389 protein-coding genes, 9 tRNA genes, 1 other RNA gene and 4 pseudogenes (1 of these 403 only partly in view) are annotated in these 461,373 nt (G+C 40.7%); 178 read left to right on the top strand and 225 right to left on the bottom strand.

Going from position 1 to position 461,373, the window contains the following annotated elements:
- Positions 1–39, top strand: the end of a protein-coding gene (locus RE474_RS03430; RefSeq protein WP_309311586.1) for a class I SAM-dependent methyltransferase. Its footprint begins 741 nt before the window's first position; the window shows 39 of its 780 coding nt (coding positions 742–780); its start codon lies off the left edge, out of view; it ends in the stop codon at positions 37–39.
- Positions 40–92: 53 nt separating this feature from the next.
- On the opposite strand, the gene ccsA is transcribed toward RE474_RS03430, so the two are convergent.
- Positions 93–1,154: a cytochrome c biogenesis protein CcsA gene (gene ccsA / locus RE474_RS03425; RefSeq protein ID WP_309311584.1), complete on the bottom strand. Its 1,062-nt coding sequence runs from the start codon at positions 1,152–1,154 to the stop codon at positions 93–95.
- A gap of 4 nt (positions 1,155–1,158) precedes the next feature.
- Positions 1,159–2,217: a heme lyase CcmF/NrfE family subunit gene (locus RE474_RS03420; RefSeq protein ID WP_309311583.1), complete on the bottom strand. Its 1,059-nt coding sequence runs from the start codon at positions 2,215–2,217 to the stop codon at positions 1,159–1,161.
- Between the two features lie 160 nt (positions 2,218–2,377).
- Here RE474_RS03420 and RE474_RS03415 point away from each other — a divergent pair, with 160 nt between their 5' ends.
- The 7 genes from RE474_RS03415 to RE474_RS03385 all read left to right on the top strand — a co-directional run bounded on the left by RE474_RS03415 (position 2,378) and on the right by RE474_RS03385 (position 7,748).
- Positions 2,378–2,902, top strand: coding sequence for a CDP-2,3-bis-(O-geranylgeranyl)-sn-glycerol synthase (locus tag RE474_RS03415; RefSeq protein WP_309312198.1), 525 nt, complete (start codon positions 2,378–2,380; stop codon positions 2,900–2,902).
- Positions 2,903–2,970: 68 nt separating this feature from the next.
- Positions 2,971–3,504 (top strand): orotate phosphoribosyltransferase, encoded by a 534-nt coding sequence (gene pyrE / locus RE474_RS03410; protein WP_309311582.1) that lies wholly within the window; start codon positions 2,971–2,973, stop codon positions 3,502–3,504.
- A gap of 204 nt (positions 3,505–3,708) precedes the next feature.
- Positions 3,709–5,013, top strand: coding sequence for a phosphoribosylamine--glycine ligase (gene purD / locus RE474_RS03405; RefSeq protein WP_309311581.1), 1,305 nt, complete (start codon positions 3,709–3,711; stop codon positions 5,011–5,013).
- Between the two features lie 30 nt (positions 5,014–5,043).
- Entirely contained in the window at positions 5,044–5,949 is a 906-nt protein-coding gene (argF, locus tag RE474_RS03400; RefSeq protein ID WP_309311580.1) for an ornithine carbamoyltransferase, read from the top strand.
- A gap of 82 nt (positions 5,950–6,031) precedes the next feature.
- Positions 6,032–6,119: transfer RNA gene (locus tag RE474_RS03395), tRNA-Leu, on the top strand.
- Positions 6,120–6,434: 315 nt separating this feature from the next.
- Entirely contained in the window at positions 6,435–7,082 is a 648-nt protein-coding gene (locus tag RE474_RS03390; protein WP_309311579.1) for a hypothetical protein, read from the top strand.
- Positions 7,083–7,169: 87 nt separating this feature from the next.
- Positions 7,170–7,748, top strand: a complete 579-nt coding sequence (locus tag RE474_RS03385) for a flavodoxin family protein (protein ID WP_309311578.1) — start codon at positions 7,170–7,172, stop codon at positions 7,746–7,748.
- Positions 7,749–7,771: 23 nt separating this feature from the next.
- Here the strand turns inward: RE474_RS03385 and RE474_RS03380 are convergent, their stop codons facing one another.
- Entirely contained in the window at positions 7,772–8,593 is an 822-nt protein-coding gene (locus RE474_RS03380) for a metallophosphoesterase family protein (RefSeq protein ID WP_309311577.1), read from the bottom strand.
- 298 nt (positions 8,594–8,891) lie between these two features.
- Between RE474_RS03380 and thrC the strand changes: the two genes are divergently transcribed.
- The 3 genes from thrC (at position 8,892) to RE474_RS03365 (ending at position 12,123) form a co-directional block, all read left to right on the top strand.
- Positions 8,892–10,235 carry a threonine synthase gene (gene thrC, locus RE474_RS03375; RefSeq protein WP_309311576.1) on the top strand — a complete coding sequence of 448 codons (1,344 nt, stop codon included), beginning with the start codon at positions 8,892–8,894 and terminating at the stop codon, positions 10,233–10,235.
- A 94-nt stretch (positions 10,236–10,329) separates the two neighbouring features.
- Entirely contained in the window at positions 10,330–10,569 is a 240-nt protein-coding gene (locus RE474_RS03370; protein ID WP_309311575.1) for a DUF2769 domain-containing protein, read from the top strand.
- Positions 10,570–11,148: 579 nt separating this feature from the next.
- A complete protein-coding gene (locus tag RE474_RS03365) occupies positions 11,149–12,123 on the top strand; it encodes a DMT family transporter (RefSeq protein WP_309311574.1) in 975 nt (324 codons plus the stop codon).
- A 16-nt stretch (positions 12,124–12,139) separates the two neighbouring features.
- Here RE474_RS03365 and RE474_RS03360 read toward each other — a convergent pair whose 3' ends face one another.
- Complete coding sequence (locus tag RE474_RS03360; RefSeq protein WP_309311573.1) at positions 12,140–12,541, bottom strand: hypothetical protein; 402 nt, start codon at positions 12,539–12,541, stop codon at positions 12,140–12,142.
- 202 nt (positions 12,542–12,743) lie between these two features.
- On the opposite strand from RE474_RS03360, the gene RE474_RS03355 reads away from it, so the two are divergent.
- The 3 genes from RE474_RS03355 to RE474_RS03345 all read left to right on the top strand — a co-directional run bounded on the left by RE474_RS03355 (position 12,744) and on the right by RE474_RS03345 (position 14,606).
- Positions 12,744–13,184, top strand: coding sequence for a phosphate-starvation-inducible PsiE family protein (locus tag RE474_RS03355; RefSeq protein WP_309311572.1), 441 nt, complete (start codon positions 12,744–12,746; stop codon positions 13,182–13,184).
- A 235-nt stretch (positions 13,185–13,419) separates the two neighbouring features.
- Positions 13,420–14,127 (top strand): type 1 glutamine amidotransferase, encoded by a 708-nt coding sequence (locus RE474_RS03350; RefSeq protein WP_309311571.1) that lies wholly within the window; start codon positions 13,420–13,422, stop codon positions 14,125–14,127.
- A 26-nt stretch (positions 14,128–14,153) separates the two neighbouring features.
- Entirely contained in the window at positions 14,154–14,606 is a 453-nt protein-coding gene (locus tag RE474_RS03345) for a hypothetical protein (RefSeq protein ID WP_309311570.1), read from the top strand.
- A 24-nt stretch (positions 14,607–14,630) separates the two neighbouring features.
- Here the strand turns inward: RE474_RS03345 and RE474_RS03340 are convergent, their stop codons facing one another.
- From RE474_RS03340 to RE474_RS03330, 3 genes are all read right to left on the bottom strand, one after another.
- On the bottom strand, positions 14,631–15,437 hold the full coding sequence (locus RE474_RS03340) for a PHP domain-containing protein (RefSeq protein WP_309312197.1): 807 nt from the start codon (positions 15,435–15,437) through the stop codon (positions 14,631–14,633).
- Between the two features lie 239 nt (positions 15,438–15,676).
- Positions 15,677–16,012, bottom strand: a complete 336-nt coding sequence (locus RE474_RS03335; protein ID WP_309311569.1) for a P-II family nitrogen regulator — start codon at positions 16,010–16,012, stop codon at positions 15,677–15,679.
- Positions 16,013–16,022: 10 nt separating this feature from the next.
- The gene (locus tag RE474_RS03330) at positions 16,023–17,219 is read right to left on the bottom strand and encodes an ammonium transporter (protein ID WP_309311568.1); all 1,197 of its coding nucleotides are present in this window, start codon (positions 17,217–17,219) and stop codon (positions 16,023–16,025) included.
- Between the two features lie 262 nt (positions 17,220–17,481).
- Between RE474_RS03330 and RE474_RS03325 the strand changes: the two genes are divergently transcribed.
- Together RE474_RS03325 and purB are read left to right on the top strand one after the other, a co-directional pair.
- Positions 17,482–18,186, top strand: coding sequence for a hypothetical protein (locus RE474_RS03325; RefSeq protein ID WP_309311567.1), 705 nt, complete (start codon positions 17,482–17,484; stop codon positions 18,184–18,186).
- Positions 18,187–18,350: 164 nt separating this feature from the next.
- Positions 18,351–19,685 (top strand): adenylosuccinate lyase, encoded by a 1,335-nt coding sequence (gene purB / locus RE474_RS03320; protein ID WP_309311566.1) that lies wholly within the window; start codon positions 18,351–18,353, stop codon positions 19,683–19,685.
- Between the two features lie 16 nt (positions 19,686–19,701).
- Here the strand turns inward: purB and RE474_RS03315 are convergent, their stop codons facing one another.
- Together RE474_RS03315 and uvrA are read right to left on the bottom strand one after the other, a co-directional pair.
- Entirely contained in the window at positions 19,702–22,413 is a 2,712-nt protein-coding gene (locus tag RE474_RS03315; protein ID WP_309311565.1) for a histidine kinase N-terminal 7TM domain-containing protein, read from the bottom strand.
- Positions 22,414–22,633: 220 nt separating this feature from the next.
- Complete coding sequence (gene uvrA, locus RE474_RS03310) at positions 22,634–25,462, bottom strand: excinuclease ABC subunit UvrA (RefSeq protein ID WP_309311563.1); 2,829 nt, start codon at positions 25,460–25,462, stop codon at positions 22,634–22,636.
- Positions 25,463–25,971: 509 nt separating this feature from the next.
- On the opposite strand from uvrA, the gene RE474_RS03305 reads away from it, so the two are divergent.
- From RE474_RS03305 to RE474_RS03290, 4 genes are all read left to right on the top strand, one after another.
- On the top strand, positions 25,972–28,311 hold the full coding sequence (locus tag RE474_RS03305) for a PAS domain S-box protein (RefSeq protein WP_309311562.1): 2,340 nt from the start codon (positions 25,972–25,974) through the stop codon (positions 28,309–28,311).
- Positions 28,312–28,499: 188 nt separating this feature from the next.
- Positions 28,500–28,994: a flavodoxin family protein gene (locus RE474_RS03300; RefSeq protein WP_309311561.1), complete on the top strand. Its 495-nt coding sequence runs from the start codon at positions 28,500–28,502 to the stop codon at positions 28,992–28,994.
- A gap of 78 nt (positions 28,995–29,072) precedes the next feature.
- Positions 29,073–29,267, top strand: a complete 195-nt coding sequence (locus tag RE474_RS03295; protein WP_309311560.1) for a hypothetical protein — start codon at positions 29,073–29,075, stop codon at positions 29,265–29,267.
- Between the two features lie 176 nt (positions 29,268–29,443).
- Positions 29,444–29,671 carry a hypothetical protein gene (locus RE474_RS03290; RefSeq protein ID WP_309311559.1) on the top strand — a complete coding sequence of 76 codons (228 nt, stop codon included), beginning with the start codon at positions 29,444–29,446 and terminating at the stop codon, positions 29,669–29,671.
- A 302-nt stretch (positions 29,672–29,973) separates the two neighbouring features.
- On the opposite strand, the gene RE474_RS03285 is transcribed toward RE474_RS03290, so the two are convergent.
- A complete protein-coding gene (locus tag RE474_RS03285) occupies positions 29,974–30,558 on the bottom strand; it encodes a hypothetical protein (RefSeq protein ID WP_309311558.1) in 585 nt (194 codons plus the stop codon).
- A 129-nt stretch (positions 30,559–30,687) separates the two neighbouring features.
- Between RE474_RS03285 and RE474_RS03280 the strand changes: the two genes are divergently transcribed.
- Positions 30,688–30,954, top strand: a complete 267-nt coding sequence (locus RE474_RS03280; RefSeq protein ID WP_309311557.1) for a hypothetical protein — start codon at positions 30,688–30,690, stop codon at positions 30,952–30,954.
- Between the two features lie 242 nt (positions 30,955–31,196).
- On the opposite strand, the gene RE474_RS03275 is transcribed toward RE474_RS03280, so the two are convergent.
- Entirely contained in the window at positions 31,197–34,244 is a 3,048-nt protein-coding gene (locus RE474_RS03275; protein WP_309311556.1) for an FAD-binding and (Fe-S)-binding domain-containing protein, read from the bottom strand.
- 185 nt (positions 34,245–34,429) lie between these two features.
- Between RE474_RS03275 and pyk the strand changes: the two genes are divergently transcribed.
- Positions 34,430–35,869 carry a pyruvate kinase gene (pyk, locus tag RE474_RS03270; RefSeq protein WP_309311555.1) on the top strand — a complete coding sequence of 480 codons (1,440 nt, stop codon included), beginning with the start codon at positions 34,430–34,432 and terminating at the stop codon, positions 35,867–35,869.
- A 72-nt stretch (positions 35,870–35,941) separates the two neighbouring features.
- Positions 35,942–37,684 (top strand): PhnD/SsuA/transferrin family substrate-binding protein, encoded by a 1,743-nt coding sequence (locus tag RE474_RS03265; RefSeq protein WP_309311554.1) that lies wholly within the window; start codon positions 35,942–35,944, stop codon positions 37,682–37,684.
- A gap of 23 nt (positions 37,685–37,707) precedes the next feature.
- On the opposite strand, the gene RE474_RS03260 is transcribed toward RE474_RS03265, so the two are convergent.
- The 4 genes from RE474_RS03260 to RE474_RS03245 form a co-directional block, all read right to left on the bottom strand.
- Positions 37,708–38,694: a GltB/FmdC/FwdC-like GXGXG domain-containing protein gene (locus RE474_RS03260; RefSeq protein WP_309311553.1), complete on the bottom strand. Its 987-nt coding sequence runs from the start codon at positions 38,692–38,694 to the stop codon at positions 37,708–37,710.
- A 4-nt stretch (positions 38,695–38,698) separates the two neighbouring features.
- Entirely contained in the window at positions 38,699–39,067 is a 369-nt protein-coding gene (locus tag RE474_RS03255) for an ATP-binding protein (protein ID WP_309311552.1), read from the bottom strand.
- A 28-nt stretch (positions 39,068–39,095) separates the two neighbouring features.
- Positions 39,096–39,353 carry a CGGC domain-containing protein gene (locus RE474_RS03250; RefSeq protein ID WP_309311551.1) on the bottom strand — a complete coding sequence of 86 codons (258 nt, stop codon included), beginning with the start codon at positions 39,351–39,353 and terminating at the stop codon, positions 39,096–39,098.
- A gap of 176 nt (positions 39,354–39,529) precedes the next feature.
- Entirely contained in the window at positions 39,530–40,189 is a 660-nt protein-coding gene (locus tag RE474_RS03245) for a ferredoxin-like domain-containing protein (RefSeq protein WP_309311550.1), read from the bottom strand.
- A gap of 91 nt (positions 40,190–40,280) precedes the next feature.
- On the opposite strand from RE474_RS03245, the gene RE474_RS03240 reads away from it, so the two are divergent.
- The 4 genes from RE474_RS03240 (at position 40,281) to RE474_RS03225 (ending at position 42,958) form a co-directional block, all read left to right on the top strand.
- A complete protein-coding gene (locus RE474_RS03240; RefSeq protein WP_309311549.1) occupies positions 40,281–40,637 on the top strand; it encodes a winged helix-turn-helix transcriptional regulator in 357 nt (118 codons plus the stop codon).
- A gap of 17 nt (positions 40,638–40,654) precedes the next feature.
- Positions 40,655–40,840, top strand: a complete 186-nt coding sequence (locus tag RE474_RS03235) for a PspC domain-containing protein (RefSeq protein ID WP_309311548.1) — start codon at positions 40,655–40,657, stop codon at positions 40,838–40,840.
- A 142-nt stretch (positions 40,841–40,982) separates the two neighbouring features.
- Positions 40,983–41,597, top strand: a complete 615-nt coding sequence (locus RE474_RS03230; protein ID WP_309311547.1) for a YbhB/YbcL family Raf kinase inhibitor-like protein — start codon at positions 40,983–40,985, stop codon at positions 41,595–41,597.
- Positions 41,598–41,632: 35 nt separating this feature from the next.
- Positions 41,633–42,958, top strand: a complete 1,326-nt coding sequence (locus RE474_RS03225) for a glycerate kinase type-2 family protein (RefSeq protein WP_309311546.1) — start codon at positions 41,633–41,635, stop codon at positions 42,956–42,958.
- A gap of 24 nt (positions 42,959–42,982) precedes the next feature.
- Here the strand turns inward: RE474_RS03225 and RE474_RS03220 are convergent, their stop codons facing one another.
- Positions 42,983–43,825 (bottom strand): TatD family hydrolase, encoded by an 843-nt coding sequence (locus RE474_RS03220; RefSeq protein ID WP_309311545.1) that lies wholly within the window; start codon positions 43,823–43,825, stop codon positions 42,983–42,985.
- 75 nt (positions 43,826–43,900) lie between these two features.
- Between RE474_RS03220 and RE474_RS03215 the strand changes: the two genes are divergently transcribed.
- From RE474_RS03215 to RE474_RS13830, 5 genes and pseudogenes are all read left to right on the top strand, one after another.
- The gene (locus tag RE474_RS03215) at positions 43,901–44,143 is read left to right on the top strand and encodes a hypothetical protein (RefSeq protein WP_309311544.1); all 243 of its coding nucleotides are present in this window, start codon (positions 43,901–43,903) and stop codon (positions 44,141–44,143) included.
- A 219-nt stretch (positions 44,144–44,362) separates the two neighbouring features.
- Entirely contained in the window at positions 44,363–46,588 is a 2,226-nt protein-coding gene (locus RE474_RS03210) for an NADP-dependent isocitrate dehydrogenase (RefSeq protein WP_309311543.1), read from the top strand.
- 263 nt (positions 46,589–46,851) lie between these two features.
- Positions 46,852–47,057, top strand: a pseudogene (locus RE474_RS03205) (isocitrate/isopropylmalate family dehydrogenase); the annotation flags it as partial.
- Between the two features lie 390 nt (positions 47,058–47,447).
- Positions 47,448–48,035, top strand: coding sequence for a hypothetical protein (locus RE474_RS03200; protein ID WP_309311542.1), 588 nt, complete (start codon positions 47,448–47,450; stop codon positions 48,033–48,035).
- 175 nt (positions 48,036–48,210) lie between these two features.
- Positions 48,211–48,519: pseudogene (locus RE474_RS13830) on the top strand (M50 family metallopeptidase); the annotation flags it as partial.
- Positions 48,520–48,731: 212 nt separating this feature from the next.
- Here RE474_RS13830 and RE474_RS03190 read toward each other — a convergent pair.
- From RE474_RS03190 to RE474_RS03165, 6 genes and pseudogenes are all read right to left on the bottom strand, one after another.
- Entirely contained in the window at positions 48,732–48,911 is a 180-nt protein-coding gene (locus tag RE474_RS03190) for a hypothetical protein (protein WP_309311540.1), read from the bottom strand.
- A 158-nt stretch (positions 48,912–49,069) separates the two neighbouring features.
- Positions 49,070–52,600, bottom strand: a complete 3,531-nt coding sequence (locus tag RE474_RS03185; RefSeq protein WP_309311539.1) for a CARDB domain-containing protein — start codon at positions 52,598–52,600, stop codon at positions 49,070–49,072.
- Between the two features lie 388 nt (positions 52,601–52,988).
- Positions 52,989–53,666, bottom strand: a pseudogene (locus RE474_RS03180) (homocitrate synthase/isopropylmalate synthase family protein); the annotation flags it as partial.
- Positions 53,662–54,363 (bottom strand): sulfite exporter TauE/SafE family protein, encoded by a 702-nt coding sequence (locus RE474_RS03175; RefSeq protein ID WP_438861585.1) that lies wholly within the window; start codon positions 54,361–54,363, stop codon positions 53,662–53,664. The pseudogene RE474_RS03180 and the gene RE474_RS03175, both read right to left, overlap by 5 nt.
- A 144-nt stretch (positions 54,364–54,507) precedes the next feature.
- Positions 54,508–55,107, bottom strand: coding sequence for an FmdE family protein (locus tag RE474_RS03170; RefSeq protein WP_309311537.1), 600 nt, complete (start codon positions 55,105–55,107; stop codon positions 54,508–54,510).
- 388 nt (positions 55,108–55,495) lie between these two features.
- On the bottom strand, positions 55,496–56,842 hold the full coding sequence (locus RE474_RS03165) for a hydroxymethylglutaryl-CoA lyase-like TIM-barrel protein (protein WP_309311536.1): 1,347 nt from the start codon (positions 56,840–56,842) through the stop codon (positions 55,496–55,498).
- 263 nt (positions 56,843–57,105) lie between these two features.
- Between RE474_RS03165 and trpY the strand changes: the two genes are divergently transcribed.
- Positions 57,106–57,609: a TrpY family transcription regulator gene (trpY, locus tag RE474_RS03160; protein ID WP_309312196.1), complete on the top strand. Its 504-nt coding sequence runs from the start codon at positions 57,106–57,108 to the stop codon at positions 57,607–57,609.
- Positions 57,610–57,673: 64 nt separating this feature from the next.
- Here trpY and RE474_RS03155 read toward each other — a convergent pair whose 3' ends face one another.
- The gene (locus RE474_RS03155; RefSeq protein ID WP_309312195.1) at positions 57,674–58,882 is read right to left on the bottom strand and encodes a geranylgeranyl reductase family protein; all 1,209 of its coding nucleotides are present in this window, start codon (positions 58,880–58,882) and stop codon (positions 57,674–57,676) included.
- Positions 58,863–59,546 carry an HAD family hydrolase gene (locus RE474_RS03150; protein ID WP_309311535.1) on the bottom strand — a complete coding sequence of 228 codons (684 nt, stop codon included), beginning with the start codon at positions 59,544–59,546 and terminating at the stop codon, positions 58,863–58,865. Before RE474_RS03150 ends, RE474_RS03155 begins: the two co-directional genes overlap by 20 nt.
- Before the next feature lie 187 nt (positions 59,547–59,733).
- Here RE474_RS03150 and RE474_RS03145 point away from each other — a divergent pair, with 187 nt between their 5' ends.
- Positions 59,734–59,883, top strand: coding sequence for a hypothetical protein (locus RE474_RS03145; RefSeq protein ID WP_309311534.1), 150 nt, complete (start codon positions 59,734–59,736; stop codon positions 59,881–59,883).
- Positions 59,884–59,930: 47 nt separating this feature from the next.
- Here RE474_RS03145 and RE474_RS03140 read toward each other — a convergent pair whose 3' ends face one another.
- On the bottom strand, positions 59,931–60,797 hold the full coding sequence (locus tag RE474_RS03140; protein ID WP_309311533.1) for a helix-turn-helix transcriptional regulator: 867 nt from the start codon (positions 60,795–60,797) through the stop codon (positions 59,931–59,933).
- A gap of 200 nt (positions 60,798–60,997) precedes the next feature.
- On the opposite strand from RE474_RS03140, the gene RE474_RS03135 reads away from it, so the two are divergent.
- Entirely contained in the window at positions 60,998–62,149 is a 1,152-nt protein-coding gene (locus RE474_RS03135) for a cupredoxin domain-containing protein (protein ID WP_309311532.1), read from the top strand.
- A 45-nt stretch (positions 62,150–62,194) separates the two neighbouring features.
- Here RE474_RS03135 and RE474_RS03130 read toward each other — a convergent pair whose 3' ends face one another.
- Both RE474_RS03130 and RE474_RS03125 read right to left on the bottom strand, forming a co-directional pair.
- Positions 62,195–63,145, bottom strand: coding sequence for an alpha/beta hydrolase family protein (locus RE474_RS03130; protein ID WP_309311531.1), 951 nt, complete (start codon positions 63,143–63,145; stop codon positions 62,195–62,197).
- Between the two features lie 50 nt (positions 63,146–63,195).
- Positions 63,196–63,267 (bottom strand) — tRNA-Arg (locus tag RE474_RS03125).
- A gap of 385 nt (positions 63,268–63,652) precedes the next feature.
- On the opposite strand from RE474_RS03125, the gene thiS reads away from it, so the two are divergent.
- Positions 63,653–63,847, top strand: coding sequence for a sulfur carrier protein ThiS (gene thiS, locus RE474_RS03120; protein ID WP_309311530.1), 195 nt, complete (start codon positions 63,653–63,655; stop codon positions 63,845–63,847).
- Between the two features lie 36 nt (positions 63,848–63,883).
- Here the strand turns inward: thiS and RE474_RS03115 are convergent, their stop codons facing one another.
- Positions 63,884–64,195 carry a transcriptional regulator gene (locus tag RE474_RS03115; protein WP_309311529.1) on the bottom strand — a complete coding sequence of 104 codons (312 nt, stop codon included), beginning with the start codon at positions 64,193–64,195 and terminating at the stop codon, positions 63,884–63,886.
- Positions 64,196–64,618: 423 nt separating this feature from the next.
- On the opposite strand from RE474_RS03115, the gene RE474_RS03110 reads away from it, so the two are divergent.
- Positions 64,619–65,992, top strand: a complete 1,374-nt coding sequence (locus RE474_RS03110; RefSeq protein WP_309311528.1) for an MASE3 domain-containing protein — start codon at positions 64,619–64,621, stop codon at positions 65,990–65,992.
- Positions 65,993–66,014: 22 nt separating this feature from the next.
- On the opposite strand, the gene RE474_RS03105 is transcribed toward RE474_RS03110, so the two are convergent.
- The 24 genes from RE474_RS03105 to RE474_RS02990 form a co-directional block, all read right to left on the bottom strand.
- On the bottom strand, positions 66,015–66,371 hold the full coding sequence (locus tag RE474_RS03105) for a DUF1641 domain-containing protein (protein ID WP_309311527.1): 357 nt from the start codon (positions 66,369–66,371) through the stop codon (positions 66,015–66,017).
- Between the two features lie 12 nt (positions 66,372–66,383).
- Positions 66,384–67,574 (bottom strand): NAD(P)/FAD-dependent oxidoreductase, encoded by a 1,191-nt coding sequence (locus RE474_RS03100; protein ID WP_309311526.1) that lies wholly within the window; start codon positions 67,572–67,574, stop codon positions 66,384–66,386.
- 244 nt (positions 67,575–67,818) lie between these two features.
- Positions 67,819–68,130 (bottom strand): 30S ribosomal protein S10, encoded by a 312-nt coding sequence (gene rpsJ / locus RE474_RS03095; protein ID WP_015052947.1) that lies wholly within the window; start codon positions 68,128–68,130, stop codon positions 67,819–67,821.
- A 37-nt stretch (positions 68,131–68,167) separates the two neighbouring features.
- Complete coding sequence (tuf, locus tag RE474_RS03090; RefSeq protein WP_309311525.1) at positions 68,168–69,436, bottom strand: translation elongation factor EF-1 subunit alpha; 1,269 nt, start codon at positions 69,434–69,436, stop codon at positions 68,168–68,170.
- Positions 69,437–69,559: 123 nt separating this feature from the next.
- Positions 69,560–71,758 (bottom strand): elongation factor EF-2, encoded by a 2,199-nt coding sequence (locus tag RE474_RS03085; protein ID WP_309311524.1) that lies wholly within the window; start codon positions 71,756–71,758, stop codon positions 69,560–69,562.
- Between the two features lie 33 nt (positions 71,759–71,791).
- Positions 71,792–72,361, bottom strand: a complete 570-nt coding sequence (locus RE474_RS03080) for a 30S ribosomal protein S7 (RefSeq protein ID WP_309312194.1) — start codon at positions 72,359–72,361, stop codon at positions 71,792–71,794.
- Positions 72,358–72,786: a 30S ribosomal protein S12 gene (locus tag RE474_RS03075; protein WP_309311523.1), complete on the bottom strand. Its 429-nt coding sequence runs from the start codon at positions 72,784–72,786 to the stop codon at positions 72,358–72,360. Before RE474_RS03075 ends, RE474_RS03080 begins: the two co-directional genes overlap by 4 nt.
- 50 nt (positions 72,787–72,836) lie before the next feature.
- On the bottom strand, positions 72,837–73,262 hold the full coding sequence (locus tag RE474_RS03070; RefSeq protein ID WP_309311522.1) for a NusA-like transcription termination signal-binding factor: 426 nt from the start codon (positions 73,260–73,262) through the stop codon (positions 72,837–72,839).
- Positions 73,263–73,276: 14 nt separating this feature from the next.
- A complete protein-coding gene (locus RE474_RS03065; RefSeq protein WP_091708292.1) occupies positions 73,277–73,564 on the bottom strand; it encodes a 50S ribosomal protein L30e in 288 nt (95 codons plus the stop codon).
- A gap of 104 nt (positions 73,565–73,668) precedes the next feature.
- Complete coding sequence (rpoA2, locus tag RE474_RS03060) at positions 73,669–74,724, bottom strand: DNA-directed RNA polymerase subunit A'' (protein ID WP_438861584.1); 1,056 nt, start codon at positions 74,722–74,724, stop codon at positions 73,669–73,671.
- A gap of 87 nt (positions 74,725–74,811) precedes the next feature.
- Positions 74,812–77,457, bottom strand: coding sequence for a DNA-directed RNA polymerase subunit A' (locus RE474_RS03055; RefSeq protein WP_309311520.1), 2,646 nt, complete (start codon positions 77,455–77,457; stop codon positions 74,812–74,814).
- Between the two features lie 13 nt (positions 77,458–77,470).
- Complete coding sequence (rpoB, locus tag RE474_RS03050; RefSeq protein WP_309311519.1) at positions 77,471–79,285, bottom strand: DNA-directed RNA polymerase subunit B; 1,815 nt, start codon at positions 79,283–79,285, stop codon at positions 77,471–77,473.
- On the bottom strand, positions 79,278–80,855 hold the full coding sequence (locus RE474_RS03045; RefSeq protein ID WP_498371325.1) for a DNA-directed RNA polymerase subunit B'': 1,578 nt from the start codon (positions 80,853–80,855) through the stop codon (positions 79,278–79,280). The genes rpoB and RE474_RS03045 overlap by 8 nt, the downstream gene beginning before the upstream one ends.
- Positions 80,856–80,993: 138 nt before the next feature.
- Entirely contained in the window at positions 80,994–81,230 is a 237-nt protein-coding gene (locus RE474_RS03040) for a DNA-directed RNA polymerase subunit H (RefSeq protein ID WP_309311518.1), read from the bottom strand.
- A 51-nt stretch (positions 81,231–81,281) separates the two neighbouring features.
- Positions 81,282–81,358, bottom strand: a tRNA-Lys gene (locus RE474_RS03035).
- Between the two features lie 378 nt (positions 81,359–81,736).
- Positions 81,737–82,972: an adenosylhomocysteinase gene (locus RE474_RS03030; RefSeq protein WP_309311517.1), complete on the bottom strand. Its 1,236-nt coding sequence runs from the start codon at positions 82,970–82,972 to the stop codon at positions 81,737–81,739.
- Between the two features lie 73 nt (positions 82,973–83,045).
- Positions 83,046–84,344: an amidohydrolase family protein gene (locus RE474_RS03025; protein WP_309311516.1), complete on the bottom strand. Its 1,299-nt coding sequence runs from the start codon at positions 84,342–84,344 to the stop codon at positions 83,046–83,048.
- Positions 84,344–84,985 carry an HD domain-containing protein gene (locus tag RE474_RS03020; RefSeq protein ID WP_309311515.1) on the bottom strand — a complete coding sequence of 214 codons (642 nt, stop codon included), beginning with the start codon at positions 84,983–84,985 and terminating at the stop codon, positions 84,344–84,346. The genes RE474_RS03025 and RE474_RS03020 overlap by 1 nt, the downstream gene beginning before the upstream one ends.
- Positions 84,976–85,746, bottom strand: a complete 771-nt coding sequence (locus tag RE474_RS03015) for a 4-phosphopantoate--beta-alanine ligase (RefSeq protein WP_309311514.1) — start codon at positions 85,744–85,746, stop codon at positions 84,976–84,978. The genes RE474_RS03020 and RE474_RS03015 overlap by 10 nt, the downstream gene beginning before the upstream one ends.
- 32 nt (positions 85,747–85,778) lie before the next feature.
- Entirely contained in the window at positions 85,779–86,723 is a 945-nt protein-coding gene (locus RE474_RS03010; protein WP_309311513.1) for a prohibitin family protein, read from the bottom strand.
- Positions 86,724–86,788: 65 nt separating this feature from the next.
- Complete coding sequence (locus RE474_RS03005; protein ID WP_309311512.1) at positions 86,789–87,682, bottom strand: pantoate kinase; 894 nt, start codon at positions 87,680–87,682, stop codon at positions 86,789–86,791.
- Complete coding sequence (coaBC, locus tag RE474_RS03000) at positions 87,683–88,930, bottom strand: bifunctional phosphopantothenoylcysteine decarboxylase/phosphopantothenate--cysteine ligase CoaBC (RefSeq protein WP_309311511.1); 1,248 nt, start codon at positions 88,928–88,930, stop codon at positions 87,683–87,685.
- A gap of 129 nt (positions 88,931–89,059) precedes the next feature.
- On the bottom strand, positions 89,060–89,737 hold the full coding sequence (locus RE474_RS02995) for a M48 family metalloprotease (RefSeq protein WP_309311510.1): 678 nt from the start codon (positions 89,735–89,737) through the stop codon (positions 89,060–89,062).
- 18 nt (positions 89,738–89,755) lie between these two features.
- The gene (locus RE474_RS02990; RefSeq protein WP_309311509.1) at positions 89,756–90,115 is read right to left on the bottom strand and encodes a BlaI/MecI/CopY family transcriptional regulator; all 360 of its coding nucleotides are present in this window, start codon (positions 90,113–90,115) and stop codon (positions 89,756–89,758) included.
- A 163-nt stretch (positions 90,116–90,278) separates the two neighbouring features.
- Here RE474_RS02990 and RE474_RS02985 point away from each other — a divergent pair, with 163 nt between their 5' ends.
- From RE474_RS02985 to RE474_RS02940, 10 genes are all read left to right on the top strand, one after another.
- Complete coding sequence (locus RE474_RS02985) at positions 90,279–91,454, top strand: ABC transporter permease (RefSeq protein ID WP_309311508.1); 1,176 nt, start codon at positions 90,279–90,281, stop codon at positions 91,452–91,454.
- A complete protein-coding gene (locus tag RE474_RS02980) occupies positions 91,447–92,115 on the top strand; it encodes an ABC transporter ATP-binding protein (protein ID WP_309311507.1) in 669 nt (222 codons plus the stop codon). The genes RE474_RS02985 and RE474_RS02980 overlap by 8 nt, the downstream gene beginning before the upstream one ends.
- Before the next feature lie 52 nt (positions 92,116–92,167).
- Positions 92,168–92,662, top strand: coding sequence for a Fe-S-containing protein (locus RE474_RS02975; RefSeq protein WP_309311506.1), 495 nt, complete (start codon positions 92,168–92,170; stop codon positions 92,660–92,662).
- A gap of 185 nt (positions 92,663–92,847) precedes the next feature.
- Entirely contained in the window at positions 92,848–93,387 is a 540-nt protein-coding gene (locus RE474_RS02970; protein WP_309311505.1) for a GNAT family N-acetyltransferase, read from the top strand.
- Between the two features lie 32 nt (positions 93,388–93,419).
- Entirely contained in the window at positions 93,420–94,478 is a 1,059-nt protein-coding gene (locus RE474_RS02965) for an endo alpha-1,4 polygalactosaminidase (RefSeq protein ID WP_309311504.1), read from the top strand.
- Positions 94,479–94,546: 68 nt separating this feature from the next.
- Positions 94,547–95,383 (top strand): formylglycine-generating enzyme family protein, encoded by an 837-nt coding sequence (locus RE474_RS02960; protein WP_309311503.1) that lies wholly within the window; start codon positions 94,547–94,549, stop codon positions 95,381–95,383.
- Between the two features lie 208 nt (positions 95,384–95,591).
- Positions 95,592–96,617 carry a Vms1/Ankzf1 family peptidyl-tRNA hydrolase gene (locus RE474_RS02955; protein WP_309311502.1) on the top strand — a complete coding sequence of 342 codons (1,026 nt, stop codon included), beginning with the start codon at positions 95,592–95,594 and terminating at the stop codon, positions 96,615–96,617.
- Between the two features lie 25 nt (positions 96,618–96,642).
- On the top strand, positions 96,643–97,254 hold the full coding sequence (locus RE474_RS02950; protein WP_309311501.1) for a DUF7109 family protein: 612 nt from the start codon (positions 96,643–96,645) through the stop codon (positions 97,252–97,254).
- Positions 97,255–97,279: 25 nt separating this feature from the next.
- A complete protein-coding gene (locus tag RE474_RS02945; RefSeq protein ID WP_309311500.1) occupies positions 97,280–98,044 on the top strand; it encodes a 23S rRNA (uridine(2552)-2'-O)-methyltransferase in 765 nt (254 codons plus the stop codon).
- A 192-nt stretch (positions 98,045–98,236) separates the two neighbouring features.
- Entirely contained in the window at positions 98,237–99,253 is a 1,017-nt protein-coding gene (locus RE474_RS02940; RefSeq protein WP_309311499.1) for a tetratricopeptide repeat protein, read from the top strand.
- A 43-nt stretch (positions 99,254–99,296) separates the two neighbouring features.
- On the opposite strand, the gene RE474_RS02935 is transcribed toward RE474_RS02940, so the two are convergent.
- Positions 99,297–99,587 (bottom strand): DUF211 domain-containing protein, encoded by a 291-nt coding sequence (locus RE474_RS02935; protein WP_309311498.1) that lies wholly within the window; start codon positions 99,585–99,587, stop codon positions 99,297–99,299.
- 201 nt (positions 99,588–99,788) lie between these two features.
- Here RE474_RS02935 and RE474_RS02930 point away from each other — a divergent pair, with 201 nt between their 5' ends.
- The 3 genes from RE474_RS02930 (at position 99,789) to RE474_RS02920 (ending at position 102,188) form a co-directional block, all read left to right on the top strand.
- Positions 99,789–100,424 (top strand): histidinol phosphate phosphatase domain-containing protein, encoded by a 636-nt coding sequence (locus tag RE474_RS02930; RefSeq protein WP_309311497.1) that lies wholly within the window; start codon positions 99,789–99,791, stop codon positions 100,422–100,424.
- 20 nt (positions 100,425–100,444) lie between these two features.
- Positions 100,445–101,101 carry a cyclase family protein gene (locus tag RE474_RS02925; protein WP_309311496.1) on the top strand — a complete coding sequence of 219 codons (657 nt, stop codon included), beginning with the start codon at positions 100,445–100,447 and terminating at the stop codon, positions 101,099–101,101.
- A 220-nt stretch (positions 101,102–101,321) separates the two neighbouring features.
- Positions 101,322–102,188: a flagellin gene (locus RE474_RS02920; RefSeq protein ID WP_309311495.1), complete on the top strand. Its 867-nt coding sequence runs from the start codon at positions 101,322–101,324 to the stop codon at positions 102,186–102,188.
- Between the two features lie 108 nt (positions 102,189–102,296).
- On the opposite strand, the gene RE474_RS02915 is transcribed toward RE474_RS02920, so the two are convergent.
- The 7 genes from RE474_RS02915 to mcrB form a co-directional block, all read right to left on the bottom strand.
- Positions 102,297–104,345 carry a hydantoinase/oxoprolinase family protein gene (locus RE474_RS02915; RefSeq protein WP_309311494.1) on the bottom strand — a complete coding sequence of 683 codons (2,049 nt, stop codon included), beginning with the start codon at positions 104,343–104,345 and terminating at the stop codon, positions 102,297–102,299.
- A 220-nt stretch (positions 104,346–104,565) separates the two neighbouring features.
- On the bottom strand, positions 104,566–105,714 hold the full coding sequence (locus tag RE474_RS02910; protein WP_309311493.1) for a TIGR04083 family peptide-modifying radical SAM enzyme: 1,149 nt from the start codon (positions 105,712–105,714) through the stop codon (positions 104,566–104,568).
- Positions 105,715–105,948: 234 nt separating this feature from the next.
- Complete coding sequence (mcrA, locus tag RE474_RS02905) at positions 105,949–107,667, bottom strand: coenzyme-B sulfoethylthiotransferase subunit alpha (RefSeq protein ID WP_309311492.1); 1,719 nt, start codon at positions 107,665–107,667, stop codon at positions 105,949–105,951.
- 10 nt (positions 107,668–107,677) lie between these two features.
- Complete coding sequence (gene mcrG, locus RE474_RS02900; RefSeq protein ID WP_309311491.1) at positions 107,678–108,427, bottom strand: coenzyme-B sulfoethylthiotransferase subunit gamma; 750 nt, start codon at positions 108,425–108,427, stop codon at positions 107,678–107,680.
- A gap of 12 nt (positions 108,428–108,439) precedes the next feature.
- On the bottom strand, positions 108,440–109,042 hold the full coding sequence (gene mcrC / locus RE474_RS02895; protein ID WP_309311490.1) for a methyl-coenzyme M reductase I operon protein C: 603 nt from the start codon (positions 109,040–109,042) through the stop codon (positions 108,440–108,442).
- A gap of 8 nt (positions 109,043–109,050) precedes the next feature.
- The gene (gene mcrD / locus RE474_RS02890; RefSeq protein WP_309311489.1) at positions 109,051–109,557 is read right to left on the bottom strand and encodes a methyl-coenzyme M reductase operon protein D; all 507 of its coding nucleotides are present in this window, start codon (positions 109,555–109,557) and stop codon (positions 109,051–109,053) included.
- Between the two features lie 50 nt (positions 109,558–109,607).
- Positions 109,608–110,912, bottom strand: coding sequence for a coenzyme-B sulfoethylthiotransferase subunit beta (mcrB, locus tag RE474_RS02885; RefSeq protein ID WP_309311488.1), 1,305 nt, complete (start codon positions 110,910–110,912; stop codon positions 109,608–109,610).
- Between the two features lie 405 nt (positions 110,913–111,317).
- Between mcrB and mmp10 the strand changes: the two genes are divergently transcribed.
- Complete coding sequence (gene mmp10, locus RE474_RS02880; protein ID WP_309311487.1) at positions 111,318–112,565, top strand: methyl coenzyme M reductase-arginine methyltransferase Mmp10; 1,248 nt, start codon at positions 111,318–111,320, stop codon at positions 112,563–112,565.
- A 26-nt stretch (positions 112,566–112,591) separates the two neighbouring features.
- On the opposite strand, the gene RE474_RS02875 is transcribed toward mmp10, so the two are convergent.
- Positions 112,592–116,017, bottom strand: coding sequence for a DNA polymerase II large subunit (locus tag RE474_RS02875; protein ID WP_309311486.1), 3,426 nt, complete (start codon positions 116,015–116,017; stop codon positions 112,592–112,594).
- Between the two features lie 281 nt (positions 116,018–116,298).
- Between RE474_RS02875 and RE474_RS02870 the strand changes: the two genes are divergently transcribed.
- The 4 genes from RE474_RS02870 to RE474_RS02855 all read left to right on the top strand — a co-directional run bounded on the left by RE474_RS02870 (position 116,299) and on the right by RE474_RS02855 (position 118,528).
- Positions 116,299–116,757, top strand: a complete 459-nt coding sequence (locus tag RE474_RS02870) for a hypothetical protein (protein ID WP_309311485.1) — start codon at positions 116,299–116,301, stop codon at positions 116,755–116,757.
- A 252-nt stretch (positions 116,758–117,009) separates the two neighbouring features.
- A tRNA-Leu gene (locus RE474_RS02865) sits at positions 117,010–117,095 on the top strand.
- 18 nt (positions 117,096–117,113) lie between these two features.
- Complete coding sequence (locus tag RE474_RS02860; protein ID WP_309311484.1) at positions 117,114–117,953, top strand: fumarate hydratase; 840 nt, start codon at positions 117,114–117,116, stop codon at positions 117,951–117,953.
- Positions 117,953–118,528, top strand: a complete 576-nt coding sequence (locus tag RE474_RS02855) for a FumA C-terminus/TtdB family hydratase beta subunit (RefSeq protein WP_309311483.1) — start codon at positions 117,953–117,955, stop codon at positions 118,526–118,528. Before RE474_RS02860 ends, RE474_RS02855 begins: the two co-directional genes overlap by 1 nt.
- Positions 118,529–118,569: 41 nt before the next feature.
- Here RE474_RS02855 and RE474_RS02850 read toward each other — a convergent pair whose 3' ends face one another.
- From RE474_RS02850 to minD, 4 genes are all read right to left on the bottom strand, one after another.
- A complete protein-coding gene (locus RE474_RS02850) occupies positions 118,570–119,559 on the bottom strand; it encodes a type II secretion system F family protein (RefSeq protein WP_309311482.1) in 990 nt (329 codons plus the stop codon).
- A 1-nt stretch (position 119,560) separates the two neighbouring features.
- Positions 119,561–120,484 carry a type II secretion system F family protein gene (locus RE474_RS02845; RefSeq protein ID WP_309311481.1) on the bottom strand — a complete coding sequence of 308 codons (924 nt, stop codon included), beginning with the start codon at positions 120,482–120,484 and terminating at the stop codon, positions 119,561–119,563.
- Positions 120,477–122,663 (bottom strand): type II/IV secretion system ATPase subunit, encoded by a 2,187-nt coding sequence (locus RE474_RS02840; RefSeq protein WP_309311480.1) that lies wholly within the window; start codon positions 122,661–122,663, stop codon positions 120,477–120,479. The genes RE474_RS02845 and RE474_RS02840 overlap by 8 nt, the downstream gene beginning before the upstream one ends.
- Positions 122,664–122,746: 83 nt before the next feature.
- Positions 122,747–123,538: a cell division ATPase MinD gene (gene minD, locus RE474_RS02835; protein ID WP_309311479.1), complete on the bottom strand. Its 792-nt coding sequence runs from the start codon at positions 123,536–123,538 to the stop codon at positions 122,747–122,749.
- Positions 123,539–123,719: 181 nt separating this feature from the next.
- Between minD and RE474_RS02830 the strand changes: the two genes are divergently transcribed.
- Positions 123,720–124,241 carry a DUF367 family protein gene (locus RE474_RS02830; protein WP_309311478.1) on the top strand — a complete coding sequence of 174 codons (522 nt, stop codon included), beginning with the start codon at positions 123,720–123,722 and terminating at the stop codon, positions 124,239–124,241.
- Between the two features lie 90 nt (positions 124,242–124,331).
- Here RE474_RS02830 and RE474_RS02825 read toward each other — a convergent pair whose 3' ends face one another.
- From RE474_RS02825 to RE474_RS02805, 5 genes are all read right to left on the bottom strand, one after another.
- On the bottom strand, positions 124,332–124,949 hold the full coding sequence (locus tag RE474_RS02825) for a uracil phosphoribosyltransferase (protein WP_309311477.1): 618 nt from the start codon (positions 124,947–124,949) through the stop codon (positions 124,332–124,334).
- Positions 124,946–126,145 (bottom strand): AAA family ATPase, encoded by a 1,200-nt coding sequence (locus RE474_RS02820; protein ID WP_309311476.1) that lies wholly within the window; start codon positions 126,143–126,145, stop codon positions 124,946–124,948. Before RE474_RS02820 ends, RE474_RS02825 begins: the two co-directional genes overlap by 4 nt.
- A gap of 16 nt (positions 126,146–126,161) precedes the next feature.
- The gene (locus tag RE474_RS02815; RefSeq protein WP_309311474.1) at positions 126,162–127,229 is read right to left on the bottom strand and encodes a radical SAM/SPASM domain-containing protein; all 1,068 of its coding nucleotides are present in this window, start codon (positions 127,227–127,229) and stop codon (positions 126,162–126,164) included.
- A complete protein-coding gene (locus RE474_RS02810; RefSeq protein ID WP_309312192.1) occupies positions 127,219–128,217 on the bottom strand; it encodes an ankyrin repeat domain-containing protein in 999 nt (332 codons plus the stop codon). Before RE474_RS02810 ends, RE474_RS02815 begins: the two co-directional genes overlap by 11 nt.
- A gap of 323 nt (positions 128,218–128,540) precedes the next feature.
- Positions 128,541–129,314 carry an exodeoxyribonuclease III gene (locus RE474_RS02805; RefSeq protein WP_309311473.1) on the bottom strand — a complete coding sequence of 258 codons (774 nt, stop codon included), beginning with the start codon at positions 129,312–129,314 and terminating at the stop codon, positions 128,541–128,543.
- A 241-nt stretch (positions 129,315–129,555) separates the two neighbouring features.
- On the opposite strand from RE474_RS02805, the gene RE474_RS02800 reads away from it, so the two are divergent.
- The 5 genes from RE474_RS02800 to RE474_RS02780 all read left to right on the top strand — a co-directional run bounded on the left by RE474_RS02800 (position 129,556) and on the right by RE474_RS02780 (position 134,986).
- Complete coding sequence (locus RE474_RS02800; RefSeq protein ID WP_309311472.1) at positions 129,556–129,951, top strand: Fur family transcriptional regulator; 396 nt, start codon at positions 129,556–129,558, stop codon at positions 129,949–129,951.
- A gap of 23 nt (positions 129,952–129,974) precedes the next feature.
- On the top strand, positions 129,975–130,628 hold the full coding sequence (locus tag RE474_RS02795) for a peroxiredoxin (protein ID WP_309312191.1): 654 nt from the start codon (positions 129,975–129,977) through the stop codon (positions 130,626–130,628).
- A 37-nt stretch (positions 130,629–130,665) separates the two neighbouring features.
- Positions 130,666–131,163 (top strand): ferritin-like domain-containing protein, encoded by a 498-nt coding sequence (locus RE474_RS02790; protein ID WP_309311471.1) that lies wholly within the window; start codon positions 130,666–130,668, stop codon positions 131,161–131,163.
- Between the two features lie 325 nt (positions 131,164–131,488).
- Complete coding sequence (locus RE474_RS02785; protein WP_309311470.1) at positions 131,489–133,732, top strand: DNA topoisomerase I; 2,244 nt, start codon at positions 131,489–131,491, stop codon at positions 133,730–133,732.
- Between the two features lie 15 nt (positions 133,733–133,747).
- A complete protein-coding gene (locus RE474_RS02780) occupies positions 133,748–134,986 on the top strand; it encodes an MBL fold metallo-hydrolase (RefSeq protein ID WP_309311469.1) in 1,239 nt (412 codons plus the stop codon).
- Between the two features lie 45 nt (positions 134,987–135,031).
- Here the strand turns inward: RE474_RS02780 and RE474_RS02775 are convergent, their stop codons facing one another.
- From RE474_RS02775 to RE474_RS02710, 14 genes are all read right to left on the bottom strand, one after another.
- Positions 135,032–135,673, bottom strand: coding sequence for a tetratricopeptide repeat protein (locus tag RE474_RS02775; protein WP_309311468.1), 642 nt, complete (start codon positions 135,671–135,673; stop codon positions 135,032–135,034).
- Between the two features lie 217 nt (positions 135,674–135,890).
- Entirely contained in the window at positions 135,891–136,424 is a 534-nt protein-coding gene (locus tag RE474_RS02770; RefSeq protein WP_309311467.1) for a hypothetical protein, read from the bottom strand.
- A gap of 59 nt (positions 136,425–136,483) precedes the next feature.
- On the bottom strand, positions 136,484–137,083 hold the full coding sequence (locus RE474_RS02765; RefSeq protein WP_309311466.1) for a molybdenum cofactor guanylyltransferase: 600 nt from the start codon (positions 137,081–137,083) through the stop codon (positions 136,484–136,486).
- On the bottom strand, positions 137,080–139,059 hold the full coding sequence (locus RE474_RS02760; RefSeq protein ID WP_309311465.1) for a DUF460 domain-containing protein: 1,980 nt from the start codon (positions 139,057–139,059) through the stop codon (positions 137,080–137,082). The genes RE474_RS02765 and RE474_RS02760 overlap by 4 nt, the downstream gene beginning before the upstream one ends.
- 57 nt (positions 139,060–139,116) lie before the next feature.
- Complete coding sequence (locus RE474_RS02755; RefSeq protein WP_309311464.1) at positions 139,117–140,004, bottom strand: serine/threonine-protein kinase RIO2; 888 nt, start codon at positions 140,002–140,004, stop codon at positions 139,117–139,119.
- 51 nt (positions 140,005–140,055) lie between these two features.
- Positions 140,056–141,243, bottom strand: coding sequence for a nickel pincer cofactor biosynthesis protein LarC (gene larC, locus RE474_RS02750; RefSeq protein WP_309311463.1), 1,188 nt, complete (start codon positions 141,241–141,243; stop codon positions 140,056–140,058).
- A 65-nt stretch (positions 141,244–141,308) separates the two neighbouring features.
- Positions 141,309–142,094 (bottom strand): nickel pincer cofactor biosynthesis protein LarB, encoded by a 786-nt coding sequence (larB, locus tag RE474_RS02745; RefSeq protein WP_309311462.1) that lies wholly within the window; start codon positions 142,092–142,094, stop codon positions 141,309–141,311.
- 85 nt (positions 142,095–142,179) lie between these two features.
- Positions 142,180–142,833: a flavodoxin family protein gene (locus RE474_RS02740; protein ID WP_309311461.1), complete on the bottom strand. Its 654-nt coding sequence runs from the start codon at positions 142,831–142,833 to the stop codon at positions 142,180–142,182.
- 159 nt (positions 142,834–142,992) lie between these two features.
- The gene (locus RE474_RS02735) at positions 142,993–144,192 is read right to left on the bottom strand and encodes an aldo/keto reductase (protein WP_309311460.1); all 1,200 of its coding nucleotides are present in this window, start codon (positions 144,190–144,192) and stop codon (positions 142,993–142,995) included.
- A 67-nt stretch (positions 144,193–144,259) separates the two neighbouring features.
- The gene (locus RE474_RS02730) at positions 144,260–145,354 is read right to left on the bottom strand and encodes an aldo/keto reductase (RefSeq protein ID WP_309311459.1); all 1,095 of its coding nucleotides are present in this window, start codon (positions 145,352–145,354) and stop codon (positions 144,260–144,262) included.
- A gap of 222 nt (positions 145,355–145,576) precedes the next feature.
- A complete protein-coding gene (locus tag RE474_RS02725; RefSeq protein ID WP_309311458.1) occupies positions 145,577–146,596 on the bottom strand; it encodes an alpha/beta hydrolase in 1,020 nt (339 codons plus the stop codon).
- A 101-nt stretch (positions 146,597–146,697) separates the two neighbouring features.
- On the bottom strand, positions 146,698–147,903 hold the full coding sequence (locus RE474_RS02720) for an MFS transporter (protein WP_309311457.1): 1,206 nt from the start codon (positions 147,901–147,903) through the stop codon (positions 146,698–146,700).
- Positions 147,904–148,164: 261 nt separating this feature from the next.
- Entirely contained in the window at positions 148,165–148,686 is a 522-nt protein-coding gene (locus tag RE474_RS02715) for a cyclophilin-like fold protein (RefSeq protein ID WP_309311456.1), read from the bottom strand.
- Between the two features lie 18 nt (positions 148,687–148,704).
- The gene (locus tag RE474_RS02710; RefSeq protein WP_309311455.1) at positions 148,705–149,646 is read right to left on the bottom strand and encodes a DUF3737 family protein; all 942 of its coding nucleotides are present in this window, start codon (positions 149,644–149,646) and stop codon (positions 148,705–148,707) included.
- A 273-nt stretch (positions 149,647–149,919) separates the two neighbouring features.
- On the opposite strand from RE474_RS02710, the gene RE474_RS02705 reads away from it, so the two are divergent.
- Both RE474_RS02705 and RE474_RS02700 read left to right on the top strand, forming a co-directional pair.
- Positions 149,920–150,189 carry a PadR family transcriptional regulator gene (locus RE474_RS02705; protein WP_309312190.1) on the top strand — a complete coding sequence of 90 codons (270 nt, stop codon included), beginning with the start codon at positions 149,920–149,922 and terminating at the stop codon, positions 150,187–150,189.
- A gap of 103 nt (positions 150,190–150,292) precedes the next feature.
- Entirely contained in the window at positions 150,293–152,059 is a 1,767-nt protein-coding gene (locus tag RE474_RS02700; protein ID WP_309311454.1) for an MFS transporter, read from the top strand.
- Between the two features lie 416 nt (positions 152,060–152,475).
- Here the strand turns inward: RE474_RS02700 and hxlB are convergent, their stop codons facing one another.
- From hxlB to RE474_RS02630, 14 genes are all read right to left on the bottom strand, one after another.
- Positions 152,476–153,084, bottom strand: coding sequence for a 6-phospho-3-hexuloisomerase (hxlB, locus tag RE474_RS02695; RefSeq protein WP_309311453.1), 609 nt, complete (start codon positions 153,082–153,084; stop codon positions 152,476–152,478).
- A 208-nt stretch (positions 153,085–153,292) separates the two neighbouring features.
- Positions 153,293–153,727 carry a cupin domain-containing protein gene (locus RE474_RS02690; RefSeq protein ID WP_309311452.1) on the bottom strand — a complete coding sequence of 145 codons (435 nt, stop codon included), beginning with the start codon at positions 153,725–153,727 and terminating at the stop codon, positions 153,293–153,295.
- A gap of 63 nt (positions 153,728–153,790) precedes the next feature.
- A complete protein-coding gene (locus tag RE474_RS02685) occupies positions 153,791–154,168 on the bottom strand; it encodes a cyclophilin-like fold protein (protein ID WP_309311451.1) in 378 nt (125 codons plus the stop codon).
- 84 nt (positions 154,169–154,252) lie between these two features.
- The gene (locus RE474_RS02680; RefSeq protein WP_309311450.1) at positions 154,253–155,347 is read right to left on the bottom strand and encodes an alpha/beta hydrolase; all 1,095 of its coding nucleotides are present in this window, start codon (positions 155,345–155,347) and stop codon (positions 154,253–154,255) included.
- A 181-nt stretch (positions 155,348–155,528) separates the two neighbouring features.
- Positions 155,529–156,128: a sugar O-acetyltransferase gene (locus RE474_RS02675; RefSeq protein ID WP_309311449.1), complete on the bottom strand. Its 600-nt coding sequence runs from the start codon at positions 156,126–156,128 to the stop codon at positions 155,529–155,531.
- A 5-nt stretch (positions 156,129–156,133) separates the two neighbouring features.
- Positions 156,134–156,886: a carboxymuconolactone decarboxylase family protein gene (locus RE474_RS02670; protein ID WP_309311448.1), complete on the bottom strand. Its 753-nt coding sequence runs from the start codon at positions 156,884–156,886 to the stop codon at positions 156,134–156,136.
- Between the two features lie 29 nt (positions 156,887–156,915).
- Entirely contained in the window at positions 156,916–157,455 is a 540-nt protein-coding gene (locus RE474_RS02665) for a flavodoxin (RefSeq protein WP_309311447.1), read from the bottom strand.
- 74 nt (positions 157,456–157,529) lie between these two features.
- Entirely contained in the window at positions 157,530–158,594 is a 1,065-nt protein-coding gene (locus RE474_RS02660; RefSeq protein ID WP_309311445.1) for an NAD(P)-dependent alcohol dehydrogenase, read from the bottom strand.
- A 315-nt stretch (positions 158,595–158,909) separates the two neighbouring features.
- Positions 158,910–160,055, bottom strand: a complete 1,146-nt coding sequence (locus RE474_RS02655) for an MBL fold metallo-hydrolase (RefSeq protein ID WP_309311444.1) — start codon at positions 160,053–160,055, stop codon at positions 158,910–158,912.
- Between the two features lie 50 nt (positions 160,056–160,105).
- Positions 160,106–161,008: a permease gene (locus RE474_RS02650; protein ID WP_309311443.1), complete on the bottom strand. Its 903-nt coding sequence runs from the start codon at positions 161,006–161,008 to the stop codon at positions 160,106–160,108.
- On the bottom strand, positions 161,001–162,059 hold the full coding sequence (locus RE474_RS02645; protein ID WP_309311442.1) for a DUF362 domain-containing protein: 1,059 nt from the start codon (positions 162,057–162,059) through the stop codon (positions 161,001–161,003). The genes RE474_RS02650 and RE474_RS02645 overlap by 8 nt, the downstream gene beginning before the upstream one ends.
- A 115-nt stretch (positions 162,060–162,174) precedes the next feature.
- On the bottom strand, positions 162,175–162,747 hold the full coding sequence (locus RE474_RS02640) for a TetR/AcrR family transcriptional regulator (protein WP_309311441.1): 573 nt from the start codon (positions 162,745–162,747) through the stop codon (positions 162,175–162,177).
- Between the two features lie 165 nt (positions 162,748–162,912).
- Positions 162,913–163,107: a hypothetical protein gene (locus RE474_RS02635; RefSeq protein WP_309311440.1), complete on the bottom strand. Its 195-nt coding sequence runs from the start codon at positions 163,105–163,107 to the stop codon at positions 162,913–162,915.
- Positions 163,108–163,239: 132 nt separating this feature from the next.
- The gene (locus RE474_RS02630) at positions 163,240–163,437 is read right to left on the bottom strand and encodes a hypothetical protein (RefSeq protein WP_309311439.1); all 198 of its coding nucleotides are present in this window, start codon (positions 163,435–163,437) and stop codon (positions 163,240–163,242) included.
- A gap of 116 nt (positions 163,438–163,553) precedes the next feature.
- Here RE474_RS02630 and RE474_RS02625 point away from each other — a divergent pair, with 116 nt between their 5' ends.
- Positions 163,554–164,312 (top strand): winged helix-turn-helix domain-containing protein, encoded by a 759-nt coding sequence (locus tag RE474_RS02625; protein WP_309311438.1) that lies wholly within the window; start codon positions 163,554–163,556, stop codon positions 164,310–164,312.
- 4 nt (positions 164,313–164,316) lie between these two features.
- Here RE474_RS02625 and RE474_RS02620 read toward each other — a convergent pair whose 3' ends face one another.
- Positions 164,317–165,555 carry an ABC transporter permease gene (locus tag RE474_RS02620; protein WP_309311437.1) on the bottom strand — a complete coding sequence of 413 codons (1,239 nt, stop codon included), beginning with the start codon at positions 165,553–165,555 and terminating at the stop codon, positions 164,317–164,319.
- Positions 165,556–165,801: 246 nt separating this feature from the next.
- On the opposite strand from RE474_RS02620, the gene RE474_RS02615 reads away from it, so the two are divergent.
- Positions 165,802–166,011 (top strand): hypothetical protein, encoded by a 210-nt coding sequence (locus RE474_RS02615; protein WP_309311436.1) that lies wholly within the window; start codon positions 165,802–165,804, stop codon positions 166,009–166,011.
- Between the two features lie 86 nt (positions 166,012–166,097).
- Here the strand turns inward: RE474_RS02615 and RE474_RS02610 are convergent, their stop codons facing one another.
- The 4 genes from RE474_RS02610 to RE474_RS02595 form a co-directional block, all read right to left on the bottom strand.
- Positions 166,098–166,517 (bottom strand): DUF2111 domain-containing protein, encoded by a 420-nt coding sequence (locus RE474_RS02610; RefSeq protein ID WP_309311435.1) that lies wholly within the window; start codon positions 166,515–166,517, stop codon positions 166,098–166,100.
- A gap of 29 nt (positions 166,518–166,546) precedes the next feature.
- Positions 166,547–167,470, bottom strand: coding sequence for a thioredoxin-disulfide reductase (gene trxB / locus RE474_RS02605; protein ID WP_309311434.1), 924 nt, complete (start codon positions 167,468–167,470; stop codon positions 166,547–166,549).
- Complete coding sequence (locus RE474_RS02600; protein ID WP_309311433.1) at positions 167,467–167,715, bottom strand: glutaredoxin family protein; 249 nt, start codon at positions 167,713–167,715, stop codon at positions 167,467–167,469. The genes trxB and RE474_RS02600 overlap by 4 nt, the downstream gene beginning before the upstream one ends.
- 464 nt (positions 167,716–168,179) lie before the next feature.
- Positions 168,180–168,878, bottom strand: a complete 699-nt coding sequence (locus tag RE474_RS02595) for a hypothetical protein (RefSeq protein WP_309311432.1) — start codon at positions 168,876–168,878, stop codon at positions 168,180–168,182.
- Between the two features lie 634 nt (positions 168,879–169,512).
- Here RE474_RS02595 and RE474_RS02590 point away from each other — a divergent pair.
- Complete coding sequence (locus RE474_RS02590) at positions 169,513–169,953, top strand: hypothetical protein (protein ID WP_309311431.1); 441 nt, start codon at positions 169,513–169,515, stop codon at positions 169,951–169,953.
- A 28-nt stretch (positions 169,954–169,981) separates the two neighbouring features.
- The gene (locus RE474_RS02585) at positions 169,982–170,269 is read left to right on the top strand and encodes a hypothetical protein (RefSeq protein WP_309311430.1); all 288 of its coding nucleotides are present in this window, start codon (positions 169,982–169,984) and stop codon (positions 170,267–170,269) included.
- 499 nt (positions 170,270–170,768) lie between these two features.
- Here RE474_RS02585 and RE474_RS02580 read toward each other — a convergent pair whose 3' ends face one another.
- Both RE474_RS02580 and RE474_RS02575 read right to left on the bottom strand, forming a co-directional pair.
- Positions 170,769–171,284, bottom strand: coding sequence for a CLIPPER-2 domain-containing protein (locus RE474_RS02580; RefSeq protein WP_309311429.1), 516 nt, complete (start codon positions 171,282–171,284; stop codon positions 170,769–170,771).
- Positions 171,285–171,660: 376 nt separating this feature from the next.
- Positions 171,661–171,804 (bottom strand): AbrB/MazE/SpoVT family DNA-binding domain-containing protein, encoded by a 144-nt coding sequence (locus tag RE474_RS02575; protein WP_309311428.1) that lies wholly within the window; start codon positions 171,802–171,804, stop codon positions 171,661–171,663.
- Between the two features lie 154 nt (positions 171,805–171,958).
- Here RE474_RS02575 and RE474_RS02570 point away from each other — a divergent pair, with 154 nt between their 5' ends.
- Together RE474_RS02570 and RE474_RS02565 are read left to right on the top strand one after the other, a co-directional pair.
- A complete protein-coding gene (locus RE474_RS02570; protein WP_309311427.1) occupies positions 171,959–172,567 on the top strand; it encodes an AIM24 family protein in 609 nt (202 codons plus the stop codon).
- A 582-nt stretch (positions 172,568–173,149) separates the two neighbouring features.
- The gene (locus tag RE474_RS02565; protein WP_309311426.1) at positions 173,150–173,395 is read left to right on the top strand and encodes a hypothetical protein; all 246 of its coding nucleotides are present in this window, start codon (positions 173,150–173,152) and stop codon (positions 173,393–173,395) included.
- 1 nt (position 173,396) lies between these two features.
- Here the strand turns inward: RE474_RS02565 and RE474_RS02560 are convergent, their stop codons facing one another.
- Positions 173,397–173,741 carry a PLDc N-terminal domain-containing protein gene (locus RE474_RS02560; RefSeq protein WP_309311425.1) on the bottom strand — a complete coding sequence of 115 codons (345 nt, stop codon included), beginning with the start codon at positions 173,739–173,741 and terminating at the stop codon, positions 173,397–173,399.
- Positions 173,742–173,991: 250 nt separating this feature from the next.
- Here RE474_RS02560 and RE474_RS02555 point away from each other — a divergent pair, with 250 nt between their 5' ends.
- Positions 173,992–174,930 (top strand): cupin domain-containing protein, encoded by a 939-nt coding sequence (locus tag RE474_RS02555; RefSeq protein ID WP_309311424.1) that lies wholly within the window; start codon positions 173,992–173,994, stop codon positions 174,928–174,930.
- A 103-nt stretch (positions 174,931–175,033) separates the two neighbouring features.
- Entirely contained in the window at positions 175,034–175,525 is a 492-nt protein-coding gene (locus RE474_RS02550) for a rubrerythrin family protein (RefSeq protein ID WP_309311423.1), read from the top strand.
- A 412-nt stretch (positions 175,526–175,937) separates the two neighbouring features.
- Here the strand turns inward: RE474_RS02550 and RE474_RS02545 are convergent, their stop codons facing one another.
- Entirely contained in the window at positions 175,938–183,167 is a 7,230-nt protein-coding gene (locus tag RE474_RS02545; RefSeq protein ID WP_309311422.1) for a PAS domain S-box protein, read from the bottom strand.
- Positions 183,168–184,108: 941 nt separating this feature from the next.
- On the opposite strand from RE474_RS02545, the gene RE474_RS02540 reads away from it, so the two are divergent.
- Positions 184,109–186,508 carry a cache domain-containing protein gene (locus tag RE474_RS02540; RefSeq protein ID WP_309311421.1) on the top strand — a complete coding sequence of 800 codons (2,400 nt, stop codon included), beginning with the start codon at positions 184,109–184,111 and terminating at the stop codon, positions 186,506–186,508.
- Positions 186,509–186,617: 109 nt separating this feature from the next.
- Positions 186,618–187,058 (top strand): potassium channel family protein, encoded by a 441-nt coding sequence (locus RE474_RS02535; protein ID WP_309311420.1) that lies wholly within the window; start codon positions 186,618–186,620, stop codon positions 187,056–187,058.
- Positions 187,059–187,960: 902 nt separating this feature from the next.
- Here the strand turns inward: RE474_RS02535 and RE474_RS02530 are convergent.
- The 5 genes from RE474_RS02530 to RE474_RS02510 form a co-directional block, all read right to left on the bottom strand.
- Positions 187,961–188,032: transfer RNA gene (locus RE474_RS02530), tRNA-Thr, on the bottom strand.
- 66 nt (positions 188,033–188,098) lie between these two features.
- Entirely contained in the window at positions 188,099–189,100 is a 1,002-nt protein-coding gene (locus RE474_RS02525; RefSeq protein ID WP_309311419.1) for a class I SAM-dependent methyltransferase, read from the bottom strand.
- 2 nt (positions 189,101–189,102) lie between these two features.
- A complete protein-coding gene (locus RE474_RS02520) occupies positions 189,103–189,714 on the bottom strand; it encodes a LysE family transporter (RefSeq protein WP_309311418.1) in 612 nt (203 codons plus the stop codon).
- A 118-nt stretch (positions 189,715–189,832) separates the two neighbouring features.
- Positions 189,833–190,846, bottom strand: coding sequence for a transcription initiation factor IIB (locus RE474_RS02515; protein WP_023846028.1), 1,014 nt, complete (start codon positions 190,844–190,846; stop codon positions 189,833–189,835).
- 104 nt (positions 190,847–190,950) lie between these two features.
- Positions 190,951–191,211: an H/ACA ribonucleoprotein complex subunit GAR1 gene (locus RE474_RS02510; protein ID WP_309311416.1), complete on the bottom strand. Its 261-nt coding sequence runs from the start codon at positions 191,209–191,211 to the stop codon at positions 190,951–190,953.
- A 378-nt stretch (positions 191,212–191,589) separates the two neighbouring features.
- On the opposite strand from RE474_RS02510, the gene ppdK reads away from it, so the two are divergent.
- Entirely contained in the window at positions 191,590–194,247 is a 2,658-nt protein-coding gene (gene ppdK, locus RE474_RS02505) for a pyruvate, phosphate dikinase (protein WP_309311415.1), read from the top strand.
- 166 nt (positions 194,248–194,413) lie between these two features.
- On the opposite strand, the gene RE474_RS02500 is transcribed toward ppdK, so the two are convergent.
- The 16 genes from RE474_RS02500 to serA all read right to left on the bottom strand — a co-directional run bounded on the left by RE474_RS02500 (position 194,414) and on the right by serA (position 205,876).
- A complete protein-coding gene (locus tag RE474_RS02500) occupies positions 194,414–195,379 on the bottom strand; it encodes a polyprenyl synthetase family protein (protein ID WP_309311414.1) in 966 nt (321 codons plus the stop codon).
- Between the two features lie 21 nt (positions 195,380–195,400).
- Complete coding sequence (locus RE474_RS02495) at positions 195,401–196,747, bottom strand: RNase J family beta-CASP ribonuclease (protein ID WP_309311413.1); 1,347 nt, start codon at positions 196,745–196,747, stop codon at positions 195,401–195,403.
- A gap of 58 nt (positions 196,748–196,805) precedes the next feature.
- Positions 196,806–197,909 carry a type 2 isopentenyl-diphosphate Delta-isomerase gene (gene fni, locus RE474_RS02490; protein ID WP_309311412.1) on the bottom strand — a complete coding sequence of 368 codons (1,104 nt, stop codon included), beginning with the start codon at positions 197,907–197,909 and terminating at the stop codon, positions 196,806–196,808.
- 38 nt (positions 197,910–197,947) lie between these two features.
- Positions 197,948–198,724: an isopentenyl phosphate kinase gene (locus RE474_RS02485; RefSeq protein WP_309311411.1), complete on the bottom strand. Its 777-nt coding sequence runs from the start codon at positions 198,722–198,724 to the stop codon at positions 197,948–197,950.
- The gene (locus tag RE474_RS02480; protein WP_309311410.1) at positions 198,717–199,634 is read right to left on the bottom strand and encodes a mevalonate kinase; all 918 of its coding nucleotides are present in this window, start codon (positions 199,632–199,634) and stop codon (positions 198,717–198,719) included. Before RE474_RS02480 ends, RE474_RS02485 begins: the two co-directional genes overlap by 8 nt.
- A gap of 61 nt (positions 199,635–199,695) precedes the next feature.
- Positions 199,696–200,493: an MEMO1 family protein gene (locus tag RE474_RS02475; protein ID WP_309311409.1), complete on the bottom strand. Its 798-nt coding sequence runs from the start codon at positions 200,491–200,493 to the stop codon at positions 199,696–199,698.
- A 70-nt stretch (positions 200,494–200,563) separates the two neighbouring features.
- The gene (gene rpsB / locus RE474_RS02470) at positions 200,564–201,220 is read right to left on the bottom strand and encodes a 30S ribosomal protein S2 (RefSeq protein ID WP_309311408.1); all 657 of its coding nucleotides are present in this window, start codon (positions 201,218–201,220) and stop codon (positions 200,564–200,566) included.
- 25 nt (positions 201,221–201,245) lie between these two features.
- Positions 201,246–201,422 carry a DNA-directed RNA polymerase subunit K gene (locus RE474_RS02465; RefSeq protein ID WP_023846038.1) on the bottom strand — a complete coding sequence of 59 codons (177 nt, stop codon included), beginning with the start codon at positions 201,420–201,422 and terminating at the stop codon, positions 201,246–201,248.
- Between the two features lie 203 nt (positions 201,423–201,625).
- Positions 201,626–201,724 (bottom strand) — tRNA-Pro (locus RE474_RS02460).
- Between the two features lies 1 nt (position 201,725).
- Entirely contained in the window at positions 201,726–201,914 is a 189-nt protein-coding gene (locus RE474_RS02455; RefSeq protein WP_023846039.1) for a DNA-directed RNA polymerase subunit N, read from the bottom strand.
- Positions 201,915–201,922: 8 nt separating this feature from the next.
- On the bottom strand, positions 201,923–202,327 hold the full coding sequence (locus tag RE474_RS02450) for a 30S ribosomal protein S9 (RefSeq protein WP_309311407.1): 405 nt from the start codon (positions 202,325–202,327) through the stop codon (positions 201,923–201,925).
- A 17-nt stretch (positions 202,328–202,344) separates the two neighbouring features.
- A complete protein-coding gene (locus RE474_RS02445; RefSeq protein ID WP_309311406.1) occupies positions 202,345–202,764 on the bottom strand; it encodes a 50S ribosomal protein L13 in 420 nt (139 codons plus the stop codon).
- A 9-nt stretch (positions 202,765–202,773) separates the two neighbouring features.
- Complete coding sequence (locus tag RE474_RS02440) at positions 202,774–203,154, bottom strand: 50S ribosomal protein L18e (protein ID WP_309311405.1); 381 nt, start codon at positions 203,152–203,154, stop codon at positions 202,774–202,776.
- A 133-nt stretch (positions 203,155–203,287) separates the two neighbouring features.
- Positions 203,288–203,764, bottom strand: coding sequence for a DUF2240 family protein (locus RE474_RS02435; RefSeq protein ID WP_309311404.1), 477 nt, complete (start codon positions 203,762–203,764; stop codon positions 203,288–203,290).
- Positions 203,764–204,138, bottom strand: a complete 375-nt coding sequence (locus RE474_RS02430) for a hypothetical protein (protein ID WP_309311403.1) — start codon at positions 204,136–204,138, stop codon at positions 203,764–203,766. Before RE474_RS02430 ends, RE474_RS02435 begins: the two co-directional genes overlap by 1 nt.
- A 166-nt stretch (positions 204,139–204,304) precedes the next feature.
- Positions 204,305–205,876, bottom strand: a complete 1,572-nt coding sequence (gene serA / locus RE474_RS02425) for a phosphoglycerate dehydrogenase (RefSeq protein WP_309311402.1) — start codon at positions 205,874–205,876, stop codon at positions 204,305–204,307.
- 439 nt (positions 205,877–206,315) lie between these two features.
- Here serA and RE474_RS02420 point away from each other — a divergent pair, with 439 nt between their 5' ends.
- The gene (locus RE474_RS02420; protein ID WP_309311401.1) at positions 206,316–208,706 is read left to right on the top strand and encodes an ATP-binding protein; all 2,391 of its coding nucleotides are present in this window, start codon (positions 206,316–206,318) and stop codon (positions 208,704–208,706) included.
- 71 nt (positions 208,707–208,777) lie between these two features.
- Here RE474_RS02420 and alaXM read toward each other — a convergent pair whose 3' ends face one another.
- Complete coding sequence (gene alaXM / locus RE474_RS02415; protein ID WP_309311400.1) at positions 208,778–209,491, bottom strand: alanyl-tRNA editing protein AlaXM; 714 nt, start codon at positions 209,489–209,491, stop codon at positions 208,778–208,780.
- A 96-nt stretch (positions 209,492–209,587) separates the two neighbouring features.
- On the opposite strand from alaXM, the gene RE474_RS02410 reads away from it, so the two are divergent.
- A complete protein-coding gene (locus RE474_RS02410) occupies positions 209,588–210,886 on the top strand; it encodes an MFS transporter (RefSeq protein WP_309311399.1) in 1,299 nt (432 codons plus the stop codon).
- A gap of 156 nt (positions 210,887–211,042) precedes the next feature.
- Here the strand turns inward: RE474_RS02410 and RE474_RS13850 are convergent, their stop codons facing one another.
- Positions 211,043–211,357, bottom strand: a complete 315-nt coding sequence (locus tag RE474_RS13850) for an MM0924 family protein (RefSeq protein WP_438861580.1) — start codon at positions 211,355–211,357, stop codon at positions 211,043–211,045.
- 68 nt (positions 211,358–211,425) lie between these two features.
- Here RE474_RS13850 and hsp20 point away from each other — a divergent pair, with 68 nt between their 5' ends.
- The 15 genes from hsp20 to mtaB all read left to right on the top strand — a co-directional run bounded on the left by hsp20 (position 211,426) and on the right by mtaB (position 228,217).
- Entirely contained in the window at positions 211,426–211,968 is a 543-nt protein-coding gene (hsp20, locus tag RE474_RS02400; protein ID WP_309311398.1) for an archaeal heat shock protein Hsp20, read from the top strand.
- Between the two features lie 141 nt (positions 211,969–212,109).
- A complete protein-coding gene (locus RE474_RS02395) occupies positions 212,110–214,146 on the top strand; it encodes an ATP-binding protein (RefSeq protein ID WP_309311397.1) in 2,037 nt (678 codons plus the stop codon).
- A 129-nt stretch (positions 214,147–214,275) separates the two neighbouring features.
- Positions 214,276–215,778, top strand: coding sequence for a homocysteine biosynthesis protein (locus tag RE474_RS02390; RefSeq protein ID WP_309311396.1), 1,503 nt, complete (start codon positions 214,276–214,278; stop codon positions 215,776–215,778).
- Complete coding sequence (locus tag RE474_RS02385) at positions 215,775–216,173, top strand: 4Fe-4S binding protein (RefSeq protein ID WP_309311395.1); 399 nt, start codon at positions 215,775–215,777, stop codon at positions 216,171–216,173. The genes RE474_RS02390 and RE474_RS02385 overlap by 4 nt, the downstream gene beginning before the upstream one ends.
- Before the next feature lie 36 nt (positions 216,174–216,209).
- Complete coding sequence (locus tag RE474_RS02380; protein WP_309311394.1) at positions 216,210–216,923, top strand: UPF0280 family protein; 714 nt, start codon at positions 216,210–216,212, stop codon at positions 216,921–216,923.
- A gap of 109 nt (positions 216,924–217,032) precedes the next feature.
- Positions 217,033–218,178 carry a pyridoxal phosphate-dependent aminotransferase gene (locus RE474_RS02375; protein WP_309311393.1) on the top strand — a complete coding sequence of 382 codons (1,146 nt, stop codon included), beginning with the start codon at positions 217,033–217,035 and terminating at the stop codon, positions 218,176–218,178.
- Positions 218,179–218,360: 182 nt separating this feature from the next.
- Positions 218,361–218,852 carry a metal-dependent transcriptional regulator gene (locus RE474_RS02370; RefSeq protein WP_309311392.1) on the top strand — a complete coding sequence of 164 codons (492 nt, stop codon included), beginning with the start codon at positions 218,361–218,363 and terminating at the stop codon, positions 218,850–218,852.
- 204 nt (positions 218,853–219,056) lie between these two features.
- Positions 219,057–219,299, top strand: a complete 243-nt coding sequence (locus RE474_RS02365; protein ID WP_309311391.1) for a FeoA family protein — start codon at positions 219,057–219,059, stop codon at positions 219,297–219,299.
- 79 nt (positions 219,300–219,378) lie between these two features.
- Positions 219,379–221,376: a ferrous iron transport protein B gene (gene feoB, locus RE474_RS02360; protein ID WP_309311390.1), complete on the top strand. Its 1,998-nt coding sequence runs from the start codon at positions 219,379–219,381 to the stop codon at positions 221,374–221,376.
- Positions 221,366–221,854, top strand: a complete 489-nt coding sequence (locus RE474_RS02355; RefSeq protein WP_309311389.1) for a hypothetical protein — start codon at positions 221,366–221,368, stop codon at positions 221,852–221,854. Before feoB ends, RE474_RS02355 begins: the two co-directional genes overlap by 11 nt.
- Positions 221,855–221,871: 17 nt before the next feature.
- Positions 221,872–222,147 (top strand): hypothetical protein, encoded by a 276-nt coding sequence (locus RE474_RS02350; protein ID WP_309311388.1) that lies wholly within the window; start codon positions 221,872–221,874, stop codon positions 222,145–222,147.
- A 263-nt stretch (positions 222,148–222,410) separates the two neighbouring features.
- Positions 222,411–224,030, top strand: a complete 1,620-nt coding sequence (locus RE474_RS02345; protein WP_309311387.1) for a methylamine methyltransferase corrinoid protein reductive activase — start codon at positions 222,411–222,413, stop codon at positions 224,028–224,030.
- A gap of 35 nt (positions 224,031–224,065) precedes the next feature.
- The gene (locus tag RE474_RS02340) at positions 224,066–225,199 is read left to right on the top strand and encodes a GTP-binding protein (RefSeq protein WP_309311386.1); all 1,134 of its coding nucleotides are present in this window, start codon (positions 224,066–224,068) and stop codon (positions 225,197–225,199) included.
- 855 nt (positions 225,200–226,054) lie between these two features.
- Positions 226,055–226,816 (top strand): methanol--corrinoid protein MtaC, encoded by a 762-nt coding sequence (mtaC, locus tag RE474_RS02335; RefSeq protein WP_309311385.1) that lies wholly within the window; start codon positions 226,055–226,057, stop codon positions 226,814–226,816.
- A gap of 15 nt (positions 226,817–226,831) precedes the next feature.
- Entirely contained in the window at positions 226,832–228,217 is a 1,386-nt protein-coding gene (mtaB, locus tag RE474_RS02330; RefSeq protein WP_309311384.1) for a methanol--corrinoid protein co-methyltransferase MtaB, read from the top strand.
- Between the two features lie 155 nt (positions 228,218–228,372).
- Here mtaB and RE474_RS02325 read toward each other — a convergent pair whose 3' ends face one another.
- The 6 genes from RE474_RS02325 to RE474_RS02300 form a co-directional block, all read right to left on the bottom strand.
- Complete coding sequence (locus RE474_RS02325) at positions 228,373–230,304, bottom strand: hydantoinase/oxoprolinase N-terminal domain-containing protein (RefSeq protein WP_309311383.1); 1,932 nt, start codon at positions 230,302–230,304, stop codon at positions 228,373–228,375.
- A 228-nt stretch (positions 230,305–230,532) separates the two neighbouring features.
- Positions 230,533–231,543 carry a methylcobamide:CoM methyltransferase MtaA gene (gene mtaA, locus RE474_RS02320; protein ID WP_309311382.1) on the bottom strand — a complete coding sequence of 337 codons (1,011 nt, stop codon included), beginning with the start codon at positions 231,541–231,543 and terminating at the stop codon, positions 230,533–230,535.
- 226 nt (positions 231,544–231,769) lie between these two features.
- Positions 231,770–231,955, bottom strand: a complete 186-nt coding sequence (locus tag RE474_RS02315) for an MM0924 family protein (protein WP_309311381.1) — start codon at positions 231,953–231,955, stop codon at positions 231,770–231,772.
- Positions 231,956–232,058: 103 nt separating this feature from the next.
- A complete protein-coding gene (locus tag RE474_RS02310; RefSeq protein ID WP_309311380.1) occupies positions 232,059–234,890 on the bottom strand; it encodes a DEAD/DEAH box helicase in 2,832 nt (943 codons plus the stop codon).
- Positions 234,887–235,756, bottom strand: a complete 870-nt coding sequence (locus tag RE474_RS02305) for a metallophosphoesterase (protein WP_309311379.1) — start codon at positions 235,754–235,756, stop codon at positions 234,887–234,889. The genes RE474_RS02310 and RE474_RS02305 overlap by 4 nt, the downstream gene beginning before the upstream one ends.
- A gap of 37 nt (positions 235,757–235,793) precedes the next feature.
- Positions 235,794–236,159, bottom strand: a complete 366-nt coding sequence (locus RE474_RS02300) for a hypothetical protein (RefSeq protein WP_309311378.1) — start codon at positions 236,157–236,159, stop codon at positions 235,794–235,796.
- A gap of 369 nt (positions 236,160–236,528) precedes the next feature.
- Between RE474_RS02300 and RE474_RS02295 the strand changes: the two genes are divergently transcribed.
- From RE474_RS02295 to pyrF, 4 genes are all read left to right on the top strand, one after another.
- Positions 236,529–237,314, top strand: coding sequence for a helix-turn-helix transcriptional regulator (locus RE474_RS02295; RefSeq protein WP_309311377.1), 786 nt, complete (start codon positions 236,529–236,531; stop codon positions 237,312–237,314).
- A 58-nt stretch (positions 237,315–237,372) separates the two neighbouring features.
- Complete coding sequence (locus tag RE474_RS02290) at positions 237,373–238,158, top strand: helix-turn-helix transcriptional regulator (protein WP_309311376.1); 786 nt, start codon at positions 237,373–237,375, stop codon at positions 238,156–238,158.
- Between the two features lie 258 nt (positions 238,159–238,416).
- The gene (locus RE474_RS02285; protein ID WP_309311375.1) at positions 238,417–239,370 is read left to right on the top strand and encodes a deoxyhypusine synthase; all 954 of its coding nucleotides are present in this window, start codon (positions 238,417–238,419) and stop codon (positions 239,368–239,370) included.
- A 17-nt stretch (positions 239,371–239,387) separates the two neighbouring features.
- Positions 239,388–240,041, top strand: a complete 654-nt coding sequence (pyrF, locus tag RE474_RS02280) for an orotidine-5'-phosphate decarboxylase (protein ID WP_309311374.1) — start codon at positions 239,388–239,390, stop codon at positions 240,039–240,041.
- A gap of 107 nt (positions 240,042–240,148) precedes the next feature.
- Here pyrF and RE474_RS02275 read toward each other — a convergent pair whose 3' ends face one another.
- The 6 genes from RE474_RS02275 to RE474_RS02250 form a co-directional block, all read right to left on the bottom strand.
- Positions 240,149–241,819 carry a hypothetical protein gene (locus tag RE474_RS02275; RefSeq protein WP_309311373.1) on the bottom strand — a complete coding sequence of 557 codons (1,671 nt, stop codon included), beginning with the start codon at positions 241,817–241,819 and terminating at the stop codon, positions 240,149–240,151.
- Complete coding sequence (locus tag RE474_RS02270; protein WP_309311372.1) at positions 241,816–242,853, bottom strand: rod shape-determining protein; 1,038 nt, start codon at positions 242,851–242,853, stop codon at positions 241,816–241,818. The genes RE474_RS02275 and RE474_RS02270 overlap by 4 nt, the downstream gene beginning before the upstream one ends.
- A gap of 233 nt (positions 242,854–243,086) precedes the next feature.
- Positions 243,087–243,980, bottom strand: coding sequence for a Ppx/GppA phosphatase family protein (locus tag RE474_RS02265; protein WP_309311371.1), 894 nt, complete (start codon positions 243,978–243,980; stop codon positions 243,087–243,089).
- Positions 243,977–246,049, bottom strand: a complete 2,073-nt coding sequence (gene ppk1 / locus RE474_RS02260) for a polyphosphate kinase 1 (protein WP_309311370.1) — start codon at positions 246,047–246,049, stop codon at positions 243,977–243,979. Before ppk1 ends, RE474_RS02265 begins: the two co-directional genes overlap by 4 nt.
- Positions 246,050–246,205: 156 nt before the next feature.
- Positions 246,206–248,131, bottom strand: coding sequence for a CHAD domain-containing protein (locus RE474_RS02255; protein WP_309311369.1), 1,926 nt, complete (start codon positions 248,129–248,131; stop codon positions 246,206–246,208).
- A 65-nt stretch (positions 248,132–248,196) separates the two neighbouring features.
- Positions 248,197–248,541, bottom strand: coding sequence for a DUF362 domain-containing protein (locus RE474_RS02250; RefSeq protein WP_309311368.1), 345 nt, complete (start codon positions 248,539–248,541; stop codon positions 248,197–248,199).
- Between the two features lie 158 nt (positions 248,542–248,699).
- Here RE474_RS02250 and RE474_RS02245 point away from each other — a divergent pair, with 158 nt between their 5' ends.
- The 3 genes from RE474_RS02245 (at position 248,700) to RE474_RS02235 (ending at position 255,978) form a co-directional block, all read left to right on the top strand.
- Positions 248,700–249,983, top strand: a complete 1,284-nt coding sequence (locus RE474_RS02245) for an MgtC/SapB family protein (protein WP_309311367.1) — start codon at positions 248,700–248,702, stop codon at positions 249,981–249,983.
- 43 nt (positions 249,984–250,026) lie between these two features.
- Positions 250,027–251,553 (top strand): polyphosphate:AMP phosphotransferase, encoded by a 1,527-nt coding sequence (gene pap / locus RE474_RS02240; protein WP_309311366.1) that lies wholly within the window; start codon positions 250,027–250,029, stop codon positions 251,551–251,553.
- Positions 251,554–252,039: 486 nt separating this feature from the next.
- Positions 252,040–255,978 carry a PAS domain S-box protein gene (locus tag RE474_RS02235; RefSeq protein ID WP_309311365.1) on the top strand — a complete coding sequence of 1,313 codons (3,939 nt, stop codon included), beginning with the start codon at positions 252,040–252,042 and terminating at the stop codon, positions 255,976–255,978.
- Positions 255,979–256,030: 52 nt separating this feature from the next.
- On the opposite strand, the gene RE474_RS02230 is transcribed toward RE474_RS02235, so the two are convergent.
- The 6 genes from RE474_RS02230 to RE474_RS02205 form a co-directional block, all read right to left on the bottom strand.
- Positions 256,031–257,284 (bottom strand): CYTH domain-containing protein, encoded by a 1,254-nt coding sequence (locus RE474_RS02230; RefSeq protein WP_309311364.1) that lies wholly within the window; start codon positions 257,282–257,284, stop codon positions 256,031–256,033.
- Between the two features lie 107 nt (positions 257,285–257,391).
- Complete coding sequence (locus RE474_RS02225; protein ID WP_309311363.1) at positions 257,392–257,730, bottom strand: GNAT family protein; 339 nt, start codon at positions 257,728–257,730, stop codon at positions 257,392–257,394.
- A 34-nt stretch (positions 257,731–257,764) separates the two neighbouring features.
- Positions 257,765–258,367 carry a CheR family methyltransferase gene (locus tag RE474_RS02220; RefSeq protein ID WP_309311362.1) on the bottom strand — a complete coding sequence of 201 codons (603 nt, stop codon included), beginning with the start codon at positions 258,365–258,367 and terminating at the stop codon, positions 257,765–257,767.
- A 187-nt stretch (positions 258,368–258,554) separates the two neighbouring features.
- Entirely contained in the window at positions 258,555–259,046 is a 492-nt protein-coding gene (locus RE474_RS02215) for a chemotaxis protein CheW (protein ID WP_309311361.1), read from the bottom strand.
- A 14-nt stretch (positions 259,047–259,060) separates the two neighbouring features.
- Positions 259,061–262,690: a methyl-accepting chemotaxis protein gene (locus tag RE474_RS02210; RefSeq protein ID WP_309311360.1), complete on the bottom strand. Its 3,630-nt coding sequence runs from the start codon at positions 262,688–262,690 to the stop codon at positions 259,061–259,063.
- A 477-nt stretch (positions 262,691–263,167) separates the two neighbouring features.
- Positions 263,168–267,004, bottom strand: a complete 3,837-nt coding sequence (locus RE474_RS02205; RefSeq protein WP_309311359.1) for a methyl-accepting chemotaxis protein — start codon at positions 267,002–267,004, stop codon at positions 263,168–263,170.
- Positions 267,005–267,329: 325 nt separating this feature from the next.
- Here RE474_RS02205 and RE474_RS02200 point away from each other — a divergent pair, with 325 nt between their 5' ends.
- From RE474_RS02200 to RE474_RS02180, 5 genes are all read left to right on the top strand, one after another.
- Positions 267,330–268,373, top strand: coding sequence for a PAS domain-containing protein (locus tag RE474_RS02200; protein WP_309311358.1), 1,044 nt, complete (start codon positions 267,330–267,332; stop codon positions 268,371–268,373).
- A gap of 238 nt (positions 268,374–268,611) precedes the next feature.
- Positions 268,612–270,339 (top strand): sodium-extruding oxaloacetate decarboxylase subunit alpha, encoded by a 1,728-nt coding sequence (oadA, locus tag RE474_RS02195; protein ID WP_309311357.1) that lies wholly within the window; start codon positions 268,612–268,614, stop codon positions 270,337–270,339.
- Between the two features lie 10 nt (positions 270,340–270,349).
- A complete protein-coding gene (locus RE474_RS02190) occupies positions 270,350–271,831 on the top strand; it encodes an acetyl-CoA carboxylase biotin carboxylase subunit (RefSeq protein ID WP_309311356.1) in 1,482 nt (493 codons plus the stop codon).
- A 56-nt stretch (positions 271,832–271,887) separates the two neighbouring features.
- On the top strand, positions 271,888–272,859 hold the full coding sequence (locus RE474_RS02185; RefSeq protein WP_309311355.1) for a biotin--[acetyl-CoA-carboxylase] ligase: 972 nt from the start codon (positions 271,888–271,890) through the stop codon (positions 272,857–272,859).
- A gap of 18 nt (positions 272,860–272,877) precedes the next feature.
- A complete protein-coding gene (locus tag RE474_RS02180) occupies positions 272,878–273,456 on the top strand; it encodes an S-layer protein domain-containing protein (RefSeq protein WP_309311354.1) in 579 nt (192 codons plus the stop codon).
- Positions 273,457–273,491: 35 nt separating this feature from the next.
- Here the strand turns inward: RE474_RS02180 and RE474_RS02175 are convergent, their stop codons facing one another.
- The 5 genes from RE474_RS02175 to RE474_RS02155 form a co-directional block, all read right to left on the bottom strand.
- Positions 273,492–274,415: a coiled-coil protein gene (locus RE474_RS02175; protein ID WP_309311353.1), complete on the bottom strand. Its 924-nt coding sequence runs from the start codon at positions 274,413–274,415 to the stop codon at positions 273,492–273,494.
- A complete protein-coding gene (locus RE474_RS02170; protein ID WP_309311352.1) occupies positions 274,412–275,086 on the bottom strand; it encodes a magnesium transporter CorA family protein in 675 nt (224 codons plus the stop codon). The genes RE474_RS02175 and RE474_RS02170 overlap by 4 nt, the downstream gene beginning before the upstream one ends.
- 18 nt (positions 275,087–275,104) lie before the next feature.
- Positions 275,105–275,395, bottom strand: a complete 291-nt coding sequence (locus RE474_RS02165; protein WP_309311351.1) for a DUF424 domain-containing protein — start codon at positions 275,393–275,395, stop codon at positions 275,105–275,107.
- A 21-nt stretch (positions 275,396–275,416) separates the two neighbouring features.
- The gene (locus tag RE474_RS02160) at positions 275,417–277,507 is read right to left on the bottom strand and encodes a minichromosome maintenance protein MCM (protein WP_309311350.1); all 2,091 of its coding nucleotides are present in this window, start codon (positions 277,505–277,507) and stop codon (positions 275,417–275,419) included.
- 93 nt (positions 277,508–277,600) lie between these two features.
- Positions 277,601–278,326 carry an RNA methyltransferase gene (locus tag RE474_RS02155; protein WP_309311349.1) on the bottom strand — a complete coding sequence of 242 codons (726 nt, stop codon included), beginning with the start codon at positions 278,324–278,326 and terminating at the stop codon, positions 277,601–277,603.
- Positions 278,327–278,585: 259 nt separating this feature from the next.
- Here RE474_RS02155 and RE474_RS02150 point away from each other — a divergent pair, with 259 nt between their 5' ends.
- The 5 genes from RE474_RS02150 to RE474_RS02130 all read left to right on the top strand — a co-directional run bounded on the left by RE474_RS02150 (position 278,586) and on the right by RE474_RS02130 (position 283,092).
- Complete coding sequence (locus RE474_RS02150; RefSeq protein WP_309311348.1) at positions 278,586–279,380, top strand: respiratory nitrate reductase subunit gamma; 795 nt, start codon at positions 278,586–278,588, stop codon at positions 279,378–279,380.
- A 1-nt stretch (position 279,381) separates the two neighbouring features.
- A complete protein-coding gene (locus tag RE474_RS02145) occupies positions 279,382–280,626 on the top strand; it encodes a (Fe-S)-binding protein (protein ID WP_309311347.1) in 1,245 nt (414 codons plus the stop codon).
- Between the two features lie 69 nt (positions 280,627–280,695).
- Positions 280,696–281,334 (top strand): DUF116 domain-containing protein, encoded by a 639-nt coding sequence (locus RE474_RS02140; RefSeq protein WP_309311346.1) that lies wholly within the window; start codon positions 280,696–280,698, stop codon positions 281,332–281,334.
- On the top strand, positions 281,327–281,947 hold the full coding sequence (locus tag RE474_RS02135) for a DUF116 domain-containing protein (protein WP_309311345.1): 621 nt from the start codon (positions 281,327–281,329) through the stop codon (positions 281,945–281,947). Before RE474_RS02140 ends, RE474_RS02135 begins: the two co-directional genes overlap by 8 nt.
- A gap of 11 nt (positions 281,948–281,958) precedes the next feature.
- The gene (locus RE474_RS02130; protein ID WP_309311344.1) at positions 281,959–283,092 is read left to right on the top strand and encodes a geranylgeranyl reductase family protein; all 1,134 of its coding nucleotides are present in this window, start codon (positions 281,959–281,961) and stop codon (positions 283,090–283,092) included.
- Between the two features lie 22 nt (positions 283,093–283,114).
- On the opposite strand, the gene rnpB is transcribed toward RE474_RS02130, so the two are convergent.
- Positions 283,115–283,498, bottom strand: an RNA gene (rnpB, locus tag RE474_RS02125) — RNase P RNA component.
- A 177-nt stretch (positions 283,499–283,675) separates the two neighbouring features.
- Between rnpB and RE474_RS02120 the strand changes: the two genes are divergently transcribed.
- On the top strand, positions 283,676–283,912 hold the full coding sequence (locus tag RE474_RS02120; RefSeq protein ID WP_309311343.1) for a hypothetical protein: 237 nt from the start codon (positions 283,676–283,678) through the stop codon (positions 283,910–283,912).
- 36 nt (positions 283,913–283,948) lie between these two features.
- Here the strand turns inward: RE474_RS02120 and RE474_RS02115 are convergent, their stop codons facing one another.
- From RE474_RS02115 to RE474_RS02105, 3 genes are all read right to left on the bottom strand, one after another.
- A complete protein-coding gene (locus RE474_RS02115; protein WP_274377629.1) occupies positions 283,949–284,080 on the bottom strand; it encodes a hypothetical protein in 132 nt (43 codons plus the stop codon).
- 173 nt (positions 284,081–284,253) lie between these two features.
- Positions 284,254–284,805, bottom strand: coding sequence for a TMEM165/GDT1 family protein (locus tag RE474_RS02110; RefSeq protein WP_309311342.1), 552 nt, complete (start codon positions 284,803–284,805; stop codon positions 284,254–284,256).
- A gap of 257 nt (positions 284,806–285,062) precedes the next feature.
- Complete coding sequence (locus tag RE474_RS02105) at positions 285,063–285,269, bottom strand: hypothetical protein (protein ID WP_309311341.1); 207 nt, start codon at positions 285,267–285,269, stop codon at positions 285,063–285,065.
- 236 nt (positions 285,270–285,505) lie between these two features.
- Here RE474_RS02105 and RE474_RS02100 point away from each other — a divergent pair, with 236 nt between their 5' ends.
- The 4 genes from RE474_RS02100 (at position 285,506) to RE474_RS02085 (ending at position 289,011) form a co-directional block, all read left to right on the top strand.
- Entirely contained in the window at positions 285,506–286,648 is a 1,143-nt protein-coding gene (locus RE474_RS02100) for a methanogenesis marker 9 domain-containing protein (protein ID WP_309311339.1), read from the top strand.
- Between the two features lie 48 nt (positions 286,649–286,696).
- Positions 286,697–287,653, top strand: a complete 957-nt coding sequence (locus RE474_RS02095; protein WP_309311338.1) for a triphosphoribosyl-dephospho-CoA synthase — start codon at positions 286,697–286,699, stop codon at positions 287,651–287,653.
- The gene (locus RE474_RS02090) at positions 287,653–288,240 is read left to right on the top strand and encodes a DUF447 domain-containing protein (RefSeq protein ID WP_309311337.1); all 588 of its coding nucleotides are present in this window, start codon (positions 287,653–287,655) and stop codon (positions 288,238–288,240) included. The genes RE474_RS02095 and RE474_RS02090 overlap by 1 nt, the downstream gene beginning before the upstream one ends.
- A 66-nt stretch (positions 288,241–288,306) precedes the next feature.
- A complete protein-coding gene (locus RE474_RS02085; protein ID WP_309311336.1) occupies positions 288,307–289,011 on the top strand; it encodes a dihydromethanopterin reductase (acceptor) in 705 nt (234 codons plus the stop codon).
- Between the two features lie 23 nt (positions 289,012–289,034).
- On the opposite strand, the gene RE474_RS02080 is transcribed toward RE474_RS02085, so the two are convergent.
- From RE474_RS02080 to endA, 4 genes are all read right to left on the bottom strand, one after another.
- The gene (locus RE474_RS02080; protein WP_309311335.1) at positions 289,035–289,706 is read right to left on the bottom strand and encodes a CehA/McbA family metallohydrolase; all 672 of its coding nucleotides are present in this window, start codon (positions 289,704–289,706) and stop codon (positions 289,035–289,037) included.
- Between the two features lie 245 nt (positions 289,707–289,951).
- Positions 289,952–291,202 (bottom strand): GTPase HflX, encoded by a 1,251-nt coding sequence (gene hflX, locus RE474_RS02075; protein WP_309311334.1) that lies wholly within the window; start codon positions 291,200–291,202, stop codon positions 289,952–289,954.
- 22 nt (positions 291,203–291,224) lie between these two features.
- A complete protein-coding gene (locus RE474_RS02070) occupies positions 291,225–291,617 on the bottom strand; it encodes a DUF2209 domain-containing protein (protein ID WP_309311333.1) in 393 nt (130 codons plus the stop codon).
- Positions 291,618–291,694: 77 nt separating this feature from the next.
- Positions 291,695–292,753, bottom strand: coding sequence for a tRNA-intron lyase (endA, locus tag RE474_RS02065; protein ID WP_309311332.1), 1,059 nt, complete (start codon positions 292,751–292,753; stop codon positions 291,695–291,697).
- A gap of 259 nt (positions 292,754–293,012) precedes the next feature.
- Between endA and RE474_RS02060 the strand changes: the two genes are divergently transcribed.
- Positions 293,013–293,231: a DUF5652 family protein gene (locus RE474_RS02060; RefSeq protein ID WP_309311331.1), complete on the top strand. Its 219-nt coding sequence runs from the start codon at positions 293,013–293,015 to the stop codon at positions 293,229–293,231.
- A 331-nt stretch (positions 293,232–293,562) separates the two neighbouring features.
- On the opposite strand, the gene RE474_RS02055 is transcribed toward RE474_RS02060, so the two are convergent.
- Positions 293,563–293,829 (bottom strand): hypothetical protein, encoded by a 267-nt coding sequence (locus tag RE474_RS02055; RefSeq protein WP_309311330.1) that lies wholly within the window; start codon positions 293,827–293,829, stop codon positions 293,563–293,565.
- 492 nt (positions 293,830–294,321) lie between these two features.
- Here RE474_RS02055 and RE474_RS02050 point away from each other — a divergent pair, with 492 nt between their 5' ends.
- Positions 294,322–300,549, top strand: a complete 6,228-nt coding sequence (locus tag RE474_RS02050) for a CLIPPER-2 domain-containing protein (protein WP_309311329.1) — start codon at positions 294,322–294,324, stop codon at positions 300,547–300,549.
- A 124-nt stretch (positions 300,550–300,673) separates the two neighbouring features.
- Here the strand turns inward: RE474_RS02050 and RE474_RS02045 are convergent, their stop codons facing one another.
- The 8 genes from RE474_RS02045 to RE474_RS02010 form a co-directional block, all read right to left on the bottom strand.
- Complete coding sequence (locus RE474_RS02045) at positions 300,674–304,735, bottom strand: S8 family serine peptidase (RefSeq protein WP_309311328.1); 4,062 nt, start codon at positions 304,733–304,735, stop codon at positions 300,674–300,676.
- A gap of 206 nt (positions 304,736–304,941) precedes the next feature.
- The gene (gene cfbB, locus RE474_RS02040) at positions 304,942–306,411 is read right to left on the bottom strand and encodes a Ni-sirohydrochlorin a,c-diamide synthase (protein WP_309311327.1); all 1,470 of its coding nucleotides are present in this window, start codon (positions 306,409–306,411) and stop codon (positions 304,942–304,944) included.
- A gap of 12 nt (positions 306,412–306,423) precedes the next feature.
- Complete coding sequence (gene cfbC, locus RE474_RS02035; protein ID WP_309312273.1) at positions 306,424–307,218, bottom strand: Ni-sirohydrochlorin a,c-diamide reductive cyclase ATP-dependent reductase subunit; 795 nt, start codon at positions 307,216–307,218, stop codon at positions 306,424–306,426.
- The gene (gene cfbD, locus RE474_RS02030; protein WP_309311326.1) at positions 307,215–308,345 is read right to left on the bottom strand and encodes a Ni-sirohydrochlorin a,c-diamide reductive cyclase catalytic subunit; all 1,131 of its coding nucleotides are present in this window, start codon (positions 308,343–308,345) and stop codon (positions 307,215–307,217) included. Before cfbD ends, cfbC begins: the two co-directional genes overlap by 4 nt.
- 170 nt (positions 308,346–308,515) lie before the next feature.
- Positions 308,516–309,952, bottom strand: a complete 1,437-nt coding sequence (gene cfbE, locus RE474_RS02025) for a coenzyme F430 synthase (RefSeq protein ID WP_309311325.1) — start codon at positions 309,950–309,952, stop codon at positions 308,516–308,518.
- A gap of 89 nt (positions 309,953–310,041) precedes the next feature.
- Positions 310,042–310,665, bottom strand: coding sequence for a DUF2150 family protein (locus tag RE474_RS02020; protein ID WP_309311324.1), 624 nt, complete (start codon positions 310,663–310,665; stop codon positions 310,042–310,044).
- 104 nt (positions 310,666–310,769) lie between these two features.
- A complete protein-coding gene (locus RE474_RS02015; protein WP_309311323.1) occupies positions 310,770–311,216 on the bottom strand; it encodes a UPF0179 family protein in 447 nt (148 codons plus the stop codon).
- Positions 311,217–311,256: 40 nt separating this feature from the next.
- On the bottom strand, positions 311,257–312,291 hold the full coding sequence (locus tag RE474_RS02010) for an NAD(P)-dependent glycerol-1-phosphate dehydrogenase (RefSeq protein WP_309311322.1): 1,035 nt from the start codon (positions 312,289–312,291) through the stop codon (positions 311,257–311,259).
- Between the two features lie 187 nt (positions 312,292–312,478).
- Here RE474_RS02010 and RE474_RS02005 point away from each other — a divergent pair, with 187 nt between their 5' ends.
- From RE474_RS02005 to RE474_RS01925, 17 genes are all read left to right on the top strand, one after another.
- Positions 312,479–313,375, top strand: a complete 897-nt coding sequence (locus tag RE474_RS02005; RefSeq protein WP_309311321.1) for a DUF63 family protein — start codon at positions 312,479–312,481, stop codon at positions 313,373–313,375.
- Positions 313,376–313,377: 2 nt separating this feature from the next.
- Positions 313,378–313,983 (top strand): stage II sporulation protein M, encoded by a 606-nt coding sequence (locus RE474_RS02000; RefSeq protein WP_309311320.1) that lies wholly within the window; start codon positions 313,378–313,380, stop codon positions 313,981–313,983.
- Between the two features lie 82 nt (positions 313,984–314,065).
- Positions 314,066–315,223 carry a formate--phosphoribosylaminoimidazolecarboxamide ligase family protein gene (locus RE474_RS01995; RefSeq protein ID WP_309311319.1) on the top strand — a complete coding sequence of 386 codons (1,158 nt, stop codon included), beginning with the start codon at positions 314,066–314,068 and terminating at the stop codon, positions 315,221–315,223.
- A gap of 148 nt (positions 315,224–315,371) precedes the next feature.
- Entirely contained in the window at positions 315,372–316,127 is a 756-nt protein-coding gene (locus RE474_RS01990) for an RAD55 family ATPase (RefSeq protein WP_309311318.1), read from the top strand.
- A gap of 238 nt (positions 316,128–316,365) precedes the next feature.
- On the top strand, positions 316,366–317,592 hold the full coding sequence (locus RE474_RS01985) for a translation initiation factor IF-2 subunit gamma (protein ID WP_309311317.1): 1,227 nt from the start codon (positions 316,366–316,368) through the stop codon (positions 317,590–317,592).
- Complete coding sequence (locus RE474_RS01980; RefSeq protein WP_309311316.1) at positions 317,589–317,957, top strand: PIN domain-containing protein; 369 nt, start codon at positions 317,589–317,591, stop codon at positions 317,955–317,957. Before RE474_RS01985 ends, RE474_RS01980 begins: the two co-directional genes overlap by 4 nt.
- Before the next feature lie 67 nt (positions 317,958–318,024).
- Positions 318,025–318,588, top strand: coding sequence for a DNA-directed RNA polymerase (locus RE474_RS01975; protein ID WP_309311315.1), 564 nt, complete (start codon positions 318,025–318,027; stop codon positions 318,586–318,588).
- 20 nt (positions 318,589–318,608) lie between these two features.
- A complete protein-coding gene (gene spt4, locus RE474_RS01970; protein WP_309311314.1) occupies positions 318,609–318,794 on the top strand; it encodes a transcription elongation factor subunit Spt4 in 186 nt (61 codons plus the stop codon).
- Positions 318,795–319,388, top strand: a complete 594-nt coding sequence (locus tag RE474_RS01965) for a GTP-dependent dephospho-CoA kinase family protein (RefSeq protein WP_309311313.1) — start codon at positions 318,795–318,797, stop codon at positions 319,386–319,388. It begins immediately after the preceding gene.
- A complete protein-coding gene (locus tag RE474_RS01960) occupies positions 319,369–319,680 on the top strand; it encodes a 30S ribosomal protein S24e (RefSeq protein ID WP_309311312.1) in 312 nt (103 codons plus the stop codon). The genes RE474_RS01965 and RE474_RS01960 overlap by 20 nt, the downstream gene beginning before the upstream one ends.
- A gap of 2 nt (positions 319,681–319,682) precedes the next feature.
- Positions 319,683–319,865, top strand: a complete 183-nt coding sequence (locus RE474_RS01955) for a 30S ribosomal protein S27ae (protein WP_309311311.1) — start codon at positions 319,683–319,685, stop codon at positions 319,863–319,865.
- 281 nt (positions 319,866–320,146) lie between these two features.
- Positions 320,147–323,659: a PGF-pre-PGF domain-containing protein gene (locus RE474_RS01950; RefSeq protein WP_309311310.1), complete on the top strand. Its 3,513-nt coding sequence runs from the start codon at positions 320,147–320,149 to the stop codon at positions 323,657–323,659.
- A gap of 125 nt (positions 323,660–323,784) precedes the next feature.
- On the top strand, positions 323,785–328,074 hold the full coding sequence (locus tag RE474_RS01945; RefSeq protein WP_309311309.1) for a PGF-pre-PGF domain-containing protein: 4,290 nt from the start codon (positions 323,785–323,787) through the stop codon (positions 328,072–328,074).
- A 38-nt stretch (positions 328,075–328,112) separates the two neighbouring features.
- The gene (locus tag RE474_RS01940; protein ID WP_309311308.1) at positions 328,113–329,132 is read left to right on the top strand and encodes a bifunctional N(6)-L-threonylcarbamoyladenine synthase/serine/threonine protein kinase; all 1,020 of its coding nucleotides are present in this window, start codon (positions 328,113–328,115) and stop codon (positions 329,130–329,132) included.
- Positions 329,129–329,701, top strand: a complete 573-nt coding sequence (locus RE474_RS01935) for a Kae1-associated kinase Bud32 (RefSeq protein WP_309311307.1) — start codon at positions 329,129–329,131, stop codon at positions 329,699–329,701. Before RE474_RS01940 ends, RE474_RS01935 begins: the two co-directional genes overlap by 4 nt.
- Positions 329,694–330,248, top strand: coding sequence for an XTP/dITP diphosphatase (locus RE474_RS01930; protein ID WP_309311306.1), 555 nt, complete (start codon positions 329,694–329,696; stop codon positions 330,246–330,248). Before RE474_RS01935 ends, RE474_RS01930 begins: the two co-directional genes overlap by 8 nt.
- A 121-nt stretch (positions 330,249–330,369) precedes the next feature.
- Positions 330,370–330,888 carry a hypothetical protein gene (locus RE474_RS01925; protein WP_309311305.1) on the top strand — a complete coding sequence of 173 codons (519 nt, stop codon included), beginning with the start codon at positions 330,370–330,372 and terminating at the stop codon, positions 330,886–330,888.
- A 117-nt stretch (positions 330,889–331,005) separates the two neighbouring features.
- On the opposite strand, the gene aroA is transcribed toward RE474_RS01925, so the two are convergent.
- Positions 331,006–332,283: a 3-phosphoshikimate 1-carboxyvinyltransferase gene (aroA, locus tag RE474_RS01920; RefSeq protein ID WP_309311304.1), complete on the bottom strand. Its 1,278-nt coding sequence runs from the start codon at positions 332,281–332,283 to the stop codon at positions 331,006–331,008.
- A gap of 342 nt (positions 332,284–332,625) precedes the next feature.
- On the opposite strand from aroA, the gene RE474_RS01915 reads away from it, so the two are divergent.
- Positions 332,626–333,060 carry a DUF488 domain-containing protein gene (locus RE474_RS01915; protein WP_309311303.1) on the top strand — a complete coding sequence of 145 codons (435 nt, stop codon included), beginning with the start codon at positions 332,626–332,628 and terminating at the stop codon, positions 333,058–333,060.
- Positions 333,061–333,092: 32 nt separating this feature from the next.
- Here the strand turns inward: RE474_RS01915 and htpX are convergent, their stop codons facing one another.
- The 4 genes from htpX to RE474_RS01895 all read right to left on the bottom strand — a co-directional run bounded on the left by htpX (position 333,093) and on the right by RE474_RS01895 (position 336,743).
- Positions 333,093–333,953 (bottom strand): zinc metalloprotease HtpX, encoded by an 861-nt coding sequence (htpX, locus tag RE474_RS01910; RefSeq protein ID WP_309311302.1) that lies wholly within the window; start codon positions 333,951–333,953, stop codon positions 333,093–333,095.
- Between the two features lie 467 nt (positions 333,954–334,420).
- A complete protein-coding gene (locus tag RE474_RS01905; protein ID WP_309311301.1) occupies positions 334,421–334,693 on the bottom strand; it encodes a hypothetical protein in 273 nt (90 codons plus the stop codon).
- A gap of 32 nt (positions 334,694–334,725) precedes the next feature.
- Entirely contained in the window at positions 334,726–336,243 is a 1,518-nt protein-coding gene (locus tag RE474_RS01900; protein ID WP_309311300.1) for a PKD domain-containing protein, read from the bottom strand.
- Positions 336,244–336,476: 233 nt separating this feature from the next.
- Positions 336,477–336,743, bottom strand: a complete 267-nt coding sequence (locus RE474_RS01895; protein WP_309311299.1) for a hypothetical protein — start codon at positions 336,741–336,743, stop codon at positions 336,477–336,479.
- 318 nt (positions 336,744–337,061) lie between these two features.
- On the opposite strand from RE474_RS01895, the gene RE474_RS01890 reads away from it, so the two are divergent.
- The 6 genes from RE474_RS01890 (at position 337,062) to RE474_RS01865 (ending at position 343,257) form a co-directional block, all read left to right on the top strand.
- The gene (locus RE474_RS01890) at positions 337,062–337,931 is read left to right on the top strand and encodes a helix-turn-helix transcriptional regulator (RefSeq protein ID WP_309311298.1); all 870 of its coding nucleotides are present in this window, start codon (positions 337,062–337,064) and stop codon (positions 337,929–337,931) included.
- A gap of 99 nt (positions 337,932–338,030) precedes the next feature.
- Positions 338,031–338,540, top strand: a complete 510-nt coding sequence (locus RE474_RS01885; RefSeq protein ID WP_309311297.1) for an amino acid-binding protein — start codon at positions 338,031–338,033, stop codon at positions 338,538–338,540.
- Positions 338,540–339,535: a homoserine dehydrogenase gene (locus tag RE474_RS01880; protein ID WP_309311296.1), complete on the top strand. Its 996-nt coding sequence runs from the start codon at positions 338,540–338,542 to the stop codon at positions 339,533–339,535. Before RE474_RS01885 ends, RE474_RS01880 begins: the two co-directional genes overlap by 1 nt.
- 31 nt (positions 339,536–339,566) lie before the next feature.
- Positions 339,567–341,258 (top strand): ATP-dependent DNA ligase, encoded by a 1,692-nt coding sequence (locus RE474_RS01875; RefSeq protein WP_309311295.1) that lies wholly within the window; start codon positions 339,567–339,569, stop codon positions 341,256–341,258.
- A gap of 72 nt (positions 341,259–341,330) precedes the next feature.
- Positions 341,331–341,723 carry a cupredoxin domain-containing protein gene (locus tag RE474_RS01870; protein ID WP_309311294.1) on the top strand — a complete coding sequence of 131 codons (393 nt, stop codon included), beginning with the start codon at positions 341,331–341,333 and terminating at the stop codon, positions 341,721–341,723.
- A gap of 310 nt (positions 341,724–342,033) precedes the next feature.
- The gene (locus RE474_RS01865) at positions 342,034–343,257 is read left to right on the top strand and encodes an MFS transporter (RefSeq protein WP_309311293.1); all 1,224 of its coding nucleotides are present in this window, start codon (positions 342,034–342,036) and stop codon (positions 343,255–343,257) included.
- Between the two features lie 23 nt (positions 343,258–343,280).
- On the opposite strand, the gene RE474_RS01860 is transcribed toward RE474_RS01865, so the two are convergent.
- The 5 genes from RE474_RS01860 to lonB all read right to left on the bottom strand — a co-directional run bounded on the left by RE474_RS01860 (position 343,281) and on the right by lonB (position 351,028).
- Positions 343,281–344,087, bottom strand: coding sequence for a response regulator (locus RE474_RS01860; RefSeq protein ID WP_309311292.1), 807 nt, complete (start codon positions 344,085–344,087; stop codon positions 343,281–343,283).
- Entirely contained in the window at positions 344,087–346,117 is a 2,031-nt protein-coding gene (locus RE474_RS01855) for a CHASE4 domain-containing protein (protein ID WP_309311291.1), read from the bottom strand. The genes RE474_RS01860 and RE474_RS01855 overlap by 1 nt, the downstream gene beginning before the upstream one ends.
- A 293-nt stretch (positions 346,118–346,410) precedes the next feature.
- Positions 346,411–347,721: a TldD/PmbA family protein gene (locus RE474_RS01850; RefSeq protein WP_309311290.1), complete on the bottom strand. Its 1,311-nt coding sequence runs from the start codon at positions 347,719–347,721 to the stop codon at positions 346,411–346,413.
- A 1-nt stretch (position 347,722) separates the two neighbouring features.
- Positions 347,723–349,054 (bottom strand): TldD/PmbA family protein, encoded by a 1,332-nt coding sequence (locus RE474_RS01845; protein WP_309311289.1) that lies wholly within the window; start codon positions 349,052–349,054, stop codon positions 347,723–347,725.
- A gap of 72 nt (positions 349,055–349,126) precedes the next feature.
- Positions 349,127–351,028, bottom strand: a complete 1,902-nt coding sequence (gene lonB / locus RE474_RS01840; protein WP_309311288.1) for an ATP-dependent protease LonB — start codon at positions 351,026–351,028, stop codon at positions 349,127–349,129.
- A gap of 180 nt (positions 351,029–351,208) precedes the next feature.
- Between lonB and RE474_RS01835 the strand changes: the two genes are divergently transcribed.
- The 4 genes from RE474_RS01835 to RE474_RS01820 all read left to right on the top strand — a co-directional run bounded on the left by RE474_RS01835 (position 351,209) and on the right by RE474_RS01820 (position 352,440).
- A complete protein-coding gene (locus RE474_RS01835) occupies positions 351,209–351,655 on the top strand; it encodes a hypothetical protein (RefSeq protein WP_309311287.1) in 447 nt (148 codons plus the stop codon).
- Positions 351,656–352,142: 487 nt separating this feature from the next.
- Positions 352,143–352,219 (top strand) — tRNA-Val (locus tag RE474_RS01830).
- A 63-nt stretch (positions 352,220–352,282) separates the two neighbouring features.
- Positions 352,283–352,355: transfer RNA gene (locus RE474_RS01825), tRNA-Phe, on the top strand.
- A gap of 13 nt (positions 352,356–352,368) precedes the next feature.
- Positions 352,369–352,440, top strand: a tRNA-Gly gene (locus RE474_RS01820).
- Positions 352,441–352,685: 245 nt separating this feature from the next.
- On the opposite strand, the gene RE474_RS01815 is transcribed toward RE474_RS01820, so the two are convergent.
- Complete coding sequence (locus RE474_RS01815; protein ID WP_309311286.1) at positions 352,686–356,378, bottom strand: response regulator; 3,693 nt, start codon at positions 356,376–356,378, stop codon at positions 352,686–352,688.
- A gap of 245 nt (positions 356,379–356,623) precedes the next feature.
- On the opposite strand from RE474_RS01815, the gene RE474_RS01810 reads away from it, so the two are divergent.
- Positions 356,624–357,943 (top strand): PAS domain-containing sensor histidine kinase, encoded by a 1,320-nt coding sequence (locus tag RE474_RS01810; protein WP_309311285.1) that lies wholly within the window; start codon positions 356,624–356,626, stop codon positions 357,941–357,943.
- Between the two features lie 253 nt (positions 357,944–358,196).
- On the opposite strand, the gene RE474_RS01805 is transcribed toward RE474_RS01810, so the two are convergent.
- Positions 358,197–361,622 carry a PAS domain S-box protein gene (locus RE474_RS01805; protein WP_309311284.1) on the bottom strand — a complete coding sequence of 1,142 codons (3,426 nt, stop codon included), beginning with the start codon at positions 361,620–361,622 and terminating at the stop codon, positions 358,197–358,199.
- Positions 361,623–362,270: 648 nt separating this feature from the next.
- A complete protein-coding gene (locus RE474_RS01800; protein ID WP_309311283.1) occupies positions 362,271–364,007 on the bottom strand; it encodes a PAS domain S-box protein in 1,737 nt (578 codons plus the stop codon).
- A gap of 499 nt (positions 364,008–364,506) precedes the next feature.
- Here RE474_RS01800 and RE474_RS01795 point away from each other — a divergent pair, with 499 nt between their 5' ends.
- The 5 genes from RE474_RS01795 to RE474_RS01775 all read left to right on the top strand — a co-directional run bounded on the left by RE474_RS01795 (position 364,507) and on the right by RE474_RS01775 (position 372,315).
- The gene (locus tag RE474_RS01795) at positions 364,507–369,114 is read left to right on the top strand and encodes a methyl-accepting chemotaxis protein (RefSeq protein WP_309311282.1); all 4,608 of its coding nucleotides are present in this window, start codon (positions 364,507–364,509) and stop codon (positions 369,112–369,114) included.
- Positions 369,115–369,131: 17 nt separating this feature from the next.
- Entirely contained in the window at positions 369,132–369,641 is a 510-nt protein-coding gene (locus RE474_RS01790; protein WP_309311281.1) for a chemotaxis protein CheW, read from the top strand.
- Positions 369,642–369,828: 187 nt separating this feature from the next.
- The gene (locus tag RE474_RS01785) at positions 369,829–370,053 is read left to right on the top strand and encodes a YgaP family membrane protein (RefSeq protein ID WP_309311280.1); all 225 of its coding nucleotides are present in this window, start codon (positions 369,829–369,831) and stop codon (positions 370,051–370,053) included.
- Between the two features lie 29 nt (positions 370,054–370,082).
- Entirely contained in the window at positions 370,083–370,511 is a 429-nt protein-coding gene (locus tag RE474_RS01780) for an EVE domain-containing protein (protein WP_309311279.1), read from the top strand.
- 76 nt (positions 370,512–370,587) lie between these two features.
- Positions 370,588–372,315 carry an alpha-amylase family glycosyl hydrolase gene (locus RE474_RS01775; protein WP_309311278.1) on the top strand — a complete coding sequence of 576 codons (1,728 nt, stop codon included), beginning with the start codon at positions 370,588–370,590 and terminating at the stop codon, positions 372,313–372,315.
- Between the two features lie 112 nt (positions 372,316–372,427).
- On the opposite strand, the gene RE474_RS01770 is transcribed toward RE474_RS01775, so the two are convergent.
- The 14 genes from RE474_RS01770 to RE474_RS01705 all read right to left on the bottom strand — a co-directional run bounded on the left by RE474_RS01770 (position 372,428) and on the right by RE474_RS01705 (position 390,607).
- Complete coding sequence (locus RE474_RS01770) at positions 372,428–375,046, bottom strand: MA0829/MM1976 family S-layer protein (protein WP_438861594.1); 2,619 nt, start codon at positions 375,044–375,046, stop codon at positions 372,428–372,430.
- A 200-nt stretch (positions 375,047–375,246) separates the two neighbouring features.
- Complete coding sequence (locus RE474_RS01765) at positions 375,247–375,459, bottom strand: winged helix-turn-helix domain-containing protein (RefSeq protein ID WP_309311276.1); 213 nt, start codon at positions 375,457–375,459, stop codon at positions 375,247–375,249.
- 9 nt (positions 375,460–375,468) lie between these two features.
- Positions 375,469–376,638 (bottom strand): glycosyltransferase family 4 protein, encoded by a 1,170-nt coding sequence (locus RE474_RS01760; protein WP_309311275.1) that lies wholly within the window; start codon positions 376,636–376,638, stop codon positions 375,469–375,471.
- Between the two features lie 109 nt (positions 376,639–376,747).
- Positions 376,748–378,700 carry an amylo-alpha-1,6-glucosidase gene (locus RE474_RS01755; RefSeq protein WP_309311274.1) on the bottom strand — a complete coding sequence of 651 codons (1,953 nt, stop codon included), beginning with the start codon at positions 378,698–378,700 and terminating at the stop codon, positions 376,748–376,750.
- Positions 378,678–380,696 carry a glycoside hydrolase family 15 protein gene (locus RE474_RS01750; RefSeq protein WP_309311272.1) on the bottom strand — a complete coding sequence of 673 codons (2,019 nt, stop codon included), beginning with the start codon at positions 380,694–380,696 and terminating at the stop codon, positions 378,678–378,680. The genes RE474_RS01755 and RE474_RS01750 overlap by 23 nt, the downstream gene beginning before the upstream one ends.
- Positions 380,693–381,502: a V4R domain-containing protein gene (locus RE474_RS01745; protein WP_309311271.1), complete on the bottom strand. Its 810-nt coding sequence runs from the start codon at positions 381,500–381,502 to the stop codon at positions 380,693–380,695. Before RE474_RS01745 ends, RE474_RS01750 begins: the two co-directional genes overlap by 4 nt.
- A gap of 43 nt (positions 381,503–381,545) precedes the next feature.
- Positions 381,546–382,742: a glycoside hydrolase family 57 protein gene (locus RE474_RS01740; protein ID WP_309311270.1), complete on the bottom strand. Its 1,197-nt coding sequence runs from the start codon at positions 382,740–382,742 to the stop codon at positions 381,546–381,548.
- Entirely contained in the window at positions 382,739–383,908 is a 1,170-nt protein-coding gene (locus tag RE474_RS01735; protein ID WP_309311269.1) for a polysaccharide deacetylase family protein, read from the bottom strand. The genes RE474_RS01740 and RE474_RS01735 overlap by 4 nt, the downstream gene beginning before the upstream one ends.
- Entirely contained in the window at positions 383,908–384,777 is an 870-nt protein-coding gene (locus tag RE474_RS01730) for a mechanosensitive ion channel family protein (RefSeq protein ID WP_309311268.1), read from the bottom strand. Before RE474_RS01730 ends, RE474_RS01735 begins: the two co-directional genes overlap by 1 nt.
- Positions 384,774–385,490, bottom strand: coding sequence for a DUF432 domain-containing protein (locus tag RE474_RS01725; protein WP_309311267.1), 717 nt, complete (start codon positions 385,488–385,490; stop codon positions 384,774–384,776). Before RE474_RS01725 ends, RE474_RS01730 begins: the two co-directional genes overlap by 4 nt.
- Before the next feature lie 35 nt (positions 385,491–385,525).
- Entirely contained in the window at positions 385,526–386,590 is a 1,065-nt protein-coding gene (gene corA / locus RE474_RS01720; protein ID WP_309311266.1) for a magnesium/cobalt transporter CorA, read from the bottom strand.
- Between the two features lie 30 nt (positions 386,591–386,620).
- Entirely contained in the window at positions 386,621–387,802 is a 1,182-nt protein-coding gene (locus tag RE474_RS01715) for a glycosyltransferase family 4 protein (RefSeq protein WP_309311265.1), read from the bottom strand.
- Positions 387,803–387,826: 24 nt separating this feature from the next.
- A complete protein-coding gene (locus RE474_RS01710) occupies positions 387,827–388,804 on the bottom strand; it encodes a galactose-1-phosphate uridylyltransferase (protein WP_309311264.1) in 978 nt (325 codons plus the stop codon).
- A gap of 3 nt (positions 388,805–388,807) precedes the next feature.
- A complete protein-coding gene (locus RE474_RS01705) occupies positions 388,808–390,607 on the bottom strand; it encodes a glycosyltransferase (protein WP_309312272.1) in 1,800 nt (599 codons plus the stop codon).
- A 222-nt stretch (positions 390,608–390,829) separates the two neighbouring features.
- Between RE474_RS01705 and RE474_RS01700 the strand changes: the two genes are divergently transcribed.
- The 3 genes from RE474_RS01700 (at position 390,830) to RE474_RS01690 (ending at position 396,527) form a co-directional block, all read left to right on the top strand.
- A complete protein-coding gene (locus tag RE474_RS01700) occupies positions 390,830–394,417 on the top strand; it encodes a PAS domain-containing hybrid sensor histidine kinase/response regulator (protein ID WP_309311263.1) in 3,588 nt (1,195 codons plus the stop codon).
- A 114-nt stretch (positions 394,418–394,531) separates the two neighbouring features.
- Positions 394,532–395,557 carry a DUF21 domain-containing protein gene (locus RE474_RS01695; RefSeq protein WP_309311262.1) on the top strand — a complete coding sequence of 342 codons (1,026 nt, stop codon included), beginning with the start codon at positions 394,532–394,534 and terminating at the stop codon, positions 395,555–395,557.
- 115 nt (positions 395,558–395,672) lie between these two features.
- Positions 395,673–396,527 (top strand): mechanosensitive ion channel family protein, encoded by an 855-nt coding sequence (locus tag RE474_RS01690; protein WP_309311261.1) that lies wholly within the window; start codon positions 395,673–395,675, stop codon positions 396,525–396,527.
- Between the two features lie 32 nt (positions 396,528–396,559).
- Here the strand turns inward: RE474_RS01690 and RE474_RS01685 are convergent, their stop codons facing one another.
- The 4 genes from RE474_RS01685 to RE474_RS01670 form a co-directional block, all read right to left on the bottom strand.
- Positions 396,560–399,274, bottom strand: coding sequence for a cation-translocating P-type ATPase (locus RE474_RS01685; protein ID WP_309311260.1), 2,715 nt, complete (start codon positions 399,272–399,274; stop codon positions 396,560–396,562).
- A 78-nt stretch (positions 399,275–399,352) separates the two neighbouring features.
- Complete coding sequence (locus tag RE474_RS01680; protein WP_309311259.1) at positions 399,353–399,985, bottom strand: MarC family protein; 633 nt, start codon at positions 399,983–399,985, stop codon at positions 399,353–399,355.
- Positions 399,986–400,547: 562 nt separating this feature from the next.
- Complete coding sequence (locus RE474_RS01675; RefSeq protein WP_309312271.1) at positions 400,548–400,718, bottom strand: ATP-binding protein; 171 nt, start codon at positions 400,716–400,718, stop codon at positions 400,548–400,550.
- Between the two features lie 8 nt (positions 400,719–400,726).
- Positions 400,727–400,972: a PAS domain-containing protein gene (locus RE474_RS01670; RefSeq protein WP_309311258.1), complete on the bottom strand. Its 246-nt coding sequence runs from the start codon at positions 400,970–400,972 to the stop codon at positions 400,727–400,729.
- Between the two features lie 458 nt (positions 400,973–401,430).
- On the opposite strand from RE474_RS01670, the gene RE474_RS01665 reads away from it, so the two are divergent.
- Positions 401,431–402,084: a peroxiredoxin gene (locus RE474_RS01665; protein WP_309312270.1), complete on the top strand. Its 654-nt coding sequence runs from the start codon at positions 401,431–401,433 to the stop codon at positions 402,082–402,084.
- A gap of 61 nt (positions 402,085–402,145) precedes the next feature.
- Here the strand turns inward: RE474_RS01665 and thiC are convergent, their stop codons facing one another.
- The 3 genes from thiC to RE474_RS01650 all read right to left on the bottom strand — a co-directional run bounded on the left by thiC (position 402,146) and on the right by RE474_RS01650 (position 405,351).
- The gene (thiC, locus tag RE474_RS01660) at positions 402,146–403,429 is read right to left on the bottom strand and encodes a phosphomethylpyrimidine synthase ThiC (RefSeq protein ID WP_309311257.1); all 1,284 of its coding nucleotides are present in this window, start codon (positions 403,427–403,429) and stop codon (positions 402,146–402,148) included.
- A gap of 210 nt (positions 403,430–403,639) precedes the next feature.
- Positions 403,640–404,440 carry a hypothetical protein gene (locus tag RE474_RS01655; RefSeq protein ID WP_309311256.1) on the bottom strand — a complete coding sequence of 267 codons (801 nt, stop codon included), beginning with the start codon at positions 404,438–404,440 and terminating at the stop codon, positions 403,640–403,642.
- A gap of 50 nt (positions 404,441–404,490) precedes the next feature.
- Positions 404,491–405,351, bottom strand: a complete 861-nt coding sequence (locus tag RE474_RS01650) for a hypothetical protein (protein WP_309311255.1) — start codon at positions 405,349–405,351, stop codon at positions 404,491–404,493.
- 161 nt (positions 405,352–405,512) lie between these two features.
- Between RE474_RS01650 and RE474_RS01645 the strand changes: the two genes are divergently transcribed.
- Positions 405,513–407,825 carry a DNA topoisomerase I gene (locus RE474_RS01645; protein WP_309311254.1) on the top strand — a complete coding sequence of 771 codons (2,313 nt, stop codon included), beginning with the start codon at positions 405,513–405,515 and terminating at the stop codon, positions 407,823–407,825.
- Positions 407,826–408,085: 260 nt separating this feature from the next.
- On the opposite strand, the gene RE474_RS01640 is transcribed toward RE474_RS01645, so the two are convergent.
- The 8 genes from RE474_RS01640 to RE474_RS01605 form a co-directional block, all read right to left on the bottom strand.
- Positions 408,086–408,607: a nitroreductase family protein gene (locus RE474_RS01640; RefSeq protein ID WP_309311253.1), complete on the bottom strand. Its 522-nt coding sequence runs from the start codon at positions 408,605–408,607 to the stop codon at positions 408,086–408,088.
- Positions 408,608–408,690: 83 nt separating this feature from the next.
- A complete protein-coding gene (gene ilvC / locus RE474_RS01635; RefSeq protein ID WP_309311252.1) occupies positions 408,691–409,698 on the bottom strand; it encodes a ketol-acid reductoisomerase in 1,008 nt (335 codons plus the stop codon).
- Between the two features lie 58 nt (positions 409,699–409,756).
- Positions 409,757–410,242, bottom strand: coding sequence for an acetolactate synthase small subunit (gene ilvN / locus RE474_RS01630; RefSeq protein WP_309311251.1), 486 nt, complete (start codon positions 410,240–410,242; stop codon positions 409,757–409,759).
- Positions 410,239–411,936, bottom strand: a complete 1,698-nt coding sequence (locus tag RE474_RS01625) for an acetolactate synthase large subunit (protein WP_309311250.1) — start codon at positions 411,934–411,936, stop codon at positions 410,239–410,241. Before RE474_RS01625 ends, ilvN begins: the two co-directional genes overlap by 4 nt.
- A 67-nt stretch (positions 411,937–412,003) precedes the next feature.
- Positions 412,004–413,479 carry a (R)-citramalate synthase gene (locus tag RE474_RS01620; protein ID WP_438861593.1) on the bottom strand — a complete coding sequence of 492 codons (1,476 nt, stop codon included), beginning with the start codon at positions 413,477–413,479 and terminating at the stop codon, positions 412,004–412,006.
- A gap of 171 nt (positions 413,480–413,650) precedes the next feature.
- Positions 413,651–414,697 (bottom strand): M42 family metallopeptidase, encoded by a 1,047-nt coding sequence (locus RE474_RS01615; RefSeq protein WP_309311249.1) that lies wholly within the window; start codon positions 414,695–414,697, stop codon positions 413,651–413,653.
- 113 nt (positions 414,698–414,810) lie between these two features.
- Positions 414,811–415,323 (bottom strand): PEF-CTERM sorting domain-containing protein, encoded by a 513-nt coding sequence (locus RE474_RS01610; protein WP_309311248.1) that lies wholly within the window; start codon positions 415,321–415,323, stop codon positions 414,811–414,813.
- Positions 415,324–415,438: 115 nt separating this feature from the next.
- On the bottom strand, positions 415,439–418,042 hold the full coding sequence (locus RE474_RS01605) for a DUF1616 domain-containing protein (protein WP_498371327.1): 2,604 nt from the start codon (positions 418,040–418,042) through the stop codon (positions 415,439–415,441).
- On the opposite strand from RE474_RS01605, the gene RE474_RS13855 reads away from it, so the two are divergent.
- The 3 genes from RE474_RS13855 (at position 417,984) to RE474_RS01595 (ending at position 419,454) form a co-directional block, all read left to right on the top strand.
- Positions 417,984–418,127, top strand: coding sequence for a hypothetical protein (locus RE474_RS13855; protein ID WP_498371328.1), 144 nt, complete (start codon positions 417,984–417,986; stop codon positions 418,125–418,127). The genes RE474_RS01605 and RE474_RS13855 overlap by 59 nt on opposite strands.
- Positions 418,128–418,390: 263 nt before the next feature.
- Positions 418,391–419,215 carry a M48 family metallopeptidase gene (locus RE474_RS01600; RefSeq protein ID WP_309311246.1) on the top strand — a complete coding sequence of 275 codons (825 nt, stop codon included), beginning with the start codon at positions 418,391–418,393 and terminating at the stop codon, positions 419,213–419,215.
- A 2-nt stretch (positions 419,216–419,217) separates the two neighbouring features.
- Positions 419,218–419,454: a hypothetical protein gene (locus tag RE474_RS01595; protein ID WP_309311245.1), complete on the top strand. Its 237-nt coding sequence runs from the start codon at positions 419,218–419,220 to the stop codon at positions 419,452–419,454.
- Between the two features lie 20 nt (positions 419,455–419,474).
- Here RE474_RS01595 and artC read toward each other — a convergent pair whose 3' ends face one another.
- A complete protein-coding gene (artC, locus tag RE474_RS01590; protein ID WP_309311244.1) occupies positions 419,475–420,299 on the bottom strand; it encodes an archaeosortase C in 825 nt (274 codons plus the stop codon).
- Positions 420,300–420,484: 185 nt separating this feature from the next.
- Here artC and RE474_RS01585 point away from each other — a divergent pair, with 185 nt between their 5' ends.
- The 12 genes from RE474_RS01585 to RE474_RS01530 are packed head-to-tail and all read left to right on the top strand — an operon-like array spanning position 420,485 to position 431,619.
- Complete coding sequence (locus tag RE474_RS01585) at positions 420,485–421,276, top strand: hypothetical protein (protein ID WP_309311243.1); 792 nt, start codon at positions 420,485–420,487, stop codon at positions 421,274–421,276.
- 22 nt (positions 421,277–421,298) lie between these two features.
- On the top strand, positions 421,299–422,300 hold the full coding sequence (locus RE474_RS01580; RefSeq protein WP_309311242.1) for a lipid II:glycine glycyltransferase FemX: 1,002 nt from the start codon (positions 421,299–421,301) through the stop codon (positions 422,298–422,300).
- 45 nt (positions 422,301–422,345) lie between these two features.
- Entirely contained in the window at positions 422,346–423,392 is a 1,047-nt protein-coding gene (locus RE474_RS01575) for a DUF354 domain-containing protein (RefSeq protein WP_309311241.1), read from the top strand.
- 53 nt (positions 423,393–423,445) lie between these two features.
- Positions 423,446–424,633 (top strand): DegT/DnrJ/EryC1/StrS family aminotransferase, encoded by a 1,188-nt coding sequence (locus RE474_RS01570; RefSeq protein WP_309311240.1) that lies wholly within the window; start codon positions 423,446–423,448, stop codon positions 424,631–424,633.
- Complete coding sequence (locus RE474_RS01565; protein WP_309311239.1) at positions 424,617–425,078, top strand: acyltransferase; 462 nt, start codon at positions 424,617–424,619, stop codon at positions 425,076–425,078. Before RE474_RS01570 ends, RE474_RS01565 begins: the two co-directional genes overlap by 17 nt.
- An 18-nt stretch (positions 425,079–425,096) precedes the next feature.
- Complete coding sequence (locus RE474_RS01560) at positions 425,097–425,573, top strand: GNAT family N-acetyltransferase (RefSeq protein ID WP_309311238.1); 477 nt, start codon at positions 425,097–425,099, stop codon at positions 425,571–425,573.
- 8 nt (positions 425,574–425,581) lie between these two features.
- Positions 425,582–426,247, top strand: a complete 666-nt coding sequence (locus RE474_RS01555) for a PIG-L deacetylase family protein (RefSeq protein WP_309311237.1) — start codon at positions 425,582–425,584, stop codon at positions 426,245–426,247.
- A complete protein-coding gene (locus RE474_RS01550) occupies positions 426,244–426,915 on the top strand; it encodes a WbqC family protein (protein WP_309311236.1) in 672 nt (223 codons plus the stop codon). Before RE474_RS01555 ends, RE474_RS01550 begins: the two co-directional genes overlap by 4 nt.
- Before the next feature lie 3 nt (positions 426,916–426,918).
- Positions 426,919–427,803 (top strand): glycosyltransferase family 2 protein, encoded by an 885-nt coding sequence (locus RE474_RS01545; RefSeq protein ID WP_309311235.1) that lies wholly within the window; start codon positions 426,919–426,921, stop codon positions 427,801–427,803.
- A gap of 16 nt (positions 427,804–427,819) precedes the next feature.
- Entirely contained in the window at positions 427,820–429,382 is a 1,563-nt protein-coding gene (locus RE474_RS01540; protein ID WP_309311234.1) for a hypothetical protein, read from the top strand.
- Between the two features lie 5 nt (positions 429,383–429,387).
- Entirely contained in the window at positions 429,388–430,473 is a 1,086-nt protein-coding gene (locus RE474_RS01535) for a glycosyltransferase family 4 protein (RefSeq protein WP_309311233.1), read from the top strand.
- Complete coding sequence (locus RE474_RS01530; protein ID WP_309311232.1) at positions 430,474–431,619, top strand: glycosyltransferase family 4 protein; 1,146 nt, start codon at positions 430,474–430,476, stop codon at positions 431,617–431,619.
- A gap of 194 nt (positions 431,620–431,813) precedes the next feature.
- Here RE474_RS01530 and RE474_RS01525 read toward each other — a convergent pair whose 3' ends face one another.
- Entirely contained in the window at positions 431,814–433,235 is a 1,422-nt protein-coding gene (locus RE474_RS01525) for an oligosaccharide flippase family protein (RefSeq protein ID WP_309311231.1), read from the bottom strand.
- Between the two features lie 698 nt (positions 433,236–433,933).
- On the opposite strand from RE474_RS01525, the gene RE474_RS01520 reads away from it, so the two are divergent.
- From RE474_RS01520 to RE474_RS01510, 3 genes are all read left to right on the top strand, one after another.
- Complete coding sequence (locus tag RE474_RS01520) at positions 433,934–435,007, top strand: adenine nucleotide alpha hydrolase family protein (protein ID WP_309311230.1); 1,074 nt, start codon at positions 433,934–433,936, stop codon at positions 435,005–435,007.
- A gap of 310 nt (positions 435,008–435,317) precedes the next feature.
- Entirely contained in the window at positions 435,318–436,886 is a 1,569-nt protein-coding gene (locus RE474_RS01515) for a lipopolysaccharide biosynthesis protein (protein ID WP_309311229.1), read from the top strand.
- A 53-nt stretch (positions 436,887–436,939) separates the two neighbouring features.
- Entirely contained in the window at positions 436,940–438,157 is a 1,218-nt protein-coding gene (locus RE474_RS01510; protein WP_309311228.1) for a polysaccharide pyruvyl transferase family protein, read from the top strand.
- A gap of 157 nt (positions 438,158–438,314) precedes the next feature.
- Here RE474_RS01510 and RE474_RS01505 read toward each other — a convergent pair whose 3' ends face one another.
- A complete protein-coding gene (locus RE474_RS01505) occupies positions 438,315–439,235 on the bottom strand; it encodes a glycosyltransferase family 2 protein (RefSeq protein WP_309311227.1) in 921 nt (306 codons plus the stop codon).
- 405 nt (positions 439,236–439,640) lie between these two features.
- On the opposite strand from RE474_RS01505, the pseudogene RE474_RS01500 reads away from it, so the two are divergent.
- Together RE474_RS01500 and RE474_RS01495 are read left to right on the top strand one after the other, a co-directional pair.
- Positions 439,641–439,796 (top strand): annotated as a pseudogene (locus RE474_RS01500) (IS5/IS1182 family transposase); the annotation flags it as partial.
- A gap of 945 nt (positions 439,797–440,741) precedes the next feature.
- A complete protein-coding gene (locus tag RE474_RS01495; protein ID WP_309311226.1) occupies positions 440,742–443,390 on the top strand; it encodes an Ig-like domain-containing protein in 2,649 nt (882 codons plus the stop codon).
- A gap of 711 nt (positions 443,391–444,101) precedes the next feature.
- Here RE474_RS01495 and RE474_RS01490 read toward each other — a convergent pair.
- Positions 444,102–445,082, bottom strand: a complete 981-nt coding sequence (locus RE474_RS01490) for an MraY family glycosyltransferase (protein ID WP_309311225.1) — start codon at positions 445,080–445,082, stop codon at positions 444,102–444,104.
- Between the two features lie 401 nt (positions 445,083–445,483).
- Here RE474_RS01490 and RE474_RS01485 point away from each other — a divergent pair, with 401 nt between their 5' ends.
- From RE474_RS01485 to RE474_RS01475, 3 genes are all read left to right on the top strand, one after another.
- On the top strand, positions 445,484–445,642 hold the full coding sequence (locus RE474_RS01485; protein WP_309311224.1) for a hypothetical protein: 159 nt from the start codon (positions 445,484–445,486) through the stop codon (positions 445,640–445,642).
- A gap of 122 nt (positions 445,643–445,764) precedes the next feature.
- The gene (locus RE474_RS01480; RefSeq protein WP_309311223.1) at positions 445,765–446,664 is read left to right on the top strand and encodes an NAD-dependent epimerase/dehydratase family protein; all 900 of its coding nucleotides are present in this window, start codon (positions 445,765–445,767) and stop codon (positions 446,662–446,664) included.
- Between the two features lie 47 nt (positions 446,665–446,711).
- Positions 446,712–447,326 (top strand): VanZ family protein, encoded by a 615-nt coding sequence (locus tag RE474_RS01475; protein WP_309311222.1) that lies wholly within the window; start codon positions 446,712–446,714, stop codon positions 447,324–447,326.
- A gap of 1 nt (position 447,327) precedes the next feature.
- On the opposite strand, the gene RE474_RS01470 is transcribed toward RE474_RS01475, so the two are convergent.
- From RE474_RS01470 to RE474_RS01455, 4 genes are read right to left on the bottom strand one after another with little or no spacing between them, the layout of a single operon-like run.
- A complete protein-coding gene (locus tag RE474_RS01470; RefSeq protein WP_309311221.1) occupies positions 447,328–448,764 on the bottom strand; it encodes a nucleotide sugar dehydrogenase in 1,437 nt (478 codons plus the stop codon).
- 5 nt (positions 448,765–448,769) lie between these two features.
- The gene (locus tag RE474_RS01465; protein WP_309311220.1) at positions 448,770–449,708 is read right to left on the bottom strand and encodes a UDP-N-acetylglucosamine 3-dehydrogenase; all 939 of its coding nucleotides are present in this window, start codon (positions 449,706–449,708) and stop codon (positions 448,770–448,772) included.
- Complete coding sequence (locus tag RE474_RS01460) at positions 449,702–450,787, bottom strand: DegT/DnrJ/EryC1/StrS family aminotransferase (RefSeq protein ID WP_309311219.1); 1,086 nt, start codon at positions 450,785–450,787, stop codon at positions 449,702–449,704. The genes RE474_RS01465 and RE474_RS01460 overlap by 7 nt, the downstream gene beginning before the upstream one ends.
- A 54-nt stretch (positions 450,788–450,841) precedes the next feature.
- On the bottom strand, positions 450,842–451,510 hold the full coding sequence (locus RE474_RS01455; protein ID WP_309311218.1) for an N-acetyltransferase: 669 nt from the start codon (positions 451,508–451,510) through the stop codon (positions 450,842–450,844).
- A gap of 259 nt (positions 451,511–451,769) precedes the next feature.
- Between RE474_RS01455 and RE474_RS01450 the strand changes: the two genes are divergently transcribed.
- Entirely contained in the window at positions 451,770–452,354 is a 585-nt protein-coding gene (locus RE474_RS01450; RefSeq protein WP_309311217.1) for a metal-dependent hydrolase, read from the top strand.
- 221 nt (positions 452,355–452,575) lie between these two features.
- Here RE474_RS01450 and RE474_RS01445 read toward each other — a convergent pair whose 3' ends face one another.
- The 5 genes from RE474_RS01445 to gatE all read right to left on the bottom strand — a co-directional run bounded on the left by RE474_RS01445 (position 452,576) and on the right by gatE (position 461,231).
- Positions 452,576–453,757 carry an argininosuccinate synthase gene (locus tag RE474_RS01445; protein WP_309311216.1) on the bottom strand — a complete coding sequence of 394 codons (1,182 nt, stop codon included), beginning with the start codon at positions 453,755–453,757 and terminating at the stop codon, positions 452,576–452,578.
- Positions 453,758–453,797: 40 nt separating this feature from the next.
- Positions 453,798–457,022: a carbamoyl-phosphate synthase large subunit gene (gene carB / locus RE474_RS01440; RefSeq protein WP_309311215.1), complete on the bottom strand. Its 3,225-nt coding sequence runs from the start codon at positions 457,020–457,022 to the stop codon at positions 453,798–453,800.
- Complete coding sequence (gene carA / locus RE474_RS01435; protein WP_309311214.1) at positions 457,022–458,119, bottom strand: glutamine-hydrolyzing carbamoyl-phosphate synthase small subunit; 1,098 nt, start codon at positions 458,117–458,119, stop codon at positions 457,022–457,024. The genes carB and carA overlap by 1 nt, the downstream gene beginning before the upstream one ends.
- A 93-nt stretch (positions 458,120–458,212) precedes the next feature.
- The gene (locus RE474_RS01430; protein WP_309311213.1) at positions 458,213–459,337 is read right to left on the bottom strand and encodes a TolB family protein; all 1,125 of its coding nucleotides are present in this window, start codon (positions 459,335–459,337) and stop codon (positions 458,213–458,215) included.
- A complete protein-coding gene (gatE, locus tag RE474_RS01425) occupies positions 459,330–461,231 on the bottom strand; it encodes a Glu-tRNA(Gln) amidotransferase subunit GatE (protein WP_309311212.1) in 1,902 nt (633 codons plus the stop codon). The genes RE474_RS01430 and gatE overlap by 8 nt, the downstream gene beginning before the upstream one ends.
- Positions 461,232–461,373: the final 142 nt, after the last annotated feature.

Raw genomic sequence — 461,373 nt, 5'->3', positions numbered from 1 at the left:
TACTTCAGACGTCTGAATGTATATGCTATAAAAAAATAGGGTGACAAGTGCTTTAAAAGCAATTGTCTTACTTAATATTTAGTTTTCAATTTTCAGTTATCTTCCAGATATCTCTTACCAAGTAAGAATATACTGCTTCCTGTGAGAATTACCAGGAATATGGCTATTATCAGTCCTTCTGTTGTGAAGTCCTGCCAGGAGTGCACAGAGGCCCAGATACCACTTCTTGTTACAAAGGTTGCAAATATCACCAGTATAAAAGATACTATTGCCATTAGTGGTGCCAGGAAACCATATTCTCCAAATCTTGAACGTGAATGTGCATGCAGATATGCTGTAGCAGTTATCCATGGTATGAGGGAAGATGTTTCCACAGGATCCCATGTCCAGTACCATGCCCCCCATCCGAGCACTTCATATGCCCAGAATCCTCCAAGACCAATTCCCAGTGTAAGGAAAAGCCATGCAATTCTCATCCAGTCCCTTGAGATGAGTGTCCAGCGGCTATCCTTGGTGATGAGATTAGCAACCGCAGCTGCAAAGGGGATAGTGAAAGCCGCATATCCCAGGAAAAGCATTGGCGGGTGGACTGCCATCCATGGATTTCTCAGGAGAGGGTTCATTCCCTGGCCGTAGGGCACATCATAGAGTGCAGCAAAAGGATTCCAGTTAGTTGGTTCTATGGAACCCGAGGGCAGAACTCTGAAAGCTGCAAATGGATTGTCTATTATAAGCAGTATCAGGAACACAGATACAATTGCCATGGTTACCATTGTGGTAATGTCCATGAGCTTCGATTCTGCAAATTCTTTTGTGTGCCCTGTATAGCGTACAAACATAAGCATCACAAGTATTCCCAACGCCCAGAGAAGGAGAGAACCCTGCTGACCTGCCCAGAATGCGGATATACGGTAGAACCATGAAAGATCGGTGCTTGAGTGGTTATACACGTATTCGTAGGATGCGTTCACACCCAGCAGGTGTATAACGAGAATCAGGGATGACAGTGCCACAGCAAGCGTACAGAGTATTTCCAGTTTTTTAGTTAGTATTCCTGATCGATGGTCAGAACTCAGATTGTATCGGATTGAAGCAAATGTGGCTCCCAGTCCGCAGATGAAGGCTATCCATATAAGTATCATTCCAAAATTCAAATCATCACCTCTTTCCCTTCACCCTATTTGCTTTACGCTTCTGAATTTCCTGCTGAAGCATACGGTCATATTTGTTTTCATTGTCTGTGCCATTGGCACTGCTTTTTTCTGATACGACACTGGTAGGGTCAATTGCTCTATCTTTGTTCCCGCGGTCAGTCAGGATCAGGGCAATGATACCTATTACCATAAGGTAGATGCCTCCCCAGAGGCAGTTGATGAACGGTACAGTTCTCATGTAAAGGTCAATCTCACCAGCCGATTCGTCAATAGCTCTAGGGGCTATGAAAAGTTCCTCGGTGAGTCCATGGTTAATGTAAGTAGTTGTGTATGACTGTCCCCACTTGAAATCGGTGATGTAGTTCACTTTTCCACTCTTAAAATACCTGCCATTTTTGTAGATATCAAAAATGACTTCTGTTGTATATGATGATGCAGGATAGTTCCTGAAAGCTTCTCCGCTGTAGTATGAGTTCATACTGTTCATTATAAGCTGGTAGTGTTGTCCGTCAAAACTTACTATCTCGCCGGAACCTGAACTAAGGACTGCGGAGCTTTCTATTTTCATGTTGGAACTGAGTATTATGCCAAGCAGGATTAGCAGTATTCCAACATGGATAACATGTGCGCTTATACTACGTATCTTATTTTTTGTTGAAGCATTCTGTTTACCGAGAACTATTCTGTATATGCGGTAAAAGGCTGTCAGGAGGGCTACTATCAGTATTGGCAGGGAAATATCAATTGGAGTATTTCCAAACGGTGCCAGCACTGCAAAAATAATCGAAAGCACCACTGAACCGGTTACTATGGGTACAATGTATTTTTTATCTGCATATCCTATTAGCATGCATGTGCTTAAAAGCAGCACCAGTGCAGCAACAGGTAGTGCGGATCTGGTGTTATAATAGCCGGGATCAAGACTTATTTCCACGCCGTTTACAAGCTTTGCGATAAGGGGAGTCAGCATTCCCATTGTGATGATAGTCGCCAGTATGAGAAAAGTGACAACAGTCGCAAGCATTGTATTACTTGTTGTCAGGTCAGGTATTTTGTTTTTCATCTCGCGGGAAATTTTAGTGTACAATGTATTTATAGTTAGAGCTATTTTATCCGTTGTACTCTGATATATTAAACAATGGTATTGCAAACGTAAATTGCAAAAAAGAGTTTTCAAAGAGGCTTGTTACTTGATAGAGATAATTATCACTGCTGTCTGGCTGATGCTTCCTGCATACATTCCAAACTCCATGGCTGCTGTTTTTGGCGGTGGCCGTCCTATAGATGGTGGCAGAACGATGTCTGACGGGCGTCGCATGCTTGGAGATGGAAAGACCTGGCGTGGTCTTATTGCAGGTACTGTGTGCGGAATGTTACTTGGCTTGTTGCAAATGTATTATCTTAGCAGAAGCAGCAGTATATTTGGTGTTGAATTGCCATCCTTCGGTGAAGGTATGGGTGCTATGCTTGTAATATTCACCCTTGCATTCGGCTCGCTACTGGGTGATATGTCCATGAGTTATTTCAAACGCAGGATGGGATACAAGAGAGGTGCTGCTTTGCCTGGTGTTGATCAGCTTGATTTTGTCATGGGTGCATGGCTTTTGACATTAATTACTTCACCTGCATGGTTTTTGGGTAACTTTACTTCCGGTATTATCCTTACTTTGCTTATCGTAACTCCTCTGCTGCATTTTGTAACTAACGTTATAGGTTACTACATTGGGGTTAAGAACGAGCCCTGGTGATTGACAGAGTTTAACAATTATCAAACAAATAATCTATTTAACAATTATTAGCAATTATCGGTGATCTTATGTCTGAAGGGAATGGCAAACGTACATTAATTGATGCATTAAAGGCATGTGGTGCAGTCAAATTTGGTGATTTCACACTTGCTTCAGGAAAGAAAAGCAGTTACTATATTGATATTAAAAAGGCAAGCACGGATCCTAAGACCTTAAAGGTAATAGCAAAGGAAGCAGGAAAGGTCATAAAGGGTCTGGATATCGATGCTGTCGGTGGAGTTGTGCTTGGTGGTGTTCCACTTGCAACTGCAGTTTCAATGGAGACTGAGCTTCCTCTGGTACTCATTCGTAAGTCTGAGAAAGAATATGGTACCGGTGGACGCTTTGTAGGGGATTTCCAGGAAGGTTCAAAAATACTGCTTCTTGAGGATGTAACTACAAGCGGTGGTTCTGTGATGGATGCTATTGTGGCAATTCGTGAAGCTGGTGCTGTTGTTGACAGGGTCATCACTGTTGTTGATCGTGAGTCCGGAGCGGAGAAGAGCCTGAGTGATATTGGTGTTAAACTTGTTCCTCTTGTAAGGGCAAGTGATCTCATTTGAGATATATCTAAAGTATCGTTTGAAGTAGCATAATAACATCCGAATAAAAGACAAGTTATTTATTACAGGAATTAGAACACTCTGATATTCTAATTCCTATTTATAATACAAACAAAAACATCTCTGATCAATCAAATACCGATGTATTACATCTAACAATCCGATAATATTTTTCTGATAAATTCTGATAATGAGGTTTCATAAATGAATATACTAGTAGTTGGTGGCGGCGGAAGAGAGCATGCTATCGTAGCAGCAATTGAACGTAGCAGGCAAGACCCGTCCATCTATGCGGTGATGTCAAAGAAGAACCCGGGCATTGCTGCTCTTTGTGAAGATTATCTCCTTGAAAAGGAGACAAACGTTGAGAAAGTTGTCGAGTATGCTGTTTCCAAGAACATTGAGCTTGTTGTGGTTGGTCCGGAAGCACCTCTTTCAGTTGGTCTTGCAGATGCCCTTGAAGCAGAAGGCATCAGCGTTGCAAGTCCTAAACAGAAAGTTGCACAGCTTGAGTTTGACAAGGCATGGGCACGTAACTTCATGAGGAACAACAATATTGCAGGCTGCCCTGTTTTCGATGTTTTCACAGATAAGGCTGCAATGGATGCTTTTATTGATGAGCTTGGAAATGTTGCTATCAAGCCTGCAGGTCTTACAGGTGGAAAAGGTGTCAAGGTAATGGGTGACCAGTTACCTGATGTTAAGGCTGCAAAAGAGTATGCAGCAAGTCTTCTTGACATGGGAAGCGTTGTCGTTGAGGAGAACCTTGTTGGTGAGGAATTCACACTTCAGGCTTTTGTTGACGGTAAGAACCTTGCTTTCATGCCAACAGTCCAGGACCACAAGAGGGCATTTGAGAACGATCTCGGACCAAACACCGGTGGAATGGGTTCCTACAATGCAGCAGGTGAAATTCTTCCGTTCCTGACCGCTGAGGATGTTGAGAGTTCAAAGCAAATAATGAAGGACACCATCAAGGCACTCTACAAGGAGACCGGACAGGAGTACAAGGGAACACTCTACGGTCAGTTCATGATCACAAAGGACGGTCCGAAGGTCATTGAGTTCAATGCACGTTTCGGTGACCCGGAGGCAATGAACGTATTACCTCTTCTTGAGTCAGATTATGTTGATGTGCTGGCTGCAATGGCAAGCGGTACACTTGATAAGATCGATGTGAAGTTCAGCAACAAGGCAACAGTGTGCAAGTATGCTGTCCCTGCAGGTTATCCTGATGATCCTACAAAGGACAGGGAAGTCACAGTTGGTGATATTGGTGACGCGATCCTTTTCTATTCAAGCGTTTACGAGAAGGATGGAAAGGTTTACACCACAGGTTCAAGGGCTGTTGCTGTTGTAGGTGTTGCTGATTCAATTGAAGAGGCAGAAGAGATCGCCCAGAATGCTCTGGAGAATCTTTCCGGTGACCTTCATTACAGAAGTGATATAGGTAAGGCATTCCTTATCCAGAGGCGTATTGACCATATGAATGAAATACGCGGGCAGTAGTTTTATTAGTTATACAGTGAGGGTTTAAGTATGAAACACCTGATTTCAATGGCAGACCTGACTCATGATGAGATCAATGAGTTACTCGATATGGCGGAGGATCTTAAGGAGAAACGCCTGAGGGGTAAGGTCACAGACCTGCTAAAGAATAAGAGTCTCGGCATGATCTTTGAAAAGTCATCTACACGTACCCGTGTGTCTTTTGAGGTTGCTATGTGCGACCTTGGCGGGCATGCTCTCTATCTCAACGCCAGGGATATGCAGCTTGGCAGAGGTGAGACTGTAGGGGATACTTCCGAGGTTCTTTCAAGATACCTTTATGCTATTATTGCAAGGGTCTATAGCCATGAAACGGTGAAACAGCTGGCAGAGCATTCCTCAATTCCGGTTATCAATGCGCTTTCGGATAAGGAACATCCATGCCAGATTCTTGCTGACCTTCTCACTATCCGCGAGTATAAGAGCAAGATCGCCGGTCTGAAGTATGCATGGGTTGGCGACGGGAACAATGTTTGTAATTCTGCTATTATCGGTGGCGCTCTTATGGATATGGAAGTCGCTGTTGCATGTCCTCCCGGATATGAGCCGGATGAGGATGTTGTTGAGCTTGCCAGGGAACTTGGCGGAAAGATTACTATCACCAATGATCCATATGAGGCTGCAAAGGATGCAGATATCCTTTATGCTGATGTATGGGTTTCCATGGGCGATGAGAATGAGCGTGAACAGCGCCTGAAAGACCTTGCACCATACCAGATCAATAGTGAACTGGTGGAGCAGGCTAAACCTGATGTCATCGTTATGCACTGTCTCCCTGCACACCGCGGTGAGGAAATAAGTGCAGAGGTTATGGATGGTCCTCATTCAGTTGTTTTCGACCAGGCTGAGAACCGCCTGCACGCCCAGAAAGCTCTCCTTATGAAAATGATGGCATAATGCCACCGTTTTCACCAAACCTTTTTAACTTTCCAAACACAAAGTTTAACTAGAAAAAGCGCTACTAACCAACGTTCACAATGCGGGAGTTGCCCAGCCTGGCCAAAGGCGCTAGGTTCAGAGCCTAGTCTCGTAGGAGTTCATGCGTTCGAATCGCATCTCCCGCACCAGATTACTTTTTTTGATTATTGTAACTGTATTTTTGTTGGTGTAGTAGTATAATATTTCTAAAAATGTAATATTTGAGTTCAGAGAAAAGTAAATATACATCTAAAAAGCAAATTACCTTCAATGGTTGCTCTTAATTCTTCTGATGTGCTAGCAAGCGATATCTCTATATTTAGTATTATCACAATTTTACTAAGTATTCTTGCAATTTTAATTTCTATTTTAGGTTATTTAGATAACAAGAAAAATGTAAAAATTAATGAGAAAAATCTTGCTTTTGTATAGAAAAACAAAAGCGTAAAGAGGAATTTGAATTTTTGCTGAAGGCATTAAAGGAAACATCTGATAAATTAAAAGATCTTCCTATGTATGTTTACATTGCTTATTTAGATGATTTTGTTTTAAGTGTAACAAGAGATGTTTATGAAAATAAAAAACTAGTGTTATCATTTGAATTTACTATTCTACAATGTAAGGACAAAATAGCGATTAATACAATTGAAATTGAAAAAGATATTATAAAAATGATTAAACAACACTCAAAAGCTTGGAAGGATGAAAAAGTAATGTTTGGAATTAACTTATTTTTCCAAACAAATCAAAACTTGAATTTGGGTGAATGGTTTGACATAACCGATCTATTTTGTGGTTTTTCTCATTTGGAAGAAATAATTGAAGACTTAAGGAATTTCGATCTTTTGTTAGGGTCTTTTGATCCTGACATTATATATATTATAGCTCAAAATAATAATGATTTATTAAATCTTTTTTATGAAGGATTAAATTCAAAAATAAATCAAGTGGAATTCAATAGTGATATGAAGCCTTCAGAGATTGAAACCTATATCTATGATGCACTAAATTATACTCAAATGCGTGATAAAGCTGAATATATGTCCACTGACATTAGGAAAAGAGTTGATGATTTAAGAAAGGAAATTGCTGTGCATGTTTTAGCAAAATAACGTATGTTGCTAGTTTAATATATTTTCTAGACTCATTCTTTTTTAGATTTAACCTACAATAACAACCCACAAAAAGAGGAACACACCATGAAAGTAGTTGCAATAAACGGAAGCCCACGTAAAGAAGGAAACACAGCAGCAATGCTGAAAAGACTCACATCCAAGCTCGAAGCTGAAGGGATAGAAACCGAAACGATCCATATTGGCGGGAAGAAGGTTCACGGATGTACGGCATGTATGAAATGTTTTGAGAAAAAGAACAATCTTTGTATTTTCGATGATGATGGCATCAATGAGTGTATCACAAAGATGAAGGATGCTGACGGAATTGTGATCGGCTCACCAACTTACTTTGCTGATGTGACAACCGAGACAAAGGCGCTTATTGACCGTGCAGGATATGTATCTCTTGCAAACGGCGGGTTCTTTGTGAGAAAAGCCGGTGCAGCAGTCGTGGCAGTTCGCAGGGCAGGTGCGGTACATGCTTATGATTCCATCAATCACCTGTTCGGAATCACCAGCATGGTAACCGTGGGTTCATCTTACTGGAACCTTGGTATAGGACTTCATCCGGGAGATGTCAATGAGGATGAAGAGGGTATGAGGACAATGGACAACCTTGCATCTAACATGGCATGGTTGTTGAAGAAGATCAACTCTGAGTAAAATCACGAAATACTAACAGGAATTCAACTACCCGGGTTGAATTCCTTCAACTTTACCCTGTCATCGACAATTTCGATATATTCCAGTTTATGTTCGTCACCAAATCCCCAGCTTCCGGTATTTGCAACCATTTTATCATCATCGACGTATGCCTCATGGGTATGTCCGTATATCAGGTACTGTTCAGGATGCATGTCTAACATCAAATGCCTGTTATCTGTGCTGGCAAGCTCTCTGATCGGTCTGAATATCTTATTCTTCTGGTAGTCCCTGATCCTTATTTCAGGTGGCTGTTTCATAGCCATGAGTGCAGACTTAGGTTCCTTGGGGAAATTTTTCAGGCTATTCAATAACGAGCGTTTAGACAGCATTATGTCCCATAGTTTATTTGCTGCAATGCCAGTATTATCTCCGGCAAGACACATGTGGTCGCAGAAACTCTCATACATTTTCATGGATTTGTAATATGGGCTACACAGCACTTCCAGCTGGTATCCGTGAAAAAAGAAGAATTCCTGTTCCCTACTCCTTATCACCACTTGTTTTTCAATATTGAACGGCAAATAATTTTTAAAAGCACTATCAAGGTGAAGGAGAGAATAATCATGGTTCCCTGCGATATAATGGACCTGAGTTCCCTTCAGCATCCTGCTTATGTAGGTCATTGTTCCCGAGAAATCCGTAATCGCTTCTGTGAAATCACGTCTCCATATTTCTATAATATCGCCCAGCAGTACAAGATGTTCTATCTTCCTGCCCTTCAAATATTCTATGAAATCAGTAAATTCACTTTCTTTTGCTCCCTCCATACCCAGATGAGCATCAGAAACAGCCACTATTGTCATAAATTCATCCCCTTGATCCTGCACAGTAATTAAATTTGGCAGAGACCTGTTAACTCACGATCTAATATATTTTCTAGCAAAGTTAGAACAATCATAATGATGTTCTTACATGCAACCCCCAGTATATTATGAAGTCACTATTTTTATTTTTATCTGTGTCGGAGTATTCTTATGTTTTAACAGTCCTATAAGAATTTGCTCAATAGCAAGGTATTCATACTTATTTATCCTTTAAAGTCCATAATCTGGTTTATATTATAGCCGTATTAATCCCTATCAACTTAAATTCCTGGTTAAAATGAAACTCTACAGCACAAATCTTAACACACCGGAAGTAAGCTTTCAGGAAGCTCTCATTACCGGACTTGCACCGGACCGCGGGCTTTACATGCCAAAGAGCCTTCCAGGCTTCTCAAAGGAAGAGATCGATTCCTTCAAGGATGCTCCATATCCTGAGATCGCTTACAGAGTACTGAGCAAAGTACTTGAGGGTGAGGTCGACGATGAGTCACTCAAAGCCATCACATATGACGCTTATGACTACGATGTTCCGCTTGAACAGGTTGATGAGCAGACCTACATCATGAGACTTGACAGGGGACCCACCGCATCCTTCAAGGACTTCGCAGCCCGTATGATGGCAAGACTCATGCAGTATTACCTTAGCAAAGAGAACAGAAGCCTGACCATCCTCACCGCAACATCAGGTGATACAGGCAGCGCTGTTGCCGATGCATTCTATGGTCTTGACAACATTAAGGTCATTGTACTCTTCCCGACAGACGAGGTATCCGACCGCCAGCGCAAGCAGATGACAACACTTGGCAAGAATATAACCGCCATCTCAATTGATGGTAAATTCGATGACTGCCAGGCAATGGTAAAGCAGGCATTTGCAGACGAGGATCTCAAACACCTGAATCTTTCATCAGCAAACTCAATAAACATCGGTCGTCTTGTTCCCCAGTCTATCTACTACATCTACGCTTACGCAAAACTCAGGGACTATCCGGAGGAGATCATCTACTCCATCCCATCCGGTAACTTCGGTAATATGATGGGCTGTGTCCTGGCAAGGACCATGGGAGTTCCTATCAAGAAAATAATCGCCTCAGTCAATGAGAACAACGAGGTTCCAACTTTCCTGACTACAGGCAAGTATGACAAGATCGTACCTTCAAAGAACTGTCTCTCCAACGCAATGAACGTTGGTCACCCAAGCAACCTTGCAAGGCTCATCGCTGTTTACGGTGGAGTAATGGATGAGCAGGGTAACATCAGCAAAGAACCTGATATGGATAAGCTCAGGAATGACATTTATTCCAGCTCAGTAACTGATGATGAAACAAAGGCAACTATCAAGGAAATTTATGAGACGTACAACATCCTTATCGAGCCGCATGGTGCAGTAGGAATAAAGGGGCTTCTTGACTTCAGGGCACAGTCAGGTGACAACACACTTGCAGTAACCCTTGAAACAGCAGACCCTGCCAAGTTCCCTGAACATGTCAAAGCCCAGACGGGTGTTGAACCAGAACTTCCGGAGAGCCTGAAAAAGGTTGAATCAAAGGACGAGTTCATGGATTACCTTGGAACAGAGTATCCTGCTTTCAAGAAATATCTTCAGGAAAAGCTCGAATAAGCTTTTCTTTACTTTCTTTTTTAATTGTGTCAGGTCGCAATGTTAATTAGTTTTATTATTTTGTTTAGCTTCAACTTTCAGCAGAGGTGATCAATTGACAGATAATGATCCATGTATTCCGGGAAAACGCGGCAAATATTTTGGTATCTGTACTTCCTACCATCATTCAAAAGGTTGTAATTGTCCAAAATGTCCTTCTTATCCTGAGAAAGGACTGTTCATGTTCTGCTCTAAAGGTGCTTATCCGGGAGCAGAAAAGAAAGGATGTTTGTGTCAGGAGTGCATAATTCACAGCAAATTTGGTCTTGAAGGCGGGTATTTTTGTTCTGAGTAAGCTCTTTTCTTGATATTAGGCATGGCTATAAATCACCTCATCATTATTATACTCATTAGATATTATAGTGTACATATATTTATATAGTAGTAAAAACAACTATGAATTGTGGCAAGAACTGCCTGTCAGAAATTGCCAGACGAAATGTACCATATAGATGTACGATATGGACTTCATCCCAAAAAACTCCGTAAAAAACGGAATTGGATTGCACGGAAATGTAGGCACGACACATCCCCTCTTTAAAAACGAAATAATGCCTACATTTCACCCTCTCTTAAGATGAAGTGGAGTATGAGCGGTCATAAGGGGAACAGGTGGGGGCACCTGAGTGGGGAAATGGAGTATGAGCGAAAGGAGCGCCATTTCGGCTTGACCGAAGTGGCGTGGTTATTGTCTTTTTATTTTCTTCTTTTCTTAAGATTCTTCTGAAATAATGCTTAATGATTCTTTTACTGATTTTGAGTCACTTTATTTGGATTTAGTTGTCCATTATCAGCTCAAAATCATTTCGATTCCATAATTATTTATCATTCCAGATTATTTTAAATATAATAGTGTGCTTTCAGCAAAGCCTCTATGAAACAGATTAAATCCAGTAAATACTCTTATTTAGAGCTTATAATCTCATGTACTATATTTGGAGCTAGTGGAATCTTTCTTAACCATATATACAATATGCAAACTGTGTCTATTATCTTCTACAGGCTTGTTTTTGGATTCATGCTCTTATTGATGTATTGTATCTATACTAAAAAGTATAATTTGTTCTCTATTCATGAAAAAAAGCGTTACATCGTTTTAATTGCTATTTTTAATGTCTTTACGCTGTATACTTACTTTAGTTCCATCAAATATGCTGGAATTTCAATTGCAGTACTTCTACTCTATACTGCGCCGGTTTACGTCACACTCCTGTCTCCTTTATTCCTGAAAGACAGGATAACAAAGCGTGGAATGTTCTCACTGCTTATTTCCGTATGCGGGATCTTGCTTGTTGTTCTCCCGGGAAGCAACGCCTCTGTTAATGCACAGCTTTTCACAGGAATAGTATTGGGCATACTCTCTGGTCTTTCATATAGTGGAACTATAATGACCGTAAGTTACCTGAAAGATGAATATTCCGGCATAACGCAGCTTTTCTGGTCAACTTTTATCAGCCTGCTAATACTTTTGCCATTTGGAAGCAGGGTTACAGCAGATGTTTTGCTACCAAATCTGTATGTCCTGTTCCTTTTTGGCCTCATAACAACAGCATTTGCTTCAGTTCTCTATCTGAACAGTGCCGCAAAGATCCGTGCCCAGACTGTCAGCATCCTTGCGTTACTTGAGCCTGTAAGTGGTATCATCTTTGGATTTGTATTCCTGCATGAGCCAGTATTCATGAACACGATACAGGGATGCTTTTTCATATTACTTGGTGCATCGGTACTCTTATTTGATCCCGGGAAGTTAAATCTGCAGAGCAAATCTTATGGAAAAATATCTATCATTGGCAGGATCTACCCTGCTTTTAACTATATAACGGCATCTTCGCGTTTAAGAAAATGGTGATCTTGTAATTGTAAAATTACTTCCTGCGGAAGAACATAGCGATTCCGATTGCTGCAATGAATGGAATTACAAGGTTTGGAAATTCAGGGATTTCCTCGCTATCATTGTTGCCATTATTGTTCTTTTCATTACCATTATTTTCAGAGGATTCGTCACTGCTGCCTGCTACTGCGAGATTGCTTCCGGACACAGTGCTGTGTCCATCGTGTTTCCACCAGTCCTTCTCATCACTCAGGACATTATCAGGCGTGGACATAAGTGGACTTTCATCTGCAGGCTGACTATTATTAATGAAGTCATCTGTGAAATTATCATTCCCTTCCTGTCCAGGATAATTATTTTCCTGGGGAGAAAAAAGTCCAATCAGGAAAAGCAGCATCATTAAACCAATAAAAACATGATACCTGGTAATCTTCACTTGAATTCCTCTCATAAATAGTACTATTTGTTGCCTATGCACCTCGATATGTGAATCTACTAGATATATCTTTTTCCTGTATACTATTTACTAAATTATGTTTTGAAACATAGAAACTACTTTATGCTGGAATAGCCAACTTAGTTATAATATTCCTTATCGGTAGCGCAATATATACGGAATAAGGCATGGAGGGTATTTTTTGCTTATCAAATACATAAACAGATTCCAGACATTCATAATAAAAATAATAATGGTTATGATGGTTCTTGTCATCTTAAGTGCCATGATGGAGATTACCTGGATACTTGTTACTGACTTTTTAACTCCTCCTTATCTACTAATAGGTGTGGATCAGATTCTGGATATATTTGCTCTCTTTTTCCTGGTAATTATAGGAATAGAGTTACTTGAAACGGTAAAGATGATTATCATTGAATCATCCATGAATGTTGATGTCATAATTCTCGTAGGTATTACTGCAATAGTCAGGAAAATATTGATAGTTGATCTGAAAAATACTGATCCTCTATTTCTAGTAGGAATGGGAGTTCTCATTATTGCCCTTGCAGTAACATACTATCTTGTTGTGAATTCAAAAAAGGATTTCAAATGCCAACTTGATATGGATGACGAGCATTAATTACAGAAATAGACAAAGATTTGTTCATAGGAACAAATAAAGATGAAGGGTTTATTCTCTCCCTTCAAATTTGTATTTGAATCATAATTTTTCGTTTTTATCTAGATGGTGTCTGAAAGTTTGTTTAGTTCTCTTGCTGCATCAGCAAATTTTGTTACAGATGCATTTTATTAATACATAACTTTCTTTGCCAAAAAGTTTTAAACCCGTAAGTTCCATTCGGGATAGAGTCATCATGAATATCTATTGTCTTGTTCATCTGGATTTTGAGACCCTGGGAAATATCAGGGACTGGGCATGTGAAAAAGAGCATTCTATTTCAGTCATAATGCCTTCTGAAAACCAAATATATCCTGACCCCAATAATATTGATCTTCTTATCATTATGGGTGGGCTCATGAGCGTCTATCAGGAAGATGAATACCCATGGCTGAGGCAGGAAAAGGAGTTTGTAAGTTCTGTGCTCTCTTGTAGGAAGGCAGTTTATGGGATATGTTTCGGTGCCCAGATGCTTTCAGAGTTACTGGGTGGCCAGGTAAGCCGCAGTCAATATCGGGAAATCGGCTGGCACAAAGTAAGAAGTCTTGTTGAATTTGACAAGAATGACCGGCTTTTCAATGTACAAAATGACCTTACTGTTTTCCAGTGGCATGGCGATACATTTACACTTCCCTCGGAATGCAGACGGCTTTTTGAGAGTGATGCCTGTCATGAGCAGGGTTTTATTTATGGAAACAATGTGCTGGCCTTACAGTTTCATCTGGAAGTTGATGAAAGTTGTGTGGAAAATCTGCTTGAGAATTGCAGCTCAGACCTTGCCGAAAAAGGGAAGTATGTATCATCTGGGGACGAAATAAGAGGTCGTGATGATTTGCTGGAGGCTTCAGCAAATCTGATGTTCTCAATACTTGACTGGTTTGAGGAAATGATAGAAAACACTTAACATTAAGGCTGGTAGTAGGTTGTATTATGCAGGAAGATATCGAGCATATGAGGCAGTTATGCAAAACACGTCCCCTTCGTTACTCAGATCTTGATTATCTGAAAAAAGGTTCAACAGCATTTCTTCATGAAGAAGGATATTCAAATGTCCGGATAGCAGAAGCTCTTGACCTGGATGAAAGGGATGTTGAGAATAATCTCAAAGGAACCGGTTTTGCATTTGATTACAAAAAAATAGCTCCTTTTGAAGATAGAGTACCTTCCAACATAGGAGATACTGTTGTAATCCGTGTTCCTTCATGGGGTAATGAAACTCAGGATCATAGAACAAAAGCAACTGTGCTCCAATGCGTTCCCCGGGGTAACAGTTGTGGTCTTTCAGTTTCTCTTCTTGAGGATGCGAATTTTGAGATCCCACTTTATGGTAAAGCCAGGAAAGGCAGCGAAATAGTTGTCCCGGTAGACTGGGTTTCAAAATAAAACCTATTAATTCTTAAGTAATACTCATGCGATGGCCTTTTCGATATTGTAGACATTGTAGTTGTTACAAAGAATACATGAAATATCACTGAATAATTCTGCTGTATAACTATTATATTCACCTAACTGGCAGCGTCCTGTTCTGTTAATTCCATGGAAATCTGATCCACCTGTCATTACCAGTCCTTGAGCAGAGCATAATTCATACATTGTAAGTACCTGCTGCTTGTTGCTGTTTGCGTAGAATACTTCAAAGCCGTCAAGTCCGCATCTGATAAGTGATTCTGACATATAAGGGAGTAGTGGCATGCTGTTACTTTGTTCCAGCGTCCTGAGTATGTGGGCACATACGGCTTTTCCACCTGCTCTGTGGATAGATCTTATTGCTTTTTTTGCAGGGAATTTCTCTATGGCAACATCAAGGGGTGAATTCTCTGACAACCACATATTGTGGAAATCGTAATTGTTCATTTCTTTATTAAGTATGGATAATGTAATGTCATGTTTTGTGATTATTCCTTTTACACTGTCAAGAATAGAATAATCTATTTCCATGTCATGTGATTCCAGCGCAGAACATACTTTTCTGCAATAATCCTTTGCATTCTGCTTTGCATGATCTGTCATTCTGAGAAGTTCATTGTCATCAGGGTCGAAATTGTATCCTAATATGTGTACTTCTATGCCTGAATACTCTGTTTCCGTAGTGAATTCGATACCCGGTATAAGGGTTATGTTTTGCTTTTCGCACTCCCACCTGGCTTCACTCAGCCCGTCAACGGTGTCATGGTCTGTAATACTCAGGATCTTTATTCCTTTGTTCTTTGCCAGTCTTACCAGCTCTTCCGGGTCAAGATCACCATCTGAATAGCATGTATGGGTGTGCAGGTCTGCTAAATTAGCTATAATTCCACCTTCGTACGTCTCGATGCTTTTCCATTGAAATGAGCTAATATATAATTAATCTACATAAAATATAGTGTTCATGAAATCTATATATTGATAGCTAATGAAGAAAAACAGTCAATAAAACAAGCAAAAAATAAGAGGATATGAGGGAATTCCTCATATCATTCGGATATTATTTCATCGTCGTTCCTGATGGCAGCAACGATCTCAACAGGATAGACAAAAATCTTACCATCCCCGAATTTACCGGTTCTGGCACTATTTCTTAAAATCTCGATTATTGGTCTGACATCATCGTCGCCAACAACCATTTCTATCTCGGTCTTTGGGATCATGTCTACTTTGATCTGCTTACCCCTGTACTGAAGACAGATTCCTTTCTGTGCGCCACGACCTTTGACTTCTCTCACTGTCATTGAAAAGTAACCTTTCTCTTCCAGTGCCGCCTTTACATCTTCCAGCTTTTCCGGGCGAATAACTGCTTTTACTGACTTCATTCATACCACCTCAGGCTGTTGTAGATTCTCCATGCTGGGATATATCAAGTCCAACATATTCTTCTTCTTCGGTTACACGCAGTCCCAATGTCTTATCGATAATAATGGCAAGTATGTATGTCATTACAAATGCGTAGATCACTGCTACTGATGCGTCGAAAAGCTGTACAAGGAACTGGTGTGTGTTTCCGTAGATAAGTCCGTCTGTTCCACCAACTGCTGCGCTTGCAAATATTCCTGTTGCAATTGCACCCCAGAATCCTCCCATTCCGTGAACTGCCCATGCATCAAGACTTTCATCAAGTCCCTTACGCACACGGAAAAGAAGTGCTCCGTAACAGAGAAGTCCGGCTGAACCACCAATTATAATAGCTGACATTGGTCCGACAAAACCTGAAGCTGGTGTGATGGCTACAAGACCTGCAACAGCGCCACTGATAAGACCCAGTGAACTTGGCTTACCCTTTATCCATGCTGCAAGCATCCAGGTAATTGCTCCTGCTGCCGCGGATACGTTTGTAACTACAAGTGCATTAACTGCAATTCCATCTGCTGCAAGTGCGCTTCCTGCATTAAATGCAAACCAACCGAACCAGAGCATTGCTCCGCCAAGAAGAGTAGTTGTGATGTTCTCTGCTTCCATGCTGTATTTGCCAAAGCCGACACGGTTGCCAATCACAAGTGCAAGTGCAAGTGCACCGAATCCGGAACTGATATGTACAACAGTACCACCGGCAAAGTCAAGAGCTCCGAGTTCTCCTGCCCAGCCACCACCCCATGCCCAGTGAGCAAGTGGATCGTAGACAATGGTCGTCCAGAGGACACCAAGTACCATAAATGAACTTAATTTGACACGTTCTGCTACACCTGATGTAAGAATTGCCAGTGTGACACCTGCGAAAACAAGCTGGAATACCATGAACAGCATGTCAGGGATGCCGTTTCCGTCAAGACCTACGCCTGCAAGGCAGAGGTGATCAAGTCCTCCGATAAATCCTGAAATATCAGAGCCGAAGGAAAGCGTGTATCCTACTGTAACCCATTGGATACTTACGATAGCAAATGAAATGAAACACATTGCTATCATGGAAATAATGTTTTTACTACGTACCATTCCGCCGTAAAAGAGCCCGACCCCTGGGGTCATGAGCATTACCATAGCGGTACAGATGATTATAAAGGCTGTGTCTCCTGCATCGATTGCCACTTAAATCACCTGCCTGTCGAGAATGTATTCTATAATCTCTTCCATAGTTCCACCTATGTTTAAATAATGTAAATCGGATATCTGCAATACCATTCCCACTTCCTATATGCATATATTTAAATTCATCGGTATTGCTCCGTACATTTTTGAAAAATCAATAAAATATATAATTATCTTAGAGTTTAATTTGAATTTCTAATCAATTACAAAAAGCTTATTAAGCACCTGCTTTCCATTTTATTTAGTGGCTGGAGGTGGTTATGTGATCAATGAAGTGACTATCCTGAAAAAAAATGATGCAAATGGTAATCTAAATATTATTATTGCAGCTGTTTCTGTTGTTATTATAGGTGTTCTTACAATTGTAGCAGCTTCCGGAATGGTATATATTCCGGTTTTGACAGAGGTACTTGGTACAGATGAAGCTGTGGATCTGGGTGTTGAAACTGACCCGTTGCTCTTTGACAATCTTGTTGAAGAGCAAGGTGTAACCCTGAAAGATCCCGTATCTCAATATCAACTGACAAGTAATATTGTCTATTCTGATACTGCTCCGATGGATGTGAGTCTTACAAGTTCCGACCTGAGTTCATATTTACAGGCAACGAACAACGAAGGTCCGCTCAGGGACATACAGGTAAAACTGGGAGATAATAATCAGGCTGAAATGTCAGCCTATCTTGACCTGAAAGAATATGGTTATAATTTCAAGGGTCCGGTATATGCAGAAGGAAGCATATCCAAGGGAAGTGACAACACTATAAGCATTGATATCGATAGTGCTAAAGTCGGGCTTCTTCCACTCCCTGAAGGAAGTATCGAACAGGGAGGACAGGAACTTGAGAGCCTGATAAATTCACACCTGGCAAAGATGCCTGACCTCAGGATCGATACTCTTGAGATATCCGAAGGAAATCTCAATTTCCAGGGTGATTTCCCAAGGACAGCAGATGTCGTGGATGAATAAAACGACTGGCGCTGATGGTATTACCCTTTATTTCTTTTTTAATGCAACAAAGCCTATTTATTGGTAGATTAACTATACCAGAGGTATACCGTTAATTTAGATGATATCTATAATATGTCTGTATATAGATATGTTTAGACATCAATTTCATGGAGATTTAATAAATGGCAATTCATCCTATAGAATACCGTTACGGCACAGATGAGATGAAATTCGTCTGGAGCGAGGCAAAACGCCTGGAAAAAATTATGAAAGCTGAGGCTGCTCTTGCCAGGGCTGAAGCAGACATCGGATTAATCCCCAAGGAAGCTGCAGATATTATAGAAAGCAGCATTGGTTCAGTAGAACTTGAAAGGGTAAAAGAGATCGAGGACGAGATCCACCACGATATGATGGCTGTTGTACTTGCCATCTCCGAGAAGTGTGAAGAGAACGCTGACAAGTGGGTTCACTTCGGTGCAACTTCCAATGACATGCTTGACACTGCAACAGGTCTCCAGTTAAAGGAAGCTGTAGCTATACTGGATGGTAAGATTCGCAAGCTCCTGGATGTACTTCTTACCCAGGCCGAAAACAATAAGAACCTTGTATGTGCCGGAAGGACACACGGCCAGATCGGTGTTCCAACAACATACGGACTTAGATTTGCTATATGGGCATCCGAGGTTGCAAGACACATTGAGCGTCTTGAACAGCTCAAACCACGTCTTATAGTCGGCCAGATGACCGGCGCTGTAGGTACCCAGGCAGCGTTTGGTAAGGATGGAATTGAGATTCAGAAAAGAGTCATGAAGTATCTTGAGATCGGCTCAGTTGACGTTTCAAACCAGATCATCCAGAGAGACCGCCATGCAGAATTTGTCATGTGGATGGCAAACACCGTAACAACCCTTGACAAAATAGCTGTTGAGATCCGCTCTCTCCAGAGAAGTGAGATTGCAGAAGTTGAGGAAAGTTTCAGGAAAAAGCAGGTCGGCTCATCAACAATGCCACACAAGCGAAATCCTATCAAGTCAGAGCAGATATGTGGCCTTGCAAGAATTGTGCGTGCAATGATCGAGCCTGAACTCCAGAATAACACACTCTGGGATGAAAGGGACCTTACCAATTCCTCATGTGAAAGAGTTGTTTTCCCTGAAGCATGTGTGCTGACAGATCACATTATTAAACTTGCAATCGGTGTAATCGAGAACCTCAGGTTCTATCCTGAAAACATCCGCCGTAACCTTGACCTTCTTAAGGGTCTTAACATGGGAGAAGCAGTAATGATCGAGCTTGCAATGCGCGGTGTAGGTCGTCAGGAAGCTCACGAGCTTGTGCGTTCCAGTGCAATGGAATCCCATGAAAGCGGAAAACACTTTAAGGATGTACTTCTGGCAAACTCCGAAGTTGCAAATTACCTGAGTGAAGAAGACATCATCAACCTTGTAGACCCTGACAGGTACATCGGTACTGCCGTGGAACAGGTTGAAGCAGTTGTTGCAAAATTGAAGAGGTAATCTCTTTTTCTCTTTTTCATATCATTGTATCACATTCAGATACTTTGATATGCTTTTTTATTTCAAAATCTATCAATTCAATCTCGTTCTCAATAATATCCAGCATTTCAGGAATGCTCTCAACACTGTTCTCTACAGAATCTTCCAGTTCCTTTGCCATTGTGGCAAGAATATTGAATCCCATATTAAGTGAAACACCTTTCATCCTATGTGCAGTTTCCTTTACTCCATGGAAATCCTGGGAAGTGTACTTGTGAATCATCTCTTCAAGATTAGAAGTAACTGACCTTAGTGCCATGGTACTGAGTTTTTTGTATGTCTCATCATCACCTGCAATATTGCTCATAAGTCTAACTTTGTCAAAGTGGATGTTCTGGGTTTCGTTTTCAGAAGCAGAATCGTTCATACTATCAGTGATATTATTGATTTCCACGGTATTGCCAGTGTTTTCACTGTAAAGCCATTTGTTGAGGATACTTTGTATCACATCTGAAACCACAGGTTTTGTGATATAGTCATCCATACCTGACTGGAAACACAACTCTCTTTCCCTATTAAATGCACTGGCTGTCAATGCAACAATAGGGACATGTCCATCGATCTCTTTTTCAATATCCCTGATCATTACAGAAGCATCGTGGCCATTCATATCAGGCATCTGTATATCCATAAAAATAAGATCTATTTCTTTTTGCCCTTTTTTCTTCCTATTCAGGAATAATCTGACAGCTTCTGTTCCGTTCTCAGCTTTGAGTATATCGGCTTCCGGCAGGAATCCTGAAATAATAATGCATGCAAGTTCCATATTTGTATCATTATCTTCTACAACAAGTATGGTGTATTTCTTGTCTCTGTCACATGACCTGTCAATATTTTGAGAACTCTCATTCATATCTGTTTTTTTCTCAGCATGTTCAACAGCCAGTTTGACCTTGAAATAAAAGGTACTTCCTTTTCCTAGTATGCTTTCAAGTTCCAGTTTTGATCCCATTATTTCCAGTAAGCTGTTGGATATTGTAAGTCCCAGTCCGGTTCCTCCGTATTTACGTGTGATGGAACCATCTGCCTGTGAAAAAGAGTCAAATATCCGTTCCCTGTTTTCTTCACCAATACCTATTCCGGTATCTCGCACAGAAAAGATGAACTCTTTCTCATTTTCGTTATCTATAACAGGCTTAGTCTCAACTTTAAGTTCAATTTCCCCGTATTCTGTGAATTTAATGGCATTGATAAGAAGGTTCACAAGTATCTGACGCAATCTCAAATGATCAACGATAACATGATGTGGTAGGTCTTCAGGGACTGTGAGCTTCAGATCAAGTCCTTTTTCCTGTACCCTATATTTCACGATGTCCGTGATAAGTCCAAGTAGTTCCGCAATTTCCGTTCTTTCAGGATTAAGTTCCAGTTTCCCTGCTTCTATCTTTGAAAAGTCCAGCACGTCATTGATGATATCAAGAAGGGAATTAGCTGAGGTGTATACTGTTTGCATATAGTGTTTCTGGGTATCACTAAGGTCAGTTTGCATGAGTATATCTGAAAAACCGATAATACCATTGAGTGGCGTACGTATCTCGTGGCTCATATTCGCAAGGAATTCACTTTTTGCACGATTAGCGGTTTCAGCCTGTGAAGTCAAAAATTGTGCTCTCGTAGTAGCTTCTTCAAGTTCTCTGTTTGTTTGAAGTAGAATTTCCTCTGCTTTTTTATTTTCTGTAATATCCCTCAGGATTATCATTTGTCCAGCTATGACATTTTCTTCACTTAACATTGGAAGGAAATCTATCTTCAGCCAGATTTCTTTTCCATTATTATCTCTCATAACTTCTATACTGCTTTTTTCGGAAGCACTCTTCCTGGTAAATTCAAGTTCTGGCCAGCATTCCATGAAATCTGCAATATATTTTCCTGCATTGTTTGAAGATACTCCCAGGAATTCTGATGCTGATCCGTTACAGTCTACGATTCTCTGCATCTGGTCAAGAACAATAACACCATCAGGTATTTTATCAAAAAGCTCACTGCGTGCCATCGGTGCAATGTCAAGAAGTTTATAACGTGTAAGTCCTACATATATTATCAATCCGCAGACTGCAAGAGAATATGGAATAGGGTCAAGACCATGAGGAAATATTCCTGCAATATAAAGAAGCAGTACCATGAATGGAATCATGACACCTACCATTACCACTGTTACCTGTTTCCTGAGAGCAGGGATTATTTCCAGCCACATTTTCAGCATTAATAATATACTGAACATAATACAGAGGACATTATAGAACTGCTGGACAGCATACCAAATCCCTGGTTCAAAGGTCAGGGCGGGAAATATTGTATTTGTGCTCATCATCAGGTTTTTGTTGTAAAGAGCATGCTGATCAGTTGTGAACACAAGAATCATTGTTATCAAGGGTATGGAAAATGTGGAAACTATTATGGGTGCTGATAACCAGTGTTTTTTCCCGGTGTATTTTATAGAAAATGCCAGCAAAAACGCTGGTACAAAAGGAATTCCTAGGTATTCAAGTTTATAGAAAAACAATGCAGTATCAAAACTGTTTGCTGATATCTCCAGAGCATAAAATACAGAATAGATTATTGTTGCTAATACCATTAATGAGAAGCAGGTCGTTCCAGTTGCTTCCTTATGTTTTCTTACATGAAATAATAATGTACTGAGGATTACTACCAGCACTATCAGAGGTAAAGCAAAGTAATTGAGGTACATATTGATTTATTGCCGAAACTCTTTTCAGGCTCATGATTTTATCATATGTCAGTTCTATTTTTTTTAGGAATGCCAATTAAGATTACTATAGTTTCTCCAATTATATAAATCAGTATTATATCCATGCTTTCTCTTTTTTAGTTGAATCATTTGAATTATACTGTTTTCTGGATACCAAAGAATATCCATCACTGTATATAGTCAAGTTTTAATGTTAATCTCATTCTAATATTTTCTTCAGGAACTGGCCTGTGTATGAAATATTATTCTTTGAAACTTCTTCCGGGGTTCCCTGTGCGATAATCTCACCACCACGGTCTCCACCTTCAGGTCCAAGGTCAATGAGCCAGTCTGCGGTTTTGATAACATCAAGGTTATGCTCGATGACAATAACAGTGTTTCCTGCTTCTACAAGTCTCTGAAGCACTTCAAGGAGCTTTTTCACATCATCAAAATGAAGTCCGGTTGTAGGTTCATCAAGTATGTAAACAGTCTTGCCCGTAGAACGTTTGCTAAGTTCTGTTGCAAGTTTCACTCTCTGGGCTTCCCCACCGGATAATGTAGTAGAAGACTGTCCAAGTTTAATGTATCCAAGTCCCACATCGTTAAGTGTCTGAAGTTTACGGCTTATAGTGGGTACGTTTTCAAAGAATTCCAGAGCTTCTTCAACAGTCATGTCAAGGACTTCTGCAATATTCTTATCCTTGTAGGTGACTTCCAGTGTCTCCCTGTTGTAACGTTTTCCATGACACACTTCACATGGAACATAAACATCCGGCAGGAAGTGCATTTCTATAGTGATTATTCCATCACCTGAGCATGCTTCACAGCGGCCGCCACGGACATTGAAACTGAACCTTCCTTGTTTGTAACCTCTGGCACGTGCCATCTTTGTTTGTGCAAAGAGTTCCCTTATCGGAGTAAAAAGATTGGTATAGGTTGCCGGATTTGACCTAGGTGTGCGTCCGATAGGTGACTGGTCTATGGTTATGACCTTGTCAACGTATTCCAGTCCTTCAATCGAACTGTATTTACCAGGTGTGTCTCTTGCCTTGTTGAGTTGCTTTGCAAGCACCTTGTTAAGAGTTTCATTGATAAGTGTACTTTTTCCGGACCCCGATACCCCAGTAACACAGACCAATACCCCAAGTGGGAATTCAACATCCACATTTTTGAGATTGTTCTGGCTTGCACCTCGAAGTATCATGGTGCCTGTTGATTCTCTTCTTATATCTGGTATCTCGATCTTTAATTTTCCACTCAGGTATTTTCCTGTAGTGGACTCCCTGTTTTTCATTATTTCCTTTGGAGTTCCTTCAGCAACGATCTCGCCGCCGTGAATACCTGCTCCTGGTCCCATGTCAACAACATAGTCTGAGTTGCATATGGTCTCTTCATCATGTTCTACAACAAGAACAGTGTTTCCAATATCCCTGAGGTGCTTCAGGGTTGTTATAAGTCTTAGATTGTCTCTCTGGTGAAGACCAATACTTGGTTCATCAAGGATGTATAGCACACCCATAAGACTTGAACCAATTTGTGTAGCAAGCCTGATACGCTGTGCTTCGCCACCGGAGAGAGTGGCTGCCGACCGGCTTAATGTAAGGTAATCAAGTCCCACATCAACAAGGAACCCAAGCCTTGCCTTTATCTCTTTGAGTATAAGGCGGGCAATAGTGTATTCCCTGTCATTGAGCTTTGGTTCAAGCTCCTTGAAGAATTCCAGAGCCTCTTCAACGGACATTTCGGTTGTGTCTATGATGTTCCTGCCATCAATGGTTACTGCAAGTGTAACCGGTTTCAGTCTTCTTCCATGGCATGTAAGACAGGGTTTGGTACTGATGTACCTGCTCATCCTTTCCTTGCTATTTTCGGATTCAGTGCCTTCATAGGTTTTGGAAAGGTTTGCAATAACTCCTTTGAAGCGTCCCTTGTGCTTCCACATGCCGCCATTCCTTCCAACATGGACAAACGGGATAAGCTCCTCACTACCATAGAATATGATGTGCTGGATCTCCGGGTCAAGTTCTTCAAAGGGTACATCCATGTAAAACCCAAGATAATTTGCAAGGGATTGCAGTGACTGCATATAATAGCCATCGGATTTTTTGCTGTACCATGGTTCCACTGCACCTTCGTTCAGGGAGAGTGTTTTATCTGGAACAATCAAATCGGGGTCAAATTCCATAGAGGTTCCAAGACCATGACATTCAGGACATGCTCCCTGCGGACTGTTGAATGAGAATGCAGCCGGCTCCATTTCTTCAAAACCGATACTACACTCGGGACATGCAAGTTTCTCACTGAACGTAAGCTCTTCTCCGTCAAGAACCTGTATGGTGATGGTCCCTCCGCTTTTTTCAAGCGCAGTTTCAACCGAATCGGAAATTCTTTCTTCAATACCTTCTTTGATAACAAGCCTGTCAACTACAATGTCTATGTTGTGTTTGAAGTAGCGGCCAAGCTCTATATTCTCGGCATCTTCCAGCAGCTGAATTTCACCGTCCACACGTACTCTTGTGAAACCTTCGCTGCGCAGGTCAAGAAGGAGTTTCTTATATTCTCCTTTTCTTTCTCTCACCAGTGGAGCAAGCACGTGTATCTTTGTACCCTCTCGCAGGTTCATGATGCTGTCAACTATCTGGTCGATACTTTGAGTTTCAATTATGCGTCCGCATTCAGGACAGTGCCTTATGCCTATGCGGGCAAAGAGCAGTCTTAGGTAGTCATAGATCTCAGTAACGGTACCTACAGTGGAGCGCGGATTTTTGCTTGTTGTCTTCTGCTCTATGGAAATTGCAGGAGAAAGTCCTTCAATGTATTCAACATCCGGTTTTTCCATAAGCCCGAGGAACTGCCTTGCGTATGCCGAAAGAGACTCGACATACCTGCGCTGTCCTTCAGCGTAAATCGTATCAAAAGCAAGCGATGATTTTCCTGACCCGCTAAGTCCTGTGATGACTATAAGCTTATCACGTGGAAGGGTAAGGTCGATATTCTTAAGATTGTGCTCTTTGGCACCCTTTATCCTGATGCTGCTCAAAGACATTGTTAACTCTGATGCCTGAATAATAAGTATAGTTTGCGGTATGACGAACAAATTTCAGAAAAAAAGCCTGCTTTTTGTCTTTATCTCTGGAAGCAGCACTCTTTTTCTGAATACTTCTGATCGTGGTGATTAGCTTCACTTTCCTTTCAAACTCTGTCATGTATTGACAATTGTAGTATTTGGTATATATTGGAGATGTAAGCGGGGTGAAAGTATTAATCTTATTTTAGATAATGAATTAAAACTCGCTTCTTTTTCCTCTGTTTTGTAATGTTACGAATATCTTCCCCGTTCAATTTGATTTAGTACATGACATTCGCAGATTATGTATTGTTTTCTGCTCAACAAAAACTCATTTATATTGGTTTAACCTTAAAATGTCTTCACGGGTTCTTTGTTGATATATGCCCTCATATCCATGACTGGAAAGTGCCATTGTTAGAACAGGGTATGGCAGATATGAGTTCATATGGGAGGATATTGCAGTCTAAAACGGAGCGCAGAGTCCTATGAGTAATATATATGACAAATGTCTTTATGATGAAGATATGTGTACACATATTATGAACAAAGACCATTCGGTAAATGGTTCCCAGATCAGCGGGTTACCTGACAAGGATATTCCTGACGGTATCTCTCATTATAATAGTGATTATTTATATAAATTCTTTTTTGCAGAAAATAATGTTATAATGTTACTTGTTGATTCTGACAGTTCGAATATAATTGATGCAAACAAAGCAGCCTGCAATTATTATGGCTGGACAGTTGAAGAGATTACCTGCAAGAAAATAGATCAGATCAATGTATTTTCAGCTGAGTATATCAAAATGGAATCAAAAAAAGCAGAAAATGAAAACAGGGATTACCTTTTCCTCAAACATTTCCTTGCAAATGGTGATATCAGGGATGTAAAAGTATACAGCGGTACGATCAGATCAGAATCATGCACTTTTCTTTACTACATCGTTTATGATGTCGTAGAAAACGAGTTTGTAGATAACAAGTTGAAAAAAATGCAACTTTCAGCCATACAAAGACTTAAGGATATAGGGAAATGGGAAATGGATCTGTCCTCCGGAAAAGTTGCTCTTTCACAGACAACAAGAAGGATATATGGACTTGAAGATAAGATTGTAACAAGAGATCATATTAAAAAAATCCCATTATCCCACTATCTTCCGATGCTCGACAAAGCCCTGGATGATCTGATAACGCGAAATATCCCTTATGATGTGCAATTTAAAATAAAAAGGCAAAATGATGATTCCATACGTATTATACACTCCGTAGCTGAGTATTATCCTGAAAAAAATATCATAATAGGTGTTCTTCAGGACATCACGGAATATAAAAGAACAAAGACCAAGCTCCGGGAACGAAAATCCCTTTTGAATCAAGTAGGTAAAATAGCCCATGTAGGAGCCTGGGAATATGACATAGCTACTGGATCGATAACATGGACCAACGAAGTTGCCAGGATCCATGAAATTGATTCGAATTCTACTGTAAATGTTGGATTGTTATTGGAACTTTATTCTTCAACTTCCAGAAAGGTCCTGAAAGATGCCATGGTTAAAGTACTGGAAATGGGTTATGCAGAAGATCTGGAACTGGAATTGCTAACCGCAAAGGGAAATCATAAATGGGTTCGTATAATCGCCTATCCGAAAATGTCCGAAGGGAAAGTTGTGAAAGTAACTGGTTCACTTCAGGATATAACTGAGCAAAAACAAGCTGAAATAAAGATATCAGAGGAAGCCCGATGGCGTCGTCTTTTAATGGAGCAGTCTAGCGATGGTATCGTCATTATTGGACAGGACGGGAAAGTAATCGAGGCAAATCCACGTTATGCGGATATGCTTGGTTATTCCCATGAAGAAATGCAATTGTTATCTATATGGGACTGTGATACTTCTCATACTCCTGAACAGATACAGGAAATGCTTCAGATCACTGATAAAAATAAGTCTCTTTATGAATCACAGCTACAAAGTAAAGATGGCAGTATTATAGATGTAGAGATCAATGCAAATTCAGCCACTTTTGGTGGAAGAAGAATGCTGTTTTGTGTATGTCGTGACATTAGTCTGCGTAAGAAGGTTGAAAGAGAGCTTCTGGCTGCTAAAATTGCTGCTGAGAATGCTAACAAAGTAAAGAGTGAATTTCTGGCTACCATGAGCCATGAATTAAGGACTCCTCTGACTGCCATTATCGGTTTTTCGGATGTGCTGCTGGAGGGGATAGCCGGCGACTTAAATCAAAAACAGACCAATTATATCGGCCACGTTTCCAATGCCGGAAAACACCTTTTGGAACTCATTAATGATATACTGGATATTTCTAAGATAGAGGCTGGGGAAAGTGAACTCATTTATGAGAAATTCGAAGTTTCCGATGTTATTTATGGGGTTGCTAGTGTACTTAACTCTCTTGCAGATAAGAACAAAATAAATCTGTGTATTGATATTGATCCTGAATTGAAAATGATCGTTGCAGACAGGACCAAGTTCAAACAGATCCTGGCAAACCTTCTCAGCAATGCTATTAAATTTACCCCTGAAAAAGGCAGTGTCTCTGTCAGGGCAATTTTGCAGGATGATTCCGTTCAAATTAGTGTACAGGATACTGGAATTGGAATTGCAGTTAATGATATGGACAAACTCTTTCAGCCGTTTAAACAACTGAACCCATCTCTGACCCGGAAACATGAAGGTACAGGACTGGGCCTTGCTCTTTCCAAAAAATTTGTGGAGATGCATGGTGGCAATATATGGGTTGAAAGTAATGTTGGTGAAGGCAGTATTTTTATGTTTACTATTCCTCTAGATTATGAATTTAAGTATTGATCAATTTCCATTATTATTGATAGTATCAATCAGAATAGCTGAATGTTCTTTTTTTGAACACTACTGTGTATATTTTATTTGTCAGGGTCATTTTATTGTATCACAGCAAGAACACTACAGTTTCCTAACGCTTATCTATATAAATCTATAGTAACTACATTATTTATCCAAATATAGAGGCATCTAAAATGAAGACACTTGTTACATACCTGAGCCAGACCGGAAACACAAAAAGAATCGCAGAAGCTATTTATGGTGAACTTGAAGGCGAGAAAGATATCAAGCCAATCAATGACGTTGCAGACCTTGAAGGCTATGACCTTGCATTTATCGGATTCCCTGTAATGCAGTTTGACATTCCTGCAAAGGTAAAGTCATTCATAACCGATAAGACCGCAGGCAAGAATATTGCAATATTCATGACCCACGCAGTTCCAGAAGGTTTTGAGGCAATCCACTCATGGACAGGCTCATGCAAGGAAGCAGCAGCCAGTGCAAATTTCCTCGGTTCATTTGACTGCCAGGGAGAACTCGCACAGCCTGTAATTGATATGCTCCTTCAGGCAGAAGACCCACAGATGAAAGCATTCGGTGAAATGGGCCCATCCACAAAGGGACAACCTGATGCATCCCGTGTCCAGAAGGCAAAAGAATTCGCAAAGGAAATCCAGGCTAAATTATAATTACCTGTCTGACTTATCTTTATCTGGAAAAACGAATAAATATTTTAACAACTGAGAAACGAACGGAGGGGATAATTAGTGACAGACCAGAAGAAAGCTCCAGTATTCTGTGAGAACTACTGTCTTGTATGCAAAGGTGCACGTGCCGGAAATGGCTTTTTCAAAGCTATCCAGAACATTGAACTCAAAATTTTTGGTTCAAAAGGTTGTCCATGGGGCAAGGCAAGAACAGAATACTATGGTGTAACGCCTGACCAGCCTATTAAGAAGTAAGTTTTTTTATTAAAAGGCAAAATAGCCTTTTATCTCTTTATTTTATTTTTTTGAGCTTTGTTATTGAATAGGTGATACTTCCTGTTTCGCCAAGTAAAAGAGATTGAGAAAATGACCATAAATGAAAGAATAACACATATAAAGTGGACTTATTTCATTATGGGATTTTCATTTGGTTGAATCTTAATGATTTTGATTCATTAATCGCCAAACAAGGAAGTGAGATTATAATAAAGTCTAGTATAAGGTCTGCCTTTAACACAGTCAAAGAAGAAAGGGAGGGGATCATATTTTATAATGAAGTCACAGAAGAAGAAGCAAAGAAAGAACTAATAGAGTATTTAAGTCCTCTTTTCCCTATTTGTCCTGATATAGAACATTTGGAAGGATGGAAGCCTGAATAATTCTCCAAATAAAGGAAGATATCATGAAATTATACGTATGGGAAAACATATTAGAGTCTACAGTGCAGACATAGGTGTTGCGTATGCCGAGGACGAAGAAGCAGCATGGGAAAAGCTTAAGAAAATAGATAATACCGCTTAGTGGGTCTTAAATGGATTTCCTGAAGATTGAGACTACAAAGGTATTCATCCAAATGCAACTAGGCCAAGGGAAATTAACACACTGGAAGCCTTTGTTGTATGGGGGTGGAGATTAACTTAGACCGCCAATAAAAGGAAATCAAAAAATGAAAGTAGCTAGATTAATCACTTAAGACCCTACCTTCGATTATTGTAGCAATTCTGATTGCCTCATCCAGACTTTTATCATTTTCGTCGACAATGGTCACCCTTATTAGTTCATTATTTGAGGTAATGACAGATAACCAAGTTATTATGATGCCTGGGTATGGTTCAACGTATCGATAAAAGCAAATATCTCCAATGGTACAAGTACCATATGTGTGCCCACTTTTACTTGCTGCTTCTTCTTCTTTGTCAATATATTCAGTGAGTCCTATGTCAGAATCATATTTCTCTATACTGCAACTAATCTTATGCTCAGTTGCATCAGACCAAACTGACGTTTCTCCTACATTTCGAGTACCTGATGGTAAAGTATCTGTATACGGTGTAGTCGAATTGCCGAATTCATAAGAATTGCTTTTTGAAACTGCTAGAAACGTATAATCATCTAATGTAAATCCAGGAACATCACTTGGTTTAATTATCAAATCGGGAACTTGACCTATTTCTGAAGTTTCAGAAGTACTTTCATCTTCATTACCAACACAACCTGAAAAGAGTAAACAGGCTATCAAAATACAAATTATCAATAGCTTTTTCATATCAGCCACCCCATAACCTTTGATATTATCTATTGACTTTATTTGATATTAACTTGATTATTTCGTTTGAATTTTCAAGCTTGTCAGCTTCTGCCAAATATAGAAGTGATGGAATTGAATAAAAATCTAATGAGAAAAATAGAGCAGGCATACACACCACCAAAGCTGGAACTTAATGGAATGCCTTATGAGGAATATGTAAAGCCACAGAAGGAACGCAGTTACCCATATAATAGACTTGATGGTGGATACCCTATAAACAAAGATAATGTTAGCTTTATGCAAAAACTGAAATGGAAATTAGGTATTCATGATAGGGTAGGCTATCTTGATACTGACAGACAACAGTTTGTAAGAACTAGTAGTATAGTATGTGGGAAAATGGCAGATTCCTAAACACCCTAATAAAGGAAAAGTTTCCAATAGCTTTCTAAAAATCTCTAATTTTTTCATATGCAATCTCGGTTTTACTTGCATCTTGCGAAGGAAGTTTTTTCCTATTATGTCAACTAATCGGAATCCTTAACAAGGCAAAAACTGATTATCATGCTTTCAATCAATTACAAAAAGATATAATATAAGAGAAAATGGCACCGATTTAAATCAGTGCCACACATATTTTAAACAAATCTAATTCCTCAGTTTGTCTTGATATACTCGATCATCTTCGGTGTCAGTAGGGGTATGAGCTGCGGAAGCATGTTAGGCAGAAGATTACCCATTGCATTCGGCATGAGATCTGGCATCTGCTCGAGCATGTAATCCGGCATTGGTACTCTCTTTTCAACAGCCTTTAGCATCTTTGGCATGACCTTTGGCATAATTGAAGGCATGAGCATAGGCATCATTACCGGCATCATTGGCTTCATGAGTGAGTCCATGCCGGGTACGTACTTCACAGTCTTCATCATTGCCTGCATGTATGATGGCATCGCTCCGATCATGTCAGGAAGCAGTTCAACCATCATGTCGGTCATGTTCTCAGGCACCATAAGGTCTATCATCTTCTCAAAGACCGCCCATGCAGCAAGTGCATCGTTGGTTGTGTCAGGTATGTCATATCCAAGACTGCGGGCTGCAAGTGCTCCAAGATCCTGTATCTCCACATTGACATTATTCTCCCTGGCGGCCACCCTGAACTGGACAACACAGCACGGACAGAGTGCAGCCATGATGTCGGCATCCTGGTCAACAGCTTCCTGCAAACGGACATTACCGATCTTTGATGCAATCTCCGGCTCATCGATAAGTGTTACAACAGAACCACAGCAGAGAGCTTTCTCACGGTTGTGCTCCATTTCTTTGAACTTAACACCTGGTATTGCCTTAAGCAGTTCACGCGGTGCGTCATAGACACCTGCACCTGCCCTGCCTATGTGACATGAGTCGTGCCATGCAACCGTTTTGTTAAGTGGGACCTTGAACTTTGGCTTAAGCACATCCAGCTTATCCATAAGCACTTCAGAATAGTGCTTTGCCTCAATGTCGAACTCCATTCCAAGCTTCTCAGCCCACTGTGGATAGATGGTCCTCCACATGAGAAGACATGCCGGACATGATGTAACAACGGTCTTTGCACCTGCTTTCTGCATATTTGCAATATTCATTTTGAGGATTCTCTCGAACACATCCCACTTTCCCGCAACAAGCATGGGTATTCCACAGCATGCTTCCTTGTCACCAAGGGTTGTGAACTCGATTCCTGCCTCATCAAGCAGCCTTGCAGTTCCTACAGCAACATCCTTCTCAACAAAGGATGCAGTACATCCTGCAAAGTAAGCGATCTCTGCCTTGTCTTTGATCTTTGGCCTTAGATCATCGGGTATCCATTTATCCCTGTCAACCCTGTAATTTGCCCAGATGTTCCTCTGGTTGTCCAGACTCTGAGCCATGATCTCAAACGGAGGGATTGTCATCATGCCTCTCTTCTGGACAAAGTTCTCTCTAAGGGTCATCCATGAGCGTTCAATTGGAAGGTCAAGCTGGCAGTAATAGTCACACATCTCACAGGTGGTACAAGCAAGGAAAGTGTCAACCTGCTCCTGGTCGAGTGGCATTTTTCCAGCAAGGTATTCCTTTATGAAGAACCACTTTCCACGTGGTGATTGTGATTCCCATCCACGTCCATAATACTGGTCACATTCGTTGACACAATAACCACACTGGGCACAGGTGAATGCATGTGAGATGATGTCTCCTGGCAGTCCTTTCTCATCCTTGAATTCCTGATGGCCGACTCCGGACATGTTTCCGACCATGCGTGCCATTGGCTCGAATGTCTTTGCCATGGAAAGTCCTGTGTTTATCAAAGACTTGCCTGTCATTGTTTCAGGATTCATGATGTCATCAGGGTCAACCTGTTTTTTGAAGTCCTTAATGAGTTTGAAACGATCCCTGTAAACCTTCTCGGCCTGACTTGCAAAGTAAAGACCTGAAGCATAGATTCTTCCGCCATTCTCCTCTGCGATCTTTACGATACTCAGGGCAAGCGGGAAAGCAAGGTTATACTTGAATGATCTTTCCGAATGAGGCATGAAACAAAGAATGATGGCTTCATCACCTTTTGTTACCATTCCCTCGACAAGTACAGGGAGACCAATCTTTTTCTCGATCTCATTGAACACTGTGTCTATCTTGTCAACAGGCACAACAACTTCGGCAGGAATAAATGAAGGACCAAGTCTCTTTACTTTCATTGACCTGAACCATTCCTGAGTTTCATGCTCGGCAATTTCTTCCGGCAGGATCTCTCCGCCAGCTTCCTTGATAATACCTTCAAGGGCACTTACATCCCTTGATGCAGGATAGGCAAAATTGCATATGTAGGAAAGCGGCAATTCCGGTCTGTGGTCATCAACGGTTTCTCCGTAGTGTGTCTTGTACGGAGCCTTGTTTTTCATATCAGCCCATTGAGGGTTTAAGAATGAGACCGCCCATACAGGGACTTTTTTCTCCCCTACCATCTTGATAGCTTTCTTCATTGAAGAAGCATCAGGGAATTTTGCAGAGATTGCGGCAGTCTTTTCGTATTTTCTCAGTTTCAGGGTAACCTGCGTAATTATTCCGGTGGTACCCATTGTTCCGATGATCTTTTTGAGTTCTTCGCCTGAGAAATCCTTTACTTCACCGCTTGGCAGGACAACCCTTGCAGATTCCATTGTGTCCTGTGACCAGCCGTATTCGTAACTTCCGTAACCCACACCGTTCTGGGCAAGCCAGCCACCAACGGTTGCAGACATCGCACTTGAAGGGACAGCCTGAACTGCAAGTCCTTCCTCGTTAAGCTTTTCCTCCAGGTTATGCCATACGGCACCTGCACCAACTGTAACCCTGAGATTATCTTTGTCAAGATCGATTATATGTCTCATGGGAGTAACATCGGCAATAATTCCTCCTTTGGTAGGAATAATACCGCCGTATCCTGAAGAGGCTCCCGCTCTTGGTACTACCGGGATTTTGTATTTACGTGCAAAATTAATAAGTTCTACAGCTTTTTCTTCATTTCTTACTTTTACAATAGCTGCAGGTTTGGATTTGCCCACCATTGTTTTTATAAGTGAAGGCAATGCTCCCACGTCATGTGTGTAAAAGTGTCTTTCCTTGTCTTTAAAATTGACTCCTCTACCGAAAATATCGGAGAGTTCCTTTTTTTGTTGCTCATTTAGTTCGAATTTTGAATTTGCCATGATAAACCCCTTATAATAATATATTGGATTCTTATATTTAAAATATTTTAAGAGATAACTGTTTATGATATGTCTATAGTGTCACTATATATACTGAATTGAATACTTCCGAATAGACCTAGATTTAATCAGTTCCATAAGAACAATTATATTGATTATTGAATATCTTTAAGTTGGGATAATGTATGAATTTACCTGATCACAAAACAAAGATCGTATGTACTATCGGTCCCGCTTCTTCATCTCCTGAGATGATCCGGGAACTCATTCTTGCGGGTATGAATGTTGCGCGGCTAAACTTTTCTCATGGTGACATGGATGATCACCGTAAACTTATCAAGAGGATCAGGGATGCGGCAGATGAACTAAATCAGGTAATCGCAATTATGGCAGATCTTCCTGGTCCGAAGATCAGGGTTGGGATAATTGAAAATGAGCCGATGATGCTGAAAAAAAATGACAGGATAACTCTAACCACAAGGGATGTAGTGGGGAAGGATTCAGTTGTTCCTGTTCAATATAAACAGATTACAGATAGTGTTACAATTGGCAGTCCTATATATCTCAGTGATGGTTTTATTCAGCTCAACTGTGAATCAATAGAAAATGAGGATATTCATTGTAAAGTCGTAGTAGGCGGTCCACTGTACTCTAAAAAAGGTATTAATCTGCCCGGTTCAAAGATATATGTAAGTCCGATAACCGGAAAGGATCTTGAAATAATAGACTTTGCCCTGAAAGAGGGTATTAGCATATTCTGTCTTTCCTTTATAGAATCCAAAGAAGACGTTGTAGCGGCACGGAATTATATCGGATCAAAAGGAAAAACAGCATTTATTGTTTCAAAAATAGAACGCGACCAGGCAGTAAAAAATATTGATTCTATTCTTCAGGAGACTGATGCTATTATGATAGCACGTGGTGACCTTGGAGTAGAGGTTCCTATTGAGGATGTCCCGATTATTCAAAAGACGATCATCCACAAAGCAAACCTTCTCAGCAAACCGGTGATTACCGCCACACAAATGCTTGAGTCTATGATAAGTAATATCCGTCCTACACGAGCTGAGGCTACGGATGTTGCAAATGCAATTATAGATGGTACAGATGCAGTTATGCTATCCGGGGAAACGGCAGTAGGCAAATATCCGGCCGAAACAGTAAGAATGATGGCGACAGTTGCAGCGTCTACGGAAAAATGGCGGGACCATACCACTCTTGGACTTGAACTGATGACAAAAGCCATCCAGAAAATGAATCCTGGTATAGAGGATGTAATTTCCATCCAGGTAAATGATGCTATTCGAATCTTACCTGTGCGTTATGTAATAACTCCAACAGTATCCGGTAAAACTTCACGTTTGATCTCCAGATTCAGACCGAATGTATGGATACTTGCATTCAGTCGTAATGAACTGACATGTGAACAGCTAGCTTTGCAGTATGCAGTATATCCTGTATTTGTCATATTGAAAGTTCATGAATGGGAAGTAACCATTATGGATTCCCTTAAAAGATTGGGAAATATTGACTCAGGAGACCTGGTTCTTTTAACACAGGGTCAGGCACCCGTAGAAGGTAAATCAAGCGGCACAAATTTCCTGAAATTCATTGTTGCAGATTGATCTTTCTTTATTTATGCGCAATAATTTGCAAAAATATATATATGTCAAGTAGGATAGTCTCTTTTGCACATTATGGGGGGTATGAGTGTTTACAATATGGAAAAACTACATCTGTTTACTAAATTGATGTTGGTTACACTTTTTTTCAGCATGCTGTTTATTCCTCTTGCAAGTTGTGAGTCTGATGAGTCACAGACTTACAGGATAGGAGTTCTTTCAATAAACGGAGATAAAGATAGTCTTAAAGAGACATGGGCACCTGTGGAAGATTATCTATCTGATAATATTCCCGGCTCCGGTTTTGAGGTAGTTCCTCTTGAATATGACGAATTCTCCCAGGAAATAGAGAACAATCATATTGATTTCTTTTATTGCAATCCTCTGCTATATGTGGAAATGGCACGTGTTCATGGAGCTGGCAGGATAGCAACATTCCAGCCAGCGTATAACAACACTTCGTATGTTGGTATGGGTGGTGTTATTTTCACAAGGGCTGGCAGAACTGATATTAATTCATTAGAGGATCTGGAAGGCAAGTCATTCATGTGGGTCAATTACAGGTCACTGGGAGGTTATCTGGCTGCAAGAGGTGAATTCCATCTTTTGGATATCAATGAGAACGATTTCAGTGAGACAAAGTTTGGTAATTCCCATAGAAATGTTGTTCTCTCTGTAATTGAAGGAAATGTTGACGCAGGTACCGTCAGGACAGGTGTTCTGGAATCGCTGATCGCAAAAGGCGTTATAGAACAGGATGATATCAAGATCCTGAATGAGAAAGAATACGATAGCTATCCTTTAGTGGTCAGTACTGAACTTTACCCTGATTGGGTTTTTGCAAAGACGGTATCAACGTCCGATGATATTTCCAAATACATGGCAGTTGCTCTGTTAACAATGCCTGTTGATAGTGAAGCAGCAATCTCGATTGGTGCAAGCGGCTGGACAGTTCCGGCAGATTACAGTTCTGTGGACAGGTTGATGCGTGACCTCAGATATGGTTTGTATGTTGATTACGGAAAAATTACTCCAAAGGATATTTTCATCCAATACGGGTATATTTTGGTATTCATAATCCTGGTTTTTGTCCTTTTTGCAGTTCATTCACGCTGGATGCTTGACAAGAAAGAGAAATCACGACTTGAAACATCGAACAGGCTCAAGGACCTGTTCACAGATATTATGCGGCATGACCTGATGAACCCGGTAAATGTGATCAAAGGTTTCAGTGATATGCTTTATGCGGAAGAGACTGACCTTGAAAAAAAGGAATCCTTAAAGATGATATGTGGGCAGACTAGCCATCTGACTGCAATGATAAGTTCTGCTGCAAAACTTGCTAAACTCGAATCTGATGAAGATATGGAATTAAAAGTGCAGGACATTGGTCTGATATTGCACATGGTTGTTGACAGTTTTTCCTCAGAGTTTTCAAAGAAAGGGATTAATCTCAAATATGAAGTTTGTGAAGGCTGTTTCTCCAGGGTCAATGATGTGATTGAAGATGTTTTTTCCAACATAGTATCAAATGCATTGAAATATAGTCCTGCTGGGACTACTGTTATCATTTCGATTCAGGATGAAGACAAATCCTGGAAAATATTAATTGCTGATGAGGGAGACGGCATACCTGATGACGCAAAGCCTTTTGTTTTTGACAGGTTCAGAAGGGCTGATAAGAAAGGTATAAAAGGAAACGGCCTTGGTCTTGCAATCGTGAAAAGAATAGTTGATATTCACAAAGGAAGTGTTGGTGTTGAGGATAACCCCCAGGGCAAAGGTTCAGTTTTCTGGGTTATGCTGGAAAAAGCATAATATTCCATTTCCGCTTTTGCGCATCAACTATCATCTATCTTGCGCATAACTATCGAACCGTCACGCATGCGGACCTCTACGTATTTTTCTTTTTCCTTATCCGGTTCATATTTGTTGTAGAGCATTGATTCAACCCTTCCGGCATCCATGAATTCCCTCACAAGACTGCTGTCCTCTCCTTTCATTCTGGATTTTGCAGCGGGAGGGCTGGTCTTTGCCTTGTTCTTACTGTAGATGGCACCGCCTTGCATTCCTGCTCCTATGAAACCTTTAGCGTCAAGGAATATCAGTTTTCCATCTTTCATGTATGCTCCGGCAAACTCTCCAACTTCACCGTGGACAACAACAGTTCCACCGTTAAGATGAGAACCTGTGTTCATCCCGGCATTTCCGTTTACTATAACAGTTGCTTTTCTGGCAAGCATTCCGGTACCGTTGTAGGCATCGCCTTCAATGATAACCTTTGAAGCACAGGGACATCTTGAAGCCACGGTTCCCCTGGGAATTCCATCTTTGAGTATCAATGTTCTTTCAGGTTCATTTAACTGATTGTCTATGAGTTCATCACTGCCGCTTCCGTTGCATAGTACATCTGTAATGGAACGGAATTTCCTGTATTCAGGAACATCGCTTATAAGTTCCACAATATTTCCAAGCGGATATTCTATATCACCTTTGACATACAGTGTACCGGAAACCATTCCCATTCCTGCTTCAGGTCCGATATTTCCGTCTATGAATATCCGGCCCGCTTTCTCTATTTCCCCGCTTCCTCCAAGGTGTTTGATATCAGCACCAAGGCTGTAAGCGAAATTCTTCCCGACATTTCCGGTGATCCGGACATCACCACCTGCCTTTAGCTCATTGACAATGTTCCTGTATGTGAACGTACCACCATTCTGTCCGGGAATCAGGGAATCTGGATTCAGGCTGTTATTGTGCCAGTAAAAATTGAAAGTGTAGTCACAGATATAATCTGCAGTCCCTTCAAGAACGAGTTCCTTTACCATTTTCTCATCCGTGGATAAGTTTTGGCAGGCATCTTGTGCAGACCCAGAGACTTTCCATGTTATGCCTTACTGGCATGAGATAGTTATCCTGTTCACCGCAACCACAGCTGAAACACTTGATCGAGACATCAGTGGTCTTTGGCTGGGATTCGGCTTTTCTCAGGTCAAAGGGTATAGCTTCTCTTTCCTCAATGGTGATGGCACCTTCAGGACAGACTCCTATGCAGAATCCCATTCCGTCACAGAGTTCCTCTGCAACGACCTTTGCCTTACCGTTTATAATTTGTATAGCGCCTTCGGCACAGGGTGAAACACACTTCCCACAGCCTGTACATTTATCTTCATCTATCTTAACTATCAGTCTCTTTCCCATTTTTCTCTCTCCTGCTATTTTCTTGATTCTAATGATGTGTTCCTTCAACAAGCTTAATTCCGGCATCCTGTACTGTCTTTTTAATTTCATCGATGTGTGGGCATTTCGGATAATTTTCCATCTGCATACATGAACTTAGATGTATTATGTCAACACCACGTTTTTTTAATGATTTGAGCAGGCGGTAAATCCTTCTGCCGGAACATCCTCCGCAGGTGAAGAATGCAACCATTTCTGCGTTCCCGTCGTACTCCTTAAAGTGCATGCTCCTTTTATTGAATGCCATAAAGCATCCCACACCCGGACATGCTTCTGATACGATATCGCATCTTATTACTGCGATCCTTGTTGGAGGTTTAACATCTTCGATAATACCAGCTCCGTTTTTTAAGAAATGATTATGATGAATAAATAAACAAGAAAAAGAGGGGAATTTTCCCCTGCTGAATGCTCAAATTGAATTTATAATCCAACTTCTTCCTTGAACTTGTCAAGTCCGATATCATCGATTACTCTTCCAAGGCGGTGCTTTGAACCGTGTGCCTTGGTGAATACAATGATCTTCTCTACAAGTGCAAGAACTTCATCTTCACTGAGTTCGTCTGCAATAACATCTGCAATCCTTGGTTTGATAGCTGCATTGCCACCAACCATGACAGTGTATCCTTTTGGTGTTCCCATGATACCTATGTCTTTGATCGCAGGTTCAGAGCATGAGTTTGCACATCCGGAAACAGCCATCTTGAATTTGCATGGAAGTTCCATTCCATGGTATTTCTCATCGAGTTTAAGTCCAAGACCAACCGAATCCTGCTGTCCACGCTTACAGAATGTAGTACCCGGACAGATCTTAACGCTTCTTACACAAAGTCCAATGGCAGCTCCTGGCTTAATATCAAGGTCTTTCCATGCGCCATCGATATCATCTTCTTTCAGTCCTACAATAGCAACTCTCTGGGATGAAGTTACTTTTAATGTTGCAGCCCCATATTTCTCTGCAACATCAGCGATCTTGCGAAGCTGCTCTGCAGATACTACTCCACCTGGCAGGTGTGGTGCAATTGCATATGTTTCCTGATCTCTCTGCAGGATTGCTCCCTTCTCAAGTAAGTCTTTTGCCATTTTGGTCACTCCTTCTTCCAAAATTCTCTTCTGGATTAACAGTATATTATGGATACTCACTTATATATTGGGTGGTTTCCTATAGGATACTATGAAAGATTGCACCATCTACAAAACGGTCGATATTGTCGGCAAAAAATGGTCTTTATGCATCTTGCATGAGCTTTACAAAGGTGAGAACAAGTGCAAAAGGTTCAATGAGCTTAAAAATAAGTTACAGGACGTGACTCCAAAGACACTTTCCACAAGGCTGAAGGAATTGGAAGAACATGGCCTTGTTGACAAGATAATTGATGATTCGGTGTTCCCTATAAAATCGGAATACAGTCTTACAGAAAGCGGGGAAGAGTTCCTTCATGTGTTACAGAACATTAAGCAGTGGGGCCTTAAATGGCAGTTTGAGAACCCTGAATGTGGTGGAACCAACTGTAAGACATGTGATCTTTGATCTTTCCAAGAGGAATTATGTATAAAGAATTACGACGCTCAAAAGAAGACAGAATACTTGCAGGTGTTTGCAGTGGTATTGGTCTTTATACTGGAATAGACCCGGTACTTGTCAGGCTCATCTGGGCTGTGGGCACTTTTTTTAGTCTAGGGACGGGACTTCTTATCTATCTCATTGCATGGATAATCATTCCTGAAGAATGAATGCCAAATACTAATATTGGTAGCTTTGCTGCCATCTCTTTTCAGAATATGCCACAAACAATAAATAATCGGCAGTAAGTGTATTACTTATATTAAATATAACCGGGGTTAAGCGTTCATATCAATTCTTTCAGGTGATACTATGCACTCTCAGTATATCATAAGAATTGGAATAATAATTTTAGTGGTTTTTTCTGTTGCATTGTCGGGTTGTACGGGTTCAGATGATGTCCGGGAAGAAGCTACTGATGTTCCAGGTGGTAAAGCTGCAGATGTCACAGATGATACAGCGGTCAGTCTGGATGATGATACTATGATTTCCGATACACTAACAGTTACCAGTTCAGCCTTTGAAAATGCTGAAGGTATACCAGTAAAGTATACATGTGACGGTGAGGTTATCAATCCAGATCTGGAAATATCCGGCATTCCAACAGAAGCTGTTTCTCTCTTATTGATAATGAATGACCCCGATGCGACCATAGGTACATTCACCCACTGGGTAGTCTGGAATATTCCTGTAGACTCTCGGATAGATGAAGACAGTATTCCGGGGATCGAAGGTAAAAATAGTGCAGGCAAGCTATCATACATAGGACCGTGCCCACCTGCCGGAACCCATAGATACTTTTTCAAGGTGTATGCACTTGACACGGAACTGGATCTGGAAAGTGGTTCAGAAAGAGCCCTGGTTGAAGATGCCATAAGTGGACATGTACTGGCATATGGCGAACTGATGGGAACTTACAGTCGTTAATAAGCTGAAAATAAAAAAGTTCAGGATGGAATTATATGAATGAAAAGATGAGGAACGATGCATATTCCATTATGTCTGAGGCAATTGCGGCAGTTGACCCAAAAGCATGTATTTACAGATCACTTGAAAAAAATGGTAATGAATTATTTATAAATGGCCGCTCTTACGATCTCTCTCATTACGCGAATATTTATGTTATCGCTTTTGGAAAAGCATCCATACCAATGTCAAAGGCCATGGAAGAGATCCTTGATGATTCTCTTACAAGTGGCATTGCTGTTACTAAAAAAGGATTTGCAGCTCCTCTTTCCAGGATCAGGGTTTTTGAAGCAAGTCATCCAATGCCGGATGATAACAGTATTGCAGCCGGAAAAATGATCCATAATCTTCTTGAGACTACCGATTCTAATGACCTGATATTTTTCCTCATATCAGGCGGAGGCTCTGCGCTCGTAACATACCCACGCAAGGGAGTTTCACTTACAGATATGGCAAAGCTCACTGACAGCCTGATGCGTGCCGGTGCAACTATTGATGAGCTTAATGTCGTAAGAAAACACCTGTGTGCCATAAAAGGTGGTGGTCTTGCAAAAATGGCCTTCCCTTCAGAATCTGTCAGCCTGATACTTTCTGATGTTGTAGGTGATCCTCTTGATGTAATAGCTTCAGGTCCTACTGTCCCTGATACATCTTCTTTTGTAGATTTTCATGATATCGTCGAAAGATATAATATTGCGTTATCTCCAGCGGTTGCCGGTGTGCTTGACGATGGACTGGAAGGTGTTATTGAGGAAACCCCCGGGTCAGGAGCACCGGTTTTTGAAAAAGCCAGTCATTATCTTGTGGGAAACAATTCCCTTGCACTTCTGAAAGCTGAGAAAAAGGCTTCTGAACTGGGTTACAATACCATGGTGCTTACATCCTCTGTTGTAGGTGAGGCTAAAGAAGTTGCCAAGGTTTTTGCAGCAATTGCCAGAGAAGAACGTCGTAGAGGTACTCCTCTTCCCCTTCCTGCCTGTATACTTGCAGGTGGTGAAACAACTGTTACTATGAAAGGCAAAGGTTTAGGCGGTAGGTGCCAGGAGATGGCATTGTCTTTTGCTATAGAGGTTGCAGAGCTGAATGATGTTCTTTTACTCGCGGCAGGAACAGATGGCAACGATGGAACTACAGACTGTGCCGGTGCGTTTGCTGACGGTGAAACTGTCCAGGGTGGAAGAAATTTGCAACTGGATGCACGCATGTTTCTTTCCAACAATAATTCCTATGGATTCTTTAAGGAAACAGGTGACCTGATAAAGACCGGTCCCACGGGAACAAATGTTATGGACATATACATTATTCTGGTGGATATGTTCTGAATACAAAAAAGTAAAAAGGCATATTCAGAGTTCGATATCCACTTCGTAGACCTTTTCCGGATTTTCCTTATGGATCTTCCAGAAAGGTTCTTCGCCGAACTCCTCTGCAAGTTTAAGTGTTCTTCTGGGTATTGTTTTCGGACCTAGTACTGCTCCGGGTCTGTCAGGGTCATCGATATAATCGGTTTCCATCATGAAACGGGTTCCCTGTTCAAGCGCTTCTTCAATGGCTCCTTTGCCTGCCAGTACACCGGGGAATATTCCCAGTCTTTCGCACACATCGACCAGTGGTGGTGCATAGTGTTTTACAACCTTATACATTTTTATTCCTGTTTTTCTGGCACGGTCTGCAATATCTATTAGTTCCGGCTCTCCAACGTCTTCTGTGTGTAGCTGTACGGCACAGTCAAGGTCTCTGGCAAGTGTGAATGCATATTCCATGACCTCGTTAGATGCGTCCCATACTTCAGGGCTGACCGGATAATGAGGTCTTCCACTTTTAAGACCTACTGCAAGCCCACGATTTACATAGTCGGCTGCAATGTCAAGTCCGCCTTTCATGGTCTCAACGGCTTTTGAAAGTTCCATGTATTCGGTGAGTTTTGTTATTTCTGCGGGATGCACCCCCAGAACCGGGAATGATGTGACGCCTGTTTCGTTTATCTGTTTTGAGATGTCTATCGTTTCCTCAAAGACTGCGATCTGATCTTCCGGTTTAGTGACTTTGATGCCAAGTGTCCAGCTAGGTTTCATAACAAGGAAGATATGTGTGCCACCTGCGTTCTGGAACTCTTTGACAGCTTTCAGTCCCTTTGCCCTTGGGTCAATATGCATATGCTCGTCTGTGATGGGAAAACTCTGTGTCATAATGTACTATATGAGTTTTTTATCTAAAAATGTAGGCGGTCAGGTATATATGCAAATTGTGGATTATATAACCATATGAACCTGAAATTGTTTTTAAAACACAGGGAAGTCCAATCAAGTTTGTTGTCCCTGCTGGGTCAGTTGATAATCATGATACTTGCAGCTCTGGTAATTATTTCAGGGACGGTTACAGGTCTGAAAGCTGTGCTGATCTTCATTATAATATTAGGCTTTGCTTATATTTTTGCAATGACGCTTCTGCGACTAAAGAATCTGGCAAAAGTAACGGATTCACCTAAAAAATCTGCAAAAGCCTGATATATCGGGCATTTTCAGATATTTTTCTTTTTTCTTCTTATCTTTATCCTTATCTTTTAGTGTATGTTTGCTTTCTGGGTATGAAATATATATGATGTCGTCGTCAATAAAGCAATTTGAATTTTCATGTTCATATTATAATTTACGATTTTAAAATTACAATTTGTTAAAATACTTATTGATTTTGAGCAATATTAATTTACAGAGAAAAGGATTAACATGGCACAGAAATCTACAATCATTTATACTAAAACCGATGAAGCTCCGGCTTTGGCAACAAGTTCACTCCTACCCATTTTACAGGCTTATGTGAAAAACGCCGGAATCACTATGGAAACAAGGGATATCTCCCTGGCGGGAAGGATCATTGCCCAGTTTCCCGAAAGACTGACAGAGGACCAGAAGATCTCTGATGCCCTTTCCGAATTGGGAGAGATGGTCTTAACTCCGCAGGCTAACATTATCAAACTACCCAATATCAGTGCTTCAATTCCCCAGATCAAAGCAACAGTCGGAGAACTCCAGGCTAAAGGGTATGATCTGCCCGATTATCCCGAAGATCCTTCTAATGATGAAGAAAAGGCGATCAAAGCGAAATTCGATATTGTCAAGGGAAGTGCTGTTAACCCGGTACTCAGAGAAGGAAATTCTGACCGCAGAGCTCCTAAAGCTGTAAAGAATTATGCCAAAAAACATCCCCATTCCATGGGAGAATGGAAGTCCGATTCCAGATCCCATGTAGCCAGCATGACCGGCGGAGATTTTTACGGCAGTGAGAAATCTGTTGAAATTGAAGAGGCTACCAATTACAGAATTTTCTTTACAGATGACGCTGGTAATAAAACACTATTAAAAGACAAAGCCCCTCTTCAGGCCGGAGAGATCATTGATGCAGCTGTTATGAACAAAAAAGCGCTTCAGGCATTTCTGGCTGAACAGATAGAAGATGCTAAGGCTAAAGATGTCTTATTCTCTGTTCATTTGAAAGCGACAATGATGAAAGTTTCCGACCCTATTATCTTCGGTCATGTGGTTAAGGTCTTCTTTAAAGATATATTTGATAAATATGGTGATCTGCTTTCAGAATTGGGTGTAAATCCCAACAACGGACTGGGCGATCTCTATACAAAGATCCAGAATCTGCCTGAAGACAAACAGGCTGAGATCAAAGCAGATATAGAAGCTGTGTATGCCAAAAGACCGGCATTGGCTATGGTTAACTCCGATAAGGGAATTACCAATCTCCATGTTCCCAGCGATGTTATCATCGACGCTTCCATGCCTGCAGCGATCCGCTCATCAGGTGGCATGTGGGGGCCGGACGGGAAACTGAAAGATATGAAAGCCGTAATTCCTGACCGCGCTTATTCGGGAGTTTATCAGGAAACTATTGAGTTCTGTCAAAAACACGGTGCCTTTGATCCATCAAAAATGGGAAGCGTTTCCAATGTGGGGCTTATGGCGCAAAAAGCTGAAGAATATGGCTCACATGACAAGACCTTTGAGATGACCGGTACAGGAAAAGTTCAGGTTATCGATGACAATAATAATGTACTCGTTGAACAGCCGGTAGAGGAAGGGGATATCTTCCGCATGTGTCAGGTGAAAGACGCACCCGTTCAGGACTGGGTCAAGCTGGCCGTTAAACGGGCCAGAGCAACAGGCACTCCTGCGGTCTTCTGGCTAGATGAGAACAGAGCTCACGACTTACAGCTCATTAAAAAAGTGAACAAATACTTGAAAGATCACGATACCGATGGTCTGGAAATATTGATCAAATCTCCTGTTGAAGCAACCAAGTTCTCACTGGAGAGAATTCAAGAAGGCAAAGATACCATCTCTGTGACTGGAAATGTTTTGAGGGATTATCTGACAGACCTCTTCCCAATTTTAGAAGTTGGAACCAGTGCAAAAATGCTATCTATCGTTCCCCTGATGAACGGTGGTGGACTTTTCGAGACAGGTGCTGGCGGCTCAGCACCCAAACACGTACAGCAATTTGTATCGGAAGGTCACCTGCGTTGGGACTCCCTGGGAGAATTCCTAGCTTTAGCTGCTTCTCTGGAGCATCTGGGCAACAGTTATGATAATCCTAAAGCTCTGGTTTTAGCAGAAACACTGGATAAAGCGACAGAGTTGGTTCTGGAAAACGGAAGATCACCTTCCAGAAAAGTGAATGAGATCGATAACAGAGGATCTCATTTTTATCTGGCAATGTATTGGGCTCAGGCTCTGGCTGATCAGGAGAAGGATAGCGAATTAAAAGCGATTTTTGAACCTGTAGCTAAATCTCTGATGGAAAATGAAGAGAAGATCGCCAATGAGTTGTTAGAAGCTCAGGGCAAAGCTGTGGATCTCAAAGGATACTACGCTCCGGATGAGGAGTTGAGATCACAGGCCATGAGACCTAGTGCGACTTTGAATGGGATCATCGATTCCATTTAATTTTATTGTGGAAACAAATGTAAAGCCACGGTATGCGCCGGGTTTTTTTAGCATCTAAATAATCAATGTGATCAGGGAGCTAAAGCTTCCACTTCCTTTTGGTTTAGGAAGGCAGATGCGTCTTCTATCATGAAATCGTCAGTTTTCGTGATGTGAGTTTCATCAAAGAACGTTTCCATATAACTGCCGAAGTTCTATGTCTATATAATTTTACGATATTTGCTGATTTCTTCCGTATCATCGTAATCAGTGCATCTCAACAGGACAAGGCAAACCCAGTTGCAACATCTTTGCAGGTGCATGGATGCTTGACTACCTTGGCGAGAGCGAGCAGTCGAAGGCAATCTTCGCAGCAACCGAGAAGTTCATCTCCGAAGGCAAGTATGTAACATACGACCTCGGCGGCAATGCGAGGATGAGCGGAATGAACGATGCAATTGCAAAGTTTGTAGAAGCTGAGATGAAGTAATTTCATCTTAATTTTCTTTTTTGTGATCTTCTAGTTAATTTGAAATGTAGTTCCCTATTTTGTTCAGTTTATTAAACTGTATACTAAAGTTCCGATTACAACCCATGAACTTGTAGCCTTTTTCTAACGTTTATTGACTCACATATACTTGAGTTTAGATGATTTCTACAATCTTATATAGGCTGAAAATTAATAGCGTATGTATAATATTATTTATATTATGTGTAATTTAATATTAACTAAGCAGTTAAAAATTTTAGAAACTTATAATAACTATTAGAGACTTTCTTGTGTAATCCTTTATGAGGTGGTATAATTAGAAACTATATATTTAAATTTTTAATATTCTGCTTAATTTGTATCTTATTCACAGCTATAGTACCTTTATCAATGGCAGAAGATAACTCTGACAACGCTTCAGTTACTGAAGATACTACTACAGAAACTTCTTCAGGCAAATTTAGACTTGCACCCTCTATAAGTCTGACTTCAACCAAAAACTATGTAGAAAAAACAGACCCGGCAATCATTACTTTGTCAATGATAAACCCTGCAGCAAATGATGTTAACTTGGATGTTGATGTAATAATAAAAGCTCCAAGCGGAGTTTATGTTACTGCAACAACTTTTGCAAGCAGTGGGTCTAATCAGAATATAGGCCATTTCACAGTCAGACCCGGTCAAGAGAACCATGTATCAATCCAGATTACATCTACGGAATTGGGTGAAAAAGCACTAGAGTCTCAAGTGATATATTATCCCGAAGGCAATAAGGATGAATATATGATGCTTCAACAGACAATGTCAGTCTTTGTTAAGGAAAAATCTGATGAAATTACTCCTGATCCAGTAGATGATGAAGAAGAATCTTCTGAAGAGACTACTGAAACAAACTTAACAATACCTGGTTTCTCATTCCTGTCATCTGTGATATGTGTTTCAGCATTTGTTTTGTTCCGAAAGACTAAATCAAATTAATGAGATGTGAATAAAGTTGGTTAATCTAGAAAAGGGTTTTATTGATATTCTTGTAATTCCCTTTTCTTTTGTTTTTGTAATTCTTTCTTTGTTAATAGTTCAAAGTATCGTGTCAAATAGAGCAAATGTATGTAGATCATGTATTCAACATAAGCATCCCTTACTTTTTAGTTCGATGAACTGGTGGGCAGTATTCATCCATGAACTTAGTCACGCAGTCACTGCACTGACCACTGGGAATGAAGTCAAAGATTTCAAAGTCACCTCACACGGAGGATATGTTATTCATCGGAATAACCATAAGTTTGGATATTTTCAATGGATATCATGTCAAGCAATTAGCACTGCTCCTGCCTTCATTCCGCCAATAATAACGTCTGTTTTGTTTTTAATATTAGGATATATAGATTTGCCCGATAAACTATTCTTACTATATCCTATGAATGATTCCTTTATTCTTTTAAAGATATATCTAAAAAATGTAATGTTCATAATTATAGATGTTACTAATGTTATACTCAATTTGAATTTGAGTAAATTTAAGGATATCTTGCTGACAATTATATTAATATTTTCATTCTCTGAAGCAATGCCAAGCTCAATTGACATCGAAAAAAACGGGTTTCAAGGGGATGTACAAGTTGTTATCAAGAGATTTTTAGAATATCCATTATACACATTATATTTTATAATATGTTACATCGTTCTTTTCTGGACATTATTAGCTTTAACTCCATTTTTATTTGAAATTTTAATGTTTTTTTTAATATTATTACCAATTATATCTCTTTTTGCCTTAATATTAAATATCCTTTTTATCAGAATTATTTCTTTGTTCAACGATATCTCACTTTTGCAAAGTCTCATCGTAATCATTTCTGTCTCCATCTTTTATTATTACTCTCCAGTCATATTGAAAGAACAGTATATTATCAATTTAATTAGTCTTTTTTTGTTGTTTACAATCCTTAGAATTATCATATCAAAAAAATTATCCCTCTAGAAGAGGGAGTATGCTTTAAAATAAAAAAGATTCACATCTCTTTTTTCTTAGATAAAATTGCTAGCAAGAATCCAAACAAAGTAAATATTCCTGAAAATCCCGGAATTGGATTACTTGTAACATTCATCAATGATCCAATATCCTTGTCTGTGGAACGGAGCTTTCCATCATTTACTTGGAGACTAATTTCTTTTTTCTGAACTACAGTATCTTCACCCGGGATATGGTAATGCACTTCAGACTTTATCTTATAAGTACCAACTTCGTTTCCTTGAACATTGAATGTCATGTATTTCATATCATCACCTGGCTCAATATTATAAGAAGCAGTATACATTCCTGCACCAGACTTTGCAAATGAACTACCTGACACCGACACACCATCAGAGGTTTCAAGAATGAGTTGCACATCCATCGTTGGATTTCCAATAGGATTCAATACTCCGAGTGTAAAAACTGCATTCTCTCCGATTCCTATATTGTTTTTGGTTGTTTTGAATACAACATTCGGACCTTTTTTCGAAACAGATATTGGAAAATCTTTTGAAGCCTTATGGGCATTAACGTCATCGTCAACAGCTTCAAAATGAATATTGTGATTTCCTATTTTCAGGTTAGGGGTTATTGTTGAATAAGTCCCTTTTGATGAATAGGAATCTATTTCAACTCCATCCAGATCACAGGTTATCTTTGTAACTCCACTGTTGTCAGTAACAGTATATATCATTTTTAAAGATTCACCTTCTTCTAAAATTTCGTCATCATCTCCAATAATCTCTATTTTATCGATTATGATGTTAGGGATCGTTTTATCTTCAAGTTTCAATTTAACTAATTGTGTTGACTTAGAAGTTCCAATCTGAATCAATGAGTTTTCTTCATAATAACCATCTTTAGTCACTTTTAACATTACATTGCTATTCTTTTTAGCTTCACCTGTAATCTCTCCATCAATATCAGTGACACCTACATCGTTATCATCAAAATATATCTTTGCGTTGCTTATCGGTTGGTTTTTCTCATCCTTTACCCTGATTAGAACCGGAACCTTAGCATATTTCAATGAAACCTTGATTTCTTTTTTTTCTACATCATAACCTAAATTGAATGTTTGAACACTCGAATCATAATCCGATCGATTGACACCCAAAACATAGTTTTCTCCTTCAATTATTTCAGCCATTAGCACGCCATTGGAACTCGTCTTTCCTATAAGTTCTCCATTTAAACGCACTTCGGCATTTTCCAGGGCAGCAGAGTTCCTAGAATCTTGTACAGTAACGATTAAACTTGCATAGGAATATATTTTCTCAACACTGAAGACCACGTCTTTTTTATTATTGGTCTCAGAACTTTCGGCTATGCGGGCAGAATTACTGTCCTTGTTCCGCATATCAACATAAGCTACAACATTATGATTACCACTTCCCATGTCACGGCCAATGGTAGAGGTGAAAGTAGTACTAGAAGATGCACCAGAAGCAAGATCAGTGACAGACTTGTCCTTTATTAATTTTTCATCAACATACAAGCAAACATAGAAACTTGAACCTGCACTTAAAGAACCTTGATTCTTGTAATTAACAGTATAGGTTACAGTATCGCCGGTTTTAGGATTGGCAGGGTCAAGTGTAATATTTTCAATTATAAGGTCCGGTTGCATATTTATTATAGGGAAAGTTTTTGAGAATTGATTGTTGGATTCGGAACTTTCAATGATGCGTGCATAATAGCTATCCTTGTTCCTCATATCAACATAAGCTATTGCACTATGGTCACCACTTGCCAGATCACGACCTATTGTAGAGGTAAAAGTAGTGGTTGAAGACGAACCCGAAGCAAGATCACCAACAGAATTGTCCTTTATTAATTTGTCATCAACATACATGCAGACATAGAAACTTGAGCCTGCGCTTAGTTGACCCTGATTCTTGTAACTCACTGTATAGGTTACAGTATCGCCTGTTTTAGGACTTGCAGGATCAAGTGTGATACTTTCAATAATAAGGTCTGGTTCCTGTTTTGTTATCTGAAATGTCTTTGAGAACTGATTGTTGGATTCGGAACTTTCAGTGATGCGTGCATAATAGCTATCCTTGTTCCTCATATCAACATAAGCTATTGCACTATGGTCACCACCCGCCAGATCACGACCTATGGTAGAAGTAAAAGTAGTGGTTGAAGACGAACCCGAAGCAAGATCACCAACAGAATTGTCCTTTATTAATTTGTCATCAACATACAGGCAGACATAGAAACTTGAGCCTGCGCTTAGTTGACCCTGATTCTTGTAACTCACTGTATAGGTTACAGTATCGCCTGTTTTAGGACTTGCAGGATCAAGTGTGATACTTTCAATAATAAGGTCTGGTTCCTGTTTTGTTATCTGAAATGTCTTTGAGAACTGATTGTTGGATTCGGAACTTTCAGTGATGCGTGCATAATAGCTATCCTTGTTCCTCATATCAACATAAGCTATTGCACTATGGTCACCACCCGCCAGATCACGACCTATGGTAGAAGTAAAAGTAGTGGTTGAAGACGAACCCGAAGCAAGATCACCAACAGAATTGTCCTTTATTAATTTGTCATCAACATACAGGCAGACATAGAAACTTGAGCCTGCGCTTAGTTGACCCTGATTCTTGTAACTCACTGTATAGGTTACAGTATCGCCTGTTTTAGGACTTGCAGGATCAAGTGTGATACTTTCAATAATAAGGTCTGGTTCCTGTTTTGTTATCTGAAATGTCTTTGAGAACTGATTGTTGGATTCGGAACTTTCAGTGATGCGTGCATAATAGCTATCCTTGTTCCTCATATCAACATAAGCTATTGCACTATGGTCACCACCCGCCAGATCACGACCTATGGTAGAAGTAAAAGTAGTGGTTGAAGACGAACCCGAAGCAAGATCACCAACAGAATTGTCCTTTATTAATTTGTCATCAACATACAGGCAGACATAGAAACTTGAGCCTGCGCTTAGTTGACCCTGATTCTTGTAACTCACTGTATAGGTTACAGTATCGCCTGTTTTAGGACTTGCAGGATCAAGTGTGATACTTTCAATAATAAGGTCTGGTTCCTGTTTTGTTATCTGAAATGTCTTTGAGAACTGATTGTTGGATTCGGAACTTTCAATGATGCGTGCATAATAGCTATCCTTGTTCCTCATATCAACATAAGCTATTGCACTATGGTCACCACCTGCCAGATCACGACCTATGGTAGAGGTAAAAGTAGTGGTTGAAGACGAACCCGAAGCAAGATCACCAACAGAATTGTCTTTTATTAATTTGTCATCAACATACAGGCAGACATAGAAACTTGAGCCTGCGCTTAGTTGACCCTGATTCTTGTAACTCACTGTATAGGTTACAGTATCGCCTGTTTTAGGACTTGCAGGATCAAGTGTGATACTTTCAATAATAAGGTCTGGTAAATCCTCCGCCTTAGCTGTTTGAATCAGCGGTATTAAAGAGAGGATTATAAGGAAAACAAGTAGCATCTGAAAAAATGAGGTTAATTTTCTTACAAAACCAAAGTTAATTACATTCAAAGTCAATATATATACCACCACTAGAAATTTATAATTGTGTCTAGCGTATTATTAGTTTAAAAAGATTATGATTAGTCTACGCAAAATATTAAAGTTGAATGTAAATATTGACTGCTGTTGCTTATTTGATATTCAACACTATTTGCTTCCTCAATCATTTTGCCATTATTATGCCATACTTCCAAAAAAGCGATGATTTAGGTTATTGTATTGCTCTTTATTTTCAATGAAGGATTAGATTTCAACAGAATTTTTATCCGATTCTATCTAACGAGGGCGGTAATTTTTTAGTTTTAATGAAAGTCTTAACTAAGTTGTAGATGTCAATGATAATGTTAAAAAAGAAAACACATAGCTGCCACCAACAGGCAGCAGCCCAAAAACAAAATCAGTCTATGGTATCGTGCATGCGAGGTCTGATATCTTTCTCAGAACTCTTCGTGCCGGAAGAATTACCGTTCTCTTCTTCTTCCTGACGGTGCATGTCCTTGCTGAGCATCGGGTTGAACATGTAGTACTTCTTGACGTATCCGAGTATCTCCTCATCGGAAATACATGATACCCTTTTGTCCTCGTTGTAGAGTTTCTGGATGTCAGCCTGGATGGCACGGAGACGTTTATCGTTCTTTTCTACCTCGATGTTCACGTCCATCAGTTCATTGAGAGTTTCCTGAACCTTGAACCTGAGCACTTCGATACCTGATGAATCACCAATAAGGAAGATCCTCTTTCCACCGACTATCTCAGGTAGATATGGTTCGTATGTAAAGGGGTTCTTGATGACACCTGCAGTGTGGATGCCGGACTCGTGTGCGAATACGTTGTTACCCACTACTGGCTTGTTCCTTGGTATCCTTATGCCGATCTCCCTCTCCATGAACTTGGCAAACTCAACAAGGCAATCAAGGTTATACTTGTCAAATCCTTCAACACGCCTCATAAGGAACAGCAGGAGTTTTTCCATTTTAGCATTACCTGCTCTCTCACTGATTCCAAAGAAAGTTACATTGGACCAGTTTGCACCATGCCAGTAACCTGCAATTGAGTTAGCAAAATCAAAATTATATCAACCCATAAACTATTTTGATAGCCATTATCCACAGAACCACACCAAACATTTGTTTGATCGTTTCTGATTTCATTTTGCTGTGCATTAGATGTGAACCTACCTGTCCTCCTACGAATGCAGCTATAGCTGTATAGGCCATGAGAGTCATGTCCAGATGTCCTGTGGTCAGGTGACCAAAGAACCCTGAGTAAGAGGAGAACAACACAATGAAAGCTGATGTAGCTGAGGCACGCTTTGTCTCAAACCCAAGTGCAATCAAAATCGGTACAATAAACACACCGCCACCAAGCCCGAGAAGTCCCGCAAAAAAACCTATCACAAATCCAAGAACGATACCAATGATGGACCTCTTTTTCTTATCCGTGAAATTAGTTGATACATTCTTTGCTCCTTTGTTTCCAAAAATCAGCATGCGTGCTCCGGCAAAGATTAACACAATGCTGAGTATCCATAGCAGTATCTCAGTTGAAACGAACTTGGTAAAGTAAGCACCGATTGGAGCTCCTATGATGGAAGTCACTACGAATGGAGCTGCCACTTGCAAGTCTACCATTTTTTTTCTGTAATAGGTGATTGCCGCTGAACTGGCAGTTATTCCATTGAGAAGCAATGCGGTAGGTATTGCGATGAGCATATCGATGCCGAGCCAGTAAAATAAAGGCACATATACAAGGGAACCCCCAAGTCCTAGCATTGAAAATAAAACAGCTAGAAAAAAGATGATAACAGCAATTATAATTACATCCATATGACCAACTCCAGACTTTGTAGCAGTATATTATGTAAAAATGGCTGGTGCAATTGCACCTATCGCCAAATAATCTGTTTTATCAATTACTTATTTTTCAGCACAGGGTTTGCAAAGGATCTTACCATTAACATCCTGCAATTTATGAGCAAATGTACGTTCACCGCATTCCTCACACAGTCCTGTATCAAAAACTCCTTTTTTCTTTTCAAAAGCATAATCGAAAACCGGACTGATAACGAGGAAGTTTTCTTCAGGTATGCTTAGTATTTTGTTGATCAGGGGTTCAGCGATCTCAGAATCAATGTCCTGTGGAGGTACACCTATTTTTCTCTGTTCAACAAATGGGGATTTTAGCATGTTACCAAAGAATTCAGGTTTTATGTATGCTCTGATTGCTTTCTGATTTATTGTATCGATGAGTGTAAAAGCCATTTTACCATAGTAGGTCTTCTCAATATTGCTTTTTCCATACGTACAACCGGTAATGGTCATAAGACCATCAACAAAACATCCTGCTGCATGATCATTTCCTGTCTCTGCAATCAGATAGAGCTCTTTATCTTTCGATCTGTCAACGCCAAGTGCATTCATAGCAGCAGCTCCGATTCTCATTCCAAGTGGCATAGCAGGGCACCTGTGGCCGTGAAAAATAAATCCTGTTTCAAGATAGTCGTTTGCGTCAATCATTTTAACATATTCCTTTTACTTTTGATAAACCACGTTTTCCCATGGCTTTCCAAGCTAGTCGCAATCTTGGTGGCATTTCTGGACAATGATATCCGTGGGATTTGAGTCCGGGATTTTCATCTTTTCTCATTTCCATATTTTATTATCCAGAAATTCACTGTAACGGTATTGGACTTTACTCGCAAAACCGCTAATATACAATTCATTCGTCTATATTTAAAGATAGCGGTTTCAAAACAATTTGAAATACTATGGTATCCAAAATGTGCTGTTGCAAAACATAGATCCTTTACCAGTACGTCGAATCTTACATAAAGCGGAAATTTCCCTCTCCAAAAAAAAGAAAACACTAAGCTGCCACCCTCGGGCAGCAGCCCCAAAAAAAGAATTAGTCAATTGTGTCGTGCATACGAGGCTTGATCTCGTTAACACCACTAGACTCACTGACATCTCCGTTCTCATCGTCTTCCTTGCGGTGCATGTCCTTACTGACCATCTGGTTGAACATGAAGTACTTTTTCACGTAAGCCATGACCTCTTCATCGGATATGCAGGAAACCCTCTTCTCGTCGTTATAGAGTTTCTGGATCTCTGTCTGGATTGCCCGCAGACGCTTGTCGTTCTTATCTATCTCTATATTTACTTCCATAAGCTCGTTCAGTGTCTCCTGAACCTTATACCTCAGAACTTCAATGCCTGATGAGTCACCAATGAGGAATATCCTCTTACCACCAACAATCTCAGGTGGATATGGCTCGTAAGTGAATGGATTTTTGATTACACCTGCAGAGTGGATACCTGATTCGTGAGCGAATACGTTGTTACCCACAACAGACTTGTTTCTTGGAATACGGATACCTATCTCCCTTTCCATGAACCTTGAGAACTCAACAAGGCAGTCAAGGTTATACTTGTCAAAGCCTTCGATACGCCTTGCAAGGAACAGCAGGAGTTTTTCCATTTCTGCATTACCTGCTCTCTCACCGATACCAAGGAAAGTCACGTTAGACCAGTTTGCACCGTGCCAGTATCCTGCAATGGAATTAGCAACTGCAAGACCGAAATCATCGTGGCAGTGTGTCTCGATGTTTTTCACATTGAGCTCATCCTTCAGGTATTTTGTAATCATTGGCATGCCGAAAGGCTCATCAACATCCATAAATGGAATTCCAAAACCAATCGTATCACAGATACGGATTGTACAATCCGGGTCAATGTCCATTATCTTCTTAATAAGCGGGAAAGTGAAATCATAGTTGTCTGCACGAGTCATATCCTCGATGTGAGCCCTGGTGCGAAGTCCGTGGTCAACTGCATACTGTAGTGCATTGAGATATTTCTCCTCAGCGGTCTCACGGGTCAGTCCCATCTTGTCAACGATGTGTGGGTCTGATACTGACATCAAGATACCTGTTTCTTCGATGCCGTCTATATTCAGGACCATATCAATATCCGCAGGGTTTGCACGTGCCCAACCTGTGACCTCAGGGAACTCGTAACCGTGGTCCATCATGAGCTTGATGGCTTTTCTATCCCTTTCGTTATAAACAAAAGATTCAAGCTTCTCGATTCCGATCTTGTGAAGATACTCGTATATCTGAAGCTTCTGCTGACTTTTCATGACAATACCAGGCATCTGTGCCCCATCCCTGATAGTGCTGTCACTTATAGATACTTCCTGCCCCAGTGGTAATTTGATTTTTGGAAGATCGTCATAATCTTTGTATATTTTCATTTGATACCTCCATTTCTACTTTTTTTAAATTTCAAAAAATCCAGAGTTCGAATTAGTGTGTGTTAGCCTTAGAAACGAGTTAGTGTTAGCACTCTAATTAAGCATATCACTCTGGATTATCATCTTCATGAGTTGAATTGTAACTTACTATGGATGAACTCCTACTTAAAATATCGTTTCTATATATATCGGTAGGATGGCCTATTCCTCCTTACAGAACTAAACCTTTAAATCTTTATATTTTAAAAGATTACATGGTTGATATGTGGAGTATATTACTTAGAAAATTTGAGAAATACCCGGCCCAGCAAAAGGTCCTGAAGCTTCTTTTTGAGCGTGGTTTCCAGGTTAACGATGAGGGAAAGGTCACCTCAGGTGCCATAGAGATAGCACACACACAACTTGCCAGGGAAGCAGGAGTCGACAGGCGTGTTGTAGATTCCACAACAGAGGTCATACTTTCAGATGATCAGCTAAAAAAGATATTCCAGAACGTAAAATCAATTCCTTTTCTCCGTGATGTAGCTCCTCTCATGGGACAGGGTGTTATTATCATTACTCCTGATGATGCTTCTCATAAGGGAATCATTTCCGAAGTCTCCACAGTTATAGCACAGCATAACATCAGCATAAGACAGGCTGTATCAGATGATCCGTTTTTCATAGACGAACCCAAGCTTACAATAATTACCGATACCAAAGTTCCGGGAAGCATTATTGAAGACCTGCTCAAACTGGATTCTGTAAAAAGCGTAAATATAGCTTAGCCCAAGTCTGATGAATTAAGATTAGGCTGCAGGCAAATGATTGTGATTATTACATAATTTTCTATCAGAGTACAGCTTTTGCAAAAGCCCTGAATATCTTTAACATATGCACCGATTTAGATGGGTGCAGCAACTTTTTTATCAGTATTGAAGGATGATCCATATCACCGTAACGTGTTATGGTATCAAGGATGGCAGGATTGTTCATAGAACCTATCAATTCATCAATTTCTTTATCTTCAAGTCCTGCTGCAAACCTGTGAATTCTCATTCCCATGGCAAGCTCTTTCCCAAGTTTTGTCCTCCAAAGTTTGTCGTATTCAGAAAGGAATGGTGCAGAGCTATTTTCCTGTTCTGCAGCCTTTGCGGCGATTTCACCGGCAATCTTTGCACATACTGCTCCGGTATAGATGCCACCACCTGATGTAGGTTTGACCTGTCCTGCTGCATCACCGACTATCATCACACCGTCAGTATATGTCTTATCAAGGGGTCCGAGAGGAATTCCTCCCATTACAAGGTCAAGCTTTCCGCCGCCATATCTTGAAACTACATGCTTATTTTTAGTAAGCAGATTCTCAAGGACCCGATGTGCCGACATTCCATATTTCGGGTCAACAGCCATTCCAACGCGGGATATGCTTTCATTGACCGGAACAGTCCACCCGAAAAATCCCGGTGCCTGTGAACCGACAAACAACTCCACAAAATCGGTGTCATCACTGTGATATGGTACTTCTGCCTGAATTCCCGGAAGCACTTCGCTTACGTTTCCAAGTCCGGACCATTTTGCAACCTGACTTCGGACACCATCAGCGCCGATTATGACTTTTGCTTTCAGAACCTGCTTTTCACCGCTCTTAACAACGGAAACCTTCTGTTCATTTTGTGACCTTTCAATACCTGTAACTCTTGATTTCAGCCACAGGTCAACATCCTCCTCAACAGCCTTCGCGGCAAGTTTTCTGTCGAATATCTTTCTGGAAACAACGTAAGCTTTGGTTCTTTTGCCATCAATTGGAAGACAATCTCCATGCATTGGGTGAATAAAAGCGCCTCTTACAGAATTCAGTATGGAACTGTCTGATGGGTCGATCTCACACTCGTTGACTGCTCTTGTACTCAGTAGTCCGGTACATCCAACAGGAGTACCAATGAATGCGTGATCTTCTAAAATAAGTGTTTTTGCGCCATTCAATGCAGCATATCTTGCTGCCACAGAACCGATTGGTCCTCCGCCTACAACAATAACATCATATTCTGTCATTTTCATTGAATTCAAGTACGATTTCCAGAACCTCGCGGAAGTTGTTGAGGGTTCTGTCAGGTTCATAATCACCTGATGTCCTGTCCATTGCGCTGTTGCGGTCACCATAAGCTGCATACGCCGCCATCATGCCAAGTTGCTTTGAAGGCATGATGTCCCTTCTCAGACTGTCACCAACAAAAAGTGTTTCCGATGCTAAAAGTCCCATAGTGCCAAGAGCATATTTGAATGGTGCAAGGTCTGGTTTTTTCTGGCCTGTCATATCATGCGCCGTAAGTGAGTGTATCATGCCTTCCAGCCCAGTTCTTACAAGTCTTTTTCTTGCATTGTCGCTGTTGGCATCGGTGACAATTCCAATTAACAGTCCGATTTCGTTAAGTTCTTCCAGAGTTTCCCTTACATCCGGGTAGAGTTTGATATTATTGATCTTGTGGGTTTCATATATTGTAACACATTTCTGGTATTTTTCAGCAGGATCAAATCCATTGTCAAGCATGTAATCCCTGATATTTTCCGGATTTTCAAAACCATGGGTTTCCCTGCGGAAATACTCGAACAGCTCTTCCGGGTCACCTGCACCAAGAAAACTGACAACTTCTGTGCAAGCTATCATCTTTGCTTCTACAAAGTCAAAGAGGGTGTTGTCCATATCAAAAATAACGCCCTTCAAATTAGTTCCCATTTTATCGTTCGATCCTTTTTCAATGATTCCTGTTCAATGCTCTTGTTCTGGGTTTAATGCTCGATATCTATATATAAATTCGGGATTGCATATTAGTATACAAATGTTTTATATATTTTGTATGTTTATGTGGGTTATAGATAACTTTATGTGTCTGGATAGGGAGGTACTGAGTTTGTCTGAGTCAAAGAAAAAAAGCACTGTTGAAAATACACCAACAGCAAAAATAGATACTGGAAATGGTTGCGAACATGAAAGAATTACCCGGTCTGAGGAAGAAGGATTTTATTCTTCATGCGGACAGGCATTCATTCGCATAAGTTAATAATACGTCCATTGATCTTTTGTCCGGACTATTGACCTGACCATAGTTTACCTATTTTTTATAACTTCATATTCCGTTAGCTTTTCTGCTCTTTCCATGTAATGTTCAAACAATTCTTTTCCCCATAAAACAGCGGACATTTCAGAACTAGTGATCATGGAGTTGTTATATTTGCCTGCATTATCCAGGAGTGCCAGTGAGAAAAAGCTGTCAGTTACTATCAGGTTAAGGGGCACAGAGTTTCCTTTGTGGACAAAGATGTTTGAACGTAAGTCACTGAATAGATTCTCTATCTCTTTATCGTACTCTTTTTTCAAGGACATGAATACCGGATTCTCTATCTGTAAAGAATCTGTTTCAGATAGTATTTCTTTTCTGACAATTCCGTAGACATCTTCTGTCATAATAAGATCTATTTCTGTTCCCTTTTCCATTAGTTCAGAGTAGATCATCAGTTGTGTCGGATGATGTACTGATACAAAAGCCATTATTCTGTCAGAGCCCTTAATGTTAATGAGTATCTCTTTATCCTGCTCGAATATGTCCGGAATGGCCGGTTCAAGTATCTCACATTCCCCAAGCTCACCAATCCTGTAAAGAAGCTCTTGCGGTATTGGGCTAAGATCATGCTTCAGCCAGTAATCTCCGTATCTCTCATGGACATTTAAGGTAATCAGAAGACTTTCCATATTATGGACTATAATATTCCCCATGGCTGTAAGGGTACAGGTGCCTTTGTCATAATTGATCAGATCCCACTCAACAAGCTTGTTAATCTGTGGTATCATAGATTTCCATGGGTAATCAAAAGCTTTCTTTATTTCCTCTGAGTTTTTCGTTCCATTTTTCAGGAACAACAGTAGATCCTTTCTTTTCTCTGAAAGGAACAATGTGTCGATCAGTGATGATCGCATATAAACCCCTTTTTAATTTATGTTTCTATACATAAATAGTAATTGGAATATTGTTCCCCATCAGGAATATACCTATGCTATGTTCCTTTTCTGCTTGCATTGGAATATTCGTATTTCTGTTGCCATATCGTGATGGTTTTGGCTATATTACTTTAAATGAAAATATAATATGAGGGCGTGGACCTCGGGAGGAACAGTCTATGGGATCTATAAGGACAACAGCATTAGTTTCGGCTTTATTCATAACAGTAGCACTTCTATTCACATCCGTGTCTGTGGCTGCATATGGTTCAGATATGGGCATGGCAACATCGTCAACGGACTTGAGTAACGAGAACTATGAATTTACGATGATAAGGGTAGCAACTCCTGAGTCACTGGAAATTACGGTTGGGGATACGGTGACCTGGAGAAATCTTCAGAGGCCTAAGATGGCGATAGTTCTTGTAAGTGACGATGGTCTCTGGGATGATCAGATCATCTACTATGGCCGTATATTCTCTTATACTTTTGATGAGCCCGGAACCTATACGTTTAGTGTTCAGGATAATCCTGCAATGTCGGGAACTATCGTTGTATCTGAGAAAATCCTTCAGTCTGCATCTGACATGTCTGATGAAGATGACATGATGCCACAAGAACCTCAGACCATTGCGGTAATGACACAGTCTCGTGAAATGGATAAGGCAATGGTACAGGAACATGTTCTTGACCGCAACAATGAGTTTCTTATTGTTCGTACTGTGACACCAGTTTCAATGGAAATATACGCAGGTGAAAGTGTTATGTGGAGAAATCTTCAGAGACCTAAAATGCCAATCGTTCTTGTAAGCGATAATGGTCTCTGGGAAGACCAGATCATCTACTATGGCCGTATATTCTCTTATACTTTTGATGATCCTGGGACTTATTCTTTCAGTATTCAGGATCATCTGGAGATGACTGGTATTATAGTTGTTTCTGAGGAAAGGATGGCATCCGTGGAAGATGAAGAACCTGATGATACGGTGGTTGCTCCATCACCTGCAATGATGAGAGAAGGTGAGGATGCCGGCACTATGGAGCAGGAAAGGATACGTGACCCGGAACAAGCAATGGAACAGAATTATGAGTTCCTCGTCATCCGCATTGCAACACCTGAGTCGATGGAGATCAAAGTAGGTGAGACTGTAACCTGGCGCAATCTCCAGCGTCCAAAAATGCCGATTGTTCTTGTAAGTGATGATGGTCTCTGGGATGATCAGACTATCTACTATGGCAAGACTTTTTCTTATACCTTTGAAGAAGCAGGTACCTATACGTTCAGTGTCCAGAATAATCCTGCAATAACAGGTATGATCGTTGTGACATAAATGGTGAAAAGGCTCTTAGCCTTTTCATTTTTTTATATTTACAGCTTATTCGAATATGATTCCAAGTTCATTTTCGATGTCTTCAGCCATAAGCGGAGAATAGCCGTGTGTGCTTCCGTTGATAGGATAAAGTGCCTTAGGTTCTTCGGCTTTATCAAAGGTTCGAAGTGCATATTCATAGGGAATAGTGCTGTCATTCATGGAGTGCAGCATAACAAACCTGCGTGAGCTTATCATATCCAGATAGTTGTCAGGGTCGATTGACCTGTAAAACTTATACGCATCCATGTTTATATTGTCGTTAAGTTCTATGGAATCAGTATCATATCCGCTTGTGCTGATTCCAATCACTCCTTTTATTCCAGGTTCTATTGCAGTTGCTATTATGGCAAATCTGCCACCATTACTGAGACCCAGCATTGCAATGTTGTCCTCATTAACTTCAGACTGGTCGGCAAGAACATTTGCAGCTGCAAGTGCATCATGCACCATCATGTATTCTACTGGTTCTGTTCCATTCATGTAAAGTGCCAGGTCACCTTGTGGGTCAATTCCTCCAAGATTTCTCTGGTCAATTGTAATAGATGCGTATCCAAGGGATGAAAGCAACTGGGGAACTGCTGTCTGCTGTTCTTTTGACACTCCTGCTCCGGGAAGAATTACAACACCGGGTACATTCGTACCTGACTCTGGGATCCTTATAAGTCCTGCAATCTGGGAGCCACTACTTTCAAAACTGACTTCCCTGATGATATCTGCATCATTAGCTGCAGATATGTCATTTGAGCTGTAATCAATATTTTTTATTACCGGAAAGGAAAGAATACCATCATCCGAAACAGACCAGTTTTCATCATTGTTCGAACTGTGCATGATTCCAAAAGCACCGGCTGCCATGAGTAGTATTCCCAGTGCAAGCGGGAGAAGTTTGACATTCATCTTTCGTTGTTCGGTTTCTGTCTTTCTTTTTCCTTTTGCAGTGTGTTTCTGACTCATGGGATCGCCAAAATGATTTTGATAGAATAGGGATTCTAGGACTAATGGAACGAACCTGCCGGGAGTCGAACCCGGGTTCTAAGCTCCGGAGGCTTAAGTGATATCCGCTACACTACAGGTCCGCAATAATATTAAGCTCGTTCTGCATGTTTCTCATTGAAGATAAATATAGTGTTTTTGTCAATGTTCTTGCCTGTGGACTGTCTATTTGCTTTAGATTTTGGCATCAATGTATTTTATTAGCCATTGTACGAACGTTATTTTTAAATATCACAATTGTGTATTATGCTCTATCACAATTGTGACCAGGCATAAATTGCCAATTACCAGGAAATTGGTGCGGCTAACATTCTTCTGTAAGATGATGTCGTTCCGGTTCAAGTCCGGGTCCTGGCTTGAGGTTTAACCTCAAATCCCGCAGGAGTCTTCTGGCTCCTGCTGAAAAACGTCTACTCCAAACTAGTATTCCAAACTACCTCCATTCCATTTTTTTCAAGAGGCAAATATATGAAAGTAATACTTCCAAATGGTGACATTAAGGAATTAGTCACAGATTCGTTAACAGTAGAGGAATTACTCCAACGTTTAGACATAAGTCAGGGTGAGGTTCTTGTATCAAAGAACAAGTGTATTATTCCTGAAGACACCATTCTAGAAAACAGTGATGATATAAGGATTATCCAGGTTGTATTCGGAGGCTGATGCTTCGTCAAAGCAACTTGGATCAAAAAAGTATTACTAATCATTAGAACATTGTTGACCTTCTTCTCTAAGCTGTTTACATATTGCACATATCCTTGAAGCAAGGTCATCTACCCTGTTCTCTTTCATATCTTCGGCAAGCTCACGGATAGATGCTTTCATATCATCCTCAAGTACAATCCTGTAGCCTCTTTTCTTGGACAGGTATTGTGAAACTGCAGAAGGTGCCATATCAAGCTGTTTGGCAACTTCCTGCTGTGACAGTCCGCAATTGATAAGTTCTTCTGCAATGGCTGCTCTAATGGCGGGTAATACGTCCCAGACTATCATCTGACATGGTAATTTCATGTATATTCCTTTTTATTGTTGTTTTTAAATAAAAAATCTCACAATTGTGAATATATCTATTTGTTATATTTAATATCTTTTGTTGACATACCGAATATTCTGCTGGTTATATATGCAGTTTCAACTTCCGGATTTATATTGCCTGATTATTTATGAAGTTATACATTAATTCCGTTATTGATGGTCAACTCCATAGTTTGGATATTGGGACTTTTTTACAGTCCCGCTCCATTTGTTTTTGATAATAAATTTATATCATGGAAATCGATATAACTTGCAATAGGGTTAGTGTAACAAATGCGGGGTTACTTTGTGAATTTACAAAATATATATGATAAGTATTCTGAAGCAAGTATTGTGGTTCTGCTTCTTCTGATTTTGTATCTTATAAGTCTTAGTAACTATCTCTTATTTCACAGTATTGTGGAAGTAACAAGTATAACAGTTATTGCTGCTGTTTTTCTGATTGCATGGAACTCCAGAAAATATCTGAAGAATTCATATCTTTTGTTTATAGGAATAAGTTTCTTTTTTGTATCATGGTTTGATTTTCTGCATATAATCAGTTACAAAGGAATGGGCATTTTTCCGGGCAATAATGCAAATTTACCTACTCAGTTATGGATAGCTGCCAGATATATGCAAAGTATCTCATTTCTGATTGCCCCTCTTCTTATGAAAAAAGAGCTCAATTACAGAAAAGTTCTCGTCATATATTTTGTATTTACGTCCCTTATTATCGCAGTTATCTATCGGGGATATTTCCCTGATTGTTATATTGAAGGCAGTGGTCTTACTCAGTTCAAGATCATAAGTGAGTATATCATATGCCTGATATTACTTGCTTCAGCCATATTGCTCCACAGGTACAGGGATAAATTTGACAGTAAGGTCTACAGCTTGATCATAGCTTCTATTATTCTCACAATATTTGCGGAACTGGCTTTCACCTTTTACATAGATGTTTATGGTTTTTCAAACCTGATAGGTCATTTCTTCAAGCTGCTGTCATTTTATCTTATTTATAAGGCAATAGTCTTCACAAGTCTTGCACGTCCATATAATCTTCTTTACCGGGAGTTAAAGATGAGGGAATATGACCTTGTTAAGAAGAAAAAAGCCCAGGAAGATCTGCTTGAAACTCTGAGTCTGGTGAATCAGATACTCAGACACGATATTCTTAATGATCTGAACATTATTTGCCTTTCAATTGATAACCTGAAAGAAAGAATGTCCGAAAGAGAGCTTGACTTTTCGGAAAAGGCTGTGAACCATAGCATTAAACTTATTTGTGAGATGAAGGATTTTGAGTCACTGATGTATATCAGGGAGCTTATGACCATTGATCTTCGTATGCTTGCAATAGAAATTTCGAAGGAGTTCCCTGTAAAGATCAACATATCCGGATACTGTTCGGTAAAAGCGGACAGCGGTCTTCATTCGGTTATAGGCAACATTATACAGAATGCTGTTATCCATGGTAAAGCAGATACTATAGATATATCTATGGACTCAAAGGAAGATTATTGCGAACTCAGGATATCCGATAATGGAAGTGGTATACCGGACAAAATAAAAGAGAGGATATTCGATGAAGGTTTCAAATATGGTAAATCCGGAAACACTGGTCTTGGATTGTACATTGTAAAAAGAATAGTTGAAAGGTACGGAGAGATATCCGTAGAGGATAATACTCCATCAGGAGCGACATTCATTATCAAGTTCTACGACGATAACAGGAACAATGGAGGCGAAGGAGATCCGATTCCAGTTAAAGAAAATGAAATTCCCACATAACTGGGAATCTCTTAATCGGTTTTTACTCTTCAGTAGCTCTTCCTATTGCTTTTACAAATGTGAGTAAGACACCCATACCTTTCTGGAAGTCTTCGTCACCCATCTGTTTAATCAGTCCTCCCAGTCCTACTTTAGGAGGGTTAAGAATTGCTTTATCCAGCTCAGGGTCCTGAACTGCTCTTTCCATGATCTCAACCATGTCAGTGCTCATTGCAGCATTTATCAGTTTGAACATGGTAGTCATGATCTCAGCTATTCCATGTGCAGTCTGATCATTCATGTAATCCTGCATAATCCTTGCAGTTCTGATGAGGTCCAGGAAGGCATCCATATCTTCCGGTGCAATTGGAATATTTGTTGGTATATTATCATTTTCCATATTTTTCCCTCCTTAGAACAACCCTTTAACACTCATATCCCAGTGCAGGTAGTAATACATGCGATATACATACCATCCCATTTTTGTAGGTTTGAATGGTGCAGGCATGGTTCCATAATTCCAGGTGGCAATGTAAGCCTGGCCAGATGAGGTCGGTGTTTCAGTTTCTACTATGATGGGGCAACCTGTTTCTCCTTCATATGGTACTTTTGTTCCGTTACCATATATTTCATTGATGAGATTCTGACTGACAACAAGGGATTGATAATGTGCTCCTATTCCGGTTTTCAGCACATCTGCCGGCCCGTTGTCTCCAAGGACGTATACATTATCATGGTTGCCTGCAGGTCCTCTGTACTGGAGGGTGTTTTTATCACATGGTACCCATCCTTTTTCATCGGTGAGTCCTGAGTCTGAAAGTACTTGCTGTGGTTTATGCGGGGGAACTGCTATTAATAAGTCGTATTTGACCTTCTCTCCTTCTTTTGAGCTGAGTTCTTTTGTGGAAGCATTGACTTCTCCCAGTGGGAAGCTTCTTTTTACTTCTATGTCCTTTTCTTTAAGGAGTCCGCTCACAAGTTTGTTGAATTCAGGAGGTCCTATAGGTTCCATTGGCCAGAGTAATTTTATGTTGAATTGTTCCCTGTTCTTCCTTACGTTCCTCAGGTAACTATCAAGCATGAAGGTAAATTTGACAGGTGCTCCCGGACAGGGTATTGGCATTGCTGCAACGGATATTACAATGTCTCCTTTTTCGATACTGTTTATCTTTTTGCCGACTTCCATTGCTTCTTCAATTGAAGTATAGAATGTGTGCAGGTCATCAGCCAATCCCGGAACAGCATCTTTTATGGGTCTTGCACCCATTGCAATTACAAGGTAGTCATAATTGTATTTCTTTCCGCTTTTGACGCCTACTTCTTTGCTTTTGATGTCAATGGCTGTAACTTCTCCATCTTCTCCGAAAATGGAATTTACACGTGGGCTGATAAGCTTACTTCTTTTTCGTATTATATCTTCAGGGGTATAAAGCCCGAATGGAAGAAATGTAAATCCGCCCTGATTGATGCTTGTGTCGCTTTTGTCTAAAACAGTTATTTCAAGTTCGTCTTTAGCTATTTTTTGTCTGAATTCTCTTGCCAGTTTATTAGCTACCACCGATCCGGCATAGCCCGCTCCTAATATCAATACCTTTTCTTTCATAGTTAAACCCCATATTTTTTATCAGTTTGTGGTTTAGATATATTTTACGGTACTGATACTTTTGTTCAGTAGTATTTAAGGAAACGGAAGAACTTTTTAAAAGAGATTATTTACAGCAGTTCTATATGTGAATCTTTCATAGCCAGCACTGGCTGGCTATATGAAAGTTAAGAAGTAGGATAGGTTACAGATGTAATCTGTAACTTAAGGGTTATAGTTATTGATAAAGCAATAACTATAGTTTTTAGTTCTGGAGTACTATCTCAATGTTGATATCCTTTGGTACCTGGATACGCATGAGCTGTCTGAGTGCGCGCTCATCTGCTGCAATGTCGATGAGTCTCTTGTGTACACGCATTTCCCAGTGATCCCATGTAGCGGTTCCGTCACCACTTGGACTTTTACGGACAGGTACTACCATCTTTTTAGTTGGTAGTGGAACTGGTCCTGAGATACTTACACCTGTTCTGTCTGCAATAGCTTTAACCTGATCGCAAACACCATCAAGGTTTACAGGACTGATTCCTGATAATCTTATTCTTGCTTTCTGTGACATGTTGCTCTTCTCCTAAAAAAAGGAAAATTTGAGTGTCTTACTTCTGTTTGACACTCATGCACATGCCAGCAGCAATGGTCATTCCCATATCACGGATAGCGAATCTACCGAGCTGTGGAATTTCCTTTACAGGTTCAATTACCATTGGTCTGGTTGGCCTGATGGTTACAATTGCTGCGTCGCCAGCCTTAATGAATGCTGCATTCTCTTCCTTGACCTGACCTGTCTTTGGATCAAGTTTCTTGTCAATGGACATGAGAGTACATGCGGTCTGGGTGGTGTGGCAGTGGAATACTGGTGTGTATCCTGCTGTGATTGCGGATGGGTGCTGAAGGACTACGATCTGTCCTGTGAACTCTTCTGCTACAGATGGTGGGTTTGATGTTGGACCACAGACATCTCCTCTGCGTACGTCGTTCTTACCTACACCTCTTACGTTCCATCCGATGTTGTCTCCAGGGACAGCCTGTGGAACTTCTTCGTGGTGCATCTCGATTGACTTTACTTCTCCAGATACGCCGCTTGGGTTGAAGATTACATTGTCACCCTTCTTCATGACACCAGTCTCTACTCTACCTACTGGTACAGTTCCGATACCGGAAATGGTGTATGCATCCTGTACAGGGATACGGAGTGGAAGTGTGTCTGGCTTTTCTGGTTCCTTAAGCTCGTTGAGGCATTCAAGGAGGGATGGACCAGTGTACCATGGGGTGTTAGGGCTTGACTTTGTGATGTTGTCACCCTCGAATGCGGATGTTGGTACGAATGGAATCTCTGCTGCCTTGAATCCTACCATACCGAGGAGCTGGCTTACATCTTTCTTTACCTGTTCGTATCTTTCCTGGCTGTATTCAGCTGCATCCATCTTGTTTACAGCAACGATAAGCTGGTTGATACCGAGTGTTCTTGAAAGGAAAACGTGTTCCTTTGTCTGTGCCATTACACCATCAGGTGCTGCTACGACAAGAACAGCTGCATCTGCCTGGGATGCACCGGTGATCATGTTCTTTACGAAGTCACGGTGACCTGGACAGTCTACTACTGTGAAGTAGTACTTGTCGGTGTCGAATCTCTTGTGGGAGATGTCGATGGTAACTCCTCTCTCACGCTCTTCCTTGAGTGAGTCCATTACCCATGCGAAAGCGAAGGATTCTTTACCTTTCTCTTTTGCTTCAGCTCTGTATTTTTCGATAAGGTGAGCAGGTACTGCTCCTGTCTCGAACATCAATCTTCCGACAAAGGTTGACTTGCCGTGGTCTACGTGACCGATAACTGCTAAGTTCATGTGTGGTTTCTCAGCTGCCATTTTCATATCTCCTTTAATTTAATATCAATATATCAGTTTGATTTGCCATAATAGGTCTTCTTACGTTTAAACCTTTCTGACGAAATAAGGTTTTGCAGTAAAAAATACTGCAAAATCCTGTGATTACATGCTAAGGTAGTCAGATGCCTGTGGAAGTTCCTTCTTAAGTCCCTTCCTCTCTCTGATACCACATACAATCTCTGCTGTCAAGCTTGCTGGAAGTGTGTCAAATCCTGCAAATTCTGTGCTCCACATTGCACGTCCTTCTGTTGCGGATCTGATATCTCCTGCAAATCCGAACAGTTCGGATACTGGTGCCCTAGACTCAATGATGGTCATGTCACCTTCAGCGGTCATGTTGATAATGATTCCACGGCGTCCCTGGATTTCCTTGGTTGCACCGCCCATGTTGTCCTGTGGGACCTGGATGAATACTTTCTGGTATGGTTCGAGAAGTGTATCATCAGCCATAAGCATTGCTGCCTGGATACCCTGCCTGGATGCAGGAATTACCTGTGCTGGTCCTCTGTGGACAGCATCTTCGTGCAACTTAGCATCAACGAGCTTTACCTTAACACCCATACATGGTTCCTTTGAAAGAGGTCCGCCCTTCATTACTTCATGGAATCCTTCAAGGACAAGTTCCATGGTTTCATTGAGGTACTGGATACCTTTTGTCATGTCAATGTAAACATTGCTCTCGTATATATCTACGATGCCCTTTGCTTGGTCTTTGTCCAGACCTGCTGCTATGAGCTTTTCTCTGCGCTCGACTTCAGGCATACGCATGGATATCTCGCCGGCCTTGATAAGGTCTCTGACGCCTTCCTCAAGAGGCTCGATCTCAACATAGAACCTGTTGTGTCTGTTTGGTGACTTACCTTCGACAGGACCTGCACTGCCGCGGATTGTCTCACGGTATACTACGATTGGTGGTGTGGTTGTGATCTCTACACCCTTATCACGCTGAATTCTGTGAGCAATGACCTCAAGGTGAAGTTCTCCCATACCTGCCATCAGGTGTTCGCCGGTCTCTTCGTCAAGTGTGATCTTAAGTGTCGGGTCTTCCTTTGCGACTTGTCTCAGTACATCAACAAGCTTTGGAAGGTCCTTCATGTGCTTTGCTTCTACTGCGACGGTAACTACAGGTTCACTTGCGTGAGTAATACTCTCGAAAGGCTCCATGCCCTCAAGGGTTGTTACTGTTGAACCGACAATAGCGTCTCTAAGTCCGGTTACAGCTGCAATGTTTCCAGCAGGAATTATATCCACATCAAGTCTCTTTGGACCCATGAAAACACCGACTTGCTGAATTCTGTTCTTTTTTGATGTACCGGATACGAATACTTCCATTCCACGCTCAAGTGATCCACTGAATAACCTTCCGGTTGCAACTTCACCTGCATGTGGGTCCATGGTGATATCTGTTACCATGAAAGCAAGGTCAGCTTTAGGGTCTGCATTGATCATTGATTTGTAGATTTGAGAAGTCTTGTCTCCGTGCCAGATAGCGCCAATCCTTCCTTCCTGTGCCTCAAGAGGTGATGGAAGGTACCTGATTACCATGTCGTTAAGAACTTCGTGGAGTGGACACTTGTCTGCAAGCTCCCTTATTTTTGCAGGATCATCTGCTTTATTATAATCATAGATCTGCTGGAAGCTGACTCCTGTCTTCTTCATCATTGGTACACTGATTGCCCAGTTGTACAGCGCGGAACCGAATGCAACAGTACCTTCTGCTGCGTCGACTCTCCATCCTGCCTTGTAACGCTCTTCGTTCATACCTTTGATGAGCTTGTTTACGTGGTCAATGAGTTTTCCGAGTCTGATCTGCATTTCCTGTCCGTCGACCTGTAACTCATTGATGAGACGGTCTACCTTGTTGATGAACAGAACTGGCTTGACATGCTCTTTGAGTGCCTGCCTGAGTACAGTCTCAGTCTGTGGCATTGTACCTTCTACAGCGTCAATTACCACTACTGCTCCGTCTACTGCACGCATTGCACGTGTAACGTCCCCACCAAAGTCTACGTGACCTGGTGTGTCGATAAGGTTGATAAGGTATTCCTCTCCATCATACTCGTGGACCATTGAAACGTTTGCGGAATCAATTGTAATACCTCTTGCTTGTTCTTCTTCATCAGAGTCGGTCCAGCATGCGTTACCGGCAAGCTCTTTAGAGAGCATGCCTGCGCCTGCAAGAAGGTTGTCTGATAAAGTTGTTTTACCGTGATCAATGTGCGCAACGATACCAATGTTACGAATCATCTTTGGTTCGCTCATGAGTGCTGCGACACGGTCGACCATTTTATCTCTTGCCATATTAATTACCCTTACTTAAATAATTGTACAGCGTTAACGTGCTGCCTTCGCGACTCTTTCTTTCGCATCTTTCCTGTTGATTGAGAAGCATTTTGCATCACGGTTTGAAGCTGCAATAAGCTCTGCTGCGAGACATTCTGCTGCACTTCTCTTGGACTTGAAAGCTGCCTGATTTGCACCTTTTGTGATGTATCTTAGTGCAGAGTCAACACGTCTCTGTGGAGCAGTGTCAACTGCCTTTGGTACGGATATTCCGCCGTACTTAAGTCTGACAACTTCTTCCCTTGGACCTGCATTTGCAATAGCTTCTACAAGTACCTGTACAGGGTTCTTCTGTGTTCTCTTGTTAATGATATCGAAAGACTCAGAGACTATCATCATTGCTCTCTGTTTCTTTCCTGTGTTCTGCTCATTGCGCATGATGTTGTTGACAAGCCTCTCAACAATGCAGATGTCTGACTTGTTGAACTGCTGTCTTGCATGCTTACCATTTGTATGTGGGATGATTACAGGATCGAGATTTACGTACCTTTTGATACCCTGGTCAGCAACCTCTACCTCGCTGAGATCCCATTTTCCGAATAATTTGTACATATGGATTATCTCCTTGGTTTCTCTTTACGGCCAATGACCATCTCGTTTAATGATACGTTGTTAACAGCAATGACCTTGAAGCGCACACCAGGAATATCTCCCATTGCACCACCCATGCGGCCACCGATTCTTTCTACTGTAACTTCGTCGTGCTCGTCAATAAAGTTGATAGCTCCGTCTCCAGGGCAGAAAGCTGACACCTGACGACCATTCTTGATCAACTGAATTCTTACACATTTCCTGATTGCTGAGTTTGGCTGCTTAGCCTCTACACCCACTTTCTCCAGTACGATACCTCTGCCCTGAGGTGCACCACCAAGAGGGTCTGCTTTTACGTCAAGACCAAGTGTGCGCCTGTTGTAGCGAGGATCCTTCCACCTTGCATCCTTTCGCATGCGCTGAAGTGTGTGAGCTGCATATTTTCCATTTGGCATATTATATCCTCCAATTAATGTCTTTGATGAGTATGATATTATTCGAACGATCACTGCAGTATTACATCATCTATATCGTGATGTCTCTTTGCGACAAGTTTGACCTTTTCAATGTTTTTCCCATTGCGTCCTATGGCAAGACCCTTGTCCTTATTAGATACTTCTACATAAGCTAATCGCTTATTGTTCCTGCTTGTGATGTTCACTGATTTGACAGTTACCGGACTGAATGCATTTTTTATGAATACACCGGGTTCGTCCGAATATTCGACAAGATCGATCTGTTTATCCACTGTATTTTTCATACGGTTGATGTGTTCTCCCTTCCTTCCGATGGCAGCGCCCATGTCGCCTGCCTTTATCACATATATTATCCTACCGTCATCGATTATACAATCTTTGACCGCCGCGCCGGTTAATTTTTCAAATAATGCGATGTATCGGATACCTTCAGTGGATAACTTGATCTCGCCCAAATATCGCAACTCCTTTAAGCGGCAGCCAGAATATCAGACTCTCCGCTGTCAATGATTGCCATTGCAGCGATGATGAATGGTTTTCCGCATGCAGGGCCAAGTTCTGTTCCTGTGCCAGGGTAGTTGAGTATCGGTACGTTTGTGCTTTCGATCTTGGCTCTTACATCGGCAGGACAGTTTGCAGCGAGTACTACCATTTTAGCATCATTGCTAACAGCAGCATCGATGGTCCTGTTTGACCCGATGATCACCTTTCCGGTTCTGATCACTTTGATAAGTGCTTTGTCAATGTTAATATCCATTTTATATCAACTCATTTATAACGTCAGTTTGAGATTTGTATTAATAAGTGATTCCGTATATTTACTTTCTGGTTGTTCTTTATATACTTCTATATAATGAAGCATTATTTTGTAATGAGGTGTACATCTCCGGTTCCAAGCTTTATAGGCTGTCCTACGATGATGTTCTCAGTAACTCCGTTGAGCTCGTCGCGATCTCCGCGCATTCCTGCATCAAGTAAGTGGTTAACGGTAACTTCGAATGCTGCACGAGCGAACACACTGGCTTTCTCTCCTGAAATACCGTGTCTTCCAATCTGTTTTACTTCTCCATCACAGCACATGATGTCAGATACAAGCATTATGTGTCTGATGTCAACAGTAAGACCCTGTTCTGACAGTGTGTTGGTAGCTTCAGTAATAATTGAGTTCCTTGCAGCTTCGATTCCGAATACTTCATAGATCTCACCAATGTTGTTGGTGGACGTTCTTGTAACATCGACACCTTCGATCTGGAGAACCTCTTTTAGCTGTGAACCTTCTGTATAGAGTGTGTACTCCTCACCATCTTTTCTGATAACTACTCTCTTGATACCTTCAATTCCTTTAAGGGTGATTGAGTGTATGTTCTTTGCAAGCTGGAGCAGCTCACGGTATGATGGTGCATTAGGTGTAACAATTATCTGGTTTGCAACACTGCCTGATACATTTACCATTACATCCAGTTCTTCCCGAAGCTTGTCTGCGATTTCATCCGGAGTAAGTGCTCTGTGAGTAAGTGTTTTCTCATGCAGGTCAATAATAAGCTGCATATTTGCAAGGTCAGTTGTGATATCTGCAAGGTGTTCGATATGAGTTGCCTCAATCTCCCATGCAAGCCTGCGTGCCTTGTCCCTGTCCTGTGCATACTCTTCTTCCAGTGCGATTGTCATCATTGGTGTGCTTGGTGTCTTTCTTGCATCCACGATCTCAATAAGACGTGGCAGACCAAGTGTAACGTTAATTTCAGCGACACCCGCATAGTGGAAAGTACGCATGGTCATCTGGGTACCCGGTTCACCAATGGACTGTGCTGAAACCACACCCACTGCCTCACAGGGCTCTACACATGCATACTCGTAACTTTTCATAACCTGTTCGATGATATCTTCGAGCTCTTTCTTTGTAACTCCTACCTTCATCACGTCATCCTTTAAGGTCTTCATGATGTTCTTTGGAAGGTCGAGCCCGGCGATCATTGCATCAATAGTAGCTTCACTGATCGTCATTTAGTTCACCTCCTTACCGGTGACTCTCCTGACGATACGATGGATCGCTTCAGGTTTACTATAGTCACTCTTTGTGGAGTCAATTCCATCTTCTCCGTATTTGAACTGGACAATGACACCACGTGTTTCTCTTACAGAACCGTCATACTGGACTTCAAGATCCTGCAATGCGTTAACAAGTCTCCTCTGCAGGTAACCTGACTGAGAAGTACGAACCGCAGTATCTACAAGACCTTCACGACCACCAATTGCGTGGAAGAAGTATTCGGTCGGGTTCAGCCCGCTCTTATAACTTGCCTTTACGAACCCGTGGGCATCTGCACCAAGGTCACCCTTGTCAAAGTGTGGGAGTGTCCTTCCTGCATAACCTCTTCTGATCCTTTCACCACGAACCGCCTGTTGTCCGACACAGGCTGCCATCTGGGTAAGGTTAAGCATTGAACCTCTTGCTCCTGACTTTGCCATGAGCACCGCAGAGTTCTCAAGACCCAGTTGCTTACCGGCAATGTTACCGGTCTGGTCTCTGGCTTTACCAAGTTCCTGCATGATCTTCATTTCAATGGTTTCATCGAGTGTACGTCCTGGCAATGGTTCAAGTTCCTTTGCCTCGTAGGCTTCAATGAGTTTCTGCACTTTATCTTCAGCTTCACTCAGGAGATTTCCTATCTGGATCTTTGCAGTAGGTGGTATGTCTTCATCACTGATACCGAAACTAAGACCTGTTTTCATCACACCACGGATAGCAAGTCTGGTAAAGTCATCTACGAATTTAGCTCCTGCTTCTGGGCTGTATTCCTTTACTACCTTATCGAGGATCTTTCCTTTGAATGCACCAATGGACTGTTCGTCAATAGTACCCTGGAGCATCTCTCCATCTTCTATGACAACATATGCATTGTATTCACAGTCCCTCTTCTTACAGGTGTCACACTTAAAACAAGCCTGTGCAGGGAATTCCAGGTAAAGTCCTTTAGGAAGGATCTGACTGAAGATCTGCTTACCGTTCCACAGTGGTTCTCCGTTCTCTGAGTAACTTGCAGGTTCCGGCAGGTCTCTGATGTCAGATTTCCTGAGCAGTTCAAGAGCTGCATTCTTTGTGATGGCATTCTCGTTCCTTGTAAGCAGGAAAAGACCTGAGATGTGGTCATGTATACCACCGATAATTGGTCCGCCGAAACGTGGGGACAGGATGTTCTCCTGAACCTGCATAAGGATGCTGGCCTCTGCCCTTGACTCTTCGGTCTGCAGAACGTGCATGTTCATTTCGTCACCGTCAAAGTCAGCGTTGTATGGTGCACATACTGCCGGGTTAAGTCTGAATGTCTTGAATGGAAGTACCTTTACCCTGTGGGCCATGATACTCATCTTGTGAAGTGAAGGCTGCCTGTTAAAGAGAACAATGTCGCCGTCCATGAGCTGTCTTTCAACAGTCCATCCGACTTCTATCTTCTCTGCAAGTTCTTCCTTGTTAATTTCAGAAACTCTGATACGCCTTCCATCATCACGGATTGCATAGTTTGCACCAGGGTGAACTTCGCTGCCACGCTGTACGTACATGCGGAGAAGCTCAATGTTTCTTGTTGTGACCTTCTCAGGAATTGTCATCTGCATTGCCATTGCAAAAGGAACGCCTAATTCATTGATACTAAGGTTTGGATCAGGTGAAACTACGGTACGTGCTGAGAAGTTAACACGCTTACCGGACAAACTTCCTCTGAAACGTCCTTCCTTACCCTTAAGACGCTGTGTGAGGGTCTTGAGAGGTCTTCCTGATCTGTGTCTTGCAGGAGGTACGCCTGATACTTCATTGTCGAAGAATGTCGTAACATGGTACTGGAGCAATTCCCACAGGTCTTCAATAATAAGCTGTGGCGCACCAGCATCCCTGTTCTCCTGGAATCTCTGGTTAATTCTAATAATATCTACAAGCTTGTGGGTCAGGTCATCTTCACTGCGCTGGCCGGATTCAAGTGTAATTGAAGGTCTGACAGTTACCGGTGGTACTGGAAGAACTGTGAGGATCATCCATTCAGGCCTTGCACTTGAAGGGTCCATGCCAAGAACTTTTACATCCTCATCAGGAATGTTCTCAAAGCGGTCGCGGATCTCGGTTGGAGTGAGCTTGTGGCCATCTTCTACATAGTCGCTTGGTTTTTCGAACTTGATCTCAAGCTGTTCGGTTGAACAGTATGGGCAGGTCTTTGACTTGCGTGCTTCCTTGAATACTTCGTTGATGATATCGTCTGGAAGGTGTCCCATGTCCTTGCAAGTTCTTAACTGGTCAAGGAACTCCTGTTTCTTACTTGCATCAAGGAGAAGCCTGCTACAGTTGCGGCATACTGAACGCAGTGTCTTGCGTATTGTCTTGTTAAAACCTACGTGTATGACCGGTGCCACAAGGTCGATGTGTCCGAAGTGTCCCGGACATTCTCCTGCACGGCTGCCACAGGTCTTACATTTAAGACCAGGGTCGATAACTCCAAGACGAAGGTCCATAAGACCCATGTCAATTGGATAACCGTCGTCGTCGTAGGTGTCAGCGGTGATAATTGCTGTTACACTCATCTTCCTTACTTCTTTAGGAGAGAGCAGACCGAATTTAATTGCGCCAACCCTTTTTGGAATTGATGGAATATCATTATGCATTTTGAATCTCTCCTTATACGGCGTCCTCAAGTTGCAGTCTTGGGGCTACACCAAGGGATTTGATCTCGTCTAGCAGCAGTTTGAATGCGTAACTCATCTCTACAGGGTGGATATCAGTCTCAGCACCACAGTTGGCACAGTACCTGATATTTCTCTTCCTGTCAAAGGTTGCGATCATTCCACAGTGTCCGCAGACAAGTTCTACTACCTTGTCAGACTCATCGAGCAGTCTTTCTTTCAGTGTCATTGCAGCACCGTGGCCGATAAGCACATCACGCTCCATTTCTCCGAAACGCAGACCTCCTTCACGGGCACGACCTTCAGTTGGCTGCCTTGTAAGCACCTGTACAGGTCCTCTTGACCTTGCGTGCATCTTTGATGCTACCATGTGGTGCAGTTTCTGGTAAAGGATAACTCCTACAAACACATCTGCCTGGATCTTCTTTCCGGTTACGCCATCAAAGAAGACTTCCTTTCCTGTGTGTGCGAATCCATGGGTCTTGAGAGCTGCACGAAGATCGTCTTCATTCTCTCCGGAGAATGCAGTTGCATTAACTCTCCTACCTTCCATGGAACCTACCTTACCACCGATCATTTCAAGCACGTGACCGACAGTCATACGTGAAGGAATTGCGTGTGGGTTGATTACAAGGTCAGGTACCATTCCTTTCTCTGTAAATGGCATGTCAGCAAATGGTACGATAAGTCCGATAACTCCTTTCTGACCGTGTCTTGAAGCGAACTTGTCACCGATCTCAGGGATTCTCTGGTCTCTTATCTTGACCTTTGCAAGACGTGTTCCGTTAATGGATTCTGTAAGAATGACTGTGTCAACGACTCCTTTCTCGTTGGAACGCATTGTGATTGCACTTTCTCTGCGCTGCTCAACGGTGATACCGAAGTCGGACTGTTCCTCAAGGAAACGTGGCGGACTTGTTTTTCCGATAAGTACGTCGTTTGGACCTACTCTTGTCTCGGGGTTTACAAGACCGTCAATGTCAAGGTTTGCATATGCTTCAGGGCTACGTGCACCTCTGAATTCGGAGTCAGGGATCTCGAACTTGTCTTCCTGTCCTCCAGGGTAACGTCTTTCTTCGCCCTCAAATGTCCTGAGGAAGTGACTTCTTCCAAGTCCTCTCTCGATTGAACCCTTGTTGAAAACCAGTGCATCTTCAATGTTGTGGCCTTCGTAGGACATTACAGCTACAACGAAGTTCTGACCGGCTGGTCTGTCATCGAAGTGAATGGATTCGCAGGTCTGAGTCCTTACCATTGCACGCTGTGGATAGTGTAAAAGGTGTGCACGGGTGTCAGGTCTGAGCTTGGTGTTGGATGTTGATACGCCGATACACTGCTTGACCATTGCTGCACCCATTGTGTTACGTGGGGATGCATTATGTTCCGGGTATGGTACCATTCCGGTACATATTCCAAGCATAAGTCCCGGGTTGATCTCCATGTGAGTGTGCTTATCAGTGATATGGTTCTTGTAAAGGGCTATAAATGCATTCTCTTCTTCTTCAGAGTCAAGGTACTCTATTTTTCCTGCCTTTGTAAGTTCGGAATATGCCATCTTACCTTCTGCAAGGAGTTCGATCTCCTCATCGCTGACAAGTGCTTCTCCGTTCTTTACAACGAACAGTGGTCTCCTTGCACGACCCATGTCGGTGTTGATCAGAACTTCATGTATGTCTTCATAATAAGTTACATTGATCTGTTCTGACATCAGCCCTGACCTGCGCTGCTCTCTGATATTTTCTACAAGTTCAGCAGGGTCTGAGTGGGTTCCTACGAGTTCTCCGTTGAGGAAAACTTTAGCTTCATTCATCGAGAAGTCCTCCCATGTCGTCTAATGAATCTGAATAGTTCGTGTACCCGATTGGTTCTGGTTTTTCGTCTTCAGCTATGTTTCTCACTTCTATGTCTTCCATATAGTCGTCAAGCTCCTCATCGTACTCAGGAAGTGCTTTGAGGGATGAGTTAAGAACTGTCTTCACAACGCCAAGGTCGTAAAGGATGTTCTTAATCTTCTTGTCTTCCTCGGTACCTGTAGAAAGCTCTACCATTTGTGCAAAGTTCTTCACAAGACCACAGTTTGGACCTTCAGGAGTTTCTGACGGACAAAGTCTGCCCCATTGTGTAGGGTGCAGGTCACGAGCCTCGAAGTGCGGCTGTGCCCTTGAAAGCGGGGAAATTACACGTCTGAGGTGGGAAAGTGTTGAGATATAATCAGTCCTGTCAAGCAGCTGTGATACACCAGTTCTTCCACCGACCCAGTTACCTGTTGCAAGTGGGTGCTGAAGTCTGTCTGTGAGTACGTCTGCCCTTACAAGTGTGATCACATTGAGCTCACGGTTTCTCATGTTTGCTCTTTCAAGCTGGTATTTTATGTCTCTTGAAAGCCTGTTGAATGCAACCCTGAACAGGTCTTCCATAAGGTCACCGGTAAGCTTCAACCTCTTGTTTGAGTAGTGGTCCTTGTCATCAGGATTACGCCTGCCAAGTGCCAGTTCAAAACATGATTCTGCCATTCTTCCAAGGAAGTTTGCCTTTGCTGCCCTGTCGTGTGGCTCATTTCCAAGGTGTGGTAAAAGGTATCTGTCAATCACGTAGTTTGCACGTTTGATCTGGTAGTCCCTTGCCTGTCCGGAAGCGACTCTTGAACCGATCTTCTCCATTGCATCTTCAATGTTGTCGACCTCTGCCTCTTCAAGGTTCTCGAACATGAACTTCATGATCTCAGGGTCTGTGGATACTGCTTTTACAAGTTCCTCGTCAGTCTCCACGCCGAGTGCTCTCATAAGTGTGATAAAGTTAAGACGGCCTGAAATGGATGGGAATGATACTTCAAGAAGTGATTTTCTTCCTCTTTCTACAACTACGAGTGCCCTGTATCCTCTTCTCTGTGAGAATACCTTTGAAACCTCTATGATGTCTCCATATCTTTCTCCGAATTCAGTGAGGATCTTGTTAGGAGCGAGGTCTTCCAGTGTCATGACCACACGCTCGGTACCGTTGATAATGAAATATCCTCCTGGGTCAAGTGGGTCTTCACCGTATTTGACCATCTCTTCCTCGCTAAGCTCAGTGAGGTTACATATGTCGGATTTGATCATTACCGGAAGCTGTCCGATCTTTGCTTCCTGTGGTTCTTTCTCTTCATCATTTTCAACAACACTCATCTGGAGGTAGAGTGGTGCGGAATAGGAAAGGTTTCTGAGCCTTGCTTCGTTAGGATAGAGGTTTTCGATGGCTCCGTCCGCTTCCTTGACAACAGGATTCTCAACGCGGATATTGCCCAGTTTGATATATGTGTCTTCAAGGTCGGTCTCGATGATCTTCTGTTCATCGATGATCTTTTGAAGACCAGTCTCCAGAAACTTATTGTAGGAATCTATGTGATGCTGTACGATCTTATCTTTCGTGAAAAACGAACGTGGGATCTGTCCTTTGGTTAACGCTATGATAGCACCTTCTTTATGTGGTTATTGTGTTTATTGCAAAAAAGCCCTGTCTGAATAATGTGAATATCGCAGTTAAGCGATGACAAGTCGATAATAGAATGCTTCGCTGGCGGTCTGACTGATACGTGTAATCTTTACGACGTCTCCAACCTGTGCCCCAATTTCCTGAATAACGGGATCAACAACCTTTATCTTGGGTAGTTGTTCCTTCTCAATGGCATATTGCTTTAAAACAGATTTAAGTTCATCTTCCAACATTATTTCATGTTTAGGGATCAACTGATGGTCGAGCAGGCTAAATTTTCTCAATATATTACTCCTCCCTCAAAAATGTGAACGTGAACACTCTTGCAAAGTGATTGGCGGGCTCGTAGGGATTTGAACCCTAGGCCGTCTGGTTAAAAGCCAGACGCTCTGCCTGACTGAGCTACGAGCCCAATATGTTGGGTGGATTTGCTGAGGCTGCTTCACGTTCATCGACTTCGGTGTAGCGGGTGATAAAAGCACTTTTAGTATATATAGTTTTCGTGCTTCCCCGTTGCGTTCGAACTTCTATAGCATCCAATGACTTACTATTACTTATATCTTTTTTATAGATGTACCCATAATTTAATCCAAAACAGAATGTTTATATCTTATTATTCCCGCTTTTTACAAAGTAGCCTATAAATGTGGTTAATTTCTCCCTCTCCAGTGGCCACTCCTGATATATTATTGCTTATTAGTACTTATAATTGCAACAAAATATCGAACCTTCGGTTAGCACCCATGTTGTAGCAGTTCAAATCTCAAAAAGAAAAAAGTAAATGACAGGTTTATGTTCCGGTTTCCCAGCCTGCCATGTATGCTTCCTGTTCATCAGAAAGCTTGTCAATGCTTATGCCCATCGACATGAGTTTCATCTCAGCAACGCCGATATCAAGCTCATGAGGTACTGCATGAACACCATTTGAAAGCTTGTTCTCTGCAATGTATCTTACACAGAGTGCCTGGTTTGCAAAGCTCATATCCATAACTTCTGCGGGGTGCCCGTCACCTGCTGCAAGGTTTACAAGTCTTCCGTCAGCAAGCACGTAAACACGTTTCTCCCCTATCTTGTATTCCTTGATATTGTTTCTCACAGTCCTGACAGAACCTGCCATTGCCTTGAGGTCTTCAAGGTTGATCTCAACATTGAAGTGACCTGCATTTGCGAGGATTGCACCGTCTTTAATGACTTCGAAATCCTCTCTGTTCAGGATATCCTTGTTTCCTGTGGTTGTAAGGAATATGTCGCCGATCTTTGCAGCCTCTTTCATAGGCATAACACTGTTACCATCCATACGTGCTTCCAGTGCTCTGATTGGGTCTATTTCGGTCACAATGACGTTTGCTCCAAGACCCTTTGCGCGCATAGCAGCACCTTTACCACACCATCCGTATCCGCCAATAACGACATTCTTGCCTGCTACAAGAAGGTTTGTTGTTCTCATGATACCATCCCATGAGGACTGTCCTGTACCATAGCGGTTGTCAAAGAGGAACTTTGTCATTGCATCATTCACAGCAATAACAGGCATCTTAAGAGCTCCGTCACGTTCCATTGCCTTAAGTCTGTGGATGCCTGTTGTAGTTTCCTCACACCCACCAAGGATGTCTGGCAGAAGGTCTGTGCGTTCTGTGTGAAGCTTGAAAATGAGGTCTGCACCATCATCGATCGTGATGTCAGGTTTCATGTCAAGTACTTTGTCAATAGCTTCGTAATATTCCTCGTTGCAGCAGTCATATTTTGCAAAACACTGGATGTTGTCCTTGTTGTGCAATGCCAGTGAAACGTCATCCTGTGTACTAAGAGGATTACATCCTGTAATTGCTACTTTTGCTCCACCGATTGCGAGCGTTTCAACGAGAGCTGCGGTCTTTGCCTCTACGTGGAGTGCCATTGCAACTTTGTGACCTGCAAGAGGTTTTTCCTTTGCAAACTGTTCCCTGATGATATTAAGAACAGGCATGTGGTTAAGAACCCAGTCAATTTTCATATTTCCGGATTCTAACATTTCAGTATCAGTCATCTTTTATCTCCAATTTGAAAATAACATTTGATAATAACGTATCTAATATAAGTGTAAGCCTTAGTTATGATACTTAATTTCCAATTCTTCCAAGAAGGTCTTTTGAACTCTTTATGGCAGTGTCAATTACTTCCTGCTCATCCATGGAAAGTACCTTTCCATCTTCCATAAGCACCTTTCCATCAACAATGGTAGCGCTGACATCTTTGCCGCTTGCAGCATAGACAAGATGTGAAGCAACATCGTAGACTGGTGCCAGATGAGCTTTGTTCATGTCAACAATTATCATGTCAGCATTATAACCTTCTTTCAACATTCCGCTGTTGATTCCAAGTGCCTTTGCACCGTTGATGGTTGCCATTTCAAGAACCTTACGTGCAGGAAGCACAGTCGGATCCATTGTGCTGACCTTCTGCAAAAGAGCTGCGGATCTCATTTCCTCAAACATATCAAGGTTGTTATTGGAAGCACATCCATCGGTTCCAAGACATACATTTGCTCCTGCATCAATGAGTTTCGCCACAGGACAGATGCCGGAAGCGAGTTTCATATTACTGTTAGGGTTATGTGAAATATTCACACCATATTCAGCAAGTATCTTAATGTCGCCATCTGAGAGCCATACACAGTGTGCAGCAAGTACATCAGTTCCCCAGAAATCGATTCCCTTTAGGAAATGGATAGAACACATGCCGAAATTCTCTTTCATATAGTTAAGTTCGGCTTCGGTCTCAAGAACATGGATATGCTGTTTTACATTATCCTTTACAGCCTGCTCTTTAACTCTGATCAGGAATTCTTTTGAACATGTGTTAGGTGCATGCGGACCGTACATTGTACTGATCCTGCCGCCGGCTTTCCCGTTCCACTCTTTGACAAAAGCACTGCCAACTTCAAGTTCCTTGTCAGCTTTTTCCTTATCTCCGAAATCTATCATTCCGTAGGAAAGTGCTGCACGAATTCCTGCTTCATCAACAGCCTGAGCAACCCTGTTCTCGTGGATGTACATATCAGCAAAAGCAATGGTTCCGGAGCGTATCATTTCAAGACATGCAAGTTTTGTGCCTGCATAAATGTCATCGTCAGTAAGTTTAGCTTCGGCAGGCCATATGTGATTCTCAAGCCAGTCCTGAAGCTGCATATCATCAGCATAGCCTCTGAAAAGTGTCATTCCTGCGTGGCAGTGGGTGTTAACAAGTCCTGGCATAAGGACTGAGCCCTTTGCATCGATGACTTTCTCTGCGGTGCATTCTGTTGAAGTTCCTACTTCCTTAATTTTACCGTCCTCTACAACAACGACCCCGTTCTCAATATCACCTGCTTCCGGGTCCATTGTAAGGATATAAGCATTCTTTATGATAAGATCCGCCATTATTTCTCTCCTGATGTCTCTTCTTTTAGCTCATCCAGATATTTGCGCATAATTGCCAGTCTCTGTTCTGCAATATCTTTAGCTGTTTCCGTATTAAGTCTTTCAGGTATTTTAAAAGGTTTTCTTTCCATGTAATCGTGGAACCCGTCGAAAGGATCTTCTGTATAAGCATTCATAGAAGTTTCCTTTACCGTCCCAATCGTTTCTTTCAAAGCCCTCAAGGCTCCCATGGAGACAAGTGACCTGAAAATACCAACAGCACCCAGCGCATCGATCCTATCGGCATCCTGAAGGATCTGTGCCTCGATTGTCTCTGCCTTTATTCCCCGGCTGAAACGGTGGGTCAGGATACAGGATGTCACATGGTCTATAAGTTCTGCTTCTGCACCATTCTCTGCAAGGAAATCACGTGCAATCTCAGCGCTATATTCTGCATGGTTGCCACCTTCCTTGTGTTCTCTCACGATACCTACGTCATGAAGAAGTGCTGCAAGGCGGATTACCTGTAAGTCTCCACCTTCCTTTTCCTGAATCCTCATACAGGTACTTTCAACCCTTTCAATATGTGACATATCATGGGTGCTGGGTTCATTTTCCAGTACCTTTGAAACGAATTTCCTTGTTGTCTCGATCAGACGCATGTAAGACCTTTCTCCTCTGCCTTGTTCTTCAGGTTTTCCTGCATGGTGTAAAGGGCATCTGAAATGGTAACATCATTGTTGAACGAATCAACAACTTCCTGAAGAGCATCCTTGCTGTGAGTTTTCATGTCCTTTGTGAACTGGATCATGTTATTGAGTGCCCTTGTGACATTATCCACGATGGTGATGTTAGCTGTCAGTGCTGTTCTTGAAAGAGGGTTCAGGTCTATGGTAATTACAGTTTTGCCCATTTCCACGAGTTTCTGGCACCTGTCACCATCTTCAAGAGGAACCAGTACAACATCCGCACTGAATATACCTTCCTCATCAACAATAGCCCTGTCATGGGAAAGGTCAAGTCTCTTATCTCCTTTTCCACCGAGGACAACACCTGCTCCATGTGCTTTCAGGTGGTCGATTATCTTATGCACTCTGGCATCACTTCTGTGGAATAGGTTCACTTCAAGTCTTGCCCCGGTGACATCTGCAAGAGCTGCCATAAGGTCAGGTACAAGCGCAGCAGTGTTGCCGTTCACAGATATTATGGCATTCTCTGCAAGGAGAATATTAGCAACCGCTGCCCTTTCTGCAATGGCTGCTGATTTAGTGGTTTTCTCCCCTATCATGTAGTCAAAAGCTTCCCCACGTCCCTGCGCCACAAGTCCTTGTTTGCTTGTGATTCCGATGTTTACGCCTTCAACTATTCTTTCCCTGGTGATGAGAGATTCATACCTGGGATGATCTTTAGGGATGTCTGTCATTCAGTCCGTTTTCTCCTTATTATTCTATTATTTTATTTGCTCGTATCCAATATTATTCCCTGGTCTGTTGGCACGATCATTGTTTGTATTTCCTGTCCCTGCAACATCTGTATGTACTTATAGTTGATGAGGTCAGGGTTCTTTGCCAGTTGCTCGTTAATGACCCTAAGCGCTTCAGCTTCACCATAGGCCTGGGCTATAGTTGCATTAGCAATACCATTCGCCTCAATGATCTTTCTTTCAGCTTCCAGTTGTTCCTTCTGCTTTACAAATATCATTCTCTGGGCATCCTGGTCTGCCTGGAGTTTTGCTTCAATGGCTTCAGCAACCCTTGTCGGGAGCACTACGTTCCTTACGAGTACTTCTTCCACAATGATCCCATCGTTATCAAGGGCATCTGCAATATTTGTGAGCATCTCTCCGGCTACAAGTTCTCTTTCTTCACCATAGACCTGCAAGGCTGTCTTACTGGAAACAACTTCACGTATCGATGACCTTATTGTAGGTCTTATGATCTTTTCAGCGTAGTTTGTTCCGAGCTTCTGGTGAACATCACTAACCTCATCAGGCACAAGTCTGTACCTTACAGTGATATCCAGTCCCAGTGTAAGACCTTCAGCCGTAAGCGCCTTGATCTGGTCATCACCAACGACCTGTCCTTCATCTTCCACACCGCTCATGGTATATGTTTCACTTCTGACAGAGTACTTTGTCACAGATACCCATGGTGGAACGATGTGCAGGCCTTCACCAAGTTCGTCGTCTTCCACACCACCAAACTGGTTGAACTTCACTCCAACTTCTCCGGCCCCAACCGACACAAAAATAGAGCCGAATAAAATTGAAAATACGATCAATAATACAAAAACAACTGCAATACCACGACCCATCTTCCCTATTATAGGTGCAATATCTTTTATTGGGATCTCCGGAACCTTTTTAGGTGGTTCTGGTTCCCATTCACCTTCAACAACCATAGAAATCTCTCCAATAAATAATTCCAAGCGTATAATATCAGGTGGAATTGATAATATATTTTCGCTCAGACAATTTTGATACTTCCAGTTCGTATCTTAAACCTGAGAACTTCACCAAAATCAGAAAATACATCTATAAGTTCCTTTACACAGGTCACAGAAGGTATTGAGAATACTGCATTGCCAAGCATTGCCTGTGAAGCTACAACTCCTGCTTTATCAGCGGCTTCTATAGCCTCTCTTACCTTTCCTCTGGCAAGTCCGCAATTAATGGCAAATTCCCTGGAGCAATGCATGAAATTATCCACAGTAGGCTTTTCAATGAGCTTTTTCATGGCTTCTTCGCCTGCTATGTTGATATTTTTAACCATTTCCGGATTTCCAAGCACTGAGCTGGTGGATAGTTCTCCAAGAACTACACAGAATACCTCTTTTTCCGCTGTTGGCACGTGATCGATACGAGCTATTGAAGGTGAACCCGGTGTTTTTCTAATTGGTATCCCCCCATGTGCCTGCCCAACGACATCTCCCAGCCCACTTCCATTTTTGACTTCTGCAATGTGTGCGATATCATTGAGTCTAATGGATGTATATTCCAGCGAGAGAGCATGGTTCAGCGCATATGCTGTTCCAAGCGCTCCTGCTCCAGATGCTCCAAATCCACATCCTATTGGTATGTCCGAAATACTTTCCACCTTTACAGGAAGATCTGTCATGGACTCAATAACTGTTCTGCTGGTGTTTCCTGCAACGATTTCGCCATTGAGGAATATCTCTGTCTTATCAATATCCTTTCCTGTTGTAACGGTGGTATAAACTCCGCCATCAAGTACTACTCCACAACCAGTAGACCCTTTTTTCATGGGATCTTCATGGTCATGTATCTTAAAAAAACCAGTTATATGTGCAGGTGCGAAAGCTCTGGCTGTCAGAGTATCATTTACAGGTTCAGGTTGCATTTATATTTCGCCTTTTGATGTCAGCAGTTCTGTAATTTCATCCATAAGGGCAGTTGCAATAAGGCTTTTAGAGCCTTTAATATTACGATTTTCTTTGATAGCAGAGTATAATATAGTTACATTATTGTTCTCTGTTCCAATACCGCCTTTACTGACCTCGTTAGCAACTATCATGTCAAGTTCCGAATCCAAAAGTGTCTGCCTTGCCCTTCTGATAAGTTCATCCGCACCGATTCCGGCTTCAGCTTTGAACCCGACAATCTTCACCAGTGGAAATGCCTGCTTTGCTTCTTTGATAAGCTTACGCGTATTCCTGAAAGAAAGCTCAAGTCCTTCTTCTCCGGATTTTATTTTCTGCTCGCTTGCATCAATCGTATAATCTGCAATTGCAGCAGAACTTATGAGTATATCATAACCTTTTGCAAGTTCATCAAGCACTGCATCAGTCATCTGATCAGCAGTTTCAGCGTAGATCTCATTGACGCCGGAAACTCCAAGCCTATTTCTGTGAACTATAGTTACTTCAGCTCCTCTGCGATAAGCTTCAAGTGCAAGTTCATTCCCGGTCTTCCCGGAAGCTCTGTTAGTAAGAATTCGTATAGGATCTATAGGCTCTGCTGTTGATCCGCTTGTTATCAGTATCTTCTTTCCACAGAGTGTCCTTTTCCCGATAGCCCTCTCAACATCAAGCACGATCTCGTCATTTCCGGCTATCTTTGCTATGCCTTCCTCTATCCTGGGCCCGATGAAGCTGATTCCCCAGTCTTTCATCTTTTCAATGTTTTCCATGACCGCCGGATGATTGTACATATCCTCGTGCATTGCAGGTACTATCATTACAGGTTTACCTGCGCCGATTGCTGTGGTCGCAAAGGTCGTTACAGGTGTATCATCTATCCCTGCTGCAATCTTTCCGATGGTGTTGGCGGTTGCAGGAGCCACGAGCAAAAGGTCTGCCCTGCCAAGATTTCCAAAGAACTCCACATGCTCGACCTTCCCGGTTATGCCAGTGATGACTTCGTTTCCTGTAGCATAATGCATGGCCATTGGGTTGATTATCCATCCGGCAGCCTCGCTGATAACTGCATAAACGTCTGCGCCTCTTCGTATAAAATCCCGTGCAAGTTCCACTGTCCTTACAGCAGCAATGCTGCCTGTGACTGCAAGCACGATGGTCTTGCCTTTCAGCGATTCTGATTTTGTGGATTTTATCCAGAGTGTCGGGTGGTCATTTGGAATCTGAGGCATATTCTATCCTTATTTGATGAATAAGTGAATTTTTAGTATTTAATAAAGTTGGACAAAAACAATTTGAATCTTTCAATTTCCCGATCACTCTATTCAAATAGATATCATTCACACTGTTTGTTATCAATCTCAGCTGATCTTTGCTCTTGCAGATTCAAGTGCACTCTTGCTGACAACCTTTTCTGCAAACATGTCTGCAAGAGTCTCCAGTTCGTCTTCAGAACGGTTCTTTGTAAAGCTCATCAGTGACAGTTGCCTTAGTATGGGAGTCCTGCTGTTATGGCGAAGATGCCATACTTCATGCGCAAGGACGGCTTTCAGTTCAGTTTCATCAACCAGTTCCAGCATTCCAAGTGACAGGAAAATAGCCTTTCCGGAAGCGAATGCTCGGGGTACTGCGGAATCATAATAATACACGCTGGATTTCGTGTCAAGGTTTTTTACAAATTCCTGAGGCCAGTCCATAACCTCTGTTATTGGTCTGGCATCGTATCTTTTGATAAGTATCTTATAATACACTCTAGGCAGGAGCAGGATAATAGCTGTTGATAGTGTCACATAACCCAGATATATTTCGATGCTTAACATCTGACTGCACTTCATTGCATAGACAACTGCTGCGATGGCAGAAATGATGAATAACTGGCCAGCAACAAACGCTGAGAGTCGTGTTACTGGTCTGCTTGTCCTGAAGTATATACTGAACATCAGCAGGGCCAGGATCATGGAGGTGCCTATCAACGGCAGGAGATTTCCTTCATTAATGCAGGCGATATAGCATTCCACTTCATCCTGTATGGAGAACATGTTCCGTGTCCTGAAAAATCACTTCTTGTTATTATATGCGTGAAAATTCTCTATTGCCACTTTACCAAAGGTATCCACAAGACTATCAAGCACCTTTTTTGTAATGGTGTTTGCAGTATTGTCCATGGAATCTGCGGCAGAGTAGAGATACCTTACCTTTGCTTCACCTTTGTCCAGTTTACGTGTTGCAAAACCTGCTTTTACGAGCCTGTCCAGAGTGCCGGCTACGCTGGATAAGGGGATATCGGTCTTTTCAGTAATCTCGGGGGTTGTCAGTTCTTCATTTTCCCATAGGACCTGCATTATTTGTGATTCAATGGGGCTGAAGAATTTGGTCAACCCTTCATTGGAGAGGTTTATTCTGTCCAATTTTACCATGTCTTTACAACTGCTGTAAAACCATATATATCTTATGAGTTTCTCTTTTTTGTTACTTTACATCTATCGTAAAGTTAATCTGCGTTTACACTTATTGTAAAGTACTAACTTTACACTTAATGTATAACCTGTCAGATAATAACTCAAAATTGAGGAGAAGAGAATGCATTTACACTCTTTCGTATTGAAGGACGTATTCCGCAGGAAAACAAAACTTGCGGTGGCTGTACTCGGTGTGGTCGTCGCTGCTGCTGCAATAGTAGCTGTCGTAACTACATTCTCAGCAGCAACTGAAGGCTTTCATGAAGCAACGAACAAATTCGGTGCAAACATAATAGTCCGGCCTGAGATAGAATCCATCCCTCTTGTGGACGGATACACTTCAATGGGTTCACTTTACACGGGAAACAACTACATCGAAGAATCAGATATTCCGAAGATCTACACGATCAAGGATAATGCAAGTCTGTCGGTCGTAGCGCCAAGACTCTATGGCATTGCAGAACTTCAGGGCTCTTCTGTTGTTGTGATGGGCGTTGACCCGGAACAGGAAATGAATCTCAAACCCTGGTGGAATATTCAGGGTCACTGGATGTCTTCAGAGAACACTAAACAACCAGAAGTACTCCTGGGTTCGGATATCGCCATTCCGCTGGGACTTAAGGAAGGTTCGATGATTACACTTTCTAATGATAATATTTCTATTGATGCCCAGGTTGCAGGTGTGATAGAGAGCACCGGGGATAACGAGGACAGCTACGTCATACTTCCGCTTGCGACTTCCCAATATCTGCTTTCCATGGAAGGAAAAGTCAGCAGTCTGGAGGTACGTGCGTTGTGTAGTGCCTGTCCGGTTGAAGAAATGAGCCAGCAGATAGAAGGTGTTCTACCTGGGATGGAGGCACGTGCAATGAGCCAGATCGTGCAAAATGAGATGGCAATTGTCAATCATACAAAATCCTCTGCCATGGCAGTTTCCATTATTACCCTGCTTGTAAGCACATTGACCGTTGCTTCCACAATGCTTGCTTCTGTTAACGAAAAAATGAAGGAGATTGGTATAATGCGTGCTATAGGTGCAAGCGATATCCAGGTGGTTTCCATGCTGTTCCTGGAAGGTGCGATCATTGGAATTGTGGGAGGGTGCATTGGTTTCCTCATAGGTACCATGGCTTCATTCGTTTCAGCTCCGATGCTGGTCTCAGTAGCACCCGATCCAATGTGGGATCTTCTGCTGCCGGTTGTTGCTATCTGTATGTTTACTGGAATGATAGCTTCGCTTGTTCCTGCAAAGAGAGCTCTTGGAATCGATCCTGCGGAGGTGCTTAGAAGTGTCTGAAAATCATGATGTGGTCAGGGTCACAGATGTGACAAAGAATTACAACTTAGGTTCAACTGAAGTCGAAGTTCTGCATGGGATAGACCTGAATATAAAAAACGGTGAATTCGTTTCCATCATGGGACAATCCGGTTCAGGAAAAACCACACTTATGAATCTTATAGGTATGCTGGACCACCCAACAAGCGGAAGTATCCATATAAATGGCGAGAATATTACAGGCAGGTCCCAGAAAGAACTTGTTGAGCTAAGGCGCAATGCAGTTGGCTTTATTTTCCAGCAGTTCCACCTCATCCCTTCCCTTACAGCCTATGAGAATGTAGCTCTTCCACTGGTCTTTGCAGGCGAGAAGGATAACGGTGCAGTTATCAGTGCACTGGAGAGAGTTGGTTTGTCCCACAGGATCAATCACAGGCCATCAGAAATGAGTGGTGGTGAGCAGCAGCGTGTGGCCATCGCAAGGGCGGTTGTCATGAATCCAAAGATATTGCTTGCGGACGAGCCAACCGGTGCGCTGGATGCCATCACAGGTGCTAAGATAATATCTCTGTTAAAGTCGCTCTCAGATGAGATGACAGTTATCATGGTAACTCATAACAGTGAGCTTGCTGCACATTCTGACAGAGTGATAGAGTTGCAGGATGGCAGCATTAAGGAATAGGCTGGTAAGTATGGATGAGGAATAAGGTCGGTATAATATCGGGAGTAAGAGTATGAATGGAAAATTGGTTTTTACTTTTTTGTTAGTGTTGCTTGTATCACTTTCAGCATTGGGTTGCATAGGTAATGGTAATTCAGCATCATCTGGATCATCTGGTCCTGTGAAAGGAACATGGATCGAATCCCAAATAAGCGGGGATACTGTCTCCATTCCTGTAAGTTCTGTAGATAAGTACACTAATGTTCATTTTAAAGTGAATACGGATATTGGCGAAGTTGCGGTCATGACCTACAAGCTCGGTGGCGATATATTTGTCAGGTCTAACGTATGTCCTCCATGCAGGTCCATAGGATTCACCCTTAATGATGATGTCCTGGTATGTGATTCATGTGGCACTGTCTTTGATGCTGCTACCGGCGCAGGTATCCAGGGAGGCTGTGTTGCATATCCCAAGGAGAGCATATCATATACGGTCTCAGGAGATAATATTGTCATGGATCTTGATGATGTTGTAACTGCTCACCAGAAAACCGTGGAAGCCTACTGAGTAAAATAGTATTATCATTTTTAATGAGGTCAGGAGGCCTCATAGTCTTTTTTTGTATTAAATCCGAACGATTGATAGTCCTTTTTTGATGTGTTTTCTTTCAATGAAATACATTTAATATAAGTTTAAAATAGGTTCCCTGCTTGAAATATAGTAGTTGATAGTTCCAAACAGGTGTTCCGAAATTGTCCCATCTATTCGTACCCCGTCCTGCAACTCCTGCAGACAAATCCAAGCTATTAGCCCTTTACCGTGAGGTAGCTACAATTCCCGGAGGTATTATCCGTGAACCCCCTGAGGTCACAGAGGAGTACATAGACAAATTCCTAACCAACAGCCTGAAAGATGGCATCATCCTTGTGGTTGATGATACTGAGAACGACCGCATAATCGCTGATCTGCACACCTACCGCTCATCTCTTAGTGTGTTCTCCCATGTGTTCGAGCACCTGACGATTGCCGTCCATCCGTCCTTCCAGAGACAGGGAATCGGAAGGATGCTTTTCACGACAATGCTTGAAAAGGTAAGAACAGAACACCCTGAGGTTCTGAGAGTAGAACTTATTACAATGGAAAGCAACCACGCAGCCATAAGCCTTTACAAATCTCTTGGTTTTATGGAGGAAGGCAGGATGGAGAAAAAGGTTCGTAGAAATGATGGTAGCTTTGAAGATGATATTCTCATGGTGTGGATGAATCCCGACTTCAGAGCAAGTAATTATTAATCTTTATCTTGTTCTGGCCCTACTAATTATATATGAACTTGAAATCACTGGGAATTATTATTTTTGTCACCTTCATACTATTGACATCCGGCTGTTCAGACAACAGCACAGACACACCCGACACAATCGAAAACTCTGGTATATCCGAAGTCTCAAACACTGATTCCCCCGACGCCGTTGACAACTCCACTCCAGAAATAGACTATCGTCAGCAAATGCGTGATTTTGTCACCGGCATCAGCACTTACTCAAAACAGAAGAATCCGGATTTCATAATAATCCCGCAGAATGGTCAGGAACTTCTGACATCCGGTGGAGGGTCAGATGACCCTACAGCGCAGGATTATATTGCAGCCATAGATGGAGTTGGCAGGGAAGACCTCTTCTTTGGTTATGATGATGGCAACATGGCAACAAAAGAAGAAGATACGGAATATCTGGCATCATTGCTGGATGTTGCCAGGGACAACGGTGTAGTTGTACTGGTAACCGATTACTGCTGGACTAAATCTTATGTTGATGCTTCATATCGTGAGAATGCAGACAGGGGTTACATAGCCTTGGCTGTTGACAGCAGGGATCTTGATACTATCCCTGCTTATCCGGCAAAGCCATTCAATGTCAACAGTAATGATATTCATTCTCTTAGTGATGCAGAGAATTTCCTGTACATCATCAATCCTGAAGAATATGGCAGCAAGGAAGAGTTTCTGCAAAGCTTGCGGGGAACTGACTATGATGTGATTCTTATCGATCTCTTCTATGATGATGTATCTCTGACATCTGATGATATTGCTTCCCTGAAAACCAAATCAAATGGTGGCTCTCGTCTGGTAATTGCCTACATGAGCATTGGTGAAGCTGAAGACTACCGTTACTACTGGGATGATTCATGGAGTGTAGGCTCTCCTGATTGGCTTGAGGCTGAAAATCCTTATTGGGAAGGTAATTACAAGGTACGCTACTGGGAAGAAGAGTGGCAGAATGTCATCTATGGGAACGAGGATGCGTACCTGGATATGATACTTAATGTCGGATTTGATGGTGTTTATCTGGACATAATCGATGCTTTCGAGTACTTTGAGAATTGAGATAAACAGTCAAAAATAGATATGTATTAATATCATACCTTCAAAAAGACTCACAGCGAGGACATTTTATGTGGATAGGTACAAAAAAAATATTAACAATTCTGGCAGTGCTCCTGCTTGCAATTTCTGTAACAGGTTGCACTTCAAGTGATAGTGGTGGTGACAACGGAGCAAGCAGTTCATCTGCAGGTGCAGGTAGTGCAACAGGTGACGAATACACAAATTCCATGGGAATGGAGTTCCAGCGTATCGAGGCAGGAAATTTCAACATGGGGACATCCAAGTATGTATACTCACAGCCGATACATGAAGTAAGGATCGGCGATGCATTCTACATAGGCACATACGAAGTAACTCAGGCTCAGTGGGAAGAAGTAATGGGAAACAATCCTTCTAATTTCAAGGGCGATGATAATCCGGTTGAGAATGTCTCATGGAATGATGTTCAGGAGTTCATAACCAAACTCAACGAGATGGAGGGAACCACAAAATACAGACTTCCAACAGAGGCAGAGTGGGAATATGCAGCTGCAGCCGGAACAACAACTCTCTATTCATTTGGTGAAATTGATGAGGACGAAGGCCCATTCCTCAAGGATTATGCATGGTATCAGGTGAACTCATACGAGAAGACGCACGAAGTAGGTCAGAAACTTCCAAACCCATGGGGACTTTATGACGTTCACGGCAATGTATGGGAATATGTTCAGGATAGCTGGGTAGACAATTATGGCAGTGCAAGCGAGGATGGTAGTGCTGTTGAGAAAGGCTCATCTTCTCTAAGAGTTGCCAGAGGCGGCAGTTACTCCAGCAAGGAAAATGCTCTCTACACAGCATACAGGAGAAAGCAGGATCCTCGTGATGGTGACTCTTCAATTGGTTTCCGTCTTGTAATGGATGCCTGAGTCATCAATTGAATAGCCTATAAATAGTACAAAATATAAAACTAAAGCCTTCCTGGCTTTAGTCAATCTATTTTTCAAGCATCTCTAAAATATGTAGTATCTTCCATCAGGATGCACTTTCCTGATTGCTTCATTTTCAAGAATCTCTTTTCCGCCTTCAAAACAAATCGATAGGTTATTTATCAGGTAAGTTGCTATTTCAGATGAAATGATTGAAAAGGACAAAGTTGTTGGCAACATCAGCAATCTCTTCAACAGATATTCTGGAAAAGAAGAGCTTGAAAATGAAATAAATCGTCTTCAATCCCATATAGTTGAGCTTGAGCTGGATGTAAGGACTGCCAACATCAGATATGAGAAAAACATCGAGTCTGAGAAAAAGGCCGTTGCAGCAAAACAGGAAGCTGAGGAAAAACTCAATGCTCTTGAAGTGAAACTCAAAACCTTAGAGCATGAGATGGATAAAGAAAGGACAGATATTCCTGCATCTATTTCATTCACCTGTAATGACCAGTTTAGCAAGCAGCGTACTGAAGAATTTCTCAGGTCTTTATCAACAATCACATATGTGGACTCTTCACTTGTAACATTGTATGTGGCTGCAGGCGAAAGTCCTGCCAGCATAAAAGATTATGAGCTTTTAACAGAGCGTGTTGATAGCGAAACTCTTGCACTGGCCGAGAAAGTAGAATCTACCACAGGTTTTGTTTTATTCTATTCTCCTGACCACATGATAAATGAGCTTCTTGTTCCGCCATTGCCGCTGGATAAATCATCATGGAGTACGGATAATAAATTTGATATTTCAACTATTTCAGAGCTGTTGAACAAGGATGCAGCTGTTTGCGTTCTTGTAGCTCATGCAGGCGAATCCTTCACAGGTTTTTCTCTTGATTCTCAAGACTTCGATTCCTTCCAGATGATAAAAACAAGTGTCAAGGCCAAACATGCCAAAGGAGGATTCAGTCAGAGGCGCTTTGAAAGGTTGCGGGATGAGGATATCGCACACCATATCGATAAAGTAAGACTTGCCCTGAAAAACCTTCTTGATGAGTTCAGTGGCAGCATCGACTATATGATCCTGGCCGGTGAACTTCCGCTTGCAAAGGAAATTGCTCTAGATATTCCTCTTGATGTCACTCAGGTTTATCTGTCATCTGATGTTCGTATCGAAAAACATAATATCTCAGGCATAATGAAACAGTTAATGACATGTCGCAGATACAGGCTGTGATTATAGATAATATGAGGTTGCTTCAATGCTAAGTAAAGAGGGACTTTGCGGGATAATTGATGCTTTAGGTGCTCTTACCCAGGAAGAAATATATCATATAATAAAAGAACTTTCTTTGCTCAAAGGCGGAACTCCACCGGTTATGCCTTCTATTAAGGAATTATGTGTGGAAGCTGAAAAGGAACATCTCATTGTTGCTGTTTCGGCTGAAGAGATTGCAGGTACAGAAGAAAACAGGACAAATTCTGCTTCACAGGATTCAGATGAAGGTGAAGATGGTATCCTTTTGTATTACATCTCCGGCCCAAATGCTTTCCCTGAAGTTCCTTTTGAGCTAAGCGAGGTTATTGATATTCTTGAATTGCATAAGAGGGAAGTGAACCTCAGCAGTGTGGCTGCAAGGCTTAGCAATAATCTTCATCGCAGGATTAAGAACCTTGAGAACAAGATAGAATCAGTCAGTTCCACAAAGGTTCATGAAAATGATCTTGAAAATCTGGAGTTAAGGTACAGTGACATACTGAACCAGTATTACGATTACACTTTCTGGCTATCTGATGACATGCCTGGTCTTGAAGATGAGATACAGGAACTCAGTTCAAAGATAGAATCCCTGAAATCGGCACAAGGTATTTGAATTTTAGGTATTATCTGGTACATATATGGCAAGAGACAGGCGTGATAAATATTACTGGAAAGCTAAAGAAGATGGTTTTCGCTCCAGGGCGGCCTATAAGCTTTTTCAGATAAACAACAAGCACCATGTTATAAAAGAAGGCGACATAGTTGTAGACCTGGGTGCTGCTCCCGGTGGATGGTGTGAGGTTGCTAAAGAACTGTCAGGTGCCCGTGTTGTGGGTGTAGACCTCAGGAAAATATCACCTATAGAAGGTGTAGAAACAATAGTTGGCGACATAACTTCTGACAGGACCATTGCAAAGATATTTGAGATGGTGGGCAAGGCCGGAGCTGATGTTGTAATATGTGATGCAGCACCGAACTTAAGTGGAAACTGGAGTTATGACCACGCACGTTCTATCGATCTGACAAGATCAGCCCTTGGCTGTGCAAAAAAAATCCTCAAACCCGGTGGTCATTTTGTAGTAAAGGTCTTCCAGGGAGATATGTTCAATGATTTCCTAGACGAAGTACAGGATAATTTTACTTATACTCAGTCTTATAATCCTAAAGCTTCAAGGTCTCAGAGTGCTGAAATTTATGTTATCGGTAAGAAGTTCCTAACAGCTCCCGTGAGACGCGGGGACGAGTTTGAAGTTGATATAACTGAACTTGGTTCCAGTGGAGACGGTGCAGTTCTCATCGATGATTTTGTTGTTTTTGTCAAAGGAGTGCAGCTTGGTGATCATGTAAAGATCCGAATAAACGATGTGAAGCCAAACTTTGCATTTGCAGAAGTCATCGAGTAATTAGTTTCTTTTTTTATTTTTGATATCGAAGTGGCAATAAATTGCCACTATTATTTTCCTATCATCAATTATATATTTATACTATAAAATAATGTAGTTTTTATAGTGCGTATGCAGTTATACTATTACTTGCAGTACTTTCTTGAACAGAAAAAGTTGCATGGTTATTGATGTAAATTCTGGAATCTGTCTATGAATTGTGAAGTCCCTGAACCTGAATCTCGTCCGCAAAAAAAACCTTTTATCTATGCTGGCGTCGGTATTCTTCTTCTCCTTATCGCAGGATATGTCATTTTTGGAGATTATATACAGGAACAAAGGACACTAAACCAGATAGACTCATTATGGGAGCAGGCATCACAATTACGTGATGAAGGTGACTATGACAGTGCACTTGAGGTGTATAATTCAGTTTTTAACTTGATATCTTCAAAGGATTTTCCACTGGAATATGGGATGAACCATTATTACCGGGCACAAACGTATGAGGAAATAGCATCTTCTGATACTGGGAATGCGTCCAGCCATCTGCAAAATAGCATCTATGCTTATGATTATTCCTTAAAGTTCATTACAGAGGATGAATATCCGGCTGAATATTTCAGGGTACACTACGGTCTGGGGGATGCTTATCTTAAACTATATGCTTCCAGAGGAGATTTAAGTGATCTGGATACTGCAATAGCATATTATGATAGTGCCCTGGGTTACTATTCCATCGCAGTTGATCCTATTTATTTTGCATCAATAAACAACAAACTTGGTAATGCATGGCGCAAAAAGGGAAATATTGAAAATAATGTTACCTGCCTTCAGACGTCTTTATCAGCATATAAGGAATCACTCCGGGTTTTCAGGGAAGATGTCTATTCCCTGGAATATGCAGGTGTCCAGAACAACCTGGGAAATCTCTACCTTGAGATGTCTTCATATGGAAATGAAAAAAGCAACGTTGAGAACGCTATCACTTCATTTAACAATGCTCTCAGGGTTTATACAATAGATAGCCGCCCGATAGAATATGCCACAGTCCAGAACAACCTTGGAAATGCCTGGTTTGAACTGTCCGAAATAGAAAATAAAGAAAGTAATGTGGAAAAGGCGGTTACCGCTTACAACGAAGCTCTAAAAGTGTTCACAGTAAGCCTTTTCCCGGTCGAGCACGATGGAGTTATACACAACATCGCACGTGCGTACAAAAGTCTCTAATAGCTGTATCGTGAAGATTCAGATAATTTTTAGAAGATTGATTTTATCTTTCCTGTAAGGTCTGCACTTCTTCCACCAGACGTTTTCCTGCAGCTATCTCATCAATACTGTGGACTACTGCACCCAGATTCTCTATGGACTGTTTGATTTCCTCGTAATCCAGGTTTTCTCCTTCTACTGTGATCTTTACAGTTTCTGTCTGCTGGTCTACTTCATATAGGCTCAAATTCACTCCGTGTACTCCTGGAAGCACACTAAGTACCGTGGACAATTCTACAATTGATGGATGATGGGGTTTAAGCACATCCAGCACCAATCTTCTAATTCCTGTCAATTTTTATCCTTCCTTATTAGAAAGTCATAATTCTGTAAGTATCAAGTATTAATGTCAAATATTAAATACTAAATATCGGACTTATGAACATTGCCTATAAAGCATTATATTATTTTTGTTTTCCTATGAATGGCTTTATCTAACTTCAGTACATAATAGGTTCTATTCTAAGATTGATTCTCAATCTTATGAGGTATTTTTATGATTGATATGCATACTCATTCTATTTTCAGTGATGGCGAACTTATCCCAAGTGAACTCGTTAGAAGGGCTGTTGTTCACGGTTACAGAGCAATAGGTATCACTGACCATGCAGACTTTACAAATGTAGAGCACATTATCAAGAACGTGAGCAAGGCAAAGTACCTTGAAGATGAGCTTGATATTAAAGTAAAAGTAGGTGTGGAAATCACCCACGTTCCACCACGTAAGATTGCTCCTCTTGCAAAAATGGCAAAGGATCTTGGTGCAGAGATCGTGGTTGTTCACGGTGAAACAATAAATGAACCTGTAATGCCAGGAACTAATGCTGCATCAGTTGAACTTGCAGATGTTGATATACTTGCACATCCCGGTTTTATCACTATCGAAGAAGCCGAAACTGCACGTGAGAATGATGTTTGTCTGGAGATCACTGCAAGGAATGGTCACAACAGGACAAATGGCCACGTTGCAAGGATTGGAATGGAAGCCGGTGCAACTCTTGTTGTAGATACGGATACACATAGCCCGAGCAATCTGATTACAAAGGAATTCGCCCTGAAAGTTGCAATGGGGGCCGGATTAACTGAGAAACAGGCACATGATGTGCTTAATAACTCCGTGCGCTTCCTGTAAATATTTCCTTTTTTAGTCGAATGCAGTTCAAAGTTATTGACATCACTACCGGAATATCCGAAGATACTCCGGTGTATGAAGGTGATCCAGTTCCTGTATTTGAAAAAGTGTCTTCAATTGAAAAAGATGGATTCACGGTTACCAGAATAAGTATTGGGACACACACCGGTACTCATATTGATGCACCTTTACATTTGTATGAAAGTGGAAGATCAGTTGCTGAAATTGATTCAGGGTCATTAATGGGAAAAGCTGTTCTTCTTGACCTTTCATTGGGTGATGGTCCTATCACTGATGTTGAACTTGAAAAAGCTTACAAGCTGCATTCAATGAAAGATTCAGATATTATTTTGATAAAAACAAGGGACTATTCTAAGGGTAACGATGGAAGTCTGCAATCAGGCAGACTGCTTGCGGCAACTGCGGGAAAATGGATATTTGATAACTGTTTCAGGGTAGTTGGTGTCGACACACTTTCTGTTGATGAAGACATATCCTTACCAAACCATCACCTTTTTTTGAGCAATAATGTCAATATTGTGGAATATCTGGACTTGAAGAATGCAAATGAGGGTGTTTATTTCTTTATTTGCCTTCCTTTAAAGCTAAAGGGGTGTGATGGAGCTCCAGCACGTGCAGTTTTGATGGACATCCATTCACTTGACATATATGTGTAACAATTGATTTTGTTTATTTTACAGGATGATTTAAATATAAGTATAATTATATTTGGTAGTGCAATTATGGTAACAGAAGTTACTAGCATGATATCTATATTAACTCGTCAAAAATATTAAATAACAGAATTAATATAGTATGAATCGCAATATAAACCTGTAACACGATTGCTAAAACGTTTCATGAGGGAATCGCACGAAAGCAAATCAGAGACATTTAATGCACAGGGATGACCGTGCACAGGTAGGTATAGGTACCCTTATCATCTTTATCTCCATGGTACTTGTGGCAGCCGTAGCATCTGCCCTTTTGATCAAGACCTCAGGAGTGCTTCAGCAGAAAGCATCTCAAACTGGTCAGGAGACAACAAGAGAGGTTGCTTCCAATATGCGTATTGACCGTGTAGAGGGTGAACGTGCGACATACACGACGGTCACTTATACAGATGGGACGTTATCAGCTACAGATTTAAATTGTTCTAAAGGAGGAATGGTCGAATGGATTTCCTCATCAGGAGATTTTAATATCTCAGTAGATGGTGGCGATGAGACTATTGTGGATGATGGTTCTTATTTTGAATATCGTTTTTCTCGCACAGGATCACATAACTATACTCTGGATGGTACAACATACGGTGTTACCGTTAGCGATACTGTAGACTATGGTGAGATTGCAAAACTGCATATTTCTGTATCACTCGGACCTGGTAGTGAAGATGTAGATCTGTCACAGCTTATTATTTATTTATCTGATGGAACTCACGTAGCTAATGTCAGGTATGATACTGATGCTGATGATGATGAAATCCATCTGGCAACAGATGAGTACTTCTCAGTAAGCCCGATACGCACTCGTGATTCATCTGTATTCAAAGCCACTCAGCCTGTTTTAAGAACAGGTGATATCATGGAAGTGGTAGTTGATATTCGAAGAGTATTCCAGGAAGATGATGATGAATATGAAGGTCTTGAACCAAGGACCGAAGTATCATTCCAGGTAAGACCTGAAGCTGGTTCTCTGGTAGTTTTCGACTTCACATCTCCGGGTGCATACTTCGATGAAAAGTACATCCTGTTGAGGTACTAAACATTCTACATTTAATGGACTAATAGAAAAACAGAATGATCAGGAGATAATACATAGCTTAATTGAAGCGTTGTGCTAATCTTCCTGATACGATTTTTTAATTATTCTTCACTTTCCTGAATATGAATCTTCAGCAGAGCGGGAACTGATTGCCTTTTTACGCATATATTCCGGAATTACATCCTTTTCCACAACAAGTTTGGACGTACCGATCCCTACTACAATGACTTTAGTCTCAACAGGTTCTTCTCCTTCCCTTACCATGAGTTCCTTTTTGGTAACTTCAATTTCAACCTCATCCTTGCCATAGCCGGCAGCTTTCATGTAATCCATTATTATTTCTTTACCGGTATTTCTGGCATAATCAAAAGCCTGGATGTAGTCCGGGAAGATCTGTCTTCCTTCCGGAGTGAACACAAAGTAACTGATGACTTCCTTTGCGTTCTTTAGTTCCTCATCAGTTACATCCTCACCTGTGATTGGAGCAAAGTCTTTCTTTATAAGAACTTCAACGCGTTTGATGCCCTTTCCAACAAGTGCACCAACAGCATTTCCAACGCTGGCATGTTCAGGAACAACTATGTTTGCATCAATAAGTTTTTCCATCTCTTCCTTGTATGCAACAACAGGACCGCCTAGCAGGATAACTGGTGTTTCCACTTTAAAACGTGTGTAGTTATTGCCTGAAAGCATCTGGTCAATAATAGGTTGGGATATTCCATCAACAAGGTAAGATATAAGGTCTGATGCCATATTCTTTGCAACCTTTTTCTTAACCATGTTGGCAACTTCTTCCTTGGTCATTCTTAGTTGTTTGGCAATCCTCTCAGCTCCTATTATAGAAGCTTCTGTTTCCCATTGATTAAATTCTCCAAGTACATGAAGTGCGTCAGTTGGTGTAAATCCTATAGACTGCACAAGGCGTTTCTGTATAAGACCATCAAGGGCACGCACACTTGGTTGTTTTTTCAGGCGCTGGAAAATATCTACATAAGATACCGGAGCTCCCTGAATAACATCGAATATTTCTTCCTCAGTCCTGGTAAGTTCCAGAGGCTTAAGGCCGGTACGCACAAAGAATTTTGTAGGCTGCACATTTTCACAGAGAAGTTTTCTGGAAGGTGATTTTGATTCTTTGAACCTTTCAAGGAATCCTTGATAAAGGGTTGCTGCACGGCAAAGAGGGATAACTCTCCTGGGGCCAATGTAGAATTTCTGGTCTTGTATCCATACATGACTATCCCCGCCGGTTGCGGAAGTTTCCATTCTGATGGCCTTTACCATTGTTTTCCAGCCACCAACAACAGCTCCCTGTTCACTGAGTTCCGGTACTCCATTTCTGATAAGAGCTACATCGGTACTGGTTCCTCCAACGTCAACCATTGCACATGTATCGTATTTTGTGAGGAAGGAAGCACCGACAAGACTTGCAGCCGGTCCGGAAAATATGGATTCTATTGGGCGTTCAAGGGCTTCTTCCATGCCAACAACGGAACCGTCACATTTGAGCATGAGCAGGTTTGCATCCATGCCTCTTGATTTTATGTCCTGCATGATTGACTGGATGAATTTATGTGTGATTGGCAGGAGCTGTGCGTTCAGATAAGCAGTAATGGCCCTGTCATAGGCACCGACTTCCTGGGAAAGTTCGTGTCCACATACCACCGGAAGCCCGGTAAGTTCACGGATTATTTCCTTGACACGAAGTTCATGTTCGGAATTACGGTTACTGAAAAATGATGATACGGAAAAAGCAGCAACATGGTCCTTCACCTCAAGGGCGAAAAGTTTGACACCATCTTCGTCCAAGGGGGCAGCTTCTTCACCATTGCTGGTGTGACCACCACTTAGCTGAACATAATATTTTGCCGGGAATCCTTCTTTTGGAATTACATAATCGCCTACAAGGATGACACCGACAGGGAAACCTGTGTCTTCAAGTATTGTATTTGTTGACAGGGTTGTTGAGACTGAAACCAGCTTTACATCCTGGACATATTCAGGATTCAGCGAATCGATTACTTTTTTAATTCCGCCTATTGGATCCGGATAAGTGGTAAGCACTTTTGTGGCATCCATTATCACACCATCTGAATCACGGATAATTACACCGTCTGTAAAAGTTCCTCCGGCATCAATGCCCAGACTGTATTGCATTTTGGTTCACTCCTTTCAAACAAAAATTAATTTCATAACTGATAATGTAAAAAACAATGGTTTTGCAATATTTAAGCATTACCACGTAATATCGGACAGAAGAGTATCTAAGAAAAAGTTTTCTGTCTGATGTCAGGCCAGATTTTAACACTAAAAAGATCATCTAATATACAGAAAAAGGATTCGATTAAAAAAATGATCAAATCCTTTATTATCTGTTCTACTCATATGTTTTCTTAAGCATAAGAGCCATTATTCCCGGCCTTGAAGGCTTCATGGGGTTCTGGAAGAAGTCCATCTCCATACCAGATCCGCCGAACATCTCATTATTGACTCTCTCGGTGATCTCGTCGAGTATCATTTTGTAAGAGATACAATGGGGATCGACATCCTTTATTTCTCCGCCTGTTGGGGTTATGGCATTGTAAGGGCAGCCGCCTCTGCAGTATTTTATGTGGGAGCAGTCCTTGCAGTTCTCATCTACGTAATCCTTGTAATCGAACATGAGCTTCCATGCATCGGATTTTGAAAGTTCTTCAATACCGGGATTGTCGCGGACATTGCCCATCACGTATTCCGGCATGCCTACAAAGCGGTAACATGGATATATTCCTCCGTCAGGTCCTATGGCTAAGACATCTCCCATACAGTCCACAAAAGTGCATACAGCACCTCTGCCACTAAATACGCCTTTACATAGGTGGTCAATGTTCATGACCTCGATCTTGTCCATGTTTTCCAGGTATTTGTCCAGGAGGTAGATAAGAAGCCTGCCGTATTCTTCCGGATCAAGAGCCCATTTTTCAGGTTCATTACCACGTAATGAAGGCAGAGCAGGGTGGAACTTGAGAGTCCAGCCGTTTTCCAGGTAAAAATTGAAAATCTCCTCTCTGAATTTTTCGGAATGGGAAGTGAAAGTGGTGATGAATCTGACTGAAAGTCCGTGTTCCTTTGCTATCTCATAGCCACGCATGGTCTTTTCGTAATATCCTTCCCCTCTCTGGAAATCATTAAGTTCTTTAGGACCGTCAAGACTGGAACCTATCGGAATATTATATTCCGCAAATATCTCAGCTATTTCATCGGTCATCTTCCAGAGGTTGGTCTGTATCGCAAAAGCCACTTTCTTCGGCTTTGCTCCCTCGACAAGGATTGGTAAAGCCTCCCTGTAGAAATCTGCGCCTGCCAGAAGTGGTTCTCCTCCATGGAAAGTAAAAGTAACAGAATCCTCCTTGAAGTTTTTGAGCCATTCAACTACTTCTTTAATGGTCTCGATGCTCATTATCGGGGATTTTTCCTCGGAACTCCAGCAGTAATTACATTTTCCTGGACAACCAAGTGTAGGGATCAGCATCACGTGAAAAGACATTTTAATAGCACCTTGTTTTTAAGTTTCTTCAAGGTTTCAAGTTATTAGTAGTTTTCTAAGAGCCATCTTTCCATAGATCGGTGATTGGATAGTTCTTCGGATAGATGAATGCTTTTGCAATATTTAGCCTTACAGAATAAAGAAGAACAGAATACTATGGAATCAAAAACAGAAGAATGAAACTTATTCAAAAAAGAATAAGTAGCAGGCATTAAGCCTGCACTTGTTTTAAAATTACTTTGCTGGAATGATGAGTGATCTCTCACCAGCAGGCTCGAACTCTCTGAGAGCTCCCCTTGCGAACTCCTTTCTTGGCTTGGAGAAGTCGAATGGGAGGAGGTCGTCTGCGAAGCAGATCTTGACGAGTGGGTTGACTGCGTATGCATCTCCACGTCCTGCGTGAGCAGCGGATGCAATAGCTGTGTAACCACCCTGGTGACCTACGTTCATTGCGTAGTTAGGGTAGTTTGGTCCACGGAGTTCAAGAGCAAGACCTTCGTCGGACTGGTATGAGAGTACGTTTGTAGCACCACACTGGTCCTGCAGGTCGTATCCGAAGAAACCGAGACGGCCGTGTGCTTCCTTGTGGAGGTACATACAGAGGTACCATCCGGAGAGACCAGCGTTTCCGTTTCCTGTTGCCAGGGATACAGCTGAACCAGCTGCTGCGGAAAGGCTTGTTGCTCTCTGGGATCCACCGAAGTGGTCTTCGAGGGTTGTTGGGTACTTCTCGTAGTTCTCGAGACCGTAGATTGTGGACTCTGTTGCGATGTCCTTTACTACTGCGAGGTCTGCCTTTACCTTGTTGTCGGTACCTGTGGTTGCTGCACCATCGTACTTGTCGTTGATGTAGTCTACGTTGTAGTAGAGGTTGTCATCAAGGATGTTGTTACAGTATGCTGCTGTTGCGTACTGGGTGAAACCTACACCACCGGACATGTATGAACCGAGCCAGATCTGGTCGTAAAGCATACATGCTCCACCTACTACCTCAAGGGTAACGTTTGCTGGGTCTTCTGGTGTCTTGCGGCTTGTCTGGATGATATCAGCCATGTGACCGAATGGAATTCCTCCTGGCTCGTTTGGTGCACGTGCACGTCTTGCTGGAAGCATTTCTCCCATCTGGATAACACCAGCGTGCTTTGCTGCGTATGAAAGGTCAGCTACTGCTGCTTCACCAGCACACATGCTGTATGCTGAAATGAATGCCATACCGACCTGCATAGCCATCCACCTGCTTGTCTGACCACCATCTGTGGTTCTGCTGACAATTGTTGGGATGTGTGCTGCCTGGAAGGTGTTCTTTCCGATTGCTGCCTTAAGCTGAGCTGCCTGCTCTGCTGGGAACTCCTTGTTGATGTCGATGAGGAACTGCTTGTCGATCTCGTCTGCGAGTTCATCGTCACCGGTGAAGATCTTGACGTAACAGTCATCTACAAGAGCTGGGTGTGTCTCGACCATGTGTTCCTGAACGACTGCTCCACCAGGAAGTGCGTGGTTGAGTGTCTCAAGGTAGTGGTTGATTGTTTCTGGTGTGACTTCGATACCGAGCCTCTTCTCGAGGGTCTCGTGTGCCATGTCCAGACCGACAATTACGGTCCTTCTGATGTCATCCCACATCTGCTGCATTGCAGCGTTGTTGACGTAGTGAAGGTCATCGATCTCGACCATGTCATCTGTTCCGGAAAGGAAAGATGGTGTGAGTGCTCTCTGACCGAGTGGTATACCACCACAGTGCATCATTGGGTTGTAACCGACAAGTCCTCTCTTCTTTGCGAGTTCCTGACCTGCCTTTTTCATTTCTAATTTACGTGGGTTCTGATCGACACCGAGTCTGTAGTATTCTACAGTCATGTCGGTGATCTTTCCACCTTCCATTTTGTTAGTACCGTGCTCTTTTGTGTACTTAATTTCCATGTGTTTTGCAAACATTCTCTTTCTATCGTCTGCCATTATAATCACCTCAGTTCTCCGGCTTGAATCCGTATGTGGTTCTCTGGTCGAATACTCTGTGTACCCATTCAATGACTTCTGCGTCATCTCTGAATGCTACATTATCGACACGGTAGATTGTTGTCCTCTTTGCTGCCTCTTCTGGGGACATTGGCTTGCCGAGGTTTACCTTCTTGTCGATTGGTCTTCCTACCTGGTCCTTGTGCATAATGATTACATCGCCTTCTTTTCTGCACCTGTCGAGCATGTCGAACATTACACCGTCTTCTGGAAGTCTGAGTGAGTGACCGTGTACTGTTGCACCTCTAAGGCTTGCGAGTGCTGGACATGTCATCTCGGTTTCCATCTGGAACTTTGCGATCTCTTCCATGTCTCTCTCACGAGCTTCAACGACCTGACGACCGGAAAGTGTTCCTGGGTCGACACCTCTGAAGTTGATTGCTGCTGCGTAGGATCTTACGTATGGTACTGATGGACCGTTGTACATTGAGTCAACGAACTGTACGTACCTTACCCTGTCACCAGCTTTTGCGCCTGGTGTTGGTTCTACCATTTCTCTGACTGAACACTCTGGCTCACCCATTTCTGCGAGTGGTGGGTGGGTGCTTGGGTAGTCGCTACCTGGTGCACGGTGACCGAGTATCATTGTCAGGTCATCGTCGGAGATCTCTCTGAGTTTCTCGACTTTACCAGACATGTGTTTTCTTCTGTTTTCAGCAACGGATGTTGCTCCTGGATAATATTGTGGTTCATATGCCATAATTATTCACTCCTAATTCTCTAATGATCTCATTGTGGTTTTCACGGCTTTCACGAGTTCGTTCAGTTTTTCCCTTGAACATGATTCGCCTCGTGTAACTCCTGTCACAATTTCCATTACCCTTCCCTTTGCTAAAATATCACTATCTTTTGGTTTTACAAGCCTTGTCTTTATTCCTGCCAATGCAAAATCCTCGAAATCAACGAGGGTCTGACAAACAACTACTGCTGGAATATCGGCCTGCTCAAGAATTGCCTTTACTTTTCTAACCACATGGTCCCTGATGTTTCCTGTGTGGATAACAGCCACTTTGTGTCTGTTGATCTGTGCTATCTCCTCAGGACTGATTCCAAAGGACCCGGAACCCATGTTGGTATCCGGAACACCTGAACCGGTGTTAAGCACAAGCACACTAACCTGGATTTCCTCACGACGCATGCCATATGTGAGTTCACATACTGGTTTTGTGATATGTCTTCTTCCCGGGCTCATTGCAACTGCGATCACATCAGGTCTTCCTGTTTCAGAGAGAGTACCGCGTTGTGCAAGTCCTCCTCCACGGCCAAGACCCATTCCGTGTCTGCAATCTACAACCTGTGTTTCCCGGTCGAACATTCCATCACTTATTCCATGTCATTAGGTAAGTCATCAGGTTTAAGGATGCATACTGGCTGGTTCTTCAGTTTTCCTTTAGGGTCAGTCATTCCGGTCATAAGAGGATCGGCACCAGCTCCACGCTTTGCATAGTCACTGACGGTCTGTCTCGTTGGAATGAAATGTCCTACCCTGAACTCAAATGGTACTGTAAGAACCTTTTCACAAACTTCCCTTACCTGCTCTTTTACATCTACGTCTACAACTTCCATACGGATGCTGCCTACGGATACGGCAAGTTCTATTGCCTGTCCTGCAACCTCGATTACAGCATTCCCGGGATGGTTCACAGGCATTCCTGTGGCAGGTCCGTAAGGAACGGTCTGGGGAAGTCTTGGGCCATGGACAAACAGCCTGATAATACCTTCTACATCAGCGATCTCGCTGAGCAGGTTCTGGGCTGTTTCGGGTTTGAGCAGCCTTGAAGGGAATATTTCAAGTTGCACAAAGTTTGCTTCTGAAAAAGTATCGGACATTTTTGTTACCTTTATGATTATCTGTGATATTTAAGGAGGGGTGTTGTGTCTTAGAGTGCACCTGCCACTGCCTTGATTGGCTCCTTGAATTCTGGAATGGATCCAAATACGTTACCGACAAGTGTGGATGTCTTCTCGATGGTGGTCATCTGTGTGCCTGCGTCAAGTGAGACTGCTGCACATACACAAGGAATTGCGAAACCTCTGGAGTGCCTGGTTACAACGTGGTTACCGTTGAAGATACCTGGTCCACCGCCACCATAGATGGAGTGACTGAAGAATGAGAATCCTACTGCAGTACCCTGTGCTCTACCCATGTCGACACCAGGAAGACCTGTTTCCTTCTCAAGAATGTCGTTGTAGTAGAGAATGGTTGATGATACGTTCTGAGCTGCTCTTCCTGCTGCACAGTTTACCATGGTTGCTGCAAGCTGACCTGCTGCTGCAATTGCGTTCCACATTGAAACGTCGTCTGCCTTGTAGAAGTTGTATCCGGATGGAGCTGTCTTGTCAACGGAGATTGCACCGACTTCGATTGCCTTCTCGACTGTTGAGTTGATTACAGTACCGATTGTACCGCTCTTACCGTTCTCTTTTACGATGTCGTAGACGTAGTTGCCTGCGTTAAGACCCTGGTATGCAAGACCGAGTAACTGGTGTCTCTCGAATGGTCCTACAGCGTTACCCATCTCGTACATACCTACCTGCTCGAAGATTGATGCAAGTGCTGCTGCATTGATTGCCTTCTTACCGGTAATTGCTGCTACGTGGTTTGTTGTGATGTTCCTCAGGGAGTAACCGAGACCTTCGTTGTTCTGTGGAATGCTGAGGATTGATGCGATGTTTGCGCCCTTCATGTCCATTGTCTGTGGGTAGCTTCCCCATACAGCGGACTTTACGATTGGTGCATCGAACATGTCAGTGTTGAACATGTCAATGATGGTCTGTACGACTGCTGCACCTGTTACTGTGCTTGCAGATACGAAGTCAGCACCGATCATTGTCCTTACGCTTGGGATCTGGACAAGGAGCTGCTTTCCGCCACCAAGTTCTGTTACTGCTGTGTCATCATCATCGCTGACCTGGATGAGCTTCTTTACTGCATCAAGGATAGCACCGGAGTTGCCTACGATGTCGTAGTCAAGTTCTCTACCGAGGATCTGCTTTTTAGATCCACCCATTGAACCGGTCTTGAGTGCTTTGTCGATACCTGCGAGGTTTACAGCAACTGTCCTCTTTGTATCTTTGATGATGTTTTGAATCGCTGCGTTCCTTGTTGGCGCAATAGCTGTAAGATCAACGCCGCTTTCCAACAGTTTACCTCTGTCGTCGTAAATGTCTATTTTATCAGACACGTATATTTTCCTCCTATGTTTCTATTCAGAAATCACCCATTTTGGAAACGTACAGATGAATGAATGAATGAAAGTCAATTACTTTGTACCACATAGTAATTTTCCGTACGAAAACTTTCCACTGGGAATTCTCGGAATTATTAAGCAACAATGACGTTTAAACCTTTTGCATCGTTTCACAACAATTTCGCAATCATCAACCGCAAGCATAAATCGAATATTAATATAATTGAGCAAGTATTGAATTCGCCCTTAATTTGACAAAGCTTAAATATCAGAATTATTTCTTAAAATTCCGCATTCTATTTTGTAGTATGTACTAAAGGTCCATCCTCCGGAATATGACTAAATATTAAAAGAATAACCGCAAACCTTTAAGTACCTATATAATATGTATCTCGTTCTATGGAGATCACTGCTGACGTAGGAGGCAATCCCGGAATAGATTGCAAAGGCTTCTGCACATACTGTTATTTTAAGAAAGTTAAAGAGAACCCTCCATTTGGCTGTAAATACTGTTTCCCTTTCAAAAAGGGTTGTGATTACTGCACCAGAGGTGTAAGGGAATCTTATTCCGGTTTCAAACCCGGGCAATATGTGTTCCAGGACCTGTACCAGCGTCTTATGATGGCAGGTGATAATATTGACAAGATCACCATAAGCGGTGGAGGTGATGTAAGCTGTTATCCGGATCTTATGGAGCTGGTGGCTAACATTGCCCAGTTCGGCCTTCCGATACATCTGGGATATACCAGTGGAAAAGGTTTCAGCAATGGTGACGAAGCAGAGTTCTTCATTGAATACGGAGTCACCGAAGTTTCATTCACAGTATTTGCAACAGACCCGGAACTGCGAAGACAATACATGCGTGACCCTGAGCCAGAAGCCGCACTGAAAGTATTGCGCCAGTTCTGCCAGCATTGTGATGTCTACGCAGCTATTGTTCTGATTCCCGGAGTTAACGACGGTGAAGTACTTGACAAAACCCTTGGCGACCTGGAAGAAATGGGTGCCAAAGGAGCTATACTCATGCGCTTTGCCAACAAGACAGAAGAAGGTCTCATACTGAACAATGCTCCTGTAATGGAAGGAATTGAAACCCACAGCATTGAAGAATTCGTGAAGATCGTAAGGGATGCCGATGCAAAATATAATCTCCGCATAACAGGAACACCACTTGAAGATCCGCTTATCGGCTCTCCGTATGCTATCAGGAATGAACCGGATGCTCTTGCGAGACTTCCTGAGATTCGCAAGGATGCAACAATACTTACCAGCCGTGCTTCAAAGGACAGGCTTCAGGAAGTGTTCACAAAACTTGGCAGTGCTGTCAACGTAGTTGCCGTGGATAAAGATATAGGTTGTCTGATAACCATTGAAGATGTGGAAAAGCTGGACCTTACGGATGTAAAGCAGACTGTGATTATCCCGGGAAGAGCATTTGTACACGACCCCGAATCAACTTCAGTTCTGTCCCGTGACGGTGTGTCTCGTTTTGTGCGCAGGGGTCCGGACATGCTTACATATGATGGTGAAATGTCTATTGGTCTTAGCAAAGAGGAAGTTCTTGAATTTGAAATAACAGGATTTAAAGAACTGATCCATGAAATAAATGCTATTGGCCTGGAAATTGGTGAACAGACCAAAGAATAACTATTAATATAATCGCTGCCGGCTGCTTACATAAACTCCAGCAGTCCGGTCTGTTTTGATTTATCATTCTCAAAGAGTGATTGCATGTCCAGGCCCAGCAAATCTATTCTCTGCTTGGTATAACTGGAAACGTTGTAGTTATGAGCCACTTTCTTTGAGACCTCAAGATACTTTTTCACAGCACCTTCGTGAACTGTAAGTATGACCCTTCCGCCGCATTTCGGACAAATTCCCGTAAGCGGGGGTCTGCGGAATTTTGCAGCGCATTTCAGGCATCTTGTTCCCTGTCTTGAAAATGCCCTGAGGTTACCGAACATGTCCGGCAGGAAGTGTGAAATAAGAACCCTTTCAGCTACATCAGGAGCATCGACCGCACGTATCTTATCGGCAAGAGCAAGCTGAGCATCCATTTTCTCTACCATACTGCCAAGTGTCTTGTAAGCACTGTTAAGCGGACCTGCGGCAATATCGGTTGTATCGTGAGTATACATAAAGTGCTCATATTGGTCAGGAGTTCCCAGCCTTGAACTTATAAGGTCAAATGTGGATTCCAGTTCCTTAGGATTTGTATATTTCTGGCTGGCTTCGTAGAACTCAAGCGGATAGTGATCGCACACATCTATATTGTGTGCCTCCTTGTCAACTTCACTGGGGTCCAGACGTGTGGTAAGCACAAGCGGAGCGTCCATCTTACCTCCTCTCTTTTCAGGAAGGTAATCCCTTGAGAAATTAATAAGACCGTCCATGAGCAACATGACACAGTCCTCATCACCGTCACAGTTCCTTCTTTTAGCTGCATGGAAGAAAGGATGCGCATAACCGACTGATGCTTTTGTAAAACCAACAAGTCTTCCAAGCACACCTGCAGAAGTGTGAGGTGCAAGTCCCATTAGCATTACTCCTACAAGGTCTTCAAGCTTCTCAGCTTTATAATACGGCTCCTCACCATAATATTTCTCAAGTAGGTCATCGACATACTTCGTGGTTCGTAGAAGGTACTGGCCACAATCGTAGGAAACTACAAGGTCCTGAACTTTCAGGCAGACAACCTGGTCGTCCCTTTCCAGTTTATTTCCATAGATATCTTCTGTATAGCCAATTCCAATCAGTTTCTCTACTTTAATTCCAAGCTCATCGGCACGAATATGTGTAAGCGGAATATCGGACATATCATACCTGACAGTCCCGTCCTTAAACGTATAAAGGTCATGTTTTGCGCGCAGGATACCTTTTTCAAGAGGTTCGGGAGTCATTGTTCCTGACATCATTCTCTTGACACCTTTTACCTCGATGTTCTCACGTTCACCGACTTTTGCAAAGGCAGCCTGATAAATCTCCTTGAAATTGATATTCTGCATTTTCACGCATGTAGTTTTAGAACCACACTTCGGACACTCCTCTTTCTGCGCTGAAATTCCACATCTCGGGCAGAATAGCTTGGGTACTGTGAATTCTCCACAGTCACAGCGGTAAAGGAAAGTATCCGTTCCACAGGCAGGGCATACTCTATTACCTATCTCAACACGTATCTGTCCAACCTTGCTGTTCAGCGAAGATATGTAGCCTGCGGCAGCCTCCATTTTTCGTGTATTTCCTGCAGAATCTCCGATAGGGAACAATACATGAGGAGCAGGGGACATTTTTCTCTTATTGGATTTCTCAGGACGTCCCATCCTTGCACCAATTCTTATTGGTGCGCGCTCTCTTACAATAAGGCCACTGAGTTCATTGACCACCGGTACAGTTTCTGTAAGTTCTTCCGGCAAAGAAGCCCATTTTTTCTGAAGGTCTGTGTCCAGTCCCAGACATCTGATGAATGGCAAGGGATTTTCTATGATGATCTTCCCGTCATTCAGTCTGTGCAGGACAAGGAGATGTTCAAGGATTGTTTTTATTCCGGAATCTCTGGTTAGGGTAAGTGGAAGTTCAAGTACCTTTGAATCCGGGGAAAGAACTCCATTCTCTGATACAAATAATGCAAGTGTTTCGTATTCCTGCACCGATATGTCATGCCACAGGTGTGTATGGGCAGGATGTAGTGGAACATTGTATTTTTCACTTAGTTCCAGTGCAAGTTCCTGTGATGGCTCTTTAAGTTCGTCTCTTGAGTAAGGTGAATTTTCAACTGTTTTTTCAAATTCCTGTATCCACCACTCAAAACAATATGATGAAGGCACAAGAGGATGGTTGTTCTCAAGGAAGTCACCGTAGTTAATAAGGATCTCACCGATATCTATAATGGTTTCAACTTCAGGATGAATCTCGATAGCTTCCTGTTCATCATCCACTCTTATTACATCGCCTGATCTCAGTCTCACAGTTGGCCCTTCCAGACTGTCAACAGGTGCCATTCCTGCAGCTTTTCCAGGTCTTTCAACTTTAAGTTGCGTGCCTGAAACGATAAAGCTGTCCATAATATACATGCTGGCAGGACTTATTCCTGCGGCAGCAAAGGAGGTGTTTCTTGACCTGCCATAGCGGAGTCTGAATCCACCCGGTCGCATGGGGTGAGAGAATACAGGTCTTCCTGCTATCAGGTCACGTAGATATTTATCCTTGGGTTTGACACCCACAAAACCACCGTCGTCATCACCTGAACTTTTTGTTCCGGCTATAAGTGTGTTGAGCCAGTCCCATCCATCCATCTCAAGTTTATTAACATGCTTCAGGACCTTTGGGGCTTTCAGTGCCAGACCTTCTGCAAGCACAAGACACATACCACCGCGAACCCTGTTGGTCTCTATCCTGTCCATGTTCCTGTAACCTTCAACTTCCTCGGCTTCGGTGGGTTCGCCATCTATGCAGATCGGACAATTCTCTACGATAAGTCTGATCTCTGATTCGGAAGGAGTATACTGTAAAGTTGCCACACGCCTGTAAAGCAGGATCTCTTCCACGTATCGTTCAACTTCTTCCTTTCGTGGTTTGTACCTTTCAATTCCTACTGCACGGCGAACATAATCTCCTACAAGAACAGACAGTGCCTGTGCAGTACCTCCTGCACTGCGTATCGGTCCCGAGTAAAATATCCTGATGTATTCGCTTCCGTCATCGTTCTTTCCAAGTGTGACTTTGTCGATTCCCTCTATTGGCGCTGCTACCACACCTTCGGTGAGCATTGCAACGGACACACGGATAGCGGCTTCAATTGCTTCTTCCTTTGAATCAAATGTACCGACAGCACCCTCAGCAACGGCTTTTCCGATAGCAAGAGCTCCTTCTTCACGTGACATCGTTTCGTCAAATATACGGATCTGCTCTGCAACCCCTTTTACGCCTATGAGATTCTCTACCCTGTCTGCAAGGTCTTTTGCAAGTGGAATTTCAATATGCGGTTTAGGGTCTTTGCCTTTAGAACGTGCGCGATTGGCGATTTCTATTTCTTTGTGGAGATTGGACTCAAGCTCTTCAAAATAGTCCCTCATGGCATCGCTTACTACAATCTCGCCCATTAGAAATCACCCTATTGAAGATGCAATTATGCTTATGTTCTTAAAACTGTTTTCCTGCAAAAAATATTCTTGCATATCAGGTTACAGACAACTATAACTATAATTGTATTCAATATATTATATGTACAATTAATGGGTGATCTAATGGCTGGAAATAATAGATTTTCGTACACTGGTATGTTATTCATTTTTCAGTTATCTGTGACATTATGTGGTTTACAATGTTCACATTAACCTATTGCTCTGTTAATGAGGAGATTATTTTGTACGGGAGGGACAAAATGAAAAAAATAATAATTCTTTTAATGCTACTGATGTTGTTCATGCCGGTAGCAAGTGCGGATATAGTCAGTGATCTCGAAATAAAAGTCAATGAATATAATGCAAATTCAGAGAACCTGTCTTCTTCTCTCAAAAGTCTGCTTGGGGATGAAGTGATAAAACTTGTCATCGTGGATGATTCGGGTAATACAATTTACATAAAAGCCGTCACTGAAGACGCATATGTAACTCTCTTTGAAGAAGTATCAGCAGATGATGATTTTGATGCTACCATGATCATCGGTACCAGTGAGGCCACTGTAAGAAGTATAATGGATTCTGAAACTCCGCTTGAAACTTTCATTGAAGCAAAAGATAATGGTGATATTGTCATTGAACCTGTAGGTCTTATGAACAGCATCACATATACTGTGGCAAACGTTATCCTTAAAATCTCACAGTTGTTAGGTCTTATCTGAAATGGATAAGTTAACCTCTAAGCATCAAAAAACCTTTTAACTAATGTCAGCGAATACTCCGTTCGCTGGCCACCTCTTTTATACTTCCGACCTTAATCTATAATTGTTGAATCAAGGTTTGTTTTTCCGTTTATATTAGGCTCCTTTCAATCATTATCACTTGTTGTATACTTTCACAGATTTGGATGTTCATATCCTGCAACAGTTAAATTTATAATAAATACGGCAATACTGGTATCGTTAATCTCAAGTGCGGGAGTAACCAAGTGGCCAACGGTGGCAGACTCAAGATCTGCTCGCGCAGGCGTTCGGGGGTTCGAATCCCTTCTCCCGCACCACACCAAAGGTGATCTTTTTTGTCAAGTTCCATTGATTATGATACTGTTGTATCTGCTGTTGTTAATATTCTAGAAGAGGCTGAGACCGTACTGCCACAGGATGTTGTTGATGCATTAGAAAAAGCTGCATCTGAGGAAACGTCTCCTATTGCAAAAGAGCAGCTTGAAGCTATCCTGAAAAATATAGGGATCGCAGCAAAGAAAAAGGTGCCCATGTGCCAGGATACCGGCATACTGATATTCTTTGTAGAACTCGGTCGTGATTCCAGAATGGACTTCAGGCTGGAAGATGCTATTCTTGAGGGTGTGAGAAAAGCAACTGCATCTATACCATTACGTCCTAATGCTGTTGATCCGTTAACCCGAAGTAACAGTGGAAATAACACCGGAAACGGGATTCCTGATATAAAATACGAACTTGTGGACGGTAGCAGCATAAAAATAACCGTGGCACCGAAGGGTGCAGGTTCTGAGAACATGAGTTCCATAAAAATGCTCAATCCTACTGAAAAGGACAGCATACGCAACGTTGTGCTTGAAACAGTTCTTAACGCAGGTGGAAAACCATGTCCTCCGGTTGTTGTAGGTGTGGGTATTGGTGGTTCATTTGATAAAGCTGCAAGACTTGCTAAGTCCGCCCTGCTTGAGAAAGTTGATGAGATGACCGAAGAAGAAAAAGCTCTTCTTGAAGACATAAATTCACTGGGAATAGGACCAATGGGACTTGGAGGGAAAACAACCGCCTTAGCAGTTCACATTAAAAAAGCACACTGTCATACGGCATCTCTCCCTGTTGCGGTGAATATACAGTGCTGGGCAAATCGCCATGCTTCAGTTGTCCTTGGTGGTGATGAATAATGGAATACAGGCTAAATACACCACTGAAAAAAGAAGATGTTGATAAACTGAAAGCAGGTGACATTGTTTATCTCAGCGGGACTGTTTACACTGCAAGGGATGAAGCCCATGCAAGGATTCTTGAAATGGCAGAGGAAAAGAAGGAACTTCCATTTGACCTTGAAGGTGCGGTAATCTACCATTGCGGTCCCCTCATGAAAGGAAAAGATGATGACTGGGAAGTTGTTGCAGCCGGACCAACTACCAGTGCAAGGATGTCTAAAATGACACCTAAACTCCTTGATATTCACGGCGTGCGTGCATTTGTGGGAAAAGGTGGCATGGATAACGTAACAGGAGCCATGAAAGGAAAGTCTGTCTATCTGGCATTTACGGGAGGATGTGCAGCCCTTGCAGCTATGAGCATTGAAAAAGTAAATACAGTTCACTGGCTTGATCTCGGGATGCCCGAAGCCGTATGGGAACTGAAAGTGAAGAATTTTGGTCCTCTGGTTGTGGGAATAGATTCTCACGAGAACGATCTTTTTACAGATGTAAGAAAAAAAGCACTGGAAGCTTATTCTAAAATAGAATAAGCCTTCCTTAAATCATTTTATTTTCTTTTATTATATTGGTTTTAGATCACGAAAGTGAATACCATCCATGCTATCAGGGTAAGGATTATTGAATGTTTCAGGCCCTGGAATACGGAACCTTCTCCCATTTGTCCGGCCACCAGTCCGCTCATAAATCCCTGTATAACACCAGTATGCATCATGAGGCGTGTGTATTTTGCCGGATCAAATGCACCAATAAACTGACTTCCAGCACCGGCAGCCTGTGCAGCCTTTCCGGCTTCTGCCATGGTGGGTACGAAGGTTGATGTGAGCATTCCTATTACAAAAAGGAACACAAAGAATGACATGTAACTGATAACCACATATACCATCATGTTACCACGTCTCTCACGTTCCAGCAGTTTAACTTCCCTTGCATCACGGGCAGCGGCCTCAAGAACAGAAACAACACGGCCTCCAGCTTTGCTTGCCTGTGTGATAAGTGAAACAGATCTTACTATAATAGGGGTTGGTACTCTTTTTGCAAAGGTCTGTAGTGATTCTTCAAAAGAAACACCCCAGGACATTGAAGCATCCATGGTCTGAACTTCCTTTGTAAGGGCCCCGTATTCTCCTTTTGCAACAGTGTTTACTGCTCTTGGAAGAGTAAGTCCTGCCCTGCTCATTTCGGAAACATCCCTTAGGAAAGTAGGCAAATATTCTTCGATAGTATCCGTTCTCTTGTATTTCTTATGGAACGTAAATGCAGGAAGTGTAATAGAAATAAGCACTGAAAAGATTATCACGTCATCTATGATCGGAGTGCCCCATGTAGCTATCATGCCAATTGCAAAAAAGACCATTGCAGTAGGCACGCTAATGGCAAATGAATATTCGGGATATGTATATAGTGTATTTAAAGGATCCTTCATGAATTCCTTTATTATTACATTCTTCGTTGCTTTCTCCATTTTTGAACTGATCAGGTTGTCTTCCAGCTCCCTTAATTCTTCTTCCGTAAGCATGTCCTGATCTTCTGTGTTGAGATTCAAAAAATCGGCTAATTTCATATTAGGCCTCCGGAGTCATCATACTGATAAGAATGACATACATAATACTGCCAATAGGGATAAGGGCATAGATTATGATGTACAGGAAAATCATTTGTGCGCTTCCCATGATAGACATAATAGAAATCACAACCACAAGGAAAAGCGGACCGGCAACAAAAGCCGTTACATATGTTTCTCCCAGAAGGCCAAGAGTTTCCAGGAATTCCTTCTGGTTCTGACGGTTCTCCATAATATACTGTTCAGTCTTGATCTCGAAGTACGGTTCAAGTTGTCCACCAGAGGCTACCACCGTGATAGCACCCTGCATGAAATCCTGCAATGCTGTTGATGGTGTTGTCACAGAAAGATTCTTCATAGCAGTCACAAGATCCTTACCCAGGATTTCAAGGTCACGTACAAGATATCTGCATTCGACTGCCATTTCCCCATAGATGTCATTGTTTGCAAGTGATCTGAAAAGATCTACCGGAAGAACTCCTGCACCTGACATAGCTGACATATAGTTTACAGCATACGGGAGCATTGTATCGATTCTTCTTTTCCTGTCGCCTGCCATTATGGCCGGGTACACAAGGAATAGCTTATAAACGATCGCAAACACCACAACTGTAAACATTATTGCGAAAAACACACCTAGCACAATGGACTTATATTGGAGATATGGTGTCATCCATACAGGAATCATAATTCTGGTTGGTTGTACATCGGGAACACCAAATATCACAAAAAGGAAAGAAATACCAAGTAAAGCTACCAGTGCGGACAGGAGAGAACTTAGGAGTGCAGCGGACATGTACACATCAAAAGCCAAGTCTAACCTGTTCTTCAGGAGATTATGACGCAGGCCGAAAAATTCAACCCTTTTTTTCTCATAGTATTTTCCAAAAAGATTGTAAGCAAAGATAAAATACGGATTAGCCATGCAATTCCTGCCTTACGAGTTTCATTATCATTTCCGGTTCACGGTTATATCCTATGACGATCTTCGCAAAGTCCTTGAAATGAGTGATTTTCTTTTCCCGCGTCCATTCAAGTATGTCCTGCCGACGCTTAAGCTCGTCACGAACCTTCTCTTCAGCCCATCCGCGGCTTTCCATAACACTCTCAATAATATAAGAACGTCCGGAATACTGGAACATGTCGCGTGCAGCGTCCCATACGAAGACATCATTTGTAAGTAATTCACCGGTCCTTGGGTCTACACCAACTATCTCTGTAAGACTCTTGCATCTTCTGACACGCTCATCACCAACCTTTACCTGCACCTGGATTGCCACAAGATCAAGTGCCTGTATCATAATCCTTGGAACATTGATAGGTGGATTTTCCAGTCTGTGTACGACCGACTGTACAGAATCGGCATGCATTGTTGAGAATGTAGTGTGTCCTGTAGACATTGCCTGGAACAGTACATAGGCTTCAGCACCTCGTACCTCACCCACAAGGATGTATTCTGGTCTTTGTCTGAGAGATGCCCTGAGGAGTTCGTACATTTCGATAGAACCTTTGTCGTCTCCGGTAAATGCCTGTCTGGTAACACCAGGGATCCAGTTTGGATGTGAAAGGTTCAGTTCCCTTGTATCCTCAATGGAAACTATTTTCATTTCCGGCAGGATGAAAAGCGAGACTGCATTCATAGCAGTAGTTTTACCGGATGCGGTCCCTCCTGCAAACACCAAGCTCTTATTCGATTCTACAGCCAGCCACATATAGGCCATCATGGCTGTTGAGAATGTGTGATACTCTATAAGGTTGGCAGGAGTGATCGGATTATCCTTGAATCTCCTGATGGTAAAAGTAGTTCCACGGGTTGTGATCTCACGTCCAAGGGTCATCTGGATACGTGAACCGTCAGGCATCGTAGCATCAAGTAGTGGCCTTGCAATGGATATGTGTCTGCCACATATCTGTGCTATCCGTATGGCAAAAGAATCCAGAATATTATCGGAAGGGAACACAATGTCAGTTGGAATTGAGTTGTATTCTTTATGATAAATATACACCGGAGTGTTAGGTCCGTCACAGGAAATATCTTCCAGGTTTGGATCTCTCATGAGGACATCGATCTCTCCGTACCCGACATAGTCACGGACAATGTGGTACATTATTCTTTCACGTTTTCTTGGAGAGATATCTATCTTGAATTCCTGCAGATATTTACCAACATTATCTCTCAGGAATTCCTCTGCATTCTTACGGGATATTTCCTTAAGATTTACATCCAGTGTCTCAATGAATTTAAGTTTGATAGTTTCAAGCAGCTCCCGCTCTTTTTCAGTTAGCACAGATTCGATCACTTGATACTGATATTCATGTGCTTCCGGATCATATGCAATTCTTACATATGCATAGAGTGGATTTACTTCATACAGTTCGACTTCTTTGTAAGGGCTACCCTCAGGTATTGTAAGGTCTACTATTGGTCCGTGCTCCACAACATTATACGGTTCCAGTTCGATCTTCGTTGATGGTAATAGTTTGTTGATGCGGTCAAGGATAGACTCGCCTTTTTCCTCTTCTACAAACAGTTCTTCTTCGATGGGTTCTTCTTTATATATCTCCAAAATAGTGTCTTTCCAGAACGAATCCCTATCTACTTCTATATTATCTTGGAATGAGGGGATGTTAACGTCATCAATCTTGCTTTTCAGATCAGCGATATTTACTGGCTCTGCATCGGGAAGAATAAGGTCTGCAAGTTCACTTATCACATCATCCTCGTCTACAGCCAGAGATTCAGTCTCATCTTCCTGTACATCATCTGCAACAATTTCATGGCCGGATAACCCTGATAGGCTTGTTTTTCTGTAAATTGTTTCCTCTTCAATGGGAATCTCTTCAGTTTCAGCATCATCCGTTTCGTCGGTTATGCTGTCTTCCTGGATTACATCTTCTACGGGTCCTTCTATGGGACTGTCATCCAATAAGATGTCATTTTGTGTATTCTCTAAAGAGGATTCGGGTTTAGCATTAGATTCTTTGATTCCCTCTAGAATCTCTTCATTTTCAGATGTTTCAATTTCTGTTTGAAGATATGTATCGATATCATCTGCATTCTCTGTTGTTGCTGTCCGGTCATCAGGATTATTGTTTATACTCACAATTACCACCCCCGGTAATGACGGTCATCCCTTTCATTTTTTGATTGATAGTTTCCGGCATTTTATTCATTTTCACACCCGGACTATTTCTTATTTTTAGCAAGAGAGAACTTTCTTGCTTTCTTTTTCTTTTCCGGTACTTTACTAAGCATTTCTTCTGAAGCTTTGATGCCTGCAATTTCAGCACCCAAACGGTTGAAGTTCACACTTACCTGAGAAACCGGATATTTAATGAGCACTGGAGCTTTGAATGCCAACGAGTTCTTCACGTGTCTATCTTCAGGCAAGCTTGCCAATATCTTGAGTCCAAGAGTGCTTTCTATTTTTTCCCCACTGATCTCGTTAGGGGTGACGCCGGTCCTGTTTAGTATCACTCCTCTGAACTGCTTGCCCATATTGTCAGAAATAGCTTTGATCTTCATTGCACCGGCAAGTGATATTAGATCTGGATTTACAAGCTGGATTATTTCATCTGCCATGGATATTGCCAGTAGTGAATTCTTATTGATCCCGGTAGCCGAATCAAGTATAATGTAGTCATACGTTTCTTTGACACTTTCCACGATGTCCCCTATGATATCTACATTCGCATTAACAAAACTCTGAAGTGAGATACTTCCTGGAATAATATGCATATTGTTAGGTCCATCATATATAGCATCTTTAAGTTCTGCGCTGCCCGCAAGCACTTCATGAATAGTCGCTTTTGACGTTTCAAGCCCTAACATCAGCCCAATAGTGGGCATTCCTATATCAGCATCGATAACCAGAGTTCTTTTTGCGAACCCTGCCAGAGCGGCACCAAGATTTATAGCAGCAGTGCTTGTGCCTGCACCACCCTTCCCAGAAACGATTGTGAAAATTATTGCTGTCATAAAATGCCTCGATTGATGATCGAAATTTATGTACCATTCAAATGTCGATCAATCCGCTTAGTGTAAATATTGTATATTTATCACTAAATATGACTCAAAAATATAAATACATATCTATATTATTTCTGTGTTAAATTATTCACAGAACAATAATTTATAGCATCATGACGCTTTTTCCCACATGATACAAGCTGATGAAAAAGACATTAAACTCTTCCTTTATCACGCAAAACAGTGTGACCCAAAAAAGTGTACTGGCAAAAAAATGGCAAAATTCGGACTTGTGAATCTTTCAGAGAAGATCGAAAGAATTCCATCCCGTTCTATTTTGCTGGACCCGATGGCTGAAAAAGCTCTTTCACCTGAGGATAGCACCAAAAAAGGTATTACTGTTCTGGATTGCTCATGGGAGGAAGTTGAAAGAGTGTTCCCGAAGCTCCTTAAAATGAGGCTGGAACACCGTGCGTTGCCCTATCTTGTAGCTGCAAACCCCGTGAATTTCGGAAGGCCGTTCAAACTGACTTCAGTGGAAGCATTTGCCGCTGCACTTTACATCCTTGGGAACAAGCAGCAGGCAGAGAAAATAATGTCCAAGTTCAACTGGGGACACACTTTCCTGGAACTAAATCATGAACCACTTGAGGAGTATTCTCAGGCTAAGGACAGTAAAGATGTTTTGAGGATACAGAGTGAATATATGTGAAATAAGTTAATTGGGGTTTGGTGCAGGTTTATGAGGTGAAAAATACTTAATACCGCATTCTTCATTGACACCAAACTGCATTACATTTATTTAACTATTTGACACCTGATCTGGAATGTGACCAAAAAGCCGGTTACCTGTGTCGGTTTTACCATGACCTACATAGAAGTTATCTGATATTCGGCAAGTTATAAAATTAACATTTGAGTTCTGTACAAGATCTGATTCCGCAAAACCAGAATACATTACTTGGCAAACTACAGTCAAACTCTTGTAAGATGGAAGTTCCTCAAGTACATTGGATATTGATTTTCCTGTGTTTATTACTGAATCAACAATAACAATGTTTGTCATTGAAAGGTTATATTTTGAACAGATTTTAAGTACATCATCTTTATTGGAAATGAATTCAAGCCTAGAGTGTGAATCAAGGATTTCTCGAAATCCCTCTGCGACATAAAGTCCTGATCTCATCATTACTAAAATTAAAGTGAACTCTTTAGATGAAACACTAATGCCCCTTTTTCTACCTTGCACGTGATTTATTTCTACTTGTTCAAGGTCTAAAGTATTTACAAATTCATAGCTAAGTAATTGCCCCAATTTACGATGCATTCCTTCAAGAAGTACCGGAGTTAGGTCCGCACGTCGGGACTGTGTAGAGATAATTTTTACTGCGGCACTGCTACTTTCTAGGTTTGTGATCATTCACTCACCTCATAAGTATCATTCTGCAACAAGTATATATATGATAAATTATCATGCTTTGATAAATACTCATTAAGCATAGATCGCTTTTTTTTTCCCATTACTAAAAATGCTTGTTGTGCATTTTTCAACATTCCTGCATCTACCATCGAATCTCCGTAAGCAGATACTTCTGCACCCTGTTCGACTAATGTTTGAACTAACAATTCTTTTTCTTCGTTGCTGACGATAAAGTCACTTCTTAATAGATTATTTCCACCGACGATTGTTACTTCTAATTCATATTTATGGGCTATTAGTTCCCATATTTCAGGAAACCCTGAAGTAATCCATATGAGTTGCCTATCATACTCCTGATTTCTTAAAATGTCAAACATGTCTGGATTCAGTGTAATTGTCTTGGAAGCATGGTCTATAAAATTCTGCATTATTTCAAAAGGGACTTGGGAATAGTACTGTGCGATTTCAAAGAACGACTTAAAGCAGTAATCTCCATTTTTTTCAAAAATAGAACGGATTTTCTTTTTATTCATATATTCTGAGTCAGATAGATAATCGAGACTATCACCTGAAAACAGAGTGCCATCACAATCAAATATTGAATATTTTTTATTGCTGTCTGGTTTTAGTTCTTCGCATAACTTGATGATTCTATATTTTGATAATATTTCATAAAACTCAATTAGTCTATTATCGATTTCATGCGATGTGATCAAGGAAAATGGTATATTTTTTAACCTACATTTTTCTTCGAGTTTTTCACATTCTAAATTCTGCCATTGTTCTAATTTTGAAACTGGATGATTAATACGAACTCTATTACTATCATTTATGCATTGTTCTTTTATTTCTGATGCTGAATCTTTGATGCAGAATATGTGATCATAGACTTTTCCATCAGCTTCTGTCCATGCTATTTCATATTCTCCATCTGTCTTGAGAAATGAATAATGACCCGTAACAATTGTATGATATGAAGAATCCCGGTGTCTGGACTCAATTTCTCTAATCACAATTTCTCTATATTTGTATTTGTCTGTATCACTCATCTTTTTAAATGCAGAAATTCCTCCTGGAATGATTTCTTCCATTAAAACAGATCCATCAATCATTCTAAATAAATCTGTATATTTTTCAATTAACTTACAAAGAGATGTTTTCCCACATCCGGATATTCCATACAGTCCTATAATCATAAGTTCCCCTCTACTGTTATTTATTTGAAAAATTAGCGATGAATTCTTTTCGGCTATCGCACCTATAGCTCTCATTGAAGTAGTCAAAAATACAATCTCGAATACAGTAATTATGTACTTTACACGAAGAGCAGTCCGTTCTTTGTGGTATTTTATTTAGCATATTTTTGCTAATACTTTCTATTTCATCTGAAATCGTTCCAAGTAGCCAATAATCATCACCAAACATTCTTCCACATGGATAAACATCTGTACCCATGTAAATCAAAAAGTTCGTACCTGCTCCACAACTACCACCAAACATTGTACAAACTCTATCAGGTACGCCTGCAATGTTTCTGCTATATGCTTCAAGATTGCCAATTTCAATATTCTTGATGTTATGTTTCTCTAAATAATCATCAACTTTCTCTAAAAATATATAGAACTCATTATATGATATCGAGTCTACTTCAGCAGGAACATCAACCATACGGTCAAATATGACTTTCGTGAAGCTGTGCTCTATTACAAAATCAAAGAATAATCCTAGATTCTCCTCTAATTTTTTGGATAGAGTAGAATTAATAGCTACATCAAATCCGGTATCTTGTAGAATTGAAATACCTTTCATTGTAATCTCAAAGGTTCCTTTTCCATCACGTAAAATTCTGTTTGAATCATGAATTTCTTTAGGACCATCAAGTGAGACACTTGGAGTTATTTTTAGTAATTTCATTTCGTTAGCAATTTCCCGGGTTACTAGCGAGGCATTCGTGACTATATAAAATGAAATATTATCTTGTTCTGGGTGATTTTCCCAAAATGTTGCGACAGCTGCAGAAATTTCTTTCCAATTTATTAATGGCTCACCACTACCTACAAAATTGACTTTTATTATCTTTGAAATTTTGTTATTTCTATGATAATCAAAACATCGTTCAAGTATAGAATATATTTCTGCTTCATTAAGGCATGATTTAGAAAGAGTATTCCCATCCCTGTTAAAAAAATAGCAATATTTGCATGCATAGTTACATTGCATGTTAACTGATATGCAAATTCTTTCAATCTGGTTACTCAAACATCCAGCTTTATTGGTCATTGTGATTGTATTCCTTTATTATTTTCTCAATTTCTGAATGACCATTTTCTTGAGCATGATCTAATGCTGATTTGCTATTTCGATCACGTATTAACAGGTCAAGACCTGGGTGTTTTGCAAGATAATAAGCAATTTTTGTCTGCCCTTTGATAGCAGCTTTCATCATAGGGGTAAATCCGTTTCCATCCACTTGGTTTATGCTTATTTTCAAATTCTTGTTTTCAATTAGATATTCTACGATATCATAACGTCCATCCCAAACAGCAATAAGCAACGCACTATTTCCTTTATTCTTTCCAATGGAGAGAAGATGTGGATTAGCTCCTTTTTCAATGAGATATCGTAATCCTTTTAGCCAACCTCTCTGAGAAGCATGCATAAAAGGCGGCATTGGGAATTTCCCCTTATCGTATTTATCTAAGTCACAACTTTGTAATGATGACCAATATTTTACTTTTTCAAAATCCCTTTTTCTGACAAAATGAATAAGTGGTGTAAGGTTATCCTCGCCAATAAAATTAGGATTTATTTTGTGGCTTGTATGATAATCGGTAGCAGTTTTCAGCTTTCCTTCTTGTACCATCTTAAAAAAAGTAATATCATTTTCATTAGGAACATCTGTTAAATCAAGCATTTCTTTTTGGAATGCAGCTAAGCTAATACAGCGTATATTTTTATTCCTGGCAAGAACATGTACTCCTTCATCATCTGAGACAATCGAAATTTGATCTATTTTGTATGCTAAAACTTCGTTTACTATTTTTTGATCATTACTCGATTTACTATTAGAATTGGATTTTTCAAGAATTTTGATTCGATAATGATTAATGTGTTTTATCGAAAGTTGTGAGTTTTCTTGATGTTCAGGGAAACGTTTTCGATAGTCAAGTTCATCAAAAACCGTAGGTGAGATTACAACACTGTCTGAGTAATCTCTTAGCAATGCTGGGTTTTTCAAAAGAACATTTGTGTCAAATAAATACTTCATTTCAATCAACCAGAAAGTAATTTAGTTTTTCAGAAATTAGTGTATTGTTGTATTCTGTTTGTACACAGGATAACTAAATAACGAATCTATTAGGCTTATTTAGATGCATACACTATATTCTAATAGTATATAAAAATAAAGTAATATTATTTACAATTTTTTTAAAAAATTGTGTGGTTTTAGACAATACTCGCATTAGGTTTTAGTAAGGGGGAACATCTTGGAGTTATTTTCGATAATAATCGTTTTTGTAAAATTCCATTTATTGATGATGGTTTTACTAGTTGCCTTACAGAGCTAGAATGTAGAATGTTTATAGCTATTCAGAACTCAACATCAATGCCAATCGGACAATGATCAGAACCCATTACATCAGGTAGTATGAATGCATCTTTGATGTTATCTTTCGCATTATCACTTGCAAAGAAGTAATCGATTCTCCAGCCTACGTTTCTTTCTCTGGCTTTAGTCCTCATGCTCCACCAGGTATAGTTCTCAGGTTCTTCGTTGAACATTCTGAAAGTATCCACATACCCATTGTCAAGCAGCTTATCTATCCAGGCGCGTTCTTCAGGCAGGAAACCTGAGACCGTTTCGTTTTCTTTTGGACGGGCAAGGTCGATTTCCCTGTGCGCAGTGTTAACGTCGCCGCAGACGATTATCTTTTTACCTCTTGACTTTAGAGTGTTGGCATATTCAAGGAATGCATCATAGAATTCCATTTTGTATGCAAGTCTTTCATCAGATGCTTTGCCGTTAGGGAAGTATATATTAAAGAGTACAAAATCTCCGAAGTCTGCGATCTGCGTGCGCCCTTCACTATCGAACTTTTCAATTCCAAAACCGCATTTTATGTCAACAGGTTCTTTTTTGGTGTAAAGTGCAACGCCGCTGTAGCCTTTTTTCTCAGCAGAGGCAAAGTAATTGTAATAACCATCTATTTCAAGAAGGTCTGCCGGGAGTTGTTCCCTGCTGGCTTTTGTTTCCTGGATACAGAGTATATCAGTTTTCTCTTCATTGAACCAGTCAAGAAAACCTTTTTTATGAGCTGCCCTGATGCCATTTACATTCCATGATATAATTCTGATCCTGCTCATTCTTTGTCTCCTCAAGTTACGAACAGTACTTGAGAGCTTATATGTTAAGTACCTTGCTTAACAGCCTGTCTTTTTTGCACCTGAGATCTGAAACACCATTTCGAAATCTATGTATATTATGTACGATATGTTTTTTCAAAAATATTAGTTGAGAACAAAACTTAAATAATAATAATTCTTATTTAGAAAATGTTCTTACATGAAACCCATTCAAATACATACCCGGAAGGTGAGGACAAGTATGAAAAAAACAGACATCAAATATACAAACCAGCGGATTGAGATCCTGGATTTCCTCAAGGAATTTGATGGTCATCCTACTGTAGATGATGTCTTTGAGGGAGTAAGACAAAAACTGACCCGTATCAGTAAAGCTACGGTGTACAACAATCTGAGGTTTTTGTCCGAAAAAGGCCTGATCAAGGAAGTGAACGTAAAGGGTGTTTCGAGATTCGAATCCAACATGATACCCCATCACCACACAATGTGCCTTGAGTGCGGAGAAATGAAAGACTATGAGTCAGAAGAGCTTTGCGAATATGCCATGAAGATTGCAGCAGAAATCGATGACTTTAAAATAGAATCAGCAGATACCAATTTTTACGGAATTTGTAAGAAATGTATGGAGAAGGAGTAATAATGGAAGAAGAAATAGTAACGATGCCGCTTATCGGCGACGATGCACCTACATTCAAAGCAGAGACTACAGCCGGAGAAATTAATTTCCCTAAAGATTACAAGGGGAAGTGGGTAATTCTCTTCAGTCATCCTGCAGACTTTACACCTGTATGTACAACTGAGTTCATGACCTTCTCAACAATGCAGGATGAGTTCAAGGCATTAAACACAGAACTTATCGGACTGTCCATTGACAGTGTCTATGCTCACATTGCATGGCTGCGCACCATCAAAGAGAAGATTGTATACAAAGGCATGAAGGATGTTGAAGTCACATTCCCGGTCATTGCCGATCTTAAGATGGAAGTTGCAAAGAAATTCGGTATGGTACAGCCAAACGCCTCCACAACACAGGCTGTCAGAGCAGTTTTCATCATGGATCCAAAGGCAATCATCAGAGCCATCCTCTACTATCCACTATCCAATGGTAGGAATATGGATGAAATTAAGAGACTGCTTATTGCAATGCAGAAGTCCGATGCAGAGCACATCGCAACCCCGGCAAACTGGCAGCCAGGCGATGACGTAATTATCCCACCTCCAGGCTCATGCGGCACTGCAAAGGAAAGGGTCGAGAGCAAGGAAGAAGGAAAGTACTGCCTCGACTGGTTCATGTGCCTGAAGAAACAGTCTTAAATAGTGACTAAAAGATACAATCCATAGGTGATCTGTCATGGGAACAAAAGGCGTGGAAATATTAGGCTTAGATGTTAATGAATTGATAGACTTATTGAACAAAGCGCTTGCAGATGAATGGTATGCGTACTACCAGTACTGGGTTGGTGCAAAGGTCATCAAGGGCCCGATGAGAGAAGCTGCTGTTGCAGAGCTCATTCAGCATGCTACTGATGAACTTCGCCATGCTGACATGGTGGCGACCAGGATCATACAGCTTGGAGGCACACCAGTGCTTTCCCCGGACGACTGGAAGAAGTTCAGCAACTGTGGATACGAGTCTCCTGAGGACCCTTTCGTCAAGAAGATCCTTGAACAGAATATCAAAGGAGAACAGTGCGCTATCCAGGTCTACAATTCAATTCTTGGCAAGGTCAAAGACAAGGATCCGGTTACATATGAGATCGTGTTACAGATCCTTACCGATGAGATCGAGCATGAGGATGACCTGCAGGCCATCATGGAAGATATCGAACTTATGCAGAGAATGGATTAACCTTCTCTAATTGGTGAAAGGAGTGGACATTTCCTGTCTCTTTAAACGGGACAGGAAATGTATTATCATACTTTTCTTATTTCTACTGTGCACGTGCACACATATTTTTTTTTATTGAACAGCTTTGCTTGATGTTGTTTTTTTCAACACGGTGTGTTATTTTGTTTTCAATGTGTTTGCGATAGATATATTTAGAAGAATGTTTGTTAGATTTATCATTAAATAACACTGTAAAAATAAAGATTTTCTATCGAAAGTCCCGGATCAAATAAACGTTCAAACGTTTTGAATACTATCACACAATTCCAAGATTCACGGAGATAACATGCATCTCATCATAGCAGAAAAGCACATTGCAGCAAAAAGAATAGCCGCAATTCTGGCATCAGAAAAAATAAAACAGGTTCGTGTAAGTGGGGTAGACACTTACGAATACGAATCCGAAGAAGGAAAAAAGGTATTCATAGGTCTTAGCGGTCATATTGTAAAACTGGATTTCCCTAAAGCATATAACAACTGGCAGAAGGTAGAGGCAAATGAACTTGTTGGAGCAGAGATAATCACAGCTTCAACTCAGGTAAAGATCGTATCAGCACTTAAAAAGCTTGGAAAGGAAGCTACAAAAGTCACCATTGCAACTGACTATGACAGGGAAGGAGAACTCATTGGAGCTGAAGCTCTTGATATCATCAAGCAGGTAAATCCGGATATTGTTTTTGATCGTGTACATTACAGTGCCATTACTCCCAAAGCGATCGATGCTGCGTTTTCTAATCCTACAAACGTGGATTTCAATCTTGCAGATGCCGGTCATTCCCGCCAGGTCATTGATCTTGTATGGGGTGCATCGCTCACTCGTTATATCTCACTTGCAGCCGGACGTTTAGGAAAGATGTTCCTGTCAGTTGGCAGGGTCCAGTCCCCAACACTTGCGCTTATCGTTGAACGTGAAAAGGAAAGGGAAGCATTTGTCCCCAGGCCATATTGGGAACTTTCAGCCATGCTTAAGAGCAAAAGCGGTGAAGAGTTCAAGGTTGAACACCGTACAAAGAGGTTCTGGGAAAAGGCAGATGTCGATGCTGCAATGGAAAAGATCTCCATTGGTGACAATGCCACAGTGACAGAACTGACAACTTCCGAAAAGATAGACAAACCACCAACGCCTTTTAACACTACTGAATTTATCAGCGCAGCGAGTTCAATTGGCTTTACCGCAGCTAATGCCATGAGGATCGCTGAGACACTTTACACTAACGGTTTTATCTCATATCCAAGGACAGACAACACAGTTTATCCTGACACTATTGACCTGAGGGCACAGATAGAGATATTCAAGACAGGGGCATTCAAACAATATGCTCTCAAGTTACTTGAGAAGAAAGAACTTGTTCCTACAAAGGGTAAGAAAGAAACAACAGACCACCCACCAATATTCCCTGCATCCCTTGCCAAGAAATCCGAGATGAACGAGCAGGAATGGAAGCTTTACGAAATGGTTGTCAGGCGTTTCTTTGCAACTTTTGCCGACCCTGCAAAATGGGAGACCATCAAGTCGAAATATGATATCAATGGCGAGGAGTTCAAGGCAAACGGTGCAAGGCTTGTGGAACCCGGATGGAGATGGTACTATCATTACAACGCACCGGAGGACAGGCTGCTTCCAAAAATGGAAGAAGGGGATGTTCATTCCGTAATCAAGGCAGATGTTGAGGCAAAGGAAACACAACCACCAGGAAGATACGGTCAGGGCAGGCTCATCAAGATTATGGAAGAGCTGGGACTTGGTACAAAGGCCACGCGTCACGATATTATCAGTAAGCTTTACTCAAGGGCTTATGTACATGGAAACCCGCTGCAACCTACAAAAACTGCTGTTGCAGTTGTGGATACGCTTGAGAAGTTCGCACCTACTATATCCAAACCTGATATGACAAGTAAACTTGAAGCTGATATGGACAGGATAGCTGAAGGCGGAATACCGGAGGATGAAGTCCTGAATGAATCCAGGGAAATGCTGGAGCTTGTTTTTGATGAGCTTGGAAAGAACAAGGATGACATCAGTGAGTCACTCCGCGCTGGTTTGCGTGAGGACAAGATAATTGGTGTTTGTTCTGAATGCGGTTCAAATCTAATGGTAATGAGATCAAAACGAGGAGGGCGCTTCATAGGTTGTGAAGGCTATCCGGATTGTACGTTCTCACTACCGCTTCCAAAGATGGGACAGGTTGTTGTCACAGACAAATTATGTGAGGAACATGGCCTGTATCACATACGTATCATTAATGCTGGAAAGAGGCCATGGAACCTTGGCTGCCCGCAATGTAATTTCATTGAGTGGCAAAAGACACAGGAAGAAGAGAAACTAAAGCAGAAAGAAGAATCTTCTGATAAGGAAAAGCCAAAGACCCTGAATGACATATCAGGTATTGGTAAGGTCACCGCGGAAAAACTTGCAGATGCTGGAATCTGCAGTGTTGATGATCTGTGTGAAGCTGATGCACTGGAACTTGCAAAAGTTACAAGTATACCTGTAAAGAAAATAAAAGTATGGCAATCTGATATTGCCTGAAAGGAGACAGGTTAAATGGAACTGGAATTCAAGGGTGCATGTAGAGAGGTCGGAAGATCGGCAGTTTTGGTTGATGAAAAAATAATGATGGATTACGGAGTATCTCCGGGAGAGGAGGTTAAGTATCCTTTAAACGGATCACGGCCGCAGGCTGTTCTTTTATCACATGCACATATTGACCATTCCGGTGCAATTCCCAATCTTATGGACCTTGATCCCGATGTTTTCATGACACCACCTACTTTTGATCTTTCAAATATGCTGGCACAGGACACCCTGAGAATAGCTGAAAGAGAAGGTGAAATGCCTGCTTTTGATTCCATTGATCTTACCAGATTTGCACACCGAACCAGGCAGATAGATACTGGTGTCCCGTTTCACACACATGGATATGATGTTGAGTTCTTTGACGCCGGGCACATACCAGGTGCCGCTTCGATATTCCTGAAAGACAAAGAAGGGAAAAGTCTGTACTATACAGGTGACATCAATACTTCTGATACCAGACTTGTTTCCGGTGCAGTGGAGTTCCCGAATACTGATGTTCTTATTACTGAAAGCACCTATTTCGGTGATGACCACCCGCCACGCAGGGAAGTTGAAAGCCAGTTCATAGATTCTGTAATGGACACACTGGATATAGGCGGAACTGTTATTGTGCCTGCATTTGCAATCGGAAGGACACAGGAAATACTGATGCTTCTGGATGCTCATGGAATCAGAGCTTACGTTGATGGCATGGGGGTTCATGCATACAAGGTAATGTCAAAACATATGGATTATATCAGGAATCCAACACATCTTAAGAAAGCATTTGATAATGCAACAGAAGTTTCCGGAAGAAAAAGAGATTCAGTTCATCTTGAATCTTCTGTCATTGTTACAACAGCTGGCATGCTGAATGGCGGTCCTGTATTATATTATCTCAATAAGAAGTACAAAGACCCCAAATCAAAGATCATACTTACTGGTTATCAGGTAGAAGGCACCAATGGTAGAATGGCTCTGGATACTGGTATTATTGAGAATGACGGGTTTATCCAACACTTGAAACCTAAGATCGAGCAATATGATTTCTCTGCTCATTCCGGCGATAAAGAGCTTAAGGAAATGGTAAAAGATTTCTGTGACAGGGGAACTGAGCATGTGTTTACCATGCATGGTGACAACTGTGAAGGATTTGCAGACTGGATTACTGAAGAGATCGGCGTGAAAGCTTATGCTCCTGAACTGGGAGAACGTTTCACTGTATGATCCATAGATCCAGTATTTGAAAAATAGGCATGAATTAATTACTTTTTACAGGCATGAGGAATCAGGGTAACTGATCTCCTCGTTGATCTGTTTTGCTTTTGACATTGCAGCTTTCAGATTCTCTATTGCGTCAATATGTTCGGGATCTATCTTAAGAACCCTGTTGAAACAGTCAACAGCGTCTTCGTATTTTCCAAGACCAAAATAAGCAAGACCTTTTTTATTCCACACAACTGCAAACTTGTTGTCAAGCTCTATTTCCTTGTGAACCTTACTGTAGCATTCAATGGCTTCGTTGTGCATTCCCATTATGCTAAGAATATCACCCTTGTTTACCCAGGCATTTTCATTTGATGGGTCAAGCCTTAGTATGCGGTTATAACATTTAATCGCAGCTTCATGGTTACCGATGTTTAAATGAATGATTCCCATGTTGCACCAGACATCAACATCATTTTTGTTAAGACGAACAGAGTTCATGAAGCATTCAAGGGCTTCTTCATCACGTCCAAGAAAAGAAAGCGCTATACCTTTATTGTTCCAGACCAGCGCAAGCGCTTCATTACTCCATAGTTCCTGATCCAGATTCTCATATTCAAGGATAAGTGAAAAATATTCTATTTTTTCTTCCGGATCGTCTGCATCAAATGCTAATTTGAACCATTCTTCCGGCTTATCAGAATCCATTCAACCAACCAACTCCAGAGCTAATTATTATAAATTACCTATCACATTTACGGCAATCTATGTCCCTTTTTACTTTTCCTTAATGTACATAACATATTAATTAACTTATCGAAATTATTCGGACACGGTGGCTGTATATATTAACAAAATTGTAAAAATAATAATTTAATATGATAACGAAGTATAAACAGTAATTAGTTTGTTCTCTGCAGAGATTTTATGGGCAACCAGCCGGAGCTTTGCGAATATCATCAATGTGCATTAGTTTGTTGGCGTCGATTCCCACAAGGCACATGCCTTTTTTGTCCATTGCCCATACATCACATTTCTCTTTGATATCATCCGGTATTTTTTCACTGGGCAGATCTTTTGGACCAATACTGCATTCCTGAAGACCTGGATATTCATCAGGATTCAGCTCCATAATAGTGATTACCTTTTTCAGTTCAGATAGTAGAACTTCAATATCTTCATGGTCCCAATTGCGTATCCTGTCACAGATCAAAGGAATTAATATTTTTGCAACACCTGCATTGGCAAGTATTTTGTTGGAAAGGCATAAGGATGCGTTATCGTACTTTACATTCTCATTCGGTCCCCTGAAGCAGAAAATTCCTTCTCCTACAAGTTTCTCAAGGTCCAGTTGAACTTCCGAAAAATTAATGGCATCTTCTACTGTTCTGACATCTAAATCATATTCAGCGGCAATTTTCCAGATTGCTTTTTCAATAATAATTCCATTATCTATCATTCAGACACATCCTGCCGGAACATAATATAAATGACTTTCAGAGCTATTATTGGTGATCATCATTCCAGTTTCAGCATATCTTCCGGTGTATTAACGTTAACAAAACTTTTAAAGTCTCTGTCTATAGTCCGTACAACTTCGGAATCAAGAAAAATTACATCACTTAGCAGTGACACGGGAGACAAAATACTTCTGCTACCCTCTCCAAGAGCATTCTCTATTGCTTCAAGCATGACATCTCTTTTGTACACTGCATGCAAAGGCTCTTTTGTGCCGTATTCACTTATCGGTATGAGTGCATCATGCTCACCGACCATGTCGAACATCATATCAATTAGCGTTCTGTTAAGATACGGCATGTCACATGCAACAGTAAAAACATAGTCTCCACTTGCTCTTTCAAAACCAGAGAGCATTCCGGCAAGAGGACCTGAATTTCTTATCCTGTCAGTAACGATTTTCCTTTCCTGAAGATAAGATGAGAATTCCTGAACCTGCTGCTCATCCCGCAGGGAAACGATCACTTCATCTGACACATCATCAAGAACAGAAAGTGAACGTTCCAGCAGAGTGCTATCTTCAAGCATCATCAGGGCTTTTTCCCTGCCATTCATCCGGGTGCCAAGTCCGCCGGCAAGTAGAAGTGATGAACGGATCATACAAGACCTCTTCTGCGTTCACTCCTGTATTCATCAAGAATAGACTGGAATTGTTCGTGCTCTTTTTCATGGCGGCGCTTTTCAGCTCCTTCCTCCCATGTTTCAATAGCATCTTCAAGGATATCAGGGTCAACTGAAGCCAAGTCTCCCACGCGATGTATCTGAATATCTTTCAAAACCGGAATTTCCTTATCATAAAATGATTCAAGCGCAGCATGGGGCATATCTTCAGTTATCAGCACAGCTTTCACTTTTGATTCGGCAAGTAGCGATGCTGTGATTGGCCCGCCACCACTTGGGTCTTTGAGGAAGACGACATCGTTCTCTTTGATTCCATAGAGTTCTTTTGTATGCTGTATCGCTTCTCTTGTGAAAGCATATATGACTTTAACAGGAAGACCTTCGCCCTTTACTTCCTTTTTACGTATCTGCTTCAGGCGCTTGTTCTGCCTGCGCTGGTTTTTCAGGTTCTTGCGGGTTTTTGCAAGCTCTTTATTGAGACGATCTATCTCAGTGTCCCTTATCTGTATCTCCCTTTCTTTCTTAACTTGCGTATAAATAGAATTCCTTATCTTGTTGATACGCATCTCAAGTTTCTCTATGGTCTTATCCTTCTGCCCGGATTCATACTTGATTTCAGAAACATATTCTTTGAGCTGCTTTATCTGGGAATTCTTCTGCCTGATTTCCTCACGCAGTTTCTTTACAAGTTCATCAGTGTCTGTAAGTTCTTCTTTTACCGGTTCGGGTTCAGGCTTAACGCGAACCTGTATCTTTGATTCAGAAGCTACTTTCTCAATGGCTTCCTCTATTGAATCTCCGTTTATGACATGGAATTTGATGCTATCCATATTGAGGTATTTAGGTGCTCTTTTCTCAACCCTGGAAAACACATTCTTGTAAGATTTATAGGTTGCAATTGCTGCTGTAAGTGAATCACGTTCGTGGTCGTTGGAATATCCGAATGACCTCGCAAGAGCGATCTTGTCCTCTGCCCTTATTTCTCCGCCCGGACTCCATGCAACTGCATTGAAACTGCGGCGAATCTTTTCGACGGCTGAAGGGGTTGGATAAACATCTGTAGCAACAACAGCTGGTTTACCGTATTCAGCTATCTTCCTGACAACTTCATCATGGGAAATACCGCGAATACTTTCCGAAAGCAAGAGTTCCCCATCAAGTGACAGGATTGCAATTCCCACGGTAGTTCCGGGGTCAATACCAACAATAGTGTACTTTCTTCCGGCTTTTTTCAGGGATATGTATTGTATCTTGTCCCTTTCCACACTTTTAACGGTAACCTGTACATCAGCATTAGTCGATGGTTTTATCGGAACTCTTTCACGTCTTGCTTTAACCGTAAATTCAGCCCTTACATATCCTCCAAAGCCTTCGGTAAAACGTTCGTCATAACCGTATCCGGTATCCCGGGAGAATTTGCGCAGGATGTTCTCAATTTCCCTGCTTTTTTCCTTGACTGCACCATGAACCTTTCTCCTATAGCGGTTCTGGCTCCAGCCACCTCTTCCAAGGGAACGGGCACGACTGACCTTGATGCGGGTAATATCTTCAAAAAGGGAAACTTCTTCTCCCACGCCAAGACTTGCGAGTATTGCACAGGTTTCAGCTTCCTGTATGGGGTCAAACTGGTTAAGGGAAAGTCCGTGTTCCTGTGCAAGCCGGAGTAGTGGTTTCTGGTGTATCCCGCCTGTGACCTGTACAAGTCTGGTGTTATCAGGGAGCTTTTCAAGTAAATGAATAAGTGCTTTTTTGTTTGGTGCAAGCTCAAAAATATTGTCTACTGCAATGTAATCCGGCCTGTCCATATTCAGCATCCGCAGTATCCTGTGAAGCCTGACCATGGTATAATGGCTGATTTCCCCGTCCCTGAGTACGGCAACGGCATATTTGGGAACTTCCTGAGCACGGGATGAACCTTTTGCTATGTCAATACCGTAAATTACCCCGTTTTGCATACAGTTTATTTTATGTTGTTACTAAGATATATGAATGACCACAGGCGATTTTCAGTTTCAGCTATTCATTATTTCTGATACCGTTTCTTTCGGGTCTTTGTCTATCTTGTATTTGCGTTTGAAGTGTTTCAGGACGTTAGTTACATCTCTTTCAAGTAGTTCTTCAGCATGTGGATGACTGACTTCAACGTACTGTGGCCAGTCAATGAACTGAACTCCGTTCTCGTTCACAAAGATGTTGTACTCGCTGAGGTCTGAATGAATGTAACCTTTTTCATAGACCAGAGCCACCTGCCTGAGTATCTCATTAAGGAACCACTCAGGGTCTTCCAGTTTTGTTTTATAGAGGAGTGTCCCTTTTGCCACATCCATGACAAGCGCATGACGGTTGTTGTCCAGTAGCTTTGGAACGGATACATCGGGATAGAGTTTTTTTATGATCTCAGCTTCCCTCTTTGCTGCCAGCCTGGCTGCATATATCCATGAAAAATGCTCCTTGCCTTCAAGGTGTGATCTTGTTCTTTTGACGCTCTTAAAACTGGTTCTTCCTTCCCTGTGGAACTTGAGAATAACACCCTGAGCTTCGCCAAAGGATAGTTCAGGTTCTTTCACAGCTTCATGAACTACGGACTCTTTCCCAACGCCTATTTCATCACCAATGGCACTAATTGTCCCTCTTTTGACAAGTGTGTTAAGAGCAAGTGTATCGTAGCCGTCAAAGTATATCTGGTAACCTTCATATGGATTATTGGTTCCGATCACCATGTTGTCTTTGATGAGTGATTTTATCTTGAACTCAAGTGTGGAATAAGGCAAACGGGTGTATTTCATTATCTCTTCAACAGGCACCCACTCGAAATGCTTCATGCCGATCTCGATACCTGCAAGTATACGCAGGTCTTTGCTGTCCATTTCCTTGAATAACTTCACAACGTCGTCTATCATCTGAATTCCTAATTGCCGGGATGGTTTAGATTGTTTGTGGTTAGATTGGACTTATAATCCAAACTTCCCCCACGCTTCTTCCTCAACCCTGCGAATCACTTCTTTAAGCGGCAGTCCCACCTTATCAGCGATCTTCCGGCAGTCTTCATACTCAGCAGAAATGTGCAGGATTTCTCCGGTCTTATCCTGTGCTATCTTCACTGCACTGGTAAATTCCTCTCCTTTAAGCCGGATGCTTACTTCATCCATCCTGCGGTCAGCAACAAAACGATGTACTGTTGGAATAACACGGATACCCAGTGTACCGGTCTCTTTCATTATCTCCCTGGCAACACGTTCACTGTTCTGGGATTTTGTGATAACCTTGATAATATGGCCTGACCTGCCTTTTTTCATGATCGTTGGTGTGATGGCAACATCTCTGGCACCTGCTGCTAGAAGTTTGTCGAACAGGTTTCCAAGAACTTCACCGGTAACATCATCAACATTAGTTTCCAGAACTTCTATCTGGTCTTTAGTGAGGATATCATGCATTTCAACCAGCACACTTCTCAGGACATTCGGGTCTTCGGTATCAGCATCGCCTGCACCGTATCCTATTGAAAGAACCTTTCCTTTTGGCAGGTTATCAATGGGCTTTGCAAAATAAGATAGTAAAGCGGCACCGGTTGGTGTGAGAAGTTCTCTTTTACCGGAACCATAAGATGAGAGATTTCCTGAACGCAGGATTTCCAGTGTTGCAGGTGCCGGAACGGCCATAAGCCCGTGTGCAGCTTTTACCTTTCCGCCGCCAACGTTGACAGGTGTGCAGAATATCGCTTCAGCGTCAATCTCATGGATTGCTGCACAGGAGCCGATTACATCTGCCAGAGCATCGTTCTGTCCGACTTCATGAAAATGAATTGTTTCAAGAGATTCTCCGTGTACCTTTGATTCAGCTTCAGCCATAATAGCAAAAACATCGAGTGCACTCTTTTCCACCTGCGGATGAAGTCCTGCTGACTTGATAATATCCACAAGCTCGTGATAATGTCTGGAATGTTCCTCATGTGCTACATGGATCTTAACATCGGTGGCAGATATGCCTCTTTTGTTAGCTCTGCTGACAGACACTTTCACATCAACAGCAGACTCGATGATTTCGCATATCTTTGCAGCATCTGCTCCAAGGTCTATGAGGCTTCCAAGTATCATGTCACCGGCTGCACCTGAGAACGGATCTAATATAAGGGACTTCATGTTATCATTCCCGGATTATATGTTTGAAGTTGTATGTTTTAAATTATAAACGTTAAACAAAAATGTCACTTTTTATCATTACTTTGCCTTGCTTCAGCAACCCTGTTTGCAATTCTTGCAGCGAAGGAACCTGCCACAAATCCTGCATCTATGTTGACAACTGAAAGTACGGAACATGACTGCAACATGGAAAGTAGTGCAGCCTCGCCCTTTGCACCGGCTCCATAACCTGTGGAAACCGGCAGTCCGATCACAGGTACATCCATAAGACCTGAAACCACTGTTGGCAGTGTACCTTCTCTTCCTGCTGCCACGACAATTGAATCGGGTTTCTTTTCCTTAAGGATCTGCATTTCAGATACCAGCCTGTGGAATCCTGCAACACCTACATCATAGATAGCAACTGTATCACATCCCATTTCGTGAGCAACCATTCTTGCTTCTTCGGCTGCATCAATATCAGCTGTACCGGCTGTTATTATCGCAACGACCCCTCCGGTTCTTGGAACAGGTGTACCGTTGTGGACTACAACACCTTTTAAATGAAGGTCCCATTCAAGTTCATCAGAATTGAACATGGCCTGGATCATTTCCCTGTGACCATCATTGAGCCTTGTGATGAGAACTCTTCCACTTGCAGCAACCTGTGCTTTTGCAATTTTCACAACATCTGCAGGATCCTTGCCTTCTGCAAGGATAGCTTCCATTATGCCAGTACGATGCTTGCGGAAAGTATCGATCTTGGCAATGTCTGTGACCGGGACATAACCCATTGAACGGATATCGGATTCTGCAGTTTCAATATCAAGTTCATTATTTTTCAGCTTATCTAATATAGTTTTAAGATCCATTTATTTCACTTCTGCATTGGATACATAATATAATTAACTGAATCTGGAGATTCTGATTTCCGCATTATTTGTTGTCTATGGTTTTTTATTCCGATGCTTTTTCAGCGAATCGGACTCCCATCTCAAAAGCTTTAGCACAATCCTTTGGGAACTCTTCTTCCCGTCTCCTGGCTTTTTCTTCAGCATTGAAAGCACTTGAAACATATTTGGAGTAATCATCGAACTGATATGTGTCGAATGCGCATAGTGATTCCGTATATCCGAAAAACCTCTGTAGCTGCATTTCCATGTTCCTGAAAATAGAAGAATCATAACCCAGCATTTTCATCTGCTGCTCGTTAACATTCATGGTGTACATAAAAGCAGTAGCTGTCTTTTTCTGACAGTTCACAGAGTAGTTCTCATCATATACAAGGTACTGGAAAAATAATCTTTCCAGGAAAGACCTCATCTCTCCTGTCACATCACCGAAGTAAATAGGGGAACCAAAAATAAGAACATCAGCTTCTTCTATTTTCTCAAGGACATTTTTCAGGTCATCTTTCATAGTACAAATACCATCTTGGAAGCCTATTCTCTTGCAGGCAAAGCAACTTATACATCCTTTATAATCCAGATCGTATAGGTGGATGAGTTCTGTTTCTGCACCCCTGGATCCAGCTCCTTTAAGCGCATGCTCAAGAAGTGTTGCAGTGTTCCAGTTCTTTCTAGGGCTTCCGTTTATTGCTATTACCTTCATATGACCATCTCTTTTTAATCTTTAATGGGTTCTTTCAGTTAATAGAGTTATTAGTGTTCCAGTTTGTTTTTTAATTCAGCTCTTTTGGGAACAGCAGAATAAGTTTTTCTTGCAACTCCTTCTGCCAAGTTAATCATTTGACTCATCTCTTTTTTAGAATTATACCTGCTTGAACATCTCCCTTGCCATGGTGGCTCTCTGCTCAAGATCAGAACCTTCCAATTCTTCTACAACCGATCCGAGAACTGTTGGTATGTCAATGTGCTGTGGACATTTCTCAAGACATTGTCCACACTGGACACACAGGGAGGCAAACTCTTCTCCACCTGTACCAACAGCACCGCCCACACGTGCAGCATACATGAACCTTACTGTGTCTGGATCGTCCTCAAGGTAAAGGTTGTTGTACATCTCAAAACAAAGTGGAATATTCACACCTGCCGGACATGGCATGCAGTACTGGCAACCGGTACATTCTACCTTCATCAATTCACGGTACTTATTTTCCACTCTCTTCACAAGTTGCATTTCTCCTTCAGTGAGTGAATCTGGATGTGCTTCTCCTGCAATCCTGAGATTCTCTTCAACATGAGCTTCCTCGCTCATACCTGAAAGGACCACCGTAACTTCCGGATGGTTCCAAACCCAACGCAGAGCCCATTCTGCTGGTGTTCTTTTAATAGGTGCCTCGTTCCATATTTCTTCCACCGCCTGAGGTATAGTTTTTGTAAGGCTTCCTCCGCGAAGAGGCTCCATTATGATAACTCCAAGATCTTTTGAGGCTGCATATTCCAGACCGGTTTTTCCTGCCTGGTTCTTTTCATCCAGATAGTTATACTGTATCTGGCAGAAATCCCAGTTGTAAGCATCTACTATGCGGTTGAAATCTTCTGATGCTCCGTGGAAAGAAAAACCTGCATTGATAATGCGACCATCAGCTTTGGCTTTGTCAAGGAAATCAGCTACACCTAATTTATCAACATTGTTCCACAGGTCGCCAACAAGAGCGTGTATGAGGTAATAGTCTATATGGTCGGTGTTCAACTTCTCAAGCTGAGCGTTCAGATAGTAATCCATATCCTCACGTTTCTCTATAAGCCATGATGGAAGTTTTGTTGCTATCTTTACTTTTTCACGGTATCCATCTGCAAGAGCACGACCAAGGAAAGGCTCGCTTGCTCCCATGTGATATGGCCAGGCTGTATCAACATAGTTCACTCCCTGATCGATTGCATCACGTACCTGCATGGTAGCTCTTTCTTCATCAATACTACCGTCTTCTTTTGATGCGAGACGCATGCATCCGAATCCGAGAATAGAAAGTTCGTCTCCATTCTTTGGCATTTTTCTGTATAACATTTTAGTTCTCCTGTATTTTGAATTGTTAATTTTTAGTCACTAAGATTTTCGTCTCTAATTACTGTAGTTATTTTGAAAAATAAGTCCTGGCTTCTTTCATCCTGCTGCGGACATCCACATGGAAAGGACAGTTCTCTTCGCAAACACCACATTCTGTGCAATCGTTTGCATTTTTGCTTAATTTCATGTAATGGTCTTTTGCGAGTTCATCACCTGCTTTTGCCAGATCCGTATATTTGTTCACAGAACCAATATCGATTCCAGATGGACAGGGTTGGCAGTGATTGCAATAAATACAGGTGTCCTGTATGTTTTTATGCGGAAGATTCCCGATAAACGAATAGTTCCTTTCATCAGCAGAAGCGGAGAAATAATTGAGTGCTTCCTCCAGATCGTCTCTGGAACGTACACCTGCCAGACATGAGAGAACAGCCGGACGATCCAGAGCATACTGTATGCATTGGTTGACACTCATTTCAACGTTTAAGGGAGATGTTTTTGCATTCAGCAGTTTTCCACCATCATAAGGCTTCATTACTGTAATGCCGACTCCGTTTTTTTCACATTCCCGATAGAGTTCCATGCGTTTGTGGGACAAGACCAGCTTACCTTCGGAGGGTTCAAAATCATAGGCTGCATTAAGACTGAACATAAAAATATCGATCTCTCCCGTATCGAGAAAGAGTCTGCATATATCCGGGGAATGTGAAGAAAAACCAAGATAGCGAATTGTTCCTTCGCGCTTTAGCTTTCGGGCATAGTCAAAAATACCGTCTGACATGATCTTTTCAAAATCACCAACTTCGTCAACACAATGAATTATACCGATGTCAGCATAGTCTGTACCGTATTTTTTGAGTTCCTTCTCAAAACCGGTCTGTACTTTTTCAAGATTTCTTACCCTCGTATATGTCCCTTTAGGATAGACAGCACCCAGATGCATCTGCAGGTTCATCTCATCCCGCCGTCCTTTAAGTGCCTGTGCTATAGGTTTTGCTGCTTTGGAAGTGGGCATGACCGCATCAATGATGTTTATGCCATTTTCTATTGCATGATCGATGATGTCTACGATCTCCTGCGATGTAGATTCATGCAGGTTTCCTGCCCCAATGCCAATTGTGCTTATTTTGTCATTGCTATTTGGCAAACTTCTGTATTCCATAATTTTTCGCTCACTTGCCAGGAGAATATAATTGCTCTAATTGCGGGCTTTCCTGAAGAAAAAGAGACCCGAATCGTTTTTTTCACAGGTCTCTGGTTTTTTTCTTCGGGATTGATATCGTTTTTAAGCCGTTTTTAAGTACATGCTTTCCGGCAATTACTGTCGTCGCTTCATAAGAACAGCAATCTGCCACGACCGTAAATGCCGGATAGAGAGGATTATTTAAGCTAGATTTTCTTTGAAGAATGATTCCAGTTTGTCGAATGGGATCATATCGGTCCTGTCATACAGATCGATGTGTCTTGCTTCTGGGACAATGTAGAGCTCTTTAGGCTCAGCAGCCATTTTATAGGCATCCTCACTGAAATACCTGGAGTGAGCATTCTCGCCGATGATGAACAGAATTGGCCTTGGTGAAATTGTGTCAATGTAGTTCAGCAAAGGGAAGTTCATGAATGACATGGTACTTGTGACAGTGAATGCTGCTGCTGCGTTAATATGGAATCCTCTTTTCATTGCATAATATTCAAAGAATTCACTTGTGATCGGGTCAAGTTCTTCAGGAACTGAATCTGCGGGTTCACGAGGGAATCCTTCAGGCAGTAGTGGAGCGCCATTTTCAAAATCTGTCCAGCGCTGCTCGCCGAGCTGAACCAGAGTTTCAGCACGCTGTTCATCAGTCATGGAATCCATCCATCCTTTACGCAGCATTCTGCTCATATCATACATACTTGCAGTAGCGACTGCTTTGATACGTGGGTCAACCTGAGCTGCAGTAAGTGAAAATGCTCCACTGCCGCAGATACCGATCGCCCCGATCTTCTCCCTATCTACAAAGTCTCTTGTTCCAATAAAGTCAACTGCTGCACTGAAGTCTTCAACGAACAGATCAGGAGATGAGATATGTCTTGGTTCTCCATCGCTTTCTCCGTTATATGACTCGTCGAATGCCATGGTAACAAAACCTCTCTGTGCCAGTGTCTGTGCATAGATACCCGCACCCTGCTCCTTAACTCCACCGTAAGGAGTTCCGATAATAATTGCAGGGTATTGTTTGGATGTATCAATGTCTTTTGACAGGTACAGATGAGCTGCAACTGTGATCCCGTATTTGTTTTTGAATCTGACTTCTTCTGCAGTTACATTTTCACTCAGTGTAAAAGTAAGACCACTAGGGTCTACAGCATTTGTATTGTTATTTTCTGATTTCATCTTTTTGACCTCTGATCTCGTAAGCATCATAGTTTGACTGACTAACCAGTCATTAATAGATGGTATTTGTAGTATATATTTGTTGTGATTGACTAATCACTCATATAGTTGTTAAAAAATTAATAGCATATTTACCCTTTTAAACCATGCTGTCTCTTGTTTCTGCTTAAAGCGAAGAGTGAAATTATGCAAGCCAATGCTACTAGCAGGCCGTATCCAACTGCGATTTCAAATAAAGTGAAACCATTGGCTAACCGTGCTACGATCAGATTTGGGATGGCTGCACCACTATATGATATTAGATAAATACTTGAAAGCAGCCCTGCTCTGTCTTCCTGACTGGTCTTATCCAGCAAACTCCGCATACTTCCAGTAAATCCTAAACCCTGCGATATTCCCGCAAGCACAGTTGCAATTAAGAAAGGAATCATGATGCTGATCTTCAGTGAATAAATGACAGCCATAATACACAGGAAAAAGGCTACTATTCCAATACGTTGAGCTTCATCAGGTTCAAAACGTCCACTTAACCAGCCACCTATGGCATAGGGCGTCATCAAACAGGCAAACACCGCTGCAGCTACTATAATACTATTTGAATTAAGCAGGTCTGCTGCCATGGTCGAACTGAAAGCCTGATAAAATCCACCAATAGCCCAGGTTCCAACAAAAATACTAATTGCAGCCGGAAGAAGATAGTAAATATTCCGGGGTATGGATATTCGCGGAACCATGGAAGTGATAACTCCCCTAGTACGTGTTACTGTCTCCGGACCTGCTGCTACCAGCATTGCACAAAAAGCAAGCACAACAATGAATATCTCATATGTGAATGACATGGAGCCCAAATTGTACTCTTTTATAACACCGGCACCAAACGCACCTGCTGAAAGCCCAATCACAGGTGCTCCACTGATAACTGCCGCGCTTAGCCATTTTGGAGAAGCTGGTGCATTATCCACAGTATATGCAGTAATTGTACTGGATGCCAGACCGGAAGCAATTCCCTGTACAAATCTTCCAGTCAAAAGCATTGGTGCATTCTGAACGTAAATAAATATAATACATGCAATTGCAGAAAGTGCTAATGTAGCAAGTGACACCGGACGCCGCCCTAAATGATTTGATACTCTGGCAAACGTCAGCAGTGATATTACACATCCAACAAAGTATGCAACTGCTGTCATGGAAAGATCTCCACTTGTAAGATCAAGGGTCCGAAGATACGTGTTTAAAAGAGGAATAGGAGCAGACGAGGCAGCATATACAACAACTAAAGAAACAGTTCCTGCTATAAAGCCTGTCCATCTCTCATTCAAGTTTAATTTTTTTGTCATTAATTTTATCCGATGGTATTGTTTTTGGCTGCAAGATATAACGTTTTTATCATGTATGATAATCAACAGCTGCAATCACAAAGAGATGGCTGGAACACCTTTTGATCAATCATGCTGGCAATCTCATGTATATTGCTGGAATGCGAAAAAGTGCCTATACTAATTTTCTTTGCACCTTCACCGAAACTTGTACATTCTTTTGTAGTCACTGACATGCCCTCTTGACGTTTTGTATTTAATTTAACCAACTTATTGATTCATTTACACTTTTTCTATGAGTATTGTGCCTGACATATTTTTGATATGCTCGCCGCCTGATACGACATTACCTAATTCGTACAAACCGCCTGCAGAGCCGAATTTCTGATAAAACATTACCACGTCTCCCCATGGAGCATAATATGCAAGAGTTCCGGCTTTTGCATTTGCCATAGGTGTGTTAGTTGTACCGAGCTTTTTTGGTGGATAGAATATCTTTTCATTATTGCTGAAATCTTCAACATCGATCGTTAAGGGTAATTGTTCATAGAGATCTTTTGCAGCATTTCCATCATTGAGCTCAAAGATCGTTGTATTTCCATTTGCTTGAACACTGATCTGCATTTTTGTTTCCTCCTCTTCCTGGATGGCTTCATTCTGTTCATTTTCTGATTGATTGTCGATGGTGTTTTGATCCATGTTATTTTGTTCAATACATCCAATCGCTACAAATGCCAGTAAAAATACTCCCAAACAAATTAGCATCATTTTTGTTCTATCATTATGTTCCGGAGTGATTTTCATTGATAACTCCTCAATTTGTTATGTTTCCTGAACAGGCGCATCCTTATTGTTCAGTATATTTTCATTATAAGTATCTGAATTTCGAATTTCTTCTTTATTCAATTCTTCCCGGATTTCTATCACACATGAACCGTCTGCCACTTTATTGTCATCGAATATTACTTCGTCAATGGAATCAGCAATAATATATCCGCTACGTGGATTTTTAACACTTGTTATCAGACCTGTTATTGTAGCATTGACATCGCTGTATTCAAATGAAAGATCACAATCGATCATCTCGCAATCTTCAAGGACCAGACCTTTTGCATAACAAAGTGGTTGGGTTCCGATTATTTTACAACGGACAAGCTTGAGATTTTCAGAGTACCAGCCAAGATATTCGCCTTTAACGATACTGTCTGAAACTGTGACATTCTTGCTGTGCCAGAAAGCATCTTTTGTATCCAGATTGGAATTTCTGATCTCGACATTCTCTACATACTGAAATGAGTATTTACCACTTAATGTAAAGTTATCAAGCAGGATATCTGTGCTGTAGAAGAATGGATATTCAGACTCGAGTTCTGAATTCTTAATCACCAGTCCGTGTGATAACCATCCAAACTCAGGTGATACTATAGTAGAGTTTTCAATGGTGATATCCTTACATTCCCTTACAGCTTTGATGCCTCCCATATCACTATCTTTTATTGTTACCTGTTCGCTGTACCATAATGCAGCACGGCATGTATCCGTCATTCGAATATTTTCGACCTGAGCATTTTTTACATGCCAGAATGGATAACGAAGTCTGAAGTCACAATCTGAAACGCATATGTCTGCGCTTTCCTTCAAAGCAGACTCGCCATCTGCAGGACCATCAAAGGTACAGTGAGAGATCGTAGCGTTCTGTATGGCATACAGAGCACGCTCTTCATCCAATATCAAGTCCTTAAATGCATTAGTTTTTTGACTCATGTTTTTACCTTTTTTCCCGCCATTGATAAGAGTTATTTTGAATATCATATCAGATGACTGACTGAACAGTCACTTGCAAATATGCACATTTCGTATATATATGTTGTGATTGACTACTCACTCAGGAACATTTATATCGTAGATATCCCATCTATCTTTCACCTGTCTATATGTCGTGTGGCGACATATCGACAAACAACCAGCTCAGAATAAAAAGAGGATATGATGGATAACGATATTAGAAGAGCCTTTCTTAAATACATTGTCTTGACTGTGATCAGTAAGAAGAGCATTCATGGCTATGAGATCATCAAGACCATCGAAACATCTTCTAAAGGAAAATGGAAACCAAGTAACGGTTCTATCTATCCGATATTGGATTATCTGGTATCTGAAGGATATGTTCTGAGTGAAGAAATAGATCGTAAGAAAGTCTATACGATCACACCTGAAGGATCAGTCGCTTTAGAAGAAATGACCCAGAAAAAAGCTGAGCTTCTTAATGAAATATCTATGCTTATCGATAGCATCACAGAAGGTTAATTCACATAATCTATCTCATGATCATTTCTAATAAACAAGAACAATCCAGGATGATATGATAACGATTTTCTGAATAATATTTTGATTTACAGAAGGTAATAGTTTGGAAAATAAAAACAATTCAAAAAAAGAGAGCATTTCTCATAAAAAGGGACATGGCATCTCATACAAGTGGACGGCACTCCTTACCGTAGCACTTGCATCACTTATGGCCACCATCAACAGCAGTATTATACTTATCTCACTTCCTGCCATTTTCAACGGAATTCACTTAAATCCAATGGAACCGGACGCATTCCAGTATCTGCTATGGATACTAATGGGCTATGGACTTGTAATGGCTACAATTCTTCTCAGTATCGGAAGGCTTGCCGATATTTACGGAAGAGTAAGACTTTTCAGACTTGGATTTTTCATATTCATGATCGGATCGGTCATGCTTTATCTTACACCTGGAACCGGCAGTATCGGAGCGATTGAACTTATACTCTTCAGGTTCGTGCAGGCAGTAGGTGGTGCACTGACAATGGCTAACGGTCCGGCCATAATCACCGATGTCTTCCCCACCAGCGAAAGGGGAAAAGCACTTGGTATCAATATGGTAGCCCTGATGTCAGGCCAGTTTATCGGACTCCTGCTTGGAGGCATACTGGTCACGTATAACTGGCGCTATGTTTTCCTTGTAAACATTCCGTTCGCTCTTGTTGGAACCGTCTGGGCATACTGGAAAATGGAAGAACTTTCTTTCAAGGCAAAAAAGACAAGCATCGATATTCTTGGAAATGTATTCTTCATCGGTGGATTGACATCACTTCTGGTGGGTGTCACCTACGGCCTGATGCCTTACGAACATAACGGGATTACGGATGCAATGGGCTGGAATAGTCCACTGGTGCTAATTACCCTTACAATCGGAGTAATACTGCTTCTTGCATTCCCATTTGTAGAACGCAGGGCAAAGAACCCTATGTTCCGCTTTGAGTTCTTCAAGATAAAGGCTTTTGCTTTTGCAAACCTTGCAAGTTTCACAGCGGCTATTGCACGTGGAGGCATAATGTTCATGCTGATTTTGTTGCTTCAGGGAATATGGCTGCCACTTCATGGATATAGTTTTGAGGAAACACCACTCTGGGCTGGTATATACATGCTGCCGTTAACGGTTGGTTTTATCATAATGGGCCCGATATCAGGAATTCTTTCAGATAAATACGGACCCCGATGGATAGCTACTTCCGGAATGGCACTTGTGACAGTGGTATTCCTGGGCCTTGCACTGCTGCCTTACAATTTCGATTATTGGGAACTTGGTATTCTTATCTTCCTTATGGGAATAGGTAACGGGATGTTCAGTTCACCCAACAGTTCATCCATAATGAACTCGGTACCAGCTGAAGACAGGGGAGTTGCTTCAGGCATGATGTCAACCCTGATGAACTCAGCTATGACATTGAGTATGGCACTATTCTTCACTATTGTGATTGTAGGTCTTCAGGGAACGTTCCCAAGTGCAATACATGAGTCATTTACAAGTTTTGCATCGACACAGACTGGTCCTGTCCTGCAGAACCTTGCAGATCAGATGGCAGAAATGTCCCCGACCAATGCATTGTTCTCAGCTTTCCTTGGATACAATCCAATGGGTACTGTTCTCAATGTTATGGACAACAGTATCGTAGCCTCTATACCACAATCTGTGGTCGAGACTTTGACTGGTAACTATTGGTTCCCGGAAACACTGCAACAGGCTTTCATGCCAGCACTCAGGGTATCTTTCTTCATAGGTGCTTTCCTTTCCGCTATCGCAGCTCTGCTATCAGCAATGAGAGGCCAGCACTATGTGCATGATATCCACAACGAGATAGAGAACTAATCAAATAGTGTTTCAGTGACATGTCTGCAAGGGCATGTCCTTTTTTACTTTACCGGCTCAGTAGAAAACAAAGAACAACACAACCATCCGCCGCAGGCGGCGCGTTCCAACTCCACGATTCTAAAAACCACTGGAATAATGCAGTTATTGAAAATTGAGTCTTCTCGAGGGTTTCATTTGAAATTCTGGTACCAAATTACCGCTATGCAGAAAAAGAGGTGAGATGAAGTGAATACATTTATCATTCATCTTTTCAATAGCACATTTTCGGAAAGTGCCGGCTTCGCCGTGCCCTTCGGGCTGGTTTAATTATTCATGACTTTTGTCATATCTGGAGAAGTTCAGAAGATTCCGGGAATATCAATACCCAAAAGCCTCTTGCAAACTTCTGATCAGGTATTCTATCACGTTGAATTTTATTCAATATTTGTATATCTTGAGGTGAGATCTTCTTGAGAAGCACCTGTTATGTATATAAGCTCAGAAACTACAGCATCAAGGAACACGTTTGAAGACGTTTCAAATGAAGTGCCAAGTGGAGTAAGATAAGTATATTCGCCACGCATGTGACGTTCATCATAGCCACCTGCATCATCCTTTGTTCTTCCCGGAAGAACAATTACTGTGTCTGACATCTCACCAAGAGTTGATTCCTTATTAGATGTAATGGCAATAAGTTTCGCACCAATATCTTTGGTAACTTTTCCCAGATTTACAACGGAGCGAGTCTTACCTGAACCTGATATTGCTATAACGACATCATCTTTGGTCACAGCAGGAGTTGTGGTTTCTCCCACAACATGAGATGTAAGACCAAGGTGCATAAGTCTCATGGCAAAAGCCCTGCCTACAAGACCGGAACGTCCTGCACCCATTACAAAGACACGCTTGGCACCCGTGATATCTTCAAGCATTTGCCTGACAGAATACTCGTCAAGTTTGTTTGCTACATTTTTAAGGTGGTCAGCCATTAATAAAATAGAAGAAGTTAAGTAGTTACATTCACTTAATTGGATTTCTTTCATAAGAGTTCCTCAATAGATCAATCAAAGATCATAATGACACTTTTTTATTCACTAGCACTTTTTATACTAAACTAGTTCAACTAAAATATCAAAGCTAGTTAGTATGTAATGGCTCCATCGTGAATGGAGCACAGTCACTAACTATCTGATGTATTTTAATTTTTGTGTCATTCCTGATTTTACGAGTTGCTATATCTAATTTCTTCTCTTATAGTTTATTGAACTCCTCATCACTAACAGTCTCTAGCCATTCGTTCCGGGTATTTTCTCCAGGTATTTCAAAAGCAATATGTGAGAACCAACTGTCAGCCTTTGCACCATGCCAATGCTTCACTCCTGCTGGAATATATACTACAGAACCTTCATGCAGACTAACTGCTTCTTTTCCTTCTTCCTGGTACCAGCCTTCTCCGGCAGTGCAAATAAGCATCTGTCCACCACCACTCTCAGCATGATGTATATGCCAGTTATTACGACATCCTGGTTCAAATGTTACATTTGCTAAGAACACAGGAGTTTCTCCGGGTTTTGTCAACGGATTCAGGAAAGAATTTCCTATGAAATATTGTGCAAACATTTCATTAGGCACACCAGTTCCAAACATATTTGCTTTTTCAAATTCTTCTTTATTCATGTATTTCATTGCTTTATTCCTCACTAGTTCTAATTGTAGTTATAATTGTAGTTATTATATCTAAGTAATTTATCAGGCCAGTTCTATCAAAATATCAAAGCTACCATTTAATGAATTCATCGTGGAAGGGTCACAGTCAATAACACCAAGATTTACAAATTCACCATAGCAATTTTCTTCATTAGCAAACAAAATGGTAAAATAATCTCCCTGTGTGGTGAAATCAATATCACCATTTTTCCATCCGGGAACCAGGTCTTCGTCACCAAATGACAATGGTTCATCCATTACACCACAAACATCAAACTCATATCTGCTGGCACGGACTGTATAAGGTAGTCTGCTGATGAGTTCCCTGGCAGGTTCACTGTCATTTAGTATTCCGGGAATGATCGTGCTACCAAAATGCATGTTGATCTTTGTTCCGTTTTTAATCTCGCGAGTTATCATATCTAAATCCTCACTTGTTAGTATAATAGAAAAAATTAAAATTGGAAAATAGAAAAATGATTTTCCAATTTTGCCATATGGTTTTTAGTTCAGGTTTTCTTTGAAGAATGATTCCAGCTTGTCAAATGGAATATAGTCATTGTCTCCGCCATCGTACAGATCGATGTGTCTTGCACCCGGAACAATTACCAGCTCTTTTGGTTCAGCTGCTCTTTCATATGCTTCTTCAGTATAATACCTGGAGTGAGCATTCTCTCCCATGATGAAAAGGATTGGTCTTGGGGAAATTGTCTCAATGTAGTTCATCAGAGGGAAGTTCATAAAGGACATACCGCTTGTTGCAGTAAATGATGCTCCTGCATTTGGATGGAATCCTCTTTCCATAGCATAGTATTCAAAGAATTCACTTGTAACAGGATCCATTCCTTCTGGAATTTCTGTTGCTGGTTCACGAGGGAATCCCTCAGGCACCAATGGACTTCCGTTCTCGAAGTCTACCCATCTCTGCTCAGCCATCTGGGCTAATGCAGCAGCACGCTGCTCATCGGTCAAAGAATATGCGAATCCATCTCTGAACATGCTACTTATATCATACATACTTGCAGTAGCAACTGCTTTGATACGTGGGTCAACCTGGGCTGCAGTAAGTGCAAATCCTCCACTGCCACAAATTCCAATAACTCCGATCTTCTCCCTGTCTACAAAGTCTCTTGTACCGATGAAATCAACCGCTGCACTAAAGTCTTCAACAAACAGGTCCGGGGATGAGATATGTCTTGGTTCTCCACCACTGTTTCCATTATAGGATTCATCGAAAGCCATGGCAACAAAGCCTCTCTGTGCCAGTTCCTGAGCATAGAGCCCTGCTCCCTGTTCCTTTACTCCACCGTAAGGTGTTCCTACAATAATTGCAGGATATTTTTCTGACCTGTTTATATCTACAGGTACGTATAAGTGTCCTGAAACCTCAGCTCCAAATTTGTTTTTGAATCTGACTTCTTCTAAAATTACGTTTTCACTTAGTTCGAATGTAAGATCTCCAGGATCATATCTTCCTTGTTCGTTATTTTCTACCATGTTATCTTCCTCTGTATTTTGTTCTGTATCATTTGCTAAAATCGTATCAGCTTCAAGTTTGCTATCTGAATTACCAATACATCCTGCTGCAAAAATAAACATCAAAGAAAAACACAGCAGAATTAATCTGGTTTTAGTATATTTTATCATTTTTTATCTCTCTGATTTGTTTGTGATTGAGTAATCAGTCATCGCGGTTAATAAGCTATTAGCTAGCATCGTTTATCGCGAGTGACTAATCAGTCAGAATCATATTCTCTATACTACTATATATAGCTAAGCATTACAATTCTCTGATTACCTTTGCCGGTACACCAGCCACAACAGTGTTAGGTGGAACGTCTTGTGTAACGACAGCTGCAGCTGCTATTACAAAGTTCTCTCCGACAGTTACGCCGGGTAGAATAGTTGCAGCAGCACCGACCCATACATTCTTTTTGATCCATATAGGATTTGATATCAATTCTTTTCTACGGGCTGGATCAAGTGGATGGTTGGATGTGATGAGATTGGCTTTTGGTCCTATCTTGGTGTCATCCTCGATAGTTATGCCACCTCTATCCATAAAGGTGCATGCATGATTGATAAACACATTTTTGCCGAGCTTGATATTCCGTCCGAAATCGGTATAGAATGGAGGAGTTACCCTGGTGGATTCATCAACCTTCGAACCAATCAGTTCACTAACCAGAATTCTAACTTCATCTTCATCATGAAATGAAGTGTTCAGTCTGGTGGTTAGTTCTGCAGTGCGAAGCATGACTTCCTTCAATTTCGGAAATTCCGGATCATCTATAGAAACTGCTTCTCCAGATTTATCACGTTCAAAAATATCTCTATGCAACACTTTTTCGCTCATTGGAACTATCTCCAGATCATCCATCGAGTTTATTCCGGAATCAATTCGTTCAAACATGTAATCGCATTCAAGGTTCTTGGATATCCGATATATGGCAAAAGCTGTGTAACTGTACTGAGCAGCGTTTCTTTATCGTTTCCAACACTCAGATTACCTATAATATGTCCCTTTAACTGAGGTTCGCATCCACCCAGTGAGAGGATAATTGAAAATGTAAGGAGTTCTCTTGTTTTTACATCCAGACCTTTTCTGGTATAGTAATCACCAAAACAGTTTGCAGACAGATATTTCTGAATATGTATCTGGTTTTCAGGTGCTGCTTCGTACATTTTATCGATTATGGGGCCGAATATCTGCTTCTGTACTTCCAGTCCCCTTTCAAATCGTGTTTCAGGTGAAGTTGTAGACTGGCCTTCCAGTGGCAGTTCAATCCCTCTGTTTTCAAGTATTTCATTGGTGGCATGGATGAAATCAACTGCTTTTGCAAATCCAACATAAGGTATGGATTGATATACAAGCTCCTTTACCTCGACAGGAGTCACGCCAACGTTAAGTGCGCCGTCGAGCATTACTTTATATTCACTTAAGGTCTGGCTAGCTATCAGAGAGCTCAGAATTACCATCGTTCTGGTCTTTGTATCTAAATTCCCATAGCTGAGCACTTCATCAAATGCAAAATTATTGAACACTTCCATTAGTTCCGGATCTGTTACATTCAAATCCGACTTGCAATCAGGGAACAATTCTTCAACATTCTTTTTTGCTGTTTCACTTAAACTCATAATAAACCTCACTTTCATTATTAGATGATTCAAGACATACTGCTGATAGATTCCAACCAGCCTTCAATATCCTTTTTTGCAGAACTTACACGTGAACCGTGTATGGCAAGTCCTTTCAAAACTGTTGATTCCGGGCAAAGATTTGCAATATCGTTCTCACTGCGACCCATTCCACTTCCTTCATGGGTACAGAATGGAACAATGGTCTTTCCCGAAAAGTCGTATTCTTCCAGGAATGTGAACACCGGCATTGGCATGGTTCCTAACCAGTTAGGGTAACCAAGAAATACCACATTATAAGATTCCATATCTTTCACATGGCTGGAAAGTTCAGGTCTGGTATTTCCATTCAATTCCTTTTTTGCCACGTTGACGGTTGCAGAATAATCCTTAGGATAGGATTGTACAGTATCGATACTAAAAAGTTCACCATTAGTTATTTCATGGATCATGCCAGCTGCTAATTTTGTGTTACCAACCGTCAGATTCACTATCTTCCCACTGACATAGTTATTGTCAGCACGTGAAAAATAGGCTATCAGACATTTTTCTTCATTAAAATTCATCATTTTATTCCATGCCCTTTTTCTCACTGAAATTTTCCTCGTTTTTTGTGATAAAAAAGTAAGGACCTGGTCAGGTCTTATTTCAAAGCTGACATGTCAATTACATATCGATAGCGAGCTTCTTTATTTACGACCTTCTCCCATACCTCATTGATCATTTCAGGTTCAATCATTTGAATTTCCGGATAGATCTTATTTTCCGCACAATAATCAACTACTTCCTGAGTTTCCGGGATTCCACCAATAAGTGATCCATTAAAGTTCACTCTGTTGAAGATCATATTGAAGTTGTTAATTGTGAGTTCTCCTCCAATTGGTTGTCCTACCTGGGTGAAGTATCCGTATGGCTTTACGCAGTCAATGTATGATGACATATCGTATGCATATGGAACTGTGGATATCATGTAATCCAGTTTACCCCTTAATGGCTGCATGTCTTCTGGTGAATTAACAACAATGACTTGTTTTGCCCCGAATGCAAGACAATCTTCCTTTTTGCTTTCACTGGTTGTAAAGGCATAAACTTCGGCACCTTTTGATACTGCTAGTTTTATAGCTACGTGTCCCAGTCCGCCAATTCCTACAACTCCTACTTTATCTCCTTTTTTGATACTAGCTTTCATTAAAGGTGAATATGTAGTAATACCAGCACACAGTAATGGAGCAGCATCCTCGAGTTTAATAGAATCAGGTATCTTTATCGCAAAATGCTCGGTGACAACGATATTCTGGGAATATCCTCCCTGACTTATACCTGTAGGTGATGATTCTTCCAGATAACCATATGTCATTATGGTTTCACCCTTGTCGCAATGATGTTCTTCACCATTGTTACAGCTTTCACAGTCCATACAACTGTCAACCATGCACCCGACACCTGCACGATCACCTACTTTGAATTTTGTAACATTCTTTCCGACAGCAGCGACAATACCTACAATTTCATGACCAGGCACCTGTGGATATTGTTGTGGCCCCCAGTGTCCTTTGATCTGATGAATGTCGGAATGACAAACTCCACAGTATTTGATGTCAATTAGGATGTCATTATCTCCTACAGGTCTTCTTTCAAAAGACCAGGGAGATAACTTTCCTGAATCGTCTTTTCCAGCATAACCCTTTGATTGAATATTTTCTACCATATTTATTCTCCTCATACTTATTTTGTAATTTTAACTGTATCTGCATATATCATTTTGTCAGAAAATGATGGATACTTCCAACCGCCATGATTGAGTAATCAGTCATCATCTGTTAATTAACACTATGTAGTGCGTTATACATTTATGAGTGACTAATCAGTCAATTAAGTATTATGCTTACTAGTATATAAAGATGAGCATATTGGAGAATAATTGACTGTGAATCTTAACCGCAGTTCTACTTTATTCTTGAATGATACGAGACTCTTTTCATTCTCTGCTAAGTTATAAAGTGGATTAACTTCCATTTCCTTATCAGAAATCCCACCACGAAGTTGGAGATGTTTCCAACTCTGAGTCTAACAGAACCGTCTCCCCGATCATTGGAGCAATTATGTTCACTTCTCTTTTGTTTGCTTCTTCAAGCGCCCTTTCTATTGGTTCATTCCAGGCATGATTAGCCAGCGTAAATGCACCCCAATGCATCAGCATCATGGTCTCACCATTTACATCCAGATGAGCCTGTACTGCCTGTTCCGGAATCATATGGATCTCAGCCCATCTCTGGTCATATTGGGCACCTTCCATCAATGTAATGTCAAAAGGTCCGTATTGGTTTCCAATCTCCTCAAAGTGTGGACCGTAGCCGCCATCCCCGCTGGTATATACCCGGGTTTTGCTTCCCAGGATGATCCATCCGCCCCATAGTGTGGTATCAATGCTGAATAGATCTCTTCCTGAGCCATGTCTTGATGGTGTCAAAACAACGGTTAAACCCTCATACTCTGTTTCTTCCCACCAGTTAAGTTCCGTGATCTTCTCCTCCGGAATACCCCATCGTATCAGATGAGCCTCGCATCCAAGAGGAACAAAGAAATGCGATGCTTTACTGTTCAGTTTTACAATAGATTGGTAGTCCATGTGATCGTAATGGTCATGTGTGATAAAAACTGCATCAATTGGCGGCATTTCATCAATGATATTCGACATGATATCTTCACTATATTCATATCTGTTAATTCCCACAAATGAAACCGGTGAAGCAACAGGACTTAGCATCGGATCGAGCAATAGCTTTTTGTCATCAATACTAAGCAGGTAAGCAGAGTGTCCCAACCATGTAAGGCTATCGTTTTTACGGTTTATCTGGTTCCAGTCAATAGTAGAAACAGGGATCGGACTTGCAGGATTACGGTCTACAACTTCGGAACCTGAAGAATCATTTGCAGATGGTGTCTCTGATGAATCTACAAAAACACTGGTGGGTAATTCATTTACAAAATGTCCATCAACATAGTTACTTAATTGTTGATATGCTTCTTTTTGTTCAGATGTTGGATCTCCGCCAAAAGCCGGAGCTATATTCATAAATAATATAATGCCTGCACAAAATAGTACCAAAAGCAGGAAAGAATGTAATACGATCTTTTTGAGTTTGATCTGTTTTACTTTTTGAATCACAAGAACACCATTTCCCAAACACCTTGTGTTTATTACTCCACTATAAGATATTAAAGAGCAATATCTATAATAATTCCTGTTGTGATCGCAAATACGATTGTATATGCCAGATACATACTGAATTGCCTTTTACCCAGGACTATTTTCACAGCACCAAGATTAGTTATTTTAGTTGCAGGTCCGGTAACCATAAATGCTGCAGCTGCACCCAGAGTCATGCCATGTCGTAACCATTCCAGCAGTAAAGGGATAGTACCTCCGCCACATACGTATAAGGGTACACCTATGGTTGCTGCCAATAATACTCCAAATCCTTGCTGGTTTCCAAAAAGGCTGGCAAACGCATCAGGGGATACATAGCGTTGAAACATTGCTGAAAGCAAGATTCCCAGAAGAAAATACCCTCCGGTTGCCTTGAGATTTCTCCATATGTTCTTTATCAGGCGCATTAGCATATTTGGGTCAGTATCCCTGCTTTCCGGTAGTACAAGAGTTGAAAAATTAAAGAATCCTTTGTCCCGGAAAAATAACCTGACACAGAGCCCTGCCAGAATTCCACAAATGATAGCTAAAACTAAGCGTATGGAAAAAACTGTTTTGCCAAGAGCAGCACTATAAATGAGAAGTTGAGGATTCAGTAAAATAGAGCTCATCATGAATGCAGCTAACCAGTCATCTCTCATTCCTTTTTGAGAGAATGAAGCTGCAATAGGGATAGTACCAAACATACAAAGAGGGGAGGCAATTCCCAGCATGCTTGCAGGAATCACCCCGAATATTCCAAGGCGTTTGTTCTGTATTGAAACAAACAGCTTGTGAATCTTCTCTTTGCCAAATACCGAAATTACTGAGCCCATGAAAATACCAAATACCCAGTATATTGCGATCTGGTTAAACAGGACGCTGGAATAATACCAGAGATATATAAACTCCTTCTGGAGTAGATCAAGCATCCAGTATCACCAATTCATATTCCTGACTGCCCAGACCAAGATTTGCTGCATAGTCAAGTATATGTGTACCATTTCTTGATTCAATTCTCTCAATTACATCCTGTCCGTCCGGTGCTGCGTATATCTGGTCAACACATGCCTGGTCAAGAGCAACAGGGTCAAGGGATGCCATGATTCCTATGTCTGCCATAGTCGGATCAGCCGGATTGGCAACACAATCACAATCAACAGAAATCCTGTTTAAGACATTTATGTAGACTGCATTATCTCCTACATCATCCATGAATGCTCCATTGGCTTCTGCCATTGATTCCAGAAAGTCATCCTGAGGAATATTACTGAATGCGCTCCATATCCGACTTACATCATCATAAGCACCTGCACTGTGGACACTTGTTTTTCCATTAGCTGACGCAATACCAATTGCCACATTCTTTAGGGCACCGCCAAAGCCACCCATTGCATGACCTTTAAAGTGAGAAAGAATTAACCATGAGTCATAATTTGAGTAATGTGAACCAACAATGAATTCATCAAGGTGTTCTCCTTTACTTACCGGAAGCGACATTTCACCTTCTTCATCCATTATGTCTGTTGGAGCAATAGCTGTGAATCCATGATCTATCATCACTTGTTTATGCATTGCTGTTTCAGCTCTGCCGCCACCATAAGCAGTATTGCATTCAACAATAGTGCCATTCACTTGTTGAACCAGATCTTTTATCAGTTCGGGTCTAAGGTAATTGTTATCTTCACTACCTGGCTCTCCGCTATGGACTTTTACTGCAACGTTCCCGGTAAGCTCACGACCCATTGCTTCGTAAACTGTAATTAAGCCTTCCGGGCTGATATCAGTGGTCATGTAGACTTTAGGAATTTCAGTTACCATGCCATACGTAGCAGTTGTTGCCTGTGAATCTTCATTGAAATTGTTACTATTTACTTCAAGTGTTTCATAATCCGTTTCTGATTTGCTGTCGTCAGTGATACATCCTGCAACTAAAGAGAACACCAGAATGGAAATCAGCAAAATAGTAATGTGCTTTTTCATTTTTATTTCCTCTCCATTTTCTGTACATGGTAATTTGTTACTTTTATTGTGAAAGTAGGTGTGATTTCAATGTTAAATGAGTGACTGGTCACTCATAAGCATGGAGAAAAAAATATTATTTGACCAGACCACCCCAGATGATCTGGAATCCATCTTCAATGACCTTATCTTTATCCTGTGGTTCTGAATCAAGAATGAAATTCACAATTGTACGGCTGGATTGATAGAACATTACAGCAACCATTTCTCCAGGGTAGTCTCCGAGTTCACCGCTTGTGACAGCTTCTTTCACAAGGTCATGGTAGAAAAGATACTCATCCATGACTACTTCACGGGTATAGTTTGTTATGTAAGGTGAAGAGCAGAACTGATTTACAAAATGAAAATGCTCCTGGTTGTTAAGTCCCCATTCAATTAGATTATACCATATTTTCTTGAATTTGTCGTGAAGTGTATTCTGATCCTGGACATCTTTCGCCATTTTACGGCTTAATTCTCCTTTTATTTCAAAATACAGTCCATTGATAAGATCTTCTTTTGTAGGAAAATAATTAAATAACGTGCCAGTGGCTACTCCTGCTTCTTTTGATATCTGGGCAGTGGATGTGCCGTGGAAGCCTCTTTCACTAAAAAGCTTCAAAGCCGCTTGCAGAAGGGCTGCTTTCTTATCTTCAACCTGTTTTTTCATGAATTGTCTCTGGTATTGACTAGTTAGTCATTTTATGTTAATTAAAATGGTTTGTTGTATAAATAGTTTTTGTGCACTTTTTAAGATTGACAACAAAATAATACTGACTAAATATATCCATCAAAAATAAAAGATTCAAACCGATCACCGCAAGTAATCGGTTCTTTACTTTGGAATTGGCTTGTCAGGTGTGACACCGTAATAATTAGTTCTTGCTTTCCCCCAAGGACAACCATTTGGACCTGTTATTTTAAGTTCGATATTTTGCAACGCTTTGCACAGACCATTACCTGCACGTGCACCTCTGCAAATAATACAGAGTTTTTCACAAAATATCGGAGCTTTTTCTTGTTTTGCCATTTTTTATTCTCCTTTTGTAGTTTGTTTCATCCTAAATATCCCTACATTTCATGTAAGAATTCAGGTTGTATGAATCTTAATACAATAAAAAATAAAAACAGAGAAGGTCAGAATCCTGCTGAATTCTGATTCTTATCCCTGCAATTTCTGACCTGCATTTTGAAGAGCGCCACCTAATGCTTTTACTATCTCACAATCCATATCGCATTTGCATGAGCATGTGCAGTACTTAGGTTTGAGTCCCATTAACCACTGACCGAGGAAACCGAGTGCTTCAAGTTCTTCTTTACTAGCGTTTTCTACGTATTTGTTAAGATCTTCTAATTCCATGGTTATTCACCAAATACTATTAATACGTGCATAGTAATATACTATTTTGTCATAGAATTATACAAGAGCTTTGTCTGGTATAGATTTCTAACAAATAGAATCTCAGGAGGTTTTTAATGAGCGAAGTAGAAATGGCATTAGAAAATGTGTCTTTATTGCAAGGGGAAATAACTGCTCTTCGTTCGGAACTGAATCGTTTCAGAAGTGAAGTAACAATGAATAGAACAAATTCAATGTTCAGTGAGTTCAGGAACCAGTGTGCTGCTTCACTAATAAATGGGTCTTTAGATAGTGCTTTAAGTCTCAGTGGCGAAGACGGAAAAAGCTGTTCTATGTGGACACAATGCAAGCCTGCTTTTGTTGAGTTTTTTGATGAGCTGGCAGACTATGCCAGAAACGGTCAGCTATCCGAGAAAAAGGTAGGCGATATAAGACGAAATTTCGATAAAATGAAGGAAGAAGCAACCAAACTGGATCAATGTACACATTGCTTCAAGCACGTAGAACTGTATTTTAACCAGCAGATCGAGATGCTGGAAAAGATGGGCTTTTATCAAAAAGAGGGCAGTAAACCATTAGAAATTCAAAACCTTCATGAAAAACAGATTGCAAACATGGTAGGAGATGCATTAAGTAGTGCTGTAAGAGTGCAGGTTTTAAAGGCCTTGTATGATGATGGAAAATCATTTACTGAACTTTCAAAAATCACAAAACTCCGTGCAGGTAATCTTCTTTTCCATCTGGATAAATTACAGGATAAAGGATTGATACGCCAACGTGAAGAACGGGGCGAATATCAGATCACATTTACAGGTTATCATCTTCTTAATTCCATGCTGGAACTTGTAAAAACACTAGGAATGAATGAGGCATAATTGTTCACTCGTATCTCAGTGCATCCACTGGTTTCATTTTTGATGCATTGTATGCAGGTATAAGACCTGATATCACTCCAATGAACATTGCAATACCGATCCCCAGAGCCATCAGGTCCGGAGCAACCGTCATTCCTGTGGATGAACGAGTCATTGGAAGCCCAAGGTAAGGGAAAAATGATGTCAAAACCAGGCTAAGTATTATTCCGAGCACTCCTCCTACAAAACCCACAAGAGCGGAGTTGAAAAGGAATATCATCATGATATCGCTATTTTTTGCTCCAATAGCTTTCATTGTGCCTATTTCCTTTGTCCTTTCCAGTACGGATGTGAACATCGTATTTGCGATACCTACAGAACCCACAACAAGTGAAACACCTGCTATTGCTCCCAGGAATATTGTAAATGATGCCATCATGTCACTGAAAGATTCTGCCATTGATAATGAATCTGAAACACTGAAATCACGGTCGTCGTCATTCATGACATGCCTTGATATCATGAGCTTCTCTTCAATGTCATTAACAACCGTTTCAACATTATCCACACTATCTGCTTTTACAACAATACTGTCAAATACATCTGGCTCAGCATCATCGATTATATCTACTGCTGAATCAATGGGCATGATGATAGCACTGTCACTTTCACCTTCTGCCAGTATACCCACTACCCTGTAGGATCTGCCTTCAATGGCAAGTATGCGGTTAAGGCCGATTTCCTGATCATACATCTCATGAGCTATTCTGTAACCAATAACCACAACATTATTGTCAGTGGTTTCAAGCAATCTGCCGGATTCAACCTTATAAGTTACAGTATACTGCCAGACCTGTGGGTCTACTCCTGTCACAGAAAGTCCTGCAGTCTCGCCCATGAAGTAGACATCCAGATTACTTCCTGATATCTGACCATAGATATAATCAATATTCTCTACGAGCTTTATTGCCATTATATCCTTATCAGTCAATTCTGCATCCGAGGATGAGGTACTACCGCCAAAGCCGCCTCCTCCACCTCTAAAACCTGACATTGCCTGTGTGTAACCTGGGGTGACTGTGATAAGTGTAAGGTCAAGATCAGCTAATCTCTCTTCCATGTCGGCTTCCATGCTATCGCTAAGTGCCATAATGGTAACTACCGATCCGACACCAATAACGATGCCTATGATGGTTAGCCAGCTTCTGATCTTACTATGGACCAGGATATTTGTAGCAAGTTTAAGGTAGGTTCTTTTACGCATTGCTTTTCTTCCTAATTGTGTCCTTCTGCTTTGTGTAGTATAACATTATTGCCAAACGATGGGTATTTTTGCCGTATTATATTGTTGATTGGCAATTGACTGATTAGTCATTTCAGTTGATTTGGATTGCACATATTAAATACTTATGCTAAACTCCTCACAAAAATCAAAGTGAATCTATATTATAATATTGATGAACGAGCAATGAATAGAAAACTATAATATGGATAAAATGTTGTTGGGTTTATGGAAGGGCCACTTGGTAAAATATACAGTATGCCGACAGCGGTACTACTGGTTGTTGGTATGGTTTTGAGTGCGTTTCTTTTCTATAGTCTAATGAAGGCAGCAGAAAATGGAAACGTGTTGATGGTTGTATTACTTGCAATAGCAATATCTATTGTAGCTTTTGTAATAAGCAGAGCACTAAAAAATCAAACTCTGAAGAAGTTTTGAGTAACCTGCAGAATTTGCAAAAAAAATTAAAAATAAACTTGCTTTTTGAAAAAAATAATTTGAGTGATACATGCTTATGTATTTACTCACTGAATTCTTTTTCTAGATTCTTCTACTTCATCAATGATACCAGGATATTCCCTGAACATCACCAGGATATCAAGGGCTGCAACAATATCAACAACACCAATCGCACCGATAACTTCTCCGCTGATTGTTCTTATAGGCGCAACCATAACTGATTTGCCCTTATAAACACCTTCATTTGGTACTGCCCTGATACTTTGGTTTGTTCTCATGACCTCTTCAAGAACCGGTCCCGTGTAGTCCCTGTCAATGATCACACCTCTTTCCATACGGATACCCTTGCAATTGAGACTGCGAATAGTTGTTGGGATCCCTATCAGAGCGTGTACAGCAGTTGCTATGGGTTCCAGGTCATCAGCCGTGGAATCTGCGCATATGTTCAGGCAAACCGCACCATTTAATTTTTCATCGCATGTCATTTACTCACCTTTTGTTTTATGGAAAGGATTTAGCTGTCAAATTTAACAGATGTAATATATTCATGTGCCGACATGGCTGCAACCGCACCATCTGAAACAGCTGTCACTACCTGCCACATGGAAGTTCTGCGGCAATCGCCTGCTGCAAATATACCGGGTACGGAACATTCCATCTTATCATCGGTCACGATGAAGCCCGCATCCTGCTTTTCAACATCCACCATAGAGGTGTTGGGGTTAATACCTACATAGATGAAAATACCGTCAATCTCCATTTCAGTCAGTTCATTGGTCTTTGTGTTTTTGAGGACAACCCTCTCTACAAGGTCACTTCCTTTTATCTCCTGGACAACTGTGTCCCAGATGAATGTGATATTCTCTTTATCAAAAGCTCTTTTCTGAAGAAGAGAACAGGCTCTCAGCTCATCGCGCCTGTGCACTACATAGACCTTTTCGGCAATATCGGAAAGTATGAGTGCATCGGTAACTGCAGACTCTCCACCACCTACCACGATAACATTCAGTCCTGAGTAAAAAGGACCGTCACACGTGGCACAGTAGGATACACCTTTTGTAAGGAATTTATCTTCACCGGGAACTCCAAGTCTTCTTGGATTGGCACCTGTGGCAACGATGACTGCAATAGCTTCAAAATCCCCGTTATCGGTGACGACAACCTTCTTGTCATCTTCGTCTTTAACGGTTTTGACATCAGCATTCTGGATTTTAACGCCGGTATGTTCCGCATGCTCCCTGAACTTGTTCATAAGTTCCATTCCCGAAATGGAAGGGAATCCGGGGTAATTCTCCACCCTGTCGGCAGTTGCTATCTGGCCGGGAACAACGTTCTTTTCAAGCACAAGGGTATTAAGGCCGTACCGTACAGCATAGATGGCCGCTGTCATTCCGGCAGGTCCACCGCCAATTATTATCAGATCGTACATGTTTATCATTTTGCGTCACAAACATTACTTGCCTGTGCTTTGTCTGGAACTCCTACAAAGGCAACCTTGTCATCAATGATAGTTGTTGGTATTGAGCGGATCTTGAACTTCTTTGCAAGTTCTTTACCCTCAGGAGTGTCCAGTTCTACTTCCTCATACTCAAAATCACACTGCTCATGTAATTCTCGCCACATTTTCTTTGCAGTCGGGCAAAAATGACACCATTCCGAATGGACTAAAGTAACCTTTACCATATTTTCCACACTCCTTGTATTGGTCAATTATCTATTAGTTAGGAGAGTATATCAAATTAATGACTGTGAAAAGTTAATTATCACTGTTAACTTCCTGTATGCGTTCAAAACTATTTTTTCTATTTGAAAAAGTATATCGCAAATGAACAATATTTGGAATGAAGGAAGGATTGATATTTCAAGATATTCTTTAGATGAGTTTGTACAGTTTCTACTAGATTCAGAGTAACCGACAGCATTCAGAGCTATCTAAGATACGTTGCATGAAGAAGAATGCTGAAGCTGATAAGTCATTTATCCTGAATGCTCATGTGAGAAAGAGGTTGGAAATGTGGGAACTATGACGGAAAAAAACAAAACATTAGGTAAAATGAAAAGGGAAGCGTGAACACTCCTTATGTGTGCTTTCATTCTGACTACCGCACGTTTTCCCTTTACTTCCCGTATGATGGTACGCAATTACTTCAAAATGCTGGAACTACTGCTGATAAAGTAGGGACGACCCATGTACTAAGATACAGGGTTCCATCATATTCGCCTCCTTGGTAGCGTACCAGAAGAGAGTCAGGGGTACCAAATTTTGTCTTTTTAAATGTGCCGTAAGCATCGGTTTCTATCGAATACCACACGCTCCATGTGTCAGTTTTCTTCACGTACCCCTCGACCCTTATGGTTTGGCCTGGTAACGGATTTCCATTGGAATCTGTGAGCGTGCCCCAGACAGACGTCTGAAACAGTCCTATGTGGCATTTTGCCGTCAGTTGCGGTGTCCAAGCAATGATGCCTGTTAGCGGTATTGTCGACACAATAAACTTAGGAGCTGACAACTCATTTTCTATAATATTTATCTCCTGCGGCCATTCGCCTTTCAAGTGCAGATCGCCGTTTTCATTAGCCGTTCCTGTACTGATCTGGGGGAACCGCCCCAGAGAGTAGAAGTAGTATTCTGTGCCGGGTTCCAGTCCGTGTGCATTCAGGACGTATGTCCATTGATTAGTGTTTATGCTCAACTCGCCGACGACCTCACCGGAGTATGTCACGTCAAACTGTATCACGCGATACTTCGGAGGCAGCTTCTGCTGGTCGTCAGCGGCGCTCACACCAACGGTTGTGAGTAGAAGGACACAGAGCACGACTAAGATAATTTCCATTCGATTCATCATTCCTTCCCCTTTAAATTGTTCAATAGAGTCATCTACATCTATGGAGACAACTATCGACAAGGCAAGACATGCCTAGAATCACAATATTCAAAAAAATAGGTAGTTATGCCTTACCAATCCCCACAGACCAATATGAACTCCCATATACAATTCGTATTTCATCCTATTTATACATTAATAAATAATTATATCTGTTGTGGGATAATATATGATATGAATATAATAATATTGACACTGATAACTGTAAAATAATAGTATCCAATTATTTACTGAAAAACATGTGTTGTAAATTTTAAGATTTCCGTTTTTTCTGCTTACCTACATCCCCTAAACATGAAAAGAATAAAATCCGAACCAATTTATTCAGTAAGCACCCTAACGAGTTGTCACCACAATCGCTCCTAACAGCACCGTTTTTCAGATCATACGTATCCTGAACCACCGTAAAAAGTCCCTACCTAGCAGCTTTCATAGCTATTTGAGGGTACTATATGAAGAAGAATGTTAAAGCAGACAAATCGTTTATTTTGAATACTCATGTAAAGGAAAGGTTAGAGATGTGGGAAGCAAAGCTTTTAACCTGACTAACTAACGTAATAATATGAACTATAATCACACTCAAAAAGGACGTTTAATGAGATACGTCGTACTTGCACTTGTTTTGCTTTTTGCATATATGTTACCAACGACAAATTTTGAACCAATGACCTTTGCTGTGATGGTAATCGTTGTGTTAATTATCCTTTCATTTTCAAGCCTTAACGTAACGATTGACCAAAAATACCTTGGAATAAAATTCGGTTATGGCATATTTCGTAAGAAGTTTTCGCTTAATGAGATTGTTTCAGCAAGAACCGTAAAGAATCATTGGTATTATGGCTGGGGAATAAGACTATGGCTATGGCCTAAAATGTGGATATTCAATGTTTCCGGTTTTGATGCAGTTGAGATTAAGATGAAAAACGGTAAGATATACAGGATAGGTACAGATGAACCTGAAAAATTGGAAAGTGCAATCTTAGGAGCAATTGACTTAAAAACAGTGGAAGCTGAATTTCAAGCATCTACGAAGTAGAAATGCTAACAATCGTACTCTCCATTACATGCAGATGAATGCTGAAGCTGACATGTCTTTTACTTTAAAATCTAATTGTCATATCCTTATTATAAGAGATAATTACATATTATCATACATGAGAAATGTAAAAAAAGTACTAATCATGATACTGATTTTGCTCATAGCTGCTGCTTATTTTGATGGAACGGAAGAATCAGGCGGTGAAAATTATAATGGGGAAGATGGTGAACAGCCAGGTATAGGAGTAGATATCGGTCCTGGAAAATCAAATGCTGATGATCAAGGCGATAGAACTAGATTCAAAGATAGATGAACTTTGTCGTTGTGTAGATTGGTAGATTTTTGATATATATTAATCATTTTATATTATATTATTATAGATACCTATAAATAATAGTCTCTCGTACTGAAATTGAGGCATGTACACATCTCATTTTACCTACCACCCCCATACAATAACCCACCACTCCCTAAATCACATGCCTCATGCAATTTTCAATTATTCTGCAGAATAACCATTTTGATTAGATATGTATAAAATCCATCTTTTTGTCAAGTAACACTGTTAAGCAATAATTTATATTTTAAGTATTACTATCTATAATTGGTTTGGGTAAGACTAGGGATTGGTACTTCATAAAACACCGGTTTGTTTTGCCGGTGTTCTCCTTTTCATGTTAAAATTGTTTCAAATATATGTTATTTCATATTAAGATTTATAAACAACAGATATTTTTAATCAAAGTTCAGTTTATCTCTATTCTTCAACAAATCATACAGTATAAAATAGGGTGAAGGGATATTCCCTTCAATTAGTTTCTTCTACGCTGCATTATGAATGCAAGTCCAATAATTGCAACTATAGGGAGTGCAATTGCTGGGAATTCTGGTATTTTATTGTCATAACCATAATAGTGGCTGGGATCCTCTTCATAGAGATATATTGAATAGTATGAAGTTGAAGCAGAACCAATATTTTCGTATTGGCCAGCTACAGCTACACCAGAGACGGTAACTGTCACGGATTGACCTACTTCAAGTGTCGCTATATAGGCGACATTACCAATCTGATCATCATCAACATAAATATCGGTCAAAGGCACATTACCAATGTTTGTAACCACATATTTCCACTCAACCGATCCACCAATAGGGATGGATGGTCCAGGTGCTACATCGGCATCATACCAAACTCCGTCTGTGCCCAATGTAGATTTCTCAAAACTAATGGCTGGTGCATCCACTGGAGGTGCTACAGCAATTCCTGTAAACATTATCAGGAATATCAAAGCTATACCACAAAATGTAATATTTTGTTTAATTCTCATTATTCCTCCCACCTTATGTTAAAATATGAAGAGTCATCTACATCTATAGAGACAACTATCAATAAGGCAGGACATGCCAAGAATCACCACATTCAAAAAAAGAGGCAGTTATGCCTTGCCAACCCCCACAGACCAATATAAACTCCCATAAATAATTCGTGTTTCATTGTATATAGTAATTATCAATAAATTTTATGAGCTCGAAGGTAATATTTTTGTAAAAAGTTTGTTTTTTTACTGTTACCTATATCCCTTCACAAGCATGCAAAGAATAAAATCCGAAACAAATATTTCACCTTGACAAGTTCTCACTACAATCGCTCACAGAGGGTCAAAGCTATCAGACGTATCAAAGCATCAATATGTCAAAAAAACCCTATTGCACCGGTTCTAGTGCAAGATAACCTTGTACTTTTATGATATTGAATTTCTGACCTTTCTTGAAACCTTCATACTCGATCAGATTTTTAGGTATGGTAAGTCTGTATTGACCGTTTGATTCTTGCAGTGTTGTTGTCATAAAAGCACCTTCAATTTGTAGTACTGTTAAAAGTACTATTTACAATACTATATCAGTCTTACTAGCCAAAAAAAAGGGTGCATAATATCGAAAAATAATCTGTCATTATAGAACATACCCACAACTATATATGCTCGAGCTGGAAAGAGACCGCATGCTTGAAGTAAACCTTGATGGTCATGTATGGATCACGAGAGGTTCAATGGTTGCATACTTGGGTGATGTTAAATTCACCAGAGAAGGTGTGCTGGAACATGGTCTTGGAAAGATGATGAAAAAAGCAGTTACCGGTGAAGGAGTTTCCCTTACGAAAGCAGAAGGTGCCGGGAAAGTTTATCTTGCTGATAATGGCAAGAAAATATCCGTACTTAACCTCAAAAATGAGGCAATCTATGTGAATGGAAATGACCTTCTGGCTTTTGAGGAAAGCATTACCTTGGATATTAAAATGATGAAAAAAGTGGCTGGAATGATGGCTGGGGGACTTTTCAATGTGAAATTTGAAGGCACTGGCATGGTTGCTATTACGACTCATTATGACCCGCTTACACTTATGGTAACTCCTGACAGACCGGTATTTACCGATCCGAATGCAACGGTGGCCTGGTCTGGAAACTTAGCACCTGACATCAAAACTGATATTTCCCTGAAAACATTAGTTGGAAGGTCAAGTGGTGAAAGCATACAGATGGTCTTTAAGGGTGAAGGATTTGTGGTAATCCAGCCTTATGAGGAAATACCCTACGTAGTTCCAACTGCCTGAACGTACGAATGCAAATATAGAAATAATGTAAATAAGCACTAGTAAATTGATGTGCATACTTCAGTTTGCTGGTGCCGTAAACTATCAGGTATTGACAAGTCCTGCTATTAAGACTATTGCCATCAGCATAAGGGTATAAAGGAAGAACATTAGTCCTACTTTCCTGGCACTGATGATTGCGTTGTTATTCATTATTAACCCCATACTATTATAGGTTTTTAATGGATATAATGATTATTTGCTATGAAATATCTACAATTAACCGGATAATTTCCTAAAGACCTTGTCTATCCCGGTCAATTTCACAAACTTTATATTACATTGTTTACTGAAATAATTCTATCAGACGTGGGGGTGGTCTCACCAGGCAGACCATCTCAAAAGGCATTAGTCTGAACAGGTGGCCTGCCTTCCTGCTTGAACAAATAGGAAGGTTAGATAAGGATCATAACAACATACACCCCCACAAAAGATACTTTTCTCTTCATTTTCTTTATCTGGAAATAATGTGTTAGCTGAGATCGATCGACTTATGGGTGCTTTTGTAAAGAGTTATATTATTTGAATGCCATTACGGGGCAAATGAATTTAAAAACGCCGATGTATATGGTGGCAGCCGGACTTGTAATTATCTTTCTTGTTGCAAGCGTGTTGTCAATATGCAATATTGCCGGGATCGATCTGACTGAAAGTGCATGTGATGCAGCAGGTAATCCAACCGGAAATCCTCATACGTTGCCTTCGATTTTTTTTAATGTGGGGCTAACTGGAATTCTTATGTTACTTATCGGAGTTATGTGGACTATCAAATCATATTTCTTCTCGTAATTCAATTCGTATTTTTGCTGACCTGAAGGTCAGTAACTTCATTGTATTTTGTGAATACAAGCACAAAATAGAGAAATGCTCCTATCAAATTAAGAAAGACCAGGACCATTGACCAGATAAGTTTTTTATTATGTCCTTTTGCAGGAAAGTCATTTTCATTTCTCTGCAGGCAATCAACCAGCATCGTCATCCAGAATGTAAAGAACAGAATTATTATTCCCCAAAGCAATTGGCCGATATGAAAGGTAAAAGGAATTATTATCAGTACAACTAGTGCCAGGATTATCCATTTCATTATTGAATTGATAGCTTTTTCGTTGAATTTCATATTTTTATCCCATTCCATACATTTAATGGCAGGCAATTCATATAAAACTTTGCAAAATTATATATCGCAAACACTATATAATTTAGAATTATTCGAGTAGTGATTTTAGAATCAATTCGCCATGTAGGGATATTGTCACTATCTTTAACATGAATCTATTTATATTTTTAATAAGTAATCTTCAATTTGATTTGTAATAAAATGATGGTCCATCAAGACATTCCATTAAGTTATTTCTGTCCATCAATTCAAAGAACAGGTGTTAAAAATGATTTCTATAAGAAAAATAATATTTGCAATTTCTTTATCTATCCTTTTACTTATGGTCGCTGGTTGTGTACAAACAGATGGTTCAGGTATAAGCGACCAGAATGAGAACGTTTCGTCAGTTGGAGAACAGGGAACGGATATTAACACTTCGGGGCAGGACAGTCTGCAGTCTGTAATGACAAGTACAGAGTCACTTGTCAATGATGCAATTGCCCTTATGGATAAACAGGGTACAGATACTTTTGATGAGTTCAGGCAGGCAGACAGCAAATGGTTCCATGATGATACTTATCTCAGTATATGGACCATAGATGGTATCCGAACAGTCTACGCTCCAAATGTAAGTAGTGAAGGCGAGGATGCTTCAGGCCTTAAGGATTACAACGGCAATCCTCTCGGTCAGTTATTCATAGATACTGCCACAAGTGAAGAAGGTGAGGGCTGGGTAACTTATCAGTGGCCAAAGCCAGGAGAAACAGTTCCTTCAATGAAATATACATTCGTTAAGAAAGCTTCAATAGGCGATCAGGAATACCTGGTTACATCAGGATTCTATGTTGATGACTATGTCTATACCAACAGTCTTGATGACATAGAATATTTCACACGTTTTGACACAGTTTCTCTTGGAAATCTGCTTCATCCTTCTAACGTTGACCATGATCTTGGAATTGATTACAGCATTGCACATGTGATCATTAAATCTGGTGCTTCTATTGAAGCACACATTATGAAAAACCCGGAAACCTATTATGTGATCTCAGGGGAAGGAGTGCTTTACATTGACAATGTTCCTTTTGATGTAAAAGCAGGTGACCTTGTTGTTATACCTGCCAATGCAGTGCAAAGTATTGAAAACACAGGGGATGCGGATCTTGAGTTCTTTGCAATTGACCAGCCTGCATGGGCAGAGGAGAATGAGGTTATTGTGGAGTGATCTCTCTCCTCATTCATATTTCTTCATTTTTACTATTTTTACAGCGTTAATCTGATATATGCAGGAACACGTAATCATATTGACAACATTAAAGGAGATTATTATGAGTTCCAAAGATAACCTTAAAGCAGCATTTACCGGCGAGTCAATGGCAAACAGAACATATCTGGCTTTTGCAAAGAAGGCAGATTCAGAAGGTTACCCACAGATTGCGAAACTATTCAGGGCTGCAGCTGCAGCTGAAACAGTCCATGCTTTGAACCATCTTCAGCGTATGGGTGGTATTGGAACCACAATGGACAATCTTAAAGAAGCTATCAACGGGGAAACATATGAATTTGAAGAAATGTATCCTCAATTTATAAAAGAAGCAGAAGAAGAGGGTGACAACCGTGCTCTCTGGAGCTTTGAGGTTGCAAACAAGGTTGAAAAAGTACACGCAAGCCTCTTTGAAAAAGCACTGGCTGAAATTGGCAGCAATGCAGAGGTCGATTATTATGTATGCAGTGTCTGTGGGCACACTCATGAAGGTAAACCTGAAGATAAATGTCCGGTTTGCGGAGCACCTGCAAGTAAATTCGATAGAATTGATTGAAATCAATTAAGATAATAATGAGGGCATAAGCACTAAGCTTATCTCCTGAACTATTTTTTATTCTGGATTTGTTATCCTATTTTTCTCATTCAGAAAAGATGCAACAGTTTTTTGAATGAATGCCATTTCACCTAGTGAGAAATACATGAAGACATCTTCACCAGTGTGACGATTGCATTTCCTGATGCGTAACCATCTATCAGAATAAGAGCTTATACGGGTATAATTTTCACTGTTACAGTGCACAAACTCCTTCCCGTTATTACATATCTCCATGTTTAATTAAAGTTTCAAATTGAATTTATACCTATGTTGCATATTTTCTATAGAAGTACATGTACTATAGAGCAGTATATAATAGTGGCATTACTGAAAAATAAAAAAGGTGTATATCAATAAACGCCAGCATTTGTCAGCTTTGCCATTTCTCTAGTTCTTGTATAAGAAGTTCATAATTGTTATCCAGGTCTGGAAGCATTTCTATTATCTGATTTATTTGTCCGGATTTTGCCTGCATCTCAATTTTAGCAGAAATATCACTCAACGCCATTCCACCAACACTTGCAGCAGCACCTTTTAGTGAATGTGCGTTATTTACGATATCAGTCATCTCCTTTTTATCAATAGCTTCCTTCAGCTCCTCAATCTGACGAGGTGCATTTCTATTGAAGATCTCAATAATCCCTCTGGCCACAACAATATCATCCATGATATTTTCCATAAATAGCTTATAGTCAAATACCAGGGGCTCTTTGTTGTTTTTATCCGGGAGATTTATTGAATAGTTCTTTTTCGGATCATGATCCATCCATTTGTTAATTTTACCGGCAAGTAATTTCAGATTAATAGGTTTTGGTATGTAGTCGTTCATACCTGCTTCTATACACTTTTCTTCGTCCCCTTTCATTGCGTGTGCGGTCATAGCAATGATTGGGATGTCATGGTTTATGACCGAGGATTGCTTGTTGCGTATATGCTTACTTGCTTCCATTCCATCCATTTCAGGCATCTGTATGTCCATAAATACAAGGTCATAAGGTATTGTTTCAAGAGCTTCGATAGCTTCCAGTCCGTTGTTTGCAACATCTGCAGTAATACCAAGTTTCTGGAGCATAGCCTGAGCAACATGCTGGTTTACAACATTGTCCTCCACAAGCAGGATTCTTTCTTTGCCGCTAATGCCGAATGTTTCAAGTTCTTCTCCAAAAACCTCTTCTCTTTCAGCCTTTTGAGTAGCGGAATACAGTGATGATAATTTAGTGAATAGTTCTGAGACTTTGAGGGGTTTTGAAAGGCAAGCTGCAAAATTACTTTTATTCAGATTCCAGCTTTCAGGCATATTTCCTGCATAGCTAAGCATTATCAATGAAATATTATTCAGATCCTTGTCTGATTTTATAACACGTCCAAGCAGTGCTCCATCCATTCCCGGCATTTGCATATCCAGAATAGCTATCTGGAATGGTTCTCCTTCTTCGTGTGCTTTGAAAAGTTTCTGGAGGGCTGAAGATCCATCTTTTGCTTCCTCAACTTTCATATTCCATGAATCCAGCAGCTTCACCAACACTTCGCGTTTAGTCTCGTTATCATCAACAACAAGTACGCGAATGCCTTCAATCTCTGAGTACTGTTTTTCCGGGATTTCACTTCCAGGACGCTTTTCAAAGCTTAGTTTGAACCAGAACTCAGAACCTTTACCCTCCTCACTTTCAAAACCTATTTCACCGTTCATCAGTTCAACAAGTTCTTTTGAGATTACAAGCCCAAGCCCGGTTCCTCCGTAATAACGTGTTGTTGAAGCATCAACCTGGGTGAATTTCTGGAAAAGCAAGTTCTTTTTATCATCAGGGATTCCTATACCTGTATCTCTTACAGAGAAACATAGTGTTGCCTCTGAATCCCTTTCAGATTCAAGTGTGACCTGGATAGCAACTTCTCCTTCGTTTGTGAATTTAATTGCATTGCCACCAAGATTTATCAGTATCTGTTTTAACCTTGCAGGGTCTGCTTTGATGTAAAGTGGTACTTCAGGATCAGCTATGCATATAAACTCTAGTCCTTTTTCATATGCTCTTATAGACAAAAGAGATGCCAGCTCTTCAAGAACTTTCTGGAGGTCGATGTCCACTTCATCAATATCCAGCTTTCCAGCTTCTATCTTAGAGATATCAAGAATATCATTGATAAGCTCAAGTAGGTTTTCTCCACTTTTCTTTACTGTATCGACATAGTGCTCCTGCTCTTCATCTAGTTTTGTAGTAAGGAGCAGGTTTGTCATTCCTATCACACCGTTCATTGGTGTACGTATCTCATGTGACATGTTGGCAAGGAACTCACTTTTTGCTCTGGTGGCTTCTTCTGCTTTTATCAGTGCCTGGTCAAGCTCGATGTTCTTGTCTTCAAGTTCCTCAGCATACTCCAACAGTTTTTCTTCAGCACACTTACGCTCTGTAACGTCCTGCAGTGTTCCGGTTATTTTGACAATCTTTCCATTTACTACCTTCGGAAAACCACTTGTTCGAACCCATTTATGTTTTCCTTTGGCTGATATTAATTCAAGTTCGAGTTCATATGGCTCTCCTTTTTCGATGAGCTTATTAATAGCTTTTTCAAGTATTTCCCTGGATGTAGGAGGGTAGTATGATAATCCCATCTCTCTATTTATTGCATCATCAGTATCAAGCTCGTATATCTTTGCAACTTCGGGTGTCGAGGTGGGTTTGTTAGATATAAGATCAATCTCCCATCCTCCTATCTTTGCAATATCTCCTACCTCATTAAGAAGCGCTTCCCTTTCCATCAGTTTTTCTTCTGCTTCTTTTCGCTGGGTAACATCCCTTGCAGCTGCGTATATTACATTACCAATAGGCACAGAACGCCATTCAATCCAGCGATAAGATCCATCTTTGGCAAGGTAGCGGTTTTCAAAACGAATAATTTTTTCCTGCTTTTTCAGTTTACCCATTACTTCTATAGTTGCTTCCAGATCGTCAGGATGCACAAAGTCCAGGAAGGTACGTCCTACAAGTTCTTCCATGGAATATCCAAGTACGTTTTCCCATTCAGGATTAAGGCGGATGAATTCTCCTTTGTTATTGGCGATGCACAGAAGATCAAGACTGGATGTAAAATAAGCTTCAAGTTCTTCGGTTTTCTCATGCAAGTTCTTTTCAGCTAATTTCTGTTCTGTAATATCCCTGAACTCGACTACCCTTACCTGTTTTCCTTTGTATGGTATATTCTTTCCTTCAAGTCTGATATGATACTCAGTTCCATCTTTGCGTCGTCCCATTGCTTCATATGGTTCTTCAGAGCCTGCACGGAGATTTGACATAGCAAGGTCCCTATAGCTCTCGGCTATCAGCAGCAACGCGTTCATACCTATCAATTCTTCATATGAATAGCCAGTCATTTCAGATAGACCTTGGTTGCAATCAAGGATCAGTTTATTTTCATGGATAAGGATGCCACCAAAAGAAGCATTATGGAGAACTCTGAACCTTTCTTCACTTTCTTTAAGTTCATGTTCAGCTTTTTTGCGTTCTGTGATATTCCTTATTGCCGCGACACGCACCTGTTTTCCTTTATAGGTAATACTATAGGATTCAATTTCAACTGGGAATTCTGATCCGTCTTTCCTGATACAACGAACTTCATAGGGTTTTGAAACTTTATTTTTCATTTTATGGATAGCTATGCCTATGTCGTCAGGATGCAGGACCATTTTAAGAATATTCTTTCCCAAAAGTTCATCTTTTGAATACCCTGTACCACGGATCACGGCTTGATTAACATCAAGAACTATGCCATTATCATGGAAGACAATACCTTCCAGGGTAGCATCAGAGAGCATCTGGTACTTTTTCTGGCTTTCCCGGAGTTCCTTTTCTATCTTCTTGCGCTCAGTAATATCTTCTGAGAAAATGACAATGCCACCAATGGTACTATCAGCCGCTTTCCATGGTCTTACTTCCCAGCGCAAGTGCTGTATAGTTCCGTTTGCCCGTTCGAAACGGTCGTCTTCATTACGAACAACCTCTCCTTCCATAGCTCGCCTATGCACTGCTTTCCATTCGTCACCGATTTCGGGGAATATTTCGTAATGTGATATTCCAATTACATTTTGATCACCAAGGAAGTAGTCATTCATCCAACGGTTGCTGGCGGCTATATATCGCATATTTCGATCGAACATTGCCAGAGAAGCAGGTGCATGTTCTATGAATATCTTCAACCTTTCCTCACTCTCGTGCAGAGAGGTGAGCAGATTGTCACGTTCATTCAGTGTCCGTGCAAGTTTGATATTGCTGTAGCTCAGCGAGGAGACGAAAGACGTTAATTGGCTATAGAAATTCATGACGGTATTGACGGTTTCTCTACTCCAGCGGGGCACTTTCTCAAGTGCGTCCATATATTCTTTTTCATCAAACCCATATTTTTTTGCCTGAAACCTGAAAGTATCGTATGGAATATCTTCGTCATCAAAGAAAAACTGTCCCAGAAACAGATTGCCTAAATGTATTCCTGAAGCCATTAGGGGTGTTGCGATATCCCACATGTTATTTTTGCACTTGTAAATCTTGAATGTTCCCGGAGATATATCTTTGGAGAATTGTGTATCACTCTCTTCACAATATTTACATGTCTCTGGGTGTGTTCGATGGAAATTTGTGCAGATGTCTTGCCATCCAGTAGCAACTAGGATTTCTCCTTTGTTATCAATTATAGCACTTCCAATGTGGGTCAATCGGTAAAAATCATCCATAAGGGATTGCAGAATTTGGCTGTCAATGATGTCTGCAAGTTCCAGTTCACCGATGTCCCCATCCGGTTCCATAATAGCATTTAACTTGCGCCTTACACGACTCTCACTTTCAAGAAGTTTTATATCTGCTTCTTTAATTATAGTTATGTCTTGGAATGAGCCGGTTACCTTTACCACTTTTCCGTTTTTGATTGTTGGATGTCCGATGGTCCTTATCCATTTATGATTGCCTTTTGGAGTCGTGAAGTCAAGTTCGAGGTCATATGGTTCAGCTTTCTCAATAGCATCCTTGAATGCTTTTTCCACACTTTTCCTTGAGCCAGAAGAATAGAATTCCAGTGTATTTCCGTAAGCAAGTTTGAAATCAGGCTCGAGGTCTAATATCTCGTAAACTTCAGGTGTCCACTTAACGACTCCGCTTGCCACATCAAAGTCCCATCCTCCTACTCTGGCGAGTATCCCTACCTCATTCAGGAGAGCTTCACTTTCCCGAAGTGCTATTTCAACTTCTTTGCGCTCTGTGATGTGTTCGACGAAAACTATAATTCCGCCGATGTTTCCATCTGCCATTTTCCATGGCCGGACTTCCCCACATGTCCAATATTCTTTTCCATCTTCTCCCACAAAATAGTTTTCTTCTATTGGTACAATTTCTCCTTGAAGTGCACGTAGATGCATTTTTTTATATTTCTCATCAAGAGGGATGACATCATAATGATTTAGTCCTATTATATCTCTGTCACCAAGGGAAAAATCATCGAGAAACTGACGGCTTACAGCTATGTGTCGCATATCACGGTCCAACATCACCAGCGACACAGGTGCATGTTCTATGAACAACCTTAGTTTTTCCTCACTCTCAAGCAGTCTTTCTTCTGCTTTCTTTTGCTCAGTTATATCCCTGAACTCAACAACTCTGACTTTCTCACCTTTGTATGGGATATCTTTTCCATGTGCACTAAGTGGATACTTGCTTCCGTCTTTTCTGACTCCAATTACTTCATATAATTTGTGATAATCTATGTTAATCTTGTTTACGATTTCATCTCTGTAACTTTCATCTGTAAGCAGCAGTCCATTCATTCCAATAAGTTCTTCAACCGTGTAGCCAGTCATGTCTGCAAGTCCCTGGTTACAGTCAATTATAATGTTGTCTTTGTGGATGAAAATACCACTAAAAGATGTGCTATGGAGTGTCTTGAATCTCTCTTCTATTTCCCTTTGTTCCTGCTCTACCTTTTTCCGCTCCGTGATGTCTCTTGCTGCAGCTACACGAACCTTCTTTCCTTTGTATGTGATTGCATGGGATTCAATCTCAGTTATAATTACAGTTCCATCTTTTCTGATAGTGCGGATCTCATAAGGTTTTGTGTTCTCCCTTTTCATCTGCTGTTTTATGTTAGCAAGATCATCAGGATGTGCCAGGACTTCCAGGATATTTTTCCCTATAAGTTCTTCTTTAGTATATCCTGTCAGGCGAGTTACAGCTTCATTAACCTCAAGGATAATTCCGTTATCATGAATAGTTATACCTTCAAAAGTCAGATCTGAAAGCATCTGGTACTTTTCCTGACTTTCTGCCAGTTCCTGTTCGGTCAGCTTGTTTTTGGTAATATCCCGGGAAACACTGGCAACGATATCTTTTTCGATCGGGTACACATTAATATCAAAGTATTTTCTCAAGTTTTCCGAATATGTTTCGATGGTAATTGGGATTCCGTTAGTCGCCACTTTCAGATGCAGGTCAAGAAGTATGTTATCCTGCAGCTCCATGTCATGATAAACTTCACTTGCATGTTTCCCTATCAGATCATCAGCTTTAAGCCCGGTGTTCTTTTCAAAAGTCTCATTTACTTCCTGAAAAACAAAATCTATTGGAGTACCTTTTTCATCTCTGATGATCTCAGTGATCACTACCCCGCTTATGTTGTTCTCAAAAAGGCCACGGTACTTCTTTTCGCTTTTTCTGAGAGCTTCCTCTGTACCGATCTGCCCTATGATGTTCCATACTGAATTCATAAGCAGGGAAAGCTGGAGTGTATCATTGTCACAGTAATCAGATTCTTTGTTGGCAACTCCTACTACAGCGACAATTTTCTTGTTCATGAAAACAGGTATGCTCATTAATTTGTGAATTTTAACATGTCCCTGCGGATATCCTTTTATTAGCGGATCCGGAGCATGGAAGTCATTAATGATAATTGCTTTACGTTGTCTGACCGGCTCTCCCCAGATCCCGGTCTCATTTAGTCTGTAGGTGGTTTGTATTTCATGAATGTCACATTCTTTCATCGCACTTGCAGACCATGTATTTACAGTGAACAATTCTTCTTTTTCACTATAGTAAAATATGTATCCATATTTGCTTTCAGTTAATTCGATTGCTTTTTCAAGTGCATAATCAAGTGCTTCTTTGATGGAACCATGTTTTGAATGCAATATTTCCACTAGTGTTTTCAGTCTGTTCTCCCTGAGGTGTAGCTTTTCCTCTGCATTTTTTATTCTTGTTATATCATGGATGGTTAAGCAAAGTAGTTCCTGATCTTTTATTTTTAGAGGCGTTGTGTATACTTCAACATCGTGTTTCTTTTTATCAGGCAGGTTGAAGCTTCCGAAGAAGTGGTCCTGTGTTCCTGTGATCGCTTTTTTTACACATAGCTTCATCTTTTCTTCGGATAAAGAACTTATTTCAAATACTTTCTTTTTGGTAAGTTCCTCATAGGATAATCCATAATAGTTACAGGCAGCAACGTTTGCGTCTATGATATCAAGGGTAGAAGGATCTATTATGATCATTGCAGTATGTTTATTTTCAAACAATGCCCTGTATCCGGCTGAATCCCTGTGCATGCTATTACCTACTGTTTTTATTTCCATATTCTTGACTATCTTGTTTTCAATATATGTGTAAAATCAGTTTCATGATCCCTGGTAATTGCATCCAGTCTTACTAAGTTTGCCTGATGTAAACAGATTCCCAACCCCTGGTTAATAAACTAATTCTGATCCCACTATCAGGACAATTGCGTATTCAATTGTTCTGCCGAATATTCATCTCTATACTATTATATGGATACACGATATTATATTAATCTACTGATTTATGTAGCTGGATGTTGATTTTGTTAGTTTGCGCTTGCAGTTTTTTTTTATATATTTATATTTTCTGGATTCTGATAGCAAAAAACTATTCTGGGTTCTGTCCCAAATGTAGGAAACAATAAATAGTAAGTTATTTACTTACAATCAACTATTTTTTGTAAAATGCCTATGTTTTAATTTTAACATAAAATACAGGCAATTAGCATATATGTACACATATTTTTCCTGGTCATGTAAAGAACCACGGATTTCTGATGTGTATAACAGTTTGCATCTAAAAACTTGCTATGGCAGGTTTATATGTCAGGTATTGCTAATACCAGCAAAAAGAGCAATAGAAAATATCATCAGCAGATATAAGAAAACGACTACCGCTATTTTTGTGTTAGAGTTCATACCACCATTTGTAATAATACAGTATTTGTGTATAAATATTTCTAATATGTTCGGCAATTTTAACTATTTTATAACATATGTTCTAAAATCAGGATTTCATACAAGTTTTAACCGCAAAAGCTTAACATTTCATATTATGGGCATATTTATATATATCTTATAGGAATATATTTGCCTATTCAACTTGAAAGCTATAATGAATGAATAATTTATTCTTTTAATAGTCAAATTTGATTATTCAGTGGCAGAAATATCAACATTATCAGCACGATGTTGAAGTGAACCAAAAATAAAAAAGGTAAATGTCCAGGGGAATTGAGATGGGTGATGTAAAAAGTTTTAGTGTATTTGATCCCTCTATACGTTTTGAACATCGGGAGTTTTATGAAGAAATCATCAGTGAACTGAATGTAATTATTCCGGTATGCGTTCAGGGAAAAACCATAGCTGTTGCAATCAGTGAAAATACAATGGAGAGGGAGCAGATCACTGAATTGATGAAACGCGTGGAAGATTTCTCCAGACAGTTATTGCAGATAACAAAGAAGCTATTTGACCAATATTATGTTGCCAAAGAAGAGCAACATGAATCTATTCTTCTCACTACTGCCTATAATAAGATCAACACTATTGACAGGAATCTCCTTGAGAGGACCTGTGACGTAAGATGGTGGGCACTGGAAACTGCATTTAGCGACTGTATTTCATTTTACGAAAAAACCAAACAAAAAACAATATCTGTTTTACGAATACTGGATGAAAACCAGAGTCTTTCTCAAGTCCGGGATTTCGAAAATACCGGTGAACAAGATGTTTCTTTTTCATTGGCAGTATCGGATGTCGATCTTAAAATTACTGATGATCTCAGAAAATTCCCGGAATTATTGAAAGATGGTGCTTTTAAGGAATTTATAGGAAGATTCAAACACCTTTGCTATAAGTATCAGGGTGAGGAAAAAGACCAAAGGGTTTTGGAAGGTTTTTTGCAGGATCTGATGGATCTGGATTCCAAGATATCTTTTGCCTGCGACAGGCTGGAAGATATCAATACTTCCTACACACTTTATAGGGATCTTGTTATTACCGATTCAGAAGGGTATATAATTGCTAATTCGAACAGCCTTCGAAGATCGGAAGTTTTAGGGCTTAATGTAAATGATGAAAACTGGTTTACCAGGGCTTTGAAAACTCAAAACGGGACAGAGTATGTTGCACAGGATATTTGTTCATCAAAGGTAGAGGAACAATTATCTCTTGTATATTCGACTGCCGTTCGTGAAAATAGTAATGAGCGTGGAAACGTGCTTGGGACCATGGGAATCTTTTTTGATTTTCAGGGAGAGACCAGGATCATCCTGGATGAATATATGCCTTTGACCGAGTCAGGGGTAATACAGGATGGCTGCTATTCGATGTTTACCAGCAGCGATGGAAAAATAATTGCCTCTACGGATGAAGACATTCTTGAGGTAGGGAAAAAAGCTCATATTCCAAGGAATAACCGTGCTCTTGCTGATGGTGAGCAGGTCAATACCTATATGGCTTTTGAAGGAGTAGATTCAGCTATATTTTCTTCCAGAACTGACGGTTATCTTGAATATCGCGGGCTTGGCTGGAGTTCTCATGTGATTCTTCCAAAATCACATATTTTTGCAGAAAATATACAGGAAGGCGGGTTTAATATTCAGTCTAGGGAGTTAATGAATTCCAATATCAACCCGGATATAAACAAACAGACCTATGCAAAAATACAGAATGACAAAAATGATATTCAATTAATATCGCTTAACGGGACCATATACGCTTCAAAAATGGGAAATAGGGGTGACCAATTGGGGCCTATTTTCAGTCAGATCACTCATTCCAGCAATTTCATTACGTCTAAAATGGAAGAACTGCTTCAGGAGATGGCAGCCGTTGAATTGCAGTTGAATTTAAAGACGCTGGAAAACTTTGCTAAACAGGCTATCGATCTTGTTGACAGGAATCTCTTTGAACGGGCGGCTGATATTCGCTGGTGGTCAACTGATGAATATTTCTGGAAAGCTCTTTCGTACCCTTCAGAAGAGGAATTCATGAAGGCCAGCGACCGGCTTAGAGTCATCAATGGCAGTTATACCATGTACAGGAACCTGGTTCTGGCGGATTCTAACGGTGTTATCAGGGCATGTTCGAATACTGAATTGATGGATGAGCTTAGTGAGTTTGATGTGTCTGAACATATCTGGTTCCAGGAGGGAGCTCGTACTTCCAGGTCAAGTCAGTATGCTGTTCAGGACGTTATGGATTCCCCTCTGGAAAAGGATAAACCACGTTCTCTGATATATGCCGGTGGTGTTCGTGAACACGGAGCACGTGAAGGTAAGTCCATCGGAGTTCTTGGTGTCATGTTCGATTGGGACACTGAAGCTAAAACGATTTTGGAAACATGTCTGCCAAAAGACCGCAAAGGTGATGTTATCTCCGGCAGTGTTGCTGTTTACGTTAACCGGGATTTTGAAGTGATAGAGACGACAGGCGAGGATGATTTTTCCGTAGGTTCTATTCTGACTCTTCCCGTTGAAGTTTCCGCTTTGCAGTCTGGAGAGAAAGTTTCCGGTCTTTTTGAATTCAATGACCAGAAGTATATCTATGGTGCATGCAGAACCAAGGGATACAGGGAATATCCGGGATTGAATTGGGTTGCCTGTGTTCTGCGGCCTATTTCTACAGGTGCCTGAATAGATGATGAGGATTATGGAATCTTTGTATGATCCTTTAACTAACATGATTTAACACGAATAGCGAATAGTATTTGGATATGAAGAAAGATTTAGTAATAGAATAACCATGTTTCCATTCTTTCTCACATTCTTCATATACCTGCGTTCCCTCTACAAAATGCTCAAACAGCCGGAATTCAGAAGTTTTTTTGTGCTTGTTATATTTACACTGGCTTTTGGAACGGTTGTATATCATTCGGTAGAAGACTGGAAATGGCTTGATGCCCTGTATTTCTCAGTGATTACCCTGACAACCATAGGTTACGGTGATCTTGCACCTCAAACCGACCTTGGTAAGATGTTCACCATTCTGTATGTTTTCACAGGAATTGGAATATTGCTGGGCTTTGTTACTGCCGCTGGCGAGTATTTCAGAAAACAGCATGTGGAAGGAATGACCCATGGTCTCCCTAATTTCCTCTGGGATTCCGGTGATACCCTTGAAGAGATGGAAAAGGATATCCTGGAGAATATTAAGGATGATTTAGAGGATAATAGTGGTCGATAGGTAGGGTTTTATTAGAGGTTGAAAGGATACTCACATAGCTCACGAGAGCTGCACTAAAGTATTCTTCAAAACCAAACGCCTATGGGAAAAAGCAAAAGATCCTCTCATCAATTTCTGCACCACCTTTAACATAGGCTTCAAAAAGATATTCGGTCACGTCTTTGTAGATTCCGGGGTAATCCGACCATACAAAGAACGCAAAAAGAACCTGAAACCTGTTAACCCCGACATTTTTCAGAACAGGAACCTTTCATAGTTGATAGTTATAGTCAAGCAAAGCAATTAGCAAAAGAATTCAAGGAACTTGGAATTTGCCGTAAAATTGGAGTTAGATCTAATCATAATACACTTAGGTATAGCAGAGTAATTAGTTGATTATAGACAGCATAAGCTATAGATTATTCACACTTTTTAATGTAATTCCTTAGAAATTTCAATTATATAGAATAAATCCTGTAGCAACAAGCAAGAAATAAACAAAAGGAACTCTTCATCGTTTCCGGTGGAGCTACTGGGATTTATGGAACTGTAAAAGACATCTGTTTTTCAAAATATCCAATATCCCTTGCTACTGTTTTTACTAAATTCTCTTTTCCTCTAAAATATCCAGACTATCCAGCATTTACGTCTCTTCACGGCGCCTCTGGCTTTTTCCCCTGTTCCCTTAGGTACATGATTAAGATGTATGTGCCACAGTTGGCCTACAACACTATTTTTACACTAATAAGGTGCTTTGAAAGCTCCAGTAGAAATGAAGTATCTTTAATCCGTTTTTCAGCTTTGCTGAGGTTCCTTTCACGGTTGTAAATACTCATACATCTACAACTAATTTATTTTTATAACTATTAGCCTAGTAAAGTGAAAGTAATAATTCACCTGCAGATTCAAGATTAGAAAAAAGAAGCCCCCGGGGGGATTTGAACCCCCGACCTGCTGATTACGAATCAGCCGCTATACCCCTAAGCCACAGAGGCAAAACTGAACGACAGTATAATTCTATATAATGATTTAATAATTTCGCTTAGCTATATTAATATCGGCTAGAGCACTCTCACTTCAATGCAGACATTGAACTGGTGCGGTGCATAGGAACGGACGACACGGGATTCTACAAGTTCAGTAATTCTTCCTGCTCTTTTTGCAGCCTCATCGATGAGTTTAAGGGAACTCTCGAAAAGGTCGTCCTCGGGAGTAATATCGTAATAGTGAATGATACAGTTAGGTGCACAAAGTTTCACAGCAGCGTCAAGGAATTCATTAGCGTTGTGAGGCAGGTTCATAATCACATGATCTGCAGTACCGGCATATTTTTCAGCTTCAAGGTTAGCATCGCCTTCTATAGCTTCCACGTTTGGAACTGAATTGAGCTCGACATTGCGGCGCAGGAACTCAACAGCATCCGGGTTCTTATCTATGGCAATCACACGGATGTCAGGACTCTTCCTGGCAAACATTATGCTGTATGGGCCGACACCTGCGAACATGTCCACAACGGTCTGGCCTTCTGTCACCTGCTCAAGTATGCGTGATCGCTCGGTTGCAAGACGTGGTGTGAAATAAGCTCTTTCAAGGTCAATGTAGAATCTTGAACCATATTCCCGGTGTATTGTGGATGTCCTGTCCTCTCCTGCAACAGTCCTGAACCTGCGGGTTCTGAACTCTCCCTCAACAGGGCTCATGGCAGCAAGGACTGTCTTAACGTTCTTCTTTACTTTCATGATGGCATCTGCCACCTTCTCAGGTTCGGCAACGTCATCTTCGATAAGTGCGATATCTCCCACGACTTCAAAATGAGGTACGACTTCCAGCAGGTCTTCAAGTTTTAACTGTCCTTTCTGCTCCTCAAACTCATGCTCAGTGAGTTCAAACTCTCCGGGAAGTTCATTCAGTTCAGCTTCTTCTGGCTTTCTTGTGAGTGGAAGTAAGAGAAAATCTCCAACTGAGCTAATGCGTGAGGAATTATCCAGCAGGTCCATTTCCAGCAGTAACCTGCGTATTGGCTCACCTTTTTTCTTCAAAACCTTGATGCAACTTTTATTCATGTCTACGTACCTATGATAAACCATGACCCGAACAGGACAAGGAACAGACCACAAGAGAGCAGTACCCTTTCATAAACCTTTGGGGACATGAGCTTCTTTCCCTTGCTGAAGGATGTGGAAACAACAGTGAAATATCCAAGGTCAGCAAGCCAGTGTCCAATCATAAACATCACGGCTGCAATCAAGCCTATCTCAAGTCCCTGAAGAATAAGAGCACTTCCGGCTGCAAGCCACCATAGCCAGAAATAAGGGTTCGATGCCGACGTTACTATTCCTGCTAATACCGGTTTAGATGTTGCTTTGTCGTGCTGGTGCATTGAGCTTGCAGCACCTTTTGCGTTCTTTATTGTCAGTATCCCAAACACAACAAGTGTGGCTCCTCCGAGAATTGATATTGCCATGACTGTGTTGTCACTGACTGCTGTAATTCCGTAGATTATCAGTATGCAAACAAGGAATTCCAGTATAGCATGACCTGCAAAAATCTCAGGGCCTGCTTTCCAACCTCTTTTCAGGGATGTATCTATTGTCACAAAAAGCATTGGTCCGGGTACAAGCGCTCCGGTCATTCCCACGACAAATCCAATTGCCAGCATTTGCAACAGTTCGAACATAGTCTACGCTCTTTAATCGAATTAAGTGTTAAAAAAGATTTGTAAAAAAGAGTTTAACAAAGGAAGTGGTGGTACGAACCTTCCTTTGTTTTTATAGATTTGTATTCGTATTCTGTGCTTAGAGAATGATCTCAATGTCAAGCTCTTCAGCAAGCTCTTTGTACCTGTTACGGATGGTAACTTCTGTTACACCTGCAACATCGGCGACCTCACGCTGTGTACGGCGCTCGCCACAAAGAATTGATGCAATGTAGATTGCAGCTGCTGCTACACCGGTTGGGCCACGGCCACTGGTAAGCTCCTTCTCGGAAGCCTGCCTGAGAATCTCCACACCTCTGGACTGTACTTCACCTTTAAGGTTAAGTCCTGAACAGAACCTTGGTACGTAGTCTATTGGTGATGTTGGCATGAGTTTCAGTGAAAGCTCTCTTGAGATGAAGCGGTATGTCCTTCCAATCTCTTTTCTGCTTACCCTTGATACTTCTCCTATCTCGTCAAGTGTTCTTGGAACACTGCACTGGCGGCATGCTGCATACAATGCTGCTGCTGCAACACCTTCAATACTCCTTCCACGGATGAGGTTCTTGTCAACTGCCTTCCTGTAAACTACAGCGGCGGTTTCACGTACAGTTCTTGGCAGACCAAGAGCTGATGCCATACGGTCAAGTTCAGACAGAGCGAACGCAAGGTTCCTTTCCGTAGCGTTACTTACTCTTATCCTACGCTGCCATTTTCTCAACCTGTAAAGCTGTGCCCTGTTCTTTGATGAAATGGATTTACCGTATGAGTCACGGTTTCTCCAGTCGATCATTGTGGACAGACCTTTGTCGTGGATCGTGTAGGTCATTGGTGCACCCACACGGGAACGCTTCATCCTCTGGTCATGATCGAAAGCACGCCATTCTGGTCCTTCATCAACGAATTCTGCGTCAACAACAAGTCCACAGTCAGAACATACGAGTTCAGCTCTCTCGTAGTCCTGTACGAGGTTGCGGCTGCCACACTCAGGACACTGGACTTTTGCTTTTTCAACTTCAGCGCTCTTATCTTTCTCTTTACGTGCTTTGATCATTGCACGTATCTTCTCCCTTTCGGAAGTATCGGAATATCGTACCCTTTCTACTTCGACCATTCTATCACCTTTAAATAATCTCTCATGAAAATATATTTGATATGTGTATCCTCAGTCATTCACAGCTCACAGCATAAGCAATATATCATATAACCTGCAATCCTTCATTGAACGTAAACCCGTTCATTCACAAGTCGTTCCAATCCGGAAGCTACAACTTTCTTGTCAGGCTTCAGAGTAAAATAAGGCTGATCCACTGGACCAAATATGCCGGAAACCTTTCCGATGGGTTTTATGGATTTGTCAAGAACAAAAGAGTTTATTCGCGGCAAGTCCCTCATTGACCCGGAGAACTGTTTTTCATCGCCTCTGACGACGATTTCATTCTGCTTAGAAATATGCAGTATCTGACCTAATCTTTTCATATGTCTTCGTTTATTGTATTTAGGTTTTTGTACTATATGTCCTGCTTATTGTATATAAACCTATCGTAAGCATTTTAATATTAGTTTTTTTCAGTACAAAAACATATCTATTATCCTCGGGGCTATCCCTGAATTATACCACTATATGATGCCGTATTATTTTGATTGTAGTTGCCTGTTTTCTCATTTAATTATAACTCAAATTTAATGACACCAATCATGACACCAATCTTGTTTTTATGTTCATGTTTTGATAAATATGTAGTGACTATGACACTCAATCACAGACCACAACCTTAAAGTTATAAAAGAACAATTGTGGCACGACTTAATACTAATTGAATGTCCATCATATGTTCTATGCATGGAGGAAATTCGGTGGCAGATAACAAATTCGTATATTTTTTCGGAAACGAAGAAACTGAAGGTAAAAATAGTATGAAAGATCTGCTGGGTGGCAAAGGAGCCAACCTAGCAGAGATGGCCAATCTGGGAATCCCTGTTCCACCAGGATTTACTATAACAACAGATGTTTGTTTACTTTATCTTGAAAAAGGGGCTTATCCTGAAGAGGTTATTGACCAGATAAACAACGCGATAATAAAGCTCGAAGGGGTCACTGGCAAGAAGTTTGGGGATACTGAAAATCCATTACTTATTTCTGTCAGATCCGGTGCAAGGGTATCTATGCCAGGAATGATGGACACTGTTCTGAATCTTGGTCTAAATGATGATACAGTCATAGGCCTGTCTAAGAAGACGGGTAATGAGAGGTTTGCATATGACAGCTACCGCAGGTTCCTCACCATGTTCGGTGATGTAGTGCTTGATATTGAGCATGAAAAGTTCGAATCTGTTCTCAGCTCTAAGAAAAAGAGCCTTGGTGCTACAATGGATACTGACCTGAATGCAGATGCCCTTAAAGAACTTGCAGAAGAGTTCAAGGCAATCATCAGAAAGGAAACAGGTAATGATTTCCCTCAGGATCCACGCGAGCAGCTCCAGATGGCAATAGATGCAGTTTTCAACTCATGGAACAACCAGCGTGCTATAACTTACAGGCGTCTTAACAACATTCCAGGCGAATGGGGTACAGCTGTTAACGTGCAGTCTATGGTATATGGTAACATGGGTGAGACATCAGGAACCGGCGTGGCATTCACAAGGGACCCTGCAACAGGAGATAAGCGCTTCTTCGGTGAATATCTCATGAATGCACAGGGTGAGGATGTCGTAGCAGGTATCAGAACTCCAGAGCCAATATCTACTCTCAGGGATAACATGCCTGAGGCATATGCAAGGCTTGAAGCAATCTACATGAACTTGGAAGATCACTTCAGGGATATGCAGGATATCGAATTTACCATTGAGGAAGGCAAATTATTCATGTTGCAGACCCGTACTGGTAAACGAACTGCGGCGGCGGCGTTAAAAATTGCTGTTGATATGGTCAATGAAGGTCTCATTGACAAACGAACAGCAGTTACAAGAGTTTCCCCCGAACAGATCGATCGTCTTTTACATCCTACCATTGATTCTCAGGCCGAATATGAAGTTGTTGCAACCGGCCTTCCAGCATCCCCCGGCGCTGCTGTGGGTAAAGTTGTTTTCACCGCAGAGCATGCCGAAGAAATGGCAAAATCCAATGAAAAAGTAATTCTGGTACGTACTGAAACTTCACCGGAAGATATTGGCGGCATGGATGCAGCACAGGGAATCCTGACCGTAAGAGGTGGAATGACCTCACATGCAGCAGTAGTTGCAAGAGGAATGGGTAAACCATGTGTTGCAGGATGTGGCTCAGTAACCATCGACATGGCATGCAGTTCATTCTCTGTTTGTGATATCACAATCAACGAAGGAGATTATGTGACCATTGATGGAAGTACCGGTAGTCTCATTCTTGGTGAGGTTGAGCTTGTAACCCCTGGTGTAAGCGGAGAACTTGATACACTTCTTGCATGGGCAGACGAAGTAAGGGAAATGGGTGTCAGAACAAATGCGGACACACCACACGATGCACAGGTCGCAAGGGACTTCGGTGCAGAGGGTATCGGACTTTGCAGAACAGAGCACATGTTCTTTGGAGATGACCGTATTCCTGCAGTAAGGGAAATGATCCTTGCAGAAGACACCGAAATCAGAAAAGCAGCTCTTGAAAAGCTCCTTCCAATGCAGAAAGAGGACTTTATTGGAATCTTTAAGGTTATGGAAGGTTTCCCGGTCACAATCCGTCTTCTTGACCCGCCACTTCATGAGTTCCTTCCAAAACACGATGAGATAGCAGAGAAACTTGCATCTCTTGAAGCAGAAGGTGCAAGTACAGCAGAGATCGAGCGTATTCACAAGATACTGGAACGTGTTGATTCCATGGAAGAGACAAATCCGATGCTCGGACACCGTGGATGTCGTCTTGGAATCACATACCCTGAGATCTATGAGATGCAGGTTCGTGCTATAATCGAAGCGGCATGTGAGCTTAAGGCAGGCGGAATGGATATAGTTCCTGAAATCATGATTCCACTTATCTCACATGTGAACGAACTCAGTTCCACAAAGAAAGACCTTGTTGCAGTTGCAGAATCTGTTATGGCTGAGAAAGGTTGCAAACTTGAATACATGGTAGGTACCATGATCGAACTTCCAAGGGCAGCACTCACAGCAGACAAGATCGCAAAGGAAGCAGAATTCTTCTCATTCGGAACCAATGACCTTACACAGACTACATTTGGTTTCAGCAGGGATGATGCAGGCAAGTTCCTTCCATTCTATATTGAGAACTCAATTCTTCCAAGCGACCCATTTGCAATCCTTGACCAGGAAGGTGTTGGTGAACTTGTCAAGATAGGTATTGAGAAAGGACGTTCCACAAGACCTGATATTAAAATAGGAATTTGTGGTGAACATGGTGGAGAACCAAACTCCGTTAAGTTCGGATACAATATCGGACTGAACTACGTAAGCTGTTCACCTTTCCGTGTGCCAATTGCAAGACTTGCAGCAGCACAGGCAGTAATTGAAAAGCAGGATAACTAAATCCTGATTTCAATTCTCTTTTTTATTTCTTATTTTTTTCAACTATCGCTTTTGTTCTTTTTTAGGTTTAGAGCGTTAGCTTTGAAAATTTCTAAATGCACAGCTCAGCAAAACACTGATTAGGACAAGAGATGCCATTAAAAAGTGAAAAAGAAGAATATGCAGATCAGTATGATCTTGTGATCATATAATCTGCAACTGCAAGAAGAATTGTCTTTGATTCTGAATCATCAACAATATTGAGAAGATCTTTTCCTTTTGCAATATAGTCCAGTGCAAGGTCTCTGACATAATCGATTGAACCTGCATCTTCAAGCTGCTGAACTGCCTCGTTGATCTCTTCGGTTGTGGCTTCGCCCTTGCCGAATATCCTGAGCTCGACACCTTTGTTGAGTGCGTGAATGGCAATCAGGGTCTTCTTTCCTTCCATGAGGTCGCTGCCCCTTACTTTACCGAGGATTTCCTCAGGTGTTGTCATATCAATGACATCATCGTAGATCTGGAATGCAATACCTATGAGTCTTCCGAATTCATAGAATGCATCTGATACTTCCTCGGATGCTCCTCCAAGAATTGCACCGATCTGCATTGAAGCTGCATATAACACACCGGTCTTCTTCTCGATCATCTCAAGGTATTCTTCCTTTGTGACATCGTTGCGACTCTCAAATTCAACATCCATCCACTGGCCTTCGCAGATGTCCCTGCAGGCCTTGGAAAGAATGTCTATGCATTTAAGGATGCGTTCTGGCTCGCCTGATGCATGTGTAAGTATCTCGAAAGCCTTTGAATAAAGGGTATCTCCTGCAAGGATGGCTCCTGCTTCTCCCCATTTTATATGGACAGCAGGCATTCCACGGCGAATATCATCCCTGTCCATAATGTCATCATGTACAAGTGTGAAATTGTGGACAAGCTCAACTGCCACCGCTGCCGGGAGGACGGTTTCAAGATCAGAGCCAACAGCTTCTGCTGCAAGTATCACTGTTGCCGGCCGCAGTCTTTTACCACCAGCATCAGGAAGGTATCTTGCTGCCTTGTAAAGTTCATACGGTTTGTCAATGGGTAAATATTCCTCTATTCCTTTATCGACATGTGATGAACGTTTTTTAATCTCTTCGATAAGATCCATAATCATCCCTGTTTTAAAATTTTACTCTTCATCAATGTAGAGCTCTTCTCCGTTCCTCAGAAGGTGAAGAGTGTCACCAAGTACGTATCCGGCATCTTCTGCCATCTGGATATACTCGCTGTGCATCTGTATGGTTCCATGCGCAGGAATCACATGCTCCGGTTTGAGCATCCTGAGAAGTTCCCAGTGATCTTCGCGGTATGCATGTCCTGAAACATGGACGTTATCATAAATCCTGGCTCCGCGCATCTTCAATTTTGTCTCAAGTGCATAGCGGTTTGCCTGCGTCATTGGGTTTGGAATTATATTTGCCGAGAATATTATACGGTCTCCCCTGTCAATCTTGAAAGGTGTTTCACCGTTTGCAATCCTTCCAAGTACGGCACCTGGTTCTCCCTGGTGTCCTGTGACAACTGGCAGGTATTTGTCTTTGCCCTTTTCCATGATCTTTGCAAGAGCTTTGTCTATCTCTCTGCGGTTTCCATAGATCTCAACATTTTCAGGAAGCTCGATGTATTCCATCTGGTGAGCTGTTGCGATGTATCTCTCCATAGAACTACCCATCAGTACAGGTATCCTGTCCATTTCCTGGGCGAACTTCACAATGGAATTCACACGTGCAACATGTGATGCGAATGTGGTAACGATCATACCTACATCTGATTCTTCAGTCTCAAGGAGTACATCTCTGAGCATTGAATGTGCAATCATTTCAGAAGGTGCTTTACCATTGCGCCCTGCATTGGTACTCTCTGTGATTAAAGCTATGACGCCTTCTTCTCCAAGTTCCTTGAGTCTTTTAAAATCAGGAGCTTCTCCAAGGGTTGGGGTCCTGTCAAGCTTAAAGTCACATGCATAGACAATTGATCCGCTTATTGTGTGGATTACAAGGAAAACAGTGTCGATTATACTGTGCTGGGTGTTGACGAATTCAATAGAGATTTCCTTTGTAATCTCCAGTGAGTCACCAGCATTCAAGGATACAATATTGTTCTTTACTCCAAATTTTCTCTCAGAGTCTATCTGGTGTTTGATGAGGGTTGTTGTATATGGAGTTCCGATTATTGGTGCAGTATATCTGTGTGCCAGTTTTGAAATTGCACCAATGTGGTCAAGGTGTCCGTGTGTACAGACTATTGCACGCACATTTCCGTTCACTTCCTTCATGATGGTGTCATCCGGGATGGCTCCCATCTCGATAAGTTCAAGTGAATGCATTTTATCTATTTCTACATCTTCATGTATCTGGACCCTGTCCAGGCGAAGACCCATATCAACGATGATTATATCTTCGTCGATCCTGATGGCAGTCATATTGCGGCCCATTTCATTATATCCGCCGACTGCAATAATTCCTATTTCTGTCATATATTAACCTCTAATTATTAAAGTATTTTTATTTAAATATCCCTTTAATTGATGAATGTTAAACTCTCTGGAAGTCTTTGTTTGTTGAGCGCAGGGCAAAGTCCTTTACGTTAAATCCACGCAGTTCCAGATACTCACGTGTCCAGCCACTGATTACTGCTGGTGCAAGGTGCAGATCTTTAAGATCCCTGCATCCGCAAAGGAACATTGCAACTTCCATTTCTTTCAGCATGTGTTCTATGCTTTTGACCACTGCATCCTTTCCTTGTAGGGCTGGTCCCACAAAAGGAAGCGCAGCACTTGCAACTGAAGCTCCAAGAGCGATTGATTTTGCAATGTCGAGTCCGGTCCTCAAGCCTCCTGTGGCTATTACCGGGAGTGATACGCTGCATTCCACTATGCTTGGAACCGTAGGTATTCCAAAGTCCCAGAATAATTCTCCAAGCATTTCGGATTCGGTGTCCATTCTTTCTCTGGCACGGTAAACTTCTACGCCTGACCAGCTCGTGCCTCCAACACCGCCAACATCAATGGCAGCAACACCTGCCTCTTTAAGAATGAATGCGTCCTCATGTGATATGCCTGCACCGGTTTCTTTGATGATGACCGGCACTGCCAGTGAACATATATCTTTTATTACTTCAAGAGCACCTGATGCATCTCTGTCACCTTCCGGCTGGATTGCTTCCTGCAGGAAGTTCAGGTGAACTGCAATAGCGTCTGCATCTATCATCTCGATGATCTTTTCAACGCCTTCCACACCGTATTCCCTTATCTGGGCTGCACCTATATTGCCATAAACAAATGCACTGGGTGCTTTATCCCTTACAACACGGAACGATTCTTCCTGGGATGGATCTTCAATAGCTGCACGCTGGCTACCAACACCAATGCCAAGTCCGAGTTCCTCTACAGCTTCAGCAAGTGCAGCATTGACTGCAGTTGTTTCGGGGTGTCCTCCTGTAATGGAGGCTATCATGAAAGGTGCATTCATTTCCTTTTCCAGAAAACGGACCGATGTATCGATCTCATTCATGTTCATCTCAGGAAGTGCCCTGTGAACAAGCATCACATCATCAAACCCTGCTCTTGTTTTCCTCGATTCTACCGGACTTGCAGCGCATAGTTCTAGATGTTCGATCTTTCTTCTGGAAGTACTCATGATTAATACCTTTATATTAAGTCTACAAAATGCATTTATTAAATTGTCCCGGTGCCAATTGCGGTACCAATGTTCTTACCATTCAGGAAATCAGATATATTGCCAGTATTGCCTGCATTAAATATATAAGAAGTACTGTTTGACTGCTCACTTAGTTCTAAAAGCTCAAGTACTTTTCCCAGCATTCCACCGGTTACATCAGTATTGGCAGAACCGCCAAGATATGTCTTTATTTCATCAAAGTTTCCATTGTTGATAAGGGGTATTACTCCTCCTTTATCATCAAGCACTCCTTCTTCCGCACTTCCAATTCCTATTCTTGATGCTTTCATCTGTATTGCAAGATACGGGACGATCTGGTCACCTGAAAGGACCGAGGTTCCAAGTTCGGTGTCCATCACCATGTCACCATGAAGAACAGGCACGAATCCATTTGCAAGCATTTCTTCGATTTGCTCAAGGAACATACTCTTTATGCGGCTGTTGCCTGATAAGGTACATGCCATTGGATGTACGGGTAATGCATTAACTCCTGCAGAGTTTAAGGCTTCAACAACCATTGTGTTGAGTTTCCTTACTGACATATGTGTAATTATAGAGCCTTCATGGTCGAATTTCCCGGTAAGTCCGAAACGCTTGACCTGTGGGTGTCCGAATGACCCTGCTCCATGTACGATGATAAGTTTTCCTTCAAACCCAGCTATCTCAGATGCTATTCTTTCTATCTCATTTATTCTTGCAGCACCGTCATCAGCACTTTTGTCTGTGATGACACTACCGCCAATCTTCAGGATAGTTATATTAGTGTTATCCATGCAATGACTCCAATCGCACGCCTTCGGCCGTATTTTGTGTAATTATGGCTTCTCCGCCGGCATTCTCTATTGCTTTTGCGATATCTTCTGAATTGTTTTCTTTAGCAAGTGCAACCATGCAACCTCCGCCGCCTGCTCCTGTGATCTTGGCACTAATGGCACCACTGCTACGGGCTGCATATACCAGGGCTGAAAGCTCTGCACTGCCAACACCAATGGCATCCAGAAGCCCCTGATTTATGTTCATGAGTTTTCCGATGGTTTCATAGTCGCCTTCAGCAACCAGTCTTTCTGCTAAAATAGACATCTGTCCTATATTAGAGAGTATGGGCTCAACAACAGACGGAAAATCGTTGCGTAGTTTTGCAACATTGCCTACAAGTTCTTTTGTTGAAGAGAATTTGTGAGTATTGCCTACCACAATCGGACAATTGATAAGGTTCAGTTTCTTCCTCTGCGGAATCATTACAACACCACCCATGGTGCTGACGTATGTATCAGTAGGACTTGCATTACCCTGAACCATTTTTTCTATTTCATGCCCTGTCTTTGCTATGTCTTCCAGGGAAAGGCCGCATTCATAAAGATGATTCAATGCCTGAATGCTTGCAACAGTAACTGCTGCTGATGATCCAAGTCCGGAACCTACCGGCAGTTCTGATTCTATGGATATTCGTACACCCTGAATGTCTGCAAACTGGCGCATCTTTTCGATTACATAAGAGACATAAGGATGGGTATCATGGTCCAGTCCGGTACTTCCCAGAACCGATTCTATAATTATTTCATCGGATTTTTCCACACTTACTTTCGTGCGAAGTTCAACTGCACAGCAGATAGCGTTTTCTCCATATACGACTGCATGTTCACCAAAAAGGTAAACTTTTCCGGGTGCGGAGCATGTGATCATAGTTTTCCTGATCCTTATCTGATATTATGATCTAATTTGTGAATGTAGGTCTTATTGACCTTTATTCGATAGTGATTGCTGCATATCCGACAACTCCTGTCATATCCCCGCTAACATCTCCACTGGTTGCATACTTTATCAGTGAGGCTCTACTTGCTCCAAATTCTTTTGAAGCTGTAAGCATAGCTGCTATAGGTCCAAATCCACACGCAGAAATATTCTTTTCGTCCCTGCGTCTGTAAAACTCAGGGATGTCCATGTTCAGTATAGCTTCTATCAGGTAGCTATCCTGTTCTCTTGCAACAGAATCCGGCTGATAATGCGTAAAGTCACTGGATGCGATAAAAACCACTTTCTTTCCTGTAGCTTTAACTGCTCTGGCGACTTCTGCTCCTACTTCCATGGCGGTTTCTTCATCCTGAAGTCCCATACATATTGGAAGTATTGAAAAATCACTGCCAAATCGATGCTGCAAAAATGGTATCTGCACTTCTATGGAATGCTCAAAATGATGCGCAAGCTCATCAAAGTCTATAATGGATCCGGCTAGCTGCTTTCCAATTTCCCTGTCAGTTTCTACAACACCAAACGGAGTTGCCCAGCTATCCTGGGAAAGAGCTACGGCAGAACCGTATCCTGTATGGTTCGGACCAAACAGAACATATGTGTCTGCTTTTGGGAGCCGGGCATATGCCTGTGCTGCTACCTCTCCTGAATAAACATATCCTGCATGAGGTACAACAGCACCAAGGATGGGCTCCTCTGAGGTAGCCACATACTTAAAGCATCTGCTAAGTTCCTTTTTAAGACTTTTCGGATTTTGCGGGTAGAATTGACCGGCAACGGTTGTTTGTCTCATACTACTGATCACCCTATATTATTCTATAAGGGTTTTTGATTATATGTAGTATGCTTAACAAGTTGTCAGCTCAGACTCCAGCTTCAAAGTCTTCAAGTTCGTAAGTGAACATTGAGTCATTGGCCTTTGCGATCTCTCTTGCAAGCAGCCAGTAGACAAGGGAAAGTGCCTTTCTACCTTTGTTGTTTGTTGGGATTACAAGGTCAACGTTTGATGTCATGTTGTTAGTGTCACAGAGTGCAACAACAGGAATGCCTACATTTACAGTTTCCTTGATTACCTGTGCGTCACCGGTTGGGTCGGTTACAATTACTACATCAGGCTCGTAGAAGTACTCTACCTTTGGGTTTGTGAGTGTTCCCGGAATGAATCTTCCGACCATTGACTTTGCACCAATTGCCTTTGCGAACATCTTTGCAGGGAACTGGCCGTACTGTCTTGCGGAAACCACAAGTATTCTTCTTGGGTCATAGTTTGCAAGGAATGCAGCTGCGAGCTTAATTCTCTCATCGGTTGCCTGGATGTCAAGTACATAAAGGCCGTCTGTTCTGACACGGTACACGAATTTCATCATGTTCTCGGTCTTCTGCTGGGTACCGATGTGTACACCTGCTGCAAGGTACTCGTCTATAGGTACAAGGGAAGTTGTTTTTGTTTCTTCTCCTGCCTCGGTTGTTATTGCTTCAGTAGTAACTTCATTAGTTGTAGTTTCTTCAATTGAATCCATAAAATCACCTTAAAAATTTGAATAATTAAATCTCTCTTTTAACAGTAATTGGGATAACCCCAAGTTCGTATTCTCTCTTGGCAAGGAATAATGAGTTCATGCTTGGATCATCGATGAGCACCGGAGCTCCCATTGAAATCTGAAGTGCTCTCGCACCAACGATTCTTGCCTTTTCATACCTGGTGTAATGTTCAGTAGTCAATAGATCACCTGATCAAAATATATATGGAAATATCAACAGCCCATTTGTAGATAGCTACCCCTATTGCTTCCAAAAAGTATTCCTGTATGAATAGCCATTAATGCGGTCAATGATAACCCTGATAAATATAATTTTATTCGGAATCCCTCCGAATGTGGTCATATAACATTTCAAGCCAAACCAGTGTGGTTTATTGAAGGGCATGGGACCGCTGAGATTTGAACTCAGGTTCCGGCGTGTTTCGCATAGTAAATACATATGTCCCGAACGCCGAAGGATGGTCCAGGCTACCCTACGGTCCCCTTACTGGTATGGGGCAAGTGTATCTACTAGCTCGACGTGTGAAAGGATCATCCTTCTGCAGCAGTAGCGGACAACCCCGAGGTCATCCAGTACAGCAGCTGCGTCTTCACCTTCAGCAACACGCTGTTTGTATTCTTCCCAAACGTTTGAGACAACTTTTCCACAGCTGAAACATCGAACTGGTAACATCCTTTCGCCTACCTGTATGATTTCTGATATTTGGCACGTGCACCTGGTCCACCAAATTTCTTGGTTTCCTTCTGCCTGGAGTCGTTAACCAGGAGATTACGGTCGTATGCCATGTAAGCATCCCTAAGGGCTGTGTCATTGGTCCAGTCTACAATACCTCTTGCAATTGCAGTCCTTGCGGCATTTGCCTGACCGATAATTCCACCGCCACTTACTGTAACATCTATGTCCACGCCTTCAGCAACTTCTCCGGCAAGCATAACTGCTTCTGTGATCTTGAGCTTTGCAAACTCCGGGTCAAAGATCTCGAGTGGCTTCTTGTTGATGCGCACCTTTCCGGTTCCCTTCTTCACTGTTGCGCGTGCAATAGCTGTCTTCTTTTTACCTGATGAGGTTATAACTTTAGTAGTCATTATGATCTTCCTCCTTCTTAGAACTTAGCACCGAGTTTTATACTGAGGTCGCCGAGTTTGAGGTACTTGTTTGAACTGAGACGGTCCATGTTTGCCTCTTCGATCGTTATGCATTCCTTGTTCTCAAGTTCCATTGGAACGCCAACGTATACCTTAAGGTTAGCCATTGCTGCTCTTCCTCTTGCACGTTTGTGAGGAAGCATACCTCTTATTGTTCTCTTAATAATGCGATCTGGTCTCTTTGGGAAATAAGGACCGAATTCAGGCTTTCCTCTTCTTACGGTTTCATCATACTCTCTCATTGTAGTGTACTTTGAACCGGAGATTATTGCCTTCTCAGCATTGACTATCTCGACTTTCTCACCAGCAAGCAGCTTTTTTGCAACAGTACTTGCAAGTCTGCCCAGAATAAGTCCTTCTGCATCGATAATTGTCATTTTCTTCACCTACTGCAAGATCTTAATACCTGATCCCTTTGGGTTTTCTTCCATGATCTGTTCGATGGTCAGGCATTTGCCGCCAACCTCTTCGATCTTTTCCATTGCGGTTACACTGAAGTTGTATGCTGCAACGGTGACTGCCTTCTCAAGGAGTCCTGCGCCAAGTACTTTTCCTGCAATAATGACAGTTTCTCCGTCCTTTGCGTACCTGTTGATCTTACTGAGGTTTACCTGTGCATAGTTCTTGCCAGGTTTTTCCAGCCTCTTAGCCACATCTCTCCAGATTGCGACTTCGTTCTGGCGTGCCCCTTCCTTCAGTGCTGCAATGAGCACAGGAGTGCGAGGGTTTGTCTTTCTTTGGATTTTTACGTTTGTAGTCTTGCTCATAATGTTCCTCCGCAAGAGTTTGTCTCACTCACGCACAAGGTGCGTTCGAACATCCGTTAGGTGTCAGTTAAGTAAGAACATAGAGTCTGTAAACTCAGACTGGTGTCTGAATAACATTAATAGTACATAAAGATTATGTGGATTTATCCCCGGTTCCAAGGACCTTACTATAAACACGGTCATAGATCGAATCAATATTGCATCCCAGTTCCCTTGCAACAAGAAGTCCCGCAATTTCAATATCTACAAGATCATCAAGTTCTTCCTGTTTATTATTGATCATCACTATGGTATCTTTGGTATTTTTACCACAGCTGGCAACGATCATGGCAATGATATCTTCTATAATTGACCTTTCCTGAAATAGTGAACCCGAAGGTTTGAAACCATGAGGTATCTCTATTTTTGAAATATCAAATGCAGGTGTAAGCTCTGCCCCTTCAAACCTAAGCAACTGTGCCCCAATCGCCTTGTCCCTTATTTTGGATGCAGCATCAGGTGCCATCCATTTAAGATCAAAGGACAGCACGAATTCAAAATCCTTAATTGACAGGGATTTTTTATTATTTCTCTTGAAAGGGGTGGCTGCAACAAGCATCAGCTCGTCCATCAGGAACCTCTGCGAAGTTCATCTATAATAGTATCAGCAAGCCGGCCGCATTCGGTTCTCTTCGGACCGTCTATATGATTGATCTGGAGAACTAGCAGTTCGTGCTCAAGGATGGCCCTGACAAGGTAGATGTCTCCCCTGAATGGTACACGGTTGTACTTTCCGTCAAGGTAGCTGTATCTCAGGTGTATCCTGAAATCCACGATTCCTTCAGGTTCAAGAGTATCAAGTACGCCATCCACGGTATCATAGTTCAGATGTGAAAAATCAATTCCATTAGCAACGATCTCCACACTAATCTCTCTTTTTGCCTGGATGCGGTGCCCTCTCTTGGTCACTGATTCGGTAACGAACATGCCGAACTTTCCATCCATGTTCGCCATCACTTTCACAAAAAAAGGTAGGTCCGAATGGTAGCGGTATTTCTGTTCAAACTCCACAGTTCTGTGCGGAAATCGATGATAAATTCGCTTTCGCATCATTTTTAGCTGCTACCATCCTTTTAATTTATAATTTAAGATCCCGTATTTTAAGTCTTATTTATAATTTGATGAGCTTGGCGTCGATAATTCCTTCAACAGACCTCATCTCTTTCAATATATCCTCAGGCACTTCTGAATCAACATTAAGTACCATTATGGTAGTTCCACCTATTTCAGCTCTTCCTACCTGCATGCCGGATATGTTGATATCATTCTTTCCAAGTACAAGGCAGCATGGTCCGATGACATTTGGTTTGTTAACGTGTGTTGCAACGATCATATAGCCTGCGGGCACGATATCTACGTGCTCACCATTGACACTGATGATCTTTCCTTTGCCAGCGATAACAGTACCTCCAATAGATACCTTCTCATCACCCATTGTAACTTCAATCTTTATGGTGGAGCTGAACTCTTCAGTTGTCTCGGACTTGCTTTCGACAACTTCTACTTTCCTTGACTTTGCCAGGGCACCTGCGTTTACATAGTTTACTGCAGAACCCAGGGCAACCTGAAGCATACCCTTGATTGCGGCAACTGTGACCGGTCTGGTGTCTTTCTCAGCGATGTCACCATTATATGATATTGAGATCTTCTCGTAGTTCTTGCCAAGGAGTTGCGCACATGCATTGCTCATTGTCTCAGCGAGCTGGATGTAAGGAGCAAGCATTGTCATAAGCTCTGGTTTTACGGAAGGGATGTTAATTGCGTTCTTTGCAGTTCCACCGTTAAGTACAGCAACAACTTCTTCTGCAACTGAAACTGCTACATTGATCTGTGCTTCCTCAGTTGAAGCTCCGAGGTGGGGGGTAACTATAATGTTCTTGCAGTCAAGAAGCGGTCCGTCAAAAGGTGGCTCACTGGTGAAAACATCGATTGCTGCGCCTGCTATCTTCTCACTGTTAAGTGCTTCTGCAAGAGATTCTTCATTGATGATACCGCCACGTGCGCAATTGATTATCCTTGCGTTGCTCTTCATCATGCCAAACTCTTCAGCATCGATGATATTTCTGGTATCCTTGGTAAGTGGTGTGTGAACTGTAATGAAATCAGCTTCCTTTACGATTTCATGGACGGTCATCATCTTCACACCCATCTCCTTTGCTCTCTCATCTGAGACAAAAGGATCGTATGCAAGGATATTCATGTTCATGCCCTGTGCCCTCTTGGCAACCTCAGCACCAATGCGTCCAAGTCCGATAACACCAAGGGTCTTTCCGTTTACTTCTACTCCCATGAACTTGCTGCGTTCCCATTTTTTAGCTTTAAGGGAAGCGTCGGCTTGTGGCACGTTCCTTGCAAGTGCCATCATCATGGCAATTGTATGTTCTGCGGCAGAAAGCATGTTACCCTCAGGCGCATTAACAACTATAATTCCCTTCTCTGTTGCTGCTTCTACGTCTACGTTGTCAACACCGACGCCTGCTCTGCCCACGATCTTCATCTTGTCGGCAGCCTCGATTACCTTTCTTGTAACCTGTGTTCCGCTTCTTATGACAAGCGCGTCATATTCCGGTATTTTCTCTACAAGTTCCTCTTCGGAAAGCTTTGTAATGACATCAACTGTGAAATGCTGCTGAAGTATCGTTAATCCCTGTTCTGATAATGGATCACTAACTAGTACTTTCATTTTGTATATCTCCGCAGATAAGTGCAATAATAATTGCGCATTTTGATTTAATAGGTTAAAAGGACAAATGCAATTATATCTTTTTCTACATAATGCCCGTAAGGTTTTGATTTCGTCAAGTAACCTCAACCTATTTTAACCTGCTTTGTAAATGCACCATTTTACATATACTTGTCTCTTTAAGAATTTAAGTGCTTAATAATATAAAGAAGAATTGTAAATAAATTCTCATCTTTGGAATAAAAATCACCATGCAAATCTTTCAAATTTATCATTATCTGCTTAATAATTTTAGTCCTTAATCTTTAATCACGATAAAATAGGAAGTTATATATAAAATCCTCAATATTTGCCTAATATAAGCCTAAATGCCGTTGAAAAAGAATTAAAGCATTAATAACTGCTGAAATGAATTTTTCTTTTTGCAGTAGGAACGTATATGAGAAAAGACGTAAGGATAATACTGATTTCAATATGTTTCGGTCTGACATTTCTAATTGCAGATACCTACATAGCTCATCTACTCTTTTCTGTGAATATATTGCCATTTTCCCTTGAACAAAAAGAAACATTCTATGACTTTTATGTAAGGACTTTTGTATTTTTTGGCTTCCTTCTTTTCGGGATGACCGTTTCAAAAATGTCTCAGAAATGCCATTTTGCTGAAAATGAATTACTATCCCAGTTAAGGTTCGAGAACCTTGTCGCAGAGATTTCTTCAAATTTCATTGGTAAAAAATCAGAACATATTGACAATGCAATTGAACATTCACTTAAAAAAATAGCTGATTTTGCAGATGCTGATCGCAGCTACCTTATATTACTGTCCTCGGAACCGGATGAGAATGATATTGTATACCAGTGGCATACTAATGACAGGGATAATAGAAAAATGTACAACTATCCCGGCCGTGATTTTCCGTGGTGGATGGAAAAAATGGCCAGTCCCGAGATAGTCCATATACCTGATACCTCAAAGCTACCACCTTCTGCCAGCAGGGAAAAAAGCGTATTACAGGAGGAAGGTATTGGATCAGTACTCTCTATACCCCTGCAGTCCGGCGGAAAAATGATCGGTTTTCTTGGATTCGATACAATCGACCGTAAAAAGGAATGGCCACAGAATTATGTCAAACTCATGAGAGTTGTCGGTGACATTTTTATTGATAGCATCGAACTAAAAAAAGCAGAGGAATCCATCCTGAAACACCGTGAAAGGCTGTCCAGGGCGCAGGAAATATCGCATTTAGGGAGCTGGGAGGTCGACCTGCGTACAAAGAAGCATTTCTGGTCAGATGAAATGTATTACTTAATGGGTTATTCTCCTAAAGAAATCAACATTGGAAGGGATCATTATTATAAAAGGATGCATCCGGAAGACAGGGAGACTTTCTCATCATGTACAGAACTTGCACTAACTATACCCGGATACAAATTTGACATTAAAACCAGGTTTATCAAAAAGAATGGAAGCATCTGCATCCTCCATTCTCTTGGTGAGGTAACATGGGACAGCGAGGGAAGGCAAATGCTGTTTCAGGGAACGACTCAGGATATAACAGAAATTTCACTTGTCCAGGAAGATCTGCAAAGAAAGAATCGCAATCTTTTGATACTCCAGTCCACGGCTATGATAGCCGCAAGTTCAATGGAAATGAAAGATTTCCTCAGGGATATTTTGAAAGAAATAAACTCGTATGTTGGTTGTTCTACAGGTTCTGTTTACCTTTTTAATTCAGCAGAGCATAAATTTAATTTGTGCTTTTCCACAGGTTTCAGGGATAAGATAATTGAAAGGCTGGACTGCTTAAAGGAAGATGATCCGCTGTTCAAGTTGATTCCTGACACTAAGAGTACATGGATTTCCGGAAAAGTCGATGAGATAGAGGGATGCCTGAAGTGGATCATCGATTCAGAATGCATTGGGAAATTAGTTTACATACCAATTATATCCCGCGAGGATCTTGTGGGTGTTATTTTACTCATGCCTGACCAGGATACTATTATCTCAAAATCCGATCTCAATATATTGGGTAATGTAGGTCGCCAGATAGGCATAACTGTGGAGAATATACGTCTTCTTAATGAGACCCGCAAAGCCTATGAGGAACTGAAATCGCTGGACCGGATGAAAGATGAGTTTGTTGCAAACATAACCCATGAATTAAAAACTCCTCTGATTTCAATAAAAGGATATAGTGAAGTAATATATGAGGGTCTTCTGGGTGAGTTGGAAGACAAGCAAAAACAGTGCATGAAGATTATTGTTTCCAATTCCGAGCGTCTGGAAAGGCTGATAGAATCATTACTTAACATGAATTCACTTTATTTCGAAAAATACCATGTGCTCTCACCTATATATCTGAAAGATGTCCTTGACAATGCAATTACCAGTCTTTCAATGAAGTCAGAAGAAAAAGGTATCAGTATAATAAAAGACTGCCCTACTGATATGCATCTTGTTTACGGAAACTGTGAATTCCTGAAATACCTTTTTGTTTATATTCTGGATAATGCTATCAAATTCTCCTCAAATGACTCAAAAGTTACCATCACGATCACTGAATCAGAGACGGATGCTCATATTTCGGTTACTGACCATGGAATTGGTATCCCCGGTTCATGTATGGACAGGATATTTGACAGGTTCTATCAGGTAGATGGCTCAGCCACACGTATTTATGGTGGAAATGGTCTTGGTCTGTACCTGGCAAAAAATATTGTGGAATTACATTCCGGCTCAATTGAAGTGGAAAGTGAGGAAGGAGTGGGAACAACAGTTCATCTATCCATTCCCCTGTTCAATCCGGATATTCACGAAACCGACTGATATTATACCAATTTTAAGACCAATATCAAAAATGAAAATCTAAGAGTATAATTATTAATGCCGATGAGTTCTCACTCATCTGCAAATTTGAAATATACTCTCCTGTTGTTCTTTCCCTTGTTCTCGGCTTTTATAATTGATATGTGTGGAATGTCACCGGTATTTGCGATGTGTGTACCTCCACATGCCTGCACATCAACATCAGGAATACTGATTATCCTTATTTCTTCGATCTCAGGAGGGAATGCATCCTTGAGTTTGACAACAGAAGGAATACTGAAAGCTTCTTCACGAGGCATTATGTCAATGCTCACAGGGATATTGCGGTCTATAATCTCGTTGACCTTGCTTTCATAGGATGCTATCTGCTCACGGTCAAAATCCTCCAGGTTGAAATCCACACGGGTCTTATCCTCTCCAAGCTGATTTCCGGTAATCATGGCACCGGTCTCGTTGTGAATAATAGCACTCAGGATATGACAGGCAGTGTGATACTGCATGAAACGGTATCTTATGTCCCAATCTATTATTCCCTTTACTTTATCTCCGGTTTTAAGTCCGGGATTTGAAACCTCGTGGCTGATATCTCCTCCAAATTTTCCGACAAAAATCACAGGAAACTCTGTTCCATCTTCACTGACAAGTTTTCCTGTATCATTCGGCTGCCCTCCGGATTTAGGATAGAATGCAGTCTGATCCAGAATCACGAATTTATCATCCTTTACACTTTCAACGGTTGCATCAAACTCTTTCAGGTAGCAATCAGTAAGGTATAGTTCTTTCATGGATACAGTAAAGGTAACTTCTCTGATTAATTTTTTGCATTCTCTATAAGGTTACAAAAAAATCATATATTAGCCGCACCCTAAAATTATTAATAAATGCCAGACAAGAACGGAAAAGATGTATCTATATATCCTCTTCTCATGGTGAACTTTATCGGGACCATGGGAATAAGCTTAGTTCTGCCCTTCCTGATTTTTCTGGTAGAGAGATTTGGCGGTAATGCTCTGGTATATGGGCTTCTATCTTCAATGTACCCTTTTTTCCAGTTAATAGGTTCGCCTCTTCTTGGAAAATGGTCTGATATCTACGGCAGGAAAAAAATTCTGTTCGTCAGCCAGGCCGGAACTCTGTTCTCCTGGATATTGTTCTTTATAGCTCTCTTTGTGCCTGTAACAATATTGGCCAATATAGACTCCGGTCTTCTTGGTAAATTCATGATCACTATCCCCTTGTTAATGCTTTTCTTCGCAAGAGGTCTGGATGGCCTGACCGGTGGCAATGTTTCAGTATCAAATGCATATATCGCTGATATCAGTACAGACCGGACCCGAAGCAGTAATTTCGGTAAACTTTCAATATCCACAAATCTCGGTTTTATTCTGGGGCCTGCGCTTGCAGGTATTCTGAGTGTGACAGTCTATGGAGAAGCACTTCCGGTGATGGCTGCCATTTTGATCGCTCTTGCAGGGCTTGTAATGATAGCATTATACATCCCTGAAACTCGAAACAATAAACCGAATATCAGCAACGATACAATAACTGGCAATCCAGGGTCAATTGATGTTAACAATTCCACTGAAAATCACAAAAAAGGTATCAGATATGTCTGGAAAATGACTGATCTTCGTTTGATGTTCATCATTTATTTCCTGATATTCCTGGGATTCAATACATTTTACACTGCATTCCCTGTCCATGCAGCAAATTATCTTCAGTGGAGTATTGCAGATCTAGGTTTCTTTTTTTCATTTTTGAGCATCGTGCTTGTAATTGTTGAAGGGCCTGTACTTTCATACGTGTCGAAAAGGTCGAGGGATTCTACAATGATAATCGGTGGAAGTTTCATTCTTGGCCTGAGCTTTGTAGTACTGACATTCGGAAACATATTCTTCACTTATGTGTCAGCAGTATTACTGGCTCTTGGTAACGGTCTGATGTGGCCTTCCATACAGTCAATGCTTGCAAGACTTGCGGGGAAAGATGATCAGGGACTGGTTCAGGGAGTTTCGGGAAGTGTCATTAGTTTTGCCGGTATATTTGGCCTGATAGGTGGAGGCTTTGTTTATGGGCTTGTCGGAATATGGTCTTTCCTTCTAACTGCATCTATAATAGGCTGTGTAACTATTCTTTCCATTCGCCTGCGCTCATTTGAAGCACCTGTCATCCCGGAATAGAATAGCATAAACTAGTCTTATTAAAAAAGACTTGCATAAGATTATAATTATCCCTTCACGCACTTTTACTATGTCAGTATTTATGGGATTACACTGGGATCACGCTGGGACCACGGAGGATTATGGATTTATTAATTGAAAAAATATGAATTCGTATCAGGACTCTTCATCATATTTTATTGTAATTATACTGTCAACAGAGATGTGGGAATATCTGTTTTCAGTGATTTCAAGGGTAAGCACACCATCACTGCATGCTTTGACATTTCCGCGGAATGTGTATATACCGCCACAGTATACTATTACATCTTTTCCCAGTAAATGTTCGACAATAAAAGGTTGAATTTTTAACCTGTTTTCCATCTCGATCCCCTGCTCTGCCGTCCTGTAATTATAAATTACATTGACACGGTTAATATAAATATTAATTGCTGTTTTTATATAATCCGAAGCTGATTTGTCCCCTTCCAAAAGAATGAAATAGTTCCCAAAGAATAAATAGTGCGACTTATATCTACCTAGCAAAGCGGAGTATATCTATGGCTGACAAAAGAAAAAAGCGAGGTTTTTTTGACGATATCTTCAACGAAGGTAGTTTCACAGATATCGAAGATATCATCGATCAAATGATGGAGAGATTCGGTCTCAACTTCGAAGATTTTGAAAAGCAGCCGTTTTTCTATGGTTTTTCAGTTTCCCGCCATCCAGGGGAGGAACCTGAGATAAGGGAATTTGGAAACGTCTTCTCGGATGATGAAGATGAGGATGATGAAGAAGAATCCATTATACAGCAGTTCAAGGTAAATGAAAGAAAGCCACTCATGGATGTATTTGAGATAGACGATAAAGTACATGTCATGATTGAGCTTCAGGATGTTGACAAAGAGGATATTGACCTTAATGTCACTGAAACATCACTTGAGATAAGTGCAGAAAATGAAGATTTGTTGTATGAGGAAAGTATTGATCTTCCTTCCAGTGTCGATCCGGATTCTGCAAAAGCAAGATATCATAATGGTGTCCTTGAAGTAATAATGGATATGAAAGAGTTGGGCATTTCCCGCTCTGTGCATATCGATTAAAGCTATCTGGCTTAAATTATTTTTTTGATTATTTATTTATTTATTTATTTATTTATTTATTTATAATTGTTGACCGCAATGTATATATGAGCTACGCGTGTACTTTAATTGGTCTGCTGACATATAATAAGTGGGAAGTAAATGTCTGCTAGTTCAGAAAACATAAATGATTCGATCCTGCCGTTACTATTACAGAACGCCGATCAGGATCTGTTCACCAGATTGAATATAGGGGTAATCTATCTTGATGAACATAACAGGGTGCTTTGTTCCAACAAAGTGGTGAGTGACCTTACAGGTTTCACGGCTGAAGATATTTTAGGCCAAAGCTATGCTGAGCCTTGCTCTGATATGCCAAAATCTTATACTTCTCTATCAGATTTCTTTTTATCATCACATCTTTTGGACGAAAGTGGAAAGTCGCGTAAATTCATGCTGGCAGATAAACAAAGTAACATCAGATGCCTGCAGTGCGATGTATTTCCGTTTCCTGACAGGTGTAAAAGCAAAGGGGGAAAAATATGCATTATAAGAGTCGACACAACACCGACGACTTATGATAATGAATATCCTTTAGATGAACTCAAAATTGAAAACATGTACCTCAGGGAAAAAGTCCTTTCAAAACTCGGGGAAAAAGCTCTCTCATGTACTAATATTAATATATTAATGGAATATGCACTAAAAATAGCAGCAGAAACCTTGGGTGTAAAGTATTCCCTTATTATGGAACTTCTTCAGGACGGTAAATTCCTGCTGAGGTACGGATATGGTTTGAGTGGGTGGTGCGTGGGTTCGATACTTGTAGACAAGGAACTGGGTTCCCCTTCAGGTTACACAGCTTTTACCGGAAGGCCTCTGGTTGTGGATGACATGCGTACAGAGGAAAGATTCCTGATTCCTCGTTTTCTTCATGAACATAATGTTGTGAGCAGTGTTACTGTTATCATTGGTGACAGAAAAAACATGTATGGTGTGTTGTGCATCCACACGGACAAACAACGACAATTCACCGAACATGATGTCAATTTCCTGCAGTCTGTTGCTAACATCCTTGCGGAAAGCATCAAACTCCGTGACTCTTTCAAGTCACTGGAACTTTACAGGAATCTCATTAACCAGTCCAGTGATCTTATCATGGTTCTCAATGCGGTGACAAAGCAGTTCATCTATGTTAATGACAAGGTATTCTATGATCTGGGCTACACGGAAGCTGAGATGCTGGAGCAGGATATCTTTGATTGCGGATGTTTTATAAACGGGCATCATATGCAGGAATTGATCGGCCAGGTAGCTGAACAAGGCAGTCTTGTGGTCGAATCCGAAATATTGAGAAAGGATGGTTCACTATTCCCTGCCGAGATAGGTCTGGCATTTGTTGAGAACGAAGGCACTACGTATATAGTGTTAATCGGCCGTGATATCAGTGAACGCCGCATACTTGAGCATGCAATAAGGGAACGTGCAAAACAGCTTGAATACTCTAACGAGCTCAAGGATATGTTTGCAGATGTAACAAGCCATGACCTGACTGGCTCTATCTCCCTGATAGAAGGATTTACGGGCTATCTTAAGGAAATGGAAACTGATGGGGAAAAAAAGCATCTTCTGGGATGTGTTGTAAGCAGTACGGCCAAACTGAAGAAAACAATAGATTCTGCCACTGTATTTGCCAGACTGAACTGTGCATCTGATATGAACATCGAGGAACATGACCTTCGTTTGATATATTATAGTGCCCTTGAAAGGACGTTGTCAAAGGCTTCTGCTAAAGGTATAAATGTTGAGCTTGACTTACCCAGACATTGCAATGCACTTGTTAACCCGATTATTGAGGAAGTGCTCTATAACCTGCTTTCTAATGCCATCAAATATTCTCCTGAAAACGGCACAATTATGGTGAATATTGCACCAATGGATATTGGGCCAGAAGACCGTAAATGGAAAGTCAGCATATCAGATGAAGGCCCGGGAATCTCTGATGTGGATAAGGAAAAGATATTTGACAGGTTCAAAAGGGCTGATAACTCACATGTCGCTGGTCATGGTCTGGGACTTGCAATTGCCCGAATGGCGTTGAAATGTCATGGTGAGGACATTCATGTTGAAGACAATGATAATGGTGTTGGCACTACTTTCTGGTTTACTGTCCCTGTTGCTGGCATATCCGAATCATAACTTTAATTAGGAATTGCGCAGATAAATTGAATCTCGTCATTTGTTTTTGAATGGTATCTGTGATGGCTAATAACCACAAGTAATATATAGGTATCAAAAAATTACTGTTATGCTTTAGAGGTATATGGCATGGTTAAGAAAACAATTCATGAGATCAATAGCAAGATCAGAGATGGAAGTGTCAATGTAGTCACTGCCGAGGAAATGGTTCACATTGTAGGTGAACTCGGTGCGGAAGAGGCTGCAAAGGAAGTTGATGTTGTAACAACCGGAACATTTGGTGCAATGTGTTCATCAGGTGTCTGGCTGAACTTCGGACACTCGGAACCACCTATTAAGATGCAGAAGGTCTTTCTCAATGATGTGGAGGCATACACGGGTGTTGCGGCAGTTGATGCTTTCATAGGTGCAACGCAGATTTCTGAAACTCTTGGCATGGATTATGGCGGTGCTCATGTAATTGAAGACCTGATACGAGGCAAGTCAGTTCATCTTCATGCAATGTCCCACGGAACAGACTGCTATCCAAGAAAAGTTCTTGACACTACACTTTCCCTTGACGATATGAACCAGGCCATTATGATGAATCCTCGCAATGCATATCAGAAGTATAATGCTGCGACAAACAGTACCCGAAGCACAATTCATACTTACATGGGATCTTTACTCCCATCCTTTGGAAATGTCACATACTCAGGAGCCGGTGTCCTTTCTCCATTATCAAATGACCCGGATTACATGACCATTGGTACCGGCACAAGAATATTCCTCGGGGGCGCAGAGGGTTACATAGTCGGACAGGGAACCCAGCATTCATCCGGCGGAGGCTTTGGTACTCTGATGGTCCAGGGTGACCTCAAGAAAATGAGCACCGATTATATCAGGGCTGCAAATTTCACAGGTTACGGCACTTCCCTTTACGTTGGAATGGGTGTTCCAATTCCTATACTGAATGAGCAGATTGCCCAGGCAACTGCGGTAAGTGATGCGGGTGTAACAACCAAGATTCTGGACTATGGTATACCAAGCAGGGACAGGCCGGCAATACGTGATGTAACATATGAGGAACTCCGTAGTGGTTTTGTAGATATTAATGGTAAGGAGGTTCCGACATCTTCACTTTCAAGTTTCAAGAAATCCCGGATTATTGCAAATGAATTGAAAGACTGGATAGCAAGAGGTGAGTTCTTCGTGTCCATGCCTGTTGAAAGACTACCAAAGGATGTCTCAGCAAAACCAATGAAGCAGACAGAAGGTATTGCTATCGTTTCCGATATTATGGCTGTTAGCGTGGTAACCATAAACAAGGATGCCAGTGTGTATGATGCAGCAAAGATCATACAAGATACTTCATTTAACCATCTTCCTGTGCTAAATGATGATAAGACCCTGGCAGGAATAATTACTGCATGGGATATCGCAAAGGCTGTTTCTCTCAACAAGTTCGATATGGTAGCAGATATAATGACCCGCAAGGTCATAACTGCGAATGCTGATGAACAGGTAGCCGTAGTGGCGAGGAGGCTTGACCTGAATGAAGTTTCTGCTATGCCGGTTATTAATAAAGATAAGCATGTCATAGGTATGATAACCAGTGATGATATCAGCAAACTGTATGCCAGGAGGTCATGAATTTGAAGATCAAGATAAGTATTTCAAGTGATATTCTTACAAAACCGATTATGGCCGAAGCGATACTTGAGACTGGTGTAATGCTGAACATTTCCCAGGCACATTTTGACCGTTCCCATGGAGAAGTTGTTGCCGATGTTGAATCCGGTAAATTTGATGTAATGTGCAAAGCGCTGACAAACAAGGGTGCAGTGGTCACTAAACTGGATGTCCCTATAAGATGGGACGAGAATGAATGTGTTGAGTGCAGTGCCTGTGTATCGGTATGTCCAACCAAAGTATTCTCACTGGCTGAGGATTTCAGCCTGGATGTAGATGACACTAAATGCATCCAGTGTGGAACATGTGTGGATATGTGTCCTCACAATGCATTATCACTTGGAAATAACAAGTGATACATTCTTCTTTTTCCTTAATCTGGATGCAGTACCATGAAAGAGTATTTCAGGCTGAAGGAGACCATTGTTACAATCCAGGCAGATTCTGAGGTCTATATTGAAGTTGCCAGGGAATCAATAAGAGCAAATCGAAGGGAACTTGAGTCATATATTGCTTATGACCCTTTTTTCCAGAGTACCCTTGAACCTTATGATTGCAATGGTGATTTTCCTGAGGTTGTCAGGAGAATGACCAATGCAGGAAATGCCATGGGTATCGGACCAATGAGTGCTGTAGCAGGTACTATTTCTGCTCTTGCAGTGGAAGCTATGGTAGATGCCGGAGCTAAATTTGCGATTGTTGATAACGGCGGTGATATTGCTATTATCAATGACAGACCCGTGCTCATGGGAATTTATGCAGGTAATTCTCCTCTGAAGAATCTTGGTTTTGTAATGGAACCTCGAGATTCAATCACAGGCGTTTGTACGTCATCAGGCAGTGTAGGTCCTTCCATCAGTTTTGGAATGGCGGATGCTGCAATTGTATTTTCAGATGATGTATCCCTTGCTGACGCTGCGGCAACAGCTCTTGGAAATGCAACTGATATCGGAAAGGAAGCCGTTGAAGTTTCTTTTGATGCTGTAAAGGATGTTAAAGGGATAAAAGGAGCTATTGTAATTCAGGGTGAGTTCATGGGTTTCTGGGGAGATGTGCCTGATATTCAGAGGGCTGATGTAAAGTACGAATGCATCACCAAAGGTTGAGATTATCTGGCGCGAGTTTTTGAAACAAAAATCTTTTATTGTTCCGGTCCAATCCAGAACCTGTTTATTTTCTGTAATGCGCACATAGCTTGCGCGGACGATGAGTAACATGTTATCTGAAAAAGTTGCAAACATTCCTCCGTTTTATGTTATGGAGGTACTGGAAAGGGCACAACAGCTTGAAGAAGAGGGCAGAAGCATAATTCACCTTGAGATCGGTGAACCTGACTTTCCAACAGCTTCGCATATATGCGATGCTGCAAAGGCTGCAATGTGCTCAGGCAATACAAAATACACTCACAGCCAGGGGCTTATAGAACTGCGACAGGCTATTGCAAAGAGCTATAAGGATCGGTTTAATGTGGATGTCGATGCCAACCAGATTATTGTAACTTCAGGTACAAGTCCTGCAATGCTTTTGCTTTTCCTCGCACTCATTGACCAGGGTGATGAGATCATCATGTCAAATCCCCATTATGCATGTTACCCGAATTTTGTAACAACTGCCGGCGGAGTGCCGGATTTCATTTACACCAATGAAGATAATGGTTTCATGTTACAGCCGGATGAGCTTGCCGCACATATAAATCCTAAAACAAAGGCAATTCTGATTAATTCACCATCCAATCCAACAGGTCAGGTGTTGCCCGCAGAGACTCTGAAGGGAATCGCACAGGTTGCAGGCGATGTTCCGATCATATCCGATGAGATATATCAGGGACTTGTCTATGAAGGTGAAGACCATACTATATTAGAGTACACAGACAACGCCTTTGTTCTCAACGGTTTCTCAAAACTCTATGCCATGACTGGCTGGAGGCTTGGTTACCTGATATCACCGAAACAGTATATCAGGACTTTACAAAAGGTACAGCAGAACCTGTTCATTTCCACGAATTCCTTTGTCCAGTATGCAGGTATAGCTGCTCTTGAAGGACCGCAGGAGCAGATACAGGAAATGGTGAATACCTATAATGAGAGGCGCCTCTATCTCATCAAAAGGCTCAGGGAGATTGGTTTTGATATAAAGGTAGAACCCAAAGGTGCTTATTATGTGCTTGCAGATGCCCGCAAGTTCGGTGAGGATTCACTTGCACTTAGCAGGCAAATCCTTGAAGATATAGGAGTTGCAGTCACTCCGGGAATTGATTTTGGTCAGGGTGCTGAAGGCCATTTGCGCTTTTCCTACGCAAACAGCCTTGAAAATATAAAAGAAGGCATGGAAAGGCTGGATAAATATCTTAATAAAAAATGATGTTAATGCAACATCATTCTGCACTTTCATCCTGTACTTATTTACTTATTTTTATAATACCTATTTTTTGTAGGTAAAATTGGTAAACTTAAAATACTACCTGTAGTATACAAAAATATAGCCTACAATTATTAGATTGGGAGGCAACCTGTTTATCAAATCCATTAAAGGTAGTTTTTGAAATGACAACTGAGAGAACCGAAGATTATCTGAAGGTCATCGAGAAGATAATCGAAAGAAAAGGCTATGCGCAGGTCAAGGATGTTTCAAGGGAACTTGATATTAGTTCTCCAAGTGTCACCGGAATGTTCAAGAAACTTACCAAGATGGGTTACATCAATTACGAGAAATATGGCGGCGTGACACTTACTCCCGAAGGTGAGAATATTGCAAAATGCACCATGGAAAAACACGGTGTAATTAAGGATTTCTTACTAATTCTGGGCCTTGATAAGGAAATTGCTGATCAGGATGCCTGTAAGATCGAACACGTACTGGCACCGGAGACTTTTGAAACACTCACAAAGTTCGTTGAGTTCATGAATATGAAGGATGAGTGGCCATACTGGCTGGATCATTTTAATTATTATTGTGAAACCGGTGAGTATATTGCTTGCAGTCCGGCTTCAAAAGATACATGTCCGATTCATGGTAAAAATCATAACAAGCAGTAGTTATCAGTAGTTTGCTATTGAAATTATCTTCTTTTTCTTTTTAGTACTTGCTTTTATTATCATAGTTTGCAATTTGGCTTTAACAGTTGTATCTGTAAATGCAAATATCTTTTATTTTTCGTATACTGAAATAAATTAGGTAAGGCGAAATTGCTATATACAAAAAACGGGTTAGAGCTACCATAAAAAAGGACAGGGAATGACTTGAGCGAAGATCAGGAGACCACACTGGATATTTTGAAACCCGGAGAGAAAGCCAGGATAACAAAGGTGAGGGTCAAAGGCACTGCAAGGCGAAAACTCATGGATATGGGGATGGTTGCAGGAACTGAGATCGAACTTGTCAGGAATGCTCCTCTTGGAGATCCAATGGATTATAACATAAAGGGTTACCACCTGTCTATTCGCAAAGAAGAAGCAAAACAGATATTTATTACCAAGCTCTGAACAGAGCTATTTTCCAAACCTTTTAGATGTTTTGTGTCTATTATTGTAATTATAGTATAACTATTCCTGAGGATGTTTCATGGAAGGCAGGAAAATAAAGATCGCATTAACAGGAAACCCCAATGTGGGCAAGACCACGCTTTTTAATGCGCTGACTGGTTCCAGGCAGCATGTAGGTAACTGGCCTGGCGTCACCGTGGAAAAAAAGAGTGGTAGGGTCTCGTACAAAGATTATGACATTGAGGTTATAGACCTGCCGGGTACTTACAGTCTTACTGCTTATTCCATGGATGAGATAGTTGCCCGTGATTTTATTATTGAGGAAAAGCCGGATATAGTAATTCAGGTAGTTGACGCATCTAATCTTGAAAGAAATCTCTACCTTACAACCCAGCTCATGGAGCTTGGTTCTGAGATACTAATTGTGCTCAACATGTGTGATATTGCAGAGGAAAGGGGCGACCGTATCTATATAGAGAAGATGCAGGAGCTTCTTGCAACTCCTGTGATAAAAACTGTTGCCAGCCAGAAAAAAGGGCTCTGCGACCTGCTGGATAAGGTGATTGAACAAAAAGAGATCCAGCAACACCATGGACATGAGATTGGTTATGGTACTGAGATCGAAGACAGGATACTTGAGATCGAGAAAGTACTGGCTGAGGACGAAACACGTGATACCAGATATCCACTCAGGTGGATTAGTATTCGTCTGCTTGAAGGTGACAGCAATGTCCGGGAAAAGATCTCAAAAAGCCCTGTTTATGACCGGGTTATGCAGATAATAAATTCCATTGACCAGGAAGAATATGAGGCTGAGATCGCTGACAAGCGTTATCTTGCAATAAATACCGTTTTTCCCCAGATGTGTACCCGGGCAAATGACAAACTTACAAAATCCGATATGATCGACAGGGTGCTTACTAACAAGTACCTTGGTATTCCTATATTCTTGGCACTTATGTGGGGTGCATTCGAGCTGACATTTGCCTTTGCTACACCTTTTATGGATATGATAGACCTTGCATCAACATGGTTTGCAGAGTATGTGTCATCCAGCCTGCAGCCTGCATGGCTCGCATCCCTTGTAGGTGATGGTATCATCGGTGGCGTGGGCGCTGTACTTGTATTCGTGCCTAACATATTCATATTGTTCTTCCTGTTATCACTGCTGGAAGGAAGCGGTTATCTTGCCAGGGCAGCGTTTATCATGGACAAGCTGATGTATAAGATAGGCATGCACGGCAAGTCATTCATCCCTATGCTCATGGGATTTGGGTGTAACGTACCTGCTATAATGGCTGCAAGAAGCATAGAGGATGAAAAGGACAGATTAATCACTATATTAGTAGTGCCATTTGTTTCATGCGGGGCCAGATTGCCTATTTATGTACTCTTCGCAGGAACTTTCTTTGGCAGGCAGGCCGGAACTGTAATATTCGCTATGTATGTTCTGGGAATCGTTATTGCGATAATATCTGCAAAGCTGCTCAGGGCAACCGTTGTAAAGGGTAAACCTGCCCCGTTCATCATGGAGCTGCCGCCTTACAGGGTCCCAACTCTTAAAACCAGTTTTATTCATATGTGGGACAATGGTTTCATGTACATCAAAAAGGCTGGTACTATTATATTAGTAGGTGTTGTGGTGATCTGGGCTCTTGCGTCCTTCCCATGGGGTGTGCAATATGGAAGTGAAAATAGTTACGTTGGTTCCCTAGGTCATGCAGTGGAACCTCTTCTGAAACCACTCGGGTTTGACTGGAAGATCTCAGTTGCTCTGATATTCGGGCTTGTTGCCAAGGAAATAGTTGTTGCTTCTATGGGTGTTCTTTACGGGGCAGGTGAGAGTTCAGATGCTTTGAGCGATAGACTGATCGCAGATTCGGGTATGACTGCACTTACTTCTCTCAGCCTCATGGCTTTCAGCTTGCTTTACATGCCATGTGTGGCAACAGTGGGAGTTATCAGGAAAGAGACAGGTTCCTGGAAATGGACGCTGTTTGCAATCATTTACGGAATTACTGTGGCGTGGATCACGGCATTTGTAATATATCAGGGAGGTATTCTGCTTGGATATTAACGGAACAATGGAAGAGAAACAGGATACAAGAGTAGCTATGGTTTTTTCAGTAATCTGTGGTTCTCTATATATTATACTGGGATTGCTTCAAATGGCAGCAGGAACCGGAAAAATGGTAATGGGTAATGGGTTCAGTATGCCATTGGCTGATATATTGTTCGTGCCGGCAGATATCATCGGATCATTTGTGCTCTTACTTATAGGTACTGTGTTTATTTACGGTGTCATGGAAATGCGTTCCGGGACATATGAGGGTATATCCTATGCTTATGTGGGAATTCTTCTCGCGCTCATATTTGCACTCATATACTTGCTTGTATGCACAGGTAACCTGCTTGAAACATATCTTCTTAAGAATGAGGAATTTGCAGGCTGGACACCTCTCAGTGATATGAGGCCTGGTATATATCTTGCAATTCTTCCTCTAGTTGCATATATCAAGTGGAAGGATTTTTTAGAACCAGTTCCGCGGAACTGATGTCAGGATGGATGAAAATGATCAAAGAAACGCTAAAGGCTTTGTTCGTAGACAATTGCACGCTGCAGGAAGCTGCAGATAAACTTGGAATAAAACAGAGCGATATCAGGGACAGGCTTCTCATGTTACAGCATATGGGGTATGTGCAGGAGATATGCAACAATTCAAGTCCAAAGTCATCTGCATGCTGTTCATGTACTGCGGCATCTTCTTGTTCAGGTAACAATGATATTTCCGGTTCAAAGGCATATCAGTTGACCGAAAAAGGTGAAAAGATCTGCCGCAACAAGTAAAGCAGCATCAATAGCCTTTTTTTATATGTGGTGGTTTATTTTTCAGGAGTTTAATCTGAATATTTTTATTATCCCTATTATTCGTGCAGTTATATGTATTAATTTGGATATTCGACGGTACTGTAATATTATAGCGGTTTTGTGATGTACTTCAATCAGTTTAAATAATGACAAACAGACACAAAAAATACCGCAACATATATTTTTAAGTTCGGACACAGATACTACGTTATTAAATTTAAAAGGAATTAAAAGGGATTCAAATGAAACTTGGAGTTGCAATTGACATAGGTACCAGTGGTATCAGAGCACAGAAAATTGACCTCGACACTGGTGATATCCAGAAGACAGTTATCACTCTCCGTAACCCGCTCCCTGGAGCAAACGTTATGGACCACCTGGACTTTGCTATCACTTATGGTCTTGATCTTGCTCAGGGTCTGCACGTCAATGCTGTAAAGCATGTTATTGAGACATTGGGAGTTAAGCCGGATGAGCTGGAAAGAATGTCCATTTGTGGAAACCCTATACAGCTATCAATTTTCCAGGGAATCCCAATTGATGACCTTGCATATGCAGGAGAAAGGAAGAAAGAAAAACTCAACATCAAGGAATCTGACAGGAGTGCCAGAATAATTGATTGTTCAGAGATCAAGGGATTGGAAGTATATCCAAATGCAAAGCTTGTCGTTCCACCTGCAATCAGGCACGAAGTCGGTGCCGATGCACTTGCACTTATTATTAAATCAGGTTTCCTGGAAACAACGGAAACTGCAATTGCAACAGACTACGGAACAAATGCAGAAATGGCACTTATCCATGAAGGAACAATCTACACAGGTTCCGCGGCAGCAGGTCCTGCTCTTGAAGGTCAGCAGATCAAATACGGTAACCTTGCATCACCATTCGTAATTTCCGATGTTGAATTTGAGGGTAAGAATATACGTAACTATGTGCTTGACGAAGAGATGAATACTGTCAAGGCACAATTGATCAATCCTAACAATGGAGACATTATTGAAGAAGACTCTATTAAAGCAAAGGGAATTACCGGTACCGGTGTTATTGCAATTATCGAAGCAGGAATGAAGGACGGTATCATCACACTTCCAAAGATCAATACACCTGATCATATACTTTACCTGCAGGATAAGATCAAGTTCTTCGAGAAGGACGTTGAGGCAGCTGGTCTTGCAATGGGTGCAATCCGTGCAGGACACCTTGCACTGTGTAATGCAGCTGGCGTAGAGGTCGCTGATGTTAAGAAAGCATACATGTCCGGTGCAGCAGGTACCTACATGGATGCTATCAAGGCACACCAGGTAGGCATGGTTCCATTCAATGTTGACGAGGTTATCCAGATAGGTAATACTTCACTTATTGTTGCAAGGGAGATCCTCCTTTCAGAAGACAGGCTCTGGGAACTCCAGGACATTGCAGCAAAGATTGTCAGTAACCATGTAATGTTTGCAACTGACCCTGCATTTAAGGAAGCATATATCCAGGAGATCTCATACTGGACAGAAGGAATGCCTTTCAAGATGCTTAAGAAGTTCCTCAAGAAGAAGGGACTGCCACAGATTGACCTCCCGGAAAAGGAAACTAAGGTCAACAAGGTTGTTGAGAAAGATATTCCTGTTCTTGGTCCTGAAGGATTGCAGGTTCTTGAGAGAGTTGGTACCTTCCTTACTATGAAGGTAACCTGTCCGGAATGTCCAAAGTGTATCAAGGTCTGTCCTAACGATGCCATAACCATTGATGATGAAGGTGTTGTTATGATCAGTTCTGACCTTTGTGACGGTGCAAACTGTAAGAGATGCATAAATGCATGTCCAAAGGACACTTTCAGGTGGGAGAATCTAGTTGTACTTGAGCAGGCTTAATAGCCTTCTCTTTTAATTTTTAGAAGGAATTGAATATGAAAATACTTGTTGTTGGTGGATTTTTAGGTAGTGGAAAAACATCCACCATTATACGACTGGGCAAGGAATTCAGTGAAGCCGGTCAGAAGGTTGCTGTCATTGTTAATGAAATAGGTGAAGTAGGTCTTGACGGAGACATCATTTCCAAATACGGTCTTGATATGACCGAACTCACAAGCGGATGTATTTGCTGTTCTCTTAAGGTCAATATGAAAACAACATTGACCATTCTTAACAAGGATTACCATCCTGACATCATATTAATAGAACCAACCGGAATTGCCTTCCCGCAGATCATCAAGAATGAGGTCGATCTGATGGATCTGAAGGACACTACTGTTCAGCCTCTTGTTACACTTATAGATGGCAGCAGGTTCAAGCAGCTAATGAAAGAAGCGAAGAACTTTGCCATGCGCCAGATAATCGATGCTGAGATCTTATGTATAAATAAGATTGACCTTGTCGATGAGATACGTCTCTCTATTCTTGAGACTTCTGTACAGCAGCTTAACCCAAAGGCAAAAGTGCTGTTGCTTTCCACATCAAGGGAAGATGCGCACTGGTATGAATTCGTTGAGCTTGCAATGGGGGATACTCCCAGTCAGCATGGCCATCATGAGTTGAAGACCACAAGCCCTGAGACAGAGGTCATTGATGAGGCAACAGGAAAGCCTGTTGAACAGACTCTGGATTCTATTGAGGCTTCAGGTATAGCCAGTTATGCTACGGAGTTCCTATTGGATGGAAAAATATCTACAGATGTAGCACAAGTGACTGCAAAAGAGATCATGACTGCCCTTAAGTCCAGAGTAATAGAGCTCAGTCCCGAGTTTGTGGGGCATATTAAGCTCTTCATTGAATCCGGTTCTGATACTGTAAAGACCAATCTTACGGCATATGATCAGGATATTACCATGGAAGTCATCGACACAGAGACCGGGCAAGTGCCCCGACTCAAGGTTCTCTCGGCAGTCTCAAGTATTGACCATGAGAAGCTTGTGCATATAGTAAATGATACTATTTCTGAGAAACTTGGTGCCCGGAAGATCAGTTTCAAGCACAATAAACCTCATGATCACGATCATGGGCATGGTCATGTCAAACCAATAGATCTAGTCAATAACAATTGATTATGAAAAATTAATGCAGCAATTCTTTTTGCTGCTATCTTTTTTATTACTTTTATTCAGTATTTACCCAGGATCTCATTTTGTATTCATGTTTTGTACGGATCTTTTTCTATCTTTCTTTTGTAAGGCGTCTCACCAAAATCATGTCGTATATAAGTATAACGCATAACATGTACGTTTGTTAACTGTTGCATTTTATGGTGTAAGTTTATTTGTACACTTCGACTTTTGACGTTACTTAAATCGAACGGTTAACAATTAGTAAAAAAAATCTAAAATCCATTCACTATCATAATTTCCTCACCGACAATCAAAATTATGTGCGTTTCAATGATGTACAGTTAAAAGAAAAAAGTGCATATATCTTTTATATTAATATCTCTAATTAAATCGTTTTCAACAAGCAAACTTTAGTTATTGGTCTAAAAACGGGAAAATCGTGCAGTTATATTTAAAGTTAACCGTCACTTCTTTAATTTACTTGATATAAATGCGAATTATATTGTGTAAATATCGGTTTACACTCTAAATATAATCAGGCTATTTGTCACCCATTAGTCCACAAAAATGAAATCTGGTGGTACTGTGTAAAAATATATCTCTTCTATATATGGTTTTATTTTTATAAAAATTCAAAACCGCTAGGTTTATATAGCTATCTAGAATACGTGGTTATGTGGAAAGATGAAGTTAGCAAATGACTAAAACATGTTAGCAAATGGTTGTGGAGACTTTTGCGAAATGTTACCGGTCATATGTTGACAGATACCCATCTGCTGATCTGGGCATACTTCGTTTGAATGTATGCTAGCGTTTCAGTAGGAAGTCAATCTGAATCTAAGGAGGTAGAATTAGATGGATATAGACCCAAGTAAAATATTAGTTAGGTACAATGTTGCTAAAGAAAAAGCACAGACACCTGAAGAGATGGCAGCAGAACTTTATCCAAGCACAGAGCCTGCAAAGACAATTTGTGCTGCAATTTTCGATGGAGAAGAAGACGACGTAATCGAAGGTCTTGAGAAGGCAATCGAGGGCGGAGCAGACCCAGTAGCACTCATCGATGATGTGCTTATGGTAGGAATGAAGATCGTCACAGACTTATACGACCAGGGTGTCATCTTCCTGCCAAACGTTATGATGTCAGCAGATGCAATGCTTGAAGGTATCGAATACTGTAAGGAACAGGGTGGCGCAGCACCAAAACCAAAAGGAAAGGTTGTTTGCCACGTAGCAGAAGGTGACGTACACGACATCGGTAAGTCAATTGTAGCAGCACTCCTCAGAGCAGCTGGTTACGAAGTAGTTGACCTTGGCCGTGATGTACCAGTAGATGAAGTTATCGCAGCTGTAAAGAAGGAAAGCCCAATGATGCTCACAGGTACAGCATTGATGACAACAACAATGTATGCATTCAAGGAAGTAAACGACAGACTCCTCGAGTCCGGTATCAAGATACCATTCCAGTGCGGTGGCGGAGCAGTAAACCAGGACTTCGTTACACAGTACGAGCTCGGAATCTATGGTGAAGAAGCAGCAGACGCACCAAAGATGGCAGACGCAATCCTTTCAGGAAAGGGTCTTGCACAGCTTAAGGAGCAGTTCCACAAACACTAAACAGAGGTGACAGAAATGGTAAAAAGATACACATCACTTGCATACAAGAATGCTGACGACATGATCTTCGGTAAGTCAGTTTACCCAGTAAAAGCAGAACTCGGATTAGAAGTAGGTGCAGGATACGTAACTGGTGAAGTTAACTATGCACCAAGGCCAGAAGCTGGTGTCTCCAAGGAGAAACTCGTTTCTGAATACCGCAGACTCACAACCGACATCATGGCAAGAGCAGTACAGGTCGGTTTCCCAGGTATCTCACTCGAGACAGAACACGTAGAACAGATGACCAACAACCCAGACTGGGGAGGAGAAGTCGCACACGTCCAGAAGACCATCATGGAAGAATACCATGAAGAATACGGAATCAAGACCGCACTCAGGCACACCCCTGGTGACGTTCGTGAGAACCGTGACCTCCTTGCACTCATCGGTCCAAAGTACGACGTACTTATGGAGTCATTCGAAGCTGTAGCAGACGCTGGAGCAGACTTCCTGTCCATCGAAACAATGGGTGGTAAAGAAGTTCTCGACTACGCAATTCTCAGGAACGACATTCCTGGTCTCGTTTACGCAATTGGCTGCCTCGGTTCAATTGACATGACCATGATCTGGGAAGACATCAGAAAGATTGCAGACAAGAAGGGCAGAATTGCAGCTGGTGACACAGACTGTTCACAGGCAAACACCGCTATGTTCATAGCAGGTGGTCTCCTTGACAAGAACCTTGCACACACCATTGCAATCATCGCAAGAGCAATCTCCGCACCAAGGACACTCGCAGGATATGAAGCAGGTGCTCAGGGTCCAGGAAAGGACTGTGGATACGAGAACACAATCGTAAAAGCAATCACCGGATGCCCAATCGCTCAGGAAGGAAAGACCTCAACCTGTGCTCACTCTGACGTAATGGGTAACCTCGTCATGCAGTGCTGTGACCTCTGGTCCAACGAATCTGTAGAATACCACGGTGAATTCGGTGGTACATCTGTACAGTGCTGGTCCGAGTCCCTTAACTACGATGCAGCAATGCTCAACGTAGCAACTGAGACCGGCAACGCAAAGATGCTCCGTGACATCCTCGTACTCTCTGACAAGTACAGAGACCCACAGGGATACGTCCTTGCATACGACAACGCATACAAGGTTGCTGAAGCAATCGCAAAGGATGGAGACAACCTTTACCTCCGTTCAAAGAATGCAGCAATTGCATGCTGTGACCTCCTGACCAGTGCAGATCCAAAGAAGCTCGTAATGTCCAAGTTCGAGATCAACGCTCTGAACGACGCAAAGGCAGCACTCGACGCAATGACCGACGAGGAGTCTACCTTCATGAGCGACAGCATGGAGAAGTACAAGGCAGAAGTCGCAGTCTTCAGACCAGAAGACAACTACAAGTTCTAAGTCTAGAAGCGAAACAAGTTCTTTTGGAACTTGTTCCTTTTTTCTTTTTTTAATAGTTGTTTACTTTACTGTAAAGTCTGGTTTTTTAGAAATACCACAGTAATTAATCTATTCTGAATCTAATTTTCAACAAATTTTACAAAAAAAATAATGGATTATTTTGTAAATTTCTTGGGATAACCTATACCTGTAATTTGTATCACAGTTTCAACCGGATCATGCTTCCAGTCTTCTGGAGAAAATGTGTGTTTTGTCATTTTAATATCGAGATTATCTCTGCTAACACCACATTCACCCATGTATTCAACAACCATTTCTTTTCCATGCAATTCAGCATATTCCACAGCTTCACGATAATCTGTAAAAGTACTTCTTCCTTCCGGGGAGAATACATAGTACCCTGCATCAAGATCGTTAATGGATACCGGTCTTACAATAAGTTCTATTCTTCGGATGCCTTTTCCAAAAAGAGCTCCGGCAGCATTACCAACCTGAGCATGTTCTGGAACCGTGATATCTGCATCTATAATTCCTTCAATAATCTCTTTGTATGCTACTACCGGACCACCAAGGAGTACAACAGGAATATCAAGTTTAAATCGTGCATTGAATTTTCCATCGACAATCTTCTGAATGCCATTTCTTTCAATATCAGGTAAGATGTAAGTCATCAGGTTGAAAGCCATATTCTTTGCAACTATTTCTTTTACTTTGATACTGAATTCCACGTCAGTCATTTTATTCAGCTTTCCAAGTTTTTCAGCTCCAATTACTGATGCTTTTACATCCCATGAGTTATACTCACCCAGGACATGGAGAGCATCAGTAGGAGTAAAACCTATTGACTGTATGAGCCTTTTCTGTATTAGTGAATCCAGTATAACAGTAGAAGGATAGCGGGTGGAAATTGCAGAAATTTCATCCAGACTCATTGGTTCATCGCCAATAGCTTTGAGGACTTCGGCTTCAGAATCTTCAAGTCCTTTAGGTTCAAAACCTGATCTCATGAAGAACTTTGTAGGCTGGATGTTTCTATCAAGAACACTTCTCTTAGGAATCAGGTTTCTTTTAAGTTTATCCAGAAATCCCGGATATTTTGATGATGCAAGACAGAGGGGCATCACTCTTCGTGGTCCGATGTGGATTACTTTGTTGCGTGTCCATACATGACTATCCCCTCCCATTGCGGAAGTTTCCATCCTGGTTGCACGGACACGGGTTTTCCATCCTCCTACAACCGCTCCAGTATCAGAAAGTTCAGGAATTCCGTCCATTATGGCAGATACATCGGTACTGGTTCCACCAACATCGACAACTGCACATGTGTCAAGTCCTGAAAGGAATGAAGCTCCCACAAGACTTGCAGCAGGACCAGAGAATATAGTTTCAACAGGTTTTTCCAGTGCATCTTTCAAACCAACAACCGTTCCGTCACATTTTAGCATAAGCAGACGTGCATCTATTTCTCTTCTTTTTATCTCGTCGATAACAGATTGGACAAATTTATGGGATATCGGAAGAAGCTGTGCATTAAGAGATGCAGTAACTGCACGTTCATACGCACCAAGATCCTGTGAGAGTTCATGACCGCAAACAACTGGCAATCCTGTGATCTCATGAAGAACTGTCGTGATTTCCAATTCGTGTTCAGGATTCCTTATACTGAAAAATGAAGAAACAGCAAAAGCTGAAACATCATTCTTGTACTTTTCAGCAAATTTCTTTACTGCGGCAATATCAGGTTTTTCAATCTCTTCACCATTGTAACTATGTCCTCCGGATATTGAAAGCACGTGCTTTGCGGGGAAATCTCCTTTAATGGGATGCTCGCCGACAAGGATAAGAGCAACAGGACTTCCGGTACCTTCAAGTACAGTATTGGTTGCAAGAGTAGTTGAAACTGATACAAGATTTACTTTTTTTACGTATTCAGGGTCAAGGGTATCAATTGAATTTTTGATTCCTTCTACAAGATCCGGGTATGTTGTAAGTGCTTTCCCTGAACCTACTACAGTTCCGTCTGAATCTCTCACAAGAATAGCATCAGTATACGTACCGCCTGCATCAATTCCTAGACTATAGTGCATAATATATCTCCTGTTTTACAATGCAAAAGAACCAAAGTTAAATTTGAAAAGACGTGTGAATTGTGCAAATAACCTTTGATCAATAAAAGATGTGCTCAGGTTATATTAAAGATTTATGTTAACGCCGAAGACTAAAAACGACAGCAATAAACATTAAATTTAATAATTTTAAGAAAAAAAGAATGTGGCATGACATAGTAAAACTATGGCATGCTATTGTTAAAGATTTTATGCGTAGTATTCGTTTCTTGCTTCGACCATTGCCTTAAGGTTTGCAACTGGGGTGTCAGGTGCAATTCCACAGCCTGGTGCGAGGACATCGATTCCGTCTTCGAGTGCCTTTGTTGCAGCTGCCTTTACTGCTGCTTCATCGCCTGCGAGAAGTACGAATGGGCTTGATACGTTACCACAGATAGTTACCTTACCAGCTACCTTTGCCTTTGCGCCCTTAAGATCCTTTACCTTCTCTTCAATACTGATAGACTCGAAGTGGCAGTCTGCCATCATTTCAAGAATTGCACTTACATCACCACAAACGTGGAGAATCATTGGGCCCTTTACACCATCAGCGAATTTCTGAAGGACTGGCTTGAGCATCTTGTCGAATGTGTCAGGAGCCATGAGGTCTGGGGATGATACTGGGTCTGGTACACTGATTACGTCTACTCCTGCGTCGAAGAGTGCGTTTGCGTACTCGATACATGCATCACATGCGAAGTCGAGAATCTTGTTGAAGTCTTCTGGTGCCTTGATTGACCATTTCATGAACTTCTTTACACTTGCAAGGTCGGATGCGAGGGTTACAGGACCTTCCATACCAGCGATGATAGGTACTTCGTCTCCTACTTTCTCTCTGATGATCTTCATGCATTCCATTACGACAGGGATTCTGCCTGTTCCGAGGAGATTCTCTGGCATCTTAAGGTCTTCAACACCCTTTGGGTATGGGTGCTCGGTGACGGATGGCTGTCTGTTCTTTGTACCCATGTTGATGGTACATCCCATTGCCTCAGCAAGTACTGTGAGACAGTATGGAGCTCTTACACCCTCAAGACCGCATACTTCGTATGATGCGATTGCAAGGTCTGCCATCTTCTGTGCGTCTGTGTGTGCTTCTGGCCATGCTGCACCTGTCTGGTCCATGAGCTCAACAATAGCGGACTGTGTTACTGTACATACAGGTACTTTGTCAACTTCTTCACCTTTCAATGCTTTGAGTAATCTTTCTTTCATGTTCATAATGAATCCTTCTCTGTTGAGTAGATTTTAGTCACCCAGATTTGCGTAACATCAGATATAAAACTATTGGATTAATGCAGGAGGATGCAGAAAATGACAAAAAATTCAAATTAATAACCATTAACAACTCAGGAATAAATTGAATAAATATAATCTGGATACAAATAGTTTATAAAAAAAGAGAAAAGCATATTTCTAATAAATTAGCATTTGTAAACAATTCAGTTTACTTCTTTTCATCGCTCCATATGGCAATTATCTTATCAATGGCAATATGTGTGTATTTATCGTTGTCCTTGATGGTCAGCACACCATCAGCACATGCTTCAACTACCCCAAAGAACCTATCAGGACCACCACAATAAATGTCGATCTTCTTTTGCAGATAGTGCTCAACTATAAAAGATTGCATTTTATTCCTCCCGGCTCAAGATCGATGACCTTCAACCATATTAAATTTGTTTTGTATTTATATTAAGATTATCTATTCCACATACCTAACAAATAAAAGCAATTCAGCTCCAGAATCTCTTGTTTTTGGCATAGTTTCTTTCAGCTACCAGAATGTCACGATAGAATGCTTCCTCATCATGTCGCATTTTCTGTATAACACGGGTAGCCATCTCAGGGCCAACACCTCTGCTCGCAAGTGCTATAACTGCCATTTTTCCATGCGTCATCACAATATTCGCATTCCTGTAAACCCTGCGGATACGTTTTATATCCTCCTTTGCAGTTACTTTATCCTGCTTTCTTACAAGTTTTATCTCTTCATCTTCCCAGGGTTTGAGTGCTGCCACCATCCCCGAATCACAAACAGGACAAATTATCTCCTCAGGTACATTCTTTACCTGTCTTCTTGATGTCCATTTCTTGCAATGCACACAGAAAAGGATAACATTGTCATTCATAATGCGTTCCTTCAAAGCCATAACAATTGACCTGTCAGCCTTTTCCGGAGCTATAAGGTCACGTTTCATGGAAAAACCCGAGCTTCCTATTGGTGTTGATCTGCTCACCACAAGCCGAATCTCACCTTCAGCCATCCTTGTAAGTATTTCCGTTACCCTCTTAACATCCAGCATATCATGGAATATCTCCCTGATAACCTCGTCATACATTGCAGTGTCACGATAGATCTCAAGAAGCTTCTTCATGCTTATTCTATCATAATCAATATCCTTGCTAAGGGCACCGAACTTCCTGGCTACATGCACCATTTTCCACTTCATCAACGAAGTGTTCTTCAGTGTCATCTCAATAATAGGTTCAATGTGCTCCGGCTGAATATCCTGCAAAAGAGTTTCAATTTCTTTAGCTTTGATCCTGCGTGGCAGTGTCATCTTTATCCTGTAAGGGTCTATCTCTTGCGCCACGCTACTTCCATATCTTGCAGCCAGCAATGAAGTCAGTACTTTTGCAAGCGTCTCATTGGCATTGTGGCCAATGCAAGTGTTTATCAGCACTGCATCACCGTCGTTCTCTATGACAAAAAGATGCTGATCAGGAAGTGGATAACCGCCTTCAACATGTTCTCTGAGTATGGAAAGAAGTTCTGTAAGGCTTTCAGGGTCAATAGGGTACAAAGCAGCCAGTTCAGTGGCAATTTCACTATCTTCCTTTTCTTCTATTATCAAACCTGCAATAACAGAACGTATGTTTGCAACTTCCTGGGCAACCTCAAAAGGAACAGGAATCTCTTCACCTGTCCAGCTTGGTATTTCTCCCATGCCCCTGACAGGTTCCACTTTAATCCTGTTGCGGTCACTTACCATCTCAATGACGCGCCACATATCACCTTTTGTAATGAACACGGCACCGGGAGTGGCGAAGTTGATAACAAAAGCCTCGTCCAGCATACCTACCGGCCTGCCGGTGACAATATCGAAAATCTCATATTTCTTCTCATCTGGAATCATGGAGAGGTTGTCATAATAGTATTGCCAGCTCTTTTTCCTGCGGCTGATATTATCGGAACCTTCTTCCTGCCAGACCATACGATAATCTTTGATCTGGTCTATCACTTTCCTGAGGACCTCGATCCGAAGGTTTCTGAAAGGATAAGCTCTCTTCAGGATGCTGTGTATCTTATCAATCCCGATATCTCCGAAATCAAGCACAATCCCTGCAAGCTGGTTTGCCACAACATCAAGTGAGTTCATGTGGGGTGAAATTGATTCAACCTTTCCTTCGGTTGCAAGTTTGCAGATTGCCATGCTCTCAGCCACATCATCGGCATCCATGGCAATGATAGTACCTCTGGAAACCTCGTGTATCCTGTGTCCTGCACGTCCGACACGCTGCAAGAGCCTGGAAACCTGTCTCGGTGAACCATACTGTACCACGTGATCCACATTACCAATATCAATTCCAAGTTCCATTGATGAAGTACAAATTAGTCCCTGAAGGTCACCGTTTTTGAATGATTCCTCTGCTTCGATACGTGAATCCACGGACAGCGAACCGTGATGAACTCCTATTGGTAATTCCAGCATGTTGAATCCGGCAGCAAGTGCTTCAGCACTCTGCCTTGTATTCACAAAAACCAGCGTGGAGACATTGGCCAGAACAATATCTCTTACACAGCGTATGTGTGCTGCAAAATTAACATCGCATCCCAGTTTCTTTGAGAGTTCAATATCCTCGTCAGTAACTTGTGGACTTACAACGCTAAAATCCAGAAGTTTGAGCAGGGATACAGAAACAATGGACACTTCTCTTTCAGAACCGGCAAGGAACTTTGCCACTTCTTCAGGATTACCTACTGTGGCTGAAAGCCCGATTCTCTGAAATTCGCCTGAAAGTTCCACAAGTCTTTCAAGGCCGACAGAAAGTTGAGTTCCTCTTTTCGATGATGCCATTTCATGTATCTCATCCACGACAACATGGGTTACATATGATAGGTTCTTTCTAAGGCGTGAACCGGTAAACATCGCCTGTAAAGTTTCAGGTGTAGTAATTAGAAAATCAGGCGGCTTGCGTGATTGTTTCTGTCTCTCATACTGAGAAGTATCTCCGTGCCTGACCTGCACGTCTATACCAAGTTCCTTTCCCCACCATTGTATTCGGGAAAGCATGTCACGATTAAGAGCTCTCAGGGGTGTGATGTAAAGAGCTGATATTCCAACTCTCTGTTCCTGGTTTTTAGCAAGAATGGCATGGAATATAGGAAGAACTGCAGATTCGGTTTTTCCTGAACCAGTAGGAGCAATAAGGAATGTGTGGTCACCTTTGAGAATATATGGGAATACTTTTTCCTGTGGTTCGGTAGGTGCTTTAAACCCTTGTTTTTCCAGGGCAGCTTGGATTCTCTGATCAAATGAATCAAATATGTTATCAAAACTCATTTTCTGCTCCTTTTTTGCTCATCTTTCTTTACACCTTTACGTTTGATCCTCGGCCGAACCTTACTTTCTTCAAGTTTCCTTATATTCTTCAGTTTTCCAAGTTGAGTTCCATCAAGCAGATATGCCTGTGCATTGTCAATATCAACACCACGTGATGAGAATAATGGTCCCAGCAGGTCATCATGTAGTGATTCATTAAAGGCCACACCACCACATAGTTCATTGAACGATGGCACAATTATCAGTTCAGGGTCGTTCCAGTTCCCGTTTTCTTTTTCAAGTTCAAGGCTGCTGAAATGTTCCTGAAGTACAGGAAGATTCAAACGTGTCCTTATCCAGCTTTGTTCCACCATGGCATAACCAAGTGAGTCGGTTAGGCGGATTGTCGGGTGATTGTGTGCGGTGATGATGTACTGGGCTTTGAACATTTCAGGGTCAGGCCATGTATGCCCGTGGAAATAACCCACATCTTCAATGATGGCTCCTCTTGCCGGATGCACGGTTATATTCTTCCTGTCCGGCAGCAGGTACTCGATTCCACCATCGTGGTTTCCGGGAAAAATATCAACATCTGCATGGTCGGAAAGCACTGAGAGGAAATAAGGAATTTCATCTCTCTCCTGCCATGATATTTGTGGGACATTGTGTTTCACATCTCCAAGCAGGATTATCCTGTCAGGAGAAACCTGGCTGATGTAAGCCAGAATTCTTTCAAGGCCGTATTTCATGCGGCTTGGAATTGAAAATCCACTTCTGTAAAGATCCCATTCGATTCCCAGGTGGATATCGGCAACTACCAGTGACTTTGTTTTGTTACTTACCACAAGGGCAGGTTCATCAATAAGCGGATCAATTTGACTTATCATTGTAACGGTTTTTTTTAGATTAGCATTTATCCCTGGCTTAATCCTTTTCAGTCAGGCGGTCTATTTTCTCTGACATTTCAAAAACAACTTTTGTCAGTTCACCGATATCATTCTCAAGTTCAAGGATTTTATTATACATCGGACTTCTGTCATCTTTTATTGCCTGTTCCTGGGAAAAGCGCTGTTTGCTTGGGAAAACGTACACATAGGTAAGCCACATCCCCAGAAATGCCACTATGAAAAGTGCTGCAAGGAATAACAGGTAATGGGGAAAGAGAACCCTCATGAAACTGTCGCCTGAACTGTAATACTGCAGCCTGGTGATCATCAGGAAATTGAGCAGGGAGAACAGGAACATGGTTTCCCCTACTATTATCAGCAAGCCGCCGATTTTGGTGGACATTTTCCGTTGTTGTGGTATCAGCTTTTCAAATATGGAACTCATAAAAGATAATATGACATTTACCTCTTATTATATTATGCAGTTCTGAATTCCTTTTTGTTCTTTTCTCAATTATCTGGTTAACAAATGAACTCATCAAGACCAAATCGGTTTGGTGTGATATTAATGTTGAGACTAATAATCTATTTTAGCTATCTGCTTCTGTTAAAGGATGTTTAGAGGCATGATTAATCTATTAATTCACTATTTTTATAATTATTTGTGATACAAACATACATAATTAATCTTCACTGATTTATTTAAATAAAATTGGTACCTAAGTGTGTATCAAATTAGATTTATCAATGTTTATTCATAGGGGTAAATTGGATGAAAAAACGGTTACTTGACGTAGCATTTGCTTCTGAAAAGAGAATGAATGTGCTATTATCTCTGCAGGATGGAGCAAAAGAAATGGCTACTCTTTTGGAGTTAACGGATACGAACAGGAATTCTTTGCTCCCTCAGATGAAGATTCTGGAAGAGCACTATATGGTCATTCACTACAATGATACTTACGAGTTGACTACTATTGGAAAACTTATTGTTGCCGATATGGTTCCTTTACTGGATAAAATTGATGTTATTGATATTGATGTTGATTACTGGGGAAACCGTGATCTGGATTTCATTCCATCTCCATTATTAGAAAAAATAGGTCAGCTTAAGAATTGTGAAATAATAAATCCACCTATTACTGAATTATTTTCGATGCACAAATCTTTTAATACGGATTATAAAGTATCAACTCGTGTCTATGTGGTTACTACTACACTCTATCCCAATTTTGAGTCTATAATTGCAGAACTGCTTGAAAGTAATGTCGATTTCTACTATATAGTTTCCCAGGAATTACTTGACAAACTAAGAACAGAATATCATAAAGAACTTACAAGTTTTATTAACAATGAATTCTTTCACATGTATGTTTACACTAAAGAGATGAAATTCTTATATTTCACATTTGATGATGTCCACTCTTTGATAAGTGCATTTAATAAGAAAGGGGAGTTTGACCATAAGTTCATGTTATGTAAAGGTCAGAGTGCAGTTGACTGGACAAAAGAGCTTTATAACTCTATCCTTGAAGATTCAATAGCTGTGGCTGAGATTTAATTTGTATCCTTTTTTTTTATAAAATATACGAAATATCCGCTGATAGGATGTGAATCTGGTGAAAAAACGGTTACTCGATATAATATTTGCTTCTGATAAGAGAAGGAATGCGCTTTTGTTATTACAAAATGGTCCACAAAAAATGGATTACCTTCTAAAGTCACTGGAAACAACTAGAAATGCAATATTGCCTCAGATGAAGATCTTAGAAGAACATTATCTTGTGTTTCACTATGATAATAACTATGAATTAACATCCATTGGAAAACTTATAGTTGATGATATGGTTCCTTTATTGAATACTATTGAACCTTTTGATAACGATGTTGATTACTGGGGAACACATGACATTGATTTTATTCCTCCTCACCTTTTGAACCGCCTAGATACACTTAGAAAATGCGAGGTTATAACTCCTTCTCATCTGGGAATGTATGATCTTGATGAGAAAATTCTGCAAACATCCTTGATTTCAAAATCACATTATGGAATTTTGACATTTTACCATTATTTATTTCCTCGATTAATATCAAATATGCTATCAAACAATGCAGATGTACATATGATAGTGTCTCCCTCCGTTCTTGACAAATTTAGGACTGAGTGTCCCTCTGAATTTGAAAAATTCCTTCAAAGTGAGTTCTTTCACTTTTATGTATACACTGGAAATATTGGTTTTCTAGGCCTGGCGTGTAATGATTATTACTTTATGTTGAGACTATTAAAAAACAATGGTGATTCGGATATTAACCGTATTCTTTGTAATGGTAAAGGGGCATTAGAGTGGGGCATGGAACTTTTCGAATATTATTTGAAGGACTCCACTTCAATAACTGAGATTTGATCCGTCTTTTTTGCATTGATACTTAATTTTGTCACTACAGTTACGATTTTCAACAATAGTTCTTTGTTTTTCCTGTATCAGTAAAACTAATTTAATTTAGGTAATTAGTTCGTTTTTTTACCGTTAACCATATCCATGTATACAATTAGAGATATACGATTTGAAACTTCATCTCATTTCCCTCACAAAATCCTCCTCCATAATAACCTTAAAGAACAACTTCATCGTTAACTCTGCTTATATTAAAGAGGCTTTCAAATGGAACATTGTCACTCACATAAAGATAAACTGAAAAATCCGATAAAACAGGCAAAGATTACAGAAAATATGGGCGTTGACGAACTGGTGCATGCAATCGATGGTTGTGCTTTTGGTGCGGGAAAACTTGCAGACGCCGTTGATATCTACACTGAGATGCTTGCAAACGGGTCAACCAGTTTCTTCGGACTTGCCGGTGCCATGGTTCCGGCAGGAATGCGTCAGATAGTTACCGATCTCATTTATGACGGCTACATCGATGTACTGGTCACAACCGGTGCCAACATGGTTCACGAAATCGTGGAATCCATGGGACTGCACCACTACAAAGGCTGTGCCGAATGTGACGACATCGAACTCAAACACGAAGAAATAAACAGGATATACGATGTCTATCTCCCGGAACCTTATTTTGTAGACTTTGAGGAAAAGATGAAGGCAATCCTCTCCGATATTGGTAACGACACCATATCAATCAGGGAATTCATGACCCAACTTGGAAATCACATTGAAGACAAGGACTCAATCCTAAAAGCAGCAGCAGACATGAACGTTCCGGTCTACTGTCCTGCAATCCAGGACTCAATGATCGGACTTCAGGCATGGCTTTACAAACAGATGCACCCGCTTAACGTTGATGCATTCGCTGATATGAAAGAGATAATCGATATCTGCTATGAGGCAAAAGACCCGGGAGCAGTTCTTATCGGCGGCGGTGTCCCAAAGAACTACATCTTCCAGTCCATGCTTGTAACTCATCAGGAATTCGAGTACGCAATCCAGCTCACAATGGACACCCCGCAAACAGGAGGCTTAAGCGGTGCAACACTTGATGAAGCACGTTCATGGGGTAAGGTCAGCGAAACAGCACGCTCAGTAACAGTCCACTCCGATGCAACCATCACACTTCCGATCATGGTGGCAGCAGCAAGGAGCAGACTTGCAAAAATGTAAAATGGAGGGTAATTTACATGGAAAGAAAGACAGGACTTATACTGGCACTTGATGTTACAGACAGGATGGAAGCCGTGGCAATATCCGAAAAGGTTTCAGGATATGTAGATGCGATCAAAATAGGATATCCACTCGTACTTTCAACCGGAATGGACATGATCAGCCAGCTTTCAAAATACGCTCCTATCATTGCTGACTTTAAAGTGGCAGACATTCCTAACACAAACCGCCTGATATGCGAGCAGGTCTTCAAAGCAGGTGCAGATGCTGTGATTGTCCAGGGATTCACAGGACATGACAGTCTTGAAGCTGCCGTAAAACTTGCAAAGGAACAAAAAAAGGACATCTACGTGGTTACCGAAATGAGCCATCCGGGTGCTCTTGATTTCATGCAGCAGGTCGGTGAAGGAATCGCAAAGATGGCAGCAGACGCAAAAGCATCAGGTGTTGTTGCTCCGGCAACACGCCCTGAAAGGGTTGCAGAGATAAGAAAGATAATAGGAAATGATCTCTCAATAATCTCACCCGGTGTCGGTGCACAGGGAGGTTCAGCTTCTGATGTCATAAAAGCAGGAGCCGACTGGGTAATAGTTGGCAGAAGCATATACCAGGCTGAAGATCCTGCAATGGCTGCAAAAAAGCTGGTTGATGAGATGAAAGAGTTCATCTGAAATCTAAAGCCATCCCCAGTACTATTATAGTAATATAGTGTGCCAATGATGAGAAATCACATCTGATCTGTGATGAACCCTATGAGTTCTGAGGCACACATATAATATCATATAAACTGCGGCTTATCCATCAGTTCCATATTGGATTTAAGTATCTGTGAGAATACTTCGTTCTTTTTAACATCACACTTTGCTTCTTCAAGGTTTCTTTTAAGCTCGGCAACGGATGTCTCAAGGCTCTGTATGTAGATGGTCTGCTGTTCCAGTTTATTGTTGAGCTTCTTTATGTCAAGGTTCTGGCGATGAATAGTAACGTGAACACCGATCTCACTGTTTGTTTTCTCGATCATTCCGTCAAGTTCTTTTCTCTTATCTTCCATTTCAGCAAGCATTCTCTCCATCTCAGCCTCGAACTTTGAATTCTCCTCTCGCTTCTGGTCAAGATTCTCGCTTTCAGCCTTTATCTCGGATTTTTTAGCTTCAAGAGTTTTCATATCTTCCTGGAAAGCACGCTCTTTTTCTTCATGGGCCTTGATATTTTCTTCATGCTTTAATCTGAGTTCTTCACGCTTGGCCTTTAATCCAGCTTTCATTTCCTCAAATGTATTCTCGTAGACTTTGACTTTCTCCTCATGCCCCAGTTTTATCCTTTCATGCTCAGCCTCAAACTCAGCCTTCTTCTTCTCAAAGTCTGCCTCAAAGGTTCTGATGTTCTCCTCATGCTCAAGCTGGATCCTTTCACGTTCAGCTTTGAACTCATCTTTTTTCTCATGGAAAGCTTTTATCTTTTCCTCAAAAGAAAGCTCCTTTTCCTGATGCTCTTTAAGCCTTTCTTCATAGTTTGCAACAGTACTCTCAAGTTCCTTTGCCTTGTTTCCAATATCAGATATCTCTGCCTGGATATGCTCTTTCATCTTTTCGATGGAAGAACGTTTTTCAGCAAAAAGTGATTCATCATCTTCCAGTTGTGTTTTAATGGTCTGGATATCTGCCTTTTTCCTGTTAAGCTCTTTCAGCTCTGAATAATATCCAGCCTTAATAACTTCAAGTGCCGCTTGGGATGTAGCTTCATTGAACTCGATGGATAGCTCTTCACCTTTTGAAAGCTGCTCCTCAAGTATCCTGCACTGTTCATCCAGTTCGGATCTTTTTGCTTTATATTGTTCAAATTCAGTTTCATAAGCTAATCTCAGGGAATCAAGCTCCTCCTTTTTAGCCTGATATTCAGCAAAATCCTTCTCATATTCCTGTCTGGATACTTCAAACTCTTTGACACGGGCTTCAAGGTCCCCACGCTTCTTTTCAAACTCAGCGATCTCCTTTTCAAGATCATCTTTCTGATTCTGCGGAATAGCCTTCTTTGCTTTTTCACTGGCAGATTTTATGATAGCACACTTTTTGCGGAGTTGCTTTTCCTGCTGCGAAAAATCGTTTTTCAGCTCATCGAGCTCTTTCTGTTTTTTCTCATACTCGCTAATATCAGCCTCATAGCGTTCTCTTATCTTAACAAGCTCTGCTTCTTTCTCGATAAGTTCCTCTATATTGGAATTGAAGCCTTCAGGGATATTAATTGTCTGAACTGTCTGAGTAGCATGACTGGTAAATGTATCATCATCTTTTTCAGATGCCGGCATATAGTTATGAGGACTTGAAGAAGCAGTCTTAGCCTCTTTCTCATATTCCTCTTTCATAACGGGCTTGCGGTAGATATTAGGGGTAAATACCTGTGATGAATTTTCATTTTCCTTTTTCCTACCTGATAAGTTCAATGGATTCATACTATCATTTCCTTAGTTTTATTTTCAGCATTCAGCTGAGTCCAGAATTCCGGTGGCATATTCTTTGCAATTTCAAGTGCGCCTTCTGAAATCCCGTACATTGGATCTATATCAGAAATGACTTTACCACCGCCAAGCACCTTCAGTTCGTTCTCGATGAAAGTATCAAGTCCCTCAAGGTCACTGGTCCCCCCTAAAATATGGATATTGTTTCTTAGTTTTTCACGCAGTTCCGGCTCAATATCCGATATAAGTTTGATAATTCCCGATACAATATCCGTCACAACGAACTCACATGCCAGTTGTAACTCTTCCATAATAGATTCCTGAACATTGCCACTTTCCAGGGGAACATCAACGACACACGTGTCTGAACCAGAACCCAGGTGTCCGTATTTCTCTTTCCATTCACTGGCAAGTTGCTCAGTTACTTTTGAATCTTCCCACCTTTCGCTGATCAGTTTTACGATCTCAGAATCGATGTCCTTTCCGGCACATGAGATTCTCAGGCAATCATTTTCCCTGGGGATTTCACTGTCTATTATAGAAATATCCGTTTTACTGTAACCAATGTCCACTATTATGGACCTGTCAGGAAGATTGTTCTTGTAGGATGCACAAAAGAGTTCATCAACAAGCATAGCACCTGAAAACACCTCATTTGCAAGTTCAAGGAATTTGCGTTTGTATTCCTTGTTTGCATTTGAAGGAGTTCCAAGTATTGCATATGTATCCCGACTTGCATCAATATCATGCTTTTCAAGAATAGATCTCAGGAACTTTCTGCAGGCATCTATATCTTCTTCTGTCCTGAGCTCACCTTTGAAAAGCTCTTTTATATTCCCCTCTGTCAGATCAAGTGCATCCTTGCCGGATACTACTTTTTGTTCATGGCTGTTGCTGTTCTCACTGGAAAAAGCAACAATACTGCGTTCAGTGAATCTTTTTCCTTCACTGGTACACACAGAGGTTTTGAACATTCCTGCATCTATGCCAATATACAGGCTCTTATTACTGATTGTCTGATCTTCCATGTAATCAACTACTTATTTTTGAGACCCACATGGAATTACAACAAATACATGGGATCCGTTTTTATTGATAAAAATTGATTCGATTAAATCAGTATTTATATATTATGAACATAGGATTTGCCACCTATGGCTATAGTTTCCACAAATAAAATCCAGCAGAATCACAAAAAGATATCAGTATGCCGGATATTCGGAAAATATTCCATGTTCAAAAAACACGAAATATATGGACTTTATTTTATATATCTATTCATATGTTTTTTATACAGTACATGCACTATTCCGTCTGCAAGACCAAGTTTTGGTACATGCATGTATTCAATATCACCCCATTTCATAACGGAGTAATATATCTTGGAAGCGGGAACTATAACATCTGCCCTGTCCGGCTTTAAACCAAGTTTAGTGATCCTCTGCTCCAGCGTGAATCCTCTCAGATATTTTTTGAGTTGCTGTATGTCATCTCTTAAAAGGAGTGTACCGTCTTTTCTACCTGACATTCTGTAAAGTTTGTTTATGTTGCCGCCACTTCCAATGGCATAATCCGGTTTGTGTTCATCGGTGACTTTCCTTACCCACTTCCTCATCTCATTCCAGTCATCTTTTGTCACAATACCTTCAAGCATTCGGATGGTTCCGATATTGAATGACCTGTATGCAAAGACATCATTTCCCTTAAACAGGATTAGTTCAGTGCTTCCACCTCCAACATCCACATGCAGGTAAGTTGAATCGCTGCTTCCGATTATTTTCTCAATCCGGTTGGAATAGATTATCTTTGCTTCTTTCCTGCCACTAATCACTTTCAGGTCAATGCCACTTTTTTCTTTTATTTTGGCTATGATCTCGTCACTGTTATCTGCTTCTCGCATGGCTGAAGTGGCGCATGCCATGTAATCCAGAGGTTCGTATGCATCCATCAGGTACTTGAATCCAATCATGGTTTTAATGAGACGTGATTCTTTTTCCGGTGAAATGTTATTGTGAATGAAAGCATCTTCTCCAAGTCTGATTGGCATGCGTATAAATGATATCTTTTCAAAGACCGGTTCAATTCCTTCAGAATCTACCTTTGACAGAAGAAGTCTGACAGCATTTGAACCAATGTCTATGGCAGCAAATCTCACTCTGTTACCTCATTTTGCAATTGCTTTTCAAGGAAAACATATGTGTCTTCCTGGGCACGGCAGATTTTACAGTCGTTTTTAACGTACTTGTTATCCTGGGTTTCGTTGATTATTCTGGCCTTTGTATTGTCAGCGAACTGGATATCCATATATTCTCTCAGCTCCGTTTTCAAAGCTACATCATATATCGGTGTAGCAACCTCAACACGCCTGTCAAGGTTTCTTACCATCCAGTCAGCAGACGAGATGAAGTATTTCTCGTTCCCCTCATTGCAGAAAATAAATATCCTGGAGTGTTCAAGATATTTGTCAACTATACTGATAACATCAATGTTCTCACTAAGTCCTTCAACACCAGGGACAAGTGAACATATACCTCTGACAACAAGCTTTACTTTTACACCTGCTTCGCTGGCTTCATAGAGCTTGTCTATCATTTCACTATCCACAAGGCTGTTCATCTTGGCATGGATATATGCAGGTTTACCTTCTTTTGCGTTGTTTATCTCATTGTCAATGAGTTTTGTAAACTTATTTCGCATCTGAAGTGGTGCAACAACGAGGTGTTCATAATCATAGACTTTGTAATTGTGATCAAAGAAATCAAAGATCTTTTCAACCTCATATGTAATATCTTTGTTTCTGGTCATTAACATGTGGTCACAATAGATACTGGCAGTTGATTCATTGAAGTTCCCGGTTCCGATACAGGAATAGTGGACAGTGTCTTTTCCTTCTTTTCTGCTTATGTGGCAAAGTTTGGAATGCACTTTCAGACCAGGTACACCATCAATGATCCTTGCTCCTGCATCTTCTAGTTTCTGTGTCCAGTAAATATTTGATTCTTCATCGAAACGTGCCTGAAGTTCAATGACAACAGTAACTGTTTTTCCGTTCTTGATAGCATTTATGAGTGCATTGATCACATTAGAATTGCGTGCAACCCTGTAAAGAGTGACTTTAATGCTTGTAACATTCGGGTCAATTGCTGCTTCTCGTAACAGGTCTATGAAATAATCAAAAGATTGGTATGGATAGTGAAGAAGAATATCCTTTTCCCTGATAGCGGCAAGCATACTCTTGTGGCTTCTCAGGTCTTTATGTGGTAAAGGATGCTTTTTTTCATAATAGAAAGATTCAGGTCCAATCTCCGGGAAGCCCATAAAATCCTTTGCATTGTGGTATTTTCCACCTGGCACAAGGTTTTCAAAGTTCTCGATATCCAGTCTTTTCAGGGTGAAATCAAGAAGGTAATAAGGTATTTCCCTGTCATACACAAACCGCACCGGTTGACCTTTTTTCCTTTCCTCAAGACTTTCCGATACTTTTTCAAAGAAACTCTTTGTAACATCATCGTCAATATCAAGTTCAGCATCTCTTGTAAGCTTGATAGTGTATGCACCTATGGAATCATAATCAAAGGTTGAGAATATATCATCCAGTCCAAAACGAATTATGTCATCAAGCATGATCACGCATTTACGTTCCTCTGAATCCGGAAGATTGACAAAACGGGGAAGCACATCTGCCGGCACTTCTATCAATGCGAATTTTGAACCTTGAGGATCCCATTTTTTTCTTACATCGATAACAAGATAGATTACTTGGTTTCTAAGGTAGGGGAAATCCGGAATATCCTTTAGCATCACAGGAATAAGACGTGGTCGGACCTTCTCCTGGAAATACACTTTCAGGAATGCTTTCTGATTATCATCAAGCTGGGTTTCATCAACAATGAAAATATTGTGGTTTTCAAGTTCCTTTGTGACTCCTGTGAAAACTTTATCAAATTCATCCCTCAGGTCAAGTACGGTACTATGCACATCTTTCATGATTTTTTTAGGTGATACGCCAACCATTGCTTTTGATTTTACACCTGCATCTATCATTCTCTGCAGGGTACCGACTCTCACACTGAAGAATTCATCAAGATTGGAAGAGAATATCCCCAGGAATTTCAGACGCTCAAGTAAAGGAACACCTGGGTCCTTTGCTTCCTGTAGTACCCTTGCGTTGAAAGAAAGCCAGCTAATCTCCCTATTGACATATTCATTTACTTCATTTGACATAAAACTCATGTTTTTCAGTTTTAAAAACGACAGAAGGCTGTTGTGTTTTAATAAAACAACAGTGATTCTATTATATAACACTTCATACAGATTCATATATAGTAGTATATAGCATAATATAGTTTACATAATCAATACAATTCAAATGGCATGTTCTCAGGAATTGTAAATTCCTGCAATAGCCTGTGAGAACCTTACGCTGAAATCAGGGTCAATTACCTTTGACCATGCATCCGGGAATGAATCCAGCAAGGATGCAAGTTCCTTCTTCCTGTATTCAATATATGCATCAACACCCGGATAGTCCCTGATGCTGACAGAGTTCTTCTTTCCGTGTGTCTCTCCCCACACACCATATTTCTCGAAGTTCTCAAGCATTTCAAGTGCAACCACAGTATCATGCATGTCACCAAGATTATCCTGAAGGGCTTTGAGGTCTCTTATAAGACTCTTCGTTTCAGAACCAAGAACTTCCTTGAAGAACTCAATGGTGTAACGCAGTATCTTCACGTCTATCCTTAACAGATGGTACTTTTCAAGGTAAGGGTCAATTGTTGTGTCGTCAGTAAGTACATCACCATATGCCCTTACGGTTGCAAGCTGGGAGTAAAGGAGTACTGGCAGTACATCTACAACTCTGGCAGGTATCGGTTCACCATTTTTCTTTGCAGATTTGATTTTCCATGATTTCTTAGTCAGCAGGTAATCTGCAAAGTTCTTTTTGAATTTATTATAGCCTGAATCATCGAGATACACAAGCATAGTACCACGATGCTTTGCCCTTTCAATTAGTATTGAATCAGTAAGAGGCTCGATTTCCAGAACTTTCTCCGCTGGCTGTGCTGCAAGATAATGGTCTATCTTCTCAAGGAACACGTCCAGGTCACGTACGGTTCCAAGTGTCCTCCTTATGGATTTTATGTCCTTGTAATATGGGGACATGTCTTTCATATTGAGATAGTCTTCAAGGACTTCTACAACTGAACGCATACGCATTGCAGCAACTCTCATATCGTGAAGTTCTTCAATATCCATGCCGATCTTTGTACCTCTCTCATGTTCGATCATCTGACCGAAATTGTACATGAGGACTTTGCGTGCAGCTTCACGCATGGTATCGTCAGATTTTATATCTGTCTTTTTAAGTGACCTGAATTCTGCATAGGGGACAACAAGGTTCTGTACATCAGTTTCTTCCTTTGAAGAAGACTGTTCCTCAGGTGGGTATTCTACTTCTGCCTCTTCTTCATTCTCCCGCGTTTCTTCAATATCCTCTATCTCTTTTTCAATTTCAGGTTCAATAACCTCTGCTATCTCGGGGAATTGTGTTGTTTCCAGAGCTGTAGTTTCTTCCTGCTTATCATCAACATTACATACTTTTGCGTTTTCATCGCTAATTGCATCTGCTGCAGTTACAATTTTAGTCTCGGTGATGGATTTTTCCTCGTTTGATTCCATAAATAGAGGCTCCGGATCATTTTCTTCAGAAGTGGTATTGTTTATAATGTAAGTACTTTCATTATCACTGGTACCTGTAAGAAAAGCGGGTTCATAGGTACCTGATGTTATATTTGTCATTAGAATGCCTGCAAAGGTTGTAAGAACAGAACAATCATTGTGCTGAGGTTCATTAGATTGAACATTGTATTTTTGCGGAGTCAGTCCCCGCTGGCTGGAATCTCCCAGTGCCTGCAGGAAATAATTCACAAAGATATTGATAAGCAGCAGGAAAATACCAAGTGAATAGGCCACTATTGCATAACTGACCTTTGGATAGACCCAGTTATCAGGGAAAGATATCATGAAAACAAACAATCCGATAATGGATAACAACAGACCCGCAAGGAAAGAATAGCTGCGTGAAAGCTTCTGGCGTATCCCTGCAACATTTATTCCTGCAAGGATCAGCACCACGCCTGTGCCAAATAACATGCAGACTATCAGGATTGTCTCTGAACCGGAACCACGGTTAAGTCTGCTGACAATAGCAAAAAGCAGTCCTGTCATACAGGATACAAGACCTGCAAGAAAACTCAGTGATGCTGCTAAGGAATATTTCTTCACGAATGCATTTGATGCCATTGTTCTCCCCTCAGCAATAATGTGCTGCTCCGCTTTATTATGGTTATAATTTCTATGGTTGCAAATTAAAGTTTAATTCGTTTCAGTTCTTTTATCGTTCCGCGAATTATTTCCTGTTCACGTTTAAGTTGTCGCAGCTGACTCTTGATCAGACGCTTCTTAGCACGCTGATTTTTGGAACTTTCAAGTGAGCTTTTCGCAGATTTCAGATTTTCACTTATTTTGAATTTTACAAGATCCCTGTCTTTAAGTATTGCTTTGACAGGACATATTTTTATGCATTTTCCACAATTTATGCATTTACCTTCTTCTATTACGGCTTTCCCCTTTGCCATATAAATAGCATCCACAGGGCATTTTTTAATGCACTTCTTGCATGATACACATTTCTTTTTGTTGACCCATGGCATGGTACTTTCTCCTTAATAGTAATGTGTTAAGCAGGTATAAAAGTATATACAGTGAATCTAATATACTTAGAATATTCAATTATGGTTACAATGTTACATACCACATATATTTCAGATAGACTTGAAATCTAAATTCCTTCCAGTTATTCAGGAGAAATATGGTCGCTATCAATGTTCAATGGGCTCTTGATCCATTATATGCTACTATACTTGAAAAAATAGTACTTTCAATGGCAATAGGCATCCTAGTAGGTCTTGAAAGAGAACACTGGCGTGCAGATAAGAAAATATTCGCTGGCGTAAGGACTTTTTCAATAACGTGTATTACCGGTACTCTTGCAGCATTTCTTGTAGATTATATCGGTATGTGGATACTCGTGCTGGCAACATTGTTGGTATTATTTGCTTCAGCTTCTCTGATATATCTGGTTAATATCATCAAAGGAAAATCAGGCCTTACCACAGCTATTGCCTTGTTCTGTACATATCTACTCGGAATCATCGTAGCTGAGGGTCTTTACCTTATAGCCATAGTAACGGGACTTCTAATAACATTCCTGCTCATAGAGAAAAAACCTCTTCATTCCTTTGCAGAACATCTTTCGGATGAAGACATGAGCAGTGCACTCAAATTCCTTGCGGTTGCTTTTGTGCTGTATCCTATTATGCCTGAAGAACCGATCTTTGGGATACTGAACTTGAAACAATCAATACTTATTGTTGTACTTGTTTCTTTCATTAGTTTTGTCAGTTATGTATCCCTGAAAAAGCTTGGTCCTCGAGGAGGCATTCCTTATTCCGGTTTCTTTGGAGGTTTTATTAGTAGTGAAGCCACCGTTGCAGCTCTTTCCGGTCTGTCTAAAAAAGGACCGTTACTTAAGGATTCGGTTCATGTAGGTTCGTTACTGGCAGTGGTTTCCATGATTATCAGTAACACTATTATTGCATTGATAGCAGATCCAACTGCTCAGACAGCTTCTCTGATGGCTCCTCCTTTTATTGTAATGGGAATAGTAACTCTCGTATTTGTGGGTCTTAAATGGAAAAAGACTGTAAATCCAAATGATACTATAGAGATTGGTTCTCCGTTTGCACTTGGACCTGCATTCAAGTTTGGCGCAGTTTTTACAATACTGCTAATTTTCGCAAATTATGCAAATGTGTACGGAGGGGCTGAAGGAACTTATATAACTGCATTGGGAGGAGTAGTCAGCAGTTCAGCGGTCACTGCTTCGGTTGCAGCTCTTGCTTTCTCCGGCAATATCTCAGTTCACACCGCCGGCATAACGGCTGTACTTGCAGGTCTTGTAAGCACTCTCAATAAGCCATTGTATATCAAAGTAAGCGGTTCGCCGGAGTTTTTCAGGACAGCAGTTCTCTCTTTCATAGTTATAGCATTGAGCGGAGCGGCCACCTTGCTTGTATGGAGTTTCTATATCTGATAAATGAGAATAATTTTGTGTAAATATAACTATTTATATACAGATGAGTATTAATAAAGATGATATTATGCTTGAAAATGTAGATCTTACCAAAACTCTTCCCAAGGATGAATATAAAACAATAATGGAAGACCTGGAAATACGGATGGGGGAGCTACAGCGAAAGGCATGGAAAATGGATATTCCGATCATTATTGTTTTTGAAGGCTGGCATGCTTCAGGCATGTCTGAGATCATCAACAGGTTCCTTCTGACTTTAAGTCCGATGGGCTTTAACCTGTATACCACCGAGAGACCGTGTTATCAGGAAGAGCAGAAACCTCTTTTATGGCGTTTCTGGACAAAGATCCCGGAAAAAGGCAGAATGGTAATTTTTGACAGAAGCTGGTATCGCAGAATTATCATTGAACATAACAAGAAAGGTAAAGCCGACAAGGACATGAACAAATGTATTGAAGGGCTGACGTATTTTGAAAGGCAGCTCACAGACGGCGGTTACCTTGTGATAAAACTGTTCCTCCACATAAGCAAAGAAGAACAGAATAAAAGATATCAGGAAATGAAAGATATAGGAATTCCCCAGTTCATTATTGAAGAGGAGGAAAGGGATTACCTGGATGGATACGATAAATATCTGCCATTAATTGAAGGAATCCTTGAAAAAACAGACCGGTCTTTTGCACCCTGGACAATTGTAGAGGCAAATGACAGGGGTTTTGCAACTGTCAAAGTTCTGTCAAAGGTCATAGAATCTATTGAATACAAGATACAGGATATTGAAAATAAGGCATTGGTGGAACAAAACCAGAAAATGGATAGTTCTATCATTCCTAATATCGACTCCTCTATTCTGGAAAAGATCGATCTTGATAAGAGTCTCACCTACGAAGAGTACAAGAAAGAAAAGAAAAAATGCCAGAAAAAACTTAAAACGCTTCAGTATGATCTTTTCAGAAACAGGACATCACTTATTGTTGTATTTGAAGGCTGGGATGCTGCAGGTAAAGGTGGCAGTATCAGGCGACTTGTTAAGGAGCTAAACCCAAGACTTTATCAGGTAACTCCTGTGGGTGTACCCACTCCTGATGAACTTCGACGTCATTACCTGTGGAGATTCTACAACCAGATTCCTGAGGCTGGCCATATTGGAATATATGATAGAAGCTGGTACGGGAGAGTGCTGGTTGAAAGAGTCGAAGATCTCTGTAATGTTGAGGAATGGAAGCGTGCCTACAGGGAGATCAATGAATTTGAAGAAACACTCTCCAATTACGGTACTATTATTGTTAAGTTCTGGATGCATATTGATAAGGATGAGCAGCTAAGAAGGTTTAAGCAGCGTGATAGTACAGAGTATAAGCAATGGAAGATAACTCCTGATGATTGGCGCAATCGTGAGAAATGGAATCTCTATCTTGATGCTGCCGATGAGATGCTGAAAAAAACCAGTACTACATGGGCGCCCTGGACCATTGTGGAGTCCAATGACAAGTACTATTCCCGAATCAAAGTTATGAACACGGTTATTGACCGTATTGAAAATAAACTAAGGGAACGCGGGCTTCAGTAATTATTTTTAGATACTTTACAACAATTGAGTTGATGGAGAAGTAGTAGAGTATCCTTTATCAACGTCCTAGTCTAGAGCGAAGAAGAACGCTCAGATAGATTATCAATTTTTCATTTCCGCACAAGAAAACATTGGTAAATCCATGCATACAACTATCAGCTACAATAATTAGGTATGACCTTGTATTTGCAAGTGCATTTGGACTTGATGGCCAGGAAATAATTATATTCAGACTTCTGTACTTTGTCACTAGTTAAATATTAATCTGTTTATAATTCGCACAGGAAACATAAGGGTATTTAAGGTTAATATGACTGTTTACTATACAAAAAGACTGAAATAGGTGCTAAATATTATAATGTCAGGTGTATCAATTTGTGTGTTTCTATTCAAAAGTTGAACATTAAGGGCAATATTAAAAAATCATTTTCCAAAATCTGGATAAAACAAGAATAAATAGTTCTAAACAGCAGTGAATGATGAAAAATGAAAGATCAAATCAATTCTGCAAATTTCACATTTAATATAAAAACAGCTGAAAATCAGCTATTCAACAACGATTATACAGTTATGTTACTTGTTGATCCTGAGAATCTGCGCATTATTGATGCCAATAATGCTGCTTCTACTTACTATGGCTGGTCATCTGAAGAACTTAAACAAAAGAAAATAAGTCAAATAGATATACTGTCTGAAGAAGCTATAAGGGCTGAACTTTCTAAAGCAAAAAATGGATTTAAAAATCATTTTACTTTCAAGCATCAACTACGTAATCATGAAATCCATGATGTTGATATTAGTGCAATTCCAATAAACACTGATGCTAAAACCTTGCTATGTTTCATAGTTCTGGATGTAACAAAGGCAAAGGAGTTAGAAGAAGAACTTACCTTTGAGGAAGCTAGATTAAGAAGCATCCATGATATATTGAGTTCAAAACACGAGTCTATCCAGGAGTTCCTTGATTTTGCACTCAATGAAGCTATTAAACTTACAAATAGTAAAATTGGTTACATCTACTATTATAGTGAGAAAAGAGAACAGTTCACTTTAAACACATGGTCTAAAGATGTAATGAAAGAATGTGAGATCACAGAACCTCAGACAATATATAATCTTAAAGAAACGGGTATATGGGGAGAAGCTGTAAGGCAACGTAAAACGATAATTGTAAATGATTTTCATGCTTCAAGCCCATTGAAAAAAGGCTATCCAAAAGGACATGTCCAACTTCACAGGTTCATGACTGTACCTATTTTTAAGAACAACAAAATAGTCGCTGTGGTAGGAGTTGCCAACAAAGAATCTGATTATAATGATAACGATTCTTTACAGCTTACTTTACTTATGGATTCCGTATGGAACATCATAGGAAAAATAGGGGCTGAGAATGCACTAAAAGAAAGCGAAAAAAAATATAGGGGACTTTTTGAAAACGATATTAGTGGTGTGGCAATCCATAAAATGGTTTTTAATGATAATGTTGTTCCAGTTGATTACATCTTCCTTGACGCAAACGAAGCATTCGAAAAACATACCGGATTGAAAGTAGCTGATATCATAGGAAAGGGTGTTACTGAAGTTCTTCCGGGTATTGAGGAAACATCTTTGATAGAAACATATGGAAATGTCGTACTAACTGGAAAACCTGTTATTTTTGAAACATTTTCACCACAATTAAATAAGCATTATAGCGTTAGTGCATATAGAGTTGATAATGATTCTTTTGCCACTGTATTTCAGGATATTACAGAACGCAAACAAGCAGAAAACGATATTGCAGAGAGAGATAAACAATATAAAACCCTTTTCACAGAAGCTCCTATTTCAATAATCATACATGATAAGGAAAGTGGAGCTATCATAGATGCAAATCCTAATGCCTATGAAATGTATGGTTTTTCCTCGCTAGAGCAGCTACAAGCAAATGAATTCTGGATGGAACCTCCATATTCCTTTGAAGATGCACTGGGATGGATACATAAAACTGCAACCGACGGAACTCAGGAATTTGAATGGTTCAACAGAAAAGCGACTGGAGAACTATTCTGGGAATATGTCCGATTAAGCCCTGTAACCATCAATGGTGTAGAAAGGGTAATGGCTACAATAATTGATATAACTGAACGTAAAAATGCAGAGATTGCACTAATGAACAGTGAGGGGCAACTGCATACTTTGATAGATACTATTCCTGACCTTATATGGCTAAAGGATCCTGAAGGAGTTTACCTAAAATGCAACAGCAAATTTGAACGTTTCTTTGGTGCAAAAGAAGAAGAAATTGTTGGAAAGACAGATTATGATTTTGTCGATACGGAACTTGCACATTTCTTCAGACAAAAGGATGTTGATGCACTGGAAGCTGGCAAACCATCGATAAATGAGGAACTTATCACCTATGCGGATGACGGACACGAAGAATATCTGGAAACCATCAAAAGTCCTATGCATGATTCTAAAGGAAAAGTCATAGGGGTTCTAGGTGTTGGCAGAGATATTTCAGAACGCAAACAAGCAGAAAAGGTCATCTTAGAAGAACGCAAACGTCTGGTGAATATCATTGAAGGTACGAATGTCGGTACATGGGAATGGAATATACAGACTGGTGAAACTTCATTCAATGAACGCTGGGCAGAGATAGTGGGTTATACACTGGATGAACTGATTCCACTTGATATTCAAACATGGAATAAGCTGGTTCATCCTGTTGACATAAAAAGAGCAGACGCACTTCTTAAAAAACATTTCACAGGTGTTTTAGAATACTATGAATGCGAATTACGCATGCGACACAAGAATGGCGATTGGATATGGGTGCTTGAGCGTGGTAAAGTTATAGAGTGGGATGAAGATGGCAATCCACTTCGTATGTATGGAACCCATTCAGACATTACAGAGAAAAAGAGAGCTGAAAAGAAGATCGAAGAAGAACGTGCAAGAAGAAATATCCTCGTTGAACAATCAAATGATGGGATTGTAGTTAACAACGACAAAGGGGAAGTTGTTGAAGCTAACCAAAAATATGCGGATATGCTAGGCTATGCTATGGATGAAGTTCTGCAATTACACATATGGGATTGGGACGATGTGTTGACAAAGGACGAAATTCTGGAATTGATAGAGGATATTGATGAAACAGGCTTAACATTTGAAACACGCCATCGTCGTAAGGATGGTACTGTGCTTGATATTGAGATTAGTGCAAATGGAGCATTCTTTGGTGGTCAGAAGCTGGTTTTCAGTGTTTGCAGAGATATTACTGACAAAAAAAGAGCTGAAGAAATGCTGAAACAGGCAGAGCAGAAATACAAACATGCCTACAAGCTCTTGAGAGAAGTTATTGAAAGTCCAAAGGATGTTGTCATATTCGCTCTGGACAAAAATTATCGTTACATTACTTTTAATGAGAAACATCAGATGACAATGGAACATATATGGGGTGTCAAAATCGAAATTGGTTCCAGTATGTTTGATTATATTAATAATCCTGAAGATGTGGAAAAGGCAAAAGCAAATTTTGACAGAGTGCTTGAAGGAGAGGCCTTCACAATTGTTGAAGAATATGGTAGTTCTTTACTCGAAAGAAAGTGGTACGAGAATGTTTATAGTCCACTTGAAGATGACGAAGGAACTATTATTGGACTTACATTGTTCTTAACTGACATAACTGAAAGAAAGCAGGCTGAAATTGCTCTTCTTCAAGCTAAAGCATTGGCTGAAGAATCAAATAAGATCAAATCAGAATTTATTGCAAATATGAGCCATGAACTTCGCACACCACTTAATTCGGTCATCGGTTTTTCACAGGTATTGCACGATAAAATATTTGGTGATTTGAATGACAGGCAAACGGATTATGTTTGCAATATACTTAAAAGTGGAAAGCATCTGTTAGAATTGATCAACGATATCCTCGATATTTCAAAAATAGAATCTGGTGATATGGAATATAACCCTGAAATAATTGATCTTTACGAAGAGATGTGTGAGGTCATATTATTGATGGACCCTTTGTTCAAAGAAAAGAAACATGATTTTGAAGTAAATATAGAATTTGAGAAACTGGAAATCAATGTTGACAGGTTGAAGATCAAACAGATAATTTATAATCTTCTTAGCAATGCTATTAAATTCACACCTGATGGGGGTAAGGTGCGGCTGAATTCAAAAGTAGTCAACAATGATGTTCTGATATCTGTATGTGATAATGGGATAGGTATTCCTTTGGATAAGCAAAAATCTATTTTTGACCCGTTTAAACAGGTAAGTTCATTTGTAAACCGTAGTCATGGTGGAACAGGATTGGGGCTTGCTATTGCCAAACATTACATAGAGATGCATTCGGGTAAAATTGATGTTGAAAGCTATGAAGGAGAGGGAAGTACTTTCATTATCAGAGTGCCAATTCAGAGAAATGATTAGTAGGGCATATCACAATATTAAAAAAAGAAAAAGAATATAGGGTGAGAGGGCTTCAGTAATCTTCCCTGAAATATATGTCCCGTTCAAAGAGAAGTCGCCAGAGGTCAGCTTTTGTGTCTGCTCTGTCTGCATCAATGCTGGCTCCTTTTCCAGCTATTTTTACAATGATATCTTCTTTTGTGAGATCAATATCAGATATTTTGCTTCCCATCCTGCTGTAATCCAGCGCATCAGCCATTCTTAATATGGCTGCAAGTTTGAGTATGTCATCCTGCATCTGGGATGGAAGTGATAGGAAATTCGTTTTCAGGGACAATTTATCCAGTTTTCTCCGGTCTATTCTTTTCTTATGCAGTAGGGTCATCCATGGCAGGAAAGCACAGAGTGGACGTGGAAGTTCAGAAGGGCATGTTTCCAGGAGGATATCGCGTCCGACCTTATGATGATTCTCAGCATCGGTCATGACACCAATATCATGAATTACTGAGGCAATTCTTAAGGTATGAAGCAACTCATTACGCAAATGATGTGTGCTTTTCAGCTCCTTAAAAAGCCTGCAGGAATTTTCTGCAACTCTCCTTGCATGTTCTCTCTCTATGCCATATTCCTCTATCATTTCCTGGAGGGATGAATATTTGATAACTTTATTTCCGATGTCTATATCATAGTTCAATATACTGGCATTTTTCCTCACATTCTCCATAAAAAGCTCAAGACCATTATCGAACTTTGAATTGCTTCCCGGAGTCAGTCCCATGTCATCTCTGAGATATTCGGCAATCTGGTTCATTTCTGCTTCCGTACCGTCACCTGTAAGTTCAATTTCCAGTTCGAGATAACTTTTAGTGCTTTTATCGCAGGTGAGTACCACATCATCAAAGCTCATTTCTGCAATCTCTCTCTGGTCAAAGCTTAGCGGAATATCTGTCCTTTTGTGCGTTACAGTGAACAAAGGGAAAAGTTCTCCGGAACCTATTATAGCAAGTACTCTTTCCCTGAGAACGCAATTATCCCATTCTTTTACAGGCAGCTTCTCATTAAGTGTGAATTCAACTTCTTCCCTCATGTGTACAAGAGATTTTGAGACGGAAAGTGATTTTAGTGTATAGGTTACCTTGCTACCTTTCTCGCGGCAGCGGAATGAAAAACCCGAAGCATAAATAGCCATATCCATTGTATCAAGATACGTATCAGTGAACTCTTTATCTACAGGCTCACCTGAACTGAATCCTGTAATAGAGCTAATGCCTTTGAGCTTTTCAAAGATATCACGTTCAGATATGAGGAATTTAGCTTCAATCTCCATACTGAGAAATATGTGTCAAGACTTAAAAAGTTTCTATCAGTAATGGCAGGATTAGCAGTAAAATGAAGAGTAAATTAAACAAAACTAAAATTAGAAAAATGATATTTTTAGGAATTAACTACAGAAACAGATCCGTTTTTCATGAATACGTAGGAACCATCTCCTCTGTTGACAAATCCCATCTTTTCCCAGAAACCAATTGCTGTAGGTCTTACCCTGTCAGCAACAATGGTGCTGAACTGTGATTTGAAGTAATCTATTGTCTTTTTTCCGTAATGTTTGCTTTCAAATTCCGGGAAAATGTTGATTGAGTAGATTATAAGGACATTACCTTCTGCCTTGCCCCTCGCTTTTCCTACTCTTATTCCTCTTCTGTCTATGTTCATCCACCTGCATTCAGAACCCTGGGCAGGAGGTAGTAGTGTGAATTCTAGTTCATGGGGCATTTCCATTCCCTTTCCTTTTGTTTTTCAAATGTAGTTAGTTGTTTATTTTGCGGTACAACTGAGCATTTGCTACGACCGGCTCAAAGTGACCCTGAAGTTCTGCTGGGAGTTTCTGGGTCTGTTCCGTTGCAAAATATCCACCGTCAAGGGAATCATAGAACATCTGCATTACTTCTACCCTTTCAGCTTCGGTGAAGTGTAGCAGGACATTTTTGCAGAGGACAAGGTTTAATCCTGACCTTATAGGTTTCATATCCAGGAGGTTGTGTCTTGTAAAATCAACACTTCTTCTGATCTCATCGGATATCTGGAAGTGATCAGGTTCATCTGCTGGTGAGAAATAATTGTCAAATATTGGCTTTGGTATTCTCTGAACCATTTCTTTTGGGTAGATTCCATCTTTGATGATGTCGCCGAAAAGGTTACTGTTATCAATATCAGTTGCGTGTATTTTTACGTTCCTGAAGATCATTCCCATATTCTCTCTTAATACAATTGCCAGTGAATACGGTTCAGGACCCATTGCACAACCTGCATCCCATATGTGGATGTATCTTCTGCTCCTGAGTTCAGGAATTACGTAATCTCTGATCATTTCCAGTGTTTGCATATCTCTAAAGAAATAAGTGAATGCCATGATTTTACCCTTCACTCTTATATATAATTTAAAATATTTAAATGTATATAATGTATGGAAGCGATGATCTCGTGTTCATACTCATTTATATTGATTATTAAATAAGATCGGCAAAAACGAAATTAAGAAAAATTTAGAGTAGAATTAAAAAGTCAAAAATAGAATAAAAAGAGAAAATCTTGCCTGATCAGGCAAGATTTGCAATCTCTGCGACTTCCTTCTTGTTCATGACCTTTGCAAGGTCAAGAAGGATAAGAAGACGGTCGTCAATCTTTCCAACACCGGTTATGTATTCACGGCTGATGCTTGAAGTCACAAGTTCAGGTGCAGGTTCTACACTTGATTTAGGGATTCTCAGAACCTCATTTACTGAATCAACTATCATTCCAACAACATTCTCACCGATCTCGACGACAATGATTCGTGAATGTGAATCAACTTCCTTTGAAGCGAGATTGAATCTTTTATCAAGGTTAATGACAACGATAATCCTGCCACGAAGGTTGATAACACCCTCTACGAATTCAGGAGATTGTGGGATCTGAGTAATCTCAGGCATCCTGATTATTTCCTGTACTTTCATTATCTCTACGCCAAACTCCTCGCCACCCAGCTGGAAGACTACCATCTGCAATAATTCGTCAGTCGGGCCATTTCCGGATAGTGAAACATCATCCATATTATATCATTCCTTTAAACAAGAGCATGCTCTATCTTTTCTGTATTTCTTATTCCGGATTCATCAGAACCGGATGAGGAACTAGAATCAAGTATGAACTTATCAACAACCGCTTTCATCTCGCCAGCAAGGCTTGAAAGATCCTCTGCTGATCTTGAAAGTTCCTGCATTGTAGCAGTCTGTTCCTGTACTGCTGCAGATGCCTCTTCGGTTCCTGCTGCGGACTCCTCAGAAATTGCGCTGACTTCTTCTACAGAGGATGTGACCTCTTCAATTGAAGCAGATTGCTCCTGTGCGGCAGCCGCAATATCCTGAACCATATTTGCTATAGTGTTTCCAGATTCAACTACACTCTGAATAATGCTAGCAGCTTCCTGAAGGGCGGCTGCTCCCAGTTCAACTTCTTCTGAACCCTGCTGCATTGATGTAACCGCATTCTGTGTTCCTTCCTGAATCTCACTAATGAGAGTGGATATCTGTTTAGCTGCATTACCTGAATCCTCAGCAAGCTTCCTGACTTCATCAGCAACCACGGCGAATCCGCGACCATGCTCACCTGCACGTGCTGCCTCAATGGCTGCATTGAGTGCAAGAAGGTTGGTCTGGTCCGCGATATTGGTAATGAGGTTTACGATCTCACCAATCTGCTTGGATTTTCCGTCAAGCTGCATAATTACATTTGATGATTCGCCAGTAGCTTCTTTGATAGAATCCATTTTCATAACAAGATCTTTAGTAGTTATACCAAGGTTATTGATAAGTTCGTTTGAATCCTTTGCAGTCTCGGCTGCTTTCTGTGAATTGATGGCAACTTCCTGTACTGTCATGGTCATGTCAACCATTGCACGGGAGACCTCTTCAGTCTTTGCTGCCTGACTCTGTGCGCCTTTTGATATTTCAGACACCGTGTCAGAGATCTGATAGGATGCAGAAGTCATCTGCTCTACGGATGCTGACATCTCCTCGGAAGTTGATGCAACGTCCCTTGAGCTCTTATGTACCATTGAAACAACATTGTTCAATGATATTCTGGTGTTCTCTACATTATCTGTAAGGACCTGGAATTCACCTACTCCATGGACAGAAACAGCCTGGCTGAGATCATTATTTGCAATTGCTTCCAGTACATGAGAGGAATCTGCAATAATTGCCTCCAAGTTGTTTCCAAATGCATCAACGGTATCAGCGAATATTTTAAAGTCACCTTCTGTTTCAAAGCTGAACCTTGCATCCAGATTTCCTTCAGAGAATTCATTGACCATGCGCATTGCTTCGTTCATTGGTGTTACCAGTGCATCGATTGCCTCACTGACAGCATCGATTGCATCCTTATATGCACCTTCAAATTGCGATGAATCAGCCTTGTAGTCAAGGCTACCACTCTTTGCTGCATTACCGAGTTTAACGAATTCATGACCAAGATTCTCAATATTGGTCATCATTGTGATGTAGCATGGAATAAGTTCATCATTCTCTGAGCGTTTTCCAACTTTCTTGAGTCCCTCGAGATCACTAAGGTTACCGACTGCAATATTCTTATTAACACCCATTACTGTAAGTATTCTTTGACGGATGCCGTTTGTAGCATTTGCAACTTCTGCATAGATTCCTTGGTAATCACCTTCTACAGTTCTTGTATGGTCGTTGTCAACCATGAGCTGAAGTACTTCATTTGATTCTACAAGGCCACCAAGACCATCAATACAATCATTGATGTTGTTCTTTATATTGTTGAAATCTCCCAGATATTCATCAGTTATCTTTTCAGGAATTTCTCCTCTTGATATTTGCTCAACATAACTCGCAGTTACGTTCAATGGGGAGATAATCGCATCCAGGCAATTGTTCACTCCTTCGACAACTTTACTAAAGTCTCCTGTGTGTCTGGAAGCGTCTGCTCTTACTTCAAGGCGCCCTTCTACACCGGCATTTGCCAGTAACAAAGCATCATCAACAAGCATGTTCACAGCATCGATACACTGGTTGAGGTTATCTTTTATGTGGTTGAAGTCACCATTGTATTCGTCGGTGATTTTCTCAGGAATATTACCTTTTGAAATACTGTCAACATAGTCTGCAGCAACATTAAGTGGATCTACTACAGAGTTGAGTGTTTCATTGATACCATCAAGAACAAGTTTAAATCCACCTTCATATGCAGAAGAATCTGCTCTGTAACTTAGATTTCCTGCCTTGGCTGCATCTGTAAGGTCAACAGTCTCGTTGATCATACCATTGACATTTTCCATCATTTTTATGAAAGAAGGAGTAATATTATCATTATCAGAACGTTTTCCAGCTCCATTACCTACCTCACGGTATGCTTCAAGGTCACTCATATCTCCACGTGATATGTTCTGGGCGGTGTCTGTTATATGGAGTAGACGATCACGGACATCATTTACTGCATTGCCAACTTCTGCATAGATTCCCTGGTAGTTGTTTTCAACATAACTGGTATAATCGTTAACTGCCATTTTTTGCAGTACACTATTTGCCTCCAGCATTCCTCCCAGACCATCAATACATGCATTGATGTTGTCTTTTATCTTGTTGAAGTCACCATGATAATCATCTGTGATCTTTTCAGGGATCTCTCCTTTTGAGATACTGTCAACATAATCAGCAGCTACATTAAGTGGATCGATAATAGCGTCAAATGCATTGTTAACGGTACCAACAGCTTCCTGGAAAAGACCATCGAACTTTGAAGAATCTACTCTGTATTCCAGATTTCCAGCTTCTGCAGCATGGCCAAGTTCAATAAATTCATCTGCCATTCCTTTGACTGTTTCCATAAGTCCGACTGTATATGGCAATAACTTGTCATTATCAGAGCGCTTTCCAGCCTGTTTGTATCTTGGAAGGTCGCTGAAGTCACCTCTGGCCATGAACTCGAATGTACGCTGGATGTTCAGAAGTCTGTTGCGAACCTCATTAACAGCATAGGAATTGTCTTTGAAAATTCCGTCATATTCTCCTTCTACACCGTTATCAAAGTCATTGACAGCCAGTTTGAGTAGAATATCTGTACTTTCGTTCAATGGTTTTGCAATAGAATCAAGAGTATTGTTCAGGTTCTCTATAATAGTCCTGAATTCTCCGCCATGTCTGGTGGCATCTGCACGAATATCAACATTACCTGCAGATCCGGCTTGTGCCAGCATATCGGAATCTTCGATAAGAGCATTGATAGCATCTACACAAATGTTGAGATTGTTTTTGAAATCATTGTAACTACCTTTGAATTCCTTTGTAATCTTAGGTGGAATATCTCCATTTGAGAGACGAGTAACATATTTTGATGCAGCTGTAAATGGAGTTACAATTGCATCAATCATTTTGTTGATGCCTGTTGCAAGGTTCCTGAAGTCACCCTCAAAGTCTTCTGTTTTCATCCTCACATCAAGCTGACCTTCAACTGTTGCATTAACCATCTGGTTTACCTGCTTTGATAGTTCCTGTTGCTGTTCAGCTTCTTTTTTCCATCCAGCAGCTTTTTCCAGAAATGTGTTCAATGCTTCAGTCATGTCTTTCTCGGTACCTGTTGATTCAGTACTCAGTCTGATATCTGACCTGCCTTCTTCAAAAGATCCCAGAACATCGATGATCTCACTATATAGCTTGTTGTTTTTCCCTAACATGTTTTCACCCTACAGTTGTAAAAGTTAATTTGTATATGTTTAACTTTTACACACTGTCTACATATCTATATAACATACGGCATCTGTATAATTATAATTATGCAGAATTAGAGATGGACATAATTATATAAAAATATATCTTTGAATAAAATATAAGTAAATAAATATGTACTTTGTCAGTTATTGCTGTTGATTTTATTGTGTATGGGTTATGAGGAAGGCATTTCCTGATAGCCAGACTCAACAATATTCAATTGTTCATCTTTTCCTACACATTCCACATATTCCGAACTTTTACCCTATATTAGCACATCTGGTACCGGATAATATCAGAATACAATATTCTGATTACTTCACTTACGGAATCAACCATGACTCCTGCATCTTCATCTGCAAGTTGAAAATACTACCTGGAGCATAGCTCCAGGAGTTGCATTTGAATTTGAAAATGTATCTTCTATTCCGAAATCCTCCCTGTCAGAGCAATACAGCATTCTTTAGAGGTAATTCATTTGTTTCTGTTTTTTCGGAGCCGGAATCATTATTCAGTCTGGCTTCTGTACACACTATTCTGAACCTGTTGACCACCTTCTTCATGTCTTTTGCAATCTCTGATAACTCATCAGCAGAGTTTGCGAGTTCATGCATTGAAGATGTTTGTTCCTGAACCGCTGCTGCTGTTTCTTCAGTTCCTGCTGCTGTTTCTTCGGAAATTGCTGCGACCTCTTCAATGGATGAGGCCACCTGTTCAATGGCAGCGGATTGTTCTTCAGCAGCAGCAGCAATGTCTACAACCATCTTGGTGATATCCTCCACAGCAATAATGACCTGTTCGATTTCCCTAACTCCTTCACCTAATGACTCTGCACCCTTTGTAACTTCTGTAGTACCCATCTCCATGGAGGCAACTGCCTCAGAAGTACCGTCCTGGATCTCATGAATAAGGTCTGCAATCTGCTTTGCAGCGTTTCCTGAATCTTCTGCAAGTTTTCTCACCTCGTCTGCTACAACAGCAAATCCACGACCATGTTCTCCTGCACGTGCTGCTTCTATTGCAGCATTCAGGGCAAGCAGGTTCGTCTGGTCAGCGATGCTTGTAATGAGGTTGACGATCTCATCAATACGCTTTGATTTTTCTTCCAGGTTGTTGATTACAGAAGCAGAGCCGGATACAGCATCTTTTATACCATCCATCATTTTGAGAAGTTCATTGCTGGTCCTTCCAAGTTCGGTCATTCTCTGGTTAGATTCACGTGCATGACTTGCAACATTCTGTGAATTGCGTGCAACATCCTGGATACTCTGCGTCATGTGCTGCATGGTACGTGATGCATCTTCTGTTTTGGTGGACTGGTCCTGTGATCCTCTGGCAATTTCCTCCACTGTCCCTGAAACTTCGTTTGCTGAAGAATTAAGTTGTGTGGTTGCTGCAGACATATTATCGGCGGTATTTACCACCATCTCTGCAACGTTCATTACGTGTGAAACAACATCGTTGAGTGACATACGTGCATTTTCAATTCCATTGGTAAGCTTTCTGAAATCTCCAACGGACTCTACAGTAATTCCTCTTGTAAGATTGTCCTTTGATATCTCTGCTAAAACCTCGCTGGAATCATCTATCAGTTCCTGAAGGTTAGCGCCATAAGAGTTCAGGGTATTTGCCAGTTCATCAAAGTCACCGTTCATCTTCGTCGTAATTCTGGCATCCAGATCACCCTTTGCATATGAGTTAAGCACTTCACAACTTATGTTCAATGGAGTAACAATAGCGTCCAGTGTATTATTAAAACCAGAAACAATTCTGGCGAAATCGCCACCATGCTGTGAATCATCTGCACGAACTGAAAGTTGTCCATTTACGCCAGCCTGTGCCAATAGTTGAGAATCCTTTACGAGGAGATTGATTGCATCAATACAGGTATTGATATTGTTCTTTATTTCATTGAAGTCTCCATTATAAGTGTCAGTGATACACGCAGGAACATCGCCTTTGGATATTCTGTCAATGTATTCAGCCGCAACATTTAGAGGACCGATGACAGCATCAAGGGTATTATTAACACCTTCAACAATTACACGGAAATCACCCTGATGCTTAGTTTCATCAGCACGGGTGTCTAGTCTACCTTCTACAGCGGCTTCTGTCAGCATATTCGCATCACTGATCATAGCATTGATTGCATCGATACATCGGTTAAGGTTATCCTTGATTTCACTGAAATCACCATTATACTCATCAGTGATCTTTTCAGGAATATTTCCGTGTGCTATACTGTCAACATATTCTGCAGCAACATTAAGTGGACCAATGACAGCATCAAGTGTATTATTTACACCTTCAACGATGGCACGGTAGTCACCACCATGTCTGGATGCATTGGCGCGGGTATCAAGTCTGCCTTCTATGGCAGCTTCTGCCAGCATGTTGGCATCGGAAACAAGTTCATTGACTGCATCAATACATTGGTTAAGATTGTTCTTGATCTCATTGAAATCTCCATAGTATTCGTCTGTGATTTTTTCAGGTATGTCACCTTTTGAGATACGATCAATATACTCGGCTGCTACATTTAATGGGCCAATTAAAGAGTCAAGAGTTTCGTTCACAGCATTGACTATGTCCCTTGGGTTACCTTCAAACTGGTTTATGTCGGCACGTGCATCGAGTCTTCCGTTAATAGCTGCATCTGCAAGTTTGAGTACTTCCTTTGTGACATTGACTTCAGAGGTCATGTCCATTACATATTCAAGACCACCGATGATTTCTCCTTCACTATTCTTTAAAGGAGTCGCAGTGTAGCGAATTGGTAAGTCTCCTGATGGCAGATGTGCAACGGTATCTGCTGAAGACACTGATCCATTATTCATGGCTCTGGCAACGCGGCAATTCTCTGTTTGGCAGTGTGGCGTATTGAATAGTTCGTAACATTTCATGCCGGAACATTCAACAGCAGTTTTTCCGACTGCATTTGCTCCTGCAGGATTCATGAATGTAACATTGAATTCTTTATCAACTGCCATAACAGGAGCCGGAATTCTATTAAGGAGTTCTACTTTAGAACTGGAGTCTTCAAGAGCATTCTTAACTTCTGTCTGGTCCATGAATATTTCAAGGGAACCTATGATATTTCCTTCCCTGTTCTTCAGTGGAACACCACTGCAAGTAATATGTACATCTTTGCCAAGGTTCGCAATGGCTTCTCCATGTTCTGTTAAATCTGAGGTCATAGAACGTGTACATACACAGCTGTCGGTTTTACATACATTAGTATTATAGTGATCGTAGCATTTTGTGCCAACCATGGAGTCAGTTGTGAGGTTCACGGTTTCCGCTGCTTTTGTGTTAACATAATTGACATTGTAATCACGGTCAATTATCATGAATGGTACCGGGATACTATCTATATGGCCTACAAGGGTCTCTACAACGTGGTTCATTCCTTCCACAAGATGGGCATATTCACCACTGAATTTTGCAGTATTTGCACGAGTTGTCAGTTTTCCTTCGATTGCAGCATCTGTAAGGAATTCTGCTTCTTCAAGTAGTGAATTAATAGAATCTATACAAAGATTGAGGTTATTCTTGATTTCGTTGAAGTCCCCACTATATGAATCTGTGATCTTCTGCGGAATATCTCCTTTTGATATGCGGTCAATGTATTCTGCTGCAACGTTCAGTGGACCAATGAATGCATCCAGACAGCCGTTTACTCCTTCCACAACTTTTCGGAAATCTCCATTGTGTCTGCTGGCATCAGCACGCATGTCAAGTTGTCCTTCAACTCCTGCCTGTGCCAGCATGATAGAATCTTCTACCAGAGCATTGACAGCGTCAATACACATATTTAGGTTGTTTTTTATCTCGTTGAAGTCACCTTTATAATCATCAGTAATTTTCTGCGGAATATCTCCTTTTGATATTCGGTCTATGTATTCAGCTGAAACATTGAGTGGTCCCATAACCGCATCAAGAAGCTGGTTTACACCTGTAAGTACATCTTTGCAACTGCCACTTAATCCAGATGTATCACCGCGAGCATCAAGCTTTCCTTCTACTATAGAATCAATAAGATTAATTACCTGATCAGCAAGCATTTGATTATGGAAATCTTCAGCTTCTTTCAGTTCGATTATACTTCTTTTTTGTATTACTTCGGTTTTAAGGGAAAAATAGTCATCCAAAAGGGAGTTTAGTGATTGTGTGATTTGATTATCTTGTTTTGAATCTTTAGGGGAGATTCTGATGTCTGAATCTCCTGAGTTCACAGCCTCAAGTACATCAATAAGTTCTGTTTTTAATTTATCATTCATTCCTAACATTATTCACCCGTCCATTCACAATTAAATTCTGTTTGCGTGTACCGTTTGTGAGATTTATGGATATGACCTCACATTTGATAGGCAACTTTGCATTGCAAAAGAATATTATATATATGGTATATATAAATATATCTTAAATATAAAATTTATTAAGAACACTATTAAAAGTGCAATCATTCTCTATCATTTTTCAGGAAGTGATAAAATTAGTAAATATTTAAGCGATTAAAGTAACCGGCGTGCTTATGTAGTATTTCTAAATGATGGGCTTATACTCGCAATATTTATGAATGGGGGATGATATTCCTTTATATAAATGGATTTATACAAACACGAAACTACTAAGATAAAATCGCTTTTAAAAAACAATCCTCGTGGCATGAGTGTCACAGATATTTCAAAACATATTGGTGTTAACCGGAATACTGTTGCCAAGTATCTGGAACTTTTAAGGATTAGTGGACACATTGAAATGGAAAACATTGGTACTGCAAAAGTATATTTTCTTTCCCAAAGGATACCTGTTTCCACATTGCTCAACTTCTCTTCGGATCATATTGTTGTCATTGATGATAATAACAGGGTAGTTCAGACAAATGACCGTTTTATTGACCTTACAAACTTGTCCAAGAATGATGTTCAGGGAAAAAAAATAACAGATATACTTCCTCCGATGATTTCCAACAAGACCTTTATGGACAGGATAAATGATGCCAGAAGTGGTTATCAACAAATAGAGACCTTTGATTTCTTTGTAGATAATGAACTTTGCTTTTTCAAGACCAAACTAATTCCTTCAACATTTGATGATGGTGAAAACGGGATCACGCTGATTATGGAAAATATAACTGAAGAGATAAATTCCAGAAACCTTCTCAAAAGACAGCAGGAAAGACTAGAAATCCTGGTTTCTCAGAGAACATCTGAACTTGAAGAAGCTAATAAGATGCTTAAGAAAGAAATTTCTGATAGAAAAAATATCGAAGAAGAACTGAGAGAAAGTGAGAAAAAATATCGTCTTCTTGCAGATAATACATTTGACAGCATATGGCAATTGAACGAAGATCTCGTATTTACCTATGCAAATCCTGCCACAATGGAAATAAATCACTTTGAGGCTGAAGACTTTATTGGAACCAAACTTCATGATCATTTTCCGGATAGTGAAATGAAAAAGATGATGGATATCATGAGCCAAAAATTTAAGAATAGTTCTGATGGGGAATACGCCAGAATAGAAACAGTGATTTATGATAAAAACAAAAATCTTATTCCAATAGAAATTTATGCTAAAAGGCTTTTTGATGAAAATGGTAAGTTTTGTGGTTATCAGGGAACAACTAAGAAAAGAACCGTCTAGAATAATCTTAGAAACAACCTTTACATAAATCATTTTATTTTTTATGCTAACTGTATATAATCCTGCAGCTCTTTTTCTTCATTTATAATTCCTTATTGTGTAGCACCTGTGGATATATAAACGCTCACCAGAAACTACATAAAAGAACATGATATATAAGGTACAATTTCATCTGGAAATTAGATGATTCTCTATCATATTGACCATTATACTATTATAAAACTCCCGGAGGATTCCCATGAAAGTAAAAATAACTGAAACTATTCTTCGAGATGCGCATCAATCCCTCATTGCCACAAGAATGCGCACCCGTAACATGCTCCCAATCGTGGATAAGCTTGACCAGGTAGGATATTATTCTTTAGAGATGTGGGGTGGAGCAACATTTGACAGTTCTATAAGGTATCTGAACGAAGATCCATGGGAGAGACTAAGAGAACTTAAAAAACACATGCAAGAGACACCTGCACAGATGCTGCTCAGGGGACAGAACCTTGTAGGTTACAGGCACTACTCTGATGATGTTGTTGAGAAGTTTGTAAAGAAAGCTTATGAAAATGGTATCGATATTTTCAGAGTATTTGATGCTGTTAACGATATACGCAACATGGAAAAAGCTATCACCGTAGCTAAAAAGGAAGGGGCACACGTACAGGGTACGATTGCGTATACCATCAGTCCTGTTCATACTGTGGATAAATATGTAGAGCTTGCAACCGATCTTGCAGAGTTAGGATGTGATTCACTCTGTATCAAAGACATGGCAGGTCTTATTTCACCACAGCAGGCATACGATCTTGTAAAGGCTCTTAAGACAGAGGTCAATCTCCCTGTTGACCTGCACGCTCACTGTACCTCAGGTATGGCACCAATGAGCTATATGGCTGCATGCAGGGCAGGCGTTGATATTCTTGACACCGCACTTTCTCCATTTGCATGGGGAACATCACAGCCACCAACAGAGTCCATTGTGGCATCACTTGCTGAGACGGGGCGTGCTACCGGACTTGATCTTGGACTTATATCCGAAATCTCACAATACTTCAAGGAACTCAAGGAAGAATATCGCTGCATACTAAACCCAATTTCCGAGCAGATCGATACCAATGTCCTGCTTTACCAGATACCAGGTGGAATGCTTTCAAACCTTGTTTCCCAGCTTAAAGAACAGAATGCACTTGATAAATACGAGGATGTGCTCAAGGAAATGCCACTTGTCCGTGCAGAACTTGGTTATCCGCCACTTGTTACACCTACAAGCCAGATCGTAGGTACCCAGGCAGTTCTTAATGTGCTCATGGGTGAGAGGTACAAGGTAATTCCAAAAGAGGTAAAGGATTATGTCCGCGGTCTCTATGGTAGACCTCCACAGAAGATCAGTGACGAGATAATTGCAAAGATCATTGGTGACGAGGAACCTATCACATGCAGACCTGCTGACCTCATCGCTCCTGAATATGAGAAGGCGAAAAAAGAAGCTGAGGAAATGGGCATTGTCAAAAAGGAGGAAGATATCCTGACATACGCACTTTATCCTGCAATCGCTCCTGCATTCCTTAAAGGCGAACTTGAGGAAGAGAAACTTACACCTATTATGGAGAGTAAGAATCCATGTGCTGTATCTGACATGACCGGCATACCAACAGAGTATAATGTTGAGATCGATGGCGAGGTCTTCAATGTAAAGGTCAATCCGGTTGGCGGTGCTGTGCAGGTTGTTGAAGCAGCTGATAAGCCTACAGCAGACTCTGTACCTGGAGCTGTGACAAGTCATATGCAGGGAATGGTACTTTCCGTAAAGGTCGCTGTAGGAGACTGCATCACAGAAGGTGACACTGTATGTGTTATTGAAGCCATGAAGATGGAGAATGCAATTCATGCACCACATGGTGGAACTGTTAAAGCTATACTGATTTCAGAGGGTGATTCTGTGAAATCAGGTGATGTACTTTTGAGTATTGAGTAGGTGGACAGACATGTTCAAGAAAGTACTTATTGCTAACAGGGGTGAGATAGCAATACGTGCAATGCGTGCATGCCGTGAACTTGGCGTGCAGACCGTTGCAGTACACTCCGAAGCTGACAAGAATGCTCTCTTTGCAAAGTATGCAGATGAAGCTTACAATATCGGACCTGCACCTTCCAGTCAGAGCTACCTGAATGGTGACAGGATAATAGAAGTCGCGCTTGAATGCGGTGCAGAAGGGATACACCCGGGATATGGTTTCCTTTCTGAGAACGCTAAATTTGCACGTAAGTGTGAGGATGCAGGTATTACATTCATCGGACCTTCCAGCAAGGCTATCGAGCAGATGGGAAGTAAGATAGCTGCCAGGAACACCATGATAGAAGCTGGAGTTCCTGTGGTTCCGGGAACAAACGAAGCAATCTCAGATCCGGAAAAAGCTGCAGATCTTGCAGATGGCATCGGTTATCCTGTGATTATCAAGGCATCTGCAGGTGGTGGTGGAATTGGAATGAAGATTGTCCATTCCAGGAAAGATTTCCACACTGCACTTAATTCAATCCAGTCAGTAGCAGAATCCGCTTTTGGCGATTCGACCGTATTTATTGAAAAATATGTTGAGGAACCAAGACATATTGAGTTCCAGATCCTTGCTGATAAATATGGTGATGCTGTTTATGTCATGGAAAGGGAATGTTCTATTCAGCGCAGACATCAGAAACTCATAGAAGAAGCGCCTTCTCCGGTAATAACCCCTGAGTTGCGTAAGCAGATGGGGGAAACTGCTGTAAAGGCTGCAAAGGCTATCGGTTATGAGAATGCAGGTACAGTTGAGTTCCTTTATTCAAAGGGTGATTTCTATTTCCTTGAAGTTAATACAAGACTTCAGGTAGAACACACTATCAGTGAGATGATCACAGGTATAGACCTTGCAAAACAACAGCTTCATATTGCATGTGGAGAACCGTTACCATTCAAGCAGGAAGATATCAGCATCCGTGGATGGGCTATTGAGTGTCGTATAAATGCTGAGGATCCGCTGAATGATTTTGCTCCATCACCTGGAAAGATCAGGAGATACCGCTCTGCAGGAGGGCCGGGTATCAGGGTAGACAGTGGTGTTCACATGGGTTATACCATCTCACCATATTATGATTCAATGATCTCAAAGCTCTGTGCATGGGGAAGTGATAGGAACGAAGCCATTGACAGGATGCAGCGTGCACTCTATGAGTACGTTGTTGTGGGGGTAACAACCAACATACCATTCCACAAGGCAGTGCTCAGACATCCTGCATTCAGGGAAGGAAATCTCACCACCCATTTCATAGACGACTATAATATCATCGATGATGTCCGAAAGGTTGTTGAGGAAGATTCTGCCAAGGGAGCAACACTTGCATCAGCACTTTCTAATCAGGATCAGAAAGTTGCTGCGGTTACTGCTGCTGTAAGTTCGTATGTGAATGCTGCCAAAAAACAGACAAAGTAATAAACTTTGGCAGCGTATGTTTAATCTGGGAGTAAACATCGTATGGTGGAATGCCTGTGAATGATAATAAAAAAGCCATTATCAGCATATTAAGGAAATCTGAAGGAACTCCGGTATCCGGGCAGGAGATCGGGGAAAGATTAGGCATTACTAGGGCTATGGTATGGAAATACATAAAGGCCCTCAGGAAAGAAGGATATGATGTTCGATCTTCGCCCAAGACCGGATATATATTAGATTCCTGCCCTGATAAGATCGATCCTGAGATGCTACAGGTTATTCTCAAAACCAGCCTCTTTGGAAATGATGTTCTCTATTATTCCGAACTTGAATCTACCAATAACACTGCCAGGGAAATCGCATCCAGGTCTTCAGAAGGTACTGTTGTATTGGCAGAGACCCAGAAAAGTGGCAGAGGTCGCATGGGCAGGGAGTGGCAATCAGTTCCAGGCGGGCTATGGCTTTCCCTTATCCTTAAACCCTCAATTCCTCTGGATAATCTTTCAAGGGTGACTCTCGTTGCAGGTATTGCTGTGACCAATGCTCTTAGAAATATGGGTGTGGATGCTCATATCAAATGGCCTAATGACGTTCTTGTCAAAGGTAAGAAGATATGTGGAATACTAACAGAAGTTAGTGCTGAGATCGGGAAGGTAGAATATGTTATCCTTGGAATAGGTATTAATGTAAATGTCAAGCTTTCCGATCTGAACGATGATATCAGAAGAAATTCCACCAGTATTGCAAATGAAACTGGAAAACCAATTGATAGAACATCTTTCCTTGCTTCTCTCCTGTATGAACTTGAACAGCAATATATCAGATTCAAGACAAGGCAGTTTGCTGAGATCGTAGATGAATGGATCAATCTTTCAGATACCATTGGAAGGAATGTGAGAGTTACAACTCCTACCCTGCTCATTGAAGGAAAAGCAATTGGAATTACTGAAAAAGGTGCCCTTGTAGTTCTTGACAAAAATGATAAAAAACATGAGATCATTGCCGGAAATTGCCGTTACAGTGATTAGTTGGTGAAGTGATCTTTCATGACTTTTCTGAAAAGGATCTCTTATGCGTTCTTCACCTTACTTCTTTTAAGCACAATGATAATATCAGTTAATGCCGAACCTTTGCGCATCAATGAAGCTCTGGGCATGGGTATGAATCAGGATACTGTATTGATCAACGGTACGGGAATATTTCTTACAACGGGTGCTTCCTGGGATTTTTACCAGAATTATTCATTAAGTGTCATAAGCGTCAATCAGGATAAAAAGCAAGTGTGGCTGAAGCTTTTGCACGATGGTGAACTGTTGAAGGATGAAATTATGTCTGAAGGTGACATTTTTGTATATTCCAAAAGTACGGAAATCCTGAATATTACAGTAGATACCATTTACATAAATCCGGGAGGGGAGCTTATTACTTTCAAACCTGTCTATCAGTATATGGACAAAGATTATCCTGAGCCGGAGATTGAAGAAACGACAAATAATTATGCTCAGGAAGAAGACTCGAATTCAACAGCTAATCCATCCTCCGCGCAGGCTGGTGGATTTACTATATTTCAGGCACTTGCATGCATATCTGCATTAATATTGTGCAGAGTTGCTGTTAAGAAGTAAAATTAATTGAAATTAAAAAGTCAGAAAGGGAAAGATCAGAACTTAAGATCTCCCTTTTCCATGAGCACTTTCAGGTCTTCAAGACTCAGACGACCGCTCTTTTCAAGTTTCTCTTTTGCAACAACAAGATGTTCTTCCTGTTTCTTGTCATCCTTTTCAACCTGAATATCATTGAGTTTGCTAAGATAAACATCGAGTTCCTCTCTGAGGGCTGCTATCTTCTGTTTGAGTGGGTCAATCTTTTCCCTGATAGGAGCAGTAACTGCATATTTCTCGGATATCTGTGAGTGAGCTGTGTCGGCTGCTTTTCTCAGTTCATCTGCCTGGTTGTAAAGCTCTATCATCTCAAGGTGATATTTCTGTGATTCTTCAGCGAGCTTGCCGATCTCACTGCCAAAATCCTCTCTGGATTCGAACACTCCCTTGGATTCTGCATAGGTTTCCATAAGCTTCTCATGCATTGCATTTGCATCAAAAGCTGCTCCAAGACGTTCTTTCAGATCAAGAAGTCTTCCGAAAAGGTCTATCTCGTGCTTTAAAGGAATGTCTGCGTTAAGGAAAAGTTCAAGATCGGCAGCATAGGCTTTGGATAGTGTTTCCACACTTCCTTTGGACATCTTGTTTAGTTCGTCCCTCTTTGTTTTGAACTCGCTGATGTTATCAGAGAACATACGGCTCTTTTCGTTGACCTCATTACGTGACGCTTTCAGTGAAGATATCTTTGCATTTATCTCATCTCTTCTGGACTTTGCATCACGTGCTTTTCCAACCAGCTCCCTTACCTGGGCGTTCAGCTTGTCTCTTTCCTTCTTCAGATCATCGCTGTTTGTGTGGTGAAGTTTGAGTTCGCGGTAAATACCTTTAAGTTCACGGTCAAAATGGCCAATCTGGGTACGAAGGTCGTTAACCTTGTTTTTGAGGTCTTTTTCACTCATTGATGAAATGTCTATATCGCTCATGCTTCAACCTCCTGTTTGTCACTGACCAGTGGCTGCTTTTCCCAGTATCCCTGAGCTTCCTTATGACTGTTGATCCTGTTCTCAAGCCATTTGTATCGTGGTTCTATTTCTTTTATTCCTTCCTCATAGGATGACATATTGCTATTAAATGATTCTTCGGAACTGTCTATTGAGCTCATTTCCAGTTTATATCCAAGAGCGTCCTTTATTTTCTCCACGATAACGGCAAGCTTGTCATCTATTCCGGATGCCTTTGAACTCAGTTCTGAAATGCTTTGGAGGATAGAATCCACCTGCTTTTGCTCTTCTTCAGGGCTCAGTGAACCTTTGACTTTAGCCAGTTTTTCCATAGCATGAGATTTTTCACGGGTAAAATCGCTGTTTGATACCGATTCTGCGAGTTCATCAAGCAATTTCTCTGCCTGATGATAGAACAACTGTCTCTTTTCAGTCAGTATCTCAATCTTTTCCAGAACTTCTGTTCTGTTCTTCCTGGAAGAATCGATGTTGTCCAGAAGTTCCTTCATTTTGCCTTCAAGCTCAATGAATTCAACAGTGTATTCATCAATGTATTTTTTGTGTTTCACTACAACAGCTTCAATAAGCTCTTTCCTGTCATAGGTATGTGGCGCACTGTTCTCAGCGCCCTGATCCGCCATCTCGTTATTCATAACAAAACCTCGTAGCAATTATATCCGAAATATCTGGGCATGTGCTACTTCATTAATGATCTTTACATTATCTTTATCTACAATCCCACATTCAATGGCACAGGAAACTGCTTTTTCTCCAAATATATTGATATTGCCGGCTTTTGAAATGATCTCAATTGCCTCTTCTCTGGATATGAGCTCTCCTTTGTAGAATTCTTCAGTTATAGTAACCTTTATGTTACCATCTTTAAGTGTCTTTCCAATAAGTTCTCTGTCACACAGAGCAACAATTGTACTATCGCCTGATTTATGGATCTTCAGATACATACGGTCACTTCACAACAATTTCTAAACTACTTTTACATGTTCCTTGTCGGGTTTTATAAGATCGCCGGAGCGTCTCATGCGTGAAATAAGATCTTCAGCGTGCTGCCTGTCTATATTCTGGTTCTGGGCTTCTGCATAGACCTCTTCAAGCGGGGCTTTCCCACCGGGATGCTTCTCTCCGACTGACTTTATGATTTCTTTGATAGTCTTGATCCTGTCCCTCTGGCTCTTGCTTGTACCGGAGGCGATTACATCCACATCGAATGCTCCTGTATCCGGATCTACACCAACCTGCCTGAGGCATGAATATACAATTCTTGTTGTTCTTTTTGCATCATCCATGGTTGCAACATTACTGAGTCTCAGACGTGCACTGGCTTCTGCAAGCCTTACAAGTGCTTCAAGCTGACGTGCTGTTACAGGGACAGGTGCATCCTTTCCGTCTCCCATCCTTCGCAAATCCATATAGAATTTCACAAGATGGTCACGGGCTTCATCTTCCATTACAGGGAAAATGTTTCTCCTTGAATATGCAATGTATTTTCGAAGGAAATCAGGGTCTATCACAGGCTTGATTATCTCCATGTGATCATCGACCTGTTCCTGGGTTATAGTACTGGAAGGCAGATTCTTACGCTGTTCTGAAAGTTCACCTGCATAGTGTGATTTGAGAATGTGCTTTGCTATCTTTGAGTCCATATCCTCATTAGGTGTATCCAGAAGGACAAATATCATGTCAAACCTTGAAATGAGAGCAGGTGGCATGTTGATTTGCTGTGCAATACCTTCGTACCTGTCAAAACGGCCGTATTTAGGGTTAGCTGCACCAAGCAGGGCACAACGGGATTTCAACGTGGCGAGGATACCGGCCTTTGCAACACTGATTGTCTGCTGTTCCATTGCTTCGTGGAGTGCACTCTTATCTTCAGTGCTCATCTTATCCATTTCGTCCACTGCCGCAATTCCCATGTCTGCCATTACGAGTGCACCGGCTTCCAGTGTCCAGCGTCCGTCTCCAAGATCATCACGTACAGCCGCAGCGGTAAGACCGCTTGATGATGCACTTTTACCGGATGCAAAAACACCACGGGGTGAGAGTTTTACCATGTATCTTAACAACTGACTTTTAGCTACACCCGGATCTCCCATAAAGAGCATGTGAATATCACCACGTACTCTTGATCCGTCAGGAAGGTGTTTTGCAACACCTGAGAATAACTGAAGTGACAGTGCTTCTTTCACATCGTCATAACCGTAAATGGAAGGGGCAATCGAGCCGATGACTTTATGGTATATCTCCGGATCGCGGCTCAGGGCAAGTATTTCTTCTTCTTCTTCCGGTGTTATTTCAAGCTCATCGAACTCAAGGTCAGTGTATTCAATTGAGTTTGCATGCAGTACAAGGTCATAGAAAGGAGATTTTCCTTCTCTCGTGGTTCTCTGGTGGGAGCGAAGAACCCCATTAATTATAACACGGTCACCTGGTTTTACAAGACCTGCAAGGTCATCTTCTATATCAACATCAAGACTCTGTGGCTGAGTACCACCTTTCAGGTTCTCAGGTGATTCCTGTATCTGAAGTTTCTGGGCATCGACAAAAACTGACTGGTTGACAAGTATCTTAAATGGTCCTTTTCGACCACATGTCTCGTTCTCGCATTCAACAGGTTCAACGAATTTTATCTCATTCTGTGGGACCATTGTCACATGTTCACAACGCATACACTGGAAAGCAGCATTTAGCACCTTTGGACGTACTTCTGTTGCTTTACGTATCATTCCTTCGATTGCAATGAATTGTAAAAGGTGCTTACTTCTCAGATCCCTGTTTGGTATCTTGTTAGGGATCTTAACAAAGCGCACTTTAGCGTCAATAAGTTTTTTCTCTACCGGAAGATCGATCTGCTGAAGTGCGTTGTTCGCACTTGGCAGTACCTCATCAGGATTAAAAAGAAGCTCGTTTGCTATTTCCCTGTCAAAAACATCAAGATCGTAGAAGTCCACTTCCAGACTACGCTGGTCGGGATAGTTATTAGCCAGTTGAAGAATGCTATCCCAATAGTATTTTTTCAGGAAAACTACGAATTTTTCGTCCCACTTACCTTCAGTCATGTTCAATCAATAATTAGTTAAAAATCATTTAGGGAATGCAACATAGGTTTCAAATGATATGAACATTTCGAAACGCAGCCCTTACTGTCAATTCTAATTTTCATAATCGGCGTCATCATCTTCACATTCATCGGGGTACTGTCTCTGTATCTTTCTGAGAATACCATGTAATGTGTGTATCTCTCTTGAGAGCAGGCAGGATCTTCCGAATATTCTCCTGAGCATCAGGTTCGTTTTTTCTTTTTTGTGCTCTGGGTAGTCTATATCATCAAGAAGCTCAGCCAGGTGTTCATAAAGTATTTTCATGTCCCTTGCATCTGCCAGAGGTGCTTCTGCCACTTTAATATCGCTGAACTCATAGAGAACAACTGCAACAGCATGTGAAAGGTTCATGACAGGATAGACTTCCGATGTTGGAATTGTCATTATCATATCACATTTTTTAAGTTCTTCTCTTGTGAAGCCGTTGTCCTCTCTTCCAAAAAGCACTGCCACTTTTCCATCAAGACCAGAGAGACGCTCTTTTATCTCCTTCGGAGAATAACCGGGAACTCTGAGATGCAGATCAAATCTGGACCCTGCAATTCCTGTGGTGCCTATTATAATACTGCAGTCCTCTATAGCTTCATCCAGGGTTGAAACTCTCTTTGCATTTTCCAGCAGGTCCCTTGCATGGGATGACATAGCTTTTGCTTCGTCTGACAATTTACAGGGATTTACGAGTACAAGGTCAGAGAATCCAAAATTCTTCATTGCTCTTGTAACCGAACCCACATTTCCCTGGTACAGTGGTTCTACGAGCACTATTCTAAGATCCATTTGTAAAGTCTACCTATTGCTTCTTTTTGCTTTTTGCCTAATTAAGCGTGTGACGACATATAAGGTTAATTAATTATTTGTCATCCATTGTGTGAAAATAAGGCACAACAATACGCCAGCCGATGTAGATTTTAATGATGAAAATCTTTAAATAATATCGGCACCACAATCATGCAAACCAAACTGGTTACTTTATAGTAAAGAATAAATCGTCTTTATAATAATTATATATTTATAATAACATCAGGAGAAGAAAAATATGGATTATTTTGCCGGTGTAACCGATGCACTAAGGGTTACTTTTGTGCAGATGATGCTCATTTCCTTTATTGCCATGGGTATTTTTGTTGTAGGAATGTACATCAACTTAAAGAAATGGGGTATGGGCTCTACAGGATATGGCGCTGCTCCATCCAAGAGTATAATGGCATTCCCTAAAATGCTTATGTACCAGATGAGTGAGCATGCACACGTTCACAATCAGTCCGTTCTTGAAACATTTGTCCTTGACATCCTTTTCCAGAGAAGGATCCTGAGAAGAAGCCCTCTCAGATGGTTTATGCACTTCACTATTTTCGTTGGCTGGATGACTCTTTTTGCAATGTCCGGTGCAATGTTCGCTGTTGAAATGATACACCTCATAGGCGAGAAGGTAGGATATGCTCATTCACTTCCATGGTTCATGATCCCTGAGACATTCAGAGAGCTCCTTGCAGTGCCAAATGACATATTCAGTTACATACTGCTTATTGGTATCATCATCGCTATTTACAGAAGACTCTTTGTTGCAAAGGTAAGAGAAGCAACAATCGCATACGACTCTATTCTTCTTATCGGACTTACTATTATTACCATTACAGGATTCATTGCTGATGGTATCAGGAACGGAACAATTTGGTCATTCGGTATCGAGGACACATCACTTGCACCACCAATGGCACTTTTCCACGTGGTAATTTCACTTCTGTTCTGTATCGCATACATACCATTCAGTAAATATATCCATGTAATTGCGATACCACTCGCACTCCTTGCAAACAAGGGAGGAGAATAAAATGGCAAAACGTGAACCATCCATTACAACTGAAAACTTTACAGCTGTCCAGCTTATGGAGCTTGATTCATGCAGTCGCTGTGGCGAATGTGTGGAATGGTGTCCAACATATGATGCATCCGGACAGGATCCGGGACTTGCACCAAGGGACAAGATCCTCAGATGGAGAGAATACATGAACAAGTCCTACGGACTTAGTGCAAAGCTCTTCGGTCCAAAGCAGATCTCTGAGGAAGAGATCGAGCAGTTCAAGAATGACGTATATGGCTGTACAACCTGCGGAATGTGCGCAACAGTCTGTGAATCTGCGATCAACACCGTAGAACTCTGGGAGTCCATGCGTGCAAATCTTGTAAAGCGTGGAAACGGTCCATTCGGTAAGCAGGGTGCTTTCCTTAAGCTCATTGGTGAGTACAAGAACCCTTACATGGAAGACAACAAGAACAGAACCAACTGGTTCCCTGAGGACATCAAGGTCCAGGACAAGGCAGAGATCCTTTACTTCGGTGGATGTACCGCAGAACTCAAGCAGAGGAAACTCGCTCTTGCGACAACACGTCTGCTTAACAAGCTTGACATTAAGTTCACAATGCTCGGTGAAGATGAGATCTGCTGTGGTTCAGCACTTATCAGGACAGGTCAGTACTTCATCAACGAAACTGCAAAGGTCAATGCTCAAAAGAACATCGACAACATCAAAGCAAAGGGTGCAAAGATCGTACTCTACGCATGTGCAGGATGTTTCAGGGCATCACTTATTGACTGGCCAAGACTTACCGGAAAGGAACTTCCATTTAAGGTAATGCACATTACACAGTATCTCCAGGGCCTTATCGAGAAGGGAGAGATCAAATGGGAGAAGTCCATTGACAAGAAGGTCACATACCACGACCCATGCCACCTTGGACGTCACGTTGGAGTATTCGAGCCACCAAGAGCTGTACTTGAAGCAATTCCAGGTATTGAGTTCGTTGAGATGGAAAGGATCGAAGAGAACCAGCGCTGCTGTGGAGCTGGCGGTGGAGTAAAGGCAGGTATTCCTGACCTAGCGCTCGGTGTTGCTTCAACCCGTGTTGAAGATGCACTTGCAACCAACGCAGAACTCCTTTCAAGTGCCTGTCCATTCTGTAAGAGGAACCTCAGTGACGGAAGGGACGCAATAGGCGCAAAGGAACTTGAAGTTGAGGACGTAGTAGTTCTTGCTGCAGAAGCAATGGGAATTGACCTCAGCGACGCACCAGAGTGATTTTATCACTCTATCTTTTTTATTTTTAGGGCAAATTGAATATACTTATCCGTACTATTTACATTTCTCATGCCAATCCCTTATGAATTACTTGGAAAAGTCTTCATTTTTGTAGCTTTAGCTACGCTTGTTGTCTTGTTAATAGCACTACTTCTGGGTGCTTACAGTTTTAAGAAACATAAAATACTGTTTCCCAATTTTGTTCTGTTCATTCTCTATTTGTTCTACGGACCATCAAAATGGATATGCAGGGTATTTGGCATCAAGGACACACTTGTTGATGAGATTCTTGTAGAGGTGCGTAATGCTGTAATGCTTGACCAGTTCAAGGAAATAAAAAATGGCAGGGTTGTTTTCCTTCCTCAGTGTCTCAGGCATCCTAACTGTAAGGCACGCTGTGACCCTTTGATAGGCTACGAATGCAAGCTATGTGGTCTGTGTGATATTGGTACAATTTGTCAGGCAGCAAAGACCAGTAATTTCGAAGTATATGTTATTCCTGGAGGTAGTTTTGTTAAGAAGATCATCAAAGCTCACCGGCCGGAAAGCTGTATTGGTGTGGGATGCTATCCTGAGCTGGCCGAGTCCATGCAGGGTGCATCACCTTTTATGATTGTACAAGGAGTTCCACTATTGCATGATGGATGCTATAATACAAAAGTAGATGTGGATGAGGTCATTAGAAAGATGGAGGAATGTGATGTATAAGACAATCGGTATACTGATCACTGTAATTTTTATAATATCCCTCCTGCTTGCAGGTATTGCGCTGGCTGTGAGCCGCATAAGTCTCAACAGACACGTATGGCTTGCAGGATTCTTTGCGGGTGTACTGGACTTTTTCTATATGCCTCTGAAATATTTCTTCTACAAATTCTCAGACCCAAGAATACTCGATAAATGGATGGTCTCCCTGAAGAACATTTCAAATCGGAACAGTTTTAAAAAGTCAACAAAAAGAATGATAATAGCACCCCATTGCATGCGTGCCATGGATTGTCCTGCTTCTTCTAAAAGAACAGGAATTCAGTGTATTACTTGTGGTAAATGTGTTTTCAGTCAATTGAAAAAAGACGCTCCAAAATATGGGTATGATCTTTATATTGTCACAGGTTCATCCTTTGTGAAACATATTATCAAAGAAAAAGACTATGATGCAGCTTTGCTTATTGCCTGTGATTATGAACTTAATAAGGTAATGATGGGACTTAAAGGCAAAAGCATTGTAACATATGGCATTCCCATGCTTAATGATGGATGCTTTAAAACAAAAGTTGATTACGATAAAGTAATTGAAACACTTAATATGCTTTCAAGTTAATACGGAATTAGATGGATACGCAGATATATGATCTTATTATCATAGGAGCCGGTCCTTCTGGTTCGTCTGCTGGTAGAATCGCAGGACAAAAAGGGCTTAAAACACTGATTTTAGAAAAAGAAATATTCCCCAGGTATAAGCCGTGTGGAGGAGCAATATCCAGACATACGATATCCTATCTGGATTTTGACATATCTGCAGAGATAATCAACAAGTCTGTTTTTAAAGGAAAACTTCGCTACAGGGATAAAGTTGTTGAATTTCACAAGGATGAGATCATAAATTTCCTTGTAACCAGAAGTACTTTTGATAATTTCCTGCTTGAAAAGGCAAGAGAAACAGGAATATATGTACATTTAGGGGAAAAAGCCACTGATATTTTACAGGAAACAGATTCAGTCGCAGTTACAACAGATAAAAACACCTATAAATGCAAATTTGTAATCATTGCAACCGGTGCGCTTGGAACACTTAAAAACCATGTTAGAGAACCGGATACCAAAGATGGATATGGTGTATGTCTTGTTACTGAAATAGACTGCAAAAATATTGATAGACCTGAAGATCTGGTTGAAATAGATTTTAGTCCTGAAGGAATGGGATATGGTTGGATTTTCCCGCATGATGATAATTTTTCCGTAGGGTTTGGAAGTGTTATGGCAAAGTATTCCCCACACCCAAAGCAAACAATGAAGAAATTCCTTGCAGATAATGGGTTTAACGGTGAATACAAGCTAAAAGGACATATACTTCCATGTGGTGGCCATAAAAGAAAACTTGTGAAAGGTAGAGTTCTGTTAAGCGGGGATGCAGCAGGTTTTGTTGATGCGCTGACGGGGGAGGGCTTGCCCTATGCCATAAGATCCGGACAGATTGCGGCAGAAATTGTTTCAATGAATACAGGCAATAAAGGAAAACTTAAAGAATATGAAAAGAAGTGCTATGCAGAATTTGGCGAACATCTTAAGTATTCACTTTATCTTGCAAAATTGATGTGCAGGCAGCCGGAAAAAGTATTCAATGCGCTAAACAGAAGCAATGAGCTCTTTGAGACGTATCTGGAAGTAGCTGCTTACAACAAAACATATAAAGATTTAGTTAAAAAATTTGTGACAGGATTCAGATCTTCCTGGCTTAAAAGCTAATACCTGAAATCAGAGTATTGTTGAGTGAGGAGAGTAAGCTCCCTTCTGTTAATGCAATACATTATTCCAACCTGGTAGAATGATGCGCTCATAAAGAGCTGCATTGACGGCATTCGGCTACGCGTACATAAACTTCAGGAATGGTCTAAACAACCATTGCCCCCTACTACTGACTTGCACCCACGAGGATTCGCCGTTCCATCCGCATTCCATGAGACCTCAGCTTTTTAAGCATCATTGCATTTACATGGTAAGGTATCGTTTCTGTGCCAGCATGTGCAGAGCACATGAGTTGCAAAGCAACTGCCCGGGCTCTCGCCCGATGCCCTTTACAGGCATTCGTGTGTTTAGAAGGTGGGGAGACTTTCCTCAGGTCAAATGACCCGGCGGCCGTCCTTCCTCTCTCACTGATTGAGATGGAACTAAACAATATATATCTTATGATAAATTGTATCCCTTTTTAATCGTTTTTTGATTTGATATGTCGTTATAATTTTACAAAATGTTTTAAATTTACACATCTTTTTAAAAATAACTCACTATTAGTCAAAACGCTTATTTACAATTCGATGAAACAACTATAATGGTTGGTATGAAATATAATAGATATCTAATATTGGGTATTACACTGTTGACGGTACTATTTCTATTCATATTCTCCGGAGCTGTTTCTGTAACTGATAACGAACTGTTTATTGTCGATGGATTCAATGCTGCAGAAAATGGATTAGAAATATTAATACTGGGTATAGGAATTCCCTTATTGCTTGCAGCTGTTTACGTTGCTTTCAGGGCAAAAAAAGAGAAATCTCATAAATGAGTAAACAGGAAATTCTTAGTAATATATAATAATAGCTTAGAGCTTAAGTACACCACAGCCACAGCCGCGTGTGAGCAGGAAATCCATTTTTGATATAATCTCTTCCTGATGGAAGTCTGATAGTGATTCAAACTCTTCCTTGTGCTCAGTCAGAACATGTTCCTTCATTCTTTCTTTTGCCTTCTTTGGATCATTGTCGATGACTATGAAATCGTCATTAAAGCCAAGGTCTTTGCATCTGAGTATATGTACTATTGTAAAACCTCCTTTATTAAAATTAAAACTCCTGCTTTATTAATTTTTGTTTTGACTGCAAAAAAGGAAGTAAAAATAACCGTACTTCAGAGGAAGAATGAAATACCGATCACAATAAAGAGGACACCTGCAGCTCTGGAAATGGTATTTTTATTGATCTTTTCCATGAGTATCTTCCCTACATATACTGCCATTGAAGAGAGCAGGAACAGTGCAAGGACGACACCGATGAATACCATAACCGGATCGTACTGGGTTGCAAAAAGTGCAGATGCAAGTTGTGTCTTGTCTCCCATCTCTGACACCAGTATAAGACCAAAACCGGACATAAATGGATTTTTTAGTTCGTAGGAACCGTCTTCATCATCGTCATCTTTGTTGATCAGTGTCATCACGCCGAATATGATGAACATAACTCCGGCACCAATACGCACGTAATCCATCGGTATTCTGTTTGCAATAACATTTCCAAGAAGGATCGCCAGGCCATCTGTCAGAATAAAAGCCAGCATCACTCCGGCAAGTAAACGTGCGTATTCCCTTGTTTTTGTTGATAAGACCAGTACGGCAATTTGTGTCTTATCTCCAAGTTCTGCAAGGCCTACAAGAAGAAATGGGATAATGATGTCCTGTATCATATTGACAGGAAATGGTAGTTCCTATATAAAACATTTCTAACGCGTATCCAAATGTAATAATACCAAAGTATGAAAGTACATTTAATAAAGAAAGGCAATGCTGTGTTAAGTCTTTTTACCGGTACTGCAGTTTACATGTATCCTGGGCAGTCAGGCATCAGCAGTAGTTTCTTCTAATTTCTTCAAAGGATAAACAAAGTAAGCTTCATGCTTACTTTCTTTTCCTCTTTTATCGATCCCTTTTTTAAAAAGAGTAATCAGTCCTCGACTTCAAGAGCCTGGATTATATCATGGACGGTAAGTTCACCTCTGGCAACCCTGAGGACCATCGGGTAGATGAAAGAGCAGTCATCGATTGCATTCCATCGCTTCTCTCCTACGGTTCTTATTACCTCATCCATTACCTTTCCACATTCATCACAATATTTCGTATCACTTTCAATACCACAAACAATACAGTTCATGAATTTTACCTCCACTTTACATAATTCATAGACTCATATCTGTGCGAATCTATGGTTATTTTAAATGTCTGTGTTGATAGTATATAGGTTTTAAGTTTACCTGGATTTTCAGGAAAGAATATCTAAATACAAGGCGCAATTTTAATAATAGAACCTATCATTATTCAGCGGCATAGAAGAATTCAAGTCAATGTTGATAGATATTAATATATATTACATTTACCTGAGGTAAAAACGTGTCTGATAATCTTTTTGATATTAAAGTAAGGGATTTCTCTTTTAGAAACCCAATTGCACTTGCACCCATGGGGGGAATTACGAACAGCACTTTTGCAAATGAGAAAGCAAATGATGCAGGACTTGTAATCCTTGGAGGATACAACCTGGATTCTGCAACCCAGAAAGCTGCTGCAGAAATGGTTTCCCGTGGAAGAAAGGAATTCGAGTCCCATGAGCCTCTCAAGGTTATAGAGGATGAGATAAAAGCTGTGAAAGAAGGGCCTGTTGTCGGGATCAATGTGAGAAGTTCAAAGATCGAACCTCTCATAAAGGCAGCAGAGGTCGTAAGGGATGCCGGTGCCATACTCGAACTTGATGCACATTGCAGGCAGAAGGAAATGACTGATATTGGTGTCGGTCAGGCATTACTCAGTGACCTTCCAAAACTCACTGACTGGATCTCTAAAATAAAGGAAACAGGTGTAGTGCTTTCTGTAAAAGTACGTGCCAATGTTGTTGATGACATTGAACTTGTTAAATCAATAGATGCAGCCGGTGCAGATATTCTCCACCTCGATGCAATGCAGGAAGGTGCCGGAGCAGACCTGAAACTCATAAAAGAGGTCCGCGATTCCACAAGAATGTTCCTTATCTGCAATAATTCTGTCACAGACATTGAAGCTGCAAAGGATATGTTCACAAGAGGAGCTGACATGGTTTCTGTAGCACGCGCTGTTCTGGAAGAGCCTGGCATAATAAGCCATCTTGTAAACAGTTTCTCAATACAGCAGGAAGACATGGGCTGGTATAACGCACCTAAACATGTTTGCCGCGGAGAAGGTGACCTTAGGGGACTTGCATTCTGTTGCCTGCCTGTAAAACCATGTCCTGTTCATCACAATATTGCCAAACTCGGTTATTCTGCACAGGAATTTGCAGATATAAAGAATGAGTTTGCAAAAGGTACAATGCTTGAATATGGCGACAGCACATGTTTTGGAAGTCTTGTCTGGTGTTGTAAGATATCAAAACCATGTTACCTGAGAGATGGAGTACTGGAAACCTTGGGTCTTTCAGATTCAGAGTACATGCGCCTTAAAAAGGAACTTGCAGACTACATTCTGGAACACGCTAAAAAACCAGTCAACACTCAGTCATAAGTGGGAAAATTCAAATTACATTGAATTAGAATGTATAAGAAGGTACAGATGATAGATTCACTCTACACAATTGACAGGGGAACTTATCCTCTGCCGGCACACATTGCACGGTGCGCACAGCTTGCCATGTGTCTTGAGGTGTCATCTTCCCCAAAGCCCGGGAATATTGACCGGTTCAGTGATTATGAGGACACACGGTACGAGCACTTTCTTGCATCTGCAAGTGCTGTTTATCCTGTCATAGAGGAAGCAGTTTCCTGTGAGAACGGTGTAGGGGGACTTATCAAAAGTGCAGTTACTGAAAGTATGCGCTGGCAGAAAGGCGGCAATACTCATTTCGGAGCTTTTCTTTTGCTGATACCTTTTGCAATGGCTGCCGGGGAACTATTTGAGGAAGACGAGACCTTTACCATTCTACAACTTACAGAGTCTGCTTACAGGATAGTCAAAAATACCACCACGTCAGATTCAGTGGATTTCTACAGTTGTTTTGATGCTGCAGGTGTCAAGGTCAATTCTGTAGATGAGTTTGATCTTCAAAGCAACAGTGCTATTGATGAACTCCATGAAAAGGACATGAGTCTTTACAAGCTCATGGATATTGCCAGAGGTTATGACATCATAGCCAATGAATGGGTCACGGGTTTTAAGAGATGTGCCCGTTGTGCGGAACTGATAATCGATGGCATGAATGGTCTGGAGTCTCCTAAGCTTCAGGCTGATATAAATAACGTAACTGTTTACGCATTCCTGAAGATACTTTCTGAGAATGAGGATACGTTCATAAGTACTAAATATGATACGGATACGGCTCTCTATGTATCAGAAAAAGCAAAAGAGATACTTGAGGAAATGTATAATATCGGTGAGGACTTTAATAGTATATTACCATTGATTAAGATACTAGATAAAGAGCTTCTCCAAAAGAAAATAAATCCAGGTTCCACAGCAGATATAATCATCGCAGGTCTGTTCATAGCATTACTTGCCGGAGTCAGGTTTTAATGCACATAAAATTAAATTTAGAGGATTACGGGATATACGAAGGCATTTCGGAAACCATTGTTACAACAAACAGAGGATGGTCTATGAATGCTGCACCTATGGGGATTATCCGCAGAAATGACAAACTTTTTGTGCGCCTTTTCAAAGGTTCCACTACTTATGATAATGTATTGTCTGAAAAAGTCCTTGTCGCAAATACCACATGGGACGCCATTACTTTTGTTAACTCCACATTCTCTGACCTGAAAGATTCTGAATTTGAACCACTTAATATCAATGGCAGGACTATAGTAGCTCTCAAGGAGGCGCAGTGCTGGGTGGCCTTTGAATGCATCAATATTAAACTTACATCTGATGCTCTTGTTGCCGAACTTATTCCTTTGAGGACACATATCAATAAATGTCGTATAAGAGCTCCGAATCGTGGGATCTTTGGTGTAATAGAGGCATGCATCCACGCAACCAGATACCAGCTTACATGTGATGACAAGTATCTCAAGCTCATCAAAGCATATGGTAATATTGTGGATAAATGCGGTGGAGAAAAAGAAAAGGAAGCCATGAAACTGCTCTATGGTTATCTGTGATCATTCAGATCCAATGCAAAATCAAGTATATCAAAGTATATAATACAGAAAGACTATTTTCTCCCTATGACAAAAACGATAGCATGGGGAATTACCGGAGCAGGCCATTTTCTCACCTCAAGTTTTGGTATATTCGGGCAGATGAAAAGTGAATACGACATCAGAGTGAACACTTTCCTTTCCAGTGCCGCGGAGGAAGTTGTGAGGATGTATGGACTTGAACAGGAACTGGAAAAGATATCCTGCGGAGAATACCTTGAGGAAGTCTTCCTTGAAACACAGCAAGGTAAGAGCTGGCCAAAAACCGGACGCTTCCTGCTTGATAAGTATGATGCTCTTGTAGTCACACCGGCTACATCCAATACGGTTTCCAAAATAGCACACGGTACGGCAGATTCACTTGTAAGCAATGCTGTTGCCCAGGCTGTAAAAGGTGGTGTGCCGGTCTATGTGGTTCCTGTTGATATTGCAGGTGTAGTTATATCAGAGCTTCCTTATGGAATTGCCAGGGAAAAATGTCAGAAATGTGATCCATGTCCTCCAAGGGATAATTGTCCAAATGGTGCAATAACCGATCAGATAGACTTGCTTAAATGCAGCGGATGTGGTATCTGTAAAGATCTCTGCAAGTTCAATGCGATAAAAGGCGGTCCTGTTGAATTGAAAGTAAGAGATATCGATGCAAGGAACGTAGAGATAATAAGGGAACTGGAAGGCATCATCATACTGGAAAAACCGGAAGATATACCTTCAATAATGGCCGAGATATAAGTTAAATCAGAACTACTTCTTTTTTATCTCATTCCAAGACGTCTTCCAAGTTTGTTTATGTGTCCTATGAACATTTGCTTCACCACAAATGACACAGGTGTTTTCCTGCCACTCGGGCTTGTTTTTCCTGCTCTTATGGCATCCAGCACTTCTTCAGCTGTTGTGGCATCAGTGTCAATGTTGGTATAGGATCTGCCCACCATTTCAGCTTCATGAGAATCACTTCCTCCCACCATAGGGAATCCAAGCTCTTCCGCAGCTTTTTGGGCTTTGTTATTGGGGCCATCAGTTACACACCTTGAATTCAGGACTTCGATTGCATCTGCATCCAGTCCTTCAATGTAACCTATTCCATGGGATGTCAGTTTAAAAGGATGTGGAATTATAACAACTGCATCTTGTTGACGTGCTTTTTCGATTGTATCTTCAGGACTGAGTCCTGGTTCTATTGGCTCACGGATACCGAGCACAAGGATGTGGCCTTTTGAGGAGCTGACTTCAACACCTGGAATGACAATCAGTTTTGAGCCGAGTTCTTCTGCTCTTTTTGCACAGGCAAACCCACCTTCGATGCGGTCATGGTCACATATTGCAAAACCATCGAGTCCGTTTGAAGCAGCATATTCAAGAATATCATCCAGACTGGCGTTGCTGTCTTTAGAATAACAGGAATGAACGTGAAGATCGAACTTCATGTAAGCAACTTGGTCTTAAAGGTTAATAAAGATATTTAGATTCAACGGCTAAAATAAGGTAGAATCAAACAAGTGTGATTAATAGAAAAACTGCGAACGGGGATAGAATTTTGGTGGTTGGGTGGTTGGATAGGATTGGTGGTACATTAGAGTATTTCCCGTTCGCATATATGCTAACTACTCGATAGCATATATATATAACGCTGCAAATAAAATAATTTATAAACTGCAGTTGTATATACATGTCATGATAGTCCATTCACTAGAGATATGGCTTTATTTATAACCTTGTCCCTTGCTTCAAAATCAATTGAAATTACATCTGTGTAATTGATACTGTGAACAACCCCTTCATCATATATCCATGCTACAAGTGACATGCCTTCTTCTGATAGTGGTATTGTAAGTTCGATCCTTTTCCATTCAGGTAAAAGGTCTCGTATCTTTGTTTTGAGTTCTTCAAATCCAAAACCGGTTTTTGCAGATACAGAAACAGGATTTGGAGCAAGATATGCAAGACCTGTGATCTTTTCCTGCAGTTCATCATCTATTATGAGATCTATCTTGTTAAAAACAGTCACAATGGCAACATCCTGCAACTGGTCCCACATTGTTTCATGACATACAAGAAGTTTTTTGCGTATAGTTTCGAACGTTTCCGAAGAATCTACTACAAGGAGAACCACATCTGCAAGGAATATCTCATCAAGTGTTGACCTGAAAGCGTCAACCATCCAGTGTGGGAGATCTTCTATAAAACCTACAGTATCTGTAATAAGGATATCACGACCCTCTACTTTAAGTGATCTTGTTGTGGGTAACAGAGTGGTGAATAACATATCCTTTGATTCGACATTTTCATCCACAAGAGCATTAAAAAGAGTGCTTTTTCCTGCATTAGTGTAACCTGCAAGCGATGCAAGTGAAAAACCTTTTGAATGACGATGTGCCCGTAATGACTCATTATCTTTCTGTATGGTCTCAAGTTCATTCCTGATGCGTGTCATACGATTTTTGATATCCTGCGCATATGAGTCTTCATAACCGCCAAGCCCCATAAAACCAGGTCTTTCATCTTTTTTCAGGATAGATATCACTGCTCTTGCACGTGGGAGTTCGTATTCCAGCCTTGCAAGTTCAACCTGTAATTTTGAACGATGGGTAGTGGCTCTGGTTGCGAATATCTCCAGGATAAGCTGAAATTTATCGATGGTCTCACAGCGGCATGTTTCAGAAATGTTGTAGATTTGCATGGTGCTGAGAGGATTATGGAATATGACCTTATCGGGTTTCAGGTCTGCAACAATCAGTGCAAGTTCCTCAACCTTTCCTCTGCCAAGATGATACTTGCGGTCAGGATGCCGTGTCTGGGTCAGTTCGGAAATAACTTTGTAGCCTGCAGCTCCGGCAAGTTCCCGTAGCTCATTCATTTGCAGCTCATTCTTTTCATCTTCAGACCTGGGGTCATTCCTCTTAACTAAAATAGCACGCATCATATGGATACCTGTTTGAGATAATTCACTGGATTTCCAGTTCTTTTAAAAGAAGCTTCCGTGAACTGAGGGATGCATGGTGTGCAATCTCAATAGATCTTCTTTCGCTGAGTGATTCCTGATATTTGAAATCCCGGGTGAACATACTGTTAATTAACCATTGGGGCTTATTGTAAAAATCACCTGCTTCTGTGACAATAGTTCCATTGAATTGTAGCTCCGAAACAGTGGTCTCAATCATTTTTACAACTGACTGGATATCAGGTGCGGATTTGCTCCTGAAAGTTCTCAGAGTTATCTGGTTGATCTTCTCTATGTGGTCTGCAGTAACAGAAGCAGCAACAGCTGCACATACCATGAGGTATTCATCATTTACTTTATGTCTTCCTGAGATATCCACTGCAATTATATCAAACATCTTCTAAAGCAAAGACAGGTATATTATTTAAGTTTGAGCGGTTTTGGAGTAAGCTCTATCCCGCCCATTCGCAATAATCACATCTTTATTCTGCCAATATCGATGTACTCGATAGCATCAGCAAATTCTACTGCATAGAGCATCTGTTTTCTGACACTGTTTGCAAGCCTGATTGCTCTGGACATCACAGGGAGTAAGAATTCATGATCATGCGGTATTGCATGTATCAGGTAGTTTGAGTGAGGGAGCTTATCAGTTGAATACACCTCGCTGTAAACCCTGAAATGCGTTCCGAACTTAAACCCGGTCTTCGGTACAAATCCTCTGCTACGCAGGTCTACATAAGTATTGTACTTGCGTTTGAAATCCGGATCAATTGAAGCTGCAATTTCTGTGAATTCTGATATATCAGGAATAATTTCATTATTGCTGTTCTTTATCTCGATAATGCCTTTTTCAAGAAGGTATGCAGACTCCACAAGTGACAGTTGAAGGCGTTCGTTGTCAAGTGGTTTACCGTAAAAGCCGTTCTCATAAAGAAGCCTGGATGTTTCGCCGTCCCAGACAAGAACGCGGTCTTCAAGCATCGTAACAGATACAGGTTTTTCCATAGGGAGAATCTGTTCCATTTCTCCTTTTATGTCCAGTCTTTTTACTTCGTAATATGTGATGTCACTTTCCTCGTCAACGATGGCAAGAATCATTTGTTTGCGAACGTTAAGTGCAGCATTATACTGGGCAAGCAGATCTTTCAGCTGCATTGGCACACGTTCTGACCTGACGTAAACGAACATCTTTGCCTGTGTTTTGCCGGGATGACTGCCTCTTGGATATACCCTGAAGTCAGTTACACTGGGCTGGACATAGTAGCCTCTTTCACGGAGGTCTTTATAAACGATGTATTTCAGTTCAAAGAACTGCTGTCTTTTAGATGCTTCGGTGAAAAACTCTTCAAACCCAAGGTTCTTTTCATCCAGAGTTATCTCGAGCTTGTTCTTGTAAATCAGATATGCGGCTTCAACAAGTGTAAGCTCAAGAACCTCGCCCTTAGGACGACCATAGTATCCGGTGTTGTAAAGCTCGTTGATGGCCTGCTTTCCGGATTTTACCTTTTCTTTGACTAGTTTTCCGATCAAAAAATTCACCTGAAATAAATAAGAATACGTTTAAGAGTGTATAGGGATTCAAATATTGTACTATATATTTAACCGTGGTGGAATGGAATATCTGCAGTTTCAGGAAATGTGATACTGGCAGGTTATAAAAAAATGGAGAAGGAAAACTGAAAGGTTCAGTTTTAGTCATTCTTCATGCGAATCATGCAACAGATTGCAAACAAAAATACGGACAACCTTTTATACACTAAGAATCCAAATTTATGTGGGAGTGTAAAATATGATAGGAATGACGTTACTGTCGTATCAAAATCCAGCATTCATGGCTTTTGTCATAGCACTTGTCCTGTGGGAACTTCTCTGGAAAGGTGTCGGCTTATGGAAAGCTGCAAGAAATGATGATAAGTACTGGTTTATTGCCATATTGATAATCAATACACTGGGAATTCTGCCTATATTGTATATCTATATTTTCCGAAAAAATAAGAAAGGGATCTGACCATGGGGAGTAGGTTAGATGGAACTCAGTCATGGAATATTAGACTAAATAGAAGAGATTGGCGAAGTTGATGTAGTAATAGGCCTTCTTACAAAGGATGTTGAACCTACTGTACTTCACGTAATGAACGTTGTCAGGGAAGGTGTATTACGATATCTTTCATAGTACAGAACATTAATTGCCGTTGCAGATGGTTTTTCCATGGACAGGATGCAGAGCTTGCAAGAATGTTGAAATAGGGCCCATACAAAAGCTGATTGTTGAGCAGATGGTAGTGCCTGATAAAGGAGATGGGATACGCACTGTCATGGAAATTACCCATGAGACAAAGTCAAAAACCGTTGCCTTTGTATCCGGGGAACATTTTCTGGGATATTTCTGTGTGTCTTTTTGCAACTCCGTTTACATAGTTGGAGATGTTCAGACCAAGAAGGGTCATGTTCAACTCATACTCTCCACCATACTTTTTCAGAGTTTCAAAATCCACGTAATTCTCCATTAGTTCCATTACAATATCATGTGAAAAAACATCATGTCCGCTTTCAATTGGCGTATGGGTAGTGAAAACACAGTGATTTTTAACACTTTCAGCATTCATATTGTTCTGGCGCGATAAGTCTAATTAGAATGGAGGGATTTTAGAGCTAATTAGAAAATTTCTTAAAGGAGATTGTACTGCACAAGTAAATACATATACGATAAGAGAAATAAATATACATTGATTAACTATAATAATAGTTGGTGTGGTTAAGACAAAGATAATGTCTGGAAATGAAGGTCTTTTTTTAAAATGAATTTATTAATATATTGCTCAAAAAGTGCTATTTTTGCATAAGATTTACAAAATAAAATAATAGTAACTGAATATTTTCTACACTTCTTATAAAAATCACATATGAATATATAACATACAAACAGAATATGTAATATCGGAGTTTACGGTGTGGAAGCCTATAACTTCAATGTCAGCAGAAGTTTTTTTGAAACAGTAGATTTCATGGGGTAGTTAAGTCTCTGTTTGTTTCTGCATAACAGATCAAGTCATAGTATTTCACATTGTCAAAGAAAATACTACTGTGGAGTGGAAACAATGAACAAAACCATAAAGCTAGCGGTGGCTATGCACGGAAGAGTAAAATCTTCAGTGACATTGCTATTTGCATTGGCATTGATAATAACATCATTGGCAATGGTTGCATCTGCAGCCGACAGTGATATTTCAGTTGACTTTGTTGCAGCTGCACCAGGAAGTTATAACCACTTGACAGGTGGTGGTGCTTATGATGATGGAACTGTTGGTGTAAATGAGGATATTGTCAATTCGCTGGAAGGAGGCGACTACAAATGTGGTGATATTGTCACTTTCTTTGCAGTCGTACATGTTGATAATACTGCATCTGCACAAACGGATGCGCCACAAACGATCGAGATGAACTTTTCATTTTTGATGGATACAACTGGACAATCCGGTGTAGCAATCGGTGATGTTGTAGACGTGCATGTGAATTATGGCACAATAGAGGACCTGATCGCTGGCGAGAATAACATTGACGATGGAATCTACGATGATGGCGGAAGTGTAGCAACACTTGTAAGTAAGACAACAACTGGCCCAATTTTCACTGCTGGCTCGGAATTGTGGGCCACCATTGAACTTACAGATCTGGATGCAAATGAAACAGTGGTCGTCAGGATAGATACTAAATTGTTCTGCGACCCCGGATCAAACCCTACAGGTAATTTGCAGGCCGATCTTGTGGAATCCTGGCTGACATTTATTAATAATGATACTGCAGTGGAACCACCAGACGATATTGCCCAGGGAAGTGGACAGAATATTCCTTTCAAGCAGACCGGAAACATTGGGTATCCTATGATCAGTATCACTAAGACCGTAACAACAACTGATGGAGATTTCCCCGGAAATGATTCATTGACAATTACTTACGGTGAAACTGTCAAGTACCTCTATGTGGTCGAAAATAACGGAGATGCTCCTCTCTACAATGTAAATGTAGTCGATGATGCTGGTACATCTGGTGATGACACTGATGATTTTGCCGTTTTGCTATTGACTACGCTGCTTACTGATCTTGATGGCGATGGAACTGCTGATGACCTTGCAGCAGGGGGTAGTGCTTCTGGGGTGCATTTGTTCAGTCCATCTACCTTGGGAATTGTAATTAACACCGCTACTGCAGCAGGTAATGATTCAATTATCGAACCTACAACCCTTACTGCTACTGATACGGCAACTGTACTCGTTATAGGTACACCGTCAATAGATATCGAGAAAATAGGTATACTGGATGTAGGTGGAGATGGAACGGCAACACCTGGTGACATGATCAACTATGAATTCAATGTTACCAACAATGGTACAATAAATCTCAACTATGTGAATGTCACAGATATACTGCTAGGCATCTATAACATAACACCAACTAATATCTCACTGGATCCAGGAGAATACCAGATATTCACAGGACAATATGACCTCACACAGGCTGATATTAACGCAGGATGGGTCAACAATACAGCAACAGCTGTAGGTACCAGTCCTCAGGGTATACAGGTGAACGATACAGATTCTTACAGTATACCAATACCACAGACTCCAGCTATCGATCTTGTCAAGACAGGTGAGTTCATGGATGAGAGTGGTGATGGTTACGGCCAGGTCGGCGAGAATGTCTCCTACACCTTCAATGTCACCAACATTGGTACAGTTACACTCTACAATGTCAGTGTAACGGAGGATATGCTCGCAGGCATGAGTTCAATCACACCTGCCGAATATGCTTCAGTTGCACCTGGTGATATGGTTACATTCACTGCTACCTATGCCCTTACCCAGGCAGACCTTGATATGGGCTCTGTATACAACAATGCAACCGCTGAAGGTACCAGTCCACAGGATGAGACTGTCAATGACACCGACGATGAGACTGTTCTGATCCCAGAGAATCCAATGATCGATCTTGTCAAGACAGGTGAGTTCATGGATGAGAGTGGTGATGGTTACGGCCAGGTCGGCGAGAATGTCTCCTACACCTTCAATGTCACCAACATCGGTACAGTTACACTCTACAATGTCAGTGTAACGGAGGATATCCTCGCAGGCATGAGTTCAATCACACCTGCCGAATATGCTTCAGTTGCACCTGGTGATATGGTTACATTCACTGCTACCTATGCCCTTACCCAGGCAGACCTTGATATGGGCTCTGTATACAACAATGCAACCGCTGAAGGTACCAGTCCACAGGATGAGACTGTCAATGATACCGACGATGAGACTGTAATGATCCCAGAGAATCCAATGATCGATCTTGTCAAGACAGGTGAGTTCATGGATGAGAGTGGAGATGGTTACGGACAGGTCGGCGAGAATGTCTCCTACACCTTCAATGTCACCAACATCGGTACAGTTACACTCTACAATGTCAGTGTAACGGAGGATATGCTCACAGGCATGAGTTCAATCACACCTGCCGAATATGCTTCAGTTGCACCTGGTGATATGGTTACATTCACTGCAACCTATGCCCTTACCCAGGCAGACCTTGATATGGGCTCTGTATACAACAATGCAACCGCTGAAGGTACCAGTCCACAGGATGAAACTGTCAATGATACCGACGATGAGACTGTAATGATCCCAGAGAATCCAATGATCGATCTTGTCAAGACAGGTGAGTTCATGGATGAGAGTGGAGATGGTTACGGACAGGTCGGCGAGAATGTCTCCTACACCTTCAATGTCACCAACATCGGTACAGTTACACTCTACAATGTCAGTGTAACGGAGGATATGCTCACAGGCATGAGTTCAATCACACCTGCCGAATATGCTTCACTTGCACCTGGTGATATGGTTACATTCACTGCAACCTACGCCCTTACCCAGGCAGACCTTGATATGGGCTCTGTATACAACAATGCAACCGCTGAAGGTACCAGTCCACAGGATGAAACTGTCAATGATACCGACGATGAGACTGTAATGATCCCAGAGAATCCAATGATCGATCTTGTCAAGACAGGTGAGTTCATGGATGAGAGTGGAGATGGTTACGGACAGGTCGGCGAGAATGTCTCCTACACCTTCAATGTCACCAACATCGGTACAGTTACACTCTACAATGTCAGTGTAACGGAGGATATGCTCACAGGCATGAGTTCAATCACACCTGCTGAATATGCTTCACTTGCACCTGGTGATATGGTTACATTCACTGCAACCTACGCCCTTACCCAGGCAGACCTTGATATGGGCTCTGTATACAACAATGCAACCGCTGAAGGTACCAGTCCACAGGATGAAACTGTCAATGATACCGACGATGAGACTGTAATGATCCCAGAGAATCCAATGATCGATCTTGTCAAGACAGGTGAGTTCATGGATGAGAGTGGAGATGGTTACGGACAGGTCGGCGAGAATGTCTCCTACACCTTCAATGTCACCAACATCGGTACAGTTACACTCTACAATGTCAGTGTAACGGAGGATATGCTCACAGGCATGAGTTCAATCACACCTGCTGAATATGCTTCACTTGCACCTGGTGATATGGTTACATTCACTGCAACCTACGCCCTTACCCAGGCAGACCTTGATATGGGCTCTGTATACAACAATGCAACCGCTGAAGGTACCAGTCCACAGGATGAAACTGTCAATGATACCGACGATGAGACTGTAATGATCCCAGAGAATCCAATGATCGATCTTGTCAAGACAGGTGAGTTCATGGATGAGAGTGGAGATGGTTACGGACAGGTCGGCGAGAATGTCTCCTACACCTTCAATGTCACCAACATCGGTACAGTTACACTCTACAATGTCAGTGTAACGGAGGATATGCTCACAGGCATGAGTTCAATCACACCTGCCGAATATGCTTCACTTGCACCTGGTGATATGGTTACATTCACTGCAACCTACGCCCTTACCCAGGCAGACCTTGATATGGGCTCTGTATACAACAATGCAACCGCTGAAGGTACCAGTCCACAGGATGAAACTGTCAATGATACCGACGATGAGACTGTAATGATCCCAGAGAATCCAATGATCGATCTTGTCAAGACAGGTGAGTTCATGGATGAGAGTGGAGATGGTTACGGACAGGTCGGCGAGAATGTCTCCTACACCTTCAATGTCACCAACATCGGTACAGTTACACTCTACAATGTCAGTGTAACGGAGGATATGCTCACAGGCATGAGTTCAATCACACCTGCCGAATATGCTTCACTTGCACCTGGTGATATGGTTACATTCACTGCAACCTACGCCCTTACCCAGGCAGACCTTGATATGGGCTCTGTATACAACAATGCAACCGCTGAAGGTACCAGTCCACAGGATGAGACTGTCAATGATACCGACGATGAGACTGTAATGATCCCAGAGAATCCAATGATCGATCTTGTCAAGACAGGTGAGTTCATGGATGAGAGTGGAGATGGTTACGGACAGGTCGGCGAGAATGTCTCCTACACCTTCAATGTCACCAACATCGGTACAGTTACACTCTACAATGTCAGTGTAACGGAGGATATGCTCACAGGCATGAGTTCAATCACACCTGCTGAATATGCTTCAGTTGCACCTGGTGATATGGTTACATTCACTGCAACCTATGCCCTTACCCAGGCAGACCTTGATATGGGCTCTGTATACAACAATGCAACCGCTGAAGGTACCAGTCCACAGGATGAAACTGTCAATGATACCGACGATGAGACTGTAATGATCCCAGAGAATCCAATGATCGATCTTGTCAAGACAGGTGAGTTCATGGATGAGAGTGGAGATGGTTACGGCCAGGTCGGCGAGAATGTCTCCTACACCTTCAATGTCACCAACATCGGTACAGTTACACTCTACAATGTCAGTGTAACGGAGGATATGCTCACAGGCATGAGTTCAATCACACCTGCTGAATATGCTTCACTTGCACCTGGTGATATGGTTACATTCACTGCTACCTATGCCCTTACCCAGGCAGACCTTGATATGGGCTCTGTATACAACAATGCAACCGCTGAAGGTACCAGTCCACAGGATGAGACTGTCAATGACACCGACGATGAGACTGTTCTGATCCCAGAGAATCCAATGATCGATCTTGTCAAGACAGGTGAGTTCATGGATGAGAGTGGTGATGGTTACGGCCAGGTCGGCGAGAATGTCTCCTACACCTTCAATGTCACCAACATCGGTACAGTTACACTCTACAATGTCAGTGTAACGGAGGATATCCTCGCAGGCATGAGTTCAATCACACCTGCCGAATATGCTTCAGTTGCACCTGGTGATATGGTTACATTCACTGCTACCTATGCCCTTACCCAGGCAGACCTTGATATGGGCTCTGTATACAACAATGCAACCGCTGAAGGTACCAGTCCACAGGATGAGACTGTCAATGACACCGACGATGAGACTGTCATGATCCCACAGTATCCACACATAGCTCTGACCAAGACAGCTGACCCAATAATATACACCTATGAAGGTCAGGTCATTCACTATACACTCAACGCTACCAACGATGGTACCGTTACTCTGAATGGTACGTTTGTGACCGATACGCTTCTTGCATCTGTTAATGCGGTAGATGCGAGCTTTACTGGTGTATTGTCAGTAGGCCAGTCTGCTGAATTCGTAGGTACTTATATGATTCAGGCAGCTGATCTGGCTGGACCGTTCCCCAACATCGTGCCTAACACAGCAACGGTTACAGGATATGATCCACAAGGTGCCCCTGTCTTTGCTTCAGCTTCAGCCGTGGTTACACAGGTCAACGCAACAGCCCAGATAGCTCCTACCCAGACTACATGCTATGACTTTAGAACAGGCACAGCGGATGATCTGGAAACAGCATATTACATGGTCCTAAAGAAGACAGGAGAAATCCAGAGTGTTGCACCTGGTGTTATGTTCTACTACAGTGATGTCACACCAACTAGTGACACTGTGGTTATTGAGGTCGACCAGAACAATACTGCTGGATGGCCAGACATAGCTATTCAGGATGAAGGTCAGATTATCCTCTGGGATTCTGACTGTCTAAAGGTCCAGAATGCAACCGTGAACATGTCTGGTGAAAATCCGGTACTTACGGTGACAGGTGTGACCCCTGGTGAAACCTACTACCTTGGTGTAAAGTATACCCTCAGTAGTCTGCAGGGATATGTGCCAACAGGAACACCAGATGTAACATACCTTTTCGTAATGTATCAGGATGGTGCCGAAGTTATTTCAAGCTGGGACGGTATTACAGTTGAATACAAGAAGAAGTAAGAAATAAATATGAAATATAAAATATAAATGGCTCAGGTCTGCCCTGAGCCATTTTTCTTTTTTCTGTACGACATATTTTAGATGGTCAACTCTGTTTTCATTCTAACATGCAACATAATCACATTCATCTTATTGCAGTCACCGTTATTGTTTCAGATGTACCGATATTTCCCTGATCATCATACGCCTTCAACTGAAGTGTATATGGACCTGGCTTTGCAGGAACTTTCCAGTCGTAACTATAACTCCCGGTTTGATCGGTGTACTCTACAATACCATTCACAAGGAATTCCACTTTAGTGACAGCTACATTATCCGTAGCCATAGCATTAATGGTGACAGTGGATTTCCTCTTGAAACTAGAACCATCCAGAGGCGATGCGATCGAAACTACCGGAGCATCTGTATCTACATTCTCGTCAACATTGTTTTTGACAGTGACCGTTACTGTTTGTGATGAACCTACATTGCCTGCTTCATCATATGCCTTACTTTGCAGCATATACTCGCCGTCACTCTCATGAGTGGTGTCCCATGAATATAGATAAGGAGCAACCGTTTCAGTATCGAGAAGTACTCCATTGCAATAGAGTTCTGTTTTGCTCACACCCGTATCATCTGAAGCTTCAACATTCACATCAACAACACCTGATAGAATAGTAGATCCTGACGGTGATGCGATTACTGTTGTAGGTGATGCGGTGTCAGTCGGAGGAGTAGTTACTGTATCCATAGAATCAGACACAGCAAGTCTGCCAGATCTCTGTGGATCATGCAGGAACATTGACCAGCAATCACCAGAGTTTTCACCTGAATATGGCATTTCCCACATATATGCAATCAGATCTCCCTCTTCATTAGGTAACCTGCTCTGTACAAGGGTAAGTTCCATCCTACCGTTATTATCAATATCACTGAACATGGCCGGACTTAAAAAGAGTGTATCTGATGAGAAAACCCTTTGCCATAAAATGGAACCATCGTCATTGCCGATCTGTAATTTATTGTCCTTTACTCCAGAGAACTCATATTTTCCATCTCCATCTACATCGGTGATAGCTGGTGCGATCTTTGCTCCAATTCCCGTACCAATTGATTTCTGTCCGTCTTGATCAAAGATAGATAATGAAGAAAGACCTACGACTACCTCATCCAGTCCATCGTTGTCAACATCCGTTAGAGAAGGACTGTTCAGCGGGGAATGACCATAGTCAAGAGAACCTGCAACCATTGGCCAGTTCGGAAGAAGAGAACCATCCATATCCCATGCATAGATAGGAGATGTGCTACCTCCATTATGGCCGATAGCTACGATCTCAAGATCACCGTCACCATCTACATCACCACAGGCAGGCGAGCTTTTGAAATTAATTGTGTTACCATTGTAAACAGGTGCAACAAAAGGCCATCCGTCCAACAAATTCCCATGATTATCGAATAGATAGAACTTATTCTTTGCTCCATAGGCTATCTCAGGAACACCATCACCATTAAGATCTGTGATTAGAGGTGCACCAGGATATTCCAGATCGCTCAATGGAAGTGTCTTTGGGAAACCTGTGAGCTCGCTTCCATCCAGGTGATATGCATGCATCTTTTTGTAGAAAGGATCGATAACAACCATTTCTTTTATACCATCGCTATCAAGGTCTGCTATTGTAGGTGTGCCGTCACCAACCTGCTGGCCAATTATATGGACAGGTTTTGTCCAGCCAGGGTAGAATGTACCATCATCCTTCAGAACATATACTTTACTTGTTCCTGAAGCAGTGACAGAAGCTGCTATTATCTCTTTGTGACCATCGTTGTCAAGGTCAGCAACATTTGCAGGCCATGTGAAATGCTCACCTGTAGTAACGGATACAGGGAAGCCTGGATAATCACTGCCATCTTTTCTAAATACATATATTTTGTTATCAGCTGAAGTGATAACTATTTCATCTGTTCCGTCATTGTCAAGGTCCGCTATCGTAGGAGTGGCTTCACTAATGCTACTGCTTGTACTTCGACTAATCAGTATTGGCCATCCACTTACCAGATCGCTATCAGCTGTGAGCTGGATGGAACACTGCGATGTTACACCGCTTTCACCAACTACGCTCAGACGAAGGGTGTATACTTGACCGGATGTCAGACCAGATGTGTCCCAGATTCCAAGCTTCCCATCAATAACTGGCTGTAAACCATCATTGGTCATTGAGATGCCTGCGCTTGTGTATGAAGCAGGGGATGAGCCTTCACCCCATTCAAGCATATAATGAGAGAATGCCATTCCATTTTTGGTTTGTGCATCTCCTATCAAATCGACACTTCCCTGGGAAACAAGTATTAAAGGAGAATTTATGGCTGCATCAAAATTGTCCACTTCGACGTCATACACCTGGAACTGGTATTCTATCCCGTCAGTATTTGTAGCAATGAGCCTGAATGTGTAATACCCGTCTGGAAGCTGGGTTGTGTCAACAACTGCAAGTATACCATCCGTTACCTGTGTATTTGACTCTGAAAGGTTTATCCAGGACGCAGGATCACGTCCCACACCTGCCTGTAATGTGTAACTTTCAAAACCACTGCCAGAAGCAGAACCTGTTATCTCAAGTGACTGTCCGTAGACCATACTTCTACTGGCAGGACTTGTTATAAAGGGAGCAAGGACATTCGTATCGGAAAGTGAAAGTGAATTAGCAGCATCGATCCTTCCGAAACCAAAATAATCATCCTTTCCTTGTGTACCTAGATCAAATGAGCCTGTACGAATGATCTGGCGAACCTCCTCACTGGTCAGGGAAGGGTCATTAGCTATTAGCAAAGCAGCCAGACCGGCAACATGAGGAGTGGCCATGGATGTACCTGAAGCACGGCCATAATTAGTGTCAACAGTGCTGGAAGAAGAGAACATTGGACTTACTGCCGCCTTGGTTGAAAGTATATCAACTCCGGGAGCCGCAACATCTATCTTTTGTCCCCAGTTTGAGAAGTAAGCTTTTGCATCGGTGTAGTCTGAGGCTGCAACTGTAATAGAATAATCTGCTGATGCAGGAGTATAATCAAGTGCATCATCGTTGCTGTTTCCTGCTGCTACAACCACTACCATGTTCTTATCATGTGCATAGCGTATAGCATCGTCCAGCATTTGACTGGTTCCGAAACTTCCCCAACTGTTAGATGAAACACGAGCACCCATATCAGCTGCATACTTGATCGCCTTTACAGCATCATCTAAGTTACCACTGCCTGCAGAATTGAGGAACTTCAGTGCCATGATCTTGCTGTTCCAGCTAACACCTACTACACCAACATTATTGTTGCCTGTTGCAGCAATGGTACCGGCCGTATGAGTTCCATGACCATGGTCATCCATAGGATCGTTGTCATTGTTAGCCCAATCCCAGCCATAATAATCATCAATATGCCCATTTCCGTCATCGTCTATCCCGTTATCCGGGATCTCGGCTGTGTTCACCCACATATTATCCTTAAGGTCCTCATGGGTCCTGTCCACACCGGTGTCAATATCTGCAACAATTACTGATGATGAACCTGTTGTCACATCCCATGCAGATTCGGTATTTATCTTTTGCATGCCCCATAGGTCAGGATAGGATTGCCCCCATGATCCGCTTGATGAAAAATATGGATCATCGGGTATTGACTGAACATTGATGATGTAGTTAAGTTCTACAACTTCAATATTTGGATCAAGCTCGTAAGAATTCATCAGGGCTTTAAATTTTTTAAACTCACTGGAGTTCTTTGATATTTGTGTAGCAGATACATTGAACTTCAATTTGTACCAGTTATATATAGTTCCATCATCTTCTGAAACAGAAGGCGTTGCAATCTGTTCAAATTCAATAACATCAAACTTTTTGTTGAGCTTGTTAAGTGAAACAATACCGGTATCATCAGGCTTTGCGGAGTTTTTAATGGACTTCTTAGAAGTATCCTTTATTTTAATGAGTAACTCACCTGATGAGAAGAACAGATCCTTTAATTCATCAGAATTCTGCACAGTATTTTTCTTCTGGTTCTCAGCATTTGATACAGCATATGCCGATGGGATCGAAGCAAAAAGCAGAATGAGTATGAGAAATATTGAGTGGATCTTGCATTTGTTCATTGTGATCTTTCTAAAAATATCGCACATGAAGCAGTCTCTTGTAACTCTTTTTTTTTTATCGTCCATATGATTGGGTTCATATGGACAAATATATAAAAAACATGCGCATAAGTTTCTAAAAAAACGTAGCAAGAACCGCAGACTAATATGTATATAAATAGTGTGATATAAATAAGCAAATATACTCTTATTTAATTACAATAGGTAACCAGGGTTAAAAAACCTGATGAAGAGAATTTACCGAATCAAAAAAGCATCATTTTTTGTATCGATCAATGCTTCATCACAAAATCCACAAAGCTACCTGCAAACTCCCTGTAAGAACTTGCAACCAGATGCGCATAGCATCCAAGTGTGTTATCAACAGTAAGTCCGTCCCAGCCATCGATTATACCGGTGCCTCGGGAGAGCTTGATAGCAAACGTTGCATCTTTAGGAATCTCTGTAACCTCGGAATGGTGGAATTCATGACCACGGAAAGAATTGCCTGTTTTGCCAATAACTGAATCCATTGCAAGTTCACCAATGTTGTAACTGACAACACGTTTGTGACCCATTAGGGTGTGTCCGGGAAGTGCACCAACCATGTCGTGAGTGGATTCGGGCATCTCTGCCATATGGTGAGCACCTTTGCCTTTAACTCCTGTGCTGAGTTTCTCGGTCAGGTACATCAGACCGCCGCATTCTGCGTAAATTGGCATACCTGAGCGTGATGCATCGAGAATATCCTCACGCATTGAGACATTGTCTTCAAGTTCTGCAGCGAAAAGTTCTGGATAGCCACCACCAAGGTAGAGTCCGTCAACGTCCGGTAGTTTGCTGTCGTGAATCGGGCTGAAGTATTTGATATCAGCTCCTGCAAGCTGCAGAAGTTCAAGATTATCGTGATAATAGAAATTAAAAGCCTCATCAAGGGCGACACCAATAACCGGACGCTCACCTTCGATATCCCGTGGGGTGAAAACCGTTTCGGAAGGACGTTCAAGAGCCGGAGCTGAATGTGCCATCTCCAGAAGCCTGTCTATCTGGATGCCATCCTTGATTTTGTTCTTAATGAACTCAATTCTTTCATCGTAATTATCAGCACGGCGGCGTTCCTCTATTGCAGGAACAAGACCCAGGTGCCTCATGGATATCTTCATTGAATTATTGCGGTGTATTACACCGATTACCGGAATGCCTGTGTAATGTTCAATGGCTTCAGTGGCCTTTTTAGTGTGCCTTGGACCACCAATGTTGTTGAGAATCACACCGACGATGTTCACATCCTTGTCAAAGTCCTTAAAACCATTAACAAGAGCTGCAGCCGAGCGAGTAATACTCCTTGCATTGACAATCAGAATAACAGAACATTTCAGTATCTTGGCGATCTGTGCAGTGCTGCCGGTGTCGGTAAAGCTGTCAAAACCCTCGTATAGACCACGAACACCTTCGATAATAGCAATATCTGCATCCTCATCAACTTCCGCACCATGAATGAAAACGTCCCTGACACCCTCCTCATCCATGAGGAATCCATCTATATTACGTGCCCTTCGACCAGTAATTTCAGAATAGTAGCTTGGATCGATATAATCCAGCCCAACTTTGTAAGGCTGAACCTTGTATCCGGCTTCAGTAAGAGCCGCAAGCAGTCCGATGGTTATCGTTGTCTTACCGGAAGATGAACTGCCGGCAGACAGGAGTATTCTTGGAATATCTTTGTTCCCTTTATTTTCCGGAACCTGAGGAGTATCAGACATTTTCATCAAACCTTAACGTGTAAGTTCACGCAGTCTTTCGTCTTCAAGTGATGAAGGCAGTACAGAACTGTCATTGGACATAATAGCATGTGCAAGCTCGCGATAAACACCTGCAACTGGTGAATCCGGGGCTTTTTCGAGCACTGAGAAACCATCCCTTTCACAGTCCTGAACGATCTGTTCCTTTGGAATAAAAGCCATGAGCTTGCTGCCAATCTCCTCTGAGAATTTCCTGACAATTTCCTCTTCTCTTGTGACACTTCTGGAATTACAGATAATACCGGAAAGTGGAGTGTCGATCTTGGCAAGACCTTTACAGATATTGTTTGCAGCATAGAGTGGCATGTATTCGCCTGATGTGAGAATGTAAGCCTCGTTTACAAGTCCCTTACGTATTGGTGCTACAAAACCACCACATACGATATCCCCTGGCACATCGTAGATAATGAGATCCATATCATCAATGGATTTGCACATCTGCCTGAGTTTCTGTATGGCAACGATGATTCCGCGACCGGCACAGCCTATTCCTGGTTCAGGCCCGCCAACTTCAACGCATTTTACACCTTTGTAACCTTCGTAGACGATGTCTTCTTCCTTTACATCGATCTTCTGCCTGAGAAGGTCCAGGATTGTTGGTATTCTCTTACCGCCAAGAAGTGTAATGGATGAATCACTCTTAGGATCACATCCGATGATCATAACTTTGTAACCCTCATCGGCACATGCTGCTGCAACATTGGAAGCAGTGCTGGATTTTCCAATTCCGCCTTTACCGTATATTGCTATCCTTTTCTGTTCCATCAGGCTTCCTCCGCGTTTTGCATGTCCTTTACAACCTCGCGTATTGTTGCACCGAATTCGGATTCTACAATGTTGTTAACGCCAAGGGTCTTTGGATGCAGGTCAATCTCGACTATAACATTTGAGTGTCCCATATCCTTGAGTGGGAATACCTGTCTTGGGCCGTTGGTTACGGAAATAACATCCATGTTCTGAAGGTTGTCCATTGGTATGGCGTGTGGGACACCTGTAATTACAGCAAAGTCAAAGTCACTGTATTTTTCAGCTATCAGTTTACTGACAAGTTCGCCGGCAATCGGATATTCATCCATGCCACCGATTATTTCGTGAATTACAATTCCTTTTTCCCTGAAATCATTCATGATGTATGTTGCGTGCTGGCGTACACGTGGAAGGCCGAGTGTATCATCCACATTTGCCATGTTAATGACATTGTCTGCAACACCAAGCTGGGCAGCCACTTCATTGATAGCAACGGTGATGTCTGCAAACATGTAGCCGGTTTCCTTCTTTGCGTTCATGATAGTCAGGCATTTCTTTCCTTCCTTCAGGTAATTGATTACCTTTTCAGCAACCTTATATTTCAGGTCACCACGGGATGGGACAAGATATTCCTTACTTGCTGCACCATGGCGTTTCTCAACATTGGTTGCTTCTGTGAGCAGGACTTTCTGTCTCTCAAGTTCCTCGTCAGTAATTACACCTGCTTCACATGCAGATTCAAGGGCGATTAGGACACCTTTAGTATTGTTTGGGAATCCTGCATGTACTTCAACCCCTATCACAGGCACGTCAAGGTTTGCATCCTTCACAGGTTCGCTCAGTTCCTCACCAATAATCATGCTGACACATGTTCCTACAACTCCGATGAGTTTTGGGTTGAACATCTCGTTTACTTTTACAAGCATGGTTGAAAGTTCTTCCCGGCCTCCGAAGATAAAGCCATTCTCATCAAGTGCTGTTGTCACTACGTGTATACCATCCTCTTCGAGCAGCCTTGCGTGTTTAAATGAGCATCCGGGTGGACCGTGGAGTATTGCAACATCAACATTCAGGTCACGCAGTGTGTATAAAGCAGCCACAATGGAGCTGGGCCGCGGGTGTATTATAGAAATATCGTTTTCAGCCATATTTATCCCGATAAACTTGGTTGATTCTAGTAGATTATTATAATTTTGTAATTTCGTAATATTTAGTATACTTATTACAAGTCTATTTTTCTGCACTATCTATATCTTTATTGTATAAAAGGACTAATCATAGTCAATAAACTAAGAATTGATGAATTAATTAATGAGTTTCATCTGAAGCATTTTACACATGAGATAATGATATCTTTTTCAGAAGCCATTCCCGTAGCTATCTCAAGTCCTTCTTCAAGTCCGCTGGCATAAGTGGAATTGCCATTTCCGATATTCTGCATTCTTTCTCCGACAAGTATCAGCCCTGAAAGGTCAGCATTGCGCTGCTTCACAAACTCAGAAACCTGTTCCGGTGGAAGCCCCTCACATACCTGTGCAGCTTCTTCTCCCAGCACCATGATTACGCCAGAATCCTTATCCTCTATCCTGTTTAAAGCATAGTCCAGTGAACGCTCTGCGGATCTAATGTCCATTCCAGAGTTAGAATTATCAATGAGTATCCTGCCAGCAAGCTCTTTTTCCTGCATTCTTCCCTGCAGTCCTTCAAAAGAACCAATGACTTCAATAATGTCATGTTCAGAAATTCCCATATTCAAAGCAACTGCAGTTGATACTGCAAAAGCAGTTGCATATGATCTGGAATTGTATTTTTCGGACAAACTGGATGAGAATGTCCCGGTTTGGTGTTTTATTTTTAGACTAAAGTATCCATTGTCAGTCACTATATCAGCAACAACATCAGCATTCTCATAGTCCTGCCCAGAATATTCCGAATCACCAAAAGTAAATACTGATTTCCCAAGATCATTCGCCATATCCTGGGCTTTCCTGTCTTTTACATTAAGGAAAAACACCTCATCTTCTCTGGCATAGGAAAGCACGTTCATTTTTGCATCGCTGGAGTTGGAAGTTGATGCAGCTATGGGATAATCCGGTTCAAGCGTTGTAATGATGCCTATATCTGCAAAACCTGTGAGGCCAATTGAAACTTCAAAAATGTAGCATTCTGCTGAAACTTCAAGTTCATTCATTTTGTCAATCGCAAGCAATATGCTTCCCGGTGCAATGCTAAGTCCAAGGTTCAATATTCTGCATTGTCCGTTCTCCCATAGTTCCAGACCTCTGGAAGTGTGCAGAACTACTTTCATCTTCTGTGAAAGCATTTCCGCAAGCAGGGAAGCAGAACTGGTTTTGGCTTTCGACCCGGTAATTTCGATAACAGTTCCTTTTTCAGGCCATCCATTCATGGACAAAATACTGCCAACTGCCTGATGGTGAGTAACAATTCTTATGCCTTTTTCTCTGGCTTCTACAAGTACCGGATATTCAGGGTCAAGATGAGCAGGACTTACAACAAGGTCATTATCACTAATTGGCACTGGTTCCTTTGATGTCTGAATGCCATACTTTCCTTCCAGTTCCAGGAGCACATTTTCATTTACAGTCCTGTAAACATCAACAGCGGTTACAGAATAGCCCATCTCTGCAAGTTTTGTGGCAATAATAATTCCTGCATGTGTCAGATCAAGAACAATAATTCCTGACGTGTCCTGAAATTTCATATTGGAAATGTTCACATTGTCAATTGAAGGCATAGTCATAGCAAGTATAAAAAACAAAAGAAAAAGATTATTTTTAGTCAAAGCAAGAATGTTAAGTCAGAAATATGAGAGTGGAAAAATCCTTAACTCTCATCATCTTCTTCATCATTCTTATAACTGTCAGAGCCTACCATTGCAGCTGCGATGGAGTCAATTCCATCAAGCCATTCTGCAACAAGTCCGTATGGGACTTCTTCCATGACCTTCTCTGTAAGCTCCTTTCCGCTGATGACCAGAGCACCTATTTCTGCAACTGTGCCAATAGCTATCTCTATATCATCAGAGGCTTCAGCTTCAAGAGCAACTTTTACAAGATCAGCTATCTCTGCGTTCTCATCATAATCTCCACTCAGGTATGCCTCACATGCTGCAAAGCTTCCCATGAGGGATGTCTGGAGTGATTCGATCATCATGTCCACATCTTCTGAGATTGAATCAATCTCTGCAAGTGCGATATCCCTGATATCTGCGATGGAGAGCATTGCAGTTTCAGGTGAGATCTGCCCGTTCTCACATTTTGCAATGATCTTGAGGCATGCAAGGATTATGTCATCTTCCATATTTACGAAGATTGCACCTTCTTTTCCTTGTGGCTCATCGGATTCATCAAATTTGAAATCACATTCCTTTACCTGGTTAACCCAGTTGTTCCAGCGTTCTGCTGTATAAAAATCCTGGTGGAATACATCACCTTCCGTCCCTGACATTCAATTACCTCTATGTGATATTAATAGTTTTAATTATAGTTATTATTCGAAATTTCACTTACACTTACGATTTCCTTTTTATATAAAAGATGTTCGCAACGGAACTATAGTTTCAGTTCCACTTTTTTAAGAGAGCATCCGGATACCATTCCGTCTTCCATCGGGCCGAGTACCTTAATGACGGTACATTTGTCTCCTTCCTTAAGGCCTTCCGGATAAAGGATATCATATACGCTGTCGTCGAACTCTGTGCATTTTGGAAGTTCATAGCTTACTTTTGAACCTACAACAGCTTTGCGTGATTCGATCGCTGCAACTATTGGTGAGGTCTCGACCTCAACAGTAAGTACTCCGCCATCATGTATGAAACATTCATGGACGGTGTCCCCCCTGAGTTTTGCAACACGATATTTTCTACCTGGCTCGAGGTTCATACAGGTCCTCCTCAACTTGCATTTTTTGCATTCGCGGGACTCACCCATGAATACGAAGTCTTCGCCTTCTTTTGCAAGCCTTGAGCCAATAAGTGTAATGGTAGTATCATTTGTCATATAATCACCTTGATTAACTAATTAGGATATTTAACAGTAATTATGAAATAACTTTTGTTAAACGTGCAACCTTCTCGGCAGCTTCAGGAGTAAGGCCTGCACCGAGTATCGTGTATCTTTCCGGACGTATCTTATGTGCAACAAGAAGCGCCTCTAATATATATCTATCTTCTATCCCGAGTTCACTGGCGGTTGTAGGAGCTCCTATTATCTCCAGACATTCCTTGATCTTCTTCCAGTCACCGCCATGCAGGTACATCATCATTATGGTTCCCACGCCACATTGCTCTCCATGAAGAGCGGAATTTGGCGCCACCATGTCAAGTGCATGACTGAACATATGTTCAGAACCTGATGCAGGTCTGGAAGAACCTGCTATACTCATGGCAACACCGCTGGATACAAGTGCTTTTACAACAATCCTCACTGAACTTTCCAGTTCCGGTTTGATGTCCTCCGGAGAGTCCATAAGGATCTGTGCTGTCATTCTGGAAAGAGCTGCTGCATATTCACTGAATGGTTCGTTTCTCAACCTGTGAGCAAGTTCCCAGTCAAGGACTGCTGTATAATTTGAAATAATATCGCCACATCCGGCAGCAAGCAAACGGTAAGGAGCTTTTGCTATGATGCTTGTATCAGCCACTACCGCCATGGGCGCATTGACCTCTATGGAGGCTTTTTTACCGTTATCATGTATGGATGCCCTGGAAGATACGATCCCGTCATGGGATGCAGCAGTTGGTACACTTATAAAAGGCAGGTCAAGTTGTGTGGACGCAAGTTTTGCCACGTCAATGGATTTACCACTTCCAACTCCAATCAAATATCTGGAATTTGCTTCAGTTGCCAGCTCTACAATTTTATTGACCTCTGTCATGGATGCTTCTTTTGAGGAAGCTATTGCTGGATCATATCCACATTCATTAAGGATGTCATATACAACATCCCCGGCTATTTTCCTGGTATGGTGTCCAGTGACAATGAAAGCACCTTCTTTGAGTTTGAGGTCATTACATACGTCCTTCAGGTCATAAATAACATCAGGGCCGACAACAATATCTCTTGGTAACTGCATCCATTTTTTTTTGCCTTGTGTGGGAATCACTTAATATACCTGCCAGAAACTGAATAGTTTGTTTTATTATGTGGAAATTCGCTGCAGAGGTAATAAATAATATCAAATGAGTACAGGTCTTCGGATGACCTGTCCTTAAAGCAGGAAAAATCTTTTGATACTCTCTGCATTTCCCATAAACTATTAAATGTTAATCGTATTAGGGTATTCCTATATTATTACTGCTGTGATTATAATGCCATTCATAGATAAAGTTACCCAATTCATTAACGAATATTACATCGACCCGATACTACATGATAGTGGCTACAATATCGTTAATACTGTCACATGGGCAATCGTGCTGGGAATTTGTATTTTCGGCGTTGTGAAGCTGTTGAAAAAACTGGATATAGAGATCGACGACAGGTTTACAGTATCCGTGATTCCTTTTATCCTCGCGGGCTCATCTATGAGGGTTTTAGAGGATACGGGATTCCTTACTCACCCTCTTAGTTATCTTCTCATAACTCCGAACATTTATTTTGTGGTATTTGTCATCACAGTTTTCTTCCTTGTACTTTCCAAATGGATAGTCAAATTGAAAGGAACAGGTGATTACAGAAAGCTGTTTGCAGGATTCGGACTTTTTTGGTTTGCAGTAAATCTTTCTATTCTTTTCTATCTGGAAGATCTGACCCGACCATGGGTTCCTGTCTTTGTTCTTGCTGCAGCCAGTATGATAGTAATATTATTAAAAACATTATTTGACCGCATAGGTTTCGATCTTCTCAAAAGCAAGATCAATATGGCTATTCTATGGGTTCACCTGATGGATGCATCTTCAACCATTGCAGGAATTGATTTTCTGGGATACTACGAGAAGCATGTTGTGCCATCATACCTGATAGACCTTACAGGAACTGCTTTTGTGATGTATCCGTTAAAACTATCTATATTCATTCCGGTATTATATGTACTGGATAATCATTTTGATGAGGACGAGGAATCACAAACATTAAAAACGTTCCTCAAACTGGTGATCATAGTCCTTGGATTATCTCCCGCATGCAGAAACACAATCAGAATGGCATTTGGAGTCTGATTATGCACGATGAAAATGTAAGAGAGGTATTCAGGATATATATTCGTGAGTTAAAACCATTTGTATTTTTTAGCTTTGTAGCGTTTTTAATATCAGCTATTGCAGGCTATGTATATTATGCTACAAACCCTTCATACGCATTGGATTCCCTTGGCGGACTGGAGGAACTTGCAGAAATGCTCCAGGGCCTTTCAGCAATTGAAATTATGCTGCTTATCTTTGTGAACAATGCTTTGAAAATGTTCTTGTCAGTCCTTTTGGGCTTTGCTCTTGGCATTGTTCCTCTGGGATTTCTTCTATTGAACGGTTTTGTCATCGGCATATTTGCACATTATCAGACTGCTGAGAGTGGAGTTCTTTTTGTAATTGCAGGGCTTACTCCTCACGGTATAATCGAGATTCCAATGCTGATCATCTCTTCTGCTATAGGGATGAAAATAGGATATGTAGCATTCCAGGGTCTCCGGTCGGAACCAGTTGACCTTAAAGCTGAAATTATCAGGGGAATCAAATTTTATCTTCACTGGCTTTTTCCACTTATATTTCTTGCAGCAGTGATAGAGACTTTTATTACACCACTGGTTATCTACATGGTAAGCGGAGTTTGAACTCAATAATTCATTTATATACCAGGCGTAAACAGGTTTATTAATAGTAAATACAATGTCTGGGCAAAACTGAGGGTAAATAATGATAGACAGAAAAGAGATCGCAGAGATCATTGAAGATTATGATTTAGATAAGGTCAAGATCGGTGCTGTGGCGTCACATTCAGCACTTGATATCTTTGACGGGGCAATTGAAGAGGATTTCAGGACATTTGCTGTTTGCCAGCAGGGTCGTGAAAAAACCTACACAGAATACTTCAAGTCCCAGAGAGACAGCAATGGTAAGGTTGTCCGTGGTATTGTGGACGAACACATTTTGCTGAACAAATTCAGTGAAACCACCAGTGCAGCCGTCCAGAAGAAACTTGTAGAAGAGAATGTGCTTTTCATTCCAAACCGTTCATTCACATCATACTGTGGTATCGATGACGTAGAGAACGATTTCAAAGTCCCTCTTGTTGGAAGCAGGAACATGCTCCGCAGTGAAGAGAGAGGTATGGACCGTGACTACTACTGGCTCCTTGAGAAAGCAGGATTGCCATTCCCTGAAAGGATCAATGACCCGCAGGACATAGAGGAACTTGTAATGGTAAAGCTCCCTCATGCAGTCAAGAAGCTTGAAAGAGGTTTCTTCACAGCAGGAACCTACGAGGAATATCAACAGAAGGCACAGTCCCTGCTCAAACAGGGTGTTATCACTCAGGATGCACTTGACAACGCAAGAATTGAGCGTTATGTAATTGGTCCGGTCTTCAATTTTGACATGTTCTACTCACCTGTAGAGACCGAGATGAGCAAACTTGAGATTCTTGGTATCGACTGGCGCTTTGAGACAAGCCTTGACGGACACGTACGTCTTCCTGCACCACAGCAGATGACACTTGCAGAACACCAGCTCACACCTGAGTACACAGTATGTGGTCACAACTCAGCAACCCTCAGGGAATCACTTCTTGAGAAGGTATTCGAGCTTTCCCAGAAATACATCGATGCTGCAAAGAAACACTATGACCCTGGAGTAATCGGTCCGTTCTGTCTCCAGACATGTGTTGACAAAGATCTTAACTTTTACATATATGATGTAGCACCACGTGTTGGCGGTGGAACAAATGTCCACATGTCAGTTGGTCACCCATATGGAAACACCACATGGAGAAAGCCAATGAGCACAGGTCGCCGTGTTGCTTTTGAGATAAGAAGAGCAATTGAGACCGACCAGCTTGACAAGATAATTACATAAATTCATCTTTTCAGCCTTTCAGGTTTTGTCCTGACGGGTTTCCGGTTTCAAAGGCCGGACTTATTTTATTTATTGTTCTCAATAAGATAATAATATATGCAGTGTAATAATAGTCTTTTTATATAATTGATTGTATAATACTTGTCACATGCAGATCAACAGAGTTCCTACGGGAATACGAGAACTGGACGAAATACTCGAAGGAGGCTATCCCGCACAGCAGGGTATTCTGGTAAGTGGTTCCCCAGGTTCTGGAAAAACTATCCTTGCAACTCATTTTCTTTACAGGTCATGTCAGGATGGGAAAAAATGCGTACTTATGCTTACCCAGGTCAATGTAGAAAGTTTTCTTGAACAGGCTATGAGCATTGGAATTGATTTCACTTCATGCATAAAAAAAGGAACTCTGCAAATAACCAAATCCTTTGAAACCAGGACTAACAAAATATACAATGCTGCAAGACATGGCAGTAGAATAGGATTTCTGGAAAAAGACAGTGTGCAGAGTGTTCAGGACATTCCTGACGATGTAGAAGTTGTGGTTATAGACAATTTAGATATGCTTTCTCTTTACCATGATATGGAAGAGTTTGCAGATAAGTTCTTTACTATAAATGATATCCTTTTTGATAAGAAATGTACAACTCTTTTTTTGATAGGCCCGGAAGAAAGCGGACAGAAACTTGCCATTGCACAGCATACTTCTTTTGGTAACATCGAACTGAGTGTTATCAGGGATAGCGTGACAGGTAAAGGGATGAGACAAATGTATATTCCTAAAATGAGATGTACTTATCTCATGCTGGAGCCTCTAAACTACAAAATAAGTAATAAAGGTATTAAGATCGAGAAGATCTTCCAGAGGGATGATATAATTAACTATGCTATGAGATCTATGTCATGACCACATTGTCGGCATTCTTCTTTTTCATATCCTTGTTATAGCAAATTATATACATTATTAAAAGAATAAGGCATGGTTTGCCATACCAATAGGTATTTGCATTTTCTGGTCTGTTCGAAATCATTTAAATATGATTAATCGAATGATAGACCACAAATCTAAACAGGTAATCCGTTAAAACTTATACTGAACTTATTACACTTTTAGAATATTGCCCAACCGGGAGGGAAATCAAAAATTGAGTCAACCTTGTGTTAATATCGGCATGGTAGGACATGTCGACCACGGAAAAACCACACTTGTCAGCGCGCTGTCAGGAGTATGGACAGATACACATAGCGAAGAGATGAAGCGTGGAATATCTATCAGACTGGGCTATGCAGACACTACTTTCAGGAAGTGTCCGAATTGTCCGGAACCTCAGTGTTATACAGTAGAGAAGACCTGCCCTGGATGTGGTGAACCATCCGAAGAGCTCAGGACTGTGTCCTTTGTAGATGCTCCAGGTCACGAAACACTGATGGCTACTATGCTGTCCGGTGCAGCTATCATGGATGGTGCCATTCTTGTTATCGCGGCAAATGAAACATGCCCACAGCCACAGACAAAAGAACACCTGATGGCACTGAACATTATCGGTATCGAGAACCTTGTGATCGTCCAGAACAAGATCGACCTTGTACCAAAGGAAAAGGTCATTGAACACTATCACCAGATCAAGGAATTTGTGAAGGGAACCGTTGCAGAGGGTGCACCTATCGTGCCAATATCCGCACAACAGAACATAAATATCGATGCTCTTATCATGGCAATGGAAGAGAAGATCCCAACGCCAGTTCATAAGATAGACAAACCACCTCACATGCTTATTGCAAGATCATTCGATATCAACAAGCCAGGTACACCTATTAAGAAAATTACCGGTGGTGTTATCGGCGGCACACTTACAGAAGGAATGCTGCATCCTGGTGACGAACTTGAGGTCAAGCCGGGAAGAAAGGTTGAGAGTGATGGTATGACCAGGTGGGAATCTATTGTTACTAAGGTTTCTATGATCGTTGCCGGAAAGGAAAACGTTGAAGAGGCAACTCCTGGAGGACTGCTTGCAGTAGGTACCACTCTTGATCCGACACTCACAAAGAGTGATTCACTGACAGGACAGGTAGCAGGTCTGCCCGGAACCTTACCTCCAACACGTGATGATCTCAAACTCGAGCTTCACTTGCTTGAGAGAGTTGTAGGGGTTTCCGATGAGGAAGTTATCGGACCTATAAAGACTAGTGAGCCATTGATGCTGAATGTGGGTACAGCAACTACTGTTGGTGTTGTCACCAGCGCACGTAAGGACATTGCAGAGGTCAAATTGAAAAGACCTGTCTGTGCGGAAGGAGATTCCATGGTTGCTATAAGCAGGCGTGTGGGCTCACGCTGGAGACTTATTGGTGTAGGAGTTATCAAGGATTGAAGGTAATTATTGATACGAACGCATTAATGATACCTGTCCAGTTCAAAGTCGATATTTTTGAAGAGCTTAAGCGACTTGGATTCGATATCCATCTCGTTCCCACAGCTGTTATCACTGAACTGGACAACCTGATCAAAAATCTCAAAGGACAGGACAGGATTGCAGCGAAGGTTGCCCGGTCAATGGCAGAGAGATGTGAGACCGTCCGTGCTGACGGGCACGCTGACGATGTCATTCTGGAACTGGCCATCGATCTTGAAGCTGCCGTACTGACCAATGATATCGGACTTAGAAGAAGACTAGAAGAAAAAAATATCCCGGTAATTTGTCTGCGTCAGAAGAACCGACTTGAGATTGTTTCATAATAGATCAGTTTAAAATCATATAAGTTGTTATATAATTATACTATACAGGATTATTGGAGTTTTTCATATGTATAAAAAGATGAAGCTTGCCGATACTATTCGTGTTGCGCCAGATCTTTTAGGCAAGGATGTTAACGAGAATGTCAAGAATGCCCTGAAGCACAAGCTGGAAGGCAGAATAGACAAGGAAATTGGTGCTATCGTTGCCATCACACAGATCAACGAAATTGGTGAAGGTCATATCCTTGTTGGTGACGGTGCTGTATACTACGATGTGAACTTTGACGCAATAGTCTTTGTTCCAACTATCCAGGAAGTTATTGAGGGAGAAGTTGTAGAGACCGTTGACTTTGGTGCCTTTGTAAGTATCGGAGCTATGGATGGACTCCTGCACGTAAGTCAGGTTACTGATGATTTCATGTCATACGATGGAAAGAACGGCAGACTTGTCAGCAAGAATGGTGGCAGGGCACTTTCAGAGGGTGACAAGGTCAGGGCACGTATCGTTGCTGTGAGCATCAATGAGAGAGAACCAAGGGAAAGCAAGATAGGACTGACAATGCGTCAGCATTCCCTGGGTAAGTTCGAATGGCTGGAAGATGCCAGAAGGCCTTCCGCTGAGAAAGAGTAAACAAAACCGGAGTGCTTTAAATGAGTGAACAGGTTTGTAGGGAATGCCACAGAATCATTAATGGTCAGACATGTCCCATTTGCGGTTCAAGCAATCTCAGTGCTGACTGGAGTGGTATGGTAATTATCATAGATCCGGAACGCTCGGAAATTGCAAAGAAAATTGATGTGAAGGTCCCGGACAAATATGCATTGAAGGTGCGCTAGTTGGGCATTGAGCTTACTTTGCCCGAAACATTACGTCCTCGTTTTCGGGAAATATTCGGACGCCTTTACAAAGGTAAAGGTGCCGATACCATTGAAAAACTTTCAGTGGATCTTGGTAGTCCCACAAAACTTATATCCGTGGGTGATGTTACTACCTTCCACTTGCTCAATCATGGAATAATTCCGGACATCCTTATAGTGGATGACCGAACAAAACGCGGTCCGGCTTCTGATCGGGTCGTGGTGGGTACCAAGCATACAGGGTTCACCGAAATATCCGTTGACAATCCAGCAGGGGTCATAACCGAAGATCTGATAGATGCTGTAGGAAATGCATTAAAATCAGATGAGAATGTCAGGATATTTGTGCGCGGCGAGGAGGACCTTGCGGCTGTACCTGCAATTCTTATGGCACCGGAAGGTTCAGCTGTTCTTTACGGACAGCCGGATGAAGGTGTTGTACTTGTCAAGATAACATCAGATAAGAAGGAACAAATGGAGGATCTGTTAACGGCGATACTCGACGGACAGGCCTGCAATAATCAGGAAATAGAGACTATTCGGAGGAAACTGAATGGATATCAAAATTATTAAAGAAAAAAATAATGCACTCCTTAACAGGCGTGAATTAAACCTCGCGGTTACATTCGATGGTGCAACACCATCAAGAGACGATGTTAAAGCTAAACTTGCAGCTATGCTCAATGCACCATTGGAACTTGTCATCGTTCAGAAAATGAACAACGAGTTCGGTAAGCAGGAAATTGACGCATACGTCAAGATCTATGAAGATGCAGCTCGTATGAAGCAGATCGAGGAAGCATATGTTCTTGAAAGGAACAAGCTCCCTGAGCCAGAAGCAGCTGAAGAGACCACAGAGGAATAATCATGGCAGCAAAAGCAAGCAGTAAAGCAGCAAGCAAGCCTGCAAAAGACTACTATAATGTCAGTGGCGATTCAATAGAGCGCACCAACCAGTTCTGCCCACGCTGTGGTGAGGGAGTTTTCCTCGCAGAGCACAAGGACAGACGTTCATGCGGTAAGTGCGGATACACTGAGTTTAAGAAATAATTCTTTTTTCTGCAACCCATCGGGTTGCTTTTCTTTGATTTTTTTATTGATATTGTACACAGTTAAGTGATACGTATCTGTAAATGTTTTAATATCCATTTCTTTGGACATCTGCATCATGGATTATTTACATTTCTATCTATTAATTAAATATACTTTTTTCTCAATACTCATTTGATTTTATATAGAAGTTTGTTTGAATATATTTATCACTTACATATTATCGTGAATGTTTCTACAATTGTTATTTTATACTCAGCACAAAAACAGGAAATGAATACATGAAGGATAGGAAAAATATTGCATTCATCTTCATAATTTTATTGTTTTTTACATCTATTGCATCGGCAAATGACAGCAACATTATCTTTCTGAAAGCAGGTCATATTAATACTGATCTGGAAACAGATGTCAACAACACCGGACCAAGTACAATGGCTGTTAGTGTCAACAATGAAGTTCCGGATAGTTCTTATAAATATTATCTTGTTCAATTCGATGGCATCGTGCAGCCTGAGTGGAAAGATACGGTGGAGACAACCGGTGCTGAGATTTTTGATTACGTTCCCGATAATACTTTTGTGCTGAAGATGAATGAAACCGTAAAGTCCCAGGTTGAATCTCTGGAATTTGTACGCTGGATTGGGGAGTATTTACCTGTATATAAATATGTGGCAGAAGAAACCGATTCATTTTCTAATTCAACTAATTCTACTATCGAATTATTAGTTACTCTTTTTGAAGCTGAAAACGATGAGCAAATAATCGAAGAAATAAACCAAATTGATGGAACCATTATCGATAATTCATATCAGATTTTAAAAATAGAAATTCCTGTGAACAATATAGAAGAACTGACAAAAATAAACGGGATCTCATGGATTGAAGAGTATCATACTCCTACTGCTTTTAATGACGTTGCGGCAACTATCATGAATGTAAGTATTGTACATTCTAATGTGGGACTTAATGGCAGCGGGCAAATAGTTGCAGTATGCGATACCGGTCTGGATACTGGTGTAGATGATGAGACGATGCATGCGGATATCCGGGGAAGGATACTGAAAATAATTGATTATTCAGATAATGGTGCTATGGATTATGCAGGTCATGGTACACACGTTGTAGGTTCTGTTCTTGGTAATGGTTCTATGTCAGGAGGCCAGTATAAAGGAATAGCTCCAGAAGCAAGTTTGGTATTCCAGGCAGTGCAAAATGCAACTGATTCTACTAATGAATTATCTGCAATCCCAGGTAATCTCAGCATTCTTTTCCAGTCAGCATATAATTTGACCGCAAAAATACATAGTAATAGTTGGGGAGATGGTGATTATGGAAAGTATACTACTTCCTCTCAGCAAGTTGATGATTTTATCTGGAACAATCCAGATATGGTTATTGTTTTCGCAGCAGGTAATTCCGGACCGTCTATATATTCAATATCAAGTCCTGCAACTGCAAAAAACTGTATTACAGTTGGAGCTTCGGAAAGCAATAGAACTGGTGTGAAAGATTTTTTAGGTTATTCTTATGATTCATATACTGATAATATTGACGAAGTAGCAACATTTAGCAGCCGTGGGCCAACAGTTGATAACAGAATAAAACCGGATGTTGTTGCTCCCGGAACATGCATCATTTCAACGAGATCAAGTTTAGCTACTTATGAGTACATTAACATATCACAAAATACAAATTATGCTTATTTAAGTGGAACTAGCATGGCTACACCACTTGTTTCAGGGTCAATAGCTCTCATCCGTGAGTATTATTTGACAGAGGAAAAATTAGAAAATGTCAGTGCTGCACTATTAAAAGCAACTTTAATAAATGGAGCATATGACATATCACAAGAAACCGAAGCTCAATACGATTATTCTCAGGGATGGGGACGTGTTGATGTTGCAAATTCCATAATGGTAAACTATCCAGAAGTAATTGCTTATTATGACGGTAAATCACTTAGCAAAAATGAGTCATGGACTCACACTTACGAGTATATTGAAAATGGAGAGTCATTAAGAGCAACTCTTGTCTGGACTGACTACCCTGCTTTTGAGGGCACAACCAAGTCACTGGTAAATGACCTTGATTTCACCATTACAGACTCTTCAGATACATACTATGGCAATGGTGGTTCCGATTTTGATCGCATCAACAATGTTGAAGGCATCGAATTGAGTAGTGTATCGGATGAAGATTACACATTCAATATCACTGCTCATAGTGTAAACAAAGGAGGATCGCAACCATTTGCTCTTGTAGCTTCCTTTACCTGTGACAACAATGAATTCCCGGCTCCAGGCACACAGGCCACTAGCAAGAACATGGCTGTTTCTACAGATGTTGTCCATCCGCAGGGAGTTGATTATGATTCTATCGTCATGAAAATAAACAACTCTACTGTATCATTTACTGCTACTCCGATAACAGACGGATATAGGATTGAATATAACAGTGCTTCATCCTATCAGACCGGTGAATATAATATATCCATATCAGCCAGTACAGAAAATGGACAGGACTTTTCATACTCATGGAACTTTACCGTAGATGCAGTAACTTCTAACAATGCTCCTGTTCTTTCTCATATTGGAACCAGAAATGTCAGTGAATCTTCCACTCTGATTATAAATCTCTCAGCAACAGATGCTGATAATGACACACTTATTTTTGGTACAAACGCAAGTTTTGGTGTTCTTTATGACAATACTTTTACATGGACTCCAGATTACAATGATTCTGGTGTTTATTCAGTTGAGTTCAATGTAACTGATGGAATTGAAGTTGATAATGAGACGATCACCATTAATGTAACAAATATAAATTTACCTCCAGAGTTTGATTCAATTTCTTCAAAAACAATAGAAGTAACCAAAAATCTCCAATTCACTATCAATGCAACAGATGCAGATGGAGATGAGCTTGTCTATTCTAATGTAAGTACCTTACCTGACGGTGCAACATTCAATGCTACTTCCCTACTATTCAACTGGACTCCAACAGTTGATCAGAAAGGAACATATTTTGTTAATTTCACCGTAACAGATGGAAATGATTATAGCAATTTGACCGTTCCAATAATAGTAATTGAATTATCAACTATTACAAAAACACCTTCTGGCGGCGGAGGAGGAGGCGGTGGTGGCGGTACCACTGGAGAAGATGTTGAGAACATCGCAGTAAAAGATGTCAGCTCTGTCTTCGTGGGAATAGGTAATGTTAAGTTTGATTTCTATAGAGATGGCAACGATATTCAGTATATTGGTTATGAATCACTGAAGAATTCCGGAACTATCTCAGTGACAATAGAGGTACTGAAAGATAAGTCCACATTTGTTTATTCACTTCCTGCCGGAGATGTTTACAAGAATATAAACATCTGGGTAGGTAAGGCAGGATATGCAACAGAAGATAACATTGCTGACCCTGTGATTGGGTTCAAAGTATCCAGAAACTGGATAGAGGATAATGATATCGATGAGCTAAGCATTGTTCTTGAGAGATATGATGGCGGCTGGAGCAGACTCTCAACCACGCAAACAGGTTCAGATGATGAATACCTGTATTTCGAGGCAAGTACACCGGGATTCTCACCTTTTGTTATCATAGGTGAAGCAAATGAGAGACTGCAATCCGTTACTGATGAAGATAATTCTGCCATAGATACTCTAAATTCCAGCATAAATGCTTCAACAGAGGTAGTTACACCGGAAAAAACAATTGGGGCACTTTCTGCTCTGACTTGTGGCTTGATTATTGCTTTAGTCTGCTTCCTATATAGGAAGCAGTAATATTCTTTTTTGTAAATAAGTGAATCATATAAGATTAAGAGATACATCCATATTTTTATTCGGCAGAATCTATAAATATGAATGTTAGTATATTTCTGTTTTGTATACAAAATGGATGGTGCTGCATGCACGTTAAAAACATACTCCTGATATTATTCATACTGATTATTTCTATTGCTACTGTAAACGCAAGCACTGAATATGCTAATGATAATAGCCTGATTCTCCTAAAAGCAGGACATATAAATACTGATGATACTGTTTCTGAAATTGAAAATAATGACACTACAGCTCAGAGTCTTTCAACCGTGTCCGTCGAGAACACTGAAAGTTATTACATAGTACAATTCACAGGCCCAGTGAGATATAGCTGGAAGCAGGAAATTATCAATGCAGGAGCCACAATCTACGATTATGTTCCAAACAACGCATTCATTTTCAGGATGAATGATGACGTGAAAGCTCAAGTAGGATTGATGGATTTCGTCAAATGGATTGGCGAGTACAGATCGTCTTATAAATATGAGCCAGAATTGGTATATGCCAGCAGTGTTCAGATAGCAGGGAATCTATCTGATAATGAAAATACATACTATGTATTGCTTTTTTGTTCAGATGACTATGAAAATATAGCCAACTCCGTTGAGTCACTTGGTGGAACCATTATTTCAGGTTCAAGGACTATAATGAAAGTACAAATAACCACAGAAATGATACCAGAGATAGCAGCTATCAATGGTGTTAGCTGGATAGAGGAATACGTCCAGCCAACTGTGAACAATGACATCGCTGCAGGTATCATTAATGTAAATACGGTTCACGAAACATATGGACTGAATGGTAGTGGACAGATAGTTGCCATTGCTGATTCAGGACTAGACAATGGCGAGGATAATATTGACATGCACGCAGACATCAGGGGGAGGATATTGTATCTCGAAGACCTAAATGATAATGATGCTGCTGATTACTTGGGACATGGGACCCATGTAGCAGGCTCGGTGCTTGGTAATGGTTCACTTTCCAATGGAAACTATAGTGGAATGGCACCTGAGGCTCAATTGGTATTCCAGTCAATTGGTGGCAGTAGTAGTATTCTGTACCCTCCAGTTGACTTGAATGATTTGTTCTTACAAGCATACAACACCAGTACAAATACAAGAATACATACCAACAGTTGGGGTTATACCGGGAATCTTGGAGAATATACTGAAAGGTCACAGCAGGTTGATCAGTTTATGTGGGAGCATCCTGATATGTTGATTCTTTTTTCAGCAGGTAACAATGGTGCGTCGGGTAGTAGTACAGTAGGTTCCCCCGGGACAGCAAAAAATGCGCTGACAGTAGGTGCTTCGGAGAATTATAGGCCTGATAATGGTAGTAGTTCTGACAATATAAGCCAAATTGCGTACTTCAGCAGTCTTGGACCAGTAGATGATAAAACATCTGATGATGATAATATATCAAAAAACAGAATAAAACCTGATGTGGTTGCACCTGGCACAAACATTGTGTCAGTCAAGTCCAGCCAAGCTAATATTGACTCATGGTATTTAAACACAAATTATGCACTAATGAGCGGCACAAGTATGTCAACACCAATTGTTGCAGGTTCTGCTGCTTTGATAAGACAGTATTATATGGATATAGAGAATGTACCCCATCCAAGTGCTGCTCTTATCAAGGCTACATTGATAAATGGAGCTTATAACTTAAATTCAGAAAATATGGGAAGACCGGATTATTTTCAGGGATGGGGACGTGTTGATGTTGAGAATTCTATATTCCCACAGTATCCGGATTTCATTGGATATTTTGATAACCCTGAACCATTGAACGATGATCCGGATAATGCTAGTTACAATTCTGAATGGAACGTCACTTACATTGTAAGTGAAAACTCAGAATATTTAAGAACAACTCTTGTCTGGACTGATTATCCAGGATTTTATGCTTCAGACAAAGTGCTTGTGAACAACCTCGATTTAATTATTGTTACACCAGACAACGAAACACATTATGGGAACTACGGACCTGATACTGTAAATAATGTTGAAGGCATCGAATTCCAAGACCCAGCCCCTGGAATATACACTATTATGGTGAATGCAACAGTGATAAATTCAGATGATTCACAGAACCTTTCACATGACTCACTTTCACTAGGGACACAGAACTTTTCACTTGTGATTAGTTCCACATTTGATGTTAATGAGTATCCTCGAAATAACAACTACACGACTGATGATTTAACTGTTGTTTCACTTAACCTTACACATCCGTATGGAATTAACCAGAGTACAATAAACATGACAATAGATGGAAACGAGGTAAGTCCTTCTTCAGACAATATAATAGGTGGATTCAACGTTTCGTATCACACTGCAGAACCATATGACGAAGGATATCATAATGTGTCTGTAACTGCTCTTACAAATAAGAGTGAAGAGATTAGCTATGAATGGAGATTCTATGTTAGTGTAGAAGACAACATAATAACAATAGATGGTCTTGCAGAGAATTTAGTAATACAGGAAGAAACTGTTGATATCAACGTCAGCAACCTTAAGTATTGTGATTTCTGGTACAACATTGATAATGGAGACAATTCCAGTAATCAAACAGGTTTCTGGTTAAATACAACTCTTAATATGACTGAAGGACATTATAATCTTACTATATTTGCCAGAGACATAACAAACTATACCAATTCAACAACAGTAAACTTTACCGTATTCACAGAATCAGCAGAGATTGATTATCCTGAATCTGGAACTATATATTATTTGCCGGAGGATAACAGTTTCACACTGAACGGAACAGTTGGAGTTGCAACCAATGTTTCAATTTACGTGAACGGAGCTCTGACCAATTATTCAGAACCAGTTTCAAACGGAGTGTTCAATGTAAGCAATGTCCCTCTTTCAAATGGGACAAATACCATCAATATCAGTGCTATGTACAACAATTCGCTGAATGATTACTTCACTGCAAATACTACTATATACATCAGCCTTGGACAGACTGTGAATACAAGTTCAAGTGATATTGTCACTATATCTGTTCCGGGAATAGGTACGAATGTGAGTAATCCAGTTTTCAATTTCAATATCAGCGGTACATCATCCAATCCAGGAAATATTTCTGCTTCTGTAGTCAGAGGGACAGAACCTGAAAACGGTTCATCACTTGTCGGAACAGTGCTTGATATAAGGGTCTACAATGAATCAGACATGAATTACTCACATCAGTTCGGCAGGAATGTATCCCTTGCACTGGGATACGACCCTTATCTAGTGAATAATACTAACAAGCTATTGGTTGCATGGTATGATGAAGAAGAAGGAACATGGATTCCATTTAGAAGCACAGTGAATATCACTGCAAACACAACCACCACTAATATCACTCACCTTAGTATCTATGCTCCACATGAGGATAATACAGCACCGGTTATCAGCAGTGTGACAAATTCCAGCACTACTTCAACGATTACTCTTGCGTGGGAGTCATCAGAAGACACCGATCATGTGGAAGTGTGGACAAATGGTTCACTTCTTGGAAACTATTCTGGTTCTGAAATGACAGATACAGGGCTCAGTGCCAGCACTCTTTACAATTACAGTCTTCGTGCGGTAGACTATGTAGGAAATATAGGTGAATGGTACAATACATCAGTGAGAACTAGCGCTGCAACAAGTGCATCATCTTCAAGTAGCTCTTCCGGTGGAGGAGGCGGTGGAGGTGGATCTACCGGTGAGGATGTAGATAACATTGCATTCAAGGACGTACTTTCTGTTTATGCAGGAAAGGATGATTTTGTAGATTTTGATTTTACCAAGGATCAGAATGAGGTTGATTATGTCCGCTACACTTCACTGAAAAATGCAGGTAGGATCAGTGTGACAATAGAGATACTGAAAAGTACTTCTGCACTTGTGGACGAATCTGCTTCTGGTTTTGTATATAAAAATATGAATATATGGGTTGGAAAAACCGGTTATGCCATAGAGAGCAATATTAAAGATCCTGTAATTGGTTTCAAGGTAAGCAAGGACTGGGTTGCTGACAATGATGTCAACATTGATACAATAGTCCTTAATCGCTATAGTGAAGATGTCTGGACTAAGCTGGATACTGAGCAGACAGGTGAAGATGGGGATTATTATTACTTCGAGGCAAGTACTCCCGGATTCTCTCCGTTTGCTGTGACTGCAGATATTCCAATCACTCTGGATTCAGAGAATGATGAGAAAAGTGATACAGAATTTGTTACTGCGTCTGACACCAGTGATGAGAGTACAGCAGAGGAAAACAATAGCGAAACTGGAAAAAGCATACCTGTATTGTCAGTTCTTGTAACATTGGCAATAATTGCAGTTGCATCTGTGTTCATCAGGAAACAGCAAGATTAATATTCAACTCCATCCCATTTAGCGCCGGAGATATCAAGTTGAAAGGAACAGTGCTTGGCATTGAGGGCACTGCGTGGAACCTCAGTGCTGCCATCGTTAATGAAAAAGATGTTATTGCGGAGGTTTCCGACATGTACAGACCTCCAATTGGCGGGATACACCCAAGGGAAGCTGCCCAGCACCATGCAAAGTATGCTTCCTATGTGGTAAAAGGAGTACTTGAGGAAGCAAGGCAGAAAGGAGTCGATGCATCCAATATCGATGCAATCTCATTCTCGCAGGGTCCGGGACTTGGAGCCTGCTTGCGTACTGTGGCTACTGTTGCCAGGATGCTTGCAATAAGTCTTGATGTTCCTCTTGTTGGTGTAAATCACTGTCTTGCCCATGTTGAGGTTGGGCGCTGGAAAACTCCGGCAACTGATCCGGTCACACTGTATGTCAGTGGTGCAAATTCACAGGTTCTGGCTTACAGGATGGGACGATACAGGGTATTTGGCGAGACTCTTGATATCGGACTTGGAAATGCTTTTGATAAATTTGCACGCAGTGCAGGTCTTGGACATCCGGGAGGACCGCAGATAGAGCAGTTCGCCAAAAATGCTTCAAATTACATTCCACTTCCCTATGTTGTAAAGGGAATGGACTTATCGTTTTCAGGGCTTTCAACCGCAGCAACCGCAGCACTCAAAGATCATTCCATGGAGGATGTCTGTTATTCATTCCAGGAGACTGCTTTTGCGATGGTAGTCGAGGTTACCGAACGTGCGCTTGCACACACCGGAAAGAATGAAGTGCTTCTGGCAGGTGGTGTCGGTGCTAACGCCAGACTTCGGGAAATGCTGGATATTATGTGTAACGAGCGCGGTGCTAATTTCTATGTTCCAGAAAAGAGGTTCATGGGAGATAATGGAGCTATGATAGCATATCTTGGACTCCTGATGTATGATTCAGGTAATGTGATTGACGTTGAGAACTCACACGTGAACCCGAATTTCAGGCCTGATGATGTTGATGTTACATGGATTTCCAGGGATTTTGAGGAAGGGAGGCAGTCATGAATCTCACCAATGGTGCAGAGGCTGTCGTCAGGGTTGAAGATGGTGTTCTTATCAAGGAAAGAGTTCCGAAGAACTATCGTTTGAAAGAACTTGATGAGCGTATCAGGAAGGAGAGGACAAAAGCCGAGTCACGGCTAATATCTGAGGCAAGAAGAGCCGGTGTTCCAACTCCTATCATTTATGATATTGAGAATTCCACAATAAAGATGCAGTACATTGATGGAGTTGCACTGAAGCACGTAATCGATGAGAAGCTCAGCGAGCAGATAGGTGTGCTTGTTGCGGAGCTACATGCAGCCGGAATTGTACATGGTGACCTGACAACATCCAATCTCATACTTTTCAACGATAAGATTTACATGATCGACTTCGGTTTGTCCTTTTTCGAAGGCAGTGTCGAAGCACGTGGTGTGGATGTACACGTCCTTTTCAGGACATTTGAAAGTACACACATGGACCATGAAAAACTTATTGAGGCATTCTGCCGTGGATACAGGAATGAATTCGAGCAGGCTGATGAAGTGCTTGAAAGAGTGAAAGAAATAGAGAAGAGGGGAAGATATGCGTAAGATTGTTTTTGTCACAGGTAATAAGGGAAAGTTCAGGGAAGTCAAGGATATACTTGCCGCTAAAGGATTTGAGGTTATACAGAACACAGATGGTTATCCTGAGCTTCAGGAGGATGACCTTGAACCCATTGCCGCCTATGGTGCTAAATGGGCATCTGATAAACTTGGCATGCCTGTAATGGTGGACGATTCCGGATTATTTATCAATATACTAAACGGTTTTCCCGGACCATATTCTGCTTTTGTTGAAAAGAATCTTGGAAATCCAAGAGTCCTTAAGATCATGGAAGGTGAGACCGACAGGTCTGCTGTGTTCAAGTCAGTTATAGGATACTGTGAACCCAGAGCTGAGCCGCTGACCTTTACAGGAACTGTGGAAGGGAAGATTGCCTTTGAGGAACTTGGGACAGGTGGGTTTGGATATGATCCAATCTTCGATTACAATGGAAAGACCTTCGGAGAGCTTGGTGATGAATTCAAGAATACGGTTTCACACCGCAGGCGCGCTGTTGATAAGTTTGTAGAGTGGCTTGATTCACAAAGCTAACTTTCAATTATTGTATTGGCATTTTATTGATAAATCAATAATAAAGGGATGTGAAAAACTGGGGGTTAAAAACAGTTCTTTTTTCAGGGATACCAGAGGTATTGACACCGTCCCATTGAAAATGGTTTTCTATCTTGTCATAACGGCTGCAATTATTTTCCTTATGGCTTTCTCATGGAATAACATGGCACCGGTTTACTCTGGAGCTAAGGATAGCAAGCAGATAAACTCTGCCGTTCTGGATTTAGTGTCAATACAGGATGGATATGCCCGGAACCTTCAGGCTGCAAGTTTAACGGAAGGTTCGATGTGCAACATTGAACTCTCATTACCTGACGTCAGTTTTCTGTCATTTGGCGTGGATCCGGATCCGGATATAAATGGAAATCTTAGTGATAGTTCATGGATTGTTGAGAACAATACCATAATCTGCCAGTATAAAAGCGGTGTAAGGAACCTGTATCACATTGATGGCGATACCATTATTTTCAAAAAAGGCAAGCTGGATAATTCTACCGGTCTATGGGTGCCGGATGAAAGTGTTGATTCTACAGGAATAGTGGTTGAAGGTCCGATATCAGGAACTTTCAATTTCGAGTTGATACTTGATGATGGGAAATATACCCTATCACACTTTTAGAATTAGTGCTGGCACCCTTTGTTTGTATGAAGCTTAAAATTGAAAATAAAAAAGTATTCAGATCAACATGAAATAAAATCCATGTTGATTCTGTTTTTGTAAGTAATATTTGATGCTTTAGATAAGTTCTACCGCTGCACCCAGTTCTTTCATTACTTCAAAGAAGTTGGGGAATGAAATGTCCACGGCCTCAGCAGTATCAATTACCGTATCTCCGGCAACCATTCCTGCAATGGTCAGTGCCATTATTATCCTGTGGTCGTGCCATCCATGAAGCTCGGCTCCTCTGAGTGTGCCACCTGTGATAGTAAGCTGATCAGGTTCTTCCCTGACAGAGATTCCCATTTTGGTAAGTTCCATTGCCATTGCATGTAACCTGTCGGTTTCCTTGTAACGAACGTGTTCTGCATTCTCTATCACAGTTGTTCCATCTGCACATGCAGCCAGAACTGCAATTGTTGGTACAAGGTCAGGTGTTGCACCTGCATCGAAAGTTGTTGCCTGAAGGCCGTTACCTGTGATCTCTGCCACACCTTTCTCTTTGTCCCAGGCTATCTTTGCACCCATACGTTCAAGGACTTCAATTATTTCAATGTCGCCCTGTTTTGATGGGAACAGGTTCTTCACTATAACAGTAGACCCTGTTACCGCAGCGGCTGCAAGCAAGTATGAAGCTGAAGAGAAGTCTCCAGGAACAGTGTACTCTTTCAGGTTGTACCTCTGGTTTGCAGGGATGATGAACTTGATTGTATTTCCTTCTTCCACAAGGATCTCTGCACCTGCCTGTTCTATCAGTTCCATTGTAACATCAACATATGGTCTTGACTTCATCTCACCTTTGATTGAGAGTGTTGTGCTCTGTGTGGTCAGCGGACAGGCAATAAGAAGTGCTGATATGAACTGTGAACTGATGGACCCGTCAATTGTTGTAATGGCGCCTTTAAGCCCTCCACGCACAACTATGGGTGCACAGCCGTTTCCTCTGGTGGAGTATGCTTCAACACCAAGTTTGTTCAGGACATCAAGGAGAGGCTGGTTTGGCCTGTTCCTGATTGAACTGTCGCCTGTAAGTACAGTAACTCCGTTTGTAAGCGCTGACACAGCTGTCATAAAACGCAGTGTAGTTCCGGAGTTTGCAACATCAATGACGTTGTTTGGAACGTGAGGTTTGCCATTCACTCCCTTTACGTGAATTCTATCCTCGTATTTCTCAATGCTTGCTCCCAATGCTTCTGCTGCACGGATACTTGCAAGTGTATCGGCTGACATAAGGGGACGGTGGATCACACAGTCATCGGACAGTGCGGCAATTGTAATTGCACGATGAGTATAGCTTTTTGATGGTGGTGCGAAAACCTCACCATTTACTTTTGAAGTGCTGACAGATACTTTCATTTTATCCTCTCTCGGATTCTATAAAATGTAATGTTAGATCTTAAAATCTCATTCCCTGTATTCAGATATGAATCAATTTCAATAGCTTTATGCAAATATGAACAATCCCTGGTTACTTTTGACAAAATGCCTTTCTCAATGATATTCTTATCGATGTAATACAATACCACTGATGAATAAATGAACACTTTTTTTCTTAAATACTTTTTTTATGTCAGTAAAGCCCGTGTTTTTATTGCCATCTCTTCCGCTTCCTTTTTATTATATGCCGCAAAATTCCCAGAATAAATAATTCGATATCGGCATATAATACATTGTCCATTACACACGATGGTGCTAAAAATGAAGTGCTATACCATAGGATACGGAAATCGGCAGCTTGATGAGTTTATTTTCATGCTGGCAAAGAACAGGATAACACATCTGGTCGATATACGAAGGTATCCGCAGTCAACTTTCAAGGAATATGACAGGGAGTCGCTGGAAGATATACTTCCGAAGAACGGTATTCTTTATTACCATTGTGAAGGTGTCGGAGGAATGCGTGATTCCACATACGTGGAGTACATGGATACGGAGTCATTCCAAAGCAGCCTGAAAAAACTGATTTCGCTTATCAGCAAGGTAAACTCTGAAGACGGCAGGATAGTTCTAATGTGTGCCGAGAAAAGTCCAAAAGGATGCCACAGGCACTATCTTTCAAATAAACTTGAAGAAAAAGGTATTGAGGTTATCCATCTTGTAGAACAGGGACAGACAAGCCTCTTTAATTTCTAACTATATTTTAACTTGAATAGTATCTTATTTGATTAATGCATTGCACGCAGACGCCTTATACGTTCCTCTGTTGCAGGGTGTGTCCTGAACAGATTCATCAGAGAGTGTCCTTTCAGCGGGTTTACGATGAACATGTGCGCAGTGGTTTCGGATGCCTGTACATCGCCTCTTCTTGGACGGTAGTTGTTGCTTCCATATTCCAGTTTCTCAAGGGCACTGGCAAGAGCCCAGGGTTTCTGTGATATGCGTGCTCCTTCTTCATCCGCTGCGAATTCCCTTGATCTTGAAATTGCAAACTGGATGACCGTTGCTGCAATTGGTGCTACGATAGCAAGCGCAAGGAATCCGATAATATTCCCGCCGCCTTCGCTGTCTCTGCTACCGAAACCGCCAAATATTGCCGCCCATTTGACCCAGGTTGCGATCATTGTAATGACACCGGCAATGGTTGCTGCAATGGCACTAATGAGCGTGTCTCTGTGTTTTACATGTGAAAGTTCGTGTGCAAGGACACCTTCAAGTTCCTCTGCGTTTAACAGGTCAAGTATCCCGGTGGTTGCAGCTACTGCTGCATGCTGTGGGTCTCTGCCTGTTGCAAATGCATTTGGCATTGAAGTATTCACAATATATACCTTTGGCATTGGCATATTTGCACGCATGGCAAGTTTCTGTACAATTCCATATAATTGCGGAGCTTCGGCTGCAGTAACTTCCTGAGCACGATACATTTTCAGGACTATTTTATCACTATACCAGTAGCTTCCAAAGTTCATGACAATTGCAAATATGAATGCAATTATCATTCCTGACGTTCCACCGAGCAACTGGCCTACAATAACCAGTAAACCGGTAAGAGATGCCAGTAATAAAGTGGTTTTTAGCATATTTCCCATAATTTTCCTCTTAGATATGATGTCATTTCTAAGTCTAAAACTGTTGTTTGTTCATCTATAAAAAGATAACTCTACATTCGGATACTTTTTCCTATGAAATAATCATGTCAAATGCAACAAAACAGATTCAAACGGCTTTATTATTTGAATCAATTATAGTTGCAGAAAAAGAAAATAAAATTGAAATTTGCCGTTTCCGGCAAAATTATTCAATACTTCAGACATGTGCCGTTTTTAAATCACGTTCTGCAATTTCATCATCATTTCCACTATCATTTGCACGGGCAATACTTGCAGCACTTACATTACTGAGACTCAAATAAACACTGAAGAAAACAATTATTTTTGTGCATTATCATATCTGCAAGATTCAGTAATGTTGCAGCAAAAAAGAAAAAGAAATCTATATTCTATATTAGGAAAAGATAAATTGAAAAAGTAAGATGGAACATTTAGAATGTTCCGGTTCATATATCTTCTATATTAATATCTTCTTCCTGTTCCGTTGTGTTAAGCATTTTCTCAAGCTCGGCAAGGTTAGATTCCATATCCTGAATTTCTGTATCAGTAATTCCTACCATTTCCTGGCTGAGTAATTCGTCGGCAATACTGAGGTTTTGATCAGCACTGCTGCTTAGATTGTTCTTTTCCTGAGTACTACTTTCTTTATCGGTACATCCTGAGATGATAAGACTGAAGAGCACCACAGTAATGATAATCACTTTTCCGATTTTTATCATATACAACCACCTATCTTCTAACTCCGGTTTATTTAGCTCTCAGTCACGTTTTGATCGTCGTTGTTTTCCTCACTATTCTGATCATCTGTCAACATAATGATCTGTGTAATTGAATCATTGTTCAATTTATTGTTATCAGATTCATATGCTGTCAGACTAACGTTGTATTCATCATAAAGGGCATATTCATGTGTTGGATATTGTTCTGTTGAATAATTACCATCATCAAAATCCCAGTACCATGAAGAAGCATTGGCAGATGCATCATTAAAAGTCACGTTAAGACCGTCAATATTGTAAGTGAAGTTTGCTACGACTGTTACATTATCATCTTCATCCGTGGCGTCTTCATTGTCTTCATCGTCGCCTGTATAACGGCTTGCCCAGTCTCCTTCTTCATCTCCATCACCGACCGTATAGGTACCTTCACCTGAAAGTACTGCAGTACCCGTTCCGTCCACATCGAGTTTGATGTCCTCTCCACTGACCATCACTGTAAGGCGACTTCCAGTAATATTAACTTCACCTGTGATGTTTATGAAGACGAATGCACGGTTGTTATCTGTGCTGTTACCTGCATCGATGTTAGATGTATCATATTCTGCATCATCCGCATTGATATCAGCATCTCCTGCGAGGTCCTTTATCACAAGTTTTGCATAATCATCAGCTGTGATGTCTATGGTAAGGTTTCCTGAAAGTACTACAGTACCGTTACCTTCTGCATGAAGAGTACCATTTCCAGTGAGTACTACTACACCTTCTCTTTCCTGCTTGAGTTCCTTGAGAATGTTCCTGAGAATACCATTTGCATCCTTGATGTCCTTTCCTGCTTCAACAGTGTTCCCGTTAGCATATCTATTTCTGGCCTGCTCAATAAGTCCCTCGTATTCACCGAGCATATCTCTAAGGTCATCTACATTCTTCCCATTCTCTTCCATGGTGTTAATCTCATTATTAAGACGCACTCTCAGGTTCTCAGATGCCTGAAGAATACCATTTATCTTGTTATCAACGGCCTTACTGGCAGATGTTGCATGTTCCTTGCGAGCATCATTCCAGATATTCTTTATTGTCTTTGCAGAATCAGCTAGATCCTTTCTGGTTTCATCTTCTTCAAGAACTTTGGTTTGTACGTCTTTAAGGTCGTCTATGTACTCACTATCCTCATCGAGAAGAGATATCATATAGTCAATTGTTTCATTAAGATAATCTTTTGTGGCATTGATGGCTTCTTCAGTATTAAGATTCGGATTCTGGGACTTTATATTGGCAAACTTGACCTTTGCATCGTTATAGTTGGATGCAGCATTATTCCCTCTGCCAGTGATCTTAGCATTCTCTTCATCATCAGTGCTGTCATCAGCTAGATTTCCATTACCATTATCTCCGGCTGATTTGATGTTTCCATTATTTTCGGTTAATTTGACATTATTGTTCTTTGCGTTATCTGATGCTGCCATTGCACCCGTTGGTATAACACTAATAAGCATCATCATTACTGCAAAAATCGTAATTATTCGCATTCCATTTTTTGTTTTTCTCATCATAAGAGTTCTCTCCAGTTCTCCTTTATTTAATTTTATAATATCTTCTTATGAATATGAATTTAGTTTTTTATATATAAAGGTCTGTAAATTGTAATGTATAAATGGGACAAATCCGTGTGAAGGATTATCCCATTTATTTCTCCCTTTCTGCTCTCGTTTTACTTTCGTTTTTAGATCATGCTTTGACCAATGCATGATCACTTTCTATTGCGGGTCTGTTTTCAATCCCCATCTTACTGACAGTATCTTGGACCATGTGGGCCTGTTCCATCACAGTCTCCACCGTTTGGACAGTTGTCACAGACTCCGTCTCCGTCTTCATCTACAAAGTTGTCGCAAATCCCATCTCCATTACTGTCTACTATTAATGTAGTACATGACCCATCTTGCAACTTCTGTTGTACTTTTGTTCTGTCCTGATCAGCAGCCATAGCAGATACTGCAAATAAGCTGAACAGCATAAGTGCTGCAGCAATCAGTGAAAGTTTTCGAGTGTTCATTATTCTCCCTCTATTTGTTTCTAATTTTCTTTCTTTTATTTTGACCATTGGCAAGTGCAAGCCTGACATTGTCATGGTGGTTAAATTTGCGGTTGACATTGTCCTATCTTGGTAGTATAGTTGTTTTCAATCTGCACTTGCAAACCCATCATAGGCAGAGCGGGATATAAGCATACTTTACTTCACGGAAACTTTATGAGTGCTTCAATAGTGAATAAAGTCTTAAAACAGTTTATTTTACTTGATAAAACTTTATAATACTTCAGATTGCCATTAGAAGTAACTATTATATGGGTGTACTATGTAAATATACATCCTGTGTTGAACAAAAAAATAATCCTGCTTAGCTTGAGTATTATTTTATTTGCAGTTCTTGGTCATACGGCATCAGCCCAGGAGGCAACAATACATGGTGCTGTATATGAGTGGGATTCATTTGATCCTCTTGAACATGTCATTGTGGAGGTCAATTCAACGCCTTCCCAGTCAATGCTTGCAAATTACGGCATTTATTCCTTTAAGCTTGACCCTGGAACCTACCTGATATCTGCCAGTTATTACAGTGCAAATGAACTGGCGGCATATACTGAAGAAGAGATCACCATTACGGATGATGGTGATTATGTGCTGGATCTGATCCTGTATCCTGTCTATTATAATGATCCATTGCTTAATGAAAACGATTTTGCAGAACTTGACGACATAGCCAACTTTTCAGAATCTGATAAAGAAGGTTCCTCATATTCCATGCCAGAAAGCTCAGTTGTGGTAACTATAGTTCTTCTGGTTCTTGTTATTGCCGGAGTTCTTGTTATACTTATACTAAAACAAAAGAAAGATGCTTCTACCTCAGAAGATTCATCATTATATGATTTGTCATATGAATATGCGCCTGAAGATTCAATAGCTGGTCTGGGCGATCTGCCAGAAGATCTGCGCGAAGTGATTTCCATTATTGTAAAGAACGATGGCAGAATTACACAAAAAGATCTTCGCACCAAAGTAAAGCATTCTGAGGCCAAGGTCAGCCTGATGGTCTCTGACCTTGAAAGCAGGGGAATTGTGCGTAAATTCAAAAAAGGTCGAGGCAACATCATTATTCTTGAAGATCCGGATTTGACAGATAATGTGGATTCCGGGGAAGAAGTGACCGAATCATCTGATAAAGGTTATGATGATGATAAATGATAAAAAGGCAAACCAAAACGTATAACTGTATTTAACGAGTATGAATGTAAACATTCACAATAGTTCTATTTATGTATTTATGAGATTATGAGGGTATACATGCGAGTTTCCATGGATATTGAGTTAAAAGATATTCCCGGGCAGTTGATTTTAGCTTTGAGACCGGTTTCCGAGCTTAAAGGTAATTTAATTTCGGTGGTTCATCACCATGAAAAAAGAACTCCCCGCGGAACCATTCCGGTTCAGCTGGTTTTTGAGATAAAACCAGACAAGCTTAATGATATTGTTTCAAGCCTTGAAGAAAATGGAATTGGTATCGCACGCATTGATGAAAAGAAATTTTTCGAGCACGGTGCAGTGATGCTTATAGGGCATATAGTCCACACAGATATACAGGACACCATTGATACCATTGACAAGACAGGCTACGCAGAAGTTGTTGACCTTAACCTTTCAATGCCTAAGATAAACATGGCATCTTCAGCATCATTAAAGATAGATGCAATAAGCAAGGAGCATATGGAATCAGCCATTGCTCTGTTAAAGGAGATAGCAAAGAAAAAGGATCTGCTGGTAATTGAACCAATAAAAAGTATAGGGGTGGCCTGATGAAAACGATTCGTGTCTCTATTATTGGTTTTGGCGCTGTAGGCCAGGGTGTTGCCAGAGTGCTAATTGATAAAAAAGAGTACCTTGAAAAGCTGGGACTTGATTTCAGGGTAGTTGCTGTTGCAGATTCAAGAACAGCAACGATCAATGAAAATGGTGTTGACCTTAGTGCGGTACTTGTCAGAAAACAAAGTGAAGGTGTCGTAGGTTCTGAAAAGCTCACCGGCCTTGAAATTATCGAAACAATCGACCATGATCTTATAGTTGAGACCACTCCCACCAATATAGTTACAGGTGGTGTTGGCCTTCAGAACATGCTTGCAGCTTTTAAGCATGGAAGAGATGTTGTCACATCAAACAAAGGTCCTCTTGCAATGAAATATGGTGAACTCATCGAAGTTGCAAAAGCCGGAGGTTCACGTTTCAGGTTCGAGGCAACAGTTGGCGGTGCAATGCCTGTCCTTAACCTTGCAAACGATGTGCTTGCAGGTAATACCATTACCAATGTTGAAGGAATTTTTAACGGAACCTGCAATTATATCCTTACTCGCATGATGGAAGAACATGCTCCTTATGAGCAGATGCTTGCAGAAGCTCAGGAACTTGGATATGCTGAAACCGATCCGACCTATGATGTTGAGGGAATTGACACTGCATGTAAACTTGTCATCCTTGCAAACTGTGTCTTCGGTATGAACGCAACACATGAGGATGTGACCATTACCGGAATTACCAAGATCACACCTGAAGCATTGCTTCTGGCCCAGAACGAGGGTTATGTCATCAAACTCATCGGAGAGGTCAACGACAGCAGAATCAATGTTGCACCAAAGCTTGTGCCAATAGACCATCCGCTTGCTGTTGGTGGTTCCCTTAACGTTGCTTCAGTTCAGACTGACCTTTCAGGTCCGATCACTGTAACAGGACGTGGTGCAGGTTCCATAGAGACCGCAAGCGCAATCCTCAGTGATATGATATCCATTTACAGGGACTAAAGTCCGGCATCCGTATTACAAGGGTGTATTAATGACAAGTTTCAAAGAATTTGCCAGGGCATGCAAGGTTATCGAAGGGACTCCGGGTTCCCTTGATATGACTGCTCTGGTTGCAGAGTTACTTGAAAAGGTTACTCCTGAAGAACTTCCTGTAGTAACTCATTTTGTAATGGGTGAGATATTTCCTGCCTGGAGCAGTGAGGAGATTGGTGTCGGTGCAGGTATTCTTTACAGTGCCCTTGCAAAATCAGCAGGACTTTCAGTTGCTGATATCAAGGAGCTGGTGAGGGAAACCGGTGACATCGGCGAAACAGCAGTCAAAGCACTGAAAAAAGTATCAACCGGCCAGGCTACTTTTTCTTCTTTTATGGAAGATAATTCAGACCTTTCAATTCTGGAGGTTTTTGAGAGATTCCAGGCTATATCCAAAACATCCGGCAAAGGTTCCCAGACATCTAAGATGAAGAATCTCCAGTATCTTTTTAATTCTGCCTCATCCGAAGAAGTAGGCTACATAGCTCGTATTTCAGTGGAAGAGCTGAGGATCGGAGTAGGTGAAGGAATTGTCAGAGACGCGATCTCAAAGGCTTTTGACGTTCCGTCTGAAGAGATTGAAAGAGCTTTCATGCTTACAAATGACCTTGGACTTGTAGCCGTAACCGCAAGAGAAGGCGGCAGGGATGCAGTTCAGTCCCTGGGACTTGAACTTAATCGTCCAATTCGTATGATGCTGGCACAGGTAACTCCTGATTTTGAAGTTGCACTTTCTGATCTGGGAACCGCAGCTGTTGAATGGAAATTCGACGGTGCCAGGGTTCAGATCCATAAAGAAGGCGACAATATTACACTTTTCTCCCGCAGGCTTGAGAACATAACTGACTCTCTGCCGGATATTGTGGAAGCTGTAAGGGAAAACATCGATGCGCAGTCTGCAATACTTGACGGTGAGGCAGTTGCAATTGATGAGAATGGCAGGCCAAGGGCATTCCAGGACATACTGAAACGTTTCAGGAGAAAGTATGATGTACAGTCAACTGCACGTGAGATTCCCCTCATACTGAATCTTTTTGATATAATGTATCTGAACGGTGAGGAATTGCTTGATCTTCCTCTTGTCCAGAGAAGAGAAAAACTTGAAAGCTGTGTCAAGTCAGGGGATAAAATAAAGGTTGACACCCAGTTTATTACAGATGATCTTGACAGGATAATGGAAATTTACAACGATGCCCTGAAAGCAGGTCATGAAGGTGTCATGATCAAGAATCCGCAGTCTCCTTATTCTCCTGGAAAGAGGGGTAAGAACTGGCTTAAGAAAAAGCCGGTAATGGAGACACTGGACCTTGTGGTTATCGGAGCAGAATGGGGATACGGAAGACGTACAAGTTTCCTTGGTTCCTATGCACTTGCGTGTCATGACCCTGATACAGGCCGTTTCCTGCCAGTAGGGCGTGTGGCAACAGGATTTTCCGATGAACAGCTTGCAGAACTTACAGAGCTATTTTCTGATCTTATTGTCACTGAAGTTGGCACAGAGGTTGAGATCAAACCTGAGGTCATCTTTGAGGTTGCCTTTGAAGAGATACAGAAAAGTGTCAATTACGAGTCAGGTTACGCTCTTCGATTCCCAAGGCTTGTCAATGTAAGGTCTGATAAATCCATTGAAGATGTAGAGACAATCGGCCGTCTTGAAGAGATGTATCTTGTGCAGCGTGAAAGGAACTGAATGTCCGGTTCATTACGCTTCTTTTTCTATTTAATCAAAAGTGTTATTAGGCAATAGTAAATCATCTTAAATATGAGAATTAGAAGTCTTGCGTTCCTTATTTTATTAATATCACTTGTCGGTCTGACATTTTCAGGTTGCGTTGACAATAATGCAACAGATGATGTTACAGAAGAGAATGTTTCTGATCAGGGATCAGTTAATGCTGACACTATTGTGTATATTGAAAAATATGCTTTTCATCCGGATTATGTGACTATCTCATCAGGGGATACTGTCATGTGGATCAACAATGATTCTGTGGCATTTATCATAAAAGGTACTCTGGTTGGCGGTGGGATTTTCCAGTCTCCTACACTCAGGAAAGATGACACTTTCACTTATACTTTTACAAACAAAGGCACATACAAATACCAGCTTGTAACTCATCCATGGACAAATATTGGTTTCATAGTTGTGGAATGATCATCAGTTACAAGACAATAAAGTCTTTATGACCTTAAGTTCCGGCTATTCCGGAATGAAATGGTCATTTTTTAGAACAAATAACAGAAATCTGAATGTAGTTGCATTCTTCATGACACTGGTCATCCAGTTCACAATATTCTATCCCGGGATTCACTATTTCATAGGAGGCATTCTACTGGCATTTTTAAGACTATATTGCTACAAAGTATTATTTTCCAATAATCACCAAATTTCACCATGTAGCTGGATCGATAAACAGTAATTGCATATCCGGTATTTTATACTTTAAACTACAATCAGGTGTTATATGAAGGATCCAGCATCCCTAAAATCATCAAATACTCATGATAAATTGAACCCTGCACTTTATGTTCTTTCCCTGTCCAAATTATTCAAGGATCTGGGGACCGGAATGCTGGCGTTCCTGCTGCCGCTTTACATTGTTGGCATGGACAGCAATATCTTTTCCGGAACTCCCATCGTATTCAGGGCCGGACTTATAGCAACGGTTTTCGGTCTGTCAAATGCTCTCTCCCAACCATTCTTTGGTCGTTTGTCAGATAACCTGAACAGAAGGAAACCCTTTGTGGTAATGGGAATGGCAGGCTTTACCCTGATATCATTTACTTATGCAAATACCAGTAATTTTGATTACATGATATTATTAAGGATAGTCCAGGGAATAACAGTAGGTGCTACTGTTCCTGCAATCGTTGCAATGGTAACGCATCTTTCATCAAAGAGCACAAGAGGAACTGCAATAGGTATCTATTCCACAGTCCGGGGATTTGGATTCGGTACGGGATCCATTGCAGGTGGTGTAATAGCCAGTTACTTTGGTTATGTAACCGCATTCTATGTGTGCGCACTGCTTGGGATTGCAAGTTTAATACTGATATCGTTCTTTGTATCCGAAACACATAACGGACAGCCATCATCTGCATCATCACAGGAGCCTGCAAAAGGCTTCCAGTTCATCATTCTTTCCGTTGCAATGTTCATGATGATGACAGGTATCATGATAATATTTGCCTTCCTGCCGGAGTATGAATCAAGACTTGGGACCGGTGAGATCTCCCTTAGCATAGCAGTGTCCGCTTATGTTATAGTAAGAGTGCTGTTCCAGACTCCCATGGGAATACTTTCTGACAGATTAGGGAGGAAAAAAATCATTGCAATGGGATTATTGCTGAACATCCCTATTGTTATTGGTCTCGGGTATGTGGATAACGTAACTCAGCTAATAATTCTGCGTGCGATACAAGGAATATCCATGGCCGCAGTGGAAACACCTGTAATGGCTCTTGCAGTTGACCTTGCAGGAATAGCAGTTAGTTCAAAGGTAAGTTCCATCACAGCTTCGCAGGCGGCGGGAATGGCATTAGGTCCAATAATGGGAGGTATCCTCGCAGGTTACATATCATTTGAATTGCCTTTCTATATCTGTGCCGTAATGTTGTTAATTTCACTCCTGCTTGTAATTGTTGGTATAAAAGAACCGACAGACTCACAGGTCAGAACAACAGGTTGAATTTCGGTTAAACTATAAGAGGTTTAACTGTAAGAGATATCATAACAGCGGAAAGACTGCTCTATCTCTTTCCTTTCTGTTATATCATAAAAGATGATAACGGCGCCGATTATCTCGTTTTTCTTATTCGTGACCGGTGAACCTATAATATCAAGTGGTATGCGTGTGTTCTCCTTTGAGATGAGTATGGTATCATCCTCAAGTCCGAAAAAGGCGCCTTCTCTGAAAACCTTTCTAGTTGGATCCTCTGCATCCTTGTTACCTTCATAGACAACCCTGAACACTTCATTGATATTGCATCCGAGTGCTTCTTTTCTGGTGTATCCTGTGAGAGCTTCTGCAAGTGGATTTATGTATTTGATGTTACCGTTTATATCGGTGGATATAACTGCATCACCGATATTGTCAAGAAGGGAATTGATACAATTTTCATGATTGAACTGTTTCTCTTTTTCCTTTTCCCGTTTATAGAGAGCGATCTCAATATTCGTTCGCAGTTCCCTCTCATCAAAAGGTTTTAGTATATGTCCGAAAGGCTCAGTAAGTTTAGCTCTTTGAAGTGTCTTTTCGTCAGAATATGCTGTAAGATAAATTACAGGTATACCATAATTATCGTGTATAGTCCTTGCAGCTTCAATTCCGTCAATCTTACCCTTAAGTACAATATCCATTAAGATAAGGTCAGGTCGGCACTGGTCAATGAACCTGATGGCATCCTCACCACTATCCGCCATACAGGGTACAGAATATCCGAAATGTTCCAGACTATCTTTAATATCCAGAGCTACTATTTTCTCGTCTTCGACTATCATTATCTTTTCATTAGTCATCAGTAGTCCCTTCTCTTATAGGATAGTTGTTTGAATCTGATTCTGAATTCCGTACCATTGCCTCTGATAAGCTCTATGCTACCCTCTAACTGTTCCACTAATGAAACAACGAGTTGCATTCCCAATGAGTCCGTGTTCATGAAATCCAGATCTTCCGGGAATCCGATTCCGTTATCCCTTATCGTTAACATGTACTGACCATTGACATCCGGAACTATCTCGACGAGTATTTCCCCCTTATGGTCTTTAAAAGCATGTTTCAGGGAATTTGAAACGATCTCATTGATGATAAGCCCAAGAGGTATGGCTGTATCAATATCCTGTGTTATGTTTTTAATATTTATATCTATTTTGATATTTTCCGGATCGCAGCCATATGTGTTGACAAGATATTTTGTAAGAGTCTCTATGTATGAAGAAAGTTCGATGTTCTCAAGGTCGCGGGACTGGTAAAGCTTCTCATGTGCAATTGCCATTGATTTAGCACGGTTCTGGCTTTTGCGGAATGCTTCGATGGTTTCCTTATCAGTGAATTTCCTTGACTGAAGCCGGAGCATACTTGATATTATCTGGAGATTGTTCTTTACGCGGTGGTGCACTTCTTTAAGGAGAATATCCTTCCTTCGCATCTCCTCCGCCTGTTTTATTTCTGTAATATCCTTGACAACCGCAAGAACCTCATCTTCAGCAATGACCACGAACCTGACCTCAAAGTCTCTCATCTCTCTTTTTACAGGCATTGTGTAATGCATAGTATGGGTTTTGTTTGTCCGAAGTGCTTCTTCAATAATATCGAGTTCAATTTCTGCAATGTGTGCAGGAAGCACATCCTCAAGGGTGATATTAAGATCGGTTTCAGGGGATTCATATATGCAGTTGTCAGTAGAAAGTTTATAGTTGCATATCGTCCCATCTTTTTTTACCTGGAACATCATATCAGGCATGGCCTGCAAAATAGCATTAATAGTAGCATCTCTTTTGATAACAAGTCTCTGTGATCTTTCGAGCGATTCAAGCATCTTGTTTATTGAGCTACTGAGACTTGCAACTTCGTCATTTCCTTCATATAATACTCTATTTGTGAAATCTCCATTTTCACCTATCTCTCTTACTTTGTTCTGGAGTTTCTTAAGACGTGAAATATGTGATCTCTCAAGCAGGAGGATAATCACTGCTCCGAAAATGATTCCTGTAAGAATAAGGACCACAAGGAAATAGTTGATAGCATTTACTCCCTGCTGGTGAATATTTCGAAACATTCCCACTTCAATGGAAAATGCTTCGTTCCCATATATGTCATTGAAATTTACATAAGAATATATACGGGCATTATCCGTTACAGTAAGAATGCTGTTATTTGAAGAATCTATATTCCGGGATGAAATAGTTTCTGTCTTATTTGTGTTCTTAATGTTTTCAATGTGCAGTACAAGGTTTGTAGTTGCGTGCAGTCTTGCTATTTCTTCAGAATCAATAATTCTGCCCATTATTATGGTTCCGTATATTGGACCACTAAGATCACTTTTCACAACAGGTTGTGATGTTATCATAAGGGGCTTTTTGCTAAAGACAAGAAAACCGGTTTTTCTGCTGCTGTAGTTGGTATGTTCAAGAAGATACGGATTATTTTGAAGGTGTTCTTCCAGTTCTTTTACAGTGGAGAAATTGTTATTCTCAATTGATTTTTCATATACCAACGACCCTGTTTCATTGTAGATAAGCATGAAATCAAGTCTTTGATTGTAAAAGGTTTCGTTCATGAGGTATTTTTCAGGATAATCACTACTGTTTCCCTGAACAAAATCGCATGTTTCATCCCATACCGACCAGTCAGCAGCTTTATTTTGCAGATCCTGGTTTTCAAGTATCAATATATTTTTAATGCAAATGGCATTCTCACTAGCATCTTCTTCTTCCAGTTTCTCATAACTGTCAATAACAATGGAATGTGAACTCAGATATATGATAAGTATAAGACCTATGAGAGTTGCACTGATGATGCAAAGTGTTTTTTTCTGCAGTGTTGCCATTCGTTTGTCCTTTAAATGGATGTTACTTTTTCCATTTATTTTTCGTTCTCTGTATTGTTATATAACTGAGTTATAATTTATATGTCTATATATTTGTTTCCTGTAACTGTGCACATTTAGGTAAATCTCTAGTGGAATAATGTCTACGCATTCTACAATTACTCGTCAATCGTTGTAATTGTGCACAATTGCGCCGAAAATCACAGAAAAAATAAAACCAAAAACAGATCGCTTGCAGAAATAGTATGTTCCCGCAAGCATCTGCTTAAGTAAATCGTCTGAAAAAAGAAAAATTAACCAACAACACTCATGTCAGAGACTCTGATGGATGGTGTAATGGTTCCACCAACCTTGCGAACATCGGTTCCGGCTCCATTTATATTTTTCAGCATATCAAATATGTTGCCGGAGATCATGAGTGATTTAATTGGTTTGTCCAGTTTTCCATCTTTTATGGTGAATGCATTACGTGCTTCAACTGAGAAATCACCTGAAATAGCATTGGCAGTGTGAGCACCTATAACTGTATTCACATAAACACCATTGTCGGTGTCAGCTACTATGTCACAATTTGGGAAATCGATAATGAAATTCCTTGACCCTACGGAAGGTGTTGAAAGATATGAGTTGCGGGAAGCATTACCTGTGCTTTCCACACCATCTTTTCCTGCGGTGTAAGTGTCATATAGATATGACCTGAACACTCCGTTCTCTATTACAGTTGTTTTACGTGACGCGACTCCTTCATCATCGGCAATTCCGGTATCAATACCACCTTCAAGCAGTCCGTCATCATATATGGAGAGTTTCTCGTTTGCGATGATATCATCTTTTCTGCCGATGAGATTAGAACGTCCTTTCTGTACGTTATCAGCATCAATAGATGGTATGAATGTGTTTTCGATAAGGTCTGAGAATGCAAAAGGATGAATGACTACTTCAGTTCTGTGCGGCTCAATGGAAATTGTATCCTGTGACTTCTTTGCAAGTTCTGCGGCATTCTTTCCGATTGCTGCAAAATCAATGTCATTCTTTCGTGAAATTGCAAAGTCGTATGCAGTAGATGTTTCACCTGAATTTGTAATAACATCCACAAATCCAGATATGCCTGTACCCTCTTCTGAAACTTCAATTCCATTGCTGTTCAGTATGAGTCTTTCTCCGTGGCTTCGGCTGAAACTTCCGGATGTAACTATGATTCCTGACGTAGCTCTTGCAGCATCTATCATTTCCATTGTATGGCCAATGCATTCGTCAAGTTCCATATTCTGGATGTCTTTGTCAAGAATGCCTGTCACAGTTGGATATTTCTGGTAGGAAGGCAGTTCTTTCCAGTCAGGGTCAGCATCCTGTGTTTTTGCAGAACTGACTGCATTTTTTGCAGCTTCATCAATGTAGCTCATAATGTTGGTGCTGGAAAATCCCACAGCACCATCAACAATAGCACGAATACCGATTCCTGTTGTGATATTTTCCTTCGCACCTTCTATCATATCTTTCTGGATACTGACAGAGGTCTTCTGGCTTTTCATAATATAAACTTCAGCTTCCTTAGCACCATATTTTATAGCTGCTTTAAGGGCTTTTTCAGCAAGGTCGTACATTTCATGCACCTCCTACCATTGCTTCGGATATCATCAGATGTGGGGAACCGTCGGTGACAGGTACAAGCTGACCGCCTTTGCCACATCTTCCTGAGTTCATTTTAAGGTCATTGCCAACCATTTTCACGTTATTGAGGATCTCAAGGATCTTTCCGGATAGTGAAACGTCTCTGATGAGTGTCGTGAGCTTTCCATCCTCAATAAGGTATCCTTTTTCAGCATTGAACTGGAACACACCTTCTCCTGTGTTCACCTGTCCGCCTCTGGAACCTATAAGGTACATTCCATTCCCGATTTCCTCAAGCATTTCCTCGAGTTTTGAATTTCCATTGTCAATGTATGTATTACTCATACGGACAATTGGTCTGGAATGTCCCTGAGCACGGCAGTGTCCTGGTGTCCCTCCAAGTTTTGCGGCTGTTTCCCTGGAGTGCAGGTAGGATTTGAGAACTCCGTTGTCTATGAGAGTTGTTTTCTCAGTTTGTGAACCTTCATCGTCAAACGGGAAATAACCATATTCATGCATTGTAGGGTCATCGATAATTGTTACAAGCGGGGATGCTATTGATTCACCTATGCGGTTTTCAAGAACAGAGCTTCCTTCAAGCACGAGATCTGCTTCTGATGCATGTCCTACTGCCTCGTGGGCAAAAACTCCTGCAAGTTCAGGGTCAAGTATTACCGGCATGCTTCCGCCTTTGGCAGGCTTTGCATCAAGGAGTTGCAATGCACTGTTTGCGGCTTCTTCTGCAAGTTCAGCTGCATTATATTTGTCGAATATCTCATAGCCTGTAACACCAAAGCGGCTTTCTCTTCCGGCCTGGTACATTCCGTCTCTTGAAGCCACCGCACTAATAGCAAACCCGGTTCTTACGACATCATATTCTCCTTCCACACCCGTGGAATCGGTATACATGACCTTGTATGATGATTCGCTGTATACAGCACTGCTGCTACTGATGCCTTCTTTTTTGGCGTATTTTCCAAACTCTTTCAGGTTGCTGACCTTTTCTTCAAGAGAGATATCTAGAGGATTTTTCTTCACTTTTGGAGCATTTGAGACAACAGGGCTTGCTATTTCCTGCATCTTTACTTTTTCCTTGGGTGATTTATCATCCATACTTACTGCAAGTTCAGACGCTGCACGTATTGCTTTTTCAATATCGAAATCCCCGTCTGCAGAAGTGAATCCCCATGAACCACCTTTAAGAGCTCTGACGGCTGCTCCTTTTGTAAAATTGACAGATATTTGCTCTATCTTGCCATTATCAAGGACAATAGACGTTGTAGTCCCCTCTATGATCCTTGTATCAAAAAAGTCTACACTATGCATTATTAACTCCTCACTTTATGAATGAAACTATGAATGAAACAAAAATTTAAATAAATAAGTAACAGCCCCTGTTCACACAGGGACCACTTCAGGCATTTCGGTACCGGTCTTAAGACTGCTGAGACTCTTAAGTTTCTCAAGGATCCTTTCCTTATCAGGACCTACGAGACTGTGTTCTATAACTTCTACAATGTTGGTTACCGGAACTATCTCGATCTTATCCTTGTATGCGTCTTCGATCAGTACGTCATCCTCATTGGATTTTGGAATAATTACTTTCTTTATACCAGCTCTTGCTGCAGCTTCTATCTTATAGGTCGCACCGCCGATAGGAAGCACATCTCCTCTTACGGAAAGTGAACCTGTCATGGCTACAGACTGATCGATAGGGATGTTCTCAAGAGCTGATATGACGGCAGTGGCAATGGATATGGATGCACTGTCACCTTCCACACCTTCATACGTTCCGATGAACTGGATGTGGATGTCATGGTTGCTTATATCCTTGCCTGTTACGTTCTTGATTACAGCGGAAACGTTCTGTACAGCTTCCTTTGCAATATCCTTCAACATACCAGTTGCAATAACCTTGCCTTCTGAGTTAGAGAGCGATGGAGCAACTCCTGCCATGATTGGCAGTACAATTCCTGAATCTCCTCCCATTACAGCAAGACCGTTTACCCTTCCAACAGCGCTTCCCATTTTCTTGAAAAGCTGGTAATCATTCTTACGTTCAAGATAACTATCAGCAAGCTGTTGTTCTATTGATCTTGCCATCTTCTTTGCAGCAAGGACGTGCTTTGCAGTAACGACAGGTGCCTCTTCTGAATGTGCAATGTCACCTGCAACTCTCACAAGACCTCCAAGGTCACGGAGTTTCAGTGTTAGATGACCCTTTCTGCCTGCTCTCCTCTGAGCTTCACGGATTACTTCATCCACAGCAGTCTGGTCAAATGGAGGGATATGTCCGTCTCTCATGACCTCCTGCGCCACGAACCTTACAAGTGTCTTGCGGTTCTCAGGATTATCCTCCATGGATTCTCTCATGAATAGCTCGTATCCATAACCCTTTATACGGGATCTGAGCGCAGGATGCATCTTTTCCATTGCATCAAGATTACCTGCTGCTACCATGATAAAATCACATGGGACAGGTTCTGTCTTGACAAGCGCACCTGAGCTTCTTTCGGATTGTCCCGTAATAGGATACTCCTTTTCCTGAAGGGCTGTAAGCAGGCTCTGCTGTGATTCAAGGCTGAGAGTATTTATCTCATCTATGAACAGTACACCCTTGTGTGATTTATGAATGTCACCGCTCTCTACCCTGTCATGGGCAGGTGTTTCAAGACCACCTGACTGGAACGGGTCGTGCCTGACATCACCAAGTAGCGCACCTGCATGTGTGCCTGTTGCATCAAGGAATGGTGCGTGCTCCTTCTGATAGTTTGAAACAATGAGCTTTGGTATCATCATTTCTTCTTTTGGCATGAACTGGCGTGTAAGAAGCAATATCATTATCGCTGCAATAATACCCCACAGAAGCTGGCCAACGTAGAATGAATAGATAATGATACCGAATACCAGGATCATCATCAGCATATTACGTGACTGGGCTTTTTTCTGTGCTTCCAGTTTGTGTGCCATTACGATCTCCCTGCCTTTTCCGGCAGGTACGGAACGTATCTTTGGATTATTGTTGTCCTCAGGATTTGGGTATGCGAGTATATCCTGAAGTTCTTCTTTCGGAAGAAGTTCAGCCATTGCCTTTGAAAGCAGGGACTTACCCGTACCAGGGCTTCCAATCATCATTACATGCCTTCGCTGGCTTGCTGCTTTTTTTACCACCTCCACTGCATGTTCCTGACCAATTATCTGGTCAATTAAGAGTTCCGGAACATCTATGGAGTCTGTGGTTTCGAAATTGTCCTCGTACAGTTCAATCTCTTCACTAGAATCAGTAGTCTCTTTTTCCATAGTCTTCTCGCAAGTTTTGTGGTTTGTTCACAGTTGTACGTACAAAATATATACTTGACGGTTTTTATACTTACGTAAGTCAAAGTTATTATATTTCATTTGTGAGTAAAGTTAATATGATTATAGTGGCATCAGAATATAAGAAATTATGCCTTCGTTTGTTGCTCCGGACCTGATATTATGAAGTTCACAGCATTTCTGGTTATAGCACTTATCATATCCTTACTTTCATTTTCAGCCAGTAATGACCTCATATCCAATGGGGATGAGTTCATTCACTTCAAGCAGGTCACAATGAGATTTCAGGGCACAGATGCGGTGATATCCATGTCCTATGGTCTGGATATGTTCTCCAGCATGTACATATCACTTATGGGCGCGCACAATCTTGAGCCTGCAATTGATAATTTCTTTTGGGATTTTGGAGATGTGGAGATCCTTGAGCTAGGCAGGGGTAATGCTGTAATATTTGCTAAAAATGTTTCGCGTAAAAATGATGCATTCTATCTGTACGATTCACATACTCTGAATGGAACAGTAGATGTCTTAACTATGGTTCTTCCAGATGGGTCCACACAAGGTTTTATGAATGCCAACTCCACAGAACCCACATTCTACGATGTATGAAAAAGTCGCATATTCATTCCTTATTCATTAAATATCATCTTTTTTTCCAGGGCGCCTGGAAGTTCAGTTACATTATTTTATGTAAGGGCATGCAGTACTTTTTTTCAGGACATAGTGCAATATGCTTATTTGAAAATTCGGCTTTGTTATTAATAGGCATTATTTTCAGTGTGTCTTTTTATGTCTAATATGCCTATTGATGTTGAATCTCTATAGCATATATATCCTCTATGGATGAGATTTGATTCAAACAAAATTTGTTGTGCCAGATTTTTGCAGGTGTTATGTTGGAACTATAAATTATTGCTGGCACATGTCAAGGAGGCTGTTCTTTATAAACAGGTTCTGGTATTATGTCAGTTTACCCAAAAGGTTTATTATCTATTATGCATTATGAGGGGTGCTGATAAGCGCCAAGGCGTGCGATAATAGCACTGAAGTGCTATTAAGCAGCAAGGTGTTAACAGATATTCGCAAACTGCATAATGGGCTCGTGGTCTAGCTGGTTATGACGTCGCCTTGACATGGCGGAGGTCCGGAGTTCGACTCTCCGCGGGCCCACCAAAACAGTTTTGCAACAGTTAAGTTTAAATGTAAAAGCAGCATTTAGGTGCTTCGGGTCATCATGCCCAGGTAGCTCAGTTGGGAGAGCGCTGCCCTGAAGAGGCAGTTGTCCCCGGTTCAAGTCCGGGTCTGGGCACCTAAGCAAAAGCACACCAGTAGTGTAGCGGTTATCACCGGGCGTTGCCAACGCTCGAACCCGGGTTCGAATCCCGGCTGGTGTACTGTCAACTTTTTTATACATTCTACAGTAGAGTGTTGTCTTCTTTTCTTCCAGTAGGTATTGCTTATACAAATAGTTGTTATTTTGATCACAAACGAAGTGCAGCAAAAAAGATTCAGTATTTCCTATTATTATTAAGTGATTTCAGCTACATTCATCAAAGTAACTCAAGATTAATCAGGAATTCTTTGTAGTAAATTGTCATGAGAATCATGTTAACGAAATATGCTATTATATATCTCGAAGTTATATTGTCTTGAGTTGTTCAACCAATAGGTCATATTGCTTTTCAAGTTCAGGTAAAAGTGTATCCATTTTATCAATCTGGTTTTTATTTCCGGCAATCTCTATCTGTGAGGCCACAGCACTTAAAGCCAGACCTCCAATGTTTGCAGAAGCACCTTTTATTTTGTGTGCATATTCATTTAAGTATTCTAATTCTCTTTTTCCGAGGTCATTTCTTAGAGCAATCACTTCTTTTGGCATATCTTCGAGGAAAATTTCTATCAATCTTCGGGCAAGGTCTACATCATTCATTACTCTTTCAAAAAGTGCAGCCCTATCCAATACTACAAGATCATGTGACCCTTTCATTCCTCCTGCAGACATAACATTATGGTTTGCTTCTTTTTTAAATATGCTCTGCCATTTCTCCAGCAATTGCATCAGGGACTGTAATGAAACCGGTTTTGAAATATAATCATTCATACCAACTTCCAGACAACGTTCTTTGTCCCCTTTCATTGCGTAGGCTGTCATCGCAACTATTGGAATGTCATGATCAAGGACTGCAGATTGAGCATCTCGAATAAGGCGAGTAGCCTCAAATCCATCCATGTCTGGCATCTGCACATCCATAAGAACCATGTCATATGGCAACATTTCCAATGCTTTTATTGCTTCCATACCATTGGCTACAATATCCGCATGATAACCTAATTTATGTAGCATACCTTGAGCTACTTTTTGATTTACTGTATTGTCTTCAGCAAGCAACAATCTTAAGTTCTTATGGTCACGAGAAGGAGTTGAAGGTGTGTTCACATGAGTATTGACTTCATTATTCTGTTTTTCCTTATTCAATATTCCAGATAGGACATCCAGTAATTCCTGATTTCTTACAGGCTTGGTGAGGTATGCTTCAAAATATCTCTCACTGAAGTTCAGGACATTGGAACGTTGCCCTAAGGAGCTAAGCATCACCAGAGGGATAGATTTTAGTTTTGTATCAGATTTGATGAATTTTGCTGCCGATTCACCATCCATTCCAGGCATATGCATATCGAGGATAACCACCTGATATTGTTTACCGTTTTCATGTGCACGATACAAAGCCTGAAGTGCTGTAGGACCGTCCATGGCCTCATCTACTTTGGCACCCCATGAACTTATTCGCTTGTTGAGGATCTCACGATTCGTGGCGTTATCATCAACAACCAGGACGTATGAATCCTTGAGTTCTGAAGATTTAATTTTCTTAGAACTACCATCCTGTTTTTTTGTAAGGTTTATTCTGAACCAAAACTCTGAACCTTTACCATTCTCACTTTCCACACCAATATCGCCTCCCATCATCTCAACCAGCTGTTTGGAGATTGCCAGTCCAAGTCCTGTACCACCATATTGTCTTGTGGTTGATGCATCAACCTGATAGAATTTATCGAATAGATCATATTTTTTATTTTCAGGGATACCAACACCAGTATCACAAACTGAGAAACGTAAAAATGCTTCAGTATCAGTCTCTGATTCAAGAATTACCTGTACAACTACCTCACCTTTATGAGTGAACTTAATTGCGTTTCCAGTAAGGTTGGTCAGTACTTGTTGCAAGCGTCCGGGATCACCCTGGACATATGCAGGAACATCGTGTTCAGGCGCACAGATAAATTCCAGTTCTTTCTCATGAGCTTTTATTGAGAGCATGGAAGCAAAATCATCCAGCATTTCATGCAAATTAAAATCCACGGTTTCCAGTTCCAGTTTTCCAGCCTCTATCTTGGAGAAGTCCAGGATATCATTAATAAGTTGAAGTAGTGATTCTCCGCTTAATTTCACAGTTTCAGCATAATGTCTTTGTTCATCACTGAGGTCAGTATCAAGAAGCAGCCCTGTCATGCCAATGACACCGTTCATAGGTGTGCGTATCTCGTGGGACATATTTGCCAGGAACTCACTCTTTGCCCGTGTTGCTTCCTGAGCTTTTTCCTTCTCAACAATAAGGGTATTTTCCAGTTCCTTCCGCTCTGTAATGTCACGTATAATTCCCACTGAGTGCCAACCATCGGAAAGTTCTATCGCAGAAAGTGAAAGTTCAACTGGTATTTCCCGCTCATCCTTACAAATAGCCTCTAATTCCACAGTATTACCCACAGCATCGCCCTGCCCTGTTTTGAGGAATTTAGTTAGGGCTTCTTGCTGTGCTGAATGATAACGTGACGGTGCCAGTAACAAATGCAGGTTTTGGCCGACAGCTTCCTCTATTGAATATCCAAAAATTCGTTCTGCAGCCGGATTCCATAGAGAGATATTACCTTGCGGATCCATCATCAGGATCGCATCCTGCGCAGACTCAGCAATCGCTCTAATTCTAGCTTCTTCTGCTAAAAGAGCCTGTTCCGAACGTTTGCTTTCAGTGATATCAGATAAAATGAGAGTGAGACCGGCAATATTTCCTTCATCATCCTTAAGGGGACTATACATATTCGAATACCATCGTCTTTCGAATAAGGAATTACCATATTCTTCAATAATAGTGAATGCTTCACCTGTAAGTGCCCTGTCAAAATTATCTTTTGCTTTTTCCCTGTCCTCATCGCTTTGAATGTAGTCAAGCATGCAAGTGCCATCTTCAATATTGACACCCCATATCTGCTTCATTGTTAACTGATGATTTGTGTTGAAAGCAAGATATCTATACTCCTTGTCGAGAGCAAATATAATTACGTCTTTTGGACTTTCAATAATACCTTGCAAGATATTGTGTGCCTGCCTATGGATCTTTTCGCTTTGTTGAAGCGCCTGTTCAATTTTTTTATTTTCAGTAGCATTCCACACAGAATCCATAAGCAAGGCCAGCTCAAGTGCATTATCTTTACTGTAATCCGATTCTTTATTAGCCACACCGACAACAGCAACTATTTTATCGTTTTTTATCACTGGTACCGTCATATATCTGTAAAGCTCCACATGCCCTTCAGGATAACCTTTTTTTAGTGGATTTGAAGCTTGAAAGTCGTTTACGATTATTTCTCTGCGTTGCCTGACTGCTTCTCCCCAGATACCGGTATGTTCAAGTTGGTATTTGGTCTGTGGTTCGGTTACCTCACATTCCTTCATTACGTTATTAGACCAGGTATTTAGACTAAATTCCTTTTTTTCTTCATCATAATAGTAGATGTACCCTATCTTGCTTCGAGTAAGTTTTATAGATTCATTAAGGGCGAAGTCAAGGAAATCCTGAACCGAATCTGTCCTGTAATGGAGAATAGATGAAAGACTTCTCAAACGCTCTTCTCTTATTTTCAATTCTTCTTCAGCTTTCTTACTCCTACTTATATCTGTGAGAATACCATCTACACGTACAGAAGCATTATCAGTGTCATACTTGACTTCAGAACTTTCACGAACCCAGGAAATACTTCCGTCGGGTCTCAGGATACGATACTCTGCTGTTGCTTCACCTTTCAATTCTCTTTGTTTTGTAGCTTCTTGCACAATATCAAGATCATCAGGATGGACGAATTGATACCATAGATTTTTTTCCATTAAAAGCTTCTGAGGGTCGGTTCCCAGAATGTTTTCAGATGAGGAGCTGATACGAATAAGTTCAAGGTCAGGAAAGGTTGCAGACCATAAAACCATATCTACAGACTTCAAAATTAGATGTAAATACTCTTTTTCATTATCTTCGTTTTCTTTAACACCATTTTGAACCACATGACCACCCTATTGTTTGCTTTGATCAGGATATATTTTGATTAACAAGTTAACAACCACTAACTGAGTGAGTTTTAATCCACAATTAGCTTTGCTTAAATGTTGCAAATATTGTGTAAGAGCTACATATATATAAATATTCATATACAAATTACAGTAATAATTAGCTAACAAAGAATCATTTTCTGCAAATCTATTTAACATACTACTATTATATATATATATATATATACGTGTATAAAAGAATGCAACAAATGCCTTTGTTTTTGTGTATTAGAGCAAAATATATTAATATTATTCAATTAATTTTACAGATCTCAGGTATTTTCATGAACAAAACAGAAAAAAGTATCTGCAAATCGACTGAAAGCGATGTTTCAATATACAACAATATGTCTAATGATATGGTTTTGTTTAAAACGATCTTTGATAATGCACCTTTTATAATGATTGTTGTAAATCCAGAAGGAAAAATTGAAAATATAAATAATACAACATCTGAAGTTCTCGGAATAAAAAAAGAAGATTCATTGGGATTATTAGGTGGAGAGCTTTTTTCTTGTATAAATTCATTTGAAGATGCAGGCTGCGGAAAGAATGCAAATTGTAAGTACTGTCCTGTTAGAAATGCAGTGATGCATACGTTTCAGACTTCTGAAAATATCTATAAGCAAGAGGGAGAACTTACAACAAAAGTAAATGATCAGGAATTAAAGAGATTACTTCTAATTTCTACAACTTTTATTACTCTTAAGACGGAGCACAAAGTATTATTAACTGTTGACGATGTGACTGAACAAAAAGAAAACGAAAAAAAGTTAAAAGAAAGCGAAAAGCTGCTGATTAATGCCAAGAATGAAGCGGACACTGCAAATAAAGCTAAAAGTGTTTTTCTGGCAAGTGTCAGTCATGAGTTAAGAACACCTTTGAATGCTATAATTGGTTTTTCCGATTTATTGCTTACTGAATCATTTGGAAAACTTAATGAAAAGCAAGCAAAACATATTCTAAATATAAATGTTGGTGGAAAACATTTACTTAGTTTGATCAATGATATTCTTGATATATCAAAGATCGAATCTGGAAAAATGGAAATCTATCCAGAATACTTTGAAGTTCCTGAAACAATCTCTACAGTTTCGGAGATGTTTTCTCCATTAATTGCTGAAAAAAACACCGATTTTGAGGTTTTGATTAGCAAAGAGGTAAACTTAATTTATGCTGATAAATCAATGTTCAAACAAATATTATGCAATCTAATCAGTAATGCTATCAAATTTACTTCTTTAAATGGCAAAGTATGTGTGAAAGCAGACGTGATTAACAATAATTTATCAGTTTCAGTAATTGATAATGGTATTGGGATATCTCTGAATGATCAAAAAATCTTGTTTAATTCCTTCCAACAAGTAAATTCTTTTTCATCCCGTGAACACAAAGGAACAGGTTTGGGATTGGCTATTGCTAAAAGTCTAGTTGAAATGCATGGTGGAGACATCAATGTACAAAGTGAAACTAATAAAGGAAGTACATTCACTTTTACACTACCACTTAAAATGATTTAGTATTTACATCTGAAATTAAATCTAAATAAGTCCTCCTGTCTCTTCCTCTCTAACACGAGAGTTCAGAATCAAAAGTCTATCAGCTTTAAGATTCTTTTTCATGTAATAGATATTATCATCTAGATATTATCATCTGAGAACCGTATCAGTTTTAAAAAAATCAATTTGCTACATGGGATTTAAGTTATTAAGTAAATGGCAGACCCTAAATTAAATTTTTATAAATCAATTGAACTATCTGATTAATTCACTTTTAGTCATATACAATGTTCAAAGGAATCTGAACTATAAATTTGGCACCTTTTCCTAGTTCGCTTTCAACTTTAATTGTCCCATCATGAAGTTCTATTATTTTTTTAGCCAGAGCCAGACCAAGTCCTGTACCACTGTATTTTCGTGATAATGAACCATCTATCTGTACAAATGGTTTGAAGATTGTTTCATGTTTCTCTTCTGCTATTCCTATTCCTGTATCATGAACTGAAAATTGAATATTATTACTCAATGTTTTTACTTCTATTTTTACTGAACCAGAATATTCTGTAAATTTAATTGCGTTATCCACAAGGTTGTACAGAGCATGCTTTAGTTTTTCTTTATCGGCAGCAAGAGTTAAAGACGAATCCTCAATGATGCTCTGTAAAGCAATGTTCTTTTTCATTGCTTTAGTATAATTTAGCCTTAAAACTTCAGATATAAGTCCCTCAACTTCAAAAGTTTTGATTGCCAGTGTGTCAGGGTCACTATTTTCCACGATTGTAAAATCAAGCATACAATTGATTATCTGCAGCAGGTCTTTACCACTAGTGTTAATGTATTCTACATATTTCCGGCACGTATCGGTAAACTCATTTTGTTCACTACTTATCAGCACATCAGAAAAACCTATAATTGCTGTGAGAGGTGTCCTGAGTTCATGAGTGATGTTTTTTAACATGTCACTTTTCATACAGTTGTATTCATCAGCCAGCAATCTGGCATAGAGTAAAGTCTTTTCTGCATCCACTCTTGAGGTGATATCCATCTGTGTTCCAACAAAAGAATGAGGAACACCTTTTTCATCAAGGTCTACAGGTCTTCCTTTAGAAGACATCCACCTCCATTCACCTGAACTATGTTTTATTCTATATTCAATAGACATCGGCGTTATGTCAAGGATACTTCTTTTGATGGTAGTCATTAATTTATCTTTATCATCTGGATGAATGTGATCAAGCAATAAGTTAAGATCGCTAGGAAGTTTATCAGGTTTGTAACCATTTATTTCGTACAAAGTGGGACTCATGTGTACTTTATTTGTATCAATATCAAGTTCCCAGAATCCATACTCAGAGGCTTCCATTGCAAGCGAAAGTTGTCTTTTTCTCTTTACAAGTTCATTAGTAACCTTCTTTTGCTCGGTGATATCTGTTATCACAGAAATATTGTATTGTGGTGAATTTTTTTCATCTCTTATTGTTTTAGAATATAATCTGATCCAAATAATATCCCCATTTTTATGCACCAATCTTTTTTCGAGTTCATAAGAGTCAATTTCTCCTGAAATTGTTTGAAGAATAAATCGGTTGTTAAGTTTCAGATCATCAGGATGAGTTATCACTCTAAAGTTCATTCCAACTAATTCATCAGAAGAATAGCCAACCATATCACAGAATCGTTTGTTAACCTGAAGGTAGTCTCCATATGGTGTTACTTGAACAACACCTACCGATGATTGTTCAAAGAATGACTTGAATATCTTCTCACTTTCCTCAAGTACCTCTTTAACCTTTTTGCTTTCAGTAATATCTTCTGATAATAGTACAATTCCACCAACAGCACCATCTGCTGTTCTCCATGGTCGAACCTCTCCTTTCACCCACTGTATTCTTCCATCTACACGTTCCAAACGAGTTTCTTTAACGGGGCAGACCTCTCCTTTCAAAGTCTTTCTATGCATTTCTTTCCACTCTTCCGGGATTTCGGGGAATATGTCATAATGACACTTACCAATAATATCGATATCACCAAGATAGTAGTCAGTCAGCCATCGATTGCTTGCAGCTATGTATCGCATATTACGGTCGAACATCGCCAATGCCACAGGTGCATGCTCTATTAGGAGTCTCAGTAATCCCTCGTTTTCACGTAGCTCAATCTCCGCTTTTTTGCGTTCGCTAATGTCCTTGACCATGGCCATTATGTAATTCTCAGACCCATATTTTACACAACTTGTGCTTATTTCAACAGGATATATGTGACCATCTTTGTGTTTATGGTTTGTTTCGATCGTCACCGTTTGTCCTGGTTTCCACTGAGACCATTGTTTCATGATTTCATCTGGATCCAATTCATCAACAATAAAATCAAACAGAATCATCTGCATCAGTTCTTCTTTCGAATAACCTGACTGTGTAACAGCCCCATTGTTAGCATCGAGGATATTTCCTTTATGGTCATGAAGATATATTCCATCTACGGATTGATCGAACAATGAGCGATATTTTAATTCACTCTCATAAAGTTCTTTTTCTGCCTTTATACGTTCTGAAAAGTCCCTGCAAATGCATAAGATCAATTTCTTCTCATTCTCATAAAATACATTAGAGGATATCTCTACATTAATGCAAGTACCATTTTTGCATCTATGAATTGTCTCGAACAAATAGCTATGATCGTGCACATTTTTGAGCAATTCAATTAATTGTTCACGTGTAAAAATAGTATTCCAGTCCCATATATGAAGTTTTTTAACCTCTTCTAAAGAATATCCCAACATATTCCCGAACTGTTCGTTAGCATCATAGACTTTTCCTTCTTCATCAAGAACTACAATCCCATCCAATGAACTTTCAAAAAAGAGACATCTCTTTACCCTCTCTTCCTCAAGTCCCTTTTCCCACTTTTTCTTTTCTGTAATATCTTTTTGAATGGATATTGAATGCAGAACATTACCCTGATCACTGACCAACTGACTTGCACTTAACAAAATATTCCTACGTTCACCTGAACGGGTTATAATTATCATTTCTTCGTTGTTCACATATCCTGTGTTCTTCCATTTTTCAAAGACCTTTTTCATATGGGTATGTGATTCGGGAGCATAGATCATTGAAATGGGTTGCCCTATCAACTCATTTTTATCATAGCCTAATATATTCAAAGCTGAATTATTAAGATCAATTATGGTCCCATCAGGTGATATCATATAACAGTATTCAACAATGTTCTCAAACAAAGCTCTAAACTTTTCTTTTTCTTTTTGAAGTTCTCTTCGAGATTGCTTTTTTTCGGTGATATCATTAATGGACACTAAAAAACCAAAATAATTATGGTCAGTGTAAATTGCACTGACCTCTACGTCCACAACTTTTCCATCTTTTGTTTGGTGCTGTGTCTCGAATCTGCTAAATCCATTTTTTAGAGTTTTATTCATTCTGAATGTTATTTGTTCAGGATCAGCATTTACTTCCACATTAGTTACTCCCATATTCAGGAGTTCTTCTCTTGTATAACCTAGAAGATCACAATATTCCTTGCTGACTTCAAGAAAATTAGCCTGTTTATCTAAATAGCAGTAACATTCATTTTCTAATCCTATTAGAATTTGGTATACTTTTTCAGGAATTTTAACCACATGGTTTTCTTTTTCGACTTTTATTCTTATCTCTCTGAATGTAACATCCTGAATTGAAGTCATCTGTTACTCTCCATATTGAAATACCCTATCCGCCAAGACAAAATTACTCTTTATTTATGTGCTAATTGAAACCATCAAATACTCAAGACATTGATGGTTTTTGTACTACTATGTACTTACACATGCTTTGGTAAGTTATATTGCATTGCTTATATATTATGTAATATTATATTAAACTAAGCAATAATATGTTTCAAGTTCTGAACACAGGGTCTTAACTATTTTGTATTGTTCAACCTTGTAACAACTTCAATTTTGCTAGCAATATCGACCAATGCCTCTCTTTCGAGTCAATTACATTTTATTAAGTTACGCAATACACTATAGCACTGCTCTAGTGCACAACAATAAAATTATGCATGTATATATATAAATATTTGCCCCAGTTGAGTTATATTTGTAAAGTTTACCCCTTATTAGGCAAATCAGTAAATATCAGGTTTACTGGGTGTTCCAGATTTCTCATCTGGAACAAACATAACCATGCCCTTTGTGTTTTCTTGTGGTAAGTACTACTCAGGGCATTATCCTGTTAAAATTATCATTACAAAAGAAAATAGAATAATGTGTTCTAAAGAGTCCAATTTGGAATTTTAAAAGAGGATAGTAAGTTTCATCACTTTTTTAATTAATCTTCAGCTACTTTTGCTACATGATATCTCTTTGGATAGATGTCAAATACAAGGTATTTCCATCTTCATCAAGTAATTTTGACACACTTACAAGTACTGTCCTTCTTTGTCCAGATTTGCTTATTATTGTCATTTCCTCATCAATTATGTCTTCTTTAAGTTGCCATTTTTGAAATATCTCTTTCATGCGAGATTGCAATTCAGGAGCGTAGATGGTTGCAAGTGGTTTTCCAATGATTTCTTCATTTTCATAGCCCAATAATTTAAGGGCAGACTCATTTATGTCAATTATATTCCCCTCTGGAGAGATTATATAGCAATATTCATTGTTTTTCTCAAAGAAAGCCCGGAATTTTTCCTCTGACAACTTATGGGCTCTTTCTGCTTTTTTCCTGTCAGTAATATCTAGTGCAGTAAAAGTAACCCCTTTTGATAAATCAGAACCGTCAAGAGGGGTTGATGATAAAAGTATGTCTATAATAGTGCCATTTTTTCTTTTCCATCGCGTTTCAACAGTTCCAACTCCATTTTCCCTAATTAGTTTATATTTCTCAACACTAACAAACTCTGATTCTTCTGGAGTGGGATACAGCATATCCGCATGTGATCCTAGCAGTTCATCAGTGGCGTATCCTGTCATTTCTATCATACGAGGATTGACTTCTTTGAATCTGCGATTTGTAAGTATACCGGCTGCAACAGGCAGTGCTCTAAAAATACTTTCTAATCTGTTTTCAGTTAATTTTTTACTTGTAACATCACTAACAATAGCTAATATCTCTCTATTTTTGCCTGGAACTAAACGTGCTTCGAAATCGTACGTTTTGTCATTTACTGTTATCTGATATTGAAAAAGTTCCATTTCACCATATTTTAGAACTTTCTCTAAATGTTGCATCATTTGCCGTGATTGTGCTTCAGGAAAGCACTCACATATTTTTTTGCCTAAAAATTCAGAAGGAGATCTAAATAATTTAGTATCATCTGAAGCTATATAATCAAGAAAAGTCCCATCTTCTTTTAGTAAATAAATTATATCAGGCAAGAAATTAATAATCTCTTGGTACATTATCCGTTTGCTGGAAGTATTATCTTCAGATGCTTTTAATTCATTGCCTTCGACTTTTATGTTTTCAATAAGCAGGTTTATATCATTTTCATTAATGCAATTATCTATTAATGTATCTATCAATGTACGATATTTTTTCAGCTTCTCTTCCATTGTTTTTTCTTTAGTAATATCTTCCATGATAATGGCAACACATGGAGATCTGCTCTCTGATAAAGTAGGGATTATTCTGACATTAAAATACGGCCCACTCATAGATATTTGACCTGTCTCATTATCATATTTGCCTTCATTAAAGGCATGATCAATTTCTGATATGATTTCGGCATTTATTCCATATATATCTTTGATGTTTGTCCCAAGGATATTTTCTTCCAAATCGAATAAATTGGAACAATTATCATTTATGTGTATAATATTTTGTTTTTCATCTACTAATATTACACAATCGGAAGAGTAATTAATCAATTTTGATGGTGGTACGCGGGTTGATAAATGGTATACTTTCGCAGGCCCTATGCTATCCATTTCAACCTGGCCGGATACTAATAGTATATCTAGGTATTTTGCAGCTGAATTTCTGCTGATGTTGAGCTCTTTTGCCAGATTTATTACAGTCATCCCTCTTGGATTTGCCTCAAGAAGCATTTTTATTCGCTCAACTTCTGCGTCGTATCCTATCATGTACTTTTGAACCTCTCGGTTCTATAAATTTATTCGTTTATATATGTGTAGTGGTGGCACTTGGATAAACTACTTTGATATTAACTCTCGAAATATAATCCATATATTTATATATAATTGACATTGTTTATGTTGTGCACAAGAGCATTGCGAATGTGCTTATTATTATAAAATAGCACTAAATTCAAAGTGATTATCATTAAAATGTACATTTCTTTGAGTTTAATTAAACTGTATATATAGTTACACTGGAGGATGGATGTGATTGGAAATGCGTTCAAATGAGAGGAAATTTCACGTTTCACTTAAAGAATACCGTGAGGAAACTGATAGCAGGGGATTTGATTCAAAAAGAAAATGTGAATCAAAAACTGGCATATATATCAATAATTAGTTTTGCAACACGATGTGTAACAAATCAACTATTGATAAACAGGTGTTAATTTTACATCTTGATTAAAAGAAAAATCATTCGATATTATTCTAAAAATGTGTTGTGATGGAGATACAAAGTATGTTTGAGAATATGAAAATAAAAAACATTCTAATCGGAAGTTTTGTAATATTACTCTTACTAACTGCTATTGTTGGATATAGTGGTTATAACGGATTGACAGGTGTAAATGACAGGGTGGTCAAAGCAGATGACATGAACCGTCTTGTCAAATACATGAAAGATGCACGTATCGCTGAAGAAAATTATCAATTGACTAAGGATGTTACATATTCTGAAAAAGTAAACAGTGTTGTAACTGACATCGTAGCTCAAACAGAGTCTTCAAAGGAGATCTTCACTGACCCTGTGAATGATCAGCAGATGGATGATGTTCAGGCAGCGGCGTTGAGCTATAATGATGCTTTCAATGATTACGTGGAACTGGAGAATCAGAAAGGTGAAGCTGAAGCAGATCTTATAGAACGTGGTCTTATCCTTGAAGATCAGATAAACCAGATACTTGCAACACAGGATGAAGACCTTTCAAATGCTATTGCACAAAATGCAGATATTAGTGTTATTGAGAAAGAGAGAACCAATGTGGACTATGCCACTCAGCTTTTGCAGCTCACCCTCGAGGCACGTAGCGAAAGGTTACGTTTTATGCTGCATGTTGACCATCAATATGCAGATAATGTCAATGAAATGATGGACGAGATAATAACAATTGGAAATACTCTTGATTCACGTTTCCAGGTACAGGAAGACAAGGATGCTGCACAGGCAATAGTCGCTGCGGCAACAGCCTACAAATCTGACTTCAATTCCTATGTATCTTATGCAGAAGAGCAGGTAGTTGCAAAGGAAATAATGCAACAAGAAGCATCTGCCGTTCAGACCATTACAGAAGAGGCACGTGCTGACCAGAAAGATAAGATGGAGCAGGGAATGCAAAGTTCCATATTAACACTTACCATAATGGTCATAGTTGCTATCATTGTTGGTATTGTAATGGCATTCTTCATCTCCAGACTTATATCAAAACCAATAAACAAGATTGTAGATGATTTTAAGAATCTTACAAATGACACCCTTGAAGGTAAACTGGACAGAAGGGCAGACCTTAATGTAGGCATTGACTTCAAAGAGATCCCAAAAGGCTTCAATCAGGTGATGGATGCTGTTATCACTCCTTTGAACGTAGCTGCTGATTACGTTGATCGCATTGCAAAGGGAACGATTCCAGAAAAGATAACAGATGATTATAAAGGTGATTTCAACACCATCAAGAACAATCTTAACACATGTATCGATTCAATAAATGCCCTTGTCGCTGATGCTAATATGCTTTCTGCAGCAGCTGTTAAAGGTCAGCTCGATACCCGTGCCGATGCTTCAAAACACCATGGTGATTACCGTGTTATTGTTGAGGGTGTCAATGACACACTCGATGCAGTTATCGGTCCACTCAATGTTGCTGCTGAATATGTTGATCGCATCTCTCATGGAGAAATACCTGACAAGATCACAGATGAATATTCAGGTGACTTCAATGAGATCAAGAACAACCTCAACCAGTGTATCGATGCAATAAACCTGCTTGTTTCTGATGCAAACATGCTTTCAGATGCTGCTGTTGAAGGTAAGCTTGATACCCGTGCTGATGCTTCAAAACACCATGGCGATTACCGTGCTATTGTTGAAGGTGTCAATGATACACTCGATGCAGTTATTGGTCCACTCAATGTTGCTGCTGAATATGTTGATCGCATCTCTCATGGTGAAATACCTGACAAGATCACAGATGAATATTCAGGTGACTTCAATGAGATCAAGAACAACCTCAACCAGTGTATCGATGCAATAAACCTGCTTGTCGCTGATGCTAACATGCTTTCAGAGGCTGCTGTTAAAGGTAAACTTGATACCCGTGCCGATGCTTCCAAACACTTCGGTGATTACCGTGCTATTGTTGAGGGTGTCAATGACACACTCGATGCAGTTATCGGCCCACTCAATGTTGCTGCTGAATATGTTGATCGCATCTCTCATGGTGAAATACCTGACAAGATCACAGATGAATATTCAGGTGACTTCAATGAGATCAAGAACAACCTCAACCAGTGTATCGATGCAATAAACCTGCTTGTCGCTGATGCTAACATGCTTTCAGAGGCTGCTGTTGAAGGTAAACTTGATACCCGTGCCGATGCTTCAAAACATCAGGGTGATTACCGTGCTATTGTTGAGGGTGTCAATGACACACTCGATGCAGTTATCGGTCCACTGAACGTTGCTGCTGAATATGTTGACCGTATCTCCAGGGGAGCTATTCCTGACAAGATCACAGATGATTACAACGGTGACTTTAACACCATCAAGGACAACCTCAACCAGTGTATCGATGCAATAAACCTGCTTGTCGCTGATGCCAATATGCTTTCTGTAGCAGCTGTTGAAGGTAAACTTGATACCCGTGCTGATGCCTCCAAACACCATGGTGATTACCGTGCTATTGTTGAAGGTGTCAATGACACACTCGATGCAGTTATCGGCCCACTGAACGTTGCTGCTGAATATGTTGACCGTATCTCCAGGGGAGCTATCCCTGAGAAAATTACGGATGACTACAACGGTGACTTTAACACTATCAAGAACAACCTTAACCAGTGTATCGATGCAATAAACCTGCTTGTTTCTGATGCTAACATGCTTTCAGATGCTGCTGTTGAAGGTAAGCTTGATACCCGTGCCGATGCTTCCAAACACTTCGGTGATTACCGTGCTATTGTTGAAGGTGTCAATGACACACTCGATGCAGTTATCGGCCCACTGAACGTTGCTGCTGAATATGTTGACCGTATCTCCAGGGGAGCTATCCCTGAGAAAATTACGGATGACTACAACGGTGACTTTAACACTATCAAGAACAACCTTAACCAGTGTATCGATGCAATAAACCTGCTTGTTTCTGATGCTAACATGCTTTCAGATGCTGCTGTTGAAGGTAAGCTTGATACCCGTGCCGATGCTTCCAAACACTTCGGTGATTACCGTGCCATCGTTGAAGGTGTCAATGATACTCTTGATGCAGTCATTGGTCCACTCAACGTTGCTGCCGAATATGTTGACCGTATCTCAAAAGGAGATGTCCCTGACAAGATCACAGATGAATATTCAGGTGACTTCAATGCCATCAAGAACAACCTCAACCAGTGCATCGATGCAATAAACCTGCTTGTCGAAGATGCAAATATTCTGGCACAGGCCGGTGTTAATGGTGAACTTGCGACCCGTGCTGATGCTTCCAAACATCAGGGTGATTATCTTAAGATTGTTGAAGGTGTCAACAACTGTCTTGATGCTGTCGTTGGTCCTGTGAACGAGGCTTCAAGGATTATTACTGCCTATGCAGAAGGTAACCTTGATGCTAGAGTATCTATAGATGCAAAGGGTGATTTCAAGGTTCTTGGGGATACTCTTGATGGTTTCGGTGATACTTTGCAGGGTATTATTGGTGATTCATGTGCAGTTCTCGATTCGATTTCAGCCAATGACCTCACAAGAAGAGTGACAGTATATGGTGTAGGTGATTTTGTCCAGCTCACAGAAGGTGTGGAGAACTGCAGATCTTCACTCAATGATATAGTAGGTCTTGTGACAGATAATGCTGAGGCCATTGCATCTACCGCTCAGGAAATGTCTGCATCCAGTGAAGAATTATCAGCTACCGCAGAACAGATAACCAGTACCGTAGCTGAGATTTCTCAAGGCACACAGGCTCAATCCGGTAAAGCAGAAGAAGTATCAAGAGCTATGAGTGATATGAGCCGCACTGTTCAGGAAGTAGCCACTAACTCTGATAGGGCTGCACAAACTTCTGTAGAGTCCAATAAGCTCATACAGAATCTTGGAGAAATGTCCAAGGAACTGAAGTTAAAGATGAATAGCATCAAGTCTTCAGTGGGTGATTCTTCAAATGTCATCAATGATCTTGATGAGAAATCAAAGCAGATAGGACAGATTGTTAATCTCATAACTAATATTGCAGATCAGACCAATCTGCTTGCCCTTAATGCAGCGATTGAAGCTGCAAGGGCTGGTGAACATGGTCGTGGATTTGCAGTGGTAGCTGATGAAGTTAGAAAACTGGCCGAGGATTCAGGTAATGCAGCCAAGCAGATCGCAGAATTGATCACCAAGATGCAGAGTGGAACGATGGATGCAGTAACCTCTATGAAGAAAGCTGCTGAAGAGGTTGATACAGGTGCACTTTCCCTTGATAACTCTGTAATTGCAATCGGGGAAGTCGTAACAGCTGGAAATACGATCGTTAACATGGTCCAGGAGATTGCTGCTGCTGCAGAGGAACAGTCAGCTTCAATTGAAGAGGTTACATCTTCTGTAGAGGAAGTATCTGCAATCTCTGAAGAATCTGCTGCAGGTGCTGAACAAGCTTCCGCATCTGTTCAGGAACAGACCGCTTCCATGCAGGAACTTGCAAGGTCTGCTCAGGAACTATCAGATGTTGCGGCCAACATGCAACTTGTAGTCTCCAAGTTCAAACTGGATTCTGTAAATCAAGCTACAGCAACTAATATCAACCAAGTCTCATCATCAGTTGATGGTCATGGAAAGTCAATAAAGTATGCTAACAATGCATTGATCTGATAAAGCGAGGAATCCAGATGGAAGAATTCGTGAAGGATGGCAGCTCAACAGAAGAGCTGCTCCAACTGGTTATATGCCAGCTTTCCGATGAAGAATTCGGTATTGATATATCAAGAGTAAAAGAAATTATCCGTGTTCCTGAGATCACTAATATTCCTCAAACACTTAGCTATGTGGAAGGCATGATTAATTTGAGGGGATGTCTGGTCCCTGTTATAGATCTTGCTAAAAGGTTTGGTCTGATGAGCAGCACAAAAGATGCCAGTTCACGTATTGTGGTTGTGGAATTGGGTAACCTTACTGCAGGGATGATTGTTGACTCTGTTACTGAGGTACTAAGGATATCTACAGACGATATTGACAAAGCACCTGATATTATCACAAAAGGTGTAAGTGAGCGATATATACAGGGTGTTGGAAAGATTGATGGCAGATTGCTTGTACTTCTGGATATTGAACGAGTATTCACAGATGAACAGAAAAAGATGATGAGTAATCTGGAAAGTGCGGGTATTATTCCCGCATAATCTTATTTTATTACTTTATATGGAGTATCGATTTAGAATAATCTTTAGTTTTATACACCTGGCTGATGTACTTCACTCTTTTCTAATTACATATCAGAACCTTTTATCTGTAAGTTCGTTCATATTTTCTTTGTTCAGAATATCATTTACTTATAATTCTGTTCAATTGATTTAAGGGAGTGAAAATATGGATATGAATGAATTGTTATTCAAGGAGAATGTGGGCGGTATTGATCTTTATATCAGGGCACTTTTGGGAACCCTTGCAATAATTGTCCTTGCAATGAATCTGGTATCACCAGGTATATGGCAGTGGATACTAGCTTTAATTGCACTTGTTGGTTTGTTTTCATCAATAACACGGCACTGTCTTCCATATTCCCTGATAGGTTTTAGTACAGCTAAAAAGTAAAAGCTGACTATCAGGATTGAGTCTTAAATATGCAAAATAAGATTGGATACTGGCTCATAGTTGCGTCCAGAGATCATGTATTTGCAGGGATACATGGGGGATTTACACAGGCTTCTCACGGCAGGAGTTCTCCTCTGGAAAAAATGCATATTGGTGACTGGATAGCATACTATTCTCCAAAAAGAATATACGGCGATACCAAACCATATCAGAGATTCATGGCAATTGCAAGGGTTACCGGAGAAGAGGTATTTCAAGTGAACCTTTCGGCTTCATTTAAACAATATCGGCGTGAGGTTGAATATCTTGCCGACATCCATGAAACAGATATCAGGCCGCTGATACCTCAACTGGAGTTTATCAATAATAAAGCCCGTTGGGGTATGTTTCTCAGAAATGGTTTTCGCTCAATTTCCAGAGATGACTTCATGCTTATATGCTCAGATATGCGTGACTGATTTTATACGATTCTAATTTCTGCACAGGGTACAAACGATTATTATCTTTAAGATACAATAATTAACAGGGATTCATATGGGAGAAAATATCCAATCTGTTAAAGACATTAACTTCGATATTCAAAATAGTGTTTTTCCATCTCCTTCAGACTGGAGGGATGTGTTCATTTATTTTTTGCTGGTGGACAGGTTTGACAACAATGCGGTGGATACAGAAGCTTACAGCAGTTCATCAGAGTCGCAGGAGCTTGATATCTCACAGGGGAAAAAGTTCCAGGGCGGTAATATAAAAGGCATAACCCGAAGACTTGATTATATCAAAGGTCTGGGTGCCAATGCTATCTGGTTAAGTCCGGTATTCAGGAACCGGCAGGAAAAGGAGGACAGTTATCACGGTTATGGAATTCAGGATTTTCTGAGGGTTGATGAGCGGTTCGGATCTCTGGAAGACCTGCAGGAACTTGTAAAAGAAGCCCACAGCCGGGATATGTACGTAATTCTGGATATCATAATCAACCATACTGGAGATAACTGGTCATATCCTGGCAGTTATCCGTACTATTACTGGAAAGATGCCCCCGGTCCTTTTGATTTTGGTAAATGGCGTACTTTTCCCACTGATAATGATCAGAACATTATTGGTGAAAACGATGCTGTCTGGCCGGAGGAACTTCAGGATCCTGAATGTTACAAGAGAAGAGGCCAGATTACAGACTGGAACGACAATGAACAGGCGGTAAATGGTGATTTTTTCACGCTGAAAGAACTTGATGTACGCAGGTACGATGTTCTTGACACTCTGATCAAGGCTTACAAGTACTGGATAAAGACAACAGATATCGATGGTTTTAGAATGGACACAGTGAAGCATCTGGAATCCAGTTCCACAGCCATCTTCTGTAATGCCATCAAGGAATATGCGAAATCCATCGGCAAACACAATTTCTTCATTTTCGGGGAAATTGTTGGCGATGACACCACAATACAGCAATATATTGGTCGCAACAGTCGTATTCCCGGAACCAATGAGCGCTTCCCGTCCCTGGATGCAGCTCTTGATTTCCCACTTTATTTTGTGCTTGAGGAAGTAATAAAAGGGTTCAATGAACCATCAGTTCTCAGGAATAGGTATGATGCCTTCAGGAACCTTTATACGGATCACGGAGAAGCTGGCCGGTATTTTGTGACCTTCGTAGATAATCATGACCAGATGATAAGGCCATACAGGCGTTTCATGTATGGGAACACCATTCATCAGCAGGTTGTTCTTGCAATGACATATTTACTCACAAGCCAGGGTATACCCTGCATCTATTACGGCACAGAACAGGGTTTTGATGGTGGAGGCGAGGATGATGTATATATCCGGGAGTGTATGTTTGGTGGTGAATGGGGAGCTTTCGGAACGAAAGGATATCATTTCTTCAATCCTGATAATCCAATCTACAAAGACATATCCAGAGTTGCAGGCATAAGGCTTTCAGAACCAGCACTTCGCTATGGAAGGCAATATTTCAGGCAGACTTCTGAAACAGGAAAGGAGTTCTCTCATCCGTCAACTGGCAATTGTATTCTGGCTTATTCACGAATACTTGATACAACAGAGATACTTGTTGCTCTAAATCTTGATTCTGAATCCCGTAGCGATTGCATTGTTGTAGACAGCAACCTTCATTCAGCAGGACAAAAAATGAAAGACCTGCTTCACTCTGATAATGAGTATTTAATTGAACAGTCAGATTCCACAATGTTTGTAAAGGTATCATTGGAACCTTATTCAATGGCAATTTTAAAACAGGGATAGTGTCCCGGTTTATTCAAAACAAATCAGTTTTATACTGTAGAAAAATGATTTACAAAAAATAGTTAAAGTACCTGCACAAATGCAGGTACAAATTTACTTTTAAGTTCTTTCCTTATTTGTTCTCTTTCCTGCGTATCAGCATTGCAACAGCAATGAATGCCATTACAGATACCAGAATTCCCGGACCCGGGATGGAGCTCTTTTCAACATCAAAAGTTGCTGTAGAACTGCCAACCTGGACCTCATAGGTTCCTGCTTCCTCTTCAGAGACTGTGAATGTCAAAGTAGTTGATTCATCTGTATCAAGTGAAACACTCTGTGAGTTCACAGTTGTTCCATTGACCATTAGCTCAACATCCTTGTCACCTGCTGCTGTTCCTGTGTTTGTTACATCCACAGTTACAGTAACATCTTCACCTGTTTTCACAAGTATTGGGCTTACCTGGAGGTTTGAGTATGTGAACTTTGCTTCCAGGGCAAGAACCTCAAGATTAAGCTCTGCATCAAGGTAGTTGCTTGCTGAAGTTTCAAGTTTGTGCATTCCTGTCTCTTTTACGGTGTAGGTAACTGTGCCGTCCGCGTCAGTGGTTCCTATGAGGTTGTTGTCATAGTAGACCTGTACATCCTCAACAGCATCGCCTCCGATTGCAGTCATAACTGAAATTGTGATGATGTCTTCTTCAACAACACTCTCAGGTGATACTTCAATGATAAGCTTCTTTGTAGCATCATCAGAAGAGATAACTTCTACCTTCTCGCTTGCAGAAACATATCCGTCCTTTTCAGCAGTTACTGTAAAAGTGCCGGCTGTACCAGGGGTGTAAGAAATAGTTCCATCAGTACCTGTAGTTCCAGCTTCATCATCTCCAAACATTACGGTAGCACCACTTACAGCAGCACCTCTGGATGTAACTTCGATGTCAATTTCTTCGTCTTCTTTCACCACAGAATCGATTTCTATTGCAAGAGATTCAGTTGGCTCGGTGGAAACTTCAACGAAAGGATAGTAGCGTACATCACCAGAGTCGGCAACATTGAATGAAATATCACCCATAATGTCAATGATCTTTCCTCTTGTGAGTGAGATTGAATCCTCGTTCTTAAGGACGATCTCATCTGATGAGAAACTTGTAACTTCCATCTCACCGAATTTTTCGTTGTCTGATATCTCTACAAGGTCTTCTGATATCTGGAAGATACCTTCAATAAATACTGCATTTGTCTCAGTACCCTGGAATATTTCATCGAAGTGCACGACAATTACAGGCACATTATCTACTGATCCAATATCTTTCTCGTAGACATAATCATCGTCTGAAGATACAATTGATGTGTCTACCTCATCTCCATTCTGTAAGAGATTTACCATGACACTGTCACCATTTGTATCAACTTCCACTACTGCAAGTTCATATCCGTCTTCCAGTATCAATGATGAGCCAGAGTAAAGTGAGTTCTTACTGTCATCATCAATGAGTACTTTTGATAGTTTGCCGTCTGAAAGCAGGCTTACATCATCAGTAAATTCATTATCCGGATATCCGGCAAAGTATTTCTCTGCCATGAAACCGACAACCTGGAAGTCTCCCCAGTCATCGTGTTCAAAGCTCACATCAAGTGGGACACTCCTGTAAACAAGGTCACCATCATCTATAGTCCTTCCACCAAGGTCTTTGATCTCAAGTGATTCTGTTCCTACGCCCTCATCAATGTTGTAGTAGAAACCTTCAAAGTTCAGTGGTGTCCATGTGAGTTCTTCATCTTCTGCCACTGTACCTCTAAGTTCATAGGTTCCAGGGTCTGACATGTCAAGTACAGGGCCAAATCTCAGGGTGCTGTCATCTGCAACGATGAATTTCAGTTTACCCATTATGCTGACTGTGTCACCTCTTCCAAGTGAAATGCCATCTGAGTTCTCCATTGTGATCATGTCAGAACTTAAGGTCTTAACTTCCATCTTTCCGAAAGAATCTCCTGATTCGATTTCAACATAGTCTTCGGATATCTGGAAGACGCCCTCAACAAACACTGCATTTGTTTCAGTTCCCTGGAAGATATTGTTGAAGTGTACTGCAATTATTGGAACTTCATCATCAGTACCAATCTCTTTCTCATATACATAATCATCATCTGCGGAAACAATACTTGTATCAAGTTGGTCTCCATCCTGTGAGAGTGTTACCATGACACTGTCGCCATTCAGGTCTACTTCCACAACTTCAAGTTCATATCCTTCTTCAAGTATGAGTGAGGAACCTGAATAAAGTGAGATCTTTTCATCATCGTCAAGCAGTACTTTTGCAAGTATGCCGTCTGATATCAGGCTAACACTGTCATCTGCAAATTCCGTATCATCGGTATAGCCTGCGAAGTATCTTTCTGCCATAAATCCGATTACCTGATATGAACCCCAGTCGTCATGTTCAAAATCAGTATCGATTGGTGTTGTTGAATACTCAAGGTCACCGTCTCCAATGCTTCTGTCGCTGTCACTGTCAAGGGTGATTGTGAGTGTTTCTGACCCGACACCTGAGTCAAGGTCATAGTAAAATCCTGAATAACTTAGTGCAGTCCAGGTGTATTCAAGAGAGAGATTTTCATCTGCATCCCATATTCTGTTTCCTGTGCTGTTGTTTGCTGCCATGGCAGTGCCTGTCAAAATAAGCACTGCTAAAAGCAGAAACAGTGGTTTAAAAACTAAGTTTTTATTGTTTTTATTTTTTATATTCATCATATAATTCCCCTATATCTGTTTTTAATAAGTAGTTAATTTATTGAGGTTTACATATATCAATTTACTCTGAAACATCCAGTAATTTATTATACAAAATCCAAAATCGAAATATGAGTCTACTTTAGACCTCTACGTAAGAAAAGATGGCCTGAGGGACCTTTTAGACCTCAGGTGATAACAAAGTCAGATATATATGTTTATTTCAATTTTAATGACCATGAATTTCCATTCTTGGTCATACATATCTTGTCTTCTCTTGAAAGCCAGCCAATAGCCATGAATACCATCTGTTGATCATATCCATTTTCCTTGAGGTGGCTTTTAAGATTTGCCATATTGGATTCTTCATTCTCAAGCAGTCTGTAAACATAACCTGCTGCTTCCCCTATATTTAAACACATTTCGTCCATATTATCACTTCATTCAATTTTATTATAAGCGTCAACCGTGTTTTTTGCAATTGTATCCCAGCTAAATTTTGTTTTGACAAGTTTCTTTCCGTTCGAACCCATACCGGGTGTTCGTGAATCCAGGCCGTCAAGGGCGTAATTTATACCCCATGCAATTGATTCCGGGTTCCTGTAACTCAGGATACCATTCTGGAAATTGTCCACGATATTAACAGCGTCCGTTGCAACAACTGCTTTTGTTGCATCCCATGATTCAAGTACAACAATTCCGAAAGGTTCGTTCCTGCTCGGTACACAGGTCATATCACATGCATTAGTCCAGTCTTTAAGAACATCATCGGATGAGTAGCCCAGGAAATGACATGAATTACCTATGTTCAGGTCATTTGCAAGATTCTGGCAATATGGCCTCATCTCACCTTCTCCGATGAATACGAAGTGAGCACCCCAGTTATTCCCATCAAGCACTTTAGGGATGGCTCTGACCAGCATATCCGGACCTTTCTGGTAGTGCATTCTACCTGTGAAAAGTATGACCGGAGAGTAAGGATGAATGCCATATTCTTTCTTGATAGAGCCTGCATCAACATCTTTCTCCATTTTACCAGGGGAAATGCCGTTTGGGATTACAGATATTTTGTAATCAGGAATACTATAGAGATCCTGAACTTCTTTTTTGAAATTATCCGAAGTAATGATTACCTGTGAGCTATCATACCCTCCCAGCCATTCCCTATGGGAAACATCAAGGGCTGTAGGGGAGTTTACATGGACATTTCCGTTCCTTCCCCATTCAGTACTATGGTATGTCATTACATACTGTTTTCCAAGCTCGTATTTGATACGGTTCAATACATTTACCGGGTGCCAGTCATGGCCGTGGATCACATCAAAATCCCCGAAATCCTTTGAAACCTGAATGAAACGCGAATACATCGCATCGCACATCTTGTTCATCTGGGCTATTATGTCCCCGGATTCATCAAAGCTACATCTTTGATAATGAACACCATTTATTTCATCGTAATCCCGATACCAGGCACTTCGAGTAAATATATGGACTTCATGTCCTAATTTAGCAAGCTGCTCTGATAACTCAGTCACATGGGGTGCCAGTCCGCCGACCTTCGCCGAGTGAAGGCTCTCCCATGAGAACATAGCAATTCTCATTGATTCCATAATTCCCACACGCTTTTTGTAATAAAACCCAAAATTACATGTTAAAATGAATTTAAACTTTCTTAAAGATTGCGTGTGAAATCCTTAAAATAATATATTAACCTAATCTCTATTTCTTTATATTTTCAACATAACAACGCATTATTTCAGCTACACTCCATGCCTGTGAAATACATCCGCCAGGTTCATGAGGATTATCACCATCAAATATCTCAGATATGCTGCCAATACACACAGTGTCCAGGTGCCTTTTAATTCCTTTCAGCAAATCTCTAAGCTTGTCCTTGGTTTCAGCTTTGTCTTTGTAGACTCTGGCATATGCAGTGATATAAGGTCCAAGCAGCCATGGCCATACGGTACCAGTATGATAAGCTGCATCTCTTTCCTCAGTATTTCCTTTGTAATATCCAATGTATCTGCTATCAGCAGGTGAGAGTGTCCGTAGTCCATAGGGAGTAAGCAGTTCTTCATTAATTATATCCACAATTCCCTTTTCAATTTCATGTGGCAGCATCGTATGGGTAAGAGATACAGCAAAAACCTGATTGGGTCTTATGGAAGCATCTTTCCAGTCTTCACCATAACCTGAGATGCAGTCATAAAGACAGTTCCTTTCATTATTATGGAATTTCTCCATGAAGCTTTCAGCCGTGATCTCAGCAGTTTTTCTAAGACCCGCTACATCCTTACCAAGCTTTTCTCCCATATCTGCAGCATAGACAAGTGCATTGTACCAGAGGGCATTGATCTCACAGGCTTTTCCTCTTCTTGGAGTTACTTCCCAGTTTCCTATTTTTGCATCCATCCATGTGAGCTGTCCGGCATGTTCTATCAGTCCATCATCATCCATCCTGATGCCATAGTCAGTTCCGTTGCGATAGTTATTTACAATATCCATAATAGTCGGCCAGAGCTTCTCAATAAATGTCAGATCATCGGTATAGTCCAGGTATTTACCTGCCGCATGCACGAACCACAGGGAAGCATCTACTGTGTTGTAAACAGGTGAATCTGCCGGATTTTCAGGAAAGAGGTTCGGTATAAGTCCGTTTTTGCAACTGGACGCGAAAGTGGAAAGTATCGACCTTGCATCATCGAACCTTCCGGTTACAAGTGTAAGACCTGGTAGTGATATCATAGTATCCCTTCCCCAGTCACCGAACCAGTGATAACCGGCGATTATCGACCTGGCACCTGTGCTCTTTCTGTTAACAATAAAAGAGTCGCCCGCAATCAGCAGTTTCTGTAAAAAGACATCATCTTTATCATTTGATGTTTCAATGTCACGAATCCTTTTTTCTTCTCTGAGTATTAGCTCATCTATTGCATGCAGGTCTGCATTCTTCCAGTTTTCATTGGATTCTGCGCTTGCGATCACAAAACATGAGCAGTGTTCATTATTTATTTCAAGTTCAAAAAAACCGGGATTGAAATTATCTTCATGATAAGGATAACCTCTTGAAAGCTCCATCTCATATTCAAAATCATAGTACCAGTGTTCATCTGTCTGGTATAGCATGTCCGAGATCAGGCTGAATTGCTGGTAAGCAGCTTTTATTAGAATGCTATTTTCTGCAATTTCTTGAGAAAAGGTTATATCGGAAGCTTTGGTAAGATGATGAATCGACCTGCTGTTGACAAGAGGAAGAATCTTCAGAAAAGCCTTCTTTTTTCCAGGATTTTCAATATCATATTTTATAATGGTGGTGTTCTCACCATTTACCATCAGAATATGTTTCTTGATTATCAGCCCTCCAGAATTGTAGAGAAACTTCGGTAAAGGTTCAGCACTGAAGCTTTTCAGGTATTCGTTACCATTCGGATATACTGCACCCGGATATTTATGAACCGCGAGTTTGTGAACACCATCTTCAGTATATAGTTCTTCATCAAGGGAAGAAAGCAGCACCATTCTCTCTACTGGTGGATTCATGGAAGCAACCAGAAGTCCGTGGTACTTTCGGGTATTGGTTCCTATCACAGTAGAAGATGCATATCCTCCAAGGCCGTTAGTGATCAGCCATTCCTTTGATGTTCCTTCATGATAATCTGAATATATCATGCGTAATTCCAGTGTGCTCTCTCTCTTTTGAGCTGTTTAGTTTTCTTTCTATTTTATCAAGCAAGAGGATATTATCCAGCATAAGTGCACAGCTCCAGCAGAGCGGGATAGCCCATGCAGGACGGCCTGTATACTTATTGACCTGTTCGGGAAGCATACCAGCACCAGTTGTTCCTTTGAGTGACCACTGGATGTACTTTAACGCATCATGTGTGAATTTCCTATGTTCCCTGTTCTCAGTTTCCCCTAAGTTAGGATCAATAATGAATGCCATTTCAAGCATTGCTTTTGAAAGCCAGAGGGTTGTAACTATCCATGGATTCCCTTCAATGTAATTATCATCAACATATCGTTTGATACCGAAATGATCACTAACCGGAACCCTTAGCTGCTTCTCTATGTTTTCAATGATGGATTTTATCATTTCTTTTTCTTTTGGAACTTCAGGTGCAAGCATTCCAAAAGGAACAAAAGTACCTATGATACTTGCATCAATTGCAGTATCCAACTGTCCATTGGTTATTCCCCTTGCAAAATATCCTTCATCAAGCCAGAATCTTTCAATGGTGGTTTTCTTGATGAACTCAGCTCTTTCTGTCCATCTGTCAGCCAGTCCTTTTTCATTATAGTCTATTGCCATGTTGGCAGCGCCTAAAAGACCGGCATAAATAGCAGCATTGGTATAAGTAAAGATTCCTGTATGTGTTTCCCATAGGCATATACAGGGATCGTGCACACCTTCAGCTGTTCTCCTCATGAGATATTCAGCAGCACTTAACACGGTAGCCCATACACTATCAAGAAACTCCTCCCTGACAGGATGTTGGAGTGTACGATAGTACTGGTCCATTGCAAATATGGTGCTGCCAGTTTCATCGATCTGTGTTGAAAAGCTAAAATTTCCCCAGGAAGGTGCCGTATTCCCGTCAAGCCAGTAACGCTGGAACCATGAACCATCGTGCATCTGGGTGTTTTTACACCAATTAAAGAACCGCGAGCAATATTCCGGATATTCCGACTTTAGCAGTGACAGCACTATCTCTGCGCTGTCTCTGTTCCAGCAGTATCCGTAACCTCCACACATTTCAAATTCATGATCGAATTCAGGAGCAGCTACAAACGAACCTTTACTGGGATCATTGAGCAAACTAAGTGTTAATAATGACCTGTTGAATGCTTTTTGCATGTCCTGCTTAAATGTATCAAAACCAAGATAATCAGGAAGTTCCAGTAGTTTTTTTCTGGAGAGCCATTTGATCCATTTTTCCTGCACATCATTGTATATGCTTTCAGGAGTTTCCGTCTGAATCTCCCTCATTCTCTTGTATAGTGAAGGTCGTCTGGAGGCTGCACCTATATACACTGTGAATTCAGCTGTTTTTGATGCATCAATATCAATGTCCCATCCAATGGCACAATTTAAGTTACCAATATCTTCATTGTTTTTCTGTAGCTCTCCGTCTTCCATATCATATTTGGCATTTGTCCACCATATTGTGTCCATTGCTTTTCCTATCTGCCATTCTTTGAATACGGGAGTTGAGCTGATTCCGATGTAATAGTTCTTCCAGTACTGCGCCACAAGCCCGGAATCATGATCACAGAATGCAGAGTTCTTCTTTTTCATTTCTCCAACCTGGAAATTGGAGTAATAGAAGAATTTACCAGTAAATTTTTTCTGAGAGCTTATTTTATATTTCCGTACCAATACCGGCAGTTTGGGATGAACATAATCGAGTATGTTCATTTTAAGACCGTTTGAATGTGTAAGTTCTGTACTGACCACATTTGTGTTTTCGATGTATTTTTGATCAGCAACCCATTCACGGGCATTAGACCAGATGAGACCTTTACCATCGTATAAACATGATTGAGAGTCTTCCACATGTTGAGCAAAATCTCTTCCAGGGTAGTAAAACCCAAATATTTCACCTTTCTTACCCATTGTAACAAGCAATCGGTCGTTACCGAGGATTGCATTAGGTTGCCGTATCAATGTAACTCTCCCCTGAGGACGTGCTCAATTTTCACACCTGAGGAAGCAGGCGAAATTACATGCTCACAGTCTTCATTACCCATACTTTTACACCTGGATTCACGTACCTGAACTGCTTTTTTAAGGCACTCTGATATATATCCAGCAAGAAATGCACTGATATACGTGCATACAGGGACATCACTGTCTCTAATTTCCTCGGCAATGAAAGAATCTTTTATCCGCACCTTTCCGGTAAGTTCGATAATATTGATGTCATATTCTATTTTACCCCAGCCGGCAGCCATAAAAAGCTCTCCCAGAAGGTCAAGGAAGTTTTCATCATTCATTTCTGACATCTCCCTCATGTATCCGGCAGCACCGGCGCCATTTCGGAGTCCGATGATAGTGAGCAGTCCTTCTGATTGTGGAACCTGCTCATTCATAATGTTGATTATATCCACAAATGTCTTTGCTCTTATAAGAACGGCTCTTTGACCCAGGATTCTCAGTGGAAAATCCACTGACTGGATGGCCCGGTTCTTTGAGTAACCCCATTTGACCGTGTGTACTACATCCATCCTTTCAAGTTCTTCAGCAATACTTTCGATATCTCTTCCTTTTTCAGCTTCCGTGAACATGACATATTTGCCCTTTGTCGGGTCTTTTGAGCTATCCAGGTATGCAAATCTAATATCAAGTCCTTTCTCTGCAAAAAAAGAAGTTATATCAGCCTCAGAATGTACTGTGTTCTCATATGCAACCTTGAACCAGATAACATCTGCTTCCTCGTTCACTCTTGAGAACATGTAAAGATCTCTTACCATACATAAACTCCAGATAAATCATATGACATTACACAATATATTATTATGCTGGTAGGTTAAGAGTTCTGAACACCTGAGACTTAAAATCATTAAGAGCTGCCATGAAATTTACTGCTGCATCATATGGTGAGTTATGAATGCTGAAATATGAATGCACGTCACCGTCACCAAGCCATTTCGTACTCATATAGTAATAGTGGTCGGACGTAAGCATATGTTTCCATATCCTGAGCAGTTCGGGGTCATTCGTTTTCCTGACATACGGTTCAAGCAATTTCATTTCCTCAAAACAGCGGCGCTGCATGTCATTGCCAAGCCAGGCACTGGTATCTCTTTCAATATCAGCCCATGAAACGGTGGAAAAGTCTCCTACGTCTATCTCACCTACAGGTTTGTATGCATCTATGGTCTGTGAAGGTGTAAGGAAACGCATACCCCTATCCTTTACTTCACCTGGCAATGCTTTCAGGAATTCGAATATTCCCGTATCTTTCCACTGGTGTTCACCGAATGTTTCGTAATCCATGAAGATGTTAAGGGTCTCTCCGTGCTTCCAGGAAGCCCAGTCTGCCCACTTGCTTGCTGTTAATGGATATTCTTCCCACCATCTTGATGAGAAACGATAACCTATATCGTCACTGAGTTTATAGTTACGTAGAAGAACTGCAATGTCTGAATGCCTTGCTTTGTAGACATGGTCCGGCGACCTTCCATGGAGTATAGTCTCAATGCCTTCTGTCAGTATTGCGTCATATCCGAGTTTTGCGGCAAAGTAGGCAACACTGTTGTTGTATAGCATCTCTGTGTTCCTGAATATCCGTGGCTTCACACCAATAAGTTCTGACATGAGGTTCCGGTGTTCTTTGACCTCGTCCATGAACTCGTCCTTTGATTCAAAAAGTGACGCAAGGGAGTGATAGCATGTTTCATCAATGAATTCAATACATCCTGTCTCCGCAAGGTCTTTGAATAATTCAAGGACATCTTCTCCCCATTCCATACATTGTTCGAGCAGGGTACCTGTGACGGACATGCTTGCCCTGAAATAACCGTCTGTGTTGTCAGCAAGTTCAAGCAGTGTTCTGTTTGCAGGAATGTAGCATTTTCCTGCAACCTTGCGGAAAATCTCTTTGTTGACAGTCTCGTCAAAATAACGTTCAAAACCCTGCTTGTGGTCAGGCCAGAACCATCTTAGTCTGTATGGCTGGTGAACCTCAAAGAAAGGACAGATAGAGTTCATTCGTATGCCTCCTTTTTCCCGGCAGATTCATTTTCTGTAGCTTCAGTTATAATAATTGCCCGTTCTATATCTGAAAGTATGGATAGGTCATTTACAGCCCGTTCATATCCAAGCCTTCTTTCCTCGGAATTCATTTCCAGGAATATTTCACTCTGCTGAAGGCATCTGAAGATTTCTGTAAGCTCTTCTTTCTTCTCGCCATCATCCATTTTTCCAAGCATCTCACCCATATCAATCAGTTCATGCATAAACAGGTGCTGTGCATGATTTCCAAGCAGGTTGTTCATTCCATAACGTGATGTTGTTTTTGATTCAAGGGAAGAAAGTTCTGTTTTTTTGAAACTTTCCACTGCCTCTTCAGCTAATAACATTTTCACGCCATGTTTTTTCAGGCATATTGGGAGCTCATGCAGGAATTCGAGTATTCCTTCATTCTTCTGAAGATGAGTGTTGATAGCATCGTATTTTATGTAAAGTGTAATTACCTCGCCTTTCATGCTTGCTATCCATGATGCGAATTTGTCAGCTATAAGTGGATATCCCGGCCATCCCCTGTCTGAGAATTTGATTTCCAGATCCTCGCTCAGGTTTATATGTCTCAGAAGTGTTGGCACTTCGTTATCATAAACATGCATGGGGTCGTATCCGTTCATAATGTTGTGGGAGCCTTCGGAAATAAAACACTGGAATCCCATTTCATGGAGCATCTTCATTATCTTTTTATCAAAAAGTAGCTCCGTATTAACAAAGGTTTTAGGCTCTATTCCAAAAATGTCTTTGATAATATTAACATCCATTTCCACCTGTTTCCTGAATTCATCAAGGCTTGGGAACAGGCATGATATAGAATGATAATATGGTGAAGCTGCAAATGAGATATTCTTGTTTCCAAGCTTGCGGAAACCATCTATTATCTCAGGTGCCCATTTGCATTGCTCAAGGAAAATACCGGATATATCAAGGGTGTATTTGCCTCCGTTATCGATGGACTTAGCCAGTGCTTCATTTAGTGTTTCAATGTTTGTGGCAAGTTTTGTGAAGTTATGGAATGCTTTTTCCATATCAAAATATTTTTCGACATGGGCATCTCCGTATCCTTCCCCGGGCCAGTACCATCTTAAAGGCAAAGGCAGGTGTACCTCAAAACAAACGCATACGGCTTTCATTATTTATCATATCCTGTTTCTGAAATATCTGGCATCTTTCTGGTGTTCAGTTCACTGGCAAACCATACTGTTCTCTGTGGGAATGCGATTTCTATACCGTTCTCTTCAAGTGTTCTCTTGATAATCCATAGAAGCCTGGTTTTCATATCATACCATTGTTTTACAGGTGCCCATATCCTGACAATGATATTGACAGCATTGTCACCCAATGTGTCAACAAAAACACTTGGCCCGGGGTTTACCAGTGCAAAAGGTTCCTTGTCAATTATGTCCTTGATGATCTTTATTGCTTCATCAGCATCATCGCTGTATCTGATTCCCACCACGTATTCAAACCTCCTTGTAAGGTTTGCAACATAATTTGTTATGCTGGTTGTAAAAACCGTTTCATTGGGAAGCCTGATGAAAAGGCCATCATAGGTGCGGATTATGGTAGAGATTATCTTAATGTCCTCTACAAAACCCATTTTGTTGTCAATATTTACCTGATCGCCAATCTTTATGGGGCGTTCAATCATGAGGAACACACCTGAAATCAAATTGCCCATTATACTCTGGCTGGCAAAACCAAGAACAATACCCACAACTCCTCCTGCAACAAGAAGGCCAGAGGTATTAATCTGAAGATAAGGGAAAATAACTCCTACCACAGCAATAACGATTGCTCCGTAATAGATGGATTTTATAAGGATGTTCAGGTGCTCCTTATCCATCTTGTCATTAAGCGACCTCTGTAAATAGATCGTTATGCCTTTTGCTATTAATATTGTAAAGAAAAGAACAAGTACTACTGTTGTTATCTGAACGAATGGGTCTGAGAGTGCTGGTATATATGAATAAACACTACTAATGGTGCTGTTATTACTCATGTGCCAAACTCCATGATTCCCTTTGTGCTTGTTATTGCAAGTTTACGTGCCGTATAGAGTTCCATCGAACGCTTGAACCTGGATGTTGTAGGATAGGTACTAAAATCCGTTTCAGCGAGTAGTTTGTTTATGATTCTCATACTGGCTTTCATACCAAGTCTTTTGTCCCCAAAGTAGAGTTTCATACCGTAGGCATTGAATATTGCTTTTGTAATTTCCATCTGGTGATTGGACTCATTGGATATTTCCAGTTCAATAAATCCTTCATAGAGATTATCAGTGTCTGGTTCTTCTGTATAGATGTCACTTTCCCAGTGCCTGCAGATCATTCCCTGTGTATGACTTCCGTAAAGTGTGTACTTAATTTTGTTTAATGTAAAAACATCGATAACTTCATAGTTCTTTCTGGATTTGTCAGTAACAAAGACCCCAATCTCGACGGGGAATTTGAGATAGATCTTCTTTTTATCTCCCGGTCGGATCATTGCTGATCGCTTAAAATCTACCATTAGAAAAGCCGTGATACTTTCAGGAAGGTTTACCGGTTCAATAGGATTAATTATTATATCCCCATCATTATTTAACAAAACAAGTTCTCTTTCTTCATCTCCCCTGAACAGGCGTTTATAGATAAGGTCATCTCCCTGTTTTTCAACTATTATTTCAGTGTCTTCAGCTTCTGTAGTGAATGGTGGGTGATATATCTCAAACATCTTGGATCGTTACTCGTTTTGTTACTCTTTTATATTCAAAGCCAGTTCTTCCTGTGGAAATATACATACATAGAAATACATATCAAGATATTAATTACCCAAACAGCTGGGTAACCCCATTTCCATCCCAGTTCAGGCATATAAGTGAAATTCATTCCGTACATTCCCGCAAGGAAGGTCAGGGGGATAAATATGGTTGCAATTATTGTGAGTGTTTTCATGACCTCGTTCATTTTGTTGCTAATACTTGAGAGGTAAACATCCAGTATTCCGGAAAGAATGTCCCTGTATGTTTCAATGGCATCTGCAACCTGTATTGTATGGTCGTAAATATCTTTAAGGAACACGAATGTCGTATCTTTTATGAGATATGATTCCGAGCGATCCAGACCGCTGATAACTTCCCTGAGAGGCCATACTGATTTGCGCATATATATCATTTCTTTTTTCAGGTCGTGTATGTTCTGAAGAGTCCCTGGATCCGGATTTTCCACAAGTTCCTCCTCTAAGTCTTCAATTCTCTCTCCGAACTTTTCAATGATAATAAAATAATTGTCAACAATAGAGTCAAGGAGTGCGTACGCGAGGTAATCGGCTCCCACTTGCCTTATCCTGCCCTTTGAATTTCGTATCCTTTCCCTGACAAAATTGAAAGTATCGCCTTCAAGCTCCTGGAATGACAGGACGAAATTTTCACCAAGAATGATGCTTACCTGTTCTGCTTTAACATCAATATCGCCATCATTGAACCAGAGCATTTTCAGGACAATATAGATGTAGGAATCGTAATCCTCCATCTTCGGACGCTGTGTTGTGTGTACAATATCCTCCATTACAAGAGGATGGAGTCCGAAATGTTTTCCCAGTTTTTCAATAATATCTACCTGATGGATTCCATCAATGTTGATCCATGAAACAGTAGGATAGTCCTTGAAAGGAAAACATTCTTCTACATTTTCAACTACACGTTCCTGATAGTTCTCTTTGTCGTAGTCTATAATGGTTATCTTTGGTTTCTCAGTTCTTTCTTCACCAATATGTATCAAGGTACCCGGTACGAGTCCTGCTTTCCTTGACGATTTATAAAACAATTTCTTCATGTTCTAACCCCACACAAATTAATTATCTTTTTATTGGTTCTGGTTAAGTTCAAGTTGCTCATTATATACATCTACTGTGGACTCTGCTATGTTGTCCCAGTTGTATCTGGTTTTGATGAGTTTCTGTCCTTCTTTTCCAAGTTCATCATCAGCATAATTGTTGAATACATGATTTATTCCCCATGCAATGGAATCAGGATTCTGGTAAACTATAACACCGTCCTTGAAATTATCTATAAGGGAAATAGCATCAGTTGCAACTATATTCTTTCCAGCATCCCATGCTTCAAGAAGAATAATCCCAAACGGTTCGTTGCGGCTTGGCACACATATAATGTTACATGCGTTCATCCATTCCTTCTTTATAGATTCATCAACATAACCAAGGAAACGGCAACTGTCCATGACATTCAATTCATGTGCAAGCCTTTCGCATTCAGGTCGCATCTCACCTTCACCGATTATAACAAACTTCACGTCCCATCTGTTTGCCAGAACTGCCGGAATAGCTCTCACGAAAAGATCAGGACCTTTCTGGTAATTCATCCTTCCGACAAAAAGGGCAACAGGTGCTAATGGATGGATTCCATATTCTTCTTTTACCTTGCCAGGGTCCACATCCATCTTCATTTTGTCTCCATGTATGCCATTGGGTATTATGGTGATCTTGTAGTCAGGAATCTGGTAAAGGTACTGGATCTCATCTTTTAGCTTTGTAGATGTAACTATCACCTTTGCTGATTCATAGCCGCCTCTCCATTCTCTGTGACTTATCTCCATGGCTTCCCACCAGTTTCCATGCTTGTTACCATTCCTGCCCCATTCGGTACTATGGTAAGTCATTATGAATGGAATTCCTGATTCCTCTTTCAGTCTGCAAACCAGGTTTACAGGATGCCAGTCGTGCACATGTGTAAGGTCGAATTTCCCGAATTTCCAGGTGGCTTCGGTAAAAGCGCTGTGCATTGAGTCACACATGCTGTCCATCTGCTGGACAATGCCTCCATCAAGTGCATGGTAAACCCTGTGATAATGTACTCCTTTGATCACTTCATAAGGCAACATATCCTTGTTGCGTGTAAAAATGTGAATCTCATGTCCTTGAAGTGCCAGAGCTTCCGAAAGCTCGGTAATATGGGGTGCCAGACCACCGACTGTAATAGAATTCAGACTTTCCCATGAGAACATGGCTATTCTTAATTTATTTTCCATCTTATCCCTTCTTAATGCAGCTCTTTATTCAGGATTCAATAGATGTTCTACAGCTATTTCCGGCGGGATAGTATTAATGTAAATATCCGTATTCTTTTCAAATCCTGCTGCAATTGAAGTGATCGGTGCTATCCTCACGTTGAAATGATAGCTAAGATCATGTTCTATCTGGAAGAACATGTAATTGTATGCCAGTTCCGGTATTGTCCTGTCAAGTAATTTAACAGCAGTTCGTATGCAGTCTCCAAGAGACATAAGCATCTCGTCAGTGAAAGCAGAAATATGATTTACGTGTTTTTTGGGAAGCATCCACATTTCATACTGGTTTTTGGAACAGTATGGTGCAATGAGAATGAAATTGTCATTCTCGTAAACCTGCCTTTCTTTTCCACTCTCTTTCTCTATGATATGGCAATAAGGGCAATTATTCAGTTCAGAAATAGCCTTTTTCTCTTTAACAAGAGATGGTGGCATCAGAGGAACCGCAATGAGCTGGGAATGAGTGTGTTCCAGGGAAGCACCTGCTTTTTTTCCAAAGTTCTTAAAGAGTGATACATATTCAACACCTTCCCGGGACTGGTAATGCATAACCCTGTCCCTGTAGGCTTTCATAAGCAACAGAATCTGCTCATCTGAAAAGAGGTTGAGCTTATTTTCATGAGACGGACTTTCTACTATAACTTCATGATAACCATAGCCCTTTTTAACCTCAAAGCCAGAATTCTGAACTTCCTTTGCATCAGGAGATAATGCAGGATAGAGATTTGGTATACACCTTATCTGCCAGTCCGTAACCAGCTTTCCTTCACCGTCTTTCAGTATCTTCCCGTCTTTGTAAACAGCCTGTGCAGGTGGTGTCTGAGCTTCATGGCCGCCGCAAAATACACAACTGTCTGTTTTTATGTCCTCACCACAGGCTTTCGGTGCGGATGGCCTCTTTGCTCTTCCGGAAGCTATTATGCAGTACTCATCAAGGAAATAGTGTTTGCGTATCTCGGACATGTCTTACTCCATTCTTGTTCCGGTTAAAAGTTCATAATAAGTTTTGATTGGTTCTTCCCAGTTCATGTCCTTTGCAAGGAGATTTGCTTCCTGGCAAAGAAGGTTGTACTTTACTTTGTCATCGGTGAATGTGTCAATGAAATAATCCATTGCAAGTGCATAGTCTGCGATTGATTCCAGATACGGGATGTTAATGTTGTCAACAACAATGACTCCTCCCATTCCCATAACAAGTCTTTTGAGGGTCTTGAGAGCATCACTGAACCCGCATATCTTACTAACGATACTTGGGGTTGCTTCTTTTCCGGCTTCAAGTCCTGTAAGCAGGAATGGTTCGTACTTTGAAGGGAATACACCTGCAATACACCCTGCCATGAGTTCATCGGACCTCATATTAAGTCCGCCGTCATGGTCAGAGATCCATTGTGGGTAAAGGACTGCTGAGACACGTCTGCTGCCATCGGTAAGTTTCGAGCAATCCAATCCTCGGGCTTTTATCATTTGCTGGAGGCGTATTTCTTCTCCAACCAATGTTTCTTCCGGAAGGTTTATAGGGAAATTCTCAGGTGGATTGGTTTTCGGACCGTGAGCTGCTATTATAAAACAGACAACACGGTATTTATCATCGAGATGTCCTGCATCGATCTCGACCTTGACCATCCTGTCAAGGAGGACAAGTGAATCCAGCAGGTCAGGATAACCTTTGTTCTCGATCTCAATACGTGATATTGAAAAAATGGGTATTATCCTTTCAGGAGGTATTGCTTTACCGTCGTATACTGCATATAACTTCTCCGAAAGGAAGTTCTGTATCCTTCCCCTGCACTCTGTTTTCTTTTCCCATTCTACGTCTTCTTCTTCACTGTCTATTCCATTACGGACAATAATCGAATCAATTCCATAGAAGAGTTTTATTTCCTTGCGTGTGGAATCACCAACGGCAGTTACAACATCTGCAAATCCTGATAATGATTCCAGTTTGGCGAAGTTGACAGGAACTCCACTGTCCCATGAACTGTCATTTTCCCTGATCTTCTGTATGGATTTGTGTCCTGAAGATCTTCCCGGAAGTGTTGCATGGTATGTTGCAACACTCCTTACACTTATCCCCAGTTTCTTAAGTCTTGCAAGTGCGTAGAATACACCGAACTCATGACAGTGAAGTGAGACGTGGACCGCAGGCATCAGGGATGCTGCAAACTCGGAAATCGCTTTGTCTTCATATTCTTCGGAACTTGTCTCCCTTGATGTAACCAGTTCTTTCACAAATTCTGAGATTGCATAAGATAAATTAACATAATGACTGTATTCTGTGCCGTTGCCCATACTCTCATATGTCATGGAATCCAGACCTAGTAACTCATATGCTTCTCCTTTGATAGCATTTGCCAGGCATGTTTCCTCTTTTTTGTATTCCACACTTACACGGCAAAAATCATTTGTCTTGAACATTAGATATATTATTTTCACATCATGTACAGTCTCAACGCCAGGGAACACTTCAATACCTTTTATTTTCAGATTCTCAATGGCTTCAAAAATAGGACCTTCTGGCTCAAGTTCTTCAAACTCGCTCATGTCTGTGATACGATTCAGCCCTATGTTCCAGTCTGAACCACTGTGGCCGTAGTAAGGTCCTGCAACAACTATGGTTGGAGCAGGAGCTTCATCGATGACTCCTTTTGCGATCAGACTTGCAAGGTTCTTAGCTTCAGCATCAATGACATTCCATATGCCCCCCATCTTATTGGACTTGGGTCCGGCTTCTTCTCCTGCGATAATTATACATTTGCTTTCCAGCATCATTCCCGTCTCCCTTAATTATCTTCTTTTCTAGATAGAGTTTCGATTATATATGAAAATATCTGAAAATCCATAAGTATTTACTGCTCTCTTATTTTCAAGAGTTAACAATTATATATTATTATCGTACTATTATATTTATAGTAAATATTACATTTCAGGACACTAAATGTTCGTATTTGATGAATGTATTTATTTAAGCCCATTTCGATAGCATAAGGAATGGTTCAGGCAGGTTCAATGGACACGCATATAATAAAGGATGAGATATTTGATTCCCATCAGAAAAATGATGAAGGTTACAGATCATTGTTTAACAATAACCATGCAGTAATGGTGATGTTTGATCCTGAAACGGCAAGGATAGTTGACGCAAACAATGCAGCTTGCATTTTTTACGGATGGACTTATGATGAATTGACTTCTATGAAAATTCATGAACTAACCACTGAGTCTGAATATGATATAGGGATTGCAATTGAAAAAGCAAAGAATGAAACCCAAAATCACTTTTTTTCAAGAAACGTGCTTTCAAACGGTGAAATTCGTGATGTTGAAGTCGATACCATTCCTGTTAAGATCAATGGAACCAATCATTTATGCTCTATAGTCAAAGACGTAACTGAGCGTAATAGGATTCAGGAAGAATTGTCCAGAAGCCAGATAAAATATCGTTTACTTGCTGACACTACTTTTGAAGGTATTGTAATTCATGATCAGGGAATTGCACTGGAAGCCAACAGTGCAGTTTCGAAGGTAACGGGGTATGATTTAGATGAAGTTCTTGGTAAGAATGTCCTGGAGCTAGTGGTCCATCCTGATGACCAGAAAATAGTATGTCAGAACATGGCCAATGATAGCGTTAAGCCCTATGAGGTCCGCGCCATAAAAAAAGATGGAACTGGTTTTCCTATTGAAATTGAAGCACATAGTATAATACATAATGGCAAGCACATTCGCGTGGCGGCTGTTCGTGATATCGCCGAACGTAAACTTACAGAAGCAAAACTGGAAAACGAAAGGATTCTTTTAACAGGGCTTCTTGATTCAATACCTGACATGATCTTCTTCAAAGATCGTAATGGCTTATATCTGGGATGCAACCCTGAATTTTCAAAATTCACAGGTAAAGAAAAAGAGGAAATCATTGGCATTACACCCTATGATATATTCAGTAAGGAAAAAGCTGACACCTACACAAAGAAAGATGAGCAGACGATTGAGGAAGGAAAGATCATACATACTGAGTTATGGGTTGAATATCCTGATAGTTCAAAAGTCCTGCTTGACCTGATAAAAGCCCCTCTTTATGATCTATCCGGAGTGATCATTGGTATGGTAGGTGTTGGGCGTGATATCACCAATAACTGGAAGGCAGAACTAACTATCAAGGAAATAAACTACATAAATCAGTCTACACTTGATTCACTTGATGCGAATATCTGCGTTCTTGATGAAAAGGGAACCATTATTAAAACAAATGCCTCATGGAAACACTTTATTTCTGATAATGTTCATTTGCTTGGGAAATTCAGTGAAGGTGCAAATCTTCTTCAAACCCTGAAAGAACAAAATGAGCAATATAATGATAGGGTCCTCTATTTTGCAACAGGGATAGAAGATGTGATGCAGGGCAGAGAGGAATATTTCGAAATTGAGTTCATGTCTCCTTTTACAGAGTATGAACAATGGTTTGTAGCTAAAGTCCGTCCTTTTGGCAATACAGGCAGCTTTCCACGCAAAGTTGTAATTTCCCGCATTGATATAACTGCAATCAAGCTTGCAGAGACGAAATTACAGGAATACAATGAAAAGTTAGAAAGCAAGAATAGAGAGCTTGATGAAGCTTTAATGGTGGCCAAAGAAGCTACCAGGGCAAAAAGTGAGTTCCTGGCCAACATGTCTCATGAGATCCGTACACCAATGAATGGTGTAATTGGAATGACAACACTTCTTCTTAGTACTGATCTGGATGAAGAACAAAAACATTATGTGGATACAGTTCAGAAAAGCGGTGAGGCTCTGCTTGATCTGATCAATGATATTCTTGATATTTCAAAGATAGAAGCCAGAAAGCTGGAACTTGAGGTACTGCCGATTGACCTGAATGACGTACTGGGGGAAGTTGCTTCCCTTTTAGCTGTTAAAGCCCATGACAAAAAACTTGAATTTATATGTGCAGCTGACCCGGATGTACCATGCAATATAATTGCAGATCCTTCCAGATTGAAACAGACTCTTATTAATCTTGGTGGGAATGCCATAAAATTCACACATGAAGGAGAAGTTGTTATTAATGTGTCTCTTGTATCTGAGAATGATTCGGAAGCAACCCTGCTTTTCTCTGTAAAGGATAATGGTATTGGTATTCCTGCAGATAAAACGGATGTCCTTTTTACAAAATTCAGTCAGGTAGATGCTTCCACTACCAGAAATTATGGTGGTACAGGTCTTGGACTTGCTATCTCAAAAGAGCTTGTTGAACAGATGAACGGGACAATTGGAGTAAACAGTGAACCGGGAAAAGGTTCTGAATTCTGGTTTAAAGTTCCATTCACCAGGCATTCAAAAATAAAGAACAAGCAAAAGAGCTGCATCAATATGAAAAACACCCGCGTTCTTGTAGTTGATGATAATGCTACAAATCGTGAGTATCTTGTAAAATTGCTGGGATCATGGGGAATGAGTGCAGAGGATGCGGCAAATGGACCAGAAGCCCTTCTTGCACTATTAAAAGCAAATCATGAAGGTACACCTTTCCAGTTAGCATTGCTGGATATGGATATGCCTGATATGAATGGTCTGTCTCTAGGAAAGATTATTAAATCTGAAGAGAAACTAAGTGGCATTTCATTGGTTATATTGAGTTCTCTGGGAGAACCTAGGGATTCATGGACAGAATTAAAGGTTAATTTTGATGCACATATATCAAAGCCTGTAAAAGCTTCTGAACTCTATGACAAACTATGCTCGATTTTCAATAATGATCAGGATTCACAGGAATCAATGCCATATGAGACTGGTCTTTCTTCCGGGAAACTGGATAATATCAACGCAAGCATACTTCTTGTAGAAGATAATGTGGTAAACCAGCATGTTGCACAAAGTATGCTACAAAAGCTCGGCCTGGATGCAGAAGTTGCAGATAATGGTAAAGAAGCCATTGAAGCCCTTAAAAAGAAGAAATATGACCTGGTGTTCATGGATGTCCGGATGCCAGTAATGGATGGCCTGGAAGCAACAAGAAAAATAAGAGGGATGCAGGGGTCAAACGGGAAACATACAATCATTGTTGCCATGACTGCCCATGCAATGAAAGATGACCGGCAGTGTTGTCTTGAGGCAGGTATGGATGATTATATCTCAAAGCCAATAAAGATCCAGTCACTTATTCATACTCTTGATTACTGGCTGATAAAAAAGCAGGATATTTCAGTAACAAATACTCCATCTCATGTTAAAGAAAATGAGACCGAGCTTATTTTTGATAGTAAACTGCTGATGGATAATACAATGGATGACCTGGAACTTTCCAGGCGTGTAATTTCCATTTTCTTAAATAATGCTCCCCGCCAGCTGGATGATCTGAAAAATTCAATTCTCAATCAATCAGAGAAGATCCTTGAAAAGGCTCACACTTTCAAAGGAGCTACTGCAAGTGTCGGTGGAATGTCACTGAGCAAATATGTTGCCGATATTGAGGCAGAAGTCAAGTCCGGTAACTCTGTTAACATTGAATCTCTGCAGGAAAAGGTTCCTGAACTCGACAGAAGATATGAAGTGCTGGTAGAAGAATTGAAAAAACTGTGAGTTAAATCAGAGTTACCTGAATATATTCAATTAAGAATATCAGAAAAGCTTTTTATTAACCTTGTGACCATTACCATTAACAATGCTTTTGAAACTGCGTCAGCGGAATAAAACATGAATGAAATAATTACATGGTTTTTGATATTTTTATGTCTGGTCCAGTCCGGTATCTTTTCCGGTCTGACCATTGGAATGTTCGGACTCAGTCGTCTTCGTCTTGAGATAGAAGCAGAGGCCAAAAATGATAATGCCAGGAAAGTACTTGCTCTGAGGAACAATTCCCATTTATTACTTTCAACGCTTTTGTGGGGGAATGTCGGAATAAATGTACTTCTGGCATTGCTTGCTGATTCTGTGTTTACAGGAGCTTCGGCTTTTGCTTTCTCTACGGTGTTCATCACATTGTTCGGAGAAATAGCTCCTCAGGCATATTTTACAAGAAACTCTCTTCGCCTGGGTGCCACACTTTCGCCTCTTGTGAAATTTTACATGTTCCTGTTGTATCCGGTAGCAAAGCCTTCAGCTATAATGCTGGATATGTGGCTTGGAAAAGAGAAACTTGAATATTTCAAGGAACGGTCTCTTGGTATAATGCTTAAAAAACATATAGTTTCCGAAAGCAGTGATATCGATTATCTTGAAGGTCTTGGCGCTCTTAATTTTCTGTCAATAGACGACCTTCATATTAAGCAGGAAGGTTCTGTGGTAGATCCATTGAGTATCATATCTATGCCCACTTTCAATGGTCTTGTGGTATTTCCTTCGATGGAAGATCCGGATTTTAACATTCTTCTCGAAAAGATGGCCTCAAGTTCAAAGAAATGGGTTATAATACTGGATGAAACAAGTGAGCCAGTAATGGCAGTTGACTCAGGATCATTTCTCAGAGATGCTATTTACAAAAAGGAAACTTTCAATCCTTACAAATATTGCCACCATCCCATTATTGTCAGTGACCCGGAAGAAAAACTTGGAAGCATACTTCATCGCCTGACAGTTTATCCGGTGAATGACGAGGATGATGTTATTGATGATGACCTGATACTCTACTGGAACAGGGACGACCCTGAAAAGATGATCATTACAGGTTCCGATATTCTGGGAAGGCTTCTAAGGGGTATTGTAGTAAGAGTTGAATGAGTTCCTGGTAGTTTTAAAAAATATATGGGCTGAATTTACAATATCATCCTGAACGATAGTATAAATACAGGAATAAACAAAATTCATGTAGATTCATTTAAGTCAGGGTGGATGAATGATAACATGGCAGGATATTTTAGATAATGTTGACTTCTGGGTAAATGCCGGAGTAAATGTTCTGATAGTTCTCTTCCTTCTTTTATTAATCAATGTTTTTTTCACTATTATAAGAACGAATTTGATGAAAAAAGCAAAGACCAAAAAGCAACGCTCTAATATCAGGATATTCGGTCAGCTTTCCAGGTATACCCTGTCCTTGCTTGTTATTATATTTGCCATTCTTACATCTTCAGGAGCATGGTCCGGCTTTGGCGTGTTCCTTGGTTTGCTTTCAGCAGCCATTGGTTTTGCTCTCCAGCAGCCGATTACAGGTGTAGCTGCCTGGATAATGGTGGTTACAAAGAGACCTTTTGATATAGGTGACAGGATAATCATAGGTGATGTAAAGGGTGATGTCGTTGATTTTAACCTTACACATGTACATGTAATGGAGATAGGGGGTCTGATCACCGACGAAGAGAATTCAGGGAGGATCGTTATGGTTCCTAACTGGATGTTGTTTGAGAAAAACATCATCAACTACACTTATAATAATGATTTTGTATTACATAGTGTTACTGTTAATGTGACCTATGAAAGTAACCTCGACCGTGCAATGGAGATAGCAGATCTTTCTGCAAGAAAATTCCTTGCCGGGACAATCAGTACCAGTCCCGGAAATCCTAAAGTAAGGGTTGATTTCCAGGCAAGCGGTATCGATGTTCAGGTAAAGTATTTTTCACCTGCAAGGCAGTTGCATGAATATTCCTCAAAGATAACAAAGGAGATATTTGACAGGATCAATGACACTGATGATGTTGAAATAGCCTATCCTCATACAGAGGTTATCTTCAGGAAAAAGGTAATGTAAGTATAGATCTACAATACAAATTCGCTTACAAATTACCATTTGAGGAAACGGGTTATCAGTGCTGAATCTTTCCTTATTCCATACTTTCTTAGTTCATCTACAGTAAGCAGGAGTATTGCAAAGGGTACTGCAATAAGTACATATTTCATTGATATTGCAGCAGTGTTGAATATCATATTCACAAGTGGGTTGAATATTATGAATGCGAGTATGATAAGTTCACTTGCAATTCCTACAAGGACCATTTTGTTACTGAAGAATCCTTTTGTAAGTACAGACTGCCTTCTTGTTCGTGATGTGAACACGTTTGCTATCTGGCAGATAATAACGGCTGCAAAGAAAGCAGTGATTGCCTGCATGTAAAGAGTGTCTGTAAACGGAAGATCCTGTCCCCATTTCCATCCTCCGTCAAAGAGGACAGCAAAGTAGCATGCAAATCCTGCAGCGGCTTCTATAGGTCCCTTGATGCCGTAGGAAGTCAGCAATACCTGAGGTGTCAGGAGCTTTTCATCCCTTGAACGTGGCGGACGTTTCATGATGTCACCTTCACCTTTTTCAACTGCAAGTGACAGGGCAGGAAGAATGTCCGTACCAAGGTCGATAGCAAGGATCAGCTGTACATTCATAGGCAGTGGAAGTGCCAGCAAAACAAATGCGATGAATGGTAAAATTTCGGGAACATTGCTTGTGAGGATATAGGCAATGAACTTCTTGATGTTGTCAAAGACAGTCCTGCCTTCTTCAATTGCGTTGACTATGGTTGCAAAGTTATCATCAAGCAGCACCATGTCTGCTGCTTCTCTTGCAACATCAGTGCCGCTTCCCATGGCAACACCCATATCAGCATTTTTCATGGCAGGAGCATCGTTAACACCGTCTCCGGTCATTGTAACGATCTCCCCTGCTTCCTGGAAAGCCTGCACGATCTTGAGTTTCTGTACCGGGGAGGTTCGGGCAAATACAATACTTGGTGCTTTTAGTCTATGTGAGAGTTCATCGGTTGAGAGTTCTTCAAGTTCCGCACCTGTTATCAGTAAAGGGTCTTCGTGGTCACTGGTAAGTCCGACAGAAGCAGCAATGGAACGTGCAGTTACAGGGTGATCTCCTGTAATCATAACTACTTTGATGCCTGCTAAATGACATTTCTCGATAGCTTCTCTTGCTTCCGGTCGTGGTGGGTCAACAGCACCTGCAAATCCAAGGAATACGAATCCATCCTCATACTCTTTGACACTGTCAGCTTTCCTATAAGCAAATGAAAGGACTCTTTCTCCCCTTTTAGCCATTTCAAGATGCTCGGCTGCAAGATTCTTTTCTTCCTCATCGCCAAGTGTTTCTTCTTTTCCATTTACCAGAATATGGCTACACATGTCGAGAATAACTTCGGGAGCGCCTTTCATATACGCTTCCATAGTTCCTTCTGGTGTCTTACAGACCACCTGCATTCTTTGTTTTTTGGAGTCGAATGGGTATTCAGATTCCCTTGGATAATCATCTTTTAATTTGCCAATATCAGTGAATTCACTTGCATAGATCAGGAGGGAACCTTCAGTAGGATCTCCTTTGTATCCTGGTTTTTCATTAGTGAGTCTTGAGTTGTTACATATAGTGGCAACTCTCAGAAGCATCTCTGGTGGTTTTTCTTTGTTTTCCATATCAAGCATGCCTGAGCCAGTGTACACTGAATGGATTGCCATTTTATTTTGGGTCAGTGTACCCGTCTTATCGGTACATATAACCGTTGTGGAACCAAGAGTTTCAACGGATTCCAGTTGCTTGATAAGAGCGTTTCTTTTTGCCATTCTTTTTGAGGCAAGGCTCAGTGCAAGTGTGACCGTTGGAAGCAGTCCTTCAGGTACGTTTGCTACGATGATGCCTATGGCAAAGATCAGATTTGCAAGGAAAGTGTCCTGTATCAGGAATCCGACAATAAAGAAGGAAATTCCAAGGAATATAGCAATCGCTGAAATGATCTTGATAAAATCGTTAAGCTCTCTGCGTATCGGTGTGTCTACTGATGCTGTTTGTTCTGTCAAAGCTGCAAGTTTTCCTATTTGTGTATCCGAACCGGTACCAAATATGATGGCTTTACCATTTCCTGTCTGAACCAGGGTTCCTGAGAAGACCATGTTCCTGCATTCAAGTATATTCGGATGGGTACAGTCCAGTGATCTTAGTTGTGGTTCAGCTTCTCCTGTTATTGGTGAGTTGTCAACTTTCAGGGAATTCTCTTCGATGAGTCTTCCATCGGCTGGTACTTTGTCTCCCTCTTCTAAAAATATGACGTCGCCGACAACAATATCGGTGGCAAGTATTTCGGTAATCTCGCCATCTCTTAGTACCTTCGTTTTTGGTGGTATCAGGTTTTTGAAACTTGCCATGATGCGTTCGGCCTGATATTCCTGAATGAATGTAAAGGTCCCATTCAGGATCACTACTCCAAGCAGTGCTATGGCAATGAAAATATTACCCTGTCCGGGGTCCAGCCATTCGGCTATGAATGATAATATTGAACCGAATAATAACAAAAGTGAAAAGAAATTCTTGTATTGCTTGAAGTATCTGACTAAAAGGCTCTGTTTTCCAGTTTCCTCGAAAACGTTCTTTCCGCAAAGTTCAATTCTGCGGTTTGCTTCTTCTGTAGACAATCCTTCAGGCGTTGCACCGAGTCTCTCCAGAATCTCTTTTAATGAAACTCTGTGTTCGTCACCTTTGGATTTACATTGGATTTTATTATCGGTTGTCAATCCTCTTCCACACTCTAATATAATTATGGGACAATGGCATAAAATGATTGTGTTTGTTTATCTGCAATTGCAGCTGGATTACTGGAATGATATGTATATATTCCAGAGTCCTGTTGCTATGAAATTAACAGCCATGGCTGCCAGTAAAAGTCCCATTAGCCTTGTAAACACCAGCATTCCGGTGTGTCCCAGGAATTTGTATATCCTTCTTGAAAAATGGAATAATATGTAAGTGATCGCAAAAGTGATAGTGATTGCAATAAGGACTGATGTGCTCTGGAGCACTGAAGAAGCGGTCCCCATGAGTACGATCACTGTGGTAATAGCACCGGGGCCTGTCAGAAGCGGCAGTGCTATGGGGAATATCCATATGTCACTACGTTCCATGGATTTATTGATCTCCACTTCTGTGATGCTTTCCCTCGACACCTTTGCATGCATCATGTCAAATGCAACTGTTAAAAGAAGCATACCACCTGCCACTCTTAGAGAATCAATATCAACACCGAAGAATTCCAGTATCATTTTTCCGGAAATGGCAAAGAACAATGCCATAATGCATGCAAGGAATACTGATTTTGTAGCCAGCGAATTCTTTTCATCCTGTGTCATATCACTTGTCAGTGATACAAATGTGACGACCCCACCTACCGGACTGACTATTGCGAACAAAGAACTGAATGCATATATAAAAAATGCTGTATTGTCCATCCTCGTTTGTTCTCCCTTTATACCTTATCTCTTTTTTATATATTAATAAGATTTATGGTGGCATCGATAACATCAAACTCTATATTTTTATTAAGTGCGTGACTATATTGTTAACCTCTAATTCGGTCGGTTTTTTGTTTCAATCTGGTATCCCTTATATAGTGGTTTACAATGAGGCCGTCTATTCTGTTACACAATAGTAAAATCTACATGCAGTATTTATATTTTCCAGTTATGTTTATATACAAGTTTTCAGAAAAATATAAATTGTCAGAGAATACCTACTCTGGCATATTTACGGATGTGGGTCATTTGAAATCCATCTAACTACCTCCTTCAAACTCGCCACATCCCCTTTTATAGTTGCCCTGGCTTGCCAGGGCCACTTTCCATTCACATATACTTTTTGTATAATATATTTTGAATGAATATGGGGGTTTACGATGAGTGGTTTACATTTGTTAGTTTACAAATGTGTTCTCTTAAAAACAGTTCTGCAAATATGGATTCTATGAGGTTTGCCTTGAAAATAGGTCCGTTCTATAAATCTCCGGAAAAAAGCTCATTTCGGTTTATGAAAAACGGTGGATTTATCAGGCATAACCAGTAGCTTAAAAGAGAATTTACTTCCTTTCCCTGCTTCACTTCCAACCCAGATTCTTCCACCATGCAGTTCAATGAGTTCTTTCACAAGTGTAAGTCCAAGGCCTGTGCCCTCAAAGCTTCTGGAAATTGAAGCATCTATCTGGCTGAAGAAACGCCAGATTCCACAAGAGGTGGAAACGTTAGCATGTTAACCTTCTTTGTAGCTTCAGCTGAAAGAGAACCAATGATAGTTAAAAGAAAATCATTTACAGAAGTGATATTCCCTTTCGTGTCACACGAAAGTATTCCAAGAGGCAGTTCATCAACAAGATTTTTGAAGTCCTCATGACTACAATCAGAGGTTGAGGAGTCATTTATGCCTTTATTATGCTGTTTTGTCATTTTTCATAAAATGGTGCCTTAATACCCGTCTTTTTTGAGCGCTTTCACTTTCCATTTGTATAATTCAGTATTTATATTATGTTGAATAATGTGTTATTCTGAGCAGAACTGTCTCCATATTAATGATGTAACAATCAACTTCTTATGCTTGAAATCCTTAATATTTATTGGAGTGCGGGCAGATTTGTTATTTTATTATTCTGTCCTTTAGTTCATACTCTTAAAGAGTGCACTTCTTAAAGGTGAAGCATATGGATGAGAAAAAAGACATGAAAAAGCATCTTGAAGGGCAGTTCAAGGAAATGAAAGACTATATTTCCAGGAACATCAAAGATCTGGAGCTGGAAAAGGAATTTGATAAACAGGCAAAAGAGATCAATGAATATCTTGACAGCAGCATGAAGAAATTGAAAGCAAGCATGGGGGAGAAAAATATGTCAGCTTCAGAAATTGTCAGTATGCCTCTTATAGGTGACAATGCACCCTCTTTTACAGCTGTGACGACGGCAGGTGAAATTAATTTCCCTAAGGATTACAAAGGTAAGTGGGTTGTACTTTTCAGTCATCCTGCTGACTTTACGCCGGTTTGTACTACGGAATTCATGACCTTTGCAAGTATGCAGGATGAATTTAAAGAATTGAATGCTGAGCTTCTGGGTCTGTCAATCGACAGCATCTATGCCCATATTGCATGGCTGCGAACCATCAAGGAAAAGATCGAGTACAAGGGCATGAAAGATATTGAGGTCACCTTCCCGGTAATTGCAGATCTTAAAATGGAAGTAGCAAAGAAATTCGGCATGGTACAGCCAAATGCATCGGATACTCAGGCTGTCAGGGCTGTTTTTATGATCGACCCGAAAGCAAAGATCAGAGCTATTGTTTACTATCCATTGTCCAACGGAAGAAACATGGATGAGATCAAGAGACTCTTGCTTGCAATGCAGAAGTCCGATGCCGAAGGAGTTGCCACACCTGCCAACTGGCAGCCAGGGGATGACGTGATTATTCCACCACCGGGTTCATGCGGAACTGCAAAGGAAAGAATGGACTCAGAAGAGGAAGGCAAATACTGTCTTGACTGGTTCCTGTGCTTTAAGAAGCAGTCATAAATTAGGAAAAGGGACAATTGGGCCCTTTTATTTTTGAGTCTTCAGTTTCAACCTGAAACTCTTACTTTTTCTTCTCTTCTTCAAGTGCCTTGCTCACAATTTTCATGGCACAAAGATCACCGCACATGGAACAGGCTTCACTGCCGGTGTTCCTGCTGTCTCTTATTTTCTTTGCCTTCTCACCATCGATTGCAAGTTTGAATTGTGTATCCCAGTCAAGATTCTTGCGTGCATGTGCCATTTTATTATCAATTGCCCGTGCACGTTCTCTCTGTCCTTCCTTTGTAAGGTCGGCAGCATGGGCAGCAATCTTTGTAACAATTGTTCCTTCACGGATGTCATCATTTGTTGGCAGTGCAAGGTGTTCTGCCGGTGTTGTCATACACAGGAAGTCTGTGCCGCACATGCCTGCAAATGTTCCACCTATGGCTCCTGTTATATGGTCATATCCGGGTGCAATGTCGGTTACAAGAGGGCCAAGAAGATACAGCGGTGCATTATGGCATAGATTCTTCATTCCCTTTACACTGAGTTCTACTTCATCTATTGGAACATGTCCCGGACCTTCCACGAAACACTGGATGTTTGCTTCCCTTGTTCTCTTGACAAGCTCGCCAAGGGTTATGAATTCCATAAATGAAGGTCCGTCAGAAGCATCGTGGATGCATCCAGGTCTCATACCATCCCCAAGGCTGATTGCCATATCGTATTCATAGGCAATTTCCATAAGGTAATCATATTCTGCATAGAATGGATTATCTTCTCCGTTATGCAGCATCCATGCAAGGGTAAATGAGCCACCGCGACTGACAATATCAGTTATCCTGTTGCCCTGCTTTATTCTCTTAAGGGCATCCTGGTTCACAGCGGCATGAATTGTAACAAAATCAATGCCGTCCTTTGCATGTTTGCGTACAGCATTGAACATGTCATCGGATGTCATATCAACGACAGCTTTCTGGGAGGCTGCTGCCTGATAGATTGGTACGGAACCTATCGGGATGTTCACTGCATCCATTATCTTTTTCCTGATAAGGTCAAGGTCTCCGCCGGTTGAGAGGTCCATAAGCGCATCCGCACCAAAGGTTTCTGCAGTCTTTGCCTTCTCAACTTCCTCATCGATATTGATGTAATCCCGGGATGTTCCGATATTAGCATTTACTTTAGTACTGAGGTATTTTCCTATACCTACGACCCTGCAGTCCCTTACAGGGTTGTTCGGGATACTTATAGTCCCGTTGGCAACACATGAACAGATGGTCTTAGCGTCAATGCCTTCATCCCTGGCAACGGCTTCCATCTGGGGTGTGATCTTGCCTTTTTTAGCATCTTCCATTAGTGTCATTGTATCTCCTGCATGCAGTGTCTATTAGGTGCAGATACATTGTAGAGGCATATATATGTTTCACAGGACTTATGGAATATCTGAAGTACTCAGTATCAAATTGTCCATAGTTGATAATACCTGGCAAATTTGAGGCTTAATTCTAATAAGGCATGCGTATGGTTTATTTATCGATGTAAAAACCTGATTGGGATTATCCTACACTGTTTCCTATTCTTCATCGTAATATCTTACTCCATGAGATATTGTCGTAGTATAGAGTCCATTTTTTGTATCCTCTTCTTTTGTACTCTCTTGTATGTGCATTGAGTAGAGTTGACCTTTATAGAATGCTGTTTCTATCATCAAATGACCAGTTTCATCATTCATATTTACATCCATAATGATGTAAGGTTTTTCTTCATCGATAGGAAGTGGTTGCTGCATAGAGGCATATTTGGAATTGATCTCATCTGCAATTGTGTCTGTTTTATTTTCATCCTTATCAACTGTATAACCCGATAGAGCGAACATGACCTTATTTGTTTCAGAGTCTATCAGTTCTATGGAGTTATTCTGTATATTGTAGCTACAATTTTTTCCTTGTCCGTATATTTCAGACATTATTAAGCCATCTTCATCGTATACTCTTCCATTTTCCGGTTGTGAGTAGTAACTATGAACATCATATCTGTCAAGATCTGCTGCAAAAAACGTAATTGTTTCATCTTCATCAAAGTCAGCATTGGGATAGATCACTCCGCCGGAATAACTCCTGGAACCACTAAATGTTAATGTTATGGTGCCCGATGATTTCTGAACAAGGTTTCCGGAGTGCAGGTATCTAGTATCAATACCTTCCTCCTCAATGGCTTTCTCTGCAATGGACGTTAATTCTCTTCCATATTCTGATTGAGGGTCTATTATGACATTTTTCCGGGCTTCTGCCATTTCATAAATTACTGCAGTAAAGGAAATCAAAATTATTGCAATACTGATAAATATTATTTTGTAATTTTCTTTAAAGTTCATATGTAGCCCTCAACATGGTCATTATAGTTTGAACCATAAGTCAATTGAAATTACTTCTCTACTGTTTCTTCCTCATCGTAATACCTTACAGTATGCGAGATTACTACATTGTAAATATCCTGTGTTATTTCTCCTGTGTGCAATAAGTATAGCTCCTCTTCATCAAAACAGGCATCCAGGACTAACCAGCTTTCTTTTGTTTCCTGCGTTACATCTATTACTGCATAAGGCTTCTCTTCGTCAACAGGAAGCAGTTGCTGTGCAAAAGGATATTCAGAATTAATCTTCTCCGTGATTGTACTATTCCTGTTTTCTTTCAGGATAACTTCGTAATCTGGTAGTATGAACACGATATCATTTGTCACAGGGTCTATAAGTTCTATAGAATCACCGTTTATCCTGTAGTTGTAGTCTTTTCCCCATCCTGATTTTTGAATTGTGCCTGAAACGTTCTTACTATACTTTCTCCTGTTTTCCAGCAAATGATTTTCGTAGATTCCCATATGATAATTATAAACGTCATATACGTCAAGATCAGGTTCGAAAAATGTAATGGTTCCCGTATCAGCAAAGTCTTCGCATGAGTATATCTTAGCACTGGACAAAACCTTTGCACTCTGGAATTTCAGCATTGCAGCATTTGGTGCATTTGGTGCATATTGGACAATATTTTGAATTGAAATATAGTTAGTGTCAAAACATTCCTTCTCGATTGCTTTTTCTGCTATATATGTCAGTTCTATTCCATATTCTGACTGGGGGTCTATTATGTTCCACGGTCTGATTGGAATCTCACTACTGTAGCCAGAAGTTCTGTGATAGGCGGAGATAGCACAAAACATTGCTACAAACAAAATAGAAATTATCACGAGAATTATTAATGTATGCTTGTAGTTATTTTTTAAGTTCATGCACTAATCACTAATATATTTCATAAAATATTTTATTATTTTTTAATATATAATTAATTCGGTAGAAAATTATGAGGTCACATCAAGTAACTATGACTTCAATTATCACTTTCACCCTGCAAGCTCAATTTTTATCTATAATCAGAACATAGGGTTGCAGCATGTCCATAGTCGTATTCACGGAAAAAAACAAAGCAGCTTCCCAGATAGCAAGTATTCTCAGCGGAGGGCACTTTAACCGGGCTTCGGTGGAAAGCATTCCTGTTTATGACTTTAAGATGAACGGCAAAGAATGGAGGATAATGGGACTTGCCGGTCACATCATGGGTTATGATTTCCCGGAACAGTTCAACAACTGGCGTGAATGTGACCCGGCTGTCCTTCTGGATACACCTCCTGTGAAGAATGTTACAAAAAAACCATATGCTGCTGCAATATCACTTCTTGCAAGCGGCGCTGAAGAAGTTGTCCTTGCATGCGACTTTGACAGGGAAGGGGAGAATATCGGATTTGAAGCAAAGGAAATTGCTGAAAGGGTGGCTTCACTGCCGGTCAAAAGAGCACGATTCTCATCACTTTCTGCCAGTGAGATCAAAAACGCTTTTTCAAACCTTGTTGAACCTGACTATAATATGGCAATGTCAGCAGAAGCCAGACAGATTCTTGATCTTAAAATGGGTGCAGCGTTTACCCGCTTCATGACATTGTCCGTAAGGGAGAAAGCTCGTACCAAAGGGGTTATCTCAATTGGTCCGTGCCAGACTCCTACTTGTGGTTTTGTTTATGAGAGGGAGAAACTGATCAAAAACTTCAAGTCAAAGGACTTCTGGAAAATAGAAGCACTTTTAAATTCAAAAGGTGCGGATTTCACCGGTGTTCACAGGGCCGGAAACATTCATGAAAAAGAAAAGGCTAATGAGATCTTTGCTCGCATAAAGGATTGCAAGACCGGTCTTGTGGATAAGAAGAGCGTAAAAGAGGCTCGTACTAATCCTCCTTATCCGTTGAATACAACTGAGTTTCTCAAAAGAGCTTCCAAGTTCCTGGGTGTTAGTCCTGAGGAAGCTCTGGAAACAGCAGAGCAGCTATATCTTTCAGGATTTACGAGTTATCCGAGGACAGAGACTAACAAATATGCTGATGATTTTGATTTTAAATCCAAACTGGTAGCTTTCTCATCAGGTATCTACCAGAAATATGCACTGACAATCCTCTCCGCAGGTGAGATTACTTGCCGGAACGGGACTAAAGATGGGCATGACCACCCGCCTATTCACCCAATTAAGGCAGCATCAAAAGATGACATCGAAAAGGGTGTCAGAATGCCGAATGCGTGGAAAATCTACGATCTTGTTGTGAGACATTTTCTTGCAAATCTTATGGAGTCTGCCATATTTGAGAAAACCCGATTGGAAATCCTTGTTGGTGGCGAGATATTTGATGTAACAGGTTCAATTCTGACAAATCCGGGCTGGCTTGATGTTTATCCTTTTGAAACCAAAAATGACAAACTACTGCCTTTGATCGAGGAAAAGGACGAGGTTGCTGTAAAGGAACTAAAGAATACAAAATCCGAAACCACTCCTCCTAAAAGACTCACAGAGGCTGAACTTCTTACTCTGATGGATAAGCATGGTATTGGTACCAAAGCCACGGCTCCAAGTCATATAGAAACCAACAAGAAAAGAGGGTATTTCGAAACTAAAGGTAAGACTATTGCTATTCTGGATACTGGCTTTACTCTGATGGATACGCTGGATGCCACGGTTCCTATACTTGTACAGCCTGAGATTAGGGCTCGTATTGAATCACTCATACAGGATGTGGAAGATGGGAAGAAATCACTCGAGTCTGCTCTTTCAGAAGGAACAACTCTGATAAAGCAGATGTATTCTCAGCTAACATCAAGCAAAGATGCAATTGCTGCCAGAATGGCAGGTACTATTGTGGATGAGCAGGTTGCTACGGATAAGAAGAACTTTGTTGGCACCTGCCCTGAATGTGGAAGAATGCTGCACATGATCAAGACTGAAAAAGGACGCTTCGTAGGTTGCACTGGATATCCTGAATGTAAGAATACTTATCCCCTGCCAAAGGCAGGTGTGCTTACTGTTCTGCGCTCTCAGCAGTGTGAAAAAGGTGGTGTTGCGGTAATGAAGGTGGGCAACAAGTATAACTGGGCTGTGGGAATTGGTCCATGTTTTACCTGTGATCTGGAAAAGAAATGTTTTCCGCCAGAAATTGTAGGTCCGTGTCCGGTCTGTGACGGTTCGATGTTCCTGATCACTACAAAAGATTCCCGCTTCCTTGGTTGTACTAACAGATGCGGGCACACACAATCTGTGCCTAAATCAGGTAGACTTACTATACTTGACAGGTTATGTGAACACTGTGGGTGGCATATACTTCGTGTCAAGGAACAAAAACAAGATGCTGAGGAGTTTTGTGCTAATAGGAAATGTTCTGGTAAATAGTAGTTCTTAATGATTAATCAATCAAATCTGATTTATCATTAAATCAGTTTTCCTTGATTTAATGCCAAAACTGAAAAAGCTTTATATATGATAAAATCCCTTCTAGGGATTAGAGACGAATTGTAGGCCTATTTCCTGATCATGTCTACTACACAAATGGGTCAAGCCGATCTACTACCTCCAATATACCTCCAATTTATCACAATTCGTCTCTGCCTCCCAATTTTATGTCTGATTTTTGCGATTGTTAATGCATATTATCAAAACTTTTCTCCGTATTCTTCACTGAAAACAATATCTTGAAGTTCTTTGCGGGATGGACTTTTACCGCTGTCAGCAGGTTTGCCAATTGCAAGTACTGCCATTAGCTCCAGAGAATCAGGACAATTGAGAATCAAGTTAACTTTATCTGACTGGTTCAGTATCTCTCCCAGCCATACTGCACCAAGTCCTAGGTCACAGCAGGCAAGCAACATGTTCTGTATAGCTGCACCGATGGCCTGTATATCCTTTGTTTTGTTGTACATAGTTTCAGTGTCAAGGTAAACTGCTATTAGCAGGGGTGCATTCCGGATTATTTTAGAATAATGTGTACAGTCCGCAAGTTTTTCCATGTTTCCCTTGTCCTTGATGACTATGAACTTCCATGGCTGGTTATTCAAGCCGGACGGTGCCCACCTTGCGGATTCAAGTATAGTTATGATATCTTCATCAGATACTGCTTCTTCTGTATATTTTCTGATACTTCTTCTTGAAAGGATTGTGTCAATTACTTCAGGCATATCGATACCTCCGGTTAGAAGGAAATTATTCAAAAGAATATCATGTAGTAAAGAATAAAAAAAGGTTGTGTAGACCAATAGGTCTACTTTTCGTTAAGCTCACTGTTAAGCCATGGCATCTTAGCTCTGATTTCCTTACCAATGACTTCCAGTGGGTGTTCCCTGTCCTGTCTCTCCATTGCGGTAAGGACTGGCCTGTTAGCCTTGCCTTCGAGTACGAATTCACGGGCGAATTCTCCGTTCTGGATCCTGTCAAGAGCTTCGTACATAGCTTCTCTGGAAAGCTCGTTGATGACCTTTGGACCTACGGTCATTCCGCCGTATTCTGCAGTGTTGGATACTGAGTACCACATCTTGTCAAGTCCGCCCTCGTGAATAAGGTCGACGATGAGCTTAAGCTCGTGGCATGTCTCGAAGTATGCCATCTCAGGCTGGTAACCTGCTTCAACAAGTACTTCAAAGGAAGTCTTGATGAGTGAAGCGACACCACCACAGAGGTCTACCTGCTCACCAAAGAGGTCAGTCTCGGTTTCCTCGCGGAATGATGTCTTGTAGACTCCTGCACGGGTACATCCTACACCCTTTGCATGTGCAAGTGCAAGGTCCATTGCTTTTCCTGTTGCATCCTGGTAGACTGCTACAAGACCTGGAACTCCAGCACCATCAACGTATGTTCTTCTGACAAGGTGTCCAGGGCTCTTTGGAGCTACCATGTAGACATCGATGTCCTTCTGTGGGATGATCTGGTTGTAGTGGATGTTGAATCCGTGTGAGAATACGATCGCGTTACCTGCTTCAAGTCCTGGCTCGATCTCATTGTAGTAGACCTGTGCCTGTGTCTCATCAGGGAGGAGGATCTGGATGACATCTGCCATCTTTGCTGCTTCTGCAACGGTCATGACCTTAAGGCCATCTTCCTCTGCCTGTTTCCAGCGTCTGCTGCCTGCTCTAAGACCAACTGTTACATCAAGTCCTGAGTCATGCAGGTTCTGTGCCTGTGCATGTCCCTGGCTTCCGTAACCCATTACTGCGATCTTTTTACCTTTAAGCAAGTTAAGGTCTGCATCGTTATCATAATACATTTGTGCCATTGTATGTACCTCTAAAATTTGTCATTTATAATTAAAACACCTATAAGTGTTTGAATAATTAAGAACTCTTCTGTCCTCTTCTAAGTGCAACCTTTCCGGTTCTCACCATTTCCTTTATTCCGAACGGCCTGAGCAACTGCTCGATCGCAGTGATTTTGCCATCGTCACCAGTTACTTCAATAATCATGGATTTTGAAGCAACATCAATGATACGGGCGCGGAATATATCTGCTATCTGCATGATCTCGGAACGGTTTGTTACATCTGAGTTGACCTTTATCAAAGCCAGTTCTCTTTCAACAGATTCCTCGGATTTAAGGTCTGTGACCCTGATCACATCGATGAGCTTGTTAAGCTGCTTCATAACCTGTTCCAGTACTTCATCATCTCCCATGACTACAATGGTCATGCGGGAAATTGTAGGGTCATCGGTGACTCCTACTGTAAGACTGTCAATGTTATAACCTCTTCTGGAGAACATTCCTGCGACTCTTGAGAGTACTCCGTATTTGTTCTCGACCAGAACTGCAAGTGTATGTCTCATTCTTTCCTCTCCAGGTCAAGTATTTCGTTGATAGCAGCACCTGCCGGTACCATTGGGGATACGTTCTCCTCCTCTTCAACAACAAAGTCAATGACTGTTGGCCTGCCTGATGCAATAGCCTCTTCTATTACAGGGCGTACTTCATCACGCTTGGTGGCTCTGAGTCCCAGTGCACCGTATGCTTCTGCAAGTTTAACAAAGTCAACGCTGTTCTGGATGCAGGTTGCAGAATACCTTCTGTTGTGGAAAAGTTCCTGCCACTGCCTTACCATTCCAAGGTATCCGTTATTGAAAACAGCAACAATGACCGGTACATTCTCCTGAACTGCAGTCGCAAGTTCCTGTGAGTTCATCTGGAATGAACCATCACCTGCAATGTCAAAGACAACCTTGTCAGGTCTTGCTATCTTTGCACCGATAGATGCAGGGAATCCGTAACCCATTGTTCCAAGTCCGCCTGATGTGATAAATGTCCTTGGCTCACTGAATTTGAAGTACTGTGCAGCCCACATCTGGTGCTGTCCGACTTCAGTAACTATAATAGCATCTTTGCAGGCTTCAGTTATCTGCTCTATAATGTACTGAGGTTTGATTCCGTCACCTGTTGCAGGTTCGACATAATGAAGTGGATGGACTTTCTTCCAGTGTGCAATCCTGTCAAGCCATTTTTCAGACTGTGCAGGTTCTGCATATTTCAGAAGTTTCTGGAGAATCCATTTTGCATCTCCTACTATTGGAATGTCTACTTTGACATTCTTTGATATCTCTGCCGGGTCAATGTCTATGTGGATGATCTTTGCGTTGGATGCAAAAGCTTTGAGTTTTCCGGTAACTCTGTCATCGAACCTTGCACCTACTGCAATAAGAAGATCAGATTCCTGTATGGCATAGTTTGCATATTTTGCACCGTGCATTCCTGGCATCCCAAGGAAAAGCTCATGTTCAACAGGGAATCCTCCCATACCTGTAAGGGTTGTAGTCACAGGTGCCTTTATTTTCTCTGCAAGTTCGCGTAGTTCTTTACTTGCATCGGAACTTATGACACCGCCACCAGCATAGATCACAGGATTCTTTGATTCTTTAATTGCAGAAGCAGCTCTTTTCACCTGCTGCAGGTTGCCCTGGTATGTTGGTTTGTAGCCTCTAAGATCAACTTTGTCAGGGTAGTAGAAGTCAATTTCCTGTACTGTAATATCTTTAGGAAGGTCAACGAGTACCGGTCCTGGCCTACCAGTGGATGCTATGTGGAATGCTTCCTTGATGACCTTTGGAAGTTCATTTGCATCCTGTACAAGGTAATTGTGCTTTGTGATTGGCATTGTAATGCCTGTGATATTTGCTTCCTGGAATGCATCGTTACCTAAAAGACTGCTTGGTACCTGTCCGGTGAAAACCACCATTGGTATGGAGTCCATGTATGCGTTTGCAATTCCGGTTACAAGATTTGTTGCACCAGGTCCGGAAGTTGCAATACAGACTCCGGTCTTTCCTGTTGCCCTTGCATACCCTTCTGCTGCGTGGGCAGCAGCCTGTTCGTGGCGGACAAGTATGTGACGGATGTCCGCGTCATAAAGTTCGTCATATATGGGGAGCAGTACACCGCCGGGATATCCGAATATGGTGTCTACGCCTTCTCTGTACAGGCACTCGATGAGGGCTCGGGCACCTGTCATTTTTTCCGTCGATTCAGTCATATGAAACCTCTGAAATGTAAATTATCTGCGTTAATTGCTAGTATCTGCCTTATATGTTTCTGATACATCAGATAAGGCGGTTTATTCCGTTAAGAACAGCTTCCACGGATGCCATTACTATGTCGGTGCGTGATCCTCTGGATGTGACCATCTTTCCATCCTTTGAGAGTTTCACAAGTACTTCTACTAAGGCATCAGTACCACCGCTGATCGCATCGACGTGATATTCTTCAAGCTGAACATCAGCAATGCCGGATATTCCCTTCTTGATGCTTGCAAAAGCAGCATCCACGGGTCCGTCTCCAATACCTGCTTCTACGACCTCTTTCCCTTCTACCTTAAGTTTAACGGATGCAGTAGGTGTAACCCTATTACCTGACACTACTGTATATTCTTCAAGGACTACTTTTGCTTCTCTCTGTATATTGAGGACAGTATCAGTGATTGCCTGCAGGTCTGCATCGGTTACTTTCTTGCCGTGGTCTCCCAGTTCCTTTACACGGTTAAGTATCTCATGCAACTGGGAATCATCAACCTCAAATCCCATTTCTTTTACAGCAAGGGTAACAGAACTCTTACCTGCATGTTTTCCAAGGACGATCTTCCTTTCTCTTCCAAGTACCTCTGGCTTTATTGGCTCATATGTTGCCGTGTCAGCCAGTAATCCATGTACGTGAATACCTGCCTCATGGGTAAATGCATTACCGCCTGTAAGTGCTTTGTTAGGTGCTACAGGTATGCCTGTGAGTCTGCTTACGAGTCTTGAGGTCTTGAAGATCTCTTTTGTGTTAATTCCGGTCTTGTGTTTGTATAACCATTCAATGGTCATCACAACTTCTTCCAGCGCAGTATTTCCGGCTCTTTCACCTATTCCGTTAATGGTCACGTGGGCCTGCTGTGCTCCTCCTCTTAAGGCTGCTATTGTATTGGCAGTTCCAAGACCAAAGTCATTGTGGCAGTGAATACTGACCGGTGCCTTTACTGCTGAGCAGATATCACTGAAAATAAGTTCTGCCTTTTCAGGTACAAGTAATCCTATAGTGTCGCAATAACATAGTCTGTCTGCACCTGCATCAACTCCGTCATTATATAATGACTTGAGGAAGTCAACATCTGCTCTGGAGGCGTCTTCACCGCTGAGTTCTACAATAAGACCATGTTCCTTTGCATATTCTGTGGTCTCAATAGCCATCTTCCTGACAGCTTCCCTGTCCTTCTTGAGCTTCACATTGATGTGTAAGTCAGATACAGGTGCCACAAGGTGAATTGAATCGACATCGCATGCCAGTGCATAATCCACATCTGGTTTCATGATCCTGCAATAGCTGCAGATCTCTGCGTTCAATCCTTCAGCAACAACGGCTCTTATGGATTCTCTTTCACCTTCTGAGGTGATGGCTGAGCCCGCTTCGATGACATTAACGCCAAGCTCATCAAGCTTAGTGGCAATGTCTACCTTATCCTTGCTGGTAAGCGCTACGCCTGGTGTCTGTTCGCCGTCTCTAAGAGTTGTGTCTAAAAACCGGACATTTTCGAATAATATAATCCCTCACGATATTTGTCTGTCACTGGGTAGCAACAGCTTAGAGGGATACACTGAAGTGCTATATATGTATAACGATTAATTTATCATGATTCATCACGAAGATGAGCAGGGGAATACATCCCCTGTAGGTCATATCTCAATTCCTATTTGCTTTAGATATGTCCAGAATTAAAAATAGTCATTTACGCTGAGAGCCGCCTTTGCAATAAGGTCTGAGCAGCTCTGCAGGTCTGCAAGGTCAAGAACTTCCACAGGTGAGTGGATATATCTTGTTGCAACACTGAGCACTGTGGATGGGATTCCCTCTCTTGTAAGGTGGATTGCCGTTGCATCGGTTGTACCGCCATCCCCTACGTCTGTCTGGTATGCAATCTCATTCTTTTCAGCAGTTTCTATGAGCCATTTGATAACTTGTGGTGAAGCGATAATTCCTCTTCCTGCTGCATCAGCTATTGTTATAACACCACCTTTTCCTGTGTCAAGTGAGGATTCATTCTTGCTCATGCCCGGGTGATCTCCTGGAATTGTGGTGTCAATTGCTATTGCAATATCGGGATCAAGTCCGAAAGCTGAAGTACGTGCTCCTTTAAGACCAACCTCTTCCTGTACGGTTCCAACAGCATAGATGGTTGCCTTGATATCAAGCTCTGCTATCTGGCGCATGGCATCAATCATAATTGCACATCCTGCCCTGTTGTCGAATGCTTTACCAGTTATCTTGCCATTTGCAAGTTTCTTTACTTCACGGTCCATGGAAACAGGTGTGCCAACGATTATGCCCATGTTCATGGCATCTTCTTTGTCCTTTGCACCAATGTCAATGAACATATCTTTTGCTTCAGGTGGTTTCTTCCTGTCTTCAGGTTTCATAACATGTGGTGGTTTTGATCCTATAACACCTGGTATGGGGCCTTTTGTGGTATGGACAATAACTCTCTGGCTATGCAGTGTAGGGTCATACCATCCCCCTATCTTTACAAATTTGAGGAAACCATTATCATCGATGTACTTGACCATCAGGCCAATTTCATCCATGTGTGCAGCAAGCATTATTGAAGGTCCTTCACCTTTTCTGACAGCTATGAGATTTCCCATTTTGTCAGTTCTCATCTCGTCGACGTAGGGTTTGAGTTCTTCCTCAAGAATATTTCTTATATTTCCTTCACTACCGGATATTCCATGAGCATTTGATAATTTTGTAATTAGTTCTTCCATGACAATCATCTTCTGATGTTATTCAGGGAAGTATGGGTTTAAAAGAATATAAGTTTTAGAGTTAGAATGAGTAAATAAGATTCAAAAAAGAAAATAGGAGTAAGTTAATTTACTTACTCTTCCTTGCGGCGCTGCATAAAGAATGCAAGACCAAGGATTGCAGCTACTGGGAGTGCGATTGTTGGGAATTCAGGTACTTCAAAGTCTCTTGATGCGGAACCCCAATCTGATGAAGCAGAGCTTGCGTCACCAGCTGATATGACTATCCTCCATTCTCCATTTGGATTTGCATTTTCATCCAGATGAACTGTAAATACCGCATAATCCATATATGGGTCATTTAGCCCTGGCTCCATATTTGGATGGGCAAATGTCACTGTCATATCACTTGCCTGTGCAGCTGCATTTAATGGGTATACTGTTGCATGATATTCTAGGACAAGGTTTGGAGCTGTGAAACTAACTCCATAGTAGCTGTATGTTTGTGTTTCACCGGGCTGAATAATAATATTATTTGGTGCTTCTGCTGAACCGTCCTCTGTATAAATTGCTCCATTGTATGGGTTTGCTGCTGCAGTCCCTATAAACAGAGCAAAAACTGCTAGTATCACTAATAATTTCTTCATTTTAGTACCACCTCTTATATTTCAAAGATTCTTAGTTATAAACTATTCTGCACTATCACTATATATACTTTTGTAATTCTTTACTAAACTCATACTCATCATTATGATGATATATTTATATTGATACATAGAATGTCCATTCTTCCTCTTTTGTATTACCTGCTTGATCGGTTACTGAAAGTTGAACTTCAACTTTTCCATTTTCCAGTCCCTGTGCAACATAATATATAGAGCTATACCCGACATCCGCAACATCCGTTACGTCTACTCCGTTAACCAAGAGTTTGACCTTTGTTTTGTCGATTCCTGCACGGTCATCTGAATATAATGCTTGGATGGATGGACTACCAGTTTCTACTGTTTCGTCATCATCAGGACTGAAGCTTTTTATTGTGGGATCTACTCTGTCTATAATGAAAGTGCCTTCTTCGTAGAGTGTTAGTGAGTCAAGAGTTTTTGCGGTGACTGTTACACGCGCTATCCCATCTCTAATTGTATAATCAAAATCCTCATCATCTGTTGTAGCAATGTATACATATTCATTATCATCTGAGCTTTCTAAATTCACTTCTAGCTTGTAACCATACCTGTCCTTTACAACTACTGTAGGTTCCCCTTTCAGTGCAGTGGAGCATGTAATGGTTATCTTTACCTCATCCGATGTTTTTTCTGGCTCGAAATCAATGTTAAGTTCTTCAAGAGTCTCATCTGTGTACAAGGTACCAAACGTGTAAGCCGTGTTGTTAGAATAATCTTTAGCAATTATCTCAATATCATAGGTATCCTGCACTTCGATTGTATACTTACTTGTCCATGTGATATTATCTGTAGTAGCAAGTCTTACGTTTTCCACTGAACCGAAATTGCGGGGAGTGATAATACATTTTACTGATAGAAGCGGCTTGTTAGCTTCCACTGTGAGGTATGTCACATCACTTGTAGGATTTGGTGTGATGTCCAGTTCGATCGTTGGTGCAGAAGTGTCAATGGTAGTACTAGTATCAGGTGTTGATTTCTCCATTTCTTTATTGAGTGCATTATCAACGGCTATAGACCTGAAGTAATATGTCACTCCTTCCATTCCTTCAAACTCTGCAGAAGTCATTGTGGTTTTTGTTAACCAGTTCTTCCATGTGGTTCCATTTATAGAATATTGTATGTCGTAATAATATATTCCGGATCCGGTGTCAGTTCCATTCCACTCAACAGTAAACTTGGTATCACTTGTTTTCGAAAGTGGTGATACTTTTGATACCGGAAGTTCAAATTCAATTGTATTGTCTGCTCTTACATATGGTGAAAAAGCTGATTCCGGCATGAACGTGACCTCATCTATTATCATTTCAACCGGATACGTTGTCTGAAGGCTTCCTTGAAGAAGGGCAATGGAAAGGGTGTTGTTACCTTCCTTTAGTGTAACCGGCACCTGAATATGTTGCCATCCCTCGTCCCCATTAATGCCGTCGGTCCATATAAGCTCATTATTGAATACTATTCTCTTATATCGGGTCTCCTCCTTATCAGCTTTGCCTTTGGTGTATGTATCTTTAATGTAACATGACAGGATCACATTGGCGGATTCATTGCTGTGGATTAGCTGTTGTAGTGTGGTGGTGAACTGGTCAGCCATGCCCTCATAACTTGCATTGATAATAAATGCCCTTGATGAGTATATGCCAGATCCATTCATATAATATCCTGTTGCCATGATTTCGTTCGTTGTTGTGAACTCCCAGCCATCATCTGTGTCCATAGAAGGATTAATTATTTTAGTAAAGTCGATGACTTCATTTTCTTTAGTCAGGACAGGTTCACTGCTAATCACCTGATTAACCCAAAGGTGAACCGACCTGTAAGAACTTCCTTCAGTATCATCCTTAAACAAGACAAGTTGTAGTTTCTGCCTGCCCTGCTTTAATTCAGTAGGAGCTATAGTAAGTTCTTTCTCCCATTTTTCTTTGTAATCAAGAGTAATTTCCATTGTGTTAAGTGTAGTCCCATCCAGAATAATCTCAAGTGTGTAGTTTTCTTGTGCATACTCAAAGTTTTCGATGCCTGCAATAATATGAATAGGGTCACTTGTTGAGAAGTTCTCTGGATAATTCTCAGCTTTACCGTCAGGGCCAAGTATGTAAAGTGTAGTGAAAGCCTCTTTTTCTCTGGTGGCTTTTGCATAGGCAAACATTGAGCCTGCAACGATGATTGAAAGCACCATTGCTATTATGAGGGTCTTTGTGATTTTAGGATGTAATTTTTCACTGATTTGCAACGCAGGTTTTTTCATGTTCTTTGCTGGTTTTTGCATAGAGGAAATCTTTTTCCTGTTTTTGGCAGCAAACTTTTTGTCTTCCATGTTCTCGTCGTAGCAAATCTCCTCCTCTTCCTCATCAATGTTGCATGTTTCCGGTGCTGTTAGGGAATGGATAAAATCTCTATATGAAAAATAAAACTGCTCTTCTAGTGGAAGGCGTTTCCTCGCCAGATGAGCTACGGCTCCAAATATGAATGTGAGCAACACAAGTGAAATGGTAAGTGAATTTGGCCTGAATTTCCACACAGTAAGGCTGATGAGAAATCCATCAAAAACCATAATAATAATACTAAAACCAATGCTTAGTGTGAATCTTTCCATTCCTGAGATTTCCCGGTTTCCCGGAAACATGGCGGAAATAAATGCATACCCTGGTACAAAAAAGATCAAGATTAATGCAAAAGGTATCCTTAATGGGGTTTCACTGAAAGGCGGAATCAGGATAAACACGAGTGATAGCAATGATATCAAGTATATTATTTTCAGATCCTGAGTATATCTGCATTTATTTTTGCCAAACATTTATTCACTTGATCCTTGAAAGTTATCTTGGTTATGAAATATGAATGAAATATTTAATAGATTGAATGTAATTATTTGCTAAAATATATAAGTATAGGGTGCCATTGTATATCATCTTTAAAAAAACTTTAATTATATGTGAGAGGGATGTTCATCAAGAAAAATATCTGGATATATCTTCTGTTTATTATAATCACTCTGCCTGCGGTATCAATCGCTTTTTACTTGGGAGGTTTGGTTTTAGGAATCGTGAGTTTTGTTATAATTCTGGTAATGAGCAGATTGGTCTATCTTTCATCCCCACGTCTAATTCTGAAATGGTATGGGTGCATGGATATACCATCAGGCGAATTTACAAAAATATACAAGATTCTTGATCACCTTGCAGGTACCTTTTCTGTGGAAAGGCCTGAAATTCACTTATTTGAATCATCAGTTCCGGTGATTTTTACAGTGGGTTCTAAAAAGAGATCTCATATTGTTTTTTCCAGAAGAGTGATGAATCTTCTGGGGGATGATGAGCTGGAAATAATCTTCGCCAGAGAACTGGCTCGCATAAAAGAGGGTAATGTAGCTCAGAATACGTTTGTGGCAATGGTTGCAGGTATCATTGCCTCATTATCGACCATTGCTTTATGGGTAGCTATGCTCACTGGTTTTGGCCAGGAGGATGATCTTATTCCAAAATTCATACGGTTTGTTGTTATGGGTATTGTTATGCTACCATGTTCCCTTATTGTTTATGTCGGTGCTTCAGATTTAACATCAAAAGCTGATGTTGAAGTTGTAAAGGTAATGAAGAATAAAGCTGTGTTATCTTCTGCACTAAAGAGATTGCATAATGATATACTTCTTAATTCCATAGAGTATTTTAACCCTGGGCATGTTCATTTGTATGTCATAAATCCTGTTAAGGTCAAGTCTTTTTTCGATATTCATCTCTCTTTCTTTGATATGAAGCCAGATCTTGCAGCACGTTTGAAGGCCATTGCCGAAGTAGATGCTGACATACGTCAGGAAAAACTAATTAGAAAAAGATTGGATGGAGTTGAGGTTTAAACATGTTTTCAGAGATCAATTATTTTTATACAAGCCTTAAAGACTGGCAAAAAGCAATGATGTTCAGTTTTGTATCTTATTTGATAATTCTATTCGGTCTGATAGTAGTTATTACTTTTATGCTTAAGGATTTCCAATTCCTGCTTGTATTTGGACTTAGCTTCGTTTATGTGGGGACAGTCATAGTTCTTATGGTTATATCCATAAAGATATTCAAAAAGAAATTAATAGGACGCTAAATTGTGTTCAATTATTTCTGTTATTTTCTATTAATTATATACATGATGGCGCCGGCAGTGGCAGCAAATATCATCCAGCCTACATGTGTGTGGACTATCATCATAATGTCCATTCCATATAAGTATGCAGTGATGTAGAGTATGATGACCCTGATGAGATTAGCAAAATATGCGATAAGAACCGCAAAGACCAACAAACCAAATGTCCTTTTTATATCCATTTTCTCCATTCTTGAGTAGCCGGCTACAATGCCGATAAGCAGGAACATTGAGTATAGGCCAGAACAGGGTCCGCCGATTGTGATAGTCATGGTTTCGGCTCCGTAAAGTATAACTGTTTCAGTGGCTATTATCTCAACAGGTATTCCAAATAATTTTATAATTGCCACAGTTGGCATAAGGACAAGATAATGGTCAAAGAGATGCAGAAAATCAATATTGAAATATCCGAAGAATGAATAGAATATCAAGTATAGTCCGGTGAATACAGAGGATATATATAATCCGAATTCTCCAAGTTGTTTAATATCCTTCTTCCCAGTGCCAATTGCAATCAATGATATTCCAAGGAAAAAGACCATTGAATCTAGTGTTCCCAGTTCACTGCTGTTCACATAATTATATATGAGATCTGCAGCTAGTATGAAACCACCTATAAGCATGAAGTTTCTTGAACTCTGTAATCCTTCATCTCCTCTTAATTTCATTCTTGTGATAAGGATTGCAGCTATTATGAAAAGTACTACGCCAATTGCGGTAGAACCTTCACTGAGTTCTATTGTTGCCCCCGTGAAAAGTGCGAGTACTAACAGAATAATGATTATGTTTTTGTTTTCATCATGCATTTTTATCTTATGTGATGTTCTGTGGAATGCTATAAATATTTATTTGAGCAACCCTGGCATCTAAACTAAGTACTTTTATATAATATTGTTATACTTATTTTTTATTTGCTATGTATGTAAAGGTAAGGTTTTTCTTACTTGAGAAACTTAATAGCATAAGTTTGTGTTCATTGGGGGTAATAACGTTGAGAGATTTTACATTATCCATTTACAAAGAGTTATTGGAAGCTATATGTGCCAGTGCATATAGCACAACAAATGTGCGAAATTATCTACAGCAAGCTCCTGAAGGTAAGTGCATAATACTGCGTCATGATGTAGATCGTTCAGTAGAAAGGAACCTTAAAATGGCACGTCTCGAGCATGAGTTTGGTATAAGTTCCACGTACTATTTCAGGCATGTGAAGGATGTTTTCATCCCTGATGCAATAAAGGAGGTCGCTGAACTTGGTCATGAGGTTGGCTTCCATTATGAGGTCATGGATAAAGCGAAAGGAAACAAAGAGAAAGCCTTGGAAATCTTCAAAAATGAACTTGGAGACCTGCGTAGATATGCCGATGTGAGCACAGCCTGCATGCATGGTAATCCTTTGGTTTCATGGTCTAACAGGGACCTTTGGGCAGACTATGATTTCAGGGAATTTGGTATAATAGGTGAACCGTATTTCTCTCTAGACTACTCACAGGTACTCTACTTGACGGACACGGGCAGGACATGGGCTGACAGGAACATTCGTGTAAAGGACGTGCTTGATTCTCCCCAGGACAGTATGAACACTCGGCTCACTCAAGATGTGAGGTCTACGGATGATGTCATCTGTCTTATCAGAGGTGAAGAGTTCAGGCAGATTTGCATACTCGCCCACCCGAACAGGTGGTGCGACGGTATGTATGGGTGGACAAAGGAGCTGGTCATGCAGAATGTGAAGAATATAGGGAAAGCCGGTATTATCTGGTACAGGAAGACGGTTGGTTGAGACAAGATAACGGAGTCTTTCTATGATTGAAATAACGGATTCTTTTGAAAAAGGTGAGTGGGATGCATTCGTTCTTTCCCATCCAAAGGGAAATATTTTCCAGAGCACGATGATTGCTGATGTGTTCAACCGGACAAAGAACTATGAGTCGATATCTCTAATGGCAATTGATGAAGACGATGGTGAGGTTCTAGCTGTCCTACAGAGTGCTATAATCAGTGAGATGCAGGGTTTGCTGTCAAAGTTCTCATCCCGCTCAGTAATACAAGGAGGCCCTCTTTTCAAGGATTCTCAAAAGGGCTTGGAGGCTGTTGTTTCTCTCTTAAAACACTATAATACGCTTGTTGGTGGCAGCATTGTTTACACGCAGATTCGTAACATGTGGGATACGAGTGATTCAAGGCAAAGACTTGACTCTCTGGGTTTTGAGTACGATCAGCATCTGGACTTTCTGATAGATCTTGACCGGAAGGAAGATGAGATATGGAGTGGCATCCACAAGTCCCGCAGGAAAGGTATAAACCGTGCTGAAAAAAATGGGATAGTTGTCCGGAAAGTGGAAAACTCAGATGAAGTCTGTGCCTGCTATGAACTGGTACTTGAAACCTATAGGCGCTTCAAGATCCCAATAGCCGATATCTCTCTTTTTGAGACTGCTTATGATTCCCTTGTTTCCAAGGGGCATGCAGACTTCTTCATTGCCTTGAAGGACAATAAAGCCATAGGCACGAGAATAACATTGAACTATAAAGATATAGTTTATGACTGGTATGCAGGGTCTAAGCAAGGGGTTGATTATGTTGATGAGGCACTTGTATGGCAGATTCTGAAAGAGAATGCTGGAAAGTACAAGGTATTTGATTTTGGAGGTGCAGGTCATCCAGATAAGCCTTATGGTGTCAGGGAGTTTAAAAGAAGGTTTGGTGGGGAAATGGTGAACTTTGGGAGATATGAGAAGGTTCATTCAGCGACCAGAAAAAAAGTTGCAATGGTTGGTTTAAAATGTATTAAGTCCCTATCTTGATATGTTTGCTGCAAAAAATAGCTTGGAAGTGATTCACTGCGTATAATGTTGGACATAGGACATCCCAAAGATATAAATGTTTTTAAAGAAATTATTCCCTTATTGCAAAAAAAGGGACACATTATCAAGATATATGCCCGGGTCAAGGAGAATACAAAAAAACTACTTGATGATTATGGATTTGATTATGAGTTAGGATACTATTATCATACCATGAGTGGTAAAGTATTTGGTGTTTTAAGTAATGATCTACAATTGTACCGGATATCCCGGAATTTCAGACCAGACATATTCGTAAGTCCGGGTTCACCATATGCCGCCCATGTCAGCAAGATTTTAGGGAAACCGCACATTGCTTTTCCAGATACAGAGATTGCAGGTCTTGTCGCAAAAATTGCTATTCCTTTTACTGATAAGATTTATACGTCAAACTCATTTTATCTGGATTTTGGGCAGAAACACGAAAGGTTTAACGGTTATCTTGAATTGACATATCTTCATCCTAATTGTTTTAATCCTAACAAGCAGGTTCTCACCAAGTATGGTTTGAGTGGAGACTACATAGTCGTTAGGCTGTCAGCTCTGGCTTCACATCATGATCTCAATGCTAAGGGCTTTAGTTTTTCTACTGAGGACGAACTCATTGATTTTATAAATACAATTAAACAATATGGCAGAGTATTGATTTTCGCTGAAAATGCCCATTGGGATACTATCAAAAGCCATCAGGTTGATATTGCTCCTAAAGATTTCCATGATGTACTTTTTTTTGCCAAGATGTATATTGGTGAGGGAGCTACTATGGCATCAGAAGCTGCTATACTTGGTGTTCCTTCCATCTATGTGTCAAATACTGAAAGAGGATACTTAAATGAACTCGAAAGAAAATATGGCTTGGCAATAAATCTGAAAGATAGGAACATGGCTCTTGAAAAGGCTGTTGAATTACTAGAATCCGAGCATACATCTTCACTATGGAAGTCAAAAAGGGAAATTATGTTAAAAGAGAAAGTTGATGTGAATCAATTCATGGTCGATGTGATTGAAAGGAATGAAATCATAGATGAATGGACAGATAACAAATTAGTGTGAAACAAGATATTTTATCAATAAATACTGTTTATTATTGTTTGTAGGCTGGCTTTATGGGAATAAAATTAAATCCGGGATTAATCCCCCGGTTTAACATCGACTATGGTCTGAAGGACCTTTTTTATGCCTTATTAAATCTTTGGAAAACTCCAGACGTATCTCTCATTAAAGGTATTTTCGAAGATTCTGACATATATTGGACCAATAGTGGAAGAACTTCTCTGTACACTATACTAAAAGCTCTTGACCTGCCTGAGAAAGCCAGAATCGGCATTTCACTATATACTTGTCCCAGTGATTTTGATGCGATTATTCAGGCGGGACATGTGCCTGTTTTCCTTGACATTGATTTGGAAAACCTGACCGTAAGTACTGTCGATCTCGCACAAAAAATAGATGTTCTTGATGCTGTGGTAGTTGTTCATATATTTGGAAGACCGGCTGAAATGGATGAAATCCTGCAAATTTGTGGAGATAAACCGATAATAGAGGACTGTGCTCATTCGCTGCTAAGCACGTATAAAGGAAATCTAACGGGTACCATGGGTATTGCTGGATTTTTCAGTTTCCGGAGTGGAAAATATATTTCTGCAGGTGAAGGTGGTTTGATTGTAACAAAAGAAAAAGAACTTGCTGAAAAGATTAAATCTGAAGTTGAATCTTATGATACATCAAGTTCCTTGGATGAAATTTTGCATACATTTATTTCATTCATCCGCTCATTTTTGTATCACAGACCCTGGTTTGGATTGTTTTCCTTTCCCTTTGGTTCGTTGATTGAAAAAAAAGTGGATGTTATGAACAAGTATTCTTTTAAGAAAAGAAGGATTAGAAACAGTAACTTGCATGTTATTCTAAAAAAAATGCGTGGTTTTAGAAAAGTAGTGGACGCAACCAGGGTCAATTCATATTACCTGATGGATAGAATGGCTTCTTTGGAGTTAAAACTTCCTTGTGAAAAACCGGATTCATGGTGTAATTATTTTCTTTTTCCTATTTTATTTAAAGATACTTGCACCAGAGATAAAACTGCCATCCTTTTGTTCGAAAACGGTATAGATAACGCAAAAATGTTTACCAAAACTCCGGAAATTGCAAAAAGAGAATATGGTTATCAAGGAGATTGTGCAAATACTGAATTTGTATCTGAAAGAATTTTAGTTGTTCCTCACTATCATACTTTGAAAGAAACGGAATTAGATAAAATTGTTAAGGTAATAGAAAATGCAGGCAATAAATAAACCATTAAAGAAAATACTTAAGTATTTGGGTTCAATCTCTCCCGCTAATAAGGTTCGAATATACCTTCTCAATTTAGCTGGTTATTGCATTGGAAATCAAGTATATATTGGCGAAGGTTTTCTTGTTATCGACAAACTGCAAGACCGGAAGAATGTGATTATAGGTGACCGCGTTTCCATTGCTCCTCGAGTGATCTGTATCACTGCATCTGACCCCAATAATTCGAAAATTGCTCCTTATGTAACATGCAAACACGGCACAGTAACTATAGAGGATGATGCATGGATAGGTGCGGGGTCAATAATTATGCCGGACGTTTCTGTGGGTGCAGGGGCTGTTGTGGGTGCAGGTTCTGTGGTAACTAAAAATGTAGAATCATATACTGTTGTTGCTGGCGTGCCTGCAAGAAAAATAAAGAAAATTGATTTAATAAATCTCAAATAAAATATCTATCGTGATGGTATGGAAATATATTCTGAACAATCTACAAATAATAAATCTGCTGATGATATGTTATGTATTGAAACATTATCCCCAAATACGATTGTAAATTATATGGAAAATATTTGTTTAATAGATTCAAGTTCAGATTTTGAGTTAGAAGAATGGAATATTTATAATTTTTTGCATGATTTACCTGAAAAATGGAAATTATCGAAGTTTGCTTTTTACAAAAAGCAATTAATTGGATACGTTATTTGTTCAAAAAAGAACGAAAATAATGTTCATATTCATCGATTCATAGTATTAAAAAATAATCAAAACCTAGGAATAGGGTCAAAGCTATTGATGCATATAATCAAAACAGTTCCAGATGGTACTTGTATTACGCTAAAAGTCAAAAAGAAAAATTTAAAGGCTATAACTTTCTATGAAAAAAAGGGTTTTGTGAAGTTCGCTGAAGAAGATGTTAATTATTTATATAAAAAAATAGTATAGGTGTTACTATGGTCCGAAAAATACTTGCAATGGGTGCACATCCGGATGATATGGAACTGGAAGCTGGTGGTACATTGGCGAAGTTTTCAGAGAATGGTGATGAGGTATATATGCTAATTTTGACATCAGGTGGGTATACTGATTCAGCTGGTAGTATGCACAAAGATTCAACTCTTCATGATGAAGCTGAACTCGCATCTAAAATACTTGGTGTAAAAGAATTGATAATTTTGGATTATAAAACCACAAGGCTTAGTGTAAATTCCGGTGTTGTTTCGGAAGTAGATGATCTTATTGATAGGATAAAACCAGATATTTTAATCTCGCATCATCCATTCGATTCTCATCAAGATCACAAAACTGCTGCTGAAGTGATGGCTGCCGCAGCGAGGCAAGGAAGAGTAAAAAATGTATTAAGTGGCTCTCCATTGCCTTATCGGCCAAATATATTTGCGTTTAAACCACAGTTTTTTGTCGATATAACTTCTACAATAGATAAAAAGGCAGATTGTATACGGGCATATAACAGTCAATATACAAAATTCGGTGGAGAAAAGTTGATTGAAAGAGTTAAAGCAATGGCTAAATTTTATGGGTGGGCGATGGGCTACGAGTATGCAGAGTGCTTTGAAGTAATACGAATTGATGATTCTTTGATGGGGTTTTTTAAGTGAAAGTTGCTATTCACCAGCCAAACAATTTACCATACTTAGGCTTTTTTCACAAGATGCTTCATTCGGATATTTTTGTAATTCATGATGATGCTCAATTTAATGATGGTGATTTTCAACATCGAAATCGTATAAGAACTTTTGATGGCTGGACTTGGTTAACTGTGCCTGTGAATCAAAGTGAAATTCCTATTAATGAAATACTAATTAAAAATCATATAAATATCGGCAAACGTTCTTGGAATAAAGCTCATTTTGAAACAATTGCAGGTTGGTACAAAAAATCTCCTTATTTTAGTTCATATGAAGATGAGCTTCGAAGAATATATGATGGAAAATATGATAAGCTTATCGATTTCAATATGGTTTTAATTAACTTTTTGATTAAGGCTTTTGATATTGATATCAAAATAGATTATTCAACAAACTATGAGTTGAATTCAAAAAGAACTCAGAGGATTGTTGATACTGTTAGAGCAGTAGGTGGTAACGTTTATTTTTCAGGCCCTATGGGAAAAGACTATATGGATATGAGTCTTTTTACAGATGTCAGCGTTGAGTTTCAACAATTTGAGCATCCTGTTTACAAACAGTGCTACGATGGGTTTGAAGCAAATATGTCTGCAATAGATGCTCTGTTTAATTTGGGTGAATTACCATTTAAGGAGTGAAAAATGGATTCCAATTATGTGCTTATAACTCCCATCAAGAATGAAGAGGCGAACATTGGTAAATTGATAGACTCTGTCGTATCGCAAAGCTTAAAGCCTATTCTTTGGGTAATCATTGATGACCACAGTACGGATTCTTCATCACTATTCATTAAAAAAGCAGAAACTCAATATAAATGGATAAAAAGTTTAACGCCTGAAGCCAAAAAAAATAATCGTGACCTTGGTTTTCATTTACCCAAAATAATGCAAATAGGTTTTGATTTTGCCTATCAATTTTGCAAATCCAATGGAACTAATTTTGAATATGTAGGAAATATTGACGGTGATATTTACCTTGATCCAAGATATTTTGAATCAATGATTGAAGAATTTGTTCAAAATCCCAAAGTAGGCGTGGCTTCTGGTTATCCCTATATAGTGAAGGATTGTCAATTTGTGCCTGCTACAACTTCTGATCTTCCTTCTGGAGGTGTCCTCCTATTGAGGAAAGATTGTTTTGATTTGATTGGTGGCATTCCCCAGTCATATTCCTATGATAGTGTTATTAATGTAAGGGCAAGATTAGCAGGCTATGAAGTTAAACGGTTTCCAACTGCCAAGCATTTTTCAACAAGATATGCACAGGGTGCAGATGGCAATTGGAAGCGATATGTTACATTAGGTAAAAGTCATTATTATATAGGTTATGCATTCCCACTAGTTTTTTTAAGATCTATTAGGTATTCTTTTTCAAAAATTCCACTATCGGGAATGGCTTACTTTTTAGGATATTTTAGTAGCCAAGTAAATCGTCAAGAAAAGATTCCAGATTTAGAAGTTAGAAACTACTTTAGGCATCAAAAATATAAAGAAATCTTCTCAAGACATCTATCTAAAAAAAACTAAACTGTTGTTTGATACAATGATTCAAAAAATCTCTACATTGAACTCGAAAAACAAGTTGATTTTAATTGCATTAGCATTTATTTTAAATCTTGTCTTGAGACTTCCTTCTGTGCCCCATGAAATAGGCAATGATTCGTATCAAATTCATGTACTAGCTAATTCTATTACACAATTTGGTTTTGCTAAGTGGTGGATTAACATATATTCTGTTTTTGGCTTGTACACCTTTTCTTATGCAAGTTCTGTTCCATTTCTTCTTTCAGGTATACAGCAACTTGGAAACTTCGAAATGGAATCAGTGGTTTGGGTAATGGGTACTTCTCTTGGTTTATTCAGTATGTTTTCAGCATATCTTATGGCAACTAGTCTGTCTGACAAGTTTTTTTTTAGGTTCGCTTTTTCTCTTTTTTATTCTATAAGCCAGGGTATTTTACAATTTACGGTATGGGATGCAAGTACAAGAGGACTATTCCTTGTAATGTTTCCTCTCTTTTTTTATTTTCTGGCAAAAGAAAACATGTCACTACCTAAAAAAATAGTTCTTATATGTCTATTGTTTTTGTTCTTACGGGCAACTCATAACTTTGCTTATTTTGGAGTGATTGTTTTTGTATCCTATGTTTTTACACAACTCTTGTTATCTATTGGTTATGTTGCATCAAAGATTAAACAGCACTCAGTTCTTGCAAATTCCTTATATTTGGCAAGTCTCATTTTTTTAATTACATTTGCATTCTTAACAAAATTTATGATGGTTGGTTCTCGCTATGGTTCATTTCTGGTGTTAATAGTGGCTACAGCTAGATATGTAGGTCCAATTCTGATTTTTGCTATAGGAGGAGCAGCATATGCGATTTTTAAAGATAGTAAAAGTTCTAATGAATGGTTTATGCTTGTTACAGTTTTAATGTTCTCTTTGATCTTTTTTTCAGCTGATTATGGTAAATTTATATTATTACCTTTAACCATTTATTTTGTAGCAATTGGTTTTAAAAACATGCTTTTTTCTGGCAGTAAATCAAAAATCATACATATTTTCATCATTTTAATTATATTATCCTCTTCCATATTTTCTGGCTTTTATAATCATTACCGTACTGGTGATTCCCAAGGTTACTGGTATATGAAAGAGCAAACTAACGTTGCAGGTCTATGGGCAAGAGATTCTATGGAGCTAAGTTCCCATATTCTGACAACTGGGGGTGATGTTTGGCGATTAATTGCTATATCAAACGGACATGCAATATTTCCATCAATACCGCCAGTTGCTTTGACTTATGACTTCATCAGTGAAGACGAAGCAATCAACTCAACGATTGCTTCCGATATATTTAGTCTGAGTTATTTTTTTGACGGTCCATATGTACAAAAAAGTGGTACCTATTTTTGGGGAAAATATGACTGGATATCTAATTTTCCGGTTGATGATAATAGATACAAAACTTTTATTGAACTTTATGATATCAAATATTTAGTTTTCGATACTTACTCTTATAGGTCTATAATGAGTAATATCGATTCTAAAAAAAGCAAGGTATATGATAATAGGCGTATAGTTATTTATATTGCGGAAGCATGAATATTATGAAAATCACATTAGTGCATGACAATTTTGATAATGAACAGCATGGAATATTCAATCACACTTCCAATTTATATTCAAGGCTTTCAACGAATCCATATGTAGATTCTGTTTATGAACTAACTCCTATAAAAAATAAAAAAATTTATGGGCTTTTACCTATTTCTTTATTTCAACTATATCATTTGGTTGCTGCTATAAAAAAGCAAAATCCAGATATAGTTCACATACATGGTACACATTTACCATATGCTTTGCTTCCTTTAGTACTTAAAAACAAATTTATAACTATAGTCACGTTACACGGCATAGTAGCCTTAGATTCAAAAGAATCTATTAGAAATCGATTATTATGTAAACATTTAATTTTTAAGTACTTCGAAAAAATTTCTGTGAGAAATGCTTCTTTTTTAATTGCTGTCTCTCCTGCTGTTAAAAAGATGATTCAAGATATGTATTATCCCTCTTGTAATATTGAGGTAATTCCGAATGGAGTAAATCTAAGTGACTTCAAATTAAATTATAACAACATTAAATTAAAACATCCATGTATATTTTTTATTGGAAGATTGGTAAAAACTAAGAATATTGGTATACTTATAAAAGCATTTAGCTTAGTTAAAAGCAAGTTTCCGAATACTCATCTTTATATTGCTGGCACAGGTCCACAAATCTCCAATCTTAAGAAAATGGTTTCAAAATATGACCTTACAGATGATGTTACTTTTTTGGGATATATTTTTGGTGATATGAAAATAAGTTACTACAAGTCTGTTGATATTTGTGTCGTACCTTCAAAATTTGAATCATTTTCAATAGTCACGTTGGAAGCAATGGCATCATCAAAAGCTGTGGTTGCTTCGAATGTAGGTGGTATTCCATATTTGGTTGAAGATGGTTTAAATGGTTTTTTGTTTTCCCCTTCTGATCATGTAGATCTATGTGAAAAAATATCATTCTTACTCGAAAATAATAATTTGCGAAAAGAGATGGGCAAAGCGGGTTGTAAAAAGGCAACTTCTTTTGAATGGGATTTAATCGTTGCTAAAACCGTGGATTGCTATAAATCATTGCTAGGATGTGAATAATTGGTTAATGTTATTTATTACTATCCTAAAAGAACAGGTGCACCATCAAAAGTAGCTTTATCTTTATTCAATGCTTATTTGGATATAAACAAAAAAATACATTTCTATATTTTCCAACAAACTTTTAATGATGACTTGGTTGATTGTACTAACACAAAAAATATTGAAAGAATATCTCTTAAAAAATTGTTATTCGAAGATGGTAATTATTTGGTGCACTTTACGCTAAGTCCTAGTATTTTCCCTAATAAAAAGTTTATACTTTATATTATTTCATTGTTAAAAAAAAATAAAATAATTATTAATTATCATGGGGAACCACGGACTGAGTTTTTGATTAAAGTAAAAAATAGGGATTTGAATTTTTGTCCTTACATTCTCAATTATATTTTCCTGCCATTTATATTGAAAAAAGCTGATAAACTTATTGTTAATTCCTACAATATGAAAAGTTTGTTTGAACAAAAATATGACTTAAATAATGTACTTGTTATTCGGAATGGAATTGCATCATTTTGGTTAGATCCACTTGACAATAAAAATGTAGATAATATTAACGAATTAGATAATATGTTGTCTCAAACTAATCTGACAATTCTTTATCATGGTAGGCTTGCTCCAGAAAAAGGAATTGAGGTTTTACTTCAGGGATTCGCTTTATTTGTGAAACAGTGTAGTGCTCGCAACGAGAAGTGTCCTATTAATCTAATTTTAGTTGGTGAAGGTCCTCTTAAGGATAAAATGTATTCATTTTGTGTGGATAATATGATCTCTCAATATGTTATTTTTATGGGATTCATTTCTGATATCTCACTAAAATACATGTTAGAAAAAGTTGATGCTACAATCTATCCTTCAATTTATGAGCCATTTTCTCTTGCTGTTCTTGAAGCATTATCTACTACAAATGGTCCTGTAATTTATGCTGAAAATATTGGAATAAACGATTTTGCAAAAAAATATAATTACGAACTTCATACCTTTAAACCTACTCCTGAGATAATAGCCAATGAGTTTTCTTGGATCTTAGAAAACCAAAACAATCCAGAAGTTATAAAGTTAATCAAAGCTCAAAAAGAATTTTCGACAATATTTAGTTGGAACAGTGTTGCGAAGGAGTATTTGGAATTATATAATGCTGTCTAATTAAGCTGATGTTGAATATTTATTTCCCGTTTCAATTTTCACCTGATAATTTAGTATGAATAATTCTAATATGTTATTTGCCTACAAAAAGACAATGGGGTATTTGTTTATATATTTTAATACTTCTGGTTATCGATATATCGTTTGTTGTGTCAGGAAATTAACATTAATAAATTAGGTGAATTCTATGTAGTTTAATTTTGCTTCAGGATTTTTTTTATCATCATTATATCACCTTTGTTAATTCCTTTAACAACAACTAGGCATGAAAGATATGCTAAAAAAGCAAATAATATTGTTAAATATAAACTATTACTATCTATTTTTTGAATTACTAGATACATAACCAAAGCCGACAATGTGGGTTTAATAAAAGATTTAAAAGGCAGCTTAATTGATTCTTTGTATAATTGATAGTAATTTAATAATAGTAATACAACTACTGAAATTAAGGTTGCATATGCAGCACCAATGTAATCATAATTTGGTATTAGTACCATATTAAAAAATATGTTCACAATACAGCAAATAAAAATGTTTTGAGTATTCACTTTTTGTTTATCCATTGAAATTAAAATTGATGATTGAATTGAATTAAATGAGCTAAAGAAAAGTGACCATGAGGTAATTTGCAAAGCAAAAGATGAAATTAAGTATTCTGCACCAAATATAAGCACAATAATCTGTTGGGAAAGAGAATAGATTCCTAGACTCATTGGAAACATTAAAATAAATAAATATCTCGTAACCGACGAATACAAATTATTGAGTGATTCTTTTTTTTCTACATATTTTTTTGACATTATAGGCATCAAAGTTGAGGACAAAGCAATGGGTACAAATAGAAGTGGGTCAGTAAGTTTATATGCGGCAGAATAGAAGCCTACTGAAATTTCTGTTTTTAAATAAGAAAGCATCAGGACATCTATTTTGTCATAAATTATATAAAATGAGGAGCCTAAAAAAAAAGGAACCCCTTCTTTTAGCATGTGTTTCCAATATCTGATATTTGAACTAAAAGAAAATGTTGTTAATTTTTGGGAATATATATAATTTATTAACGTTCTTATTGCTTCAACTAAGACTAATATTATGAAAAAATGTATTAGATCCTTCTCCAATTTGATTAATAGAAATATCAACGCTGCATATATAACCTTTTGAGAGATTGTTGATACTAAATAATATTCCATTTTCAAATTTGATTGAAAGAACGATTCAAGGAGATAGCTTGTTCCTTGAAATACAATGATAAACGAAAGCAAACTGATATAAAATTGCAATTCATGTGAATAATTCAACGAATATATTGTAATTATTGCTAATATAATTGTTATGATTCCTGTTAAAAACCGAATCGAAAGAGCATTGCTCATTATCTCTTTCGATAACTCTTTATTCCTCGCAATATTCTTAATTACAACAATATCTAAACCAAAACCACTAAGAACTCGAAAAAAAGTAAGATATGCAAGGGCAAAATTATATATTCCAAAATCTTCTACACCCAAATACCTGGCCAAATAAACCATTACTACAAAAGCAATTATCTTTGTAATGATGTCGGCTACAACAATAGATGTTGCATTTTTTGCAATTTTTCGAGCAATATTCATCACAATCACTTTTTGGTAATACCTGATGCTTTAACTATATAGTGAATATTGTTATAATCCTATTCAACTCAACTTCTACAGCAAAATTAACAAAAGTGTTCTTATAGTTTATTTGCATGTTTCAGCAAGACCTTCAAATTAGATTTTTTGTTTAAATATTTACCTGTTTTCCATCCAGACCCGATTCCTGTGTATTTATTAAACACCATGGATTATTAAAGAAAAGGAATGATGATATTGATTTTTATTCAATTGATTGAATTACAATTTATTTATCAAATATGCATATGTTTGATGTCATGTCTCTCTCATAAACTCCATGATTTTTTTATAATATGGCAGAAAACATACAATATCGTAGTCCCTTGAAAACTACATTATGTGATATCATGATATTTGTCTATTCTATTGCATAAGTAATACTTCATAAAATAACATAGATTGACTGTTAATATGCGTTATATATATGTATATATATGTATATTACTATAATATTGGTGCACTTGTGCCCAAAAGTATATCTAATTTTATAACAAGATATATAATTTTCTTCGTCGTAAATTTAAAGTTAAATATTTTTGCATAATTACTAAAAAAATCACATATATTAAAGTATAATATATTCAAAGATTATGTGAATTCGAAACCACTGTCTTTATAGATATTATTTAATACTAGAAAAGAAGTATAAATTACTTATGAGAAGATGTTCAAAATGCCTCCTTCCAGAAAACTACCCTCGTATAAAATTCAATATTGATAATATTTGTAACTTTTGCGAAAATTATAATGATTTGGATTATAGGGGGCTGGATGCTTTAAAATCAGAAATTCAATCATATCTTGGAACTTATAGAGATCGGAACCAAAAATATGACTGTGTTTTTGCTTTGAGTGGGGGGCGTGACAGTTCTTTTCTATTGTACAAACTGGTAAAGGAAACTAACTTTAAATTTGCTGCTTATTGTGCAGATCATGGCTTTCTTCCCGAAGAAACAAAGGAGAATATTAAAAATCTAACAGAAGAGCTTGACGTTGATCTTATAATTGAAGAACACACTTTTTTGACTAAGTCTGTAAAACATCATATACAAAGTTGGATGAAAAATCCCCATCCTGCTATGGTTGGTTTGTTCTGTACTGGTTGTAAACTTGGAATCGATCTGGGTTTATCTAACTTTGCAAAAAAGCATAATATTCCTGTTATAATTACTGGTGCAACACCTTTTGAAGGTCAGGGGTATAAAAAAAATTTATTGAAAAAAAATCCCGAAAAAGGCATGTCTTCATTTATTTATGGTTATGTTTCCCGCATTGCAGAGAATCCTTCTTGGATTTTAAATCCTGGATGTGTGTCAGTACAACTAAAAGAATTTCATTATCATTATATGGAAAAATGGAAGGATTCTAACCATCTAGTTCTATATCCCTTTGGTTCTTTTATTAAATGGAATGAGTCTGAGGTTATTTCAACGTTGAATGAAATTGGTTGGAAAAAAACTGAAAATGCAAAATCTACATGGAGAGGCGATTGTCAAATAAGCCTTTTGAAGTTATTTTTGTATAAGGAATCTCTTGGATTCAATGATCGTGATGATGGATTAAGTTGCCTTGTACGAGACGGACAGTTAACTCGTAAAGCTGCCCTTGAAAGATTGAATTCAGAGGGAAGTATAAGTTTAGATACTGTAATGGAAATAATAGATGAAATGGGAATAGATTCTTCTGAATTTAAAATTGCTCTCGAGAAATCAAAGAATTATATCGAATAAACTTTATTAACAGATGTTAAAAGGCCATATAACAGTAGTTTCAAATTGTGTAATTAGTATTCAGATGATTCTAATTAACCTGTATTTTTGACTTGGCCAGGTATTTTAAGAAAAACAGTCATCAAATTAGAATAGATGAAATATGACCAAATCTGATGTTCTTCACAAAAAGATGCAATGAAGCACAAGCTATAAATATTGATGATGTATTTTACTAGATTATATTTTTATTCAAAAACACTATATGAATATATGTGCACAAATTGGATAGCTAGATAAACATGTTGTATGGTATTTGCGGAATTACTGTATGTTTAATTTAAATAATAGTCCAAAAAAGCTAAGCAAGCAATTACCGAGAAATATTTTTGCAAACTTTGGATATTTCGGATTAAGTATAGTAATTGGTATTTTCCTAGTTCCTTATTTCGTTGATACTTTGGGAGTTTCTGGTTATGCAATAATACCTTTGGCTACTTCTATTACAGGGTATGTAGGTTTAGTGTCTCAATCTTTGCAAAGTTCTGTGTCTCGATACATAACTATTGATATCCAAAAAGAAGACTATCTAACAGCTAGAAAAACATTCAATACCGCATTGTTTGGAACTCTTGGATTATGTGTATTGCTACTTCCTCTTGTTTTTGTAATATCATTCTATGCTCCTGATTATTTTTCAATACCAGATGAACAAAAAAAAGATGCTACTATACTTTTTATTGGTGTGATTAGTGCTTTCTTACTAAGAGCATGGGGTAGTAATTTTGGAGTTGCTTTATTTGCTCACAATCGATTAGATTTACAAAATACGATTAATTCAATAGATATTCTCGTTCGCCTTTTTTTCATTCTAATATTATTTTTTATATTCACTCCTAGGCTAAGCTACGTCGGAATTGCACATTTTTTAGGTGCCTTAGCTGGTTTATTGTTGTCAATACTTTTTTCGCAAAAAATTGATTCAAATTTAGTCGTAAGTATAAAGGATTTCCAAATATCAAGATTAAAGAGCATTACCGACACAGGTGGTTGGATTACAATTAATCAGATTGGATCGCTACTTTTTCTTCAAATAGAATTGATATTAGTAAATAAATTATTTGGGACAGCTACGGGTGGAGAATATGCTTTGATAATCGTATGGAGTTCTTTGATTAGGAGAATCGCCGGACTCTTTGCTGGTGTTTTAACTCCAGTTATTTTGAGTTACTACTCTAAAAATATGTTTGAAGAGATACTTACCATTACGAAGAGTGCTGTAAAAATAATGGGGATTTTGATTGCTCTGCCAATTGGTTTAATGTGCGGTTTTTCACCTCTACTTTTGTCACTATGGGTAGGGCCTGAATTTGCAAGGCTTTGGCCATTAATGGTGCTACAATTAGTACATTTAGTCATAAATCTGTCTGTTCTACCACTTTTCTCAATTAATGTTGCATTTAACAAGATAAAAATACCAGGATTAGTTACTTTTCTGATGGGTATTGGTAATTTAGTTCTTTCTTTAGTTCTTTCTCTTTTTACAGGATGGGGTTACTATGCAGTTGCAATTGCTGGGGCCATAATGTTGACTGCAAAGAATTCATTATTTACTTCTCTCTATGCATCAAGGGTTCTGAATGTTTATCAATTTACCTTTATCAAATCTCTAATTTCAGGTATGTTGTCAGTTCTGATAGTTTCTGGAATTGCAGGTTTTATTAATTACTATACAAATGTTTCAACCTTATCAGGTTTTATAGCGTGGTGTACGTTGATATCGGTAGTTTATATTGTTTTTAGTTGGATTTTCAGTCTAACCAAATATGAGCGCATGATTATTCATTCATTCATACCATTAAATGTAAGGAGATGGCTAAAAATTGATGATTACTGTTGAACGTATAATAATAATTGTATAATTGGCAAAACTAAAAAGGATGTGCACTAAATATGACTGAAAATCCATCATTTATTTTGGCAGGTAATGGCCCCTATGAAAACAGGGGATGTGAGGCTATTGTAAGAGGGACTGTAAAAATTTTAAGAGAGCACTTTAATGATCCTAGTTTATTGTGTTTTGATGTTTTTTCTCCAGAGACACGTCATCTTACATCTATTCAAGATAGCATTGATTCCAAAATTATGCATATGCAGATTTATAATTATGTTAAACCTCATAGCAAAGAGAAGCTTATTCGTATTTTTTTGCGGTTATTTAATTCGAAGATGAAAAGCTATCGGCCATTTCATGATATGGTTCCAGAACTGCAGAATCACCAAGCTGTGCTCTCAATAGGGGGTGATAATTATTCTTTGGATTATGGGATCCCAAAATTATTTACTGATCTCGATGATATTGTTCAATACCACAAAAAACCTTTGATAATATGGGGAGCTTCAGTTGGTCCTTTTGATGAAATGCCTGAATACAAACAATATATGATAAATCATCTTAAAAATGTTACTGCAATTTTTTCCCGGGAATCAGCAACGACAGATTATCTTAAAAAAAATGGGATTAGTAAAAATGTATATGAGGTTGCAGATCCAGCTTATCTTCTTGAACCAATAAAACCTGCTTCAAATAGCTTAAATATCGAAGAAAGTTCGATAGGAATTAATTTAAGTCCTTTGATGGCAAAATATGTTTGTGAAGGCGACATCAATTTATGGGAAAAAAAGGCTGCAAGTATTGTATCTAGTATATCCGAAACCACTGGAAAAACAATCTATTTAATTCCTCATGTTACAACTCCATATTCTAATGATTATGTATTTATGAAAAATATGCTTTCTCATATAAAAGATACTAAGAAGCTAATACTTATTGATCCCATTTATAATGCTTCTGAAACAAAATGGATTATAAGCCAACTTTCTTTTTTTGCTGGTGCACGAACACATTCAACTATTGCTGCATTGTCCTCAGGTATTCCTACATTAAGTTTTGCATATAGTATGAAAGCAATAGGTATTAATAAAGACTTATTTGGACATGATTCATATTGTTTATCTCCCAAAAACTTAGATCAAGATAAAGTAATTGAAAAAATGAGTTTAATAAATTTAAATGAAAAGGAAATTGTAGAGCATCTTAATTATCAAGTGCCAATCATGAAAGAAAAGGCAATGAATGCTGGGAAGTATTTAAAGCAAATATTGACTTAATGAGTTCTTATTTGGATTGTGTAGATAATTTTGTATTAATTGTGGACTTTTGAGTTTATATATACTGAAAATAGTTATTCATCTCTATGAACTTGTTGTCTATTTGATAGCAGTCATATGCGTATATTAATAGGTGATGTTCTACAAAGCAAATATACTAATGATTAAAACAATATTTTCGTATCATCTTATATATAGTAACAAGCAGTAATATAATAATTTTATAATTATAACGTGCATTATTATTTAAAATAAATTTCAGCAAATCTCCATTTATATGTTCATTTCTAATATTACGTGAAAGCCGAATATATTCCAAGAAAATGATATACTTTTGTAATGAGTACTTCATTTCTTCCGATACTTCTCTTTGTCTTATAGCACTTTTTGCTTTAGGAATAAAAATATGTTCGTCCACAATATCTTCTCTGTTACCGGCTCTATTCGAAGAGTTTAGATGATATATGGCACCAATTTCCTTACTAAATGCAATTGGATACTTTAAAGCAATTCTCCCCCACATATCTAGGTCTTCACCCCACCATACTCCATTTTCAAATATACCTACTTCCCTAAAAATATTTTTAGGTATCAATACCGAAGATGATCCAAAATAAAAATCCTTTATAGCTATCGAGAAATAATTATCTATAATTCCTTCTTGATTTTCAAACGGCAAATAACTATGATTTGGAATTAAGCAACTGTTTTCCTCGTTACATGTCTTTAATGCGGTTGCATACAAGCCTGCTTGCGGATATTTTTCTTTCAAATATAATACCGTTTCAAGAAAATGAGGCATCCATTCATCATCAGAATCTAGAAATGCAATTAAATCTGCTTTTGATTTTATAATTCCTTTGTTGCGTGCTGCTGAAACACCTGAATTTTTTTGCTTAACATATATAATACGTGGGTCATTAAACTGTTTTACGAGTTCAGGGCCATTGTCGGTTGATCCATCATCTACAACAATTATTTCGATATCTGTGATATTTTGATTTAAAACAGAATTCAAGGCTCTTTCAATATAGGAAGCTTTATTATACAATGGAATTACTACAGATACTTCAGGCATTTTACATTCCAAAGCATTTATTTTATAAAAAGTTTAGTAATAAGTCTATCTCTGGATTGTACCGTGGACGTTCAGGATTTTTCCAAGGTATTACATATCCTATATGCTTGTGATATATGGCAGATTAAAACTATATTCAAACCAAAGCAATTATGGTGATTGGAAAGTGTGTATACTATTAGGTATCATTAAATTAACGATATTCATTTTTGAGTATAAAATATGTATTTAATGTACAACGATAGATATGCAAATGTCTATGGTTTACATATAATCTTATCCAATTAAAAGAAAAGTAGTTTTGTATAACGTCCACTTCCAAATATATTTAGACATAACGATTTAAATATGATTAGTCCTTTTATCAATGTCTACTACCGAAAACACAACTAGGTAGATTGTGTTTTGTCAAATAAGTACTTAATATTTGTTGATGGGATTCTAGCTGTATCAGGAAACTCACATCTTCATATATATAGGTGCAGATATCCTAAAAGGAAGTACACTCAGCACCGGCAATTGGCATTGGTTTTGTTGAGTGAATAACTTAATGTGGATTATTGAGATATAATTAATATTGTAGAATTAATGGATAAAATCAAACAAAGAATTGCATCACAATAGAAACTATGGTCTGAAGAGAAAATATGGTGAAGAAATTAGGGCAAAACGCTATCAATACCGATTAAAAAAGTTATATTTAAGTTGTTACTGCACAACTTTGACATACATGTCAATTCATCTATATTATTCAAATGAGATTTCATGTAGGGCCAGAAATAGCACAAATATGTAGGTGTAATTTATATTTGTGTGCATATACAAACAATACCAGGTGATTTCATGTTCAACATGTCCATACTTTCAAAAAGCTTCATCATAATTTCTATGTTGTTTTTATTTTTAAACACAGCAAACGGTTCTGCAGTTTACTATCCAACTACAAATAACATTATCATAAGTTATGAGGATCAAGGTGTAAACTTAACTTGGTTAAATGAAACGTTAAATAATCCAAATGTTCTTTCTAGAGATGGGAATACTTGGTACTTAAATGCATCAATTTATCTATATAAAGATTCGAAGATGTATATAAATAATACAGATTGTGATGTATTAATTATTAATAAATCAGAAAGTCTAGCTTATAGTTATCCGTTTTATATTAGTAATACTGAAATACGAGGTGGCACCGAAATTGGAACGAATGGATTGTTAAATAATGTTTATTTCAATAATTCTGGTGGTATCCGGTTAGACTCGATTAAAACAGATGTTTATAATTTAACGATAAAGGATGGTTGGGGCGGATTAAAAGTTTTCAACTCAGATGGCATAAAAATCTATAACATATCTGTTAGTGATGTTTCTCATAGTGCGATATCCTGCTATAATTGTGATAATACAGAAATATTCAATGTAAAAGTAATTAATGTTGGAAATTACAAGACTCCTGCAACTGGACTTTATGCAGTAATCTATGATGGTAGAAGCAATAATTCTTCTATGCATGATATCTATGTAAATGGAACTGGTTGGAGTAGTATAGAAGCAACTGGTGGATCTTCAAATATTATCATCTCTAACATTACAGTTTACAATTCAGGTCACAATGGTCTTGATTTACATGGATGCAATGATATTTTAGTAGAAAATATGAACATTTACGATTCAATAAGTAATAATGTATTGATAACAGGGCCAGGTGCAGCTAATGGAACTTACAATGTAACTCTTAAAAACATGAAATCGTATGGTTCAACGCCAGGTTCGAGTTATAGGGTGGGAGTCGGTGTTCATGATATCATTTTTGAAAATATATATTCTGAAACAGGTGACTCCGTCGTAACAGCATCTGCAATTACTAATTTAACTGTTATAAATGCTACAGCTTATTCTAATACTGAAGGTATCATTTTTACCTATTCTGATTCATTTTCTGAATTATATGATGTAAGTACTGACGTAACAAATGGTTATATAATTGACAGCAATCTTTGCAATCAGGGATATCCAAATATCTACCTTCTATACAGTACTAATTCAAAATTTATTAATGTAAAATATGACTCTTTAGTTCTGGATACTCGATATAACAGTTCTGAAACACTATTTTATTATTATCCTGATGTACTGGTAAAAGATACAGAAGGAACTCCTATTTCATCAGCTATAGTTTCTGTTTCTAATATTTTTGACACTCCACTATCTATTTCTGTAGATGGGTTAGGAAACGACAAAAATACTTTTGTGACTGAATTAGATGGGAAATTATCTTCTCCGGTAATCAATAGATCTAATTCATTGGCTTTAGCTGAGTTTTATAAAAACAGTGCCGGTACAAATTATTATTTTTCTCATGAATTATCTATAAATAGCAAATATGGCAACAATGTAATTTTATCAGACATCACTCCTGACTCCTCTTGGTACCGTAAGGATCCAAATATCCCATCATACACTATCACGGCCATTATTCCCGATTCGAGTTCAACTGGACCTCAGATTACAGGATATGCACCAAGTCCAGACAATCCGTTTGAACTAGGTGAGAAGAAGAAATTTCAGGTATGGACTGATGAGGAACTTACAACCATGAAATGGTACATAAATGGAAATCTTGTATTATCAGGATCAATGGATTATACATGGGACATATTATCTGGAACAAATACTATAATGTTTACAGGTTCCAATGCAAATGGTGCTGTTGTGCAGACATGGGAAATAACTGAAGAAACCACCGACGAAGAGCCAGTCTTTTCCGGCACAGGCCTATCATTCACTCCATCAGCAACATCCCTTACAGCAACAACAGGTGAATCCGCAACGTTCTCTGTAGATACAAGTCAGGAATTCACAAGTGCTGTCTGGTCTCTTGATGGTGTAGAGGTTGAGGCTGGTACAACCGATCATGTGGAATCATGGACTACAGAAGGTACTCATACTGTAACTTTTGATGGAACTGCAGCAGCAGGAACCATCTCAAGGACATGGACAGTAATAGTCTCTGCAGCAGCAGAATCTGAATACTCCTCCATCTCGATCTCCCCGTCAACTACAACAGTAGCTCCGGGAGAATCATTTAGTCTGGATGTATACATAGATCCAACCCAGGCTCTTACAGGCTCACAGTTCGATCTGCAGTACAGTCAGCTTGCAAGCATCTCTACAGTAAGTGAAGGTGACATGTTCACATCAAGTGGACTTGCAACAACCTTCCAGTATGACAGTATTGACAATGCAGCAGGACTACTGGATAAAGTCTATGCAGCCATAGTAGGTAGTGGAAGCATCATATCTCCGGGTGCAATGGCCACCATTGAGATGGTAGCTGGCAGTAGTTCCGGTATACTTGATCTTGGACTTTCCGATGTGATCCTTAGTGATGCAAACTCCAATCCTGCAGGATATACAGTATCCAATGCAACAGTTCTTATTGACACAGCTCCGCAGTTCACATCTGTTTCATCACAGACTGTAGTTGAGGGACAGGGCCTGAGTTTCACAGTAAGTGCAACCGATGCAGATGCTGATGAACTTACATACACAGCTACAACACTTCCATTCGGTGCAACTTTCAATGGAGGAAGTTTCAGCTGGACACCATCAGAGGGTGATGCTGGTTCATATGTTGCATCATTTGAAGTCACAGACGCATATCTCACAGACACGGTAAATGTGAACATAACCGTGACACCAATGAACCACATGCCTGAGATAACTCTCTTTGAGCCAGCAGATAGCTCTGTATTTGAGGAAGGTTCAACCATTGATGTGAATGTAGCTGCAAATGATGCAGATGGAGATTCACTGAGTTATATCATTGAGATCGACGGTGTACAGGTAAGCACATCTGCCAGTTATTCATGGACAACAGACTATGAATCTGCAGGTACACATACAATCAAGGTAACGGTAAGTGATGGTACAGAAGAGGTAAGCTCATCAAGTACAATAACCATCACAGACCTGCAGCCAAGATGGGATGTAAATGAGGATGGAATTGTCAATGTACTTGACATTACTCTTGTTGGTCAGAACTATGGTAAAACTTACACAACAGATCTCCCTCGCTGGGATGTGAACCAGGATGGTACTGTGAACATTCAGGACCTTTCAATAGTCTCAGGTCACTTCGGTGAAACTGTTTAAACAAGGATCAATTAAAGGGCCCCCTTTCGGGGCACACTTCTTTTTTATTCAATTTCTGTTCTCTTTTCTGATACTGCCCGTCAATTACTGTTTGTATACTGGCATGGCGCAGAATACAAAACTTGGCTGTAGAATTCCTATTAATATGAGTAACATAAACTTTGCTGCTTTTCATTTTCACAAAAACAATCTGAGATGTAAAAACAAAGTAATCATCCACTGCATGCGGAATATTTCGATGCTGCTACACAGAAGATTATTCATTAGATTATTGCATTTATGTTACTAATTATACAGAGTTCTAAAAAGAAAATTTACCGGAGTATTATACAGATTATTTTGTTTCGCCTTATGGGAAAACGCTGGCTTCGCCGGACCCTTCGGGCTTACTCAAGCTATTCATGGCCTACGATATATCAGTTTGCAAACTGATAACAACGCAATTATACTACCACACATGTGATATTCTTATGCTGCTGTATAGAAGATTGTTACATTCATTTCAGTCTTCAGGCTATTGGCCTGACAAAGCCGGACTACTTACTTCAAAGTTTTAATGGCAGAATTTCTACAGGGATCAAAAATCAACATACATTGTATTATTGATTGTAGATAAAGAGATTAGTCTGGCAGAAGTTGGCCAGGCTGGAATTGTGCATATCATATGTAAAAAATGCAAGTAAAAAATCCCTTAGCTTCTATTGTAGCTGCTCAGATCCTTCCGGGGAAGAGTATTCCAATTGCACAGAATAGCATTGTAAGGGCGTACATTGCCCATGTGGCTTGCCTTTCAGTTACTCTGCGATAATAAGGAAGAACCCATTTGAGTGTGAGTGCATTTGGGACTTCAAGAGTTCCGTCTTCTCTCTCTTTTCCAAATTTAGCTACCGGGAATTTCATAACTCTCCAGTAGGCGTACATGAGGAAGTTTACTGTATGTGGGATAAGCATGATGAACCCACTGATGATAAAACCCTGAACAACTATTATAGTTCCAATGGCTGCTCCTATGGTGAGTGATCCCACGTTTCCCCAGAATATCTTTGAAGGATATTTGTCGTACATATAATAGCCAAGTGTTGCCCCTGTAACACTGACAACGGAAAAGATGTTGTCCACATCACCTAAAAGTATGGATTTTATTATCAAAGATATGAGGACAATAACAGACAATCCCGAAGCAAGACCATTGAAACCCGAGTGCATGTTCACAAGGTTAGATGCAACAAGGACATAAGTAGGCACAATGAACTGCAGGTAAAGAATTCCCAGTTCAATATTGCCGGCACTTGGGAGTGTGAAGGCCGTATGGGTGGCATATTGGATCAGTGGATATGAACAATAGTACATAAGAAGCAGTTTTGTTACTCTGCCAATATCGACCATATCGTCAAGTATTCCAAATAAGCCGAACATGGCAATAACAATAAGAATAACATAATTTGTTGACGAGAATTTGAAAAACAGAGTGTTCAGGGAGAAACATACCATTGCCACAAGGATGATGGCTATGCCTCCTCTCTCAGGTATCATGGTTACTTTTCTCTTATAATAATCCCTGACGATGATGCCCTTATCCGTAAGCTTTCTTATAAAATAGGGCATTGATACATATGTAGCCAGGAACGGCACTAAAAAAGTGCTTCCAAGAATCAAGGTTAGAAGTGTCGAAGATGAATACAGATCCAGCATAGTTCAAATCCTCAGAATCATGATGTATATTCTCGCTTTATTATATCGATAAGTTAGTTTGACAGGTGAGCTTAAAACAGACTGTCCCTCTGGTTTGAATTTATACATTTATTGTATATGTATTTACTGTTTTGTATTCGTTATATTTGAATATCTTTTATGTTATCTACTATGCAACTTGTCTTTTTGAACTAGTATCTATTTTATATTATTGTTTTCCTTATTTGTAAATTAGTGATATCTCATCATAATAATGAGCATAATTTATTGCATCAGACATAAATTTATATAGTATTGTCATCCATTCTAATTTGGCAATTGGGTTATTGTCACAGTATAATAGTTAGTAATCTGGTGTCTACTCTACATAATGGTATGCATCGGAGCTACAGGTGGTACAAATGAAATTAATAGAGAAGAAATGCTCAATGTGTGGCAGTCCCATCTATGTTTACGAGAACTATGCCCGGGAGGAGATGTACTGTACTCTCCACTGCATGGAACGTGCAACATTTGAAACTGTCTCCAGGGGCTTAGAACAGGTAAAGACTGTGTGCTAAGTCCAAATTTTCTTTTTTTGATATTTTTATTGTTTTAATTACTTTGTTCAGTATTTATTTTAACTTCTGGTTATTTTAGTTGTAGAGGTACTGTTATATATAAAGTTCACAATTTAGTGAACATGAAGAAGGTTCTTATTACCGGTGGTATCGGTCAGATAGGTAGTTATCTGGTTGATACTATGCATGACAACTATGACGTTACAGTACTGGATAACCTGTCTTCCGGTAAGGAACCAGATCTACCTTCAAATGTTAGTTTTGTAAAGGATGACATAAGATCTCCTATTGCCAGGGAACTTGCATCTCAAAATGATATTATAATCCATACCGCAGCCCAGATCAGCGTTGCTCATTCCATGTCAGAGCCTTTATTTGATGCGGACAACAATGTATTTGGAACCCTGAATCTTCTTGAAGGGGCCAGATCCGGCGACATTGAACGTTTTGTTTACATAAGTTCTGCTGCAGTTTATGGGGATCCGCAATACCTTCCAATTGATGAAAAACACCCTCAGAATCCCATGTCACCATACGGTGCCAGCAAGCTTTGTGGTGAGAAATACTGTAGTATGTATCATCATGCATATGGTCTTCCAACTGTCAGCATAAGACCCTTTAATATATATAGCCCGAGACAGGATCCGTCCAATCCCTATTCAGGTGTGATCTCGAAATTCATAGGCAGGTTAAAGGAAGGTCTTCCTCCTATTATTTTTGGTGACGGTTCAAACACCAGGGATTTTGTCTCTGCACATGATGTAGTTGATATGATCACACTACTTGCTAACGGTGCTGGCGGGGACGGTGATGTCTATAATGTCGGGACCGGTATGGTCACACGTATAGATGAACTGGCACAGATTCTTATGGACATATTTGACAATTCCATGGATATAGAGTATAAAGATCCTATGACAGGTGACATTAAACACAGTTCATCCTGTATCACAATGGCCAAAGCTATCGGTTTTGAACCGAAGATTAATCTTTATAAAGGTCTTGAAGAGATTATTGGCTGATGGCGGATAATTATTATAACTTAGTACAACATTTATACGATGGAACCATGCAGAATCTTCTTAAAAATAAGTATATTGCACTTTTTGTCCTTTATTTCCTTTACTTCATCCAGTTCATTCTTAAACAGGTTTCATTGGTACAACACTTTGATTATATGAAGCATAAAAAAGAGATTCTAATAGCTCTGACAGTCCTTTATGCAGGTTTTATATTCTACCTGTCCGCACAGGCCAATCTCAGTGTTCCGTCTTCGTATTTCAAGATCCCAATCATGTATGAACTGGCAGACATTGCAAAAAGTCTTGGTCTTAATTTTGTGATAGACATTGCAGAATACGCATATATGCACATGGATAAGGTTGCTCATATGTTTCTCTATTTCGGTCTTGGTGTACTTCTGCACCTGACATTCCAAAATTCTGATAATGTATTTCTCAGAAAATATGCAGCCATAATAGCTGTGGTTCTTGGTGTCTTTTATGGCATCTCTGATGAGTTCCACCAATCCTTTGTGCCAGGTCGTACATCCAGTGTATATGATTTGATGGCAGATGGTATAGGGCTAACGATCGCACAGATCATTTTCGTGATTCTGATACTGATAAATCTGCGCCGTAAAAAGAAAAAAGATGGCCGGGAAACATATCCCGCTGAAAAATAGATTACTGGCCAGCAATCGGATGGCTGTTCTTGTCACCACGGCCGATGCCCTTGTACACGAATCCTGCATTAATGAATGTGTCAGGATCGATGACATTCCTGCCGTCTATGATCACAGTGTTTTCTTTGCCTGTGAGTTTCTTTATATCCTCTGGTTTCAGGCTAAAATACTCTTTATGGCCTGTAAAGATAACAACTGCATCTGCACCTTTGATGGTCTCATTTGAGTCTTTGAGCAGCTCGACATCAGGGTAACTGAGCACATGCGGGTCATGCACCTTAAGTTCTGCTCCGGCTTCAAGGATCATGTCCCTGTAAGGTTCTGATGGTGGGTTGCGTGCATCGTCAGAGTCATTGATGAACGCCCATCCAAGCATGGCTATTTTTGCTCCTTTTATGTCCATGTTTATCCTCTTAAGTGCGGCAACGGTGAGGTTGTACATGTGCACAGGCATGAAGTCGTTGACCCTGCGTGCAAGAACATAGATAGACTCTGCATCCTGCGGGTAATCAAGAGCTTCGGTTCCCAGTTTCACACCGCGTTCAAGGTGATACGTGTCCTTGGTAAGGCAGTGCCCACCAACACCGGCACCTGGCCAGAGTATGGCTCTTGTTATGCCTTCGCCTTTCAGGCTGTCGATACCGGCCCTTACATCATAGACATTGATTCCCATTGCTTCACAGTAAAGAGCAAGCTGGTTCGCTGCTGCAATTTGCAAATCCCTGAATGTGTTCTCCGCGGTCTTTGTAACTTCAGCAGCAGTTGCGCTCATTGGTATGACCCTGCCCTTTGTCAGCACCGGTGAATAGAGTTCAACTGCCCTGTCAGTGCTTACCTTATCAATACCACCCACGATCCTGTCATGTTCCTGGATATTACGGAGCAATCTTCCAACCATTACTCTTTCAGGTGCATGTGCAAGAGCAAAGTCCTCTCCTGCCTTAAGGCCCGATTCTTCCTCGAGGATTTCCCTGGCCATCCCATCAGTTGTACCAGGTGTGATCGTTGATTCAAGAACTACAAGGATTCCCGGTTTAAGGTATCTGCCTACATTACGGATACCTTCTTTAAGTGCTCCAAAGTCGGGTTCCAGTGCCTTTGGGTCTGCAAAAGGTGTCTGGATGGCCAGTGTAACTGCATCAAGTTCGGATATTCTGGAAAAGTCCGGTGTGCATTCGAATTTGCCTGCATCAGTGACCTTTTTCAGAAGCTCCTCAAGTCCGGGTTCCTCACCTTTAAGCGGACTTTCACCACGGTTGAGCATTTCTATCTTATAACCTGATGAAGGGGAGTCTCTCTGGAATCCAAGCACATGGTCAAACTTATCAGAATCAGCAAAAAGGGATGCTGCAGGGATACCCACATAACCCATTCCTATGACGCCTATTTTCTTTATAGGTCCTTTCTCTTTCAAAATAGTCTCGAGTTTCTGGCTCATGATCATCATTCCTTAATATCTATCATTTTTGCTTCTTTGTACGAACTAATAGCCGCAAGACTTACTTTCAGTGCATGCTTTCCATCAGTTCCTGAAGGATTTGGCTGTTTACCGTTATTGATACAATCAATGAAATATTCAAGTTCGTTCTTAAGTGGTTCTTTCTGTTCGATCTTTGCTTTCCTTATCCAGCCACTGTCATGAAGTTCCACTGTCTGGTCAATATAATCTAGATAAGCAACACCGCCAACACCAACAGCTGTAAGCTTTCTTACCTTGTGTGGTGTGAGCCAGTTGACCTCAACAAGACCGGAGAATTCGTGATCCAGTCTCATATGTATGGTTGCATGATCCTCAAAGGAATGAATATCTGCCCCGGCTACTGCATAGACCTGATTTACATCACTGCCATAAAGATATGATATTACATCTATGTCATGTACACCGATGTCCAGAATAACACCAACATCTCTTATCCTTGGATTATAGGGTCCAACTCTCCTGGTAGATATAGAAACTATCTTCCCGAGCAGACCTGATTCGATTATCTCTTTGAGCTTTATGACAGCAGGATTGAACCTTTCAATGTGTCCAACCATTACAAGCCGTCCATTTTTCTTAGCTGCATCAATGATCGCATCTGCATTTTCAACGGTGTCTGCAATGGGTTTTTCTACAAGTACATGTGCACCTGCTTCAATAGCATCAGTAGCAACCTGGCGATGCATCTTGGTAGGAACAACTATGCTTACTGCATCAATTCCCGATGCCAGCATTTCTTTGTAATCTGTAAAAGCATTAGTATTATACTGCTGTGCAAGACTTTCCACAAGATCCTTATCGATATCCGAAATGCCTGCAAGTTCTACACCCGGCATCTCACTGTAGATACGTATGTGGTTCTTACCCATGGCACCGGCACCGATAACGCCCACTCTTAACATTTTGCATCACTCCACTGCTTTATTGCATTACTTATTGTGGTGATATCATCCCCGGTCACAGCAGGGTGAACCGGTAGTGAGAGTACTTCCCTTGAGACCTTTTCCGTAACCAGAAGATTATCGTTGTATCCAAGCTCCTTATAATAGGGCTGTCTGTGGATGGGTATTGGATAGTATATTCCAGAACCAATTTCTTTCTCTTTCAGGTAGTCTGCCAACTGGTCTCTGTTCTTAGTACGTATGGTGTATTGGTGGAATACGTGCTCACAGCTTTCACTGACTGTCGGACACTCTATGCCCTCTATGTCCTGAAGTTTATCAGTAAGTATTTTTGCATTTCTCTGCCTTGCTTCTATATAGGAAGGGAGTCTTTTTAGTTGTACCATTCCGATTGCAGCAGATATGTCTGTCATTCTCAGGTTGTATCCCAGCATTTCATGAAGATAACGCTGTTTGGAACCGTGTGCACGTATCATGCGTGCCCTGTCAGCGACTTCTTTATTATTGGTGGTGATGATCCCACCTTCACTGGTGGTCATATTCTTGGTAGGATAGAAACTAAATGCACCTGTGCCGAAGGAACCCACCTTTTTTCCTTTATAGCTGGCTCCGTGTGCCTGGCATGCATCTTCAATTAAAATCAAGTCATGATCCTCTGCAATGTCGACAATTGATCCCATGTCCGCAGATTGGCCATAGAGGTGTACCGGCATGATAGCTTTTGTAGCAGGTGTTATCTTATCTTCTATAAGCTGCGGGTCCAGATTAAAAGTGTCTGGTCTTATATCTGCAAATACGGGCTTTGCACCTGTGAAAAGTACTGAATTTGCTGTGGCTATAAAACTGAAAGAGCTTGTAATGACCTCGTCACCTTTTCCGATCCCATGTGCAAGCAAAGCAGCATGTAAGGCAGCAGTTCCGGAATTCACAGCCACAGCATATTCTGTTCCTGTGTAATCGGCAAATTCCTGTTCAAACTCTGCAACACGCGGTCCTTCAGCGATTATTCCCGAGCGTAGCACTTCATTAACGGCTTCAATTTCAGCTTCATCAAGCTGTGGTTTTGCAATGGGTATCATGGATATCACAAGTCTCAGAGATTATTTAAATTATACTGGAAAGTTTCACTAGGTTTATATGTTATTCAATGTTTCTATTTTTTCAGGAAGGTCAATGATCTTTGCAGGACATCCAATGGCGAGTTTCCATGCAGGTACGTCCTTTGTGACTAATGCTCCCGCAGCTACCATGGCTCCCTCACCAATTTCAACTCCTGGAACCAGTGTTGTATTTGCACCAATTGAAGCACCTTTCCTGATCACAGGACCTTCGGGATGATATTCTCCTCTTACAGGATATTTATCGTTAGCAAGCACAGCACATGGTCCGATAAAGACCTTATCTTCAATGGTTACATGCGTGGGAATGTACACATTGCCCTGGATGCTGACATTGCTGCCTATAGTAACAGTGCCGTCTATTATCACATTTGTTCCAATGAGGACATTATCACCTATTGTGGTGTTCTCTCTTATCATGGCATTATGTCCGGTCTTGAAATTATTCCCTGCTCTTACATTGCTGAAGATGGTCGTACCTGCCCTTATGAAAGCATTGTCGCCTATCACAGCACCTGGCTGGTCATAGTTTTCTATGTCAACGTCATCAGCCTTTGTGATCTCCATAAGTATGCTGTGCTGAGGATATCCAAGTATTACATTTTCAAGTACTACCGATCCTTTGCCGACGCTGCTGGAGCCATAAAGTTTAGCAGACCTGTGAATATATGTATTGTTTTGCATAATTCCTCTGAGGAGTATTGTTTTATGTTCATATATATTTATTCAGTATATGCATAATTAGGCATTCAGTATATGTTAATCATTGATGGCAGAATATCTTATCTAATAGGATGGTAATGCAGTCATTGTATAAGAAAAAACATCGTTCTTCTGAAGATTTTGTTATTCCTTGTCCTTTTCATCAAAAAAAGCTGTGAGGTTTCAGTCTCATACATGTGAGAACACCAAATTTATATAATTTTGATTAATATACTAATGCATGCCGTATCCAGCGTTTCATCTGTCCTTCTTTATTTTCTGCGTGTCCCTTGTGGGAATATTTGCAATAGCAGGAAGTGGTTTCAGGAGAGAGATGAGCATAAAGGATGTTAAACATCTAGGTTTACTGCTCTTTGTGGGCAGCGTAGGTTCTGTGTTCCCTGATGTACCTGCGGTGTGGAATTATGTTTTACATGGTACTCTTCAGCACACCAGGATAGGTTCGGTTCCGACCCATTCTTTGTTCTTTGGACTTGTGGCATTCATACTAGCGTTCCTGCTTGGATATCTTGTATACAGGAATATTTCCAAAGCTTCATCAATAGGTATCTTTGCAGAAGCTGCCTTCCTTTCACATCTCTTACTGGATGATATTGCAGATGGCGGACTTACTTACCTGTATCCGGTCTACAATGAGCCGCTTAGCATTTTCGCATTCATGAACGTGAAACTTTCAGGTGTGAATTTCTTCTACTATAATTTTGCATGTTTTGTTTCGGTGTTCTTTATATTCTGTGTGATGTTCATGGCCCTGCTGGCTTTGAAGGACCTGGGGTTCGGGTTCAGGTATGAGCCAGTGGAATGAAAGAGCAGTAGTTTGATTTTTCTCACAAAATTGTTTTGAAGTTAGTGGGAAAGGAAACGAGGCACTTTGTGTTTTACTAGTAAGTGAATGGATACGCCGGGAAAAATCGTAGATTTTTGCACCATCTCTGTAAGAATAAAATCTATCGATTAGTTAAAGATCCAACTAAAATGAAAAATAAAAAAGAGTATGCATGCCTCCATCGGCACACATAATTAAAATTACTTCTCAACAACCTTCTTATACATCCTTGCCTGGAAACCATGGTACTTTGCAAAGCCCTCGGCATCCTTCTGGTTGATGGTTGCACTGTCAAAGGACACAAGGTCTTCTGAATAGAGTGCATACGGGGATGTACGTGCAAGAATGATCACACTGCCTTTGTGCAGTTTCACGGTCACAGTACCTGTGACACGTTCCTGCGTCTTGTTTATGAAAGCATTGAGGTCTGCATAGAGTGGCTCGTCCACAAGGCCGTAGTAGGCAAGTTCTGACCACTGCTCGTCCACATTTTTCTTGAATTTCAGCTCAGCTCTGGTGAGCACAAGCTTCTCAAGGTCCTTGTGGGCTGTGAGCAATACTGTTGCTGCAGGGTGCTCGTAATTCTCACGTGCCTTAAGTCCGAGAACACGGTCCTCTATCATGTCTGTTCTGCCAACACCGTGGGAACCTGCAATCTCGTTGAGCTTGATGATAAGGTCAACACCGGTCATCTTCTCGCCGTCAAGTGAAACAGGAACACCGTTCTCAAAACCGATCACAAGTGTCTGGCCTTCAGGAGCTGCTTCAGGGGAAACAGTCCACTGGTAGATCTCCTCTGGTGGGATAAATCCAGGGTCTTCAAGCTTACCACCTTCGATACTGCGGCTCCATATGTTTTCGTCAACACTCCATGGCTTTGCGGTTGTAACACTGACAGGTATGCCATGTTTCTTTGCATATTCAATTTCCCAGTCACGTGTGAGGTTCATGTCCCTCATTGGTGCAATAACATCCATGTCAGTGAGACGGAAAACAGCCTCGAAACGAAGCTGGTCGTTACCCTTTCCGGTACAGCCGTGTGCAAGTGCAACAGCACCTTCCTGCTCTGCGATCTCAACGACCTTCTTAGCGATAAGTGGACGTGCAATGGATGTTCCCATTACGTATCCTTCATAGTCGCCATTGGCTTTGATAAGAGGGAAAATGTAATCATTGACAAACTCTTCACGAACATCAAGTGTGAAATGCTTGTTGCTGATCTTCTGTGCCTTCTCTGTAGCCTGTTTGACATCAGCTTCAGGCTGTCCCACATCAACGGCAACTGTAACTACTTCATCGTAGCCGTATTCCTCTTTGAGCAGCGGGATACACACTGAAGTGTCAAGCCCGCCTGAATAAGCAAGTACTACTTTCTTTGTCATAGTATCTGATCCTGAAAAATAAATAAAGAAATTTGGAGACTTAAGCCATCTCCCTGTGATATTCATTGATTGATTTTACTTCGCCTTCACCCTGCTTCATTGCAACGATGGCGTTAGCTGCTGCAATTGCTGCCTGGATAGTGGTGATGTAAGGTACCTTGAAGTCAACTGCTGCACGGCGGATCCTTGAACCGTCCTCGCGTGAGAGTTTGTCTTCCGGTGTGTTAATGACCAGTGCAACTTCGTATCTGCGCATCATGTCAATGACATTCGGGCTGCCATCATGCACTTTCCTGACAATTCCCATCTCAACTCCATGCTCAGAAAGGAAATCTGCAGTACCTTTTGTACCAAGGAGCTCGATGCCTGCACTCACAAGTTTCTGTGCTACTTCAAGTAGCTCATCTCTGTCTTCATCCTTCACGGACAAAAAGACCTTTCCTGTAAGTGGCAGAAGGTTGTCAGCACTAAGCTGTGCCTTGAAGAATGCCCTTCCGTAATCAGAATCAACACCCATTACCTCTCCGGTACTCTTCATCTCCGGACCAAGTAGCGGGTCTGCACCAGGGAGCTTGTCAAATGGCAGGAGAACTTCCTTAACAGCAACATGCTTGATCTTTGGTTCGTCACATGTTGAATAACCCTGCTCTTCAAGTGTCTCTCCCATGATAACACGGGCCGCGATCTTTGCCAGTGGCAGTCCTACAGCCTTGGATACGAATGGGATTGTCCTGCTAGAACGTGGGTTTGCTTCAAGGACATAGATCTTGTCACCTTTCTGTGCCATCTGGATATTTACAAGACCCTTTACATTAAGTGCAAGAGCGATCTTACGGGTGTAATCACGTACGGTTTCAAGCACTTCTTCAGAAAGTGACTGTGGAGGAATCACACATGCGGAGTCACCTGAGTGAACACCTGCTTCCTCGATGTGTTCCATAATTGCTCCGATAAGCACATCTTTACCGTCACACACTGCATCAACATCTATCTCTACTGCTCCCTCAAGGAAGTCATCAATAAGGATTGGATGCTCAGGTGAAACCTTTACAGCTTCACGCATGTACCTCTCAAGGTCAGTCTGGTCGTAGACTATCTCCATTGCACGTCCGCCAAGAACATATGAAGGACGTACAAGTACCGGATAACCAATTCTTGTAGCGATTTCAATTGCCTGGTCCTGTGAGGTTGCATAACCTGCGTCTGGCTGGTTGATACCAAGCTTGCTCATCCTGAGATTGAACTTCTCACGATCCTCTGCAACATCGATATCTTCAGGTGATGTTCCAAGGATCACGGTCTTAAGGTCACTACGTCTCTTAAGTTCCCTCTCAAGTGGGAGTGCAAGGTTTACTGAGGTCTGTCCTCCGAATTGCACAAGCACTGCATCAGGATTCTCCTTATCGATTACATTCATCACATCTTCAAGTGTGAGAGGTTCGAAGAAGAGCTTGTCTGATGTATCATAATCAGTGGATACCGTCTCAGGATTGTTGTTGATAATGTGAGCTTCAATTCCTGCCTCGCGAATTGCAGCTACTGCATGTACAGTACAGTAGTCGAACTCGATTCCCTGTCCGATTCGTATCGGACCGGAACCAAGAATAAGGATCTTCTTGCGGTCGGATGGGTCAGCTTCACACATCTGCTCGTAACATGAGTAATAATATGGAGTTTCTGCAGCGAACTCTGCTGCACATGTATCTACCATCTTATAGGTAGAGATAATTCCTGCAGCCCGCCTCTGGTCATTGATCTCCACTCGGGTCTTGCCTGTGAGTTCTGCAATGCGTGCATCAGTAAAACCTGTCTGTTTTGCTTCACGAAGAAGATCATCGGATATTGCTCCGGAGAATCCTTCTTCCCTAACCATGTCTTCCATGTCAATGATATTCTTAAGCTTCCTGATGAAGAAGATATCAATACCTGTAAGGCTTGAAACTTCCTCTACTGAAAAACCATTACAGAGTGCATGATACATTACAAAAAGACGCTCACTTGTAGGAGTTTTGAGCAGCATTCTCGTTTCGTTTTCAGACCACTCATCCGTACCGAAGTCCATCTTGATATCAAGGGAACGTACAGCCTTCAGAAGTGATTCTTCAATGGTACGGCCAATCGCCATTACCTCTCCGGTACTCTTCATGGCAGTTGTCAGTGTCTTGTCAGCATTGACAAACTTGTCAAATGGCCACCTTGGGATCTTGGTAACGATGTAGTCAATTGTAGGCTCGAATGATGCAGGTGTCTTCTTTGTGACATCATTGAGGATCTCATCCAATGCCATTCCGATAGCTATCTTGGCTGTTACCCTGGCAATCGGATAACCTGTTGCTTTTGACGCAAGGGCTGATGAACGTGAAACACGTGGGTTTACTTCCACAATACGGTAGTCGCCATCCTTTGCAGCGAACTGGATGTTACATCCACCTTCGATACCGAATGTCCTGATGATCTTGATAGCTGCAGTCCTGAGCATCTGGTGCTCTTCATCGTTGAGTGTCTGTGATGGTGTAACTACAATGGACTCACCTGTGTGAACACCCATAGGGTCGAGGTTTTCCATGTTACATATTACTATACATGTATCATTTGCATCACGCATGACCTCATATTCGAATTCCTTCCAGCCAAGGACACTTTCCTCAATAAGCACCTGGCTGATACGACTGCGGCGAAGTCCCCTTTCAGTGATCTCAAGGAGTTCTTCTTTTGAATGTGCAATTCCTCCTCCAGCACCACCGAGGGTGTATGCAGGACGGATGATTAGTGGTAATCCGAGCTCGTCAATAAGCTCTTCTGCTTCTTTGAGTGTGGAAATTGCTTTGCTGCGTGGGACTTTCTCGCCAATGCTTTCCATGGTCTGCTTGAACAGTTCACGGTCCTCGGTATTCTTGATAGCTTCAAGGTTTGTTCCAAGGAGCTGAACATTGTATTTCTCAAGAATTCCTGCCTCAGCAAGTTCACTCGTGATGTTAAGACCTGTCTGACCACCGATACCTGCAATGATACCGTCTGGCCTCTCCTTGGCTATGATCCTCTCTACTGCCTTTACTTCGATAGGTTCGATGTAAACTGCATCTGCCATCTCCGGGTCGGTCATAATGGTCGCAGGATTAGAGTTAACAAGCACTACTTCCAGTCCCTCTTCCTTAAGGGACCTGCATGCCTGACTTCCAGAGAAGTCGAACTCTGCACCCTGTCCGATCATAATAGGTCCTGAACCTATCAGGAGTACTTTTTTAATGTCTTCACGTTTTGGCATTATTTCTTGCCTCCTGCAAGTTTGAGAACCTTTTCAAAGAAGATCTTTTCAGAATCAAGCGGTCCGGGGTGTGCATCCGGATGGTACTGCACGCTGAACATATCCAGATACTTGTGTGCTATACCTTCCACTGTCTTGTCATTAGTATTATACTGTGTCACAGTAACTTCAGCCTCTTCAAAGGAGTCACCATCAACTGCAAAACCATGGTTCTGGGAAGTGATGTGTACAATTCCGGTCTCAAGGTCCTTTACAGGCTGGTTTGCTCCCCTGTGTCCGAACTTAAGCTTGTATGTCTCTGCTCCAAGCGCAAGGGACATGATCTGGTGACCAAGGCAGATTCCTACAATTGGCAGCTCACCTGTGAAGTGCTTTACTGCAGAAATTGCATCCTGTGCCTGCAATGGGTCTCCCGGTCCGTTCGATATGAACAGGAGGTCAGGGTCATATGATTCTATGGTTGAGATGGATGAGTTTCCTGGTACTACAGTTACATCCATACCCCTTGCCAGAAGGCTCCTTTCAATACTGAGCTTACGACCGCAGTCAACAAGTACTACATTTAACGGGTTGTTAGGATCCCTGCTTGGGCTTTCAAGCTTGAAAGGCTTAGGACAGGTTACCTGTGAAATAAAATCAATATCAGAAATGCTTTTTTGTGCACGGGCAATTCTTACTGCCTCCTCACCGTCATCACTGCCATTGATGAGGGCTGCACGCATAGTTCCATGTTCTCGTGTTTTAATTGTAAGCATACGTGTGTCCACGCCTGCGATACCGGGCTTGCCTTCTTCCTCCATAAGCTGATAGATAGTCTTCTTTCCTAAGTGGTGAGATGGCTTGGGACATGCCTCCCTGACCACAAGACCTTCAGCCTTAACAGCATCGGACTCCATACAGTTGCCACTGACACCGTAATTCCCGATGAGAGGATAAGTAAACATAAGGATCTGGCCTTTATATGAAGGGTCTGTTAGAGCCTCCTCATAGCCAGTATATTGAGTTGTGAAAACAAGTTCGCCGGAAACGATACCTTCAGCACCGAAGCCGGTGCCTTTTATAATTGTCCCATCTTCTAATCCTAATACTGCATTCATCTTTTGAACCTGCGAATACATGTAAGGAATAGGCTATAAGCGTTGCGATGGCATCCTTAGTTTTTAGAGAGAGTGAATGTGGATTTTTAAAGATTATGAGATCTTATACAGGAATGTACCTACTATAAGGAATACAAACAGGAATGATCCCAAAAGAACTATACCAATGAACTCTCTGGGGTTGTTTGCTGCATAGTCACGCAGTTTAAGGATATATTCATTGTTGATGACCTTTTCACTGACCTCTGGAGCATCATATTCAACTTCCTCAAGTTCAATACTATTTTCCTTTACGGTTATTACCCAGATGTTGAATTCTCCATCCTTGTTGGATGTATAAGCGATTTTAGTTCCTTCAGGATTCCATGCAGGAGCTTTCTCGTCTGAAATGTCACTGGTAAGTTTCATATGTGAACTGCCATCAGTACTTGTAATCCATAGGTCATAATCTCCGCCAATATTGGATGCATAGATAATGGAGTTTCCATCCGGGCTGTAGGACGGTTCTATATTACTATATGTATCACTTGTAAGTTGTACAGGTCTGACAGCATTAACATCAATTGAAAAAAGGTCCCCCATTGCGGAATAAACAATAGTGTTCCCGTCAGGGCTCCATGCAGGAGAGCTTTCATCACCGCTGGCATCTGTAAGTCTTTCCTTATCTGATCCGTCAGGTGACATGATCCATATGTCATAGTTACCGGATTCCCTAGAAGCATATACCAGCCTGCTTCCATCAGGACTTACAGCAGGGTTTCGGGAATCTGCAGTTTCAGTAAGTTTCACACCGTCACTGCCGTCAGTATTCATCACATGGATACTGATGTAGCGTGCGGAAAATGCCTTTTTGCTCTCGGCTGCAAAATAGATCTTTGAACCATCTTCATTAAAGACAGGTTCTCCTTCCCATGCCATGCCATCATAGAGCTTCTTCTGCCCGGAACCGTCGCTGTTCATAATCCATATTGCCTGGTTAGCAGCATACACTATTTTCTTGCCATCAGGACTCCATGAAGGATGGTTGGCATTTGTTGTATTAGTGAGTTTTACATCACTCTCTATAATAGGAGCTGCTGACGCATATGAGACAAACAATATCAAAAAAGAGAGCAGGAGAAGATTTCTAGTTATGATCTTCCTGCTTATTAATTCCCTGTTGATCAATTCCCGGGACTGAATAGTAAAAAGCGACCACATCAAATATATATTATACATTTATATATTTATTAATCTTTTGTTTTAATATTTCGCTTATGGTCTTGCCGTCGACTTTTCCTCTGACCTCGGCCATGACAACTCCCATAAGAGGCCCAACTGCAGCCATGCCTTTTTCCTTCACGAAATCCTGACGTTCGTTGATAATTGCCTCAACCATGCTTTCGACATCAGACAGGTCAATACTTCCAAGACCTAACTTCTCAGCCGCATCCTTTGCACAGAGTTCAGGCTCACATGCAAGTGCACGAAGTAAAGCATCGATTGCTTCCTTTGCTACTCCGCCATCTGCTATAAAGGTACAGACATCAATGAAGTGTTTATCTTCAAGATTATCGATCTCAACACCGTCACGTTTCAGTTCTGGCAGTGTTCCGGTAAGTGTTCTGACAACAAGTGTTGCGTTGACATTCTCATTGTCACCAAGGATTCCCATGATCTCTTCAAAGAGCGGGAGGTAGGTGGAATAAGCAATCTTCTCTGCAAGTTCCCTGTGAAGTCCGAACTCAGACTCAAAACGCTTTGCACGTTCTGTAAGCAGTTCAGGCATTTCAACGGATTCGAAGTATTCTTTTGAGATGTTGACCTGTGGAACATCGGTTTCAGGATACATCCTTGCTGCTCCCGGAAGTGGTCTGAGGTAGGAGTTATTTCCATCAGGAAGTGCCCTGCGAGTTTCCTCCGGAACGCCTTCAAGAGCTTCCTTTGCACGGATTATAACACTCTCCATAGCTCCCCATGCACGTTCCTCGCGGTCAGCCACCATTACAACAGCATCGTTCTCTTCAGCACCAACTTCAGCACGCATTGCCTGTACTTCCTCTTCGGAAACACCGTAAGCAGGAAGTTCATCCGTGTGGAATATTCCTCCAACACCTGATGTTTTTGCACGGTCTGAGAATTCTGTACCAAGACGTCTTCCCGGTTGTACTTCCCTGCCGACATATCCATCAAATCCACGAAGAAGGACTGCATAGACCTTGCCTTTCTTGATAGTCTTTTTGATGACCTTGGACTGTGTTTCCTTGAAAAGCTCGGTCACATCGAAAATAGTGTCGCATACGGATGCATTGCGCTCAAGCAGTTCATCTCTCATTGCAATGAGATTGACCTGGCGCTCGACCTCACGCTCTACAATTGTCTCTATCATATCGAGTGCCTGTACACCTTTCAGTTCTACACGCGCACCCTTTGCGATTGAAATGTTTACATCCTGACGTATGGTTCCAAGTCCACGCTTGACCTTTCCTGTGGAACGAAGCAGCATACCGATCTGCTGTGCAGTTTCCTTTGCATGCTGTGGTGAGATTATATCAGGGTCGGTTCCAATCTCAACAAGTGGGATACCAAGACGATCAAGGGAGTATATTATAGAATCTCCCTGGTCTTCGATCTTCTGGCATGCCTCTTCCTCAAGACAGAGCACGCCGACACCTACTGGTCCGACTGAAGTGTCAAGGTGTCCATCCTTTGCAAGGAAAGCTGTTCTCTGGAAACCGGATGTGTTGGAACCGTCAACCACTATTTTACGCATCATGTGTACCTGGTCAACAGGAACCATGTTCAGCAGTTTAGTGATACTCAGAGCTATCCCCAGAGCTTCCCTGTTGACCTCTGTTGGAGGTTCATCATCATTCTCTACAAGACAGGTCGTGTCGTATGCCTTATAGATATACTTACGTCTGAGCTTGGACTGTTCAAGGGCAGCCCTGTCAGTTTCTCCCATTTCACTGGCTGTTGGGCGGAGATAACGGAAGAATTCATGGTTTGATTCTTCTATGTTTCTAATCTGTGTCGGGCAATTGCAGAACAACTTACATTTTGAGTCAAGTTGCTGGTGGATTTCAAGCCCGCATTTCAGGCCAAGTTCTCTGTAATCGAATTTGTCACTCATGGATGATCTCACCAAGTTAGTTTCGCATACGTCGGTTTACACATCAAACAGCCTCAGGATGTATAAAGTTATTGTTGCAAATCCGGTTTTTTCACGTGCCGCATTCTTTGGGAAGTTAACAGCGAGAAAACCAAAATTGTCT

Source organism: Methanolobus sediminis, assembly GCF_031312595.1.
Taxonomy (GTDB): domain Archaea; phylum Halobacteriota; class Methanosarcinia; order Methanosarcinales; family Methanosarcinaceae; genus Methanolobus; species Methanolobus sediminis.
Note: the sequence above shows the minus strand (reverse complement) of the source record. Positions and strands in the feature narration are given on the sequence as shown.

Excerpts from the sequence above, each read along its gene's own strand:
- RE474_RS03065 (WP_091708292.1), bottom strand. The coding sequence starts at position 73,564 with ATGGATATTAACATTGACAAAGCACTTATCAAAGTGATCAGAACCGGA.
- RE474_RS01975 (WP_309311315.1), top strand. The coding sequence starts at position 318,025 with ATGTATAAAAAGATGAAGCTTGCCGATACTATTCGTGTTGCGCCAGAT.
- RE474_RS02045 (WP_309311328.1), bottom strand. The coding sequence starts at position 304,735 with ATGGACGATAAAAAAAAAAGAGTTACAAGAGACTGCTTCATGTGCGAT.
- RE474_RS02105 (WP_309311341.1), bottom strand. The coding sequence starts at position 285,269 with ATGAACTGTATTGTTTGTGGTATTGAAAGTGATACGAAATATTGTGAT.
- RE474_RS02060 (WP_309311331.1), top strand. The coding sequence starts at position 293,013 with ATGATAGGAATGACGTTACTGTCGTATCAAAATCCAGCATTCATGGCT.
- RE474_RS02230 (WP_309311364.1), bottom strand. The coding sequence starts at position 257,284 with ATGGAGATTGAAGCTAAATTCCTCATATCTGAACGTGATATCTTTGAA.
- RE474_RS03385 (WP_309311578.1), top strand. The coding sequence starts at position 7,170 with ATGAAAGTAGTTGCAATAAACGGAAGCCCACGTAAAGAAGGAAACACA.
- RE474_RS01770 (WP_438861594.1), bottom strand. The coding sequence starts at position 375,046 with ATGAATATAAAAAATAAAAACAATAAAAACTTAGTTTTTAAACCACTG.
- RE474_RS02450 (WP_309311407.1), bottom strand. The coding sequence starts at position 202,327 with ATGACTACTAAAGTTATAACCTCATCAGGTAAAAAGAAGACAGCTATT.
- RE474_RS02080 (WP_309311335.1), bottom strand. The coding sequence starts at position 289,706 with ATGAAGTTCGATCTTCACGTTCATTCCTGTTATTCTAAAGACAGCAAC.
- RE474_RS02235 (WP_309311365.1), top strand. The coding sequence starts at position 252,040 with ATGAAAGATCAAATCAATTCTGCAAATTTCACATTTAATATAAAAACA.
- RE474_RS02720 (WP_309311457.1), bottom strand. The coding sequence starts at position 147,903 with ATGACAAAAAAATTAAACTTGAATGAGAGATGGACAGGCTTTATAGCA.
- RE474_RS02730 (WP_309311459.1), bottom strand. The coding sequence starts at position 145,354 with ATGGAATACAGAAGTTTGCCAAATAGCAATGACAAAATAAGCACAATT.
- RE474_RS01705 (WP_309312272.1), bottom strand. The coding sequence starts at position 390,607 with ATGCTGGAAAGCAAATGTATAATTATCGCAGGAGAAGAAGCCGGACCC.
- RE474_RS03225 (WP_309311546.1), top strand. The coding sequence starts at position 41,633 with ATGAATGAAAAGATGAGGAACGATGCATATTCCATTATGTCTGAGGCA.
- cfbD (WP_309311326.1), bottom strand. The coding sequence starts at position 308,345 with ATGGCTGAAAACGATATTTCTATAATACACCCGCGGCCCAGCTCCATT.
- corA (WP_309311266.1), bottom strand. The coding sequence starts at position 386,590 with ATGAAGAAATTGTTTTATAAATCGTCAAGGAAAGCAGGACTCGTACCG.
- RE474_RS02345 (WP_309311387.1), top strand. The coding sequence starts at position 222,411 with ATGAAACTTGGAGTTGCAATTGACATAGGTACCAGTGGTATCAGAGCA.
- RE474_RS02085 (WP_309311336.1), top strand. The coding sequence starts at position 288,307 with ATGACAAAAACGATAGCATGGGGAATTACCGGAGCAGGCCATTTTCTC.
- RE474_RS01755 (WP_309311274.1), bottom strand. The coding sequence starts at position 378,700 with ATGATATATTCAGATTATCATGAAGGAACATCAAAGGAATGGCTGATC.
- RE474_RS01730 (WP_309311268.1), bottom strand. The coding sequence starts at position 384,777 with ATGAGTAATAACAGCACCATTAGTAGTGTTTATTCATATATACCAGCA.
- RE474_RS01510 (WP_309311228.1), top strand. The coding sequence starts at position 436,940 with ATGACTGAAAATCCATCATTTATTTTGGCAGGTAATGGCCCCTATGAA.
- RE474_RS01835 (WP_309311287.1), top strand. The coding sequence starts at position 351,209 with ATGAAGTTCACAGCATTTCTGGTTATAGCACTTATCATATCCTTACTT.
- uvrA (WP_309311563.1), bottom strand. The coding sequence starts at position 25,462 with ATGTCTTTGAGCAGCATCAGGATAAAGGGTGCCAAAGAGCACAATCTT.
- RE474_RS02220 (WP_309311362.1), bottom strand. The coding sequence starts at position 258,367 with ATGGCATTCACTTATTTCTTTAGAGATATGCAAACACTGGAAATGATC.
- RE474_RS02225 (WP_309311363.1), bottom strand. The coding sequence starts at position 257,730 with ATGCCCCATGAACTAGAATTCACACTACTACCTCCTGCCCAGGGTTCT.
- RE474_RS02930 (WP_309311497.1), top strand. The coding sequence starts at position 99,789 with ATGATTGATATGCATACTCATTCTATTTTCAGTGATGGCGAACTTATC.
- aroA (WP_309311304.1), bottom strand. The coding sequence starts at position 332,283 with ATGAAAGTATCTGTCAGCACTTCAAAAGTAAATGGTGAGGTTTTCGCA.
- RE474_RS02440 (WP_309311405.1), bottom strand. The coding sequence starts at position 203,154 with ATGAGCAAGACTACAAACGTAAAAATCCAAAGAAAGACAAACCCTCGC.
- RE474_RS01535 (WP_309311233.1), top strand. The coding sequence starts at position 429,388 with ATGAAAATCACATTAGTGCATGACAATTTTGATAATGAACAGCATGGA.
- RE474_RS03345 (WP_309311570.1), top strand. The coding sequence starts at position 14,154 with ATGCAGGAAGATATCGAGCATATGAGGCAGTTATGCAAAACACGTCCC.
- RE474_RS03165 (WP_309311536.1), bottom strand. The coding sequence starts at position 56,842 with ATGAAAATATACAAAGATTATGACGATCTTCCAAAAATCAAATTACCA.
- RE474_RS03415 (WP_309312198.1), top strand. The coding sequence starts at position 2,378 with ATGCTTCCTGCATACATTCCAAACTCCATGGCTGCTGTTTTTGGCGGT.
- RE474_RS03075 (WP_309311523.1), bottom strand. The coding sequence starts at position 72,786 with ATGCCAAATGGAAAATATGCAGCTCACACACTTCAGCGCATGCGAAAG.
- RE474_RS01455 (WP_309311218.1), bottom strand. The coding sequence starts at position 451,510 with ATGCAAAACAATACATATATTCACAGGTCTGCTAAACTTTATGGCTCC.
- RE474_RS01915 (WP_309311303.1), top strand. The coding sequence starts at position 332,626 with ATGAAGTGCTATACCATAGGATACGGAAATCGGCAGCTTGATGAGTTT.
- RE474_RS03380 (WP_309311577.1), bottom strand. The coding sequence starts at position 8,593 with ATGACAATAGTGGCTGTTTCTGATGCTCATCTGGGTATGGAGGGAGCA.
- RE474_RS02790 (WP_309311471.1), top strand. The coding sequence starts at position 130,666 with ATGGGAACAAAAGGCGTGGAAATATTAGGCTTAGATGTTAATGAATTG.
- RE474_RS03300 (WP_309311561.1), top strand. The coding sequence starts at position 28,500 with ATGAAGACACTTGTTACATACCTGAGCCAGACCGGAAACACAAAAAGA.
- RE474_RS01995 (WP_309311319.1), top strand. The coding sequence starts at position 314,066 with ATGATAGACAGAAAAGAGATCGCAGAGATCATTGAAGATTATGATTTA.
- RE474_RS02395 (WP_309311397.1), top strand. The coding sequence starts at position 212,110 with ATGTCTGCTAGTTCAGAAAACATAAATGATTCGATCCTGCCGTTACTA.
- pyrF (WP_309311374.1), top strand. The coding sequence starts at position 239,388 with ATGGAAAGAAAGACAGGACTTATACTGGCACTTGATGTTACAGACAGG.
- RE474_RS02525 (WP_309311419.1), bottom strand. The coding sequence starts at position 189,100 with ATGAATAAAAGTTGCATCAAGGTTTTGAAGAAAAAAGGTGAGCCAATA.
- RE474_RS02315 (WP_309311381.1), bottom strand. The coding sequence starts at position 231,955 with ATGCAATCTTTTATAGTTGAGCACTATCTGCAAAAGAAGATCGACATT.
- cfbE (WP_309311325.1), bottom strand. The coding sequence starts at position 309,952 with ATGCCTTCAATTGACAATGTGAACATTTCCAATATGAAATTTCAGGAC.
- RE474_RS01800 (WP_309311283.1), bottom strand. The coding sequence starts at position 364,007 with ATGATAGGATACGACGCAGAAGTTGAGCGAATAAAAATGCTTCTTGAG.
- carA (WP_309311214.1), bottom strand. The coding sequence starts at position 458,119 with ATGAATGCAGTATTAGGATTAGAAGATGGGACAATTATAAAAGGCACC.
- thiC (WP_309311257.1), bottom strand. The coding sequence starts at position 403,429 with ATGACACTAATGGAAGATGCTAAAAAAGGCAAGATCACACCCCAGATG.
- pyrE (WP_309311582.1), top strand. The coding sequence starts at position 2,971 with ATGTCTGAAGGGAATGGCAAACGTACATTAATTGATGCATTAAAGGCA.
- RE474_RS02910 (WP_309311493.1), bottom strand. The coding sequence starts at position 105,714 with ATGTCTTTTCACGTGATGCTGATCCCTACACTTGGTTGTCCAGGAAAA.
- RE474_RS02015 (WP_309311323.1), bottom strand. The coding sequence starts at position 311,216 with ATGACAAATGATACTACCATTACACTTATTGGCTCAAGGCTTGCAAAA.
- RE474_RS03260 (WP_309311553.1), bottom strand. The coding sequence starts at position 38,694 with ATGGTAAAGGAACTCGTTCTTGAAGGGACTGCAGATTATATCTGTGAC.
- trxB (WP_309311434.1), bottom strand. The coding sequence starts at position 167,470 with ATGATAAACATGTACGATCTGATAATAATTGGCGGTGGACCTGCCGGA.
- tuf (WP_309311525.1), bottom strand. The coding sequence starts at position 69,436 with ATGGCAGCTGAGAAACCACACATGAACTTAGCAGTTATCGGTCACGTA.
- RE474_RS03280 (WP_309311557.1), top strand. The coding sequence starts at position 30,688 with ATGAGAAAAATAGAGCAGGCATACACACCACCAAAGCTGGAACTTAAT.
- RE474_RS03230 (WP_309311547.1), top strand. The coding sequence starts at position 40,983 with ATGCACTCTCAGTATATCATAAGAATTGGAATAATAATTTTAGTGGTT.
- RE474_RS02270 (WP_309311372.1), bottom strand. The coding sequence starts at position 242,853 with ATGGAAGATCAGACAATCAGTAATAAGAGCCTGTATATTGGCATAGAT.
- RE474_RS03365 (WP_309311574.1), top strand. The coding sequence starts at position 11,149 with ATGAAACAGATTAAATCCAGTAAATACTCTTATTTAGAGCTTATAATC.
- RE474_RS02455 (WP_023846039.1), bottom strand. The coding sequence starts at position 201,914 with ATGTTACCAGTTCGATGTTTCAGCTGTGGAAAAGTTGTCTCAAACGTT.
- RE474_RS01515 (WP_309311229.1), top strand. The coding sequence starts at position 435,318 with ATGTTTAATTTAAATAATAGTCCAAAAAAGCTAAGCAAGCAATTACCG.
- ilvC (WP_309311252.1), bottom strand. The coding sequence starts at position 409,698 with ATGGCACAAATGTATTATGATAACGATGCAGACCTTAACTTGCTTAAA.
- RE474_RS03335 (WP_309311569.1), bottom strand. The coding sequence starts at position 16,012 with ATGAAGTCAGTAAAAGCAGTTATTCGCCCGGAAAAGCTGGAAGATGTA.
- RE474_RS02380 (WP_309311394.1), top strand. The coding sequence starts at position 216,210 with ATGAAAGAGTATTTCAGGCTGAAGGAGACCATTGTTACAATCCAGGCA.
- RE474_RS02475 (WP_309311409.1), bottom strand. The coding sequence starts at position 200,493 with ATGAGACAAACAACCGTTGCCGGTCAATTCTACCCGCAAAATCCGAAA.
- larB (WP_309311462.1), bottom strand. The coding sequence starts at position 142,094 with ATGGATCTTAAAACTATATTAGATAAGCTGAAAAATAATGAACTTGAT.
- RE474_RS02095 (WP_309311338.1), top strand. The coding sequence starts at position 286,697 with ATGATAGATTCACTCTACACAATTGACAGGGGAACTTATCCTCTGCCG.
- RE474_RS02915 (WP_309311494.1), bottom strand. The coding sequence starts at position 104,345 with ATGCAATACAGTCTGGGCATTGATGCCGGAGGAACTTTTACAGACGGT.
- RE474_RS01795 (WP_309311282.1), top strand. The coding sequence starts at position 364,507 with ATGGAGATACAAAGTATGTTTGAGAATATGAAAATAAAAAACATTCTA.
- RE474_RS01735 (WP_309311269.1), bottom strand. The coding sequence starts at position 383,908 with ATGAAAGCCGTATGCGTTTGTTTTGAGGTACACCTGCCTTTGCCTTTA.
- RE474_RS02715 (WP_309311456.1), bottom strand. The coding sequence starts at position 148,686 with ATGAAAATCACTCCGGAACATAATGATAGAACAAAAATGATGCTAATT.
- RE474_RS02780 (WP_309311469.1), top strand. The coding sequence starts at position 133,748 with ATGGAACTGGAATTCAAGGGTGCATGTAGAGAGGTCGGAAGATCGGCA.
- RE474_RS03155 (WP_309312195.1), bottom strand. The coding sequence starts at position 58,882 with ATGAAAATGACAGAATATGATGTTATTGTTGTAGGCGGAGGACCAATC.
- RE474_RS02575 (WP_309311428.1), bottom strand. The coding sequence starts at position 171,804 with ATGACAACAACACTGCAAGAATCAAACGGTCAATACAGACTTACCATA.
- RE474_RS02630 (WP_309311439.1), bottom strand. The coding sequence starts at position 163,437 with ATGGAATTAGAAGATCTTAACAAATACGTAGAAAACGCTAGTAAAGAA.
- RE474_RS01480 (WP_309311223.1), top strand. The coding sequence starts at position 445,765 with ATGAAGAAGGTTCTTATTACCGGTGGTATCGGTCAGATAGGTAGTTAT.
- RE474_RS02130 (WP_309311344.1), top strand. The coding sequence starts at position 281,959 with ATGGATACGCAGATATATGATCTTATTATCATAGGAGCCGGTCCTTCT.
- RE474_RS03245 (WP_309311550.1), bottom strand. The coding sequence starts at position 40,189 with ATGGCAAAAGACTTACTTGAGAAGGGAGCAATCCTGCAGAGAGATCAG.
- RE474_RS02145 (WP_309311347.1), top strand. The coding sequence starts at position 279,382 with ATGGCAAAACGTGAACCATCCATTACAACTGAAAACTTTACAGCTGTC.
- RE474_RS02945 (WP_309311500.1), top strand. The coding sequence starts at position 97,280 with ATGGCAAGAGACAGGCGTGATAAATATTACTGGAAAGCTAAAGAAGAT.
- RE474_RS02920 (WP_309311495.1), top strand. The coding sequence starts at position 101,322 with ATGCACAGGGATGACCGTGCACAGGTAGGTATAGGTACCCTTATCATC.
- mtaB (WP_309311384.1), top strand. The coding sequence starts at position 226,832 with ATGGTAAAAAGATACACATCACTTGCATACAAGAATGCTGACGACATG.
- RE474_RS03105 (WP_309311527.1), bottom strand. The coding sequence starts at position 66,371 with ATGGAAAATGATAATATACCAACAAATATTCCAATTGCACCGGAAGAT.
- cfbB (WP_309311327.1), bottom strand. The coding sequence starts at position 306,411 with ATGTCTGATACTCCTCAGGTTCCGGAAAATAAAGGGAACAAAGATATT.
- RE474_RS02180 (WP_309311354.1), top strand. The coding sequence starts at position 272,878 with ATGACTTTTCTGAAAAGGATCTCTTATGCGTTCTTCACCTTACTTCTT.
- RE474_RS02275 (WP_309311373.1), bottom strand. The coding sequence starts at position 241,819 with ATGAATCCATTGAACTTATCAGGTAGGAAAAAGGAAAATGAAAATTCA.
- RE474_RS02635 (WP_309311440.1), bottom strand. The coding sequence starts at position 163,107 with ATGGCAAAACAAGAAAAAGCTCCGATATTTTGTGAAAAACTCTGTATT.
- RE474_RS02960 (WP_309311503.1), top strand. The coding sequence starts at position 94,547 with ATGTGGATAGGTACAAAAAAAATATTAACAATTCTGGCAGTGCTCCTG.
- RE474_RS02300 (WP_309311378.1), bottom strand. The coding sequence starts at position 236,159 with ATGTCCACCAAAATCGGCGGCTTGCTGATAATAGTAGGGGAAACCATG.
- RE474_RS01700 (WP_309311263.1), top strand. The coding sequence starts at position 390,830 with ATGGTTCAGGCAGGTTCAATGGACACGCATATAATAAAGGATGAGATA.
- RE474_RS01950 (WP_309311310.1), top strand. The coding sequence starts at position 320,147 with ATGAAGGATAGGAAAAATATTGCATTCATCTTCATAATTTTATTGTTT.
- thiS (WP_309311530.1), top strand. The coding sequence starts at position 63,653 with ATGAAAGTAATACTTCCAAATGGTGACATTAAGGAATTAGTCACAGAT.
- RE474_RS01740 (WP_309311270.1), bottom strand. The coding sequence starts at position 382,742 with ATGAACTCTATCTGTCCTTTCTTTGAGGTTCACCAGCCATACAGACTA.
- RE474_RS02670 (WP_309311448.1), bottom strand. The coding sequence starts at position 156,886 with ATGAGTTTAAGTGAAACAGCAAAAAAGAATGTTGAAGAATTGTTCCCT.
- RE474_RS02135 (WP_309311345.1), top strand. The coding sequence starts at position 281,327 with ATGTATAAGACAATCGGTATACTGATCACTGTAATTTTTATAATATCC.
- RE474_RS02190 (WP_309311356.1), top strand. The coding sequence starts at position 270,350 with ATGTTCAAGAAAGTACTTATTGCTAACAGGGGTGAGATAGCAATACGT.
- RE474_RS02390 (WP_309311396.1), top strand. The coding sequence starts at position 214,276 with ATGGTTAAGAAAACAATTCATGAGATCAATAGCAAGATCAGAGATGGA.
- RE474_RS02680 (WP_309311450.1), bottom strand. The coding sequence starts at position 155,347 with ATGTTTATTTTTGCAGCAGGATGTATTGGTAATTCAGATAGCAAACTT.
- RE474_RS03055 (WP_309311520.1), bottom strand. The coding sequence starts at position 77,457 with ATGCATAATGATATTCCATCAATTCCAAAAAGGGTTGGCGCAATTAAA.
- RE474_RS01460 (WP_309311219.1), bottom strand. The coding sequence starts at position 450,787 with ATGATACCCATTGCAAAACCACAGCTTGATGAAGCTGAAATTGAAGCC.
- RE474_RS02010 (WP_309311322.1), bottom strand. The coding sequence starts at position 312,291 with ATGCAGTTACCAAGAGATATTGTTGTCGGCCCTGATGTTATTTATGAC.
- RE474_RS02735 (WP_309311460.1), bottom strand. The coding sequence starts at position 144,192 with ATGTTATACAGAAAAATGCCAAAGAATGGAGACGAACTTTCTATTCTC.
- gatE (WP_309311212.1), bottom strand. The coding sequence starts at position 461,231 with ATGAGTGACAAATTCGATTACAGAGAACTTGGCCTGAAATGCGGGCTT.
- RE474_RS02005 (WP_309311321.1), top strand. The coding sequence starts at position 312,479 with ATGTTAATCGTATTAGGGTATTCCTATATTATTACTGCTGTGATTATA.
- RE474_RS01430 (WP_309311213.1), bottom strand. The coding sequence starts at position 459,337 with ATGTATAATATATATTTGATGTGGTCGCTTTTTACTATTCAGTCCCGG.
- RE474_RS01450 (WP_309311217.1), top strand. The coding sequence starts at position 451,770 with ATGCCGTATCCAGCGTTTCATCTGTCCTTCTTTATTTTCTGCGTGTCC.
- RE474_RS02775 (WP_309311468.1), bottom strand. The coding sequence starts at position 135,673 with ATGGATTCTGATAAGCCGGAAGAATGGTTCAAATTAGCATTTGATGCA.
- RE474_RS03020 (WP_309311515.1), bottom strand. The coding sequence starts at position 84,985 with ATGCGTCTGATCGAGACAACAAGGAAATTCGTTTCAAAGGTACTGGAA.
- RE474_RS02210 (WP_309311360.1), bottom strand. The coding sequence starts at position 262,690 with ATGTTAGGGAAAAACAACAAGCTATATAGTGAGATCATCGATGTTCTG.
- RE474_RS01595 (WP_309311245.1), top strand. The coding sequence starts at position 419,218 with ATGTTTTCAGAGATCAATTATTTTTATACAAGCCTTAAAGACTGGCAA.
- RE474_RS02950 (WP_309311501.1), top strand. The coding sequence starts at position 96,643 with ATGCTAAGTAAAGAGGGACTTTGCGGGATAATTGATGCTTTAGGTGCT.
- RE474_RS02375 (WP_309311393.1), top strand. The coding sequence starts at position 217,033 with ATGTTATCTGAAAAAGTTGCAAACATTCCTCCGTTTTATGTTATGGAG.
- RE474_RS02925 (WP_309311496.1), top strand. The coding sequence starts at position 100,445 with ATGCAGTTCAAAGTTATTGACATCACTACCGGAATATCCGAAGATACT.
- RE474_RS03130 (WP_309311531.1), bottom strand. The coding sequence starts at position 63,145 with ATGAGTCAGAAACACACTGCAAAAGGAAAAAGAAAGACAGAAACCGAA.
- RE474_RS02585 (WP_309311430.1), top strand. The coding sequence starts at position 169,982 with ATGCAGATGAATGCTGAAGCTGACATGTCTTTTACTTTAAAATCTAAT.
- RE474_RS02545 (WP_309311422.1), bottom strand. The coding sequence starts at position 183,167 with ATGGAAATAAAAACAGTAGGTAATAGCATGCACAGGGATTCAGCCGGA.
- RE474_RS02305 (WP_309311379.1), bottom strand. The coding sequence starts at position 235,756 with ATGATAAGTCAAATTGATCCGCTTATTGATGAACCTGCCCTTGTGGTA.
- mtaC (WP_309311385.1), top strand. The coding sequence starts at position 226,055 with ATGGATATAGACCCAAGTAAAATATTAGTTAGGTACAATGTTGCTAAA.
- RE474_RS13855 (WP_498371328.1), top strand. The coding sequence starts at position 417,984 with ATGGCGGAAATAAATGCATACCCTGGTACAAAAAAGATCAAGATTAAT.
- RE474_RS02510 (WP_309311416.1), bottom strand. The coding sequence starts at position 191,211 with ATGAAAAGATTAGGTCAGATACTGCATATTTCTAAGCAGAATGAAATC.
- RE474_RS02055 (WP_309311330.1), bottom strand. The coding sequence starts at position 293,829 with ATGAATGCTGAAAGTGTTAAAAATCACTGTGTTTTCACTACCCATACG.
- RE474_RS01930 (WP_309311306.1), top strand. The coding sequence starts at position 329,694 with ATGCGTAAGATTGTTTTTGTCACAGGTAATAAGGGAAAGTTCAGGGAA.
- RE474_RS01475 (WP_309311222.1), top strand. The coding sequence starts at position 446,712 with ATGCAGAATCTTCTTAAAAATAAGTATATTGCACTTTTTGTCCTTTAT.
- RE474_RS01810 (WP_309311285.1), top strand. The coding sequence starts at position 356,624 with ATGCAACAAATGCCTTTGTTTTTGTGTATTAGAGCAAAATATATTAAT.
- RE474_RS01665 (WP_309312270.1), top strand. The coding sequence starts at position 401,431 with ATGCCTCTTATAGGTGACAATGCACCCTCTTTTACAGCTGTGACGACG.
- RE474_RS02560 (WP_309311425.1), bottom strand. The coding sequence starts at position 173,741 with ATGGAATGGGATAAAAATATGAAATTCAACGAAAAAGCTATCAATTCA.
- RE474_RS02645 (WP_309311442.1), bottom strand. The coding sequence starts at position 162,059 with ATGAAAAAGCACATTACTATTTTGCTGATTTCCATTCTGGTGTTCTCT.
- RE474_RS02870 (WP_309311485.1), top strand. The coding sequence starts at position 116,299 with ATGAAAAAAATAATAATTCTTTTAATGCTACTGATGTTGTTCATGCCG.
- oadA (WP_309311357.1), top strand. The coding sequence starts at position 268,612 with ATGAAAGTAAAAATAACTGAAACTATTCTTCGAGATGCGCATCAATCC.
- coaBC (WP_309311511.1), bottom strand. The coding sequence starts at position 88,930 with ATGCCTCAGATTCCAAATGACCACCCGACACTCTGGATAAAATCCACA.
- RE474_RS02500 (WP_309311414.1), bottom strand. The coding sequence starts at position 195,379 with ATGGATCTTATCGAAGAGATTAAAAAACGTTCATCACATGTCGATAAA.
- RE474_RS02155 (WP_309311349.1), bottom strand. The coding sequence starts at position 278,326 with ATGGATCTTAGAATAGTGCTCGTAGAACCACTGTACCAGGGAAATGTG.
- RE474_RS02310 (WP_309311380.1), bottom strand. The coding sequence starts at position 234,890 with ATGAGTTTTGATAACATATTTGATTCATTTGATCAGAGAATCCAAGCT.
- RE474_RS02570 (WP_309311427.1), top strand. The coding sequence starts at position 171,959 with ATGCTTGAAGTAAACCTTGATGGTCATGTATGGATCACGAGAGGTTCA.
- purB (WP_309311566.1), top strand. The coding sequence starts at position 18,351 with ATGGCAATTCATCCTATAGAATACCGTTACGGCACAGATGAGATGAAA.
- RE474_RS01845 (WP_309311289.1), bottom strand. The coding sequence starts at position 349,054 with ATGCATAGTGTAGACTTTTTTGATACAAGGATCATAGAGGGGACTACA.
- RE474_RS02580 (WP_309311429.1), bottom strand. The coding sequence starts at position 171,284 with ATGAGAATTAAACAAAATATTACATTTTGTGGTATAGCTTTGATATTC.
- RE474_RS02495 (WP_309311413.1), bottom strand. The coding sequence starts at position 196,747 with ATGACAGAAATAGGAATTATTGCAGTCGGCGGATATAATGAAATGGGC.
- RE474_RS02435 (WP_309311404.1), bottom strand. The coding sequence starts at position 203,764 with ATGGACGAGCTGATGCTTGTTGCAGCCACCCCTTTCAAGAGAAATAAT.
- RE474_RS01760 (WP_309311275.1), bottom strand. The coding sequence starts at position 376,638 with ATGGAATCAATGAGAATTGCTATGTTCTCATGGGAGAGCCTTCACTCG.
- RE474_RS02815 (WP_309311474.1), bottom strand. The coding sequence starts at position 127,229 with ATGACCAATAAAGCTGGATGTTTGAGTAACCAGATTGAAAGAATTTGC.
- RE474_RS02590 (WP_309311431.1), top strand. The coding sequence starts at position 169,513 with ATGAGATACGTCGTACTTGCACTTGTTTTGCTTTTTGCATATATGTTA.
- RE474_RS02340 (WP_309311386.1), top strand. The coding sequence starts at position 224,066 with ATGAAAATACTTGTTGTTGGTGGATTTTTAGGTAGTGGAAAAACATCC.
- RE474_RS03255 (WP_309311552.1), bottom strand. The coding sequence starts at position 39,067 with ATGGGAAAGAGACTGATAGTTAAGATAGATGAAGATAAATGTACAGGC.
- trpY (WP_309312196.1), top strand. The coding sequence starts at position 57,106 with ATGTGGAGTATATTACTTAGAAAATTTGAGAAATACCCGGCCCAGCAA.
- RE474_RS02115 (WP_274377629.1), bottom strand. The coding sequence starts at position 284,080 with ATGAAGGAACATGTTCTGACTGAGCACAAGGAAGAGTTTGAATCACTA.
- RE474_RS01670 (WP_309311258.1), bottom strand. The coding sequence starts at position 400,972 with ATGACAAAACAGCATAATAAAGGCATAAATGACTCCTCAACCTCTGAT.
- RE474_RS02295 (WP_309311377.1), top strand. The coding sequence starts at position 236,529 with ATGAAAAAACGGTTACTTGACGTAGCATTTGCTTCTGAAAAGAGAATG.
- RE474_RS01745 (WP_309311271.1), bottom strand. The coding sequence starts at position 381,502 with ATGGTAAGAGATCTTTACATGTTCTCAAGAGTGAACGAGGAAGCAGAT.
- RE474_RS01645 (WP_309311254.1), top strand. The coding sequence starts at position 405,513 with ATGTCCATAGTCGTATTCACGGAAAAAAACAAAGCAGCTTCCCAGATA.
- RE474_RS02245 (WP_309311367.1), top strand. The coding sequence starts at position 248,700 with ATGGTCGCTATCAATGTTCAATGGGCTCTTGATCCATTATATGCTACT.
- RE474_RS01545 (WP_309311235.1), top strand. The coding sequence starts at position 426,919 with ATGGATTCCAATTATGTGCTTATAACTCCCATCAAGAATGAAGAGGCG.
- RE474_RS03140 (WP_309311533.1), bottom strand. The coding sequence starts at position 60,797 with ATGCGATCATCACTGATCGACACATTGTTCCTTTCAGAGAAAAGAAAG.
- RE474_RS01505 (WP_309311227.1), bottom strand. The coding sequence starts at position 439,235 with ATGCCTGAAGTATCTGTAGTAATTCCATTGTATAATAAAGCTTCCTAT.
- thrC (WP_309311576.1), top strand. The coding sequence starts at position 8,892 with ATGAAACTCTACAGCACAAATCTTAACACACCGGAAGTAAGCTTTCAG.
- RE474_RS02850 (WP_309311482.1), bottom strand. The coding sequence starts at position 119,559 with ATGAAATTAGCCGATTTTTTGAATCTCAACACAGAAGATCAGGACATG.
- RE474_RS01855 (WP_309311291.1), bottom strand. The coding sequence starts at position 346,117 with ATGGCAACACTGCAGAAAAAAACACTTTGCATCATCAGTGCAACTCTC.
- RE474_RS01695 (WP_309311262.1), top strand. The coding sequence starts at position 394,532 with ATGAATGAAATAATTACATGGTTTTTGATATTTTTATGTCTGGTCCAG.
- RE474_RS03235 (WP_309311548.1), top strand. The coding sequence starts at position 40,655 with ATGTATAAAGAATTACGACGCTCAAAAGAAGACAGAATACTTGCAGGT.
- RE474_RS03085 (WP_309311524.1), bottom strand. The coding sequence starts at position 71,758 with ATGGCAAGAGATAAAATGGTCGACCGTGTCGCAGCACTCATGAGCGAA.
- rpsB (WP_309311408.1), bottom strand. The coding sequence starts at position 201,220 with ATGGATTCAATTGAAGAAACTACAACTAATGAAGTTACTACTGAAGCA.
- RE474_RS02805 (WP_309311473.1), bottom strand. The coding sequence starts at position 129,314 with ATGAGCAGGATCAGAATTATATCATGGAATGTAAATGGCATCAGGGCA.
- RE474_RS02600 (WP_309311433.1), bottom strand. The coding sequence starts at position 167,715 with ATGGTAAAGGTTACTTTAGTCCATTCGGAATGGTGTCATTTTTGCCCG.
- RE474_RS01640 (WP_309311253.1), bottom strand. The coding sequence starts at position 408,607 with ATGCCTGAAGTAATTGACACAATCCTTTCAAGAAGAAGTATCAGAAAA.
- RE474_RS01955 (WP_309311311.1), top strand. The coding sequence starts at position 319,683 with ATGGCAGCAAAAGCAAGCAGTAAAGCAGCAAGCAAGCCTGCAAAAGAC.
- RE474_RS02370 (WP_309311392.1), top strand. The coding sequence starts at position 218,361 with ATGACAACTGAGAGAACCGAAGATTATCTGAAGGTCATCGAGAAGATA.
- RE474_RS02650 (WP_309311443.1), bottom strand. The coding sequence starts at position 161,008 with ATGCTTGATCTACTCCAGAAGGAGTTTATATATCTCTGGTATTATTCC.
- RE474_RS02955 (WP_309311502.1), top strand. The coding sequence starts at position 95,592 with ATGATTGAAAAGGACAAAGTTGTTGGCAACATCAGCAATCTCTTCAAC.
- RE474_RS02940 (WP_309311499.1), top strand. The coding sequence starts at position 98,237 with ATGAATTGTGAAGTCCCTGAACCTGAATCTCGTCCGCAAAAAAAACCT.
- RE474_RS02760 (WP_309311465.1), bottom strand. The coding sequence starts at position 139,059 with ATGCAAAACGGGGTAATTTACGGTATTGACATAGCAAAAGGTTCATCC.
- mcrG (WP_309311491.1), bottom strand. The coding sequence starts at position 108,427 with ATGGCATATGAACCACAATATTATCCAGGAGCAACATCCGTTGCTGAA.
- RE474_RS02535 (WP_309311420.1), top strand. The coding sequence starts at position 186,618 with ATGTTTCCATTCTTTCTCACATTCTTCATATACCTGCGTTCCCTCTAC.
- RE474_RS01485 (WP_309311224.1), top strand. The coding sequence starts at position 445,484 with ATGAAATTAATAGAGAAGAAATGCTCAATGTGTGGCAGTCCCATCTAT.
- RE474_RS01490 (WP_309311225.1), bottom strand. The coding sequence starts at position 445,082 with ATGCTGGATCTGTATTCATCTTCGACACTTCTAACCTTGATTCTTGGA.
- RE474_RS02985 (WP_309311508.1), top strand. The coding sequence starts at position 90,279 with ATGCATTTACACTCTTTCGTATTGAAGGACGTATTCCGCAGGAAAACA.
- RE474_RS02660 (WP_309311445.1), bottom strand. The coding sequence starts at position 158,594 with ATGGTAGAAAATATTCAATCAAAGGGTTATGCTGGAAAAGACGATTCA.
- RE474_RS01610 (WP_309311248.1), bottom strand. The coding sequence starts at position 415,323 with ATGAAGAAATTATTAGTGATACTAGCAGTTTTTGCTCTGTTTATAGGG.
- RE474_RS02965 (WP_309311504.1), top strand. The coding sequence starts at position 93,420 with ATGAACTTGAAATCACTGGGAATTATTATTTTTGTCACCTTCATACTA.
- RE474_RS03215 (WP_309311544.1), top strand. The coding sequence starts at position 43,901 with ATGAACCTGAAATTGTTTTTAAAACACAGGGAAGTCCAATCAAGTTTG.
- RE474_RS01560 (WP_309311238.1), top strand. The coding sequence starts at position 425,097 with ATGGAAATATATTCTGAACAATCTACAAATAATAAATCTGCTGATGAT.
- hflX (WP_309311334.1), bottom strand. The coding sequence starts at position 291,202 with ATGATGCGTGCTATTTTAGTTAAGAGGAATGACCCCAGGTCTGAAGAT.
- RE474_RS02690 (WP_309311452.1), bottom strand. The coding sequence starts at position 153,727 with ATGAAATACATGAATAAAGAAGAATTTGAAAAAGCAAATATGTTTGGA.
- RE474_RS01805 (WP_309311284.1), bottom strand. The coding sequence starts at position 361,622 with ATGACTTCAATTCAGGATGTTACATTCAGAGAGATAAGAATAAAAGTC.
- RE474_RS01765 (WP_309311276.1), bottom strand. The coding sequence starts at position 375,459 with ATGGACGAAATGTGTTTAAATATAGGGGAAGCAGCAGGTTATGTTTAC.
- RE474_RS02175 (WP_309311353.1), bottom strand. The coding sequence starts at position 274,415 with ATGAGCGATATAGACATTTCATCAATGAGTGAAAAAGACCTCAAAAAC.
- RE474_RS02595 (WP_309311432.1), bottom strand. The coding sequence starts at position 168,878 with ATGATGAATCGAATGGAAATTATCTTAGTCGTGCTCTGTGTCCTTCTA.
- RE474_RS02285 (WP_309311375.1), top strand. The coding sequence starts at position 238,417 with ATGGAACATTGTCACTCACATAAAGATAAACTGAAAAATCCGATAAAA.
- RE474_RS02150 (WP_309311348.1), top strand. The coding sequence starts at position 278,586 with ATGGATTATTTTGCCGGTGTAACCGATGCACTAAGGGTTACTTTTGTG.
- RE474_RS02725 (WP_309311458.1), bottom strand. The coding sequence starts at position 146,596 with ATGATGCTTACGAGATCAGAGGTCAAAAAGATGAAATCAGAAAATAAC.
- RE474_RS02420 (WP_309311401.1), top strand. The coding sequence starts at position 206,316 with ATGAGAAAAGACGTAAGGATAATACTGATTTCAATATGTTTCGGTCTG.
- RE474_RS02845 (WP_309311481.1), bottom strand. The coding sequence starts at position 120,484 with ATGGCTAATCCGTATTTTATCTTTGCTTACAATCTTTTTGGAAAATAC.
- RE474_RS01465 (WP_309311220.1), bottom strand. The coding sequence starts at position 449,708 with ATGTTAAGAGTGGGCGTTATCGGTGCCGGTGCCATGGGTAAGAACCAC.
- RE474_RS01870 (WP_309311294.1), top strand. The coding sequence starts at position 341,331 with ATGAGAATTAGAAGTCTTGCGTTCCTTATTTTATTAATATCACTTGTC.
- rpsJ (WP_015052947.1), bottom strand. The coding sequence starts at position 68,130 with ATGTCACAGAAAGCAAGAATAAGATTATCAGGAATCAGTCCTGTAAAC.
- RE474_RS02625 (WP_309311438.1), top strand. The coding sequence starts at position 163,554 with ATGAGCGAAGTAGAAATGGCATTAGAAAATGTGTCTTTATTGCAAGGG.
- hsp20 (WP_309311398.1), top strand. The coding sequence starts at position 211,426 with ATGGCTGACAAAAGAAAAAAGCGAGGTTTTTTTGACGATATCTTCAAC.
- RE474_RS01875 (WP_309311295.1), top strand. The coding sequence starts at position 339,567 with ATGACAAGTTTCAAAGAATTTGCCAGGGCATGCAAGGTTATCGAAGGG.
- RE474_RS02120 (WP_309311343.1), top strand. The coding sequence starts at position 283,676 with ATGGTTGGTATGAAATATAATAGATATCTAATATTGGGTATTACACTG.
- RE474_RS02515 (WP_023846028.1), bottom strand. The coding sequence starts at position 190,846 with ATGGTCGAAGTAGAAAGGGTACGATATTCCGATACTTCCGAAAGGGAG.
- mcrD (WP_309311489.1), bottom strand. The coding sequence starts at position 109,557 with ATGTCCGATACTTTTTCAGAAGCAAACTTTGTGCAACTTGAAATATTC.
- RE474_RS03275 (WP_309311556.1), bottom strand. The coding sequence starts at position 34,244 with ATGGCAAATTCAAAATTCGAACTAAATGAGCAACAAAAAAAGGAACTC.
- RE474_RS02165 (WP_309311351.1), bottom strand. The coding sequence starts at position 275,395 with ATGTATCTGAAGATCCATAAATCAGGCGATAGTACAATTGTTGCTCTG.
- argF (WP_309311580.1), top strand. The coding sequence starts at position 5,044 with ATGAAACACCTGATTTCAATGGCAGACCTGACTCATGATGAGATCAAT.
- RE474_RS02325 (WP_309311383.1), bottom strand. The coding sequence starts at position 230,304 with ATGCACTATAGTCTAGGAATTGATGCAGGCGGTACGTATACTGATGCT.
- RE474_RS02090 (WP_309311337.1), top strand. The coding sequence starts at position 287,653 with ATGCACATAAAATTAAATTTAGAGGATTACGGGATATACGAAGGCATT.
- RE474_RS02685 (WP_309311451.1), bottom strand. The coding sequence starts at position 154,168 with ATGATAACTCGCGAGATTAAAAACGGAACAAAGATCAACATGCATTTT.
- RE474_RS01445 (WP_309311216.1), bottom strand. The coding sequence starts at position 453,757 with ATGACAAAGAAAGTAGTACTTGCTTATTCAGGCGGGCTTGACACTTCA.
- RE474_RS01885 (WP_309311297.1), top strand. The coding sequence starts at position 338,031 with ATGCGAGTTTCCATGGATATTGAGTTAAAAGATATTCCCGGGCAGTTG.
- ppk1 (WP_309311370.1), bottom strand. The coding sequence starts at position 246,049 with ATGTCAAATGAAGTAAATGAATATGTCAATAGGGAGATTAGCTGGCTT.
- rpoB (WP_309311519.1), bottom strand. The coding sequence starts at position 79,285 with ATGAATGAAGCTAAAGTTTTCCTCAACGGAGAACTCGTAGGAACCCAC.
- RE474_RS01945 (WP_309311309.1), top strand. The coding sequence starts at position 323,785 with ATGCACGTTAAAAACATACTCCTGATATTATTCATACTGATTATTTCT.
- RE474_RS02430 (WP_309311403.1), bottom strand. The coding sequence starts at position 204,138 with ATGGATGGAAAGTTCGGCATGTTCGTTACCGAATCAGTGACCAAGAGA.
- RE474_RS01775 (WP_309311278.1), top strand. The coding sequence starts at position 370,588 with ATGGGAGAAAATATCCAATCTGTTAAAGACATTAACTTCGATATTCAA.
- RE474_RS02820 (WP_309311476.1), bottom strand. The coding sequence starts at position 126,145 with ATGATTATAGGACTGTATGGAATATCCGGATGTGGGAAAACATCTCTT.
- RE474_RS01780 (WP_309311279.1), top strand. The coding sequence starts at position 370,083 with ATGCAAAATAAGATTGGATACTGGCTCATAGTTGCGTCCAGAGATCAT.
- RE474_RS02250 (WP_309311368.1), bottom strand. The coding sequence starts at position 248,541 with ATGCCATGGGTCAACAAAAAGAAATGTGTATCATGCAAGAAGTGCATT.
- RE474_RS02550 (WP_309311423.1), top strand. The coding sequence starts at position 175,034 with ATGAGTTCCAAAGATAACCTTAAAGCAGCATTTACCGGCGAGTCAATG.
- RE474_RS02855 (WP_309311483.1), top strand. The coding sequence starts at position 117,953 with ATGGAATACAGGCTAAATACACCACTGAAAAAAGAAGATGTTGATAAA.
- RE474_RS02110 (WP_309311342.1), bottom strand. The coding sequence starts at position 284,805 with ATGATACAGGACATCATTATCCCATTTCTTCTTGTAGGCCTTGCAGAA.
- RE474_RS02000 (WP_309311320.1), top strand. The coding sequence starts at position 313,378 with ATGCACGATGAAAATGTAAGAGAGGTATTCAGGATATATATTCGTGAG.
- alaXM (WP_309311400.1), bottom strand. The coding sequence starts at position 209,491 with ATGAAAGAACTATACCTTACTGATTGCTACCTGAAAGAGTTTGATGCA.
- RE474_RS02020 (WP_309311324.1), bottom strand. The coding sequence starts at position 310,665 with ATGTCAGGGACGGAAGGTGATGTATTCCACCAGGATTTTTATACAGCA.
- RE474_RS02615 (WP_309311436.1), top strand. The coding sequence starts at position 165,802 with ATGGAAGGGCCACTTGGTAAAATATACAGTATGCCGACAGCGGTACTA.
- fni (WP_309311412.1), bottom strand. The coding sequence starts at position 197,909 with ATGAGTACTTCCAGAAGAAAGATCGAACATCTAGAACTATGCGCTGCA.
- RE474_RS03190 (WP_309311540.1), bottom strand. The coding sequence starts at position 48,911 with ATGATTACGATGAGACTTTGCAAAAGTGAGATATCGTTGAACAAAGAA.
- RE474_RS03210 (WP_309311543.1), top strand. The coding sequence starts at position 44,363 with ATGGCACAGAAATCTACAATCATTTATACTAAAACCGATGAAGCTCCG.
- RE474_RS01880 (WP_309311296.1), top strand. The coding sequence starts at position 338,540 with ATGAAAACGATTCGTGTCTCTATTATTGGTTTTGGCGCTGTAGGCCAG.
- RE474_RS02620 (WP_309311437.1), bottom strand. The coding sequence starts at position 165,555 with ATGCGTAAAAGAACCTACCTTAAACTTGCTACAAATATCCTGGTCCAT.
- RE474_RS02675 (WP_309311449.1), bottom strand. The coding sequence starts at position 156,128 with ATGGATGATCTGGAGATAGTTCCAATGAGCGAAAAAGTGTTGCATAGA.
- RE474_RS01625 (WP_309311250.1), bottom strand. The coding sequence starts at position 411,936 with ATGACTGAATCGACGGAAAAAATGACAGGTGCCCGAGCCCTCATCGAG.
- RE474_RS02740 (WP_309311461.1), bottom strand. The coding sequence starts at position 142,833 with ATGAAGGTAATAGCAATAAACGGAAGCCCTAGAAAGAACTGGAACACT.
- RE474_RS01865 (WP_309311293.1), top strand. The coding sequence starts at position 342,034 with ATGAAGGATCCAGCATCCCTAAAATCATCAAATACTCATGATAAATTG.
- pyk (WP_309311555.1), top strand. The coding sequence starts at position 34,430 with ATGAATTTACCTGATCACAAAACAAAGATCGTATGTACTATCGGTCCC.
- RE474_RS03305 (WP_309311562.1), top strand. The coding sequence starts at position 25,972 with ATGAGTAATATATATGACAAATGTCTTTATGATGAAGATATGTGTACA.
- RE474_RS01495 (WP_309311226.1), top strand. The coding sequence starts at position 440,742 with ATGCATGATATCTATGTAAATGGAACTGGTTGGAGTAGTATAGAAGCA.
- RE474_RS03315 (WP_309311565.1), bottom strand. The coding sequence starts at position 22,413 with ATGTACCTCAATTACTTTGCTTTACCTCTGATAGTGCTGGTAGTAATC.
- RE474_RS03420 (WP_309311583.1), bottom strand. The coding sequence starts at position 2,217 with ATGAAAAACAAAATACCTGACCTGACAACAAGTAATACAATGCTTGCG.
- RE474_RS03175 (WP_438861585.1), bottom strand. The coding sequence starts at position 54,363 with ATGCTAGGACTTGGGGGTTCCCTTGTATATGTGCCTTTATTTTACTGG.
- RE474_RS02770 (WP_309311467.1), bottom strand. The coding sequence starts at position 136,424 with ATGATAGATAATGGAATTATTATTGAAAAAGCAATCTGGAAAATTGCC.
- RE474_RS01575 (WP_309311241.1), top strand. The coding sequence starts at position 422,346 with ATGTTGGACATAGGACATCCCAAAGATATAAATGTTTTTAAAGAAATT.
- RE474_RS03015 (WP_309311514.1), bottom strand. The coding sequence starts at position 85,746 with ATGACAGACATCCCTAAAGATCATCCCAGGTATGAATCTCTCATCACC.
- mtaA (WP_309311382.1), bottom strand. The coding sequence starts at position 231,543 with ATGAACATGAAAGAAAGATTACTCAAAGCATTGAAAGGTGAAGAAGTT.
- RE474_RS02555 (WP_309311424.1), top strand. The coding sequence starts at position 173,992 with ATGATTTCTATAAGAAAAATAATATTTGCAATTTCTTTATCTATCCTT.
- RE474_RS01790 (WP_309311281.1), top strand. The coding sequence starts at position 369,132 with ATGGAAGAATTCGTGAAGGATGGCAGCTCAACAGAAGAGCTGCTCCAA.
- mcrA (WP_309311492.1), bottom strand. The coding sequence starts at position 107,667 with ATGGCAGACGATAGAAAGAGAATGTTTGCAAAACACATGGAAATTAAG.
- RE474_RS01900 (WP_309311300.1), bottom strand. The coding sequence starts at position 336,243 with ATGATGAGAAAAACAAAAAATGGAATGCGAATAATTACGATTTTTGCA.
- RE474_RS02875 (WP_309311486.1), bottom strand. The coding sequence starts at position 116,017 with ATGGGCGAGATTGTAGTAAGCGATGCCATGAGGGACTATTTTGAAGAG.
- RE474_RS02200 (WP_309311358.1), top strand. The coding sequence starts at position 267,330 with ATGGATTTATACAAACACGAAACTACTAAGATAAAATCGCTTTTAAAA.
- RE474_RS02640 (WP_309311441.1), bottom strand. The coding sequence starts at position 162,747 with ATGAAAAAACAGGTTGAAGATAAGAAAGCAGCCCTTCTGCAAGCGGCT.
- RE474_RS03265 (WP_309311554.1), top strand. The coding sequence starts at position 35,942 with ATGGGGGGTATGAGTGTTTACAATATGGAAAAACTACATCTGTTTACT.
- RE474_RS03250 (WP_309311551.1), bottom strand. The coding sequence starts at position 39,353 with ATGGCATTCAATAAAAGGAGCATGCACTTTAAGGAGTACGACGGGAAC.
- RE474_RS01615 (WP_309311249.1), bottom strand. The coding sequence starts at position 414,697 with ATGGAAGAACTAATTACAAAATTATCAAATGCTCATGGAATATCCGGT.
- RE474_RS02810 (WP_309312192.1), bottom strand. The coding sequence starts at position 128,217 with ATGAAGTATTTATTTGACACAAATGTTCTTTTGAAAAACCCAGCATTG.
- RE474_RS02410 (WP_309311399.1), top strand. The coding sequence starts at position 209,588 with ATGCCAGACAAGAACGGAAAAGATGTATCTATATATCCTCTTCTCATG.
- spt4 (WP_309311314.1), top strand. The coding sequence starts at position 318,609 with ATGAGTGAACAGGTTTGTAGGGAATGCCACAGAATCATTAATGGTCAG.
- RE474_RS03240 (WP_309311549.1), top strand. The coding sequence starts at position 40,281 with ATGAAAGATTGCACCATCTACAAAACGGTCGATATTGTCGGCAAAAAA.
- pap (WP_309311366.1), top strand. The coding sequence starts at position 250,027 with ATGAGTATTAATAAAGATGATATTATGCTTGAAAATGTAGATCTTACC.
- RE474_RS02990 (WP_309311509.1), bottom strand. The coding sequence starts at position 90,115 with ATGGTAAAATTGGACAGAATAAACCTCTCCAATGAAGGGTTGACCAAA.
- RE474_RS02445 (WP_309311406.1), bottom strand. The coding sequence starts at position 202,764 with ATGACAATTATCGATGCAGAAGGACTTATTCTGGGCAGACTTGCAAGT.
- serA (WP_309311402.1), bottom strand. The coding sequence starts at position 205,876 with ATGAAAGTACTAGTTAGTGATCCATTATCAGAACAGGGATTAACGATA.
- RE474_RS02070 (WP_309311333.1), bottom strand. The coding sequence starts at position 291,617 with ATGTTTGATATAATTGCAGTGGATATCTCAGGAAGACATAAAGTAAAT.
- RE474_RS01520 (WP_309311230.1), top strand. The coding sequence starts at position 433,934 with ATGAGAAGATGTTCAAAATGCCTCCTTCCAGAAAACTACCCTCGTATA.
- RE474_RS02205 (WP_309311359.1), bottom strand. The coding sequence starts at position 267,004 with ATGAATGATAAATTAAAAACAGAACTTATTGATGTACTTGAGGCTGTG.
- RE474_RS02485 (WP_309311411.1), bottom strand. The coding sequence starts at position 198,724 with ATGGATAACACTAATATAACTATCCTGAAGATTGGCGGTAGTGTCATC.
- RE474_RS01850 (WP_309311290.1), bottom strand. The coding sequence starts at position 347,721 with ATGTACGACCTTGCTGAAAAAGCCCTTAAAGCAGCTATAAAATATGGT.
- RE474_RS02050 (WP_309311329.1), top strand. The coding sequence starts at position 294,322 with ATGAACAAAACCATAAAGCTAGCGGTGGCTATGCACGGAAGAGTAAAA.
- RE474_RS02995 (WP_309311510.1), bottom strand. The coding sequence starts at position 89,737 with ATGTTCTCCATACAGGATGAAGTGGAATGCTATATCGCCTGCATTAAT.
- RE474_RS02795 (WP_309312191.1), top strand. The coding sequence starts at position 129,975 with ATGCCGCTTATCGGCGACGATGCACCTACATTCAAAGCAGAGACTACA.
- RE474_RS02140 (WP_309311346.1), top strand. The coding sequence starts at position 280,696 with ATGCCAATCCCTTATGAATTACTTGGAAAAGTCTTCATTTTTGTAGCT.
- RE474_RS01935 (WP_309311307.1), top strand. The coding sequence starts at position 329,129 with ATGAATCTCACCAATGGTGCAGAGGCTGTCGTCAGGGTTGAAGATGGT.
- artC (WP_309311244.1), bottom strand. The coding sequence starts at position 420,299 with ATGCATGATGAAAACAAAAACATAATCATTATTCTGTTAGTACTCGCA.
- RE474_RS03025 (WP_309311516.1), bottom strand. The coding sequence starts at position 84,344 with ATGGCGGATCTTATCATAAAGAATGCTTATATCCTTACAATGGACCCG.
- RE474_RS01555 (WP_309311237.1), top strand. The coding sequence starts at position 425,582 with ATGGTCCGAAAAATACTTGCAATGGGTGCACATCCGGATGATATGGAA.
- RE474_RS01960 (WP_309311312.1), top strand. The coding sequence starts at position 319,369 with ATGGATATCAAAATTATTAAAGAAAAAAATAATGCACTCCTTAACAGG.
- RE474_RS02215 (WP_309311361.1), bottom strand. The coding sequence starts at position 259,046 with ATGGATGATGTTTCACTATCCGGAAATGGCCCGACTGACGAATTATTG.
- RE474_RS01860 (WP_309311292.1), bottom strand. The coding sequence starts at position 344,087 with ATGACTAATGAAAAGATAATGATAGTCGAAGACGAGAAAATAGTAGCT.
- RE474_RS01570 (WP_309311240.1), top strand. The coding sequence starts at position 423,446 with ATGGGAATAAAATTAAATCCGGGATTAATCCCCCGGTTTAACATCGAC.
- hxlB (WP_309311453.1), bottom strand. The coding sequence starts at position 153,084 with ATGAAAGAAATCCAATTAAGTGAATGTAACTACTTAACTTCTTCTATT.
- RE474_RS01715 (WP_309311265.1), bottom strand. The coding sequence starts at position 387,802 with ATGGAAAATAAATTAAGAATAGCCATGTTCTCATGGGAAAGTCTGAAT.
- RE474_RS02540 (WP_309311421.1), top strand. The coding sequence starts at position 184,109 with ATGGGTGATGTAAAAAGTTTTAGTGTATTTGATCCCTCTATACGTTTT.
- RE474_RS01580 (WP_309311242.1), top strand. The coding sequence starts at position 421,299 with ATGATTGAAATAACGGATTCTTTTGAAAAAGGTGAGTGGGATGCATTC.
- purD (WP_309311581.1), top strand. The coding sequence starts at position 3,709 with ATGAATATACTAGTAGTTGGTGGCGGCGGAAGAGAGCATGCTATCGTA.
- RE474_RS01785 (WP_309311280.1), top strand. The coding sequence starts at position 369,829 with ATGGATATGAATGAATTGTTATTCAAGGAGAATGTGGGCGGTATTGAT.
- feoB (WP_309311390.1), top strand. The coding sequence starts at position 219,379 with ATGGAAGGCAGGAAAATAAAGATCGCATTAACAGGAAACCCCAATGTG.
- RE474_RS01895 (WP_309311299.1), bottom strand. The coding sequence starts at position 336,743 with ATGAACACTCGAAAACTTTCACTGATTGCTGCAGCACTTATGCTGTTC.
- RE474_RS03100 (WP_309311526.1), bottom strand. The coding sequence starts at position 67,574 with ATGAAAGAAAAGGTATTGATATTAGGAGCGGGCTATGCCGGATCGGTG.
- minD (WP_309311479.1), bottom strand. The coding sequence starts at position 123,538 with ATGACAGCAATAATTTTCACAATCGTTTCTGGGAAGGGTGGTGCAGGC.
- RE474_RS01990 (WP_309311318.1), top strand. The coding sequence starts at position 315,372 with ATGCAGATCAACAGAGTTCCTACGGGAATACGAGAACTGGACGAAATA.
- RE474_RS03115 (WP_309311529.1), bottom strand. The coding sequence starts at position 64,195 with ATGAAATTACCATGTCAGATGATAGTCTGGGACGTATTACCCGCCATT.
- RE474_RS01725 (WP_309311267.1), bottom strand. The coding sequence starts at position 385,490 with ATGTTTGAGATATATCACCCACCATTCACTACAGAAGCTGAAGACACT.
- RE474_RS01655 (WP_309311256.1), bottom strand. The coding sequence starts at position 404,440 with ATGAACTTTAAAGAAAATTACAAAATAATATTTATCAGTATTGCAATA.
- RE474_RS02610 (WP_309311435.1), bottom strand. The coding sequence starts at position 166,517 with ATGACATGCGATGAAAAATTAAATGGTGCGGTTTGCCTGAACATATGC.
- RE474_RS02385 (WP_309311395.1), top strand. The coding sequence starts at position 215,775 with ATGAATTTGAAGATCAAGATAAGTATTTCAAGTGATATTCTTACAAAA.
- ilvN (WP_309311251.1), bottom strand. The coding sequence starts at position 410,242 with ATGAGACATACACTTGCAGTTCTGGTCGAGAACAAATACGGAGTACTC.
- RE474_RS02825 (WP_309311477.1), bottom strand. The coding sequence starts at position 124,949 with ATGATCACAAACCTAGAAAGTAGCAGTGCCGCAGTAAAAATTATCTCT.
- RE474_RS03135 (WP_309311532.1), top strand. The coding sequence starts at position 60,998 with ATGGGATCTATAAGGACAACAGCATTAGTTTCGGCTTTATTCATAACA.
- RE474_RS02765 (WP_309311466.1), bottom strand. The coding sequence starts at position 137,083 with ATGATCCGTTCATCACTTCTACTTGCCGGCGGACTTGGCACCCGGATG.
- RE474_RS03005 (WP_309311512.1), bottom strand. The coding sequence starts at position 87,682 with ATGCAACCTGAACCTGTAAATGATACTCTGACAGCCAGAGCTTTCGCA.
- carB (WP_309311215.1), bottom strand. The coding sequence starts at position 457,022 with ATGCCAAAACGTGAAGACATTAAAAAAGTACTCCTGATAGGTTCAGGA.
- RE474_RS02665 (WP_309311447.1), bottom strand. The coding sequence starts at position 157,455 with ATGATGAATTTTAATGAAGAAAAATGTCTGATAGCCTATTTTTCACGT.
- RE474_RS02800 (WP_309311472.1), top strand. The coding sequence starts at position 129,556 with ATGAAAAAAACAGACATCAAATATACAAACCAGCGGATTGAGATCCTG.
- RE474_RS03010 (WP_309311513.1), bottom strand. The coding sequence starts at position 86,723 with ATGGTTGTTGAAGGTGAATGGGAACCAGAACCACCTAAAAAGGTTCCG.
- RE474_RS02520 (WP_309311418.1), bottom strand. The coding sequence starts at position 189,714 with ATGTTCGAACTGTTGCAAATGCTGGCAATTGGATTTGTCGTGGGAATG.
- RE474_RS01470 (WP_309311221.1), bottom strand. The coding sequence starts at position 448,764 with ATGAGCCAGAAACTCGAGACTATTTTGAAAGAGAAAGGACCTATAAAG.
- RE474_RS01690 (WP_309311261.1), top strand. The coding sequence starts at position 395,673 with ATGATAACATGGCAGGATATTTTAGATAATGTTGACTTCTGGGTAAAT.
- RE474_RS02755 (WP_309311464.1), bottom strand. The coding sequence starts at position 140,004 with ATGATAGACGACGTTGTGAAGTTATTCAAGGAAATGGACAGCAAAGAC.
- RE474_RS02710 (WP_309311455.1), bottom strand. The coding sequence starts at position 149,646 with ATGAGTCAAAAAACTAATGCATTTAAGGACTTGATATTGGATGAAGAG.
- RE474_RS02170 (WP_309311352.1), bottom strand. The coding sequence starts at position 275,086 with ATGAATAACGAGATGGCGGATCAGGGCGCTGAGAACAGTGCGCCACAT.
- RE474_RS01565 (WP_309311239.1), top strand. The coding sequence starts at position 424,617 with ATGCAGGCAATAAATAAACCATTAAAGAAAATACTTAAGTATTTGGGT.
- RE474_RS02350 (WP_309311388.1), top strand. The coding sequence starts at position 221,872 with ATGATCAAAGAAACGCTAAAGGCTTTGTTCGTAGACAATTGCACGCTG.
- RE474_RS03030 (WP_309311517.1), bottom strand. The coding sequence starts at position 82,972 with ATGACTGATACTGAAATGTTAGAATCCGGAAATATGAAAATTGACTGG.
- RE474_RS02255 (WP_309311369.1), bottom strand. The coding sequence starts at position 248,131 with ATGGCATCAAATGCATTCGTGAAGAAATATTCCTTAGCAGCATCACTG.
- RE474_RS03350 (WP_309311571.1), top strand. The coding sequence starts at position 13,420 with ATGAATATCTATTGTCTTGTTCATCTGGATTTTGAGACCCTGGGAAAT.
- RE474_RS01540 (WP_309311234.1), top strand. The coding sequence starts at position 427,820 with ATGATTCAAAAAATCTCTACATTGAACTCGAAAAACAAGTTGATTTTA.
- lonB (WP_309311288.1), bottom strand. The coding sequence starts at position 351,028 with ATGGAAAAAGAGACTACTGATTCTAGTGAAGAGATTGAACTGTACGAG.
- RE474_RS03220 (WP_309311545.1), bottom strand. The coding sequence starts at position 43,825 with ATGACACAGAGTTTTCCCATCACAGACGAGCATATGCATATTGACCCA.
- RE474_RS01525 (WP_309311231.1), bottom strand. The coding sequence starts at position 433,235 with ATGAATATTGCTCGAAAAATTGCAAAAAATGCAACATCTATTGTTGTA.
- RE474_RS02975 (WP_309311506.1), top strand. The coding sequence starts at position 92,168 with ATGAATGGAAAATTGGTTTTTACTTTTTTGTTAGTGTTGCTTGTATCA.
- RE474_RS01905 (WP_309311301.1), bottom strand. The coding sequence starts at position 334,693 with ATGATAAAAATCGGAAAAGTGATTATCATTACTGTGGTGCTCTTCAGT.
- RE474_RS02160 (WP_309311350.1), bottom strand. The coding sequence starts at position 277,507 with ATGACTGAAGGTAAGTGGGACGAAAAATTCGTAGTTTTCCTGAAAAAA.
- RE474_RS03285 (WP_309311558.1), bottom strand. The coding sequence starts at position 30,558 with ATGAAAAAGCTATTGATAATTTGTATTTTGATAGCCTGTTTACTCTTT.
- RE474_RS02565 (WP_309311426.1), top strand. The coding sequence starts at position 173,150 with ATGAATTTAAAAACGCCGATGTATATGGTGGCAGCCGGACTTGTAATT.
- RE474_RS01925 (WP_309311305.1), top strand. The coding sequence starts at position 330,370 with ATGGTTTTCTATCTTGTCATAACGGCTGCAATTATTTTCCTTATGGCT.
- RE474_RS01680 (WP_309311259.1), bottom strand. The coding sequence starts at position 399,985 with ATGGACAATACAGCATTTTTTATATATGCATTCAGTTCTTTGTTCGCA.
- rpoA2 (WP_438861584.1), bottom strand. The coding sequence starts at position 74,724 with ATGAAGGTAGGAGTTACAAAGAAAGAGCTCGAAGATATCATCGAACAG.
- mmp10 (WP_309311487.1), top strand. The coding sequence starts at position 111,318 with ATGGAGATCACTGCTGACGTAGGAGGCAATCCCGGAATAGATTGCAAA.
- RE474_RS02480 (WP_309311410.1), bottom strand. The coding sequence starts at position 199,634 with ATGATCACATGCTCCGCACCCGGAAAAGTTTACCTTTTTGGTGAACAT.
- larC (WP_309311463.1), bottom strand. The coding sequence starts at position 141,243 with ATGAAGTCCCTTATATTAGATCCGTTCTCAGGTGCAGCCGGTGACATG.
- RE474_RS02830 (WP_309311478.1), top strand. The coding sequence starts at position 123,720 with ATGATACAAGCTGATGAAAAAGACATTAAACTCTTCCTTTATCACGCA.
- htpX (WP_309311302.1), bottom strand. The coding sequence starts at position 333,953 with ATGGGAAATATGCTAAAAACCACTTTATTACTGGCATCTCTTACCGGT.
- RE474_RS01710 (WP_309311264.1), bottom strand. The coding sequence starts at position 388,804 with ATGTCCGAGATACGCAAACACTATTTCCTTGATGAGTACTGCATAATA.
- mcrC (WP_309311490.1), bottom strand. The coding sequence starts at position 109,042 with ATGTTCGACCGGGAAACACAGGTTGTAGATTGCAGACACGGAATGGGT.
- RE474_RS03170 (WP_309311537.1), bottom strand. The coding sequence starts at position 55,107 with ATGATTGACGCAAACGACTATCTTGAAACAGGATTTATTTTTCACGGC.
- RE474_RS01650 (WP_309311255.1), bottom strand. The coding sequence starts at position 405,351 with ATGAACTTAAAAAATAACTACAAGCATACATTAATAATTCTCGTGATA.
- RE474_RS02785 (WP_309311470.1), top strand. The coding sequence starts at position 131,489 with ATGCATCTCATCATAGCAGAAAAGCACATTGCAGCAAAAAGAATAGCC.
- RE474_RS03200 (WP_309311542.1), top strand. The coding sequence starts at position 47,448 with ATGGCAGAAGATAACTCTGACAACGCTTCAGTTACTGAAGATACTACT.